The sequence below is a fragment of the Pseudomonas sp. Ost2 genome (assembly GCF_018326065.1).
Classification (GTDB): Bacteria; Pseudomonadota; Gammaproteobacteria; order Pseudomonadales; family Pseudomonadaceae; genus Aquipseudomonas; species Aquipseudomonas gingeri.
Genome location: NZ_AP021904.1, coordinates 4,315,590 through 4,776,962 on the forward strand (window position 1 = coordinate 4,315,590; position 461,373 = coordinate 4,776,962).

The following is a 461,373-nucleotide window of genomic DNA, read 5'->3' on the forward strand; positions in this document are numbered from 1 at the left end:
ATGGAACGGCAGCACGCCAGCCTGCTGGTGCGTGCGGCCATGCCGCGCGACATGAGCCTGGCGGGATGAGCAGGCTGTCTCAGTTCGGATCGAGCAGGCCGCCGCTCCAGTTGCGCGATACGCGGCTACCGGTGAACTTCGCCACGACCATGCCCTGGGACACCAGGCGATCGCGATAACGCGTCACCATTCGCCCGGCCTGCTCCGCGTACAGGATCACCTCCGACGACGGATCGCCCGGGCGCCCGAGGATCCGTGCAAAACGCTGGCCTTCCTCGACCCGGTCGCCCAGGTCCTTTTCAAAGATCAGCACACCGGGCTGGGGGGCCAGGATGGTTTCCATATGGCCCATCTCCATGGCCTCCACCGGCCAGTCGTCCGCCGCCGCTTCCCCACTGATCACCCCCTGGCCGCAGAGCCAGGCGTACAGGCCCTCGGCGTCCTGCTGGGCGAAGCGGTCACTGACATCGCCCTGCCCGCGCAGCTCCAGGGTCGCAGCCATGTGCCGCGCCGTGTCGCCATCACGCAGCCAGGGCGCAATGATGGTTTCCTCGAAGGAGCCATCGCCGCCCTCGTCCCAGATGATTGCCACATCCATCTTCATCGCGGCCGCCAGCGCCCGGCCACGGGGCCAGAAACTGCGGTGCACGTAGAGATAAGGCAGGGCTTCGTCATCGGTGTGCAGGTCGAGCATCACATCCGCCGGTGCCGCCAGTTGCACCAGTTGTTGCTGCCATTCCTGGACATTGGTCGAGGGCCGGGCCAGCGCCGCCGACTGATCGAACGAGCGGTTGAAGTTCTGCCCGGTGGCATCGTGGAAACGTCCGAGGATCCGCCCCTGGCGAAATTGCCCGATCCCCAGGGGATTGGCCTGGGGCACCACGGTCACGCTGCCCTTGAGCCGGCCCGCGGCCTCGGCGACGGCCAGCCGTTGCATCAACAGGTGCAGCACCAGCATCCCGGCGATTTCATCGGCATGGACCCCGGCCTGCAGGTGCACCTTCGGTCCGCTGCCATCGCCCTCGAAGCGCCAGGCCCCGACCCGCACCGCATCGCCATTGTTGTTGCATACACTGAACGAAATATCCCGTGCCATAGCCTTGCCCTCCCGTCGTGACCGTTAAAAATCATTGTTGCCAGCCATGGAAATTGAACGTACGTTCAACTAACATCCACCCACTTCATGTCGTGCTTGCGGGCCTCTTCGCGGACAAGCCCGCTCCCACACGGTCAGAGCCAGGCGCGGATCTTGTGTGCCCCCGTGGGAGCGGGCTTGCCCGCGACGGCGCCGGTGATACCGCCATGGCATTTCAGAGCACTCCAGACAAGGACTCCCGTGAGCACCGACACCCGCAAATTTCGCCGCGCCGAACCCGACGAGCGCCGTGACCTGCTGATCGCCGCCGCCCTGCGCTGCCTGGCCCGGGACGGCCATGCCGGCATTTCCGTGCGGCGCATCGCCACCGAGGCCGGAGTCTCCGTCGGCCTGCTCAACCACCACTTCGGCACCATCGATGCGCTGATCGCCGACACCTACCACAAGCTCGCCAGCGAACTGACCAGCACCCTGCTCGAAGAAGTCCGGCAGGCCGGCAGCGCCGCGGAAAAGCTCGATGCCTTCCTGGTCGGTTCCTTCTCGCCACGGATCATGGACCCGCAGTTGCTCGGGGTCTGGGTGGTCTTCTGGAGCCTGATCCGCCACTCTGGACACGTCAGCCAATCCCATGAAAAAAGCTATCGCGCCTACCTCGACCTGATCCGTCAGCTACTCGACGACCTGGCCGCCGCCGAGGGCTTCGCCATCCACGACAGTCGCCTGGCCGCCATCGGCCTATCGGCGATGCTCGACGGACTCTGGCTCGAGTGGTGCCTGAACCCCGAGACCTTCAGCCCCGCCAACGGCCTCCATATCTGTCGTTGCTGGATAAAGGGGTTGCGACACGGAGCATTCGGCACCGACGACGTCCTGTGACGGGTGACGGCCGAAGATCATCGCCAGGGTGCCGCTGACCGCGATCAGCCCGGCACCGATCATCAGCGACACATCCATCAGCGTGCCCCAGATCAGGTTCGACAGCAGGAACGCCCAGATCAGCCCGGTGTATTCGAACGGCGCCAGCAGGGTCGCCGTGGCGCGCTGGAAACTGGCGAACAGCAGGAACTGGCCGATCCCGCCCACCAGCCCGGCCGCGAGCATGCCCAGCCAGGCCGGAGTCGGCGCCGGGGTATGGGTCCAGGGCAGCGCCAGCGCCATGCAGAGGACAAACACCACGTTGGTGATCAGCATCTGCTCCAGCACCGAGGTCTGCTCGTCCACCTGGCGCAACTGGATGTAGGTAAAGGCCCAGCACAGGGCCGCCAGCAGGGTCAGCACAATCGGCCAGGGGTCGGCCATATGGCTGGGCCGACAGGCGATCACCACACCGACAAAACCGACGATCAGGGTGAACCACTGCCACCCGCTGGCATGCTCCTTGAGGATGACCGCCGCCAGCACCGTGACCATGATCGGCGCCGAGAAATACAGGGTGGTCATTTCCGCCAGGGTCAGGTCGCGGGCCGCCGTGTAGTACAGCAGCCAGGCGACGATCGACAGCAGGCCACGCACCACCAGCAGCCGCCGGCTCGGCGAACGCCAGGCCCGCCGGACCAGGCGCAGGCGGCCCACCAGCAGGCAGGCGAGCACCACCACGACACCCCGCCAGAACAGGATGGTGACCACCGAATAATCGGCCACCAGCCATTTGATCGCGGCGTCCTGCAGAGCCAGGAAGGCATAGCCCAGGGTGCACAGGCCAATCCCCTGCAACGACCGGTCAACCCGAGGCGCACTCATCTCACACCGACCTGCGCATCGGCGTTCCGCGCCGTTCGGCGAAGGCAAACAGTGCCTCGATCAGGAAAGTCAGGCAGATATAGACCCCGGCCACCAGCAGCAGCGGCTGGTACACCTGCAGGGTCTGGGCCCGCACCACGTTGGCCGCGCCCAGCAGGTCGATCACGGCAATGGTCGAGGCCAGCGCCGTGGACTTGAGCAGCATCACCGTCTCCCCGGCCAGGGTGGGCAAGAGCAGGCGCATGGCCCGTGGCAGGCGCACCCGCAACAGCGACTGGCGCGGGGTCATGCCGAAGGCCGAGGCCGCTTCCATCTCGCCCTTGGGCACTGCCAGCAGGCCACCGCGGATCACCTCGCCGACATAGGCGCCCACCGACAACACCAGGGCGAAGACGATGTACCAGTAGCCGTCACGCAGGTAGGGCCAGAGGAAACTGCCGCGAATCAACGGGAACTGGGCGAACAGGCTGCCCAGCCCGTAGTAGAAGATGTAGATCTGGATCAGCAGCGGCGTCCCGCGCAGCACGCTGGTGTAGAACAGGCTGGCCTTGGCGACCAGGCGGTTTTTCGACAACCTGGCCAGGGCCACCAGCACCGCCAGCCCGAACCCCAGCACGCTGGAGATCAGCAGGAGGCTGATGGTCGTTTGCAATCCGCGGCCCAACAACGCCGCGTATTCGAGTATCCACGCTGGAATCATTTCATTCACTCAGCCAAAGGCATCCAGCGACGGATGCGTCGCTCAAGCCGTCCCGACAGGTAGTTGGACACCAGCGTCACCGCGTAATACAGCGCGGCAGCCGTGAGGTAGAACAACAGGTAGTGGCGCGTCGAACCCGCGCCCTGCTTGGCGGTGTACAACAACTCGTTGGTCCCGACCACGCTGATCAGGGCACTGTCCTTGATCAGGTTGATCCACAGGTTGGCCATACCGGCCATGGCATAGGGCGCCATGATCGGCAGCGTGACCCGCCGGAACAGGCCGAAACCGCTCAGGCCGAATGCCCGTGCCGCCTCGATCTGGCCGTAGGGGATCGCCTGGATCGCCGCCCGGAAGATCTCCGAGGCATAGGCGCCCTGGACCAGCCCCAGCACCAGGATCGCCGCCAGCGGGCCGCTGACATTCACCGCCTCCTGGCCGAACTGCGCCATCAGCGAGTTGAGCAGCATGGAACCGACGTAGTACAGCAGGAGGATCAGCAACAACTCCGGAACCGCCCGGAACAACGTGGTGTAGCCGCGCATCAGCGCCGCGACCGGCTTGGGCGCGCCGAGCTTCAGGCACGCCACCACCAGCCCGATGAACAGCCCGACCACAAAGGCCCCGGCGGAAATCTGCAGGGTCATCCAGAGCCCTTTCAACAGCGCATTGCCCCATCCCTGTTCGCTGAAATTGATCAATTCGAACATTGCTGGCTCCCAGCTCCTACAGGTTGATCGTTCCCACGCTCAGCGTGGGCATGCAGCCGTGATGCTCTGCGCCACACAGCGGACGCGGAGCGTCCTGTGAGGCATTCCCACGCTGGAGCGTTGGAACGATCGGACGCTAGAACGCCGGTTTGATCGTTCCCACGCTCGGCGTGGGCATGCAGCCGTGATGCTCTGCGCCACACAGCGGACACGGAGCGTCCTGTGAGGCATTCCCACGCTGGAACGTGGGAACGATCGGACGCTAGAACGCCGGTTTCACACTGGTGCCGAAATAGCTCTGGGAGAGATCATCGTAGTCCTTGCTCGCCAGCAGGGTCTGGATCGCCTTGTCGAGGCGGGCCTTGAGCTCGGTGTCGTCCTTGCGCAGGCCGGCACCCACGCCCTTGCCGAAGATCGGGTCATAGGGCACCGCGCCGAGATAGGCCAGGTCCTTGGCATCCGGAGTCTTGACGAACGCGGTCATGGCCGTGCCGTCCGCCATCATCAGGTCGATGCGCCCGGCAATCAGGTCGGCGTTGGCCGAGTCCTGGGTGTCGTAGTACTTCACATCGGCGATCTTCTCGTAATAGGCCTTCAGGTAGCTGGCGCTTACGGTGGAGTTCTGCACGCCGATGATCTTGCCCTTGAGGTCATCCGGATATTTCTTCACCGTGGTGCCCTTGGGCCCGACAATGGCGATCACCGAATCGTAATAGGCCTTGCTGAAAGCGATCTGTTTCTCACGTTCCTCGGTCACCGACATGGAGGAGAAGATCACGTCGATCTTCTTCGCCAGCAGCGACGGGATGATTCCGTCCCAGGCCACCTCCTTGATCTCGCATTCGGCTTTCATTTCACTGCACAGCTTGTGGATCAGGTCGACCTCGAAACCCTTCCATTCACCATTGGCCTGCTTCTCGGTGTACGGCGGATAGGGTTCGGCCGCAACCGCGAAGCGGATGGGTGCGGCCTGTGCCGCGCCCATGCCGGCCAGCAGGACACAGACCACGCCCGTCAACCAGTTTGCCAAACGTCGATTTCCCATGATGTTGCCCCGTCTTTTTATGATGCGTTAGCGAGTCTGATGAGCGTTGACGAATTGTCGGCAACGTTCGCTGCGTGGGTGTACGAACACTTCATCCGGCGAACCGGTTTCCTCGATCAGCCCTTGATGCAGAAAGGCCACCTTGGAAGAGACATCGCGTGCGAAGGCCATCTCGTGGGTCACCAGGATCATGGTCCGGCCTTCTTCGGCGAGGGAGCGGATCACCCGCAGCACTTCCCCGACCAGTTCTGGGTCGAGTGCCGAGGTGGGTTCATCGAACAGCATGACCTTGGGCCGCATGGCCAGGGCCCGGGCAATGGCTACCCGTTGTTGCTGTCCCCCGGAGAGAAACGCCGGGTACTCGTTGCGCTTGGCCGCGAGGCCCACGCGTTCAAGCAGTGCTTCGGCCCGTTCGATGGCTTCGGCACGACTCTCGCGCAGGACCTGGGTCGGCGCTTCGATCAGGTTTTCCAGCACCGTGCGATGGGGCCAGAGGTTGAAGTTCTGGAACACCATGCCCAGGCTGGAACGGATCCGTACCAACTGCCTGGCATCGGCCACCAGCGGTGCGCCGGGGCGGTCGTAGTTCAGGTGAATGCTTTCGCCGTCCACCAGGATGCGGCCCTGGTCCGGCACTTCGAGCATGTTGATGCAGCGCAGCAAGGTGCTCTTGCCCGAACCGCTGGCGCCGATCAGCGAGATCACCTCGCCTTCGCGGGCGGTCAGCGACACGCCCTTGAGCACCTCGATATTGCCGAAGCGCTTGTGCAGGCGCTCGACCTCGATCATGGTCCGGGTAGCGGCAGGTTCGGCCGCGCCAGGGGTCGTCACACGGCTGATCAGCGGCCGTGGCGGCTCGCCGTTGAGGACCCCGACAAACCCGCGGATCCGCTGGCAGGCCTGCTCCAGGCGCTCCTCGCCAAGAGTGAAGGACAGTCGCACAAAACCTTGCGCCGGCTCGCCGAACGCCGCTGCATCGAGCACCGAGACGCCGGCCTCGCGGAACAGCCGCCAGGCGAACTCCAGGGAGGTAAGGCCAGTCTCGCGTACATCCACCAGCACGAACATGCCGGCGTCGGGCTTGAGCACCGCGATGCCCGGACAATCGGACAGGCCCTGCACCACCAGGTCGCGGCGCCGGCGATAGATCTCGCTCATGCCCCGGGTCACTTCGGCATGGGCCTGGACCGCCTTGAGCGCGGCCTCCATGACAAAGCCGGGCAAGCCATAGAGCATGCTCAGTACCAGGGTCTCGGCATGAGCCACCAGGGTTTCATTGGCCACGATCCAGCCAATGCGCCAACCGGTCATGGCGTGGGATTTCGACAGGCTGCCGATGGTCACGCAGCGCTCGGCCATGCCCGGCAACGCCGCCAGGCTGACATGCTCACGCTCGAACGCCAGGCTCTCATAGACCTCATCGACCACCACCCACAGATCGTGGGCAATCGCCAGGTCGGCGATGGCTTGCAGTTCTTCGCGACTGAGCACGACACCGGTGGGATTGTTCGGGTTGGAGAAGAAGATCGCCCGGGTGCGCGGGGTGATGGCCCTGGCCAGCAAGGCGGCATCGAGGCGGAATCCCGAGTCCGCCGCGCAGGGCACCCGTACCAGGGTCGCGCCGGAGGCCTTGAGGGTGGCCTCATAGGTCACGTACATCGGGTCCAGGGCAATCACTTCGTCACCGGCGTTGAGCAGGCACAGGGAAGTGATGAACAACGCGTTCTGCGCCCCGGCCACGGTGATGACATTCGCCGCCTGCAACTGACGGTCGAACAACGGGCTGTAGCGTGCGGCGATGGCTTCGCGCAAGGCCAGGCGCCCGGCGATCTCGGTGTAGTGGGTGTCGCCTTCGCGCAAAGCCTCGATGGCCGCTTCGGTAATGAAATCGGGGGTGGGGAAATCCGGGTCGCCGACGCTGAGGATGATCACATCCTCGCCGCGGCGCTGGGCTTCGAACGCCGCGTGATGAATGTCCCAGGCGGCCACACCGTCACCAGAGATCCGCTCAACAAAAGGTGAAAACCGCATGCCAGTGCCTCGTTCGAATTTGAAGAAACGCAAGCCCGCAACCAGCCGGGGGTGGTGGAGCCAACATAGACGAAGCTGAACACTCGTTCAATAGGAAAAATCCGTCAGCTTCGCGTTCAGCGCAAACAGGTCGTTTTCACGACAGTCGTGCCGGTTTTCAGCACTGGATCGCCTTGGTTTCGACGAACTCCGCCAGCCCTTCCTCGCCCCATTCACGGCCGTTGCCAGACTGCTTGTAGCCACCGAACGGCGCCCGGTAGTTGAAGGCCGCGCCGTTGACGAAGCACTGTCCGGCACGCAGTCCGCGCGCCAGTTCCAACGCCCGCGCCGGGGTGCCGGCCCAGACCGCACTGGACAGGCCGAAGGGCGACTCGTTGGCCAGGCGCAGGGCCTGTTCCTCGTCGTCGTAGGGCAACAGGCACAGCACCGGGCCGAAGATTTCTTCCTGGGCGATGCGCATGGCGTTGTCGACCTCGGCGAACAGCGTCGGCCGCACGTAGAAACCGCGTTCCAGTCCCTTCGGCACTTCGGCGCCGCCGCTCAACAAACGGGCACCCTCCTGCTGGCCGACGCGGATGTAGTCGAGCACGGTACGGCGCTGGGACGCCGAGCACATCGGGCCGAGAAAGCTCTGCGGGTCCAGCGGGTCGCCGACCTTGAGGCTTTCGCTCTCGGCCCGCGCCAGTCCCAGGGCCTCGGCGTAGCGACTGCGGGGAATCAGCATGCGGGTCAAGGCGGTACAGGTCTGCCCGGAGTTGATCATCACGTCCTGCACGCCATGGCGCACGGCGGCAGCGAGATCGGCATCGGCGGTGATCAGGAACGGTGACTTGCCACCCAGTTCCAGGCAAACCCGCTTGACCGTCGGCGCGGCGGCCATCGACACCCGCACGCCGGCGGCGGTAGAACCGGTGAACGACACCATGTCCACGTCCGGATGCCGGGCCAGGGCTTCGCCGACCTTGGCGCCGGGGCCGCTGACCAGGTTGAAGACGCCGGGCGGCAAGCCGATGGCGTCGATCATCTCGGCCAGCAGGAAGGCATGCAACGGGGTTTCCTGGCTGGGCTTGACCACCACCGTGCAACCCGCCGCCAGGGCCGGCGCGAGCTTGCCGATCAGTTGATGCAACGGGTAGTTCCACGGATTGATAAAGGCACAGACACCCACGGCCTCGCGGATCACCACGGAGTTGCCGACTTCGCGCTGCTCTTCCATCAACGTGGCGATTTGCGCATAGCTGAGCAGGCCCTCCAGCGGGCCGTCGACCTGGACCGCCTGGCACCACTGCACCGGCATGCCCAGCTCGGCAGTGATCAGCGCGGCCATTTCCCCGGCGCGGGCCTTGAGCTGCCTGCCGAGTGCCAGGATATAGCCGGCGCGAACGCTGGCCGGGGTACGCGACCAACTGGCAAAGGCCCGGCGCGCGGCGGTGACGGCACGCTCGACATCGCGCTCATCGCCCAGCGGGACCTGCCCGGTCACGGCTTCGGTGGCCGGGTTGATCACTTCGGCGGCGCCGCTGCCATGGGGCACGACCCAGTCGCCGTTGATATAAAGATGGGTGTAGGTATTCATTGTTATTGTTCTCCATCATCGGGATTCGCCGATCGTTCCCACGCCCTGCGTGGGCAGGCAACCCGTGACGCTCTGCCTCACAAGAGCGGACGCGGAGCGTCCAGCGAGGCATTCCCACGCGGAGCGTGGGAACGATCATCAAGGCATCAGCGGGCACAGGCATGCTTGAGTTCGATCAGGGTGACGCCGGCATGGGCGAAGCCCGTGCGCAGATCGCGCTCCAGTTCGTCCAGGCTCTGCGGCTCGCAGACACTGCAACCGAACGCCCGGGCCAGCAGGGCGAAATCCGGATTGCGCGGCAACACGCCCACCGGCTCGATATCCAGGCTGAGCATGTCGTCGCGGATCTGGCCGAGGGCATCGTTGTTCCACAGCACCACCACCAGCGGGCTGTCCAGTTCCTCAACGGCGGTGGCCAGTTCCTGCACCGTGTAGAGAAAACCGCCATCGCCCACCAGTACCAGGCCTGGCCGCCGGGGCGCGCCGAACTTGGCGCCGATCCCCGCCGGCAAGCCGTAGCCGAGGGTGCCGTAGCCGGTGGGATGCAGCCAGCTGCGCGGTGCCCGGCTGGCAAAGGCGTAGTTGCCGGTGTAGGCCAGCTGGGTCATGTCGCTGCTGATAAACGTGTTGGCCGGCATCGCCGCCGCGATGCGGTCGAGGATCTGCTGGTGGATCGCCTGCAACGCCCCATGGCCGGCGCGTACAGCCGTCCTCAGCTTCGCCACCGCCTGAACCGCTTCCCGGGCATCGCGAACCTGGGCCGGCAATTGCGTCAACAAGGCCGCCAGGGTCTGCCGGGCATCGCCGTGCAAGGCCACGGCACAGGGATAGAAGTCGTTGAACTTGCGTGAGTCGATATCGACCCGGATCACCTCGCCGGTCAGCGGCAGGCGTTCCCGCCAGTAATCGGTATCGGCCATTTCGGTGCCGACCGCGAAGACCACATCGGCCTGGGCGATCAATTCCCAGCCGGGCTCGACGCACAGGCTGGAACCGGCGTTCAACGGCGCGTCCGGGGCCAGCAGGCCTTTACCGGCGACGCTGGTGAACACGGGCGCGCCCAGGCGTTCGCTCAAGGCCTGCAACTCGTCTGCGGCGGCCAGCGCACCGCCGCCGGCAATGATCATCGGCCGCCGGGCCTGTTGCAGTCGCCGCGCGGCCTCTTCCAGGACCTCGCGCCCCGGCAGCCCGCGCCCCGGGCGACGTACCACTTCAGCGCTCCAGTCCCGGCTGACGGCACCGGCCAGCACATCCAGCGGCACCGAGATATGCACCGGCCGTGGCCGCTCGCTGTCGAACACGGCAAAGGCGCGGGCGACCAGTTCCGGCAGGTCGTCGGTGCTCAGGGCCACCGCGGAAAACGCGGTGATCGGCGCGGTGATCGCCCGCTGGTCCTGGGTCTCGTGCAGGCACCCCCAGCCCTTGCCGAGGCTGGCGGTGTGGTTGACACTGGAAATCACCAGCAGCGGAATCGAATCGGCGTAGGCCTGGCCGATGGCGGTGGCGGCGTTGGTCACGCCAGGGCCGGTGATGATGAAACAGACACCGGGCTTACCGCTGACCCGGGCATAACCGTCGGCCATGAAACCGGCACCCTGCTCGTGGCGGGTCAGCACATGGCGGATGCCGCTGCCGGGCAGGCCGCGATACAGCTCCAGGGTGTGCACGCCGGGAATACCGAACACCGTGTCGACACCGTAATGGGCCAGCAGGCGCACCAGGGCCTGGCCGCCGGTGAGCGTGGTGGAAGAAGCCTGCAGGGTCGATTGGGAACTCATGCTAGCCCTCGTCTTGTTGGGGTGGGGTGATGGGAGATCGCCGGCACTATTAAACACTCGTTCAATAGCGCGACACAATCCTCCCCGGACACCTCGACAAAACCCGACAAACCGATACAACCTGTTGTTTTTTATAACAATAACCCTGCCTCAGGTTTCTCTGTCCGCCGACCTGTTACATCTTTGAACATCCTCGCTCACAGCATTAACTACCGCCCCCGGTCTGCGGCTTGCGCGTTGAATGACGGTCCTCCCGCAACGACAAGGACCTTCAGCATGAGCCCCCCGATCACCTCGAGCGATTCGCCCGCGAGCGACGCCGCATCGGTGTCACTGGAACACGCCATCGCGCATTTTCTCGCCGACCTGCCCGCCGAGACCGCCCGCTGCATCCGCCTGGCCAGCGGTATCGACAGTCCCGCCCTGCGCGCCGCCTACAGCGAATCGCGCCAGGTGCCGGCGCTGCTGTTCGACACCCGCCAGCGCTTCGAGCTGGAACAGGAGATACAGGACTTCATCGACGCGCTGAGCCAGGACTCGCCCGCCATGTCTCGGCCGACAAGCCTGACCTGGCAGTTGCAACTGCTCGGACTGGAACTGCTCTGGCCGGCGACGAGCGTGCTGCAAGTGTACGACCCGCCCGCAGAGACGGCGGCGGCCGAATACGGCCCCGACCGTTCGCCCGACCTGCCGAGGATACGGGTCAGCCGGGCGCAAGTACTCGATGGCAACCTGTGGAGCCACGTCCTGCCACAACTGAGCACGGAACAGCGGGAGTCATTGCTGGGCGGGCAGTACACCACCCTCGACAGCCAGTTGTCGGTACTCAGGCGCCAGGCCGCCGCACAATTGTCCTCTCGCCGCGAGGCGCTGTTCGACAACCTCCACGCCTTCCGCCAGCAATCCCACGATCCGCTGGAAAACCTGCTGCGCGACCAGGTCCCCTGGCTGTCCCGGGCGGCAGCCCACGAACTGCTCGCCAACTCGAGCGGGCACGACCTTCATTCGCTGGCCTTGTCCGAGGGCGAACTGAGCGAGGACCAGGCACGGGATGCCCACTGGTATCTGCAGGAGGAACGTCTGAACCAGGCCTATGAAGGCTTGTTCCTGGAAAGCCGGCAACACAACGACGACACCCAGCGGCTGCTGCTGCACAGCCTCGCCACCTGGCCGGACTGGCCAGCGAGCGGCGTGCGCCTGGAACTGCGCGAGCAGGCGCCGGACGGCCCGTTGCTGGCCGGCATCGGCGAGCCACAGGCAGAACAGACCCACATCATCCTGCGCCGTGATGGCCGTTTCAGCCTGCATGCCGCCGAAGGCCCGGAGCAGGCAGCGCAGCCCGACCTGCCCGCGGTCCTGGCAACCCTGCCGGACACCCTGCGCCAGCCCCTCGGCCTGACCGACCGGCCAGCCATCCAGCGCCTGCTGCGCCAGCACCCTCCTCTTTCACGCGCCGATCTGCGCGCCTTGCTGGGACTTTCCCCCTTGGAACCCTTACACCGCCTTTCCGATGGCAACGACTACCAGCAGGACGCGCCCGGTGCCTTCGCCGGCCCCGACCTGCTCGCCCAGCGCCAGCGGGAAACCTTCGATGCCCTGGCCGCCACCAATGACCGCACCCTGATGCTGGCGCGCCAGCAACCCAATTTCCACTGGTTCGCCGGGCTGCTGCTGAGCCGGCAACTGGCACGTGATTTCCCCCAGGCCGCCTCGAAGGATCCCGATGCGATCTTCCTCAACACCTATGAGGAAAGCCTCTACTGGCCCCTGTCGGACAGCGGTGAGCGCGGCGAGCAAGTGCGCTATCGCGGTGTCAGACAGTCGCAGACGCTGACGCAAGTGTTTGTCGAGCATCTGGCTGGCAACCCGCAAACATTCGACCCGGCCACCAGCGGCCTCTACGCCAGTGCGACCGGCGTCTACGACGAACAGCAACTGGCCGGCCTGGACCTCGGGCGCCTGGGCAAAACCCTGGATGACGCGGGCCTGGGTTTCGACACGCGTTTCACCGAAGCCCTGGACAGTTTCTGGGCCAGCGTCGCGTCGCTGCTGCGGGAAAACCTGCGGACCCAGATGCGCCTGGAAGCGCAGTTGCGCGAACTGGACCAGAGCCTGGACAAAGGCCATCGCGAGGACCTGGAGCGGGTTCTGGAGCAGCCCACCCATGAGCAACGCCTGAAAAAATTCCCCGCGCAGGGACCGATCCACGTCTACCGCATCGCCCTGCGACCAGCCGACCTGATTCTGCAAGGCTGCCTGGTCATCACCCGCAGCCCCGTCGGGGACACCCACAAGCTGCCGGCGCTGTTCTATCAGATCGGCCGTGGCCTGGAGCCGTTCGCGTCGTTGCAGGCCCTGGAAAAGAACCTGGTCCGGCGCCTCGATGACAAGGTCGAACGCGAATCGCTGCTCGAACTGCTGCCGCAGCGACAGCGAACCTGGCGTCCGCCGAGCACTGCCGACGGCAGCGCGCCGTTCAGCTACCGGGCCGAACAGGGTGATCCCTTCCAGCTCCTGGTGGACGGATTGCTCGCCAGGCAGAAAGAGGATTTCAGCGACACCTGGCGCTTTGTCAGAGGCGCGCCGGGCCTGCACAACGATGTCGTCGAGTTCGCCCGGCAGCTGGACAGTGCCGTCAGCCTGGCCGGGCCACTGGATATCACCCCTGTCCTCAGGCGGCGTAATCGCGACCTGATGTTCAGCGACCTGCTGCAGCGGATCAACAGCATCAGCCAGGACGAACAGACCCGGCTCGCGACCTTGTGGCGCCCCACGCTGGAACCCAACCCGGTGCCCTCTTCGCTCAGCGATCTGCCGGCTCTGAAAGCCCATGCGGCGGGCCTGCTCAAGAGCCATCTGCAACAGCACTACCCGCAGATCCAGGCCGCCCCCGACGACATCGTGGTGCATGTCTCCCATACCACCCACCACCTGAGCCCGGCCTGGCAAAGCCAGCCACCGGTCACCCGGATGCACCCGCGCAGCCTGTCGCTGACGGCCCTGGCACTGGAGAACATCAAGGGCACGCGCCTGGGCGAAACGGTCAGTTTCAAGGCGATCCTCATCAACCCGAACGGCACCCCGTCGAGCCTGACGGACAGCCAGGTCCGGGCTATCGTCCGGGCCGTGGATGCCCCCGGCAGCTACAAGACGCTGCTCGAACAGAAACTGCTCGGCCGGGACCAGGCGTCGGTGCGCACCGCCTGGATCGAAGGGCAACGCGCGCGGATGAAACTGCAGGCCTATGTCGCACGCCTGAGCGGGGACTTTCTCGACGCCAGGGGCAGTGCCCTGGAACGTGGCTACCGGCGCATCGAACACCTGCTCAAGCATCCGTCGGCCCAGCGCCGCCCGCTGCTGGACGGCTACAAGGTCCAGGCCAACTACCTGATGCTCGGCGGCACGGACGGGGCTCGCAACGGCATGAGTATCGACGAGGTGCTGGTGATCAGCAGCGACGATCCCGCCGGTCGCCTGCTGTTCTACACACCGCAATCTCCCGACGGCAAGGCCTGGCGCGAGCTGGCAGGCCTGTCGGCGATCGAAGCGCTGCTCAAGCAGCCGGAGTGGAAACCCTATTGCATCGCACGGGCCGCCCGGAACGAACAGTGGGATCCGGCCCGGCTGTTCACGCGCCAGTTCCCGCTGGTCCGCTACTTCCCCATCGAAGGCGACCTGTTCAGCACGCTGTACGAAGCCAGGGCCCGGCACCTGATCAGCAGCGTCGAATACCTCGGGGCCAGCAACCAACGAGTGGACCATGAAACGCTCTGGTACTGGATCAACGTGAGCTGGCGCTTCACCATTGAGGTCATTCTCGGCGCCTCGCCCCTGCAGCTCAGCCTGTGGATCTATGCGCTGCGTGGCCTGTACGGCCTGGCCAACGTCACCCAGGCCCTGGCCGTGGGGCATCATCAGGAAGCAACGGATGCACTGATCCAGACGCTCCTTGATGCCGCGGCGCCCTTGCCGCTGCAAACGATCAAGCCCCTGTTGCTCAAGGCACGACCATGGCCCACGACGAAGGTTTCCCGCCTGGTCAAGACCCAGAGGGCGAGCCAGGACGGTTCCCGACAACTGCTGCTGAGTGCCGAGTCGTCACCGACGACATCGCTCAGGTCTGTAGCCGCGGACCTCAAGGACCATCAACTCACTACCGTGCCGGAACTGAATTACCATCGCGACGGATTGTTCGTCGACCGCACGGCACGCATGAACCAGTACGTGAACCTGGAGGGCACCTGGTACCGCACCGGCTCCCGGGGCGGCAAGCGTTACCTGCTCAAGGAGCACGTCTGGGCGGAGGATATCGAGCTCGAACGGGTGGGCCAGGGTTGGCAGCCACGGCCCAGGGGCCGTCTGGTGGGGGGCGCGCCCGAGCCGGTCGGCCCCGCACGCTATGAGATCCCAGCCACCCACCGAAGCCTGCTCGAAGCGATGATTCGCACGCCCACCAGAAGGCTTGATCGCGGTTGGTTCATTCCGAGTGCTTCCGCACTGGAGCGCGAGGCCGCCGTGCAAGTGCACGCCATCTCGCGGCGGTTGCTCGAAGACACCCAAGGTTTCTTCGCCGAAAGCCCGGCCCCCGTGGCCAGGACACTGGCGCCCGACCTGCTGGACGCAGGGCTGGCGAGCCAACTGATGGAACGTGGCTACCGGACCGGGAACGGTATCGTCCTCAGTGCGGCCTACCACGCAAAGGGCGGCCGCAAGTTCCTGATCGACAACATGCGCGCGTTCGCCACCGAACACCAGGTCAAGACCCTGTACATGGAAAACCTCCTGACGGACTTCGACCAGGTTCACCTCAACGACTTCCATCGTACCGGCGTCATGCCCCAACGCCTGAGGGACACACTGAGACAGCTGGATATCGATCAGCACATCGCCCCGGACGGCCCGCATGCATTGCATGAGGTGATTCAACTCGCACAAAGACATGGCATTCGCGTCCAGGCGCTCGACTGTGCCACGAGCTACCGCCAGGGCATACGCAACTACCACCCGGATCGGGCCAGGACCCTGAAATACCATGCCCGGGAAGTCATCCAGACGGACCAACTGCAACAGGGCCCGCATCGCTGGGTTGCCCTGACCCAGGATTCACATGCCAGCGCCGTGCGCGGCGACCCGGGCCTGGCCGACCTGTTGGGGGCCGTCAACCTGCGTGCCGTCGATGTCGGCGGACAGCCCTTGCCGCTGCGCGTCCTGCGTGATCCGGGAGAGTTCACTCAAGGCCAGTTCGCACGGGATATTCAGCTCGTGCGAGCCGACGCGAAGCTGGAAGTGAACGTGGCGCCCCAAGCGCTGCCGCAGGTCGCGAGACCTCACCGGGGGCTGCTGATGCAGGCAGGGGATTTCCTGCTCGAACAACGCGGCGATCAGTACATCATCGTCCACCAGTCGATCGACCCCGACCTGCTAGTCCCCCAGGAGCTGCCGGTGGTACGCAGCCAGTCTGTCGACCGTTCAGGGCGTCCCTACGAGACGTTTCATGTCGATGCCCCTCTTCTCAACATCCGTGGTATCAAATACAAAAGCATCGACGACCTGCTATGGGTGCTCAAGCAAGGCAACATGCGCCAAGTGGCCGAACTCAGCGATGTCACCTACCTGCGCCAACCCAGGCTCGACACCCATCCGCGACTCAGTCGCGCGGGCATGTTCATGGTCGAAACAGGCCCACAAGGGCCTGTGCTGATCAATCGTTCCAGGGATCGTTCCCTGGCAACGACGATCATCCGGACCGACAGGGCCACGGGCAAGTTCTATATCGTTCATCCGCGCTGGGGATTCAGCGAGGCGCGGCTGTTCGCCAGCATCGACGACCTGACCCAGACGCTGGTCAAGGAGGTGGGGTTGACGCGCGTGGTCGAATCCACTCGTCTCTGATGCACCGAGCCCTGGCTCAAGCCGCCCTTGAGGTCCGCGCGGTGAACAGATAGCCCGCGCCGTGGATGGTCATGATCAGTTCCGGCGCGGCCGGGTCGTCATGCAGCTTGCGCCGCAGGCGCCCGACCAGGACATCGATGGAGCGGTCACTGGGCAGCCATTCGCGGTTGCGCAACTGCTCCATCAACTGGTCGCGACTGAGGGTATGGCCCGTGTTGCGGATAAACACGTTGAGCAACTGGAACTCGCCGTGGCTGAGCAGGGTTTCGCTGCCGTCGCAGGCTTTCAGGCGTCGGCGGTCGGCGTCCAGGGTCCAGTCGGCGAAATGCTTGAGATGCCCGGCAGGCTGTGCGGGAGCCGAGAGGGTCGATTGCAGATGACACACCCGGCGCGTGAGGTTGCGAACGCGGGAAACCAGTTCGCGGGTGTTCAAGGGCTTGATCAGGTAATCGTCGGCGCCGCACTCCAGGCCGGCGAGCCGTTCGGCATCATCGTCGCGCTCGCCGACAAGGATGATGCCGACCTCCGAGCGCTCGCGCCACTGGCGCGTCAGATACAGGCTGTCCGCCCCCGGCAACTGGCCATCGAGCAGCACCAGGGCCACTGGAAAACGGCTCATGCAGGCCTCGGCCTGCTCGGCGCCGTCGACACAGTGGACTTCATACCCATCGTGGGTCAGGCACGCCTCCCACTGTTCACGGACCAGCCGATCATCCTCGACGATCAACACACGCGGCATCACCTTCATTACCTGGCTCCTGTTCGTGCCGCGAGCGGCCGATTCTTGGAATTATGCGAAGCGGTAGGAATTTTCGATGCACTGTAGCGCTTGCTGAACAGTTGATCAACAAGCCGCGATCAGCGCAGGAAACGCCGATAGCCGCCCATTTGCAGGCCATCGACCCAGGCCTCGCAGATCTGCACCCCCTCGGCCGGGGTGAACGTGGTCGGGTTGAGGCCGCATTCGAGCCACAGCCCGTCGAGCAGGGCACTCAGGCCGATGGCTGCCAGACCGCTGTCGAAACCGCTCCAGCCCTCCTCCTCCGCCAGCAGGGTCAGGGCATTGCCCATGATGGTGCGGTACTCGCCATAGGAGTGATCGTGGGCACGGTTGATCGCGTCGGCGGTTTTCACCGCGCCCCAGAAGGCCAGCCAGGCTTCCAGCAGCTCGGGATCGAGCATGCCTTCGGAAAACGACGCTTCGAAAAATGCCGACAGGTGCCGGCGGGCCCCACTGCCGGCGTTGGCCACTGACTGGCGCAGCAGGCTCATGACCTGTCCGGTGATATGCAGGTAGGCGTCGGCCACCAGCTCATCCTTGCCGGTGTAGTGGTGGCTGATCAGCCCCACCGACACCCCGGCCTCGGCGCAGATCTTGCGGATCGAGGTGCCGACAAAGCCGTACTTCTTCAGGCAGCGCAGGGTTGCCGCCACCAGGTTGGCCTTGCGCAACTCGGGGTCCATACGCAGAAAACGCGTTTCCTCGGCCATGGTGCTCCTGTCCTCTTCAACGTCGATGGCTGACTGTACAGCGTGCGGTCAGCGGATGGGATACAGCGCCTCGTCGAACTGTGCCAGGCGCGGGAAGACCAGGGGGCTGTCCTGGTCGAGGTTTTCCAGGCGCCGATGGTAACCGACGAGGAATTGTTCGCGGGCCTCGGCACTGATATAGGGCACGTGCCAGGCCACGTAGGGCGGCAGCACATCGAGCCCGACATAGGCCAGGGTGCCGCGCAGCAGCGGCCGCAGCATGTCTTCCAGGGGCCCGTGGATCGCGTCTTCGCCGAACATGTGCTCACGTCCGCCGAGGGTCACGGTGACCAGCGCCTGCTTGCCGGCCAGGCCGCCCTGGTCGTAGAAACGCTTGCCGCCGTAGCAGACCCCGGACACCAGCACGCGGTCGATCCAGCCCTTGAGGATCGCCGGCACCGAGAACCAGTAGATCGGGAAGTTGAGGATCAGCAGGTCGGCCCACAACAGCTTGCCCAGTTCCCCCTGGATGTCGGCGGCCAGGCTCCGGGTCTTGACCCCCAGGCGCTGTTCCAGGGCATAGACCAGGTAGTCGGGGTTGTCCCGGTCGGAGAAATCCTCGGCGCTGGCCACCGGGTTCCAGTGCATGGCGTAGAGGTCGGAAACCTGGACGTCATGGCCCTGGGCCTGCAGGGTCGTTACTGCCTGGTCGCGCAGGGCGGCGGTGAAGGATTGCGGTTCGGGGTGAGCGTGGACGATCAATACGTTCATGGGTATTCCTGACGGTCGAAAAAGAGTCACTTATCTTCAAAACACCACCACCTTGCAGGAACCGGCTTGCTGACGATGGCGGCCGATCAGCCGCTGCAAGTCTCACGGGCCCCATCGCCAGCAAGCCCGCTCCTACAAGGGTTGTGTTGCAAACGGAGCGGCGATGGAGGCCCTCTGCCGCAGGATGCGGTCCAGCCAATCCGGGTCCATTTCCGGCTCCGAGGAAAACAGCAGGCCGGTGTAGTCGCGATGTGGCGGCGTGAAAATCACGTCCCGGGCGCCGGCATCGACCACCTTCCCGCGCTGCATCACCACCACCTCATCGGCGATGGCCCGTACCGTCGCCACGTCGTGAGTGATGAACAGGTAGGACACGCCCAGTTGCCGCTGCACCCGGTCGAGCAATTTGAGAATGCCCTCGGCCACCAGTTGATCGAGGGCCGAAGTCACTTCGTCGCAGATGATCAACCGCGGCTCGGCGGCCAGGGCCCGGGCAATGCAGATGCGCTGCTTCTGCCCGCCGGACAGCTCCGACGGCAGGCGCTCCATGAACTTGCCCGGGTCCAGCTCGATCATTTCCAGCAACTCGGCGACCCGCTGACGCAGGGCCTTGCCCTTGAGACCGAGGTAGAACGCCAGCGGACGGCCGATGATGTCGACGATGCGCTGGCGCGGGTTGAGCGCCGTATCGGGAATCTGGTAGATCATCTGGATGCTGCGCAGTTGTGCCTTGCTGCGGCGCCGGTAGTCCGCCGGCAATACCTCGCCGTCGAACAGCACCTGCCCGCAGGTGGGTTGCAGCAAGCCGGTGATCAGTCGCGCGGTGGTGCTCTTGCCGCTGCCGGACTCGCCGATCACCGCCAGGGTCTGGCCCTTGTACAACTGCAGCGAGACATCGTGCAGCACCGGCTGGCTACTGTAGCTGGCACTGGCATTGCGCACTTCGAGCAAGGGTGCGCCCTGCCCCGGTCGGGCCTTGGCCTCGGTGCGGAAGCAGCGCACCGCCCACAGCGACTGGGTGTAGGCCTGCTCCGGGGCACTGAGCATCTGCCGCGTCGGTGCTTCTTCCACCCGTTTGCCATGGCGCAGCACCATGATCCGGTCGGCCATCTGCGACACCACCGCCAGGTCGTGGGTGATGTAGATCGCCGCCATGCCCAGGCGCTTGACCGCATCGCGGATCGCCGCCAGCACTTCGATCTGGGTGGTCACGTCCAGGGCCGTGGTCGGTTCGTCGAAGACGATCAGGTCCGGCCGGCAGGCCATGGCCATGGCGGTCATCGCCCGCTGCAACTGGCCACCGGAAACCTGGTGCGGATAACGCCGGCCGATGGTTTCCGGCTCGGGCAGGCGCAGCAGCCGATACAGCTCGATGGCCTGGGCCTCGGCCTCGGCGCGGCTCATGCCGGCATTGATCACCGCTGTTTCCACATGCTGGTCGATCAGCCGATGTGCCGGGTTGAACGAGGCCGCCGCGCTCTGCGCCACATAGGCGATACGCTGGCCGCGCAACTTGCGCAGGGTTTCGGCCGAACAATGGAGCAGGTCCTGGCCGTCGAACTCGATGCTGCCACCGGTGATCCGGCAGCCGTCGCGGGTATAGCCCATGGCGGCCAGGCCCAGGGTCGACTTGCCCGCGCCGGACTCACCGATCAGGCCCAGCACCTCGCCCCGCGCCAGGCTCAGGTCGATACCCTGCACCAGGCGGTGCCAGGCCTCGTCGTAGTAACCTTCGATCTGCAGGTTGCGGATCTGCAACAGCGGTCGCTTGGGTTCACTCATGTTCAGCACTCCTTGAGCCCGCTGGATCGGTAGAGCATCCAGTCGACGACAAAATTGACCCCTACCGTGAGCAAGGCCACGGCCAGCGCGGGCAACAGCGGCGTGAGGTCGCCGAAGGTGATCAGCACGGCGTTGTCACGCACCATGCTGCCCCAGTCGGCGGTCGGCGGCTGGATACCCAGGCCGAGGAACGACAGCGCACTGATGAACAGGAAGACAAAGCAGAAGCGCAGGCCGAATTCGGCAATCAGCGGCGCGGCGGCATTGGGCAGGATTTCCCGCCGTACCAGCCACCACCAGCCTTCGCCGCGCAACCGCGCAGCCTCGACAAAGTCCTGCACCACCACGTTCATCGCCACTGCCCGCGCCAGGCGAAACACCCGCGTCGAATCGAGCAAGGCGATCACCAGCACCAGCGACGTCGCCGTGGTGCCGACCACACTGAGGATCAGCAAGGCGAAGATCAGTTGCGGGATGGCCATCAGGATATCCACGCAGCGCGACAGGCCCATGTCGATCCAACCGCCCTTGAGCGCCGCGACCAGCCCGGCCAGGCCGCCCAGGAGGAACGCCAGCACGGTGGTGACAAACGCGATACCGACGGTATTGCGCGCGCCATACAGCAGGCGGCTGAGCATGTCCCGGCCGAGATTGTCGGTACCCAGTGGGAACTGCGCGCCCCAGGCCGCGAAGCCCTCGCCCACCACCTCGGTCTCGCCATGGGGCGCCAGGTGCGGGGCGAGCAACGCCACCAGGACATACAGGACAATCACGCAGAATCCGAATTTCGCACTCCAGGGCGCGCGAACCAGCTCTTTGAACACGGCTTTCATGGATTACCCCTTCGGATGCATCAGGCGTGGGTTGCTGGCGATGGACAGCACATCGGCCAGGGTATTGAGCACGATGTAGGTCGCGGCGAAGATCAGGCTACAGGCCTGCACCACCGGGATATCGCGCTTGGCCACCGAGTCCACCAGCAACTGCCCCAGGCCGGGATAGACAAACACCACTTCGACCACCACCACGCCCACCACCAGGTACGCCAGGTTCAGGGCGATCACGTTGACGATCGGCGCCAGAGCATTGGGCAAGGCATGGCGGAAGATGATCCGGCCCTGGCTGATGCCCTTGAGCCGGGCCATTTCGATATAGGGACTGGCCAGCAGGTTGATCAGCGCGGCGCGGGTCATGCGCATCATCTGCGCGACCACCACCAGGCTCAGGGTCACCACCGGCAGCACCGAGCGCTCCAGCAGCAGGCCGAAGGAGGCGTCCGGCGGCAGGCTCGACAGGCTCGGCAACCAGCCCAGCTTCACCGAGAACAACAGGATCAGCAGGTAGGCGACAAAGAACTCGGGGAACGACACGGCACTCAGGGCCACCGTATTGAGCAGCCGGTCGAACCAGGAGTTGCGATACAGCGCCGCGAGCATCCCCAGCAGCAAGGCCAGGGGCACCGAGAACAGCGCCGCCAGCCCGGCCAGGCAGAGGGTGTTGCCCAGGCGCGTGCCGACCAGTTCGGCGATGGGCCGCTGGTTGGCCAGCGATGCCCCCAGGTCGCCCTGGAGGATATGCCCGGCCCAGTGCAGGAAACGCCACAGCGGTGGCTGGTCAAGCCCCAGCTGGGTGCGAAAGGCCGCCAGGGTTTCCGGAGTCGCCGACTGCCCGAGCATGGCCTGGGCGATGTCTCCCGGCAGCAGACCCACCGCCAGGAAAATGATCACCGACACCGCGAACAGCGAGAACAGCCCCAGCGCCAGGCGCTGGGACAGCAGCTTGAGAATGCTCTTCATGCCCTGCTCTCCCCACTCAGGCCTGCCACCAGCGCTCGATCAGCCGCAGGCCATCGAGTTCGCCATAGGGCGCGGTCAGCTCGCCATGGGCCACGCGGTTGGAGCGCGCGGCCACGGAGCTGGCGAACAGCGGAATGATCGCGCCGCAATCGTCGCGACAGATCGCCTGCATCTCGTTGTACATCTCGCGCCGCAGGGGCTCGTTGAGTTCGCCGCGGGCCTGGTTGAGCAGTTCGTTGAAGCGCCCGTTGTCCCAGTGCGACTCGTTCCACGCCGCGCCCTTGGCATAACCGATGCTGAACATGCGGTCGGCGGTCAGGCTGCTGTACCAGAACGACGTGGTGAACGGCTGCTTGTTCCAGACATTGGAGAAGAAGCCGTCCGCCGGCTCGCGGACCACGTCGATATCGATGCCGGCCGCCCTCGCCTGCTCCTTGAACAGCACCGAGGCATCCACCGCGCCGGAATACGCCGCGTCGCTGGCCTGCAGGCGCACCTTGAGGGAGTCCAGGCCAGCCTTGCGCAGGTAGAACTTCGCCTGCTCGGGATCGTATTTGCGTTGCGCCAACTGGGTATTGAGGAAGCGGCTGCCGGGCTGGATCGGATGGTCGTTGCCCACCGCGCCGTAGCCCTTGAGCACCGAGGCCAGCAGCGCCTCGCGGTCGATGCCGTGCTTCATCGCCAGGCGGATATCGTTGTTCTTGAATGGGTCGCTGTCGCAGAGCATCGGGAAGGTGTATTGCTGGGCGCCCTTGGTTTCCTCGATGACCATGTTCGGATTGCGCTTGAGCAGGCCGACGGTCTTCAGGTCGACCTTGTTGATCACATCGACCTGGCCGGTGATCAGCGCATTGACCCGCGCGGCACCATCGGAAATGCCGATCAGTTCGGCGCTGTCGAAGTGCGCACGACCGGCCTTCCAGTAGTCGCGGTTGCGCTCCAGGGCCATGCGCACGCCCGGCTCGAAGGATTTGATCCGATAGCCGCTGGTGCCGACTCCCGCCCGCCAGTCGGCCAGGCCATCCTTGGCGGGCATGATCACCAGGTGATAGTCGGCGACCACATAGGGGAAATCGGCGTTGCCCGAACGCAGTTCGAAGGCGACGCTGTCGTTGCCGGCCGCCTTGACCGAAACCACTTCGCCGAGCACGGTCTTGGCCGCCGAGGTGGACTTCTCGCCCAGGTGGTGCTCGATGGAGGCCACCACGTCCTCCACGCCGAGGCTCTTGCCATTATGGAAGGTCACCCCGGAGCGCAGTTTGAAGGTCCAGATCCGCGCATCCGGCGAAGACTCCCAGCTCTGCGCCAGTTCGGGAATGGCCGAGCCGTCGACGGCGATTTCCACCAGGGTGTTGTAGACCGCGGAGAAGCCGACGAAGGTGAAGGTGTCGCTCCAGGAGCCCGGATCATAGGAGTCGGAAGTGCTGCCCCCGGCCAGCCCCAGGCGCAGGACACCACCCGCCCTGGGCGTGGCCTCGGCGGCCCAGGCGTTCAATGGAAAGCCCATGGACACCGCCGCCCCGGCCAGCCCGGCCATGGCGCCGAGCTTGAGGAAGTCGCGGCGTTCCAGCTGGAAGCCCTGGGAGAGTTGATGAATCTTGTTGTTATTATCGCTCATCGAGTTGCCCCTGTTACGTTGCGGGAAAAGGGTTCGTTTGCTGACGCGGTATTAGAGGATGGCTACGGTCCTTATGGGAGCTGGCTTGCTGGCGATGACGTCTGCCAGATCAGCGCAAGACTCACCGGCCTCATCGCTGGCAAGCCAGCTCCTACAGGGTTTGGCGTAACCTACAAAATCTGTGTTCGACGCCGTACTGCAGGAGCAGGGCTTGCCCACGAAGAGGCGCGCAAGATCGCCCAAAGTCTCAAGCCAGACGAATCAACGCATCCACCGCCACCGCTCCCTCGGCATTGACCAGCAGTGGGTTCACATCCAGCTCCAGCAACCGTTCGGCGTTCTCGCAGGCGTAATCCGCCACCGCGCGAATCGCCTTGACCAGGGCCGGCATATCCACCGCCGGCCCCCCGCGAAAACCGTTGAGCAACGGCGCGCAACGCAAGCCCAGCAACGCCTCGCGGATCGCCTGGTCAGTGGTCGGCAACAACAGGCTGCGACTGTCCTTGAGCAGTTCCACCAGAATGCCCCCGGCACCGATCACCAGCGCCAGGCCGAAACCGGTCTCGCGCTTGATGCCCACGATCAGTTCGGCCAGGGGTGGCGAGGCCATGCGTTCCAGCAGCACCTGATCGAAAACCAGCCCCGGTGCATGCCGGGCCAGGTTGCCGCGCAGGGTGTCGAGGGCGACCTGCAACGCCGCCTCGTCCTTCAGGTTGAGGGCGACGCCGCCGGCTTCGGTCTTGTGCGGCAGGTCGGCACTGACCACCTTGAGCACCAGCGGATAGCCCAGGCCGCGAGCCTCGACCAAGGCGTCCTGCGGGCGGCACAGGCGACCTTCGGGCAAGGGCAGACCGAACGGCCGCAAGGCCTGCTTGGACTGCCACTCATCCAGCAGCCGGCCTTCGCCGTCCTGTTCCTGCGGGCAGATCGGCGCCAGGGCCGACTCGCCACCGGCCAGCAGGGCATCGCGGCGGGCGCGGTAATGAGCGATCCGGCCCCAGGCCGCAAGGCCGTCCTCGACCCCTTGCAAGGCTGCCACACCGTGGGCATGCAGGCGTTCACGGGCCACTGCCGGCAGCAGTTCGGGAAACGCCGAGGCGACAAATCCGGTCTTGCCGTGCCGCGCGAGCAACTGGCAATACAGCTCCAGCAGCAGGTCGCACTCCTTGCGCTCACCGGTAAACTCCGCCGGATAGTCGAGCACCAGCAGCGCCGCATCGGCCGGCGTGCGCAAGGCGGTTTCGAGCATCTGTTCGAGGGCTTCGCGATTGCCCCAGATCGCCGTGGTGAAATCCAGCGGATTGACCAGGTTGGCGTAGCTGGGCAGTACCTGCGCCAGTTCGGCACGCTGGCCGTCGTCGAGCCTGGGCAGGCTCAGGCCATTGCGTTCGGCATAGTCGGCGATAAGGCCGGCGTCGCCCCCCGAACAGGCCAGCCCGGTCAGGCTCGGTCCCGCCGGCAGGTTGCCGCAGGCCGCCGCTTTCAGGGTTTCCATGAAACTCACCGGCCCACTGACACGAATCACCCCGAGGCGTTCGAACAGGCTGTCATACAGCGCATCGGAGCCGGCCAGGGAACTGGTGTGACTCAATGCCAGCTCGGCACCGATCTGCGATACGCCGGTTTTCAGGGCGATCACCGGAATACCTTTTTCCAGGGCCTTGTGGGCGGCGCGGGCAAATCCGGGGACATTCTTCAGGCCTTCCAGGTGCAGGCCGATGGCCGTGACCCGTGGCTCGTCGAGCAGCACGTCCATCAGTTCCGCGACACCCAGTTGGGCCTGATTGCCCACCGAGGCCATATAGGCCAGCGGCAGGGATCGGTCGCTCATGGACAGGTTGTAGGCGAAGTTGCCGCTCTGGGTCAGCACCGCCACGCCCTTCTCCACCGTCTTGCCGCCATGGGCCACCGGCCACAGGGCGACATTGTGCAGGTAGTCGAGCAGGCCGTAGCAGTTGGGGCCGAGCAGCGCCATCTCACCGGCCGCCTGCAGCAGTTGCGCCTGCAGGGCCTGGCCCTCGGCGCCGGTTTCGGCGAAACCGGAGGCATAGCAGATCGCCCCGCCGGTGCCCCTGGCCGCCAGTTCGGCGACGCAGGTCAGCGTCAGCTCGCGGTTGGTGGCGATGAACACCGCATCGGGTGCGCACGGCAGGTCCGCCACCGAAGCCACGCAGGGAATCCCGTCGAGGCTGGCATGTTGCGGGTTGACCAGCCACATCTGGCCCTGGAAGCCGCCGTCGGCGCAGCGCTTGAGCGCCCGCGCCATGCTGCGCCCGCCGACAAACGCCAGGTGACGCGGCGCAAGCAAGCGCTTGAGGTTGTCTCTGATCGACATAATCCGCACTCCTGGTCCGATCAGCGCAGCAGCGGCCGCAGCAGCTCGCGGGAAATGATATGGCGCTGGATTTCCGAAGTGCCTTCCCAGATCCGCTCGATCCGCGCATTGCGCCAGATCCGCTCCACCGGTCCTTCGTCCATCAGGCCCATGCCACCGAAAATCTGCACCGCTTCGTCGGCGGCGCGTCCCAGTACTTCGCTGGCAAACAGCTTGGCCATGCCGGCCTCGCCGTCGGTCATGGTGCCCTGGTCCATTTTCCAGGCGGTGTGCAGGGTCATCAGTTCGGCGGCGCGGATTTCCGTGGCCATGTCCGCCAGCTTGAAGGAGATGCCCTGGTAAGTACCGATGGGCTGGCCGAACTGCTTGCGGTCGGCGGCCCATTGCAGCGCCGCATCCAGTGCGCGCTGGGCCTGGCCGACACAGTTGGCGGCCACCATCACCCGCCCGGCGGTCAGCCAGGCATTGGCGACTTCCCAGCCCTTGCCGATTTCACCGAGCACCTTGGCCGCCGGGACCCGGCAATCGTCGAAGAAGATCTCACTGGTGTGATAACCCCGGTTGCTCACGCATTTCGGACCACGGCGGATGGTCATGCCGGGGGTGTCGCGATCCACCAGGAACGAGGTCACGGCATTGCGTTTGCGACCGTTGTGCTCGTAGGTATCGGTCACCGCGAAGACAATGGCGAAATCGGCATGGCCGGCATGGCTGATGAAGTGCTTGCTGCCGTTGATCACGAAGTCATCGCCATCGCGTACCGCGCGGGTCTTGATCGCATTGGCATCGGAACCGGCGCCGGGTTCGGTGAGGGCGAAACAATCGACCTTTTCACCGCGTACGCACGGCAGCAGGTAGTCCTCGATCTGCGCTCCGGTACAGGCCATCAGGATTTTCGACGGCCGTGCGACAAACACGTGCAGGGCCCAGGACACCTTGGACAGCTCGCGTTCGATCAAGGCCTGGGACAGGTAGTCCAGGCCGCCGCCGCCGACTTCTTCCGGCATGTTGAAGGCGTAGAAACCGGCGGCAATGGCCTTGGCGCGAATCTGCGCGGCCAGCTCCGGCGGCACCGAGTCAGCACGATCGACGGCCTCTTCGTGGGGCAGCAGCTCTTTCTCGACGAAGCTGCGCACCGCGTCCACCAGCATGTCCTGCTCTTGGGTCAGTTGGAAATTCATGGGGTACCTGCTGTTCGGTTACTGGCCGATAAAATGGGGGACGCGTTTTTCCACGGCGGCTTGCAGGGCTTCGACGCCATCGCGGCTGCGGCCGCAGAGCAGACCGGCGGCCTGTTCGGCCTGGAGCTGCTCGGCCAGGCTGCGTTGGGCGCCATCGCGGATCAGCACCTTGGTCTGGGCAAAGGCGAAGGTCGGGCCCGCGGCAAGGCGGCTGGCCAACTCGGTGGCGCTGGCGGCCAATTGCTCGTCGGCACAGACCTCGCTCACCAGGCCGGTGGCCAGGGCACGCTCGGCGCCCCATAGTTCATCGAGGAACAACAGGCGCTTGGCCTGTTCCGTACCGATCAGGCGCGGCAGGTGCCAGCTGGCACCGGCGTCCGGCGAATAGGCCATGCTGGTGTAGCCGGCCTTGAAGCGCGCCGATTGCGCGGCCAGGCGGAAATCGCAGCACAGCGTCAGGTCCATCCCGGCACCCACCGCCGTGCCGTTGATGGCGGCAATGGTCGGTTTGGCGAAGCCGTGCAGGCGATTCATCAGGACATGGGCGGTTTCGGTCCAGCCGTAGGTCTCGAGGATGCCGCGGCGTTCGGCATCGGCCCATTCGGCCAGATCCGCTCCCGCACAGAAGCTGCGACCGCTGCCGGTCAGCAGCAGCACCCGGACCGCCGGGTCGGCTTCGAAGCGATCCAGCAGGTCGATCAGTGCCTTGAGGGTGGGAATGTCCAGCGCGTTGCGTTGCTCGGGACGGTTGAGGGTAATCCGGGCAATGCCGGCCTCGACCGTGTCGAGCAGTGTCGGATGGGAGGTCATGCAGGGCCCTCGTCTTATTGTTTTTGAGCGTGAGGTGAAGCGCTGGGGTGATACTAAACAAGTGTTCAGTAAGACTGCAATCTCCCGGAAAAATCCACAGACGTGCGGATTAAGAGGGCAAGCTGTTGATTGGAAAAGAGATTTAAAAGATTGGAGGCTGCGCTGCGGGCAAGTTGTTACATCTTCGAACAACTCCCGGAGTCGCGCGGTGAAGCTGAGATCGCTATCGCCAGCCAGCCGGCCGGCTCCCACAGGGGCCGGGTTCGACGATACGCCTGCGGTGGAACCCTGATCCTTGTGGGAGCCGGCTTGCCGGCGATGGCGGCCGGGCCAACGCCAAAGGGATGCGGGATAATCAACGGAGCTGATATCAACTATGCCTGTGACGGCCTTACACCGCCGCCGGGCAATCTCTAGACTCGCCCACCTCACCTGTTCCAGAGCCTTGAAACCATGCCGACCCACTCCCACGCCGCGCCCGTGATGACCCGTGCCCTGGTGATGCTGTTCGCCTTCTGCTGCGGTGCCATCGTCGCCAACATCTACTACGCCCAGCCGATCATCGACCTGATCGCCCCGGACCTCGGCATCTCCGCCCACAGCGCCAGCCTGATCGTCTCCCTGACCCAGATCGGCTATGCCCTGGGCCTGTTTTTCCTGGTGCCCCTGGGTGACCTGCTGGAAAACCGCAAATTGATGCTCTGCACCGTGCTGGTCTCGGTGATCAGCCTGGTGGCGGCCGGACTGTCCCGACAGCCCGGCGTGTTCCTGGTGGTGTCGCTGCTGATCGGTTTCAGTTCGGTGTCGGTGCAGATCCTCGTGCCCCTGGCCGCGCACCTGGCGCCCGAGGAATCCCGCGGGCGGGTGGTCGGCGCAATCATGGGCGGCCTGTTGCTGGGTATCCTGCTGGCCCGACCGCTGTCCAGCGTGATCGCCGACCACTTCGGCTGGCGCACGGTGTTTATCGCCGCCGCCGTGCTCATGCTGCTCATCATGCTGGTGATCCTGGTCACCATGCCCAAGCGCCAGCCCAGCCACAGCGCGACCTACGGCCAGTTGCTGGCGTCGTTGGGGCACCTGTTCCGCCGGCAGCCGGTGCTGCGCCAGCGGGCGTTGTACCAGGGGCTGATGTTCGCCACGTTCAGCCTGTTCTGGACCGCCGTGCCGCTGGAGCTGTCGCGGGTCCATGGCCTGTCGCAATCGGAAATCGCACTGTTTGCCCTGGTGGGCGCGATGGGCGCGATCGCCGCACCGATCGCCGGACGCCTGGCGGATGCCGGACACACCCACCGGGCTTCCTGGCTGGCGATGCTGCTGGCGACCCTGAGCTTTGTTCCCGCGTTGATCCACCCGGCCTACAGCGTGATCGGCCTGGCGCTGACCGGCGTGCTGCTGGACTTCGCGGTGCAGATGAACATGGTGCTCGGCCAACGCTCCGTCTATGCCCTCGACGCCGCCAGTCGCGGTCGGCTCAACGCCCTGTACATGACCAGTATCTTTATCGGCGGCGCCATCGGTTCGGCCCTGGCCAGCACGCTGTACGAGCAAGGCGGCTGGCTGGCGATCATGGCGGTGGGCAGCGCCTTGCCGCTGCTGGCACTGTTGAGCTTCCTGATGGTTGCGCAACGACGCAAGCGGCAGCTGGCGGTGGCCTGAAGCATCCCTGGTGATCTCAAGGGCCCCTCCGTCGGAATGCCCCTCCCACACTGACCAGGATGAAGAGCCCCTTGGGGCTTGCATCGCTCTTGCGGCCGTCTTCGCGGGCAAGCCCGCTGCCACATTGTGGGAGCGGGCTTGCCCGCGAAGAGGCCACCACAGAACCCCATCCGCCTTGTATGATCTGCGCTTTGCCCACCACAAGGCGTGGATCATGACTGCAACGAAAGACCGGGTTCGCATCGTCGACAGCACCGTCCTCTCGGATGACTGGTACCTGCTGAAGAAAACCACCTTCGACTTCCTGCGCAGCGACGGCACCTGGCAGCGCCAGAGCCGCGAAACCTACGACCGCGGCAATGGCGCGACCATCCTGCTGTTCAACCGGGAAAAACAGACCGTGGTGCTGACCCGGCAATTCCGTTTCCCGGTATTCGTCAACGGCCACGACGGCATGCTGGTGGAAGCCGCCGCCGGCCTGCTGGAAAACGCCTCGCCCGAAGACCGCATCCGCGCCGAAGCCGAGGAGGAAACCGGCTACCGCGTGCAGAACGTGCAAAAGATCTTCGAAGCCTTCATGAGTCCCGGCTCGGTCACCGAGAAACTGCATTTCTTCCTCGGCGAATACGATGGCGACAGCAAGGTCGGCCACGGTGGCGGCCTGGAGGCCGAGGGCGAAGACCTGGAGGTCCTGGAGCTGTCCCTGGACGACGCGCTGCAGGCCGTCCGCGACGGCGAGATCGTCGACGCCAAGACCATCATGCTGTTGCAGTACGTGGCCTTGAACAAGACCCTCGAATCGCCACGCTGAACGCCACGCGCCGCAAGGACAACGCCCATGAGCAGGACCCGATACCCATGGCTCGGCATGCTGTGCGTGATGGCCGGCATGGGCCTGCGCGCCGTGCAGGCCGAACCGCTGCCGGTCGCGGCGGACGCCGGCATTCCGGCGTTTTACCTGTGGACCGACAAGCTGCCCGGCAAGCCCGGCCAGTTGCTGCGCACGGAGACACTGACGCCGCAACAGGGCCTGGCCGCAGCCGGCCAGAATATCCGTATCCTCTACACCTCGACCGACGGCGTCGGCAAGCCGCTGCCGAACGTTGTCTCCGGTGCGCTGTTCATCCCCAGGGGCACGCCGCCCAAGGGTGGCTGGCCACTGATGGCCTGGGCCCATGGCACCGTCGGCAGCGCTGACGTCTGCGCACCGTCGCTGACCCGGCGCAGCGAGCGCGACAGGCACTATCTCGATCACTGGCTGGCGCAGGGCTATGCGATCGTCGCCACCGACTACCAGGGCCTCGGAACTCCCGGCCCGCATCCCTACGGACTGACCCGCCCGCTGGCCTACAACACCCTCGACAGTATCCGCGCCGTGGCCCACGGCGACTTCCAACTGTCGACCCGGGTCGTCGTGTTCGGCCAGTCCCAGGGCGGTCGCGCGGCATTCGCCACGGCGGTCTACGCCAGTACCTATGCCCCGGACCTCGATATCGTCGGCGTCGTGGCAACCGGCACACCCTACGCCGCCGTGCACCAGCGTGCCGCCGACCGCGAGCGGAGCAACGCCCACGGCTCGGTGGTACCGACCTTCGCCTACAACCTGTTGCGACTCGACACGGCGAGATTGCTCGACCCGTCGTTTGTGCCGAGCGACTACCTGAGCGAACAGGCGATCCCGACCTACGAACTGAGCCAGCGCGGATGCCTGCACGAGATCGAGCAGCAAGTCATGGCGAACCAGCTCACCTTCGACAACAGCTTCAAGCGTTCGCCAAGGGCGGCTTTCGCGGCGGTGACCCGGGCAGCGGCCTATCCGACGCTGAAGTCGGACATCCCGGTCTTTATCGGCACCGGCGGCCAGGACCGCGATGTCTTCGTACCGGATCAGAAGGCGCTGGTCAGGGACGCCTGCGCCGCCGGTGACCGCATCGAATGGCACCTGTATCCGCAACTCGACCATTCGGCGACCGTCAACGGCTCGCTGCCCGACTCGACCCGGTTCGTGGCCAAAGCCTTTGCCGGCGAATGGATCGCCGGCAATTGCCCCTCCCCGGTATCGCGGCCTTGAACCGATCAGGCAACCGGTGAATACGGCAGGGCCCGCTTGTGCGCCGTGCGGGCGTAGGCCGCCTCGATGATCGCGCTGGCCTGCGCCGACACCGGTTGCCCCAGCAGGTAGGCGTCGATCTCGGCATAGGTACAGCCATAGGCGACTTCGTCCGGCTTGCCGGGCGCCAGTTCCTCCAGATCGGCGGTCGGTGCCTTGTACACCAGTTGCTCCGGTGCCCCCAGGGCCGAAGCCAGGCGCCGTACCTGGCCCTTGGTCAGGCCGGACAAGGGTGCCAGGTCGCAGGCACCGTCGCCGAACTTGGTGAAGAAGCCCATCAGAGCCTCGGCGGCGTGATCGGTGCCCACCACCAGCCCGTTGACGAAGTTGGCGAGCGCATACTGGGTCATCATCCGTGCCCTGGCCTTGACGTTGCCCTTGACGAAATCCACCTGCGCCGGCGTTGCTTGCAGGCCCTCGACGTCAAGGCTGCCCATCAGGCCTTCCACGCAGGCCGAGATATTCGCGGTACTGGTCTGGTCGGGGCGGATAAACGCCAGGGACGCCTGGGCATCGCCCTCATCCGCCTGGGTCCGGTACGGCAGGCGCATCGCGATAAAGCGCGCCTTTCCGCCCTCCTCGCGCAACTGCTCGACCGCCAGCTGGCACAGCCGCCCGGCCGTCAGCGAGTCGACGCCACCGCTGATCCCCAGCACCAGTGCCTGGCAACCGGACTGCTTCAACGTGGCCTTGATAAAATCGATACGACGGCTCAGTTCGACGGCTTCGTCGCCTGGCGCCAATTGCCGGTTCACCCCCAGCGCCATGGCAATACGATCCTGATTCGTGGTCCCCATCTCACACCTCCAGTTGCTGGTTGATTTCAGTCACGTTGAATACCTGCGCCGCGTAACGCAGGAACGACGGGTCTTCACAGACGTTCTTCACCGGGTCATCGGAAAACTTCACCACCGGTTCGCCGTGGACCCGCACCAGTTTCATCACGATGCTCAAGGGTTCGACCCCATCGACATCGCAGGCCAGGCTGGTGCCCATGCCGAAACCGAAGCGGGCCTTGCCGCGGATATGGCGCAGGATCGGCAGGCATTTCTCGAAGTTCAGGCCATCGGAAAACATCAGGTCCTTGGTCATCGGATCGATCCCCAACTGTGCATAACGCGCCAATACCTTGTCGGCCCAGACAATCGGATCGCCCGAGTCCTGGCGCAGGCCGTCATAGAGCTTGGCGAAATACAGGTCGAAATCCTTGAGGAAGAAATCGGTGCTGATGCAGTCGGTCAGGGCGATGCCGAGACGCCCGCGGTATTCGCGTACCCAGTTCTCCAGCGCCGCATTCTGGCTTTCCCGCAGGCGCCCCAGTTGCTGGTGCACCATCAGCCATTGGTGGGCCATGGTGCCGATCAGCGGAAGGTCGAATTCATAGGCCAGGTGCGCATTGCTGGTGCCGACGAACACACCGGGGAAATCGCGCCGCATGATATCCACCACCTCACGCTGGGCACGGAAGGACAGCCGGCGACGGGTCGAGAAGTCCGAGACCCGCAGGTCGGCCAGTTCCTCGCGGCTGAGGTTTTTCTCCAGCCACTCGAACTTCTGGTAGAGCTTGCGGCTGACATCTTCCAACGCCACGTCCGGGTATCTGTCGCGATTGCGCAATTCGCTGACCAGGGCCAGCACCGGCTGTTCGAACATGATGCAGTGCAACATCGGGCCACGGACACGGATGCTCAACTGGCCATCGACTTCACTGACGTGGATGTAGCGCAGGTTGAAGCGGAACAGGCCGAGGAACTGCTCGAAGTCTGCCGTCAGGTATTCGCGAAAGCGCCGGTTGAACAGGAAACGCAGCTCGCCTTCGCGCATCTGCAGGCCGGCGAGTTTCTCCAGTTCGTTGCGCAGTTCGGGAATCAGGTGGCCGAGTTTTTCCCGGGAGCGCACGATGAACTGATACTCCACCTCGACGTTGGGGTGCTGGTGCAGCACTCCCTGCATCATGGTGAAGGTGTAGTAGTCGGTGTCCAGCAGTCCCTGGATGATGCCGCCTTCGCGGTTGAATGCACTTTCCATGACTTACTCCTTGTGGCCGGCCGCATGGGCCAGTTGTTCGCGACTGTTGACGACCTCGATACGTGCCTGCTGCAGGTCGTGGACCGCCTGCTGTGCACCGTCGGCACTGAGGGCACGACAGGCCGGCAGGTAGACGATGACCTTGAACCCCGCCCCCGCTAGTTGCAGCGCCGTGGTCTTGACGCAGAAGTCCAGCGCCAGCCCGCCGACGATCACCTGGCGGACCTGCCGGGCATCGAGGTACTCGATCACCCCCGTGGACAGCTTGTGCTGCAGGTCATGAAAGCACGCGCCATAGGGGTGCAGCGCAGGCTCCACGCCCTTCCAGACGAAATAGTCGTAGTCCTGGGGCTCGGGCAGCTCATCGAGCAGCGTGAAGCCCGGGGTGCCGGGAACGCAGTGGCTGACCCAGGTCAGGTCGGCGTGCGCAAGGCCGGTGGGCTTGAGCATCTGTGCGTGGGAGTCGACCACCCAGGGCGCCTGGGGACTGTGGGCGTCCTTGCTGCCGACACGGACGTCGGCCAGCGAGGCCATGAAGTTCAGCTCCGCACCGATCAGGTGGCCGCCAACCACCGGCAGTTCATCCGGGCAGAGCGGCGTGAAGCCCTTCTGGGCATCGACATCGAAGGTGGCGGTCTTGATCACTTGAGCGTTCATGGTGGGTTCTCCCTTTGCGATGAAACAAAGGTACATGTCATGTACTTTCAAATCAAGCGACGTAGCGAAAATTCTTTTCGATCTCTACCAGTAAGCAATCAATTCGAAAGAACGCCCCTTGCAACACGAGTACATGACGAGTACTTTAAAAACAAAGGAGACCCATCATGTACGAACTCGCAATCTACGGCGGCGCCTTCAATCCTCCCCACGCCGGTCATGCCCAGGTGATGATCGAAGCATCCCGCCATGCCCGCTCGGTATGGGTGGTGCCCTCCTTCAGGCATCCCCACGGCAAGCGCATGGCCGACTACGAACGGCGCCTGGGCTGGCTGCGGGGGATCGTCGACCAGGTCCGTCCGCACTGCTCGTCGGCGATTTCGGTGTGCCGGATCGAGGAACAACTGGCTCGACACACCGAGGCGCCGATCTACAGCTACGAACTGCTCTGCGCCCTGGCGCAAATGACCGGGCTGCCGACGCACCGGATCGCCCTGGTGGTCGGCTACGACGTCGCCGCGCAACTGCCGGACTTCCATCTGGGCGCGCAATTGCTCGACCGTTTTTCGGTGCTCTGCGTGGAGGAACAGGCCGGAGTGCGCAGCACCTTGCTGCGTGAACGCCTGGCCCTGGGTGAAACAGTGCCCGCCCACTGGATGGCACCGGGGATGGATCCGGTAGACTACGGGCTCTATGCCGCACACAGGACTTGATATGCCGGACCGTACACCCAGCGCGCCGAAGAAAAGCGATTACCTGCACACCGTCGACCTGTGTGTGCTCTTCTACTGTCGCGATTCCCAGAGCCTGCAGATCCTCCTGCACAAACGCGAGGCCGAGCCCTTCCAGGGTCACTGGGCCCTGCCCGGCCTGGTGGTCAACGGCGCGGTGCCCGACCTGACCCTGGATGACGCGGTGGAACGCCTGCGGGCCAGCGACAAGGTCAACCTAACGCTGGCCTGGATCGAACAGGTCGGTACCGTCGGCGATGCCTTTCGCGATCCACGCTGCTGGTCATCCTCGACCTTCTACCTGGCCATCGTCGCGCAACCGCCGGGCCTCAACGAACATCAGGCCTGGTTCGCCCTCGACAGCGTCGCCAACGGCTCGGTGCGCCTGCCCTTCGATCACAATGCGCTGGTGGCGGCGACACAGGAACGACTGCTGTCCAAGTCGCTGTACAGCAGCCTGCCGCTGATGTTTCTCGGTCCCGAGTTCAGTGCCCCGGAGGCTACCGCGATCTTTTCCCGGGTGCTGGCGCGGCCGGTGCTCAAGACCAGTACCCGGCAACGCCTGCTGAAGATGAGCGAAGCCGGTCATCTGCGCGAAACCGGGCGCAAGAAGCAGGGAGACGGCGGCCGTCCGCAAGCCACCCTGGAAAACCTGAAACCCGACGCGCTCTATCTGTTCGACCGCTGTTTTCTGGAGTAACGCCCCGCATGAAGCCCGATACCGAATCCGAATGCCTGCTGCACACCCCTTACTTCGATGTGGTCAGGCAGCGTGGTTATTTCATCGTCAAGGAACCCCAGGCCGTCAACGGCGTGGTCGCGATACCCGTCCTGCCGGACGGACGCCTGATGCTGGCGGTCCTGCAACGCCGGGCCATCGGCGCGCAATCCATCGAGTTCCCCCGGGGTGCCATCGACCACGGCGAGACCGCCAGCGATGCCGCCGCCCGCGAGTTGCTGGAGGAGACCGGCTGGCCCGCACTGAAAGTCACGGACCTGGGCCTGCTGCACAGCAATACCTCGCTGATCGCCAGCGCGGTCGCCGTATGCCGGGTGGACATTGACGGCGAAGCCGTGGAAAGCACCGATGGCGAGGTCGACAAGGTGCTGTTCGCCACCCTGGCGGAACTCAAGGCGATGATCGCCGCCGGCCGGATCACCGATGGCCATACCCTGTCGGCGACCATGATGCTGATCGCCCACGGGGAGACTTCCCCCCTGTAGGCCCTCGCGCCCGGCCCATTCCCTTCCCGCCCGGCATGCCTGCCATGCCGGTGCCTCCATCATTGCCGTCGATGGTCACCATCGACCCAATGAAGTTCTCTTAAAAATCCAGCGGCGTAACCTTTGCTCCATACCCAACGCATAACACCCGGAGCACACCACCATGAAACGCCAACTCTTTCTCGGTCTCGCCTTCTCGGTACTGGCAGTCAACGCTTTCGCCGCGACTTCGGCTCAACCCCTGGCCGCCCACACTCAGCAGGCCGTCGCTGAAGGCGGTTCCGACCGTCTGCTCGAACGCCGCGTTGCCGAAGGCGGCTCCGACCGTCTGCTCGAACGCCGCGTTGCCGAAGGTGGTTCCGACCGTCTGCTCGAACGCCGTGTCGCCGAAGGTGGCTCCGATCGTCTGCTCGAACGCCGCGTTGCCGAAGGTGGTTCCGACCGTCTGCTCGAACGCCGTGTCGCTGAAGGTGGCTCCGACCGCCTGCTCGAACGCCGTGTCGCCGAAGGTGGCTCCGATCGCCTGCTCGAACGCCGTGTCGCCGAAGGCGGTTCCGATCGCCTGCTCGAACGCCGTGTCGCCGAAGGTGGTTCCGATCGCCTGCTGGAACGCCGCGTTGCCGAAGGCGGCTCCGATCGTCTGATCCAGAATCGTGCATGAGTTGCTTCGCTGCGGTACCCAGCCAAAAGCCCGGCCTTGTCAGCCGGGCTTTTTCTTTGGGCGAGATACTGAATTTTCAGCCTTGCGAAGCCCGCGCCATGCAGCGCTGGCGGCGCTCGTCGACGCGCCTGGCGAACCAGGCGGTGGTCAGGCTGCGGGTGATCTTCGGGCTTTCCAGGGTGATGCCCGGCAGGACCGCGCGCGGCAGTGGCTTGCCGGCATTTTTCTCCGCCAGGGCGAAGACCTTCGCATAGACCTCGGTGCCTTCGAACGCCAGGCTGTCGCCCTGCTCCAGCTGGCTGCGAATGCTCGGATTGCGCAGGCCCAACTGTTTGCCGAGCGAGCGTACCGCCAGCTCCGTGGCGCCGGGCAGTAGTGCGCCGTGGTTGATCAGGTCGCCGTCGAGCGCCAGCCTGATCCCCGAGGCACGACTGAGCGCACTCTGGAACGCGGCATTGCGGCTGGCATACCGGCCGGCATTGAAATCGGCGAAGCGGTAGATCGATTCGGGATAACTGACCGGGTAATCGAGCAGATGCACGATGCCGAAGTACATGCCACCGCGCCGACTGAACACTTCATGACGGATAGAACCTTCGACGGTATAGGGATAACCCCGTGCCTGCTTTTCGGCAAAGGCGATACTGACCTGCATGGGACCAGCCGTATGCACCGGATTGAAACCGCCGAACAAGGTCCGCCCCAGCGGCACCCGGCCGATAAAGTCATCGAAGATCAGGCTGAGGTCCTTTTCCGTACGGGCACTGTTCAACCGCTCGCTGTAGCTCTTGCCCGTGGACGAACTCAACTGCAAGGCGGCGCTCACCAGCAGGCCGGGCACATGGACCCTGGCCGCACGGCGGTCGATCTCCTGCCGGGCGATCCTGCCCATGCCCGGTACCGGCGGATCGACCTGGAAATTCGACTCCTGCTCGGTCACCGCCAGCACCGAACAGAGGTTCTCGGTGGTCGGCGCCAGGCCCCGGCTGGTGAAGGCGACCTGGATATCCGCGGCCCAGCCGGCACGGTCCGCGATCCTGGTCGGCAACAGTCGGAGGATATCCGCCCGCACTTGCGCCGGGCTGCTTGGCACGGGCTCCTGCGCAGACCGGGAACCACAACCGGCGAGCAACAGCAGGACGGCGATCAGGGAGAGTCGTATGATTGGCATGGGTTCCCGGGACGCTGGGTGACGGAAGGCACTCCTTGGTGAATGCCTGCGCGAGTAGCTGTCCACTATCGACCTGCGAAGTGGCCGGCTGTTCCACCGCAGCCCGGAACACCTTGCCTGACGCCACCAGGCCTGTCGATTGTTCGCCTGCCGTGAACACACAAACCGGGCAACGGCGATGCAACGTCGACGCGATTCAGATTCCGTCGCGGGCGATGTCCATCGCGAAGTAAGTCAGGATGATGTCTGCGCCCGCGCGCTTGATCGCTCCGAGGCTTTCGCGAACCACGCGATGTTCGTCGATGGCCCCGGCCAGGGCGCCGAACTTGATCATCGCGTACTCGCCACTGACCTGATACGCCGCCAGCGGCAGGCGCGAGGCTTCGCGGACATCGCGGATGATGTCGAGGTAGGCCCCGGCCGGCTTGACCATTAGCGCATCGGCACCTTCCTGTTCGTCCAGCAGTGACTCACGCACCGCTTCGCGACGGTTCATCGGGTTCATCTGGTAGGCCTTGCGATCGCCCTTGAGCGCTGTGCCGCCGGCTTCGCGAAACGGCCCGTAGAGCGCCGAGGCGAACTTGGTCGAGTACGCCATGATCGAGGTGTCGATAAAGCCGGCGGCATCCAGGGCGCTACGAATCGTCCGGACCTGGCCGTCCATGGCCGCGGACGGCGAGATGAAATCCGCCCCCGCCTGCGCCGCCACCACCGCCTGGCGCCCGAGGTTTTCCAGGGTCGCATCGTTGTCGACCGCATCGCCGTGCATCACGCCGCAATGGCCGTGTGAGGTGTACTCGCAGAAACAGGTATCGGACATCACCACCATTTCCGGAGCCGTGTCCTTGCAGATCCGCGCCATGCGCGCCACCAGGCCCTGCTCGTTCCAGGTATCGCTGCCGGTTGCGTCCAGATGATGGGACACGCCGAACGTCATCACCGACTTGATCCCGGCCCGGGCGTAGCGCTCGATCTCGCTCGCCAGCTTCTTCTCCGGAATGCGCATCACCCCGGGCATGCTGGTGATGGGCACGAAATCGTCGATGCCCTCCTCGACGAAAATCGGCAGGACCAGATCGTTGAGGCTGAACTCGGTTTCCTGGAACAGGCCGCGCAGGCTTTCGTTTCGGCGCAGTCGACGCAGACGCGTGGTCGGAAATAGCTGGGACATCGTGTTTCCTGAGGCAGACGGTTTCAGAAGCTGCCGAGCTTAGGGCAGTACCCCGCTGTTTTACATGGGCAGATCGAAAAATCTCTGTTGCGCAGGCTGTAACAGTGCGCTGACCAGTAAACACAAGGGCTATCCCCTCAAACCCGGTAAAACCAAGACCAGCCGGTCATATTTCGTCCATTTGGCCCTTTTCCAATGTTGTAGGAAATTGCCGATTCGCAATATGTAGTGCTTGAAAATATTCACTACAAAATGATTGACGCCCGCTTTGCACACTTGCATGATGGACCTGCCTCCCCGATCGGGAGCGCTGCAAAAGCTGTTGTTACAACAGGCTCGACAAGCCGTCGAGCTGTTCCGGATCTGTACTGCCCACAAGGCAGATTGATGAAGCTGACCTGTCGTGATCGCCTCAACGGGCGGGAAACACCGGCCTAACGTCCTCAAAATGCTTGTGGCTGACTTCGTTACTGTCGTCGGCGCCGTTCAAGGATTGCGCTGCTGTTTCTTCTCGTTGGAACGTTGCCGTTGAAACCCCGTGTAGCAGGGTTTCACCCGCGCTACACGATCACACCAGGGCTGGCGCCATGCTTCACGGACACCACTGTCCGCGCAGGGCACCGCAGCAATTCGCCGTCTTGGCAACGATGCACACGTAAACCAGACAGATTAACGAGTGGTCAAAGGGGCTTTAACATGAATCTGAACAATCAACCGACTATCGATGAACTGGCTCGACTGTTCGCATCGCGCAAGGACAGCCACGACGACCATATCCTCTGGATCAACCAGGCCGGGGATGTCCGGCTCGACGCCCGCTCGCCCTACATCGATGAGCGCGCCTTCAGCCAGGCCCGGCCCGAGCTGTTCGCCTGCCTCAGGATGTACCGTCGCGGCCAGGGCTACGTCGGCAAGAAAGCCGCAGCGGACAAGGACTTCATGGGCCGCGTCCTGCAAGCACTGAATGCCGAATGGGCTTCCCACCAGGCCCTGGCGAAGAGCGCCTGACAGCTCGCTGCCAGCGAGCAGCGCACTGGATGAATCACACAGGACCCGGCGATTGCCGGGTTCTGTGTTTCTGCCAGTCCGTCCCGATCCTCGACCGCGCACCACTGCCTTGGAAAATCCAGGAGCCTGCTGGATTTGTCCAAGTTCCGCCGCCCCTGCTCCTCCAGACTTGAGCCATGGCCAGCAAGCCTTCGCCAATGAAGACGGCCCGATTTCCACGAGGAGAAAGACCATGAGCGATTATGTATTCGCCCCCCACGCCATCCCATCCCTGGCCGTCGAAGGCGAGTCGGCACGTTTTCCGATCCGCCGGGTGTTCTGTGTCGGCCGCAACTACTCCGAACATACCCGGGAAATGGGCCATGATCCCGACCGCGAACCGCCGTTCTTTTTCATGAAGCCCGCCGATGCGGTGGTGCCTGCCACGGGCGTGATCACCTACCCGCCCCTGACCCGGGAACTGCACCACGAAATCGAACTGGTGGTGGCTATCGGCGAGGGCGGCACGGCGATCGACCCGGCCAACGCACTCGCCCATGTCTGGGGCTACGGCGTCGGCCTCGACCTGACCCGCCGGGACATCCAGACCGAGGCCAAGAAACTCGGCCGGCCCTGGGACTGGGGCAAGGGCTTCGACCGGTCGGCCCCCTGCACCGCCTTGCGCCGGGCCTCGACACTGGGCCATCCGGACAGCGGTGCCATCTGGCTGAAGGTCAATGATGTCGAGCGCCAGCGCGGCGACCTGGGGGACCAGATCTGGTCGGTCCGCGACGTGATCAGCCATGTGTCGCATTCGGTCGAGCTGCAGGCCGGCGACCTGATCTTCACCGGCACGCCGGCGGGCATCGGCGCACTGGTGGCGGGCGACCGGGTCAGCGCGGGGATCGAGGGTATCGCCAGCTTCGAGTTGACCATCGGCCAGCGCTGATCGGTGACCGGGATGTCGTCATTACCCTAGAATGGCGATATCCCGTTTCAGCCATCAAGGACCGTGTCGATGCCGAGCCCTTCCCGTGTGCGCACCTATGGCATGCAGCAACGCAGCGACCGCCCGGACTTCTATATCCGCGACAAGCAGGCCCGCCCGGCCATCGTCACCCCGCACCGGCATGACTACTTCCAGATCCAGATCAACCTTGGCGGCGATACCGTGCAGCACATCGGTGGTGCCATCCGGCCTTATCCGCACCAGGCGCTGGCTTTCATCCTGCCCCATCGCCTGCACCTGATCCCGCACCCGGAAGACGGCAACTTTGTCCTGATCAATTTTTCCCAGGCGTTTTTCCTGCCTCACCTGGACTGCGATCCGCTGGACCTGGAAGACCTTTCAATCCACGACCTGCCGGAGCTGTCGCCGTTCCAGCATCAGGAACACCTGGACTTCATCCTCGCCGATCATGACTTCGCCGAAGTCCTCGACCTGCTGGAAAAAATGCGCGAACTGGACAAGGGGCGCGACCTCGGCACCCGCCAGGCCCTCAAGGGCTGCCTGCTGCAATTGACCGGCAAGGTCTGCAGCCTGTACGCCGAGGAACTGCTCGCCCTGTCGGCGAACAAGGCCGCCCGACGCGGCCGGCGCGATGCCCTGGCGCGGGTCTCCCGCTATCTGCGCGAGCATATCGCCGACCCGGCGCTGAACCTCAAGGACACCGCCGAAGCAGCCTTTCTGTCACCCAACTACCTGACTCACCTGCTGCGCAAGGAAACCGGCAACACCTTTTCGGAACTGGTCCTGGAACGCCGCATGCACCTGGCACGCACCCACCTGCTCAACAGCGACCGACCGGTGAGCCAGATAGCCCAACTGTGTGGATTCGCCGACGAGGCTTACTTCTCACGCCGCTTCAAGGCCACCCAGGGCCTGCCGCCGGGTCAGTTCCGACGCCGCCGGCAAGAACCCTGAATCAGGCTCTACATTCAACCTGCACCACGCCATCCGCCGTCGTCGCGCAGGCAATCCTGAGAGGCATGAAGGCTTCGATCACGCGGATATTGCTGTGCAGATGCTCGGTCATACCCGGCGTGGTAAAACTCCCGCCGCCCGCCAATGCCATGGGCAACAGCAATTGATCGGCCAGGTGCTCGCCTACTGCGGCACCGCTGCTCAACCAGTGCCTGGTAGCGTTGGCCGCCACATCGGCGACGGCCTCGGCACGCAGGTTGACTTGTCCGAATGCGCTGAACACCTCGGTTACCTGCTCACAACGGTACTCCAGCAAAAGCACGTTGCCGGGACTTGCAGCCGAATCGACCCGCTCCGTAAGGCATGACTCGCGAGGAATATCCAGGCGCCGGCCAATCCTCGACAGTTCGCGCTCGGCGACCGATTCATCAATCCCCCCGATCAATACCCGAGCTTCGCTTCCAAGCACGGCGCCGCGCTCGTTCAGTTCCATCACCTGCAATATCGAGGGCTGGATAAAAGCTTCCAGCTCTCCGCCACCGGCCGGTACAAAACCATGACGCAGGAGCTGCAGCTCGACCTTCGCCCCCATTCGCCGCAATAGCGGCAACCAAGCACGCTCGAAAAACTCGAACGGCGGCGCCAACGGGTTATGGGTGCCGCCGCTGATCAGCACACGGCTCGGCTCCGGCGCCTGGAGCAACGCTGGCAACAGCGTCTGCAGTACCAGCGTGCAGCTCCCGGCGGTACCGATGGCGAAGCGGAAGTCGCCGCCACGAATCGGTCCTGGTTCGAAATACAGGTTTTGCGAACCGAGTTGCGCGCCTTCCATCTGCGCCCCGCAGACCTCGGCCGAGGCCAGCACCGCCGTCAGGTGCTGGCGCAGCAAGCCGGGCCGACTGCGCCGCCCGCGAATATTGGTGATCCGCAGCGCCCGCCCCGTCACCATCGACAGGCTGAGCCCACTGCGCAACACCTGGCCGCCGCCCATCGCGCCGTCCAGTTCGATCACTTCCCTTTCCATACCCTTCCTTCATGCATAAGTGTGGACCATCGCCCTCAGGTACTGGTCCAGACGTCTATCGTCTTCGCTCGTACGCGGCAATACCGGCACCGGACGTTCCAGTTGCGCCTCGATGAAGCCATGCAGCGCCGGGCGCCGCGGACCATAAGCCGCTTCATCAGCAATGCGCTTGAGCCGCAACAGGTCGTCGACCTCCGCCAGCAACAGGGGGTCGTCGACCGTCTGAAGCAGGGTTTCGAATGTCATCGGCGGCCGTCCCAGCCCCATGTCGATCCAGCGCACGGCCAGTAGCGGGCGCAGCACGTAGAAGTACTTCTTGAAACGCACCGTGTCGCCCTGCAGGTAGCCGCGAAAGTTCTTCCTGGCCATCGACAGGTAATGATTACGTGCCGCCGGAGGACTGTAGAACGCCTCTGCCAACTCCCGTAGCGAAGCGGTCGCGGATGCTTCGCAGCGGTACACCAGCGGCGAGTCGAGCCATTCGAGCAAGGTCGGGTTGGACTTGCGCAATAATCCGAGGGTCTTGCGCAGTTCCCATCCGCTGATATCCAGTTCGTCGTCCAGGGGGCGCTCGATCACATCCCGCGCGTCGCTGACCTGGACAAACCAGTCCGGCTTTTCCACATAGACAAAACGCACATCGTAATCGCTATTCGCCGACGCAAAGCCCCAGGCACGACTACCCGACTCACAGGCATACAGCACCTTCACATTGCGCTCGCGCTCTATCCGCGCGAGTTCTTCCAACACCCGGGCGCGCATGACGCTGTCCAGCGGGTGACGATCCGAGCATTCCATTTTCTTTCCTTTCAATCCGTGGCGCTGGCCACCAATGCACTCACTGTACGACGCTCAGGACTCCAGACGGTCAGGCACCAGATCCCCCACCATTCCAGACCCGCGTCAAAGTAGTCACTCCAGGGCACGCGGTCGGCAGGGCTGTCGACGCTTGCCTGTAGATCCGCAAGACAGCCATCGACCCAGTTCAACACCACGATATCGTCCTGTTCGCAGAATCCAAGCAGGTCCATCCACTCTTGAAAGAGTGCTTGAGCATGCTCCTCGCCGCCGGAAAATCTTGTGCCGTATGGAGGATCACAAAAGGCCTGGTACAGACCGCGCCCCTCCTCCTCCACGGGCCCTCCCCGCACCAGACTTCGTACCCATCGCTTCTCCAGTTGCACCGCCTTTGCTTGATCGAGATCCCAGGTCACGATCGGTATCGCACGATCCCTATGCTGCGGCTGCCGAATCAGTTGCTGATGCCACGCCATGGCCATCGTCATGATTTGCTCATGCAGCAACCTCAATGCGTGTCGATGCAACGATTCATCCGGTGACACTCCCGGCGCTACCTCCGACACCACAAACTCGAATACACAACCAGCCTCATTCATTCGCTCGCGCAACGCGGCACTTCTTTGCGGCTGCGCGACACTCAGCCCGAACGCATGCTCAGTCATCGTCCTACCCCTTTACACACACCACTTGCCGCAAGGTGTGCAGCACTTGCACCAGCTCGCGCTGGGCGTGCATGACTTGATCGATATCCTTGTAGGCCATCGGGATTTCGTCGATCACCGCGGCGTCCTTGCGGCACTCCACATGGGCTGTCGCGCGAATCTGGTCCTCGACGGTGAACAATTGCTTGGCCCTGGTACGGCTCATGGTCCGGCCAGCGCCATGGCTGCAGGAGCAGAACGACTCCTCGTTGCCCAATCCTCGGACGATGAAACTCTTGGCGCCCATGGAACCGGGAATGATCCCCAGTTCGCCCTTCTTCGCCGATACCGCGCCCTTGCGGGTCACCAGGACTTCCTCGCCGAAATGCCGTTCCTTCTGCACATAGTTGTGATGACAGTTCACCGCCTCCAGCGCCACGTCGAACGGCTTGCGGATCACCTGGCGTGTCGCTGCGATCACTGCCTGCATCATCACCGCACGGTTCTGGCGGGCAAAATCCTGGGCCCAGCCGACCGCCTGGACGTAATCGTCGAAGTGCTGGCTACCCTCTTCGAAGTACGCCAGATCCCGATCCGGCAGGTTGGCGATGTGCTCGCGCATATCGGCCCGGGCCAGCTCGATGAACAGGTTGCCGATGGCGTTGCCGACACCCCGCGAACCGCTGTGCAACATGAACCAGACGCGGTTTGCTTCATCCAGGCAAACCTCGATGAAGTGGTTGCCCGAACCCAGGGTCCCCAGGTGGTTGCGGTGGTTGGTCCTTTCCAGCTTCGGGTACTTGTCGGTGATCGCCTTGAATCGTGACTCCAGCGCCGACCACGCCAGATCGGCCGGAGTCGGGACATTGTCCCAGGCGCCTTTGTCCCGACCAGCGCGAGTACTGCTGCGGCCATGGGGCACTGCCCGTTCGATAGCGGTGCGCAGCCCCTGCAGGTTGTCAGGCAGGTCGCTGGCGGTCAGCGAGGTGCACGCGGCGATCATGCCGCAGCCGATATCCACGCCGACCGCCGCCGGGATGATGGCGCCCACCGTGGGAATCACGCTGCCAATGGTCGAGCCCTTGCCCAGGTGTACGTCCGGCATCACCGCCATGTGCTTGAAGATGAACGGCATCTTCGCCGTGTTCATCAGTTGCTCACGAGCCTCGGGCTCGACCGGCACGCCCTGGGTCCAGAGTTTGATCGGTTTGCCGTTGGCGACTTCGAGCAAGGTGTAGGTCTGGTCTTGCATATTCTTCATTTCCTGATGGCCGAGATCACGGCCCTGTCCTGATTGAGCGGCGACAAGTACCTGGCTGCTTGCGCCTTGCCGTCTTGCCCGCTGACAGGCTTATTGCAGGCAGGATGCCAATTTTCATCAATCTCAAAAAAACACTAATAACTAATTGTTTTATATATGTTTTTTTATTTTATACGCCTTTTAATGGCATCTTATCCGTGACGACAATGCTAATTTTTTCTATCATCAAATATCGTCTTTTATCCTTGAGTATAAGATGCCCAGCAAGTGCTGCGTCACCATCGGCTTTATCGGCTCCAACCTCGACCGGGTCGGCAAGGGCGCCAACCGCTGGAGCCACTGGCGGCCGAGCGTCGGCTTGTGTCAGCAGCCGGACTTGCTGGTGCACCGCCTGGAACTGATCCACGGTAGCGATGCCCGGGACGTGAGCCTGGCCGAACGGGTCAGCGCCGATATCCGCCAGGTATCACCAGAAACCGAAGTGCGCCTGCATCCCATGACGTTGCGCAACCCCTGGGATTTCGAGGAGGTGTACGCCGCGTTGCATGATTTCACCACCGGCTACCGCTTCGATACCGAGCATGAGGACTACCTCGTGCATATCACTACCGGCACCCATGTCGCGCAGATCTGCTGGTTCCTGCTCACCGAAGCCCGCTACCTGCCCGCGCGACTGGTTCAGACCGCCCCGGCACGGCGCCTGGACATCGAAGGGCAAGCCATCGGCACCCACACGCTGATCGACCTCGACCTGTCGCGCTATGATCGGATCGCCACGCGTTTCAGCCACAAGCGCCTCGAAGGCCTGGCTTTCCTCAAATCCGGGATCGCCACCCGCAACGCCGCCTTCAACCGCACCATCGAGCAAATCGAGCGGGTGGCCGTGCGCTCCCGCGCGCCAATGCTGCTGATCGGCCCAACCGGCGCCGGCAAGTCCTTTCTTGCCCGACGCATTTATGAGCTCAAGCGCAACCGACACCAGGTCCGAGGACGATTTGTCGAGGTCAACTGCGCCACCTTGCGCGGCGACGGCGCCATGTCGGCGCTGTTCGGCCATATCAAGGGCGCGTTCACCGGCGCACAGAACAGTCGTGAAGGCCTCTTGCGTGCAGCCGACGGCGGCCTGTTGTTTCTCGACGAAATCGGCGAACTGGGCCTGGACGAACAGGCGATGCTGCTCAAGGCCGTCGAGGAGAAACGCTTCTTTCCCCTCGGTTCCGACAAGGAAGTCGACAGCGACTTCCTGATCATTGCCGGCACCCACCGCGACCTGCGCAGCCGGGTTGCCGAGGGCCTGTTTCGCGAAGACCTGTACGCCCGCATCAACCTCTGGACCTTCGACCTGCCGGGCCTTGCCGAGCGGCGTGAAGACATCGAGCCGAACCTGGATTTCGAACTGGAACGCCACGCCCGGGAACAGGGTCATTTTGCCCGCTTCAACGTTGAAGCCCGACGTCGCTACCTGACATTCGCCTGCTCCGGCGAAGCCAGCTGGCTGGGCAACTTCCGCGAGCTGTCGGCCTCGATTACCCGGATGGCGACACTGGCCGACAGCGGTCGTATCGATGAAACCCAGGTCACGGAAGAAATCGAACGCCTGCGCCGCGCCTGGGGCCTGGCCGAACCCCAGGATGCCCTGGATCGCCTGCTCGGCGAGAGCGCCGGTGAAGTCGACCTGTTCGATCGCCTGCAGCTCAATGCCGTGATCGAGGTCTGCCGCCGCGCCAGCAGTCTGTCGAATGCCGGGCGCCAGCTGTTCAATGCCTCTCGCCAGGCCAAGGCCAATCCGAACGACGCCGACCGCCTGCGCAAATACCTGGCGCGATTCGGCCTGGACTGGAAGCAACTGAACAGCGCCGACTGAGTTTATTTCGGCCCACCTGTAACAAAACATGATCCCGCCCCTCCACAGGCAAAACCCCGTGCAATCACGGGGACCGGCGCTCGCGCGTCGGTTCAAAAAAGAGCCGGGTGAGGTGGCGAGTTGATCAATACACGATTTTCCTGCGTGGGTTGCGGCAAGTGCTGCAATGACCATTACGTTCCGTTGACCCTCGACGAATCCCGCCAGTGGGCAGCGGATGGCGGTACGGTGATCGTGCTGCTGGAGGCATTCCTGGAAAGCGGTCACGGCATTGCCGAGGAACAGTTCGAGCACGCCCACCGCCGTTCCGTGCTGGTTGCCAGCGGAACGACCCGGGCCTGGCTGGCAGTGACGTTCGCAGCGTACAACAACGGGCCGTGTCGCCACCTCGATGCCGACAATCGCTGCGGCATCTACGAACGACGGCCACTGGTCTGCCGCATCTATCCGGCGGAGATCAACCCGCATATCAGCTTGCGCACCGACCGCAAGGACTGCCCGCCCGAGTCCTGGGAACAGGGCCCGGAACTGATCGCCGGCGGAAAACCGGTGGACCGGGAACTGGCCAGACTGATCGAGCGTTCGCGCCAGGCCGATCGCGAGGATATCGTGGCGAAGGCGGCGATCTGTGTCCGCCTCGGCATCGCGACCACTGCCCTCAAGGGCAACGGCTTCGCCACCTATCTGCCCGATATGGGCGCTTTCCTGGAAGCCATCGAAGAGGTGGCAGCGCAGCGACCCGAGCGCCACGCACAACAGTCTTGGGCTTTTCAGCTGGCGGATGAAGACAGCACCCGGGCATTGCTCGCCCAAGGTGCCTCGATCACTTCATCGGGTGCAGGCCACTATCGTTTTATACCCTTGCAGCCTGTCGATTGAAGGGCTCGGCCCAGTATTGATCGGGTGAAAAGCGGCCTTCCCGGCCAAAACACCGGGCAATGACGTTTTTTCAGCGTCTACAGGCCGCTTTCTGCATCGTCCTCGCGGGATCCGTCTACGATTCTGTAAGAACGGTCGCGATGGACTGTGCCCGTGTCAAAAGAACCGCCTGAAAACCGCATGAGAGAGCCACCCATGAAAACTGTCGCAGAACTGTTGAAACAAAAGGAGAGCAAGCACCAGGAGGTCCACACGATCCGCCAGGATCACACGGTGTTCGAGGCCTTGATCAGGATGGCCGAGAAAAACGTCGGGGCCTTGCCGGTGGTCAACGAGAGCGGTGAGGTGGTGGGTATCGTCAGCGAGCGCGACTACGCGCGCAAGGTGATCCTGCACGGGCTCAGTTCGGTCGCCACCAAGGTCAGCCAGATCATGAATACGCCGGTCGTCACCGTGGACTCCCACCAGAATGTCGAGACCTGTATGGGGATCATGACCGACAGGCATCTGCGCCATCTGCCCGTGGTCGAGGGCGGCAAGCTGATCGGCTTGCTGTCCATCGGCGACCTGGTCAAGGAAGCCATTGCCGAACAGGCCGACCTGATTCGCCAGCTGGAGCAGTATATCCGCGGCGAATAGTCCCTCCGTGGCACCTCTCCCGCCCCAATCCCCTGCAAAAGTGTTTCCGGATAAGGCAAAACGTCCCGGAAACATTGGGGATTGGCGGACTTCCAAATTTTTCACAACGCTTTCACTTCGCTCCCACCTGCGCCTCCGTAAATTGCCATCGTCGTCACCAACATCCGCTGGAGTTGCATGACGGCGATTGTCACTTTCCGGGCGAGTCTGCACAGACGCCCTTTCTGAATGGCCAGATCAGTCAATGGGTGAATGTGTGGTTATCCCTGATGCTCTTCAACCGGTGTTGCCGCGCCCCCTCAAGCCCCGCTTCAAGTCCATGTTCCTGGCGGTCGGGGTAGCGGTCATGGCCTTGGTCATGACCGGCTTCGCCCTGTGGCCCAAATCGCCCCTGGACCTGGCGGTCAAAAATCATATGAACAGTGCCGGTGTCTACGCTCACTGGAAAGCCGGCGACGTGATCGTGCTGGTGCGCCATGCCGAGCGCTGCGATCGTTCGAGCAATCCGTGCCTGGGTCCCGAGGATGGCATCACTCGCTTGGGCAGCCACGCCGCGGCCGGTGTGGGCCAGGCCTTCCAGATCGTCGGCATGGGCAATACCGATGTGCTGAGCAGTCCGACCACCCGAACCGCCCAGACCGCACAGGCGATGTTCGGTAAAACCGCGATCACCGCCGACTGGCTGCTCAGCTGCGGTCCGGCCCTGGGCGAGGAGGCTCTGGCACACAAGGCGGCCCATCGCAACCTGGTGCTGGTGACCCATAGCGGCTGTATCGATGACCTGGAAAAAGAACTGGGTTACCGGCACGCGGTGAAAAGTGAATACACCAGTTCGGTCCTTGTTTCCGTAGGTGCCGACGGCCAGTTGAACATGCTTGGAATCATGAATGCCGAAGATTGGCAAACCGTTCTCGGCAAAAAAATATGAGTGGCATGTAATAAGCACTTTGCACTTTTAAACATCAGGACAATGGAAGATGTCGTTATTTGAATGCATTCTGCTTTGACAACTTTGTTCGAAGCGCCACTCACCGTCGGAACCTGATCCACCGTACTCGTCACGGCCGCCGCCTCCAGTCCTTCAAGGGACTTGAGCGCCGGCGGGCAGGCGTTCGTCGAGGCTCTGTCGGATTTGATCATTGAACCATTTGATTACCGGGCAACTTGATCGTTGAACATCAGGGCTCCCGAATTTCCATCTTTGGTTAAAACCCTTGTGGCGGTATATACCGCTAAGGTCGACTCATGAACACGCACTTCTTTCCTCTCTCTCCCGCCACACTCAAGCGCTGGTCGTTACCGGTATTGATCCTGGCTTTCGGCATGTTCTATCTACTGCCGATGATGTTTCACGGCCTGTGGATTCCCGACGAAACCCGCTATGCCCAGATCAGCCAGGAAATGCTCTTGAGCGGCAACTGGACCGCCCCGCACTTCATGGGTCTGCGCTACTTCGAAAAGCCCATCGCCGGCTACTGGATGATCGCCATCGGCCAGGCGATTTTCGGTGACAACCTGTTCGGGGTCCGCGTTGCCTCGGCGGTCAGTACCGGGCTGAGTGTGCTGCTGACGTACCTGATGGCCCGCCGCCTGTGGAATGACCCACGCAAGAGTTTCGCCTCGGCGTTGCTGTTCATGAGTTTCGGCCTGATCGCCGGACAGGCCGGTTATGCCAACCTCGATCCGCAGTTCACGCTGTGGTCGAACCTGAGCCTGGTTGCCTTCTGGTTTGCGTTCGACAGCCAGGAACGTCGCCATCGACTCTGGGCCTGGGCCGTACTGGGTCTGGCCTGTGGCATGGGTTTCCTGACCAAGGGCTTTCTCGCCCTGTTGCTACCGGTGCTGATCGCCCTGCCCTACATGATCTGGCAACGCCGCCTGGGCGAATTGCTGCGGTGCGGCCCGATTGCCGTGGTGGTGGCGGTTGTCGTCGCATTGCCCTGGGTGCTGGCCGTCAACGCGCAGGAGCCTGACTACTGGCACTTTTTCTTCTGGCACGAGCATATCCAGCGCTTCGCCGGGAACAACGCACAACACGCCCAGCCCTGGTGGTTCTACCTGCCGCTGCTGGTGGTGTCGTGCCTGCCGTGGTCAGTGATGCTGATCCCGACCTTCAAGCAGGCCTGGCAGGAAAAACGCCAGGCCGGCACCGGCTTCCTCTGGCTGGCATTCCTGCTGCCGCTGGCATTCTTCAGTCTCAGCAAGGGCAAGCTACCGACCTACATCATGCCGTGTCTGCTGCCACTGGCGCTGATGATGGGCAATGCCCTGATCGACCGCGTGGCCCGGGCCGAGGGCCGGGCGCTGCGTCTCAATGGCATGCTCAACCTGATCCTCGGGCTCGCGGCGCTGATCGGCCTGATCGTGCTGCAGGCGACCCGCTACCTCTACGAGAACAGCCACGCCGAGGTCTTCAACCTGTCGCTGGTGTTCATCATGCTGATGGCCTGGATTATCGCCAATGCCTTGCAGGCGCTGCGACCGCTCACGCTGTGGGCGATGCCGGCGCTGGGTGTCGCCCTGTTGGTGGCCCTGTTGCCGGCCGGCATGCCGGCGAGCGTGATCAACAACAAGATGCCCGACCAGTTCATTGCCGAACACATCGACGAACTGCGCCAGACCAACCGCCTGCTGAGCAACGAACTCGGCACCGCAGCCGCCCTCTCCTGGCGCCTGCAACGTCCCCAGGTGGACCTGTTCAATACCGCCGGCGAACTGAAATACGGCCTGGATTATCCAGACGCCGCAGGGCGCCTCGTTACCTTCGACAGCGTCGGCCAGTGGATGAGCGAGGCACGCAAGCAGGGCCCGGTCGGGGTGGTCATGCGGGTCCGCAGCGTTGTGGAAATGCAGGAGATCGCGCTGCTGCCCGTGGATGGCAAACGCTACAAGGACGGTGACCTCGAGATCATCATCTTCCCGCAGACCCGACCATGAGCCTCGGCTACTGGAAAACCGACAAAGGTGCGCTGGCACTGCTGTTGGTGGTCTCGGCCATGCTCCTGCTGCTGGGCCTCGGCTCGCGGGAGCTGTGGGGACCGGAAACCCGCTGGGCGAACATTGCCCTGCAGATGCTGCAGTCAGGCAACTATTTCGACCCCTATCTCAAGGGCCAGCCCTACTACGACAAGCCGCTGCCCTCCTACTGGCTGATCACCGCCAGTGCCGGCTTGACGGGTGGCCTGGGGCCCTGGTCGCTGCGCCTGTCTTCGGTGATTGCCGCGTGGCTGAGTGTCTGGCTGATCTACCTGATCGGCGAGCGCCTGTGGCGCAAGGGCACCGGACTGATCGCCGGCTGGATGCTCGCGACCACCTTCTATTTCGTGTTCTGGGCCCGCGTGGCGACTGCCGATATCCTCACGGTGTTCGGTGTGCTCGCCGCGGTCTGGTGGTACTGGCGCGGACCGGACGATACGCGGCTGGGCCGCTACACGGTGTTTTTCCTGATACTGGCCCTGACCTCGCTGCTCAAGGGGCTGATCGGCTTTGTCCTGCCCGGACTGGTGCTGTTACCGCACCTGCTCGTCGAGGGGCGCTGGAAACGCCATCTCAATCCACGGGTATTCGTCGCGCTGCTGGTGGCCGCCGGGGTCTATGCCGTGCCATTCGTGCTATCGCACTTCTACGGCTCGCCGACCTATGGCGAAAGCGGCCTGGCGCTGGTGTTCAAGGAGAACGTCGTACGCTTTTTCGACCCCTTCGATCATATGGAGCCGATCTACACCTACCTGATCTATCTGCCGGCCTACACCCTGCCCTGGGCGCCCTGCTGGATCCTCGGGTTATGGCTGGCGTTGCGCCAATGGAAGCAGATCGAACCCGAAACCCGCTGGCTGGTCTGGGGCCTGGGCCTGCTGTTTGTGTTCTTCACCGCCAGCGGCAGCCGGCGCAGCTACTACGTGCTGCCCCTGGTGCCGTTCGCCCAGTTGCTGGCGGCCTGGTGGGTAACCCGGCGCATGGCCGCAAAACGCGCCGCCGGCAAAGTCAGCGGGCCGGGCTGGGCCAAGGGGTTCGGAGTGACGGCGCTGCTTCTGCTGCTGGTCATCGGGATGATCTACCCCTGGGCCAATGGCGGTGGCGGCACGATACGGTTTGCCGAGGACGTACGGGCCAAGGCGAGCCAGAGAGCGCCTTGGGATGAATGGCAGGTGGTCATGATCGAGGTCGACAACAAGCTGCCGATGTACCTGGACAACCAGGGCGCCCCCTTCTACTACGTGCAGGAGACCCAGGACTATCCGCGTCACGGCGACACCGACGCCTTTATCGACTGGCTGGAAAAGACCAGCGGCCGCCCCTGGGACCCGGCACGCACACTGATCGTCGGCAGCTTCGGGAGCGGCGATACGGTGCCCTTGAGCGGCCTCGCGGTGGATCATGATGTCGTGCTCAGCCAGCCCACCAATGGCGCGCGACTTGCCCATCACCGCGAGGATGGCAGCGTGGCGTACATTCCGAAGATGCCCGGGCTTCAGCCCTGAACGAACGGTGGCGCGGGGCAGGCACGCATTGCACGTGCCGGCCCCGCCGCTCGCCTGGGCTCAATCAGTAACCCAGCGACAGCCCGGTGTTGCGACGCGGATCATTGGCCCCGTAGAAGCGGTTGTTGCCTACTGGCTTGCCGTCGAGGGAAGGCGCGCCAACCAGGATGGCCGCCAGGTGATTCAAGGGTTGCGGACCGGCAAACTTGTGCCCCCAACCTTCAAGAATCTTCTGCGTGTCCGGGCTCAGTGCGAAGGCCTCGATATTGGTTTCCTCCGGCAGCCACTGCTGGTGGAAACGCGGCGCATCCACCGCCTCCTGGATGTTCATCTTGTAGTCGATGACATTGAGGATGGTCAGCAAGGTCGCGGTGATGATGCGGCTGCCACCCGGCGTACCGACCACCATGACGGTCTTGCCGTCCTTGGTGACGATGGTCGGGCTCATCGACGACAGCGGCGTCTTGCCCGGGGCAATGGCGTTCGCCTCGCCCTGGACCAGGCCGTACATGTTCGGCACGCCGACCTTGGAGGTGAAGTCGTCCATCTCGTCATTGAGGATGACCCCGGTCTTGCTCGCCATGACACCCGCGCCGAACCAGTCGTTGAGGGTGTAGGTCACCGACACCGCGTTGCCCCATTTGTCGACGATCGAGTAATGGGTGGTGTTGTTGCCTTCATGGGGCGCCACGCCCGGATTGATCTCCTTGGAGATCCCGGCCTTCTGCGGATCGATGGCTGCCCGCAGCTTCTCGGCGTAGCCCTTGTCCAGCAGGTGGGCCACCGGGTTCTTGACGAAGTCGGGGTCGCCCAGGTAGCTGTTGCGATCGACATAGGCGTGACGCATGGCCTCGATCTGGTAGTGCAGGCCCTGGGCGGAGTGATAGCCCAGCTTGTCCATCGGATAGCCTTCGAGGATATTCATGATCTCGCAGATCACCACGCCGCCCGAGCTGGGTGGCGGCGCCGAGACAACATGGTAGCCACGGTAATCGCACTCGATGGGTGCCAGCTCGCGGGTCTTGTACTTGTCGAGGTCGGCCTGGGTGATGATGCCCTTGCCGGCCTGGCTCGAATCGACAATGGCCTTGGCGACCCAGCCCTTGTAGAAACCGTCGGTGCCCTTGGCGGAGATCTCCCGCAGGGTCCTGGCCAGGTCTTTCTGCACCAGCTTCTGGCCGACCTGCATCGGCTCGCCCTTGTTCAGGAAGATCGAGCCCGAATCGTGGATGTCCTTCTTGAACTCGGCGGTGGCCGTGTGCAACAGGTCGATATCGCCCTGCTCCAGGACAAAGCCCTGGTCGGCGAGCTTGATCGCCGGGGCGATGACTTCGGCACGTTTTTTCGTGCCGTATTTTTCCAGTGCCAGCTCCATGCCCGAGACGGTGCCCGGCACGCCGACGGCCAGATGCCCTTTTGAGCTCAGGTCGGGAATGACATTGCCGTCCTTGTCCAGGTACATGTTGGCCGTGGCGGCCAGGGGCGCTTTTTCCCGGAAATCGAGAAAGGTCTTGCGGCCGTCGGCCAGTTGCACGGTCATGAAACCGCCGCCACCGAGGTTGCCCGCCGCCGGGTAGACCACCGCCAGCGCATAGCCGACCGCAACGGCGGCATCGACCGCATTGCCACCGGACTTGAGGATATCGACACCGACATGAGTCGCCAGGTGCTGCGCCGTGACCACCATGCCGTTTTCCCCGGCGACCGGCGCCTGGGAAGCTGCGTGGACGGGAGAAACAGCCAGAATCAGCGCTGTCGCCAGGAGCGAGCGCGCAAGGGGTTCAAACTTCATAAGCCGACTCTCTTGTTTTTATTTGCTGGAAACGCAGACGCCTGTCTGCGCGGGCCTTTACAAGGTAGTCGCTACAGAACAATTCACCTAGTACCAATTCCTCGGTTTTTCGCCGTACCAGGCTGTCCGGCGCAGACATGCCGCGACACGAACCCCACGAATGCGTCCAGCTTGGGCACCGGTGTCCGCGAGCGCGGATAGACCATGTGCACAGGCTTGGGCGCCGGGATACAGGCATCCAGCAGGCGGACCAGGCGCCCCTCGGCAAGCGCTTCGGCCACCAGGAAATCCGGCTGCATCAGGATGCCGTTGCCGGCCAGCGCCGCCTGCAGCAACACCTGGCCGTCATTGCTCTTGAGCACGGCCTTTTCCGGCCACGGCACCTCTTCCGTGCCATCGGTCAATGGCCAGGCAAAACGGTTGTGCCAGGAGGTATGGGTGAGGATTCGATGGCGTGACAGATCGGCCGGTTCGAGCGGTGTGCCCTGTCGCGCCAGGTAGTCGGGCGATGCGCAGATCCGCATCTGGTAGGGGGCCAGGGCAACGGACATGAGGCTGACGTCCACCGACTCCGAAACCCGGAACGCCAGGTCGAAGGCTCGCTCCTGCAGGTCGATGATCTCATTGCCGAGGATCAGCTCGACCTGGATATCCTCGAAAGCCTTCATGAATTGCGCCACCAGCGGTGCCACCAGGGCCACTCCGAGCGTCATCGGCGCGGTGATCCGCAGCAGGCCGCCGGGCCGGTCGCCGGAAGACTCCAGACGGGCAAAGGCGGCATCGACCTGTTCGAGGGCCAGCCGCGCTTCCTCGTAGAACAGCCGGCCTTCGGCGGTCACCGTCTGGCGGCGGGTGGTGCGCTGGATCAGGCGGACCTTGAGGGCCTGCTCCAGATGCTGGATATGCCGGCCCACCATGACTGCCGACATCCCCAGCAGCGGCGCCGCATCGGCAAAGCTGCCCGCTTCGACCACAGCCACGAACACTTCCATTTGCCTGAGCTTGCTCATACTTCCCCCTCGGCCGGCCAGGACACGGTCGCCATCATGCATGGCGATGACCGCAAGTCAATCAACGGTTCGTCACCGAACGTTCAGATAATTACTAACCCAAGGTTAGCAATCAACAAACGCGTGATGCCTTTATCAAGGCCTGATGGAGCCCTACCCTGAACGGCAAATCCCCGAGAGCCCGACCATGACCCACGAGCTTGCCAACACCCTCGCCTCTTTTCCTCGTGCCCCTCTGCTGGACGGTCCGACCCCGATCCAGCGGGCCCATCGCCTTGAACAAGTCCTGGGGGCAGATGCCAGCGGCATCGGGCTGTATCTCAAGCGTGATGATTTCATGGCCCTCGGCGGTGGCGGCAACAAGCTGCGCAAACTCGAATTCCATTTCGGCGAGGCCCTGCGCCAGCAGATCGACACCGTGATCACCGTCGGCGGCCTGCAGTCCAATCATGCCCGGCTGACGGCCGCCGCCGCCGCCCGACTGGGACTCGCCTGCGAATTGGTGTTGACGCAATCGGCCGTAGTTTCCGGCATCGATTACGAACATAACGGTAATCGGCTGCTCGACGAGTTGTTCGGTGCCCGCTTGCACCTGTTACCCGCCGGCTCCGATTCACTGGCGGTTGCCAATGAGCGCGCCATGCAACTGCGCGAAGCCGGGCGCAAGGTCCTGGTGATCCCGATCGGCGGCTCCACGGCCCTGGGCAGCCTGGGCTATGCCCGTTGCGCCGAAGAAATCGTCCAGCAGGAAGCCGGGCTGGGGTTGCGCTTCCAGGAGGTGTTCGTGCCCAACGGCAGTGCCGGGACCCACGCCGGACTGGCGGCCGGCTTCGCAGCCATGGGCCGCGGCGCGGCCGTGGTGAAGTCCTGGTCGGTGCTCGCCGATGAGGCCGTGTCGATCGAACGCACCTGGCAACTGACCCGCGACACCCTGGACCTGCTGGGACATCAGTCGCCACTGGAACGGGCGTCGATACGGATCGATGGCAGCCAGCTGGGCAGTGCCTATGGCGCACCGACCGAGGCCATGCTGGAGGCCGTGCGCCTGCTGGCACGCAGCGAAGGGTTGCTGGTGGACCCGGTGTATTCCGGCAAGGCCCTGGCCGGCTTGCTCGCCGATCTGCGCGCAGGCCGCCACCAGCCGGGCGACAACCTGCTGTTCGTGATGACCGGCGGTTCGCCGGGCCTCTATGCCTATCGCCAGACATTCCAGCCGGCGTAGCACCGCGACGGGCCGGCGGAATCACTCCTGCCGCCCGGCGACCTCCAGTGCCAGCTCGGCAAAATTGCGTGCCGCCACGCTGGCCTGGGCCGGCAAGGCCACGCACACCGTACAGGGCGGCATATCGCGGATCACCGGAAACGACAGACCCGGACGCGAATAGAACCGCGCCGTGGACGCCGCCGTGATGCTGATCCCGCGCTCCGAAGCCACCGCCTGCAACTCGCTCTCGACCGTCGAGGCCTCGTGGATGACCGGGGCACTGCGACCCTGGCGATACTGGTCCGCCGTCCAGTAGCTGCGCCAGATATTGCTTCCCGGCGCCGCCACGATGGGGTCGTCGAGAATATCGAAGATGCTCACCGACGCCTCCGCGGCCAGGCGGTGGGTACTCGGCAGGCAGGCCACGCAATCCTCTTCCACCAGGGTGATCAACTCGACATCCGGCAACTCCAGGGGCGGTCGCAGGATCGACACATCCATGCCCTCGGCAATGCCGGCATGGGGCTCGGAGAAATCGAACTCCTTGACCAGCACCTTGACCTGGGGAAAGCGCCGGGCGAATGAGCTGAGAATACGCGGCATCAGGTCGACACCCGCACCGATCAGAAAACCGACCTTGAGCGAACCGCGCAGGCCCACGGCATGATCGCTGGCGGTCTGCGCCATCCGCGCCAGTTTCTCCAGGATCTCCAGCGCCTGCGGCAGCAGCGCTTCACCGGCTTCGGTCAGGGCCACCTTGCGGGTATTGCGCTCGAACAGCGGTACATCCAACTGCCCCTCGAACTGGCGGATGGTCTGCGACAGTGCCGGCTGGGACACATGCAGGCGCGCCGCCGCTTTCACGAAGCTCAGCTCTTCACCCACCATGGCAAACGCCCGCAACTGGCGGATATCGACCCCGTTGATCAGCATTTTTCCCCTCCCCCGACAACCCTCGGCAGCTCACCCGATCATGGCACGACTTATAAGCTGTGCCAATTAATCGGCCGCTAATCGGTCTTTCTAAAGCCCCGCCCCCCGGCGCTAGTATCGATCCAGCTCGATGCAGGCGAGCGTCCAGAACAAGACACTGCAAAACCACGAACACTGCCCCGAACAAAAGAGATAAGCAGATGAACGACGTGATCCAATCCCCGACAAACCTTGCCCCGACCGCCGTTGCCCATCCGGCCGACAAGATCAACCTGGTCAAGGCCCGTGGCTCGCTGGTCTGGGATGACCAGGGCAAGGAATACATCGACTGCACGGCCCAGGCCTGGTCCAACAACCTCGGCGCCAACGACCCGCGCGTGGTGGAGGCGGCGATTGCCCAACTGCGGGACATGACCCATATCCGGCCCAACTTCGGCTCGGCCGCCCATACCCGGCTGGTGTCCAAGCTGCGTGAGGTCTCCCCCGCCTCGCTGAACCAGATGGGCTTTGCCCTGCATGGCAGCCTGGCCGGCGAGATGGCGATGAAGCTGGCCTTCAAGAATCGTCCCGGAGCGCAGAACCTCATCGTCCTGCAGGACGGCTACCACGGCCGCTCCCTGGCGACCTTGGGCGCCAGTTGGCCGCACCCGAACAACCCGTTCCTGCCGATCCAGCCGCGCTTTACCCGCGTGCCGCATCCCAACCCCTACCGTACACGCCTGGGCATGGATCCGGAACTCGAGGCACAACTCTGTCTCGGCCTGCTGGAAGAGACTATTGTCAAAGGCGTCGACGGCGCCGTGGCCGCGGTGATGATGGAGCCGATCCAGGGCAACGGCGGGCATATCGAGTTTCCACGCTCCTACTACAAGGGCGTGCGCGAGCTCTGCGACCGCCTCGGCGTGCTGTTGATCTTCGACGAAGTGCAGACCGGATTCGGCCGCATGGGCACCATGTGGGCCGCGGACTACTACGATGTGGTGCCGGATATCATCGTCTTCGGCAAGGGCGTGGGCGGTGGTTTCCCCCTCGCCGGCATTCTTGCCGACGACCGCCTGCGCTGGTTCGACGAGGGTGAAGAGGCGCTGACGTTCGGCCACTTCCCGGTGTCGCTGGCGGCGGGTTACGCGGCGGTCGAGGCGATTGTCGCCGACGATCTGTGCGAGAAGGCCCGGCTGGCCGGGGAATATGTCACCGAGCGCCTGCTGGAGATGCAGACCCGCCACCCGCTGATCGGTGATGTACGCTGCCCGGGGCTGATGGCCTCGATCGAACTGGTCAAGGACCGGGCGACCAAGGAGCCGGCCTGCCGCGAGTCCCACGAGGTGTATCGCCTGGGTGTCGAGCGCGGCGTGCTGTTCGGCGAGAGCCGCTATGCCGGGCTGGGCAACCTGATCAAGGTCAAGCCGCCCCTGGATATCGAGCGTCCGTTGCTGGCCAGGGCCCTCGACGTACTGGATGAAGTGCTGGGTATCATCGAGGAACAACGGTCATGAGCACAGTCCTTGAAAGCAATCGCCCGCTGGCTGGCACCGAACCGCCTGCCAGCGGCATGACCCAGGACGACGCGGACCTCGCCAGCCTCGGCTACGAGCAGAAGATGCACCGCACCATGAGTGCCTTCACGTCTTTCGCCCTGGCCTTTTCGATGGTCTCGATCAACACCGGTGTGGTGACCTTGTTCGCCGATCCGTTCAACCGGGTCGGCGGTATCGGCATCCTCCTCTGGCTGCTGGTGATTCCACTGGTGTGCTGCATCGTCATGGTCTACTGCCACCTGGCCGGGCGCATTCCCCTGACCGGCTATGCCTACCAGTGGTCCAGCCGCCTGGCGGGCAATCACTTCGGCTGGTTTACCGGCTGGGTGGCCTTCATCTCCTTTGTCGCCGGGACCGCCGCGACGTCGGCCGCCATCGGCACGGTCTTCGCACCGGAGATCTGGGCCAACCCGACCCAGGGACAGATCCAGGGCCTGAGCATCGGCGCGACACTGGTGGTCGGGGTGCTGAATATCTGCGGCATCCGCCTGGCGACGCGGATCAATGACATCGGTGCGATCATCGAGATCATCGGCACCGTGCTGCTGGCAGCGGCCTTGTTCTTCGGAGTGTTTTTCTTCTTCGAGCACACCCAGGGCGTGGCGATCCTCACGTCGGCGGCACCGGTCAGCGGCGGTGAGATCAGCTTTACCACCCTGGCCCTGGCCACCCTGTTGCCAGTCTCGGTACTGCTCGGCTGGGAAGGCGCGGCGGACCTGTCCGAGGAAACCAGGGACCCGCGCCGGGCAGCGCCGAGGGCGATGATCCGCGCGGTGGTGGTATCGAGCGTGCTCGGTTTCGTGGTGTTCGCCCTGCTGAGCATCGCGATTCCCGGCTCGGTCGGCGACCTGCTCAAGCAGTCGGAAAATCCGGTGATCAATATCGTCCGCCTGCAACTGGGCAATGCCGCCGGCACGGTGATGATCGTGATCGCCTTTGCCTCGATCCTCGCCTGCCTGATCGCCAACATGGCGGTGGCGACACGCATGACCTTCGCCCTGTCGCGGGACAATATGCTGCCCGGCTCCAGGGTACTGGCACGGATCAACCCGCATTTCGGCACGCCGGTGGCGGCGATCATACTGATCACCGGCATCGCGGTACTGCTCAACCTGGCCAGCGGCGGGTTTGTCACGGCGATCTATTCGATGGTCGGGCTGACCTACTACTGCACCTACCTGCTGACCCTGATCGCCGCCTACCTGGCCTACAGGAACGGGCGCATGCCGGAAGCGCCCGAGGGCGTCTTCAGCCTGGGTCGCTGGTTGCTGCCGATGATCCTGCTGGGCGCGCTCTGGGCACTGGCGGTGATCCTCACCCTGAGCGTACCGGAAGAAAGCCATACCGGCGCACTGACCACCGGGATCACCCTGGGTGTCGGAGCCTTGTGGTGGGTGGTATCCCTGAGAAAGCGCCTCAATGAAGGAACCGCGGGACCGAGCACCAAGCGCTTGGGGTGATGCGAAGGCGATGAATGACAAGGCCCCGCGAGGGGCTTTGTCATTGCCGGGACGCGCCAACGGGCTGGTCGCATCGTCGGTATTTCCGTACCATTCCCTCCTTTTCGCCCTGCCCTCGCTTGCCCCCGCCGGCTCCCAATTCAGGTAAACCATGAAACCCGCCCGTCTACGCGCCGATGTCCTGGCCGGACTCACCACTTCCTTCGCCCTGGTGCCCGAGTGCATCGCCTTTGCCCTGGTCGCTCACCTCAACCCGCTGATGGGCCTGTACGGGGCCTTTATCATCTGTACCCTGACCGCGCTGTTCGGCGGACGCCCGGGGATGATCTCCGGAGCAGCCGGGTCCATGGCCGTGGTGATCGTCGCGCTGGTGGTGCAGCATGGCGTGCAGTACCTCTTGGCGACGGTGCTGCTGGGCGGATTGATCATGGTGGTATTCGGCCTGTTGCGCCTGGGCAAGCTGGTGCGCATGGTGCCGCATTCGGTGATGCTCGGCTTCGTCAACGGCCTGGCGATCATCATTGCCCTGGCCCAACTGGAACAGTTCAAGGTCGGCGATGGCTGGTTGCGCGGCGAGCCGCTGGCGCTGATGCTCGGGCTGGTGGCGCTGACCATGGCAATCGTCTACCTGCTGCCACGCCTGAGCCGCGCGGTGCCGCCGGCATTGGTGGCGATCCTCGGGGTCGGCCTGCTGGTCTACCTCTGTGGCCTGCCGACCCGTACCCTCGGAGACATGGCGCATATCGCCGGTGGCCTGCCCGCCCCTACGCTGCCGCAGATTCCGTGGAGCCTGGAAACCCTGCATATCGTCGCCCCCTATGCGCTGCTGATGGCGCTGGTGGGCCTGCTGGAAACCCTGCTGACCCTCAACCTCACCGACGAGATCACCGAGACCCGCAGCTACCCGGACCGCGAATGCGTGGCGCTGGGAGCCGCCAACATGGTTTCCGGCGTGTTCGGTGGCATGGGGGGCTGTGCCATGATCGGCCAGACCGTGATCAACCTCAGTTCCGGCGGCCGCGGTCGTTTGTCCGGCGTGGTGGCCGGGGTGATGATCCTGCTGTTCGTGCTGTTTCTTTCGCCGCTGATCGAGCGCATCCCGCTGGCCGCGCTGGTCGGGGTGATGTTCGTGGTATCCCAGCAGACCTTCGCCTGGGCTTCACTGCGGGTGCTGAACAGGGTGCCGCTGAACGATGTGCTGGTGATCATTGCCGTGACCGTGATCACCGTGTTTACCGACCTGGCGACGGCGGTGCTCTGCGGGATCCTCATTGCCGCGCTCAACTTCGCCTGGCAGCACGCCCGCGAATTGTATGCCGACACCCATGAAGAGGCCGACGGCAGCAAGCTGTATCGCCTGCACGGCACGCTGTTCTTTGCCTCGACGACGCCGTTCCAGAATCTGTTCGACCCCGCCAACGACCCGCAGAAAGTGGTGCTCGATTGCCGCCACCTGAGCTTCGTCGACTACTCGGCGATTGCCGCACTGAAGAGCCTGCGCGAACGTTATGCCAAGGCCGGCAAGCATCTGCGCGTCGAGCACCTGTCCGAACGCTGCAGGCAGTTGCTGAAACGGGCCGGAGTCCAGCATGGGTGAAACCCCGGATACCTTTATCCGCAGATAGCCATTTCGGTCAGATCGGGACGGCTGGCGCCGGCAAACAGGCCGCGGCCGATTGCCCGCGCGGTGTCCAGGTGCGCCTGCGGATCGTCGCTCTCCGAGTTGAGCAGCAACGAGGAAGTCACCACCGTCGCCCCGCAGTAATCGAAGATCCCGTGATCGATCTGGGTCTTCATGGCATGGGCATAACCATGGCGCTCGAAGGTCTGCGGGTCGGCCCCCCCGACCCCGACCAGATGCACCTGCAGGCGCCCTAGCTTCTTCACGAACGGTCCGTCCAGGCTGAAATCGAAAGCCCAGCCATTGGCGAACACCCGGTCGATCCAGCCCTTGAGCAACCCCGGCATCGACCACCAGTACACCGGGAATACCAGCACCAGGGCATCGGCGCGCTCAAGCCGTACGTGTTCGGCGGCCACATCGGCGGGGAATGCCGCGTGCTGGCGATGCACCGCCAGGTCCCCCGCGGTATACCTCGGGTCAAAACCCTCCGCCGCGAGATCGGCGATTTCAAACGAATGACCGGCATCTGCCGACGTCAGTCCTTCCCCCAGGCGTGCAGCCAGGCTGTGGCTCAGGGAATGCGGTTCAGGGTGGGCAACAACGATAAGGGCATGCATGGCGACACTCCGGCAGGTTGATTGCGGCTCAAAGGCGAACCTTGATATGCTCGACACAAGTTACTATTAGTAAGTTACTTTTGGTATATAAGCATGTCAAGCAGCAGGAAACCGCTTTCCGAATCCCAGCCCCGGCGACGCCTGACCCGGGAAGATCGCCACCGCCAGCTGCTCGATGTGGCCTGGCAAGTGGTACGCGAGGAAGGCACCGATGCCCTGACCCTGGGCCACCTCGCCGAGCGGGCCGGAGTCACCAAGCCGGTGGTCTACGATCACTTCACCACCCGTTCCGGTCTTCTGGGGGCGCTTTACCAGGACTATGACCTGCGCCAGACCGCCCTGATGGATGCTGCACTCCAGGCCGCCGAGCAGAGCCTGGCCGGATCTGCGCAGGTGATTGCCGGTGCCTATGTGCAATGCGTCTTGCAGCAGGGCCGGGAGATTCCCGGCGTGATCGCCGCCCTGGCCAGCTCGCCGGAACTGGAGCAGATCAAGCGGGACTATGAAGTGATTTTCCTGGAAAAGTGCCGGAGCGCCCTCGCCCCTTATAGCCGCACGGGCGAGATCGGCAGGGCCGGCCTGCGAGCGATGCTTGGTGCCGCGGAAGCCCTGTCCCACGCCGCCGCATTGGGTGAGATTTCCCCTGAACAGGCGCAGGACGAACTCTTTGAAACCATTGTCGCGATGGTCGAAAGAAGTTCCCGTCACTGAATACGCAGAACGCTTGCACATTTCATCGGGCGAGGCAGTGCCTGACTGCCCAGGCACCGTTTAGGCAATCAGGCCCGATATACGACACTACTGACGACACTCAGGATAATAACCGTCGAATATCGCGATCCGACTTACAACGTTCGAAACAACAGTCCTGCACAATCATTGATACAAAACACCCTACCCACCTGCCAGTTTCAGTCAGTAGCCACTGATGAAAAGCGTGATGAAACAAGGAATGTCAGGATGAAAGCCCTTCTATTGATAATCGCCGGCCTGCCCCTGGTCGCCTGTGGCAGCGATGCCACCCCCTCCGCCAAGACGGTACTCGATGCCCTGAAAGCCAACGGCGTCCCTTTCAACGCTGTGAGCTACCCCAAGCGCAAGCCCCTGAGCCTGTTGCCGAACACCTACAGGGAGCGGGTGGAAGTAGCCTTCCCGAGCATCGCCCCCAAGGGCGGGCAGTTCTTCGTCTGCGAAACCCGTGAGTACTGTGATTATTTGCAGGAGCACTTTCAAACCTTGAAGGCCTTGGCCGGGCCCCATGTCTATCGTTCGAAAAGCGGCCGGGTCCTGGCGCAGCTCTACAGCACACTGGAACAGCCGGTCGCCAATCAGATCCGCGCGGCCATCGAGGAACTGTAGACCGGCTCAGGTCGCCGGGCCGTCGAAGCGATCGCGCCAGACCAGCACCGGAATGACCCGAACATAGATCAGCTCGCCTACCAGTTCGACCAGCGTCTGGGTGATCACGGCGGCGGCGGCCAGGCCACGGATATCCTCGGGCAGTGCCAGGGCCAATGGCAACACCACCAGGGAGTTGCGCGTCGACGCACTGAAGGTGACAGCCCGCGCACTGCCTGCCGGCAACCTGCAGAGTCGCGAAGCCAGTGCGCCCATGACCGGCGCCAGCAGCATGAAGCCGATGTACACCGGGATTACCGGGGCAAGCCGGTCGATATCGCGCACCACCGCGGCAAACTGCGAACCGACCACGGCCATCAGAACGGCGGCCATGGCCGGCACCGGCAACCAGGCCCAGGCATCGCTCCAGGCATTGACGATCCGCGAACGCCGGGCCAGCGAGCAAGTTCCCACGGCCAGTAGCAATGGCGCGACGATCAGCACGAGAAAGGCTTCGACAAACGGCCCGATGGAGATCACCACCCCGGACTCGCTGCCCAGCATGAAAGCCAGGTACACCGGCAACAGGATCAACTGAAGCAACAACAGGACGGGGGTGGCGGCCAGGACTCTTCGCGAGTCGCCCTTGCCGATATGGGTGAACACCACCACGTAGTCGATACAGGGTGTCAGCAGCACCAGCAGCGCCCCCGCGAGAATCGCCGGATGCCCCGCCAGGCCTCGACTCAGGCCCCAGACCAGGAGAGGAATCAATACGAAGTTGGCGAGCAGCAAGGCCGTCATGAAGCGCTTGTCGCCCAGGCCACGACGCAGGTCAAGAAACGGGATCTGCAGGAACATCGCGTACATCAGCACCGCGATGGTCGGGGTCACCAGGGCATTCAACCCGAGGGCGACAAGGGGCGCCGTCAGCCCGAGGAACGCCGCGATCAACACCGCGACGAAATAGACCGGTATCTGGTTCTGCTCAAGTGTGTCGCGATTCAAGACGCGTCCCTCTGCTGCAAAAAAGCCGTCAGCCTATGCAACGGGGGGACGTTCGTCGAGCAGGAACTACTGAACCGCCACCCGGATGCCAAAGCCGATCAGGAACATTCCGGCCACTTTTTCCAGCACGGTGGTCAACCTGCGGCTCGCCCTTACCCGCTCGGCGAAGAAGTGCGTCAACAGCACCACGATCAGGCCATACAGGAAGGTCAGGGACGAGACGGTCACCGCCATGAAAGCAAAGGTCAGCATGCCCGGATGCTGGGTCGGATCGATGAATAGCGGGAAAAAGGCCATGTAAAAGAGGATCGCCTTGGGGTTGAACAAAGTGATCACCATGGTTTGGCGCAGATACTGGTGAGGCTTCATTTCAAAAGGCATCGCCCCGCCAGACCTGGCGAACAGCAACCGGCAGCCCAGGTAGAACAGGTACGCGCCCCCCATCCACTGCACGATATGAAACGCTGCCGGATAAGCCTTGAGCAAGGACGCCACGCCTGCCACCGCGAGCCACATCAGCACCTGGTCGCCGAGGATCACCCCAACTGTCGCCGCAAGGCCGGCACGCACGCCACCCTTGCCGGTCGAGGTGATCAGGGCGAAATTGCCCGGCCCCGGAATCAACAGCAGAATCACGAACGCGAGCACAAAGGCCCCGTAGTTACTGACACCCAACATCACCCGTACTCCTTATCCGTTGCCGCGAACACCCAGAATGCGCATACCCCGCTCAATAATCAACAACACTCGGGGACTGGCGTTTATTCCCGTCGCTCGGCCCACTGATTCCCCGGCACGTCCGTCGAGCGCGGAGCGATCATGTCGCCCAGCAACTCATCGCTCGCGTCGGCAAAACGCTCGATCAGGTAGTCCAGCAATACCCGTACGCGCGGCATCATGTAGCGGCTGCCGTGGAAGACCGCATGAACCCCCGCCTCATTGACACTCAAACCGGGCAGCACGACCTTCAGTCTGCCGGCGCGAATATCGGCGGCGACATCCCAGATGGTCTTGCGCGCAATCCCCCGCCCGGCCAACGCCCAGGTCCGGGCCTGGGCGCCATCATTGGTTTCCCAGGCCTGGTCCAGGGGCACGGTGTAGTTCCAGTGCTGCTCGTGGTCGAGAAAATGGAACACATTCAGCGGGCCCGCCGCGGTCACCAGCACGATGTATTGATGATCCGCCAGATCCGCCACCGTTCGCGGCTCGCCATGACGCTCCAGGTAGTCGGGTGAGGCACAGAGCACCCGCCAGTTGGGCGCCAGGCGTCGCGCGACCAGCGCACCGTCCCGGGGCAGTCCGAAGCGAATCGCGATATCGATGTCGTCCTGCAGCAGATCCGACACCGAGTCGGACAGGGTCAGTGAAATCTGCAGTTGCGGATGGAGATCGCAGAATGCATCAAGCCACTGGTTGATCAGGGTACGGCCCAGATCAGCCGGCACCGAAAGCCGTACTTTGCCTCGCACGCCACCGCGTACAGCCTGCAAGGCTTGCTCGCCCTCCTCGATGGCACGCAAGGCCACCTGGCAATGTTGCAGGTAGATCCGCCCCTCCTCGGTCAGTCGCAAGCGGCGGGTCGTACGATCGAAAAGCCGGGCCTGCAATGCCGCTTCCAGCTTGATCAGACGCGCACTGGCGGCGGCCGGCGACAGACCGGACAACCGTCCGCCTGCCGAGAGGCTGCCCTGGGCGGCGGCCTCGACGAACAATCGCATATCCCCAAGCCTGTCAGTCGCCATTTTCTATCCAGATTTGAAAGTCATTCAATTCATAAGCCAATTATCAAATCCAAGCTGATTCCGCAATCTTTCAGGCTTTAAACCCACCCTGGAAGGTCATGCGAACCATGAAAGAACAGACAGTCGCGACGCTCCCGTCGCCCAACCCACCTGACATCGCGAGCGGACTCCCGGTCATTCGCTTGCTGGCGCTGACACTGAGCAGCTTTATCGCCACCGCCAATGAAACCGTGCCCGCCGGACTGCTGCCGCAGATTGCCGACGGATTCCGGGTGTCCGAGGCGCTGGCCGGCCAGTGGGTGACGCTTTGTGCCCTCGGGTCGGGACTGGGGGCCATTCCCCTGACGTTTGCCACCCGCAATCATGGGCGCCGCTCGCTCCTGCTGCTGAGCATCGCCCTGTTCTTTATCTGCAACGCGCTGACCGCCCTGTCGAGCTCCTATGGGCTGATACTCCTGGCCCGTTTTATCGTTGGCCTGGCGACCGGGATGGCCTGGAGCCTGATGGCCGGCTGTGCCCGCAGGATGGTCGGGACCTCGTTGCAAGGTCGCGCCCTGGCCCTGGCCATGCTCGGTATTCCATTGGCCCTGTCCCTGGGTGTGCCCTTGAGTGCCTGGCTGACAAGGCTGGTTGAATGGCGTGTGATCTTCGGCCTGTTGTCGGCGATGAGCCTGCTGCTGATGATCTGGGTATGGCTGGGCGTCCCCGAAGCGCCCGCCGAACAGCAAGTGGCCCGTCCGTCGCTGCGCAAGGTGCTGAGCACACCGGGGGTGCGTCCCGTGTTGTGCGTGGTCTGGATGTGGATCATGGCGCACTACACGCTCTATACCTACATCGCCCCCTTCCTGGAAAGTGTCGACCCCGGTATCGCCCTCGAACAGGTGCTGCTGGTGTTCGGCCTGTCAGCCATGCTGGGCGTCTGGCTCGTCGGCCTGCTCGTCGATCGGTGGCTGCGCGTGCTGGTAGTGATCAGCCTGGGGACTTTTGCGCTGGTCGCCCTGGGCCTGGGCCTGCGGGGGACGTCGCAGGCGGTGCTGTATATCGGCGTCGCACTCTGGGGCCTGAGTTTCAGCGGCGCGCCGACATTGCTCCAGACCGCCCTGGCGGATGCCGCCGGCGATGGTGCCGAAGAAGCCCAGTCGATGCTCGTCACCGTGTTCAACCTGGCCTATGCGGGCAGCGGCATCGTCGGCGCCGTGGTCCTGGAAACCCTGGGCGCCACGGCCCTTCCCTGGACGCTGGTGGCCTGGCTGCTGGCGGGCCTGCTGATTGCCTGGCGGGCCAGGCGTCACGCCTTCCCCCCTGTCCGACGCACCGTTTGAACGAGGGCCATCCGCGCTCAGATCAGGCGCTCGATCCGCTTGTGTCGCCATACCAGGCGGTAGTAGGCGCTCTGCAGTACGAGCATGCCGATATAGGCCGCCGGGAATGCCATCCACACGCCTTCGAGGCCCAGGCGGGCATCGAGCAGGTAGGCCACCGGCAACTCGATCCCGACGATGCAGAAGATGATGATCAGCACCGGCACCATCACCGTGCCGCTGGCGCGCATGATGCCGCCGATCACGGCCTGGAAGCCGAACACCAGCAGGCTCCAGAGCATGATATGCAGCAGGTGCTCGGCAGTCGCCTGGGTGGCCGGGTCGGTGATGAACAGTCCCAGCAACCAGTGGGAAAGCCCGTAGCCGAGGACGATCAGGCCACCGGTCAGGCAGGTGTTGATCAGCAGGCCGGTGCGCAGGATCGGGCCGATCCGTTCCTGACGCCCCGCACCGATGGCCTGGGCCCCGAGAATCGAGGCGGTGATGGCGATCGACAGCGCCGGGAACTGCACGTAGTTGACGATCTGCGTGACCGCGCCATAGGCCGCCGTGGCCTGGGAACCGTGCTGGTTGACCAGGGACAGGATCACCAGTTCGGACAACGACAGCACGATCATCTGCAAGCCGGTCGGCAGGCCGATACGCAGGACCTTGCCGAGGATCGCCCGGTCCAGGCGCATTGCCGCCAGCAGGGCGCGGTCCGGCGCCATGACGCTGTTCTTGTGGCGCAGGCGCAGGGCCAGGAACAGCATGGCGCAGGCCGTCCCCGCCAGGCCGGCCAATGCCGCGCTCTGGATGCCCATCTGCGGCAGCCCGAGCCAGCCGCGAATCAAGGCCGGGGTCAGCAACAGGCCGACACCGGTGGACACCAGCAACGCCAGCAGCGGCGATACCGTGTCACTGATTCCACGCAGCAACTGCGTGAACAGCACGAAGAGCAGCAGCAGCGGCATGATCAGCATCATCACCTGCGCATAACGGACGGCATCGTCCAGCACGTCGGCGGGTGTGCCCAGCCCCTGCAAGGCAGGCCGGGCGAAGATGCTCCCGAGCACCGCCGCTACCAGCCCGATCAGCGCGCCGAGGGCCAGGGTCGTGCCGACCACGGCCTTGACGGCCTCCGGCTCGCGCGCCCCCCAGGCCTGCCCGATCAGCACCGAGGCGCCTGCCCCCAGGCCGATGATCAGGGCGATGAAAAAGAACACCACCGGGAACATGCCGGACACCGCCGCCAGGGCCTGGGTGCCGAGCATCTGCCCGATATAGATACTGTTGAGCGTGCCGGAGAACGATTGCAGGAAGTTGGACAGCACCATGGGTGCGAGAAAAACCAGGTAGACCTGCCAGAGGGGGCGTTGCGGGCGTGGCTGCATGAAAGACTCGAATCCCTGATGATGTGCATCGACGTAGGCGCCGACTCTACCTTAATAGAAGCCTTCGGGATGAGTTTGCGTCACATGTTCAGGGGCCGGATATCTCTCGGGATATCGGTTCCCTGGCGGTGATCGCCAGGGCCCCCTCGATCTGCCCCGATAGATAATAGACGCCCGCCATCACCCCCGTACCGGGGCTGTTCAGCGATTTGAGCCAGGCCTGGTCGAAGGCCGCTCCCAGGTTTTTGCGAATCTGCGCATCGGTATTGGGTCGATCGCTCTCGTGGCTCATCGCACGGATACCGGCCACGCCAACGGAAATCATCGCCCCGGCCACCCGCCCTACCGCCGCCGCGACGGCACCGGCCACGCCCCGACCGGCGAACTGGGCCTCAAGGTCTTCGCGGGTCTGCCTGGCCACCGCGGAGATGCCGACACCCGGCTCGTCCGACGGTGCTCCGGCGGCGGTGCGAACCCTATCGGCCAATGCCGCATAGGCCGGCAATGTATTCAGGGGTTGTGCCTGCAACAGGTGATAGAGGGAGGCATTGCGCGCCGGGGGCGGCCCCAGCGTGATGGCCGGAATGGCCTGGAGGTGACGGTCCAGTTGCTCCGACGGCACGCCATGACGTTGGGCAATGGCCCCGGCCTGACGCCCCATCAGTTCCACATAGAATTGCGTCGACTGCTCGAGGATCACCTCCGGATCGATCTCCACCGCGACCGGCGCCAGCACGCGCCGTTGATACTGATCCTGCAGGTAGACTGCCAGGCGCCTGGCCGACGGATCAGCTTCGCCGCGCTCGTTGAGCTTGTACCAGCCGACCTTGACCGACAGCCACTCCTGGGTCCAGTAGCTGTTGTACCAGGGCAGGAATTTTTCGTCGGTCTGCTGGTAGACCCGCGTTCGCCAATGGTCCATGGCGCCGCGCGCATACTCTTCGGCCTGACGGGTGGCCTCCTGCGAGGCGAGCACCAGATCGACGTCGACCTGCAGCCAGGTCTGCGGGCTGACATTGACGGCTACCGGATTCTCTCGGGCGCGCTCATGGCCGATGCATCCGGCCAGCACCGCGATCAAGGCGAAGATCCACCCACGCCGGCTCACGCTCGCCACTCCCTGAAACAGGCGCGGTCACAATCGGCCGCACGCCTTCGAATGCCTTGAGTATAGGTCGCGAACGCCTGGCACCCTAGCGCGTGGCGGTTTTCCTGACGGCTTCCAGCCATTGCGGATCCAGCCGGGGTTGCTCGGGGTCGAGCCCGAGCGTTTCCATGGCCGCCTTGTGCTGGTCGATCTCATGGACCATCTGGCTGAGGCTGCTGGAGTTGCCGTCCAGCTGATGCATCTGGGTCAGCCCCAGGTGATAGAAACGCAGCAGCTTCATCGCCACCGGATCATTGGTTTGCACCTGCACGGTCACCTGGTGCATGACGTTGGTGATCCGCATCAGGCTGCGCTTGAGCTGCCAGCCATAGACTGCCGCGGCCATCCACGGCTGCGACCAGAATACCTGGCGCATCAGCGCCGCCATCAGCAGGACCGCTGCGAACACGCCGCCGGCGTTGAAGCGGAAGTTGTCGCCACCGGGCGTGCCGAAGAGCATGACCGCCAGCCCGGACAGCAGCATCGCCAGCACGACGAAGAGCACCGCGATGATCAGGGTGCTACGACGGGTCTGCTGCCGATAGGTCTCGGGATTGAACGGCTCGATTTCAAACATGGGGAGGGAACGCCTGGAGTGAGGAAAGCCCGGCATTATCGGGCCTGATGAGCGACGCGGGGGCATCCGGGTCAATGAAAAGTGTTCCGCGAAACAAGGACCATGCCCGTTATCGTCCCGGGCCAGACGCTTCGCGCGCCTATTGGTCTCCTCGTTTACCCACGGATTGGCCGCTTACACGCCTCACTCTTGCCTGCATGATCTGCCACGGTGCAAACGCTGGTGCAGCAGCCCCAGCGTACCTCACGCACCACCCGACGTTCCACTCCTGCCATGCCCGCCCGGGACGTTTTCCCGTGGCTTCGTGCCCGGCCGGACCTTATTTGCCGATGGATGATCCAACCCATGCCCGACAATATTGCCTCAGAGACGCTCCACGCCCACCGGGACAGGCAAGACACCCGGACCAGACGACTGATCGTCTGGGCGCCGGCCCTGAGTGCCGCGCTCTATCCGTGGATACTCGACGCCTTTCATCGAACGGTATCGGCAGGCGGCGACAACCAGGCGCTGTCGGCCGGCGCAAGCCGTCTGGCTGCCCTCTGGCTACTCGTCGCTTTCCTGGTCCCCCTGGGCAACCTGCTGCTGGCCGGACAATCCCCGCATCCGGCACTCTCCTCGACGATTCAGCGCCGGGCCAGGCGATTTGCGATGCTGGCGATGGCGGCGCCGACGATCTATGTATTTTTCGGCGTGCTCACCTACATGGCAGGCAGCACGCTGCCGGATAAATGGCTCTGGACGCCGATCTGGCTATTGCTCGGGGCATGGCTGAACAATAGCCGGAATGCCGACGAACCAGTACGCGCACCCGCCAGCGCAAAGCTGCGTGTCGCCCATGGTATCGCCGGTTCTCTGGCGACCCTGTATGTACTGTTTCATCTGTTCAACCACCTCTTCGGACTGGTCAGCCCCGAGTCTCACGCGACGGTGATGGAGATCGGCCGCCACGTCTATCGGGCCCCCGTGATAGAACCGCTGCTGGTCCTGGTCATGCTCTTCCAGATCGGCAGCGGCCTGCACCTGGCATGGACCTGGAGCTACCAGGGCGTCGATCGCTATCGCATGTTCCAGGTGGCCTCGGGGTTGTTTCTGGCAGTGTTCATCCTCGGGCACATGAACTCGGTCTTCATTTTCGCCAGGACCTTTCTCGGCATCCCCACCGACTGGGCCTTCGCCACGGGCGCACCGACCGGACTGATTCACGACCCGTGGAATATCCGCCTGGTGCCCCACTATGCGCTGGGCGTGTTTTTTGTACTGACCCACCTGGCCAGCGGTCTGCGCGGGGTGATGCTGGCCCATGGTGCCAGGCCATCTTTCGCCAATCGCGCATGGTGGTGTGGTGCCGCAGTCAGCGCGTTGCTGGCCGCGGCGATTCTTTGCGGCATGTGCGGCGTTCGGCTGTTCGCCTGACGGCTACTCGTCGACCGGCACCTGCAGGCCGGCCTTGACGCTGCTCATGGAGACCAGCGTCTTGAAGCGCTTGACGTTGTTGTTCTCGAAGAACAGCCGCCGGGTAAGCTCGGTGTAGTGCTCCATGCTCCGCACCGCCAGGATCAGGACGAAATCCCACTCTCCGGCCGTGTAGTAGCACTGCTGGACCTGGGGACAGTCGGCAAAGCTGCGCTTCATTGCATCCAGCAGGTCCAGGCGCTCACTTTCCACCTCGACCTCGGCAATGATCGTCAACGGATAACCGAGCACGACGGGATCGACCACGGCGACGGTCTTGCGGATAGCACCGATCTGGCCCAGGCGCTTGAGCCGGCGATTGACGGCAGCGGGCGACAGGTTGACCCGCTCGCCCAACTCGCTCTGGGACAGCCCGGCATTTTCCTGGACCGCGGCGATCAATCGGCGGTCGAACTCGTCCAGGCTCAAGGAACACCTCGCAATAAAATTGATCAGACTTGCTCGATGATGCAAGAAAACATCAGCCATAGCCTGAATTTCAAGGAAAGAATCAACATCACGCGGGATATTATTTCATTCACCCCCAGAACCTCCAGACAAGAGAGTCGCCGATGACCGATCCCGTCCCCCACACCGCCCTGCACCTGAACAGCAACGAACTCCTGCGACAGATCCAGGTGCTTGGCGAGATCGGCCGCGACCATGAGGCAGGAGGACGTACACGCATCGCCTTCACCGACGCGGAAAAAGCCGGGCGCGATCAACTGGTCGAGTGGATGAACGAATTGGCACTCGAGATACGGATCGACCGCATCGGCAATATCTTCGGCACCTTGAACCCTCGGCATGGCACCGCGCTGGCGCCGCTGATGATCGGCTCCCATATCGACACCGTGACCAACGCCGGCGCGCTGGATGGCTGCTACGGCGTGCTCGCCGGCCTGGCGGTGGCCCGCGCCTTTCGCGAGGCTGACGAGCATCCCGCCCGCCCGTTGGTGATTGCCGCGTTCAGCAATGAAGAAGGCGTGCGCTACCAGCCGGACATGATGGGTTCGCTGGTGCACGCCGGTGGCCTGACGCTCGAGGTGGCACTGTCGACCCGGGGCACCGACGGCACGCGCCTCGGCGATGAGCTGGCGCGTATCGGCTATGCCGGCGAGTTGCAGCCGGGCAGCATCGTGCCCCATGAATACCTGGAGTTGCACATCGAACAGGGACCGATCCTGGAAGCGGAAAACACCCTGATCGGCGTGGTCGAGAACCTGCAGGGCATCTCCTGGCAGCGGGTCACGGTACAGGGCAACGCCAATCATGCCGGCACCACCCCGATCAACCTGCGCCATGATGCCGGCTGGGCCGCCAGCACCCTGGTCAGTCAATTGCGCGAGATCGCCCTGGCTTCGGCCGGCACCACCCTGGCGACTGTCGGCTGCATGCGTTTCGAACCGGATGTGATCAACGTGATCCCGCGCAAGGCGACATTCACCGTCGATCTGCGCGATCCGGACGAGGCCCGCCTGCAAGCGGCCGAACAACGCCTCAACGCGATCATCGGGCAAGTCGCCGAGCAGGAAGGCGTACATATCCAGTGCGAACAACTGGTGCGCTTCCAGCCGGTGGTCTTCGATACCGGACTGGCGGACGAAATCGAGGCCTCGGCCCGACGCCTGGGATTCTCGTCACGGCGCATGACTTCCGGGGCCGGACATGACGCCCAGATGATCGCCCGTATCGCCCCGGCGGCGATGATCTTCGTGCCAAGCCAAGGCGGCATCAGCCACAACCCACGGGAACACACCGACGACGGGCAACTGCTCAAGGGCGCCGAGGTGTTGCTCGACGTTGTGACCCGCCGCCTCGCCACTTGCCGCTGATCGCCCGCGAGTCCCACGCCCGCTTCCCGTCCCTTGGAGTATTCCATGCTGATCACCAATGAAAATGCCTGCCGCCAGGACTACCCCGATGAACTGAAGGCCATTCTCAACATTGAGCAAGCCAACCAGAGCCGTGCCTGGCTGGCCGGCTGGAACCGGCTGAACCCGGGCCCGACGCCGCTGTTCGAACTACCGGACCTGGCAGCCAGCCTGGGCATCGACCAACTGTGCGTGAAGGATGAATCGGCACGCTCCGAACTCGGCAGTTTCAAGGCCCTGGGTGCCCCGGTCGCCCTGCTGCACCTGTTGCTTCGGCAGTTTGCGCAACGGCACTTCGACGTGGCGCGCCTGCTCAACGGCGACTATCGCGACACACTGGCCGACTTCACGGTCATCAGCGCCACCGATGGCAATCACGGGCGTGCGCTGGCGGCGGCGGCGCAAAGCATCGGCTGCCGTTGCGTTATCGTCCTGCATGCGAATGTCAGCCACGAACGGGAAGCCGCCATCGCCGCCTATGGCGCGCGGATCGTACGCATCAGCGGCCACTATGACGCCTCCGTCGAAGAGGCTGCGCGGCTGGCAACCGCCAATGGCTGGTGGGTGGTTTCCGATACCTCCTATGAAGGGTACGAGGATATCCCCCGCGACGTGATGCAAGGCTACGGCACCATTGCCGCCGAAGTGCTCGAACAGCACCATGGACAACCCGCCTTTACTCATCTGCTGTTGCAAGGCGGCGTCGGCGGCCTGGCCGCCGGGATCGCCAGCTACTTCTGGGAACACCACGGGCAGGCCCGGCCACGGATGATCGTGGTAGAACCGCGGCAGGCCGACTGCCTCCTACAGAGTGCCATCAATGGTCGTGCCAGCCGGACCCAGGGCTCGGTGGACTCGGTAATGGCCGGACTGGCCTGTGGCGAAACCTCTCCCCTGGCGTGGAAATTCCTGCGTCCGGGCATCGATCACTTCCTGGCGATCGAAGACGATGAAGCGGTCGACGCAATGCGCCTCCTGGCCCGTGGCAGTCGACGCGACAGCCCGCTGATAGCGGGCGAGTCGGCGGTGGCCGGACTGGCCGGACTGATCCATCTGCTCAAATCCCCGGCACTCAAGGACGAGGTGGGTCTGGATAGGCACTCACGGGTCTTGCTGATCAGCACCGAGGGTGCCACTGCCCCCTCGGTCTACGAGGCGCTGGTGGGAGAAACCGCCCAGGCGGTGGCCCGGCGGCAACGGGACTGGGCGTCTCGCCAGGCTACATAAAACGATCAACTGCGCGCAAAAAGCTAAGGACTTACCTACAAAATCTGAAGAAAAGCCTGACTATCAGACCCTGCAAGTTTGAGTCGATTATTCCACCAGAATCGCTATCGTCTATTGCAGGAGCAACGATGAGACTATCCCTGAGCCTATACGATGCGCTGGTCGCCACCAACGCTCCGACCGACAAAGCCAAGGCTGTGGTAGATGCCTGGGAGGCCGATATGCAGGACTTTACGTCAAAGCCAGATCTGCTACAGACCGAAGAGCGCCTGCGGACGTCAATCAAGGAACAGGGTGATGAGTTGCGCGGTTCGATCAAAGAACTGGGTAACGAGCTACGCAGCTCGATCAAGGAGCAGAGTCATGAACTACGTAACCTGATCAGCGAGCAAGGTAATGAGTTACGCGCCTCGATCAAGGAGCAGAGCAACGAACTGCGCGGCCTGATCAGCGAGCAGGGCAATGAGTTACGCAACTCGATCAAGGAGCAGAGCAACGAACTACGCGGTCTGATCAGCGAGCAGGGCAATGAGTTACGCAGCTCGATCAAGGAACAGTGTAACGAGCTACGTGGCCTGATCAACGAGCAAGGCAATGAGTTACGCAACTCGATCAAGGAGCAGGGCAATGAGCTACGCAGCTCGATCAAGGAACAGTGTAACGAGCTGCGAACCCTGATGTTTGAACAGAATGCCGAGCTCCGTTCACAGATCAGGGAACAAGGCAGCGAGCTGCGCCTATCGATGCAGGAACAGGGAGCGGAGCTGCGATTGTCGATGTCGGGCATGCAGTCACAGATCAATGTAATGCGCTGGCAGATTGGCCTGGTCATCGTCTGCGTCGCCATTCCGCTGTTCAAGCTGGCGTTCGAGTTGCTGGCTCCCTGAACCAGCCTGACCCGACGTGTTGAATCATCATTTCGATTGATCATTCAAATCGCAAAACAGAATTTTTTATTTTCAACAGTCCCCTCCAGGATAGGCCACCTCCTATCCTGCCGGACGCTCACTTATGAATCTGAATTTGGCCATCGCTTGTGCAATCGTGGTGTCGTTTGCCATTGCCCTGATTCACTCCTGAATCCTGAAGTTGCTCGATGAGCCAACTGCGAAAGGCAGCCATTGCCGACGTTTCCGGACGTGACTGCAGCCTTGTCAGCCAGTAACTACCCGTCACGATGCCGATATCGAAGGGTTGGCGGATATCACCGGCGTCCAGTTGCCGGGAGAACATCATGCTCGGTGCCAGGGCCACTCCGGCGCCCTGGAGCGCCACCTCCATCATCGCCAGCGAAGAATCGAAGACGATGCTGTTGGTGACCAGGCTGTTACCCGGCAATCCGGCGGCCTGGAACCATTCCGGCCACTCGTCCGTACGGTAGGAACGCAGCAGCGTCTGTTTCAATACGTCCGCCGGGGTGTGGAGTTGCCGGGCAATTTCCGGAATACACAACACCGACAGTGGTGCCTCCAACAGACGCATGGCGTCGACCCCATGCCATGCCCCCGCGCCAAAACGAATGGCGAAGTCGAGCCCTTCGGCCGCCACGTCCACCCGGTTGTTGTTGGTCGACAGACGCAGGTCGATAAACGGATGGCGAGCCTGGAAATCCGCCAGGCGCGGCAACAGCCAGCCCACCGCAAAGGTCCCGACCGCCCCCACTGTCAGCACCTCGCGATAATGGCCTCCCTCGAACCGACCCAGGGCCTGCGCGATCCGATCGAAGGAGTCGCGCACCACCGGCAGCAGGCTTTCGCCCTCGGCGGTCAGCATCAGGCCACGGGGCAGGCGCTTGAACAACGTGACCTTCAACTGACTTTCCAGGCTCTTGACCTGATGACTGACCGCCGCCTGGGTCACGCACAGCTCGACAGCCGCCCGGGTAAAGCTCAGATGGCGTGCCGACGCTTCGAACGCACGCAGGGCATTCAACGGCAGGTGAGGTCGAACCACACTTGATCTCCTAATTTTCCTAATGGCTAATCCGAAAATTCGTCGTTTGCCGATGATAGGGTCATCGCATAGATTGAGCCTCGCATTGCACACCAGCCTCCTTGTCGCCTCGTGCTCGGCAGCCGCTGTCACCGCTCGATGCGGTGTTCGTCAATCCATCAGGCACTTGAGGGCGAAGACGGACCGCCCTTGAGCCTGCCCGGCAAAATGTAACAAAACAAGATGAAATTCATGGAAAGTAGCCAGATCATGCCAAAGAAAATTCCTTTCACAAGCACATTGCTCGCCACCCTCCTGGGTCTGCTCGGCTCCGGAAACTGTCTTGCCGCCGCTGCCACACCTGCCGAACTCAAGGCTGTCGTGGACGCAGCGGTTCGTCCCCTCATGCAGGAACAGGGCATTCCCGGCATGGCCGTGGCGGTACTCGTCAATGGCCAGGCACATTACTTTAACTACGGCGTGGCGTCGAAAGCCGGCAAGCAGGCCGTGACGGAAAACACCCTGTTCGAGATCGGTTCGGTCAGCAAGACCTTTACCGCCACCCTCGCCGGCTACGCCGTCGCCCAGGGCAAACTGTCGCTCTCGGAAAACGCCAGCCACTACCTGCCCGAGCTGCGAGGCAGTGCCTTCGACAAGATCAGCGTACTGCAACTGGGTACCTACACTCCCGGCGGCCTGCCGCTGCAATTTCCGGATGAGGCGGACAGCTCGGACAAGATGCTCGGCTACTTCCAGAACTGGAAACCGACTTACCCCGCCGGCGAGCAACGGCAGTATTCGAATCCGAGCCTCGGCCTGTTCGGCTACGTGGCAGCCAGAAGCCTGGGCCGGCCGTTTGATGATCTGATGGAAAAGACGCTGCTTCCCAAGCTGGGGCTCCAGGATAGCTACGTCAGGGTCCCCAAGGACCGGATGAACCGTTATGCCCAGGGTTACAAGAAAGACGACTCCCTTTCCAGGGTCGGCCCTGGTGCGATGGACTCCGAAGCCTATGGCATCAAGACCACATCCAGCGACCTGCTGCATTACGTCCAGGTGAACATGAAGCCGCAACAGCTGGAGGCGCCGTTGCAGCAGGCGATCGCCTTGACCCACACCGGCTACTACCAGTTCGGGAACACCACCCAGGGCCTGGGTTGGGAGCTCTACCCCTACCCGGTCAAGCTGGATACCCTGACCGAAGGCAACTCGAACACGATGCTTGACCCGCAGAAAACCAGCTGGTTCAAGACGCCAGAGGCACCACGCGCCGACAGGTGGGTGAACAAGACCGGCTCGACCAGTGGCTTCGGCGCCTATGTCGCCTATGTACCAGCCAAGGATATCGGCATCGTGATGCTGGCCAACAAGAACTACCCGAATCCGCTTCGGGTCAAGGCCGCCTATGAAGTGCTGAGTGCGCTGCAAAGCCGATGAGCAAAAGCCGGCCCGGTTAGCTATGATCGGAGTCCATGAACCCCATGCCTCCGATCCGCCAGCCCTGTCCACCCGGCGCCTGCATCTGCGAGCGGGAACGCTTGCTGGACACGCCCGGCACCGACCTGCGAATCCTGCGCCTGACCCGCCAGGAGGAGAAGGTGCTGCTCGACCGGCTCGAAGACCTCAAGAGCCTGGCGGACCTCGAACGCCTGCAACATCGAATGTACGAACAACTGGGGATTCGCGTGACCATCGCCCCGGGCCCCAACGAAGTACGGACCATGCGCGGTATCGGCATTCATATCGACGAACTGCCCGGCATGTGTCGCAAGACCCGCCAGTCGATCCCCGCGGCGATTCGCCGTGGCCTGGAAAAACATCCGGAAATAGCCTACGAACTGCTCAACGCCCATGACTTGCTGGGCGGTCTCTGATCCCCGCCTAGCGGATCAGTTGCCGACGCTTCAGGGTCTCGCTCGGCAACTCCTTGAACAGTGCCCGATAGCTGCTGGAAAACCGCCCCAGGTGCCAGAACGACCAATGCATCGCCACCTCGGCAACCGTGGTCTCCAGGTTGCGACTGCGCAGCAACTCATTGCGCGCGCTGTTCAGGCGGCGCAGGCGCAGCCAGTGGGTCGGGGTCATCCCGGTGAACGCCTTGAAGGCATGCTGCAACTGGCGCAATGAAACCCCGGCGACCTGGGAAAGCTCCAGCAGGTTGAGAGTCTCCTCGGGGGCATCGGCCGCCCATTCGCCGATACGCTTCATGATCCCCCGCTCCTCCGCCCGACGCTGCAGCGAGCCGTGATCCAGACGCACACAGGCGTTATCGAGGATATACAGGCAGTCCTCCAGCAGTTGCCCGGTCAGGACCTCCCGGCTCGGCGGATCGAAGGTCTGTGCCAGGCGCGTCAACGTCCCGCTCAGCCAACGACAGAACAACGCATTCTGCTGCGCGTTGAGCGGCGCCAGGAACAGGCCCTCCAGCCTCGCGACATCCAGGCCATGGCGCTGGACGAACTCCGGTCCGAACACTACCGCTATCTCCTGGTAGTTCTCCGGGGTGATCCAGATATTGCGGCTTTCGCCATTGAGCACATACAAGGCGTTGTCACTGCGATCGAAACAGAACGCCAGCGAGCCCGTCGGCGCGCTGAAATTCTGCTCGACGCGGGTGTTCATGCACTCCTCGTAGATTTCCACGCCGTGCAGGTCGAGATAGCGGATCTGCCCGGCGAAATGCCCGGGCGACATCTGCTGGTAATGCTGGACCCAACCCGGCGTCGCGCGGATCTGCTCGGCCACGTCGGCGGTATTGAACGCTTGGACCCGCAAGGGAATTGACTCTGTCATGGGCTGACCGTCGCGCACTTTTTTGGTGCGTCTTAGAGCTCAAAAAGTGGATAGATGGAACCACAAAGCTCGCCCAAGATAGTCGTCAATGCGCTGCAGGGGAAGCCTCCCGCCGTTTTCAGGCAAACCGGAGGCCAAACCTGGCGTTGATAAAACCAACGACGAGGTCCTTATGAATGCCCCTTTCGATCAGCTGTCTTCCTGGCTGAAAGAACACAAGATTACCGAAGTAGAGTGTGTGGTCAGCGACCTGACCGGTATCGCTCGCGGCAAGATAGCGCCCACCAACAAGTTCCTGCATGAACGAGGCATGCGCCTGCCGGAAAGTGTGCTGCTGCAAACGGTAACCGGGGACTTCGTCGATGACGATGTCTATTACGACCTGCTCGACCCCGCCGATATCGACATGATCTGCCGCCCCGACGCCTCGGCGATCTACGTGGTGCCATGGGCCATCGAGCCGACCGCCATCGTCATCCACGACACCTTTGACAAACAGGGCAACCCGGTCGAGCTGTCGCCGCGCAACGTCCTGAAGAAAGTCCTGCAGCTCTACACCGACAAGGGCTGGCAGCCCATCGTCGCCCCCGAGATGGAGTTCTACCTGACCCAGCGCTGCGAAGACCCGGACCTGCCGCTCAAGCCGCCACTGGGCCGTTCGGGTCGTGCCGAGAGCGGCCGACAGTCGTTCTCCATCGATGCCGCCAACGAATTCGATCCGCTGTTCGAAGACGTCTACGACTGGTGCGAACTGCAAGGCCTGGATCTCGACACGCTGATCCACGAAGATGGCCCGGCGCAGATGGAAATCAACTTCCGCCATGGCGACGCCCTCGACCTGGCCGACCAGATCACCGTATTCAAGCGCACCCTGCGTGAAGCGGCGCTCAAGCACAACGTCACCGCGACCTTCATGGCCAAGCCCATCGCCGACGAACCCGGCAGCGCCATGCACCTGCACCAGAGCGTGGTCGACATCGCCACCGGCAAGCCGATCTTCGTCAATGAAGACGGCTCCAAAAGCGAGTTGTTCCTGCACCACATCGGCGGCCTGCAGAAGTACATCCCCAAGGTCCTGCCGATGTTCGCGCCCAACGTCAACTCGTTCCGCCGCTTCCTGCCGGACACCTCGGCACCGGTCAACGTCGAATGGGGCGAGGAAAACCGCACCGTCGGCCTGCGCGTCCCCACTTCCAGTCCCGATGCCATGCGCGTGGAAAACCGCCTGCCGGGGGCCGACGCCAACCCGTACCTGGCCATCGCCGCCAGCCTGTTGTGCGGCTACCTGGGCATGATCGAAGGCATTGAGCCCAACGCGCCCGTGGAAGGCCGCGCCTATGAACGTCGCAACCTGCGCTTGCCGATCACCATCGAGGATGCCCTGGCACACATGGAGGATTGCCCGACCATCGACCGCTACCTGGGCACCCAGTTCGTGCGCGGCTACGTCGCGGTCAAGCGCGCCGAACACGAGAACTTCAAGCGCGTGATCAGCTCCTGGGAACGCGAGTTCCTGTTGCTGAGCGTCTGATCCCGAACCCTTTACCCACGTTAAAAACCACTCAACGAGGTGTCGATATGCGTCTATTGAAATCCGCGATTCCGGTCGCCCTGGCATTGCTGTTCAGTGCCACGGCCCACGCCGAACCGACCGTCAGTGTCTACAACTGGACCGACTACATCGGTGAAACCACCCTCGCCGACTTCCAGGCGAAGAGCGGAATCAAGGTGATCTACGACGTGTTCGACTCCAACGAAACCCTGGAAGGCAAGTTGCTGGCCGGACGCACCGGCTACGACGTGGTGGTGCCTTCCAACCACTTCCTCGCCCGCCAGGTAAAGGCCGGGGCCTTCCTCAAGCTCGACCGCTCGCAACTGCCGAACTGGAAGAACCTCGATCCGAAACTGCTCAAGCTGCTGGAGAAAAACGATCCGGGCAACGAGCACTCGGTGCCTTACCTGTGGGGCACCAATGGCATCGGCTACAACGTCGAGAAGGTCAAGCAGGTCCTGGGCATCGACCATATCGACTCCTGGGCGGTGCTGTTCGAGCCGGAGAACCTGAAGAAGCTGACCCAATGCGGCGTGTCGTTCATGGACTCGCCGGATGAAGTGTTCCCGGCAATCCTCAACTACATGGGCATGGACCCGCGCAGTTCCAATCCCGAGGACTACAAGAAAGCCGAGGCCAAGCTGCTGACCCTGCGTCCCTACATCACCTACTTCCATTCCTCCAAGTACATCTCGGACCTGGCCAACGGTGATATCTGCGTCGCCTTCGGTTACTCCGGCGACGTGTTCCAGGCCGCCAACCGGGCCAAGGAAGCGAAGAACGGCATCAATATCGCCTACTCGATTCCCAAGGAAGGCAGCAACCTGTGGTTCGACCTGCTGGCGATCCCGGCCGACGCCGCCAACGTGAAAGAAGCCCACGCCTTCATCAACTACCTGCTGGATCCGCAGGTGATCGCCAAGGTCAGCGCCACGGTCGGCTATGCCAACCCCAATCCGGCCGCCCAGCAATACATGGATGCCGACCTGGTGAACAATCCTGAGGTCTATCCACCGCAGGAGGTTCTCGACAAGCTGTACATCTCGACCACCCCGAAACCGGAAATCATGCGCCTGATGACCCGCTCCTGGAGCAAAGTGAAGACCAACAAATGATCCATGACAGCACGATGGAACATGCCCGTTCCTATTACGCTGCGTCCGCCCACTCGCTGCCGGATCGACCCCGGCTCGAGTCGCAGCTGACGGCCGACGTCTGCGTGATCGGAGGCGGCTTCACCGGTGTCAACACGGCGATCGAACTGGCCCAGCGCGGACTTTCGGTCATCCTGCTCGAAGGTCGGCGCATCGGCTGGGGCGCCAGCGGACGCAATGGCGGCCAGTTGATCCGTGGCATCGGTCATGATGTCAGCGGCTTCGCCAGGTACGTCGGCGAGGATGGCGTGCGTTACCTGGAACGTGCCGGCATCGAGTCGGTGGCGGTGGTCGGCGAGCGGATCAGCCAGCACGCCATCGACTGCGACCTGCGCTGGGGCTTCTGCGAACTGGCCAATACCCCGGCGCAGTTCGCAGCGTTCCGTGCCGAGCAGGAACACCTGGCGGAACTGGGCTACGGCCATGAGACGCGAATTGTCGAGCCACGGGACATGCGCCAGGTGGTGGCATCCAGCGCCTATGCCGGTGGTCTGATCGACATGGGCTCCGGCCACCTGCACCCGCTCAACCTGGTGCTCGGCGAAGCCCGGGTGGCGGAGTCGCTGGGGGTGCGGATCTTCGAGCAGAGTCCGGTACTCGAACTGGTTCACGGCGATACCGTGCAGGTCCGCTGCGCCGCCGGCTCGGTACGTGCCGGCAGCCTGGTGCTGGCCTGCAACGCGCATCTGGAAGACCTTGAGCCACGGCTGAACGGCAAGGTCCTGCCAGCCGGTAGCTACATCATCGCCACTGAACAGCTGACGCCGGCAATGGCCGCCGAACTGATCCCGCAGAACCTGGCGCTGTGCGACCAGAAGGTCGGCCTGGATTACTACCGCCTTTCCGCCGACCGTCGCCTGTTGTTCGGCGGCGCCTGCCACTACTCCGGACGGGACCCGGCGGATATCGGTGCCTATATGCGACCGAAGATGCTCAAGGTATTCCCGCAACTGGCCGATGTGCGTCTCGACTACCAATGGGGCGGCAAGATCGGCATCACCGCCAACCGCTTCCCCCAGGTCGGACGTTTGCAGCAGCACCCGAATGTGTTCTATGCCCAGGGGTATTCGGGTCACGGCGTCAACGTGACCCACTGGACCGCCCGCCTGCTGGCCGAAGCCATCCATGCCGGCCAGAGCCAGGGCATGGATATCTTCAGTGCAGTACCGCACATGACCTTCCCCGGCGGCAAGGCCCTGCGCTCGCCGCTGTTGGCGCTGGGAATGTTATGGCATCGATTGCGGGAGGTGGTGGGCTGAGGGTACACGCAGGCCGATCAGGAACAAACCTCGTTACTCCCTTCGAATAACGGGGCTTGCTCTTGATTAACCCTGAATAGAAAAGGTGGCTCAAATGAGTTTAAATTTATCCAGGGTGTCCCTCACTCGCTTCCTGAACTCACCTTCATCAGTCTCTGATTCATCGCGACCAGGCTCCGGCTGATAACAGTCGGCATGCATGAAGATGTCCGAGCAGCACTCCGAGAGTTCAGGATCATCCTTTTGCAGAAAACCGCTTTCGCCTTCGCTCTTCCAGGATTTCATATAAGACTTAGCAAACTGATCTGCCGGAACGCCACCAGAAACAAATGTCTTCGCAAGAATGACAAGTTCCATGCTCATCACAACACCTCTTTATCTATGTAGGCGTGGCAATCACCGAGTAATTCGAACGGTCGCCATAAATCCGATAAGGCAGATCCACCGTGCCTACAGATGCGGCGATCTCCGAAAGATTATCCGGAAAGTCCGGAATCAAATCCCTGAAAGGCATCGTGGTAGCTCGCCCATTTCGCGCCAACCTGACCGCTCACCTGCCAGCGCTATATGGCCTGTTTTTTTGCTCAAGCTCATATTCTGTATCAGTCGACACTGTTCTGAGACGCGAGTCATATTCATCGGCGACAGACTGAAAATCCGTTTCGCCGCCCATCAGGTCGGACAGGAGATTCGGTGTGGCCTCACGGATCCTGCCCGGACCTCCCTCCCCTCGTCGTGGCCCCTCCTGAAGCCCCCAGCCGTTGCCGTCTCCTGCGTAGCTTCCACCCACGCCAGTGCCGAAGGTCTGTGGCCTTCCCGCCACGATGTGCAAAGGTCTGATTTCAAACACCTGCCCTGGTACATATCTCTCGTCCGCCATCATCAAGTCTCCACCTACATGATTACCCCCATTCAGAACGTTCACTTTCGTATACTTCGAACGGAGCTGTTGTAAGCAATAAACCTGGCGTCGGAGAGGATTGACCCTTTATTACGTGGGACTGCGGCTACATATATATTTAACTGCATTGCGACAGGATCCTGTCGCAATGCAAGAGCAATACAAACCAGCGGGTCATTCAGAAGCCCGATAACCTGCGCTGATCTGCGGTTGAAATGCCCTCAGACGAGGACGCGCTTGAAAACCACGGTCATGAACTGCTGCAGGGCGAGCCCGTCCTTTTCCACCTTGGTGCGCAGGACCGCGCCCTGCCAGGCATTCAGGACGAACGACGCCAGCTCCGCGGCCGCCACATCGCGGCCGACCAGGCCCAGGTCCTGGGCCTCACGGATACAGATTTCCAGGGCGCGGGCCCAGCCGGCATATATCTCGGACAGGCGATCACGCACCAGCCGGCTCTGCTCGGAGAGTTCGGAAGAGAAGTTGCCGATCAGGCAACCGGAGAGGAACCTGTCATCGACCCGGGCGGCCGCCAGCGCCTCGAAATAATGCCGTAGGCGCACCAGCGGATCGCCCAGGGACTCGTCACTGAGGATCACTCTGTACCGGCCCTTCTGCCAGTAGCGCTCCAGCACTTCGACGGCAAACGCATCCTTGCTGTCGAAGTAGTTGTAGAAAGAGCCTTTCGGGACGCCCGCCAGGTCGGCGATCTCCTGGACTCCGGTGCCATTGAAGCCCTGGGTGGCGATGATGCTCAGCCCTGCTTCGATGAGCTTTTCCCGTACCTGTGATACTGCCATGTCCATTGCACCGTTCGTTGACACGAATGATTTGATCGGTTGGTTTACAGGCCAACCGATAAACCTCTGCCAACAGTTTACCGCAGCTTGCTTCTTCAGCAGCGGGTCGACTCCCCGGTACGGTCATGGATCACGAGATCAGCTCTGCCCTGGCCGCAATCACCATGATCTCCACCAGCACCTCGGGATGCGCCAGGTTGGCTTCGACCGTGGCCCGGGCCGGCGAGCCGCCTTGTGGCAGCCACGCATCCCACACCGCGTTCATCGCGGCGAAGTCGCGGTCGATATGCTTGAGCCAGATCTGTGCGCTGAGCAGGTGGGTCTTGTCGCTACCCGCCTCGGCCAGCAGCCCGTCGATCTTTGCCAGCACCTGGCGGGTCTGGGAGGTGATATCGCCTTGCAGGTCGCCGGGAACCTGGCCGGCCAGATAAAGCACGCCGCCATGGCTGACTACACCGGACATCCGCGCATTGCTCTGGAAACGTTGAATCGTCATCGGTCGTTCTCCTTGGATAAAATTCAGTGGGTCGTGTGTTCGACCAACCGTACCAGTCGCTGCGCACTGCCAAAGGCCAGGGTCATGCCCAGTGCGCCATGACCGGTATTGAGGTACAGGTTACTGCCTGCGGGGCATTCAAGCACAGGCCTGCCGGTGGGTGTTGCCGGCCGCCAGCCGGTCCAGGGCTGGCAGTCCCCGATGTCCCAGCCTCCACCGAACAGCGCCTCCGTCGAGGCCTGCAACTGCTCGATCCGCGCCGGCGGAATCGACGCATCCATTCCACACAACTCCACCATCCCCGCGACTCGCAGGCGATCGCCGATACGGGCGAACACGGTCTTGCGGCGCATATCGGTGATGCTCACCGTCGGTGCCCGGGTGTGTCCGGTAATCGGCAGGGTGATGCTGTAGCCCTTGAGCGGATACACTGGCAGGCGGCGGCCCAGTTGCGCCAGCAAGCCGGTGGTGTGGGCGCCTGCCGCCAGCACCACCGCCTCGCAGTGCAGCACTTCGGCTCCCTCGCGGACATGGCGCAGGTTCAACGCGGTGATAAGTTGGCCCTGGCGCCGGAAGCCCTCGACCTTGCGCCCGAACAACAACTGCACGCCCTCGTCGGCCATGATCCGGGCCATTTCGCGACACAGCTTGAGTCCGTCCACCGCGCACTCGCTGTCGGTATGGATCGCACCGTGGAACGCCGACCGATAGCCGGCCAGCGCCGGCTCTATCGCCACCGCCTCGCTGGCGCTGACTGTCTGCTGTCGCGATCCCAGGCCGGCCTGGAAGCGCAGTTGATGCTGCGCCTTGTCCAGGCTTTCGGCATCCGGGTACAACACCAGCTTGCCGGTTCGAGTGAAATCGCAATCCAGTTGTTGCTCCTGCATGAAGCCATCCAGGGCCTGGCGACTCTCGGTGGCCAACGCCAGCAGCTCCACGGTGGTCTGGCGGGAGACCGAGGTCCGGCAGGCGGCCAGGAACTCCATACACCAGCGCCATTGCTCCGGGCTCCATTGCGGGGTGAAGCGCAAGGGACCGCTGCGGTCGAGCAGCAACTTGGGGATACCGGGCAACAGCGACGGGTCGGCCAGCGGCTGCACATAGCTGTAGCTCAACTGTGCACCGTTACCGGCTACGGCGCCCATGCCGGGCCCGGATGCCTGGTCGACCACCGTGACCCGATGCCCGGCCTGGTGCAGGAACCAGGCACTGCTCAGGCCGACGATGCCCGCGCCTACCACGCAAATCTCCATTACACCGCCTCCTTGTCCAACGCCCAGCCGCTCGGATTGATCTGGTGCCAGTCTGTCCGCTGCTGATAGGCATGGCCGATGCGCAGGATCAGCGGCTCGGCGAACGCCCGGCCAACCACCTGCATCGACACCGGCATGCCCTGGTCGTCAAAACCCACCGGCAGCGCCACCGAACACAGGTTGAGCAGGTTGGCGAAACGTCCCAGCAGGGCCAGTGGCGTACCGTACTCATCAACCTGATCCAGCGGTACGCTGCCGACGGCATTGGTCGGGAACACACAGGCATCGACATTCAGCATCGCTTCCTGCATGGCCTTGCGCGCCGCACGACGCTGGTGGTGCAGCTCGATATAGGCCGCCGCGTCGATGGCCTTGCCGCTCAGCACGCGCCGTTGCACATGGGGATCGAAACGCAGGTCGGGCTGTTCGAACAGCGTGCCGAGGCTGGCATATCCTTCGGCGCTCATCAGTCCGCCGGCCACCCGCATGCACGACTCCAGCGAGCGTGGCAGTGGCTGCTCCACCAGGTGCATGCCCAGGGCGGCCAGTTGTTCCAGGCCATGATCGTAGGCCGCCAGGATATCCGGCGCAATGGCGGCACGTTCGGCCTGCGGCAAGACCCAGACCCGCAGGCCGGCCACCGACTGGTCGAGTCCCGCCGCGGCACTGAACACCGGCGCCCGGGCCGAGACCGGGTCCAGCGGGTCCGGGCCGAGCAAGGCGTCGAGCATCCACGCCGCGTCTTCGACGGTGTGGGTGAGCGGTCCCACCGAATCCAGCGACGGACACAGCTCGATCAACCCATGGCGACTGATCAGCCCGCGCGTGGTCTTCAAGCCCACCAGGCCGCACATGCCGGCGGGAATCCGTACCGAACCGCCGGTATCGGTCCCCAGGGCAGCGCTGGCCAGGCCGCTGGCTACCGCGACCGCCGAGCCGCTGCTGGAGCCGCCCGGAGCCCGATGGACCTGGCGGTCCCAGGGATTCCAGGGCGTGCCCATCACCGCATTGGTGCCCCAGCCGCCAAACGCGAACTCCACCGTATGAGTCTTGCCCAGGATGATCGCGCCGGCCCGTTCCAGGCGCTGCACGGCCGTTGCCGTGAGCGTGGAGATACACGGACGTCGCGCCAGCGAACCACCCGTGATGGCCTGTCCGGCGATTTCAAACAGATCCTTGATCGCCACCGGGATGCCGTGCAACGGTCCCAGATCAACGCCGGCGGCACGCTGGCGATCGGCGGCGATGGCCGCGCCCAGGGCACGCTGGCTGTAGGCCTCGACATAGGCATTGAGCTGGCCGTTGAAACGCTCGATACGCGCCAGTTGGGCGAGCACCAGCGCCTCGCTGGTCAGCCGGCCACCGCGCAGCGCCTGCTGCAACTGGCCGATACTGTGGAAAGTGCTGTGGTCCAGGGAATTCATGCAGTCAACCTCTCAGGCTTTTGCGGCCACGGGAAAAGCGCTTCTCAAGCACACGCGACAGCAGGGAAAGCGGGAACGCGATCACGAAATAGAACAGGCCGACCAACAGGAAAATATGCATCGGCAGGAAACTCTCCGAGGCAATCGCCCGGGCGGCCAGCATCAGTTCATCGGTGGCGATCAGGGCGCACAGCGAACTGTCCTTGAGGATCGACACATAGGCGTTGAGCAACGGTGGCAGCATCCCGCGAATCGCCTGGGGCAGGATCACCGCGGTAAAGGCCTGGAACGGTGTCAGGCCGACGGCTATCGCCGACTCGCGCTGTCCGCGGTGCAGGGCATCCAGGCCACCGCGCAGGATCTCGGCGACATAGGCGCTGCCCTGCAATCCCAGTCCGAGGACACCGGCGGCGAAACCGGACAGGGTCAGGCCCAGGCTCGGCAGGGAGAAATACAGCGCCAGCAGCAAGGCCAGCAGCGGCAGCGCACGCATGCCCTGGATGAAGTACGCCGCCGGGCGACGCAGCCAGGCAAACGGGCTGCGCAAGGCCCAGGTCAGCAAGCTGCCGAGCAGCGCCGCCAGGGCAAAGCCGGCCAGCGACAGTTTCGCCGTGACCACGCCCCCTTGCAGCAGGCGCGCCGTCCAGTCGCTCCAGTACTCGGGGTATTGCGCGAAGAAGGCGATCATCGTGCGCTCCCCCACTGCCGTTCAAGACGGATAAAGCCCAGGCCGATGGGCAGGATCATCGCCGCGTAGATACACATCACCGCGAAGTAGATCAGCGAGGTCTGGAAGGTCGATGTCACCAGGTTGCGCGCCAGGAACATGATCTCCGGCACGGCGATGGCCGAGGCGATGGACGTGTCCTTGATCAGTTGCGTGACATAGTTGGCGAACGCCGGCAACGAGCGGCGCAGCGACTGCGGCAAGAGAATGCTCGCCAGGATCTGCGCACGGGTCAGGCCGACCGCCAGGCCCGCCTCGTATTGCCCGACATGCAGCGACTGCAGGCCGGCGCGGAAGATGTCGCAGAGCACCGCGCTGCCCACCAGGCTCAGGCCGGCGATGGCCGCCAGCCAGGCGGGCAGATTGATCCCCAGGTACGACAGGCCGAAATAGATCAGGAACAGATGCGCGAGGGCCGGCACATTGCGCATCCACTCGATGTAGCAGGCGATCCCCGCCCGCACCAGGCGCGAACGGCTGAAGGTCAGCCATACCGCCAGCGCCAGGCCACCGATACTCGCCAGCACCAGGGTGCACAGGGCGATCTCCAGCGCCGCCAGCGCACCGCTCAGCAGCAGGGGCAATAACCCGAAAAAGGTCTGGAGGCTGCTCATTCAAGCGTTCTCCATGGCCATGCGCCCGAGGAAGCTGCGGGTGCGCTCGTGGCTGGGATGATCGATCACCTGGGCCGAAGGTCCCTGTTCGACGATGTGACCGCCGTCCATGAAGATCACCCGGTCGGCCACGTCGCGGGCAAAGCGGACTTCATGGGTCACCATGATCATGGTCCGCCCCTCCTCGGCCAGCTCGCGGATCACCGCCAGGACCTCGCCCACCAGCTCCGGGTCGAGGGCCGAGGTCGGCTCGTCGAACAGGATCACCTTGGGTTGCTGTGCCAGCGCCCGGGCAATCGCCACCCGTTGTTGCTGCCCGCCGGACAACTGCTCGGGATAGGCATCGGCCTTGTGCCTCAGATGGACCTTCTCCAGCATCGCCTCGGCCAGTTCATAGGCCTGCTTGCGCGGCATGCCGCGGGCCTTGATCGACCCCAGCGCGACATTGTCGCGTACGTTCAAGTGCGGCCACAGGTAGAACAGCTGGAAGACCATGGCGATCTCCAGGCGTTGCGGGGCCATTTCCCGATCGCTCAGCAAGCGCCGGCGCGAGCCGTCCGCGGCCTGCCCGATCAGCTCATCGCCAAGCCAGATCTCACCCTGGCTGGGTTTCTCCAGGTAATTGATACAGCGCAGGCAGGTCGATTTGCCGGAGCCGCTGGGGCCGATCAGCGACAGGGTTTCCCCGGCCTTGAGTTCCAGGCTGATGCCCTTGAGCACCGCCAGGTCGCCATAATGCTTGTACAGGTCACACACGCGCAGCAGCGCAGGTTCCATCAGGTCGGACATGTTGCTCACCCGCTTTTTTCTCGGTCTGGCGCAGGGTCGACAGGACGCCCCTGCGCACCACGCTTTGTTATTGGCAGCCAGGCAGTTTCCAGTCCGCCGGACGGTCGACGCTCAGGCGAAGGTCCTTGCCCTGGGGCATGAACCAGACATCCTGGGTCAGGCCATAGCGGGCGCCGATCTTGCGCATCTCGCAGGTTTTCCAGAGCGTCTGGATCTGTTCGTTGACCGCCGCCAGCAGCTGCGGATTGTCCTTGTTGAAACCGAACACCACCTGGCCCAGTCCGGTCAGCAGCGGGAAATCCGGATCGTTGTCGGTAAAGGCGTTGAAGTGCAGGTGCCATTGGGCATTGCGCGAAATGGCGTATTGCATGACCGGCGGATCACCGATCACCGCGTCGATACGCCCGGCCAGCAGGTCGCGCACGGCGGCGTCCGAGGTGTCGTAGAGCGTCACTTGCAGCCCGGGGATCCTGCGCATTTCAGGAATGAAGGAGAACCCGGTGATGGTCCCGACCTTCTTGCCCTGCAAGTCCTTGAGGGTCTTCCAGTCGGTCTTCCCGGTCTGGGTGATACCGTTCTTGAAATAGTGGATCGGATCGCTCAGGGCCATGATCTTCGAGCGCTGTTCGGTCCAGCCCATGGTCCCGGCCATCACGTCCACGCGGCGAGCCTGCACTGAAGCAATGGTCCCCGACCACTCCATCAGCGCCGGCTTGACCTTGAGCCCCAGTCTCTCAGAAATTTGTTGAAGGATTTCACCGTCATAGCCGACCATCTTGCTATCTTGATAACCGGTTCCCGGCATGTCGCCGCTGAACGCGATGGTCAGGCTGCCCGGCTCCACGGTATCCAGCGCGAGCACCGGGGCCGAAGCCAGCAGGGACAGCATCAATCCGGCGCAAAGGCCGGTAAAGCGTTGAATGCCAGACTTGTTCATCGTATGCACCTCGTTGGTTTTCTTATTGAACGACAGGACGTTGGGCAGGCCTCCATCCTAGGGCCGAGGGCGGTTCAACCAGTTGGATGCTTTGCACGAATGATTGAATATTTGCGACATCCAGATGAAACCGCGGACCAGGCTGACGAACAGAGCCTGGTGGCGCGACTCGACCAGCAATCGGCTCCCTCGTCGCACAAGCGTCGCGGGACCGCCGAACTGTCGGTGGGCATCGTGCTCTGGCCGCGTTTTCCGCTGCTGTCGTTGTCCGGGCTGACCGACGCGCTGCGTCATGCCGCCGACACCGGCGACCAGAGCCGACCGATCCGTTGCGAATGGAAGGTGCTGGGCACGCCGGGGCAGCGGGTCGTGTCCAGCGGCGGGCTGGACGTGCCCATCGACAGCGAAATGGGCGACCCGCAACGTTTCGACTACATCGTGGTCATCGGTGGCCTGCTGGACTCCCTGGCCGATGTGCCCAGGAGCTACCCGGCGTTCCTGCACCAGGCCGCGGCGGCGGGCGTGCCGCTGATCGGCCTGTGTACCGGCAGCTTCGTGCTGGCCCGCCACGGACTGATGGAAGGTCGCACCGCCTGCGTACATGCCTACCATGCCAATGACTGGAAGCGCCTGTTCCCGACGCTGCGGTTTATCACCCACAACGACTTCCTCATCGACAAGGACCGCATCACCTGTGCCGGCGGCGTCTCGGTGATCGAACTGGCGGTGCATCTGATCGGCATGCACTGCGGCCCGGACCGCGCCGGCAAGGTGGTGCACCAGATGACCGTGGCCAAGAGCGGCAGCGGCAGCTTCCTCGACCGGCGCAAGGCCCTCGGCTACGCCAGTTCATCCAACCGGCGTCTGCACGAAGCGGTGATGCTGATGGAAAAGCACATGGCCGAACCCCTGGAGATCGAGGCGATCGCCCACTGGGTCGGCACCAGCAAACGCCAGCTGGAAAGGTTGTTCATGGCCGAAACCGATACCAGCCCGGCGCAGTTCTACCGCCAGGTACGGCTACGCTATGGACGCTGGCTGCTGGTCAGTTCGGATCGCCAGATCGGCGAAATCGCCTTCGAATGCGGCTTCGCCGACGCACCGCATTTCATCCGGCATTTCCAGAGCCTGTTCGGCCTGTCGCCCGGCAAGTTGCGCAAGGAGCTGTTGAAACACGCCGGGGAATAAGCGTCGGCAAGGCGTATTCATTCAACACCTTTGCATGTTCAGGGTAATCTATTCGCTTTCAGGTTCAGGATGTCCGGGAGCCCTATGCTGCGTATCGGTTTTATCGTCTTTCCCGGTTTCGGCGTGATGAGCTTCTCCGCGCTCTCGGTGTTCGAAACGGCCAACAGCCTGCTCGGCAAGCCTCACTATGACGTACGCCTGCTATCGGAGGGCGGTGGTGCCGTGCGCAGCTCCGTGGGGATCGTGGTGCAGACCGAGCCTTTCACGGCTGACGAATACGATACGGTGATCATCGGCGGCGGCAACGAACGCCCCTTCACGTCCGCGCTGCTCGCCTACCTGCGCCAGGCGGCGCAAAGCTGCCGGCGCCTGGCGGCCACCTGTTCGGGAACCTTTTTTCTTGCCGAGGCCGGGTTGCTCGACGGCCGCCAGGCCACCACCCACTGGTTCTTCGCCCCGCAATTCCGCGCCCGTTACCCCAGGGTCAGGCTGGACGAAGAGCGCCTGTTCGTCGTCGACGGCTCATTGTGGACCTCGGCCGGGATGACCGCGGGTATCGACCAGGCACTGACCATGGTCGAGAAAGACCTCGGTGCCGACCTGGCGCGGGCCGTGTCGAAGACCTTTATCCTGCAAAGCCGCCGGGCCGGTGGTCAGCCACAGTCATCGGCGCTGCTGGAAGAACAACGTTCCGATCGCATCCAGGTTGCCCTGGCCTACGCGCAAAATCACCTGCACACCGAGTTGAGCCTGGAGCGGCTGGCCCAGGCCGCCCACCTGAGCAGCCGCCAGTTCAGCCGGGCCTTTCGCGAGCAGACCGGCACCTCCCCGGCCAAGGCCATCGAAAAACTGCGTATCGACGCGGCACTGGTGCTGATCCAGGAAGGCCGCCACCCGATAGAAGCCATCGCCCGCCAGACCGGATTTGGCGACAGCGAGCGAATGCGCCGCGCCTTTGTCCGTGCGTTCGGCGAACCGCCACGGGCCATGCGCCGCAATGCCCGCCAGGTGGACAAGCCCCGACAAGGCGAAACCATGGCCTGAAACGAGGGTTAAACGACACGTTTCACGGGCTTCGGGCGATTACGCTGAGTCACCCTACAAGCCATCGCAGAACGCCTGCCAGGAGACACCATGCAACTGCTTTCCATCACCCGTATCGCGACCTGCTCGTTATTGCTGGGTGCGCTGCTCACCCTTTCGAGCCACAGTGCCTTCGCCGCCTCGAACGAGGACGAAGTGCGCGGTTTCTTCACCGATTTCGTCAAGGCGCAGAACGCCCACGACCTCAAGCAGATCCGCGCGATGCTCTGGGATTCGCCACAGATGCTCTGGTATGCCCGGGGCGGTGCGAACTGGGGCCCGGACGCGGTGGTCGAGCGCCTGAAGGACTACTATCAGGGCGTCTGGCAACTGGACCCGGACATGAGCCGGTTGCGCATCACCCAGCTCAATGACAGCGTGGCGCAGATCCTCGTGCCCGTGACCTTCACCCGCAGCCATGCCGGGGAAGCACCGCAGAAAAACACCTTCCTGATCAGCCAGACCCTGCTGCGCGGCGCCGACGGCTGGCGGGTCGCGACGATCATGCCAGTGGCCGATACCAACTTCAAATAACCCCCGCCACGGACCTGACCGGCCGGAATGACCTCCGGCCCTGTCGAGATGGCTTGCGCTATGAATGAAAAGGCTTCTCATTTATATTTGCGCCTGCACTGCCTCGTTCCAGGTCCATCATGCCGTTCGACCCTGCCAAGCCATCCCTGCTCAGCACCCTGGTGCGTCACTACGACGAACTGGTCGATCACGTGCGCCGACGCTTTGGCGATCGCGGCTTTGCCCGCGAAGTGGTGCACGATGTCTGCGTGCAACTGCTGGAGAAACGCCAGTCGGAGGACGTGCGCACGCCCCTGGCGCTGCTGCGCAAGATCTCCCACGACCAGGCCATCGACCGCTACCGCAGCGAACGGCGGCGCCAGGCCTGGATCGTCGAGTTGCCCGAGCCGTTCGAGGCCGCCAGCGAGGCGCCGTCGCCACCTCGCCAGTATGAAGCCGAGCGCGAGCTGGAGTACCTGGCCCAGGCCATCGAGGCGTTGCCGCCGCGCTGCCGGATGGTCTTCGTGATGCACAAGATCCACCAGTTGCCGCAGGCGGAAGTCGCGACACGCCTGGGGATTTCCCTGAAAACCGTGGAAAAGCACTTGAAGCTCGGCCTGGCCGCCTGCCGCGCCAGGCTCGACCTGTCGGAACCTGTATCATGACCACCCTGCCCCCGCCGTCCCGCGAAGAAGAAGCCCTGGCGCGACATCGCGAAGAATTGCGCAAACGCTTTCCCCTGCCCGAGCCCAGGCCGCGCAAACCACGCAAGGCCGTGGTGGGCGCCCTGTTGGCGATGCTGCTGGCCGCCGGGCTGGGCTGGCTGGACCCGGCCTATCACCGCGAGTCCCATGCCAGCGCCGTCGGCGAGCGACGCGTACTGGCGCTAGCCGATGGCAGCCGCATGACCCTGGACAGCAACAGCCGGGTCACCGTCGAATGGCACCTGCGCTCGCGACGGGTGGAACTGCAGGCCGGCCAGGCGCTGTTCGATGTCTCGAAAACCGTTTTCAGGCCCTTCGAAGTGGAAGCGGGCACGACCCGGGTGCGGGTGCTGGGCACGCTGTTCAGTGTCGATCGCCTTGACCAGGGTGCGCGCGTGACCCTGGTACGCGGCAAGGTCGACGTCGATACCGCGGACGGTCGTCATGTGCAACTGGCCCCCGGTCAACAGGTCGAGACAGGTCCGGGGCGACACCTGCAACCGCTCGGCGTGGACGCCGAGGCGGCGATCGCCTGGAAGGACAACCGCCTGATCTTCGACCGCACGCCATTGGCCGACGCCCTGGCACGGATCCAGCGCTATCGCACGGCGCCGATTCGCCTCGACGATCCGAGCCTGGCCGGCCTGCCTATCACCGGGGTGTTCGACAGCAGCAAGGTCGAGGACCTGCTCGCCCTGCTGCCGGGCATCCTGCCCTTGAGTCTGCACAGCGAGAGCGACGGGACCTTGCACGTGCGCCGCAAGAGCGGAAAAAAATAATCGAGCCGGCAGGTAGGGTTTTTCCGGGCGAGAAACGGCAGGTAGTCAAAGCCCCCTGTTTTCCAAGGAACATCGCCCATGAAGCCACGCCTGCGCAGCGCTCGCCTGCCCCTGTCACTGTCCTTGCCCCTGCTGACCGGCAGCCTGCTGTTCGCCCTCTCGGCCCAGGCCGAGGACAAGGTCCTGCTCGACCTGCCGAGCTCGCGCCTGGACCAGGCGCTCAATGCCCTGGCACGCCAGTCGTCGGTGCAGATCCTGTTTGCCAGCGACATCGCACAGGAGCGGACCACACCCGCCCTCAAGGGCAGTTTCACCCCGCAGGAAGCGCTGGCGCGACTGCTCGACAACAGCGGCCTGCAAACCCGGGTCAAGGACGAGAGGACCTTCGTCATCGTCCCGGCCGCTGCTGCACCGGCCCCGGCGGCCAAACCGGCCGAGGTGTCCTATATCGCACCCATGGTGATCAAGGGTGACGTGCTGGGCAGCGCCAGCGATCCGCAGGTACTGACCTACGCCGGCAGCCGCACGGTGGTTGGCGCGGACAACCTGGACAAGGCCAGCGTGCGCGGGGTCGACGATGCCCTGCAACGGGTGCCCGGGGTCAAGATCTTCGACGAGACCGGCACCGGCGCCCTGCCGCAGATCGCCGTGCGCGGCCTGTACGAAAGCCGCAGCGGGAGGATCCAGGCGCTGTCCGACGGTATTCCGCTGGCCCTCGCGCCCTACGGGCAGACCGGCTTGTCGCTGTTCCCGGTGACCATGGCCACCGTCGATCGCATCGATATCGTGCGCGGTGGTGCCGCCGTGCAGTACGGGCCGAACAACGTCGGCGGAGTCATCAACTTCATCAGCAAGCCGATTCCCCGCGAATGGGAAAACACCCTGCAGGAGCGCACCACCTTCAACGCCGGCGGGCGCCAGTTGTGGGACACCTACTTCGGCACCGGCGGCTACCTGACCGACAACTTCGGCCTGCAACTGGACCTCAATACGATCTCGGGCGAAGCCGGACGGGAGCACTCGGACACCGATATCCAGAACTACCGCCTGCGCGGCCAGTGGAATATCGACGACGACCGCGAGCTGAGCTTCGGCGTGCAGCACTACGAGGCCGACATGGACCTGGCGGGCGCCCTGAGCGTCAAGGACTACCGCGACGACCCACGTCAGTCGACCCGGCCACTGGATCATTTCGACGGCAATACCGACCGGGTCTGGGGTACCTACACCCAGCGCCTGGGCGCCATCGGCCCGTTCGATTCGGTGGAGTTCAGCTGGACCAACTTCGCCCATGACAGCTATCGCAATTTTATCGTCGGCCTGCCCTTCACCCCGGACGGCACCGCCACCAGCCGCCAGGACGGCCCGCGGGATTTCAAGGTCTGGGGCAGCGAACCGCGCCTGAGCCTGAGCATCGACGGCGACAGCCTCAGCCAGACCTGGCTGGTGGGCGCCCGCTACGTCGCCGAGGACATCGACTACAAGGTCGATCGCCAGAGCGTGGCGACCGGCAAGACCACGCCGTTCCGCGACTGGCAGTTCAACGACGAGGCCAGGGCGTTCTACCTGAGCAACGCCATCGGCCTGTTCAACAATCGCCTGACCATCACCCCCGGCGTGCGTTATGAAAATGCGCAGATGGACTACAAGGACGGCATTACCGGCTTCCGGCACGACAACAAGTCGGAAGAATGGTTGCCCGGCCTGACGGTCGGCTACCAGGCCACGGACGACTGGTACGTGTATGCCAACGCGCAGAAATCCCTGCGCCCACCGCAGGTCACGCAAATCGTCAAGGAGGGTGATGTCGGCGCCGAACTGGCCTGGAACTACGAGACCGGCGTGCGCTACACCCCGTGGAAAGGCCTGCGTGTCGACCTCGGCGTGTACCGCATCGACTTCGACGACCAGATCGTCTACGACGCCACCACCGACCGCTTCGTCAACCTCGGCAGCACCCGTCATCAGGGCATCGAGAGCGAGATCTTCTGGACCCCGGGCGCCCTGCCCGACCTCGACCTGCACGCCAGCTACGCCTACCTCGACGCCAAGCAGCGCAATGGCAACTTCAAGGGCAATGAGGTGCCGTTCTCCTCGCGCAACCAGTTCAGCGTCGACGGGCGTTACCACTTCGCCGAACGCTGGACCTACAGCCTCGACGGCCTGTACGTCAGCAGCGCCTACACCGACGCCGCCAACTCCGGGGCCGAGGATGCCAGCGCCTCCGTGGGCCGGCTACCAGCCTACTGGGTCTGGAACACCGCCATCGAGCGCCAGTTCCCGCTGCAGGACAAGACCGTGCTGACGGCCTCGGCGGGCATCAGCAACCTGTTCAACCGCGAGTATTACTTCCGCGGGATCGACACCAGCCCGTGGGGTCGCCAGCCGGCACCGGAGCGCTCGCTGACCCTGGGGCTCAACTATCGATTCTGAAGCCTCGATTCTGAAGCAGCGCTTCTGAAACAACGCTTTGGCGACCTACAACCACCAGCGCAGCAGGAAAAAGAACGCCATGCTCAGCAACATGCTGAGCAGGGTGTTGCGGGTGTAGATCACCAGCCCGATGGCGACCAGGGAACTGATCAGGTACGGGTTGTCGAGGTGCAGGTTCAGTTGCCGGTCGGGCATGAACACAATCGGTCCGCAGATCGCCGTGAGCATGCCCGGCACGGCAAAGCCGAGAAACTGCCGGGCGTTGCTGCTCAGGCGCAACGGCAGGCGGGGTTCGAGAAACACGTAGCGGTTGAGGAACACCAGCAGCCCCATCCCGATGATTACCGCCCAGACCATCATTCGCGCCCCCGATACAGCTTGTTGCAGACAAATCCCGCCGCCATCCCCGCCAGTCCCGACAGCACCAGCGCCGAACCCCACTGCCAGTAACTGAACAGCACCGAGCAGAACAACGATACGGCCACGCAGACCACGGTCGGCACACTGCGCACCACCGGGGTGATCAGGGCGATAAAGGTCGCGGCAATCGAGAAGTCCAGCCCCAGGTGCTCAAGTCCGGGAATACTGCGGCCCAGTACGATCCCCGCCAGGGTGAACAGGTTCCAGGCGATATAGAACGTCAACCCCACCCCCAGCGCATACCAGCGGTCGAACTGTTGCTTGTCGTGCTGGCTGGTCAGGGCGAACAGTTCGTCGGTGAGCAGGAAGCCCAGGCCGACGCGCCAGCGACCGGGCAGCGGGGCAATCACCGAACGCATGCTCATGCCGTACAACAGGTGCTGCGAGGTCAGCAGCGCGGTGGTCAGCAGGATCGAGAAGATCCCCGCGCCGCCCTTGAGCATGCCGATGGCCACCAGTTGCGCGGCGCCGGCAAACACGATGCTCGACAGGCCCTGGCCTTGCAGGGGGGTCAGGTTGGCCTCGATGGCCATGGAGCCGGCCAGCAGCCCCCAGGGTGCCGTCGCCAGGGACAGCGGCATGATGGCCACGGCACCGCGCAGGAAGGCGGTGCGGGGCAGAAGGTGATCAGACATAGAACTCGCGCTTCAGGAAAAGACGCGTGACTTTGGCAGGGCGTCCGCGGCTTGTCTTGAACAATCTTGCAACTTGACCGACGCCCGCCCCCCCTTAACGAACTGGCGGCAAGCGGACCTTGCCGGCCCGGCACTGGCTCTTCACGCCCTTGCCACAGGACGCGTACCCCAGGTCCCGGCTCAGGCAGACCTTCACCTCGGACAGTTGCGGACCGCTGCAACTCACTGCCACGCCATCGCTCGGCATGCCCGGGTTGCTCTGCTGGAACAACACGGCGATTTCCTCGGCGGAATACTCCCGCACCGCCGTCGAGGGTTGCAACGCTTCGGGAATCCGTACCTTGCCCAACGCCCGGTCGGTGGTATCCAGATAGGCGGTGGCGCCCAGGCCGCTGCAGGTACCGTGCTTCTTCCACTCATGTTCCATCAGCCTGGCGGTCGGAAACAGCGTCAGGCCCTGCTGGCGCTGCTCGGCCGACAGCGGCGTCAATGGCGCGCAGGACTGCGGCCAACCACCCCGCGCGTACTGCGGCCAGAGGCCGTGAAGGACAAACCCATAGCCCTTGCCCGTGCATTGCTCGTTGCCGGTATGGGTCAGGCAGAACGTTGGCGACCAGGACAACGCCAGCAGGTAGTAATCGAACTCGCCGGCCTCGCCTCGCTGCTTGTCACGCCCCTGGCCCGCCTGCACCCCGCCCACTGACACCATGAAAAGCACCAGTACCCACGAAAACCACCTCATTCCCTTCTCCCGCGTCTTGTTGGATGCATAAATCAATATCCGTGGCGTCAAATAAATTATGAAGATTCGTTACAAAACAGTAACATTTGCTACACCTTTCACCTCCCTGACTTCTTATGATCGAGGGCTGTGTTTCCATCCATCCGGGCCCACCGACTCAGGTGCCATGCCGACCTCGTCGGTTGCGCACCATGATGCGGTTTTCTCGGGATTTCGCCGCACGTTGCCGGCTGAGTCCTGATATGTGGAATTCTGCTTCTGAAGGAGCAAGCGCGTCATGAGTACTCGATCCACCCGCAAGAAAATCGTCTCGGTCCTCTGGACACTGGGCGTGCTCTTGATCATCTATTGTTTCCCGAAAACCGTCTTCGGTTTCCTCGCCCTGGTCGTGGTCTGCGGTATATACGATTTCCTGCGCAATGGCATCTACACCGCCGAACTGGCCAGGAAATACTTTATCGGCAGCGGCCGCAACACCTGGGTGCTGGCACCGTTCAATACCCTGTTCGACCTGGTGAGCCGACGCAACCGCGGCGTCTATCGGATGCAGGACCTGCCCGAAGACTGCCAGCGCGACCTGCAGCAGGTCATCGACAAGGCCATGAGCCACAAGGACGAGATCATCGACTACCTCGACGGACGCATGGCGCAGAACAAGCGCGGCATGCTGTTCTTCCAATGGTACGGACGCAAGATCGACACCGAACTGGACATCCGGGAACTGCAACAGAAGTTCCCTTATGTGAAAACCGTTGGCGTCTCGGTGTTCAACGCCAACCAGTCGACTTCGTTCCACTTCGGTCCGCTGCGCATGATGTTCCGGGTGCTCTACAACATGGCACCGGCCCCGCACCATGACGGTGTGTACATCCAGTGCCGCAAGGAAAAACACTTCTGGCACGACGATCCGCTGTTCATCTTCGATGACACGCTGCTGCATGCCTCGTTCAACAAGAACGATACCAAGCGCTACTGCCTGTTCATCGATATCGTGCGCCCGTCACGCACGCCGTTCATCCTCAAGGGCGTGATCGCCGGTTTCGCCGGGGTGGTCTTTGCCCTGCGCCGGGTGTTCTACAAGAACTGGAAACTGATCCAGTAATACCTCCCACCTGTAACTGCCCTGGAATCGGACCCCGCGTTCAGCCAGGGCATCTCGCTCCATGAGCACTTGTCCAAAACCGACTACCTACCCATTCGGAGTATGTTCCCGGCTTCGCCCTGCCTGAATAGTGGACTCACCCGCTCTTCCCGAGCCGAATCCAGTCCGAAGGTGAGATGGCCATGCACAAGGCGTTGGTGGTAACCCTGAGTCTCCTGCTTGTCCCGGCTTTTTCCGCGTCGCACGCAGAAGAAGTGGATGCGTCGAAAACCCTGCGCCTCTACAACTGGGCCGACTACATCGGCGAAAACACCCTCGCCGACTTTGAGAAAGCCACCGGCATCAAGGTCATCTACGACACCTTCGACTCCTACGAAACCGTGCAGGCCAAGCTGCTCACCGGGCATTCCGGCTACGACCTGGTGACCCTCAACGCCTCGCTGGTGCCGCCACTGATCAAGGCCGGGGTATTCCAGCCCCTGGACAAGCAACAACTGCCCGACTGGAAAAACCTCGACCCGCAGACCTTGCAGCACCTGCAGGGCTATGACCCCGGCGTGGTCTACTCCGCGCCCTATACCTGGGGTAGCAACGGCGTGACCTACAACGTCGAGAAGATCCGCGAACGCATGCCGGACGCCCCCATCGGCTCCCTGGCCATGCTCTTCGACCCGAAGATCGTCTCACGCTTCGCCGATTGCGGCGTGACCCTGCTCGACGCACCGACCGAAGTCATTCCCCTGGCCCTCACCTACCTCGGCCGCGATCCCCGCAGCGCCCGGCCCGACGACCTCGAGGCGGCGCAAAAGCTGCTGATGACGATCCGCCCGTACCTGAAGAAATTCGACTCGGTGAACTACCTGAGCAGCCTGCCCAACGGCGACATCTGCATGGCCATGACCTGGTCCGGCGACGCCGCCACCGCCCAGGCCCGCGCCGAAGAGGCCGGGCTGAAAATCAAGCTGGCGTACTTCATTCCCAAGGAAGGCTCGCTGATCTGGTTCGACAATATGTACATCCCCAGCGATGCCAGCCATGTCGCCAATGCGCACAAGTTCCTCGAATACCTGCTGCAACCCCAGGTCATGGCGGACGTGACCAACTTCATCCACTACGCCAACAGCAACACCGCGTCGACTCCGCGGGTGAATGCCGATGTGCGCGCCAACCCGGCGATCTACCCGGATGACGCGACCCGCCAGCGCCTGTTTGCACAGAAGACCCAGGACGCCAAGGACATGCGGGCCATCACCCGCGTCTGGAACACGGTAAAGACCGGCCTGTAGGCCCGGTATGACTCAAAGATCCACACCTTCGAAAAAGGGCACGCCCATGGCTATTCCAACACAAGCATTTCTCGCCGGATTCGACCAGCAGAGCCTGGTCGAGGCGGACAAGGCGCACTACATGCACGGCTATCACATGTTCGACGAGCACCGTGAGCAAGGAGCCCTGAATATCGTCGCCGGTGACGGCGCCTACATCTACGACACCGAGGGCAATCGTTTTCTCGATGCCGTGGGCGGCATGTGGTGTACCAATATCGGCCTGGGCCGGGAGGAAATGGCCGAGGCGATTGCCGACCAGGTTCGCCAGCTGGCCTACTCCAATCCGTTCTGCGACATGTCCAACGCGGTAGCCATCCGGCTCTGCGAAAAGCTCGCCAGCCTGGCCCCCGGCGACCTCGACCACGTGTTCCTCACCACCGGCGGCTCCACCGCCGTGGACACCGCCTATCGCCTGGTGCAGTTCTACCAGAACAGCCGGGGCAAGCCGCAGAAGAAGCACATCATCGCCCGCTACAACGCCTACCACGGCTCCACCACCGTGGCCATGTCGATCGGCAACAAGGCCGCCGACCGGGTGCCCGAGTTCGACTACGCCCACGAACGCATCCACCATGTATCCAACCCCAATCCCTACCGCGCCCCCGATGGCATGGACGAAGAGCAGTTCCTCGAATTCCTCGTGGCGGAGTTCGAGGACAAGATTCTCAGTATCGGCGAAGACAAGGTCGCGGCGTTCTTTGCCGAACCGATCATGGGCTCCGGCGGTGTGATCATTCCGCCCAAGGGCTACCTGCGGCGCATGTGGGAAGTCTGCCAGCAGTACGACATCCTGTTTGTCGCCGACGAAGTGGTGACCTCCTTCGGCCGACTGGGCAAGTTCTTCTCCTCCTGGGACGTCTTCGGCGTGCAGCCGGACATCATCACCACCGCCAAGGGCCTGACTTCGGCGTACCTGCCACTGGGCGCCTGCATCTTCTCGGAGCGGATCTGGAACGTGATCGGCGAACCGGGCAAGGGCCGCTGCTTCACCCACGGGTTCACCTACAGCGGCCATCCGGTGTGCTGCACCGCCGCCCTGAAGAACATCGAAATCATCGAGCGGGAAAACCTGCTGCAGCATGTCGATGAGGTCGGTGACTACCTGGAGGAGCGCCTGGGCAGCCTGCGCGATCTGCCGCTGGTGGGGGACGTGCGCTGCATGAAGCTGATGGCCTGTGTCGAGTTCGTCGCCGACAAGCAGACGCGCGAGCTGTTTCCCGACAAGCTGAACATCGGCGAGAAGATCCACTTGCGGGCCCAGGCCAGGGGCCTGCTGGTACGGCCGATCATGCATCTGAACGTGATGTCGCCACCGCTGATCATCAGTCGGGCCCAGGTCGATGAAATCGTCGAGACCCTGCGCGAGTGCATCCTCGAAGTGGCCGACGAGTTGCAGAAAAGCGGTCAATACGGCGGACGATGAGTGTCCTGCCGGCGGCTTTGCGCCCGATGGGACGGGTGGTTAGACTGCGGGGCATGAGCCCCGTACCCGACGACACCGCCACCCGCCTGTCCTTCCAGGCCCTGCATCGCTGGCATGCCGGGCTGGCGGGGGCCTTTGCCCATCTCGACGAACCCGACGGCCTGCGCCACCTGGCCCTGGCCTTCGGCGAGCTGGTGCCGGTCGAGTCGGTGATGATCAGCCTCGAGCGCAAGGATCGACCGCCGCAGTTGCTGTACCTGCAAGGTATTCCGGAAGAGTTTCGCGATGCGATCATCGAGCGCTACTTCGCCGGCGGTTATCTGCTCGACCCGTTCTGCCTGGCGGTGGAGAACGGCCTGGCCGAAGGTTTTTATCCGCTGGAGGAAATCGCCCCGGACGACTTCTTCGACAGCGAGTACTACAAGACCTACTACCTCAAGCTCGGTTGCGCCGAAGACAGCTACTACATCGTCAACCTCGACGAGCACAGCAAGATCTCCGTCAGCCTGTTCCAGGGCCTGGGCGCCGCCAGCCTGAGCAGTTCACAGCTGGACCTGCTGCGGGCGGTCGAACCGATGGTGCGCACCCTGGTGAGCCAGTTCGCCGCCCGCGGGCTGCAACGCAATCCCCTGTTGTTCGACCAGCCGGCCGACGGGCAGGCACAGGACGCCGAGGTCAATCTGCGGATCCAGGCGGCCTTCAGCCGGTTCGGTTGCGGGGTACTGACGGAGCGCGAGCGCGAAGCCGCGCAGATGGTGCTGCGCGGCCATTCGGTGAAGTCCACGGCCAGGGAAATGAATATCTCCCCAGAAACCGTGCGCATGCACCGCAAGAACCTCTACCTGAAGCTGGGCATCAGTTCCCAGTCGGAACTGTTCGCGCAGTTCATCAACTGGTTACGCCAAGGCTGAGCGCTCACGATCCTGCAGGAGTTGACTTGCCAGCTCCCACAAGGACAACGACTCAGGCCGACAGCGAGTAAATCAACGCCGAAATCGCCACCAGGCCCACCAGGGTGACGAACACATTGGACATCTGCCCGGCGTACTGGCGCATGGCGGGTACGCGACGAATCGCATACATCGGCATGAGGAACAGCAGCGCCGCGATGATCGGCCCGCCGAGGGTTTCGATCATGCCGAGGATGCTCGGATTCAGGGTCGCCACCAACCAGCAGATCACCAGCATGAACGCCGCGGTCATGCGGTCCAGGGCCTTGGTCCCCGGCTTGCGGCCACTCTTCACCACCAGGCCCTTGAGACCTTCGCTGGCACCGATGTAATGCCCCAGGAACGACTTGGCGATCGCCACGAAGGCAATCAGCGGCGCGGCAAAGGCGATGGTCGGGTTGCTGAAGTGGTTGGCCAGGTACGACAGGATCGACAGGTTCTGTGCCTTGGCCTCGGCCAGTTGTGCCGGCGACAGGGTCAGCACGCAACTGAACACGAAGAACAGCACCATCACCACCATCAGGCCATGGGCCCGGGAGAGGATCTGGCCGCTACGAGCTTCGGCATGCACGCCATAACGACGCTTCTGGTCCACCGCGAAGGCGGAAATGATCGGCGAGTGGTTGAACGAGAACACCATCACCGGGATCGCCAGCCACAACGTGTGCAGCAGTGCCGAAGGCTGCGGCAGGCTGCCGGCCGTGGCGAGGATACCGCCGTTCCAGTGGGGGATCAGGAACACCGCGAGGAACAGCAAGGCAACGATGAACGGGTAGACCATCATGCTCATGGCCTTGACGATCACCTGCTCGCCGCACCGCACCACCGCCAGCAGGCCGAGGATCAGCACCAGGGACAGGATCGCCCTGGGCGGCGGCGTGATATGCAACTGATGTTCGAGGAAGCTGCCGACGGTGTTGGTCAGGGCCACGCTGTAGATCAGCAGGATCGGGAAGATCGCGAAGAAATACAGCAAGGTGATCAGCGCCCCGGCCTTGAGGCCGAAATGTTCTTCCACCACCTCGGTGATGTCCGCGCCGTCGCGCCCGGAGAGCACGAAGCGGGTCAGGCCGCGATGGGCGTAGAAAGTCATGGGGAACGCCAGCAGCGCCAGGATCAGCAGCGGCCAGAAGCCGCCCAGCCCCGCGTTGATCGGCAGGAACAGGGTCCCGGCACCGATCGCCGTGCCGAACAGGCCCAGCATCCAGGTGGTGTCGTGACGGCTCCAGCTGCTCAGTGCAGCGGGTGCCGATTCATAGCGTTCGTCGACGCTGTTGGCCTGGTCATTCATCCGGTCGAATCTCCGTTAGCCGGTCATTACCACGCGACCGGGGCGGAAAAAACGTGTCACTGGCAGCGCCCCGGCCATAAGAGGGGCGCGATTGTCCGGGATTAAGCTTAAGAAGCAAAGGGTTAGCTGAGCAACGGTCGACTGTGCCGGTGTTTCAGGGAACCTCTGTACGGTCACCTGGAGCCTGGTAGCCCTGGTGCAACAGTTCGACCAACTGTCGCAGAAAGTAGTGTTTTTCCAGAACTTCCCGGCGAAAACATACCCGATGATGACGCAAGGCCCAGGTCTCGCGCAGCTCGATGATCGCCAGGCGTCGATCATCGTCGGGAGCCAGGGTCGACAACGGCACGATGCTGATGCCGGCGCCTGACGCTACCAGTTGGGCGATCGAACGGAAACCCGAAACCTGTACGCAGACATCCAGCGAGCCGCCGGCCAGGGCAGCCTGGCTCATCAGGTAGGTATGCAGCGCGGCACCGCTTTGCAGGCTGATGAAGGGCCGGCCCAGGCATGCGGTAAAACGCACGGATGCCTCGCGGGCCAGAGCGCTGTCCGACGGTGCGATGATCACGAAGCGGTCTTCGCGGTACGGCACGAACTGCAGGTCCGGGTGATCGGAGTCCACCGCGATGATGCCGATATCCGCCCTGCCCGCCGCCACCGCCGCGACGATTTCCGAGCCCATGCGCTCCTCCAGGTTGATCCGCACCGCCGGGTAGGCAGCGAAGAACCGGGTCAGATCGTCGGGCAGGAAGGAACTGATGGCGTTGTTATTGGCAAAGAAGGTGATATGGCTGGTCAGGCCCTGCACATACGGCGTCAGGTCGGCGTGCATCTGTTCCAGTTGGGCCAGGCAGCGCCGGGTGTGTTCGAGCATCACCACGCCGGCCTGGGTCAGCTTCACACCCCGGGCCTGGCGCACCAGCAGCGCGGCGCCGATGGCGTCTTCCAGGCCCTTGAGGCGCAGGCTGACCGAAGACGGTGCCAGGTGACAGCGCGCCGCGCCGCGGGTCAGGTTGCCCTCCTCGGCTACCGCGAGGAACACCTTGAGGTCCACCAGATCGTAATGCATGAGGATCGAGCCACGTTGAAAGAGCCCGGTCATCACACCCTACCCGAGGTCACTTGGCAATGACCGGCGCCTTGTCCGCCATGGGCTCGGGCAGGCGATTGAGCACCCGGTGCATGCGCTCGCGATCCAGTTCCTTCTCCCAGGCCGACACCGCCACCGTCGCCACACCGTTGCCGATCACATTGGTCAGGGCCACCACTTCGCTGAGAAAGCGGTTGATGCCGAGGATCAACACCAGTCCGGATACCGGCACGGTGGGCATCACTGCCAGGGTCGCCGCCAGGGTGATAAAGGCAGCGCCGGTCACGCCGCTGGCGCCCTTGGACGTCACCATCGCCACCGCTAGCAAGATCAGTTGCTGGGCCCAGGTGATCTCGATATTCATCGCCTGGGCGATAAACAGCACACACATGGTCATGTAGATATTGGTGCCGTCGAGGTTGAAAGAGTAACCGGTGGGAATCACCAACCCGACCACCGAGCGCGAGCAACCGAGGCGTTCCAGCTTGGTCATCATCAGCGGCAGTACCGGTTCGCCGGAACTGGTGCCGAGGACGATCAGCAGTTCTTCCTTGATATAAGCCAGGAAGCGGAACAGGTTGAAGCCGACAAACCGAGCGATCGACCCCAGAACCACGATCACGAAAAACAGGGCCGTGATATAGAAGGTACCAATCAGCTTCAGCATCGGCAGCAACGAGCCGACGCCGTAGGTACCGATGGTGAAGGCGATGGCGCCAAAGGCACCGATGGGAGCCAGTCGGGTGATGATCCCGACAATCCCGAACAACACCTTGGACAGGTCGTCGATCAACTGGTTGACCGCCCTCGCCTTCTCCCCCAACCCTGCCAGCACGGCACCGAACAGCAGCGCCACCAGCAGGATCTGCAGGATCGCGCCCTGGGCGAAAGCCGATACCAGGGTGTCCGGGATGATGTTCATCAGAAAACCGCTGGTGCTCAGTTCGTGGGCCTTGTCCGCATAGGCGGCCACCGCGCTGGCATTGAGTCTGGCCGGATCGACGTTGAAACCGGCGCCGGGCGTCAGCCAGTGGGTCGCCACCAGGCCGATCACCAGGGCCAGGGTCGAAACCACCTCGAAGTAGAGCAAGGCCTTGCCGCCGACCCGACCGATCTTCTTCATGCTGTCCATGCCGGCGATACCGGTGACCACCGTACAGAAGATGATCGGCCCGATCACCATCTTGATCAGCTTGATGAAGGCATCGCCCAGCGGCTTCATGTCGGCGGCCAGGCCTGGCCAGTAGTGGCCGACGGCGATGCCCAGGAGCATCGCGGCGAGGACCTGGATGTACAGCACTTTGTAGAAGGGTCTTTTCATTATTGGTCTCCACAAAAGGTATCGGGCGATTTTCCCGCCCGAGAAAATCCGCAAGGCATCGCTCGCGTCAGAGGTGCCGGTGCAGCCACCGTGCCGCGGTCAGGACCCGCGCATCGCTGCCACGCGGGCCGATCACCGACAAGCCCAACGGAGCCCCGTCGAGGCTGATCCAGGGCAGGCTGACCTGTGGCAGGCCGGCCAGGCCGGCAAGGCTCAGCAACTGCTGGGAACGCAGGCGCTGTTGCTCCATGGCTTCGGTGCTGGCGTCCAGGCGCGGGGCAACTGCCGGCACCGTGGGCAACAGCAGGAAGCTCGACTCATTGACAAAAAGTCGTGCCAGTTGCTGCGCCGCAGCCTGGCGCACCTGCTGTTCGGCGGCGACCTGTTGTGCGGTGACCCGCGAACCGGCTAGAAAACGCTGGCGGACATCCTCCGCGAGCTGCTCAAGGTGGACGCTGACCCAGGCCCCGTGCTGCTGCCAGATCTCACCGCCCTGCAGGACCCGATGGGCCCTGGCGTAATCCGCCAGGGTCAGGCTGGCCGATGGCAGCAGCGTATGTTGCAGGGTGCTGCCAAGGCGTTCGACCAGGGCGCCGAACGCCACCTGCACCGCCTCGTCGCACACCGCCAGGGCATCCTCGCTCAGGAGGAACAGCGGGTTTTCTCGCGGGTGTTCATCCACGGCCTCGTTGGCCAGGACCGCGAACACCGCCGCCAGATGCTCCCCATTGGCGGCGAACCAGCCCACGGTGTCAAAGCTGTGGGCCAGGGCGAAACAACCGCGCGTGGCAATCCTTCCCTGGGTCGGGCGCATGCCCCAGACCCCGCAGTAGCTGGCCGGCAAACGGCAGGAACCACCGCAATCGGTGCCCAGTCCGATATCCGCAAGCCCTGCGGCCACCGCCACTGCCGAGCCGGACGACGAGCCTCCGGGAATCCGTGACGGGTCGGCCGGGTTGCACGGTGTGCCGTAGTGCAGGTTGATCCCCGCCAGGCTGAACGCCAGTTCGTCGGTGACCGTCTTGCCAGTCCATTCGGCCCCGGCTTCCAGCAGCAGGCGCACCGCCACGGCCGTCGTCGTGGCCGGGGCCTGCTGGGCCAGCCAGCGCGGGTTGCCGGCACCGGTGCGTTGTCCCTCGATATCGAAGACATCCTTGGCCGCCAGGCGCAGGCCTGACAAGGCGCCGGAATGACGGGCGACAAAAGGTGCCCGGGCAAAACCTTCGCGGACAAAGGCACCGTGCAGTCCCGGCTGCAACAGGGCGGCCGGAGCCCGGTGGTCATCGTGAGGGCGTTCGGCAGTCGGCCGGCGGTCGAGATATTGCATGATCGGTGTGTTCCTCCGGGCGTTCTTGTGACGCGAGTATCGAGGGGCCCGATCCGGGAAAACAGCGAGGGTTGGCAAAGCCAGCCTTTGTCGAAAACGAACGCTCAGAGCCGCGATCCGGGAACGGCCTTGGGTAAAAGCGCAGAAGAATCGGCAAATCGGCCTGATCTATTGATACACTGTAACAATTGATCCCAGCCTTCCTGTCAGTGCCTTCCCATGACCCCTGTGCAACGCCGTGCCTGTTTCACCGCCCTCTTCCTGCTGCTGGGTGGCTCCTCAGCCCTGGCTGACGACCTGATGATCACCTGGCCCGGCGACTGGGAAGTCCAGACCCTGCCGCCAGCGCAGAACGCCGCGGGCGAAGTCGTCAGCGGACTGCGCCAGCGCGCGGTGAAGAACGATCCCAATGGCGACCCGATGATGGTCATGGAGCTGACCCAGTCGGCGCTCAACCCCGGCCATGAGGTCAACCTCCCCGGCGTGTTGCTGGAGATGCGCAAGGCGGTGCAGAAGAATTTCGTCGAGCGCGGTTTCATGAGCGTGTGCAATCGCATTCACGACAGCACCCTGGGTGGCCTGGCGGCGGTGGAAACCACCTGTACCATCACCCAGAACGGTGGACATGTGATGACCCAGACCCTGGTGGCCGCGGCCCACGACGGCAAGGCCTATTCCCTGCTCTACGCCGGCTCGGCGGACGGCTACAAGACCGTGGAACCGGTGGTCAACGGTATCCGCGCCAGCCTGCACCTGCAACCCTGAGTCACCTCTTGTGGGAGCCGGGCTTGCCCGCGAACCGCCGAAGGCGGCCATCCGGACAAATCCTGCGGTGCTGGAAGAAGCGCTTTCGCGAGTTGGCTCGCTGCTACACAAGGGCCCCGGTCAACCCGCGAGGAATCCGCGGGCCATGCCGCTGGCGGCAATCACGATCAGCATGATCAACAGGGCTTCGATATGGCTGATGCGTGCGAACAAGCGGGCCCGGCCGATATCGATGGCCGTGCCCCTCTTCTGCGCGATCCGCCATTTGATCAGACTGATCATCGGCGCCAGTTCCAACAGCAGGACAATCACGAACAGCGTCAGCTTGAGATGGAACAGCGGCTGGTGCAGGTAGTAGTCGCTTCCCTTCTCGAAACCGCCGAACGCCCGCAGGCCACCGGTGACCAGCAGGATGCCGGCACTGATGCCCCAGAGATTGTCCCAGATGAACACCTGGCGCAGTTCCGCCGGGGTGCTGCCGGTGAGGCGGCGCAAGGCCCCGCCACGGCCGAACACCGCCGCCAGGGCGATACCGAAGGCCAGAAGGTGCAGCGCTGCCAGGGACCAGTGAGCAAACATCGGATCGTCTCCTTGAATGAGCAAGACAGTTGTAGCTCAAACCGCCGATCTTTGCGCAAGCTCCCGCCCGGATCAGGCCCTCAAGGCAGCAGGATCACCTTGTCGCCGCTGCCCTGGTTGACCTCGGCATAGCGCGCCGGGCCCTCGGCCAGCGGCGATTCCCGCAGGTCCGATGGCAGCTCCAGCAGGCCTTCGTCGAAGAACCGTCCGAATTGTTCGAGCATCCGCGCACAGGCCTCGGTGCCATAGAGCAAGGAGTTGATACCGACCACCGAACCGCCCTTGCGATACAGGGCCAGGGCCGGCAGTTGCACATGGCCGTCGACCGGCGCGGCGATGATCGCGATCCGCCCGAAAGGCGCCAGCGCGCCGACCGCCGCCGGCAGCCAGAAACCGGTGGTGTCGAAGATCACCTCGGCACCGCCGGGGAACACGCCGTTGACCGCCGCCGCCAAGGCTTCCGGCTGATCCAGTTGAATGGCTTCGAAGCCCTTGTCCTGCAGCGCCTTGACCTGCTCCGGACGCCGCACCGCGCCCAGCGCATGGGCACCACGGATCTTCGCCAGGGCCATCGCCGCGCTGCCGACCGCGCCATTGGCGCCGATCACCAGCAGGCGTGTACCGGCCTTCACCAGGCTGCGCTCCAGGGCATCCCAGGCGGTGGTGTACGGCACACCGAGACTGGCAGCCTGGACAAAACTCAAGTGGCTCGGCTTGAGTGCCACGCCCCTGGCCGGCAGGGTCAGGTACTGCGCATGGGAACCGTCGCCGGTAAAACCCAGCTCCTTGCCGGTGCCCCAGACTTCCTGGCCGAGCAGCGCCTGCGGGCCCTCGACCACCACGCCGGCGAAGTCACGTCCGGGCACCCGGGGCAAGGTGGTGTAGGCGAAGCGTCCCAGGACGTTTTTCACATCGCTGGGGTTCAGGCCGGCCGCCTTGATCTGCACCAGGACTTCTCCGGCAGCAGGCACGGGCATCGGCAGGTCGACCAGTTGCAGCGCCGAAAGGTCGCCGGTCTTCGAAAATTGCAGGGCTTTCATAAGGTACGCATCCAGACAGGGAACAAGGGATTCTTCAGGACAACCAGCCAGCCACCAGTTGCTTGCCGAGGGGCCAGGCCTTTTCGCCCAGTTGCATGCCCAGCAAACCGACCAGGGCCACGGCGGGTGGCGCCGGGGAACGGAAATCGAGCCCGCCGTAAAGCAGCCCGACAACAATGCCGATGGCGAGGGAAATCAGGTAGCTCATGACGAACTCCGCGCTCGATAAAGGAATGCCCGCAGTCTATGGCCGACAAACCACGGCTGCCGGTCAAGGGCTTCTGGATATCGGCCAAAATCGCGGCGGCCGCGTCAGCCCACCGGATAATGCGACGGGGCGATGCCGAGGGCGCGGCGGAACATGTCGCTGAAACTGCTGGGCGAGTAACCCAGCGAGCGGGCGATACGGCTGACCGGCGCGCCCTGGATCAACTCCGCCACCGCCGTCGCCAGTTGCACCTGGCGTCGCCACTCGGCAAAGCCCATGCCCAGCTCCGCCTGGAACAGGCGCGCCAGGGTGCGCACGCTGGCGCCGGCCTGTTCGGCATGCTGATCGAAGGAAATCGCCAGTGACGGCGCGCCCATCACCGCCTGGCAAAGACTCATCAGGCGCCGGTCGGTGTCGGAGGGCATGGGGATTTTCAGCAGGGAACGCCGTGCCCGCTTGAGCTCCAGCAACGCCAGGTTGACCAGCGCCTCATAGTATTCGCCCTGCGGGTCATCGGTCTGCTCCACCAGCCGGACGATCAGCTCGCGCAGCAAACCACCGACCTCGATCACCTGGACCGTGCTTTCCAGGGTTTCGGCCAGGGCCGGACGCAGGTAGATATTGCGCATCTGCAGATCCGACACCACCCGGATACCGTGGGCGACACCGGGCGGCAACCACACCGCCCGCTGCGGCGGGACCACCAGGGCTTCGTGGGGCGTCTCGACCCACATGACCCCGGACATCGCATACAGCAATTGCCCCCAGACATGTTCGTGGGGCTCGATGTACAAGCCCCGCGGGTAGGTCCGTGCCAGGGGCTGCACGGGCCGACCGGTGTCGGTGAGATCGGGCGGCGCGGCCAGGGCCATGATCAGCTGGCGACAGGCGTACGCATGGTGACGAACTCTTCGGCCGCCGTCGGATGGACGCCGATGGTTTCGTCGAAGTGCTGCTTGGTGGCGCCGGCCTTCAGTGCGATGGCCAGGCCCTGGATGATTTCACCGGCGTCGGGGCCGACCATATGGCAGCCCAGGACCTTGTCGGTGCGGGCATCCACCACCAGCTTCATCAGGGTGCGTTCCTGGTCTTCGGTCATGGTCAGCTTCATCGGCCGGAACCGGCTTTCGAAGATCTGCACCTCATGGCCCTGCTCCCGCGCCTGTTCCTCGCTCAGGCCGACCGTGCCGATATTCGGCTGGCTGAACACAGCGGTCGGAATCAGGTTGTAGTCGACCGGACGATACTGCTCGGGCTTGAACAGGCGCCGGGCCACCGCCATGCCTTCGGCAAGGGCCACCGGCGTCAGTTGCACGCGCCCGATCACATCGCCGAGGGCGAGGATCGACGGTTCGCTGGTCTGGTATAGCTCGTCGACCTGGATAAAGCCGTTCTTGTCCAGCTTCACCCCGGTGTTTTCCAGGCCCAGGTTGTCCAGCATCGGGCGTCGGCCGGTGGCGTAGAAAATGCAATCGGCTTCCAGCTCGCGGCCATCCTTGAGGGTGGCTTTCAGGCTGCCGTCGGCCAGCTTGTCGATACGCTCGATATCGGCATTGAACTGCAGGCCCAGGCCGCGCTTGCTGAGTTCTTCGGCCAGGTGCCTGCGCACCGCGCCATCGAAGCCGCGCAGGAACAGGTCGCCGCGATACAGCAGTTGGGTGTCGGCGCCGAGGCCATTGAAAATGCCGGCGAACTCGACGGCAATATAACCGCCGCCGACCACCAGGATGCGCTTGGGCAGTTCCTTGAGGAAAAACGCCTCATTGGAGCCGATGGCATGTTCATGCCCCGGAATCTCGGGGATCTGTGGCCAGCCGCCGGTGGCGATCAGGATATGCCTGGCGCTGTAGTGCTGGCCGTTGACCTCGACCTGGTGCGGGTCGACCAACTTGCCATGACCTTCCAGCAAGGTAACGCCGCTGTTGGCCAGCAGGTTGCGATAGATGCCGTTGAGGCGGTTGATTTCCTTGTCCTTGTTGGCAATCAGGGTCGCCCAGTCGAAGTTCGCCTCGCCCAGGGACCAGCCGAAGCCTTGCGCGTGTTCGAAGTCTTCGGCGAAGTGCGAACCGTACACCAGCAACTTCTTCGGCACGCAGCCGACGTTGACACAGGTCCCGCCCAGGTAGCGGCTTTCGACCACCGCCACCTTCGCCCCGAAACCGGCGGCAAACCGCGCCGCACGCACACCGCCGGAACCGGCGCCAATTACAAACAGATCAAAATCGTAGGCCATATCTATCTCCTCGGCAGGCACACAGCATAACCGCTGTAGCCCTTTGGGTCAGCGCTGGACACTACATAAGGGCGCCCAAATGAAAAAGCCACCCGGAGGTGGCTTTTCTTTACTACTGGAGAAGCAGCGCTGGCTTCCTGATCGTTCCGACGCTGGAGCGTGGGAGCGATCGAGAAACCGCCTGGCTTAGTAAGCCTTGCCGGTCTTGTAGAAGTGTTCGAAGCAGAAGTTGGTGGCCTCGATGTAGCCTTCAGCGCCACCGCAGTCGAAACGCTTGCCCTTGAACTTGTAGGCAATCACGCAACCGTCCTGGGCCTGTTTCATCAGGGCGTCGGTGATCTGGATCTCGCCGCCCTTGCCCGGCTCGGTCTGCTCGATCAGGGTGAAGATGTCCGGGGTCATGATGTAGCGACCGATGATCGCCAGGTTCGACGGTGCATCTTCCGGTTTTGGTTTCTCGACCATGTTGCGTACGCGGTACAGGTCGTCACCGATCAGGTCGCCGGCGATCACACCGTACTTGCTGGTTTCCTGCGGATCGACTTCCATGATCGCGACGATGGTGCAGCGGTACTGCTTGTACAGCTTGACCATCTGCTTGAGCACGCCGTCGCCTTCGAGGTTGACGCACAGGTCGTCCGCCAGGACCACGGCGAACGGCTCGTCGCCGATCAGCGGACGGCCGGTCAGGATCGCATGGCCCAGGCCCTTCATTTCGGTCTGGCGGGTGTAGGAGAACGAACACTCGTCCAACAGGCGGCGGATACCGACCAGGTATTTTTCCTTGTCGGTGCCCTTGATCTGGTTTTCCAACTCGTAGCTGATGTCGAAATGGTCTTCCAGCGCGCGCTTGCCGCGGCCGGTGACGATCGAGATCTCGTTCAAGCCAGCGTCCAGCGCTTCCTCGACGCCGTACTGGATCAGTGGCTTGTTCACCACCGGCAGCATTTCTTTAGGCATGGCTTTAGTCGCTGGCAGGAAGCGAGTACCGTAACCGGCTGCTGGGAACAAGCATTTCTTGATCATATAAGTCCTTAAAAAGGGCGGTGTGTACGAGTTTCGGCGCAGTCTAATCAGGCGGCGGTCACCTTACAATGCCCCGCTGATAGCATACTGACGCCAACATAGAGAAAAACTGGCGCTGATAGTTCCGCAAGACTTGCAAATAGTACGACGCCCGGTAACCGCGGCGACTGCGGAACACTTCCACGCACGCTCCAAGGCAGCAATTCTAGCTGCTGATGCCGGTTTGCGCCTTGATCTGCGCTATGATTCCGGCCTTCCATCACCCCCAGCGAGACAGATCGATGTCGGCAGCAAAAAACGTGAACGGTTACCTGATCAACCAGGCAAAGGACGGACAGTGGTGGGTCGCCGGCGTCGATGGCGAGAACATTGCAGGGCCGTTCCCGACCGAAGCACTGGCCATTGAAGTGGCCTCGGTTTTCCAGGACACACCTGCCCCCGCCACCAAGCGTCGTGGCAACTGAAGGCTGAACGACATGAAGCGACTTCTGACACTGATTGCGGTACTGGCCCTGGGCGGCTGCGCCACGGCATCCAAGACTTACCTGGACAACGGCCGGCAGGGCCTGGCGATCGACTGTTCGGGCGAGGCCATGTCCTGGGCCAAGTGCTACGAGAAGGCCGACGCCTCCTGTGCCGGGACCGGCTACACCATCGTCGGCACGGACGGCACGCCGCAGCCCGCCGAAAGCGACAAGACCCTGGGCGTGGATGTCGGCAATTTCAAGAGCCGCACCGTGGTGGTGGTCTGCAAGTGAAGCAGGCCGGCCGGGGTCCGGCTGGCGCCGGCCTCAGGGCTGACCGGAAATGCAGCGGGTCGCCGCATCGAGCACCGCGCTGGAGCGCAACGGGTTGTTCGACATGCTCTCGTAGAGCTTGATGCTGCTGCCGTTGGAGCGCTCCTCGATATCCAGCAGCGCCGCCGGCGAGGTCGACAGGCGATCGCGCACTACCATCTTGATCCCGTTCTTGTGCGGCGTCAGCAACGAGGGGCCCCGGCTCTTGATCAGGATCGTGTCCACGCACTGGGCATACTCATTGGGCTTCTTGCCCGAAATCACATTCAGCGTCGGTGGTGTCTGCTGGATGTCCTTTACACTCGCACAACCACTCAACGCCAAGACCGCGACCCAAACGCCCCACTTCATGAAAAAACCTCCGATAAAGACGCTCGGACAGCATCCGCGGGATTTTTCTCCCTGGGACGTGAATTAAAAGCACCTGAATTAAATCGATCATCTATGGCGACAAGGCCGTGTAATCCGTCAAACTTGTCAGTCTGCCCGGAGAACAACTCCATCGTAGCCGTTATCCCCGCTCTGCCACATGCTATCTTTTTGATTTTGTAGAAAAAGCCTTCTGGAGGCGCCCATGAAATTCATCCACCAGCGCGAGCACCTCAACGAAGACGACATCGTCGTGATCGACTGCTCCCAGACCTGCAACATCCGCCTGATGAACGACGCCAACTTCCGCAGCTTCAAGAATGGCGGTCGCCACACCTACCACGGCGGCGCCTTCGATACCTTCCCGGCCAAGATCACCGTACCGAGCACCGGTTTCTGGAACATCACCCTGGACACGGTCGTCACCAAGCGCGCCATCAGCGTCACCCGCAAGCCGAACCTGACGCATTCGATCCGCATTATCCGCCGCTCCAGCTCGAAATTGCGTTAATTCAGCGCACACGCCCACCTTCTCTCGTTACTGGAATGACCGTGACTACCAAATACGTCATCAAATACAAACTCGACGGTGAACGCCGTTTCGACTTCGCGCAACTGGAAAACGGCACCGAGGCCGAAGCCCGCGCCGCGTTGGAAGCCATTCATGGCAAAGTCGACGATAGCATCACCGATGTGAAAGTCAGCAAGGCCCTGTAAGCGCGCGACGGGTCTGACGAGACAGCCCATGAACCTCGATCTGTTTGCCGCCGACGATCTGCAGCAACCCGAGCGCAACGAGCGGATCGGCGAACAGTCGTGGGTGCTGCGCGGCTTCGCCCTGCCCTGGGTCGAGCGTCTGCTCCCGGCCCTGCAACAGGTGCTGCTTGAAGCGCCGTTCCGGCAGATGGTCACCCCCGGCGGTTTCACCATGTCCGCCAGCCTGAGCAGTTGCGGCACCTGGGGCTGGACCACCGACCGCAGCGGCTACCGCTACAGCGCCGTCGACCCGCAAACCGGCCGCCCCTGGCCGGCCATGCCGGACGTATTCCGCCAGCTGGCGGTCGACGCCGCGCAGAGGGCCGGCTTTGCCCACTTCATCCCCGATGCCTGCCTGATCAACCGCTATGTGCCGGGAGCGAAGATGTCCCTGCATCAGGACCGCAACGAACAGAACTTCAGCGCCCCGGTGGTTTCCATCTCGCTGGGTTTGCCGGCGATGTTCCTGTTCGGCGGCCACGAGCGCAGCGACAAGACCTTGCGCGTTCCGCTGTTCCACGGCGATGTGGTGGTCTGGGGCGGCGTCGACCGCCTGCGTTTTCACGGCGTGCTGCCGATCAAGGACGGCCGGCATCCGCAACTGGGTGCCGAGCGCATCAACTTCACATTGCGCATGGCCGGCTGAAAACTCGCCGAGCGGTGAGTCGACGAGACTGCTTACAACGCGGCATGATCATCGCGCAGAGCGTTTTCGTCGCCCCTAGCGGTTGACGTCGACGACCACCCGCCCCCTGACCTGCCCGGCGAGCAATCGTGGAGCCACTTCCAGCGCCTCGCCCAGGCTGATTTCCTGGCTGATCAGCGCCAACTGCTCGCGATCAAGGTCCCTCGCCAGGCGATCCCAGGCGACGATTCGCTGCGCCTTGGGCTGGGTCACGCTGTTGATCCCGGCCAACGTCACCCCACGCAGGATGAACGGTGCCACCGAGGCCGGGAAATCCATGCCCTGGGCCAGGCCGCAGGCAGCCACCGTGCCATTGGCCCGGGTAGCGGCGCAGACATTGGCCAGGGTGTGACTGCCCACGGAGTCGATGGCCGCGACCCAGCGCTCTTTCGCCAACGGCTTGCCCGGTTGCGACAGCGTCTCGCGGTCGATGATCTCGGCGGCGCCCAGCTGCTTCAGATAGGCGTGCTCGCTGGTGCGCCCGGTGGATGCCAGCACCCGATACCCCAGGCGCGCCAGCAAGGCCACGGCGAAACTGCCCACGCCACCGTTGGCCCCGGTCACCAGCACCTCGCCCTGGTCCGGCGTCAGGCCATTGCGCTCCAGCGCCAGGATGCTGAGCATCGCGGTAAAACCTGCCGTGCCGATGGCCATGGTTTGTGCCGCCGTGAACCCCTGGGGCAATGGAATCAGCCAGTCACCGTTGAGCCGGGCTTTCTGCGCCAGTCCACCCCAATGCCCCTCGCCGACACCCCAGCCATTGAGCAACACCGCGTCGCCGGCCTGATAATCGGCATGGCTGCTGTGCTCTACCGTGCCCACCAGGTCGATGCCCGGCACCATCGGGAAGCGCCGCACCACCGGGCTTGCGCCGGTGATCGCCAGGCCGTCCTTGAAGTTCAGGGTGCTGTAGGCAACCCGTATCGTCACATCGCCTTCCGGCAATTGTTCATCGCTGAGGGAGGCCAGGTTGGCCCGATAACCGTCTTCGTCCTTTTCGATCAAGATGCCACTGAACATGCTTGCCTCCAATTTAGACCGATCGTCTAGAAATAGCCGAAAAAAAGCCCCGGAAAATCAATGCGCCAGGCAGCGTGCAAAGCCCTGCATAAAGGTTTCCAAGGGTGCCTCGCTGCGCACCAGCCGGGCGCGCAATACCGCGCCCTCCCAACCGATCCAGAAAAAATTCGCCAGGGCCGCGCAGTCGGCGTCGCGGGCCAGTTCACCCGCGTCCTGCGCCGCCTGCAGGCAGTGCGACAGGCGCAGCTCCCAACTGCGCAGCACCGCGTCCAGTTGCTCGCGATAGCTGTCCGGCAGCAGCGTCACTTCCTGGCCCAGATTGCCCACCAGGCAACCGCGCCGAAACCCGTGCCGCGCCATGCCGGCCTTGGCTTCGTCGACAAAGCCGCGCAGGCGTTGCAAGGGTGGCAGTGACGTATCCAGCAGCCAGCGGTCGAGCTTGCGGGCAAAGTACTCGGCGTAGTTGGCGAGCACCGCCTGGCCGAACGCTTCCTTGCTGTCGAAGTAGTGGTAGAACGAGCCCTTGGGCACCCCTACCCGCTTGAGCACGACGTCGATACCGGTGGCCATGAAACCCTGTTCGGTGAGGATTTCGGTGCCGCAACGCACCAGCATCTCGCGGGTCTGCAATTGCTCCCGGGGGATTTTCGGCGGACGGCCAGGCTTGCGCGGTGCGGCAGTTATCGAGGTCATGGGCACAATATAGACCGATCGGCTATAAAATACATGCGACTAAAGGCGCAGGTCGGCTCACTCGACGATCCCGATATACACCGCAACGCTGTCCGGCCCGGTATAAACCTCGAAATCCGTAGCGAAGCGACGTTGTCCGGGATGCTGCTCGAAGTAGGACCAGATCCGCCCCCAGGTGTCGATGACCGTCTGCGGCATGGCGCCCCGGCCTTCGAAAACCAGATAGGGGCCGGCCTGCACCTCAAGGGTCGGATACCCCGGGGCCGGCGTCGTCACCGCGACCGCGGCGGTCACATCGAAATAGCCGCTGGCATCCGACTCGTAGCCGGAGTAGACGCCATACACCGGTGAATCCGGCTGGCGGTTGGCGATACGCTCGGCCAGTCCTTCGGCGAAGAAACCGCCCCACAACCCACCGATCCTTGCCGTCTCAGCGTACCGCTCGTCCTCGTTGCGGGTCCGGACCTGCGGGCCGGACACCTGGAAAGCAGCCACTTCCACGCGTTTCACATCCATCTGCATCATGCTCCTGGGCGGTTTTTTGAACGGCGATTTTTGAACGACGACAACTTTAGGCGGATTCTGTCGCGAGCGTCATCGCAAATCACTCTTTTTGCCTGCCCGGACAGATCATGACTGGCCTTGCGCGCATCATTCCTGATACAAACCAGCCCTGTTCTCGTCGTTATCCTTTTATCTGCCCCGGAGAAAAGCCGCCATGAGCACCTGGCCTGACACCCGCATTCTAGACCTGTTCGGCATCCAGCTACCGATCATCCAGGGGCCCCTGGCCGGAGCCACCACGGCCGCGATGATGCTGGGCGTGGCCAGGGCCGGCGGCCTTGCCTCGCTGCCTTGCGCGATGCTGACCCCGGAGCAGATCCGCCAGGAGGTGCAGGCCTTTCGCGCGGCGATCCAGGCCCCGTTGAACGTCAACTTCTTCTGCCACCAGCCACCTGCCGCCGACCCGGAGCGTGAGAAACGCTGGAAGGAACGCCTGGCGCCCTACTACCGCGAGCTGGGTGTCGACTTCAATGCACCGACACCGGTTTCCAGCCGCGCGCCCTTCGATGAAACCAGCTGCCAACTGGTGGAAGAGCTACGTCCGGAGATCGTCAGCTTCCACTTCGGCCTGCCGCCCGAGGCCCTGCTCGATCGGGTGAAAGCCACCGGGGCGACGATTATCGGTTGCGCCACCACCGTGGACGAGGCGCGCTGGCTGGAAGAACGCGGCTGCCACGCGATCATCGCCATGGGCAACGAAGCCGGCGGCCATCGCGGCATCTTCCTCAGCAACGACCTCAACACCCAGGTCGGCACCGTCGCCCTGGTGCCACAGATCGCCGATGCGGTGAAGGTGCCGGTGATTGCCGCCGGCGGTATCGGCGACGGCCGTGGCATCGCCGCGGCCTTCATGCTCGGAGCCTCGGCAGTGCAACTGGGCACGGCCTATCTGTTCACCCCCGAGGCCAAGGTCTCGGCCTCCCATCACCAGGCCCTGCGTACGGCGAAGGACAGCGAGACGGCCCTGACCAACCTGTTCACCGGCCGCCCGGCGCGCGGCATCATGAACCGGGTGATGCGCGACCTGGGACCGATCAGCGACATGGCCCCGGCGTTCCCCCTCGCCGGCGGCGCGCTGATGCCGCTGCGGGCCAAGGGCGAGGCGGACTTCAGCAACCTGTGGTCGGGCCAGGCCCTGCGCCTGGGCGTGGAGTTACCAGCGGAGGCATTGACCCGGCAGTTGGCGGAACAGGCCCAGGCGCTCTTGAAAGGGCGCTGATCGTCTCCCCCTGTAGAAGGCGATGGCGTTTCCAGACAACGGTTGTCGACTGGCCGGTCGCATCGCCAGCAAGCCGGCTCCAGCAATGGACCTGACGTTTTCAAGAAAGGGGGGACTCTCGCCAGCGCCATGAAATCGCTATATATTTGTTTATATAGCGATTCACCCCTCTCAGCGCCGCACACTTCCTATAACAAGCGGCGCCTGTGCCTGTCCCCAACGTTTGAACGGAGCCGCTTCATGATCACTCGTGCCTCACGTTTTGCCCCGACTTGCCTGGCCGCCCTGCTCGGCCTCTTCACCTTCGCCTCGGCCCAGGCCGCTGAAGTCCAGGTGGCCGTCGCCGCCAACTTCACCGCACCGATCCAGGCGATTGCCGCCGACTTCGAGAAAGACACCGGCCACAAGCTGGTCGCCGCCTACGGTGCCACCGGCCAGTTCTACACCCAGATCAAGAACGGCGCGCCGTTCGAAGTGTTCCTCGCCGCCGACGACACCACCCCGGCCAAGCTGGAAAAAGAAGGCGATATCGTTGCCGGCTCGCGCTTCACCTATGCCGTCGGCACCCTGGCGCTGTGGTCGGCCAAGGACGGCTACGTCGATGCCAAGGGCCAGGTGCTCAAGGACAACCAGTACCAGCACCTGTCCATCGCCGATCCGAAAGCCGCGCCCTACGGCCTGGCCGCCACCCAGGTCCTGGCCAGGCTGGGCCTGACCGACAAGGTCAAGGACAAACTGGTCACCGGCCAGAACATCACCCAGGCCTATCAGTTCATCTCCACCGGCAATGCCGAGCTGGGCTTTGTCGCACTGTCGCAGATCTACAAGGACGGCAAGGTCACCAGCGGTTCGGCATGGATCGTCCCGGCCGACATGCACGAAGCCATCAAGCAGGACGCGGTGATCCTGACCAAGGGCAAGGACAATGCCGCCGCCAAGGCGCTGGTCGACTACCTGAAAGGTCCGAAAGCCGCGGCCATCATCAAGTCCTACGGTTACCAGCTCTGACATGCCGCTGACGAGTGCCGACTTCGCCGCGATCTGGCTGACCCTGCAACTGGCCACCCTGACCACGGCGATCCTGCTGGTGATCGGCACGCCGATCGCGTTATGGCTGGCGCGCACCCGCTCCTGGCTGCGCGGGCCGATCGGCGCGGTAGTGGCCCTGCCGCTGGTGCTGCCACCGACGGTGATCGGTTTCTACCTGCTGCTGGCCTTCGGCCCCCACGGTTTTATCGGCCAGTTCACCCAGTCCATCGGGCTGGGTACCCTGACCTTCAGTTTCACCGGGCTGGTGATCGGCTCGGTGATCTACTCGATGCCCTTTGTGGTGCAACCGCTGCAAAACGCTTTCAGTGCCATCGGCACCCGCCCTCTGGAAGTGGCCGCAACCCTGCGCGCCAATCCCTGGGACACATTCTTCAGCGTGGTCCTGCCCCTGGCACGACCGGGCTTCATCACCGCCGCGATCCTCGGTTTCGCCCACACCGTCGGCGAGTTCGGCGTGGTCTTGATGATCGGCGGCAATATCCCGCACAAGACCCGCGTGGTCTCGGTGCAGATCTACGACCACGTCGAGGCCATGGAATACCTCCAGGCCCACTGGCTGGCCGGCGCCATGCTGGTGTTTTCCTTTATCGTGTTGCTGGCGCTGTATTCGAGCCGCAAGACCAAGATGGGCTGGAGCTGAGCCATGGCATCCTCGATCAAGGTCAACCTGCAACTGAACTACACGGGCTTCGCCCTGGACCTCGACCTGGACCTGCCCGGCCGCGGCGTGACCGCGCTGTACGGTCATTCCGGCTCGGGCAAGACCACCTGCCTGCGCTGCATCGCCGGCCTGGAAAAGGCCCTGCAGGCGTTTATCCAGGTCAACGGCGAAGTCTGGCAGGACAGCAGCCGGCAGCATTTCGTCCCGCCACACAAACGCGCCCTGGGCTACGTGTTCCAGGAAGCCAGCCTGTTCCCGCATCTCTCGGTGCTGGCGAACCTGGAGTTCGGCCTGCGGCGCATTCCCCGGGCCCAACGCCGGGTGGACATGGCCCATGCCAGCGAATTGCTGGGCATCACCCACCTGCTGGAGCGCCACCCGCAGCACCTGTCCGGCGGCGAACGCCAGCGTGTCGGCATCGCCCGGGCGCTACTCACCAGTCCGCAACTGCTGCTGATGGACGAACCCCTGGCGGCCCTCGACAGCAAGCGCAAGGGCGAGATCCTGCCGTACCTCGAACGCCTGCATGACGAACTGGATATCCCGGTGCTCTACGTCAGTCATTCCCAGGACGAAGTGGCGCGCCTGGCCGACCATATCGTCCTGCTCGGCGACGGCAAGGCCCTGGCCAGCGGCCCCATCGGCGAAACCCTCGCGCGGCTCGACCTGCCCCTGGCCCTCGGCGATGATGCCGGCGTGGTGATCGAAGGCCAGGTCAGTGCCTATGACATGCATTACCAACTGGTCACCCTGCAGTTGCCCGGCAGCCTGCTGACCATGCGGGTCGCCCATGCGCCCCTGGCCGTCGGCAAGCCTTTGCGTTTCAAGGTCCAGGCGCGGGATGTCAGCCTCAGCCGGCAGGCGGAAGAACACAGCAGTATCCTCAATCGACTGCCGGTGACGGTCACCGGCGAGACTCCCGCGGACAACAGTGCCCATGTGCTGGTCAGGCTGGAGGCTGGCGGAACCCCGCTGCTGGCACGGATCACCCGGTTTTCCCGGGACCAGTTGCAGCTGCAGGCCGGTCAGCAACTGTGGGCGCAGATCAAGGCTGTGGCGGTCCTGGCCTGAATTGAAGGCACCTCCGGGCCAGGCGGTGGTCAATCAGTCATAGCGGCCTGACTTCGCGCCAAGGACTCCCTGCCATGACTGATGTACCGACGCCTGTCGACCTGCCGCCCGACCTGCATTATGTCGACGACACCCTGCCGGGTATTCGCCGCAAACCCTGGCGGGGCCGGTTCGCCTACTTCGGCGCCGATGGCCAACGCATTCGCGACAGCCAGGAGATCAAGCGCCTCGATGCCCTGGCCGTGCCGCCGGCCTACACCGACGTGTGGATCTGCGCCGATCCGCGGGGCCATCTGCAAGCCACCGGCCGGGATGCCAGGGGTCGCAAGCAGTACCGCTATCACCCGCGCTGGCGGGAAATCCGCGACCAGGACAAATACGCGCGACTGCTGGCGTTCGGCAACGCCCTGCCCAAGTTGCGCCGGCAACTGCAAGCCTCCCTCGCGAGACCGGGATTCACCCGGGACAAGGTCATGGCCACGGTGATCGGCCTGCTCGACGCCACGCTGATCCGCATCGGCAATACCCGCTACGCCCGGGAGAACCGCTCCTACGGCCTGACCACCCTGCGCAGCCGGCACGTGGAAATCAACGGCAGCGCCATGGTCTTCCAGTTTCGCGGCAAGAGCGGCGTCGAGCACCAGGTGACACTCAAGGACCGGCGCCTGGCCAACGTACTCAAGCGCTGCCTGGAACTGCCCGGACAAAACCTGTTCCAGTACCTGGATGAACACGGCGAACGCCACACGGTCAGTTCATCGGACGTGAACGCCTACCTGCATGAACTGACCGGCGCCGAGTTCACTGCCAAGGACTTTCGCACCTGGGCCGGCAGCGCCCTGGCCCTGGCGGTCTTGCGCGAGTTGTGCTGGGAACCGGAAGCCGAGGCGAAAAAACAGATCGTCGAGATGGTGAAAAATGTCGCCAGGCAGTTGGGCAATACCCCCGCCGTCTGCCGCAAGTGCTATATCCATCCTGCCGTCCTTGAAGCGTTCGTCCTCGGCGACCTGGCGAAACTGCCCCGCCCCCGGGTGCGCAAGGACCTGAACCTGGAGGAAGCCGGCCTGGCGATGTTCCTGCAACGCCAGCCGTAGAACAGTGAAGAGCAGCCCACCACAACGACGGAAGACCCGATGACGGCCAAACCTGCTGCGACGCTTCTCGACACGATTGAAGGCCAGCGCCTGAGGGGCGAAAACGCCGCCGACTGGCGCGAATGGGGCCCCTACCTGAGTGAACGGCAGTGGGGCACGGTCCGCGAGGACTACAGCGCCGACGGCGACGCCTGGGCCTATTTCCCCCACGACCATGCCCGCAGTCGCGCCTATCGCTGGGGCGAGGATGGCCTCGCGGGATTCTCCGACAAATCCCAGCACTGGTGCCTCGGCCTGGCGCTCTGGAACGAACGCGACCCGATTCTCAAGGAGCGCCTGTTCGGCCTGAACAACGCCGAAGGCAACCACGGCGAAGACGTCAAGGAACTGTACTTCTACCTCGACGGCGTACCCAGCCATGCCTACATGCGCATGCTCTACAAATACCCGCAGGCGGCCTTTCCCTATGACGACCTGGTCAGGGAGAACGCCCGCCGGGGCCTCGACGATGCCGAATACGAGCTGCTCGATACCGGGGTCTTCGAGGACAACCGCTATTTCGATATCACGGTGGAGTACGCCAAGCACGGCACGAACGATATCGTCATGCGCGTCAGCGTGCAGAACCGCTTTCACCAGCCCGCGCGCCTGCGCGTGCTGCCGCAGCTGTGGGCGCGCAATGACTGGAGCTGGAGTCTCCATGCCCGACGGCCTAGCCTGACCCTGCTGGATGACCAGATCAGCGCCCAGCACGCCGGCTGCGATCCTATGCAGGCCAGTGCCTGGGGCGACGCGCCTTTCGAATGGCTGTTCTGCGAGAACGAGACCAACACCCGTCGCCTGAACGGCTCGCAGGCCGCCGGGCCCTTCAAGGATGGCATCAACGATCATGTGGTCAACGGTGCCCAAAGCATTCGCCGTGACAGCGGAACGCGGGTGGCGGCGCACTTCTCCCTAGAGCTGCAAGGGGGCGAAACCCGCACGGTCTACCTGCGCTTCGCTCCGCCCGCGGCGGAAAAAATCAATGTCCGCCGCCTGTTCGAGCAGCGCCGCGAGGAAACGGATGACTTCTATGCCGCCCTGCAGCACGGCCTGGCCGATGCCGATGCGCGCAATGTCCAGCGCCAGGCCCTGGCCGGCCTGCTGTGGTCCAAGCAACTGTATTACTTCGACGTCAACCAGTGGCTCGACGGCGACCCGGCCCAGCCGCGACCACCGGCCGGGCGCCCGCAGATTCGCAACAGCCATTGGCGGCACCTGTCGAACTTCGACATCGTGTCCATGCCGGACAAATGGGAATACCCCTGGTACGCCTCCTGGGACCTGGGCTTCCAGGCGGTGGCCTTCGCCCTGATCGATCCGGGCTTCGCCAAGCACCAGCTGCTGCTCCTGGTCAAGGATCGCTTCATGCACCCCAACGGCCAGCTGCCCGCCTACGAGTGGCGCTTCGACGACGCCAATCCGCCGGTGAATGCCTGGGCGTCATGGCGGGTCTACCAGCGGGAAAAGCAGCTGACCGGCAGCGGCGACATGGACTTCCTCGAACGGATCTTCCACAAGCTGCTGCTGAACTTCTCCTGGTGGGTCAACCGCAAGGACGCCGAGGGCCGCAACCTGTTCCAGGGCGGTTTCCTCGGGCTGGACAATATCGCCCTGTTCAACCGCTCCGACGATATCCCGCCGGGCTATACCCTCGACCAGGCCGACGGTACGGCCTGGGTCGCCGCCTATGCCCTGGACATGATGCGCATCGCCCTGGAACTGGCCAGGCGCAACCCGGTGTACGTGGATATCGGGGTGAAATTCTTCGAGCACTTTCTCTATATCGCCGGGGCGATCAACCGGGTCGACGACGGCGCCGAGGGACTGTGGGACAGCCAGGACGAATTCTTCTACGACGTGCTGCAACACCCCGACGGCCACAGCGAACCGGTGCGCCTGCGCTCCATCGTCGGGCTGATGCCCCTGTTCGCCGTGCTGGTGCTGGAGCAGCGTGAACATCAGGACCTGCCCGGCCTGCGCGAACGGCTGCTGGGTTTCATGCACCACCGGCCGGACCTGGCGGCGCTGGTCTCGCGCTGGAACGAACCCGGAGACGGCAATCGCCTGCTACTGGCCTTGCTGCGCGGCGAACGCACCAAGAACCTGCTCAAGCGCATGCTCGATGAGGCCGAGTTTCTCTCCGACTTCGGCATCCGCTCGCTGTCCCGGGCGTTTGCCGAACAACCACTGGCGATGCAACTCGACGGCAAGGCCCTCTGCGCCCGCTACCAGCCGGCGGAATCCGACTCGCGCCTGTACGGCGGCAACTCCAACTGGCGCGGGCCGTTGTGGATGCCGATCAACTACCTGCTGATCGAATCGCTGCGCGAGTTCCATCGCTACTACGACGATCATTTTTCAGTGGAATATCCCAGCGGTTCCGGCTATTTATCGTCGCTGGACGAAGTCGCCGACGGCCTCGGCCGACGCCTGACCTCGCTGTTCCTGCGCGGCGAAGACGGCCAGCGCCCGGCGATGGCGGCCTACCCGCAGTTGCAGGCCGATCCGGCTAGCCGCGATCTGCTGCTGTTCCATGAGTATTTCCATGGCGACACCGGGCGTGGCCTGGGCGCCTCCCATCAGACCGGCTGGAGCGCGCTGGTGGCCTTGCTGCTGCAACCGCGCGACTGAGCCTGTTCACCTGGAGTCTTGCCGAATGCTTTCACACGTTTACCTGGGCATTACCGATTTCGACCGGGCCTTCGGTTTCTATCAACCCTTGATGGAGACACTGGGCCTCAAGCTGCGCTTCAGCGATGCAGACAAGCCCTGGGCAGGCTGGGTCAGGCCAGACGCGCCACGCCCGTTGCTGATTATCGGCACGCCCTTCGATGGCAAAGCGGCCAGTCCCGGCAACGGCCAGATGCTTGGCCTGCTGGCGCCCAGTCGCGAAGCGGTGGACCGCTGCCATCAACTGGCCCTGGAACATGGCGGCAGTTGTGAAGGCGCGCCCGGCTTGCGCCCGCACTATCACGCCAACTACTACGGTGCCTACTTTCGCGACCCTGACGGCAACAAGCTGTGCGTCTGCTGCCACGATCCGCTGCCGGGCACCGCGGATTAACCTCGGGCTTGCCAGTCCCGCAGCCATTGCAGTCCGGCCGAGGTATTGCCACGCGGCCGGTACTCGCAGCCGATCCAGCCGCTGTAGCCCAGGCGGTCGAGCAATTCGAACAGCCACGGGTAGTTCACCTCGCCCTGGTCCGGCTCATGGCGATCCGGTACCCCGGCGATCTGGATATGGCCGATATGGGCCAGGTCGCGACGCAAGGTGGTCGCCAGGTCGCCTTCGACGATCTGGCAGTGGTAGCAATCGAACTGGACCTGCAGGTTGGCTGCACCGATGACCTCGCGGGCAGCATGGGCCTGGTCCTGGCGGTTGAGCAAAAAACCCGGCATATCGCGAGTGTTGATCGGCTCTAGCAGCACGGTGACGCCAACCTTGGCCGCCTCTGCCGCGGCATGGGCAAGATTCTCCAGATAGGTCGCGTGATGCCGCTCGCGGCTCGCTCCGGCAGGCAACAGGCCGGCCATTACATGCAGATGCCTGTTACCCAGAATGGCGGCGTATTCCAGGGCGCGGGAAAAACCTTCGCGGAATTCCTGTTCGCGCCCCGGCAAGGATGCGGTGCCGCGCTCGCCGGCCGCCCAATCGCCAGGTGGGGTATTGAAGAGGACCTGGACCAGGCCGTTGTCGTCGAGACGCTGCTTGAGCACCTGCGGGCTGTGGTCGTAGGGAAACAGATACTCCACCGCCTCGAAGCCATCAGCCGCGGCGGCGGAAAAGCGCTCGAGGAAATCGTGCTCCGGGTAGAGCATGCTCAGGTTGGCGGCGAAACGGGGCATGGGCAGGTCTCGATCTTGGCTGGGGAGGCGCCAGGAATACACAAAGCCGGCGGATCGGGCAACTGGTCGCGTTGGTACTGATGGATAGGTATCGAATAACCCCGGCATACTTTGCAAACAACCAACTCGAAGTTCAATATTCAACTCACTTCAGCGTTCATTCAGTTTAATACAACAAAACAGCACATTTGAGGTTGACTTAATCTACCTCGCTGAGTAAATTCCCCCTGCCTGCTGCTCAGGCCTTTTTTCAACTCATAAAAGAACCCAATGGACACAGTATCTAGACGCTGTCCGGTTACCGCGAACGCGGCTCACCGGGCGCTTAACCCAAAAAATGACGGGACTCGACGCACAGTCGGGTGAGCTGCGCCAGGGCCTAGTGCTCCCACGTAACTCGCCTCTGCCGGCGCCAGTCCGGTCGCGAGGTGTGTTATGACTTTCAAATCCTCTGTAATGCCAGGCGTTCGCGCCTTTGCCTCCAGCATGCGCGTCAAGCTGTCCCGCGAGCCCACCCGCGCGCCGCGGGCCAGCGCCCTGTTCGCCATCCCTTCCTCCAGTGCCCAGGCTGCGCCGCGCGCGGCCATCGGCTGGCGCATCTGCCCGGCCACCGGCCAGCTGCAACAGCGCTGGAGCTTCGACGACAGCCAGGACCCTCAGAGTATGGGGCTCGCGCAGCTGCTACAGCGCGCCGGCCAGACCCTGAACCTGTATGTCGAGGCCCGTGCCGCCTGATTGACCGGCACTGACATGGACAACTTCCGAACTTGCACTTCGAAACTTTGAAGTGCACGGAACTTCTATTGCCCGGCAATTAATACATATAGAGAAAGTTGTTATGGACGAAGCCAGTAGTCGGTTCGCTGCCTGTTGTTTTTCCGTGGGCGGGCAGCGAACGTTAAATATCCGGACAGAACTCAATTCGAATCGATCGCACCCTCGCGACTCGGCAGGTATTCGCTCGCCCATGATCCGGTGAGCCGTCCCCATGCCTGGTCGCGGACAAGTGACAGGGGCATAACCATGAACAGCGTAAAAACTCCACCACGGCGCGGCCAGAACAACAGCAGGGACGATGCCCGGCTGTCGATGCGCGCCGCCCGCGAATCCCAGCATGGCCTGGCCACCACCCTGAGCAACGTCAAGGCCACCCGCGACGGTCTCACCGAACTGGACGCCTCGGGCCGCCTGCAACGCGAAGGCTACAACGAGGTCGCCCACGACAAGCCGCCCCACGCGGTGGTGCAGTTCCTCCAGGCCCTGAACAATCCCTTTATCTACGTCCTGCTGATCCTCGCCGGGATCAGCTTCTTCACCGACTTCTGGCTGGCCGAACGCGCCGGCGAAGAAGGCGACCTGACCAAGGTCATCATCATCATGACCATGGTCACCCTCAGCAGCACCCTGCGCTTCTGGCAGGAACACCGGTCGGCCAAGTCCGCCGAAGCCCTCAAGGCCATGGTCCGCACCACCGCCAGCGTGCTGCGCCGTGACCAGATGGGCAGCAAGCCGGTATTGCGCGAAGTACCGATGCGCGAACTGGTGGCCGGCGATATCGTCCACCTGTCGGCCGGCGACATGATCCCGGCGGATATCCGCCTGATCGAATCCCGTGACCTGTTCATCAGCCAGGCGGTGCTCACCGGCGAAGCCTTGCCCGTGGAAAAGTACGACACCCTCGGCGATGTCGCCCAGAAGTCCGTCGGCGCCAATCCCACCGACCAGAGCAACCTGCTGGACCTGCAGAATATCTGCTTCATGGGCACCAACGTGGTCAGCGGCACAGCCAAGGCCGTGGTGGTCGCCACCGGTCCGCGCACCTACTTCGGTTCGCTGGCCAAGGCCATCGTCGGTTCGCGGGTGCAGACCGCCTTCGACCGCGGCGTGAACAGTGTCAGCTGGCTGCTGATCCGCTTCATGCTGGTGATGGTGCCGATCGTGTTCCTGCTCAACGGCTTTTCCAAGGGCGACTGGGGCGATGCTCTGCTCTTTGCTCTGGCTGTGGCTGTCGGCCTGACCCCGGAAATGCTGCCGATGATCGTCAGCGCCAACCTCGCCAAGGGCGCCATGGCCATGGCCCGGCGCAAGGTGGTGGTCAAGCGTCTGAACGCGATCCAGAACTTCGGCTCGATGGATGTGCTGTGCACCGACAAGACCGGCACCCTGACCCAGGACAAGATCATCCTCGAGCACCATGTCGGCACCGACGGGCAACGCAACGACGCGGTCCTCGGCCTGGCCTGGCTGAACAGCCATCACCAGAGCGGCATGAAGAACCTGATGGACCAGGCGGTGCTGCGCTTCTCCGAACAGGATCCGAAGTTCCAGGTGCCGTTCGCCTACAGCAAGGTCGATGAGCTGCCGTTCGACTTCGTCCGCCGGCGCCTGTCGATCATCGTCAAGGACAGCCGTGGCGATCACCTGCTGATCTGCAAGGGCGCGGTCGAGGAAATGCTCGCCATCTCCAGCCATATGATGGCAGGCGACGACGTGGTGCCCCTCGACGAGCAGCGCCGCAAGGAGCTGCTGGCGCTGGCCAACGACTACAACAAGGACGGTTTCCGCGTCCTGCTGGTCGCCACCCGCGATATCCTCAAGCCCCAGAGCAAGGACCAGTACAAGACTGCGGATGAACGCGAACTGGTGATCCGCGGCTTCCTGACCTTCCTCGATCCGCCGAAGGAAACCGCCGGCCCGGCGATTGCCGCCCTGCGCGAGATCGGTGTCACCGTCAAGGTCCTGACCGGCGACAACGCGGTCGTCACCTGCAAGATCTGCCGCGAGGTCGGACTGGAGCCGGGCCTGCCGCTGCTGGGCCAGGACATCGAGCACATGGACGACGAGATCCTGAAACTGCGGGTCGAGGAACGCACCGTGTTCGCCAAGCTGACTCCGTTGCAGAAGTCGCGGGTGCTCAAGGCCCTGCAATCCAACGGCCACACCGTCGGCTTCCTCGGCGACGGCATCAACGACGCCCCGGCCCTGCGCGATGCCGACGTCGGTATCTCGGTGGACAGCGGCACCGATATCGCCAAGGAATCGGCCGATATCATCCTCCTGGAAAAGAGCCTGATGGTGCTGGAAGAAGGCGTGCTCAAGGGCCGCGAAACCTTCGGCAATATCATGAAGTACCTGAACATGACCGCCAGCTCCAACTTCGGCAACGTGTTCTCGGTGCTGGTGGCCAGTGCCTTCATCCCGTTCCTGCCGATGCTGTCGATCCACCTGCTGCTGCAGAACCTGATCTACGACATCTCCCAACTGGCCCTGCCCTGGGACAAGATGGACAAGGAGTTCCTGCGCAAGCCGCGCAAGTGGGATGCGAAGAATATCGGCCGCTTCATGCTGTGGATCGGGCCGACCTCGTCGATCTTCGACATCACCACCTTTGCCCTGATGTGGTACGTGTTCGCCGCCAACAGCGTGGAAATGCAGGCACTGTTCCAGTCCGGCTGGTTTATCGAGGGTCTGCTCTCGCAGACGCTGGTGGTGCACATGCTGCGGACCCAGAAGATCCCGTTCTTCCAGAGCACCGCGGCACTGCCGATCATCGTCATGACCTGCCTGGCGGTGGCCATCGGTATCTACCTGCCGTTCTCGCAACTGGGCACGCTGGTCGGCCTGGTGCCGTTGCCGATGGCCTACTTCCCATGGCTGGTGGGCACCCTGCTGGCGTACTGCGTGGTGGCCCAGACCATGAAGACCTTCTACATCCGCCGCTTCAAGCAGTGGTTCTGATGGAGTCCTGAAAACCTGAGCGGTGCTTGTCCGCGAGGTCATCGATGACCTCGCGGGCCTCTTCGCGGGCAAGCCCGGCTCCCACCGTCGACGCCCATCCGGAGCCCATCATGGAAACCCTCAAACAGCTGTTCGCCCACTTCGACTACAGCTACCGGGCGCTGTCGGTGCTGTGCCTGACCAAGGCGGCCAAGGTCGTCAGGCGGATCACCGTAAAGCTCTACGTGCGCGGGACGCTGACCAGTATCGAGATGCGCTACCTGCTGGAGTTTTCCAGCGCCATCAGTCGCGCCTCGGTGAGGTTGTTGCGCCCACCCAGAAAGTAAAAAACCAGCACTGGGAGAATCCTCATGTCTGGAACCACTCTGTTGATCAATCTCGCCGGCGCCATCGCCTTGTTGCTGTGGGGCACCCACATGATCTCCACGGCCCTGCTGCGCGGCTTCGGCACCCAACTGCGCAATGGCCTGGGACGCAACCTGGACAAGCGCTGGAAAGCCCTGCTCTCGGGCATCGGCATCACCGCCATCCTGCAAAGCAGCACCGCTGTCAGCCTGATGGCCACCTCGTTTACCGCCGCCGGCACCCTGAGCCTGGCGCCGGCCCTGGCGGTCATGCTCGGCGCCAATATCGGCTCGACCCTGGTCGTGCAGTTGCTGAGCTTCAATACCTCGATGGCGATTCCCATCGTCCTGCTGGTCGGCTTCGTGGTATTCCGCCTGCGGGATGACTCGCGCTACGAAAGCATCGGCTGCGCGCTGATCGGCCTCGGCCTGATGCTGCTGGCCCTGAGCCTGCTGGCTGCGGTCCTCGGGCAGATGGAGAGCACCCCGGTGTTCCACGCGGTGATGCAGGGCCTGCAGGGCGATATCCTGATCGCCCTGCTGGTCGCCGCCCTGCTGACCTGGATCTGCCATTCCAGCGTCGCGGTGATCCTGTTGATCGCTTCGCTGGCCGGCACCGGCCTGATGTCGCCGGTGACCACCCTGGCCCTGGTGCTGGGCGTGAACATCGGCGGTGCGCTGCCGCCGGTGCTGAGCGCCAGCACCCAGATCGCCCGTCGCCTGCCCCTGGGCAACCTCGCCGTGCGGCTGTTCGGCGCGCTGCTGGTATTGCCGTTCGCCTCGTGGCTGGGCAGTGCCCTGGCCGCTTCAAGCGTTACGCCCGGCCATCAGGTGGTGTACCTGCACATCGCCTTCAACGGGTTGCTGGCGGTGGGTTTTATCGGCCTCGTGGAACGGATGGCCGCGGTCCTGACCCGACTGCTGCCCGCCCCCGAACAACCCGCCGATCCGGGCATGCCGCACTACCTCGATGAAGCCGGCCTGGAGGTTGCCAATATCGGCCTGTCGAACGCCGTACGCGAAGCCTTGCGCCTGGCCGACATGCTTTCGGTGATGCTCGAACGGGTGCTGAAACTGTTCGAGACGCCCATGGAGGTCACGGCCGAGCAGATTCGCCAACTGGACCAGTCGCTGGACCTGCTGAGCGCCGCCATCCGCGCCTACCTGGCGGATATCGGCCAGGACGGCCTGAGCGACGAAGACGCCGACCGCGCCCAGGAAATCCTCATGTTCGTGATCAACCTGGAGCACGCCGGCGACATTCTCTCCAGCAGCCTGGCGCAACTGGCGGCCCGGCGGCGGCGACGTGGCGAAGCCTTCTCGAAATTCGAGCTGGGGCATATCTATCCGCTGCACGACGAGTTGCTGGAAAGCCTGAACCTGGCCATTACCGTGTTCCTGCGCGAGGACACCACCACCGCTCACCAACTGGTGGCGCGCAAGGCTTCGATCCGCCGGCTGGAGGCCAATGCCAGCCGCGAACACTTTCGCAAACTGAGTGCCGACAAAAGCGCCTGGGCCGAATCCGGGGACATTTTCCAGCGGGTGCTGCGCGACTACCGCCGCGTCCATCATCACATCGCCGCACTGGCCTATCCGGTGCTGGAGCGCGCGGGAGAACACATTCCGGGCCTGAACGAGCCGGCGGAAAATCCCGCGCCGGCACTGCTGCGTCACGACGGGATCGGCAGCGACGAGGTGCACCACGACCTGCGCCGCCCGCGCGACAAGGATGACTACCCATGCGCGTCCTGATCTGCGCCGGGCGCTACTACATGAACGCCACCCGTTGCCGCAAGGTCCTGGAGGCCTACCAGCAGGTGCGCCGGATCGAGGTATTGATCCACGGCGGCAACCAGTACCTGGGCAGCACTATCGAGGACTGGGCCCGGGAAACCGGTACCCATCTCGTGCGCTACCCCTCCAACTGGCAGCTCTATGGCAAGCAGGCCGAGCGCCGCCGCAACCAGTTCATGCTGCTCGACAGCGAGCCGGACCTGGTGCTCGCCTTTCCCGGCGGCAACGACACCGAAGAGCTGGTGGCACAAGCCCGGGCCATCGGCATTGAAACCCTGCCCATCGACGATTGAAGGAGCCTCCCATGCAAAAGCACAATGCTCGCCGCGACACGCCGAGCGGGCGCCCGCCCCGCACCGGCCAATACACGTCCCTCTATCAGGCGCTGCCCCGCGCCCGGCAACGCACCCTGCGCCGCACCCTGCTGTTCGTCGGTGCGACCCTCGGCACCTTCGTGCTGCTGTCGATCTACTCCAAGGCCCAGGCCGCGGGTGGCTCCTATGTGGTCGACGATGGCGGCATCAACGCCCCTGGCGAATGCAATATCGACACCTGGTACAAGAGCGGCCGGCACCACGCATCGAGCGGGGAAACCGTGCTGTCCCAGGACTGCACGCCCAACAGCCTGCCCGGACTGCAACTGGGTGCCGATATCAATCGCAGTCGCGACGACGGCCAGCACCAGACACTGCTCAGCCCGCACCTCAAGACCGCCCTGCTCAGCCGGACCGACCTTGGCCTGGAAGCGGCGCTGTCGGCAGCGCTGCACTTCGCCACGGCCCGTCGACACGCTTTCGACGGCGTCGACCTGAACGTGCCGCTGACCTACCAGCCTATCGACCCGCTACGCCTGACCGTCAGCGGCGGCTGGACCCAGGCCTACGACGATGGCGAACAGAATCACGCCCTGACCTGGGGGACCGGCGTGGAATATGACGTAGCTCGTTCACTGACGCTGGTGGCCGAGCGTTTCGGGCAGCAGCATGGTGACCAGGGTTGGCAGGCCGGACCGCGCCTGCATCTCGGCGAGAAGCTCGATATCGACCTGGTGGTCGGGCGGCACCTGAACGGTGATCGCGACCAGTGGTTCACCACTGGCGCGACCTTGCGGTTCTGAGATCACAGGGAGGCAGGGAGGCCTCCCTGCATGCCGGCGTTACTGCCCTGGAACCTCGTCCATCAGCAGGACTTGCCGGCTCAGAACCAGGTCGGCCACTGCAGCACCCAGGGCCTTGTAGTGCTTGGTATCGCGGTGGTGTTCGATCGCGGCCATATTGGTCCAGCGCTCGACGAAAACGAAACGCTCGGCATTTTCCTGGTCGACATGCAGGACGTATTCACGGCAACCGGGTTCGGCGCGCGAGGGCACCACGACGGCCTTCAGCGCGGCTTCCAGTTCGCGGGCCTTGCCCGGTTTGGCTTGAAGAATGGCAACGACACGAATTTCATGATTCATCGGTTTTCTACCTGAAAGTGGCCTTGAACGGCGAAGGCTATCGGGACCGCGATCATGATCCCTCTGCCGTCGGTCAGCAAGGGAGAAAGGCTCTGGATCGCTACTGCGCACGGATCAGGTCTGGGCAGGCAGCCCCCCGGAACAGCGCTGCCCATCGCATGGACGGGCAGCGGCAGGCCCCGGCGAATTCAGGGTTTCAGCGGTGTTTCCCGGTCGCGCTCCGGCATCTCCTTGCCGTCGTCGGGGTGCTTCCAGGTTTGCGGCGGGGGTTCATCGGGGGTGTCGTCTTCGCCGAGTTCGTCCTCCTGCGGCACGGGCACCTCGCGCCAGGGCATGGCACTGAAGGGCCACCGCGCAAACGGCTCGACCAGGGAAGCAGGCTGGGTATCCATACGCACCTCGCATCAGGATGCCCGGACCGTCCGGGCGTTGAATCTCCAGTGTAGGCAAAACGCGAGCGACCTGCCGCCGGGGCGACATCCAGGTAAATGAATTGAACGATCTGCCGGGTGCGCACGTCCACCGTTTACAGGGGCCCGTGGCGGTCCCGAGGAGAATAACCATGATTACCCACTTCAAGACCGACGGGCATCTGGCCTGCGGTCGCCATGGCGACAATCTGTTGTCCAGCACCGAACTGGCCCGAGTGAAATGCCGCAGTTGCCGCAATACCGACGCCTTCAAGGCCACCCGCAAGGACCAGCGCAACGCCGCGCGCCGGGCGGCGCGCAAGGCCAAGACCCAGCACACCGCCAACGACTGGCGCGCGGCCTGGGTCCAGCGCCTGACCGCCCTGCCCGGTCGTCAGCGCCTGCCTCGCGGGTTTACCGGACAGGCTTTCGTCTAGCTCGCCCGGCAACCCCGACGACCTATTTGGCGTCCAGGGCGTGCTTGGCCGCCTGCTCGATCAGGGCGGCCACTTCCTTCGGATGCGACTCGTAGACCGCATGGCTGGCACCGGCGATTTCAATGGTGTGGCTGTTGGCGCGCTTGGCGTACATGCGCTCCAGGTCCGGGTTGATGATCCGGTCCGACTTGGCTACCGCGTACCAGCTCGGCTTGGTTTTCCAGGCAGCCGAGGTGGCGGCGGTGGTGAACACCGACGCTGAAGTCAGCGCCTGGGCATTGGCTTCGAACTCGGCCTGGGCCTTGGGCAGGTCAGCGGCGAAATCGGCCGGGTAGAACGCCGGATCGAGGTAGAGGAAACCATCCGCAGTCTTCTTCACCGCCTTGGTGGCGTTGGGATAGAGCTTGCCGTTGGCGGCCTCGGTCTCACCGATATCCAGGGCGTGGGCGGCGATATAGACCAGGCCCGCCACATGCTCATCGGTACCGGCATCGGAAATCACCGCACCGCCATAGCTGTGGCCGACCAGGATGGTCGGGCCGTCCTGCATCGCCAGAATGCGCTTGACCGCGGTCACGTCATCGCTGAAACCGGTCAGGGGATGCTGGGCGATCGATACGTGGTAACCGTCCTTGACCAGGATGTCGTATACCGGTTTCCAACCGGCGCCGGTAACGAAAGCCCCGTGCACCAGCACGATATTGTGGATCGGCGCGGCCGGGGCGGCGCTGGCAGTGCCGGCGGCCAGGAAAGCCAGGGATGCGGCGGCAAACAGGGAACGGGCTTTGGAAAGTTTCATCGGGCTCATCTCGCAAGGGGATCGGGTTTCAGGGCGCCTGAGCGACGTTCCTGCTGTGTCAGAGTGGTTTGCCCGAGTCCGACGAACGAGCGCCGGGTTTATTCCAGTGCCCCCTGAAAAATAACCCGGATTCAGCCTGCCGGGCGTGCATCGGTCCGCAGCAGAGCGCTGCAACCCTGGGTCTGTGTCCAGTCCACCGCTTTCAGATAATCGATCAGCGCCCGCAGCTTGCGGGTGCCCTGGCGGCGATCCGGATAGTACAGGGTGTAGCTGGGCAGCGTCGGGCTCCAGTCCGCCAGCAGCCGGACCAGGCGACCGTCGGCCAGGAACGGCTCGATATAGCCGTTGACCATGTAGGCGATGCCCTGGCCGTCCAGCGCCGACTGCACCAGCACGCCGGAATCATTGACGATCAGCCGGCCATTGACGGCGATCTGCAGGTTTTCGCCGTCCTTGCCGAAGGCCCAGCGCTCAACCACACCGCTGCCGGACGGGCGGAAACCGAAACATGGGTGCCCGACCAGCTCCCGCGGATGCAGGGGAATACCGTGCTGCTCCAGATAGGTCGGCGACGCCACCACATGCACCGCCAGCGGCGGACCGATCCTCACGGCCACCATGTCCTGCTCGACATGCCCGCCAAACCGGATACCGCAGTCATAACCCTGGCGCACGATATCCACCAGGGAGTTTTCCAGGCTGATCTCCAGGTCGATCTCCGGATAGGCATCGAGAAAGCCCTTGAGGATCGGCTGCAATACTGTCAGGTAGGCCGACCGTGGCACATTCAACCGCAACAGTCCCGAGGGCTGGCCGCTGCTGTCACCCAGTTCCTCGGCGGCCGCGCTGAGTTCCCTGACCGCCGGCATCACCCGCTCCAGGAAGCGCACGCCCGCCTCGCTCAGGGCCACGCTGCGGGTGGTGCGATTGAACAAGGCGATGCCCAGGCGCTGCTCCAGATTGCGAATGACCTGGCTGACCGCCGACGGACTGACTCCGAGGCGGGTCGCCGCCGCCGTGAAACTGGAAAGTTCGGCCACATGGACAAAGGTCACCAGCCCATCGAGTTGATCCTGACGCATGGCACCTTCCTCATTGAATAGTCGACATCGGCGCTTATTATGAACCCTGACTTAATAGCCCTGCCAGTATTGAGTGGATTGTCTGAAGAGTGTCGATGGGATGAACTGCAGGTCTGTTCCCTGGAGGATGCACCATGACTCAGTTCACGCAAAAAACCTGGTTTATCACGGGCGTCAGCTCGGGTTTCGGCAAGGCCCTGGCCGAAGCGTTGCTCGCCGCCGGCCATCGGGTGGTGGGCACCCTGCGCAACGAAGCGGCGCGCCTGGCCTTTGAAAACAGCCGTCCGGGCCTGTCGTTCGGGCAGTTGCTGGACGTCACCGACACGGCCGTCGTGCCGGCGGTGGTGGCGGATATCGAAGCGCGGATCGGCGCGATCGACGTACTGGTAAACAACGCCGGCTATGGCCATGAAGGGCCGGTCGAAGAGTCGCCGCTGGAAGACCTGCGCCAGCAATTCGAAGTCAATGTGTTCGGTGCGGTGGCGGTGACCAAGGCGGTGCTGCCGTTCATGCGCGAGCGCCGTCGCGGGCATATCCTCAACGTCACCTCCATGGGCGGCATCACCACCTTCCCCGGCCTGGGTTACTACCACGGCAGCAAATTCGCCCTGGAAGGTATCTCCGAAGCACTGGGCAAGGAAGTCAGGCCATTCGGCATCTTTGTCACCGCCATCGAGCCGGGAGCGTTCCGTACCGACTGGGCCGGCCGCTCGATGGTTCGCGCCGAACGCAGCATCGCCGACTACGACGCATCCTTCGATGCCCTGCGCGAAACCCGCCGGCAACGCAGCGGCAACCAGGTCGGCGATCCGGCCAAGGCGGCGCTGGCAATGATGGCCGTGGTCGAGTCCGCCGAGCCACCGGTACACCTGCTGCTCGGGCAGGATGCGGTGCAGTTCGTCAGGGCCAAGCTCGAAGCTCATCTGGCGGAAATCAAGCAGTGGGAAGCGCTCTCGCTGAGCACCCACTTCGACTGATATCCATCCGTGACCGTTTCCCCGCCCCGCGTGGGAATGCAGCCCGTGACGCTCCGCGTGACAACAGCGGACGCAGAGCGTCCGGAGAGACATTCCCACGGGGACCGTGGGAACGATCATCCATCTCCCGTGCTAGCATGGCCTCTTTACCCGAAGGGGGACACGGCATGTTTGAAGGTCAGCGCTTCGCGGCGTTTCTGTTCGATATGGACGGGACATTGCTCAACTCGATCGCCGCCGCCGAGCGCGTCTGGAGCAACTGGGCAAGGCGTCACGGCCTGGATGTCGAGGCGTTCCTGCCGACCATCCATGGCGTGCGCAGCATCGACACCGTGCGCCGCCAGAACCTGCCGGGAGTCGACGCCGAGCGCGAAGCCGCTGCCATCTCCCAGGCCGAGATCGACGACGTCGAAGGCGTGGTCGCCATCGACGGCGCGCTGGCTTTTCTCAAGGCCCTGCCGCCGCACCGCTGGGCCGTGGTGACCTCGGCTCCGCGCGCCCTGGCCGAGAGCCGCATGGCCGCCGCCGGCATCGCCCTGCCCGACCTGGTGATCAGCGCCGAAGACGTGAGCCGTGGTAAACCGGCACCGGACGGCTACCTGCTGGCCGCGCAACGCCTGGGCGTGGCCCCCGCGCAATGCCTGATTTTCGAAGATGCGCCGGCCGGCATCGGCGCCGCGGAAGCGGCCGGGATCCCGGTGGTGGTCATCAGTGCGACCCACGGTCACCCGTTGCAAACCCCGCACCCGACGCTTGAGGATTATCGCCGGGTGACGATCGACAGCAACGACCAGGGCCTGGCTCTGCTCCAGGCCTGATCAGCCGCCTGCCTCAGGAAGCGTATTGCACGCCCAGCGACGCCAGGGCCTTCCAGTAGTCCGGGTAGGTCTTGGCGACACAGTCCGGATCCTGGATACGAATACCGGCGACCTTCAGGCCCGCCAGGGCAAAGCACATGGCAATGCGGTGGTCGGAGTGGGTATCGATCAACGCGTTGCAGGTCGTGCCCGCCAGCGCCGGATCGGCAGCCACCAGCAAATCGTCGCCCTCCACCGCCGCCAGCCCGGAACGGATTTCGTTCAGGCCGTCGAACAACGCCTGGACCCGATCGCACTCCTTGACCCGCAGGTTCGCCAGCTCGACAAAACGTACCGGCGTGCGGTTGAACGCCGCCAGCACCGCCAGGGTCGGAATCGCATCCTGCATCTGCGAGCCGTTGATCACCGCCGGCATGTTCGGGAACTGCTGGATCACTTCCAGGGCCTTGGCATCCGGCTGGGTGAAGTCCTCGCCCGCCACGCCCAGGTCGATCCGTCCCGCGGTCAGCGCCTCGGCCGCCCACAGGTAGGTCGCCGCCGATGCGTCCGGCTCGACCTGATAATCACAGGCGGTGTAGCCGGTGGCCGAGACACGCCACAGGGTCTCGTCGAGGACTTCCACCTGGGCCCCGAAGGCCCGCATGCAGGCGATGGTCAGGTCGACATAACCGCGAGCGCCGATATCCTTGCCGGTCAGCGCGACTTCCACGGGCTCCTGGCCACAGGCCGCCAGCATCAGCAATGCCGACACGTACTGGCTCGACAGGCCACCGTCGATCTCGAACCGGCGCGCCTGGACCCGGCCGGTGCCACGGACGGTCACCGGTGGGCAACCGGTGGCACTCTCGACATCCAGGCCACCGCGACGCAGGGCGTCGAGCAGCGGGCCGATCGGGCGTTTCTGCATGTAGTGGTCGCCGTCCAGCACCACGGTGCCATTGACGGTACCCACCGCGGCGGTCAGGAAACGCACCGCGGTCCCGGCATTGCCGAGGAACAGGGGCTGCTCGGGGACCTGCAACTGGCCGCTGCCGGTGACCACGAACGTCGTGTCGTCCGGCTCGCTGATGGTTACGCCCATTTGCCGCAGGGCATTGGACATGTGTCGCGTGTCATCGCTTTTCAGCGCGCCGGACAGACGGCTGGTGCCCTTGGCCAGGGCCGCGAGCAGCAGAGCCCGGTTGGTGATCGACTTGGAGCCGGGCGGCGTCACCTTTCCGTTCAGGGACGCATTCGGCGGGATCACGGTGACGGTTTGCTGCACAGCCATTTTAATCAACTCTCCAGGCTCGAAAGATAAGCGCACAGGTTCGCGCGCCTCGACAGTCCGCCATGATGCCATTAATGCGCCCCGTGGATCATCCGTTTCCGTCATCTGGCGCGACCCCGTGCATGCGCGGCACGAGTGACGGCGGCCCTGGCAATGCGCTGGCTACAGGCCGATCCGTTCAAGCAGGCCTTGCGCTTCCCTGATAAGGGGAGACAATGGATGGGCCCCACTCCTCGATATCGAACCTGCCATGACCAACCACCTCCCGCGAAGCCTCCTGCCCTTGCTCCTGCTGACCGTCGTTGTTTCGATAATCGCCGGCTGCTCCGGCAAGCGCCCGCAAACCCCGGTCAACGGGGACCCATGCTACGCCAAGGCCGTGCCAACGGTCGGGGTCGGCGGACTCGCCTGGGGGGCGAGCATCGGCTCGGCCAGCGTAAAATCCCTGAGCAACTGCCGGCGCTACGCGGCGGAATCAGGCGGCACGCCAGCGACCTGCAAAGTGACAGTGGCCAGTTGCCGATAAACAAGCCGCAAGCGTTCTACAAGCATTGTCGCCGCCGGGCAATATTCAGGTCGCCCGGTTCGCCGCCTGGATAAAGTCGATAAAGGCCCGCAACTTGCCCGGCATCTGTGCCCGATTGGGGTAATACAGATGAAAGATCTCGCTGTCCGGCGAACAGCGCTCGAACAGCGGCACCAGTGCTCCAGCCGCTATCGGCCCGGCCGCCAGGGACGCGAAGACATAGGCCAGCCCATGGCCACGCAGTGCGGCGGACAACGCCGCCTGCATCTCATCGACGATCAGCCCGCCATTGACCTCGATCCGCGTGTGCCGGCCCTCGACGCTGAAATCCCAGTCCAGCAGGCGCGAGCTGCTCACCAGTCGCTGGCGGATACAACGGTGCTGCAACAGATCGACCAGCGCTGCCGGTGTACCGAAGCGTTGCAGGTACGCGGGTGCTCCCACGACGATCAGTTGCTGCGGGCCGCCCACCGGGACCGCGATCATGTCGTTGTGCAACGCATGGCCCAGGCGCAGCCCGACATCAAACCCCGCGCCGACGATATCGCTGAAACCGTTGTCGAGGGCGACATCGACGATGATCTGCGGGTACTGCTCGAGAAAGGCCGGCAAATAGGGCTCGATCACCCGCCCGTAACCGACATGGGAAGTGTTGATCCGCAACAGCCCGGAGGGTTTGCCGGTGGCCTCGGCAATGCTCAGCACCGCCCCGCGGATCTGCTCCAGCGCCGGCGCCAGGGATTGCAGCAACTGCTGGCCCGCCTCGGTCAACTGCACGCTGCGGGTGGTGCGGTTGAACAGGCGCATGGACAGGCGCCGTTCCAGTTGGTTGATCGTCTTGGACATCGCCGTGGGCGACACCTGCAACTCGGCGGCGGCCCTGGAAAAGCTCAGGTGCCGGGCAACGGCTTCAAAGGCGATCAGGCCCGGCAGGTGAACCCCGCTGGCGGGATGACTCGATGGATTCACGGCGCGGTATCTCCCCTGGATCAGGGATCCATTATGAACCTCTGGTTCATAGCCGAACAACAATTACCCCGATTATCGCCAGGGGCTCGAAGCCGTAGGCTTTCTCCACACCTTGTTTCCACTGTCGGAGAAAGCCATGAGCACTGCACACAACCCGCTTCAACTCGAAGGCAAAGTCGCCCTGATCACCGGTGCCAGTTCCGGCATCGGCCGGGCCGCCGCCATTGTCCTGGCACGACGGGGTGCCCGGGTCATCGCCGCGGCCCGCCGCCAGGGCGAGCTGGACGAAGTGGTGAAGATCATCCGCGCCCACGGCGGCATGGCCGAATCGATCATTGTCGACGTGACCCGGGAAGCAGATATCGAGGCGATGGTCCGCTTTGCCGTGGACACCTATGGCCGCCTGGATATCGCTTTCAACAATGCCGGCACCGAAGGTGTCTTCGCGCCCTTGCTAGAGCAGGATGGGGAACGCTTCGACCTGGTCTTCGAGCCCAATGTGCGGGGCGTCTTCAACTGCATGAAGTACGAAGCCCGGGTCATGCTTGAACAGGGCTTTGGCAGCATCATCAACAACGCCTCCATGGGCGGCGTGATCGGCTTTGAAAATGCTTCGCTGTACATCGCCACCAAGCACGCGGTGGTCGGCATGACCAGGACCGCGTCCATCGAATGGTTCAAGCATGGAGTACGAGTCAACGCCCTGTGTCCGGGGCTGATCGAGACGCCGCTCCATCATCGCGGGATCTGGCCGTCGGTGGAGGCCCAGCAGGCTTTCGCCGCCGCTACGCCAGCAGGTCGTTTCGGCACCGCCGAGGAAATGGCCACGGTGGTGGCATTCCTCGGCTCCGAGGACTCCACCTATATCTCCGGCCATGCGCTGCTGGCCGACGGAGGGTACTCGGTGGCCTGACCGACCTTGGCGTGCCAGCGAGATCTTCGGTGAACTCAAGGGCCCTTTCGCGGGCAAGCCCGCTCCCACGGTAATTGCGCAGGGCACAAAAACTGTGGGAGTGGGCTTAGGCAACGCGCGCGCCTACAGCAATTGCGCAGGACACAAAAACTGTGGGAGTGGGCTTGCCCACGAAGAGGCCGGCACAGGCAACGCGCAACTGTCCTCAGCGCGTGCCCGGCGCCATGAACTCGGGGCCTACCGGGTCCTTGATGGTGTTGAGCAGGATCTGGTCGATCTGCTTCAGGTCATCGGCCGACAGGCTCCAGCCGAATGCCTCTTCAAAGCCCTTCAGTTGCTCCGGCTTGCGGGCGCCCCACAGGGCGATGATCGGGCCCTGGTCGAGTACCCAGCGCAGGGCCAGGGCCAGCACCGATTTGTCGTACCGCTCGCGGGCGAACAGATCCAGCGCCGCCACGGCGGCCAGGTACTGTTCGAAGCGCGGAGCACGGAATTTCGGATCGGCGCCACGGATGTCGTCACTGCCGAATGCCGTCGACGGACTCATCGAGCCCGTCAACAGCCCCCGGCACAACGAACCGTAGGCCAGCACGACCATTTCATGCTGCCTGGCATACGGCAGGATATCGCTGTCGATCGCCCGCTCGAACAGGTTATAGGGCGGCTGCACGCTGGCCAGGGCGGTGTACTCGCGGAACTCATCCATCTGCGCCGGCGAATAGTTGCTGACGCCGACCGCAAGGATCTTGCCTTCCTGACGGAGCTTTTCCAGTTCTCCGGCGGTTTCCTCCTGAGCCACCAGCGGATCGGGCCAGTGGATCTGGTACAAGTCGATATAGTCGGTGTCCAGGCGACGCAGCGAGTCTTCGACCTCATGGCGAATCCGTCTGGCCGTGGCGTTGCGTCGCACCGATCCATCGTCCCACTGCAAGCCGGCCTTGGTGGCGATCACGGCCTGGTGCCGCACACCCGCCAACGCCTTGCCGATCAGAAGCTCGGAATGCCCCTTGCCATAGACCGGCGCGGTATCGATCAGGTTGATGCCGCTGTCGAGGGCGTGGCGAATGGTCTGGATGGACACGGTGTCGTCGGCGCCACCCCACATCCAGCCGCCCATGGACCAGGTGCCCAGGGCGATGCGCGAAACCAGCTTGTCGATACCGGCAATGCTGATGTGTTCGATGCTCATGAAAACCTCTGTCTGAGTCGAAGGGAAGAAAGGTCAGTTACTCTAGGTCATCCATGGTTGAATAGGGCTCAACACCCCGTTAACCCGACTTGCCCTGGAAAATCCTCGAGATGGCCGGATTCAACCGCTCCGAACTGGCGGACCTCAATGTCTTCATGGCGATCATCCGTCGCCGCAGCTTTCGCCAGGCAGCCCATGAACTGGGGGTCACCACCTCCGCGCTGAGCCACACCATGCGCAATCTGGAAACCCGTCTGGGAGTCAAGCTACTCAACCGCAACAGCCGCTCGGTGGAACCGACCGACGCCGGAGCCCTGCTGGCGCAGAAACTGGCGCAGGGTTTCGAGACCATCCAAGGTGCCCTCGACGAGCTGGACCTGTATCGCCACGCCCCGATCGGGCGCCTGCGCCTGAACGTCCCTCGCGACGCGGCCAAGCTGCTGATCAGCCCGGTGCTCGGCCCGTTCATGGAGGCCTATCCGCAGTTGCACCTGGACCTGATGGTCGAGGACCGCCTGGTGGATATCGTCGCCGAAGGCTATGACGCCGGTATCCGCTACGGCGCGACAGTGCCCCAGGACATGATCGCGGTGCCCCTGACCGGCGAACTGCGCTGGGTGATGGTCGCGTCCCCCGCCTACCTGGCCCGCCATCCGGCCCCCGAGACGCCGGACGAGCTGCTGCGGCATTCGTGCATCAAGATGCGCCTGGGCAACAACACCGCCTATAGATGGGAACTGGGCAACGGCGAGCGCCAGATCCGCATCGAGGTGCCCGGCATGCTTACCGCGTCCGACACCCAGGCCTCGATCGACGCCGCCCTCGCCGGCATCGGCATCGCCTACTGCCTGGAACGCCGGGTCAGTGCGGAACTGCACGACGGTCGCCTTTGCGAAGTGATGCCACACTGGTCTTGTACCGGCGCGCCGCTGTACATGTACTACTCCAGCCAGCGCCAGTCACAACCGGGGCTGCGCCAGTTGATGGACATGATTCGCCTGCAGAACCTGGGCTCGCAACTGATCGAGCCGACACTTTCGAGAGTCACCGAATAATCCCCGTGCTAGCGTGTTAGCTCTCGGTAGGCGCGGACATTCCACCGTGCGGTCCTGGAGACTCGAATGAAGAGCTTGTTAGCTGTGATCGCCCTGGCAGCGGCCTGCCTGAACACGGTAGCCGTGGCGGCGGCCGACGACTGGAAACTGGCCCACGAGGAAGACGGTATCCAGGTCTTCCTCAGCAAGGCACCCGGTTCGCATTACCAGAGCTTTCGTGGCGAGGTCGATATCAAGGCCGATGTCTCCACCCTCAGCGACCTGCAGGAAAACCTCCGGGTCGCCTGCAAGTGGCTGTATGCCTGCGCCGATATGCGCCTGCTGAAAAACGATGGCGACGACACGTGGGTCTACCTGACCACGGACCTGCCCTGGCCGGCCAGCCCGCGGGACATGGTGTTGCATGTGCACACCGAGCGCAACGACGACGGCAGCCTGATCCGCCACCTCGACGCGGCGCCCGACTACACCCCCGTGGTGCCGGGATTCATCCGTGTGCGCCAGCTGACAGGCACCTGGAAGATGCTGCCCAGGAGCGAAAATGAAACCCGCGTGACCTACCAGTTGCAGGCCGAGCCGGCGGGAGACATTCCTTCCTGGCTGGCCAACCGGTTTGTCGTCGATGCGCCAATGATCAGCCTCAAGACCCTGCGGGCGGTGGCGGAACGACAAGGGATCCGCCCGGCGGCGGCGGATGCCGGAACGACCGCACCCTGACCGCCGGTAAGCGAAGGGGTCAGTGGCCCAGGCGCTGCTTGAACCCTTCGATCCATGCCCGGACCATGGCCGAGTAAGGCGCTTCGGGCCGCGCCATGGCCTTCATCTCGCCGAGTATCTGGTCCTGCAGGAAACGCAGGCGCTTGGCGATACGCTCATCGCGATCCCGGCGGGCCTGGTCCTGCGGATCGATGATCGGTACATCCGGATCAGGGTCGAGCTCCTGGGCCATCAGGCCCATTTCCAGCGCCAGCATCTCCAGGAACTCCAGTTGCCGCAGCAAGCGCGTGCGCTCCTGCACCAGGCCGAGCCGATTCAAGCCGTAGACATGGATCGACACCGTGCCCTTGAGGCTCAGTCCCGTCTCCCGTGCTTCCCGGACCAGGCTATCGATGGCCGTGCCGGTGAGCGACGGCAGGTCGCTGCCCGGATGCGGCCTGGGCAAGACCAGGCCGATCAGGTTCTCGCGGTCGATATGAAACCTGAGGTGTTCGTCCGGGTTGTCCCGACAAGGGTCAAGCAACAGCGGGTACTCGGCGACCAGGTCGGAGCCTTCGGCCATCGCCCGCTGGCCGAGGATCGGAAAGCTGTCCTTCTTCCCCGTCAGTACCACACTCGCGTCACTGAAACCCTGGCGATGATCCAGCAGGGTCTGCAGCTTGGCCGACAGTTTGGGCGTGACCTGCTTGCGCTTGCGGTTGCAATCGATGCAACTGGGCAGCAGGTTGTCCCAGTCCATGGCCAGCCACCAGTAACCCGGATGACCGCTCTCCTCGGACACCGCGCCCTTGGGCCGGTAATGCTCGACATCCACCGGCGCCGTGGAGGCAAAGAAGCTTTCGCAGTAGGCGCACTTGCCATGGAACAGCTCATCGAGCTGCTTTTTCACACTGTCGGACTTGTAGACCGCAAATGCCGGCGGGCTGCCCGTTGGGGCGCGGAAGTAAGCTTGCAACTTGCCCAGTTCACGGGCGGCAGCCGAGTCGGTTCCGGACAGGGCATCGGGCAGCTTGGCGGTCTTGCGGATAACGGCACGCATGGTTCAGAGCGACTCCAGAATATCCAGGATACGTTGCCTGGAGGCGCTGCGCAGCTCACCCAGCCTGGCGCTCGACGCCTGCCGACGGTTCTTCAGGTACTCCACCACCGCCTCCTGCACCAGCCGTTGCACTTCGGTGGAACCCACCGGCAAGGCATCGCTGATATCCCGCTCGAAGCGCGCCCAGGCCTTGAGTTGCGCCTCGTTCAAGGGGTCATTCCGCTCGCGCGCGGCGAGGATATCGGCAAACCGCGCCAGTTCGCGTTCGGTGCCCGGCTGGTCGGTAGAGGTCAGGCTGAAAAAGTCCGAGGTCAGCAGTTGTTCGATGGTCAACTGGCTGACATCGGGCAATTCGACCAGTTGCTCGACCATGACCGGCAACTGGGTCTGGGGATCGCAATCACGGGCGACCCGGTGCATGACGATCACCTCATGGGCCTGCATGCCGCGCAGGCACAGCGGGTCGTGGGTGGTGGCGATAAAAGTGACCTTGGGCAACGCGCTGCGCAAGGCACGCATGATCTGGATCTTCCAGCGTGGATGCAGGTGCGCCTCGACCTCGTCGATCAGCACGATGGCCTGGGCCGTGGCCAAGGTGTCGAAGAACGGGTTGACCTGCCTGTTCATCAGGCCCTGCATGATGTCGCAGACCATCGCCAGGATCGACCGATAACCCGACGATGCCAGGCTCAGGGGCGTCTCATGGCGCGTCTGGCAGCCCGCGGTCGTGGTCACGATCAGGCAGCGCTGGCGCTCCTGGTCGCGCACCATCACGTCAAACTCGCCTTCGATCGACAGCACGTCCCGCAGGGCCCGTACCACCATCTTGAAATCCGGTTCCTTGAGGCTCAGCAACCACTTCTCGGGGTTGGACAGCAACACATCCGACTGGAACAGGTTGATGATCGACTTGGCCGCGCTGAAGCGCCGCACGCCCTTCTGGTACTGGCGAAAGGCACCGTAGGCGAAGACCGGCGGCAGTTGGCTCGGGCCTTCGACCGAGTAGACGCCGTCGGCAATGGTCAGCGTCCTGCGCACGCCCTGCTCGAAGGTGAGGGTCACACTGGCCGAGGCCGCCTGGGGCAACGACGCGGCGCCCATCAATTCCGGATTCAGCGGTAGCGCGCTGACATCCAGTTGCAACGCCGCCCTGGCCTTGTCCGTACACAGTGCCAGGGCGGTGGCCTCCAGCAGCGAACTTTTCCCGGCGGCGTTTTCGCCGAGAATCAGCAATGCCGGCTGCAAAGGTGGGGCTGTACCTGAAAAACCCTGTGAATGCCCGGGAACCGGCAGGTTCAGGCTGAGCTGTTCAATGCCCTTGAAATGATTGAGCTGGATCGAAAGCAACGAGGGGAAGCGCTCCGAGGCCCCCGTGAACGACTCGCTATCGGACCTGACGCTTTTGAGACTTGCATCGGTATACCAGGCCCGCAGCCGGGTGAGACGTTGACTGAAATGCTTGTCACGGGCCAGAACCATGAGGCTCTCGGCGATCTTGAGCCGCGACACCGGAAGAGGCTTTTCCCCCGAAAGCGTCAGGGCCGCGACGAGTCGGCGGCACAGCAGGTACCAGATACCGCCAAACTCCATTCCAGAAAAGTCGAAAATGGCCAGATAACCGGGATGTGCCAGCGAATCATCCTTCATGAGTTGCTCGAAGGTGCTGTCGATCAGCGTCCTCATGTAGCGATGAAGAGCCGTTCCTCTCTGCGCGCACAGCGCCGAGCGGTTGAGATTGAAATGCTGGGCGGTCAGTAGCCCTTCGGCACTGAGTCCGACCAGTTCCCCCGAGGAGAGGTCAATATCGAAATGCCTGGCGAAATCATGGTCAACGCAAGGGTCCAGCAGCAGGTTTTTCTCCTTGGGTGGATGATCACGCCACAGCCCGAGGTTTTCCTGCTCATAACGCAGCAGTTGCTGCTTGTCGGGCAAAGGCGCGCGCTTGCCCTTGACCGGGAAGAAACGCGGTTGGTCAGGCACGCAGGCTGCGCATATCGGATAGATATTCTCCCAAGCATGGCGCAGCCAGGCGTAATACAGGTGGGCGGAATCCTGGCCTTTGCTGGGTGCTGCGTTGGACGGTGGGCGAAATTGATACGGCTCGGTTTGCCCGGCACTCTCGCAGAAGGCGCATTTACCGTGAAACAGCCGCTGCAGGCCGAGCAGGATCGACGTTTCGTTGAAGTTGTCGAAGCTATCGGGCAGGCGGGTCTGCGCGCGCTTTTCAGGGCTGGCGAGAAAAAACTCCCTGAGCTGGTGCCGCGCCGGGGCAAAATCCGGGCCTTGAAAAACCTCCGGCACCGGCACAAAGCTGCGGTCAAATCGCTGCACGACTCATCTCCCTGACGATCCGGGAATACCCTGCGGCTTCCCTGAAAAAGCAGGGACTTTATAGGGCCTGCCGCAAAAAGTGGAGCCGTTTTTCGTCGCTGATTCCTTCGCTTGCCGTCAGGTACAAGCCCCCGGATGTGTTGCGCTATGTCACACTGGGCGCCGGAGCGCAGATGCTATATTCCCGCCCCTGCCCAGCGGCTTGAGCACGCCTTCAAGTCCCTGATCGATCTCCTGTTTATCCAGATGACGGTGACGTATTCAATGAGCAGTTCCCTTCCCCTCGCCCGCGATATCGACGGCAAGGCCATTGCCGCCCGGGTGCTCGAAGAAGTCCGGGCGGATGTCGCGGCCCTGGCGTTGCAGGCCGTTGTCCCGGCCCTGGCGGTGCTGCTGGTCGGCGAGGATCCGGCCAGTCATGTCTACGTGCGCAACAAGCTGCTGCGGGCCGAAGAGGCCGGTATCCGCTCGCTCGAATATCGCCTGCCGGCCACCACCACCCAGGCCGAAGTGCTGAAACTGATCGGCGAACTGAATATCGACCCCCTGGTGAACGGCATCCTGGTGCAACTGCCATTGCCGGCGCATATCGAGGAACAGGCGGTGATTCACGCCATCGACCCGATCAAGGACGTCGACGGTTTTCACCGGGAAAACGTCGGCGGGCTGGTCCAGGGCGCCGAAGTGCTGACACCCTGCACGCCCAGCGGCTGCATGCGCCTGTTGCAGGATACCTGCGGCGACCTGAGTGGCCTGCACGCGGTGGTCATCGGCCGGTCGAACATCGTCGGCAAGCCGATGGCGACCTTGTTGCTGCAGGCCCACTGCTCGGTCAGCGTAGTCCACTCGCGCAGCGTCGACGCCCCGGCACTGTGTCGCCTGGCCGATATCGTGGTCGCCGCCGTCGGCCGCCCGCACCTGATCGATGCCGGCTGGCTCAAGCCCGGCGCGGTGGTCATCGATGTCGGCATCAACCGTATCGAGACCGAGTCCGGGCCACGCCTGGTGGGCGATGTCGATTACGCCAGCGCCCGTACCGTGGCCAGTGCCATCACTCCGGTGCCCGGCGGTGTCGGGCCGATGACCATCGCCTATCTGCTGAAGAACACCGTGATTGCCACACACCTGCAACGTGGCCGGCAACTGCTCGGCGAGGCACCGGTTCAGCCATGAACTACACCTACCTGCTGATGCCCTCGCCTGTCGGTCAGTTGAAGCTGGTCGCCAGGGGCGAACGGCTCGCCGCGATCCTCTGGGAAGACGACAAGCCGAATCGCGTGCGCCTGGGCGACATGACCCTCGACCCGGAAAAGCCGGTGCTGATACGCACCGCCCGGCAACTGGCGGAGTACTTTGCCGGGACCCGCAACCACTTCGAGCTGGAGCTGGACTTCAGCGGCACCGAGTTCCAGAAAAAGGTCTGGCAGGCCCTGCTGACCATTCCCTTCGGTGAAACCCGGACCTACAGCGAAATCGCCCTGCAGATCGGCAGCACGCTCAAGGCGGTGCGGGCGGTCGGGGCGGCCAACGGCAAGAACCCGATCTCGATTGTCGCGCCCTGCCACCGGGTGATCGGCGCATCGGGCGAACTCACCGGCTTTGCCGGCGGGCTGGAGGCCAAGGCCTTGTTGCTGGAACTGGAAGGTTGTCAGTGGGCGAACGCCCGGAAAAACCGCTCGGCAACGACAAGGAAACCCCGTGCCAAGGCACAGAGTCCGAATCTGGAACTGCCGTTCTGAAGCGATCGATGCCGGGGGTGCCTAGATCACGCTACCGGCAAAGGCCCGGCGCCCGGCCTTCATCTCGGTGCGCAGCTCACCGATAAAGTTGGCCACCGAACGGACACTGGTGAAACTGCTGGTGGAGACACCATTGAGCTGCAGGTCCACGCGCCCGGAAACCGGATCGAAGATCTTGATCATCAGCGCGCCGCCGCCGTTGACCGTGCAGGTGCAGGACAGCGGCAGAAAACCGGATTCGATGGTCTGGCACAGCTTGTCTACTGGAAACATCACAGTCGTCCTTGAGGGAGGCTTCAGGCCGTTCTTGCCGATTCAGAGTAGACCAGCCGCGGCAACCTGCATGGCCCCTGACGACTTTGGGCCACGTCATGCCTGCGCCGGATTGAAAGAATGTGAACCCCGTCACAAGGTCCGAGCCGGTTCACTGTTTCGCCGGCAGCGCCACCGCGGCGAACGCCCTGCGCAGGCGCAGCATGTCATCGTCATTACCCACGGTAATACGCAGCCAGTTCGGCCAGTCATTCCAGATTCGTCCGACCCGCACGCCTCGTTGGGCCAGCCCCTGGGCAACGACATCGGCCGGACGACGCAGATTGACCATGAAGAAATTGCCCTGGGCCGCCGTGCAATCGAAGCCCCGCTCGCGGAACCACCCCACGCTTTCATCACGAATACGTGCGTTGGTGCGCTTGCGCTCGGCCAACAAGGAACGATCTTCCAGGCTGGCGATAGCCCCCATCAATGACGATGTAGCGGCCACATTCTGCTCGCCGAGCACATTCAGCGTTTCCAGCAGCGCCGGTTGCCCGACGGCAAACCCGAGACGTGCCCCCGCCATGCCGTAGATCTTGGAGAACGTGCGCAGTACCAGCAGGTCCGGGTGTTCCTTGACCAGCGCGACACAGCTGGGCGCATCGCAATAGTGAATGTACGCCTCGTCCACCACCACCAGGGCGCCGGCGGGCTTGTCCTTCAACAGGCGTTCGATCTGCGCCATGGGCGTGAGCGTCCCGGTCGGATTGTTCGGGTTGCAGATATAGATCGCCCCGGACTGCGGGTCCACCGAGAGCATCCGGTCAATATCGTGGGCATGTCCGGCATCGAGCGGCACCTCATGCACGGGCGCGCGATGGGCCTCGGCGGCCAGGCGTGGCGCCTCGTAGGACGGTGTCGCCATGACCAGGCTGCGCGGACCGGTAAACGCCAGCACCGCCTGCTGCAAGGCAACCTTGGAACCGGCATAGATACCGATGTTTTCCTCGGCGACGCCCAGTTGCCGGGCCAGCAGTGCCATCAACTGATATTGAAACGGGTAGGGATAACGCCCAGACAGGGCGATACCCTGCTCCATCGCCCGTCGTGCGGCGTCCGCGGGGCCCCAGGGACTTTCGTTGAAGTTGAGACAGACCTCACTGGAAGCCTTCGCTCCAGAGGGCCGCGCCTCTGAAAACGCCCGTCCGGCCCCACCCAGCAATGGCAATGCCGCCATCAACCCGACCATCGAACGACGCGTGATATCAACCATGAAAAAGCTCTCCCTTGATCAGTTGGACCCGATGGCGTTCAGGCCATTTGTGAAAAACTGTTACCAAGGGAGACGAAGCGAAAAAAGTACGATTTAGCAGCAATCGTGTACCAAAAAACCTACAGAAAGCGATCAACAAACGCGCTGGCGCCCAGGTCCTCGTCAGGACGCCGTACCGCGCCGATAAAACGCCAGTACCGCGCCCAGGGTCATCAGCAAGCCACCGGTCACCCGGTTGAACACCCGCAGGTGCCCGCCCTGCAAACGACTCAACAGCCGTGCACCGCAGAGTGCGTAGAACAGCATGATGCTGACATTGAGCAGGGTCAGCACCGCCGCCAGAGCCGCATATTGCGGCAGTTGCGGTTGGCTGCTGTCGATGAACTGCGGCAGGAACGCCGACATGAACAGCAGCGCCTTGGGGTTGGTCAGCGCCACCACGAAACAGCGCACGAACAGCGCGGAAGAACGCTTCGCCGTATCCACCGCCGGCAGCTCGTCGAGGGAACCGGTCGAGCGCAGCATTTTCCAGCCGAGCCAGACCAGATAAGCCGCACCCAGCCATTTCACCGCCTGGAACAGCGTCTCGCTGGCCTGCAGCAGGATCCCCAGGCCACAGGCCACGGCCGTCACCAGCAGCGCATCGGCGAGCACCGCCCCACCCATGCCCCAGGCCGCGGCCCGCACGCCGTGGTTGGAACCGTTGTGCAAGGCCAGCAACACCGTCGGGCCAGGCATGGCGATGATCGCCGCCGAACTGATCAGGAACAGCAGCAGGGTTGTCAGCGTCATGAAGGTCGCCTTGAAAGTGAAAAACAGCCGCCATTCTGCGGCCTGCACCGATGCCCATCAACCGCGGGTACGGCATCCTGTCGTTTGCACTGGACGGGGCTAAGCTGTTTCGTGATAAAACAAGGATCAGCACTGAAGCGTTTCAGCGTGTTTCCCACCAGACAGGGTGATAGCCTCATGACCGACCAGAAGCTGCTCGATTCACTGTTTCCCGCCGCCGCGGATATTCCGGAAAAATACCGCTTCGAAGGCCAGCTGGAGCAACGCGAATACCTAGTCAACGGTACCTTGCGCAGCTGGGACGGCCCGCTGGCGCAGGTCCGCAGCCCGGTGTACCTGAGCACCGCCAACGGCGATGAACAAGTGATCCTCGGCAGCACGCCGCTGCTCGATGCCGACACCGCCCTCACCGCCCTCGACGCCGCGGTCCGCGCCTATGACCGCGGCCAGGGCGAATGGCCGACGATGCGCGTGGCCGAACGCATCCAGCATGTCGAAGCCTTCCTGCGACGCATGCGCGAACAGCGCGAGGCGGTGGTCAAGCTGCTGATGTGGGAGATCGGCAAGAACCTCAAGGATTCCGAAAAGGAATTCGACCGCACCTGCGACTACATCGTCGACACCATCAATGCCCTCAAGGAACTCGACCGACGCTCCAGCCGCTTCGAGCTGGAGCAGGACACCCTCGGCCAGATCCGCCGCGTACCCATGGGCGTGGCGCTGTGCATGGGTCCCTACAACTATCCCCTGAACGAAACCTTCACCACCCTGATCCCGGCGCTGATCATGGGCAACACCGTGGTGTTCAAGCCGGCCAAGCTCGGCGTGCTGTTGATCCGTCCGCTGCTGGAAGCCTTCCGCGACAGCTTCCCGGCCGGGGTGATCAACGTGATCTATGGCAGCGGCCGGGAAACCGTCAGTGCCCTGATGGCCAGCGGCAAGATCGATATCTTCGCCTTTATCGGCACCAACAAGGCCGCCAGCGACCTGAAGAAACTGCATCCCAAGCCCCACCGCCTGCGCGCGGCCCTCGGCCTCGACGCGAAGAATCCGGGGATCGTGCTGCCGGAAGTGGACCTGGACAACGCGGTCAACGAATGTGTGACCGGTTCGCTGTCGTTCAACGGCCAGCGCTGCACCGCGCTGAAGATCCTCTTCGTGCACGAGGCGGTGGTCGACCGTTTTATCGAGAAGTTCAACCGCAAGGTGCAGAGCCTGCTTCCCGGCATGCCGTGGGAAAACGGCGTGTCGCTGACGCCGTTGCCGGAAGCGAGCAAGGTCGACTACCTCAACGGCCTGGTGGCCGATGCCCTGGGTAAGGGCGCAACGGTGGTCAACCCCGGTGGAGGCCAGACCCGCGCCTCGTTTTTCTACCCAGCGGTGCTGTACCCGGTGAATGCGCAGATGCGCGTGTACCAGGAGGAACAGTTCGGACCGGTGGTACCGATCGTGCCCTACCGCGACCTGGAAACCGTCATCGACTACGTGCTGGAGTCGGATTTCGGCCAGCAGTTGAGCCTCTTCGGCACCGATTCGACCCAGGTCGGGCGCCTGGTGGACACTTTCGCCAACCAGGTCGGCCGGATCAATATCAATGCCCAGTGCCAGCGTGGCCCGGACACCTACCCGTTCAACGGACGCAAGAACTCCGCCGAAGGCACTCTCTCGGTCCATGACGCCTTGCGGGTGTTCTCGATCCGCACGCTGGTGGCGACCAAGTTCCAGGAGAACAACAAGGCACTGATCAGCGACATCATCCGCAATCGCGAGTCGAGCTTCCTGACCACCGATTACATTTTCTAACCTATGTAAACTTTTGAAACATATTTATTGAAACTCGGCGAGCCGGCAGGCCAGGGATGGACTACCGCCTGACGCCGAGTGCGTCATCCTGGGCGTTGTACTCAAGGGACACGTGTGGCATATGGCATCTGGCCATGCATCGCGACGATGCCATGTCCATGATTTTAATACTAACCACACTGCCCTATCATCAAATGGACTTTGAACAGCAATGACACTCCCTGTCGACTTTTCTCCTGAGAAATATCTTGAGCTGCATGATGATGTAAGGGTTTCCGGAATGGATCCGGTGCAACACTTTCTACACTATGGAAAAAAAGAAGGCCGTGCGTATAAGGGATCAAGGGCCTTATATGCCAAGGCCAATGGAAACTATAGTTATGATGGCCTGCTTTCGATTCACAATCATGACTTCATGGTCGATGACAGGTTCATGGCTGCCTATGGCCGGGGCGTTGCTGCCGCTGGCACCGATTACAAATGGTACTGGAGGGTCTACATGGGACTCTGGGCCGCACGGTCGGCTGCAAAGTATGTCGGTGACTTTGTCGAGTGCGGCGTCAATTATGGTTTCCTTAGTTCAGCCATCATGTATGACCTGGACTGGAACAACACGGACAGGATGTTTTATCTCCTGGACACATTCTCCGGAATCGATGAGCGCTTTTTATCGGAGGAAGAAAGAACGGGGGGAGTCGCCAAAAAGAGTGCGGAGCTCGTCGAGTCGGGGGTGTATACATCAAACCTGGACGCGGTGAAGAAGAACTTCTCTGAATGGCACAATACGAAAATCATCCCTGGCAGCATTCCTGAAACCCTGTCGGCAATCGACTCGACCAAGATTGCTTTCCTGCATATCGACCTGAACAGCACCATCCCCGAAGTGGCAGCGATCGAGTTCCTGTGGGATCGCCTGGTCTCGGGTGCATTCATTCTGCTGGATGACTATGCCTACTATGGTTATCAACCGCAGAAGGAAGGCATGGACAAGTGGGCAGCCAAAATGGATCTGTCCATCGCCAGCCTGCCTACGGGCCAGGGCCTGCTGATCAAGCCCTAGAAACCTCGCGCCAACGCGGACCTCGCCCGCGTCAGATGCACAGGTACACAGCCAGCAACATCAGCGACAGCACCAGGATGGCTTCCCCGAACAGTTCGAGGGAGCCTTCCCTCTCCGGCCCGTAGCTCCAGCTGACGCTCGCCTGGCGCGTTGCCCAGCGCCTGCCCGGCTGGCGGTCGAAATGTCCCAGTGCCCAGATGGCGATCCCTATGGCACCGAACTCCAGGGCGATGATCAGGAAAAGTGTCATACCGCTGTCCTTTTTAGGCCAGTAATCAGGACATTAGGGGGCGATTCGGGAAAAACGTTCGTCATGAATAAAGTTTTTTTGCCGATGAAGACAATACCCACTCATTTTCTGTGCCTGCCCTGATCTATCATTGCACCCAGGGTCATTCGGCCACCGCTCCCGCCTATCTTCATAAGAACCCTATGCCACGTATCGACCTCCGCCGATTGATCCTGTTGCTGTCGCTTTCCGTCGTCACCCTGACCGCCGGCAACCTGTTCTTCGCCAGCTACCAGACCCAGCGCAACTTCCTGATGGCGCAGACCCTGGAAGCCAACCGGATCTACGCCCTGAAACTGGCCAGTTCCACGGAAAACTTTCTCAAGTCGACCCAGCAGCAACTGGCCTTCAGCGCGGGCCTGATCACCGATCTCTGGAACCAGCCGGAACAGCTGTGGCAGGAAGTTCACCGGCTGCGTCGCCAGACCGGCAGTTTCAACTCGGTGATCGTGATCCGTGCCGATGGCAAGATCATCGCCTCCTCGCCGCTGTCGATGAACCTGACCGGGGCCTTCTCCACCAGCGAAGGCTTCCGCCAGGCCAGCGCCTTGCGCCAGCCCTATATTTCCAGGCCCTATATCGGCGCCAACAACCATCTGATGATCCAGATCTCCCATCCGATCTTCGATGGCGATGGCAATTACCTGGGCTACCTGGGCGCCGGGATCTACCTCAACGAACCGAATATCCTGCACTCGCTGCTGGGCGAGCATTATTACCGTGACGGTTCCTACCTCTACGTGGTCGACACCCAGGGCCGGCTGATCTATCACCAGGACCCCGCACGGGTCGGCGACGTGATCAAGGGCAATCCGGCGATCGACGCGGTGATCGCCGGCGAGACCGGCAGCCTGCGCCTGACCAACTCCCAGGGCATCGACATGCTCACCGGTTACGCCCCTGTGCCGCGGATCGGTTGGGGGGTGATCAGCCAACGACCCACCGATATCACCCTGGAGGGCCTGAAACGGCTGATGCTGGAGGTCGCCGGCTACGCCGTGCCGTTGCTGCTGCTGTCGCTGCTGGGGATCTGGTGGGTTTCGACGCTGATCACCCGGCCGCTCTGGCAACTGGCCAACTCCACCCAGTACTGGGGTTCCTCGACGGCCGCGCAATCGGTGAGCAAGGTGAAGGCCTGGTACTACGAGGCGGCCCAGTTGAAAAACGCCATGCAGAAGGCCCTGCTGTCGCTGCACCAGCAACTCGGCCGGCTGAACCAGGAAAACGTCACCGACCCGCTGACCGGCCTGACCAACCGGCGCGGCCTGCAATTGATCCTCGAGGATTGGGAAAGCCGCCGCCAGCCGTTCGCGGTGCTGGCCCTGGATATCGACCACTTCAAGCAGGTCAACGACAGCTACGGGCACAGTGCCGGCGACCTGGTGCTGCAACACCTGGCCCAGCAGATGCGCCGCCATTCCCGGGAAAGCGACGTGCTCTGCCGCCAGGGCGGTGAAGAGTTCATGATGCTGCTGCCCGGCACGCCCCTGGCCCAGGCCGTCCAGGTGGCCGAGCGGTTGCGCGCGGCCATGGCCTACACCGAAAGCCCGAACGGCATCCCGGTCACCGTGTCCCTCGGCGTCACCGACTGGCCCCGGGACCGCCAGAGCATCGCCCTGGCCCTCAAGGAAGCGGACCGGGCCCTGTACCGGGCCAAGGGCAACGGCCGCAACCGGGTGGAATCGGTCGCTCCGGGAATGCCGCCGAACGACGCGAACGGATAGACTGGACACCCCGGACGACGCACCACGGGCCCACCGGCCTTTACCCGCCTTTCCAGACCCTGAACCCCCGACGACTTCGGGGATTTCTTTCGAGATGTGCAACCAGCATGACCTTCAATTTCGACACGCTACTCGACCGCCGCAACACCGGCAGCACCAAGTGGAGCCGTTACCCGGCCGATGTCCTGCCCATGTGGGTGGCAGACATGGACCTGCCGGTCGCGAACGCGATCACCCAGGCCTTGCACCAGCGTCTTGAACACCCGCAACTGGGTTACAGCGTGGCCCAGGATGCCCTGCGCCAGGCCATCGTCGCCGACCTCTGGGCCAAGTACGCCTGGCGCGTGCAGCCCCAGGAGCTGATTTTCCTGCCCGGTGTCGAACCGGGTTTCAACATGGCCCTGCGCGCCTTTGTGCAACCGGGCCAGAATGTCGTGGTGCAGACCCCCAACTACCGCCCGCTGCGCCTGGCCCCGGGCCACTGGAACCTGCCGAAAATCGAGCTGGCGTTCGATCGCGATGCCCATGGCGACTACATCACCCCGTTCGCCGCCCTGCACAGCGCCTTGCAGGGCGGCGGCGCGCTGCTGCTGAGCAACCCGCACAACCCGCTGGGCAAGGTCTTTCCCCGGGAAGAACTGCAACAGATCGCCGATATCTGCCTGGAACAGGGCGCGCTGATCGTCTCCGACGAAATCCACGGCGACCTCTGTTTCGACGGCCGCCGGCATGTACCGATCGCCTCGCTGAGCCCGCAGATCGCCCGGAACACCATCACCCTGATGTCGGCGAGCAAGGCCTACAACATCGCCGGGTTGAAAACCGCCTACGCGATCATTCAGGACGCCACGGTCCGCGAGCGCTTCAACGCCGCCCGCGGAGGCATGGTCGACAGTGTCAACACCCTCGGCCTGGAAGCCACGCTGACCGCCTACACCGAATGCGGACCGTGGCTCGAGGAACTGGTCAAATACCTGCAGGCCAACCGCGACTACCTGCAACACGCCGTGCAGACCCGCTTGCCGGGGGTGGTCATGCAGCCGGCCCAGGGCACCTACCTGGCGTGGCTGGATTGCACGGCATTGGGCCTGGAGGATCCGTACACCTTCTTCCTGGAGCAGGCCAAGGTCGGCTTGAGCGCGGGCATCGAGTTCGCCGACGATGCCCGGCAGTTCGTCCGCCTGAACTTCGGTTGCCCCAGAGCGCTGCTGGAAGAAGGCATCCGGCGCATGGAAGACAGCCTGCGCCAGCGCTGAGCCGTTCGTTCCCACGCTCCGCGTCACAGGAGCGGACGCAGAGCGTCCGTTGAGGCATTCCCACGCGGAGCGTGGGAACGATCTACGATGGCGTGGCAACGATCATCAGGCTAGTAGCGGAACTGCCCCCCATGAATCGCCTGCAACACCTCGTCGGTGACCGGCACATAGGTTTCCGAACCCGGTAACCAGGCGTAGACCGGATCTTCCCCGACCTGGCCCGGGTCGAACGCTTCGTTCTTCAACCGGGTCTTCTGGTACTTGAAGGTACCCGTGGTTTCCATGCAGGACTTGACCCGCAGAAACAGCGGCACCGCATAGAACGGCATCTGGCTGCGGGCGAACTGCAGCAGGTCGTCCAGATCCAGCTGCTCCTGGGGCACCGCCGGGGTGATCGCGACCATGCCGGCACGGCCGTTGGTGTTCCTGATCTCCACGCCGTAGGCCACGGCCTCGCTGATATGCGGGTGCAACACCAGGATGTTCTCGACCTCGGTGGTAGAAACGTTTTCACCTTTCCAGCGATAGGTATCCCCCAGGCGATCGACAAACTGGGCATGGCCGAAACCGATATCGCGGATCAGGTCGCCGGTATTGAAATAGCGATCGCCCACCTCGAACACATCATGCAAGACCACCTTCTTGTTCTTTTCCGGGTCGGTATAGCCGTCGAACGGTGCCTTGTCGTCGATCTTGGCCAACAGCAGGCCCTGCCCGCCCTTGCCGACCTTCAGCATGAAACCGTCCGGGCCACGACGCGGCTCGCCGGTATCGTGGTCGTACTCCACCAGCGACCATTCGTTGAGGGCAAAACCGATGGTGTTGTCGAAGTTGAGGATGTTGGAAAAGCCGATATTGCCGTCACTCGCGGCATACAGCTCGCAGACCCGGTCGATGGCGAAACGCGCCTTGAACTCGGTCCAGACGCCAGGACGCAGGCCATTGCCGATCATCTTCACCACCGGGTTGTCGGCATCGTCAGCGGCCGCCGGCCGGTCGACCAGGTAGCGGCACAGTTCGCCGACGTAACAGAGCGTGGTGGCCTTGAACCGCCGTGCATCTTCCCAGAAATGACTGGCGCTGAACTTGCGGCGGATGGCGAAGCCCGATGCGCCGGCCAGGGCTGAGCCCCAGCTCACGCACAGGCCGGTGGCGTGGTAGAGCGGCAAGGTGCAGTAGATGATGTCGTCGGGCTGCATATCCAGGGCGATCAGGCCGAAGCTGCCGTAGACCCGCATCCAGCGCCCGTGCTTGAACACCCCGGCCTTGGGCAGTCCGGTGGTGCCCGAGGTATAGATGTAGAAGCAGGCATCGTCGGCGTAGATCTGCTGGCTGGTGATCGGATTGATGACCGGATGCTCTTCGCTGACCCGCGCCAGGTTGACATAACCCGCGGGCGCCTGGCCCGGGTCGCGGGTGGTATCGGCGTCGGCGAGGAAGTAACAGCTCGACGCGTCGATGGCGACCTGGTCGCGTACGCCATCGTAGGCCGCGACCAGCTCCTCACCGACGATGATCGCGGTCGGCTTGACCAGGTTCAGGCTATGGATCAGCACGTTGTTGGTTTGCGACGTATTGAGCATGGCGCAGATCCCGCCGGCCTTGCTCACCGCCAGTACGCTCACCAGCAGCTCGGGGCGGTTCTCGATGAAAATGCCGACCACGTCGCCCTTTTTCAGGCCACGTGCCAGCAGGTAGTGGGTAATGCGATTGGCCCACTGGTTGACCTGCCGGTAGCTGAACCGGCTGTCCTTGTAGAGCAAGGCCACGCCATCGGGGTTGCGCTGCACCGCCTGCTCGAACGACCAGGCCAGGCCGCAGGGTTGATCGGCCTTGGGCTTGGACACCTTGACGCCCTTCACCAGCCGGGGAATCGCCCGGGTAATGGTGGGAATCTTGCGCATCATCATGCCCCAGGTAATCATATCGCTGTTGCTGCTCATGGCACCTCCTAATGGGTTGGCCCACTGGATACCGGGCCAACCGGTCCTTTCCTTTGCCTACCCGCCATGGACAACGCCTTCGCGCATGCGGATACGGGAAGGCGCTGCATCGCGCGGTCAGAACTCGTCGGCGACCGACTCGAGAATCTTGCCCATCAGGTACACGGTGGTCCGTGCCACCTGCTTCACCGACTCCTTCTCTTCATCGGTGACCACCCAACGGTCGATGGCCGCGTTGACCTCCTCGGAGTGCTTGGCATCGATGATCGCGTGGGCGACAAAGAAGGTCATTTGCTTGTCGGTGAGCTTGAGGCTGTTCTTGCAGATATCCATCATCGGCTCGAGGTGCTCGTAGGAGTCCTCCGCCCAGAAGCTGTAGCCCAGGCGTGGAATGATCCCGCGGCAGACGGAGACATAATCCAGGTAGCCGTAGAAGGCCTCGGTGGCCGGCAGCATCGGTTTTTCGAATTCGGCCGGGTCCACGCCGATGGCGATCAGGTCGTTGTAGGCCATGTTTTCATGGCCAAGCTCTTCCAGCGCGTGCTTCATGGCGAAACGCAGCAGGCCGACCTTCTTGTGGTCCTGGTTCCAGCAGGCCACGGCCTGGTTGATCGCGTTGTTCTTGGTGTAGTGATACACCTGGACAATCGACTTGATATACAACTCGCGTTGCAACTCGGGGCGCTTCATCATCTGAAAGAAGCGGCCAGCCTTGATCTTGGCCCATTCGGCATCACAGACAGCCTTCAACTCATCTCTGAACTCAGTCATTTCACTCTTTCCCTGGTGGTGTTATAGATCGTTTATGACATTTCTTATGTACCGGCGCGAACGCGGGTTTACAGGCGCAACACGGATTTGATGATGTACATGAACTTGGAGAAGAAGCCGACGCCCTCGATAGTGTCCCAGTGTTCCATCAGCACACCGTTTTCCACACGATAGATATCGATCACCTTGTACTTCACGGTAAAGAATCTATGTTTGGCCCAATGGGTCGCATAGAGGAAGACATAATCGCCTTCGGCACACACTTGCTTGATACTGGTCCCGGACTCCGGAAAGGTCTTGAAGAACTGCGCAAAGTAGCTCTTGAATCCTTCACGGCGCGGCGGAATGAACACGTTGTTGTGTTGCACATAGTCTTCGGCAATCAGCGTATCGGCGACCGCGAGTTCACGCTGGCCGAACATGCGCTCGTAAAATTCGATGACCACGGCCTTGTTCTGGGCTTCCATCTGACATCAACCTCGTTATTGTCGATTTATTATGTTTTTCAGACCGCCAGGGCCTGGCGTCCCGCGCGGGCAGCGAGGGTATGGCGGATCAGCCCGTCGATGTCCTTGAGGTCCGCCGGGCATTGCTCCAGGCCGAAGAAGGGCGTCACCGACGGCAGCAGATCGCCCTTGTACAAGGCGTAGTAGTGATCGCCACGGGCCTTGATCTGGAACAGGATGCCGTCCTGGTCAAACACCGAGCTGTCGAACTTCGGCGCCAGCCGGGGTTTCACGTAAGTGATGAAAGTCTTGTAGCCGCCCAGCAGGGCCACCAGCGACGCACCGGTCATCGCCAGGGCGCTGACCACGTTCCTGACCGGGGCATGTTTATCGACAATCAACCGCGACAGCTCCACGCATTCGTTCTCGTAACCGGGCCCGGAGAACGCCAGCAAACGCTGGTGATCGATAAACTCCCCGGACTCATGGGGAAACGGCGTAATACGCTGGGTGCCGATAATCTCGCCATCGTAATAACAGGCAAATACATAAGAGCGGGCATCGTACTCATCGAGGCAGACGGTTTCATCGACCGAATCGCCGAACAGCGTCCGATAATAAACCTTGCGCTGCCCGTACAATCGATAACGCGCCCGTGACAACTCGGAAAACTGTTGAGGCGTTACAATCTGGCGAATACTGACTTTGTCGGACTGACAGTGTTCGTGCAGGACCGAATCATAGAAACTGTAGATAGCTGCACCGGCGGTATCATCTTTCACCAGCTGCATACTTGCCAATGGCAACTCGGTCTTGTTACTCCCGTATGACGACATAAGACGCTCCTTGTTATTATGATCTGTATTATTTGGCTCGACCAGGCACACGACATAACACCCATGACTCAATTCATGAGTTCACCTCCTTGAACGTGCAAAGTTGATCACTGATCGTTTCCATGCTCTGCGTGGGAATGCCTCACCGGACGCTCCGCGTCCGTGCTGGCTGTGACGCGGAGCGTCACGGGCTGCGTTCCCACGCAGAGCATGGGAACGATCATCAAGCGAAGCCGGCTGTCGTCAGAGTTGTTCCAGGGCCGAACGGATCTTGCCGGCGCGCTCGACCAGCAACTGCGGGCTGGCCAGTGGAATATCGGCGTGGGCGAGGTTGAAGCCATCGCCGACAAAGCGCGCGAGGACATGCAAATGGGCGTGACCGACGGTCTGACCGGCAACGGCCCCGTCGCACAACAGCAGATTGATGCCTTCGCAGGAGCGCTCGTTCAGCAGTATCCCGCTGTTGCGCAACGCGCTAGCCATACGCTGCCCGACCACCATCATGTGGCCTGCGGTTTGCGGGGGGATATCGGCCAGGCCGGTGGCGTGGGCCTTGGGAATGACCAGCACATGACCGGGAGTGATCGGCTGGATGGAAAGCAGCGCCAGGCACTGTTCGTCTTCATAGACGATGCTGGCAGGTGCTTCTTGTCTGGCGATTGCACAGAAAATGCAGTTCACGGGTTAGCTCCCTCTATTGTTATATGCGCAAGACCGGCTTGGTATCCGGGCTTGCGACAGGCTGAATTCCCTTACAGACCTATCATCGCTGACCGCACAATGTGAGGCGAAAATACGTCCGACCCGGAATGCCTGTACACGGGAGTTTTGAAATTTTTTGTATCCGCAACGCCTCCATTAAACACAGCCCATTGATTTTATTGGGTTTTATTCATGGAAATTTCTTACATAAAAAATCGCAAATCACTGACACGCAACGTCCTACCCGGCTTATCCGAACCCCGTACGGCAGGCATAAAAAATCCGGCGTGCCGAATGGACGCCGGATGCTGAGGTAGCCCGAAGGTGAGCCCACCCTGCCCCGGGCAGGATGGCTCGTCGCCTACGCCTGTTTCTTCAGGCGCGGCCTGGCCTTGGGAAAATAGGGGGACTTCACCAAGCCCGTCGGCACCGGTGTCCGGACCCGGCTCGAAGGCTCTTCGGCCGGTGCCGCGCCACCAAACTCGGCCACGTACGGGGTCTGCCCGCAGCGCACCAGATTGTTGATCGGGAATTCATCGCCATTATCTTCCATGTATGCCTTTTTCATTCGAACACTCCTTGCAAAGATTCATCACCACCAGCCCATGGCTGACGCCTGAAAAACCTTGAGCGTAGCCGACTGACAGCGATTCGCAGGCTCTGGCACAAGGATCCGACGAATGACCACTCGGTCACGGACTTCCGAAGTCGTCACACGCCCTTCACACCCTTTTCACCTCCATACCCCTAGATTCGACTCACTCCTTTTGAATCCCATTCAGCCCGCCCACACTGCGGGCTTTTTTTTGCACGTCACGCCCCCAGGCGCTGGCTCAACGCCCGGAATGCCGCCAGCACCTCTTCCGGTTTCTCCAGCATCAGCTGATGCCCACAGGCGTGCAGCACCTGGAAGCGTGCGTCCGGCAGCTGTTCGGCCAGCGCCTCGCCACCGCTGGCCGGGGTCAGGCCGTCGCTGTCACCGGCCACCACCTCGACCGGCAACCTGAGGTTCGCCAGGTGCCCGGCATCCGGCCATTGCACGCCCTCCAGCAGTCCCTTGAATACATACAGGCGGTTGCGCTCGGTGAGCTTTTCCTCATAGGCCACCAGCCCCGCATCGGCGGACCCGTGCCAGGCGCGCTGGCGAAAGCCCCTGGCCAACACTGGCCGGATCAGTTCCAGCACCCAGGCCGGCAACGCCATCAACCCACCGCGACTCAACGGCCGATGCAACTGTGTGCCGAGCAACAAGGCGCCGCTGACCGACTGCACCTGCAACAGGGTGCTCAGGGACAGCCCGGTGCCGAACGAGTGGGCCACGATCAGGTTGCGCCGGCCGCCGAAGCGACGCAGCAGTTCCAGGTAATCGGCGACCAGTTCGGCCCAGGCGTACGCCGCGGGCCGCCGTGGCTTGTCGCTCTCGCCATGGCCGAGCAGGTCCCACGCCACCAGGCTGTAGCCCTCCTCGCCCAGCGCCTGCCACTGGTGACGCCACTGGTCCTTGTTGCCCCCGCGCCATGGCAGAAGAACACCACGCTATCGGCCCGTTCCCGGCCGGGCTGGTGGGCCACGCTCAGGCGCCGCCCCGGACGGATCTCCAGCAGTTCGCCTCGCACCCGCGGTAAATCAACAGAGGAATAGGGTTCAGCCATGCCAAGAGTGTCCTGTCAGAAAAATAGAGAATAGATCGCCGCTCACCAGGCACCCTCGCGGCTCGGTTCGGCATTCGCCGCCGGCGCCACAACCGGCGAGGCGCCCAGCAGGGTCCGGGTATAGGGGTGTTGCGGCTCGGCGAACAGCCGGGCGGTCTCGCCCTGTTCGACGATCCGCCCGCCCTGCATCACCGCGATGCGATCGCACAGACGCGCCGCCACCCGCAGGTCATGGGTGATAAACACCATGCTCAGGCGCAGGCGCCGTTGCAGGTCCTCCAGCAGTTCGAGGATCTGCACCTGGATCAGCGCATCCAGTGCCGAGACGCATTCATCGGCGATGAGGATCTTCGGGCGCACCGCCAGCGCCCGGGCGATGCCGATCCGCTGTCGTTGCCCGCCGGAAAACTCATGGGGATACCGTTCGAAGGCCGTCGCCGGCAGCCCTGCCAGTTCCAGCATTTCACGGGCCCGCCGGGCCGACTCGGCCACCGAGACGCCTTGCGCCAGCGGCCCGGTCATGATGATCCGGCCGATGGTCTGGCGCGGATTGAGCGAGGCGAACGGGTCCTGGAAGATCATCTGGATATCCCCGCGCAACGGGCGCAGGTGCCGCTGGGACAGATCGGCCACGTCCTTTCCCTGCCATTGCAGGTGCCCGCCATCGGGCTGCAGCAGGCGCACCAGGCAGCGTCCAAGGGTCGACTTGCCGGAACCGGACTCGCCGACAATCCCCAGGGTCTCGCCTTCGCGCAGATGCAGATCGAGCCCGGCCAGTGCCTGTTGGGTGCGACGGCGCCACCAGCCATGGCGACCGCTGAAGGACTTCTCCAGTTGTCGCGCCGCCAGCACCAGCGGCGCATCGACGATGGCCGGGCGCGGTGCCAGCGGACTGGCCGATGCCGCTGCCAGCAGGCGCCGGGTATAGTCCTGGCGCGGCGCCTGCAGGACCTGCCGGGCGGTGCCCTGCTCCACCAGATGACCTTTTTCCAGCACCAGCACCCGGTCGGCGATGGCCTGTACCACGGCAAAGTCGTGGGTGATAAACAGTACCGCCATGCCCTTGTCGCGCTGGATCCTGCGCAGCAATTCAAGGATCTGCGCTTGCGTGGTGACATCCAGAGCCGAGGTCGGTTCGTCGGCGATCAACAAGGCCGGATCAAAGGCCAGTGCCATGGCGATCACCACCCGCTGGCGCTGACCGCCGGACAGTTCGAAGGGATAGGCGTGGCGCAGGCGTTCCGGGTCCGGCAGGCCGACATAACCCAGCAACTCGATCACCCGCTGACGGCGTGTCGCGGCCGCGGCAACGCCATGGGCCTGCAGGGTTTCGTCGATCTGCCGGCCCACGCTCAGCAACGGGTTCAGGGCACTCATGGGTTCCTGGAAGACCATGCTGATCTCCCGGCCACGCAACTCGCGCATGGCCTCTTCGCCACGCCCGGCAAGGTCCTCGCCGCGCCAGCGGATATGCCCCGCTTCAATCGGCAGGGACGCCGGCAGCAGGCGCAGCAACGCCTTGGCCAGCATCGACTTGCCGGACCCCGACTCGCCCACCACACAGAGCAGTTCGCCGCGTTCGAGTTGCAACGACAGGTCATACAGCGCATGACTGCGATCCGCGCCGCGAGGCAGTGCAATGCGCAGGTGCTCGACGCTCAGCAAGGGATGGATGTCTTGGCTCATGCCGCCGCTCCCTGTTGCCGGTCCGGCTCGAACGCCACCCGCAGGCCTTCGCCGACACGGTTGACCGCGAGCACGCAGAACAGGATCGCCAGGCCGGGCCACAGGCTCATCCACCAGGCATCGCGCAACAGGCCGCGGGAGGCATTGATCATGTAGCCCCAGCTCATGGCCTCGGGGTCGCCGAGACCGAGAAAAGCCAGGGCCGCTTCGGTAAGGATCGCGCTGGCCATGACAAAGGTCAGGGTCACCAGCAACGGCGCCAGGGCATTGGGCAGGATCTGCCGGAAGATGATCGCCGACGACGACTGCCCGAGCACCCGCGCCGCCTGCACGAACTCGCGCTGGCGCAGGCTGAGGAATTCGCTGCGCACCAGCCGCGCCACCGCCGGCCAGGCCACCAGGGCAATGGCCAGGACGATCGAGCCCAGGGACGGTTCGAGAATCGCCACGAGGATCACCGCCAGCACCAGTTGCGGGATGATCTGAAAAAACTCGGCGACACGCATCAACACACCGTCGAGCCAGCCGCCGAAGTAACCGGCCACGGCCCCGACCAGGGCGCCGACCAGCAATGTCGCCAGGCTCGCCAGCGCGGCCACCGCCAGGGACACCCGTGCCCCGTACAGCAGGCCGCTGCCCAGGTCGCGCCCGAGCATGTCGCTGCCCAGCCAGTGCGCGCGGTCCTGGAACGGTGCCAGCATCGGCGCACTGTTCATGTCCCAGGGCGAACTGTCGGTCAGCCACGGCGCGGCCGCAGCCAGCGCAGCGAGGACCAGCAGGAACAGGACGCCGGCCACCGCCGAAGGCTGTGCCAGGAAACGGCGCAGGAAAGGATATCGGCTCATCAGTGCCGCCCTCCGGCGCCGATACGTGGATCGAGCCAGCGGCACGCCAGATCGGTCAGCAGGTTGAAACTCACCACCATGATCGAAATCACCAGGAAACCACCCATCAATACCCCGTAGTCCCGTTGCGCCAGCGCCTCGTACATCAGGCGGCCGATACCCGGCCAGGAATAGACCACTTCCACCAGCAGGATCCCGCTGGCCAGTTGGCCCAGTTGCAGGCCGGCAAAGGTCACCACCGGCAGCAGTGCATTGCGCAGCACATGCGCCCAGAGAATCCGTCGCGGTCGCAAGCCTTTCGCCCGGGCGGTGCGCACGTATTCCTGGCCCAGCGCCTCCAGCGTCGCGGCGCGGGTCAGGTGGATATACAGCGCCAGGAACAGAAAGCTCAGGGACAGGCACGGCAACACCAGGTGCCGCGCGCGGTCGGCCCACCAGGCACCGCCGTGGAAATCCGCGGCGACGGTTTCCATGCCGAAGGCCGGCAGCCAGTCGAGGCTGACCGAAAACAGCAGGATCAACAGCATCGCCAGCCAGAACGACGGGATCGCAAACAGCAACAGCGCACCCTGGGAGATCAGTTGGTCGAGCCAGCGCCGCTGCTCGCGGCTACGGGCGGCCAGTACGCCGAGGGCGATTCCCAGCAGCGACGACAGCAGGAACGCCGAGCCCATCAGCGCCAGCGTCGCCGGCAGGCGCTCGGCGATCAGCGACCAGACCGAGGTCTGGTTGCGGTAGGAGTAGCCCAGGTCCAGCCGCGCCACCTGCCCGAGATAGATCAGCAGTTGCTGGACCACGGGCTTATCCAGGCCCATCTGCTGGCGCAACTGCTCGATGTAGTGCCCGTCATCGACCCCCGCCTCGCCGGCCATCAGCAACGCCGGGTCACCGGGAGCCAGGCGCACCAGCAGGAAACTCAGGACCAGCACCCCGAGCACCATCGACAGTGCCCGCAGCACCCGGCCGCCGAGGAAGATCAGCCCGCTCATGGTGCCGGGGCGTCGAGGTAGACGCCTTCATCGTCTTCGTTGAGGCTGGTGGCCGTCTGCAGCAGATTCTTCACCTGGCTGTGGTAGAGCGTCGGATAGCGCATCTCGAAGATCGGCGCGATGGGCAGGTCGCTGTTCAGGCGGTTTTCCAGCTGGCTGTAGACCTGGCGACGCTGCTCGCCTTCCGGGGTGTCGGCCACCTTGTTCCACAGGGCGTCCGCCTCCGGGCTGCTGTAGCCGCTGACATTGGCGAACGGCGAAGTCTTGAGGATGTAGTCCGAGCGATAGAGATAGGCGGTGGTCAGGTAGGGATCGCCGATCTGGAAGATGAAGTTGTAGGTCAGGTCGAAATCCCAGTCGCTGACCCGCTGGAACCAGGTCGCGGCATCCGAGGTCACCACCTGCACCTTGAAGCCCAGGGGTTGCAGGGACTGCTTGGTGTATTCGGCCAGGCGCTCCCAGGCACCGCCTTTCTCGCCGTTGAGCAGGCGGATACGCACCGCGCCGACATCGACGCCGGACTCGGCGATCAGCGCCTTGGCCTTCTTCACGTCATAGCCGTACTGCGGCAGTTGCGGGTCGTGATACGGCGAACTGGAGACGAACGGCCCCTGGGCGACCTTGCCCGAACCGAAGAAAATGTTGTCGACGACAAACTGCCGGTTCAGCGCATAGAGGATCGCCTGGCGGACCTTGGGATTGTTCAGCGGTGGCTTGCGGGTGTTGATCTGCAGGAAGGCCAGGCCCGAGTACAGCTCCCAGCCCTGCTCCGAGGACTGCACGCCGGGCAGGCCGCCCAGGCGCTTCAGATCGGAGTAATCGGCGTCGCCGCTGCGCAGGACCTGGACGTCGCCACGCTCGAAGGCCGCGGCCCGCGAGGAAGCATCGGGAATCACGTGAAAGACAATGCCGTCGAGGTGCGGCAGGCCTTTTTTCCAGTAGTCGGGGTTCTTGCCCAGCTTGATATAGGCGCCGCGCTTCCACTCCTGAAAGACAAAGGGACCGGTGCCGACAGGCTTGAGGTTATAGGGATTGTTACGAAAGTCGGTGCCCTCGTACAGGTGTTTCGGCACCACCGGGCGCAGGCCGCTGCCCAGGGAGGACAGCAACGGCGCGAAAGGTTTCTTCAGGTGGAAGGTCACCTGCAACGGACCGCTGGCGTCGATGGACGCCACATACTCGGTGAAGACGCCGCCGAGGCGCTTGTCCACCTCCGGGTAGAAGGTCTGGAAGCTGAACACCACGTCGGCCGCGGTGAAGGGCTGGCCGTCGTGCCAGCGCACACCCTCCTGCAGGTCGAAGGTGTAGGTCAGGCCATCGGGAGTAATCGTCCAGCTCTTGGCCAGTACCGGCTTGGGCTGGAGCTGGGTGTCGTAGGTCAGCAGGCCCTGGAGGATCTTGCCACTGACGTACTGGGTCGAGACATGGGAGACCACGCCGTGCATCAGCGATGGCGGTTCCGGCTGGGCCACCAGATTCAGTACCCCGCCATCCCGTGGTTGTGCCTGTACGCTACCGGCCAGGATCAGCGCGCTGGCGGCGAGGCCGAGCAACACCCGGCGCAGGGGCCGGGCGTGGGACGAAGGGGTCGGGGTGAGATCAGGCATGGCGCGCTCCGCAAAAAGGTTCGGCAGGTGCAGGCCCGCCAACCGCGAGACCTGCCCTTTGAAGCGGTTTAGCAAGGCCTGTGCCAGTGCTTTCGCGGCCCTGTCCGGCGGCGCTGGCGGGACATTGCGCGGCAGGCGGCCTGATGAAAAAACCACAACCCGCGTTTGCCGGTGTGGAAAAAGCAGCAGCCTGCAACCGCGATTGATCGTTGCCACGTGCAGCAAACGCCTGCTGCGCGTCATCAGGGCGGACGCAGAGCGTCCAGAGAGGCGTTTCCACGCAGAGCGTGGGAACGATCACGGGAGCCTGCGTGCCCTGGCACAACCCTTGCGATACCCGCTGTCTTCGAACTACCGAGCCTCACCCTATGTCACTGGATTACCTGGGCAACCCCATCGACAGCAGTCTCCCCTCGACCCGACGCGGCATCGACGCGTTCATCTCCGGCTTTCTCGCCTATCACCCCCGCGCCGAGGGCATTCTCGCAGCGGCCGATGCCGATCCGGACTCGCGGCTGGCGAATGCCCTCGCGGGCATCCTGCTGATGTTCAGCGAATCCCCCGAAGGCCCCGTCCTCGCCGAGCGCTATCGCCAGCGGGCCGACGCCGTGGGCTCGAACCACCTGCGGGCAAACCTGTACCTGGCGATCCTCAATGCCTGGATCGGCGATGACCTGGGCCGCGTACTGGGCCTCAGCGAACAGTTGCTCGACCGTTTCCCCCGGGACCTGTTCGCCGCCAAGCTCAACCAATACGTGGAGTTCAATCGCGGCAACTGGCCGGCGTTACTGCGCATCGCCCTCAAGGCCCGTGACGCCGCGCCGGAGATCGCCCACAGCCACGGCCTGCTGGCCTTCGCCTATGAACAATGCCACTTGCTGGACCAGGCCGAAGCCGCCGCGCGCCAGGCGCTGCACCTGCAAGCCGACGAGCCCTGGGCCCAGCACGCCCTGGCCCACGTCCTGCTGACCCACGGCCGGATCGAGGAAGGCATCGATTTCCTGGAAAGCGTGAAAGACCACTGGGAAGGCCTCAACTCCTTCATGTACACCCATAACTGGTGGCACCTGGCGCTGTTCTACCTGGCACGCGGACAGGAGCAGCGGGTGCTGGAGATCTATGACCGCCACGTCTGGGGCATCCTGCCGGAGTACTCCCAGGACCAGGTCGGCGCGGTATCGCTGCTGGCCCGCCTGGAGCTGGCCGGGGTCGACGTCGGGCAACGCTGGCAGGCACTGGTGCCCTACCTGCAAGCGCGAACAGGCGATACGGTGCAACCGTTCCTCAGCGTCCAGTATCTGTACGGCCTGGCACGGGCCGGACAGCAGCAGGCGGAGCAGTTGCTGGAGGCCTTGCGCGAGCGCGGCCTGACCGCACCGGCCTTCAGCCGGACCACCTGGGCCCAGGTCACCCTGCCCCTGGCCGAAGGCCTGCTGGCCCATGCCCGTGGCGACTGGGAAACGGCGGTACAGCGCCTGAGCGGGGTGTTGCCACGGCTCAACGATATCGGCGGCAGCCATGCCCAGCGCGACCTGTTCGCCCAGATCGAGCTCGATGCGCGGCTGCGCTCGAAGGATTGGCTGGTGGCACAGCAGACCCTGGAGCTGCGCCGTGGCCATGATGCGCTGGATGTGCCGCTCAACCGACATCTGGAGCGGGTGTACCGCGCGCTCGGCCTGCCTTCGGAAGCCGAGCGGGCCAGGGCGCGGATCAACCAGGTCGTGCCGGGCTGACGCGGGTGCCGATCGTCCCACCACGCGGGAACGATCGAACTACTCGCCGGTACCGGCAAACCCCGCGACGATTTCATCGATCACCACCCGTACCCTAGCGGTGTGGCGCAGATCGGCGTGGGTCACCAGCCACACGTCGTAGGGCAAGGGTCGCGTGCGCTGCGGCCAGAGGTGCACCAGGCCATGTTTTTCGCCGATGTACACCGGGACTTCGCCGATGCCGATACCGGCGGCGATGGAGCGGCGCACCAGCAGGCTGGAACTCAGGGTCGTCGCTATGCGCCCGCGCCCCAGGGGTTCGGATGCCAGGGTCATGTCCTTCTGGTTTTGCAGGTAGGGCTGATACAGCACCAGGTCATGTCCTTCGAACAGGCCGCCGGGTTCCGGGATGCCGTGACGGTCTATATAGGCCTGGGAGGCGAACAGCCCCACCGGCCAGCGGGCAATGCGTCGGGCGATCAGGTCGGGACTGTCCGGGCGGGCATTGCGCACGGCGATATCGGTTTCGCGCCTGGCCAGGCTGAGGAACTGGGTGGAAGCGTCCAGTTGCACGCGTACATCCGGGTGTTTTTCGTGCAGGCCGGCGATGGCCGGGATCAGGAAGTCGATGGCCAGCGAGTCGGTGGTGCTGACCCGCACGATGCCGGACAGGCGATCATCCTGCCCCTGGATCTGGCGTTGCAGGTCCTGGGCCGAGCGTTCCATTTTTTCCACCGAATGCAGGGCCGCCTCGCCGAGAGCGGTCAAGGCATAGCCATCGGAGGTGCGCAGGAACAAAGTCGCATCCAGGGCCTTTTCCAGGGCGTTGATCCGCCGCCCCACGGTAGCCTGGTCGACCCCCAGCACACGAGCCGCGCCACGCAGCGTCGACTCGCGGCACACCGCCAGAAACATTCGCGCATCATCCCAGTTCATCACCCCCCCGTGATGCATATATGCATCTGAGTGCCGTGTAATCGCTGCATTATTGCATCACTAATCCTCGATATGCTGGACGCCAGTAGAAAACACCCGGGATTGCCGGCGGCGCGATCATCGTGCCACCAGCGCCGACACCTTTGTTGAACCGCCGTCCCGCTTCAGTTGCCCAACATTGCTGCCCCACTGCATAAGGTACCGATCATGACCCTGCCCCAGGAAATGACCCTGATTGAAATCACCACCCCCGGTGGCCCTGAAGTCCTGCAACCGCGCCGGGCCGACGTGCCGGTGGCGGGCCCCGGCGAGATCCTGATTCGCGTGCATGCCGCCGGGGTCAATCGCCCGGACGCCCTGCAGCGCGCCGGCAAGTATCCGATGAAACCCGGCATGAGCCCGATTCCGGGGCTGGAAGTGGCCGGCGAAGTGGCTGCGCTGGGCGATGGCGTCAGCGAGTACGCCATCGGCGATAGAGTCTGTGCCCTGACCAATGGCGGCGGTTACGCGCAGTTCTGCACGGTGCCCGCCAGCCAGGCATTGCCGATTCCCGAAGGCATGGACTGGATTCAGGCCGCCGCCATCCCGGAAACCTTCTTCACCGTCTGGGCCAACCTGTTCGGCCTGGGCGGCGTGCATAAAGGCCAGCGCGCGCTGATTCACGGCGGCACCAGCGGTATCGGGACCACCGCACTGATGCTGTGCCGCGAATTCGGCATCGAGGCCTTCGCCACCGCCGGCAGCCCCGACAAATGCGCCGCCATCGCCAGCCTGGGTGCCGAGCCGATCAATTACCGCGAGCAGGATTTTGCCCGGGTAATAGCCGAAAAGACCGGCGACAAAGGCGTCAACGTAGTCCTCGATATCATGGGCGGCTCGTACCTGGGCGACAATCTCAAGGCCCTGGCCATGGAAGGTCGCCTGGTGATGCTGGGTTTCCTCGGCGGGGCCAAGGGCAATGACGTCGACCTGCTGACCATCATGGCCAAGCGCGCGATTATCACCGGCTCCTTGTTGCGCTCACGCACCCGGGAGGAAAAAGCCGAGATCGCTGCCCAATTGCGCGAGCATGTGTGGCCGGTACTGAACGCCGGGCGTTGCCTGCCGATGATCGACAAGGTCTACGCCTACACCGACGCCGCCCAGGCCCATGCACGGATGGAAGGTGGCGATCATATCGGGAAGATTGTGTTGCGGGTGGCATAGACATCCCCCGTCTCTGTCCCACCAGACGCCCCGGCGGCCATCGACGAGCTCGGCGCACCCGCGTCAACGCCGGGCTTCGAACACCCCCCGCGCAATCGCCCGCGCCACGCAGTCGGCCGCCGCCGCGCCGATGCAGCCGATCTGCACCTGGCGCCGCGGCCCTTCCACCAACGGCAAGGCGCCGGAAGCCAGGGCGAACACCGTGTCGCCATCGAACGGCAGGTGCGCCGGACGCACCGCCCGGGCAATGCCATCCTGGGCCATGATCGCCACCCGCTTGCACTCGGCCGTGGTCAGCCGGGCATTGCAGGCCACCGCTACCAGCGTGGTATTGGCCCCGGCCTGCAGCCGTCCCATGCTGTCCAGGCGCGACAGTTCGGGCATCGGGTCACTGGTGTCCATCACGGTCGTCGGGCGTACGCCACCGAATTCGCCGGCGATTTCCCAGGGCCAGGACCAGAAGGTCCGACCGTCCGGCATGTACACCGAACCGATGGGATTGGCCACCACCAGCGCCGCCACCACCAGGCCGTCGTCGAGTGCCAGCGAGGCCGAGCCCAAGCCGCCCTTGAGCACCCCGGCCATGGCGCCGCGACCGGCCCCCACCGAGCCCAGGGCAAAGTCTTCGGCGGCATTTTCCAACGCCTCGAAGCCCAGCCGGCGATAAGGCGGTTCAAGCCCCCAGTGCTTGTCACCGCCATTGGCCAGGTCATGCAGGACGGCAGCGGGAACAATCGGAATCGCCGGCGCGCCGGCTTTCAGGTGCAGGCCCACTTCCTCCAGCGACAGGGCCGCCGCTACCGCATCCGCCGCCCCCAGGCCGAACACCGAGCCCCCGGCGAACACCAGCGCATGCACCTGCCCGACCATGTTCTCCGGTTCCAGTGCCGCCGACTCCCGACCGCCCGGACCGCCACCGCGGATATCGATGCTGGCGGTCCAGGCACCGTCGGTACGGATCACCGTCACGCCCGTATCGACACGCCGGTCGGTAGCGTGCCCGACGAGGACGCCAGGTACATCGGTCAACAAATTGCGGGACCCCGGTAACGGCATAAGAACATCCTGGAAAAAGAGAGTGGCAAACCCTTCAGCAAGTGATGTGCCAGCCCGTCCTCCCCCGGTTTGTTCGGTGTCACCCGGCATCGGCTGCTGCTTAATCAACACTCGCCCTCCGACTGCTGACAAACCAACACCCGCCCCTGTCACGTCTCCCGCCCCGAAGCGACTGTAGAAAAACCAACAGCCTGGAATGGCGCTGTTAGAAAAACACCAGATTTTGCTCAGACACACAACCAAGTCATTGTTTATAAAAGATTTTTATAAATGGCACAGGCCTTGCTCTACCGCCTGCAGCAGAGCTTGAGACCGCGGCCACCGTGCCGGTCCGGCAACAAGCCGTCACTGACCACGCTTGCGACGACCCGCCACGACACCGTCGCCTTACCCGACAAGGTTGACCCCGACCGGGGACATACCGGGGATCCCATTGGAGCGATTCACATCATGAGTTCGACACGCGCCGCCGGCCGCCAGGCCCGCACCACCTTCACCCACAGCCTGCTGTTCCTCGCGGTTTGCGAGGCCCTGAGCTACAGCAGCCTGGCCCTCGCCGCCGACACCGCCGGCAGCGACAACCCACTGGACACCGTGGTGGTCATCGGCAACCGCGGCCAGGCCCGGACCCTGGCCGAAAGCACCGCCCCGGTGGATGTGATTTCTTCCAAGCAGTTGCTCGCCACCGGCCAGGGCGACCTGACCCGCGCCCTGAGCAAGGTACTGCCGTCACTCAACCTGCCGGCGTCCTCCGGCTACGGCTCGACCTCGGTGGTGCGCCCCATCAGCCTGCGCGGCCTCAACGGCGACCAGGTGCTGGTGCTGGTCAACGGCAAGCGCCGGCATAACAGCGCCCTGCTGAACAACGGCACCTTCCTCAACTCCGGCTCGCAGCCGGTGGACCTGGACATGATCCCGACCGCCCTGGTCGACCATGTCGAAGTACTGCGCGACGGGGCCTCGGCCCAGTACGGTTCCGACGCCATCGGCGGCGTGGTGAACATCGTGCTCAAGCAGACCGACCACGGCGGCAGCCTGTCCACCACCTACGGCCAGAACTTCGAGAACGGCGACGGCGAGACCGCCCGGCAGACCGGCAACCTCGGCCTGTCGCTGCCCAACGACGGCTTTATCAACCTGGCTCTGGACGTGAAGAAACAGAACGTCTCCGACCGCTCCGACGACGCGCCCTATACCGACAGCGCCGGCAACACCAGCCAACGCCACACCTACTACGGCACCGGCCTGCCGGAGTCGCGCAACTTCAGTTTCGGCTACAACGCCGAACTGCCGGTGGATGACGCCCTGACCCTGTACTCGTTCTCCACCTACACCCGACGCAACTCGGAAAAACCCCTGGCGTTCCACCAGCCGGCCAGTTTCGACGGCATCGCCACGCCATTCCCGGAAGGTATCGAGGACTCCCTGCGCTTTATCGAAAACGACTTTCAGGTGGCGTTCGGCGGCAAGGGCAAGGTCGCCGGCTGGGACTACGACCTGTCCAGCACCTACGGCCAGGACCACGCTCAGGCGACCCTGCGTGACACCTATAACCTGAGCTACGGGGCGAACTCGCCGACGTCGGTCGACACCGGGGTCAAGACCTTCAGCCAGTGGACCAACAACCTCGACCTGACCCGCGCCTTCGACTTCGGCCTGGCCAAGCCGACGCAGATTTCCTGGGGCCTGGAACAACGCTACGAGAACTACAAGATCGGCAAGGGTGACTACGAGTCCTATGCCCTCGGCAACTTCGCCACCGGGGCCAGCGGCAACCCGATCGCCCCGGGGACCATCTCCGGCGCCGGCACCACCCCGGCCGACGCCGCCGAGAAAGGCCGGACCAGCGTCGCCACCTACGCCGAGATCGGCCAGGACCTCACCGACAAATGGCATGTCGACCTCGCCGGGCGCTACGAGCACTACAACGACGGCTCCGGCACCACCACCAACGGCAAGTTCGCCACCCGCTACCAGTTGACGCCGATCCTCGCCGTGCGCGGCAGCTTCAGCACCGGCTTCCGCGCGCCGTCGCTGGCCCAGCAGATCTACAGCTCGACCTCACAGAGCAGCGTCAACGGCAACCTGATCGACTACCGCAACGTCGCCGTCGACTCGGATGTCGCCAAGGCCCTCGGCGCCTCCACCCTCAAGCCGGAGAAATCGACCAACTTCGGCCTGGGCCTGACCCTGCAGCCGATCGACAACGCCAGCATCACTCTCGATGCCTACCAGATCAAGATCAAGGATCGCATCGCCCAGACCGGCTACCTCGGCGGCACCCCGCAGATCAACGCGATCCTCGCCGCGGCCGGCCTCAACACCAACCAGGCGGTGACCTACTTCACCAACGCCCTGGACACCACCACCCGCGGCCTCGACCTGGTCGGCGACTACCGCCAGGACCTCGGCGCCTACGGCAGCCTGCGCTACAGCCTGGGCTTCAACTGGAACACCACCGAGATCGACTCGATCCACGCCTCGGACGTCGCCCAGCAGGCCCTCGGCCCGGACGGCGGCTACGACCGCCAGCGCCAGGGCAACCTGAAGTACGGCACGCCTGAGTCCAAACTGCTGCTGGGCGGCACCTGGAGCATCGACAAGTTCGACGTCGGCCTGAACCTGACCCGCTACGGCGAGTACACCCAGTACGGCACCGCCGCGATCTACGACCGCACCTTCTCGCCGACCTGGATCACCGACCTCAATATCGACTACCACCTGAACAAGGCCATCACCCTCACCGCCGGGGCCAACAACCTGTTCAACATCTACCCGGAACGCACCAAGCTGCCGAGCAGTTCGGGGGCCTTCCCCTACGGCAACTTCTCGCCCTACGGCACCACCGGCGGCTACTGGTACACCGGCGTGACCTACAACTTCTGACCCTCCTGGCGGCGCCCTCGACCCAGCCGGTCGCCGGCGCCGCCCCGCTCACCGGGAGCCTGCCCATGACCCGCCGTACCGATCAACTCAAGCTGGGGGCCTTCCTCGCCAACAGCGGTCATCATGTCGCCGCCTGGCGTCATCCCCTGGCCCAGGCCGATGCCAGCCTGGACTTCGACCACTTCAAGGCGATTGCCCAAACCGCCGAACGCGGCAGGTTCGACGCCCTGTTCGTCGCCGACGTGGTCGCGCTATGGGGTCATCATCACGATGCCCTGAGCCGCACCGCCCGCGCCGAACACTTCGAGCCGCTGACCCTGATGTCCGCCCTCGCGGCGGTCACCACCCATATCGGCCTGATCGCCACGGCCACCACCAGCTACAACGAGCCGTACCATATCGCGCGCAAGTTCGCTTCCCTCGATCACCTGTCCGGTGGCCGCGCGGCGTGGAACCTGGTGACCTCGGTGGTCTCCGACGAGGCCTGGAACTTCGGCCGGGAAAACCATATCGACCACGGCGACCGCTACCAGCGCGCCGAGGAATTCCACGACGTGGTCAAGGGCCTGTGGGACAGCTGGGACGACGATGCCTTTGTCCGCGACAAGCGCAGCGGCCAGTACTTCGACCCGGACAAGCTGCACACGCTCAACCATCGGGGCGAACACTTCCGCGTACGCGGCCCGTTGAACGTCGCCCGACCGCCCCAGGGCCATCCGGTGCTGGTCCAGGCCGGCGCCTCGGAAGCCGGCAAGACCCTGGCCGCGCGCGTTGCCGAACTGATCTTCGCGTCCCATCACGACCTGGCCGCCGCCCAGGCGTTCTACCAGGACATCAAGGCCCGGGCCGCCGATTTCGGCCGCGATCCGGACCATATCAAGATCCTCCCCGGCGTCACGCCCTTTATCGGCGAGACCCGCGAACAGGCCCAGGCGCTGTTCGAAGAGTTCCAGGCGCTGATCGACCCGGTACTCGGCCTGCGCCTGCTGGCCGACACCCTCGGCGACGATATCGACCTGAGCGGCCATGATCTCGACGGCCCGCTGCCGGATACCCCGGTGGGCCAGCGCGGCAGTCGCCGGGACAAGGTGCTGGAACTGGCCCGCAGGGAAAACCTCAGCATCCGCCAACTGTACCTGCACCTGGCCGGCGGCAATCCGGTGATCGGCACGCCCGCCGATATCGCCGACAGCTTCGAGGCCTGGTTCCAGGCCCGGGCCTGCGACGGTTTCAACGTGTTCTTTCCGTACTACCCGGGCGCCATCGAGGTGTTTGTCGACCAGGTGATTCCACTCTTGCAGGAACGCGGGCTGTTCCGTCGCGAGTACGCCGGCCGTACCCTGCGGGAAAACCTCGGGCTGCCTCGCCCGGCCAACCGGTTCAGCCGATCATGAGCGGCGGTTTCTCACTGGGCTTTCTCAGCCGGGTCTATCGCCCGACCTTCGACCCGCAGGTCTACCGCGACACCCTGGAGTTGTTCCGGGTCGCCGAGGAACTGGGTTTCGACAGTGGCTGGGTGGCCCAGCATCATTTCGCCAGTGAACAGGGGCGCCTGCCCTCGCCCCTGGTCCTGCTGGCCGCCATCGCCCAGCGAACCCGACGCATTGCCCTGGGCACCGGAATTATCGTCCTGCCGCAGGAAGAACCGCTGCGCCTGGCCGAGGACGCCGCGGTACTCGACCTGCTGAGCAACGGGCGCCTGGAACTGGGCCTTGGCGCCGGCTTCGACCCGCAGACCTACGACGCCTTCGGCCTCGCCCACGCTGAACGGCACCGCGACTATGAAACACGCCTGCAGCGCCTGCGCTCGGCCCTCGGCAACACCCCATTGAACGACGACGGCCTGCGCCTGCTGCCCCGCGCCGAAGGACTCGGACGGCGACTGTGGGAAGCGACTTCGCGGGTCGAACTGGTCGCTGCCCGCGGCAACGGGCTGATCATGGCGCCCAATCCGCACCTGCCGGCCGAGGCCGGCGTGGAACTGGTCGAACGTTACCGAAACGCCTGGACCGGCGACAACGGCACCCCGGCCAGGGTCGCCCGGGTGCAGGCGGTATTCCCCGGTGCGGACGCCTCGGCCGAGGGCTCGGCGCTGCACAGCGATATCCTCGGCTATGTCCGGCGCCAGCAGAGCATCGGCGTCTACCGGGCCGGGCTCGATGACGACTTCAACAGCGTGCTCGGGCGCCTCGGCGTGCTCCATGGCTCGCCGCAGCAAATTATCGAAGGCCTCGCCCAGGGGCCGCGACTGAGCGCCAACGACCAGTTGATCGTCCAGGTCCAAACCGCCAATACCCCGTTGCGCGAGGCCATCCGCTCGCTGGAAATCATCCGCGAACAGATCGCCCCCGCCCTGGGTTGGCGCCCCCACAGCGAGCGCCCAGCGCCTCTGGAGAACCACCGCCCATGAGCAGTGCCAAACCCTTCAAGCTGGGTTTTCTCAGCCACGCCTTCGGCGACGATCCACGGCAGGTCTACCGCGACCTGATCGAGCAGTTCGAGGTCGCCGAAGCCCTCGGCTTCGACGGTGGCTGGATTGCCCAGCACCACCTGAGCAACGGTTTCGGACGCCTGCCTTCGCCGCTGGTGCTGCTGGCGGCGGTGGCCGAGCGTACCCGGCGGATCGAGCTGGGCACCGGGGTCATCGTCCTGCCCTTCGAAGACCCGGTACGCCTGGCCGAGGATGCCAGCGTACTCGACAGCCTCAGCGGCGCACGCCTGCAACTGGGCCTGGGCAGCGGCGGCGCCAACCTCGACAACTTCGCCGCCTTCCGCCGCGAAGCCGGACAGCGGCAACAGGACTTCGCCCACCATCAGCAACGGTTGCAGCAACTGCTCGAAGGCGGCCCGGTGGATGCCAGCAGCGACCTGACCCTGCAGCCGCCGGCCGCTGCCCTGGCAGGCCGCCTCTGGCATTCCCATGGCAGCCTCGAAGGCGCGGCCTACACCGCGCGCCAGGGCAACGGCCTGCTGCTGGGCACGGCGACCCATGATCCGCTGACCGTGCAGAAGCCCCTGGCCGACGCCTATCTGCAAGCCTGGACGCATGAAGACAAGCCATCGCGCATCGGCGTGGTGCGGGCGATCTTCCCCGCCGCCGACCGCGCCAGTGCCCGGGCCGAACTGGCGGTCGATATCGAGCGGCATATCCCGCGGCTCAAGCGTGAAGGGCTGATCGACGAAGCCGTCGACCTGGAAGAACACCTGCGGTTGATGAACGTGCACCACGGCCATCCGGACGAAGTGATCGCCAGCCTGCGCCAGGACCCGTCGCTGCTGCCCTATGCCGACTACGTGATCGCCGTGGTCCAGGCGGAAAGCTCGACCCAGGCGCAGATTCTCCGCCGCCTGGAGATCCTAGCCCGCGAGATCGCCCCGGCACTCGGCTGGCAACCCACATGAACGCCACGCCCCCTGTAGGAGCCGGCTTGCCGGCGATCGGCAACAACGCGCAGTATCTGACGCACCACCGCCACCCACCCCGAACCTCTCCGGAGGCCCCCCATGGCACTTGAATTCAGCTGGCAGTTGCCGCTTTGCGGTCCCGGCCAGACCCCGGGGTGGGCCCAGCGCCCCGGCGAATGGATGCAACTGGCCCAGGCCGCGGAATACGCCGGGCTCGACGGCCTGTGGATTCCCGGCGGCGCCCATTGCGCCGACAGCCTGGGCGTGGCGGCGGCGCTCTGCGCCCATACCCGGCGGGTGCAACTGACGGTCAGCGTGCCACCGGAAGTCATGCTTCCGGCCGCCCTCGCCGCCACCTTGCAGAGCCTGCAATCGATCAGCGCCCACCGCGTGCGCCTGCACCTGCCCGACAGCGAGCAAGGCAGCCTGCGCAGCGCCTTCGGCGAGTGGCTCAACCGCGACCAGCGCAACGAGCGGATCGGCGAATACCTGGATATCCTCGGCCCGCTGCTGCATCCCGACAGCGCCGAGTTCAACTATGACGGACGCTACTTCCAGCTGGAAAACGCCGGGGTCGCCCGCCGCCCGCTACCGGCCCCGCCGATTGTCCTGGATGACTCCCAGGACGCCGCACTGATCGCTCGCCATGCCAGCTTCTGCCTGCTGCGCTCCGGGTCGCCGGACTGGCTGCAACAGGCCATCGAGCGGCTGCGCGGCAACGCCGGCCGACCCGGTTTTGCCAGCAGCTTCGGGCTGATCGTGCGCGACACCGAGGACGAGGCCTGGGACGCCGCCGAGGCCTCCCTGGAACAGGTGCCGCTCCAGGCCCATGAAACCTCCGCCCGGGTCCTGCCGCTCAAGCGTCATCGACATCCGGCCCGGCGCTTTGAAATCCACCCCAACCTGTGGCAGCCCCATAGCGATCAACCGCTGTTTATCGTCGGCACCCCGCACCAGGTCGCCACCCGCCTGCAACAGTTGCATGGCCTGGGCCTGGAACAGGTGATCGTCCACGGCCAGCCGGCGGTCCGCGAGGTGCTGCGTTTCGGTGAACAGATCCTGCCGTTGCTGACGGCCCAAGGCTTGCGCAAGGAGCGCACCGTGCATGACCAATGACCCTCGTACCCCGCTCGAAATCGACTGGTTCCTGCCGACCAATGGCGACGGCCGCCACCTGACCAGCAGTGGCCTGCCCAAGAGCGGGTTGCTGCAGGCCGGCGAACGGGCCCCGACCCTGGATTATCTGCGCCAGATCGTCCGCGCCGCCGAACTGGCCGGCTTCGATTCGATCATGGTGCCCACCGCCAGCGGTTTCGAAGACCCCTGGCTGATCACCGCGGTGCTGGCCCAGGAGGTGCGTCGGCTGAAGTTCCTGCTGACCTTGCGCCCCGGCCTCGAACTGCCCGCCTATACCGCGCACCGTGCCGCGACCCTGCAACTGCTCAGCGAAAATCGCCTGGCCTTGCATGTGGTCAGCGGTTCCAGTCGTTTCGAACAGCGCTCGCTGGGGGACTTTCTCGAGCATGACGAACGCTACGCCCGCACCGCCGAATTCCTCCAGGTGTTCCAGGCGGTCTGGGCCGGCAAGGGCCTGCCGTTCCACGGTCGTTACTACCGTAGCAGCAGCGCGACGCCGATCACCCCCCATGCCTCGGCGCCGGCGATCTATTTCGGCGGGGCCTCGACCGCGGCCGAACAGGTCGGTGCGGCCCATGCGCAGACCTACCTGATGTGGTGCGAACCGCCGGCGATGATCGCCGAGCGCATCCAGCGCATGCGCGAGCTGGCGGCGTTGCAGGGCCGCAGCCTGCGCTTCGGCCTGCGCCTGCACATCTTTGCCGCGGCTACTGACGATGCGGCCTGGGCCCATGTCGAAAAGCTGCTGGAGGAGATCCCCAAGGAAGCCATCGAGCGCGCCCAGGTACAGATGGCGGCCTATGAGTCGGTCGGCCAGACCCGCCAGACGCAACTGGTCCAGGGACGCGGACGGCGGGCCCGGGAACTGGAAGTCTCGGCCAATCTCTGGGCCGGTGTCGGTCTGGTCAGGGGCGGTGCGGGAACCGCCCTGGTAGGCAGCTACGAACAGGTGGCCGAGCGGATCGAGGAATATCACCAACTGGGGGTCGACAGTTTTATCCTGTCGGGCTTTCCACACCTGGAGGAAGCGATTCACCTGGGCAGCGAACTGCTGCCGCAACTGCGGCGGATCAGCGCGGCGCAGCCCAAAACCCAACACCGCCCCCGGTAGGAGCCGGGTTGCCGGCGATCCGCCAAAGGCGGCCATCCCCCCTATCCCCCAACCAAACAACCTCAGGACTTAACCCGCCCCTTGAGCATTCCATGGTTGACCAGCAAGGTGCGCATGGCATTGCGGGTGATCCCCAGCAACTCGGCCGTGCGCAACTGGTTGAAGCCGCAGAAGGCAAAGGCCTCGCGCACGATCAGGTCCTCGATATCGTGCAGCAGGGTTTCCCCCGGCACCTCGAACAGACGCAGCAACTGCTCGCGCATCACGTCCTGGGGAACCCGCGCCACGCTGCTACTGGAGCTTGCCCGCGAAGCGCTGAGCCCGGCGGAGAACTTCAGGTGCTCCGGGCGGATCGGCTTGTCGCCCGCCACCAGCAGGGCCAGGTGCACGACGTTTTCCAGCTCGCGGATATTGCCCGGCCAGGGGTAGTCGAGCAGCGCCTGGGTGGCCGCTTCGGAAAGCATCGGTTCGCTGATTTTCAGGCGCAGGCTGTAGAGTTTGCGAAAGTGTTCCACCAGCGGCAGGATGTCCAGCGGACGCTCGCGCAACGGCAGCACCTGGACCTGGGCGACATTGATCCGGTAGAACAGGTCCAGGCGGAAATTCCCCGCCTCCACCGCCTGCTCCAGGTCGATGTTGGTCGCCGTCACCAGGCGGATATTGATCTTGATCGGCTTGCGCGAACCGACCCGGACGATTTCCTGCTCCTGCAGGGCCCGCAGCAGCTTGACCTGCAACGGTAGCGGCAGGTCGCCGATCTCATCGAGAAACAGCGTGCCGCCGTCGGCTTCCTCGAACCAGCCGGCACGCCGCCCGACCGCCCCGGAAAAGGCCCCGGCCTCATGCCCGAAGAACTCGCTCTCGGCGAGGGTTTCGCTGATCGCCCCGCAGTTCACCGGCACGAAGGCGCCGCTGCGACCGCTGGAGGAATGGATATAACGCGCCACCAGCTCCTTGCCGGTACCGGTCTCGCCATTGATCAGCACCGGCGCTTCGCTGGGACCGACCCGCTGCAGGTAATCGAGCAATTGCCGGGAGCGCGGGTCGGCAAACACCAGGGCCTTGGCGCGAATCGACAGCGGATCTTTTTCGCCCTGCGGCAGGGTCAGGATCGGACTGGGATGTCCGGGGCTCGTACTCATAGTTTGGCGATGGAGACTTCTGTGGATTTGACGAAGGCGATCACCTCGCTGCCGACCGCCAGTTCGAGGTCGCGGACCGAGCGCGTGGTGATGACGGAAGTGACGATACCCGAAGCGGTTTGCACATCGATCTCGGAGACCACGTCACCGATGAGGATTTCCTTGATGACGCCACGGAACTGGTTACGGACGTTGATCGCTTTGATGGTCATGGGGCAGCTTCCTGTCTGGTAAAGGGGCACGTACATCGTGCAGTGCTGGAGCTAAAGTGCACCTTTATCGGATTTTTCAAAAGGAATTAATAATCATCATTTTATTCCTTAAATGAATAAGCAATCCGATCCTCCTCACCCTGCTGCCGACATGGCTAGAATCAGATTCCAGAGAACTGCGCGACGGAACCCCGGGGGCCCGCCGCTGCCACATGGATAACTCCAAGGAGGCTTCAATGCGAACGCTCGATCTGGCCGGCGTGGCCGTTCCCGTCATTGGCCAGGGCACCTGGCGCATGGGCGAGGACCGGCAACAGCGCGCCCATGAAGTGCGTGCCCTGCAAACCGGGATCGAACTGGGCATGAGCCTGATCGATACCGCCGAAATGTATGCCGAGGGTGGCGCCGAGGAAGTCGTCGGCCAGGCCATTGCCGGGCAACGCGACAAGGTGTTCCTGGTCAGCAAGGTCTATCCGCACAACGCCAGCCGCAAGGGCATTCCCCTGGCCTGCGAACGCAGCCTGCGACGCCTGGGCACTGACCATATCGACCTGTACCTGCTGCACTGGCGCGGCCAGTACCCGCTGGAAGAAACCGTCGAGGCCTTCGAGCAACTGCGCGAACAGGGCAAGATCGGCCGCTGGGGCGTATCCAACTTCGACGTCGAGGACCTGCAGGAACTGGCCTCGCCGTTCTGCGCCACCAACCAGGTGCTGTACAACCTGGAAGAGCGCGGCATCGAGTTCGACCTGCTGCCGTGGTGGCAGCAACACAACCTGCCGCTGATGGCCTACTGCCCGGTCGGCCAGGGCGGTGCCCTGCTCGACAGTTCGACCCTCCAGCATATCGCCGAACGGCACAACGCCACGCCGGCGCAAGTAGCCCTGGCCTGGGTGCTGCGCCAGGACGGCGTGCTGGCGATCCCCAAGGCGGTCAACCTAGAGCATGTGCGGCTCAACGCGGCGGCGGCCGAACTCAAGCTGGACGAGCACGACCTGGACGCCATCGACCGGGTGTTCGTCCCGCCCAAGCGCAAGCATCGGTTGGCGATGGTGTGAGGATTGGGCGTGCGGACAGGCTGGGCGTGGACTGCTTTCAGGTTATGGAGGGAGGTTTTCGCCAGCCAGCCGGCGCCCACGGAGCCTCTGCCAAACATCCCTGGGCCGACACCGACCTTGTGGGAGCGGGCTTGCCCGCGAAGAGGCCTTTGAGTCTTGCGCTAGCCGGACGGCGGCTATCGGCCGATTCTGTTGAAAAAGTCGGATTTTCAAACGGCCTGAACTCAGGCACGACCACCACTGGAGAACCTACTCACCACATTGAGTGGTTTTTCGGTCCTTCGATGACCTTTGCCGCTCTGTTATTGGGTTAATTTGAGGTTTTTTGCTTGGTGCAGGCGCACCTATCCCGTGACTGGTGGCCCTTGAGATGAAAATTTGGCAAGCCGTCGCAGGTTCTGCACCGCAGCGGCCAGCGTGAATTCATCCGTCGCGCCACTCATGCCACGTAGCCGCAGCCGATCCAATTTCAGGATGCGCTTGAGGTGGGCAAACAACATTTCGACCTTTTTACGTTTGTGGCGAGACCGCTGATATGCCGGCGTTGCTGCAATGCGCCGAGCCACATCGCGAGCGGCTTCATGGACGCTGCGAGCGATCTTGCGGAACGCTGTGTTTGGGCAGCACTTGGCTTTCATCGGACACGTAGCGCAGTCGGTCTGCCGGGATCGGAAGATGATGGTGTTGGCTTTGGTGACATGTGAACGCTCATTCTTGAAGGCTCGCCATTCGCTGCGCAATGGGTTTCCGGCCGGGCAGCGGTATTCCTCAGCCTCTTCATTCCAGTGGAAATCGTTGCTCGAAAAACTGTCGTTCTTGCGCTCGGTTTTGTCCCACACCGGCACATGCGGTTCGATGTCTTTTTCCTCCACCATCCAGGCCAGCATCGGCGCGGTACCGTAAGCGGTGTCGCCAATGAGACGCTCCGGCTTGATGTCGAATTGCGCTTCGACCCGATCGATCATGGTCTTGGTGCTCTCGACTTCTGCGGTTCGATGAGCGGGTGTGGGTTCCACATCCATGATCACGCCGTGGTCGGTATCGATCAGATAATTCGTGGAGTAAGCGTAGAAAGCTGGGCCGCCTGGCGCAGCGGTCCAGCGGGCTTGAGGATCCGTCAGCGACAGGCGCTTCGGTAGCGTTTCGGCCAAAGCCTCTTCATCGAGGCCTTCAAGGTACTCACGCACGGCGCGGGTGCTCAGGGCCGGATCGCTCCAGTTGACCGGTTCATCACCCGGTACGCCGCGCTGCCGACTCGCATCCGCTTTGATGATGCTGGCGTCCACGGCAAAGCCTTCGCCCTTGACCAGGCCGGCGTCCATGCAGCGACGCAGCACTTCATTGAACAACCAGCGAAACAGATCACTCTCTCGAAAACGGCCGTGTCGATTTTTCGAAAAGGTTGAGTGGTTGGGGACTTCATCTTCAAGGCTCAACCGGCAGAACCAGCGATATGCCAAGTTCAAATGGGCCTCTTCGCACAACCGCCGTTCGGAGCGGATGCCGTAGCAGTAGCCGACGATCAGCATGCGGATCATCAGTTCAGGATCAATCGACGGACGTCCAATTGGGCTATAGAAATCGGAGAGGTAGTGGCGCAGGTCGCTCAGATCGAGACACCGATCAATGCTGCGCAGAAGATGATTTTTTGGGATGTGGTCTTCAAGGTTGAACGAGTAAAACAGTCGCTCCTGCCCACTCGATAACTGTCCCATCATGCTGTGTGATCCCCTCCGGCCAATGCTGAGATTTTGCCGGAGGCCAGCCAGGGGAGCTACTTTTTCAACAGAATCGGTCGATAGCAGCCTGTTCCCCCCTTCCCGCCCCTAAACACCCTGCCGAATCGTCGGTCCGGGAGCGCCCTCGGGTACTTGTCCAGTTGTTTTTCCTTGAGAATGGGTGCTTTCATTTATCATGATTAACTCTCCTTGTTCTTAATCTTGCGCATGTACAATGCTCATGATTTACATGCTATTTCGAAGTGGTATCGCCTAGATTCAGGCGGCGGGTAAACTTCACAGCCCATGCGCCGTTACTGAATAGGTTGCCCCTCCCCCGGGCGACTCTCGCCAAATCCACCCGGCACGGTCTTTACCCTCCCACCACCGGCAAACAGAAACAGGCAAAGCCCAAATAAGCCCGCGACTCGACCATCCGGTTGATGGCCGAGATCATCTGCGCACTGGAGAAATGTGCGTTCATTTGCGCCTCACTGGCCCAATAACCCGCCAGAATCCAGGTGCGCTGATCGTGCGGGCAAGGCGTCAGCCCATAGCCCAGGCAGCCCTCCGACTCACCCAGCCTCGAGGCCAGGGCCTGTAGAATATCCGGGGCACAGCCCTCCCCGGCGTTCAGGCGAATATGCACGGTATTGACGGCAACGATCGGCATGACCCCTCCTCACTTCGCGTTCCCGGCCAGCAGCCTCAACGCCACGCAGAATGACAAGGCCGCCGCCACGGCACCGGCCAGGTAGACCGACGCCATGCCGCCCATGGCCGCCAACGCGCCCGCCAATGGGCTGGTGATGGCCAGGGAAATATCCAGAAATGCCACATAGGCGCCCATGGCCAGGCTGCGGGCTTGAGGCGGCGCACGGCGCACGGCCTCGACGCCAAAGCCTGGAAAGGCCAGCGAGTAGCCAAAGCCGGTCAAGGCCACGCCCAGGTAGGCAACCAGCGCCGTATCGGCCGTCCAGATCAGCCCTTGGCCCAACGCCTCGATTGCCACGCAAACCAGGGCCACCCTCGCGCCTCCCAGTTTGTCCGGCAGGTGGCCGAAGGGAATACGCGCGCCGATAAAGGCCACACCGAACACCGTGAAGGCCAGCGAGGCATTGCCCCAGTGGCGGGAAGCGAACAACAGGGCGATAAAGGCGGTGATCAGGCCAAATCCCACGCTCGAGAACGCCAGGCCCAGGCCCGGTTTCCACACGGCCGCCAGCACGGTGTAAAACGGTGTGCGTCGGGCCGCGCCAGGGGCAACGGCCTGCACACCACCGACCACGGCGACCGCCAGCAACGGAATCAGCATCGTCGCCACGGCAATACCGGCAAAACCCCACTGGACATTGACCGTTACGCCGAGCGGTGCGCCCAGCCCATAGGCACTGAACATGGCAATGCCGACCCAGGACATTACCTTGCCCGCGTTCTGCGGCCCGACCAGCCCGATGCCCCAGCCCAGCACACCGGTGACCACCAGGCTCTCGCCCAGCGCCAGCAGCATGCGCCCCGCCAGCAGTATCCAGACCGAAGCCGCGGGCATGTCGACAAACGCCAGCGATGCCAGGTAGACCAACCCCGAACTGGCGGCCACCAGAAAGCCGCTGATCACCGCACGCTTGGCGCCGCGCACATCAGCAAAATTGCCGGCCCAGGCCCGTGACAACAGCGCCGCCGCGAACTGCGAGCCCACCACCAATCCCACCACCAGCGTGCCCATGCCGAGGGTGTCATGCAGGTGCAGTGGCAGCACGGGCAGTTGCATGCCGATCACAAGAAAGCCAATGAAAATGGCGAGGGTGATCGGCAGTAGCTTCAGGAAAACACCGGGATTGGCCGTGGCAGATGCCGACGGTTGGGCAGATGCGGCAGAAACGGATGAAAGCAACGGCGTGCCGTCGAAGTCAGGTTTGACAGATTGATTCATGGTTTTTTCCAGGCAACTCTTCAGTGGCAGCGACACGTGGCTGGCCCTGCTGAAGGAGGTCTTTAAGCGCGTTGGTTGACGTGAACGCTTACGGCCGGAATACGGCGGATGTTGCTCGCAAATGATTGAAATGCGACGAATCATTCACATTTCCAGAATACGATGGATGCGTCGTTGCCACTATTCGCATTTGTTACGCCGGGCCCACCCCCGCCGTAAAGGCAGGCAGAGCCACGGCCTGCTTGGCAAAGAGGCCTTGGGCGCGCCTCTTCGGCTGGACTCATGAGGGTAATCCGGAGGGACTGCACTCAGGTTTTAGCGGCGGCGGGCACTAAGCCAATAGCTGCCCTCCCAGTTTTTCCAGACAACTGCAACATCCGGCAAAGACTCGAAATGGCTTTCCAGAAATACGCCGTTTTCCTACGCGCTATCGGCATGGGACAATATTGTGTGCGTCTGCGGTGGTGGCTAGAGTCCTGAGGTCGCTGCAAATTCAGCGATACGGGTTTCGCAGCCCGGTTGTGAGCTGGCGCACAGCGCCGCGAAAGCGGCTTTTTTATGTCCGCGTTATGGCGGACTGTGCGCAGGAGGCTTAGGCCTGCCGGTTACCTAGCTCACCGGTCTGCGAACCTGCGTACAGTTCGCCACCCTTGTCTCGCAGCGAGTGTGGATGAACCTCACTGAACTGAGCTAGGAGATCCGCCATGGTCAAGAAAATCACCCCAGACCCACCACCTTGCAGCACTTCCAATGTTGCGGAAAAAGCGACCTGTCCGAGCCGGGTAACGCGCGATTCGCGGGGACAGATCCCATCAAAGCCGCCGCACGATCAAACGCCGATACTTCTCGAAACGCTGCCCGCCACGGCATTCAAAGCCGTCGAATCCAACACCTCGTCCGCTCCCTCGCTGTTCTCTGTCCAACCCGGCATCACTGCCAGGGTCGCGCTGACCCAGGTATCGCAATTGCTCAAATCCGCCGAACTGAACGCCGATGAAATCTGCCCGCGCCTGAGTGGTTTCGAGCGCGATCTGCTGATGGGGCTGATCCATTGCGTGACCTTGTCACGAACCGTGGTGGATGCGCTGCTGGATGGGGCATCTGCACAGACTCACACCTGACGCTTGTGATTGGCACGCCGTGATGTTTGCGGCGACCGATGACTGATGCCACCCCATGGTCCGAACGGCGTGTCCCACTCTCAGGTAACGAAGTGAATTACTCCCACCTTCGCCGTGAACGAGCGTTTCAGCGATCATTTGCCCAGAAACGAAAAAAGCCCATCTTTCGATGAGCTTTTTCGTGTTTCTCCAGGGGGAGGTAATCACCAACAAATCCCGGAGCAAGTGGAACAATGTTATTGCCCAAGCCAGACCAAGTCAAGGAGTTGCCCAGTGCCCGTCTGCGCCGCCGATGCTCAAGCTGTCGAATCAGCGCTCTCCAAAGAACGGTTGAGCACCTATGTTCGTACGCTGAAGACGTCCAACACCCGGCATGCGTTGTCGTTGTACGCATGGAACGCGAAGATTTCCGGTGCGTTCATGCTCCCTCAACAAATATGCGAAGTGGCGGTCCGCAACGCGGCATCCGAAGTCCTGGGTCAGGTTTATGGGCCCCAGTGGCCCTGGTCGATCAGTTTTGAGCGGAGCCTGCCAGATCCCCATTCTGGATTCAGTATGCGCAAGGAAATGGAGTCAGCACGGAGCAAGGCGCGTTCGCGCAACGCAGGTGCAGTCATCCCGGAATTGAAATTCGCATTCTGGGGCAAGCTTTTCACGCACAGGTTTGATGATCGCTTGTGGTTGCCTCACCTACTGACGTCATTCCCTGGCCTGCCTGCCGGCAGGAGCCCCGCACACTGCCGACAAATGATTTTTGACGCATTGGAAGGCGTTAGAAAAATCCGAAATCGGATTGCCCACCACGAGCCCATTTTTGCCAGGAGCCTGGTTGCCGACCTGGAGCGGATGATGAATCTCGTTTCGTGGAGATGCCCCAGAACCGCTGCATGGCTGAGCAAAATCGAAGGCGTCAGTGCCTTGCTCAGCCAGCGTCCTTAACGAGTGTCCTATGACGCACAGTTGGCCGTCACCGCCTTGATGTTCTTTTCCAGATTTTTCAGGCTGTACTCTTCAAGCTGAAAATTGAACCCGTTCTTGTTGTTCAGGCGCTCCGGACGCAGCATCGCGGGGTTGCCGTCAATATCGAACAGCTTGGCGAGATGCTGCACATCCACTTTTCGCTCGGTCATGTTATCGAAATGGCGGACAACTTCGCCCAGCGGTATGGGCCGTTCGGCCTGACGGCTCATCCAGTCCTCAAGACGCAGGGGACGGGTGGCCCCATCGCCCAGATCGGATTGATAGAGAAAGGCATCGCGCTGGGGTTTGTTGCTCGCCGGCAGATCGATGACATAGGCGTGCCCCATGGCCTCGTCGTTGACCCGGAGAATGAAGTTCCTGTCTGCTGGCAATGACGCCAGTTGCTGCTTCAACTGCGACAAGGACAGGGGTTGGCCGTGTTCGAAGCTGTAGCTGCGCTGGCTGCTGTCCAGAAACAGCTTCATCACGTTATTCGCGGTCACTCCGCAAACAGGCGCATTGAAGCGCTTGCTGCTGCCCAACATGGCTTCCACGTCCTGCTTCGAGCAGCCCCAATCCTTCGCCGTCTGCTCGATATTACGGTCGATCGCCGCGAGAATTTCCCCAGGATTCTTGTAATGAATCGGCACCTCGTTGTTATCGCTGTTGAGCAAGGCGTTGGCCTTGATATTTTGCGCGGTCATCTTGGCGAAATGCTGCAGGTGCCTTGTCGACGGGTTGTTGACCGGCTGGGCCGCGGTCGAGGTTGATGCCCTGGCAACCGCGTTGCTGTTGTTCGTCCGTGATTGCAGGCGTGGATCTGGCTGACTCGGGCGCAATGAGTTGAGGTAATTTCTCATGGTGGGTGTCCTGGCTGATAGTCCGGACACAGTGAGTGAACGGACAGGCCATTCCGGTTCCACGGGAAAAGTGTCCGGTCAGCGCGTCAATCCCAACCGCTCATGCCACTCGGCGATGGATTCCTCGGGATAACCCTCGAACTGCTGGTCGCCTGCTCGCACGTCGACCTCGACCCAGGGTGCCTTCGAATCCAGCAGCAGGTGCGTGTGCTCGGGCGGCACCGGCAGCGGTGTGTCGATGGCCGAGGCAAAGGGGTGGATCAGTTCCGGCCATTCGGGGCTGAACAACCACAGCGCGCTGCCGCACTCCTTGCAGAAATGCCGCTCGGCGCTGCTGCGATGACTGCGGGACTCGCCCTCGCCTTTCATCTTCGCGTGGTAGATGGCGATGTGCGGGCGCCCCCTGACTTTCAGCGTCGTCGCGTCGCCACCGAGGTTGATCGCATGACCGCCACCGCCTTGGGTCTTGCGACAGATCGAGCAATAGCAGCGCTGGTAGGGATAAGGGTGCGCGCTGGTAAGACTGAACGTTACCGCACCGCAATGGCAGGATCCTTCGAGCAGCATGGTCTTCCCTCCTGTATTGGCCTGATGATTCGAGCCCGGCCACGCCGGAAAGTGCAATGATTTTGCAGCTCATCGCGCCAGCCCGCGCCCCACGGCAGCTTTCCTATACTCAATCTTCAAGGGTTCGCCTCAAAGAGAGATGATATGAAGCATGCTGAAGTTCTGATCGTGGGCGCCGGTCCCACCGGTCTGGTCCTGGCGCTCTGGCTGAGCAGACAGGGAATTGCCGTGCGGATCATCGACAGGACCGCCGAACCGGGCACCACCTCCCGTGCCCTGGCCGTGCAGGCGCGCACCCTGGAACTGTATCGGCAACTGGACCTCAGCGATGCCGTGATCGAGCATGGCCACAAGGTGCCGGCCGTCAATTTCTGGGTCAAGGGCGAACAGGCCGCCCGTCTGTCGCTGGCCGACATCGGCCAGGGCCTGACGCCCTACTCGTTCATGGAGATCTTTCCCCAGGACCAGCACGAGCGGCTGTTGGTCGAGCGGCTCGCGGCCCTTGGCGTGACGGTCGAACGCAGCACCGAACTGCTGGGGTTCGCCGATATCGGCAATGGCGTCAGCGCCCAGTTGCGCGGCGCCGATGGCACCGAGGAAAGCCTGCAGGTCGCTTACCTGGCCGGCTGCGACGGTGCCCGCTCGACCGTGCGCAAGGCCCTGGATATCGGCTATCCCGGCGGCACCTACCAGCAGATTTTCTATGTCGCCGATGTCCAGGCCTCGGGCCCGGCGATCAATGGCGAACTGCATGTGGACCTCGACGACGCGGACTTCCTCGCGGTCTTCCCCCTGGCTGGCGAGGGGCGTGCCCGGCTGATCGGCACGGTGCGCGACGAACGGGCCGAAGCATCCCATACCCTGCGCTTCGAGGACGTCAGCTCGCGGGCCATCGAACATATGGGGCTTGAGGTCGATCAGGTGAACTGGTTTTCCAGCTATCGGGTGCATCACCGGGTGGCCGACAGCTTCCGTTCCGGGCGGGTGTTCCTTCTGGGCGACGCCGCCCACGTGCACAGCCCGGCCGGCGGCCAGGGCATGAATACCGGAATCGGCGACGCGATCAACCTGGCCTGGAAGCTCGCGGCGGTCCTGCGCAACAAGGCCGAGGCGCGCTTGCTCGGCACCTACGAGACCGAGCGCATCGGCTTTGCCCGGCGCCTGGTCGCCACCACCGACCGGGCCTTCAGCTTTGCCACGGCCGATGGCTGGATCGCCAATCTGGTGCGCACACGCCTCGCGCCCCTGGTCGTGTCCCGGGTGGCGTCGCTGGAGGCGGCCCGCGAATTCCTGTTTCGCACGGTGTCGCAGATCACCCTGAACTACCGGGGCATGCCCTTGAGCATGGGCATCGCCGGCGAGATCCAGGGCGGCGACCGCCTGCCCTGGGCAGCGGATGCCGAGGATGACAACTTTGATTCCCTGACGTACATCGGCTGGCAGGTGCACGTGTACGGCAGCGCCAGCAGCGTGCTGAGCCAGTGGTGCGGCGAACGGCTGATGCCCCTGCACGTCTTCGAGTGGCGGGCCGTCCATGAAAGCGCCGGACTGGTGCGTAACGCCATCTACCTGTTGCGACCGGACAGCTATATTGCCCTCGCCGAGCCGCTGGGCAGCCCGGGCGGGATCGAGCGTTACTTCGAGGAGCGCGGGATCCGCTACCCCTGATCAGCCGCCCTTGGCCACCAGCCTGGCGAGCAGCTCGGCGCGACGTAGCCTCCAGGTTGACGAAAGACTACCGGAAAACTTCGCTGGGGATCGACAACTCAGGTGGTGCCTGGCGCACAGCAGGCAATCTGATGGCCCCCAGACTGTCTTGAAACAGCCAGAATCACTTTATTTTCAGACAGTTAGGTTGGGTTTAAATGCGCACTGTATGGGCTACGTTGATCTCGTTTTCCCTGGCGGGTGTCGCTCTTTGCGCCGATGGCAAGGAGCTGAAGTCCAATGACCGGTTCATGTGCAGCTGGGGCGCCGGCACGGCGGCCAGGGCCCAGGAGCTGAAGTTGTCGGGGGTTTCGCTGTATGCCGCGCGGCAGAAAATCCAGTCCTACAAGTTCAGCAAGAACTGGATGCGCATGATGGCCATGGGTATCACCGAACAGACCTACGACAGCAAGTCGCGGCTGAAACCCGAGGCCATCCGGCACAGCTTTTACGAGGATTGCGTCAAGTACAAGCTGGCGCGCCGCTAGAAGCTGTTCAGTTGGTCGCGACCTGGTCGGCATTACCCGAGGTCACCAGCGCCTTCAGCGAGGCATCGAACTGCTTCAGGGCATCGACCTGCAGTTCACGCTGCTGGTCGATCTGCGCGGCGATCTCCGGCGCGGCCTTGCCACGCACCCAGACCGAGGGCAGTTCCTTGCCGGTGGCGCCTTCGGCCTTGCCGATGTACTGCAGGTTCGAGTCATAGAACTTGGCGACAAAGCGGGCTTCGAACTGGTTGTTGCGCTTGGTCACCAGGCGGCTGTAGGTATCGAGCATCACCACCACGTCGGGCCGGGCCTGGACCACCGCGTCGAGGTTGTCGTAGACGGTCACCGAAGTGAAGTGTTTCTGCAACGAAGCCGTGAGCCAGTCGATCGCCAGTTTCGGATCGGAACTGTTGATGAACGCCGTGCTGATGCGCGAATCGAGGGCATCGTTCTTCGCCCCGTTCAACGCCACGCTGTGGTAGCGCTCAAGGTACTGGAGGGTGTTGACGGTGTTTTCGCTGTAGAGCACACCCACGGAGCGGGCCTGTTTCAGGCTGGCGCTGCTGTCGGCCACGGGCAGGAAATGGCAGGCCTGGTCATCGGCCGCGCCGCTGGCGGCATAGGCGGGAACAGTCGCGGTCATACCGGTGCCGAGGATGGCGACAAAAGCCAGCAGGGTCGAAATTCTCATCGCTCGGGTTCCTTCAGAAGCAGGTTCGGTATGACGCTATCTTCCTCTTTCGCCCGAAAAACAGAACTTGCGTTTCTCGATGGTCACTATCAACCGAACGAATGGTGGAAGGCAGCGAGCTGCAATGTCGACGTCACTCAGGCTGATGTCCTGAAACGTCCCTCCCTGGCGCTGAGCGGCGGCTTTACTCACGCAATGACTCCAGGAAGAGCCTAGCAGAGACAAGACGCGACACGGGCATTTTCTGACCTTTCGGACAGGCTGCATTCAACCTTCGAAGGCAGCGCAACCCTGGCTATAACCCGGCGGACTATTCAGCCTGGAACAAATAACTTAGGCGTCTGAACACGGGCAAAAGTCACCTCGGCCGACAGATAATGTTCAATCGCCGAAAAGCCCCTCGGACAGCCCTTCGGCACAAACCCGCGCCCGGGCCACCAGCGCCTCGATCCAGGGCACCTCCGCCGGATTGACCACGGCATAGCGGTCCGGCGCAAAGAACGTCCAGTGATGGGCCGCCGCGGTCAGCCGCGCCAGCTCGTCGGGGTTCAGCCAATACTCGGTGCGGGTGACCAGCAGCGGCGCCGCGGAAAACCGCATTCCCAGGGACAGGTTGGTGCGCGGCGCAAAGACAATCGCCAGCTCATGACTCAACTGCCAGTGCCGGTCCGCCGTGGGGCGTACCTGCGTGCCGTAACCACGGAAAGTCCCGGCGATGCGCTGGCGCAGTACCAGCCAGCGCCCTTCGACCGTCCGCGCCAGCACCCACTCCGAGATTCCGCTGTCGGGCATTTCTCTGATCTGGCCATCGATCCACTGGGGAATCTGGTGCCGGTCGGGATCGAAGTCGTTCGACCACAGGCTGATCGCGGATACCAGGCGGTGCTGCTCCAGTTCGACTTCGCCGGTCTCGGGCATGGCCTGCCAATAACGCAGCCGCGGATCCTGCGCGGCACAACGTCGATTCCAGGCCACCCAACCGCCGACCAGCAGCAGCGTGCTGGTCACCAGCCCCGCGACGATCACCGGCCAATGCCGGGCAGGATCGAAATCAGGCGCCAGCAGCCATTGATAGAGCGACAGGACAATCCACAGGAGCAGCGCCGGCATCCAGGTCCCGATCACCAGCGGCAGGATCAGCCACTCCAGCCAGCCGCTGGTGTGAACGCGCGCCTGATAACGCGCCCAGGCCTGCTCCTGCGGCAGCATCGGCGACGGATCGCGGGCGATGATCCGGGCGTCAGGCGTGTGGAAGCGCAGGTAAAGCTCATGTTCGTTGGCGGGCATAGCGAATGGCGGTCCTTGCCCGGGCTCGCATCACGCAAGCCGTCACGGGGTGGGCGGCAACGGTAGCACAGGCGCCCGGCCGGTTTTCTTGCACAGCCTAGGAACAGGCCTCGACCACCCACCTCACCTTTTCCAGCGCACCGCGCAACGCACCCAGTTGCACCGACCCCAGGGCCAGACGCAGGGCATGGGGCACATGGGCGGAAATGGCAAAGGGCTCGGCGGTCGAGACCGAAACGTTCCGGTCCAGCAACTCGCGGGTGATATGGTCCGCCCGCGCCTCCTCGGACAACGGCAGCCAGAGGAAATAGGACGAGGGATGAGTGATACAGGGCAGCCCCGCCAGTACCTGTGCCGCCAGAGCCTGTCGGGCCCGGGCGTCCTCGCGCTTTTCGGCCTCCAGGCGCATGACCGTGCCATCGTCGAGCCAGGCACAGGCCAGGGCCGTCATCACGCCCGGGGTATTCCAGGTGGTTGCCCGGATCGTTCGCTGCAAGGTCGCCACCCTGTCCGGTGGCGCCACGACAAAACCCACCCGCAAGCCGGTGGCGATATTCTTCGAAAAACCGGAGACATAGACCGTCCGTTCGGGGGCCAACTCGATCAACGGCGCCGGAGGATCCTCGGCCAGGAAGGCATAGGCGGCATCCTCGATCACCAGCAGGTCGTGCCGGCGGGCAATCGCCACCAAGTGCTCGCGCTGCCCCATGTCCAGCACCCAGCCCAGCGGATTGTGCAACGTCGGCATGGTGTACAGCGCCCGCACGCGTCGCCCCTGGCAGAGGCGATCCAGGGCCTCCAGGTCGGGGCCATGATCGAGCACCGGAATCGGCAGGATCTCCAGGTGCAGGGCCTCGGCCAGCACCTTGAAGCCGGAATAGGTCAGCGCATCGGCGGCAATCACATCGCCGGGCTGCAGCAGCGCCATCATCGTCACCGCCAGGCCATGCTGGGCACCGCTGACCAGCAGCACCTGCTCGGCCGTCACCGCCAGCCCGCGCACCTGCAGGTGGCGGGCCACCGAGGCACGTTCATGCTGGCGCCCGGCATGGGGCTGATAGCGCAACAGGGACTCCAGGTCGCCCGACAGCGCGAGTTGCCGCAACGCATTGCGCAGCAGTTCCGACTGGCCCGGCAGCGCCGGGTAGTTGAAGTTGAGGTCCGCCACGCCCACGGCGATTTCCGGCTGGTCGATGCCCTGCCCCGGTGGCAGCGACGTTTCCCTGACAAAGGTGCCGCGCCCCGTCTCGCCACTGACCAGACCCATGGCTTCCAGCTCGCCATAGACCCGGCTGGCCGTCACCAGCGCCAGCCCGTGGCTCGCGGCCAGCTGGCGATGAGGCGGCAGGCGCGTACCCGGTGACAGGCGCCCGGAGCGGATATCCGCCGCCAGGCTGTCCACCAGCGATTTGTAGCGTGAGCGTGGCATAGCGAATGTATCCATGACAATTTTTTGATTGTCATGATATTCAACCCTAGGATGCCTTTTGTGCAACCCCTGATGCGGTGGCGCAATCCCTCCCAGGCCAACCGTACGGAGCAAGCCCTGAATGGAACAGACATCGAACCTGCAAAACCCGCCGACCAGCAAACCCGCCAGCGGGTGGCTCAACGGCTTTATTGGCGTGCTGATCTTCAGTGGCTCGCTGCCCACCACACGACTGGCGGTGCTGGAGTTCAGTCCGGTATTCCTCACGGTGGCCCGGGCCAGCATCGCCGGGCTGGTGGCCCTGGGCATGCTGTGGCTGTTCCGGGAGCGGCGCCCTGCCCGCGGTCAATGGCTATCGCTGGGGATCGTCGCCCTGGGGGTGGTCCTCGGATTCCCGCTGTTGACCGCCCTGGCCTTGCAGTATGTGACCTCGGCCCACTCCATTGTCTTCGTCGGCCTGCTGCCCCTGGCTACCGCCGCCTTTGGCGTGTTGCGCGGAGGCGAGCGGCCACGCCCGGTATTCTGGTTGTTCTCGGTCCTGGGCAGCCTGCTGGTGGTGGGTTATGCCCTGTCCCAGGGGCTCAGCGCGGCGCCGGCCGGTGATCTGCTGATGTTGCTGGCGATTCTGGTCTGCGGCCTGGGTTATGCCGAAGGTGCCAAGCTCTCGCGGACCCTCGGCGGCTGGCAGGTGATCTGCTGGGCGCTGGTGCTGTCACTGCCGGTGATGCTGCCACTGACATGGCTGATCACCCCGCCGTCGTTCTCGGGCATCACCCCGGCGGCGTGGGCCAGCCTGGCCTACGTCTCGCTGTTCAGCATGCTGATCGGCTTCGTGTTCTGGTACCGCGGCCTGGCCCAGGGCGGCATTGCCGCGGTCGGCCAGTTGCAACTGCTGCAACCCTTCTTCGGCCTGGCACTGGCCGCCACCCTGCTGCATGAGCAGGTCAGCCTGGGCATGCTGGCAGTGACCGTGGCGGTGATCCTGTGCGTGGCAGGGGCGAAGAAGTTTTCCAGGTAGGGAATCAGGGTCCGGCGCCAGTCGCCGGATCTCGCTGTCGGTACAATGGAACATCCCGTCTCGTCCAGCTCACCTATCCATGTAGGCCGATAACTACAGAGATATCCCACACTTATTCAAGCAGCAAGCCAGGATGATTTTCATTATTTCCAAATAACAAAAAACCTATCCGTTCGGCCAGTTATTAGCCTCTGCAAAATCATATTAAATATCTACTTACAAAAGTAGCGACCCAGCTTATCCATATAAACATCGCTTCTTTTGTACCCCCACACAGATGAACTCACTCGGCGTGCCCCGCACCGCCGCACTGTCAGGAGTAGATATGAACATCATCAATACCAATGGCGCCTTGCCTTTATCCGGGTACAACCCTTATACCCATACAGCAAAAACCTCCCGGTCGGCCCAGCAGGATACGTTTTCAATCGGCGAACTCACGGATACGCAAAACAAGACGGACAAGGTCAGTCTCAGCACTGCCGGTATCCAGGCATCAGATGATGCCGTGGATCCGCCGATTCCCGAGGGCGGAATGCCGAACTGGCTGGGTGAGTTTTACTACGACCTTACAAGCATATCCTGGATTGGATGCCCGGCCACTTATGTACCCCCTGAAAACCAGAAGTTTTCAAACCTATCATCTGGTGAAACAATTGAGTTCTTCTCTTTGCTGGACACAAAAATTCGTAACACCTACGAAAAGCATGGCCTTATGGACGAGAAAAGCATAAACAAGGCAATCAATTCAAAAATTGAAAACGAGAAGCTGCATCAGACATTCCTGGAAGAACTGAAATCCGATCCTCAGATGTTCGCGCTTGTGAACAAGCTCGGAATTTCTCTTTCCTGAAAATACAGCCTATGCCTTCAGAAGCCACAGGTAGCCAACATCCCCTTGGCATTCCCGCCAGACACTACCTTTCACCGGAAACCGATACCGTCAGGGTCCTGCAAGGGCTATCCCGACCCTGACCGGGACAGCGCTCGATCATGCCAGCGCCGGGCGATCCAGATTCACCCACTCCTGCACCGCAGGCCGCTGCCATTGGCGTTGCGCATAGGCCGCCAGGGCCGGCGGCAGCGGATCGCCATTGAGCAACAGGCGGTTGAGCATCAGCGCCAGATCGACGTCGACAATCGACCATTGACCGAACAGATACTCACGACCATCGCTCAGCAGGGCCTGTGCGGCGTCGATCAGCTTGTCCGCGGCGCCCTCGCCGGCGGCCGACAACGGGCCATAACCCTGGCCGTAGAACACCACCAGGGTCGAGCGCTCCTGACGCAGCGCCAGCAGGTCGCTGCGCAACCAGGCCTGGATCTGCCGGGCCCGCGCGCGTTGCCGGGGCTCCCGTGGATAAAGCGGGGCCTGGGGAAAACGTCCTCCAGGTACTCGGTGATCGCCGAAGACTCGGACAGGGCAAAGTCGTCCAGCACCAGAGTCGGCACGCGCCGGGTCAGGGACAGCCGGGCATAACCCGCGGCCTGCTGCTCCGAGGAATCCAGGTCCAGCGGATGCAGATCGAAGTCGATAGCCTTTTCGCGCAGGGCCACAAATACCGAGAGGGCATAGGGACTGGTGAATTGAGTATCAACGTAAAGGCACGCACGGGCATCGTTCATGGCAAACTCTCCTCTGGATGTGGGTATCACGCTACGAGATCCGCCCAGATAAGGAAAATCATGGATTTTCATGGGTGTATTCCCGAGCGGAATACCTGCAGGTCGGCTAAGGTTAAAAGCCGCTGCTCCAGGCTCGTTCTCCTGAAGAGCGAATGTTCCAGAATCTGAAACTCATGGATGAAATGATGAACGCACAACTGCTGTTCCCCCATATTGGCAAGGTCATTGCCAGCACAGGCAGTCGCAGTTTCCCACGGATGTTGCACGACCTGATCCTCACCCAGTTGTCCGTGGATGCCACGCATATCCGCAAGGTGCAGGCGGACTCGGAGTTCCCCGCCTCGTCGAGAAACGCCGATAACGAGGTGATAGGGCGTACCGACCTGCTCACCGCCGCCTCCAGTGGCAAGGAGTCAGCCTTGCACCTGACCCGGCGCAAGGACGACTACAGCTACATGATTTCCGTGTATCGCTCGAACCAGTCACAGCGCTTTTCCGCCCGGGAACGCAGCATCCTGCAGGACTTCTCTCCCGTACTGCTGCCCATGGTGGAAAAGCACATCAGCGCCCTGCAACCCCTGGTCGCCGCGCCGGACGAGCAACCCGGGCCGCAGGAGAACCTGGAAAGCCAGGGGTTACAGACCTTGCGCCTGCGTTTCGCCGATCGCCTGTCACAATCGGGGCTGACCCTGTCGAATCGCGAAATGGAAGTCTGTGTCGGCCTGCTCGCCGGGCGCACTGCCCCCGAGCTGGCCGAACGGTTCCAGTTGAAGGTCAATACCGTCGAGAGCTACCTCAAGCGCGCGGCGATCAAGATGGGCATCAGCGGGCGGCATTCACTGATGCGCTGGATGTATGCCTCGGAAGAAATGTCCGCCACGGCGGGACCGTTCAACGTCGTCTAGCACCACCGCCCTTGTAGGAGCCGGCAAGCCGGCTCCTACAACAGGCCTTGGGGCCGTCCACAGATCGATCGAGACGGATTCGCTCAGTCCCGCGCCAACGCTTCGATCGGGTCCAGCCGGGAAGCGTTGCGCGCCGGGACAAAGCCGAAGACGATACCGATCAGGGTCGAACAGATAAACGCGGTAATGATCGCGCCTATCGAGAACACCATCTGCCACTCCTTGATAAACAGCGAAAACAGGTAACCGATACCGAACGACAGGGAAATGCCGATCGCCCCGCCAAGCAGGCAGACCATCACCGCTTCCACCAGGAACTGCTGGCGGATATCCGACTGACGCGCCCCCACCGCCATGCGAATACCGATCTCGCGGGTCCGTTCGGTCACCGAAACCAACATGATATTCATCACGCCGATGCCACCGACCACCAGCGAGATCACCGCGATCAACGACAGCAGCAACGCCAGCGAACGGCTGGTCTTCTGCACCGTCTGCATGATGCTGTCGAGGTTGTTGGTGAAAAAGTCCTTGGTGCCGTGACGCTGCAACATCAGCTTGACCACATTGTCTTCCACCACCTTGCTCGGCTGCCCGTCCTTGATCCGCACCGTGATGCTGTCCAGGTGACGTTGCCCGAGCAGGCGTCCCGCCGCCGTTTCATAAGGCACCCAGACATTCAGCAGCTTGCTGGCGGCAAAGAGGTTCTTGCTGTCGGCCGTCACGCCAATCACCGTGCACGGCAGGTTGCCCACCAGGATCACCTGGCCCAGGGGGTCGACCGTGGGCCCGAACAGGCGTAGCCGGGTGTTGTGGTCGATCACCACCACCTGGGCCTGGCGCCGGGCATCGTGCTCGCTGAAGGGTATGCCCGCCTCCATCCTGATGCCGCGTACCTGGAAATAACGGTCGCTGACACCATTGACCTGCGCGTTGACGTCGACATTGCCATGGCGCAGCAACAGATTGCGCCCGACCACCGGGGTCGCGCTGTCGACGTAGTACAGCTGGCTCAGGGCCTGGACATCGGCTGGCACCAGGGTCTCGATGCTGTTGGCCCGGCTGTCGCCGAAACTGCTGCCCGGATAGATATCGATGGTGTTGCTGCCGATGGCCTGGATGTCCTTGAGCACATAGCGCTTGGCGCCCTCGCCGATGGCCGAGATCGACACCACCGAGGTGATGCCGATGACGATGCCGAGCATGGTCAACAGGGTGCGCATGCGGTGGGAGATCAGCGCCACCCAGGCCATGTTGAAGGCCTCCTTGAACAAGCCCAGGCTGGCCACCAGCCGGCGTGCGCCACGGGACGCCAGGCTGGCCGGCTCGACCTGCGGCGGCGCGCTCACCGCCCGTTCGTTGGCGCGATCACTGACGATCTCGCCATCGCGAACTTCGATGATCCGCTCGGCATTGGCGGCCACCTTGGCATCGTGGGTGACGATGATCACCGTATGACCGGCGGCATGCAATTCCAGCAGGATCTGCATCACCTCCTTGCCACTGTGGGTGTCGAGGGCCCCGGTGGGTTCGTCGGCGAGGATCACCTCGCCGCCGTTCATCAGCGCCCGGGCAATGCTCACCCGCTGCTGCTGGCCGCCGGAAAGTTGGTTCGGCCGATGGCTCAGGTGCCCGGCCAGGCCGAGGCGATCGAGCAGCTCGCGGGCCCGCTCATGGCGCTTGGATTCGCCGGTGCCGGCATAGATCGCCGGCATCTCGACGTTGTGCAGCGCGCTCAGGTGCGGCAGCAGGTGGTAGCGCTGGAAGATGAAGCCGAAGTAGTCGCGCCGCAGTTCGGCCAACTCTTCGTTGCCCAGGTCGCGGGTTTCGCGGCCATTGATCCGATAGCTGCCGGCAGTGGCGTAGTCGAGGCAACCGAGGATATTCATCAGCGTCGATTTGCCCGAGCCCGAGGCGCCGGTGATCGCCACCATTTCCCCGGCCTCGATACTCAGGTCGATGTTCCCGAGCGCAGTGAATTCGCGCTCCCCGGCCGTGAAGCGACGGGTGATGCCCTTGAGTTCCAGCAGTGGCTGCGTCATCGTCAGACCCCCGCCACGGCAGGCGTCGCTTCGCCGATCACCACCCGATCACCCTCCTGCAGGCCATCCTTGATCTGTACCTTGACGTTGTTGTTGATTCCCGTGTGCACGTTGCGCACCAGAGCCATGCCCCTGGCGTCGAGCACCCGCACCGGGAAACTGCCGTCGGGGTTACGTGCCCCGAGGGCGGCCACCGGTACGCTCAGGGCGTCCCTGGCGGTATCGAGGACGATGCGCACCTGGGCGGTCATGGCGATGCGCAGGCGATGGTCGGGGTTGGGCACATCGAACAGCGCGTTGTAGAACACCGCCGTGTTCTGTTTCGGGGCGCCGGCGGTCTGGGTTTCCAGGAAGTTCTGCGGCGCCGGCTCAGTGCCGCGCAGCTTGGCGTAATAGCGCTTGTCCGCTTCGCCGAGAATGGTGAAATATACCTCCTGGCCGGGGCTGATATGAATCACGTCGGCCTCCGAGACCTGGGCCTTGACGGTCATGGTGTCCAGGTCCGCCAGCTTGAGCAGGATCGGCGCCAGCTGGTTGGCGATCACGGTCTGGCCCTCCTGGGTGACGACGCCCACCACGTCGCCGTCGATCGGCGCGACGATGCGGGTATAGGCCAGGTTGACCTTGGCCGTGTCGATCTGGATATGCGCGCTCTTGATCTGCGCATCGAGGGACAACAGATTGGCGCGCTGCACCTCATAGTTGGACTCGGCGGTCTCGAAATCCTGCTGGGAGATCGCCGCATCCGTCTGCAGGCCCAGGTAACGCTCGTAGACCGCCTTGGTCTGCTTGAGCTGGGCCTGGGTCGAACGGCGTTGCGCCTGCAGGTTTTCCTCGTCGACCTGGGCCTTGCGCAGGGTGTTCTGCAGCACCAGCGGATCGATTTCCGCCAGCCACTGGCCTTTCCTGACCTTGTCGCCGACCTTGACCTTGAGCGACTTCAACTGCCCGGAGACCTGGGCGCCGACATCCACCTGCCTGATGCCCTCCAGCAGGCCGGTGGCCAGGACGGCGTTCTCGATATCACCGCGCTCGACCGTGGCGGTCAGGTACTGCGGCGGTTCGGCGGGCGCCTTTACCGCGTAGACAATCAAGCCGGCGACCGCCACCAGCAACACACCCAGACCCATCTTGCGAAACTTCGACTTTTCCATAAGTAACCATCAATGCGTTGAGGGTGAGCCCGGCCGCTGGCCGGGCCCCACTGTAAAAAGAGCCCTTGAAAACACCCGGAACCCGCAGGACCCCGGCCAGTCCCTCATGAAACCCCTTCCCCCAGCGCCACCCCCTCCAGCCACCAGGCCGCCAGGTGGGAGACATCCGGCGCCTTGAGCAGGCTGAAATGGTTGCCCGGCCCATACCAGGTCCGTAGCTCACCGACATGCTGGCTCCAGCCGCGGATCATCGCCTCCTGCTCACGCTGGTTGCCGACGCTATCGAGGGTCGGGTCCTGCGCCAGCACCAGGCGGGCCACTCCCCGGTAGCGCTGCTGCGGTCGATAGAGGGTGCGCAAGGCGGTGGAGAAGGTGCGGGCCGGGCCGTGCATCGCCTCCTTCGCCGAGCGTGCCGACAGCAGGCCGACCCGCACCATGCCCGCCTGCAACTGCTCGAGCTGCACCGTATCGTCCAGCGCGGCAAAGGCCACGGGGTCGATGCCCAGCGACTTGCCCGAGGCAAGTTGCATGGCCTCGATCAGCCGTTGCAGGGCTGCGGTGGTGGTGTAGGGTCGGCCGACCACGCCGGTACCGCCAGGCGGCTCGCTGTCGATCAGCGTCAGTGACGCCACCTCGCGCCCGGCGGCCTGCAGGCAGACCGCCATTTCAAAGGCGACCCAGCCTCCAAAGGAGTGGCCAATCAGGTGCAACGGCCCGTGCGGATGGCTCTGCTCGATGGCCTGCAGGTAATGCCGCGCCGCGCTTTCGACCCGGCTGTGAGGTGCCCCGGCACCGTCCAGTCCCCGAGGCTGCAGGCCGATCAGCGGCCAGTCCGCGCCCAGCGCGTCGGTCAGGCCGATAAACCCGGTGACACTGTCCCCGGCCCCCGGCACGCAGAAGATCGGCGTCCGTCCCGCCCGCCCGGTCTGGATCGTCAACAACGGCTGGTGTGGCGCCGCGCGGGTCGCGGTGCCGGCAGCCATGGCCATGGCCGCAGCAATGGTGCGGCCCAGCTCACGGACATGCGGCGCCTGCATCATGCTCATATGGTCCCCCGACACCTCGATGCGCCGCAGGCGTTCGGCGGGCAGCACCTCGGCCCAGCCATGGGATTCGCTGCGCCGGGACAGTTCGGTCGGACGCTCGCGGGCGCTGAACAAGTGCACCGGCAGGTCGATCGGATGCAAGCGGTAATGGGCCAGAGCGTGACCGTGGGCCACTTCCCGATCCAGCACCGGCCACAGCTCCGCCACGCTGGCATCGGCCAGCGCCTGCGGCAGCAACTGCTGCTGCCGGCAATGTTCGAGCAGGTCGTCGAAGTCGATTGCCTCGCAGCCCTGCTCCAGTACCGCCAGTTGTTCCAGTACCTGCCGGTTGCCCCCGACCGTCGCCAGGGCCGTGCATTGCAGCAGCAGATGGCGTTTATGGGCATGCTCATCGGACCAGCGCGCCTTGCCCTGGTCGGTCAGGCGCGGCACATAGGTATCGATCAGGCCGAGGAACGCCACGACCTGGTCCTGCCCCAGCAACTGCTGGGCGATCTCGTAGGCCAGCACCCCACCGAACGACCAGCCGGCCAGGCGATACGGGCCCTCGGGCTGCACCGTCCGGATCACCTCCAGCAGGCGCGACGCCAGGCACTCCAGGGTGTCCAGGCGCGGTTGCCCCGGTGCCACGCCGGGCAGGCCGTAGATCGGGAAATCACCCTCCAGGTGCTGGCCCAGCGCCGGGAAGTACAAATCAGCGCCGCTGAATTCATGCACCAGGAACAAGGGTGGCTGGCTCCCCGTGCTGCGCACCACGACCCACGGTTCCACGCGCTCGGGCAGTGGCGAGCGCTGCTCGAGCAAGGTGGCCAGCGATTCGACACTGGCATGCTGGAACAGCTCGGCCAGGGTCACCGGCAGGCCGGCCTGCTCCAGCAGGTTGACCAGCCGTACGGCCAGCAGCGAGTGCCCGCCCAGCTCGAAGAAGCTGTCGTGACGGCCCACCCGTTCCAGCTTCAGCACCTCGGCCCACAACCCGGCCAGGGTGCTTTCCAGGGCATTGGCGGGGGCCTCGTAGACCCGACCGATCCAGGCCTGCGGCGTCGGCACCGGCAAGGCCTTGCGGTCCCGCTTGCCGTTGGCGGTCAGCGGCAGCGCGGCCAGTTGCACATAGGCCGAGGGCACCATGTACTCCGGCAGATGGCCCTGCAGATGGGCGCGCAGCTCGCCGATCGTCGGCGCCGGCGAAGGCTCCTGCGCGGTGTAGTAGGCCACCAGGCACTTGTCGCCCGGCGCGTCCTCGCGCAGCAGCACCCAGGTGTCCCGGACCCCGGGACACGTCGCCAGGCAGGTCTCGATTTCGCCCAGTTCGATACGGAAGCCGCGCAGTTTCACCTGGTCGTCGTTGCGACCGATACACTCCAGTTGCCCTTGTGCCGACCACCGCCCGAGGTCGCCGGTGCGGTACATCAGGCGGTCCGGTTGTGGGTTGAACGGGTCGGCGAGGAACTTCTCGGCCGTCAGTCCCGGACGGTTCAGATACCCCTTGGCCACCCCCTCGCCACCGATATAGATCTCCCCCGTCACGCCCACCGGCACCGGTTGCTGGCGGGCATCAAGCACATAGACGCGGGTGTTGGAGATCGGCCCGCCGATGGACACGCTCTGGGCATCCGCAGCCAGCGCCTTGACCTCCAGCGTGGTGGCGTAGGTGGTGGTTTCGGTCGGTCCGTAGCAATGCACCAGGCGCAACGCCGGGGCCTGGGCCAGCAGGCGACGGAAGACCGCCGGATCGGCCCGCTCGCCACCACAGAGGAGAATCCGCAGCCCGGCCAGGGCCTCGGGAATCATCTGCACATACTGGTTGAACAGCGCCGTGGTGACGAACAGGATGCTCGCCCCACCGGCACTCAGGGCCTGGCCGAAAGCGCTCGGATCGAGCAGGGTCTGGTGATCGATCACCAGCACCTCCCCGCCATTGAGCCATGCGCCCCAGACATCCATGGTGCTGGCATCGAACGCCGGGTTCGAGGCGAAGACCACGCGGTCGTGCTCGTTGAAGTCGGCATAACCGTTGTTGATCACCAGCCGGCTGATCGCCCGATGGGGCACCCGCACGCCCTTGGGGGTGCCGGTGGAACCGGAGGTGTACATGATATAGGCCACCGCCTCGGACGATTGCGCGATGTCCGGGTTGTCCTCGGACATGCCTTCCAGCACCAGGGTATCGAGCTCGATCCGCGCCGACGGATGCGCCAGCGTACACCCGCCATGGGTCAGCAGCGCCACCGCACGGCTGTCCTCGAGCATGAACAGCTGGCGCTCGGCCGGCGCCTGGATATCCAGCGGCACATAGGTCGCCGCGCACTTGCTGATGGCCAGCTGGCTGACCAGCAGGTCCAGCGAACGCGCCAGCAGGATCGCCACCGTGTCACCCGGTTGCACACCCTGGGCGATCAGATAATGCGCCAGGCGGTTGGCCCGGGCATTCAGTTCGCCATAGGCGACGACCTGTGCCCCGTGCACCGCTGCCACCGCGTCGGGACGGGCAGCCGCCCGGGCTTCGAACAACGCATGCACGGTGCGCTCGCGGGGGTACTCGCGTTCAGTGGCATTGAACGTCTCCAGCAACTGCCGTCGCTCGCTGTCCGCCAGCACCGCCAGGCTGCCGATGGCCAGTTCGGGCGGCTGTTCCAGGGCGACCAGCAACTGCTCCAGCAGCACATGCATGGCCTCGCACACGCGATGCGCGCCGATACCCGGTGGCGCCATGGCCGACAGCAGGAAGTCCTCGCCCAGGTCATCGACACTCAGGCTCAACCGGTAGTTGCTGCGCTCACGGGCCTTGAGCAGGCGGATGCCCTGCCAGGCCGTGGCTTTCTGCGCGGATGACGGGGTGGCTGCGGCACCGTGGCGATAGTTGAACAAGGCACTGAACAGCGGCGTATTCGGCGCTACGCCGCTGCAGCGCTGGACCAGGGCCAGCGGCGCGTGCTCATGGGCGAGCAACTGGGCCAGGCGCGCATGGGTGGCGAGCAACGCATCGCGCACGCTCTCATCGCCCAGGTCGACCCGCAGCGGCAGGGTATTGATAAACACCCCCAGGGCCCGCTCGGCGCCCTCACCACCTTGCAAGCGACCGAGCAGCACTGTGCCGAAGACCACCTGGTCGCGGCCGGAAAAGGCCCCGAGCACACGGGCAAACGCCAGGTGCATGAGGCTCGCCGCGCTGACACCCAACTGCCGCGCCTGAACCCGCAGGCGTCGACTCAGGTCACGCTCGACCGGACGCTGGCCTTCGTCGACCTCGCTGGCGTCCTCCTGCGTTTCACGCAGATCGAACGGCAAAGTCGGCTCGTCGATATCGCCCAGCATTTCGCGAAAGAATGCCTCGTGTTCCTGCTCATCGCTGCCCAGGCTCGCCTGGGCCACATAGTTGCGATAGGGCACTGCCGGCCCCAGCTGGTCGCCCCGACCCAGCAGGCAGGCCTGCAACTCGTGCTGCAGCACATCCAGGGCCACGTGGTCCATGACCAGGTGATGGAACAGCAACAGGGCGATGATCTCGCCACGGGCCGGGTCCCAGCAGTGCACCAGGCGCATCAGTGGCGCCCGGGTGATATCCAGGCGGTAGTGACGCGGGTCGAAACGCTCCTGCAGGTAGTCCAGGACATCGCCGCACGCGGCATCGGGCAGCAGCGCCTCGATGTCCAGCGGCGCTTCGCGCAACACCACCTGCACCGGCACTTCGAGACCGTCCCAGAGCATCGCGCTGCGCAGGATATCGTTGCGTTGGATCACACGTTGCAGGGCCTCGGCGAACGCTCGCAGGCGAGCCTCGTCGGCAAAGGCAAACTGCGCCTGCAGCACGTACGGATCGCCCTGGGTGGCCGCCAGGTGATGGTAGAGAATACCGGCCTGCAACGGCGCCAGCCCGTAGATATCCTGCACATTGGCGACACCACCGGGAATGCGGGCGACGATGCAATCGATGGCATCCTGGTCCAGATCCACCAGCGGCAGGTCCTGCGGGGTGATCCGCAGGCTAGACGAGGCGATGCGGTTGGCCGGCACCTCAATCTCGCGACCGCCGCCAACAGCCGCCGCGAAGGTCGCCAGCGTCGGTTGCCCGAACAGTACCCGGACATCGGCCGACAAGCCCAGCCGGCGCATGCGCCCGACCAGGTTGACCGCCAGCAGCGAGTGCCCACCCAGTTCGAAGAAGTTGTCATGGCGCCCTACCCGCTCGACCTTGAGCAGTTCGCTCCACAGCCCGGCCATCAGGATTTCGGTGTCGCCCAGCGGCGCCTCGTATTCGCGGCTGGACAACGCCGACGAGTCCGGGGCCGGCAGCGCCTTGCGATCAATCTTGCCGTTGGGGCTCAACGGCAAGGCATCGAGGTGCACGAACAGCGCCGGGACCATATAGTCCGGCAGGTTTTCCAGCAGGTGAACGCGCAGGACCTCGACAGCCAGCGCTTCGCCGGTGTAGTACGCCACCAGGCGCTTGTCCCCTGGCACATCCTCGCGGGCCACGATCACGGCTTCGTCGATGGCTGGATGGCGGACCAGGCGTGCCTGGATTTCGCCCAGCTCGATACGCAGGCCGCGAATCTTCACCTGATCGTCATTGCGCCCCAGGTACTCGATGGCGCCATCCGGCAGGTAGCGCCCAACGTCACCGGTGCGGTACATCCGTGCGTTGTCGAACGGGCTGAACGGATCTTCCAGGAAACGCTCGGCGGTCAGCTCGGGACGATTCAGGTAACCCCGCGCCACCTGCACCCCACCGATATACAGCTCGCCCACCACGCCCATGGGCACCGGTTGCCCTTGCCCATCGAGCAGGTACATCCGCGTATTGGCAATCGGCTTGCCAATCGGTGTGTTGTCCGGGGTCTGGGCCACGGAGCCCGAGCAATCCCAGGCGGTGACATCCACGGCCGCTTCGGTCGGACCGTAGAGGTTATGCAGTCCGGCCTTGGGCAACTGCGTCTTGAAGCGACGTACCACGCTGCCCGGCAAGGCCTCGCCGCTGCAGATCACCCGCTTCACTCCGGCGCACCGGCCCGTGTCGCCATGGGCCAGGAAGACATCGAGCATCGACGGCACGAAGTGCAAGGTGGTGATGTTCTGTGCCTCGATCACCTCACCCAGGTAGAGCGGGTCCTTGTGCCCCTCGGGACGGGCCATCACCAGGCGTGCGCCAGTGAACAGCGGCCAGAAGAACTCCCAGACCGACACGTCGAAGCTGAACGGGGTTTTCTGCAGCACCGCATCCTGCGCCGTCAGGCCATATTCGTCCTGCATCCACAGCAGGCGGTTGACCACCGCGCCATGCTCGTTCATCACGCCCTTGGGTTGCCCCGTGGAGCCCGAGGTGTAGATCACATAGGCGAGGTGTCGCGCGTTCAGCTCCGATTGGTCGGGACGGGTGACGGACAGGTCTTGCCAGGCATTGAGGCCCAGATCGACCACCGGCACGGCCACATCACCCAGCAACTCGCGGGTAGCGCCCTGTACCAGCACCGCCACCGGCGCGCTGTCCTGCAGCATGTAGGTGATCCGCTCCGATGGGTAGGCAGGATCGAGCGGTACATAGGCGCCGCCCGCCTTGAGAATCGCCAACAGGCCGATGACCATCTCCAGGCCGCGCTCGACACAGATTGCCACTCGCGCATCCGGGACGACGCCCTGCCTGCGCAGATGGTGGGCCAGCTGGTTGGCACGCCGGTCCAGTTCGCGATAGGTCAACTGATACTCGCCAGCGATCACCGCCACCGCATCCGGTGTGCGCTCGACCTGCGCTTCGAACATCCCGTGCAAGGTCTGCTCGAGGTGGTAGTCCACCTGCGTGGCATTAAGATCGAACAGCAGATGCTCGCGCTCCGCGTCATCGATCAGGCGTACCTGCTCCAACTGCGCCTGGTCATCGGCGACCATGGCCTGCAGGACACGAATGAAGTACCCGGCATAACGCTGAATCGTCGCCTCGTCGAACAATGCCGTGGCGTACTCCAGGGTGCCGCTGATGCCGTCACGCACTTCGCCGAGGCTCAACGACAGGTCGAACTTGGCGAAGTGGCTGGGCTCATTGAGCCCTTCGAGTTTCAGGTTGCCCAGCACCCCTTCGGCCCGTTCGCTGTTCTGCCAGGTCAGCAGGGTCTGGAACAGCGGACTGTGGGCGAGGCTGCGCAACGGCCGGGTGATTTCCACCACCTGTTCGAACGGCAGATCCTGGTGTGCCTGAGCCGCCAGCGTACGTTCGCGTACCTGGGCCAGCAACGCCTCGATATCCGGCGCGGCGGCCACCTCGATGCGCACCGCCAGGGTGTTGACGAACAGCCCGATCAGCGTCTCGACCTCGGCGCTCATGCGGTTGGCCACCGGCGAGCCGATGACCACCTCGTCCTGCCCGGACAGACGGCTCAACAACAGCGCCCAGCCGCTCATCATGGTCATGTACAGCGTGGTGCCATGGCGCTGGCTCAACGCCCGCAGTCCTGCGGTCAGGGCTTCGTCCAGCCAGACTTCGACACTGCTGCCGGAGAAGTCCTGCTGCGCCGGGCGTGCACGATCGGTAGGCAGCATGAGCAAGGCCGGCGCCCCGGCCAGGGCCTGCTGCCAATAGGCGCTCTGGCGCGCCAGCACTTCCCCCTCCAGCCATTGCCGCTGCCAGACGGCAAAGTCGCCGTACTGCACCGCCAGCGGCGGCAGCGGATCGCTTTCGCCACAGCTGAAAGCCGCATAGAGCGCCGCCAGTTCGCGCGTCAGCACGCCCATCGACCAACCGTCGGAGACGATGTGGTGCAGGGTCAGCAGCAGCACATGGTGATCGTCGCCGAGAATCACCAGGCGCCCACGAATCAGCGCTCCGCGCGCCAGGTCGAACGGTCCCGAGGCTTCGCCCTGGATCAACGCCTCGAGGGCCTGCCGGGCCTGGGGATGGCGGCGCAGATCCTCGATATGCAGCTCCAGCCCGGACCCGACCGGTTCGATCAGCACCTGGGGCACTTCATCATGCTCGACAAAACGGCTGCGCAGGGTTTCGTGACGCGCGACGATCCGCGCCAGCGCCCGTTGCAACGCCACTCCGTCAAGCTGGCCACGCAGGCGCAGGGCGACGGGAATGTTGTAGGCGGTATTGGCGCCCTCGATCTGTGCCAGGAACCACAGGCGCTGCTGGGCGAACGACAGTGGCAGCGGCTGGTCGCGGGGCACCGGCAACAGGGCCGGCAAGGCGCTGTGCCCGGCGGTTTCCAGAACCCGCGCCACGGCCGCCAGCTCGGGATTGGCGAACAGTTCGCCCAGCGACAACTCCCGCTGCAGGTGCAGACGCACCTGCGAGACCATGCGCATGGCCAGCAGCGAGTGGCCGCCCAGTTCGAAGAAATGATCGTGGCGACCGACCCGCTCGACCTGCAGCAACTCGGCCCAGATCCGCGCCAGGGCGGTTTCCAGTTGCCCTTGCGGCGCCAGGTACTCACGGCTGAACAGCGCCTCCCGGTCCGGGCGCGGCAAGGCCTTGCGATCGAGCTTGCCATTGGCCGTCAGCGGCAGTGCCTCCAGCCGCACGAAGGCCGCCGGCACCATGTACTCCGGCAACTGCGCGAGCAGGCGCGCACGCCAGTCGCCCATCGCCAGGGGCTCGGCCCATTCGCGGGCGGTGAAATAGGCGACCAGGCGCACCTGCCCCGGCTCGTCCTCGCGGGCCAGCAGCACCGCTTCCTTGACCCCCGGCAACTGATTCAGGCGGCTCTCGATCTCGCCCGGCTCGATACGCACGCCGCGCACCTTGACCTGGTCGTCATTGCGCCCCAGGTAGTCGAGCGTGCCGTCGGCCAGCCAGCGTGCCAGGTCACCGGTGCGGTACATCCGCGCCTGCGCCGTGTCGCTGAACGGATCGTCGAGGAAACGTTCGGCGCTCAGTTCAGGGCGGTTCAGATAACCGCGGGCCACCCCGGCGCCACCGACATACACTTCCCCGGCCACGCCCACCGGCACTGGCCGCTGTTGTTCGTCGAGCAGGTAGACCCGGGCATTGGCGATGGGCTTGCCGATATGCAGGACCTGCCCGGCTTCCAGGCGCCCGGAGGTGGCGACCACCGTGGTCTCGGTCGGCCCGTAGTTGTTGACCAGTGCGAAACGCGGGGGCTGGGCCAACTGCCGCAGGCGGTCGCCACCGATCAGCAGGGTGCGCAGGGTCGGGTGTTCGAGGCCCTGGCCGAAGGCGTATTCGGCGATCGGCGTTGGCAGGAAACTGACGTCCAGGGGCTGGGCGTGCCACCAGTCCAGCAGCGCATCAAGGTTGCCATGGCCGAGGCTGGCCGGTGGCAGATGCAGGGTCGCACCGGCACACAAGGCCGGCCAGACCTCCCAGGCCATGGCATCGAAGCCGAAGCCGGCGACACTGGACGTGTGGCTGCCCTGGTGCAGGTCAAAGGCAGCACAGTGCCAATGAACCAGGTTTTCCAGGGTGTGGTGCTCGACCATCACCCCCTTGGGCAGGCCGGTGGAGCCGGAGGTGTAGATCACATAGGCCAGGTGTTGTGCCGTCAGTTCCTGTACCTGGGGATTGGTTTGGGGCTGGTCCTGCCAGATCGGCCGGTCCAGGTCGATCAGGGGCATGCTGGTGTCGCCAAGCAACGTGCGGGTCGCGCCCTGGGCCAGCACTGCCACCGGGGCGCTGTCCTGCAACAGATAGGCCATCCGCTCCGGTGGATGAGTCGGGTCCAGCGGCACATAGGCGCCGCCTGCCTTGAGGATCGCCAGCAGCCCCAGCATCGTGTCCAGGCGGTTTTCCAGGCAGATCGCCACCCGCGAATCCGGGCGCACGCCCTGCGCCCGCAGGTAATGGGCCAGTTGGTTGGCCTGCCGGTTGAGCTCGCCATAGTCCAGGCGCCGTTCACCCATCTGCAGCGCCACGGCACCCGGCGCAAGTTCGGCCTGCCGCTCGAACAGCCGGTGCACGGTCTGGCCGACCGGGTAATCGGCCCGGTGGGCATTGAAATCGCGCAGCAGGTGCTCGCGTTCGGCGTCGTCGAGCAGGTTGACCTGGCCCAGCGTCGCCTGGTCATTGGCGACCAGTTGCTGCAACACCGAGATGAAGTAGCCGACATAACGCTCGACCGTCGCCGGGTCGAACAGCGCCGTGGCATAGGTCAGGTTGCCGGCCAGGCAGTCCCCGACCTCGCCGAGATTGAGCGCCAGGTCGAACTTGGCGAAGTGCTCGCTCTCGCCCAGGCTTTCCAGTTGCAGGTCGCCCAGGGCGAGCTGCTGCGGCGGCGCGCTCTGCCACGACAGCATGGTCTGGAACAGCGGGCTGTGGGACAGGCTGCGGGCCGGCCGGGCGATTTCCACCACCTGCTCGAACGGCAGGTCCTGGTGCGCCTGGGCCGCCAGTGTCTGCGCCCGGACCTGCGCCAGCAGCGCCTCGACGCTCTGCTCCAGCGCGGTATCGATACGCACCGCCAGGGTATTGACGAACAGCCCCACCAGCCCCTCGATTTCCGCCCGCCCGCGATTGGCCACCGGCGAGCCGATGACGACGTCGGTCTGCCCGCTCAGGCGTCCGAGCAGCAAGGCCCACGCCGCCATCAGGGTCATGTAGGCGGTGGTGCCATGGCGTTGCCCCAGGGCCTTGAGCCCGGCACTCAGGCGCTCGTCGAGCTGGAAGCCGACGCTGCTGCCGGTGAAATCCTGGCGCGGCGGTCGTGGTCGGTCGGTGGGCAGCGGCAATAACGTCGGCGCACCGGCCAGCGCCTGTTGCCAGTAGGCGCCCTGTTGCTGCAACAACTCGCCGCCCAGCCAGCGGCGTTGCCACACGGCATAGTCGCCGTACTGCAACGCCAACGGCGGCAAGGGGTCATCCTGGCCACGGCGGAAGGCGTCGTACAGCGCCATGGCCTCGCGAGTCAACACGCCCATCGACCAGCCATCGGAGACGATGTGGTGCAGGGTCAGCAGCAGCACATGGTGTTCATCGGCCAGGCGCAGCAAACTGGCGCGAATCAGGGGCCCGCGCTGCAGGTCGAAGGGCGCGACCCGCTCGTGACGGATCCGCGCCCGCAGGACCTTTTGTGCTGCAGCGTCCCCACGCAGGTCCTCGACCACCAGGTCGAAGGCCTCGCCGGCCGGTGCGATGTGTACCCGTGGCTCGTCGTCGTGCAGGACAAAATGGCTGCGCAGGACTTCGTGACGCACGACGATACGTGCCAGGGCACGTTGCAACGCCTCGCTGTCCAGGGACCCGCGCAAGCCCAGGCCGATGGGAATATTGTAGGCACCGCCCGCCGTACCCAACTGCGCCAGGAACCACAGGCGCTGCTGGGCGAAGGACAACGCCAGGCCCTCCTCGCGCGGCACCGCGAGAATCGGCGGCAAATGGCTGCGCCCGGCCCGGGCCACGGCGGCGGCCACCGCCAGCAACTCGCCATTGGCGAACAGTTCGCCCAGTGCCAGTTCCACGCCCAGGCGCTGGCGCACCTGCGACACCATGCGCATGGCCAGCAACGAGTGGCCGCCCAGTTCGAAGAAGTGATCGTGGCGCCCCACCCGCTCGACGTGCAGCACCTCGCTCCAGATCTGCGCCAGGGTCGTTTCGATCGCGCCCTGCGGCGCCTGGTATTCACGGGTGAACAGCGCCTCCAGTTCGGGCCTTGGCAGTGCCTTGCGGTCCAGCTTGCCGTTGGCGGTCAGCGGCAGCGCCGCCAGCTTCACATAGGCCGCAGGCACCATGTAGTCGGGCAAGTGGGCTTGCAGCCAGGCACGCAACTGCGCCATTTCCAGCGGCGCGACCTGCTCCTGCTCGATAAAATAGGCCACCAGCCGTGGCTGCCCCGGCTGGTCCTCGCGGGCCAGGACCACGGTTTCCTTGATGCCCGGCAACTGGTTGAGACGGCTCTCGATCTCGCCCAGCTCGATGCGCACGCCACGAATCTTCACCTGGTCGTCGTTGCGCCCCAGGTATTCGACAGTGCCGTCCGGCAACCAGCGCGCCAGGTCGCCGGTGCGGTACATGCGCGCCTGCGGCGCACGGCTGAACGGGTCGTCGAGGAAGCGTTCGGCGGTCAGCTCGGGACGGTTCAGGTAACCCCGCGCGACGCCGGCACCGCCCACATACAGTTCCCCCGCCACGCCCAGCGGCACCGGGCGCTGCTGTTCGTCCAGCAGGTAGATCCGTGCATTGGCCATCGGCTTGCCGATATGCAGCAGCTGCCCGGCCTCGACCCGGCCCGAGGTGGCGACCACCGTGGCTTCGGTCGGGCCGTAGTTGTTGATCACCTCGAACGACGGGTTCCTGGCGAAATGGCGCAGGCGGTCGCCGCCGATCAGCAGCGTGCGCAGGGTCGGGTGGTCGAGGTGCTGGCTGAACGCATGCTCGGCCACCGGGGTCGGCAGGAAACTCACGTCCAGCGGCTGGGCGCGCCACCAGTCCAGCAGTGCGTCGATATCCTCGCTGCCCTCGACGGGTGCCGGCAGGTGCAGCGTCGCTCCGGCGCACAGGGCCGGCCAGACTTCCCAGGCCATCGCATCGAAGCCGAAGCCGGCGACGCTGGAGGTGTGCCGGCCCTGGCGCAGGTCGAAGGCCGTGCAATGCCAGTCCACCAGGTTGCACAGGGTCTGGTGCTCGACCATCACCCCCTTGGGCAACCCAGTGGAGCCCGAGGTGTAGATCACGTAGGCCAGGTGTCGCGGCGTCACCTCGGGGCGCTGCCCGTGGGCAACGGCGTGCTCCTGCCAGAACGGCTTGTCGAGGTTGATCACCGGCACCGAAAGGCTCGGCAGGCGCGCCAGCAGGTTGTCCTGGGTCAGCACCGCCACCGGCGCGCAGTCGTCGAGCAGGTAACGCAGGCGCTCGGCCGGATGGGCCGGGTCGATGGGCACGTAACCAGCGCCGGACTTGAGGATCGCCAGCAGGCCGACCAGGGTATCGAGGCCACGCCGGGCAACGATGGCCACGCGATCGTCGGGTTGCACGCCCGACTCGCACAGATGATGGGCCAGGGTATCGGCCCGGCGATTGAGCTCATCGTAAGTCAGTTGCTGGCCCTGGCACACCGCCGCCAGCGCCTGGGGCTGGGCCAGCGCCTGGGCCTCGACGCGCTGGTGCACCGTGAGGTCCTGAGGGGCATCGGTGGCACTGGCATTGAAGTCCTCCAGCAGCAGCGTCCGTTCGGCCAGGGGCAGGATAGACAACTGCTCCAGGGCCTTTTGGGGCGCCTGTTCCAGGGCCTGCACCAGGTTTTCCAGGGCGGTCCGCAGGTAGGCACAAATACGCCGAGGATCGACCTGGGTACTGGCCAGCAGGGTCAGGCGGAAATCTTCGCCCAGGTCGTCGATGCTCATGGTCAGCGGGTAATTGGTGCGTTCCTCGGAACTGAGCGTGCTGATGCCCTGCCAGGCCGACGGGGCGGCGCCCGCGCCAGGTGCCGCCGAATGCCGGTAGTTGAGCAGCGAACTGAACAGTGGCGTCGGTATCGCCACGCCGCTGCAACGCTGGGCCAGGGCCAGTGGCGCATGTTCGTGGCGCAGCAGGGTGGTCAGCCGCGCATGGGTCGCCCTGACCCGGGCTTCGCTCCCCTGCCCATCGATATCCACGCGAAACGGCAAGGTATTGATAAAGATCCCCAGCGCCCGGTCGCCCTCGCCACCGCCCTGCATCCGCCCCATCAGCACGGTGCCGAACACCACGTGGCGCTTGCCCGAGACCTGCCCGAGCACCAGCCCCCAGGCCAGGTGGAACAGGCTGGCGGCGCTCACCCCGAGTTGCTTCGCGCGGCTGCGCAGGTTACGGCTCAGGTGTGGGTCCAGGTCCAGGCTGAACTCCTCGATGGCGGTGCCATCGCCCTGCACATCCTGCAGGCCGAAGGGCAGCGTCGGTTCCTCGATATCGCCGAGCATGTCGCGGAAGAAACGTTCGTGTTCCTCCTCGCGGGTGCCGAGCCGGGCCTGGGCCACGTAGTTGCGAAACGGCACTGCCGGACCCAACTGGCCGCCGAGCCCCATGAGGAAGGCCCGCATTTCATGACGCACCACCTCCAGGGCACTGTGGTCCAGGGCCATATGGTGGAACAGCAGCATGGCCACCCACCGCCCATGGACCTCGTCCCGGGCATGGACAATGCGGATCAGCGGCGCCAGGCCGACATCCAACCGGTAGTGACGACCGTCGAAACGCTCGTGCAACTGCGCGAGCACGTCCCCGTCCGCCGGGTCGAGCGCCACCTCCTGCACCACCAGCGTGGCCTGGCGCCAGACCACCTGCACCGGGCTCTCCAGACCTTCCCAGTGCACGGCGGTACGCAGGATGTCGTGACGATCGATCACCGCCTGCAAGGCCTGGGCAAACGCCTCGAGACGCTGGCGATCCTCGAAGGCGAACTGCGACTGCATCACATAGGGATCGCCCTGCCCCGCGCTGACATGGTGGTAGAGGATGCCCTCCTGCAAGGGCGCCAGCGGGTAGATGTCCTGCACATTGGCCACGCCCCCGGGAACGCTGGCAACGATGCGGTCGATCTGCTCCTGGGTCAGGGTCGCCAGCGGCAGCATGGCCGGGGTGATCCGCGCGACCTGCGCGGTAATGACATTGACCGGCACCGCGACCTGGCCCGACGCCGTGGCCGAATACTCGCCGCTGCGGACCATCTCGATCAGCAGCACCTTGTGCTCGCGCAGGCGGGCAATCACCTCAGGTTCGGTCAGGGCCTGCTTGTTGCCCTGCACGACCAGTTGATCACCGCGAACGGCCAGTTGGATGTCTTTTGCCTTCAATGTCGCCAGCAGTTCAGTCACGCTCACAGGACGATCTCCATTCTTTCGGTCATTGCGGCGTATCCGGCCAGCGTCGGCTGTTCGAACAACGCCCTCACATCGGCTTCCATGCCTTCCTGGTGCAACCGGCCTATCAGGCTGACGGCGAGCAGCGAGTGCCCACCCAGTTCGAAGAAATTGTCATGCCGCCCAACCCGCTCGACATTGAGCAATTCGCGCCACAACCGCGCCATCAGGATTTCGGTCTCGCCCAGCGGCGCCTCGTATTCGCGGCTGGACAACGCCGACGAGTCCGGGGCTGGCAGGGCCTTGCGATCGAGCTTGCCGTTGGGGCTCAACGGCAAGGCATCGAGGTGCACGAACACCGCCGGGACCATATAGTCCGGCAGGTTTTCCAGCAGATGGCCGCGCAGGCTGTCGATCTCCTGGCGCTCGGCGGCGGTGTAATACGCCACCAGGCGCTTGTCCCCTGGCACATCTTCGCGGGCCACGATCACGACTTCGTCGATGGCTGGATGGCGGACCAGGCGTGCCTGGATTTCACCCAGTTCGATACGCAGGCCACGAATCTTCACCTGATCGTCATTGCGGCCCAGGTACTCGATGGTGCCGTCCGCCAGGTAGCGCCCGACATCGCCGGTGCGGTACATCCGCGCGTTATCGAGCGGGCTGAACGGATCCTTGAGGAAACGCTCGGCGGTCAGCTCGGGACGATTCAGGTAACCCCGCGCCACCTGCACCCCACCGATATACAGCTCACCCACCACGCCCATGGGCACCGGCTGCCCCTGTCCATCGAGCAGGTACATCCGTGTATTGGCAATCGGCTTGCCGATCGGTGTGTTGTCCGGGGTCAGCTCGAGCGGGCCGGCGCAGTTCCACGCCGTCACGTCCACCGCCGCTTCGGTCGGACCGTAGAGGTTATGCAGTTCGGTCTTGGGCAACTGCGTCTTGAAGCGCCGTACCACGCTGCCCGGCAACGCCTCGCCGCTGCACATTACCCGCTTCACTCCGGCGCAACGCCCCGTGTCGCCATGAGCGAGGAAGACATCGAGCATCGACGGCACGAAGTGCAAGGTGGTGATGTTCTGTGCCTCGATCACCTCGCCCAGGTAGAGCGGGTCCTTGTGCCCCTCGGGACGGGCCATCACCAGGCGTGCACCAGTAAACAGCGGCCAGAAGAACTCCCACACCGACACGTCGAAGCTGAACGGGGTTTTCTGCAACACCGCATCCTGCGCCGTCAGGCCATATTCGTCCTGCATCCACAGCAGGCGGTTGACCACCGCGCCGTGTTCGTTCATCACGCCCTTGGGTTGTCCCGTGGAGCCCGAGGTGTAGATCACATAGGCCAGGTGTCGCGCCGTCAGTCCTGGCACCTGCGGACCTACGCTCGGCTGTTCCTGCCAAGTGGATGGGTCGAGGTCGATCACCGGCACGGCCACATCGCCCAGGAGCCCACGGGTAGCGCCCTGCACCAACAACGCTGCCGGCGCACTATCCTGCAACATGTAGGCGATCCGCTCCGCCGGGTAGGCAGGATCGAGCGGCACATAAGCGCCGCCTGCCTTGAGGATGCCCAGCAGACCGATGACCATGTCCAGGCCACGCTCGACACAGATCGCCACCCGCGCATCCGGTTCCACACCCTGCTCGCGCAGATGGTGGGCCAGCTGGTTGGCACGCCGGTCCAGTTCACGATAGGTCAGCTGATGTTGGTCTGCGACCACCGCCACGGCATCCGGGGTGCGCTCAACCTGCGCCTCGAACATCCCGTGCAGGGTCTGCTCGAGGTTGTAGTCCACCTGCGTGGCATTGAGATCGAACAGCAGGTGCTCACGCTCCTGCGGCGTCAGCACCGGCAGGCAGTTCAACGCCCGCTCGGGCGCCTGCTCCAGGGCCGCGGCCAAGGATTGCAGGGCATGCTGCATCAGCTCGCAGATACGTTGCGCACCGATCTGCGCCGCTGTCATGGCGGTCAGGCGGAAACCTTCGCCCAGGTCGTCGACGTTCAAGGCCAGCGGATAATTGGTACGCTCCTCGCTGGCCAGGGTCTCGATCCCTTGCAGCTGTTCGCGCACCTGCGTCTCCACCGGAGCGCTGGCGCTGTGGCGATAATTGAGCATCGCGCTGAACAGCGGCACGGGCGCCGCCACCCCGCTGCAGCGCTGGGCCAAGGCCAGCGAGGCATGCTCGTGACCCAGCAACGCCGTCAGCCGTGCGTGGATCGCCTTGACCCCGACGCGCACGCCGGTCTCGTCGATATCGACCCGCAGCGGCAAGGTGTTGATAAACATCCCCAATGCCCGGTCCGCCCCTGCGCCACCCTGCATGCGGCCCAGCAGCACCGTGCCGAACACCACCGCCTGCTTGCCGCTGGTGGCAGCCAGGACCTGCGCCCAGGCCAGGTGGAACAGGCTCGCGGCGCTGACCCCAAGCGTGCGGGCGCGGGCCCGCAACTCGCGACTCAAGGCCGCCGGCAGCAAGTGCCGGACTTCCTCGATGGCGCTGCCATCGCCCTGCACATCCTGCAGGCCGAACGGCAGGGTCGGCTCGTCGATCGCCCCCAGCATCTCGCGGAAGAACGCCTCGTGCTCCTGCTCGCTGATGCCCAGGCGCGCCTGGGCCACGTAGTTGCGGTACGGCACCGGGACGCCCAGGGTATCGGCACGGTCCAGCAGGAAGGTGCACAGCTCCTGGTTGACCACGTCCATCGCCGTGTGGTCCAGCGCCAGGTGATGGAACAGCACCAGCACCACCACTCGCCCACGGTCGGGATCGGTAGCGTAGAACAACTGGATCAACGGCGCCTGGCCGATGTCCAGGCGGTGATGGCGGGCATCGAAACGCGCCTGCAACTGCTCGAGGATGTCACCCTCGGCCGGGTCCAGCAGCACCTCGCGCACCAGCAGCGATGCCTGGCGCATGACCACTTGCAGCGGCCTGGCCAGGCCTTCCCAGAACACCGCCGTGCGCAGGATATCGTGGCGGTCGACCACCTGTTGCAAGGCCCCGGCGAAGCGTTGAAAACGCTCCAGGCTGTCGAAGGCCATCTGCGATTGCAGCAGGTACGGGTCGCCCTGCCCGGCACTGATGTGGTGATAGAGAATACCCTCCTGCAACGGCGCCAGCGGGTAGATATCCTGGACATTGGCCGCGCCGCCCGGTACGCGGGCGATCACCCGGTCGAGGCTGGCCTGGTCCAGTTCGATCAATGGCAGCAGCTCGGGTGTGAGGTGCGTAGAACCGACGGGGATCAGGTTTTCCGGCACCACGATCTCGCGGCCGCTGCCAATCGCCGCTGCCAGGGCGGCCAGGGTCGGCTGGTTGAACAGCACCCGCACATCGGCGCTCAGGCCGACCTGGCGCATGCGCTCGATCAGGCCCACCGCCAGCAGCGAATGGCCACCCAGTTCGAAGAAGTTGTCGTGACGCCCCACCTGCTCTACCTTGAGCACCTCGGCCCAGATCCGCGCGAGGGTAACTTCGACCGCGCCTTGCGGCGCCTCGAACTCGCGGCTGAGCAAGGCGTCCTGGTCCGGTGCCGGCAGGGCCTTGCGGTCCAGCTTGCCGTTGGCGGTCAGCGGCAGCGCCTCCAGGCAGACATAGGCCGAAGGCACCATATGGTCCGGCAGGCGTGCTTGCAGCCAGGCACGCAGGTCCTCGATATCCAGCGCCCCCTGAGCGGTGAAATAGGCCACCAGGCGCCCGTCGCGCATCAGCACCACGGCCTCGCGCAAGCTTTCATGGCGGGTCAGGGTCGTCTCGATCTCGCCCGGTTCGATACGCATGCCACGGACCTTGAGCTGGTCGTCGTTACGCCCCAGGTAGTCGATATTGCCATCGGGCAACCAGCGCGCCAGGTCACCGGTGCGGTACATCCGCGCGCCCGGCAGGTCGCTGAACGGATCGTCGAGGAAACGCTCGGCGGTCAGGTCCGCACGGTTCAGGTAACCGCGGGCCACGCCGGCACCGCCGACATACAGCTCACCCGCGACACCGACCGGCACCGGACGCTGCTGCGCGTCCAGCAGGTAGACCCTGGCGTTGGCCATCGGCTTGCCGATATGCAACGGCCCGTCGACCGCCATGGGCCCGGAGGTCGCCACCACCGTGGCCTCGGTCGGACCGTAGTTGTTGATCACCGCGAAGCGCTGCGCCCGGTTGAACTGGCGCAGGCGATCACCGCCGATCAGTAGTGTGCGCAGGGTTGGATGCTGCAGGTCCTGGCTGAAGGCGTATTCGGCCACCGGTGTCGGCAGAAAGCCCACCTCCAGCGGTTGCGCCTGCCACCAGTCGAGCAGGCCGGCGATGTCGCCATGGCCGAGATCGGTTGGCGGCAGGTGCAGGGTCGCGCCGCCACACAGCGCCGGCCAGACCTCCCAGGCCATGGCATCGAAACCGAAGCCGGCGACGCTGGCGGTGTGTCCGCCAGGGCGCAGGTCGAAGGCCGCGCAGTGCCAGTGCACCAGGTTTTCCAGGGTCCGGTGCTCGACCATCACGCCCTTGGGCAAACCGGTGGAGCCGGAGGTGTAGATCACATAGGCCAGGTGCGCCGGGAGCAACCCGTCGATCCGGGGACTGGTCACGACTTCGTCATCCCACTGCGGCCGGTCCAGGTCGAGCAGCGGCACTGCCAGCTCGCCAAGCAGGTCGCGGGTGCTTGCATCCAGCAGCACCGCCAACGGTGCGCTGTCATCGAGCAGGTAGCGCAGGCGTTCGACCGGCAGCGCCGGATCGATCGGCACATAGGCGGCGCCGGCCTTGAGAATCGCCAGCAGCCCCACCAGCATGTCCGGCCCGCGCCGGACGCAAATCGCCACGCGAGTGTCCGGCTGCACGCCCAGCTTGAGCAGATGACGGGCCAACCGGTTGGCGCGTCGATCCAGCTCGCTATAGGTCAGTCGCGCCGTGCCCTGGACCACCGCCAGCGCCTCGGGCATGGCCTGCGCACGGGCCTCGAACAGGCCATGCACGGTGTGGCCGCGAGGACAGTCCACGGCACTGGCATTGAAGTCGACCAGCACCTGGCGCCGTTCCGCAGCGGGCAGGATCGACAATTGATCCAGGCTGCGCTCCGGCGCCTGTTCCAGGGCCTGCACCAGTTGTTCCAAAGCTCGCTGCATATAGCCACAGACCCGCTGCGCACCGATCGGCGACAGGGCCAGCACGCTGAGGCCGAAGCCCTCGCCCAGGTCGTCGACACTCAGGGTCAGCGGATAGTTGCTGCGCTCTTCCCCGCCCAGCACCTCGATGCCCTCCCAGACCGCCTTGCCGGGCGAGGTGTCCTCGACCGGCGCACTGTGGCGATAGTTGAGCAAGGCACTGAACAACGGCGACGACTGGCCGACCGCGCTGCAGCGTTGGGCCAGGGCCAGCGAGGCATGCTCGTGACCCAGCAGCGCCGTCAGTTGCGCGTGGGTGGCACGCACACCGGCGCGCACGCCCGTCGCGCCCAGGTCGACCCGCAGCGGCAAGGTATTGATAAACATCCCCAATGCCCGGTCGGCCCCTTCGCCGCCTTGCAGGCGCCCCATCAGCACGGTGCCGAAGACCACTTGATCACGCCCCGACACCTGGCCCAGCACCTGGGCCCAGGCCAGGTGCATCAGGCTGGCGGCGCTCACCCCGAGGGTGCGCACCTGCTTACGCAAACGCCGGCTCAAGGCCTGGTCCAGTGGCTGGCGTGCCTCCTCGATATCCCGTCCGTCGCCCTGCACATCCTGCAGGCCGAAGGGCAGGGTCGGCTCATCGATGTCGCCCAGCCTTTCGCGGAAAAACGCCTCGTGCTGGCGTTCGTCCAGGCCGAGGCGGGCCTGAGCCACGTAGTTGCGATAAGGCATCGCCTCAGCCAGGGCGTGCGCCGGGTCCAGCAGCAAGGCGCGCATCTCCCGTACCACCACTTCCATGGCGGTATGGTCGAGGGCCAGGTGATGGAACTGCAGGATCGCCACCACGCGCTGGTGCAGCGGATCATGGGCATAGACCAGTTGCATCAGCGGCGCCCGGGTAATGTCCAGGCGGTAGTGGCGGGCATTGAAGCGCGCCTGCAACTGCTCCAGCACGTCGCCGTCCGCCGGATCGATGGCCACTTCCAGCACCGGCAGTTCGGCGCTGCGCCGCACCACCTGCACCGGACGCTCCAGGCCCTCCCACAGCACCGCCGTGCGCAGGATATCGTGACGCTCGACAATCTTCTGCAACGCAGCGGCACAGGCCTTCAGGCGCTCCAGGCCGGTGAAGGCCAGGCGCGATTGCAGCAGGTAGGGGTCGCCCTGTTCGGCGCTGAGGTGGTGATAGAGAATCCCCTCCTGCAACGGCGCCAGCGGGTAGATATCCTGCACCTCGTCCGTCCCGCCGGGGATGCGCGAGACGATCAGGTCGATGGCGCGTTGGTCCAGCTCCACCAGGGGCAGCAGCTCGGGGGTGATGCGCTGGCAACCGGGCATAATACGGTTGGCCGGCACCTCGATCTCCCGACCGCTGCCGACGGCGGCGGCCAGGGCCATCAGTGTCGGCTGGCTGAACAGCACGCGCACATCGGCATTCAGGCCGGCCTGGCGCATGCGCTCGATCAGCTTGACCGCCAGCAGCGAATGACCGCCCAGCTCGAAGAAGTGATCGTGACGACCGACCTGCGCGACCTGCAGCACTTCGGCCCAGATCCCTGCCAGGGTGTTTTCCACCGCGCCCTGCGGGGCCTCGAAACCACGGCTGAGCAGCGCGTCCCGGTCCGGCTCCGGCAAAGCCTTGCGGTCCAGCTTGCCGTTGGCGGTCAGCGGCAGCGCCTCCAGGCGGACATAGGCCGAAGGCACCATGTAGTCCGGCAACCGCGCCTGCAGATACTCGCGCAGCGCCTGGATATCCACGGCCTCAGCGGCGCAGTAGTAGGCCACCAGGCGCTTGTCGCCCGGCGCCACTTCACGCACCAGGACCGCCGCATCCCGCACCTGCGGGTGCTGGCCGAGGCGGGTCTCGATCTCGCCCGGCTCGATACGGAAACCGCGGATCTTCACTTGGTGGTCGTTGCGGCCCAGGTACTGCAGGGTGCCGTCGCTATTCCAGCAGGCCCGATCACCGCTGCGATACATCAGGCTGCGCGGCTGCGGATTGAACGGGTCGGCGATAAACGCCGCGGCCGTCAGTTGCGGCCGGTTCAGGTACCCCTTGGCCACACCAGCCCCACCAATGTACAGCTCGCCCGCCACGCCCACCGGCACCGGCTGCTGCCGGGCATCGAGCACGTAGGCACGGGCGTTGCCGATCGGACGCCCGATCGGAATGCTGCCCGCGCCGGCCTCACGGATCTCGAAGGTGGTCGAGAAGGTGGTGGCTTCGGTTGGCCCGTAGCCATTGAGCAGGTGCTGCGGAGCCCCCTCCCGCAGCACCCGTTGGATCACTGCCGGGTCCAGCACATCGCCGCCGACGATCAGGTAGCGCAGTTTGCCGAACGCTTCCAGCAGGCCCTCGGCGTATTGATGGAACAGTCCCGCCGTCATCCACAGGACGCTGACCGCCTGCTCGTGCAGCAGCGCGGCGAATGCCTCGCGGGACAACAGCACATCCTGGTCGACCACCACCACCGCCCCGCCGTTGAGCAGTGGGGCCCAGACTTCCAGGGTGCTGGCGTCGAACGCCGGGTTCGAGGCGAAGGCCACGCGGTCGTGCGCGTTGAAGTCGGCATAACCATTGTTGATCACCAACCGGGTGATCGCCCGGTGCGGCACCAGCACGCCCTTCGGTGTACCGGTGGAGCCGGAGGTGTACATGATGTACGCCACCGTCTCCGACAGCTGCGCCAGGGCCGGGTTGTGTTCCGGCTGGCCCTCGAGCGCCAGGTTATCCAGGTCGATACGGCGGGCTGTACAGGCCAGGGTTTCATCGCGATGAGTCAGGAGCGCCACGGCCTGGCTGTCACGCAGCATGAAATCCTGGCGCTCGGCCGGGGCATTGATATCCAGCGGCACGTAGACCGCCGCGCACTTGCTGATCGCCAGTTGGCTGACCAGCAGGTCCAACGAGCGCGGCAGCAGAGTCGCTACCGGGTCACCCGGCCGCACGCCCAACCCCGCCAGATGATGCGCCAGGCGGTTGGCCCGGCGATTGAGCTGGCCGTAGCTGAGGGACTGGCGGCCATGCACGGCCGCCAACGCCTCGGGATGCGCCTGTACCCACTCCTCGAACCGCTCATGCAGGGTCTGCTCGGCAGGATAGTCGCGCCAGGTGGCATTGAAACCCTGCAACAGCTGGTCGCGCTCTTCCTGTGCCAGCACCGACAGTTCATGCAGCGCCGTGGTAGGCGCCTGTTCCAGGGCACCCACCAGGTTCTGCAAGGCACGCTGCATGTAATCGCCGATACGCTGCGGATCGGCTTGCGCCACCGCCTGGATATTCAGCGCGAAGCCTTCGCCCAGGTCGTCGACATTGAGCACCAGCGGGTAGTTGCTGCGCTCGCGGGACTTGAGCAGGTGAATGCCCTCCCACACCGCCAGATTGTCGGTCGTGCCTTGTCCCGCTGCGCTGTGGCGATAATTGAGCAAGCTGCTGAACAGCGGCAGCACCGCCGGTACGCCACTGCAACGTTGCGCAAGCGCCAGTGAGGCATGCTCATGGCCCAGCAGTTGCGAGAGCCGCCCGTGGGTGGCCCGCACCGCCGCCTGTACGCCGATAGCGCCGAGGTCGACCCGCAGTGGCAGGGTATTGATGAACATGCCCAGTGCGCGGTCGGCGCCCTCGCCACCCTGCATCCGGCCCATCAGCACGGTGCCGAACACCACCTCCTCGCGACCCGAGACCTGGCCCAGCACCTGGGCCCAGGCCAGGTGCATCAGGCTGGCGCTGCTGACCCCGAGGCGGCGGGACTGCTCGCGCAGGCGCCGGCACAGCGCCGCGTCCAGGTCCTGGCGCAACTCGATGACATGGCTGCCATCGCCGCCGACTTCCTGCAGGCCAAAGGCCAGGGTCGGTTCCTCGATATCGCCGAGCATGTCACGGAAAAACGCTTCGTGTTCCTCGTGACCAGCCCCCAGGCGTACCTGGGCGACATAGTTGCGATACTGCACGGCGGCCGGCAGTTGCCCGCTGTCACCGGCCAGGCTGATGCCCATTTCATGCACCAACACCTCGAGGGCGGTATGGTCCAGCAGGATATGGTGAAACAGCAGGATACCCAGCCAGCGCTCGTTGACCTCGTCGCGGATATAGGCCAGGCGCATCAGTGGCGCCTGCTTGAGGTCCAGGCGATATTGGTGCGGGTCGAAGCGTTCCTGCAGGTATTGCAGGGCCTGGGCATCGTCGGGTGCCGTGTCGATCCGCTCCAGCATCAGCGGTGCCTGGCGCCAGACCACTTGCACCGGTTCATCGAAGCCTTCCCAGAGCACGGCGGTGCGCAGGATGTCATTACGTTCGATCACTGCATCGAGCGCGCGAGCAAAGGCCTCGACCTGCGTCAGGCCGGCAAACGCGAACTGCGCCTGCAGGACATAGGGGTCGCCCTCCCGGGTGGCCAGGTGGTGATAGAGGATGCCGGCCTGCAACGGCGCAAGCCCGTAGATATCCTGCACATTGGCGACACCACCGGGAACGCTGGCGACGATACGGTCGATGGCGGCCTGGTCAAGGTCCACCAGCGGCAGCAGGTCCGGGGTGATGCGCTTGCAGTCGGGCGTGATGCGGTTGGCCGGGACCACCACCTCGCGCTGCCCACCGACAGTAGCCGCCAGGGACGCCAGGGTCGGCTGGCCGAACAGCACGCGCACATCGGCGCCGAGGCCGGCCTTGCGCATACGCTCGATCAGCTTGACTGCCAGCAGCGAGTGCCCGCCCAGTTCAAAGAAGTTGTCGTGGCGCCCTACCCGTTCGACCTTGAGCAGATTACTCCACAGCCCGGCCATCAGAATTTCGGTCTCGCCCAGCGGCGCCTCGTATTCGCGGCTGGACAAGGCCGACGAGTCCGGGGCTGGCAGGGCCTTGCGATCGAGCTTGCCGTTGGGGCTCAGCGGCAAGGCATCGAGATGCACGAACACCGCCGGAACCATATAGTCCGGCAGGTTTTCCAGCAGATGGCCGCGCAGGCTGTCGATCTCCTGGCGCTCGGCGGCGGTGTAGTACGCCACCAGGCGCTTGTCCCCTGGCACATCTTCGCGGGCCACGATCACGACTTCGTCGATGGCCGGGTGCCCGACCAGGCGTGCCTGGATTTCACCCAGTTCGATACGCAGGCCGCGAACCTTCACCTGATCGTCGTTGCGGCCCAGGTACTCGATGGTGCCGTCCGGCAGGTAGCGCCCGACATCGCCGGTGCGGTACATCCGCGCGTTGTCGAACGGGCTGAACGGGTCCTTGAGGAAACGCTCGGCGGTCAGCTCGGGACGATGCAGGTAACCCCGCGCCACCTGCACCCCACCGATATACAGCTCGCCTACCACGCCCATGGGCACCGGTTGCCCTTGCCCATCGAGCAGGTACATCCGCGTATTGGCAATCGGCTTGCCAATCGGCGTGTTATCCGGGGTTTGTTCGAGCGGACCGGCGCAATTCCACGCCGTGACATCCACCGCCGCCTCGGTCGGGCCGTAGAGGTTATGCAGTTCGGCTTCGGGCAACTGCGTCTTGAAGCGGCGCACCACGCTGCCCGGCAACGCCTCGCCGCTGCACATTACCCGCTTCACTCCGGCGCAACGCCCCGTGTCGCCATGAGCGAGGAAGACATCGAGCATCGACGGCACAAAGTGCAAGGTGGTGATGTTCTGTGCCTCGATCACCTCACCCAGGTAGAGCGGGTCCTTGTGCCCCTCGGGACGAGCCATCACCAGGCGTGCGCCAGTGAACAGCGGCCAGAAGAACTCCCACACCGACACGTCGAAGCTGAACGGGGTTTTCTGCAGCACCGCATCCTGCGCCGTCAGGCCATATTCGTCCTGCATCCACAGCAGGCGGTTGACCACCGCGCCGTGTTCGTTCATCACGCCCTTGGGTTGGCCGGTGGAGCCCGAGGTGTAGATCACATAGGCCAGGTGTCGCGCGCTCAGTTCCGACTGGTCGGGATTGGTCACGGACAGGTCTTGCCAGGTATTGACGTCCAGGTCGATCACCGGCACGGCCACATCACCCAGCAACTCGCGGGTAGCGCCCTGTACCAGCACCGCCACCGGCGCGCTGTCCTGCAGCATGTAGGCGATCCGCTCCGATGGGTAGGCAGGATCGAGCGGCACATAGGCGCCGCCCGCCTTGAGAATCGCCAACAGGCCGATGACCATCTCCAGGCCGCGCTCGACGCAGATCGCCACCCGCGCATCCGGGCCAACGCCCAGCCCGCGCAGGTGGTGCGCCAGCTGGTTGGCCTGCCGGTTCAGCTCGCGACAGCTCAGCCGATGTTCGCCTGCGACCACCGCCACGGCGTCCGGGGTACGCTCGACCCGGGCCTCGAACATGCCGTGCAGGGTCTGGTCGAGGCTGTAGTTCACCTGCGTCGCGTTGAGATCGAAGAGCACGTGTTCGCGCTCCTGCGCCGTCAACACCGGCAGGCGGTTCAACGCCCGCTCGGGCGCCTGCTCCAGGGCCTCGACCAGCGACGCCAGCGCGGTGCGCAGGTAATCGCAGATCCGTTGCGCACCAATCCGGGCAACGGTCATGGCGGTAAGGATAAAACCATCGCCCAGGTCGTCGATATTCAAGGCCAGCGGATAGTTGGTGCGCTCCTCGCTGGCCAGGGTGTCGATGCCTTGCCAGGCTTGCACGGCCTCGGGCTGGCGTTGCAGCACGCTGCTGTGGCGGTAGTTGAGCATCGCACTGAACAACGGCAGCGGCGCCGCCACCCCGCTGCAGCGCTGGGCCAGGGCCAGCGAGGCATGCTCATGGCCCAGCAGCGTGGTCAGGCGCCCGTGGATCGCCCTGACGCCGGCGGCCACCGACGTTCCATCGATATCGACCCGCAACGGCAGGGTATTGATAAACATGCCCAGCGCGCGGTCGAGGCCCTCGCTGCCCTGCATGCGGCCCAGCAGGACCGTGCCGAACACCACCGCCTGCTTGCCGCTGGTGGCGGCCAGGACCTGCGCCCAGGCCAGGTGGAACAGGCTCGCGGCACTGACCCCAAGCACCCGCGCCTGGGCCCGCAGGCGCTCGCTCAGGGTGGCCGGCAGGGTCTGCACGACTTCCTCGATCGCATTGCCATCGCCGCGCACGTCTTGCAGGCCGAAGGGCAGCGTCGGTTCGTCGATATCACCGAGCATGTCGCGGAAGAACGCTTCGTGCTCCTGCTCGCTGACGCCCAGGCGGGCCTGGGCCACGTAGTTGCGGTACGGAATCACCGCGCCCGCGGGTTCGGCCTGGCCCAGCAGGCCGGCCTGCATTTCATGGCGCACCACCTCGAGGGCGGCATGGTCCAGGGCCAGGTGATGGAACAACAGGATCGCCACCGTCCGTTGTTGCGCGGCATCGAAGGCATGCACCAGGCGGATCAGCGGGGCCTGGGTCAGGTCCATGCGCCAGTGCCGCGCATCGAAGCGGGCATGCAGTTGTTCGAGCACATCGCCGGCTGCCGGATCGCAGACGACCTGTTCCATTTGCAGTTCGGCCTGGCGCAGCACCACCTGTACCGGGCTGTCCAGGCCCTGCCAGTGCACGGCGGTGCGCAGGATATCGTGGCGTTCGATGACCTTCTGCAAGGCCTCGACAAACGCGCTCAGGCGCTCGGGGCTGGCAAAGGCCATCCGCGATTGCAGCAGGTACGGGTCGCCCTGCTCCGCGCTGAGATGGTGGTAGAGAATCCCCTCCTGCAACGGCGCCAGCGGGTAGACATCCTGGACGTTGGCAGCGCCGCCCGGAATGCGCGCGACGATCTGGTCGAGCGTCGCCTGGTCCAGTTCGATCAGCGACAGCAACTCGGGGGTCAGGCGCTGGCAATCGCCTGGAATCAGGTTGGCCGGAATCCTCACCGTGCGCCCACGCCCCAGGACCTGGGCCAATGCCGCCAGGGTCGGCTGGCTGAACAGCGCGCGCACGTCGGCGCTCAGGCCGGCCTGGCGCATGCGCTCGATCAGCTTGACCGCCAGCAGCGAGTGGCCACCCAGCTCGAAGAAATTATCGTGCCGCCCTACCCGCTCAACCTTGAGCACTTCGGCCCAGATTCGCGCCAGGGCCAGCTCCACCTCACCTTGCGGCGCGACGAACGCGCGGCTGGACAACGCCGCCTGGTCCGGCGCCGGCAAGGCCTTGCGATCCAGCTTGCCGTTGGTGGTCAGCGGGAAACGCTCGAGCAGCACGAACGCACTCGGCACCATGTAGTCCGCCAGGGTCAGCAAGAGTTGGCCGCGCAGGTCCGCCGCCAAGGGTTCGCGGCCGTCATGGGCGATGATATAGGCCACCAGGCGCTGGTCGCCCGGCTCGTCCTCGCGGGCAATGACCACGGCTTCGCGAACGCCGTCACAGGCCGCCAGGCGGGCTTCGATCTCGCCCAGTTCGATACGGAAACCGCGAATCTTCACCTGGTCGTCGTTGCGCCCCAGGTACTCCAGGCTGCCATCGGCCAACCAGCGTCCGAGGTCGCCGGTCTTGTACAAGCGGGCCTCGGCGCGGCCACTGAATGGATCGGCGATAAAACGCTCGGCCGTCAGTTCGGGGCGATTGAGATAACCACGGGCCACCCCCGCGCCGCCGACATAGAGTTCACCGACGACATTGACCGGCACCGGCTCACGGCGCTCGTCGAGCAGGTACAGTTGCAGGTCCGGGATGCGCCGGCCGATCGGGCTCACGCCGGACAGTTGTGCATCCGCTGCCATCAGCGCGTGGTAGGTCACATGCACCGTGGTTTCGGTAATGCCGTACATATTGACCAGTTGCGTGCCGGCATTCGCCACGCGCGCGTACCAGGGCTTGAGGATAGTGGGGTCCAGCGCCTCGCCGCCGAAGATCACCTGGCGCAGCGAATGCTTGAGCGGGCTCTGGCCCTGGGCAACGATCAATTGGCGGAACGCGCTGGGCGTCTGGTTGAGGATGGTCACGCCCGCCGTGCACAGCAGCGCGTGGAAGTCGTCCGGGGAGCGGCTGACCTCTTGCGGCACGATCAGCAGGTGGGCGCCATGGACCAGCGCGCCCCAGATTTCCCAGACCGAGAAGTCGAAGGCAAACGAGTGGAACAGCGCCCACACGTCCTGCTCGTTGAAATCGAACCAGTGTCGGGTCGCCGCGAACAATCGCACCACCTGGCGGTGTTCGATCATCACGCCCTTGGGCAAGCCCGTGGAGCCGGAGGTGTAGATCACGTACGCCAGGTGGCGGGGGGTCAGCTCCGGCAGCACCAGATCCTCGTCGGACTCGTCCTGCCAGCTCTCGCGGTCCAGGTCCAGTACCGGCACCGCCAGGGCGCCCAGCAACTCGCGGGTAGCCCCCTGGACCAGCACCACCACTGGCTGGCTGTCCTGCACCTGGTAGGCGAGACGTTCCACCGGCGACGTCGGGTCCAGCGGCACATAGGCGCCGCCGGCCTTGAGAATCGCCAGCAGGCCGACGATCATCGACAGCCCGCGCTCGACACAGATCGCCACGCGCGCATCGGCCCGTACGCCCTGCTTGCGCAGGTGGCGGGCCAGGCGATTGGCACGGCGGTTCAGTTCGCCGTAGGTCAGTTGCCTTTCGCCATCGATCACCGCCACCGCCTGCGGCGTGCGCTGGGCCCGACCTTCGAACAGCTGGTGCAGGGTGTGCGCCTGCTCGTGGTTGACCTCAGGGCTGTTGCAGCCCACCAGCAGTTGCTCACGCTGCGCCGCCGTCAACACCGGCAAGCGGTTCAGGGCACATTCCGGCGCCTGCTCCAGGGCGTCGACGAGGGACTCGAGCACCGTCTGCATCGAGTCGCAGAGGCGCTGCGCGCCCACCTGCGCCAGCGTCAGGGCGGTCAGGTTGAAACCTTCGCCCAGGTCATTGACGCTCAAGGTCAGTGGATAGTTGGTGCGGCCTTCGTGGGCCAGGGTCTCGATACCCTGCCAGGCCTGCGCCATGTCCTGCCGGCTGCTGGCGCCGTCGCCATGCCGGTAGTTGAGCATGGCGCTGAACAGCGGTAGCGGCGCCGCCACCCCGCTGCAGCGTTGGGCCAGGGCCAGCGAGGCATGCTCGTGGCCCAGCAGCGCCGTCAGCCGGGCGTGGGTCGCCATGACTCCGGCGCGCACGTCCGAGTCATCGACATCGACCCGCAGCGGCAGGGTATTGATAAAGACCCCCAGCGCCCGGTCGGCGCCCTCGCCGCCCTGCAGACGGCCCAGCAGGACCGTGCCGAACACCACGCTGTCCTTGCCCGAAGCCACGGCCAGCAGCCGCGCCCAGGCCAGATGGAACAGGCTCGCGGCACTGACCCCGAGGGCTCGCGCCTGATGACGCAGGCGCCCGCTCAGGGCCAGCGGCAGGCGGTGCCGGACTTCCTCCATGGCCTGGCCGTCGCCCTGCACATCCTGCAGGCCGAACGGCAGGGTCGGCTCGACGATATCACCGAGCATCTCGCCAAAGAACGCCTCATGCTCCTGCTCGCTGACGCCCAGGCAGGCCTGGGCCACGTAGTTGCGATAAGGCACCGGAGTCGTCAGCGGCGCGTCGAGGCCCAGCAGGCTCGCCTGCATCTCCTCACGCACGGCCTGCAGGGCCGTATGGTCGAGCACGATATGGTGGAATAGCAGGAGCGCGACGATACGGGGATGTTGCGTATCCGTGGCATGCACTAGCCTTACCAGCGGCGCCTGGCCGATGTCCATGCGGTGGTGGCGGGCGTCGAAACGCGCCTGCAACTGCGCGAGGATATCGCCCTCGGCGGGGTCCAGCGCCACCTCCTGCACCACCAGCGCGGCCTGGCGCAGGACCACCTGCACCGACCGGTCCAGGCCTTCCCAGGCCAGTCCGGTGCGCAGGATATCGTGGCGGTCGATCACCCGTTGCAGGGCACCGGCAAAGGCCTGCAAGCGCTCGACACTGGCAAAGATCATCTGCGACTGCAGCAGGTACGGATCGCCCTGCTGCGCGCTGAGGTGGTGATAGAGCATCCCCTCCTGCAACGGCGCCAGCGGGTAGATCTCCTGGATGTTGGCGGCACCGCCCGGAACACGGGCGACGATACGGTCGATGCTCGCCTGGTCCAGGTCGATCAGCGACAGCATTTCGGGGGTAATGCGCTGGCAGCCGGGCGCAACCCGGTTGTCCGGCACCTCGACTTCCCGACCGCTGCCGATGGCCGCCGCCAGGGCCGCCAGGGTCGGCTGGTTGAACAGCACGCGCACATCGGCACTCAGGCCCGCCTGGCGCATGCGCTCGATCAGCCTGACCGCCAGCAGCGAGTGGCCGCCCAGTTCGAAGAAGTGGTCATGGCGCCCCACCTGTTCGACATTGAGCAACTCGGCCCAGATCCGCGCCAGGGTGGTTTCCACCTCACCCTGGGGCGCCTGGTATTCACGGCTGAACAGCGCGCCCTGGTCCGGCGCGGGCAAGGCCTTGCGGTCCAGCTTGCCGTTGGCGGTCAGCGGCAGCGCCTCCAGCCGGACATAGGCCGAAGGCACCATGTAGTCCGGCAGGCGGCCTTGCAGGTCATCGCGCAGCGCCTGGATATCGGCGCTTTCATGCTCGGTGAAATAGGCCACCAGGCGCCCGTCGCGGACCAGTACCACGACGTCCTTGAGGCATTCGTGGGCGGCCAGCGCGCTTTCGATCTCGCCCGGCTCGATCCGCAGGCCACGGATCTTCACCTGGTCGTCGTTGCGTCCCAGGTAATCGACCGTGCCATCGGCCAGCCAGCGCGCCAGGTCGCCGGTACGGTACATGCGTGCCCCCGTCTCGGGGCTGAACGGATCGTCGAGGAAACGCTCGGCGGTCAGGTCCGCGCGGTTCAGGTAACCGCGCGCTACGCCGGCCCCGCCGACATACAGCTCGCCCTCGACCCCGACCGGCACCGGCCGCTGGTGGCGGTCCAGCAGATAGACCCTGGCATTGCCCATCGGCGTGCCGATATGCAAGGGCGCACCGACCTCCATCCGCCCGGAGGTGGCGACCACCGTGGCCTCGGTCGGGCCGTAGTTGTTGATCACCACAAAACCCGGGGCCTTGCCGAACTGGCGCAGGCGGTCGCCGCCGATCAGCAGCGTCCGCAAGGTGGGGTGGCCGAGACCCTGGCTGAAGGCATGTTCGGCCACGGGCGTGGGCAGGAACCCGACATCCAGCGGCTGCGCGCGCCACCAGTCGAGCAGCGCGTCGATCTGTTCATTGTGGAGATCACCCGGCGGCAGGTGCAGGGTCGCGCCGCCGCATAGCGCCGGCCAGACCTCCCAGGCCATGGCGTCGAAACCGAAACCGGCGACGCTGGCGGTGTGCTTGCCAGGCTGCAGGTCGAAGGCCGTGCAGTGCCAGTGCACCAGGTTTTCCACGCTGCGGTGCTCGACCATCACGCCCTTGGGCAGGCCGGTGGAACCGGAGGTATAGATCACATAGGCCAGGTGCGCCGGGGACAACGCCGGGACCTGGGGATTGGCCGGCGAGGCGGCTTGCCAGGTCGGTCGATCCAGCAGGATAAGCGGCGCGTCGAGCGCCGGCAGCCGGGCCTGGAGGTTCTCCTGGGTCAACAGCGCCCGCGGTGCGCTGTCGTCGAGCAGGTAGGCCAGGCGCTCTGTCGGCAGGCTCGGGTCCAGCGGCACATAGGCGGCGCCGGACTTGAGAATGGCCAGCAGGCCCACCAGCATGTCCGGGCCGCGCAGCACGCTGAGCGCCACCCGGTCGTCCGGCTGCACGCCCAGGGTGAGCAGGTGATGGGCCAAGCGGTTGGCGCGCCGGTTGAGTTCGCCATAGCTCAGGGGCTGCCCGGCCTGGACCACCGCCAAGGCCTCGGGCTGCGCCTGCGCGCGGGCTTCGAACAGCTCGTGCAGGGTGTGCCCGCGCGGATAGTCCGCAGCGCTGGCATTGAAGCCGGCCAGCAGTTGCTGGCGCTCCGCCGCAGGCAGGATCGACAGGCCGTCGAGGGCGACCTCGGGTGTCTGCTCCAGGGCCTGCACCAACTGCTCCAGCGCCGTCTCCATGTAGCGGCACATGCGTTGTGCACCGATGGCGTGCAGCGCCAGCACGGTCAGGCGGAAGTCGTCGCCCAGGTCGTCGACGCTCAGGGTCAGCGGGTAGTTGCTGCGCTCGCCACCGCCCAGTTGCTCGATGCCGGGCCACAGTGGCGAACCCTGCTGCGCCCCTGCTGCCGGGCTGCTGTGACGATAATTGAGCAAGGCGCTGAACAGCGGCGTCGCCGGCTCGACCGCACTGCAACGTTGGGCCAGGGCCAGCGAGGCATGCTCATGGCCGAGCAAGGCACTCAGGCGCGCGTGGATCGCCTTGACCCCGGCCCGCGCCGATAGCTGGCCGACTTCGACCCGCAGCGGCAGGGTATTGATAAAGACCCCCAGAGCCCGGTCCGCGCCCTCTCCCCCTTGCAGGCGCCCCATCAGCACCGTACCGAATACCACGTCGTCGCGCTGGGAAACCTGCCCCAGTACCTGGGCCCAGGCCAGGTGCATCAGGCTGGCGGCACTCACCCCCAAATGACGCGCCTGCACGCGCACGCGCCGGCTCAACTCACCCGCCAGGGGCAGGCGTGCCTCCTCGATGCCGCGACCGTCGCCGCGTACATCCTGCAGGCCGAACGGCAGCGTCGGCTCGCTGATATCACCGAGCATGGCGCGGAAGAACGCCTCATGCTCCTCCTCCCCCAGCCCCAGCCGCGCCTGCGCGACATAATTGCGATAAGGCACCGAGGCCGGCTGCGGTTGCGACGGATCGAGCACCCAGGCACGCATTTCCCGCACCACGACGTCGATGGCCGTATGGTCCAGCGCCAGGTGATGGAACAGCAGGATGGCCACCACCCGTTGCCGCGTCGCGTCCCAGGCATGGACCAGGTGGATCAGCGGCGCGCGGGTGATATCCAGGCGATACTGACGGGTATCGAAACGCCCGCACAGTTGTTCGAGCACATCACCGTTCGCCGTATCCAGCACAACCTCCTGCACCGGCAGTTCGGCGACACGCCGGACCACTTGCAGCGGTGCCTCCAGGCCTTCCCAGAGCACGCCGGTACGCAGGATATCGTGACGGTCGATCACCTGCTGTAGCGCCGCGACAAAGCCTTGCAGGCGCTCGTGGCCATCGAATACCAGGCGGGTCTGCAGCAGGTAGGGATCGCCCTGCCCGGCACTCAGGTGATGGTAGAGAATGCCTTCCTGCAGGGGCGCCAGCGGGTAGATGTCCTGGACATTGGCCGCACCACCGGGAACGCTGGCGACGATACGGTCGATGGCGGCCTGGTCCAGCGCCACCAGCGGCAGCATCGACGGGGTGATCCGCTGGCAATCGGCCGGGATGCCATTGGGCGGAACCTCGACCTCGCGGCCCGAGCCCACCGAAGCGGCCAGCGCCGCCAGGGTCGGCTGGCTGAACAGGGTGCGCACATCGCTGCTCAGGCCTGCCTGGCGCATGCGCTCGACCAGGCTCACCGCCAGCAGCGAGTGCCCGCCCAGCTCGAAGAAATGATCATGGCGCCCCACCTGTCCTAACTTGAGCAGCTCGGCCCAGATCCGCGCCAGGGTGATCTCGATCTCGCCCTGTGGTGCCTCAAACTCGCGGCTGAGCAGTGCGTCCGGCTCCGGTGCGGGCAAGGTCCGGCGGTCCAGCTTACCGTTGGCGGTCAGCGGCAGCGCCTCCAGGCGCACATAGGCGGCCGGCACCATGTACTCCGGCAGGCGCTCCTGCAGGTAGCGACGCAGGGCCTGGATATCGACCGGCTTATGCTCGAAATGGTGCTCCGTGAACCAGGCCACCAGGCGCCCGTCGCGCACCAGCACCACGGCGTCCTTGACCCGGTCATGACTCATCAGTGCGGTTTCGATCTCACCCGGCTCGATGCGCATGCCCCGGATCTTCACCTGGTCGTCATTGCGCCCCAGGTAGTCGAGCGTGCCGTCGGCCAGCCAGCGCGCCAGGTCGCCGGTGCGGTACATCCGTGCTCCCGCTTCGCGGCTGAACGGATCGTCGAGGAAGCGCTCGGCCGTCAGTTCGGGGCGATTGAGGTAGCCGCGCGCCACACCGGCACCGCCCACATACAACTCGCCCGCGACGCCGACCGGCACCGGGCGCTGTTGTTCATCCAGCAGGTAGACCCGGCCATTGGCCAGCGGCTTGCCGATGTGCAGGGCCTGCCCGGCCTCCACGGCCCCGGAGGTTGCGACCACCGTCGCTTCGGTCGGCCCGTAGTTGTTGACCACCGCAAACCCCGGGGCCTTGCCGAACTGGCGCAGGCGGTCGCCGCCGATCAGCAGCGTGCGCAGGGTCGGGTGTTGCCTCTGCCGGCTGAAGGCATATTCCGCCACCGGCGTCGGCAGGAAGCTGACCGCCAGCGGCTGGGCGCACCACCAGTCGAGCAGCGCATCGATGTCCTGGTTGCCGACCAGGGCCGGCGGCAGGTGCAGGGTCGCGCCCACGCACAACGCCGGCCAGACCTCCCAGGCCATGGCATCGAAACCCACGCCGGCGACGCTGGAGGTGTGGCGGCCCTGCTCCAGTTCAAAGGCATCGCAATGCCAGTGCACCAGGTTTTCCAGGGCCCGGTGTTCGACCATCACGCCCTTGGGCAAGCCAGTGGAACCCGAGGTGTAGATCACGTAGGCCAGGTTCGCCGGGCCGAGCGCGGACACATGCGGGTTGGCCGAGGATTCGTCCTGCCAGGTGCAGCGGTCCAGGTCGACCACGGGCACCTTGACCCTCGGCAGTTGCGCCAGTAACTCGCCTTGCGTCAACAGCGCCACCGGGGCACTGTCGTCAATCAGGTAACCCAGGCGCTCGGCAGGCAGCGCCGGGTCGAGCGGCACATAACCGGCGCCGGCCTTAAGGATCGCCAGCAGACCGACCAGCATCTGCGGACTGCGGCGCATGCAGATCGCGACCCGGTCGTCCGGTTGCACCCCCAGCTTGCGCAGGTGGTGGGCCAGGCGGTTGGCCCGCAGGTTGAGCAAACGGTAGTTCAGTTGTTCACCGCCCTGGACCACCGCGACCGCCTCGGGATTGCGGGCCACCTGGGCCTCGAACAGGCCCTGCACGGTCTGCCCGCGCGGGTAGTCGACCCGGTTGGCGTTGAAGCCCTCCAGCAGTTGCCGGCGCTCGCCATCCGGCAGGATCGACAGCTGTTCCAGGGCGCTACCCGGGGCCTGCTCCAGGGCTTGCACCAGCTGTTCCAGCAGGGTGTTCATGTAGCCGCAGATGCGTTGCGCGCCGATGGACTCGACGGCCAGCACCTTGAGGCTGAAGTCACGGCCGCGATCGTCGACACTGAGCACCAGCGGGTAGTTGCTGCGCTCTTCGCTGCGCAATACCTGGATGCCCGGACTGATTTGCAGTTGCCCGGCGACCGCTTCCTCCGGTGCACTGTGTCGGTAGTTGAGCAAGGCGCTGAACAGCGGCGAAGCGGCGTCGACGCCACTGCAGCGCTGTGCCAGGGCCAGCGAGGCATGCTCGTGGCTCAGCAGTTGGCTCAAGCGGGCATGGGTGGCCTTGAGCCCGTCACGCACCCCGACCTGACCGGCGTCGACCCGCAGCGGCAGGGTGTTGATGAACATCCCCAGCGCCCGGTCGGCGCCCTCCCCGCCCCGCAGGCGGCCCAGCAGCACGGTGCCAAAGACCACGTCGCGACGCCGGGCAAGCTGGCCCAGTACCTGGGCCCAGCCGAGGTGCATCAGGCTGGCGGCGCTGACCCCCTGCTGGCGCGCCTGCTCGCGCAGACGCCGGCTCAAGGCCGGGTCCAGCGCCAGCGACGCCTCGCCGATGCCACGCCCATCACCCTGGACGTCCTGCAGGCCGAATGGCAAGGTCGGCTCATCGATATCCGCCAGCATCTCGCGGAAAAAGGCTTCGTGTGCCTGCTCGTCCAAACCCAGACGGGCCTGCGCCACATAGTTGCGGTAAGGCACCGCCTCGGTTTGCGGGGCGGTTTCGCCCGCCAGGCTGGCGCGCATTTCTTCCAGCAGCACGTCCAGCGAGGTGTGGTCCAGCACCAGGTGATGACGCAGCAGCACCCCGACCCAACGGTCATGGGCCGGGTCCTGGGCATACACCAGGCGCATCAGCGGTGCCTGGCCCAAGTCCAGCCGGTAGTGACGCGGGTCGAAGCGCCGATGCAGTTGCTCGAGGATATCGCCGTCCCGAGGATCGACCTCGACCTGCTGGACACCCAGCGAAGCCTGGCGCCAGACCACCTGGACCGGCTCGTCGAGGTGCTCCCAGTGCACGCTGGTACGCAGCACGTCGTGCCGGTCGATCACCCCCTGCAAGGCGCTGGCAAAGGCCTGCACCTGTGCCTCGCCGGCAAAGCCGAGCTGCGCCTGCAGCACGTAGGGATCGCCCTCGGTCGTCAGGTGGTGGTAGAGAATGCCGCCCTGCAACGGCGCCAGCGGGTAGATATCCTGCACATTGGCCACGCCGCCGGGAACACTGGCGACGATACGGTCGATGGCCGCCTGGTCCAGGTTGACGAGCGGCAACAGGTCCGGGGTAATGCGCCGGCAATGCGCGCCAATCCGATTGGCCGGGACCGCCACCTCACGCTGTCCGCCAACCCCGGCGGCCAGCGCCGCCAGGGTCGGTTGACCGAACAGCACGCGCACATCGGCACTCAGCTCGACCTGGCGCATGCGTTCGATCAGCTTGACCGCCAGCAGCGAATGACCGCCCAGTTCGAAGAAGTTGTCGTGGCGACCGACCTGCTCGACCTTGAGCACCTCGGCCCAGATTCGCGCCAGGGTGATTTCCACCTCGCCGCGCGGCGCCTCGTAGACGCGCTGTACCCACGCGCTCGGGTCCGGGGCCGGCAGGGCCTTGCGGTCCGGCTTGCCGTTGGGGGTCAGCGGCAGGGCCTGGAGATGGACAAAGGCGGTGGGCAGCATATAGCCCGGCAGGTGTTCCAGCAGATGGGCGCGCAAGGACTCGATGGCCTGGCGCTCCTCGGCGGCGTAGTAGGCCACCAGGCGCGGATCGCCCGGCTCGTCCTCGCGGACCATGACCACGGCATCCTTGAGTGCGGGATGTGCGCTTAAACGCGACTGCACCTCGCCCAACTCGATACGCAGGCCGCGGATCTTCACCTGGTCGTCGTTGCGCCCGAGGAATTCGAGGTTGCCATCGGCGCGATAACGCACCAGGTCACCGGTGCGATAGAGGCGGTCGCCGGCCACGAACGGACTGTCGATAAAACGCTCGGCCACCAACTGCGGCAACCCCAGGTAGCCACGGGCAACGCCGACCCCGCCGATATGCAATTGCCCACTGACGCCCTGGGGCACCGGCAGGTCCTGGTCATCGAGCACGTACAGGCGCGTGTTGCTGATCGGCCGGCCAATCGGCAGTTGCGGCTCCGGCACCGGCGCACCGGGCTCCAGGGTCCAGGCGGTGCTGTCGACCGTCGCCTCCGTCGGTCCGTAGACGTTGTGCAGGCGCACCCGTGGCAGGCGTTTCTGCACCGACCGGGCCAGGGCCGCAGTCAGTTCGCCACCGCCACAGAACACGTCCGTCAGGCTGGTGCATTGGCTCACTTCCTCCAGTTCGAGGAACTGTTGCAGCATCGCCGGCACGAACTTGATCACGCTGATCTGTTGCTCACGCACCAGTTGCGCCAGGTAGGCCGGGTCGCGGTGCCCTTCGGGGCGGGCCAGGACCAGGCGCATGCCCACGGTCAGCGGCCAGAAGAACTCCCAGACCGAACCGTCGAAGCTGAACGGCGCCTTTTGCAGCAACGCGCCGTGGCGATCACCGGTAAACAGTGTCGAACTCCAGTGCACCAGGTTGCACAGACCACGGTGTTCGAGGGTCACGCCCTTGGGCGTGCCGGTGGAGCCCGAGGTGTAGATCACATAGGCCAGGTTCGACGCGCCCAGCCCCGGTACCGGTGTATCGGCGAGCGGGCGGTCGTGCCAATCGGCACGATCGAAGTCGAGCAGCGGGACCGCCACCGGGCCCAGCAGGTCACGGGTGGCGCCATGCACCAGCACCAGCACCGACGCGCTGTCCTGCAGCATGTAGCCCAGGCGCTCCAGCGGATAACCGGGGTCCAGCGGCACATAGGCGCCCCCGGCCTTGACGATGGCCCACAGGCCGATGACCAGCTCAAGCCCGCGCTCGACGCAGATCGCCACCCGCGAATCGGGCTGTACGCCCTGCTCGCGCAGGTAGTGCGCCAACTGGTTGGCCTGCTCGTTGAGCTGGCGATAGGTCAGGCTCCGTTCACCCGCCACCACTGCCACGGCCTCCGGCGTGCGTCGGACCTGGGCCTCGAAGAGTGCCTGGATGGGTTGTTCCAGATCGTAAGCGTCCTCGGTGGCATTGAGCTCCACCAGCAGGTGCTGGCGTTCCTCGACGGGCAGGATCGACAGGCCCTGGAGCGCCTGCACAGGATCGTGCTCCAGCGCATCGACCAGCGCCTCGAGCGCCGTCTGCAGATAACCGCCGACCCGCTGCGCACCGATCGCCGGCAAGGTCTTGACCGCCAGCGTGAAGTCCTCGCCCAGGTCATCGACACTGACCGTCAGCGGATAGTTGGTGCGGTCCTCGCCCCCCAGGATGCGGATACCCGGGGCCAGCTCGCTGACCTCGACCCGCTCGGCGGCGTCGCTGTGGCGATAGTTGAGCATCGCGCTGAACAGCGGCGTCGGCGCGCTCACGCCACTGCAACGCTGGGCCAGGGCCAGCGAGGCCTGTTCGTGCCCCAGCAGCGCGGTCAGGCGCTCATGGGTCTTGAGCAGGCCGGCCAGCACGCTTTCGCTACCGACATCGACCCGCAGCGGCAAGGTATTGATAAACATGCCCAGCGCCTGCTCGGCGCCGACACCGGCGTCCATGCGTCCCAGCAGCACCGTGCCGAAGACCACCGCCGAGCGCCCGCAGACCTTGCCCAGCACCTGGGCCATCGCCAGGTGCAGCACGCTGGCCACGCTGACCCCCGCCTGCCGCGCCTGCTGGCGCAGGCGTCGGCTCAGGTCAGGGGGCAAGCCGATACGGCTCTCTTCGATGCCACGACCGTCGCCTTGCACATCCTGCAGACCGAACGGCAAGGTCGGCTCGTCGATATCACCGAGCATCTCGCGAAAGAAGGCCTCGTGGGCGGACTCGTCCAGGCGCAGGCGCGCCCGCGCCAGGTAATCACGAAACGGCACTGCGGCCCCGACCTCGGTGGCCTGCCCGAGCAGGTGCGCGCGGATCTCCCGACGTACCACCTCCAGGCCGGTGTAATCGAGGGCCATGTGATGGAACAACAGCACCGCGACCACCTGCTGTCGGGCCTCGTCATGGGCAAATACCAGGCGCAGCAAGGGCGCCTGACGCAGATCCAGTCGGTAGTCACCGGCATCAAGGTGGGCGCGCAGCTGCTCCAGGGCTTCACCGCCGACGGCGTCCACGGCGACTTCCTCGCACACCAGCGGGGCCTGGCGCCAGACCACTTGCAGCGGTTCGTCGAGGCGTTCCCAGACGATGGAGGTGCGCAGGATATCGTGGCGCTCGATCACCCATTGCAGGGCCTGGACAAACGCCCCAAGGCGCTCGCGATCGTCGAAGACGAACGACTTGTGCAGCAGGTACGGATCGCCCTGCCCGGCCGCCAGGTGGTGGTAGAGCATGCCGGCCTGCAACGGTGCCAGGGGGTAGATGTCCTGGACATTGGCCGCGCCACCGGGGATCCCGGCGACGATACGATCGATGGCTTCCTGCTCCAGCGTCACCAGCGGCAGCATGTCCGGGGTAATGCGCAGGGCCGGGCTCAGCCAGTCGCCGCCATGGCGCGCCACCAGGTCGAGCAACTGCGCCTTGTGCGCACTCAGCTGTTGCCACAGCGTATCGTCCAGCGCGTCATCGTTGCCAAGGACAACCAGGTCGTCCTCCTCGCGTTGAAGACGGATCGCATGGGTGGAAATAACTGCCATCAATTCGCTGAACTGCATGAGAGACCTGCTTTTAAATTCGGAAACGGTTGACGAGAAAGTCCATTTTCAAAGGCAACGCTGTGCCCGTGCTTCGCGCCCTTGCGCCGACCAGGCGGCGCTGCGTGTCATCAGGACGCATGAGGCGTCCTGCTCAAAAAAAGGAAATAAAGGCACTAAGCCATCAGTGTTTTTTCACTGGTTTGAAAACTAAAGCATCCATTCGGATGTGTCTGACATGGGAAGCGGGGACATGGCCAACGCCGCCGTTTTCAGGGGGTGCGAGGCTGCCCCGACAGTCAGAGCCGCCGCCGGCGATTGAGCGTCGGAATGGTGGTGGCCGGGATCTCGAGCGCTTGCACGCGCCCGACGGTGCGGGTAGCCAGGGCAGCAAGGCGGGGTTCGCTGAAGATGGCCGAGGCGTCGGCCTCCAGGCCCGCCTCACGCATGCGCGCCACAAGCTTCATGGCCAGCAGCGAATGCCCGCCCAACTCGAAGAAATGGTCGTTGCGGCCCACCCGCTCGATCTTCAGCACCTCGGCCCAGATCTGCGCCAGGGCGATTTCCACGGCGCCCTGCGGGGCCTCGTAACGCCGGCTGATCACCGCCTCGATGCCGGGGGCCGGAAGTGCCTGGCGGTCCAGCTTGCCGTTGGGAGTCAGTGGCCATGCGTCGAGGCGCACATAGGCCGATGGCACCATGTAGTCCGGGAGCAGTGTCGACAGATGGTTGCGCAGCGCCTCGATGGCCGGCACCTGTGCAGGGTCTCGCGGCGTGAAATAGGCCACCAGCCGCTCGTCGCGCATCAGCACCACCGCCTCCCTGACCCTGTCATGGGCCGAAAGGCGCGCCTCGATCTCGCCAAGCTCCAGGCGAAAGCCGCGCAGCTTGACCTGGAAGTCGTCGCGCCCGAGGAATTCGAGGTTGCCATCGGCGCGATAACGCACCAGGTCACCGGTGCGATAGAGGCGGTCGCCGGCCACGAACGGACTGTCGATAAAACGCTCGGCCACCAACTGCGGCAACCCCAGGTAGCCACGGGCAACGCCGACCCCGCCAATGTGCAATTGCCCGCTGAAACCGATCGGGACCGGCCGGTCCTGGGCATCGAGCACATACAGGCGCGTGTTGCAGATCGGCCGGCCGATGGGCAACTGGATATCCGGTATCGCAGCACCCGGCTCCAGGGTCCAGACCGTGCTGTCGACCGTCGCCTCCGTCGGCCCGTAGACGTTGTGCAGGCGCACCCCTGGCAGGCGCTCCCGGACCCTGTGGGCCAGGGCCGCCGTCAGTTCGCCGCCGCCACAGAACACGTCCGTCAGGCTGGTGCATTGGCTGACTTCCTCCAGTTCGAGGAACTGCTGCAGCATCGCCGGCACGAACTTGATCACGGTGACCTGCTGCTCACGCACCGTTTGCGCCAGGTAGGCCGATTCCCATTGCCCGTCGGGACGGGCCAGCACCAGGCGCATGCCCACGGTCAGCGGCCAGAAGAACTCCCAGACCGAGCCGTCGAAACTGAACGGGGACTTCTGCAACAACGCCCCGCTGCGATCGCCGGTAAACAGTTTCGAACTCCAGTGCACCAGGTTGCACAGGCCGCGATGCTCGAGCGCCACGCCCTTGGGTGTGCCGGTGGAGCCCGAGGTATAGATCACATAGGCCAGGTTCGACGCGGTCAGTCCCGGCACCTGCACCTCGCTCACCGGTTGGTCATGCCAGGTGTCATGGTCGAAGTCGAGCACAGGTATGGTCACCGCGCCCGGCAGGTGACGCGTAGCGGCATGCACCAGCAGCAGTACCGACGAACTGTCGCGCAGCATGTGCTCCAGGCGCTCCGGCGGATAACCCGGATCCAGCGGCACATAGGCGCCCCCGGCCTTGACGATGGCCCACAGGCCGATCACCAGTTCCAGGCCGCGCTCGACGCAGATCGCCACCCGCGCATCGGGTTGCACGCCCTGCTCGCGCAGGCAGTGCGCCAACTGGTTGGCCCGCTCGTTGAGCTGGCGATAGGTCAGGCTTCGCTCGCCCGCCACCACAGCCACGGCCTCCGGTGTGCGTCGGACCTGGGCCTCGAACACCTGCTGGATGGTCTGTTCGAGATCATGGGCCGCCTCAGTGGCATTCCACGCTGCCAACCGCTCGGTTTCGGCCGGCGTGACCAGCACAAACTCGCGCAGCGCCAGGACGGTGTTTTCCAGTCCCTGCTCGAGCACGAAAGTCAGCCGCTCGGCCAGTGCCTGGACCTCGGCGGGCTCGAAGTAGGCCTCGTTGTAGACGAGGTGGATCCAGGCCTTGTCGTTATAACGGTTGCTGCGCAGATGAAGGGTCAACGGTGTCGACTCGTGACGATTGGACACCTTCACGGTGTGTGCCTGCGCCTCGCCGTACCGGTAATCATGGTCATCCTGCTCATAGGACACCGATATTTCGAACAGTTGGCTGCGATCCTCGCGCAGCAGGCCCAGCGCACGGTTCATCTCGCTCAGGGGGTAGCGCTGGTGCCGCAGGTCCTGCCTGAGGACATCACGTACACCGCATACCAGTTCGCCGAACGACAGCCCATCGGCAAAATCGAAACGCAGCGCGCTGACCTGGGTAAACAGTCCCAGGGTCGACTTGAAGCGGGCATTGCCACGGTTAAGGATCGGTACGCCGAGCACCCAGTCATTGCGCTGCGAAGTACCGGCGAAGCAGAGATGCACCGCCGCCAGCAACACATGGAAGGCCGAGGCCTGGCAGGTACTCGCCAGGGCCTTCATCCGCTCGTGCAGTGATGTGGGAAAGGCCTGGACCACGCTGTCGCTGGCCCACCGACCGCGATAACGCGGCAGCAGCATCGGGTCCGGTAGCGTCCGGTACTTGGCCAGCCAGTAGTCACGGTCGCGGGTGTAGCGCGACGAATCGCGGTATTGCTGGTCATCGGCGATAAAGTCGATATAGGACGGTGCCACCAGGTCCGGCTCCTCGCCGCGCGCCAGCGCGCTGTAGATGCCTCCCAGCGAGGCCAGCATCTGCCCGAAGCCCCAGCCGTCGAGGATCAGGTGGTGGGCCTGGGTGCCCAGCAAATTGTGGGTATCGTCCAGCCGAACCAGGAAGAAGCGGAACAACGGCCCGCCCTCCAGTTCGTAAGGCTGCTGTATCTGCTGCTGCATCAGCCGCCGGGCGGCCGCCAGCGGATCGGCCTGGGTGGCAACGCTGTACAACGGCACCGACACGGCCAGCGTCGGCGCGAAGCTCTGTACGGGCAGGCCATCGGCACCGGCCCGCAGCACGGTGCGCAGGGCATCGTGTTTGGCCACCAGGCACTCGACCGCACGCTGGACAAGTTGCGGGACAATGGTCCCATTAAGTTCTACATATCCTCCGATATTGTACAACGGAGAATCACCCCGACTCATCTGGTCAAGCCAGATGTCCCGCTGGCTGGCCGTCAGGGGAAAGCCCTCTCGAGTCACAGCCGTATCTTCCATGTCGGTAGCGCGGGAAAGTTCCATAAGGTCCGTCTCAAACAATTATCCGCGAATTTAAACATCCGGCTTGCGGGGCTGTATGGCACCAAAACCCCGGACAAAAAAAAACTCCTGTATGGAGGGGCTTGTCCCAGGGGATATTCATGCAAGCGACTCCCTCATCAGGACCCGCGATATTGAGCACTCCCCCGGAATCTTTGTAGCCACCGTCAAAACGCCACTTAAGCAAAGTCTTAAAAATATGTAGGAAATACGCTAAAAACCACCTTTGCCACCGACTGAATCATCCGTCATACAACCCATAAAATTTATTAATATCATGCATTTGTAGCTATATCATTAAGACAATCCAACACAGAACAAGCGTTTGATATAGTCAGAAAATCCCCATACCCCCTACACCCTTCATAGATTTTTATGTCCCCTTTTTCCACTACAGACGTAGGATAAATGCATAGGCTTAAATCCCCGGAGAAATCCTGTTCAAGGAGAACTGGTTGCTTCCGATTTCATGCCGCAAATCGTTTGACGACAGGTCTATATCAAGGAAGACAAGGAAATGAATCTGACCAGCAGTATTCGAGACGTAGAAAGCCCCGGCTTCTATTTCGAATTGGGCGAACTGATTTCAAGCACGGGCAATGAACACTTTGCCAGCAACATGCTCAACCTGATCGATAAGCTGGTACCGGTCGAGCGGATCGACCTCAGCGAATGGACACTCGACGAGCGCCAGGCCAGCGTGGTCGATATCGAGCCACTGGGCTGCGCCGGCCTGAAAGACGACTCTGCGCCGCCCGAACTCCCGCAGCACCCGGATACACATCCACTGCTCAGCCAGATGATCGAGATGGATGACTCACTCCTGATCCAGATGAACGCGCAGGTCAACCGCCGTGATAACCGGGACGCCGCCCACCAGTGCAACCTGGTGTCGCGCAAATCCAATCGTCGCTGTGTCATTTCGCTTTACCGTTCGCACACGCAAAAAGGCTTTGCCCTCAGCGAGCTGTCATTTCTCAAGAACCTCTCCGACACCCTGCTGCCGCTGATCGAACGCCATGCGCAGATCAGCCGCCAGGCAGTCCTGAAGAACGTCACCAGCCCTGTGCCGGGGCCTCAGGCGGAACAGGAGCCCGTCTCGTTGCAGCAAGCCTTCAGCAAGCGCCTGGCTCTGGGCGACATCATTCTGTCGAGCCGGGAACGGGAAGTCTGCCTGGGGCTGCTGGTGGGTGGCACGGTGCCACAGATGGCCGAGAAACTCAGCGTGAAGAACAGTTCCGTCGAAACCTATCTCAAGCGCGCGGCCGCCAAACTCGGGGTCAGCGGACGCCATGGGCTGGCCCGCTGGATGGCCGGCGCCTAGACCTTCCTTTCTTGCTGACAAGCGGGTGCCGGTTACACGGCCACCCGCCCTTCCCTTCCATGAGGCTGGTCGATGAGCAAATCCCCTCTTTCCCTGGTCGCCGCGGCACTGCTGCTCGGCGGTTGTTCGCTGATGCCGGATTACCAGCAACCGGCTTCGCCCAGTGCGCCGCAGTATCCCCAGGGCCCGGCCTATGCGACGACCGCCCAAGACAGCGTTGCGCCAGGCGCGGACTGGCGCAGCCTGTTTCGTGACCCGACGCTGCGGCAATTGATCGGAAACGCCCTGATGAACAACCGCGATCTGCGGGTGGCCGCCCTGAATGTCGACGCCTTCCAGGCCCAGTACCGGATCCAACGCGCCGACCTGCTGCCGGCGGTTTCGGCCAATGGCAGCAGCTCACGCCAGCGGGTGCCGGGCAGTCTGGCCGGCGGCAAGCCGGTCATCACCTCGAGCAGCTCGGTGAACCTGGGCGTCAGCGCCTATGAGCTGGATTTGTTCGGCCGCGTGCGCAGCCTGACCGAGCAGGCCATGGCCACCTACCTCTCCTCGGAACAGGCACGACGCAGCACCCAGTTGAGCCTGGTGGCCAATGTCGCCAATGCCTACCTGACCTGGCTGGCTGACCGTGAATTGCTGGCATTGACCCGCAAGACCCTCGACGCCTATGAACAGAGCCTGCACCTGACCACCCGCAGCCGCGATGCCGGCAAGCTCTCGGCGCTGGATGTCAGCCAGGCCCGGACCAGCGTCGAAAGTGCCCGCGCCAACCTGTCGCGCTACGAGCGCCAGGTCGCCCAGGACCTGAACAACCTGACACTGCTGGTCGGCGCACCACTGCCCGACTCGCTGCCCGAACGACCGCTGGCCGATAGCCTGGTGGCGCAAGTGCCGGCGGGCCTGCCTTCGGATCTACTGCAACGGCGCCCGGACATCCTCCAGGCCGAATACCAGCTCAAGGCCGCCAACGCCAATATCGGCGCGGCGCGGGCGGCGTTCTTTCCGAGCGTGAGCCTGACCGCGAATGCCGGCACCACCAGCAAGGAACTGTCGGGACTGTTCAAGGCCGGCTCGGGATCCTGGACCTTCCAGCCGCAGGTCAACCTGCCGATTTTCAACACCGGCAGCCTGCGGGCGAGCCTGGACTACTCGAAGCTGCAGAAGGATATCCGTATCGCGCAATACGAAAAATCGATCCAGACTGCCTTCCAGGAAGTTGCTGACGGCCTGGCGGCACGCCAGACCTACGACGAGCAACTCCAGGCGCAACGTGACCTGGTGAAGGCCACACAGGACTATTACGATATGGCCGAGCATCGCTATCGGACCGGGGTCGACAGCAGCCTGGTGTTCCTCGATGCGCAACGCTCGCTGTTCAGTTCACAGCAAGGCCTGATCAACGATCAGCTGGCGCAACTGGTGGCGGAGGTGAACCTGTACACGGCGCTGGGTGGCGGATGGAGCGAGTGGTCGAGGCTGACGCTGTCGAGTCGACAGCCTTGAGATGACACAGAGGCTGTCACGCAATCATTGCGACTCTGTCACCACATCGTCATACCCGTTAATCAGAATGATGTCAGCCAAAGGGATTTGGCCCATCTGTCGAGAGCCCGCCATTGAGCGGGCTTTTCGTTTGTCGCGCTTGAATGAAAGAACGCGAAGATCAGGCCTACCTGCTCAGCAGCTCAAAACTCGTCTTCAGCAGCGGTACGGCGACGCAGATGAAGATCAGGCCAAACTGCCACCGCAGGATCTTGTTCTGCGACTCCAATGCCGAAATGGACGAACGCAGATCGGCCCCCTGCTCCTTGATCAAGGCGCGCAGTTCGACACCTTGTGCCCGCATTTCGCTGCCCAGTTCCCTGACAACTGATCCCTGCTCCGAGAAGCGTGCATCCAGCCGTGCTTCCAGGCGTGCTTCGGTTTGCAGCAAATCCGACTTTGTCGCGAGATTTTTCATATCGGCCTCCCAGGCATCTACAACCGCCTTGGCCTTGTTCGCCGGAATACTGGCAGTCGTCAGTGCGTCATATAAGGTTAGCGACATTTCCATGATAGCTACTGCAATTGACAAGCGACCTGGAGACATCGGCTCGAAGGAGTGTGGTCATCGTCAAGCCGGCCTTCCCGGCCAGGTGCTGCGCACGACAGCAATACCATTCGGATACTCGGCCAAAACCTGTTGGAAGAGATAGGCAGACGCTTCCCAGGATCTTGTAGGCCAAAGCGCCGTGTAGATGCGCATTCAGGAACATGTCAGGAGCGATGTTGTACCGTGCACCGAGCATGCGGCGCTAAGCCAGGCGTCTGCACTCTGCCCGCTCGAGAGATCGACACGAGATGCCCAAGGCCGCCCTCCTCAGTCTGTACATCCTCCTCTTTGCCTTTGAGCAGGCAGCTCATGCCGAGGAGCGTTTTTACGCCAACCCCGGCTCAACCGCCGCGCAATGGCTCAAGGCGAACCCTGGTGCGCCACTGGCGGCGAGGATCCGTACGGCCATTGCCAACATCCCCAGCGCCCTGTGGTTGACCGGCACCAGCCAGGCCACGCAGAAGCTGAGCGACACCGTCAGCCGTTATGTGACGGCTGCGGACAAGGTGCATGAGACACCGATCCTAGTGGCCTACAACCTGCCCGACCGTGACTGCAGCGGCGGCGCATCGGCGGGTGGTGCGGTGGATGCCCCGGCTTATCGGGACTGGATCGACCGCTTTATCGATGGCATCGGCGACAAGCCGGCCATCGTCATCCTGGAACCCGATGCCCTGGCGGACAGCCAATGCCTGCCCCGGCAAAAACGCGATGAACGTCTGGCACTGCTCAACCATGCGATCTCCAGATTCCAGCAGCATGCACCTTCGGCCAGAGTCTACCTGGACGCCGGCAACCCGGGCTGGAAGCCTGCCGCCACCCTGGCTCGTGACCTGGATGCGGCCGGGGTGAAAATGGCGCACGGGTTTGCGCTGAACGTCTCGAATTTTTATACCCTTACCCAGTCGCGTCAGTACGCCGACGCGATCAATGCCAGGCTGTCCGCCGATCACGGCTACACAAAATCGGTGCTGGTCGATACCAGCCGCAATGGTAACGGCGCCATTCCCGGCGACTGGTGCAACCCGCCCGGACGCACGTTAGGCCTTCCACCCCAGGCCATCACCGAAACGCTGCTAGCCGTTTGGGTAAAGCTGCCCGGCAACTCGGATGGCAGCTCTTCACCCGGCCGCGACTGCCATGGAGGCCCACCGGCCGGGACCTTCAGTCCCGAGCTTGCCGCCCGGCTGATCGATGCTAATTGAGAGTACCTCCTCCCTGAAAGCAAGCGTAGCTTTGCACACCCCAAAATAAACCAAGTGATTTACTTGACACAAAAATAATACAAGTGAATCATTCGCTCAACGTCTCACCCCCAAATCTCTGTACCCACCGGGTCTCCGAGGAAAATAACAATGAGCGATTTCAAGCTGACCTACTCCACGATGTTCAACCCGCCCGCTGAGTTGCACGAACAGTTCGAACGAGCAATGGCCACGCTCAAGCATGACCTGGGTCGTGACTATGGTTTGTTTATCGATGGCAGGAATGTCGTCAGCCCGCACAAGATCGAGAAGCGCAGCCCGATCGACCAATACTGGTTGCTGGGACGTTTCCACATGGCCCGCGAAGAGGACGTCGAAGCCGCCATGCAGGCGGCGCACGAGGCCTTCCCGGCCTGGCGCTCCATGCCCTGGCAAGGGCGCATCGAACTGCTGCGCAAGGTCGCGCGCCTGATCGAAGAGCGGGTCTACCGGATCGCTGCGGCCGTCAGCCTGGAAACCGGCAAGAACCGCATGGAAGCCCTGGGTGAAGTCCAGGAAACCGCCGTGTTCTTCGATCATTACTGCGACCTGATGGAGCAGCACCAGGGCTTCGACCAGACGCTACCCAACGATCCGCTGGAAGACTTCATCAGCACCAATCGCAGCGTGCTCAAACCCTACGGTGCCTGGGTGGTGATCGCCCCCTACAACTTCCCCTTCGCTCTCGCCGGCGGCCCGACCGCCGCAGCGCTGGTAACGGGCAACACCGTAGTACTCAAGGGGGCCAGTGAAACCCCGTGGTCCGGTCGCTTGCTGGCCGAATGCGTCCGCGATGCGGGTATTCCCGACGGTGTTTTCAACTACCTCAATGGCAGCGGCAGCGTGATCGGACAAGCCCTTGTCGACCACCCGCAAGCCGCCGGCATCACCTTCACCGGCTCTTATGAGGTGGGTATGCGGATTGCCCGCGCGCAACTCGACAAGGCCTATCCTCGCCCCTGTATCGCCGAGATGGGTGGCAAGAATGCGGTTATTGTCAGTCGCCATGCCGACCTTGAGCGCGCCGCCCTGGGAATTATCCGTTCGGCCTTCGGCATGCAGGGACAAAAGTGTTCGGCGCTGTCACGCCTCTATGTCGAGGAACCGGTTGCAGAGTCGCTGATCGCCCTGCTCACACAGAAGATCCAGGCAATCAGCATCGGTGATCCGGCCGTGGCCGGCAACTGGATGGGACCGGTGGCAACTCGAAAGGCCTACGACGACTTCGCCGCCTACAGCGAACAGTTGCAGCAACATGGTGCCCGTCTGATCAGCGGAGGCGAGCAACTGAGAAGCGAGTCCTATGTCGCGGGTTTCTATTGCACGCCGACCCTGGTCGAAGCACCGCTTGAGCATCCGCTGTGGACGGTCGAGATGTTCCTGCCGATCGTCATGCTCGCCCGGGTGAAAAACCTCGACCAGGCCATGCAATTGACCAACGCCAGCCAGTACGGGTTGACCGCCGGTTTCTATGGCAACGACCAGGAAACCAACTGGTTCTTCGAGCACGTCGACGCTGGCGTCACCTATGCCAACCGCCCCCAGGGCGCTACGACCGGGGCCTGGCCAGGTTATCAGCCGTTTGGTGGCTGGAAGGGCTCGGGCAATACCGGCAAGGCCATCGCCTCCTTCTACTACTTGCCCCAATACCTGCGCGAACAGTCGCAGACCCGCGTCGAGTAATCCACTGCCACCTTTTTACAAAGGAAAACGTCCGTGCAAAACACCTCCGACAAGCATTTGCTCACCGCCCTGCCCGGCCCGAAATCCCTCGCCATGATCGAGCGCGACCAAGCCGTGGTCTCGCCTTCCTATCCACGGGACTACCCGTTTGTGATGAGTCACGGCCGTGGCGCCGAAGTCTGGGACGTGGACGGCAATCGCTTTATCGATTTCGCCAGCGGCATCGCGGTCTGCTCGACCGGTCACAGTCACCCCAAGGTGGTGGAAGCTGTGAAGAACGCCGCCGACAGGTTCCTGCACATCTCATCCGACTACTGGCATGAAGAGCAAGTGCGCCTGGCGGAAACTCTCAATCGCCTGTCGCCATTCGGCGAGCCAGCCATGACGTTTTTCTGCAACTCCGGCACCGAAGCCGTCGAAGGTGCGATCAAGCTGGCCCGCTACGTGACCGGGCGCTCGCGCTTTATCGGTTTCCTCGGTGGATTCCACGGCCGGACCATGGGCTCGCTGGCCTTCACCGCCAGCAAATACACGCAACAGGCCGGTTTCTTTCCCAGCATGCCCGGAGTGACCCATATCCCCTATCCGAACAACTACCGGCCGTTGCTAGCCGGCGAAGACCAGGGCAAGGCCGTGCTCGACTACCTGGAAAACGTGTTGTTCCAGAACAATGTCCCGGCCCATGAAGTCGCGGCGATCCTGCTCGAACCGATCCAGGGTGAAGGTGGCTACCTGGTACCGCCGGACGGTTTCCTCGAGGGCCTGCGCGCGCTCTGCGATCGTCACGGCATCCTGCTGATCGCCGATGAGGTGCAGTCCGGCGTCGGACGCACTGGCAAGATGTTCGCCTGCCAACACTGGGGCCTGCAGCCGGACATCATCACCCTGGCCAAGGGCCTGGGTTCCGGCCTTCCGATCGGTCTGGTCACGGCCAGGAAAACCCTCATGCAGCAATGGAAACGCGGTGCCCACGGCAACACCTACGGCGGCAACCCACTGTGCTGCGCCGCCGCGTCCGCAACCCTGGATCTGGTCGAAAACGGCTTCATGGAAAACGCCGCACAAATGGGCGAATACCTGATGGACCGTCTCGGCCAATTGCAGGCGCGTTATCCGGACGTGATCGGCCAGTTGCGTGGCAAGGGCCTGATGATCGGCGTCGAGCTGATCACCAACCGCGCCACCCGCACGCCGGCCAAGGCATTCGCCGATCGCCTGCTGCACAACGCCTACCGCAAGGGCCTGCTGTTGCTGACCTGTGGCGTCAGCACCGTACGCCTGATGCCACCGCTGATGATCGACCAGCACCTGTGCGACGAGGCCATCGAGTTGCTCGATGCCGCACTGGCCGAAACCCTGAACGACTGAATATTGGTCACCCCCGAGGAAAGCAGACATGAAGAAGTTGCACGGTGTACTGGCGGTTGTACTGGGCCTGGCGGCACTGACCGCCCAGGCCAGGGACTGGAAGGATATTCGCCTGGCGACCGAAGGCGCCTACAGCCCCTTCAACGAGATCGGCCCGGACGGCAAGCCAAGGGGCTTTGACGTCGACATCGGCAACGCCATCTGTGCGCAGATGAAGGCCCGTTGTACCTGGATCGTGCAGGACTGGGACGGCATGATCCCAGCCTTGCTGGCCAACAAGTTCGATGCGATTGCCGCCTCCATGACCATCACCCCGGAACGCCAGCAGAAGATCGCGTTCACCGAGAAGTACTACAGCTCCTGGGTGCAACTGATCGCCAGGACCGGCGCGCCCTACGACGCCGCCCACCCGGCGACACTCAAGGGAGTGCGCATCGGCGTGCAACGGGAAACCACCCATGAAAAATTTGCCAGGGAAGTCCTCGCGGCCAGTGGCGCCGAGATCGTCAGCTATCCCTCCCTGGAAGAGGCCTACATGGACCTGAAGAACAGTCGCCTGGACGCCACCCTGCAGGACACCATCCCGGGGCTCGAAGGTTTTATCCGGAAACCGGACGGCAAGGGCTTCACGCTGGTGGGCGAGCAACTCAACGATCCACGCTATTTCGGCGCGGGCCAGGGCATCGGCCTGCGCAAGGAAGACGATGACCTGCGCCAGGCGATGAACCGGGCACTCAAGGAAATCATCGACAACGGTCAGTACGAAACCCTGCGCAAGAAGTACTTCGACGTCCCCATCCTCTGACCTGCCCGGCGCTGCCGATCTGGCAGCGCCTTTCAGGTGCCTGTCCGAACCACCATGACAACGCGGCTGCTCGAACAGCCGGAGGGTTTTGCCGTGCCTCGCGATCCACGATTCGACATTCTTTTCGAGCCCTTGCAGATCGGCCCGGTAACGGCCAGGAACCGTTTTTTCCAGGTGCCCCACTGCAACGGCATGGGCTGGACGCAACCGCGCGGTCTCGCCGAGTTGCGCCGGGTCAAGGCCGAAGGCGGTTGGGGGGTGATCTGCACCGAAGAGGTGGAAATCCACCCCAGCAGCGACTGCTCCCCCTTTCACGAAGGCCGCCTGTGGAGCGACCTGGATATTGCGGCGCTGGCGCTGATGACCGAGGCGGTGCATGCCCATGGTGCGCTGGCGGGCATCGAAATCATGCACCACGGTCCGTCCTGTGCCAACCATGACAGCCGGGAAATCCCGCTCGGGCCATCCCACCGGCCGATCACCCATAACGCACCGGTACAGGCACGGGCCATGAGCAGGCAGGATATCCGCGAACTGCGCCACTGGCACCGACAGGCAGCCTTGCGTGCCCGGCGCGCGGACTTCGACATCGTCTATGTCTATGCCTCCCACGACCTGGGATTGCCGATGCACTTTCTGCAGCGGCGCAAGAATGATCGCACCGACGAATACGGCGGCAGCCTGGAGAATCGGGTACGCCTGCTACGCGAGCTGATCGAGGACACCCGCGATGCGGTGGGTGATCGCTGTGCGGTGGCGGTGCGCCTCGGCGTCGAGGAACTGCTGGGACCGGACGGCATTGTCAGCGCCGAAGAAGGCCGCGACATCATTGCCATGCTCGCCGAGCTACCGGACCTGTGGGACGTCAATGTCAGCAGTTGGGGCAACGACAGCGTAACTTCGCGCTTCGGCAAGGAAGGCTATCAGGAACAATACACGGCTTTCGTCAAATCCCTGACCAGCAAGCCGGTGGTCGGCGTGGGGCGCTTCACTTCGCCCGACACCATGGTCAGCCAGATCCGCCGTGGCGTGATGGACTTCATCGGCGCGGCGCGGCCGTCCATTGCCGATCCGTTCCTGCCGAACAAGATCGCTGAAGGACGCATCGACGATATCCGCGAGTGCATCGGCTGCAATATCTGCGTGTCCAGCGATTATTCGAGCTCCAACCTGCGCTGTACGCAGAACCCGACCATGGGTGAGGAATGGCGGCGTGGTTGGCACCCGGAGAAGATCGCGCCCCGTGGCTCGGACAACACCCTGCTGGTGGTCGGTGCCGGCCCCGCCGGGCTGGAAGCCGCCCTCGCCGCCGCTCGGCGTGGCTATGAAGTGCACCTGGCCGAGGCCGGCAGCGAATTGGGCGGACGGGTGTTACGCGAAGCCAGCCTGCCGGGGTTGCGTGAATGGTCCCGGGTGCGCGATTGGCGGGTCGGCCAATTGTTGCCCATGAGCAATGTCAGCATCTACCGCCAGAGCCCGCTCAGCGCTGGCGACATCCTCGAATTCGGTGCAGGCCATGTGGCGATCGCCACCGGCTCGCACTGGCGTCGCGACGGCGTCGGCCGCGCCAACGGCTGGGCGATCCCGGGCTTTGACTCCCCCCAGGTGCTCACCCCCGATGACCTGATGGGCGGGCGACTGCCTACCGGGCCGGTGGTGATTTTCGATGACGATCACTACTACATGGGCAATGTCCTGGCCGAACGCTGCGTCGAGCTCGGCCTGAAGGTAACGCTGGTGACACCGGCGCTACAGATCGCCGGCTGGACCGACAACACCCTCGAGGCCAGCCGCATTCTCAAGCGCCTGATGACATTGGAGGTCGAACTGGTACGCCATCACAATATCAGCCGCTTCGAGCCCGGCAGCCTGCACCTGCGCTGTGAAATCAGCGGACGCCCGCGGGTGCTGGAATGCCAGTCGCTGGTCAGTGTCACCGCGCGCCTGCCCGACGATGCCCTGCACGAGGCGTTGCTCGACCAGGGCGTGGCACTGGCACAGGCCGGTATCGGTTCGGTCAGCCTGGTCGGCGACAGCCAGGCGCCCGGCACCATCGCCGCAGCGGTGTACCAGGGCCACAAGTTTGCACGTTACCTGGACAGTGGGCTGGCGCCCCACGACTACGCCCGCGAGTTGCCGCTGATCACACCGGGCCCTGTGCCCACGCCTCTCTTTGCACAGTGAGAATACTTCCATGCTTTATGGATACGCGGACAGCATCCTGCTCGGTGCGCTGGTCACCCTCAAGGTCGGTGTGTGCTCGTTTGCCGTGGCCCTGGCCTTCGGCCTGCTGGTTGCCAACGGCAAACTCTCCAGCCAGCGCTGGCTGGCCTGGCCGGCGACCGCCTTCACCTCGGTCATGCGCAGCGCGCCGGACTTTGTCTGGCTGCTGTTTCTCTACTACGGCGGGCAAACGGCGCTGAACCTGCTGGGGCAGCGAATGGGTTTCCAGGCCATCGACATCGATGCCTTCGCCGCCAGCGTGATCATCCTGGGGGTAATCTATTCGGCCTACCTCGCCGAAACCTTTCGTGGCGCGTTCCTGGCGGTCGACAAGGGCCAGGCAGAGTCGGCGCAAGCCTTCGGTTTCAACCGCCTGCAAGTGCAGTGGCATATCGTCGTCCCGCAGATGATGCGCTTCGCCCTGCCGGGCATCAGCAACAACTGGCTGGTGATGCTCAAGGCCACCGCCATCACCTCGATGGTCAGCCTCAACGAGCTGATCTTTCTCTCGCGCTCGGCCGGCAAGGCCACCGGTCATGGCCTGGAACTGCTGAGCGTGGCCGCCCTCATTTATTTGCTGCTGAGCACAATCTCGGTAGTTGGCCTGAGGTTGCTCGCCGCGCACTATGCCGCCGGCAGCAAGGAGATCACCCTATGAACTGGTCTGTCGTCTTCGATAACCTGGCCTTGTTCCTGTGGGGCGATGGCATCCGCACCACGGGCCTGCTGCTGACCGTCGAACTGTTCATCACCTCACTCGGCCTCGGCCTGGCGATGGCGATCCCCTTGTCGCTGCTGCGGGTATCGAACAATCCCCTGCTGCGCACGCCCGTTTGGTTGTTTACCTATGTGTTTCGCGGCACGCCGCTGCTGGTGCAGATCTATATCATCTACTTCGGCCTCGCCGAAATCGGCTGGATCCGTTCCAGCTGGGCCTGGCATTTCCTGCGCGAAGCCTATATCTGCGCCTGGCTGGCGATCAGCCTGAATACCGCGGCGTACACCATCGAGATCCTCGCCGGCTGCATCCGCAAGACCTTCCACGGCGAAATCGAAGCGGCCCGCGCCATGGGCATGGGACGCTGGACACAGATGCGCCACATCATCCTGCCGGGAGCAATGCGCCGGGCCATTCCGGCCTACAGCAATGAGGTGATCCTGACCCTGCACGCCACCGCCCTGGCCTCCAGCATCACCCTGCTCGACCTGGCCGGTGTCGGTCGTTCGATCAGCATGCGCTATGCCTCGCCCTATGAAGCCTATATCGCCGCCCTGGTGCTGTATGCCGTGTTCACCACGCTGGTGTTCCTGCTGTTTCGCCTGGCCGAGGGCAAATGGCTGGCGTACCTGCGCCCTCGTTCGACTCATCCCTGACAAGACGGCCACGAATGGCTGCCAAGGTTAACGATATGTGCAAACTCCAGGTCAACGATCTCCACAAGAGCTACGGCCAGCACCAGGTCCTCAAAGGCGTTTCCCTCAGGGCCGATGCCGGTGACGTGATCACCCTGATCGGCTCCAGCGGTTCGGGCAAAAGCACGTTCCTGCGTTGCCTGAATCTGCTGGAAAATCCCCAGGCCGGTGAAATCATCTGGGACGGTACGCCTATCGCCCTCAAACGCGCCCGCGACGGCAGCTTGCACGCCAGAGACACGCAGCAGCTACAACATCTGCGCACCCAGCTGTCGATGGTGTTTCAAAGCTTCAACCTGTGGGCCCACCTCAGCGTGCTGGAAAACGTGATCGCGGCCCCCATGCGCGTCCAGAAACTCAGTCGCGCCGAGGCGACGCAAAAGGCCTTGCACTACCTGAACAAGGTCCAGATGGACCCCGCCCGGTTCGCCAATAGCTATCCGTCGCAGTTATCCGGCGGCCAGCAACAGCGGGTGGCCATTGCCAGGGCGCTGGCGGTGGAGCCGCAAATGCTCCTGCTCGACGAGCCCACCTCGGCACTGGACCCGGAACTGGTCGGCGAAGTGCTGGCGGTGATCCAGGGCCTGGCTCGTGAGGGACGCTCGATGATCATGGTCACCCATGAAATGAGTTTTGCCCGCGACGTCTCCAGCCAGGTGATTTTTCTCCATCAGGGTCGGATCGAAGAACAGGGGACGCCCGCAAAAGTGTTCCGCTCTCCAAGCAGCGAACGGCTCAAGGCATTTCTGGGCAGTTCCCAGCGCAGCCAGGAAGCCTTTGTCGAGCCCGCAGATAAACCATTTGTTTCATCGACCTAAAAATTCAAACAACTGAGACTGCTCGCGTTTCACCTGCGTGACAGGTGGCGCCAAGGAAGTGTCCGCATGACGCATATTTTTCACCGCAACCCTGCCCTGCCCCTGCCCGTCGCCGTGCGTGGCGAGGGCTGTTACCTGATAGACACTGCCGGACGTCGGTATTTCGACGGCTCCGGTGGCGCCGCCGTCTCCTGCCTGGGTCATGCCCATCCCCGGGTAATCGCCGCCATGCAGCAGCAGATGGCGACGCTGGAATACGCCCATACCAGTTTTTTCAGCAGCGAACCGGCCGAGCAGCTCGCCAACCTGCTGGCCGACAACAGCCCGTCGACGCTGGGCAATGTGTATTTCCTCTCCGGTGGCTCGGAAGCCATGGAAACCGCGTTGAAAATGGCCCGTCAATACCATGTCGAAAACGGCCAGGCGCAACGTCAGCACTTTGTGTCACGTCGTCAGAGTTATCACGGTAATACCCTCGGCGCGCTGTCCATCGGCGGCAACCTGCCACGGCGCAAGCTCTATGAACCCTTGCTGATGAAGAGTACCCAGGTTTCACCCTGCTTCGCCTTTCGCTATCAGCGCAATGATGAAAGCGACGCCGATTATGTCGACCGACTGGGCTTGGAGCTGGAGCAGACATTCCTCGTCCTCGGACCGCAAAGCGTGGCGGCGTTCGTCGCCGAGACAGTCGTCGGCGCGACCTCTGGGGCCGTCGCCCCGGTGCCGGGCTACCTGGAACGCATGCGACAAATCTGTGATCGCCATGGCGTGCTGCTGATTCTCGATGAGGTGATGTGCGGCATCGGCCGTACCGGCACCTATCACGCCTTCGAACAGGAAAACGTAGTGCCCGATCTGCTGGTCCTGGCCAAGGGCCTGGGCGGAGGTTTTCAACCGATTGGCGCGGTCATGGCCAGCGACCGGGTGGTGCACGCCATCAGCAGCGGCAGCGGCAGCTTCCAACACGGCCACACCTACATCGGCCACCCCATCGCCTGTGCCGCGGCGTTGGCGGTGCAGCAGGAGATCATCGGCCAGAACCTCTGCGCCCAGGTGCGCAGCAGCGGCGAGCTGCTCGCACGCCTGCTCGACGAGCGCTTCGCCAACCACCCCCATGTGGCCGATATTCGCGGGCGCGGGCTGTTCTGGGCGATCGAGCTGGTGCAGGACCGCGACGGCAACCGACCCTTTGCCGCAAACCTGCGCGTGCATAGCCGGATCAAGACGGCGGCCCAGGCTCGCGGCCTGCTCTGTTACCCCGGAGGCGGCACCGTCGATGGCCTCAACGGCGATCACGTGCTGCTCGCGCCCCCCTACATCAGCACTCCCGAACAGCTGGCTTTCGCGGTGGACACCCTGGCGGTGGCCCTGGATGAAAGCCTCGCCACCTGCCCATCCACACGACACAAAGAGGCGTAAACCATGAAACCACGTTATCTGCAGGCCGCGCTGCTGGCATTCGCTGCCTTGCTGAGCAGCCAGGCCACACTTGCCGCCGACCCCCAGCGCGCACGCGACCTGGGCATTCCCTTCGAAGGCACACCGGGCAAGCTCAACGCGATTACCGATGTGGCCGGCGTGGAAGTTGGCCAGATCACCCTCAACAGTGGCGAGGGCAAGCTGGTCCAGGGCAAGGGCCCGGTGCGCACCGGCGTCACCATGGTCCTGCCCCGGGGCAAGGCCACGGTGAAAGCGGTGAACGGCGGTTTCTTCAATCTCAATGGCAACGGGGAAATGACCGGCCAGTCCTACCTGCAGGACTTCGGCCTGGTGTACGGTCCCATCGGCATCTCCAACACCAATGCCATCGGCCCGGTGTATGCCGCGATCACTGAGTGGTCGGCCACCACTTTCGGTAATGCCATCTGGCCAGTCGTGGCGGAAACCTGGGACGGACGCCTCAATGATATCGAAGGCCTGCACGTGAAACCGGAACATGCACTTGGTGCCATCAAGGCCGCCAAGGGCGGTCCGGTACGCGAGGGCAATGTCGGCGGCGGCAACGGCATGGTCTGTTTCGGCTTCAAGGGCGGCATCGGCACCTCGTCGCGTGTGGTCGAGGTCGAAGGCAAGCCCTATACCGTCGGCGTGCTGGTGCAGTGCAACACCGGCCAACGTGACACCTTGCGCATCGCCGGTACTCCGGTTGGCCAGGAGCTGGCGCAAAAATGGCTGGGCTGCTTCCAGCCGGGGGTTGCCGCGACGGACAAGACGCCCCATTGCCAGAAAAGCGGCGATGGCGGGGCCGCGAGCAAGGACCTGGGCTCGATCATTATCGTGGTCGCCACCGACGCACCGCTGCTGGCCACCCAGTTGAACCGGATCGCCAAGCGGGCCTCGATGGGTCTGGCCCGCATGGGCTCGTTCGCCGGTAATGGCTCGGGCGACCTCATCGTGTCGTTCTCGACGGGAGAGGCGATCAACGATGTCGAGCAAGAGCAGCCCGTCACGGTCACCCAGTTCCCCAACGACAAGATCGATCCACTGTTCAATGCCACCGTGCAGGCCACGGAAGAAGCCATTACCAATGCACTGGTCGCAGCCCGGGACATGATCGGCGTCAATGGCTACACCGCCTACGCCCTGCCCCACGACGAACTGACCGCCATCCTGAAAAAATACAATCGGCTGCAACCGTAGGCCGCAGGCAAGGCACCTTGCGCCGCAGGTGCCTTGTCGGGCTTACTCGACGTAGACGTTAAAACGCTTGAGTTGCGCCTCGCTGTTGGCGATCTGCTGAAGGCTGTCTTCGTTGCCGTTGGCCACCAGCAGCGCTGCCAGCGTCTGGGACACGGCCAGCGCCGGTACCACCGAGGGAAACAGCGAAGGCGTGGCATTGCGCACCACGATCAGGACGTCGGACGGACCGGCCACCGGCGAGACCGGACTGTCGGTGATCGCCACGATCCTGGCCCCGTGCTCACCGCAGAACTGCACCGCACGCAAGGTATCCTGCGCGTACGGGTGGTAGCTGAACACCACCAGCGCATCATCCGGACCAATACGCCGCAACTCGTCGGCAAAGGCTCCGCCAACCCCGCTGAGCAAGGTGGTGTTGTTCAGGAACATGCCGCAGACATAGCTGAAATAGTAGGCGGCGGGAAAAAGGCTGCGCAGGCCGACCACGTAGATGTGCCTGGCCTTGACCAATAGACTGTGGGCGGCGAGGATCTGCTCGTAACGCTCAGGGCTGAACGTATCTTCCAGGTTACTCTGTTCGGCACTCAGCATCTCGCTGATCAAGCCGGTGTTCTGGTCACCTTTCGAACGTTTGCGCAGCGCATCGGCGCGCTGGGTGAACATCGAGTCGCGCTCGGTCAGCCAGACGCGAAAACAGTCCCGCAACTGCTCATAACCATCAAATCCCAACTGGCGGGCCAGGCGTAGCATCGAGGCCGGCTGCAGCTTGGCCATGCCGGCGACGGTACGCATCGACTGCAAGGCCACGTCGTTGGGATGATCGAGAACAAAGCGCGCGGCGCGCTGGAGGGTTGGCGTAAGCGACTGAAAGGTTGCTTCAATAAGCTTGTCTAGTTGATGCTTGTCCATAGAATCCTGCGCTCCGGTGTCCGCTGAATTCTAACAGCAAGGCAGGTTGAACGGCGCAACGATCTGCACGTGCGGCGGAGCAGTCGACCGTCCATGGCCGACCAGGACTTTCAGCGGCCGGACCTGCGCGGCGAAGGCGCAGGTGAACAGCCGTGCAGTCACCTGCACAAGCCCATCTCACCCACTGCTTCGCCACGGGACCGCTCGCTACCGCTGCGCCCCCTTACGTCCGGGGGGCGCGATGGTCTGGCGCAATGGCGTTTTCGATGGCGCGGGCCAGGCGACCATCGTCAATCATGTCGCGAATGGCCCGCAGTTCCGGGTACATGTCCCGGTCCGCGTCACGCGCCGGGACCTGGGTACGGATCAGATCGTAGGCCGCCCCCGTCCCTCGCCCCGGCCGCAAAGGACGCTGGAACTCCAGGGCCTGGGCGGCGCAGATGAACTCGACGCTGAGAATATCCACCGTGTTGTTCGCCGCAGTACGCGCCTTGCACGCGGCAGTGACGCCCATCGACACATGGTCTTCCTGGCCCGCGCAGGTCGAAACACTATGCACGCTGGCCGGCGCCGCGAGGCTGCGGTTATCGGCGGCCAGCGCTGCGGCCACATAGGGCGGAATCATGAACCCGGAGTTCGACCCACGGCCATCGGCCAGAAACGCCGGCAGCCCGCTGAGGTAGCTGTTGGTCAGGCGGTCCGAACGGGCCTGGGACATGCTGCCCAGTTGGGAGATGGCCACGGCCAGGCAATCGAGCGCCAAGGCAGTCGGTGCGCCGTGGCCATTGCCGCCGGGCAAGGCGACCAGCGTATCGTTCTCGACGACAAACACCGGGTTGTCCGTCACCGAGTTGATCTCGACCTCGAGCACGCCACGGCAGTAGGCAATGGCGTCGCGCACGGCACCGTGCACCTGCGGAATACAGCGCAGGCTGAGGGCATCCTGCAAGCGGTGATCGGCATTCGCCGCGATGATCTGGCTGGCGTCCAGCACGCTCAGCAGGCGGGCGGCCGTCGCCACCTGCCCGGCATGGGGACGCATGCGCTGCAGCCTCGGGTCATAACCCTTGGTGTTGCCCTTGAGGGCCTCGAGGCTCATCGCCCCCGCCACATCGGCCAGCTCGACCAGTCGCTCCACCTGATCGAGGGCCAGGGCACCGATACCGGTAATTTCGTAGGTGCCGCTGAGCAGCGCATGCCCCTCGCGCGGCCCCGGCTCGCGTACGGCGATGCCGGCCTGCGCAAGCGCTTCGCCACCGGGCAGCAATTGGCCCCGGTACCACGCCTGGCCCTGGCCAAAAACCGCCAGGCCGATGTGCGCCGTGGCGATAAGATAGCCAACCGAGCCGCCGCTCGGTGACCAGGGCGTGACACCCCGGTTGAGCATCTCGGTCATGGTCAGCACGAGGTCGGGGCTGACCCCGCTGCAACCTTGCAGCAGCGCCCGGATCATCGTGGCCATGATGGCCCGGATCGCCAGGTGGTCGTGTGGCGCCCCGACTCCACTAGCATGGCTGCGCAGCATGTTGAGCTGCGAGCGTGAGATCTCGTCCGGGCGCAACTTCACCGAATACAGATCGCCGACGCCGGTGGTCAGGCCATAGATCGCCTGGCCGCTGTCCAGTTCCTGCTGGATCAGGTCGCGGATGCGTGTCATCGCCGCCAGCATGTCGGAGTCCAGGACAACCTGGCTACCGGCGGCGATCGCGGCGATGTCCTCGATGGAAGTGGGTTGCGCACCCAGGGTGACGGGGGTCATGTGACGGATCAAGAGTGTGTCCTCATGGAAAGATCGTTCAGGGTGCAACGCCACGCGTTGCACCCGCCTCACCTCAGTTGAGCTTGTGCGCGGCCAGCCAGCGAGCGGCAATCACATCGATGCTCTCGTGTTCGTTGAGGTTGCCGTTCATGACAATCAGGTCCTCGGTCGTCAACGCGGCGGACACTGCGTTCAACAGGCTCTCGATCTGCGGTGTCATCTTTTTCGCGGCGAAAATCGGCACGATATTCTGCGCGGGAAAGAGGTTCAGGGGGTCCGCCAGGGGCACCAGGTTGTTGCTCTTGATCGCAGGATCGGTGGAGGTCAGGTCGGCGGCATCGATCTGGCCGTTGAGCAAGGCCGAGAGCGTCAGCGGCCCGGCGACGTCCAGGGTCTTGAACGACTTGAAGGTCAGCCCGTACACCTGCTTGAGGCCGAGCACGCCTTCCTTGCGCGACTTCCACTCCGGCGGCCCGCCCAATACCAGTTGATGGGCAACAGGCTTGAGGTCGGCAATGCTCGCCAGTGTGTACTTGTCGGCGGTCGCCTTCGTCACGACCACCACGTCGGAGTCCTGGGCGCCAGACGGTGGCAACATCGAGATGCCCGCCGGCAGGGCCTTGCGTAGCGCCTCGGCGACGTCCTGGGGCGAATGGGCGGTGGCGTTTTTATCCAGGTAGCTGAGCGTCGCGCCCGAGTACTCCGGGATCATGTCGATCGAGCCATCGAGCAGTGCCGGCAGGTAAACCTCCCGGCTACCGATATTGAGCTTGGTATTGACCGCAATGCCCTTTGCACCCAGGGCCTTTGCATAGATTGTGGCGAGCAGCTGGCTTTCGGGAAAGTCGGCCGAACCGATGGTCATCGTGCCCGCCGTGTCGGCCGCCATCGCCGAGACGCTAAGAAGACTGGAAACAGCGAACACACCCAGGGCAAACATTGCTTTCATCATGGTCTGAACTCTCTCAAGGATCCGAGGGGAAGGTAGGTGGGTTGATCCGTCACCCGGTGGAGCTGCGTCGAGCGCTTTTCGGCATCCTGCGGGTCAGCCCGGGAGACACCAGAACAGAGGACAGCAGGCCGATCAACAGGTCGACGGCCAGCGCCAGGACGGCGACCAGCAAGGCCCCCGCCGCCATCTGCGCGTAGTCGTTCTGGGCCCGCCCGTCGATGATGAACCGGCCTATGCCGCCGAGTGAGACATACGAGGCGATGGTCGCCGTGGAAATCACCTGTAGCGTGGCGCCCCGCAGCCCGGAGAGCATCAGCGGCAGAGCGCACGGCAACTCGACCCGCCAGAGCAGGCTCAGCGGCGGATAACCCATGCCCCGTGCCGCATCGACGACAGCGGCGTCGACCGCGACCATGCCGGCGTAGGTCCCGGTCATGATCGGCGGCACCGCCAGCAGGATCAGCACGATGAGGCTCGGCACCAGGAAAGCCAGGTCCGACGCGAAAACCGGGCCGAACAGAATCACCAGCAACACGATCAGACCGATGCTCGGCAAGGCCCGCAGTATGTTGGCGAACCCCGCGACCCAGACCACGCCCTTTCGGGTGTGCCCGACATACAGGCCGATCGGCACCGCAATGACCGCCGCGATCAACAACGCAACGGCGCTGTAGAACAGATGCTCGGCAACACGCACCAGGATCCCTTCGGAATCCGTCCAGTGCGAAGGATCAAGGAACCAGTCGATCATGATTGCACCTTGCGCGGTTGCCAGGAGGTCAGGCGGGCTGCCAGCAGGATAACCAGCCCGTCAAGCAGGACGGCCAGCAGCAAACAGAGAACGATGCCGACGATGATCGGCGTCAGGAACCGCTGTTGCATGCCCTGTGAAAACAGCAGGCCCAGTTGCGGCGTGCCGATCAGCGCCGCGACCGAGACCACGCTGACATTGGACACCACCGCGACGCGCAGGTTGGCGGCGATCACCGGGATGGCGATGGGCAGTTCCACCGCCACCAGCCGGTGCAAGGCGCGATAGCCCATGGCATCGGCGGCCTGCTGGGTTTCTTCGGGGACCGAATCGAGGCCGTCGCTGACGGTGCGCACCAGCAATGCCAGTGAATAGAGCGTCAGGGCAATGACCACGTTCAGCGGGTCGAGGATCCGCGTGCCGATGATCCCCGGCAGCAGGACGAACAGCGCCAGCGCCGGGATGGTGTAGAGCAGCCCGGCGGCCCCGAGCAGGGCCGACTTGAATATCCCGCTGCGTTGGGCCGCCCAGCCCAATGGCAGCGCCAGGGCAAGACCGATCAGCACCGGCACCACCGACAGGACCAGGTGCGACCAGAACAGGCCCGCGATCGTGCCGGACTCCTGAAGTATCCAGTCGAACTTCATGACAGGCTCCTGTCCCGGGCGCCCTGGGGAGCTCCCAGCGCGGCCGCGACATCGCTCAGGCTGACGGTCCCCAGGAGCAGGCCGTCGAGCCCGACGACCACACCACGTCGCCCCGGCGCGCTCAAGGTCGCGTCGAACAGCTGGCGCAGCGTGCCATCGACCGGTGCCAGCGTGCCGCTGAGGTTCAAGTCGCTCGCCTGCACCGGGCCTCGCAGGTTCGCTGTATCGACCCAGCCCAGGGGTTTGCCGACGGCATCCACCACCAGGACCCAGCGCTCATCGGCAAGAGGTCCCCCGGCCTGGACAGACTCCCCGAGCCGCAAGGTCGGTTCGGGACGCAGCGGCAGGTTGTGGCCCATGGGCGTGAAGCCAAGGGAGCGGTAGCCACGGTCGCGGCCGACGAAATCGGCGACAAACGCATTGGCCGGCCGGGTCAGCAGTTCCTGCGGCGCTGCCACCTGGACCAGCTCGCCGCCGGTACGGAAAACGGCCACCTGGTCACCGAGCTTGAGCGCTTCGTCTATATCGTGGGTGACCATGATGATGGTCTTGCCGATCTCGCGCTGCAAACGCAGGAACTCATCCTGCAGTTGCAGGCGCACGACCGGATCGACAGCGCTGAAGGGCTCGTCCATCAGCATGAACTGCGGGTCCGAGGCCAGCGCCCGGGCCACCCCGACGCGTTGTTGCTGCCCGCCGGAGAGTTGCCAGGGATAACGGTCGGCGAAATCCAGGGTGAGCCCGACGCGCTCGATCAGTTCCAGGGCAATGGTCCGGGCCTTGGCCGGCTTGATGCCATTGAGCAGCGCCGTGGTGGCGATGTTCTGCACGATGGTGCGGTGGGGAAACAGCCCGGCGTGCTGGATGACATAACCGATCCTGCGTCGCAGCAACGCCACATCCATCCTTGCAGTGGGTTCCCCGTCCAGGCTGATGGTGCCCGAACTTGGCGTGATCAGCCGATTGACCATACGCAGCGACGTTGTCTTGCCGCACCCGGAGGGGCCGACCAGCACCGTCAACTTCCCGGTCGGTGCGACCAGCGACAGCCGGTCCACCGCCACGGCACCGCCTATGTACTGCTTCGTGACATTCTCAAACGTAATCACAGGTTTTCCCTCATTCAGGAGCAGAACCACACCATCCCATTGCCAAGGGTAGTCAACTCACCGATGGTGCTCAGGCACACTCATTGCGTTTCTCGGTGATCAGCACCACCGAGGCGATGTCATCGTCGCCATGCCCTTCCTGCGCCAACCGGGCGAAATAACTGCGCGCAAGATCGGCTACGGGCAGTACCAGACCGTTGGCCGACATGATCGCCGCCGCGTTGTTGAGGTCCTTGAGAAAGGTGCGTACATGGCCGCCCGGGACAAAGTTGCGTTCTTCCATGCGCCGCCCATGAATCTGCAGCATCTTGCTGTCGGCAAACCCGCCGGTCAGCGCCGCGCGAACACGGGCCGGCTCGAGGCCCAGGCGGGTCGCCAGGACCATCACCTCGGAGACTGCGGTGATGGCGGTCGAGGCGATCGTCTGGCTGAGCAGCTTGACCGTCTGCCCCGCGCCAGAGGGACCGACATGGGTGACCCGGCCCATGCACTCCAGCACCGGCCGGGCGTATTCGATGGCCTCGGCGCTGCCGCCCGCCATGATGGCCAGCGTGCCCAGTTCCGCGCCGTCAGGTCCACCGGAAATCGGTGCGTCCACATAGGCAATGCCCAATGCCTGGAAGCGCTGGCTGATGTCCACGGATTCATGGGGCGCGATCGAACTCATGTCGACGATCACCAGGCCCGCGTTCAACCGCTCGAGCAGCGACGGGGCAAACAGCACCTCACGCACTGCGGCGCCGTTCTCGATCACCGAAATCAGCAACTCGACATCGATCGCCACGTCCCCAAGACTCTCCACCACCTGCGCGCCATGGGCCGCCAGCGGTTCGGCCTTTGCCAGCGTGCGGTTCCAGACCCGTACCTGGTGGCCAGCATCAAGCAGGCGCCGCACCATGGGAGCGCCCATCACACCTGCGCCGATAAATCCGATCCTCATTTGGTGCACCTCTCAACGAATTTAAATGTCATTACATGTCATGAAGTTATATCTGCAAACAGTGCGCCAACCCGGTCGAATCAAAATCCGCTCGACTCACTTCGTTTGCGTCATCAAGTTGTCATGACGTGTATAAACTAACTCGCACGTCGAACGCTGTCGACCCCCTTGCGAGAGGATTTTTTCCGAGCCGATCGGACGCCAGGAAGCACCCCGGGGAAAAGACTCGCAAGAGCTTGAAGGACGGCAGGACATGCCAAGGGCACAGGTACGCACAGCAGACAACAAAAACCCGGCGCCAAGGCCGGGTTTCGGTGGTTATCTGCAAAGGAGGGGAGCGCAGGGCCGGCATGACACCGGCCGCCCCGCTCCGTCAGGTCTGGGCACCATTGAGCAGGGCCGTGCCGACGAAGCGCTGGCGTGATCCGGGATGGACAAAACGGGTGAACGAGGTCATGACCTCGTTCACCCAGGTCTTGCGCGTCAGCACCAGAAACGCCTCGGGGACGGTCAATTCCAGCAGCGCCGACTCAGGCCCGCTCGGCAAGGTCGCCTGGATCTCATGCTCCGACTTGGTCGGCATGGCAATGGACTGCAGGTAGTCGGTCGTCGATTGCCGGGTGAAATCCTGCTCCAGGTAAAGCGGGGCAAAGCGCGCCGAAACAAAGCGGTCCTCCATCTGGATGGGGACACCGTCGGCGCAATAGACCAGCAGACTGTGGAAGAACACGTCCTTGGCGCCGGCCCCCTGGCCCAGGGGGATCTCGGCCATGATCCTGGCCTTGGCCTTGACCTGTTCGAGCTTGTGCACCCGGATGGTCAGGATCTGCCCCCGATTGCGGATATCGTCGGCAATGTTGTGCAGCTTGATGAAGGTCGAAGCCACCTTGGGTGGCGCGACAAAGGTGCCCACGCCCTGGATCCGGTCGAGCACTCCCGACTCCGACAGCTCCCGCAGCGCGCGATTGACGGTCAGGCGCGACGCCCCCATCTCGGCCACAAGCTCACTCTCGCTGGGAATCTTCTCCCCCGAGCGGAAATGGCCGCTCGCAATACCATCCAGTACGTAGGCCTTAACTTGCTGATAGAGAGGAAGAGGCAATGGAACACCCGTCGGTTATAGAGAGCCTTCAATCCTAACACGAATGAATTTGCCCACAGGCGCATCCTGCGTTCGACCTTCGCGTCACCGGGAGCCGACGTTCGGAGGGAATTGATGATTGCCCAGGTTGTCATGACGTGTGTATATTAATTAACGCTCAGGCAAAACCCATCGCTTCGAGTCAATGACGTTCATCACCGCCCAGACACTGATCGAGGTTCCTATGTCGTCCATCGCTGCACCTTCCGGCCACACCCAGGATTCGACCTCTGCAGGTCCCCTTGCCGGGCTCAGAGTCGTCGACTTCACCCGCGTATTATCCGGTCCCTTTTCGACGGCGCTGCTGGCCGACCTGGGTGCCGAAGTGATCAAGATCGAGTCGCCGGGCGGTGATGACTACCGGCATGTCGGGCCATTCGTCGAGGGCTCCAGCGCCCTGTTCGCCTTTGCCAACCGGGGCAAGAAGAGCGTGGTCCTCGACCTGAAAAAAGCCGAGGACCTGGCTGCCGCGCGCCAACTGGCCAGCACCGCGGACATCGTCGTGGAGAACTTTCGCCCAGGCGTGGCCCAGCGCCTGGGGATTGGTTATGAGGCCTTGCGCCCGTTGAACGAAAAACTGATCTTCGCCAGCATTTCCGGCTTTGGCCAGGACAGCCCGTTCCAGGGCAAACCGGCGTACGACCTGGTCGTCCAGGCATTGACCGGGCTGATGTCGATCAACGGCGATCCGGAGGGCCCGCCGATGATTGTCGGCGAGGCATTCGGCGACCTCACCGCCGGACTGTTCGCGTCCTGGGCCATCCTGGCCGCCGTGGTTCAGCGCAACGGCACCGGCAAGGGCTGCCAGATCGACGTATCCATGTTCGACTCGCTGCTCACGCTGATGCCCACCGCTGCCGCCAGCTACCTGGTTTCCGGCAAGGCACCGACCCGGGCAGGCAATCGCCATCCCTTCTCCGCGCCATTTGGTGCCTATGCGGCGCAGGATGGCAACGTGGTCATCGCCATCCTCAACAACAACCTGTTCGAACAATTCACCCAGCTCATCGGCCGTCCGGACGTGTCGCAGGACCCGCGCTTTGCCAGCGATGAACGACGCGGCCAGCATGAAGCGCAACTGCGTGACGCCATCGAAGGCTGGAGCCGCTCGCTGCCCGTCGCCCGGATCGTCGAGGTGCTCGAGCAAGCCGGTATCCCCTGCGCGGCCATCGATGATGTCGCCAGTGCCGTCGACGGCCCCCAAGCCGTCGCCCGCGCCCTCTTCCGCCAGGGGATGATAGGCGGGCAGGCCATGCGCCTGCCGGAACAGCCCGTACACTTTTCAACCCTGGTCCGAGGCCGGCCAGCCATTGTCCCGGAACTGGGCCAGCACACCGATGCGTTCGTCGTACGGCACGCCGCAGCAAGCCAGGCCCCGGCCTCTCCCGCGTCAACAGCGGTGGCGACAGAAAAGGCCGACGTGGTACTCGTGGACATCGACGGGCCGGTCGCAACCCTCACGATCAACAGGCCCGACGCCGCCAATGCCCTCGGTACCGACGTCAGGGAGCAACTGCTGGCGGCCGTCACCGCGCTGGAGTCGAACCGCTCCGTGCGGGTGGTGATCCTCACAGGCGCCGGCACCCGGACGTTTGCCGCCGGCTCCGACATCCGCGACATGGCGCCCATGACCGCCGCGCAGTCGATGGCGCTGTCGGAAAGCATCCTGCACCTCAACAATCGTCTCGCGGCGCTGGCGCAACCGGTGATTTGCGCGGTCAACGGCTGGTGCCTGGGTGGCGGGCTGGAACTGGCGCTGGCGTGCGACCTGCGCATCGCCTCGGAAACGGCCCGGTTCGGCTTTCCGGAAGCGAAGCTGGGTATCATGACCGGCGGTGGTGGCCTGCCACGCCTGGTTCGCGTGGTCGGCAGCGGCGTAGCCCGGCACATGGTGTTGACCGGCCAGTTCCTCAACGCCCAGCGGGCCTTCGAAATCGGCCTGGTCACCCAACTGTGTGCGCCTGACGAATTGATGCACGATGCAAAAACCCTGGCCACGCAGATCGCCGCCCTGGCGCCGATCGCCCTGGCGCAGATCAAGCGAACCCTGGCGACCGTGGAAAACACCGACATGAGCTCCGGCATGCAGGCCGAAGCCCAGGCCTGCGCCGTGTGTTTTTCCACCCAAGACAAGCAGGAGGGCATGCAAGCCTTCCTCGCCAAACGCCCCGCTGCCTTCGAGTGGCGCTGACGATCAGGGCGGCGGCGCACCGGCCGCCGCCCTGAAACGGCCAGGCTGCGTGACGATGATGAAAATCCGCCTGCCTTGGTCCTGTTCAGCTCGGAAATGTGCGAGGCGGCTGGCCAGTACCTGCAAGGTGTATCGAGCAGCCTCGTGATTATTGCTTGCGCGGAATAAAACCTGGCACGCCGGTTTCCACCACCGAGTTGAAGCGTATGCGGGTGGTGATCTCTTCCTGGATTTCCCGCATGGCCCGGTGGGGCAAGGTCGCGATATCGAAATTCTCCTGGATATGTCCCGGTGTCGCCGAGGTGGTCAGGAACGCCACGCCACGCTGCACCGACCAGGCCAGGGCCACTTGTGCCGGGGTTTTGCGCACGCGCCGGGCGATCCCGGTAATCACCGGTTCCTCCAGCACATTGGGCTCCATGCCGTGGCCGAGGGGGGCGAACGCCAGCACGATGATGCCGTGTTCACGGCAGAATTCGAGCAGTTCCCATTCCGGCAGGTACGGGTGGGACTCGACCTGGACCACCGTGGGTTTTATCCGGGCCGCCGCAACCACTTCCTTCAGGGCTTCCAGGGTGATGTCCGAAAGGCCGATGGAGCGGCACAGCCCTTCGTCCATCAGGTTCTCGAGAGCCCGCCAGGTCTCGATCAGCGTCACGCCCTGGTCGTAGATGACCTGGCCCAGTGCATCCCGCGGGTCCTGGTCGTCACCGGCCTGAAAGGCAAACGGCGTATGGATCAGGTAGCAGTCGATATAGTCGACGCCCAGTCGCCGGCAACTGGCCTCGAACGCCGGCTTGACGCGCTCGGGCCGGTGATTGGTATTCCACAGCTTGGTGGTGATGAACAGCTCTTCCCGCCCGACCAGGCCGCTCTCCAGCGCTTCCTGTAGCGCCACGCCGACCTGCTCTTCATTGCGATAGCGCTCGGCACAATCGAAATGCCGGAAGCCGGTTTGCAGCGCGGTCCTGATCGCCTCGGTGGTCACCGAAAGATCGCGGAACAGCGTACCGAAGCCCACCGCCGGCATCGAACCGCTGCCGTAGATAAGTGGAAACCGGGTATCGCGAAGGGTGTCTTGATAAGTCATGTCGTTACTCCATGGTCTGTCTGTTGATTTCGCCGGAGGCAACCTGCCGTGCCGCCACGCCGACGGCGTTGCCGCCAAGCGCCACGAACAGCCGTACCGTGTCGAGATACTGCGCGGTCTGCACCCTGATCAGCCCCAGCGACGCCTGCTCATAAGCGCGCTCGGCCTCCAGCACCTGGAGAATGCTGTTTTCGCCCTGGGCATAGGCTTGCTGGTTCAGGTGCAGGCTGGTTTCGGCGGCGCGCAAGGCCTGTGTCTGCGCCAGGTTGGCTTCGGCGTTGTGGTTGATCGCCTGCAGCGTGTCCGCCACCTGGCCGAAGGAACTGATGACCGTCTGCCGGTAGCCCGCCAACGCCGCCTGGTAGCCGTCGATAGAAGCCTGGCGTTCGGCCTCGCGGGTGCCGCCGTCGAAGATCGGTCCCGCCAGCCCTGCTGCAAAACCCCAGAGCGCGGCGCCGCCATTGCCGGAAGCGGCCTGTGCCAGCGAGGCCGACAGCTCCACGTGGGGATAGAGATTGGCCGTCGCAATACCCACCGCGGCGCTGGCCATATGCAGGTCGGCCTCGGCCTGCAGGATATCGGGCCGGGTGCGGGCCATTTCCGAAGGCAGGCTGACCGGCAGATTGGCCGGCAAGGTAAATTCGTCCAGTTCGAAATCCGCGGCGATCCAGTCGGCAGGCCCCTTGCCCGCCAGGATCGACAACGCATGCCGCGCCGCATCGCGTTGCTGGGCCAGGGGTGGCAACAGCGTACGATCCTGCGCCAGCCGGGTTTCGGCCAGCGACACGTCGATCCGCGTGGTGGCGCCATTGAGCTGGGCCGTACGCACCAGTTCGAGATTCCTCGCGTCATTGGCCAGCAGCTTCTCCACCGCCGCCATCTGCGCGTTGGCGCTAGCCACCAGCAGCGCCTGGCTGGCGACATCGCCCGTCAGCGTCAGGTAGGCCGCTTCGTAGCGGTGCTGCTGCAGCTCGGTGAACGCCTGCTGCTGCTCGATCCGCCGCCGGTTGCCACCGAAGGCATCGAGGTCGAAGCCGACCCGCGGCCCGACCGAATAGAAGTTGGCGACCGCAGGTTCGGCTGCCGTGTGTACCCGCTGGCGACCGGCCTGGGCGCCGAAATCGACCTGCGGGTACAGCGCGCCCTCCGCTGCGGCCACGGAGGACGCCGCTTGCCGCAGTGTCGCGTCAGCCGCCACCAGCTCAAGATTGCCGGCAACGGCGCGCCGCACCAGCCGGTCGAGCTTCGCTGATTGAAAAGCCGACCACCAGTCACCCTTGAGCGGCCTGCCCAGGTCGATATGCTGGTCAGCCTTGCCGCCCAGACGCTGCTCGGCCTGTTGGTCATAATGCTGCGACGGACTTTGCGCTGGCGCGGCGTAGTCCGGGCCGACGGTACAGGCGGACAGCACGGCAAGCGCCGAGACCGTCCAGACCATCGCTGGAAACCGCGGCCTGTTGATGACGAACGCACTGGATTTCATTTTCCGGACTCCACGGGGACTAGTTGGTCGGAACGGGTTTGCGAAGAAAGAACACCAGCGGACTCACCACCAGCATCACCACCAGCAAAATCTTGAACTGGCCGATCACGGCGATGAACGCCGCCTGGCCGGTGATCATTTCGTTGAGCCCGGCCAGGGCCGGCAGCGACATCGGCGCGGCAAGCCGATACGCCGTCAGATGGCTGGCCAGCGCCAGGTGCATCGCCTGGGTGTTGTTGAAGAAGTACAACTGCACCACCGCCACCCCGAGGGTGCTGCCATAGACCCGGACCAGATTGAAAATCCCCGCGGCTTCCGGACGCAGCTTCGGGTCGAGCGTGCTGAACGCCATCTTGCTCAGCGCCGGCATCAACACCCCGAGACCGATACCCTGCAATGCACCGGCAATCGCCACCGGCCAGCTGTCCATCAGCGGCGAATAGCCGAGCATCAGCCAGTTGGCATACACCACCAGGGCGATACCCGCCGCCACCCACACCCGCGGGTCGACGTGCGCGGGAACCCGGCTCATCAGCAGGAAGGCTCCCACCAGGCCGATACCTCGCGGCAGGGTCAGGCTACCGGTCGTGTCGGGCGGATAACCGAGCAGTTCATCGAGCATCGGCGAGGTCAGGGCCATGGTCGACAACAGGACAAAACCCAGGGCGAAAAACATCACCGTCGACAACACGAAGTTGCGATCCCGAAACAGCCCCTTGCTGACAAAGTGCACCTTCGCGGTCAGCACATGGACCACGAACAGGTAAAGCCCAAGTCCGGCGGCCAGCGCTTCCAGCCAGATTTCCGGCGAGGCGAACCACTCCAGGCGCTCGCCCCGGTCGAGCAGCATCTGCAACCCGATCATGCCCAGGGTGAAGGTGGCGAAGCCGAAGAAGTCAAAGGACGGGCGTGTCCCGGCCTTTTTCTCCGGCAGCCACAGCGCCACCACCAGGAAGATGAACGCCGACAGCGGCAGGCTGATATGGAAGATCGCGCGCCAGCCGTAATGCTCACCGAGCCAGCCGCCGATACCCGGACCGGTGGCGATGCCCAGCAGCACGATGGCGGTCCAGGTCGCACCGAAGGTCGCGCGCCGTGCCGGCGCCAGGGTCTCCAGGGCGATCGCCATCGACAGCGGCGCCAGTACGCCACTGGCCAGCCCCTGGACAACCCGCGCCCCGACGAACTGCAGCGGCGTCGTTGCCAGGGTGGCGAGCAGCAGGCCCAGGGCGAAGATCGCCAGCGCGCCTTGGTACATCAGCTTCAGGCCGTAACGGCCACCCAGCCACTGGGCGATCGGTAAGGTAATGGCGCTCGCCGCCAGGTAGGAGGTGAAGACCCAGCCGGCCTGGTCGTCGGTCATCGACAAGCTGCCCTGGAGCAACCGCAGCACCGCGTTCGGCAGCGGCAGGTTGGCAGACTGCATATAGGTCGCCAGCAGCGCGGCAAACCTCAGCGCACGCGCGCCCTCGGCCCCGTTCATTGCCCGCGGCTCGCGGTCAACAGCCCCTTGAGCGGCTGCCACCAGGGCGCCCGATAACCGGTATCGACCGTGACCGTGGCGCTGGTGCCGGAGAACAACGGCAGGCGCAGATCGACTTCATCGAGTTCGAGCCGGACCGGCACCCGCTGGATCACCTTGACCCAGTTGCCGGTGGCGTTTTCCGGCGGCAGCAGGGCGAAGTCCGCGCCGGCGCCGGGACTCATGCTGATGACACGGGCCTTGAACGGATGATCCGGGTAGGTATCGATACTGATGGTCGCGGTCTGCCCCGGACGCATATGGGCCAGCTGGGTCTCGCGGAAGTTGGCCTCGACCCACACCTGGCGGGCCGAGAGCAAGGCAAAGGCCGGCGCGCCGCTGTTGAGATAGTTGCCGACCTGCAGGTCGTCGACCTTGGCGACGATGCCATCGTCCGGCGCATAGACCGTCGCATACGAGAGGTAGAGCCGTGCCTCGTCGAGCTGGGCTCTGGCCTCGCGAATCGCCGGGTGGCTGTCGATATCGATATCCGGATTGCCGTTCAGCGCCACCACCGTATTGGCGATCTGCTGTTCAACGGACGCTATGCGTTGTCGCGCGACCTTGAGATCGGTGTCCGCACGCTCGTAGAGCGAGCGCGAGACGAACTCGCTGGCCATCAGCGCCTTCTTCCTGGCGAACTCCTTTTCGTCGAAGCTCGCCGACTCCCGGGCCGATTGCAGCTCGGCCTGCTGCTGCCGATAGCTGGCCTTGAGCCCGGCGATGCGCAGCCGCGCCACGCTCAGTTGGGCATCTGCCCGGTTGACGGCGATCTGCAAAGGCTCCGGATTAATCCGGAACAGTACCTGGCCCTTGTGCACCTGCTGGTTGTCCTCGACCGCGATTTCAACCACCTGTCCGGAAATCCGCGCATTGATGGAAGCCTTGGCTACCCGGGCATAGGCGTTGTCGGTCGAGACGAAGGGCTCCGCCGCCAGGTAACGGGCAATGACAACCGCCGCGAACAGCACCGGCAGCCCCACCATCAGCAGGGGTCGCACTCTTTCCTTCAGAGGCTTGCGAATGAACGCGTCCGCCTGGACTGGCCCCGGATGCTCGAAGTTGTGTGTCGCCGTACTGTCGAATTGCTTGGTCATGATCGAATTTACCTGTGGCCGGGGAGCACGCCTGGAACCGGGAATTTCTGAATTCCGATTTTTGTGCGACAATGCAAGAATATAGCCATCCCGGCCCTCACTCAAGGATTTTTGTACAACATGGCACAAAAAAAGACCATCGAGGGAAAAGGCCGCGGCCGCCCTCGCGCCTACGACCCCCAGACAGCCTTGCAACAGGCGCTCGGGGTGTTCTGGAATACCGGCTATGCCGGGGCCTCCCTGGACAGCATCGCCACGGCGGCGGGCATGAACCGCCCCAGCCTGTATGCCGCCTTCGGGGACAAGCACGCGCTCTATATCAAGGCGCTCGAACAGTACTGGGAGATGGCCGCGGCGGCCGTCGACGAGGCGCTGAAAGACCGCTCCCTGACCCTCGGCGAGGCATTGCTGCGTTTCTACGAGGGGCAGTTGTCGATTTACTTTTCCGGTGACGGCCAGCCACGGGGTTGCTTCATGATCGGCACGGCAACCACCGAGGCGGTCGAGGATCCGGCCATCCGCGAGATTCTTTCCAACCGCCTCGGCCGCCTCGATGCCGAGCTGGAAACCCGCCTGCGGGCGGCAATCGAGGCCGGCGAACTGCACGCCGATGCCGACCCGGCGGCCCTGGCGGCGCTCGCCTCGGGCCTGATGCACAGCATTTCGATACGGGCCCGGGCGGGTAAATCCCGGGCCGAACTGTCCGAGCTGGCGCGCAACGCGGTCAGGGTCATCTGCGGATGAGTCCGCGCTTGTGAGGTGTGTGGTGGCTGAAGGACTCGAAGATATTCTGGCCGGGCAACTGGCGGTGGTTTTCTGTGGCATCAACCCGGGGTTGATGGCGGCAGCCCAGGGACATCACTTCGCCGGGCGCAACAATCGGTTCTGGCGCACGCTGCATCTGGCCGGTTTCACCCCCGAGGAACTGCGTCCGGAAAACGACCGCACGCTCTTGCAGTACGGATGTGGGTTGACCACCGTGGTCGAGCGACCGACAGCGCGGGCGGACCAGTTGTCCCGCGATGAATTCAGCGCGGCGGCGGCCGGTTTCGAACACAAGATCGCCCGCTACGCCCCCGGCTGCGTGGCCTTTCTCGGCAAGGCCGGGTACTGCGGATTATCCGGCCAGCGGGACGTCGCCTGGGGGCTGCAACCACGGCGCCTGGCAGACGCCTCGGTGTGGGTCCTGCCCAATCCCAGCGGGCGCAATCTCGCCTTTTCCCTCGAGCAACTGGTGAGCGCCTATCGGCAGCTTCGTCTGACCCTGGGCGCCGGCCGGTAGGAAATACGCCCGTCAACCTTTCGATATGAGCCAACTAAAGGCACAATGCGCGTCCTTTTTTGGCTAGCCCCGCCGGAGGCCTCGAAATGATCAAGACGCCGTACTACCTCATCGACAAGCAGAAGCTGCTGGTCAACCTGCAGAAGATCGCCTACGTGCGCGAGCACTCCGGAGCCAAGGCGCTGCTGGCGCTCAAGTGCTTCGCCACCTGGTCGGTGTTCGACCTGATGCAGCAATACATGGACGGCACGACGTCGTCGTCGCTCTACGAGCTCAAGCTCGGTCGCCAGAAATTCGTCGGCGAGACCCACGCCTACAGCGTGGCCTGGGCCGACGACGAGATCGGCGAGATGCTCGAGAACTGCGACAAGATCATCTTCAACTCCATCGGCCAGTTGCAGCGCTTTGCCGAAGCCTCCAAGGGCAAGGTCCGCGGCCTGCGGGTCAACCCCCAGGTGAGCAGTTCCGACTACCTGCTGGCCGACCCGGCACGGCCGTTCAGCCGCCTGGGCGAGTGGGATCCGGCGAAGATCGAACAGGTCATCGGGCAGATCTCCGGCTTCATGTTCCACAACAACTGCGAGAACGGCGACTTCGGCCTGTTCGACCAGATGCTGGGGACCATCGAGGAACGCTTCGGCCACCTGCTGCACAAGGTCGAGTGGGTCAGCCTTGGCGGCGGCATCCATTTCACCGGTGAAGGCTATGCCCTGGATGAGTTCTGCGCGCGCCTCAAGGCGTTCTCGCAGAAGTACGGCGTACAGGTCTACCTGGAGCCGGGCGAAGCGGCGATCACCCAGAGCGCCTCTCTGGAAGTCACCGTGCTCGACACCCTCTACAACGGCAAGAACCTGGCGGTGGTGGACAGTTCCATCGAAGCCCACATGCTCGACCTGCTGATCTATCGCCTGGACGCCAAGATGGCGCCGAGCGACGGCGAACACACCTACATGGTGTGCGGCAAGTCCTGTCTGGCCGGAGACATCTTCGGCGAGTACCCCTTCGATCGTCCGCTGTCCATCGGCGATCGGCTGTCGTTCGTTGACGCGGCAGGCTACACCATGGTCAAGAAGAACTGGTTCAACGGCTTGAAGATGCCATCCATCGTAGTGAAACAACTCGACGGTACTGTCGAGGTCGTTCGTGAGTTCGGTTACGAAGACTACCTGTCCAGCCTTTCGTAAGCTGGCGGATTGAGGAGAAATGAAAAAATTGAAGAAGAACGTACTTATCATTGGTGCAGGAGGTGTCGCCAAGGTGGTGGCCCACAAGTGCGCGCAGCACAACGACGAACTCGGTCGTATTGCTATCGCGTCGCGCAACATCTCCAAATGCCAGGCCATCATCGACAGCGTCAAGGCCAAGGGCAGCCTCAAACAGCCCGCCGATATCCAGGCCTTCACGCTGAACGCCCTGGATGTCGAAGCGACCAAGGCGCTGATCCGCGAAACCGGATCGCAGATCGTCATCAACGTCGGCTCCGCGTTCCTCAACATGTCGGTGCTGCGTGCCTGCATCGATACCGGCGTGGCGTACCTCGACACCGCCATCCACGAAGAGCCGGGCAAGGTCTGTGAAACACCGCCCTGGTACGGCAACTACGAGTGGAAACACCTCGAGGAATGCCAGCAGAAGAACATCACCGCCATCCTTGGCGTGGGCTTCGACCCGGGTGTGGTCAATGCCTATGCGGCACTGGCGCAGCAACAGTATTTCGACCGCATTGACTCGATCGATATCCTCGACGTCAACGCCGGTTCCCACGGCAAGTATTTCGCCACCAACTTCGATCCCGAGATCAATTTCCGCGAATTCACCGGACAGGTGTGGAGCTGGCAGGACAGCCAGTGGACCAGCAACACCATGTTCGAAGTCAAGCGTACCGACGACCTGCCGGTGGTGGGTGCGCAGAACCTGTACCTGACCGGCCACGATGAAGTGCACTCGCTGTCGAAGAACCTCGACGTGCCCAACGTGCGCTTCTGGATGAGCTTCGGCGAGCACTACATCAACGTCTTCACCGTGCTGAAGAACCTCGGCCTGCTTTCCGAGAAACCGGTCCGCACCGCCGAAGGCCTGGAAGTCGTGCCGCTGAAAGTGGTCAAGGCCGTACTGCCGGACCCCGCCTCGCTGGCACCGGGTTATGTCGGCAAGACCTGCATCGGCGACCTGGTCAAGGGCAGCAAGGATGGCCAGCCACGCGAGCTGTTCATCTACAACGTGGCCGACCACGAGGACGCCTACGCCGAGACCGACAGCCAGGGCATCTCCTACACCGCCGGCGTACCGCCAGTGGCCGCGGCCCTGCTGGTCGCCCGTGGCGAGTGGGACGTGCAGCGCATGGCCAACGTCGAGGAACTGCCGGCCGAGCCGTTCCTCAAGGCGCTGGATGCCATGGGGCTGCCAACCCGTATCAAGGACGAGCACGGCGACCGCGCGTGGGATGCTATCGCCTGATAGCCCCGCCCATGCCCGGCTGAACAGAAACGCCCCGACCTGCCAGGTTCGGGGCGTTTTTTATTGCCGGTCGGCAGCGAGATTCAATCGCCCGCGCAGACGCCGCCGGGGCGACCCGCACCCTGGAAATCGGCAATCTGCCGCCACATCGCCGGTGGATTGGAATACATCGGGAAATGCCCGCACTGCGCGATGGGCGCCAGCCGCACGCCTTCGGCCTGGATATGCCCGAGATAGGACAGCGAGGCGTTCTGCTCGCCGTACATGAACATCCGCGGGCATTCCAGCCCGAGGAACTTGCCCATCAGGTCGGCGTGATCGGAAAGGTCGACCATCGATTCGAAGATGCCACGCACCGCCCCTGCCCGTACCTTGTGGCGCAGGCTCGCCGAATACAACGCACTGGCATAAGCCGGCGCCTGCCGGGCGCGTTCGATGAACGCGGTGAAAAACACCTCGGGATCCTCCGCCGGGTAATCCACGATCTGCCGGCTGAGAAAGCAGTCCTCCGGGGCGATATTGCCCTCGATATCGACAAAGCTGAGAACCCGCCCGGGGAACTGATGGGCCAGCATCAGCGCGGTCAGCCCGCCCATGGAGTGGCCGACCAGATGGAACCGCTCGATGCCGAAATGCTCCAGTACCTGCAACGCCGTCTGCCGCAGGAAGGGAATGGAAATCCGCGACAGGTCGCTGCACTGGCTCTCACCGCAGCCCGGCGCGTCATAGGCGACAAAGGGGTGACCGGCAAACGCGGGTTGCAGCACGATGTCGGCGTAGTCCTCCTTGGTCGAGCCAAATCCATGCAGGAAGACGATCGGCGCCAGGCTGCCCTCGCGATGAATGGCGGCGATGTTCAGCTGGACACCCTCGACCGTCAGGGGCAGTCGTGCGTGAGTGAAGGTTTCGGGTGAAGACACGGGAACAGCTCCTTGAACAAAAGCCCAGGCGGCAATTTCCGGGAGATCGCGGCAGGTGTAAATGACGGTTTGGCGAAGACGTCCATACGCCAAACCTATCAGTGTCGGAACAGCGCCCCGCTCAGCCCCCGGCCCGGTAGTGCGCGACCACTTCTTCCACCAGCGGATTGGGCCGCTGCGTATTCCAGGCCAGTGCCGTGGTGACCACCTGCAGCTTCTGGCTCAAGGGGCGAAACACCACATTATCCGGTGCGAGCTTCTTCAGCGCGGCCGGCACCAACGCGATGCCCTGGCCGTAACTGACAAAGGCGATCTGCGAGGCGACCGAACGCACTTCATGCAGCACCCGCGGGGAAAAGCCGCTGGCCCGGCAAGTGGCGATCAGGTTGTCGAAATACACCGGGCTGACCTTGCGCGAAAACATCACCAGCGGCTCGTTGGCCAGGCTCGACAGGCTGATGCGCGAGCGCGCGGCCAGCGGATGATCGCCAGGCAGCGCCACCACCAGACGATCCTCGGTCAACGGCAACGACTGGATCGACGCTCCGAGATCACCGTCCAGGCGGGCAAAGGCCAGGTCGATATCCCCGGACTCCAGCGCGGGCAGCGCTTCAACGCTGTCGATTTCCCGCACGGACACGGTCAGGTGCGGATAGCGGCTCTTCAGTTGTTCGATCAGGCCGGGCAGCACATCGAACATCGCCGTCGAGATCGCACCGATAGTCAGCATGCCCGACTGCCCCGCCACCGCTTCCTCGACGGCCAGTTCCAGGCGCTCCAGTTGCTCGGCGAACTTGCGCACCGCCGGCAGGATCGCGGCGCCGACCGGGGTCAGTTTCGCGCCACGCCGCGAGCGCTCGAAGAGCGTGACCTTGAGGGCCTGCTCCAGCACCTGGATCTGCTCGCTCAGCGGCGGCTGGGACATCCCCAGGCGCTTGGCGGCACGGCCGAAGTTCTGTTCCTCGGCAACCGCCAGGAACAACCAGAGATGACGAATCAGGCGGAAATTGATCATGACTTATCCATAGGTTCAGCGTATCCAACGCTTCTGTGATTAGTAATATACCTATGGAATGAGGTCGCCGACACTGGCCATCTCCGTCACCCCAGGGGCTCTCCGATGTCCAACAAAAACCTGACCGACCCACACTTGCTCGAGCGCCTCGCGGCGCTGGACACCAATACCGTGTCCGATGCACTCGACTTCCTCGGCCTGCCCGGCGCCACGGTGGGGCTGCGGCCCCTGTGGAACTGTCCGAAGATCGTCGGTCGCGCCAGCACCGTGCTGCTGGCGCCCAAGACCGACAGCAACCCGACCGTGCACCTGATCACGCCCGTGGTCGAGCAGATCCACAGCAACGATCGCGTACTGGTGATCGCCGGTGGCATCGAAGGCATTTCCTGCTGGGGCGACATCCTCGCCAATGCCGCGTCCGCCAGGCAGGTGCGCGGCACGGTGATCGACGGTTGCAGTCGCGATATCGACGGCAGCGAAGCCATCGGCTACCCGGTCTACGGTCGTGGCGTGACCATGATCAGTGCCCGTAACCGTGTGGTGCAGATCGATGCCGGGGTGACCATCGAAGTCGCCGGCGTCGCCGTCAGCGAAGACGACTATGTCATTGCCGACCGTTGCGGCACGGTGTTCGTACCCGCCCCGCGTATCGAGGCGGTGCTCGACCTGGGCGAACGCATTGCCCGTCGCCAGGACGGCATGGTCGAGGCCGTTCGCAGTGGTCGCTCGGTAGCCGAGGTGATGCATGACAGCCAGTTCGAAGCCATCAATGTGGAGCAAACCCGATGAACCGTGAAGACCAGGCCCTCGTGGCCCTGTTCGAAGGCCTGGACACCCCGGGCGTATCCGATGCCATGGACAAGCTCGGCCTGCCCGGCCAATGCCTGGGCATCGCGCCCCTGGACAACTACGCCAAGGTCATCGTCGGCCCGGCGTTCACCGTGCAGTACGTCTCGGCGAGCGTGCCGCCGGGCACCGTGGGCGACTTTATCGAGGACGTGGCGGCAGGTGACATCGTCGTCATCGACAACGACGGACGCACCGACTGCACCGTCTGGGGCGACATCATGACCCAGTACGCCGGCACCCGCGGGATCGCCGGCACCGTTATCGACGGCGTCTGCCGCGACGTCAACAAGGCCCTGGGGGACGGCTACCCGATCTTCAGCCAGGGCCGCTTCATGCGCACCGGCAAGGACCGGGTGCAGGTGCAGTCGGTCAACCAGCCGGTGTCCATCGGCAGCGCCCGGGTCTGTGACCGCGACATCGTCGTCGCCGATGCCAATGGCGTGGTGGTCGTGCCGCGGGATCGCGCCGCCGAAGTGGCCGCCTGCGCACGCCGGATCGAAACGATCGAAGCCGAGATCCGCGCCCTGATCGCCCAGGGCAAGACCCTCAAGGAAGCCCGCGCGGCGCTGGGTTACCACAGTCTGCAGAGGAAAGCATGAGCAGCGATAGCCAACGCCTGAACACACGCCTGGCCAGCGCGCAGCCCTCGGCCACCTACCGGATCATCGACCGGGTCGCGGAACGCCGGGCACAAGGTGCGACGATCATTTCCCTGTGCGCGGGCGAACCCGACTTCGACACCCCGGCCCATGTCCGTGCAGCGGCCATCGACGCCATCGAGCACGGCCACACCCGCTACACCCAGGTCGCCGGGGTGCGGGCGCTGCGCGAAGCAGTGGCCGCCAAGTTCCGCCGCGAGAACGGCCTGGATGTCGGCTGGCAGGACACCCTGGTGTGCAACGGCGGCAAGCAGGTGATCTACAACGCCCTGGCCGCGACCCTCAACGAGGGCGACCAGGTCATCGTGCCGGCGCCGTACTGGGTCAGCTACCCGGAGATGGTGCAACTGTGCGGCGGCGAGAACCGGATCGTCACCTGCACGGCCGACAGCGGCTTCAAGCTGACCGCGGCCGCCCTGGCGGCGGCGATCACCCCACGGACCCGCTGGCTGATCCTCAACTCGCCGTCCAACCCGACGGGGGCGGTGTACAGCCGCGATGAACTGCGCGCCCTGGCCGATGTGTTGCTGGATCATCCGCAGGTGCTGGTCCTGGCCGACGATATCTATGAACACCTGATCTTCGACGACCAGCCCTTCCATACCCTGGCCCAGGTGGAACCACGCCTGCAGGCGCGCACCCTGACCATGAACGGTGTATCCAAGGCCTATGCCATGACCGGCTGGCGCATCGGCTTTGCCACGGGGCCGCGCTGGTTGCTGGAGGCCATGGAGAAGCTGCAGGGGCAACAGACCTCGGGCGCCAGCTCGATCTCGCAGCAGGCGGCAATCGCCGCCCTGCAAGGTCCCAAGGACTTCATCCAGGACAGCCGGGCGGTTTTCCAGCGTCGTCGGGACCTGATGGTGGCGCTGCTCAACGACATACCGGGACTGCACTGCGTGAGTCCGGCGGGCGCGTTCTATGCCTTCGCCTGTTGCGCCGGCCTGATCGGCCGCACCTCCGCCGGTGGACGACTGCTGAGCAGCGACGAGGACGTCGCCCACGCCCTGCTGGACGAGGCGGATGTGGCCGTCGTGCACGGCAGCGCGTTCGGCCTGGGTCCCTATATCCGCATCGCCTACGCGCTGGATGACACCTCCTTGCGCCAGGCCTGCGAAGCCATCCAGCGGTTCTGTCACGCGTTGCGCTGAGCGCGTTTTTGCAACGGAGCCCGGCCAGCGCCGGGCTTCGGCACTTTCCTCGCACAACTCATTACACCACATCACTAATGATGTTCTCGAATCCGTATTTATCCGCAACCGACAACCTAATAGATTGACTCCACTGCCTGCCCATCATGCCGATGGCCAGCCCACTGGAGAGTTGTCATGCCTTTCGTCAGCGTACGCATCACCCGCGACGGCGTTACCTCAGAGCAGAAAGCCCAGGTCATTGCCGAAATCACCGAAACCCTGGAACGGGTCCTCCACAAACGCCCGGACCTGACCCATATCGTGATCGAGGAAGTCGATACCGATAACTGGGGCTACGCCGGGATCACCACCACCGAGTACCGCAAGCAACTGGCGCAGAACCCGTCATGAGCGCGCCCGTCAGAATCGACTTCATCTCCGACGTGGTCTGCCCCTGGTGCGCCCTGGGCGTAACGGCCCTGGAACAGGCAATCGCCAACCTGGCCGGTGAAGTGGCGGTGGAATTGACGTTCAAACCCTTCGAACTGAACCCCGACATGCCGGCCGAGGGCGAGAACGCGGTCCGTCACATGATGCGCAAATACGGTCGCAGCGCCGAGGAAGTCGCCGCCGGCAAGCAGATGTTGATGACACGCGGCGAGGCCATCGGCTTTCAGTTCGACCTGGAAAAACGCAGTCACTTCTACAACACCTTCGATGCCCACCGCCTGCTGCTCTGGGCCTTGCGGCAAGGACGGCAGATCGAACTGAAGCGAGCGCTGCTGCGCGCCTACTTCAGCGACGGCCAGAACCCGAGCGACCGCGAGACCCTGGTGCGCCTGGCGAGCGAAGCGGGACTGGAGGCAACGGCTGCCCGCGAAGTGCTGGATTCGGCTGCTTTCGCCGACGAGGTCCGTGAACTGCAAGCGTTCTATCGCGGACGCGGCATCAACTCGGTGCCGGCCATGATCCTCAACGAACGCCACCTGGTCTCCGGTTCGCAAACGGTCGCTTACTACGAACAGATGCTGCGGGAAATCTCATCCGCCGCAGCCTGATTGATCACGCTCTACCCCACTTACTGTCCCCAGAGGTTTTTATCATGAGCAATGCAAAGAAAGTCGTAGTGATTACCGGCGCCTCCCAAGGTATCGGCGCCGCCGTGGTCAAGGCCTTCCGTGACCTGGACTACCGGGTGGTCGCCACCTCCCGTTCGATCCAGCCGTCCACCGACCCGGACATCCTCGCCATCGCCGGCGACATCGCCGACCCGGCCACCGCCCAGCGAGTGATCCGTGAAGGCGTGGCGCGTTTCGGTCGCATCGACAGCCTGATCAACAACGCCGGGATCTTTATCGCCAAGCCGTTCACCGGTTACACCCACGAAGACTACGTCAACGTGCTGGCGGTCAACCTCAATGGCTTCTTCTACATCACCCAGTTGGCGATCAACGAGATGGAGAAGCAAGGCGGCGGCCATATCGTCAACATCACCACCAGCCTGGTGGACCATGCCATCGACGGCGTGCCTTCGGTGCTGGCTTCGCTGACCAAGGGCGGCCTCAACTCGGCGACCAAATCCCTGGCGATCGAATACGCCAAGCGCGGGATCCGGGTCAACGCGGTCAGCCCCGGCATCATCAAGACGCCGATGCACGGCGAGGAAACCCACGCCGCGCTGGGGCAGTTGCACCCGATGGGACACATGGGCGAAGTCAGGGACATTGCCCAGGCGATCGTCTACCTGGAATCGGCCGGTTTTGTCACCGGCGAGATTCTCCACGTCGATGGCGGCCAGAGCGCAGGGCACTGAGTCCTTCGCCTGCATGAAAAACGCCCCGGCCCCTGAGGTTCGGGGCGTTTTTCATTGGCCGCGAGCCTGCGCACGACGGTCGCCGCGGAGACAGTGTGTCGCCCAAAGGGCACCAATCGACCCGATAGTCCTGTCTATACTGTCGCCCCCCCGTGCAACCTCAGGTATTCCTGCAATAATCCAGTTCAAGATGCCCGGGCGCCCTACGAGAGACAGTGAATGGAACGCATCGATGCTTCATTTCCGGATATTGCCGCCTTTGTCGGCGTGGCCCAGACCGGCAGTTTTACCCGCGCGGCGGAAAATCTTTCGACCAGCAAATCCAATGTCGGCAAGGCCGTCCAGCGCCTGGAGGCCAGGCTCGGGACCAAGTTGTTCCAGCGCACCACCCGCGCCGTACGCCTGACCGAGGACGGTGAAACCTACCTGAGCGCCGCCACCGCGGCCCTCGATGGCCTGCGCGATGCCGCCCAGGCGCTGGCGGCCCGCAAGGAAGAACCCATCGGCCGGGTGCGGCTGGATATCCCATCGGGTTTTCGCCAGTTGTTCCTGCCGACCCTCTCCGAGCTGCGCCAGCGCTATCCGCAGGTGACGCTGGAGCTGTCCATGACCGATCGCATGTCCGATGCCGTCGGCGAAGGCTGGGACATCGTCGTCAGGGCCGGCGAGTTGCCCCAGGACAGCGAAATGACCGTGCGCAAGCTGTGCAACATCACCCTCAGCCTGTATGCCTCCCCCGACTACCTCGCCCGCCACCCGCCGATAGAGACCACCGCGGACCTGGCCAATCATGAGGCGGTGATCTTTCGTGGTTTCACCGGGCGGTTGCGGCCCTGGACGATCACGGACAATGGTCATGTCCGGGAGTTTTCGCCGACACCGGTGCTGGTGGTCTCGGATGGCCAGGCACTGATCGATGCAACCGTTGTCGGACTCGGTATCGCGCAAATCTTCGACAAGGTCGCGCAACTCTACGTGGACTGCGGCAAGCTCGTGCGGGTCCTGCCTGCCGCCGATACCCCCGGCCCGCCCGTGCATGCCCTGATTCCCCTGGGCCACCGGATGCCGGCGAAGAACCGCGCGGTGCTGAACTACCTGGCCGACCGCCTGCGCTAGTCCCTCCCCCGCGTGACAGAAAACCGCCCAATGAAAAAGGCCGCGCAAGCGGCCTTTCCAGACAACGTCCGTCACCTCAGGCCGATTTGCGCTCCTCATGCAGCGCCACGATATCGGCCTCGTCCCGCAGGGCCTTCTGTACCGAGGCACGAGCATCGATACGGGCCTTGTACGCCATCAGGTTTTTCAGATGGGTGATCGGCGCGCCGGAACGCTCATGCCACCAGGTACCGAACACATAGGCATCGGCCACGGTGAACGTGTCGCCGGTCAGGTAGGCACGGCCATCGGCCAGGCGGGTATCGAGTACCGCGTAGGCGCTGACCAGCTTGTCCCGGGTCCATTGGCTGCCGGCTTCGGTCAGCAGCTTGCGCATCAGGGGGATATGCTTCTGGGCGATCTCGGTCGCCAGGAAGTTCAGCAACTGATCGAACTTGGCGCGCTCCAGCGTGCCGCTCGCCGGTGCCAGTTGCGACTCGGGAAACTGGTCGGCCAGGTAGGAAGAGATGATCACCGTCTCGGACAGTTGATCGTTCTGGCCGTTGTCGAGAACCAGCACCGGTACATAACCCAGTGGATTGACCTGATTGAAGTCATCACCGTTGGAGGTGCTCTTGCCGAACACATCGTAGTGGATCAGCTCGGGGGTCAGGCCCAGTTCGTTGGCAACGATCTGGACAGTCTGGGAGCAGGTCTGATTGGCGATGTAGAGTTTGTGCATGATGGCTTTACCTGAAGTGGGTTGGCGGTGTCGGGCCCTGATCGGGCCCGATGGATAAAGTGTGTGCTTGCAGACTTCGTGGATAAACAATCGAAAAAGAGATGCTCTGTAGTTCCGTGGGCGACAATCAGGCCGCGTCACCGACGCCCGCATCGGCCACCGAACGGTCCTTGCTCAACAGGCCCAGCACGACGGCGGCGCAGGCCAGGGTGATCAGGGTCAGGATGTGCAGCAGGTACTGGAACGCCGTCGCGTACCCGGCGACCAGGCGCTCGTTGGCCAGCCCCGGCACCGTATTGATCGCATGGGCCATGTCGCCCGTGGTCACCCGGTGCGCGGTTTCGGCGATCAGCGCCGCCTCGGCACTGCCGGCCACCACCTGAACGGCGTCGGACAGGTTGCTGTGCAACAGCGACGCCAGCATCGCCGCCACGCTGGCCAGGGCAATGCCCTCGCCCGCCACCCGCACGGTGTTGAAGATCCCGGCGGCCATGCCGGCGCGCTCTTTCGGCACGACGCTGACCGACAGGCCATCCATCAGGCCCCAGGGCAGGCCGGCACCGATGCCGATCAACAGCATCGGGGCAACCAGGCCGAATTTCGGCTCGCCGACGTTGTACAGGCTCAGCCAATGCAGGCCCACGGCCGCCATCAGGAAGCCCACGCCCGAGAGGATGCCCGCCGAGACAAAGCGGGTCAGCGAGGCGGCCAGCATCGGCACCACCAGCATCGGTGCGGACAGCGCCAGCAACAGCAGGCCGGCATCGATTTCACTCAGGCCTTCGACGCCGATAAAGCGCAACGGCAGCATGACCACCAGCACGATGTAGCAGTAGCAGGTGCCGATCGGCAGCATCTGCACACCGACGAAACGCGGGAAGCGGAACAGTGTCAGGTCCAGCATCGGTCGCTTGACGTGCATCTCGATCAGCACGAAGGCCACCAGCAGCACCGCCGACGCGACCAGCAGGCCGACCACCAACGGGCTGCCCCAGCCGCTGTCGGGGGCCTGGATCACGCCAAAGGTGAACAGGGCCAGCACCGCGCTGAACGTCAGGGTGCCAGGCCAATCCAGGCCCACGGCGTCGGGATCGCGGGTTTCGCGCATGCGTGGCAGGCCGAAGACCATGGCGATCACCCCGATCAGCGCGGTGAAGACAAAGATCGCCCGCCAACTGAAGGCTTCGATCAGCACGCCGGCCACCAGGGGGCCAAACGCCAGGCCGATACCGAAGGTGGTGCCAAGCATACTGAACGCACGAGTACGCGCATGCCCCTCGAACTCCTGCGCCAGAGCGGCCGAACCGCTGGCCAGCGCCGCGGCGCCGGCAACGCCCTGGATGGCGCGCAGGACATCCAGCCAGAACACCGAGGGTGCCAGGCTCTGTGCCACCGAAGCGGCGGTGAACAGCAGCATGCCGAAGGTGAACAGGCGCTTGCGCCCGTAGACATCGGCCAGCGCCCCGGCCGCCATCAGCAAGCTGCCGAAGGACAGCATGAAGGCGTTGGTGATCCAGGTCAGGGCCACCGGACTGCCGCCCAGGTCGCGGCCGATGGCAGGCGTGGCGACGGCCCCGCCGGTAAAACTCAGGGGCAGCACCAGGGCGGAAAGACAGATGGCTGCAAGAATGAGTAACTTGTCCCGCGACTGAGTCGCGTGATCGATGGAGGTCATGATTTCACCGTCAGTGGGATGGAAAATGGCGCGGCAGCCGTGGAAGATCCGGCTGCCGACTGCCAATCAAGGTTGCGAAAGCGCCGTGTCGAACGGGATCGGCGCGGCATCGCCCCATCCGCCGCCCAGGGCGCGGATCAGATTGACCGTGGCGGCCGCCTGCACACCGTCCAGTTGCACCGCCGCGCGGCGTGACTGCAAGGCCACCCGCTCGGCATCGATGACCGCCAGATAGCTGGCATCGCCTTCGCTGTACCGGGCCCGGGCCAATGCCGCCGCGCGCCGGGAGGCCTCCACCGCCTGCGACTGGGTGCGGGTCTGGTCTTCCAGCACCCTCAGGTCGGAGAGGTTGTCTTCCACTTCGCGGAACGCCACCAGCACCTGTTGGCGGTAGTTGGCCACGTCTTCCTCGTAGACCGCCCGGGCATTGGCCAGATTGCCCTTGCGCAGGCCGCCATCGAAGATCGGCAGGTTGAGCGCGGTCCCGGCCAGGGGCCCGAGGAGGAAGGTGCGGCTGCTCCATTTGAAGAGATTGCCCAGCGAGCCCGATTCGAAACCCGCCATGCCGGTCAGGGTCAACGACGGAAAGAACGCCGCCTTCGCCACGCCGATCCGGGCATTGGCCGCGGCCATGGAGCGCTCGGCCGCGGCGATGTCCGGCCGCCGTTCCAGCAGTGACGACGGCAAGCCGGCGGGAATCCGCAGGTTCACCGGCTGGAGGGGCCTGGCGGCCAGGGTGAACTCTGCCGGTGCCTTGCCCAGCAGTACCGCGAGGCTGTGCTCCGACGTCGCGCGAAGGCGCTGCACGGTCATCCCCTCGGAACGCGCCGTCGCCAGCTCGGATTCGGCCCGGGCGACATCCAGATCGGCGATGTCGCCGGTCGAGTAACGCTGCTGAACCAGTTTCAAGGCCTGCTCACGCAACTCGATGGCCCGGTCGTAGACCTCGACTTGCGCGTCCAGCTCGCGCAACGCGAAATAGTTCTGCGCGACATCCGCCTGCAAGGCCAGCAGCACCGAGTGGAACAAGGCTTCGCTGCGCTGGGTTTGCGCGTCGGCGGCATCCACCGTCGCCGCGACACGGCCGAACATGTCGACTTCGTAAGACACCCCGGCCTGGGCGCGCCACATCGTCTGGCTGGCCCCCTGGCCGCTGTCCGACTGGAACTGCGAGGCCGGCGAGACCTTCTCCCGGGTCGGGCCGAAACCCGCGTCCAGGGTCGGGAACAGCGCGGAACGGGCGGACTGGTTGAGCGCCCTTGCCTCTTTCAGCCGGGCTGCCGCCGCAACCAGGTTCTGGTTGGCGTCGCGGGCCTGGCTTTCCAGCTGATCGAGGGTGCTGTCGTTGAACACCCGCCACCACTCGCCCCTTGGAATGGCTTCCGACGGCTCGGCGGTTTTCCAGCTGCCGACCTCAGCCGGCTTTAAAAGCGGCTGGGTCTTTTCCTCCTTGTACGCCGGCGGCATCGACACCTGCGGCTTGAGGTAGGTCGGCGCCAGCGAGCAACCCGCCGTCGCCAGCAGGGTCGCCAACCAGACGGTGCCGAACAACAGGCGATTCAAGGCAACTGCTTTCATGTCGTTCTCCTTACTTCTCGTACGCGATTTCAGGCACGCGAACCGAAGGTCGGGTGGAAGGGATGGCTTGCGCCGAGGGTTCATGGCCGTCAAGCCCGAAGCCCGGGTGCGGGTGCTTGCCGTGCTTGTCCACCAGGTGCTCCACACCCGACAGCTTGCGCAGCAAGACGTAGAACACCGGCGTCAGCATCAGGCCGAACAAGGTCACCCCGAGCATGCCGAAGAACACCGCGACCCCCATGGCCTGGCGCATCTCGGCACCGGCGCCGGAGGAAAACACCAGAGGCACCACGCCCATGATGAAAGCGATGGAGGTCATCAGGATCGGACGCAGCCGCAGCCGGCTGGCTTCCACCGCCGCCTGGACGATGGTCCGTCCCTGCATCTCCAGTTCCCGGGCGAACTCGACGATCAGGATCGCGTTCTTCGCCGACAACCCCACCAGCACCATCAGGCCGATCTGGGTGAAGATGTTGTTGTCGCCGTTGGTCAGCCATACACCGAGCAAGGCGGAGAGAATGCTCATCGGTACGATCAGGATGATCGCCAGTGGCAAGGTCAGGCTTTCATACAGCGCCGCCAGTACCAGGAACACCAGCAACACACTGATCGGGAATACCCACAGCGCCGCGTTGCCCGCCAGTTCCTGCTGATAGGTCAGGTCGGTCCACTCGTACTTGATGCCGCGTGGAAACACTTCCCTGGCAATGCGATCGACCGCCGCCTGGGCCTGGCCGGACGAATAGCCCGGTGCCGGACCGCCGTTGATGTCCGCCGCGGTGTAGCCGTTGTAGCGCACGACCATTTCCGGGCCGTAGGTGGTGGTGACTTTGATCAGCGAAGACAGCGGCACCATCTCGCCCTTGTCATTGCGAGTCTTCAGCAAGCCGATGTTTTGCGCGGTGGCACGGAACGGCGCATCGGCCTGGGCGCGCACCTGGTACACACGACCGAAGGCGTTGAAGTCATTGACGTACATCGAGCCCAGGTAGATCTGCAGGGTGTCGAACACATCCGTCACCGAAACGCCCAACTGCTTGGCCTTGACCCGATCCAGGTCGACGTTGAGCTGCGGCATGTTGATCTGGAAGGTGGAGAACGCCGGGCCCAGCTCGGGGGCCTTGGCCGCGGCCGCGAGGAAGTCCTGGGTGGCCTTGTTCAACGCCTCATAGCCCAGGGCACCGCGGTCCTCGATCTGCAGCTTGAAGCCGCCGACGGTGCCCAGGCCGGCCACCGGCGGTGGTGGGAATACCGCGATGGCGGCGCCCTTGATCCCGGCATATCTGGCATTCAACTGCGCCACGATGGCCGATGCGGATTGCTCCCTGGAGCGGTATTTCGACGGTTCAAGCACCGGGAACACCAGCGCGCTGCTGGGCGAGTTGGCCAGGCTGACCGACAGGCCCGGGAACTGCGGCAGGTTCTTGACCCCGGGAATGGCCAGGGCGATATCGCCCATTTCCCGCACGACCTGCTCGGTGCGATCCAGGGTGGCACCGCTGGGCAGTTGCGCAATGGCGACCACATAGTCCTTGTCCTGCGCCGGCACGAAACCGCCGGGGACAATCTTGCCCATCCACACCGCGCCAGCGAGCAGGATGGCGTAGATCGCCAGCATCGCCAGCTTGCGGTTGACCACGCGGCGCACGCCATTGCCGTAGCTGTCCGAACCTCGGTTGAACACACGGTTGAACAGTTTGAAGAAGCGTCCGAACAGCGCATCCATGATCCGCGTCAGGCGATCCTTCGGTGCGTCGTGCCCCTTGAGCAGGATGGCCGAGAGAGCGGGCGACAGGGTCAGCGAGTTGAACGCCGAGATCACCGTCGAGATGGCGATGGTCATCGCGAACTGCTGGTAGAACTGTCCGGTCAGGCCGGACATGAACGCCAGCGGCACGAACACCGCCACCAGGGTCAGGGCGATGGCGATGATCGGCCCGCTGACCTCCTGCATGGCTTTATAGGTCGCATCCCGCGGCGACAGGCCGTCGGCAATGTTGCGCTCGACGTTCTCCACCACGACGATGGCATCGTCCACCACGATACCGATGGCCAGGACCATGCCGAACAGCGACAAGGCGTTGATGGTGTAGCCAAAGCCCAGCAGCAAGGCAAAGGTGCCGATGATCGACACCGGCACCGCCAGCAACGGGATCAGCGAGGCGCGCCAGGTCTGCAGGAACACGATCACCACCAGCACCACCAGGGCGATGGCTTCGAGCAGGGTCTGGATCACCGCGTGAATACTGTCGCGCACGAACTGCGTCGGGTCGTACTTGATGCCGTAGTCGACACCCTCGGGCATGTCCTGCCTGATCTCCTCCATGACCTTGCGCACGTCATCGGAGATCTGCAGCGAATTGGCATTGGGCTGCTGAAAGATGATCATCTGCACGGCCGGCTTGTTGTCCAGCATCGCCCGCAGGGTGTACTCGGACGCCGCCATCTCGACCCGCGCCACGTCGGACAGGTGAGTCACCGCCCCGCCGCCGGCCTTGAGAATGATGTCGCGGAATTCCTGCTCGGTCTTCAAGCGGCCCTGGGCATTGACGCTCAGTTGCATCGGCACGTTGGTCAGCATCGGCGCACCGCCGACGATGCCGGCCGCCACCTGCACGTTCTGCTCGCGGATGGCGTTGACCACATCGGTGGCGGTCAGGTTCAGGCGCGCCACTTTCTGCGGATCGAGCCAGATGCGCATCGAGTAGTCGCCGGCGCCCCACATCACCACTTCACCCACGCCGGGGATCCGCGCCAGGCGATCCTTGACGTTGATCAGGGCGTAGTTGCGCAGGTAGGTCAGGTCGTAGCGCTGGTTGGGCGAGGTGATGCTCACGCCCATGGTCAGGGTCGGCGACGACTTGACCGTGGTCACGCCCAGGCGCTGCACATCCGGCGGCAAGCGCGGCAAGGCCTGGGCCACGCGGTTCTGCACGAACTGCTGGGCCTTGTCGGGGTCGGTGCCGAGCTTGAAGGTCACGGTGGTGGTCAACTTGCCGTCGCTGTTGGCCAGCGACTGCATGTAGAGCATGTCCTCGACGCCATTGATCTGTTCTTCAATCGGCGAGGCCACGGTTTCGGCGATGACTTTCGGGTTGGCGCCCGGGTACTCGGCGCGAACCACCACCGAAGGCGGCACCACTTCCGGGTATTCGGCGGTGGGCAGTCTGGTCAGGGCAATCAGCCCCGCCAGCACGATCACCACCGACAGCACGCCGGCGAAGATCGGCCGGTCGATAAAGAACTTGGAGATATTCATGATGAGGTTCTCGCGTTAAGCCGCAGGCTTCGCAGCACGGCTGATGTTCGCCATGTCGACGCTGTTGGCGTGGACGCTGTCGTTCGGACGCACCCGCTGCACACCGCTGACGATCACCCGATCACCGGCTTTGAGGCCGGAGGTGATGATGCGCAAGCCTTCATGCAGGTTGCCCAGGGTGACTTCGCGGTACTCGACCTTGTCGCCTTCGCCCACCAGCAGGACGAATTTCTTCGCCTGGTCGGTGCCGATCGCCGAATCGTCCACCAGCACGACATCCGCGGGCTTGCCGCCACCGACCTGGAGACGTGCGTACAAACCCGGCAGCAGCGCACCGTTGGCATTGTCGAAACGGGCGCGCACACGGATGGTTCCGGACTGGGTGTCCAACTGGTTGTCGATGGAGTCGACGACCCCCGTGCGGGAAAAGCCGTCTTCGTTGGCCAGGCCGAGGGACACCGGAGCGGGCTGGGCCGAGGACTGGTTCAGATAGCGCAGGTAGGTCTGCTCATCGACGTCGAACGAGGCATAGATGGGCGACACCGATACCAGGCGCGTCAGCACGGGCGCCGCGGCACCGGCCGACACCACGTTGCCGACGGTCAGCTCGGCGCGCGAGACGCGGCCGGTGATGGGCGCGGTGATTTCGGTGTAGGACAGATTGACCCTGGCCGCATCCAGGGCGGCCCTGGCCACCTTGACGTTGGCGCTGGCTTCCCGAGCGGCATTCTGCTTCTCATCGAAATCACGCTTGGAAATCGCGTTCTGATCGACCAGGCGTGCCGCGCGGCCGGCATCCGTGGCCGTGTAGAGCGCGCGGGATTCGGCAGCCGCCAGTTGTCCCGCGGCGCGGTCCACTTCGGCCAGGTAAGTGCGCGGGTCGATGCTGAACAAGGGTTCCCCTTTCCTGACCAAGGCGCCATCCTTGAAATGCACGGCAACCAGGGTGCCGGGAACCAGCGGGCGGATCTCCACCTTGCCGACGGCTTCGAGACGACCGGAGTACGGCTGCCACTCGCTGACGGACTTGAAGACCACGGTGGCGACGTCCACTTCGGTCCTGGGGGCCTGGGCGACCTCCGCCGCATGAGCCGTGCCGACGGGGGAAAAATGACCGCCATACTTCACGGCGATCCCGGCAGTGCCGGCCACTAAGAGCGCACTCAACACGACGGAAAGTCGTTGGGGATGGGCGATCATTTATTTATCTCCTACTCGTTGAATAACAGTGCACGCAGTTATCGAAAAACAACTTCTTCGGTTTTCTGCAGTTCTTTAAAACTTGAAAACAGGTTTTCCGGGCGCAAGGAGGCTCTCGCCCGGAACTTCGGCCGGGCGGATAACAGGTTGATAAAGGCGCGGATTACTTCACGACACTATTTACGTCACGGCACTATTCAATCAGTGAACCAATTACTTACTGAAACATTTACTCACTGAGCCATGCCTGCCAATAACGCACGGATGTCTGCATCACTCGACAAGGGAGCCCCGCGCCATGAGCCCGGTCAGCGGAGGTGATCCGCTCTTTCGTCGATATCGTCACTGCCGCCGGGTTTTCGTTGTCCATGGCTGAATGATGACGCAGCGGATCACCTGGATAAATAACGAGAAGTGATACTGTTAGTCGCCGCAGGGGCGACAATTCAGGGACTCTGCGTCGCAGGCTGGATCATGCGTATGATCGCGACAGGCATGAATAACGCGCCCTGCGCCCGGGCGTCGCCATTGAAGCGACAATGAATGTGCCCGCGTACGTATGGGCCGAGCCGGCGGGCACCTCGACGACAGCCAGAAAAAAGCCACTCGATCGAGTGGCTTCAGGGGTCAATGGCGGGATGCTTATTGCGCGATGTATTTGTCGCTGACATAGGGCGAGTAGTCAGGAAGAACGCTCTCGATCTTGCCCTGCTCCTTCAGGAACTCGGCGGTTTGCGCAACCGCCTTGACCGTGCCGCCGCCCAGCAGCTGCGCGGACGTCTGCTCGGCGGCGCCGGGGAAATGCGAGCCTTCCAGCAGTTCCGGAATATCCACCGGATTGGCGCCGGTAAAACGTGCGATGGTCTTGACCTGCTCGGAGTCGGCGGTCCACTCGGCCTTGTGCGCGTTGTAGTCGGCAATCGCCGCCAGGCTGACCTGGGTGAACTTCTTCAGTACTTCCGGGTGTTTTTCGGCGAAGTCCTTGCGCGCCACCCAGACCTCGAAGGTCGGCGAGCCCCACTGCGAGACTTCACCGGCATCGGTGAGAATCTTCCCGGTCTTGCGGATTTCGCCCAGTGCCGGCGACCAGGTAAAGGCGCCGTCGATATCACCGCGTTTCCAGGCCGCGGTGATTTCCGCCGGAGACAGATTGACCACTTTCACCTTGCCGGGGTCCAGGTTCCAGTGCTTGAGCGCCCCCAGCAGGCTGTAGTGGGAAGTCGAAACGAAGGGGGTGGCGATGGTCTTGCCGATCAGATCCTGGGGACTCTTGATCCCGCTGCCGTCGCGCACCACCAGGGCCTCGGAGCCCTTGATCTGCGAGGTGACGATAAACGCCACCAGCGGGAACTTGCGCGAGGCGGCCGCGGCCAACGGGCTCGAGCCCAGGTTGCCGATCTGCAGGTCGCCGGAGGCCATGGCCGCAATCACCGCCGGCCCGGCATCGAACCGACGCCAGTTGATCTTCTCGCCAATGACCTTGTCGAAGGTGCCATCGGCGATGGGCAGCTTGGTGGGGTCGATGCCGGTGATATAGCCGATGGTCAGATCGGCCGCATGGGCCCCCAGGGAAATACCGACAACCCCCAGCAGGGCAATCAATTTACGGCTCAGCGATAGGACATTCATGGCGTGGTGGACCTGCGAACTGAAGGGTGGTGTTCCACTCTTCGGGCGTGGGCGCGCGGAGGAACGCAGGGACTGAACGTCCGACCAGGACCGCCGAGTGGCGTAGTCGGACTAGATTAAACGTTCTAAAAGATATCTTTTAAATACCGTTTTGGACTTAGCTTAGAGAAGGCGCAACGGGGCCGGACCTGCCTGATTGGCGCTGAAGCAGCCCGATCACCGGGAAAACCTGCTGCGATAATCCCGGGGGGAAACCGCGAGATTGCGTTGAAAAGTCATGCGCATGCGCTCTTCGTCGCCGAAACCGCAGGCAGAGGCAATCTGGTCGATGTTGCGATCGGAGTCCTCGAGCAACCGTCGCGCCGCTTCCAGGCGAAAAATCTCCACGGCCTTCGCCGGACTGCGCCCGGTCTTCTGCTTGTAGACCCGGCTGAAGTTGCGGGCACTCATGCCCGCCTGGCCGGCCAGCACTTCGACGCTCAAGTCATCGCGCCCGAGGTTCCGGCCCAGCCATTCATGAAAGCCGGCAAAGGCGCCCCCGTCCTGCATCTGGGCCTGCAACATTTCGCTGAACTGTGACTGCCCGCCGGAACGCTTCATGAACACCACCAGTTCACGCGCCACCTGCATCGCCACGTCGCGCCCGCAATCGGCCTCGACCAGGGCCAACGCCAGGTCGATCCCCGCGGTCACCCCGGCCGAGGTCCACACCCCGCCCTGCTGTATGAAAATCGCATCCTGGTCGACTTCGATCGTCGAGAAGCGTGACTTGAGCATGTCGCACATCGCCCAGTGGGTCACCGCGCGCTTGGTCTCGAGCAGGCCCGCCTGGGCCAGGAGAAACGCACCGCTGCAGACCGACGCCGTCCGGCGCACGGTGGGCGCCGCCGCCGCAATCCACTCGATCAGCTCGCCCGAGTTTTCCAGGGCCCGCAGGATTTCCGGAGCCCCCGGCACGATAACCGTATCCACGGCCTGGCCGGCAAACCCGGACAAGGCCTGGGTCTCGACGACCAGGCCCTCCGCGGTGCGTATCGGCCCACCGGTCATACTCGCCGTCGGCCGTTCATAACCGGGCAGCCCCCGCTCCGCCATGGCCTTGGTTGCGGCCCAGAACACGGTTTGTGCACCCGTCAGGTCGAGCAGCCCCATTTCCGGATAGGCCAGGAACAGGATGGTACGAGGGCGATTGGACACCTCGGCGGCGGCATGAGCGGTCATTCGTTAAAACTCTTCGACGGATGAAATACGTTGCCCATCGGCAGCGCTTGCCTGGAGGGGTATACATTCTTGCCGTCGGCGCCCGCAAGCCCCCACCGGTCACGACCCGCCCGGCGTTGGCGCAATATCAGGGTTTTATGTCATTTACCCATGGACACTTGCGCCTCTAGTATCAATAACAACCTGAGCTACCCACTTAATCAAAAACTCTTTATCAGACTTGCATAACGCGCAACGCGACAAGTTCAAAACACTGTCGTGCCTTATATAAAAGTCCCCTGTCATTCAAACCAGGAACAAAAAAGATGAAACAACATATCTTGATCGTCGGTGCGGGATTTGCCGGTGTCTGGAGCGCATTGAGCGCTGCGCGCCAACTGGATCTGAATGGCCGTAGCGATGATGTGCGCATCAGCGTCCTCGCCCCGCAACCCGAACTGCGTATCCGCCCGCGTTTTTATGAGCCCGATGTACACGAGATGAAAGCTTCGCTGGTGGCGTTGTTCGACGCGACCGGCATCCACTTTGTCGAAGGCCAGGCGGACCGGATCGACACCGCCACCCGGCGTGTCGAATACCTTGGCCCCGACGGCGCCCGGGCCGGGCTGAACTACGATCGCCTGGTGCTGGCCACGGGCAGCCAGGTGGTGCGGCCGAAGCTCGAGGGCGTGGAACATGCCTTCGACGTCGACTCCATCGAAGCCGCCTGCACCCTGGAGAAGCACCTCAAGGCCCTCGGCAATCAACCCGAGTCGCCGGCGCGCAACACCGTCATCGTCTGTGGCGGTGGCTTCACCGGGATCGAGACGGCCACCGAAATGCCGGCCCGCCTGCGTGCGGTGTTGGGCGAACACGCCAAGGTCCAGGTCATCGTTGTCGATCGCGGCAATGCCATCGGTGCGGCATTCGGCCAAGGCATCAGCCCGTCGATTGCCCAGGCATCTGCCGACCTGGGTATCGAGTGGTGCCTGGATGCCTCGGTGGCGTCGGTGGACTCGAACGGGGTCACCCTGGCGGATGGTCGCCGCATCGAAGCGAAGACCGTGATCTGGACCGTGGGGTTCCGGGCCAACCCGTTGACCGCGCAGATTCCCGGCGAACGCGACCCGTTGGGTCGCCTGTACGTCGACCCGCACCTCAAGGTGCTCGGCCAGGACGCCGTATATGCGGCCGGTGATGTCGCTTATGCGGCGACCGACGAACTGGGCAACGTGGCCGCGATGTCCTGCCAGCATGCGATTTCGCTGGGACGGCATGCGGGCAACAACGTCGCCGCCGAGCTGATCGGCGTACCGGCCAAGCCGTACAGCCAGCCCAAGTATGTGACCTGCCTGGACCTGGGCACCTGGGGCGCGGTGTACACCGAGGGTTGGGACCGTCAGTTGAAACTGGTCAAGGATGAAGCCAAGCAGCTCAAGACCAGTATCAACACGGTATGGATCTATCCACCAGCCGCCGAGCGTGCGACGGCGCTGGCATCGGCCGATCCACTGATTCCGGTGGCCTGAATATCGGCGGGCCGAGCCTCTGAAGCGCGGGACTCTGCGTCTCGCGCCTCGACTGTCAGGCCCCGCCGTTCCCAGCGTGCGATCACCAGGGGAGCCAGGGCATTGCCGAGCACGTTCAGGGTCGTGGTGCCCATGTCCATGACCCTGTAGACCCCGGCAATGAAGGCAATGCCTTCCAGCGGCAGCCCGGCGCTGGCCAGGGTCGCCGAGAGGATCACGAACATGAAGCCGGGCACGCCTGCCGCGCCCTTGGAGGTGAGGACCATGGTGATGACCAGGACCGCCTGCTGGGAAAGGCTCAGTTCTATCCCGTAGAGCTGGGCGACGAACAGGGTGCCGATGCCGAGGAACAGCGAGGCCCCATCCAGGTTGAACGAGTAGCCGACCGGCACCACAAAGGACACCACTTCCCGGGGTACGCCGAACTTCTCCAGCTTGACCATCAGCTGTGGCATCACCGCCGCCGAGCTGGCACTGGAAAACGCCAGGACCAGTTCATCCTTGATATGCCGGATCAGGCCGAAAATCGAGACACCGGCCATCCGCGCGATACTGCCCAGCACCAGCACGGCGAACAGGACCAGCGCCACGTAGGTGACCAGGATCAGCTTCGCCAACGGCAGGAGGGAGGAGAAGCCGAAGCTGGCGACGGTCACGGCGATCATGCCGAATACACCGATGGGCGAGTAGGCCATGACCATCGAGGTGATCCGGAACATCGCATCGCTCAGCCCCCTGAATACCGCCAGCACCGGCTCTCTACGCTCATCGGGCAAGCCGGACAGCGCCAGTCCGAACATCACCGCGAAGAACAGCACCGGCAGCAGGTTGCCCTTGGCCATGGCGTCGACAATGTTGTCCGGCACGATGCCCAACAGCAGGCCCATGACCCCCTGGTGTCCGGTGCCGGCCGGCAGGCTGACGCTGGCGGCCTTGAGGCTGTGCAGATCGGTGCCAGCACCCGGTTGCAGGAGATTGCCGATCACCAGGCCGACAATGATCGCGGTGGTGGTCACGGCGAAGAAATACAGCAGGGTTTTCACGCCCATGCGACCGAGCGCCTTGCGGTCGCTGTGGCCGGCGACGCCAACCACCATGCAGCAGAACACGATGGGAATGACGATCATCTTCATCAGCTTGATGAACAGGTCGCCGGCCGGCTGCAGCAGGTTTTCGGTAAGCCAGGGGCGTGCGTCGGGGGCATGATTGAGCAACGCGCCGACAGCAATGCCGAGGATCAGGCCGATCAGGATCTGAACGACCAGGGGAATACGAGGTTTATGCATGTCCGTCTCACAGGTAATGTCAGTGGCAGGATCTTGTTTTCAAAGGGGAGGCAGAGCCCTCCCCTGATGACTGTCGGCTCTGGGTGGCCGATCAGCGTAACGCCTGGCAGGCGTTGAGAAGGCGCGCGCAACCTTCCCGGATCAAGCTATCGCCGCTTGCGAAAGAGAGACGCACGTAGGGGCTGAGGCCATAGGCATCGCCGACCACCGTTGCCACGCCGGCCTCTTCCAGCCAGTAGCGAACCACGTCGGCATCGGTACGCAGTGTCCATCCTTGCGGGACCTGGCGACCGAGTAGCCCTGCCACGTTGGCAAACACGTAGAACGCGCCATCCGGGATGACACAGCTGAGGCCGGGGATGGCGGACAGCAGATCCAGCATGAGATTGCGACGAGCCTTGTAGAGGCTTGCCATGGCGCGGACCGGTGCCTGATCGCCGGCAAATGCCGCCACGGCAGCCGCCTGGCTGATAGAGCTGGGACAGGTGGTGCTTTGCGAAAGCAGCTTGCCGATGGCTGCGATCAGCCAGGTCGGGCCGGCGCCGAAGCCCAGGCGCCAACCGGTCATGGCATAACCTTTCGAAGCGCCGTTGACGATCAGCGTGCGCTCTTTCAGGTCGGGCGCCGCGTTGCCGAAAGAGACATGCCCACCCTCGGTGTAGACGAAGTGTTCGTAGATCTCATCGGCCATGACCAGTACGTGGGGGTGCTTGCGCAACACCTGGGCCAGCGCCTGCAACTCTTGCAGGGAATACACCGCGCCACTGGGGTTGTTCGGGGAGTTGAGGATCAGCCACTTCGTCCGCGCGGTGATGGCGGTTTCCAGCTCCTCCGGCGTCAGCTTGAAGCCGTTGCCTTCATGCCCGACGACGACAACCGGGGTTCCCCCGTTGAGCTTGGTGATATCCGGGTACGACACCCAATAGGGCGTATGAACAATGACTTCGTCTTCGGGATTGAGCGTCGCCGCCAGCGCTTCGAAAATGATCTGCTTGCCACCGGCGGCCGCGACGACCTGATCGACCGTGTATTCGAGGCCGTTGTCACGCTGCAGCTTGGTCACGATGGCTTTGCGCAGCGCGGGCGTGCCGAGGGTATTGGTGTAGTGGGTCTCCCCCGCCAGCATCGCCGCCCGGGCCGCCTCGACGATGTGCGCCGAGGTGGCGAGGTCAGGCTCGCCCACGGTGAAATTGACGATGTCCCGGCCTTGCGCCCGCAATGTCGCCACCAGGGCGTTGGCCGCGATACTGGGCGAAGGCGCGATGCTCAGGACCCGCCGGGAAAGCAGTGCTGTGCTCATGGTTGTTCTCACATCAGGCCGGCTTTGACAAGGGCGTTGGTGATCCACGATTGCTCGACCGCGTGGGTGGCGATCTCGGCCTTCACCCGCTCTTCGTGGGCTTCGTGTTCGCGGGCCTTGGCCAGGACTTCCTCGGCCGCGTCCCGGGAAAAGGCAACCAGTCCATCCTCGTCGCCGACCACGATATCCCCCGGGTTGATCACCATCCCGCCGATGGACACCGGCACGTTGATCTCGCCCGGCCCGGTCTTGTACGGCCCGCAGTGCACCACGGCCCTGGCATAGCAGGGGGTGTTCTCGAAGCTCGCCACGTCACGGATGGCACCGTCGACGACAAAGCCGACACAACCGCGTTGCAGGGCATACAACTTGATCAGCTCGCCGATGACCGCATTGTTGGTATCGCCCTGGCCATCAATCACCAGGACATGGCCCGGCTTCAACATCATCAGGGCCTTGTAGATATACAGGTTGTCGCCCGGACGGGTCTTGACCGTCAGCGCCGTACCCACCAACTTGCCCGTGCGGTTATAACGCGTCAGGCCGCGGGCACCGATATGCCGGCCCAGGTTATCGCTGATATGAGGTGTCACCACGGATGCAAAGGCTTCGATCAGGGAATTGGAAGCGGTCGCAACCGAGGGGTTGATACGAGTGCCTGGAAGTAACATAAGATGCCCTACTTATTGGGTTTGTTATCACGACAAACCGATAGTAGTGAGTCTCAAATCATACTTTTAGCGATATTTATATATGATTTATCATCTCTTTTAGTAATCACAAGGTTATGTCGATGGTCACGTTCAAGCAGCTGGAAGCCCTCTATTGGATATCCCAGCTCGGCAGTTTCGAAGCTGCCGCAGACAAACTGCACATGTCCCAGTCGGCGATTTCCAAGCGTATCGCCGAGCTGGAAGAAACCTTCAATGTCGCCATGTTCGACCGCACGCGGCGTACTTCGCGCCTGACCCCAAAGGGCGCTCTTTTACTGGCCCACGCCAGCGACCTGCTGATGCGGCGCGACCAGATGCTCGGCGAGGTCAGCGACAAATCGGCGCTGGTGGGCCGCTTTCGCCTGGGAGTCACCGAACTGACGGCAATGACCTGGCTGCCCGCGCTGGTGGAACGCGTCAATGCCGTCTACCCGAGGTTGCAGCTGGAGCCCTCGGTGGATGTCGGCTCGGGTTTGTTTCGCCAGCTCGAACAGGACCAGCTGGATCTGATCGTCGCACCGGCGGTCTACGCCGACCCGCGCTTTGTCAGTCTCGAATTGCAGAGCGTCAGGAATGTGTGGATGTGCTCGCCGCGACTGCTCGATAGCAACCGCGTCTGGTCCCTGGCGGAACTGGCGGACCAGAAGCTGCTGACCCAGGGCACGTCTTCCGGGGCGGGCCTGCACTACCAGCGATGGTTTGCCACGCAGGGCGTGGATTTCGCGCGCACCATCAACGTCAACAACCTGCTCGCCCAGGTCGGCCTGACGACCTCCGGTCTTGGTATCGCCTATCTGCCCAGGGATTGCCTGGCCCACCTGCTCGACCGTGGCGACCTGTGCGAGCTGCAGTGCGAGCCCGCTCTCCCGGACGCCCCCTACATCACCTTGCACCGGGCGGATCGCTGGGTGGGGGTGAGTGCCGAGATCGCCGAGATGGCGCAGCAACTGTGTGATTTTTCCAAACTGCTGATTGCCCGCTGATCACACCGCGGATGAAACTTTCCATGCCGTTATCGGAAAAAAAGTGATGGTATTCGAGTCCTAAATATCGCTAAAGATATTCCCCGGCTGACCCTAGTATTTATTTTCCAAATAAGAAAAATACCGGGTCATTCGATGAATTCGCCAGCATCTCGTATTACTCCTCCCAAGAGAGGCGGCTTCCGCTGGATAGTCGCCATATTGTTTTTCCTCGCCTATATGATCGCCGGTGCGGACCGGGCCAATATCGGGGTCGTGGTGCCCTTCATCAAGCAGGAATATAGTCTCAGCAATACCGATATCGGTGCGCTGGCCAGCCTGTTCTATCTCACTTATGCCGTGGTGCAGATTCCCGCCGGTTACTTGTTCAGTCGCTTCGGAATTCGCAATCTCCTGACCGCCTCCCTGGTCCTCACTTCGTTATCGACGTTATTGATCGGCATGACCAGCAGCGTGCTGCAGTTGAAGTTCGCCCGGGCCTTGCTGGGCGCGGCCGAGGGCCCGATCAATATCGGCATCGTCTCGATCATCAATCGCTGGTTCCCGTCACGGGAAAAAGGGTTGGCGACCGGCATCTTCATGTCGTCGATCAAGTTTGCCCCCGCCTTTGTCCCGCCGCTGTGCGCGTTGATCGTCAGCCTGTATGGCTGGCGGGAAGTGTTCTACCTCTTTGCCTTCCCGGGCCTGCTGATCGCGGCGCTCTGGTGGTTCTATGTCAAGGATGATCCGTCCCAGAGCAAACACTGCTCGGAAGCCGAAAAGCGCTACATCCAGGAAACCGATACGCCTCAAGCCAGGCCCGCGACCACCCTGGCGCCCCGCCACAGCTGGCTGGACCGTTTTATCCGCAGCCGTGAAATGGACCTGCTGCCGGACAACGCCAGTATCCTCAGGTCATGGAACGTCTGGGCCTGCGCGCTGGGTTACTTCCTCATGGTGGGCATCACCTACACCATCATGACCTGGGTGCCGACGTACCTGGTCTCGGTCAAGCATTACTCCGTCCTGAAGATGGGGGCCGTGGCGGCCTTCCCCTGGGTCGGTGCGATCATCGGCAATCTGCTGGGCGGCTGGCTTTCGGACAAGGTCTTCGACCGCCGTCGCAAGCCGGCCATGCTGATCACCGCCCTGGCGACCCTCGTGATGATGGTCGTGCTGCTGAACTCGCCGGACGATCCGGCGCTGCTGGCCGGCATCTTCCTGCTGACCGGCATTCTGCTCAACATCGGCTATTCGACATTCCTGGTCTACCCCATGGGCCTGGCGGTCAAGGACAAGGTCCCGTTCGCCGCGTCCATCGTCAATACCGGCGGTTCGCTGGGCGGTGCCTTCGCCCCGTTTGTCGTCGGCGTGCTGCTCGATGCCTACAGCTGGAACCTGGTCTTCGCCTTCCTCGGTGCCTGTTCCCTGCTGACCTTCATCATCCTGCTGACCATGGTCGAGCCGCGGCCGAAAAGCGCGATCGCCGCGACGGCGGACCAGGTGATAACGGACCGTCAACCGGCCCTGTCACGCCCTTGAGCAAGCCCTGTGCATCAGAGCTTTGCATCAGGTCTTTTGAATCATGGCCCTCCCCGATAAAGGACCGAGTATGTCCAGCTCACCGAGCAAAATTGTCAGCCGCCTGGACCTGTGGATCAATCCGATCTTCGACGAACTGATCCGGGCAACCCCGGCATTGCGCCTGCAATGCCTGGCGCGCGCGGACGAAGATGGCGTCTGGGCAGGCCTGGCCCGCTCGGCGGCCTACCACGTCAGCGCGGCCAAGGATGAACTGCCGCGCCAGTGGTTCGCCGACGCCGCCCTGATAGAGCGCTGCCCGGACCTGCTCTGCGTCTCCAGCGGCGGCGCGGGCTACGACACCGTCGATGTCGGCGCCTGCACCCGCGCCGGCATCGCCGTGGTCAACCAGGCCGGGGCCAACGCGAACTCGGTGGCCGAACATACCTTCGGCCTGATCCTGGCCCTGGCCAAGCGGATCATCCCCGCCAACCGACGACTGCGGACAGACAGTGGCTTCGCCCGCGAAGAACTGATGGGCGAGGAAATCCATGGGGCGACCCTGGGCATCATCGGCCTTGGCGTGATTGGCGAGCGCACCGCCAGGGTGGCCCGAGGCTTCGGCATGCAGGTGCTGGCCTATGATCCGCACCTGGACGAGGGCACTCTTCGCCAACGCGGGGCGCAACCGGCGACGCTCGAGCAACTGCTGGCCGCGTCGGATTACGTCTCGCTGCACTGCCCGCTCAACGCATCAACCCGTCATCTCATGGGCGAAAGACAGTTCGCCGCGATGAAGCCGGGAGCGGTGTTCATCAGCACCGCCCGCGGCGGAATCCACGATGAGGTGGCACTGTATGAAGCGCTGAAAGACGGTCATCTGTCCGGTGCCGGACTGGATGTCTGGGCCGTGGAACCGCCACCCCACGGCGCGCCATTGCTGGCGCTGGAAAACGTGATCGCCACCTACCACACCGCCGGCGTCAGCGTGGGTGGCCGGCGCAACGTCGCCCGTTCGTCCGCCCAACAGATCCAGGCCCTGCTCCGTGGCGAGCGCCCGCCTCACCTGCTCAACCCCCAGGTCTGGGAACACTTCCTGGAACGGCTGCGGAAAACGGCATGAAGGTGCGCCGCAACCACGCCCGAAAAACGCACGTGGTTGTCGGCGCTTGCGTCAATGCCATTGCGCGAGGAGGCGCAGGTGCTGCTCCTGCGCAACCTCCTGGACCACCGGCGACAGACGCAGGTTGTCACCCGGCAGGCACTGCGCCAGGCGGGCCAGCGAGCGCGGAGTCAGGGCCCCCAGGCGCGGGTAGCCGCCGATGGTCTGGCGATCGTTGAGCAGGATGATCGGCTGGCCATCTGGCGGCACCTGGATAGCCCCCAGCGGAATGCCCTCGGAGATCAGCGCCTTGCCCTGGTAATGCAAGCTCGGACCGAGCAGGCGCACGCCCATGCGGTCAGCCCTCGAATCGACCTGCCAGACGCTGTTGAAGGCATCGAACAGACTCTGCCCGGCGAAGTCGGCGATCTGCGCGCCCAGCACGGTTTCCAGCGGCCTGGACGAGCCCAGGTCGGGGATTCGATGCGCCTCCAGTTGCCGAGGCTGCGGCGAAGTGCCGGACCAGGCCAGCCGATCCCCCGCCGCCAGCGCCAACCCCGAGCCGTCGAGACCACCCAGGCCTTCCCGGCAGACGGTGGCCTTGCTGCCCATGACAGGCGCTGCATCGAAACCACCCGGTGCCGCCAGGTAGGCGCGTGCACCCCGGATCGGCTGGCTGAAGATCAACCGCTGGCCACGGCGCACGAGGAAACTTCGCCAGGGTTGCAACGGCTGGCCGTCGAGACTGGCATCGAGGTCGGCCCCCGCCAGGGCCAGGCATACATCCTCCCCGGCGATCAGTTCCAGGCCGCCGAGGGTGATCTCGATCACCGCCGCCTCCAGCGGATTGCCCAGCAGCCAGTTGGCCCAGGACATCGATATCCAATCGGTGGCGCCGCCCTGGGTCACGCCAAGCTGGCGAATGCCGAAGCGGCCAGCGTCCTGCAACAGCACCAGGGGGGTACTGCGTTCTACCCGCAAGCCACTCATGGCAATGCCTCCAGCGGTGTGTCGTCGCCACCCAGGCGGATGAACTCGTCATGGCAGACAGCTTCGAAGCGTACCCGGTCGCCGGGTTGCAGCAGGCTGTAGCCCTCCAGCGAGTGGTCGAACAGTTTTACCGGTGTACGTCCGATCAGGTTCCAGCCACCAGGAGAGGCCTGCGGGTAGGCCGCGGTCTGGCGCTCGGCGATACCGACGCTGCCGGCCGCCACGCGCTTGCGCGGTGTGTTCAGTCGCGGGCTGGCGAGGCTTTCCTCGACCAGGCCCATAAAGGCAAAACCAGGGACAAAACCCAAGGCAAACACCTGGTACTCATGGCGGCTGTGACGCTCGATCACCTCGGCGACGGACAATCCGCTGCGCTGCGCCAACCGCTTGAGCTCAGGCCCCACCCTGGGGTCGTACCAGGTCGGCAGGCGGTGGCTGCGACCACTGCCGCCGGTATCCGGTTGCAAACCGTCGAGCGCTTCGGCGATCAACTGCCGGGCCTGCGCCGCCAGCAGCCGGCGCAGGTCGTAGTGCACCAGCAGCGTGGTGTAGGACGGTACCAGGTCAATCAGACCGAGGCCGAAGCGCTCGCGCAGACGCCGCGAGGCCGCCAGCATCCACGGCATGTTCGCCTCGTCGATGGCGTCGAACAGGCGGACCATCAGGCAGTCGATGGCAACGATTTCGATGCGAATCCTCATACCGGCCGCAACTCCCCGAGAGCCACGCGAATACGCTGCACGGCGGCGATCGAACTGTCGTTGTCGCCATGCACGCAGATCGTATCGACCCGCAGGCTCAGGGCACTGCCGTCGCTGGCGATCAGGTCTTCGCCACGGGCCAGGGTCACGGCCTGGTTGATCACCGTGTCGGGGTCATGATGAACCGCACCGCGCACGCTCCGGGAAACCAGGTGCCCGCTCGGATCGTAGGCGCGATCGGCAAAGGCCTCGAACCACAGCGGGACACCGTATTCCGCGCTCAGGGCCAGGGCGGTGCCGTTGTCACGCTGGGCCATCAGCATCAACCGCAATTCGCCCTCATAGGCGGCCACGGCCTTGAACACCGCACGCAGTTGCCGGGCATCGCGCATCATGTCGTTGTACAGCGCGCCGTGCGGCTTGACGTACTGCACCCGGCCCCCCTGGGCGCGACAAATGCCGTCCAGTGCGCCGATCTGGTAGAGCATCAGGTCTTCGACTTCCTGCGGCGAGCAGTTCATGGAGCGGCGGCCGAAACCCACCAGGTCCGGGTAGGCCGGATGGGCACCGATACGCACTTCGTGGGCCAGCGCCAAGGTCACGGTCTTGCGCATGGTGCTGGGGTCGGAGGCGTGGAAACCACAGGCAATGTTGGCGCAATCGATAAAGGGCATGATGTCGGCGTCGCAGCCCGTGGTCCAGGCACCGAAGCTTTCACCGATATCGCAATTCAGTAAGGGTATCGTCATTGTTATGGATTCCTGGCTGTACAGCCAAACTGCAAAACCCCCGGGGCCGGTGAGCCCCGGGTGGAGACAGGCCCCGCCGTTACTTTTCCCAATCGGCCTTGGGGATCAGCAGGCCGTGGTTGCCGTTGTAGCTGGCGCGCTCGGGTTGTTTCCAACCCTCCAGCAACGATTCGTCGAGACGATAGATTTCCACGCCCAGCGGACGGCAGACCTTCAACGGATCCTCGGCGTCGGGGCCCCACATCGGCAACGACAGGTCGCCCCCGGGGCAGGTGGACAGCGCGCACAGCAGATCGATTTCGGCGAAGAATTCCAGGTAGTCGCCCTGCTTGGCCGGGCAGGCTTTCATGAAGTACATGTCATCGTGATTGAGGCCGGTGCACTGGAAGATGTTCAGCACGTCATGCACGTCGAACTCGGTCAGGCCATGGGGCAACACGGCGCGGGTCAGGTTGGAATGGCAATGGTGATGGAAGTCCTCGCCGGTGAGCATCTTGTTCACGTAGGGATCGCAGCGGGTGCCCAGCAGGTCGTGCAGGCGACCGCCATGCTCGTCGATGCCGTAGCCGGCCAGGCTGTCATCGGTGATGGTGACCATCGGCCGCAGGAACGGCAGGTTCGACCACAAGCGGTCGTAGGTGGTGACGTGGGCGCCCTGCAACTGGCGGGTACGGGCGGCCCACATGCGCTCGCGGGGGTCGTTGGCGCTCCATACGTTGAAGTCGCCGACCTGCGGGCCGACCGGGGTCGTCACGCGAAACACATCACCGGCCTTGACCTTCCAGGCACGACCGGTGCGGATCGGCACTTCGAACTGCTCGATCAGCGTGCGCCCTTCCCGGTTGTCACGAACGCGGTCGTAGAACGCCTTGTCGACCTGCAGGGCGGCGCCTTTGCTGACCTGGTAGGCCGCTGGATAATCCTTGTACATGGTGGTTCCTCTCTTCAGTGTTTGGGGATGCTGCTGAGGATGTCCAGCAGCACCAGTTCGGAATCGTTGAGGTAGCTGCTCATGGCTTCTTCGGCCTCCTTCTTGCGACCGTCGCCCAGCAGGTCGTGAATATGCCGGTCGCGTTCCAGCCAGGGTTTCTGGAAGGTTTCCTCGCTGGGCGCGTTGGAAAACACCAGGCGCATCTGGGCCGCCACATGGGTGAAGAATTCATCGAACAACGGGCTGCGCATCAGCCCGACGATATGCTGGTGGAAGCGCAGGCTGTGGGTACCGAAGGCCTGCCAGTTCTCGCGGTCCTGGGCCAGTTGGGCGGCCTCGATGGCCTCGAGCATCAGGTCGGACTGGTACTCGCGCAGCGGCTTGCTCATGGCGATGGCCTGCAGTTCGAGGGTGCGGCGAACCTTGAAGATATCGCGCACTTCGTCGACACCCAGCCGGCGCACCATCACGCCCTTGTTGCGCACATAGCTGGTCAGGCCTTCGCGGCCCAGCTGGTGCAGGGCCTCGCGTACCGTGTTGCGCGAAGCGTTGTAGGCATTGACCAGCTCGCTTTCCACCAGCGGCATGCCCGGCAACAGGCGCCCGCCGATGATGTCCTCGCGCAGCTCGATGGCGACCTGGTCCGGCAGCGACAGGCTTTTTTCCTTGGATTGACTCACGGTTGCACTCCCTCGGCTCACGCCAGTTGTACGTCTTTGAGGAACCTGGTCATGCGCTCGCTGCGCTGTTCCAGCATTTCCCGCGGCGGGGCGTTCTGGATGATCTCCCCCGCCTCCATGAACACCACCCGGTCCGACAGCTTGAAGGCGAAGTTCATTTCATGGGTCACGATCACCATCGTCATGCCTTCGCGGGCCAGGTCCTCGATCACCGCCAGGACATCGCCGACCAGCTCGGGATCCAGGGCCGACGTCGGCTCGTCGAAGAGCATGACCGAAGGTCGCATGGCCAATGCCCGGGCAATCGCCACGCGCTGCTGCTGGCCACCGGAAAGCTGGTGCGGGTACTTGCCGGCATGCTCGAGCATGCCCACCTTGCGCAACAGCGCCAGGCTCAACAGGCGCAGCTCATCGCCGCCGCCATGGGCGTGATAGACCGGCGCGAGCATGACGTTCTCCAGCGCGGTCTTGTGCGGGAACAGGTTGAAGCCCTGGAAGACCATGCCGACATGGACGATGCCGCGCATATGCACCTTGTCACCCAGGGCGCCCTGCGCCTCCTTGGTACCCCGCAGAAAGGGCTGGCCCTGCAGGATGATCTCGCCACGGTCCAGGCTTTCCAGGCCGTTCATGGTCCGGATCAGCGTAGTCTTGCCCGAGCCCGACGGCCCGATGATCGACACCACCTCGCCCCAGCGCACATTCAGCTCGACCCCCTTGAGCACTTCCAGTTCGCCATAGGACTTGCGTACGCCCCGCGCCTGCAGGGCAAACTCACCCCGCCCGGCCTGGTCGCTGGCACGTCCTGTCGCCACCTGCCCGAGTTCGGCCGGCGCGAGGCCCTTCGGTTTGCGCCGGGTCACGTCCAGATGGTTCTCCAGCACCCGCAGCAGGCGACTGAACACCGTGACGATCAGCACGTAGTAGAAGGCCACGGCGAACATGGTCTCCATGACCAGGAAGTTCTGGGTATAGAGCTGTTGTCCCACCAGGAGGATTTCCGACAGGGAAATCACCGAGACCAACGACGTCAGCTTGACGATGGTGATGTACTCGTTCGCCAGTGTCGGCAAAGCGACTCGCAGCGCCTGGGGCACCACGATCAGCCGCTGTACACCACGATAGCCGACGCCCAGGGCCTTGCCCGCTTCCAGTTGCCCCTTGGCCACGGCCAGCAGGCCGCCGCGATGGATCTCGGCGATATACGCCGCCTCGCTGAGGACCAGGGCGATCAGGCCCGCCGAATACGGGTTGGACAGCAGCACGCTGGTGGACGGGAACACCTGGGGCAGGTTGTAGACGAAGATCAGCAGGACCAGCAGCGGCAGGCTGCGGAAAAACCAGATGTACAGCCCGGCCGCATCCCGCAGCAAACGTCGTTGCGACTGTCGGGCCAGGGCCAGGAAAAAGCCGAGGACGATACCCAGCAACCAGGTTTCCAGGCTCAGCTCGACCACGGTCGCCACCGCGCGCCAGAAGTCGCCGCTCCACAACAGACCCAAGGTGTAGTGCCAATCGAATTGCATGTACTTACTCCGCGTTACCGTGAGCTTTCCACAAGCGGGAAAGCATCGATGAATCCGCTACCGTTTGCTCTCGGCGCCCTGTCTCAAGGCGCCGGGGTGCCCAGCGCCGCGCTGATTTCCCCGGCAGTCGGTTCGTCCAGGTTGTAGCGGGCCAGCAACTGGCCGTAGCTGCCGTTCTGCCGGATCTGCGCGAGGGCCGTGGTCAGTTCCTGCAGCAGCGCCGGATTGTCCTTGCGCACGGCCAGGCCGATGACCACCGGATAGATCAGTTCGCTGGAACTGATCACCGTCTTGCCCTGCAGCTTCTGCACGGTGATCTTGGCGACCGCGGGGTCTTCCATCTGCACGTCGACCGCCTTGGCCAGCAGGGCCTGGGCCACTTCCGGCGAGGTCGGGAATTCACGCGAGTCGATGGCCGGCTTGCCCGCGGGCAGGCAGTACTCGGCGGAAACCTTGGCGAGCTTGGGCACCCAGGACGCGCCCTTGATCGAACCCACGCGCTTGCCGCAGAGATCTTCCGGACGTTGCGGGCGGAAGTCGCTGGCGGTGAGCACCATCAATGAAGAGCCGGTCTTCAGGTAACTGAGAAAATCCACCTGCCTGGCGCGCTCCGGGGTGACGTACAGCGCCGAGGCGACCACGTCGAAACGCTGGGCATTGACGCCGAGGATCAGGTTGGCGAAACGGGTATCGAGAAAACGCGGCGTCACCCCCAGTTGCTTGCCCATCAACTGCATGAACTCGGGGTCGAAACCGGCGGGCTGCTTTTGCTCGAGGTAGGTATAGGGCGGATAGGTCAGGTCGGAACCGACCGACAGCTCGCCCTGCTTGAGCGTGCCCTTGATTTCCGCCGCGGACAGCAGCGGGGCCACGCAAGCCAGGGCCAGCGCCCCCACCAGGTGGCGCGTGGTTTTCTTGCCGGTCAGTGCTTTTTGCATGTTCGTATCCTCGGTGGGTACAGCCAGATGGAATTCACGATTGTTCAACAATCATGATTTAACCAATAAGCTAATATCGTGCCACTACACGATCTATCGTCCTCGTTTGAATTTTATTGTCTGGAAAATGCCGATTTTCGGACCAACAATCGCACCCGGACGGTGCGAGTCGTTACCGGATGCCACATTATGGGAAGTGGTTTTGGCGGGGACGGCTGGAGGGTGGGCGTTATCGGGGGGATGCTACGAATGGAAACGGCCTGCCACCGGAAATGGCGGCAGCAGCCGTGATGACCTGGTGCCCGGCCTACGGTCCTAAAGCCACCCTCGGTAGCGATTCACGATCTTTTCGCTTCACACCTGCGACTCGATAAATTCGAGCATCATCTCGTTGCCGTCGAGAATATCCGTGCAAATGGCCTGTCTGGCGGCAGCGCCATTGCGCACCTTGAGCGCCGCCAGCACCTCCCAGTGGTGTTCGATCGCGACCCGCTCCGAAAAGTGATCGTAGGCCAGGGCCAGCAGCGGGCCCGTGCGCATCCACAGGCTGTCGAGAAAGCCGCGCAGCAGCGGCATCTGGGCGATGTCGGCAAAGAAGAAGTGAAACGCCTGGTTGAGCTTCAGCGCCTCGGCCATGTCCTCGCGCTGGATGGCGTCGACATTTGCCCGGATGTTGTCTTCGATCCGCTGCAGGTCTTCATCGGTGACCATCGCGGCAGCCGCTTCCGCGGCCAGCCCTTCCAGGGCCAGGCGCACCGAGCGGATTTCCAGGTATTGCTGGCGCGTCAGGGAAGGCACGCGGATGTCTTTCGGGGTCCGCATGACCAGCGCCTGTTCCTTGGCGAGTTGCAGGATGGCGTCGCGCACTGGCGTAACGCTGGTACCCAACTGGGTGGCCAGGTCTCGAATCCGCAGTTTGTCGTCTGGCTTGAGCCTACCGGTGACCAATGCTTCTCGCAGCGAGGAATAAACGCTGGTGCCTAGATACGCGTGTTTAATTTCGCCGATTGGGTAGCTCATATCAGATCCGAGTGAAGGAAGGCTCTATCTGGCAGGTTGGGGACAACCTGACCGCAGCAAGCCACATCATCGCGGTTTCAGGGAGAAAAAACCAGCTACACAACATGATGCATCATGCATTATGATTCATGTGTCGTTCCCCCAACCAGCGAGAAGACCATGAACAAGACACGCTCCACCCTGGCCCAGAAAGATATGCTCCACCACCTGCACCCCTACACCAATGCCCGCGCCCACCAGGAAGTCGGCCCGCTGATCATTGAGAGAGGTGAAGGGGTTTTCGTCTTTGACGAGGACGGCAAGCCGTACATCGAGGCCATGGCGGGGCTTTGGAGCGCGGCGCTGGGCTTCAGCAACAAGCGCCTGGTCGCCGCTGCCGAAAAGCAGATGTCGACGCTGCCGTTCTATCACCTGTTCGGCCACAAGTCGCACTCGCCGAGCATCCAGCTGGCCGAAAAACTGATCGACATGGCACCGGTGCCGATGAGCAAGGTGTTCTTCACCAACTCCGGCTCGGAAGCCAACGACACCGTGATCAAGCTGGTCTGGTACCTCAACAACGCCCAGGGCAAGCCGGCGCGCAAGAAATTCATCAGCCGCATCGGCGGCTATCACGGCATTACCCTGGCCAGCGCCAGCCTGACCGGCCTGCCGGCCAACCAGCGCGGCTTCGATGTGCCGCTCCCGGGTTTCCTGCATGTGGGCAATCCACACCATTACCGCAACGCCCTGCCGGGTGAAACCGAAGAGCAGTTTGCCGATCGCCTGGCGGCCGAACTCGATGCCTTGATCGTCCACGAAGGCCCGGAAACCATTGCTGCTTTCGTCGGCGAGCCATTGATGGGCGCGGGCGGCGTGATCGTGCCGCCGCGTACCTACTGGGAGAAAATCCAGAAGGTGTGCCGCAAGCACGACATCCTGGTCGTCGCGGACGAGGTGATTTGCGGGTTTGGGCGTACCGGGAACATGTTCGGCAGCCAGACCTACGACATCAAGCCGGACATCATGATTCTGTCCAAGCAGCTCTCTTCGTCCTACCAGCCGATCTCGGCCATCCTGATCAACGATCGGGTCTACCAGGGCATCGCCGACCAGACCAAGGCCTTCGGCGCCCTGGGACATGGCTTTACCGGCGGCGGCCATCCGGTCGCGGCCGCCGTCGCGCTGGAAAACCTGAAGATCATCGATGAGGAAGACCTCGTTGCCCGGGCCGCGCACATGGGCGAAATCCTGCGTCGCGGCCTGCAGGATTTCAGCGATCACCCACTGGTGGGTGAAGTGCGTGGTGCCGGCCTGATTGCCGCTGTCGAGCTGGTCGCCGATCGCGCCACCAAGGCCCCCTTGGAAACGCCAGGGACGCTCGGGCGCTTCCTCGCGGGACGTGCCCAGGAGCACGGCATGATCACCCGCAACATGGGCGATGCCATCGCCTTCTGCCCTCCCCTGATCATCTCGGAAAGCGAAGTCCGGTCGCTGCTCGATCGATTCGGCATGGCCCTGGACGACACCAGCAAGTGGGTCAACGGCTGACAGAACGCGGCAAGCAAAAAGGCCTGGTGTGAACCAGGCCTTTTTTTATTGCAGCAATCCAGCGCTGGCAAACACTCAGATGACACGGGTCCCACGCAGCCTTTCATTGCGCCGACGCAACCACTCCATCAGCAGTAGCAGGATCGCGGAAGCCACCACCATCAAGGTCGCTGCCGCCGCAATCGTCGGATTGAGGTTCTCGCGAATGCCGCCGAACATCTGCATCGGCAGGGTGCGCTGCGCGGGGCTCGCCAGGAACAGCGTAACCACCACCTCATCGAAGGAAGTGGCGAACGCGAACAAGGCGCCACTGATCACCCCGGGTGCGATCAGCGGCAGCATCACCTTGCGAAACGCCATGAAGGGAGTCGCCCCCAGGCTGGCGGCGGCACGGGAAAAGTTGCGGTCGTAACCCTGCAACGTCGCGGCGACCGTTATCACCACGAATGGCACACCGAGCGCAGCATGGGCCAGCACCAGTCCCAGGTAGCTGTTGAGAAGATTCAGCTGGGCAAAAAAGAAATACAGCGCGACAGCGATGATCACCACGGGCGCGATCATCGGCGAAATCAGAATCGCCATGATCAGGCCCTTGCCGCGGAACTCCCCCCGCGCCAGCCCGACCGCCGCCAGGGTTCCCAGCGCGGTCGCCAGCAAGGTCGCGGCCGGCGCGATCACCAGGCTGTTGCGCAGTGCCCGCATCCACTCCTGGGAACCGAGGAACTCCTGGTACCAGCGCAGGGAAAACCCGCTCAACGGGTAACTGAGGAACGAGCCCTCGTTGAAGGACAGCGGCACGATCACCAGGATCGGTACTACCAGGAAGATCAGCAAGCTGAAACTGAACAGGCTGAAGACCGGCGCCCAGAGGCGCTCGATCAATGTGGAATGATGGTTCATCAAACACCTCATGCACGCTGGGCGGGGTTGGCTGGACGAGTGATGCGCGAATACACCCAATAGAGCAGCAGGACGATGATCAGCAACTGGCTCCCCAGTGCCGCCGCCATGCCCCAGTTGATCGTCGTATTGGTGTAGAACGCGACGAAATAGCTGAGCATCTGATCGCCTGGACCACCCAGCAACGCCGGCGTGATGTAGTAACCGATCGCCATGATGAACACCAGCAGCGCCCCCGCGGTGACCCCGGCAAACGTCTGCGGCACGTACACCGACCAGAACGCCCGGAAGGGATGGGCGCCCAGGGAAACGGCCGCGCGCACATAGTTGGGCGAGATGCCCTTCATCACCGCGTACAACGGCAGGATCACGAACGGCAGGAGAATGTGGGTCATCGAGATGTACACGCCGACCCGGTTGAACACCAGTTGCAGTGGCTGCTCGATCAACCCGAGGCCGATCAGCGAGCTATTGATCAACCCGCCGTTCTGCAACAGGACGATCCAGCCCGCCGTGCGCACAAGCAACGAGGTCCAGAACGGCAGCAACACCATGATCAGCAGCAGGTTGGCGCGACTGCTCGGCTGCCTGGCCAGCCAGTACGCCACCGGATAGCCCAGCAAGACACAGAACAGCGTGACGATGCTGGCCATCCACAATGTGCGCAAGAGCACCGACAGGTACAGCGCCTGCCCTTTCGGCAACTCGACAATATTGCCGGTCTGGACATCCACCTGGCGGTCGAATGCCGCCAACAGGTAGTAAGCGGTCAGCGGCCGCCCCGCACGCTGGATACTGCGCCAGGTGCCGGGCTCTGCCCACATCGTCGATTGCGCGATCAAGGCCCGGCTGATGGACTCGGCACCGGGATCGGGCAACTTGCGCAACGTCAACGAGAGCAGGGTCCGATAGCGGCCGTCCTCATACCCGAGCCGCTTGATCAGGCCGGGGATCTGCCCCTGGGCCCTGGCTTCGGCCAGATCCCCGAGCAAGGCGGCGAAGACCTTCTCTTCCGGCAGTCCCTTGCCATCCCAGTGTTGCAATGCCTGAAGCGTATTCGGCAGGGCCTTGCCGACCTCAGGATTATCCAGGCTCTTCCAAAGGATGTTGCCAATGGGAAAAACAAAGCTGATCAGTAGAAAAAGCAGCAGGGGGGCGATCAACAGGATCGAGCGTTTGCGATAAGCACTTTCGGCATGCAGCAAGCGCTGCTTGAGCGAGGAGGACGTTTCAGTGGGGTGATCGATAGCCGTCAGGCTGACTTCTGACATGCTGGTCTCCAGATGTGAGGCTGAACCGGCTTCAGGCAAACCGAAGCCGGTAGATACTGATTAGTTCGCCGCCCAGGCGTTGAAGCGTTGCTCCAACTCTTCACCGTGCTCGATCCAGAACTCGGTATCCACACCGCGCGCACCCTTGAGGTTTTCCGGGGCGGTTGGCAGATCGGGGCGGACCTTGGCGTCAATCTGCGCGATAGCCAAGGTGTTCGTCGGGCCGTAGGGGATGGTCTCGGCGAATACCTTCTGGTTCTCGGGACGGCCGGCAAAGGCAATGAATTGCTCGGCCAGGGCCTTGTTCTTCGAGCCCTTGACGATCGCCCAGCTGTCGAGATCGTAAAGACTGCCATTCCAGACGATCGAGAACGGGTGGCCTTCCTTCTGCGCCGCCGTCACTCGCCCGTTGTAGGCCGAGGTCATGACCACATCGCCGGAAACCAGCCATTGCATGGGTTGCGCGCCGGCTTCCCACCACTGGATATTCGGCTTGATCTGATCGAGCTTCTTGAATGCCCGGTCGACACCTTCCGGAGTCGCCAGCACGTTGTACAGCTGCCCCGGCGACACCCCGTCGGCGAGCAAGGCAATTTCCAGGGTGAACTTCGCGGATTTACGCAGGGCGCGCTTGCCCGGCCAGGTTTTCACGTCCCAGAAATCCGCCCAGCCCGTGGGGGCCCTGGCCAGTTTTTTCGCATCGTAGGCCAGTACCGTGGACCAGATGAAAATCCCCGCTCCGCACTCGTTCACCGCCGAATCGACAAACTGTTTCTTATCGCCTAGCCTGGACCAGTCCAGCGGTTCGAAAAGGCCTTCGCTACAGCCGCGCACCAACTCGGGACTTTCGACTTCGACGACATCCCAGCCCACCTGTCCGGTTTCCACCATGGCCTTGATCTTGGCCATTTCACCGTTGAACTCACCGGCCTCGATATCGACTTTGTTCGCTTTGGAGAAGGGTTGGTAGAACGCCTTCTCCTGGGCCTGCTTGTTGAGTCCGCCGAAGGACACCACCGTCAGTTGCTGGGCCTGTACCTGGCTCGCCACGCCAGCCATCAGCACCAATACCGCTATTTTCTTGAACATGGAAACGCTCCTCTGCAGTGTTTTGGGGCAATGCTTTTCAATGAAGGGCCGACGTTAATGAACGACCAGGGGATCCAGCGCGCTGGCGTCGTGGCTGAACCAACTGACAGGGAGCGAAATGCCGGTGGACCAGCCGTCCTGCATTTCGGCGATGGGGATTTTCGCGGTGAACTCTTTCTGGCCGGCGACGTTGAGCCTGACCCGCACGTGATCGCCCAGGTAGATCAGTTCCTCGATGCGACCGGGAAGACTGTTCGCAGACGGCTTGTCGAGCCCGACACGTTCCGGTCGAATCGACAACGAGGTCGATGCCCCCACCGGCAAGGCCGTCGTGGCGCGGGCGCCGACCTCGGAACCATCGGCCAGGCGCACCCGGCACTCCGGCCCTGACACGGAAATGACCGTGCCGGGCAGTGCGTTGTTTTCACCGATGAAATGGGCGACGAAAGAATTGCCGGGGTGCTCGTACAGCGCTTTCGGAGTATCGATCTGCTGGATCACGCCATCGTTGAATACCGCGACGCGATCGGACAAGGTCAACGCCTCGGCCTGGTCATGGGTGACGAATACCACGGTCAGACCCAACTGGCGGTGCAAGCGACGGATCTCGAGCTGCATCTGTTCACGCAGCTGTTTGTCCAGGGCCCCCAGGGGTTCGTCCATCAGCACCAGGCTCGGCTCGAAGACCAGCGCGCGAGCCAGCGCGATGCGTTGCTGCTGCCCACCGGAAAGCTGGGCCGGATAACGATCGGCCAGATGTCCGAGCTGGACCATGTCCAGGGCCCGCCTGACTTTCAGCTCGATATCGGCGCGGCCCAGGCGCCTGACCTTCAACGGGAACGCCAGGTTGCGGGCAACGGTCATGTGCGGGAACAGTGCGTAATTCTGAAAGACCATCCCGATCCCGCGCTTGTGCGGCGCCACCGTATGCAACGGCTGGCCGTCGAGCAGAATCTCGCCCTCGGTGGGCGTTTCAAAACCCGCCAGCATCATCAGGCTGGTGGTTTTCCCCGACCCCGAAGGCCCCAGCAATGTGAGGAACTCGCCGCGCTGGATGTCCAGATCGAGTTTCTTGACCACCAACTGTTCGCCGTCATAGCTCTTCTGCACGCCTCGGAAGCGGACATAAGGAGAGGCTGTATTCATGGCTTCACCTGTTTTTTGTTGTTCTGGAATTGGAGCTCGGTTTTGCGCGTTTTCATTTTAACCACACCTCGAAGCATGATGCATCATGTTTTATATTTCACGAACGCAGCATAATGCATGCCAATTTCCCAACCGGCGGCCCACAGGAGAGTTGGCGTAAAAGCGAGCAAAATGAGTGCACCAGAAAGGCGCGGCACAGGAGTGGGAGGCGGGAAGAATCGGTTGACAGCGATCATCGTTAGAAACATGATGCATCAAGCATCAAAACAACGATGTTTCGAGGATCCGATCCATGAGCGAGAAAAAAACGTTGCTGCTGACAGGTGCCAGTCGAGGCATCGGGCACGCCACCGTCAAACACTTCAACGCGGCAGGCTGGCGTGTATTCACCGCCTCTCGCCAAAGCTGGGGAGCCGAATGCCCTTGGGCGGACGGCCAGGAAAACCACATCCACCTGGACCTGGAAGATATTGGCAGCATCGAAGCCAGTATCGGCCTGATCAAGGAAAAGCTGGGCGACGGCAAACTGCATGCGTTTGTCGATAACGCCGGGATCAGCCCCAAAGGACCCGAGGGCGGTCGACTGGGTGTCCTGGAAACCGACTATGCGACCTGGATGCGGGTCTTCAACGTCAATCTGTTTTCCACCGCCCTGCTCGCCCGCGGCCTGTTCGAAGAGCTGAAGGCGGCGCGAGGCACCATCATCAATGTCACCTCCATTGCCGGCTCCAGGGTTCATCCCTTTGCCGGGGTTGCCTACGCCACCTCAAAGGCGGCCCTGTCCGCGCTGACCCGGGAAATGGCCTATGACTACGGTCGGCACGGCATCCGGGTGAACGCCATCGCCCCGGGTGAAATCGATACGTCGATCCTTTCCCCGGGTACCCAGGACATCGTCGAACGCAACATTCCGATGCACCGGCTCGGCAAGCCCGAAGAGGTGGCGTCGCTCATTCATTTCCTTTGCACCAGCGGCGCTTCCTACATCAATGGCGCCGAAATCGAAGTCAACGGCGGCCAGCACGTCTGAGTCGTCCTTCGTCCCTTACATGCTACCCACTGGAGTCCTGTATGAATTTGCGAGATAGCAGTCTGTTCCGCCAACAAGCCTATATCGCCGGTGTCTGGAGCGATGCGGACAACGGCCAACAGATCAAGGTGAACAACCCGGCGACGGGCGAGATCCTGGGCAGCGTGCCGAAAATGGGCGCCGCGGAAACCCGCCGCGCCATTGAAGCCGCCGAGAAAGCCCTGCCCGACTGGCGCGCCCGGACGGCCAAGGACCGTGCGACGGTATTGCGTCGCTGGTTCGAGTTGATCATGGCGAACCAGGACGACCTCGCCCGCCTGATGACCCTTGAACAGGGCAAGCCGCTGGCCGAGGCAAAGGGCGAAATCGCCTACGCCGCCTCGTTCATCGAATGGTTCGCCGAAGAAGGCAAGCGCGTCTACGGCGATATCATTCCAGGCCATCAGCCGGACAAGCGGCTACTGGTGATCAAGCAACCCATCGGGGTGACGGCGGCCATTACGCCCTGGAACTTCCCTTGCGCGATGATTACCCGCAAGGTCGGCCCGGCCCTGGCTGCCGGTTGCACCATGGTGATCAAGCCTGCCAGCCAGACCCCGTTCTCGGCCCTGGCACTGGCGGAGCTGGCTACCCGGGCGGGCATTCCCGAAGGCGTCCTCAGCGTCGTCACCGGATCCGCGGTACAGATCGGTGCGGAACTGACCGGCAACCCGATCGTGCGCAAACTGTCGTTCACAGGCTCGACCGAAATCGGCCGCCAGTTGATGGCCGAATGCGCCAGGGACATCAAGAAAGTCTCCCTCGAACTCGGCGGCAACTCGCCGTTTATCGTGTTCGCCGACGCCGACCTCGATGCCGCTGTCGAAGGCGCCCTGATGTCCAAATACCGCAATGCGGGCCAGACCTGCGTCTGCGCCAACCGCCTGTATATCCACGACAGCGTCTACGACGAGTTCGCCGACAAGCTGAAGGCCGCCGTCGCCAGGCTACGCCTGGGCAATGGCCTGGATGAAGGCACGACCACCGGCCCGCTGATTGATGAAAACGCGGTCCTGAAAGTCCAGGAACATATCGCTGACGCCGTCGGCAAAGGCGCCCGGGTAGTTGCCGGCGGCCAACCCCACGCGCTCGGTGGCACCTACTTCGAACCGACCATTCTGGTGGACGTCCCCAGGGACGCCCTGGTTGCCCGGGAAGAAACCTTTGGCCCACTGGCCCCGTTGTTCCGCTTCAGCGACGAAGCGGACGTGGTGGCCCAGGCCAACGACACCGAGTTCGGCCTGGCGGCCTATTTCTTCGCCCGCGACCTGTCCCGGGTATTCCGTGTGGCCGAAGCCCTGGAGTACGGAATCATCGGGATCAACACCGGCATCATTTCCACCGAAACAGCACCTTTCGGCGGCATGAAATCTTCCGGGCTGGGTCGTGAAGGCTCCAGGTACGGGATCGAAGACTATCTGGAAATCAAATACATGTGCCTGGGCGGCATCTGAGGATCGAGCCGGGGTTTTCCAGGCGGGTATCCGCTGCCCGCCTGGAAGCCTCGAAGCCTCGAAGCCCGATGGTGATCATCGGCGAAGCCCTCCCCTGACATTCCCGGTGCTATCCCCGCACCGATGCAAAAGCCGCAAGAACAGACACCCTTGGCACCGTGCTGATCAGTGTGGTCGTGGGCAACCCATGCACTCGCAATTTTATGAGAACAAATCCAATATTGAATTATTATTCAATATTGAATATTGTCCCATGAAATTGACGAGCCCATCGTGGCAACTCGCACAACGACGCTGAAATCACACGGTCTCCCATGGAAAACAACAATAAAAATACCCCGCTGCCAATCTCGACTGACGTACTGATTGTCGGCTTCGGTCCGGTGGGTGCTGCGCTGGCGGCCCTGCTCGGGCGTTATCAGGTCAATGCCCTGGTGATCGACAGGCAGCACGAGATACTGCGTATGCCACGGGCTATTGCCCTGGATAACGAAGCCTTGCGCATGCTGCAGTTGATCGGCCTGCCTGAAGACGCCTTCGATAAACAGGTTATTCCCGAAGTCAAAATGCACTGTCCACTGGTGGGCCAGTTCAGCCGCGCCAATACCAGCGGCTGCATCGACGGCCATCCCAAACTGGTGACCTTTTACCAACCCGACCTGGAAAACGCGTTGCGCAGCCGGTTGCTGCAATACCCCGGCATCACCACGTGCACGGGTTACGAGTTGCTCGATGTCCAGCAGCATGGCGAGCACGTGGAAGCCTTTGTGCTGGATCAGGATGGCCAGACATTTACCGTCAACGCCAGATACCTGATCGGCGCAGACGGTGCGGGGTCACGGGTACGCAACCTGATTGGCCAGGATTTCAGCGGGCAGACCTATGCCGAAGACTGGTTGATCGTGGATGCCAATGGCCGCGAAGAGCAGGCGATCGACCATGTCGAGTTTCTTTGTGATCATCGTCGCCCTACCCCTCACATGCCCGCGCCCGGCGGCCGGGAACGCTGGGAGTTCATGCTGCAGCCCGGGGAAACGCGAGAGGAAATGGAGCAGCCGCATCGCATCGCGCAGCTGTTGGCCCCCTGGGTAAAGGCTGCCGACTTGAGTATCGAACGCACGGCGGTGTACCGCTTCCACGCGCGATGCTGTGAAAGTTTTCAAAAGGATCGGGTATTTCTGATTGGCGACGCGGCGCACATTACGCCACCCTTTGTCGGCCAAGGATTGGTGGCCGGGCTGAGGGACGCGTGCAACCTGGCCTGGAAACTGGCCTGGGTTCTCGACAACCGCGCAGCCCCCGGCATACTCGACAGCTATGATCAGGAACGCCGTCCCCATGCCAAGGAGATGATCGATCTGGCGAAACTGATGGGGCGTGCGGTGATGCCGCGCAATGCCCTGGTCGCCTTGTTGATCCATGGGGTGATGAAATCACTGACGCTGTTCCCGCCCACACGCCGGCTGTTCGAAGAGCTGGACATCAAACCGAAGAACCGTTTCAGGAAGGGACTGTTCAGCCAACAGTGCAGGACGAAGTCCCTTCCTGTCGGCGGCCTGTTGAGCCAATGCCTGGTACGCGATCCGCGCCACGGAATCGTCTTGAGTGACGATGTACTGGGCGATCAAATGACCCTGATCGGTTTCGGCACCGACCCGCGCCAACAACTTGAACCCGCCACCCATGAACAATGGCAGGCTCATGGTGGCGGGTATCTGCAGATCGTCCAGCGTGGCCAACGGGGTCATTCAGACACTCATTGGGTCGAGGACTTGAGCGGCGAGCTGCTGAAATGCCTGCCGGCTCATTCGCTGCTGATCGTTCGCCCCGACCGGATCGTGATGCATAGCGGCGCAGCGGGCCAGGCAAATGACCTGGCAAAAGCCTGCATGGCCCTGCTGGGTAATTGAAAAGATCAGCAATATTGACGGTAATCTGATTACTATCACTGATCTTTCATCCAGCCGCGCAATAAATCTCCAGGCATTCCAATGAGCAAAAAAGCCGACGCCGAACAGTCCACCGATACCCTGGTCCCCCTGACGCGAGGCCACAAGAAAAAGGAGCGCACGCGCCAGGGCCTGCTGGATGCGGCGCTGCGGGTATTCTCCCGCAAGGACGTGCTTGAAACGGGCCTGCTGGAACTGGCTGAAGAAGCGCAGGTATCCACCGGCACCATCTATAACTACTTCCGTACCCGCGAAGAGGTCGCGGAGGCCGTGGGGATCGCCATGGCCAGCGAGTTCTCCGAAGACATTTCCCGCTTGAGCGCGGGTATTGATAACGGCGCTCAGCGCGTTGCGATCGGTGTGCGCATGTTTATCCTGCGTGCGATTGCCGACCCGGACTGGGCCAGTGCGCTGGTGCGGATCGTGCACTTTGATAAAGGTCTGCGCTCAAAGCTCGCGATGCACGTCCAGGCGGATCTTCGCAGTGGCGCAGAACAGGGGCACCTGTCATTTGCCGACGAAAGCGTGGCCCTGGACCTGGTCATTGCCTGTGCCACAGGAGGCATGCGCAGTGCGATCGAGGGCCGTGCAGTCGAGCAACATGATGAGAAAGTCGCCGAGATGGTGCTTAAAGCCCTGGGCGCCGCCCCGGCCAAGGCCAGAAAACTCGCCACCCATCCTTTGCCGCGAGCCGGCGAGTAAGCGCGCCGACCTCGGCACTCGGCTGGTTATCAGGATGGTTGACTGACCCCAAGCGCCGCCGTCAACGATTACGCATGCGCTCGGCCAACGCGCCAACCGGCCTGGTCAGGCTGCGTTTGAGCCGGCTGGAAAAAGATTCACCAGCATAGATGGGCGCTGCCTGCACGACTTCCCCCGGCTGCCGGTATTGGGGAAACAGACGCAGCGCATGCCCACGATTGATTCCGTAATGCTCGTCGGCGGACCACAGGGTGTTTGCTTCCAGGGTCTGGCATTGCAGGCTGGTGGCGGGAGCCGGGGCAAACGGAAAATCGCTGCCAAAGAGAATGTGATCGGGCTCGACCAGCTCCTTGAGCGCGGCCATCGAGTAACGCGACGGCGACAGCGCTGTATCGAAGTAGAAACGGCGGATGTAGGTGAGAATGCCCTGGGGAGCCAGCTGCTGAAATTGCGGCATGGCGTTGGCCAGGGAAACACGCCAGGCGACATAGGGAAGGAAGCCACCACCGTGGGCAAGGATCCAGCGAATACGAGGGTATTTCTCCATTGTCCCGGTCAGGATCAGATTGACCGCCCCGCGAGTGGTATCGCAGAGAAACTCGATCAGGAAACCGGGGGTCTTGAAACCCAGTTGCTCGCTGCTCCTGTGCAGGTTGGGGTGAACGAACACTACCGTGCCGCGACGATCCAGCTCACTCATCAGCTCGTCAAGACGCGGGTCGCCCAGAAACACCCCGTCGGTGCTGCCGAATAGCACGATGCCCTCGGCCTTGAGCACGTCCAGCGCATAGATCGCTTCGCTACAAGCGGCTTCGGTGAACGGCATGGGCAGTACCGCAAAGTTGCCGAAGCGCTCCGGGAAATCATCGCGCATCTTCGCCGCGTATTCGTTGCAGTCCCGCGCCAGCTGCCGCGCCTGCTCCACCCCGTCGCCCAGATGCACACCGGGTGTGGAGATGGAGGTAATGGCACGCTGGATACCATTCATGTCCATGACATCGATCGACTGTTCGGGCGTCCATCCGGGCAGGAGCGCACCGGCGTGGCGCTCCATGCCCCGCTCGTGGATGGCATCGCGGAACGCGGGGGGAATGATGTGATGGTGTACGTCGATAAGGCCTTGCTTGAGGGGCATTGTTGTTATTCCTGGCGAGAACAGTCGCAACCTGGCCGTGGTAGCCCACGATAAAACACTCACGCAACATAATGAACACCAGTGTTCATATTCGTCAATCGAACCTGTCACTTAAACACCCAGGTTAAAATCAGGATAAAAAGCCATAACCGCTCTAAATCAAGGATTACGTGAGAAATCTCGTTAAAAACAGGATTCCACCTCGAAATACACGATTGACTCAAACTGAACAGTGACGTTCAATAGCTTCAGATTCGAATGGTGGAGAGAGCTTGTGGAGTCATTGAACCCGGTGCAGCGACGCATCCATCAGGCGGCCTTGCGCCTGTTTGCCGAGAAAGGCATCAGTCAGGTCAACATCAGCGACCTTGCCCAGGAAGCGGGCGTGGCGCGCGGCACCATCTACAACAACGTCGAGACGATGGACAAACTGTTCGAGCAGGTCGCCAGCCAGCTCAGCGCAGACATGCACCAGCGCGTCAAAAAGAGCATCGATAGCCTTGAAGACCCCGCGCAGCGCCTGGCCAACGGCATCCGCCTGTTTATCCGTCGCACCCATGAAGAGCCACACTGGGGCGCCTTCATGAGTCGCTTCGCGCTGAGCAACCTGGCTCTGCGGGAAATGTTCTCCAGCCAGGCCGTCCCGGACCTGATCCACGGTTTGGGCATCGGCCGCTACCACTTTCGCCAGGAACAGATGGTCACGATCATTTCGTTTATTGCCAGCAGCGTCCTCGGTTCGATGTTCCTGGTGCTGGAAGGCCTGAAGACCTGGCGGGATGCCGGCACCGATACGGCCGAACTGATATTGCGGGCGTTGGGCGTGAGCATTGAAGACGCCCGTGTGCTGGCCACCGTGGAGTTGCCGCCGCTGCCGCCTTCCGGCTGATTCACGATTGAGTCCCGATGGGCCCGCCCCCTGTGCTTTCAGGGGCGACGGGCAGCTTTTGCCTGAAAAAAGCTTTGGAGAACAAGAATGAGCAATCGCCAGACCCTGACCCTTGCCACCCCGCAGCCGGCGCGCCACCCGCACCCGACGGTAAAGGCCCAGCGGCTTGCCTACCTGATTTTCCAACGCCCGGATCTGGTCAAGGCGGAACGGTTCCTGCGCGATTTCGGCCTCACCGTCAGCCATCGGGCAACCGATACGCTGTATCTGCGCGGCACCGACAGTGCCGCTTATTGCTACCGCATCGAGAAGGCTGACGAAGCGCGCTTTGTCGGCTTCGCACTGGCCGTGGCGACACGGGAAGACCTGCTCAGGCTGGCGCGCCTGCCCGGTGCTTCAGGGGTTGAGGAGCAACCACAACCGGGCGGCGGCGAGCGGGTGCGCCTGCGTGATCCGTCGGGGTTCGTGGTGGAGGCCATCCACGGGCAAGTGCCGGTCAAGCCCTTGCAGCACCGGGCTCCCCTGCCCTTCAACGTGGCCGAACAACTCCCGCGCATCAACGCCACCCAACGCCCCCCGGCCAGCGCTCCGGAGATTCTCAAGCTGGGGCATGTGGTACTGGAAGTGGCCGACTACCAGGCGACGTGCGCCTGGTACACGGAACATTTCGGATTGATTCCCAGCGATGTGCAGGTGCTGCCTGACGGCTCACCGGCGGTGACCTTCATGCGCCTGGACCTCGGCGATACCCCGGCGGACCATCACACCCTGGCCCTGGCGCAAGGCTTCATGCCCGCCTACAGCCACAGTGCCTATGAAGTGGTCGACGCGGACGCGGTCGGCATGGGCCAACGCATCCTGCGCGAGCGGGGCTGGGTGCACGCCTGGGGTATCGGCCGGCACATTCTCGGCAGCCAGATTTTCGACTACTGGCAAGATCCCTGGGGCGACAAACATGAGCACTACTGCGATGGCGATCTGTTCACCCAGGAGCAGCCAACCGAGTTGCACCGCATCAGTGCCCAGGCCATGGCGCAGTGGGGCGAGCGCATGCCCCGCAGCTTCACCAAGCCGAAGATGACCCTGCGCGCCATCCGCGCATTGATTCACAACCTCAGGCACAGCCCGGACCTGACCTTTCGCAAGCTGGTCACCCTGGCGCGCCTGTTCGGCTGAGGCCGTTGGCAACCATTTCAAACGCAGCACAACAACAATCTGATGCCATGCAGCATCAGCCGATCGACGCCTCGGGAGCCCCTGTCATGGCAGTGCATGTAATCCGCTTCGAATACCAGAATCGCGTGCAATGGGGCGTGATTCACGCCGCCAGGATCACCGTGATCGCCGGTGACTACGCCAGTACCGGCGAATTCATCAACAACACCAACGTCACCGAACTGGCCCGGATGAACCAGGGCGATCTGCCCCTGACCGCCGTCAAGCTGCTTTCGCCAGTCACCCGCGACCAACAGTTTGTCTGCCAGGGCGCCAACTACCGTCAGCACATGATCGAATCAGGCATGGACCCCGACGCCAAGCACTTCAACATGATCTTCACCAAAGCTACCAGTTGCATCGTTGCCGCCGACAGTGAACTGATCAAACCCCGCAACGTGCGCTTTCTCGATTATGAAATCGAGTTGGGCCTGGTGCTCAAACGCGCCATCACGGGCAAGGTCACCGTCACTGACCAGAACCTGCACGAATTCGTCGCCGGCGTGGTGGTGGTCAATGACTATTCGGCCCGCGATATCCAGATTCCGCAAATGCAGTTCTACAAGGGCAAAAGCTTCCGCACCTTCGGCCCGGTCGGGCCTTACCTGTGCCTGCTGGAAGCGCACGACATGCATCACCTGAAAAACCTGCAACTGCGCCTCACGGTCAATGGACAGGTTCGACAAAACGACAGCACTGCCAACCTGGTGTACGGACCGGCGGAAACCCTCAGCGAGCTGTCCGGTCTCCAGGACTTCAACGCCGGCGACCTGATTGCCACCGGCACCCCCGCCGGTTGCGCGCTCACCGTGCCTTCGCCCGCGAAACAGCGAATCGGCGCCCTGCTCCCGGAGGCCGTGAAGTGGAAACTGTTTCTGAAAGCCCAGGAAGGCCGCACGCAGTACCTCAAGGCCGGCGATGTCGTCGAGGCCAGCATTCGCAGCAGCGATGGCCAGATCGACCTGGGCACCCAGCGTAATCTCGTGGTGGAGCAAGCCTGATGGCGATGACCAACCTGGCCGATATACAGGCGCTGGAACGCACCCCACTCAATCGTCAGGGACTGGCAGCGAGTACCTATGAGGCCTTGGCGAGGTGTGCCAGGGATCGTCCCGATGCGCCCGCCTTGCGCTTCTTTCTCGATGCACGGCATTTCCAGCAGACCCACGACTGGAGCTACGCCGAGCTGTTCAACGACATTACCCGTGCCGCCAATGCGTTTCACGGGCTCGGACTGGGCCCCGATGACGTCATCGCCTTCATTCTGCCCAACTTGCCGGAAACCCATTTCATCATCTGGGGCGGCGAGGCGACAGGCATCGTCATGGCGGTCAATCCACTGCTGGAAGCCTCGCAGATGGGCGACCTGCTGCGCGCCGCCAAGGCCAGGGTCGTGGTCACCCTGGCACCGACGCCCGGCAGCGATCTGTGGCCCAGGCTCGCGGCGCAACTGGAGCAGCTACCCAGCGTCAGGCAAGTGATCTGGGTCAGCATGGCGCCCTATGTGGGCACGTTGAAGGGCCTGGCGTTGCGCTGGATGGCCCGCCGGGAAAAGGCCCGCTACCGCCATCTGGCGATCGCCGACCTGCGCGGCCTGATGAAGAAACAGCCACATCGGAGCTTGAACAGCGGCAGACAGATTCGCGCCGAAGATCCGTCTTCCTACTTCTGCACGGGTGGGACCACGGGTCTGCCGAAAATTGCCGTGCGCAGCCACGGCTCCGAAGTCTTCAATGCATGGGCCATGGCTCGCAATATGGAACCCCGGGAACCCGGCCTGGTGATTTTATGCGGTTTGCCCCTGTTCCATGTCAACGGCCAACTGGTCACCGGCCTGATGCCTTGGACCCAAGGCGATCAAGTGGTTATCGGCACACCTCAAGGGTACCGCGGCGCCGGGGTTATCCCGGGCTTCTGGGCGATGGTCGAGCACTTCAGGATCAACTTTTTCTCCGGTGTTCCCACCGTGTATTCCGCGCTGTTGCAACAACCGGTGAAAGGACACGATCTCGGCAGCCTGCAAAGCGCCTTGTGTGGTGCGGCACCGATGCCGGTAGAGCTGTTCAAGGATTTCGAAACACAAATCGGCGTACCGATCCTCGAAGGCTATGGCCTTACCGAGGGCGCCTGCGTGTCGTCGTGCAACCCCGCGGGCGGCGAACGGAAAATCGGCTCCATCGGCCTACGCCTGCCCTATCAGGACATGCGCGCGGTGATACTGGATGAACACGGTGGCTACCTGCGCGATGCGATGAGCGACGAAGTCGGGGTGATCGCCATTCATGGTCCCAACGTGTTTATCGGCTATCTGCAGGCCGAGCACAACCAGGGTTTGTGGATCGAGATTGACGGTCAGCGCTGGCTGAACACCGGCGACCTGGGACGCCAGGATGCCGATGGCTATTTCTGGCTGACCGGACGCAAGAAGGAACTGATCATCCGCGGCGGCCACAACATCGACCCGAAACAGATTGAAGAAGCATTGCAGGCACATCCGGCCGTCGCCCTGGTTGCAGCCGTCGGTTGCCCCGATGCCTATTCCGGCGAAGTCCCTGTCGCCTACGTCCAGCTCAAGCCTGGCCAGCGCTGCACGGCCGCGACCTTGCTGGCGTTTGCCGGACAGGCCATTTGCGAACGCTCGGCCGTGCCCAAGCGCATCGAGATCCTCGAGGCACTGCCGGTCACCCCGGTCGGCAAGATCTTCAAACCGGCCTTGCAGCAACTGGAGATCGCCAGGGTCGTACGCCAGGAGGCGAGCAACGCCGGAGTGCAGGACGTCAGCGTGAACGTGCTGCAAGACCCGCGTCGCGGGCTGGTGGCGCACATTGCCGCCGGCGCCCATCGCGAACGGCTGATGCCCCTGCTGGGACGCTACAGCTTTCAGATCGAATGGCTCGGCTAAGCCGGGCCCACCGCTGCCCGCCGACTCGAAGAGGCGATTACTGCCACCCGCAACCTGACCTTTGAGCACCACCCACTGAGCACCGAGAACCGGCCATGTCCCTGCCATGGCCTGCGAGACCTGCTGCGCCTTGAAAACCGTACAGGGACGCGTAACGCACCACAAAAACAACAAGAGGTAGTGAACGCAATGACTCGTAAACAACCCCCATGGCAACAGGCTCGCCTTCCCCTCGCGCTGGGTCTGGCAGCGTTGGCCAGCACACCGGCCTTGGCGATCGATTTCGACATCGGCGAGTTTCACGGACAATTCGACTCCAGCCTCTCGGTGGGCTCCAGCTGGTCCTTGAACAACCCGGAAAAGGAACTGCTCAGCAGCCACAGCGCCGACGACGGCCGGCTCAACTTCAAGAAGGGTGACGCCTTCAGCCGGGTGTTCAAGGGTGTGCACGACCTTGAACTCAAATACGGCGACAGCGGCGTGTTCGTGCGCGGCAAGTACTGGTATGACTTCGCCCTCAAGGACGAGCACCAGCGGTTCAAGGACATCGACGACCACGGTCGCGAGGAAGGTGCGAAGGCCTCCGGCGCCGAGTTTCTCGATGCCTTCATCTACCACAACTACCTGATCGGCGACCTGCCCGGCACCGTCCGCCTGGGCAAGCAAGTGGTGAGCTGGGGCGAAAGCACCTTTATCCAGGGCGGCATCAACAGCATCAACCCGGTAGACGTGACGGCCTTTCGCCGTCCCGGTTCGGAGATCAAGGAAGGCCTGATTCCGGTCAACATGTTCTACCTGTCGCAGAACCTCACCGACAACCTCTCGGCGGAAGGTTTCTACCAACTGCAATGGCAGAAAACCGCGATCGACAACTGCGGCACTTTCTTCTCCCAGACGGACGTGATCGCAGACGGCTGCAACGGCCTGCCGGTGGGACCGATACTCGACCAGAATGCGGCCGCGCGGGCGGGGCTTTCGCCCTTTGGCGTGCAACTGTCCAACGAAGGCGTCGTGATTCCCCGTGCCCGCGACCGCGATGCCCGTGACGGCGGTCAGTGGGGCGCGGCGTTGCGCTGGTTCGCGCCAGAGCTGAACAGCGAGTTTGCCGGCTACTTCATCAACTACCACAGCCGCCAACCCTACGTCAGCGCCATCAGCAGCGCCCATGCCGCCGACCTGGGGTTTGCCCCGCAACTGTGTGGCAACCTTGGCGTGCCGGCCGGCGCCTGCGGCGGCTTTCTCGCCAGTCCCACCGGCCAGAGCCTGGCGCAGGCCTACCGACTCGGCACCTCGCAGTACTACATCGACTACCCGGAAGACATCCGCCTCTACGGCCTGAGTTTCAGTACCAGCCTGCCCAGCGGCACGACCCTGGCCGGCGAGATCAGCTACCGGCCCAACATGCCGCTGCAGATCAGCCCGGTGGACCTGATCAGCGCCGGCATCGGTGTGCCAGCGCTGACGCCGGTACTGTCGTCCGGTGCGGCTTCATTGGGCAATGGCCAGGATGTCTCCGGCTATCGACGCAAGGAAGTCACCCAGGCCCAGATCACCGCCACGCATTTCTTCGACCAGGTCATGAATGCCGAGCGCCTGACCCTGATCGGTGAAGTGGGGCTCACCCATATCGGCGGCCTGGAAGGCAAAGGCGGATTGCGCTATGGCCGCAGCACCGCCTACGGACAAGGCCAGCTGTACCCGGACAACAGCCTCTGTACCCACACCACCAACGTGCAGACGCCCTCCAACTGCAACAACGACGGCTTCGCCACCAGCACTTCCTGGGGCTACCGCGTGCGCGCCATCTGGGACTACAACGGGGTGATTCCCGGCGTGGAACTGCACCCCAACGTTGCCTGGTCTCACGACGTCAAGGGCTACGGCCCCGAGCCCGGCTTCAATGAAGGCTCCAAGTCCCTGAGCCTGGGGCTCGACGCCAACTACCTCAATACCTACACCGCCAGCCTCTCCTACACCGACTTTTTCGGCGGCGCCTACAACGTGAATATTGACCGTGACTTCGTTGCCCTGAGCTTCGGCATGTCCTTCTAAGTGGAAGCAAAAACCATGAAAAACCTGATCCTGTTTGCCACCACCTGCACCCTGCTGGCAGCCACTACCCTGACCCAGGCGGCAGTGCCGGCGAGTGAGGCGGCGAAGCTGGGCAACAGCCTGACACCGGTCGGCGCGGAAAAAGCCGGCAACGCCGATGGCAGCATTCCGCCCTGGACCGGCGGCCTGCCCGAGAATGCCGGCAGTGCGAGCCCCACAGGCAACCTCAGCGACCCATTCGCTGGCGAGAAACCGCTGTTCACCATCACCCCGCAGAATGTCGCCCAGTACCAGGACAAGCTGACGCCGGGCCAACAGGCCTTGTTCAAGCGCTACCCGGACAGCTTCCATATGCGGGTTTTCCCCAGCCATCGCAGCGCCGCCCTGCCCGATAGCGTGAACCAGGCCATCGCCAGGAACGCACTGAAATCGATGCTGGTCTCCGGTGGCAACGGCCTGTCGGACTTTGAAATCGCCACGCCCTTTCCCATTCCCCAGAACGGGCTCGAGGTGATCTGGAACCACATCACCCGCTACCGCGGCGGCAGTGTCCGGCGTACCCACGTCCAGGCAACGCCGCTGGCCGACGGCACCTTCAACCCGGTGTATTTCAAGCAGCAATTCACCTATCGCGACCAGTTGAAAGACTTCGATCCGCAGAATCCGGGCAATGTGCTGTTCTACTACAAGCAATTGGTGACGGCCCCCGCCCGCCTGGCCGGAGACGTGGTGCTGGTCCACGAAACCCTCGACCAGGTCAAGGAACCCCGCATGGCCTGGATCTACAGTGCAGGTCAGCGCCGCGTGCGCCGGGCACCACAGATTGCCTACGATGGTCCGTACCCTGCTTCGGACGGACAACGGGTGGCAGACAACCTGGACATGTTCAACGGCGCGCCGGATCGCTATGACTGGAAGCTGCTCGGCAAAAAGGAAATCTACATCCCCTACAACAGCTTCCAGCTGGAATCACCCGCACTGAAATACACCGACGTGATCAAGCCGGGCCACATCAACTCCGATATTACCCGCTATGAACTGCACCGGGTGTGGGTGGTGGAAGCCAGCCTCAAGCCTGACCAGCGGCATATCTACGCCAAGCGCGTGCTGTACGTCGACGAGGACACCTGGCAGATCGCCCTGGCCGACCACTACGATGCCCGCAACACCTTGTGGCGCACGGCGGAAGGCTTCATGACCCCGCTGTACGACAAGAAGATTCCGTGGATGGGCGTCGAGGCCTTGTATGACCTGATCAACGGCCGCTACCTAGTCTCCGGGATGCGTAACGAAGAGAAGGACGGCATGGAAATCGGCTTCAAGAGCGTAGCGGCCGAATACACGCCGATAGCGTTGCGCAACGACGGTATTCGCTGAGGCGGCGTCGCTGCATTCGAGATTGAATCCGAGCGTCGGCCGCCAGCACGACTGGCGGCCTTTTCAATCAGGACAGAGCCCCGGCTGATCGAACAGCTTCTGTTCTGGCCACTGCCCTTCGGGCTTTCTGGTATCCCGGATCTTTCAATCCGGCACCAGCAAGGACTTGTTGAGCTCACCGATCTTTTCCAGCCGGGCACGCACGATATTACGGCTGATATTGAGCAGACGCCCGGTCTGTAGCTGGTTGCCGTGGCAGTAGCGATAGGCCGCCCGGAAGATGGTTTCTTCGATGTGCTCATACAAGTCGGGAATGTTCTGTTCGAACAATGCATTCAGCGCGCTTTCCAGGTCCACCGGGCCGCTGAGGGCGGGTGGCGCCTGATGGGCTTCATCCTGGCGAATACCCGAGGAGCGCATGTCCACCAGGTGCAGGTCCGCCGGTTGCACCAGCTGATTGCGGCATACCAGCAAGGCGTGGTGAATGGCGTTTTCCAGCTCGCGGATATTCCCCGGCCAGCTGTGCTCGAGCATTTTGCGCTCGGCTTCGATACTCAGGCTGGCGCGGTTGTAGCCCAGGCGCTGGCAGTGTTCTTCCAGGAAGAATTCGGCCAGCGGCAGGATATCGCCCGGACGTTCGCGCAGTGGCGGCAGGCGGATGGTCGCGACGTGCAGGCGGTAGAACAGATCCTCCCGGAAATGCCCGGCCACCACCGCGTCGGCCAGGTTGACGTTGGTGGCCGCCACCAGCCGTACGTTGATCGGAATCGGCGTGCGCGACCCCAGGCGCACCACTTCACGCTCCTGCAGCACCCGCAGCAACTTCACCTGCATGTTCAGCGGCAGATCGCCGATTTCGTCCAGGAACAGCGTGCCGCCGTTAGCCGCCTCGAACCACCCGGCCTTGTGCGTGGTGGCGCCGGTGAACGCACCTTTTTCATGGCCGAACAATTCGCTTTCCACCAGGGTTTCGGCAAACGCACCGCAGTTCACCGCCACGAAAGGCTCGCGACCGCGACGGCTCAGATGGTGGATGTGCCGCGCCACCAGTTCCTTGCCCGTGCCCGTCTCGCCAATGATCAAGGTGTTGGCTTCACTGGGGGCCAGACGCTCGATACGCGCGAGCAATTCCTGGGAGCGCGGGTCCTTGAAGACCAGCACGGTGGCACGCACCGACTTGGTCAATTCACGGGCGTTGGGATGGGTGATCAGCGACATGATGCATTCCTGGCAGTAAAAGCGCGTGCTCAATAGTGCATGAAGTTTTCTAGACCATTTAATTATTAATTAATATTTATATATTCCACTAAAGAATATACCAACACCCTCCGTGCTCGCTGCTGCTGGAGCAGCAATCGGCCAGCACTCGCGTGTCTGCACATCAGCAGCAGGCCTTGCGAGACAGCCCCGGCCGATCTGCTACAGCCCAGGAAATACAAAGGCCAGAGCGGTTTTCTCGGCTACTGGCATGCAATCTGCTCTCTGCCTTCCCATACCTCACCACAGGCAGGGAACCTCCCATGAAAAACTTCTGGCGCAACAGCATTGCCGCCCTGTTCGGCGTCCTGGCCAGCACCGCCGCACTCGCCGAACCGGCCGCCCCGGCCTCGGTGAAGATCGCCATCGTCGCCTACACCCAGGGCGGCAAACCGGTGTTCGGTGGCATTGCCGGACGGGTGATCGAAGACGGTTGGCTGGAAGCGCAACTGCGTGAGCGCGGAGTCAAACTGGAATGGATCGCCCTGCCCCACGCTGGCGCCGGCCCGCAGATCAACGAAGGGTTCAGCAACAACAGCCTGGACTTTGCCGTACGGGGCGACCTGCCTTCGGTGATCGCCGGGGCCGGCGGCGTACCGGGCAAGCTGATCGTGCCCGGCGGCAGCGGCAACAACATCTACCTGGTGGTGCCCGAAGGCTCCGGTGCCACGCGCATCGAAGACCTCAAGGGCAAGCGCCTGGCCCTGCATCGGGGCCGTCCATGGGAGTTCGCGTTCAGCAATTTCCTCGCGAGCAAGGGCCTGAAACTCGACGACTTCAAGATCGCCAACCTCAACCCGCAGGTCGGCGCGGCAGCCGTGTCGGCCGGCAAGGTCGATGCGGCCGTGCTGCTCAGCGAAGCCTATGCCCTGGAAGACAAGGGCGTGGGCAAGATCATCTGGTCCACCAAGCAAGGCAGCAACGACTGGCGCCTGGTGTCCGACCTGTGGGGCACCGAAGCCTTTGTGCGGCAACACCCGGACATCACCCAGTTGCTCGCCACCGCCTGGGTCAAGGCCGCGTGGTGGATTTCGCAACCGCAGAACCAGGACGCCTACTACCAGCTCTCCTCCCGCGCCGGCACTGCCGAAAGCGTGCTGCGCCGCGATGACCAGAACGACCCGGTGGCCTGGAAAGACCGCTGGGCCCCCAAAAGCGATGCGCAACTCAAGGCCCACTACCAGGCCCTCACCGCCTACGCCCTGGCCAACCATCTGATTCGCGACACCTATGACATCGGCCCCTCGCTGGCCACCGGCTTTACCAACCAGGCCCTGATCGACCTGAAACTCACCGACTACTGGCCGGCCCTGCGCGGCCAGGTCAGCACCAATCCTTGATAGGGAAATTGCCAATGAAACTGCCGCACTCCTTCGTCTTCGGCCTCAGTGTCCTGGCCCTGTCCATGAGCGCCTTCGCCGCCGACGCCTACGCGCCCAAGCCCGATCCGCTGCAAGGCGACGGCCGCGTCTCGGCGTTCTACACCTGGGAAAAGGCGATTCCGGCCGCCCCCGGCAAACTGCTGCGCAGCGAGCCGCTGGACAAGACCCTGAGCCTGGCGAACGCCGCCAGCGCCCAACGGATTCTCTACACCTCCACCGATGGTATCGATGACAAGACGCCGATTGCGGTGTCCGGTGCGCTGTTCCTGCCCAGGGGCACGCCACCTGCCGGCGGCTGGCCCGTAGTGAGCTGGGGCCACGGCACCGTCGGCGTGGCGGACGTGTGCGCGCCGTCCTGGCAAGGTCGCTCGTACCGCGACGTGGCCTACCTCAATCGTTGGCTGGCGGAAGGTTTTGCCGTGGTCGCCACCGACTATCAAGGGTTGGGCGTGCCCGGCGGCCACCCTTTGCTCAACAGCCGCATGGCAGCCTACGGCATTCTCGACGCCGCCAGGGCGGTGGTCGCCGGGGTACCCGGACTGGCCGACAAGGTCTTGATCGTCGGCCAGTCCCAGGGGGGAGCCGGCGCCTTTGCCGCCGCGGCCTATGCCGCGACCTACGCCCCCGACCTGGGCGTCAGGGGCAGTATCGGTACCGGGGTGATCTACACCCTCGACTACGCGAAGAACCCCAGCGAGGAGGTGCGCAACAAAGTCGACCCGACCCTGGCCTACGGTTTCTACACCCTGCTCGCCGCCCAGCAATATGATCCGAGCATCAACCCCGCCGACTTCTACACCGACAAGGCCCTGCCGATATTCGAGCAGGCCCGTACCAGTTGCCTGTTCGCCCTGGAAGGCGACGTGGAAGGCCTCGGCCTGAGCATCGCCAACACCAAGAAAGACTACAAGGGCAAGCAACTGGCGCCGTGGCTCGCGCAAGTGTCATACCCGACCTTGAAAACCTCCAGGCCGATCTTCATCGGCACCGGCGCCGAAGACACCACCCCCGCCGCCGCGACCCAGGTCAAGCTGATGCAGGACGCCTGCAACGCCGGTTCCATCGTCGAAGGCCACCTGTACAAGGGCCTTGGCCACAGCGCCACGGTCAACGCTTCGCTCAAGGACTCGATCCCGTTTGCCCACAAAGTCATCAACGACCAACCGATCACCCCGATCTGCGCCCCGACCGCGCAATAAGCAGGAGGCTTGCATGAGCATCGAATTCTTCACCCGTCTGCCATTGCATGGCGAAACCCAGTTCCTGCCGGGCGATCCCCGCAATCGTGGCGACTGGCATCGCGGCGGCGCCAACAGCACCGGCGCGGTTTCCGGGTTCAGCGTGGGCGACCACTTCACCTACATCGACTACCTGGGCCAGATCGCCAAGGCGGCCGAGATCAACCACTTCGGCGGCGCGCTGATGGTCAACGCGCCCACCGGCGAAGAGCCCTGGACCGTCTGCTCGCTGCTGGCCCGCGAGACCCGCACCCTGCAGTTCGTCACGGCGTTCCAGCCCTACCACTACACCCCCTGGGTGGCGGTGCAGCAGGCGGCCACCTACCAGCGCGCCACCGGCAACCGCCTGGTGTGGAACATCATCAACGGCGGCTCGGATGCGATTCAACGCCAGGTCGGCGACTACAGCGACCACGATGAACGCTACGAGCGCGCCACCGAGTTCATGGACGTGGTCAAGGGCTATTGGTACAACGAGACCTTCCATTACGCAGGCAAATTCTACCAGGCCGACGGTGGTGGCCTGCGCGGGCCATTGAAAAAGGCCCGGTTGCCGTTGATCTGCACCGCGGGTTCGTCGATTGCCGCGCGGGAGTTTGCCGCCAAGCACGCCGACTTCTACCTGATGCGTGCCGAACACCCCGACGAGATCGCCGCGCTGATCGCCGACCTGCGCCAACGCGCGCTGAAATGGGGGCGTACCGATATTCGCTTCGGCCTGTCGATTGACGTGATCACCCGCGAGACCGAAGAGCTGGCGCGCACCGAAGCCAAGCGTTTCTTCGATGAAGGCATCGCCCGTGGCGCGGTCAAGGCCGTGGCGGCCCACGCCGGGCTGCGCACCGCGCGCAAGCTGAGCTACGAGCATGGGTTTGCGCAGAAGAGCGAAGACCAGGGCTTCGACGACTTCTTTATCCACCCGAATGTATGGACCGGTTTCGGCTATATCGGCATCCCGCCGGGCTGCGCGCTGGTGGGCAGCTACGAAAACGTGGTGGCGCGGATTCGCGAGTACAACAGCATCGGCATCGACCTGTTTTTCCTCGCCGGCTACCCGCACCTGGAAGAAGCCTATCGCCTGGGCGAGCACATCCTGCCGCACTTTCGCAGCGAACGGGCCGACCTGAGCCGCCCCCACGAGCCCGTGCGGGAGCTGCACTCGGCCAACGGCGGAGCCTGATGCCATGACTATACTGCTGAGCCGCCGGGACTTTCTCGGCTACAGCGTGACCGTCGGTGGCGGCCTGTTGCTAGCCGGTTGCGGCCCGAACGATACCCCGGCGGGAACTGCCACCAGCGACCAACCGCGTTATGGCGGCCGCCTGCGCCTGGGCATCCTCGATGGCAACCAGAGCGGCAACCTGGATGCGCATAAACCGGTGGGCAGCGGCATCGTTCGCGGCTTTGCGTTGTACAGCAAGTTGTGGGAATGGGACGAGCAGATGCAGCCGCGCCTGGCCCTGGCCGAGCTGGCCGAGCCGAATGCCGACGCGAGTGCCTGGACCCTGCGCCTGCGCCCGGGCCTGGAGTTCCACAACGGCAAGACCATCGACGCCGATGACCTGATCTTCTCGATCCGCCGCCTCACCGATCCGCAACTGGCCTCGCCCTACGCGGCCCTGTTGCACTGGGTGGATCGCGACAACCTGGTCAAGCTCGACAACCGTACCGTGCGCCTGAGCTTCCGCGACGGCCGCAGCTATATGCCGCTGGCGGAAACCTGGGTCAATTTCGGCGGCATCGTACCGGTGGACTACCATCCGGTCAGCAACCCGGTGGGTGCCGGTCCCTACAAGTTGAAGAGTTTCACCCCGGGCCAGCGCTCGCTGTTCACCCGCTTCGAGAACTACTACAAGGAGGGCAAGCCCTACGCCGATGAGCTGGAAATCATCGACTTCAAAGACCAGGTCTCGCGCCTCGCCGCATTGCGCTCCGGACAGATCGACATGGCCAATGTGCTGCCCACCGAGCAGTTGCCGATCCTGCAGAAGGACCCACGGCTCCAGGTGATCACATCGGTCACCGGTAACTGGCTGTCGTTCGACATGAACCTGGACAAGCCACCGTTCAATGACCCACGGGTGCGCGAGGCGTTCCGCCTGATGGCCGACCGCGACGAGCTGGTGCGCCGCGCCCTCAACGGCCAGGGCCGCGTGGCCAATGACTTGTATGCCCCCGGCGACCCGACCTTCAACCACGATCTCGGCCCGCGTCCCCATGACCCGGCGCGTGCCGCGCAACTGCTCAAGGACGCCGGCCAGGAGAATCTCGAGGTGGAGCTGATCACCACCCCGGGCCCGGGCTTGAGTTCAGCGCTGGTGTTGGCGGAACAGGCCAGGCGCATTGGCGTGACCCTCAAGGTCAGGCAGGTGGACCTGGCCACGTTCCAGGGCCCGCTGAAAAACGACTGGCCCCTGAGCACCGGCGGCAGCATTGGCGCACCGTTCCTGGCCAGCGCCATTCACACCGACGCACCGTTCGCGGTCTCGAACAAGACCCATTTCAACGACCCGCAATTCAGCGAACTGTTTCTCGCCGCCATGGCCCAGCCCGACCTGGAAAAACGCAAGGCCCTGGTGCACCAGGTCCAGCAGATCCAGTACGAACGCGGCGGCATGCTGATCTGGGGCTACGCCAACCTGCTCGACGGCGTTTCCACCCGCGTGGGTGGAGCCCAGGCCGAAGAATCGCTGTTCAGCACCTGGCGCTTCGAGAAGCTCTGGCTCAAAGACCCGGCCTGATTCCACCGTTTTATCCTCACTTTCCTGACAGGAGTCGCTTCTGCCATGCGCGCTATCGCCTTGCGTTTACCCCTGCTGCTGGTCACCAGCCTGCCGTTGCAGGCCTTTGCCGCCGATACCCAACTGCAAACCGTGACGGTGCAGGCAAGCAGCGGCGAGTCGGATGACGACGCCCTGCCCACGCGCCCGCCGACTTCGGTGTACGGCGGTACCGAGGTCAAGGTGCTCGACACTCCGCGGTCGGTGGTGCAGGTCAACGCCGAACAACTGGCCAACGGTTCGATCCACAGCGCCGACGATCTGGTCAAGTACGCCCCGGGCATCACCCGCGGTGGCGGCCAGAACGCCGGCATCGCGCCACAGTTTCGCGCCCAGGGCTCCGAGATATTCCAGGATGGCCAACGCGCCTATGGCGTGCGCCACCCGGCGAACTTCAACGCCTACGAGGGTGCCGATATCGTTGCCGGCCCGTCCTCGGTGACCTACGGCTCAGTGTCCGGCAGCGGCGGCTACGTCAACTACCTGAGCAAAAAGCCCAATTTCAACGAGTTCAAGACCAGGCTCAGTGGCGAACTGGGCTCGTGGGTCCCGGACGGCACCTCGCGCAGTTCCAACAAGTTCAGCATCGACAACACGGGCCCGCTGAGTGACAACCTGGCCTACCGGCTGAGCATCACCAAGCAGCGCCAGCAGGACTTCTACGACAACGTCGACAACAATTTCGACGCGTTCTACGGCGCCCTGGCCTGGCGCAACGACAATGTGCGGGTCGACTGGAACGCCAGCTACGACGACTACTACGACTACAACATCACCCACGGCTGGAACCGCGCCACCCAGGACCTGGTGGACCACGGCAAGTACTACGCCGGACGGGCCACGCCGATCATCCAGAACGGCAATACCCTGTGGTCGCCAGTGCTGGCCTCGGGCGCCGCCGATGCGCCGACCCTCGGCTGGGTGCAACGCCAGCGCAATGCCCAGGGCCAGTACGCGGTGGTCGACGGCAGCTTCCAGACCGCCTCGCCCAACACCCAGGCCAGCCCCGGCAGCCTGCGCGGCTGGGTGTATGACCCGACGCTGGCGGGCAACGGCGAACAGTCGCTGTCGTCGCAGACCGGACAGCGCAAGGAAGATGAAAGCAGTTCGCGGCGCTTTACCACGCAATTGCACGTCGAAGTCGACCTGTCGCCGACCATCACCCTGGCCAACAGCACGTTCTACCAGCGCTCCAGGGACATCACCGATGCCGTGGGCGCGTTCCAGGTGCAATCGAAAGACAACATCTTCGACAACCGTTTCGAGTTCCACTCACGCAACCAGGCCCAACTGGGAGGCTGGACCCTGCGGGACGACAGCAACACCGGCCTGATCTACCGCCGCGAGTTCAATCAGTCGATTGCCGCCAACAACAGTTTCGGCTCGACCATCAATGCCTATGACCTGACCCAGAATCCCTCGGGCAAGAACCCCGGCGACCTGCTGGGCCTGGACGGGTCCAACCCCGCCGGCGGCAATGGGGCGTGGATCGGCCAACCGGGCGTGCCGCAATACTCCAATTACTACGGCTGGCTCAACCTGCCGCCGATGTATGCCGCCGGGCATGGCCTGTATGCCGAGTCGGTGGCGCCCTACACCGCTGAAAGCACCTGGACCACCAAGACCCTGTTCAGCCAGCACAACCTCAAGTACGGCGACTATTTCGGCCTGAACATCGGCGCCAGCCGCAGCTGGATCGAGGCCGAGATCGACAATCCGTTCGTGCTCGCCGGCGGCAATCGGCGCAAGGACAGTGACAACTACCGGCTGTTCGCCTTCCAGGTCAGCCCCTATGTGAAACCCAGCGAAAACACCACCCTGTATTACACCTTCGACCGCTCGCTGGCGGTCAATACCGGGTTCTTTTCCAACGGCCTGGGCTGGGGCAGCGGCAGTGGCGCCAACCAGCTCAACCCGCTGGCATTCCAGAGCCTCAGCGTGCTGCATGAAGTGGGGGTCAAGGTCGAGGCCGTGCCCAACCAGCTGTTCATGACCCTGGCGGCATTCAAGCAGGCCCGCGACCAGGCACCCGACAGCAATAACAACATTGCGCGCCTGCTGATCAAGGGCGTGGAAGCCACCGTGCGTTATCAACCCGATGACCACCTGCGCAGCGGCCTCAACCTGTCCAAGCTCAGTGCCTACAACGAATTCACTTCCCAGGCCGGGTTTGCCTCGGCGGGATTCATCCCCGACAACGGCACGGTATTTGGCGATAACAACAGCCTCAACCAGCGCCCGTCCGGGCGCTACGACGCGGTGCAGATTCCCGAGTACACCGCCAGCGGCTATGTCGACTACCGCTTCGATTCCGGCTTTGGCGCCGAGCTTTCAGGCTGGTGGACCAGCAACTGGTACCTGAACCTGAGCAAGACGGTAAAGATCCCCAATGAATACAACCTCGACCTCGCCCTGTACTACCGCCAGCCGCAGTGGAGCACCACGCTGCGGGTCCTGAACCTGACCAACGAGCTGAACTTCGTCAGCGGCCTGGCCGGCTCCACCAACACCTTTTTGCAACCCATGCCTGGCCGCACCTTGCTGGCCCAGGTCGATTATCAATTCTGATCCGCAGCAGGAGCGCTCCATGTCCATTGAATTTGTCGGCATGATTTTCCCTCGCCAGTGGTCGGAAACCCGTGGCGTTCGCAGCCCGGATTTCGACCTCGACTTTATCCGCCACCACGCCCGCGCCCACGAGCACGCCGGCTTCGACCGCGTGCTGATCGCCAGTGGCCCCGGCAGCGCCGACAGCCTGCAGATCGCCGCCTATGCGGCAGCCCACACCGAGCGGTTGGGCTTCATGATCGCCCATCGCCCGGGCCTTACTCCACCGACGGTGGCTGCGCGCTCTTTCGCCACGCTGGATCACACTACCGGTGGCGGACGCATCCGCCTGCACGCGATTACCGGCATCACCGCCGAGCCCCAGGAAGGCGACTTCCTGCTGGACAAGACCGAGCGCTACCGGCGCACCGATGAATACCTGGAAATCGTGCGACGCACCTGGACGGCCGAAGAACCGTTCGATTTCGAGGGCAAGTACTTCCACATCAAGGGCGCGTTTTCGCCGGTCAAGCCGTTGCAGCAGCCGCATATCCCGATCTCGTTTGGCGGTTCCTCGGATATCGCCTATCAGATCGCGGTCAGGCATGCGGATCTGTATGCATTGTGGGGCGAGCCGTTGAGTGGCGTGGCCGAGCAGATTGCCAAGCTCAAGGCGGCTGCCGCCGCGGCGGGTGTGCAAGCGCCACGGGTGAGCCTGTCGGTGCGCTTGATTCTCGGAGCCACCGAGGAGCTGGCCTGGCAGCGCGCCGAGCAGATCCTGCAACAGATCAAGGCCAACCCGCAGTTTGCGGCGGGCAGTCCGTGGCAGAAGCGGATCAAGGGCACCGGTTCGGAACGCCTGCTGGCTGCCGCGGCCCTGGGCGATCGCCATGACCGTGCGCTGTGGATGCCCACCGCCACCGCCGTGGGCGCTTACGGCGACACCACGGCCCTGGTCGGCACCCCGGAAACCGTGGCCCAGGCGCTGCTGGATTATGTGGACCTGGGCGTCACGACGTTCTTGAACCGGGGGTATGACCCACTGTATGACACCGTGGATTACGGACGCTGGATCATTCCGGCGGTGCGGGAGGAGGCGCGGCGGCGCCAGGCGCGAGTTGCCTAGCATCATCTGACGCCATCGCCGGCAAGCCGACTCCTACAGTGGCATGCGTGAACCGCAACTCATTTGCATGATGCTACCTCTGCAGGAGCCGGCTTGCCGGCGCTCACCGCACAACGCTGCGACTCACGCCAACGATGGCGAATGCTCCAACAGCGTGCGCGTGTACGCGGCCTGAGGCTGATCGAGCACCCTGTCCACCGCCCCCTGCTCCACCACCCTGCCCGCCTTCAGCACCAGCACGCGGTCGGCAATTGCCCGGACCACGCCCAGGTCGTGGGTGACGAACAGCAACGTCAACCCTTCGCGTTGCAACTGGCGCAACAGATCCAGGATCGATGCCTGCACCGAGACATCCAGGGCCGAGGTGATTTCATCGCAGATCAACAAGCCCGGCTCGCACAACAGCGCACGGGCGATGGCCACGCGCTGGCGTTCGCCACCCGACAGGCTGTGGGGATACAGATCGGCCAGCGACGCCGGCAGCGCCACACGCTCGAGCACGGCCTCGACCCGCTCCCGCGCTGCCGCGCCTTTCACCGCGAAGAAGTGCTCCAGCGGTGCACTCAGCGTCTGGTACACCGTTTGCCGTGGGTTCAACGCACGATACGGGTTCTGGAAGATGTACTGGATCTGGTGGCGCGCACTCGCATCACGCTGGCGGGCCCGCAGCGGCAAAGGGCGTCCGGCGTAGCTCAACTCGCCTTCGGCATTTTCCCCAAGACCGGCGACGGCGCGTGCCAGGCTGGTCTTGCCCGACCCGGACTCGCCCACCAGCGCCAGGCACTCGCCCGGGCGTACCTGCAACGCGATGTCGAACAACACCTGTCGGTCGTAGGCGACGTTCAAGCCATCGATGGACAGCAGGGGTGGCTCGGTCTGCGTGACCAGGGGCGCAATCGGCGTCAGGGCAATGGCCTGTAGTGGCTGGTCGTGGGGCGCGAAACACGCCACTTCATGGCCTGTGGCGATTGCATGCAATGGCGGTTCGACAGCTGAGCAACCCGAGGCGAACCGCTCACAACGCGGCCCGAAACCACACCCCCGCGGTCGCTGCCCCGGCGCTGGCGCATGCCCGGCAATCGCCTTCAGTTCCCGTCGCCCCGCGACGTCCGGAATCGCCGCCAGCAGCCCGCGGGTATAGGGATGGGAGGGTCGGTTGAACAGGACATCCCGTGTCGCGGTTTCAACGATACGCCCGGCATACATCACCATCACCCGGTCCACCAGGTCCTTGATCACCGCCAGGTCATGGGACACGTACACCGCCGCCACCCCCTGGCTTTTGCACAGGCGACGCAGGGTGGCGAGGATATGCGCCTGGGTGCTCACGTCGAGGGCGGTGGTCGGCTCGTCCAGCACGATCAGGCGCGGACGCAGCACAAAAGCCAGCGCCAGCATCACCCGCTGCTGCTGCCCGCCGGACAGCTGATGGGGAAAGCGTCGCAGGAACTCGCGGTCATGGGGCAAACCGACATCGCGCAAGGTTTCATCGATTCGCTGCCGTTGCGCCGCATACCCGCCTCGCAACGAGTGCACCGCCAGGGTCTCACGCAACAGGCTGCCGATGCGCAGCGCAGGGTTCAACGCCGTGGCCGGATCCTGGGCGACATAGCCGATCAGGCTGCCACGGGCGCGGCGCAAGGCTTCACCTTCGAGGCTCAACAGCGCCTCGCCCCCCACCCGCACCTGACCGCCGACAATCCGTGCACCGCGCCGGGCGTGGGCCAGCAGCGCCGTCGCGAGGGTGGTCTTGCCCGAGCCCGACTCTCCGACCAGGCCAAGGATCTCCCCGGCCCGCAGGTTGAACGAGATACCGGATAGCACGTCCACCTGCCCCGCCAACTCCACACGCAGGTCACGGACCTCCAGCACTCCGGTATCGATTTCAGTGATGGCGTTCATGGCTGCTTTTCTCCCATCCGTGCGCTGCTGCGGCCGATGCCTTCGGCGAGGATATTGGTGCCGTAGGCAAATACGCCGATCAGTACCGCCGGCGCCAATACGGCCCACGGCTGCACCAGCAGGCCGGCCTGGTTTTCATTGATCATCAGGCCCCAGTCCGCCGTGGGCGGCGCCACGCCGTAGCCGAGAAAACTCAGGCCGGAGAGCATTCCGACACCCCAGGTCAGCATGTTGCCGAAGTGCACCAGCAGCGGCGTGAGGATGTTCGGCAGGATCTCCTTGAACAGAATGCGTCGCCGCGAATACCCCATCATCTGCGCCGCCTCGACGAACTCCTGCCCCGCCACCGCTACCGCACTGGCCCGCGCCAGACGGATCACGCCGGGGATGAACGCGATGGAGACGGTCAACACGATCAGCCACGGCGCGCGCCCCAGCATGGAGACGATCAGCAGCACCAGGATCAGGTCGGGAAACGCCAGCGACACATCCGCCGACCAGGTGATCAACTGGTCCAGCCGGCGCCGCGACAACCCCGCCAGCAAGCCCAGCGTGCTGCCCACGGCCAGGGCGATGCTGGCCGCCGCCACCGACATCCACAGCACCGACAAGCCGCCGCTGAGCAGCCGTGACAGCACGTCATGCCCCAGGAAATCATGACCCAGCCATGCGCCGTTCGCGGGTGCGCCATAGACCGGGCCGACCATGTCCGTCGAGCCATGGGGCGCCAGCCACGGCCCCAACAGGGCAAAGGCAATCACCAGTACGGTAATCCAGCCGCCCTTGCGGGTTTGCGGTTCAGCCAACCATCGACGAGCACTCATGCATCACCTCGGGAGCGGCGCCACCACGGGGTGATACCCCGCCGGTTGCGTTGAATCATCGTGACCCGGCGCGCGGTACGCAATTTGGGTGTGAGCAGCACGGTGAGCAGGTCGGCCAGCAGGTTGATCAGCACCACCGCCAGGGTAGTCACCAGCACGATCGCCTGGATCATCGGCAGGTCGCGCATCTGGATCGCCGCGTGAAGGGCCGTGCCGATACCGGGGTAGCCGAAGATCACTTCGGCCAGTACCGCGCCGCCGATCAGCGTGCGCAAGGTCAGCGCCACGCCCTGGATTGCCGGCACCAACGCGTTGGGCAAGGTGTGGCCCCACACGATGCGTCGATGGGGAATGCCGCGCAGCCGCGCGGCAATCACATAATCGGACTCCAGAGCCTCGATCATCGCCGCGCGCACCATGCGCGTGAGGTAAGGCAATGCGCCGAGGCTCAGGGCCGATACCGGCAGTATCAGAAACTTGAGCTGACGCAGCAGCGCCTGGTCGGGATCGAGGATCGACACCGCGGGCAAGAAATCCATGTGCGGCATGGAAAACAGCAACACCAGGCCAATCGCCAGCAGGAATCCCGGGGTGGCCTTGAGAAAGATCAGCAACGACAGGCTCCAGCGATCCAGCCGACTGTCCCGGCGTAGCGCCAGCGCCACACCGAGTGCCAGCGCCGCCGGCACCACTACGGCGATCACCCCGGCCAACAGAGCCAGGGTATAGCCAAAACGCCCCCACAGGATGTGGCCGACCGGTGCGCCGGAATCCAGCGACACGCCAAGGTCGCCGCTCAACGCGGCGCCGAGCCAGCGCAGGTATTGCCACAGGATCGGCTGGTCCAGCCCCAGTTGGCGTTGCAGGGTCAGGATGCTTGCCAACGGCGCATCCGGGCCGAGGATCACCCGCGCCGGGTCCGAGGGCAGCGCCTGGGTGGCGATAAACACCACCAGGCTGATGACCCAGGCCGTGAGCAGGCCATAGCCCAGGCGCCCGATAAACCACGCCAGCCATGCCGGGGTGCGTGGGGAGTTGCACGAGGGCTCAGACATGGTTCAACCACAACTCGTCAAAACGCCAGGACGCGAAAGTGGTCTGCTCGGGCCCGAGGCCCCCCACCTTCACCGAGGCCGCGTCGAGCACATCGTTGAATCCCCAGATCAGCAGACCACCGCGCTCGTGCTGGATCTGCTGGGCCTCATGCACCAGGCCTTTGCGCAGTTCCAGGTCGGGTTGGGCCAGCGCCTGGCGGTACAAGCTGGCAAAGCGCGGATCATGGAAATTGCTGCGGTTGTAGATCGCCAGCGGCGCGTCGTTGTGCAGCGCCGAAGCGAGAAAGCCCCGTGCCGGTGTCGAGCCTGGCGAAACTTGCCATTGCTCGCGTTGCGGACCATTGAATACGGCGCCATCGACCTGGCGGACACGCACCTCGACCCCGGCCTTTTTCGCCTGCTGGGCAAACACCAGCGCGGCGTTGACCCCGGGCCCGGGCGTGGTGGTCAGTTCCACCCGCAAATCCGTCTGCCCGGCCTGGCGCAGCAGCGAGCGCGCCTGCTCCAGGTCATGGGGACGTTGCGCAATCGCGTGGTTGTAGGTCGGATCGTGGGGCGAATACAGGTCGTTGGCGATGCGCCCGAAGCCGTTGAGGCCACGGTCCACCAGTTCCTGTCGATCCGCCAGCAGGCGAAACGCCTGGCGCACCCGCACGTCGTCGAACGGCGGCTTGGCCAGGTTCAGGTTGAAACCGGTAAACGAGGTGCTCGGCGACACACACAGCGACAGGCGCGAATCGGCCTTGAGCAAGGCGCTGTGCTCGGCCTGCACGCCGCTGGCAACGTCGATCTGCCCGGCGCGCAACGCGGCCACGCGGGACACCTGGTCCTTGAACTCGATGATTTCCAGTTCATCGGCATAGGGTTGGCCGGGCTTGTAGTAATTCTCAAAACGCGTGTACAGCGAGCGCTGGCCGGGTACGAAGCGCTTGAGCCTGTAGGGGCCGGCGCCCACCGGATTGCTGACCGGATCGTAGTCGGTGGGGACGATGCCACCAAAGCTGATCAGGGTTTCATCCAGCGGAAAAAAGCTCTGGCCCTGCTGGAAACGGATTTCGATGGTGCGCTCGTCCAGCTTGCGCAAGGCATTGCGGTCGATGGCGCCGACCAGGCCGGCAAAGGGTGAGGCCAGCTTGGGATCGGTCAGGCGCAACAACGAAAACAGCATGTCATCGGCGCCGATGCTCTTGCCATGATGGAATTCCAGGCCCGGCTTGAGGCGAATGGTCCAGGCGCTGGCGTCGGCATTCGGCTCGGCGAATTCGGCCAGGGCCAGGCGCGTGCTGACGTCGGTGTTCCATTCCCAGAACTTGCTGTACAGGGCCCAGCCACGAATGATCCCGCCGCCTACCGGTTTATGGGCATCGAGGTTGCCGGATTGGTCGCCATCGATAATGCCGACGCGCAGGCGCCCGCCACTGACGGGCTTGCCGGCCAGCACCGAAGCGCCCCGGGTGGCCGCGCCGCTATCGCAGCCACCGAGCAGCAGACCGCCGCCGATGGCCAGGCCGTGGCCGAGAAATGCCCGGCGGGAAAATCCGTCACTCATCATTCATGCCTCTTCGCGCTGCGTGGTCTTCTGCGTCACGCCCAGGCGCGGCACATCGAAGCCATGGTCCAGCTCCAGCAACGGGAACAACAGATCGGCCACGCGGTGGGCTTCATCGATCAGCGGGAAACCGGACAGGATAAAGGCCGAGGTACCCTGGGCCTCGTACTCGCGAATGCGTTCGGCGACCTGTTCGGCGCTGCCCACCAGGTAGGTGCCGGCGGCGGGGCCGAGGATGTTGAAACCGAACAGGCTGGGGCCGAGCCAGACGTTGGGGTAGATCTCCAGCTCACGCGCGGTCGGCAGGCGCCCGGCGCGGATGGTCTCGACGTTGCGCTGGGTCTGCGGGTCGTCGCTGTGGAAGTCGTCGAAGCTCACGCCGGGTGGCAACTGGCGCTCGATGGCATTGCGCGCGGTTTGCAGCGAAGTGCGTTGCAGCAGTTTTTCGGCGTGGGCCCAGGCCTCTTCCTCGGTCTCGCGCACGATGATTTGCAGGCGGGTGCCGAAGGTCAGTTCACGACCGATCTTCGCCGCTTCGGCGGCGACCTTGCGGAACTTGTCCCCCAGCTTCGGTGGCGTATTGGCGAAACTCAGGTACACGTCGAGCAATTGCACCGAATGCTCCACGCCCGGCCCCGACGTACCGGCGCCCCACAGTGGGATGCCGGGTTTCTGGCAAGGCGGATGCCACCCTCCCAGGGGATGGCCGGCCGCGCCCGGCGCACGTGGCGCGAGCTTGACGTACTGGCCGTCATAACCGCGGGTGTCGCCGGCATAGAACCCCTGGAACGCCCGCCAGTATTCCAGGCTGAACGCATAACGCTCGTCATGGGGATAGTGCACGCCCAGCGTCGCCAGGCCGGCATCGTTGCCGTTGACCACATTGAACAGCAGGCGACCGTTGGAGAACTGATCAAAGGTCAGTGCCCATTTGGCCAGGACCGCCGGCGACAGCTCGCCCGGGTGCTGGGCCACGAGAAAGCGCAGGCGCTGGGTCGCGTCGATCAGCGAAGCCGCCACCGCCAGGCTTTCATTGGGGCTGGAGCCGAGCAGCGAACCGTAGTAACCCAGGCGATCGCTGGCGACGGCAAGCTGCTTGAGATGCTGGAAATCGGTTTTCCAGCGTCCTTCCGGTTCCCATGGATAGGGGCCGTCGGGCGTAGTGAGGTACCAGAGAATTTTCACAGCCATGAGAAACGTCCTTGAAGTAAGGCGATACCCCCGTGGGAGCCGGTTGACCGGCCCCCGCAGGCGGAATTAGTTGCGGCGGTCGATAGCCGGCACCAGGCCCAACTCCGTGGCTTGCTCGAACAGGCCGCTCATTTTCCACTGCTGGGTCAACACGCCCGGACCATAAGGGCGGGAACCACCGAGGGCATCCGCGAGCAATTGCAGCTGTGCGCCCTCCTCCAGCAACAGGATGAATTCCGCGGTGGCCCGCAGCCCTTGCTTGCCCCACACGGTGGAGCCGCCGTTGGCTTCGAGGATCGCCAGGTTGAAGGGGTTTTCGGCGATCTTGTCGAGGATGAAATCCACCTCCTGCTGGCGGCGGTCGATGTACACCGGCAGTTCCCGGGCCAGCTGGTAGCGTTGCACCGGTACGTAGTGGAACGGCAAGGTGCGGTGGGTCTGGGCCCAGGCGCCAAGGTATGGCGAATGCACGTGGGACACGGTGGTCACATCCGCGTGCTGCTGGAACAGCTTGGTGTAGCGTCCCAGGCCGCCCTTGCCCTTGCCGAGAATGACATTGCCGGCAAAGTCGGTGACGGTGGCTTGCAGCGGCTTGCGGTAATTCCACGGGCCGCCGTAGTTGACCGATACCAGTAGTTCCTGACCCGGCACCCGCTCGATAAAGCCGACGGTGCCATTGGCGGTGATGGTGTTGGTTTCGCGGAATACGGTGAAGGCCTCTTCAGCTTCCAGCAGCACCTTGTCGACAAAGGCCTGCAGTTCTTGGCTGATCGGTTGGGCGTGGACAATGGCAGTCATGGGGGTTCTCCAGGTTCAGGCGCGGCGCTTGGCCAGCAGTTCATGGGCAGCTTGCAGGGGACGCGGGTCGACCCAGTCGGCGATGGTAAAATCACGTTCCAGGAAGCCGTGCAGGTAGAGGAAATCCTTCTGCACACCGAGAAAGTCCAGGCGCTGGGCCGACAGGTCCGGCGCCAGGGTGGTGTGGAAATCGCCGCGATAGGCCTCGGCCACGCCGGCACTGCCGGCACGGGTTTCTTCTTCGAGAATCGCGTTCAGGCCGTCGCGATTGTTCGCCGCCCAGTCGGCGGCGTTGAGGGTCTGCGCGAGAAAGCGCACCACCAGGTCGAAGTGGTTATCCAGCAGGCTCTGGTGGACGGTGATCGGCCGCGGCGTGCCGTTGTTGATGCGGTAGCGCGGCTCGGCGATCAGGTCCAGGTCAATGCCCACCACCAGCCCCAGGCGCCGTGCCGCGTCGGCCGCCGAGGCGCCCTTGACGTACACCGCGTCGACCTCGCCACGCACCAGGTAATCCAGGCCGGACCACAGGCGCTGCAAGCCCTGGCGCGGATCGGCCGCCAGCTCCTGGTCCTGCAACGCCACTTCCACCAGTTCCACATCATCAAAGCCCAGGCCGGCCAGGCTCAGCGCGCCCTTGTAGCCGTGCAGGCTCATGGCCCGAGCGATGCTGCCGGGACGGTTGTCGCCCCAGGCCGGCAAGGCCAGGCGCTTGCCTCGCAAGTCTTCGGGGCGGGTGATGCCGGAGTCCGGCCGGACCAGGATGGTCTGCCATTCCTCGATCCAGGTCAGGCCGATCAGGCGGCTCGGCGCACCGGCGGCGCGGGCGGCCAGGGCCGGCACATTACCGCCCTCGCGAAACAGCCCCGGCAGGTCGTGATCGTAATGATGACGACCCAGCTGGCGGGCCTCCTGCAGGGTGGACACCGGCAGGCCATCGGGGGCGAACTCCTCGGTCAACCACCCCAGTTTGTAGGCGATGCCGGAGGCGGTCGGCACCGGGCACCGGGTAAACCAGATCTGCTCAAGCTCAGGCGTGGGCAGGACAGCGGAAAGGGTCATGGTCAGCTCCATTGAATTGGGCAAGGCAGTCCATGGGGGTATTGCAGAGGCCGTGCCAATCGCCAGAAGCCCCGGTTTACAAGGGTTCCGAGCCAACACCTGGAAGACGGCTGCTGGCCTGCCAGCAGCACTGCTGCTCCTTCAGCAGTCCCCGGCAAGCACTGCTTCCCCAGCAGCACCCCGCTCACCGAGAGCCCTGTGCAGTGGGGGTTCTGGCGTTGGCGCAGAACTTGCTCAAGGCCCTTTTCACTGCCCTACGCAAACCAAGGACTGAACCATGACTACATTCGAACAGGCGCCCGTACGCCATCTGCCGAGCGAGACCGAGGCCATCGCGGCCGCCAGGGAAATCGCCGTGGAGATCGCCAGCATCGCCGCCGACAGCCAGCAGAACGGCCAGTTGCCCTGGCGCCAGGCTCAGCTGTTATCGGAAAGCGGCCTGACCGCCATCGGTGTGCCCAAGGCCTTCGGCGGGCTCGGCGCGTCGGTGCAGACCATCGTCGAAACCGTACGCCTGATCTCGGAGGCCGATGGCGGCGTCGGACAGTTGCTGCAGATCCATAACGTGATGCTGCGGGGGATTTTCAACGGTTATCCGGACGCGGTGCGTGATCGACTGGTCAGCGACGTACTGGCCGGCAAGCGTTTCGGCAACGCCCTGGCCGAGGTCGGGGGCAAGAACAAGTTCGCGCTGAAGACCCGCGTCGAACGTCGTGAAGACGGCGCCCTGGTACTCAATGGCAGCAAGTTCTACTCCACCGGTTCCTACCTCGCCGAATGGATCTCGCTCACGGCCGCCTCGGACGACGGCGGCGCGGGCGTGCTGCTCAATCGCAATACACCGGGCCTGACGCTGGTGGATGACTGGGAAGCCTTCGGCCAGAAAAACTCGGTCAGCGGCACAGTGATTTTCGACAATGTCGTCCTGGATGAAGACTTCGTTTCATGGCGCAAAGGCCCGATGAAACGCACCGGACTGACCTTCCCGCAGATTCTTCATGCGGCCATCGATACCGGTATCGCCGCCGGCGCGTTGTCGGCCGCGGTGGATTACCTCAAGCACAACGCGCGGCCATGGGTGGAAAGCGGGGTCGACCACGCCAATGAAGAGCCGCACATCATCAAGCAGATCGGCGAATACGCCGTGAGCCTGCGCGCTGCCGAATCGCTGTTGCGCGACGCGGCGCGGGTGTTCGATGCCCATGAGCAAGACCCCGACAACAAGGAACTGCAGGACGAGTTGATCCTCTCGGTGGCGACCGCCCGTGCGCATTCCGACAGCGCCTCGCTGAAGATCTCCAGCGATATTTTCTCGCTGCTGGGGGCCAGTTCATCGTTGAGCAAGTGGAACCTGGATCGCTTCTGGCGCAATGCCCGGGTGCATACCACCCACGATCCGATCCGCTGGCGCCTGCACCACGTGGGCAACTACTACCTCAACGGCGTGGACCCGGGCGAGTACACCGCGATTCTCAACGCCCGGGAAACCCAGGGTGCCACCCGCAAATAAGCAATACGGGCCGTGCGCGGCCCATTCCCCGTGTATGGCTGACGAGCTTTTCATGATCGAACAACACCCCCTTCTACGCAGCCTGGCGATCTACAGGGAAATGCCCTGGCGATTCACCCTGGTGGCGGCGCTGTACGTGGCCATCAACCTGGGGCTGGTCTGGCAACAATGGCTGATCGGCCATGCGGTGAACGACGTCAGCGCCGGACGCGCCGTCGTCCACCATCCTGACGGCAGCCTGGACGCCAGCCTCGGTTGGTACTGGCTCGGGCTGATGCTCGCCGTGGCGTTCGGCCGCGGCCTGCTGCAATACGTCGCCAGCGTGTTGTCGCTGGTGATCAGCCAGGAACTGCTGACGCGCCTGCGCGAACGCATCCTGTCCCAGGTGCAGAGCCTGCACCTGGGTTATCACTGGCAACACGGCATGGGCGAGATGATCACTCGCACCACCCGCGATGCCGACAAGGTGCGCGATGCGCTGATCACCTTCTGGCGTCAGCTGGTGGAAACGCCGCTGGTGCTGCTGGCCACCGTCGGCCTGCTGGGCTGGTACGACCCGCTGCTGGGCCTGGTGCCGCTGCTGCTCACGGTCACCGGACTGTGGATCTTCGTGCGCCAGACCGGGCGCTTGGTGAGCCTGGACCGGGCGGTCGGCAGCGCCTATGACCGGGTCAACCAGGACCTGAGCGAAGGGATTGGCGGCGTGCGGGTGATCAAGTCGTTCGGCCTGGAGCAACGGCGTATCCAGGGCTTCGCCGATCAGGTCGCGGTGTTCGCCGCATTGGCACGCCAGGCTCTGGCCTATTCCAGCTCGCGCATTCCACTGCCCCAGGCGGTGGTGGCGCTGGGGCATGTGTGGATTCTGGTGTACGGCGCCCACCTGGTGGCGGCCGGTCAACTCGGGATCGGCGAACTGGTGACCTCGCTGCTGATCGCCACCACCCTGGTATTCCGTATCGAAGGTATCGGCCGGGTGATGCAGACCTTCGCCGATGCCCGCGCCAGCGCCGAGCGTATCTGGCAATTGCTGGATGCACCGGTGGCGATCCGCGGCGGTGCCGCCAGCCTGCCCGCCAGCCCGTTGGGGCTCAAGCTGGAACAGGTCAGCGTCACCGCCCCCGGTGGGGGCCGCGACATCCTGCATGACTGTTCGCTGACCTTGCAGCCTGGAGAGATCGTCGCGCTGGTCGGCGCCACCGGCACCGGCAAGAGCTTGCTGGCCAGCCTGTTGCCACGCCTGAGCGATGTAACGGCCGGGCGCCTGTTGCTCGGCTCGGACAGCAGCGGCTGGCAGGACATCCGTGACCTGCAACTCGGCCCGCTGCGCCAGCGCGTGCATGTCGCGCCGCAGGAAAGTTTCCTGTTCGCCGGTAGCCTGGCGGCCAACCTGCGCCTTGCCGCCCCGGAGGCCAGCGACGAACAACTGCGCGAGGCCCTGCACCTCGCCGCCGCCGAAGACGTCCTGCAGCGCCTGCCCCAAGGCCTGGAAACGCCCCTTGGCGATCGCGGCGTGACCTTGTCCGGAGGCCAGCGCCAACGCCTGTGCCTGGCCCGCGCGTTGCTGGGCAAGCCGGACATCCTGTGCCTGGACGACGCCACCAGCGCCCTCGACGCCATCAGCGAACGCCAGGTACTGCACAACCTGCGGCAACTGCGCGGCACCACGGTGCTGGTGATCTCCAGCAAGCTCTCGACCATTCTGCTGGCCGACCGCGTGCTGATGCTGGCCGACGGCAGGATCATCGCGCAGGGCCGTCACGCCGACCTGCAATCAACCCATGCGCAATACCGCGACCTGCTGGGGATCGATCATGGCTAACCCGCTGCCAGGCAAAGCCTTGAGCGATATCGAAATCGAAGAAATGCTGGCGAAGAAGGCGTTGGATCGCAGCATGTTCAAGCGCTTGCTGCCACTGCTCAGGCCGATCCGTCGGCAGATTGGCGCGGTGATCGGCATCGAGATACTGCTGGTGATCAGCGTCTTTCTGCGGCCGTGGTTTGTGCGTGAACTGCTCGACCGTGGATTGATCCAACAGGCCGATCACTGGCTGCTGGACGAGCGCCTGGTGCTGTGGCTGGGCCTCGGCCTGGCGGCCAGCTGGCTGGTGCGTTTCCTGCTGGCCGGGGTCTCGCAATTTGTCGCCGGCGGCGCGGCGATCCGTGTGCTGAACGCGTTGCGGGTGCAGGTATTCGCCCATGTCCAGGGCCTGAGCGTCAGTTACTTCGACCAGACCCGCGCCGGGCGCATCATTTCCCGGGTCGACCGCGATGTCGACGCCCTCGAGCCGCTGGTGATCCAGGGCCCGCCAGAACTGCTGGGCGCCCTGCTGCGCTGTGGCCTGGCCTCGGTGATGCTGTGGCGCATCGACCCGCGGTTCTTCCTCAGCCTGGCGGCCACGGTGCCTTTACTGGTGCTCGCCACCTGGAGTTTCAAGCGCATCTCCCAGCGCAACTGGGCCAGGGTCGCGGAAAACCGCAGCCGCTTTACCGCGCACCTGGTGGAAAGCGTCAGTGGTGCGCGCCTGCTGCAACAGTGTGCCCACGAGGCACCGAACCTGCGGCGCTATCGCCAGTTGCTGGAGGATTTCAACCAGGCGCTGATTCGCGGCAGCTTGCGCTCATCGTGGTTCGCACCGTTTACCGCGCTGCTCAGTTCGGCGGGAATCGCGCTGTTGCTGCTGGTGGGCGCGTATGGCCTGGCGGCGGGCGAGGTCAGTGTCGGCCAGGTCGCGGAAAGCCTGTTCTATGTGTTTTTGTTCCTGGGACCGTTGCAGGAGCTGTCGGACCTGTTTGAGCGCTACGCCACGGGCTCGGCGTCGGCACAGCGGATTTTCCTGCTGCTCGATACCTCGCCGCAGATCGTCGACAGCAGCGGCCCCCGGCCCCTGGAACGGGCGCGTGGCGAAGTGCATTTTGACCAGGTGCTGTTCAGCTACGGGCAAGCCCCGGTCATCAACGGCCTGAACCTGCATATCCCGGCGGGTGAAGTGCTGGCGATCGTGGGCCCGTCCGGCCATGGCAAGAGCACCCTGGTGCAATTGCTAACGCGCTTCTACGAAGTGCAGACCGGTGCAGTCCGTCTCGACGGCATCGACGTACGCGAGCTGACGCAACATACCCTGCGTCGCCATGTCGGCGTGGTGTTGCAGGACAACGTGCTGTTCAGCGGCAGCATTCTCGACAACCTGCGCCTCGCCGCCCCCGAAGCCGACGATGCCACCCTGATCGCCGCCGCCCGCGAACTGGGCGCCGATGAAGTGCTGGAGCGCCTGCCTCACCAGTACCACACGGAGGTTGGCCCGCTGGGCGCGCATCTGAGCCACGGCCAGCGGCAGTTGGTATGCCTGGTGCGCGCGTACCTGGCGGACCCGGCGGTGCTGGTGCTGGACGAGGCGACTTCGGCGGTGGACATTCATACCGAACGACGCATCCAGCGGGCGTTGCGCCGGCTGTGCGAGGGACGTACGGCGATCATCATCGCGCATCGGCTGGCGACGATCCGCGATGCCGACCGGATCGCGGTGGTACGCCATGGGCAGGTGGTGGAACTGGGCGCGCATCAGCAGTTGATGGACAAGGACGGACCGTATGCCGCGCTGTACCAGACCTACCTGCGCAGCGCGCGCAGCCACGAGCCGAGCGCCCTATCCCCGTAGGAGCCGGCTTGCCGGCGCCTGCAAGGGCCTGCTGCACGCTCAGCATCGACTGCTGGGCGGGTGCTGCTACAGCAGCACCCGTCTCCTTCCCGCATGCGCAAGCCCCCGTAGCCATTGGGCCCCGCCCCATGGCATGGGCGTTGCAACCACCCCTGCCATCAGGTCCACGCACCTTGCACGACTGAATCAGGAGCATCCATGAGCACTGAATTTTTCTGGCGCCTGCCGCTGGGCACCGACGGCCCGCAGCTGACCACCGACAAACACAACCGTGGCAACCCCGACTACCGCCCCGGTCATATCGCTCCGGGACGCTTGCCCAACGGCGAACCCGACGACTTCACCTACATCGACTACATCGCCCAGGTGGCCAAGGCCGCCGAGCTCGCCGGTTTTGAAGGCGCCCTGCTGCCCACCGGCCCCGAGCCATGGATTGCCGCCGCCGCGCTGGCCCGGGAAACCCGGCGCATCAAGTTCCTGATCGCCTTCCAGGCCACCTGGACCCTGCCCGCCTACGCCGCGCAGCAGGCGGCGATCCTGCAGAATCTCAGCCGTGGCCGCCTGGAGTGGAACATCATCACCGGCGGCAACCCCGCCAGCCAGCGCGCCAACGGCGACTTCCTCGAACATGACCTGCGCTACAAGCGCACCGGCGAGTTCCTCGACATCATCCAGGGCCTGTGGGAGAACGAAAAATTCTCCTACGCCGGCGATATCTACCAGCTGGAAAACGGCAGCCTGCCCGCCGGCCTGCAGCACGAGCGCAAGCCGGGGGTGTATTTCTCCGGGTTCTCCGATGCCGCGCTGGGCGTCGCCGCCAGGCACGCCGATGTCTACCTGAACTGGGCCGAGCCCATCGACAAGCTCAAGCCGCATATCGATCGCGTGCGCGAGCTTGCCGACAAACAGGGACGCAGCGTGCGGTTCGGCCTGCGGGTCGACCTGTTCGCCCGCGAGACCGAGGAGCTGGCCTGGAAAGACCTGCGCCGCCAGTTCGACAAGCTTGAAGGCCGGACCAGCGTCGTCGCCAAGGGTTTCACCAGCGGCTCCGATTCGGTGGGCGCCGCGCGGCAAACCGCCTACCACCAGAACGTCGACCGCTTCGACGACCTGATCATCGGCCCCAATCTCTGGGCCGGCTTTGCCAAGGCCAAGCCGGGCCCGACCGTCGGCCTGGTGGGCAGCCACGAAAACATCGCCGAGCGCCTGGTGGAATACCGCGACGCCGGTTTCTCGACCTTCATCCTCGCCGGCAACCCGCACCTCGAAGAAGCCCTGCGCATCGGCCAGGAAGTCCTGCCGCTGGTGCACCGACGCCCGGCCATCCAACCGTTGAAAGCCAGCGCCTGAACGCTGGGGAGAATCCTCGATGACACAACCTCTCGACACCCTCTGGTACACCCGCTGTCCCGTGCCCACCGGCCTGGGTATCGCCGTGCAGAAAGGCTGGCTGCAGGACACCGTCGGCGCCCTGGGCACCGAAGTGCAGTCGCTGCGCGAATCGAATGACAAGGCGGTGCGCGAGTCGCACTTCGATCATACCCTGCAGAATTCGGTCCGCCATGGCGGCAATATCCCGGCGATCTGGGCCCGCGCCCAGGGTCGCGAAACCCGGGTGATCGGCCTGTCCTGGGCGGACGAAGTGCAACTGATCCTGACCCGCCAGGACAGCGGCATCAAGACCGTCAAGGACCTCAAGGGCCGCACCTTCGGCCTGCCGGACTGGGCCGGTGCGCAGATCGATTTCACCCGCGCCCAGGCATTGCGCGGGCTGGAAAACGCGCTGTCGCTGGAAGGCCTGAAGGTCGGCGATGTGAAGCTCGGGAACTTCCGGTATGGCGGCACCTTCAGCGACAACGCCGTGCGCAACGTGGCCGGCACGCCGGTCAATGCACGCACGAGTGAACGCAACCTGGAACTGATCGGCCTGTTGCGCGGCGAGGTCGATGCGATCTTCCTCAAGGGCGCCAGCGCGGCGCAGCACGCCCATGATTTCGGCTTGCACACGGTGATCGACACCGGCTCCCATCCCGACCCGCTGATCCGCAGCAACAACGGCACTCCGCGCACCCTCGCGGTGGACCTGAACCTGCTGGAAAACCATTTCGACGTGGCCACCGGCATCCTCGACTCGGTACTGCGTGCCGAGCAGTGGGCCCACACCCACCCGGAAGACACCCGGCGCTACCTGGCCCGGGAAACCAACAGCAGCGAGTATTGGGTAACCGCGGCCTATGGCGACGATGCACACCTGCGCCTGCGTACCGAACTGGATGAACAGGCGATTGCCGCCCTGCAGGATTTCACCCATTTCCTGCACCGCTGGCGCTTTATCCCGCAAAGCTTCGATGTGCGTGAATGGATTGATGCACGACCGTTGAACGCGCTGCTCAACGGCAAAACCGCGCTGGCAGGCTGACCCGCCAGGCTTCATGGATCCGAACGAAGACCCTTATGAGCAAACCACTCGATACTCTCTGGTACACCCACAGCCCGGTCCCCACCGGGCTCGGCATTGCGGTGCAGTCCGGGCGACTCGCCGAAGCCTTCCTGCCCTATGGCACCAATATCCAATCGTTGCGCGAATCCACGGAGCGGGAAGTTCGCGAAGCCCACTATGATCATCACCTGCAGAACTCGGTGCGCCACGGCGGCAATATCCCGGCGATCTGGGCCTATTCCAGCGGCGTCGAAACCCGCGTGCTGGGGCTGTCGTGGAGCGATGAAGTGCAACTGATCCTGACCACCGCCGAAAGCGGTGTGAAGAGCGTGCGCGACCTGAAGAACCGGCGCTTCGGCCTGCCGAAATGGGCCAACGTGCAGATCGACTTCACCCGCGCCCAGGCCCTGCGCGGCCTGGAAAACGCGCTCAGGCTGGAAGGCTTGAACGTGGCCGATGTGGAACTGGTGGACTACCCCTACGGTGGCACCTACAGCGACAACCAGACCTCCTATGTCTACGGCCCCGAAGTCAGCCTGGGGGTCAGCCGTTTCAGCCGGCGCAACAACGAACTGATCGGCCTGCTGCGTGGCGATATCGACGCGATCTTTCTCAAGGGCGCGCACGCTGTCCACCTGGCCAACGAGTTCGGCCTGCATGTGGTGGTGGACACCGGCTCGCACCCGGACCCGCTGATCCGTTCCAACAACGGCACGCCGCGTACCCTCACCGTGGATATCAACCTGCTGCGGGAACATTTCGACGCCAGCGTGAAGATCGTCGATACCGTGCTGCGCACCGAGCAATGGGCCTGGGCCAACCCGGACGAGACCCGGCGCTTTCTCGCCAAGGAACTCAATACCAGCGAGTACTGGGTGACGGCGGCCTACGGCGAAGATGCGCACCGCCGCCTGCGCACCACCCTCGATTCGCGTTCGATTGAAGCCCTGCAGGATTTCACCGACTTCCTGCATCGCTGGGACTTCATTCCCCGGCGCTTTGACGTGCGCGACTGGATCGATTTCAGTGTGCTGGAAAAAGTCATCGGTTCCACTTCCCGCGTCGCCGTTTAACCCTGCCCACGACCTGCAGGAGCCCGACTTGCCGGCGATAGCGTCTTCAAGAACGCCATCACCGACAAGCCGGGCTCCTGCAAGGGCCGGGTATATCAGCCCCTGAAGTGTTGCCAGGTCAACACTCCCCTTGCTGCTCCAGCAGCACCCTCCAAGCAACTTCTGCTGAATCTTCGACAGGTGATTTTCACAGCCTGCGGGCGCCGTGGATTTCTCGGTGAGACGCGCCCAAAATAAATAATTTATCTGTTTACTTTCATACACTTACATCACTGTATCAGTCTTGAAATTCTCTTGGCACGATCTCTGCTCTACCCCCTTCAAGGACACTTTTCCGGGGGAGACTGCAATGCATAAAATCAATCCGATCACCAGCGGCCTGTGGCTCGCTTTACTGCTCGCCGGGGGGGCCGCCAGCGAGCAGTTGCTGGCCGCCGACGCCGCTGAAAACGACACCAGCAAAACCGAGCCATCGCTCAAGACCGTGACCGTCACCGCACAGCACCGCGAGCAAACCCTTCAAGAGGTTCCGGTGGCGGTATCGGCGGTCCAGGGCACCCATATCGTGGAGGACGGCGTGCGCTCGATGGGCGATATCACGACCTTCATTCCCAACGCATCGGCCAAGAACCCCGACGGCGACGGCCGGCCGCGCTGGTATATCCGCGGACTGGGGACCGGCGACACCGGCGCGGCTACGGTGTACCCGGTGGGTATCTACGCCGATGACGTGTACCTGAATGCACCGATTGCCGGTGGCGGGCCGCTGTGGGACCTGGAGCGCATAGAAATCCTGCGCGGGCCGCAGGGCACGCTGTACGGCAAGAACACCACGGCAGGCGCGGTGAATATCATCTCGAAGAAACCGACCTTCGACACCGACGGTTTCGGCACCATCGGCTTTGGCAGCAAGAACGAACGCATACTCAGCGGTGCCCTCGGCGGCACCCTGGTGGATGAAAAACTCGCGGCACGGATCTCGCTGTATTCCGAAGAACGCGATGGCTTCCAGAAAAACCTGGTGGACGATCACACCTACGGCGACGTCAACAAAAAGGCCGTGCGCCTGCAATTCTTCGCCCAGCTCAACGATGACCTGGATGCGCTGTGGAAGATCCACAGCCGCGAGTTCAAGGGCGACGGCGCCAACGGCGCGTTGACCCTGGGCCGCTATTACAACGTGGGTTACCAGCGGCCGGCCGGACGCAATATCGCCCTGAACGTCGATGACGATTCCAAACTCAACCACGACGGCACCTCACTGACCCTCAACTGGCACCTGGGCGACTACACCCTGACGTCCATCAGCGCCTATGACTACATTCGCGGCCAGTCCAGCAGCGACGCCGACTACACGCCATACGAGGTCAACGGCACCGCCACCGCCGACAACAAATACACCCAGTACTCCCAGGAAATCCGCCTGGCCTCGCCCCAGCAGGAAACCCTGCGCTGGCTGGCCGGTGCGCACTATTTCCACGAGGATCTGGACAGCAGCGCCGGACGGTTCATCGCCCCCGGGCCGACACCCAACGGCACCGGCTCCAACCAGGTCAACGGCGCCACCGATTTTCGTGACCTGAGCTACGACCACAAGACCGACAGCTATGCGCTGTTCGGCAACCTGACCTACGACTTCACCGACAATTTCAGCGTCACCGGCGGCCTGCGCTGGACCCAGGAAAAGAAAGATATCGACCTCAGCCTTACCCAGCTGACCCGTGCCACCGCCAACGGCCCGCTGATTCCCCTGGCCGGCGTCGGCACCAACGGCAATCGCCAGGAAGACAAGACCTGGGAAGCCTGGACCTACGACCTGACCCCGGAATACCGCATCAACGACAATGTGCGAGTGTTCTTGCGCTACGCCCATGGCTTCCGTTCCGGCGGCTTCAACACCGGGCTGTCGACCAGCCTGTCGCAGTTGACCACGGTGGACCCGGAACAACTCGACGCCTACGAGTTCGGCGTGAAGTCCGAGTGGTTCAACCGTCGCCTCACGGCCAACGCGAACATCTTCTACTACGACTATTCGGATATTCAGGTGAACCTGCTCACGGTCAACAACGGCGTGCTGACCACCGCGCTGACCAACGGCGCCAAGGGCAAGGTCAAGGGCGCCGAACTGGAGCTGGAAGGCCAGCCCACCGACTACCTGCACCTGCGCGCGGCGGTTTCCTTCCTCGATACCGAATACACCGATTTCAAGAACACCAACCCCAACACCGGTGCGGTCACCGGTGACTACAGCGGCAACAGCTTCGTGCGTTCGCCGCGCAACGTGGTGTCCCTCGGCGGCGACTACACCATCCCGCTGGAAATCGGCGGCAAGCTGGTGGCCGGGGCCGACGTGAGCTTTCGCGACAAGGAGTACTTCCTCGCCGACCGCCAGAGCAGTGCCGACAAGGACCTGAGTCAGCCTCATTACACCTTGGCCAACAGCCGCCTGACCTGGTACAGCGCCGACGAAAAACTCAGCGTCACCGGCTTCGTCAACAACCTCACCGACCGCCGCTACCAGGTCCATGGCCGGCCGAACGGTGGCCTGGGCCAATACGTGATCACCTATGGCGACCCGCGCACCGTGGGCCTGAGCGTGACCAGCCGCTTCTGACCCCACCACAAACAACGCCACCTCACCTTGCAGGAGCCCGGCTTGCCGGCGACAGGGCCCTTGAGGCCGCTAAAAGCTTCGTGGGCAAGCCCGCTCCCACACAAGCCGGGCTCCTACAAGGTGGGTAATTTCCTGAAAGGACCTCTTTTATGTTCCGACGTACTCCGTTGGCCGGCGCCATCGCGCTGGTCATGGGCAGCCTTGCCGTGCCTGTATTTGCCGCGGATGACAACCAGCCCACCGCGAAAAACGATCACCTGGATACCGTGGTGGTGCTCGGCACACGGCGCAGCGACCTGACCGCCCTGCAAAGCGCGGCACCGGTGGATGTACTGTCCGGCGAGCAGTTGCAGCAGACCGGTGCCACCGACCTGTCCGGCGCCCTGACCGCCTTGTCGCCATCGTTCAACTTCCCGCAGTCGCCCCAAGGTGCGTTTGCCGGCTCCATCGCCCAGGGGGCATCGCTGCGCGGCCTGGCCTCGGACCAGGTGCTGGTGCTGGTCAACGGCAAGCGCCGCCACAGCAGCGCCAACATCACCCGCCAGAGCCTGGTCAATGGTCGTGGCGCGGCAGCGGTGGACTTGAGCCTGATCCCGCTGAGCGCGATCCAGCGCGTGGAGATCCTGCGCGATGGTGCCGCCGCCCAATACGGCTCCGATGCGATTGCCGGGGTGATCAACATCGTGCTCAAGGAAAACGATGACGGCGGCAACCTGGGTTATCGTTACGGCGGCTACGACAAGGGCGACGGCATCCAGCGCAAGCTCAGCGGCTGGAAAGGTTTCACGCTGCCCAACGACGGTTTCCTCACCTTGAGTTTCGACGCCGGCAGCCAGGACCCCGCCAGTGACACCAACCCCGACAACCGGATCTTTTACCCCGGCGATACCAGCGTCAGCACGCCTCGCGAGCAGAACAACCGCTACCGCACCTGGCGTTGGGGTTCGGGCAATATCTCGGACCAGTACAATTTCGTGGCCAACAGCGAGATCGGGGTCGGCGAAGGCCTGACCGCCTACGGGTTCGCCACCTACTCCCACAAGAACACCGACGCCGAGGGCTTCTTCGATCCGCCCACGGCCTTGCGCAACAACTACGGCAGTACCGCGTTGCAACGCTATCCGGACGGCCGCCTGCCGATCACCCGCTACGGCCTGGAAGACTATGCCGTCACCGGCGGCCTGCGCTTCGAGAACGAACGACTGGGCAAGTTCGACCTGGCGCTGAACCACGGCGACAACACGCTCAAATCCACCGACCGCAATGCGATCAACCCCAGCTACGGCGTCGATAGCCCGTCGAAGATCTATACCGGCGAACGCGAAAACGACCAGACCAACCTGACCCTGGACTGGGTACGCGACTTCCCCACCGACCTGCTGTTCAAGCCGCTGACCCTGTCGGCGGGCCTGGCCTGGCGCAAGGAGAACTACCAACTGAGCGCGGGCGAAGCCGCCGGCTGGCAGAACGGGCCGCTGTTCAATACCGTCGACCCGATTACCGGGCGGCGGATTCCCGGGTACTACTCAGGTATCACCCAGGTCGATGCGGCGTCGCTGGACCGCAAGGTGCTCGGCGCCTACATCGACGTCGAAGGCCAGATCACCGAGAAATTCCAGGCCGGCGTCGCGGTGCGTACCGAACACTATTCGGACTTTGGCGACACCACCAACGGCAAGCTGTCGCTGCGCTATGACTTCACCCCGCAGATCGCCGCGCGCGCCACGGCCAGCACCGGTTATCGCGCGCCATCGCTGGTACAGAGCGGCATGTCGTCGTTCAGTGTGCAGGTAGTGGAGCAACCGCCAGGCAGCGGCAACTACGTCGAGGTGCAGCAGCGTACGTTGCGCGCCAACAGCCCGGAAGCCCAGGCACTCGGCGGCAAGGCGCTCAAGCCCGAAGAGTCGACCAACTACTCCCTGGGCCTGGTGTGGCGCCCGGTGGACAATGCCTCGGTGACGGTGGACGCCTACCGCATCAACATCGACAACCGCATCACCCTCTCCGACCAGTTGCCCGCCAGCGTGGTCACGCCGATCTTCGCCGGCACGCCCTACGCCAACATCCAGAGCGCGGCGTTCTACACCAACGTCGCCGACACCCGCACCGACGGCATCGAGCTGACCGGCAATTACCAGTGGGACTTGCAGCAATGGGGTCGCCTGAACCTGAGCAGCGGCTTTGCCAAGACCAACACCACTATCACCGGCTTGCGCGATGTCGGAAGTATCAAGGGTTCGCAGATTGTCGGGCGCAACACCCAGGGGCTGATCGAAGACGGCACCCCGGACACCAAGCTGACCCTGAGCGCCAACTGGCTGTATGAAAACTGGGGCGTCAATATCGCCCAGCGCCGCTACGGCGAATGGAAAAGCCTCAACGCCACCAACCCCAACCTGGACCAGACCTTCAGCCCGCAATGGGTAACCGACGTGGATCTGTCCTACACCTTTCACAAGGGCGTGAAGGTCTCGGTGGGCGCAATCAATCTGTTCGACACCCATCCGGACAAGGCCGATGGCGCGCAGCTGTATGGCGTACCGAAGTACTCGATCACCAGCCCGGAAGGTGCCCAGGGCGCGTTCTACTACACCAGCATCAGCTACGACTTCTGAAGCGACTTCTGAAGCGACTGCTGAATGGGTGCTGCTCCAGCAGCACCTGACCACCAATTCCCCCGTGGGACCCCGGATTGCCGGTGATAGCGGCCGCTGCTTTATCGCCGGCAAGCCGGGCGCCGGCAAGGGTTGGCGTGGTCCCGGGGTCATGTGGCACATGTCTTGCGATAGCCCCGGGGTACTTCGCTGAATAAGACCTGCCATGCGCGCCCATCGATCGTTGACCGCCCTATCCTGGCTTATCTCGCCCCTGGCCCTGCTGGCTGCCTGGGCCCTGGTCGCCCACCTGGGGATCTTCCCCCGCAACCTGCTGGTACCGCCCGCCCAGGTGCTGCAGACCTTCGGGGAACTGCTCGTCAGCGGCGAACTGCCAGAGCACCTGGGCAACAGCCTGTCGCGCCTCGGCCTGGGTTTTGGCATCGGTTCGCTATGCGGCCTGGCCTTCGGAGTGCTGATGGCCTTGTCGAAGAATGTCGAGGTGTATTGCGGGCCGCTGTTTCACACGTTGCGCCAGATCCCCAGCATCGCCCTGATCCCGATGTTTGTACTGCTGTTCGGTATCGATGAAACCTTCAAGATCATCATCGTCGCCAAGACCGCGTTTTTCCCGGTGGCCCTGGCGGCCGGCGAGGGGGTGCGCGGCATCCCGCGCAGTTATTTCGAAGTGGCCGACGTCTACCGCCTGCGCTGGCCGACCTTTGTGCGCCTGGTGGCCCTGCCCGCCGCCGCACCGCCGATCATCACCGGCTTTCGCATCAGCCTGACCCGTGCCTGGGTGGTGCTGGTGGCCACGGAGCTGCTGGCGGCCGACAGCGGCCTGGGCCAGATGATTGAAATGGCCCGGCAGATGCTGCGCATCGATGTCGTGATGGTGGGCGTAGTGGTCACCGGGGTGATTGGTTTTGCCCTCGACCATGCCTTTCGCCGCCTTGAACAGCACCTCTTCCGCTGGCAGACCCGCTAGGAGCCCTCATGTTGCCTCTACTGAAAAAAGCCCGTGGAGGGTTGCTGCCCCTGCTGCTGATCCTGGCGTGGGAATACGCCTCGCGCCAGGACGCCGCCGGCGCCTATGCGTTTGTGCCGCTCTCGGCGATCGCTTCGGCGCTGCTCGAGATGCTGGGTAACGGCGAACTGCTGGTCAACCTCCTGGCGAGCCTGGCACGCACCAGCAGCGGCCTGCTACTGGGCATTCTGCTCGGTGTGACGCTGGGGGTGGCGATGGCGCTTTCCGCCGTCGCCAACCGCCTGATCGGGCCACTGTTCCACTCGATTCGCCAGGTACCGATGCTCGGCTGGATTCCCCTGATTGCCATGTGGTTCGGCAATGGCGAGTTTTCCAAAGTGCTGATCGTCACCCTCGCGGCGTTTTATCCGATGGTGCTCAACACCTACCAGGGCTTCAGTCATGTCGAGCGGCGCTACCGCGAAGTCGGCCAGGTGCTGGTGTTGACCCCGCTGCAGCAGTTCACCCGGGTGCTGTTGCCCGCGGCATTGCCGAGCATCGCCACCGGGGTGTTGCAGGCCCTGGCCTTTGCCTGGGTGACCGCCATCGGCAGTGAACTGTTCCTGTCCTCAGGGGCGGGCCTGGGCAACCTGATGATGAACGCCGAGGCCGGCTCGCGCATGGAAGTGATCGTGCTCAGCGTGCTGTGCATCGGCTTGCTCGGCTACCTGATGACCCTGTTGTTTACCCTTCTGAGTCGCCACCTGCTGCGCTGGCGCAACCTCCGTTGAAAGGCCCCGACATGAATGCAATCGCCCACCATGCCCTCCATCACCACCTGCAAACAGGCGCCCTGCAGATCCGCGGCCTGAACAAGGCCTATCGGATCGAAGGCCGCTCGCTGCCGGTATTGCAGGACATCCACCTCGACGTGCGCCCTGGCGAGTTCGTCAGCATCGTCGGCGCCAGCGGCTGCGGTAAATCCACCCTGTTGCGGCTGATTGTCGGGCTGGAAGCCGAGTACGAGGGCGATATCCTGCTGGACGGCAAACGCATCGCCGCCACCAGCCTGGAGCGCGGCATCGTGTTTCAGGACCATCGACTGTTTCCGTGGATGACCGTCAGCCAGAACATCGCCCTGGCCCTGAAGAACCACCCGCTGCCCCAGGCCGAGAAGGATCGCCAGGTGGCCGAGCATATCGCCCTGGTCAACCTCTCGGGCTTTGAAAACGCCTACCCGCACCAGCTTTCCGGTGGCATGGCGCAACGTGCGGCCATTGCCCGGGCGCTGATCAACAAACCCAAGGTGTTGTTGCTCGACGAGCCGCTGGGCGCCCTCGATGCGCTGACCCGCGTGCACCTGCAACGTGAGTTGCAGCGCATCTGGGCACAGCAGCGCTGCACGGTGATCATGGTGACCCACGACATCGAGGAAGCGCTGTACCTGGGCGAGCGCGTGATCGTCATGGACGCGCATCCCGGGCGGATCAAGCACCAGATCGAAGTGGACCTGCCGCATCCTCGGGATCGCACATCAGCGGTGCTGCAAGGGTACAAGGAGCAATTGCTGGAAGAGTTGGTGGGGCATTGATCAACCGCCAGGTCCTCTGGGGTTATCCGGGCTGGCTGAGGCGCCTCCTTCTATCCCGACGCCAGATACCGAAACCCCACACCGGTCGCTCCCGGCCCGGCCATAAAAACTGGTAGAGCGATCTGCCAGTGGGATAACATTTGGCCATGAGCACTTCAAAGACCCGTGAATCCTCCAGCGTTCGCCAGGAAATCCTTGATGTCGGCCAGCGCATCATGGCCGCCAAAGGTTATTCTGCCGTGGGCCTGAACGAGATTCTGGCTACCGCCGGAGTCCCGAAAGGATCCTTCTATCATTACTTCAGCTCCAAGGACGCTTTTGGCGAGGCGATCCTGGAGAGCTATTTCCACGACTACCTGGCCGATCTCGACCAGACACTCAGCCAACCCGGCCTGACGATGGCACAGCGGTTGGTGAACTATTGGCGTGCATGGCAGGACACCCAGTCCTTCCTGGATTGCCAGGGCAAGTGCCTGGCGGTGAAGCTGGGTGTCGAAGTCGCCGATCTTTCGGAGCCCATGCGTGCCGTGCTCAAGCGCGGCACGTCGGGTATCACCAGTCGACTCGGAAAAGCCATCGAGGCCGGCGTCGCGGAAGGGTCGCTACGGATCAACGCCGAGCCGGATATCGTTGCACAAAGCCTCTATCAGCTATGGCTCGGCGCCAGTGTCATGGTGAAGATTGCCAGAACCACCCAGCCCTTCGACATGGCCATGACCACCACCCGCCAGATACTCAATCTGCGCTGACTGGCGAAGGCAACGCCGATCGCGTTGCCTCTTGGCCTTGGCGACTCCGGATACAGACGCCGGCGCCGTCGCTCAGTTTCCCCCCGTCTCAGCTCTCATATTGCTCCCATGCGCCCCCTGCCCATGGCAAAAAACCATGGGGGAAAAATTTCGCAAAGAACTAGACGACTGGTCTATTAGCGATTAACGTAGCCACACATTCACCGCAAAGGAATCATCAAGATGAAAGTTCTCATGGTCCTGACCTCGCACGACACCCTCGGCAATACCGGCCGTAAAACCGGTTTCTGGCTCGAGGAACTGGCGGCGCCCTACTACACCTTTCTCGCGGCCAACGCCGAAATCGTCCTGGCCTCGCCAAAAGGCGGCCAGCCACCACTGGATCCGAAGAGCAACGAGCCGTCCTTCCAGACCGACCTGACCCGCCGTTTCGAAGCCGACGCCCGGGCGACAGCCTTGCTCGCCAACACCGTACGCCTGGACAGCGTCTCGCCAGCGGATTTCGACGCGGTCTTCTATCCGGGCGGCCACGGCCCGCTCTGGGATCTGGCCGAAGATCCGATCTCGATCCGATTGATCGAGTCGTTCCTTGCCGCTGACAAGCCAGCAGCCCTCGTCTGCCACGCTCCCGGCGTCCTGCGCCACGTGAAGAAGCCTGACGGCACACCGCTGGTCGCGGGCAAGAATGTCACCGGATTCACCAATACCGAGGAAGAAGCCGTAGGCCTCACCCACGTAGTGCCCTTCCTGGTCGAGGACGTACTGAAGGCCAACGGCGGCCTGTACTCCAAAGGCGACGACTGGGCGTCCTACGTGGTCAGCGACGGCCTGCTGATCACCGGCCAGAACCCGGCGTCGTCCAGTGAGGCCGCGAAGGTCCTGGTGGACAAACTGAACCGGAACAACGCCTGAGCCGGTCCTTGGCGGGAGACAGCCAACCTCTCCCGCCGTTGTTGATCCCCTTGCCATCCTCAGTCACCACGCCATGGGCGTGGGGCTTGGGTGCATGCCGTTCGGTGCCGTGGAAAGAAATGAAGGAATTGCACCCCGCCGCCCTTTATGGCGGCGATGCCGGGCTTCCAGCCGGCATCCGGAGGGCAAGGCCTTCGAACACTCGGTGGAGGGTTTTATCACCGGCCAGGTGTTGTTCGTGGATGCCTGACGGCACCCTTGACGGGTTTTCAGCGTAGACCGGCAGTACCACGGCAATACCCCGCTCTACTGCCACGACCGACTGGCTGCTGCCGTGCGAGAAACCCGTCGCGTCAACGCCAGATATAAAAAATGCACAAACAAAAACGCCACTCGATTGAGTGGCGTTTTTGTGTATTTGGAGCGGGAAACGAGACTCGAACTCGCGACCCCGACCTTGGCAAGGTCGTGCTCTACCAACTGAGCTATTCCCGCGTCTTGGTGGTGCGCATTCTATAGAATCCACGCACCACGTCAACCCCTTGATTCAAAATAGTTTTATTTCTTTTCAGGATTTTCCGCATTGATCTTCAGATGCGGCCAGGCGGCCCGCAGGTACTGCACCATCGACCACAGGGTCAGGCCAGCGGCGATCATCAACAGGCTATAGCCCACCAGGACCCAGAAGCTGAAGTCCGACGGGTTGGCCAGCAGGATCACCAGCGCCAGCATCTGCGCCGCGGTTTTCCATTTGCCCATGTTCGACACGGCGACCTGCGCCCGCTCGCCCAGCTCGGCCATCCACTCGCGCAGGGCCGAAACCACGATCTCCCGCCCGATGATCACCGCCGCCGGCAGGGTCAGCCAGAGGTTGCCGTGCTCCTGCACCAGCAGCACCAGCGCCACCGCGACCATCAGCTTGTCCGCCACCGGATCGAGGAACGCTCCGAATGGCGTGCTCTGCTCCAGGCGTCGGGCCAGGTAACCGTCCAGCCAATCGGTCGCCGCGGCAAAGGCGAACACCGAACTGGCCGCCATGTAGCTCCACTGGTACGGCAGGTAGAACAGCAAAATGAAGATCGGAATAAGTAAAACGCGTAGAACGGTGATCAGATTAGGGATATTCATCGGCACAACTGGCTACGAGGTGAAGGAACATTCTACTCGCTGTGCAGACTTGCATAAATCAACTCCGCGAGCTTTTTACTGATCCCCGGTGCTTTGGCGATCTCGTCGATGCTTGCACGGGACAGCTCCTGCAATCCACCAAAATGTTTCAACAGTTCGCGGCGGCGCTTCGGCCCGACACCCGCCACCCCTTCCAGGGTCGAGGTACGGCGGGTCTTGCCCCGTCGCGCGCGGTGCCCGGTAATGGCGAAACGGTGGGCCTCGTCGCGAATCTGCTGGATCAGGTGCAGTGCCGGCGAGTCGCCCTTGAGGGTGAACTCGTGGGCGGCATCGTTGAGGTACAGGGTCTCGAAACCGGCCTTGCGCGTGGCGCCCTTGGCCACGCCCAGCAGGATCAGGTCCGGCACGGCCAGCTCGTTGAGCACATCGCGGGCCATCGACAATTGCCCCTTGCCACCGTCCACCAGCAGGATATCCGGCAACTTGCCCTCGCCGTCCTTCAGCTTGCTGAAGCGCCGGGTCAGCGCCTGGTGCATCGCCGCATAGTCGTCGCCGGCGGTCACGCCCTCGATATTGTAGCGTCGGTAGTCGGACTTGATCGGCCCTTCCGGACCGAACACCACGCAGGACGCCACGGTCGCCTCGCCGCTGGAGTGGCTGATGTCGTAACACTCCAGGCGCTGCGGCGGCTCGTCCAGGTTCAGCACCTCGGCCAGTGCCTCGAAACGCGCGGCGACGTGCTGACGATTGGCCAGGCGCGCCCCCAGGGCCTGCTCGGCATTGGTCACCGCCAGTTGCTGCCAGCGCGCACGGGTGCCGCGCACCCGGTGACTGATGCTCAGCTCACGGCCGCGCAGTTCCTCGATGGCGGCGATCAGGGTCGGGAAATCCTCATGGACCACGTTGACGATCAGTTCGCTGGGCAGGTCGCGCTCGGGACTGCTGACGAAGTACTGCCCGAGAAATGCCGCCATGACCTCGGACACGTCTTCGTCGATCCCGACCTGCGGGAAGAAGTTCTTGCTGCCCAGGACCCGCCCGCCGCGCACGCTGATCAGGTGCACGCAGGCGCCGCCCGGGTTGACGAACGCGGCGATGACATCGACATCGCCGGTACCGCCTTCCATGCTCTGCTGGTCCTGTACCCGCCGCAGCAGCGAGATCTGGTCGCGCAACTCGGCCGCCCGCTCGAAATCCAGGGTACTGGCCGCCTGCTCCATGCCGGCATTGAGTTCGTCGGTCAGGGCGTTGCTGCGCCCCTCCAGGAACATCACCGAATGGCGCACGTCCTCGGCGTATTCCTGCGGCTCCACCAGCCCGACGCAAGGCGCCTTGCAGCGCTTGATCTGGTACTGCAGGCACGGGCGCGTGCGGTTCTTGTAGTAGCTGTCCTCGCACTGGCGCACGTGAAAGGTCTTTTGCAGCAGCGCCAGGCTTTCGCGAATCGCCCCGGCACTCGGATAGGGTCCGAAGTACTTGCCCTTGAGCTTCTTCGCCCCACGGTGAATGCTCAGGCGCGGGTAATCGCCGTCCGAGAGAAACACGTAGGGATAGGATTTGTCGTCGCGCAGCAGGATGTTGTACGGCGGCCGCCATTCCTTGATCAGCGTCTGCTCGAGCAGCAACGCCTCGGTTTCGTTGGCGGTGATGGTGGTTTCCACCTGGGCGATACGCCCCACCAGGGCCGCGGTCTTCGCCGTGAGACCGGCCTTGCGGAAATAGCTGGCGAGGCGATTCTTCAGGTTCTTGGCCTTGCCCACGTAAAGCAGGCGCGCATCGCTGTCGAACATGCGATACACACCGGGACGGCCGCTGCAGGTGGAAAGAAAAGCGCTTGAATCGAACAGGTCAGTCATTGTCAGCCGGCATCGACCATGCCGTGGCGAACCGCCAGGAGCGTCAACTCGACATCACTGCTGACCGACAGCTTCTCGAAAATCCGATAACGGTAGGTGTTCACGGTTTTCGGCGACAGGCACAACTTGTCCGAGATGATCTGCACTTTCTGGCAACCGACGATCATCAGGGCAATCTGGATTTCCCGCTCGGACAGGGCATCGAACGGCGAATCGCTGGCCGGCTGGAAGGACTTGAGCGCCAACTGCTGGGCAATTTGCGGGCTGATGTAGCGTTGCCCGGCAAACACCAGGCGAATCGCCTGGACCATTTCCGCCAATCCTGCCCCTTTGGTCAGGTAACCGGCGGCACCGGCTTGCAGCAGGCGTGTCGGAAATGGGTCTTCCTCGCACACGGTGACCGCCACGACCTTGATGTCAGGGTGGCTGCGCAGCAATTTACGTGTGGCTTCAAGACCGCCGATGCCCGGCATCTTGACGTCCATCAACACTACATCTGGCTTGAGTTCCCGCGTTTTCAGCAGGGCTTCCTCGCCCGACTCCGCCTGGCCTACGACCTGCAGGCCATCGATGTCGGCGAGCATCCGAGTAATGCCTGTACGCACAAGATCATGGTCATCGACAACTAGCACCCTAATCAAGCAGACACCTCGCGAATATGGTCTTATCAGGTTATTGACCACCTTAGCAAAAAACCGGCGGCCTGACCTAGCTGCAAGCGTCACATAAGAGTGTCAATGCGCTATAAGCCTCTGCGGGGGTCGCAAACGCTTGCGATCAATAGAGGAATGACTCAGGAGCCGCCCGGTCCCTTGTGGCCCCTGGTGCCATAGGGGGCAATGGCTTCGGCCAGGGTCGTGGTCAACTGGCTGATCGCTTCCTGGTCTGCCTTGCGCAGCGTGCGGTAGCTGCCCAGGACTTTTTCTTCGTTGGAATTGAGGTTGTCCACCAGCGTGGGAGTCCGGTTGCCGGTGAGAACATACAGCACATCGACGCCTCGCTCGGCCACGCGCGACAAATAGTCCGCCTTCGGCGCGCGATCACCGCTTTCATATTTACCCTGGGCGTTGGCCTCAACGCCTCCGATTTCACCAAAAGCCTTCTGCGACAATCCAAGTCGCTCCCTCTCTTGCCGCAATCGCGAACCAATTCCATTCATTTGGATGTAAGATCCCACTCTAAGCACCCCTAAGGGTGGTACACTCAACAAGATTTAAACAAAATTGAACGGTTTTGAACTATGCCCGGTATTCGCACCGCCGCACAAGCCAAGGCTTGGCTGGAACATCAAGGGAAATCGGTTCAGGAGTTTGCGCGCGAGCATGGCGTCGACCCGGCAACCACCTATCAAGTGCTCGCTGGGCGAAAAAAGGGACGGCGTGGGGAAGCCCATAAGGTCGCGGTCCTGCTGGGCATGAAAGACGGCATCATCCTGGAAGCCGGCAGCCAGGCCAGCGAGTAAACCGGCCTGCTCGAGCCAGTATGCGCCTCAAAACATCGAGGGGTAGGTTTAATCCGAAAACACTGTCAGCCGAATCAAGACCGCGCTTTCAAGGCTGTCGCGCTCATGCGAAAAAAGCATTCATCTTCCCCCACGATCTCCAGCCCCATACGCTGATAGAGCTGCCTTGCGGGATTGCTCTTGAAGACGGTCAGCCGCATCTCCGGACGCCCCTCCCTGAAGGCGATATCACGGGCCTGGGCAATCAACCAGCTACCCAAACCCTGCCCCCGCCCCGCCTCGACCAGTTGCAGCTCCCGTATATAGAGGGCTCTCGGGTCCCGACTGAAACTGACGAACCCCAGGACGTCCTCCCCTTCGCACAACAAGGCGTTCTGTCGCCCCGCCCATGCCACGTCAAAGGCCTCTTCCTGCCAGAGCAAATCGTACTCGCAGTAATACGTCATCATGTTGCGGCGGGTCAGCGACCGGGCAAACTCCAGGTCGACATCGGTCGCCGGTCGAAAACGCCAGTCCCGTTTCACCATCCCGAAACCTCCACCACCTCGCCACGCCAGTGACCGGCAACACGTCGCCCGATCACCAGCGCATCCCCCGTCCCGGCCGCGGCAACCACCTGTTGCCCGTCTTCCGCCCAGATCGCACTGCGCCCGGCCGACTCCCAGCCGCCAGTGACCCCGCCATGGTTGGCCATCAACACCGCCATGGCATGTTCACGGGCATACCCTTCCAGCAACGCGGTATCCGGTGCATAGCCATTGCCGGTGATCAAGACACCGGCTGCATACAGGTTAGCGCCAGATTGCGCGGCATGGCGGGCATGGCTGGCGTGGGAAAAGTCGGCACAGACTGACAGAGCGACGGTGTCGTCGCCGATGGACAGGGTGGCGCCACCCGTTCCTGGGGCAAAGGCCTGCTCTTCGCCATCATGCAGGTGCTGCTTGCTGTAGACCTGCTGGGAGCCATCGGCCTTGAAGGTCAGCGCGCCGATCAGCACCGGCCCGCCGGCGGACAGGCGAATCGGCATGCCGACCACGGTCACCAGGCGCAGCTCGCGCGCCAGGTCCCGCAAGGGTTGCAGGACAGCCGCGTCCGGCGCGATCGCCAGGGCACCGGCCAGGCTGCGCTCATAACCGGTGAGGGACAGTTCGGGAAAGACCAGCAACTCCACGCCCTGCTCCGCCGCCTGCTGCATGAAGCGCAGGTGCCGGCGGATATTGCCCGGCAGGTCGCCGGCGAGGGAAAAGGACTGGGCGGCGGCAACGGTCAGGGTGGTCATGGTCGGGCCTGATAATCGGATCAGAAAAGTCCGACAAGTGTGTCATAAAGGTTTACGGCATTTAACCCATAGCGACTGCACGACCCGGTCCATAGAAATTTCTGATTGAACAGGTTCCCACCCGTCGAGTAAGCTCGGTCACATTCCATCGGAGACACACCATGCATCCTGTTCATTCCACGCCTTGCCAGACTGTCAGCGCCCCGCGCTTGCCAGCGGCTGCGCGGATGAATGGCACCCGTGCATCCGCAGGTTTTTATTTTGGGTATTGGTTTAGCCACTGGCGCGCCTGATACCCAACCGGCGCCCACTACTCAAGGGGTCGCCTACCAGAGAATTCTCAACCCCCGGTCGGCCTCCCGACCGGGGGTTTTGTTTTTTCAGCGCACTGCTTTTTTCAACAGACTGCTCAACCAGACATTTTGAATCGAGGAATACCGACATGAACTACGCCACCTGCTACCGCTACGAACTCACCACCGCCTGGCGATTTAGCAACCTCCGCTCGGGACAGCTCGCCGCCTCCGAACGGTCACGCACAGGTGGCAAGCACACACTCGTAGCCAATCCGGCCGCTGATTGTCGAACACCCCAGTAGGGCCGCGCGCGGGAAGACCCGCCGCCTGCCCAGGAAGCCCGAACATGAATTCGTCACTCTCTGCACTGCCACTGTCCACCCTGTCGTCCGCCAACGAGCCGCTGACCCAGCGCTTGCCCAGCGCCCTGCAGCTCAAGCAACACCTGCCGCTCAATACAACGCTGGGCGACCAGGTCGCCAGCCACCGCCAGGCGGTGCGCGCCATCCTCGACGGTGAAGACCCGCGCCTGCTGGTGATCGTCGGTCCCTGTTCGATCCACGACCCGCAATCGGCCCTCGAATACGCCGGACACCTGGCCAACCTGGCGAACGACGTCAGCGACCAGATGCTCCTGGTGATGCGCGCCTACATCGAAAAACCGCGCACCACCGTCGGCTGGAAAGGCCTGGCCTACGACCCGCACCTGGATGGCAGCGACGATATGGCCGGCGGCCTGGCGCTGTCCCGCGAGCTGATGCGTGAAATGCTGCGCATGGGCCTGCCGATTGCCACCGAACTGCTGCAGCCCATGGCCGCCAGCTACTTCGACGACCTGCTGAGCTGGGTCGCGATCGGCGCCCGCACCACCGAATCGCAGATCCACCGGGAAATGGCCAGCGGCTTGCCGATGCCCGTGGGCTTCAAGAACGGCACCGATGGCGGTGTCGGCATCGCCGGTGATGCCATGCGCTCGGCTGCGCATCCGCACCGGCACTTCGGCGTCGACGGCCAGGGCCACCCGGCGATCATCCAGACCGCCGGCAACCGCGACACCCACCTGGTGCTGCGCGGCGGCCATCGCGGCCCGAACTACGACGCCCACAGCGTCGCCCAGATCAGGGCAGGCCTGGAAAAGCAGGCCATTCCCGTGCGGATGATGGTCGACTGCAGCCACGCCAACAGCGGCAAGGACCCGCTGCGCCAGCCGGCGGTGTTCGCCGATGTGCTGGAACAGCGCCTGCAGGGCGATCGCTCGCTGATCGGGATGATGCTGGAGAGTCACCTGTTCGAAGGCTGCCAGCCGTTGAGCTGCACCTTGAAATACGGCGTGTCGATCACCGACGGCTGCCTGGGCTGGGAGGCCACGGAGCAACTGCTGCGCGGCGCCGCCGAGCGCTTGCGCCAGCCGCATGCGGCCACGGCGGTGGTGGCCTGACCTGTGGGAGCGGGCTTGCCGGAACGCCGGCCTCCCGCGAACAAAGGCACACCTGCTGACCTGTGGGAGCGGACTTGCCCGCGAAGAAGGCTATACCTGTTGACCTGACACGCCGCGCCCAAGGAACTTTTGCCGGGAAAAAGCGGCCTGAATCCGGTAGGCTCAGCACTTTATTGAAAGGAGTATCTCCCCATGGCCAAAGCCACTGCCCGTCACATCCTGGTTGCCACTGAAGCCAAGTGCAATGAACTCAAGGCCCAGATCGAAGGCGGCGCCGATTTCGCAGAGGTCGCCAAGGCGAACTCGACCTGCCCTTCCAGCCGTCAAGGCGGTGACCTGGGCTCCTTCGGTCCTGGCCAGATGGTCAAGGAATTCGACACCGTGGTCTTCAGCGCCCCGGTCAACACCGTGCAAGGCCCGGTCAAGACCCAGTTCGGCTACCACCTGCTGGAAGTCACCAGCCGCCAGGACTGATCCGCCTGCGCGTTGCTGACACGAAACGGCCCACTTCTGCGTGGGCCGTTTCGTATCCGCCGCACAGACTTGGCTGGCCTGAAAGGCCCGTGTAGCGTACAACCCTGATACTTCGAACCGTCTTCAAGGCTGATGATGCGACTGGCTCTATCCCTGACATTTACCGCCCTGGCCCTGTTTACGGGGACGCAGGCCTACGCCGCCCCCGCGCAACACGCACTGACGGTCTACGGCGAACCGGCCAAGTACCCGGCCGGCTTCAGCCACTTCGACTACGCCAATCCCAATGCCCCCAAGGGCGGCAGCCTGAAGCGCTCGGCCATCGAGATCGGCCAGTTCGACCATGTGCTGCCGTATATCGACAAAGGCATCGGCGTCTCCCAGGTCGACGGCTGGATCTACTCGCCGCTGGCGGTGCGTTCCCTCGACGAGCCCTATACCGTCTACGGCCTGGTCGCGGAAAAGATGCAGCGCTCCGATGACGGCCTGTCCCTGCGCTTCTTCCTCAATCCCAAGGCGCGCTTCGCCGATAACACACCGATCACCGCCGAAGACGTGCGCTATACCTTCAATCTGCTGATGAGCGAAGGCAGCCTGAGCTATCGCCTGCAGTTCGAAGGAATCAAGGACGTCGAGGTCGAATCGCCGACCCAGGTCCGCTTCGATTTCAAGAACACCGAGAACCGTTCCCTGCCCCTGGATATCGCGACCCTGCCGGTGCTCCCGGAGCACTGGTGGAAGACCCGCGACTTCGCCGATGGCGGCGGCTACGAAGCACCGCTGGGCAGTGGCCCGTACCGGGTCGGCAAGGTCGACTCCGGCCGCAGCATCACCTTTATCCGCAACGCCGACTGGTGGGGCAAGGACCTGCCGGTCAATCGCGGCCTGTACAACTTCGACCGCTTCAGCATCGAATACTTCGGCGACACCGATGTGGCCCGCCAGGTGCTGCGCGGCGGCGCCTACGACTACAACCGCGAATTCTCCGCCACCGCCTACTCCATCGGCTACGACAGCCCGGCCCTGAGCGACGGGCGCCTGCAAAAGGCCCACCTGGCCCAGGAATCGCCGCAACCGGCCCAGGGCTACGTGTTCAACCTGCAGAAGCCGCTGTTCCAGGATCGCCGCGTGCGCCAGGCCCTGGCCATGCTCTGGGACTTCGAGTGGAGCAACCGGCAGATGATGCGCAACATGTACCTGCGCCAGCAGAGCTTCTTCTCCAATACCCCGCTGGCGGCCCGTGAACTGCCCGACCAGGCCGAACTGGCGATCCTCGAACCGCTGCGCGGACAGATCCCCGACGAAGTCTTCACCCAGGTCTTCGAGGCACCGAAGACCGATGCCAGCGGCAACCTGCGGGACAAACAGTTGCAGGCCCTGGCGCTGCTGGAACAGGCCGGCTGGAAACCCGATGGCGATCAGTTGGTCAATGCCCAGGGCGAACCGCTGAGCTTCACCTTCCTCAATGCCCAGAACGGCATGGAACGCCTGCTCCTGCCCTACAAGCGCAACCTGGCACAAATCGGCATCCGCATGGATATCCGCCGCATCGATGCCTCGCAGTACGTCAACCGCCTCAAGGCCCGCGACTACGACATGATCGTCAGCGGCTATCCGGTCAGCACCTCGCCCGGTATCGAGCTGTACAACTTCTTCGGCTCCTCGGCGGCCAACGATCCCGGCTCGAACAACTTCATGGCCCTGCAGAACCCCGCCGTGGACAGCCTGATCACCGGCCTGATCAAGTCCGACACGCAAAAGCAGATGCTCAGCTACGCCCATGCCCTGGACCGGGTGCTGCAATGGAACTACTACTGGATTCCCAACTATTACCCCCGGGCATCTCGACGGTCTGGTGGAACCGCTTCGGCATTCCAGCGGTGCAGGCCAGCAATGACGCCGCCGTCGAAACCTGGTGGGAAGTCAGCCCGACACCGCTGACCAACGAGCAGATGACCGCCGAGCTGATCAAGCGCGGCCAGAGCGGAGGACGCCACTGATGCCGGCCTATATCCTGCGACGCCTGCTGCTGATCATTCCGACGCTGCTGATGATCCTGCTGGTCAATTTCGTGATCGTCCAGGCCGCGCCCGGCGGCCCGGTGGAACAGGCCATCGCCCGCCTGCAGGGGCTGGGCGGCGGTGCTGGCGGCGCCATCGGTGGCGGCGGTGACGCCCCGCACGGTTCGTCCAGGGCCAGTCGCGGCCTCGATCCGAAACTGATCGCCGATATCGAACGCCAGTACGGCTTCGACAAGCCGGCGCCGCAGCGTTTCTGGCTGATGCTCAAGAGCTACGCCAGCCTGGATTTCGGCAAGAGCTTCTTCCGCGGCGCCCAGGTCACCGACCTGATCCTGGAAAAGATGCCGGTGACCATCTCCCTCGGCCTCTGGGCGACGCTGATCACCTACCTGGTGTCGATCCCCCTGGGCATCCGCAAGGCCATCAGCCACGGCAGCCGCTTCGATATCTGGAGCAGCACGGCGATTGTCCTCGGCTACGCCATGCCGGCCTTCCTGTTCGCCATGCTGCTGATCGTGACCTTTGCCGGCGGCACTTCGCTGAACTGGTTTCCGGTGCGTGGCCTGGTCTCGGACAACTTCGACCAGCTGTCGACCCTGGGCAAGATCGCCGACTACTTCTGGCACCTGGTACTGCCGGTCAGCTCGCTGGTGATCGGCGGTTTCGCCACCCTGACCATCCTGACCAAGAACTCCTTCCTCAACGAGATCACCCGCCAGTACGTGGTCACCGCCCGGGCCAAGGGCCTGAGCGAACGGCGCGTGCTCTACGGCCACGTGTTCCGCAACGCCATGCTGCTGGTGGTTTCGGGGATTCCCCAGGCCTTTATCAGCGTGTTCTTCGCCGGTTCCCTGCTGATCGAGGTGATCTTCTCCCTCGACGGCCTCGGCCGCATGAGCTACGAAGCGGCGGTGTCACGGGACTACCCAGTGGTGTTCGGTTCGTTGTTCATCTTCACCCTGTTCGGCCTGCTGATAAAACTGGTCGGTGACCTCTGCTACACCCTGGTCGACCCGCGTATCGACTTCGCCGCGAGGAACGCCTGATGCTCAGACTTTCTCCCGTGAGCCGGCGTCGCTTCGACCGCTTCAAGGCCAATCGCCGTGGCTGGTGGTCGCTGTGGCTGTTCGCCGCACTGTTCGTCCTGAGCCTGGGCGGCGAACTGATCGCCAACGACAAGCCCCTGGTACTCAACTACCAGGGCTCGCTGTACTTCCCGGTGTTCAAGCGCTACACCGAACAGGAGTTCGGCGGTCAGTTGCCGTTCCAGGCCGACTACCGCAGCGACTACGTGCGCCAACTGATCACCAGGGACGGCGGCTGGATGCTGTTCCCGCCGATTCCGTTCAGTGCCGACACCCCCAACTACGACCTCAACAAGCCGGCCCCCAGCCCACCGACCGCGGTGAACTGGCTGGGCACCGACGACCAGGCCCGCGACGTGCTGGCGCGGGTGATCTTCGGTGCGCGGGTGTCGATCCTGTTCGCCCTGGCCCTGACCGCCATCAGCGCCCTGATCGGTATCGCCGCCGGCGCGCTGCAGGGCTACTACGGCGGCTGGGTCGACCTGCTCGGCCAGCGCGTACTGGAAGTCTGGTCCGGGTTGCCGGTGCTCTACCTGCTGATCATCCTGTCGGGATTTGTCGAGCCGAATTTCTGGTGGCTGCTGGGGATCATGGCGCTGTTCTCCTGGCTGGCCCTGGTCGACGTGGTGCGCGCCGAGTTCCTCCGTGGCCGCAACCTGGAGTACGTCAAGGCTGCCCGCGCCCTGGGCCTGAGCGACCGCAAGATCATCCTGCGGCATATCCTGCCCAACGCCATGAACGCGACCCTGAGCTACCTGCCGTTCATTCTCACCGGCGCCATCTCGACCCTCACGGCCCTGGACTTCCTCGGTTTCGGCATGCCCGCCGGCAGTGCTTCGCTGGGCGAACTGATCGGCCAGGGCAAACAGAACCTGCAAGCCCCGTGGCTGGGATTCACCGCCTTTTTCACCCTGGCGCTGATCCTTTCGCTGCTGGTCTTTATCGGCGAGGCGTTGCGCGATGCCTTCGACCCCCGTTCATGAACCAGGCCCCCACGATGACCGAGAACCTGATTGAAATCCGCCAACTGACCGTTGCCTTCGGCGACCAGGTCGTGGTGCGCGACCTGTGCCTGGATATCCGCGCCGGCGAATGCCTGGCGCTGGTCGGCGAGTCCGGTTCGGGCAAATCGGTGACGGCCCATTCGATCCTGCAACTGCTGCCGCAAACCGGCTGCCGTTCCAGCGGCAGCGTGTCTTACCGTGGCCAGCAACTGCTCGGCGCCGACACCGCGACCCTGCGCAAGATCCGCGGCGACCGCATCGCCATGATCTTCCAGGAGCCGATGACGTCCCTCAATCCGCTGCACAGCATCGAAAAGCAGATCGGCGAAACCCTGCTGCTGCACAAGGGGCTCGGCGGCAAGGCGGCCCAGGCACGAATCCTCGAACTGCTGGAACTGGTGGGTATCCAGAAGCCCCGCGAGCGGCTCAAGGCCTACCCCCACCAGTTGTCCGGCGGCCAGCGCCAGCGGGTGATGATCGCCATGGCCCTGGCTTGCGAACCGGAACTGCTGATCGCCGACGAACCGACCACCGCCCTCGACGTGACCGTGCAGCGCAAGATCCTGCTGCTGCTCAAGTCCCTGCAACAGCGCCTGGGCATGTCCCTGCTGCTGATCAGCCACGACCTCAACCTGGTGCGCAGCATTGCCCAGCGGGTCTGCGTGATGAAGGCCGGGGAAATCGTCGAACAGGCCGACTGCGAAACCCTGTTCAACCAGCCACAACACCCCTACAGCCGCCTGCTGCTGGATGCCGAGCCGGCCGGCGAGGCGCTGCCGCTGGACGATCACGAAAGCGTGCTGGAGGTCGACGACCTGCGGGTGCGCTTCCAGATCGGCGGCGGGCTGTTTCGCCGCAAGGAATACCTGCAGGCCGTCGACGGCATCAGCCTCGACGTGCAACGCGGCAAGACCCTGGGCATCGTCGGCGAATCCGGCTCGGGCAAGTCCACCCTTGGCCAGGCGATCCTGCGCCTGCTCGACTCCCAGGGCAGCATCCGCTTCCAGGGCCAGGCCCTCGACGGCCTGAACCAGAAGCAACTGCGGCCCTGGCGCAAGCAGATGCAGGTGGTCTTCCAGGATCCGTTCGGCAGCCTCAGCCCGCGCATGTCGGTGGCACAGATCATCAGCGAAGGCATCGAGGTGCACTGCGCCAGTACCGCCGCCGAGTGCGATGCCCAGGTGATCCGGGCCTTGCAGGAAGTCGGCCTCGACCCGCAAAGCCGCCACCGCTACCCCCATGAGTTCTCCGGCGGCCAGCGCCAGCGCATCGCCATTGCCCGGGCCCTGGTGCTGAAACCGGCGCTTATCCTGCTCGACGAACCGACGTCGGCCCTCGACCGCACGGTGCAGAAACAGGTGGTCGCCCTGCTCCGCGATCTCCAGGAAAAACATGGCCTGACCTACCTGTTCATCAGCCATGACCTGTCGGTGGTGCGCGCCCTGGCCCACGACCTGATCGTGATCAAGGACGGCCAGGTGGTCGAGCGCGGCAGTACCTGCAAAGTCTTCGACGACCCGCAGCATCCGTACACCCGCGAACTGCTGGCGGCGACCCTGCCGGTCGGCGCCCCTGCGTGCAACCCCTGAGCGAAACGCCCATGAACGACCGCGAAAGCCTCAAGGACTACCAACGGGTCCGCCTGCTGGCGATTCGCTCGCTGTTCGAGATCATCGAACAGTCCAGCGAAGGCACCGTGATCGTCGACCGCGATGCGCGGATCGTCTGGATGAACGAGCGTTACGCCCGGCGTTTCGGCCTCGCCAGCGCCGAACAGGCCATCGGCCAGCCCTGCGAAAGCGTGATCCCCGGCAGCCTGTTGCGCGAAGTGGTGCGGACCGGGCGACCGATCCTGCTGGACCTGCAGGACATGCCCAAGGAACCGCTGGTAGTGATGCGCCTGCCGATCCATGACGACGCCGGCACGGTGATCGGCGCCATCGGCTTCGCCCTGTTCGGCGAGCTGCACAGCCTGTCGCCGCTGCTCAAGCGCTACCAGAGCATGCAGGCCGAACTGGCCTCGACCCGCTCGCTGCTGCGGGCGCGGCAGACCAAATACAACTTCGCTCATTTTATCGGCACCAGCGCCGCGAGCCTGGAGGTCAAGCGCCGCGCCCGACGCAGCGCCAGCACCGAATCGCCGATCCTGCTGCTGGGGGAAACCGGCACCGGCAAGGAACTGCTGGCCCATGCCATTCACAGCGCCTCGCCACGGGCGCACAAGGCCTTTGTCAGCATCAACAGCGCGGCGATTCCGGAAACCCTGCTCGAAGCGGAGTTCTTCGGCACCGCGCCCGGCGCCTTTACCGGCGCGGATCGCAAGGGCCGTCCCGGCAAGTTGCAGATCGCCCAGGGCGGCACCCTGTTCCTCGACGAGATCGGCGATATGCCCTTGCCGCTGCAAAGCAAGCTGCTGCGGGTGTTGCAGGAGAAAGAGTTCGAGCCGGTGGGCTCCAACGAAGTCCTGCGCAGCGACGTGCGGGTGATCGCCGCGACCTCCACCGACCTGGAAGCGGCGATCCGGCGCGGCGAGTTCCGTGCCGACCTGTATTACCGCCTGAATGTCCTGCCGATCCAGGTGCCGCCGCTGCGCGAGCGCCTGGACGACCTGCCGGCGCTGAGCGAAGCGATCCTCGAGGAACTGCGCAGCCACCACGAACTGGCCGCCGAAGCCCTCGACCTGCTCGGGCAGCATGCCTGGCCGGGCAATATCCGTGAACTGCGCAATGTGCTGGAACGCGCGGCATTGCTCAGCGATACACAGGTCCTCGACGCTGCCGACATTCGGGGCGCCATCGGCACCTTCAGCCCGCTGCAACGCCCGCACGTCCAGGTCACGGCCCCCGTGGGCAATGAAACCTTCAGCGCCGCCCGGGAGCGTTTCGACCGGCAACTGATTGAAACCACCCTGGCGCAATGTGCCGGAAAGGTCGGCGACGCGGCACGCCGGCTGGGCCTGGGCCGATCGACCCTGTACAAGAAAATGCTGGCCCTGGGCATCTCCGAGTCTCAATAAAGAGACACCCATCCCTAAAACGAGACACCCCTCCCCTGTGGGAGCGGGCTTGCCCGCGAAAGCGCCCCCAAGCCCGCTAAAAGCTTCGTGGGCAAGCCCACTCCTACACAGGCCCGCTTCCTGATCGGGCACTTTCAGGATAGATTTCCGAGAAGAAAAGTCTCCATTCAGAGACAATCGCAAGAAAGTCTTCTATAAAAAACAAAAATAGCCTTTTATTTCAACACGTTAGCCTTATGGCACGAAACTCGCTAATCCCACTGGAGATTCAGACCTAACCTACAAAAATAACAATTGGAGACACACCATGAGTGTGATCATCGCCCTCGCGGCCCTGGCGCTGCTGATGCTGGCCGCCTACCGTGGCTACAGCGTCATCCTGTTCGCTCCCATCGCCGCCCTCGGCGCCGTCCTGCTGACCGATCCTTCCGCCGTCGCCCCTGCCTTCACCGGGGTGTTCATGGAAAAAATGGTCGGCTTCATCAAGCTGTACTTCCCGGTCTTCCTGCTTGGCGCGGTGTTCGGCAAGCTGATCGAACTGTCCGGGTTCTCCCGTTCCATCGTCGCCGCCGCCATCCGCCTGCTCGGCACCCGCCAGGCGATGCTGGTGATCGTGCTGGTCTGCGCCCTGCTGACCTATGGCGGCGTCTCGCTGTTCGTGGTGGTGTTCGCGGTCTATCCGTTCGCAGCCGAGATGTTCCGCCAGAGCAATATCCCCAAGCGCCTGATCCCGGCGACCATCGCCCTCGGGGCGTTCTCCTTCACCATGGACGCCCTGCCCGGCACGCCGCAGATCCAGAACATCATCCCCAGTACCTTCTTCAACACCACCGCGTGGGCGGCGCCCTGGCTGGGAGTGATCGGTACGGTGTTCGTGTTCTGCGCCGGCATGCTGTTCCTGCAACGCCAGCGCAACAAGGCCCAGCGCGCCGGTGAAGGCTACGGCACCGAGCTGCGCAACGAACCGGAAACGGCCGAGGATATCCGCCTGCCCAATCCCTGGATCGCCCTCTCGCCACTGCTGCTGGTGGGCATCATGAACCTGCTGTTCACCCACTGGATTCCCCTCTGGTACGGCAAGACCCACAGCCTCAGCCTGCCGGGCATGGCCGCGCCGGTGCAGACCGAGATCGCCAAGCTCACCGCCATCTGGGCCGTCCAGGCGGCACTGCTGGTGGGCATCATCATGGTCCTGGCGTTCGGTTTCCGGGCGATTCGCGGCAAGCTGGCCGAAGGCAGCAAGAGCGCGGTCGGCGGCGCCCTGCTGGCGGCGATGAACACCGCCTCGGAATACGGCTTCGGTGCGGTCATCGCCTCGCTGCCGGGCTTCCTGGTGCTGGCCGACTGGCTCAAGAGCATCCCCAATCCGCTGGTCAACGAAGCCATTACCGTGACCCTGCTGGCGGGGATCACCGGCTCGGCCTCCGGCGGCATGAGCATCGCCCTGGCGGCCATGGCCGACAGCTTCATCAGCGCCGCCCACGCCGCCAACATTCCCCTCGAAGTGCTGCACCGGGTCGCGGCCATGGCCAGCGGCGGCATGGACACCCTGCCCCACAACGGCGCGGTGATCACCCTGCTGGCGGTGACCGGGCTGACCCACCGCGAAGCCTACAAGGATATTTTCTGCATTACGCTGATCAAGACCCTGGCGGTCTTCGTGGTGATCGCCACGTTCTACGCCACCGGCATTGTCTGAGGAAACGACTATGAGTCTCAAAGGAAAAACCGCACTGGTCACCGGCTCCACCAGCGGCATCGGCCTGGGCATTGCCCTGAGCCTGGCCAAGGCCGGCGCCGACCTGGTCCTCAACGGCTTTGGCGATGCCAGCGCGGTGATTGCCGAGGTGCGACAGTTCGGTGGCCGGGTCGGCCACCACCCGGCGGATGTCAGCGACCCGGCGCAGATCGCCGATATGCTCGCCTATGCCGAACGGGAGTTCGGCGGCGTCGACATCCTGGTCAACAACGCCGGTATCCAGCATGTGGCGGCGGTGGAGGATTTCCCGGTGGAGCGCTGGGATTCGATCATCGCCATCAACCTGTCCTCGGTGTTCCACAGCACCCGCCTGGCCCTGCCGGGCATGCGCGCCCGCGGCTGGGGGCGGATCGTCAATATCGCCTCGGTGCATGGCCAGGTCGGCTCCGTGGGCAAGGCCGCCTATGTCGCGGCCAAGCACGGGGTGATCGGCCTGACCAAGGTGGTCGGCCTGGAAACCGCCACCAGCAACGTCACCTGCAACGCCATCTGCCCGGGCTGGGTGCTGACGCCGCTGGTGCAGAAGCAGATCGACGACCGCGCCGCCAGCGGCATCGATCCACAACAGGCGCAACATGACCTGCTGGCCGAGAAACAACCGTCGCTGGAGTTCGTCACGCCCCCGCAACTGGGCGAACTGGTACTGTTCCTCTGCAGCGAGGCCGGCAGCCAGGTGCGCGGCGCGGCGTGGAATATCGATGGCGGCTGGTTGGCGCAATAGTTGAATGCCTGGTATCTCGAAAACACCACCCTACCCGTGGGAGCCGGCTTGCCGGCAATGAGGCCAGTGAATCCGGCGTTGCATTCAAGGATGCTATCGCTGGCAAGCCAGCTCCCACGGTGAGGGTGTACAACGCAAAGATCGGTGAGAAAAACAACAAAGGAAAAACCATGGCCGAAGTCCTCTGGCGCCCAAGTGCAGAGCGCATCAGCAAGACCCGGATCGAAGCCTTCCGGCGCTTCGTCAATCACCGTCACGATCTGCAGATCGCCGACTACCCGGCCCTGCACCGTTTCAGCATCGAGCGCCGGCCAGCCTTCTGGCAGGCCATCGTCGACTTCTTCGATGTCGAGTTCCAGGCGCCGGCCGAGGCGGTCCTGATCGAAGGCGGGCAGATGCCCAGCGCCCAGTGGTTCCCGGGCGCGACCCTGAACTTCGCCGAACACCTGTTGCGTCGCCGCGACAACCATCTCGCCGTGGTCGCGGTCAGCGAAGACGGTCGCCGGGAAACCCTCAGCCATGCCGAACTGGCCGCCCATGTCGCCGGTCTGCAACAGCGCCTGCGGGCCGCCGGCGTCGGTGTCGGCGACCGGGTCGCGGCCTGCATGCCGAATACCTGGCAAACCCTGGTGGCCATGCTCGCCACCACCAGCCTCGGGGCGATCTGGTCCTGCTCCTCGCCGGACTTCGGCACCCAGGGCGTGATCGACCGCTTCGGCCAGATCGAACCCAAGGTCCTGATCGCCTGCGCCGGCTACCGCTATGCCGGCAAGGAACTTGACCAGAGCGCCAAGCTCAATGAAATCCTCGCACGCCTGCCATCGTTGCAGCAGTTGCTGATCGTGCCCTATGCCCGTGCGCAGACACGCGCCGAAGAATTCACCACCGGCGCCAGGGTGAGCCTGTGGAACGACTTCTACCGGCCCGGCGGCGAACCGTATTTCGTCCCGGTGCCCTTTGCCCACCCGCTGTACATTCTCTACTCCAGCGGCACCACCGGGGTGCCGAAATGCATCATCCACAGTACCGGCGGCGTGCTGCTGCAACACCTCAAGGAACATGGCCTGCACGTCGACCTGGGCCGCGACGACTGCCTGTTCTACTACACCACCTGCGGCTGGATGATGTGGAACTGGCTGGTCTCGGGGCTGGCGGTCGGCGCCACGCTGGTGCTGTATGACGGCTCGCCGTTCCACCCGGGCCCGCAACGCCTGCTCGACCTGATCGACAGTGAAGGCATCAGCGTCTTCGGCACCAGTCCCAAGTACCTGGCCGCCCTGGAGGAAGCGGGACTCAGCCCGCGACACAGCCATCAGCTGACCCGCCTGAAAACCCTGCTCTCAACCGGCTCGCCGTTGTCACCCCACAGCTACGACTACGTCTACCGCGAAATCAAGAGCGAGCTGTGCCTGTCGTCGATGTCCGGCGGCACCGATATCGTCTCGTGTTTTGTCAGCGGCAACCCGGTGCTGCCGGTCACCCGTGGCGAAATGCAGTGCAAGAGCCTGGGCATGGCCGTCGAGGTCTGGGACGACAACGGCCGGCCATTGCGCGGTGAAAAAGGCGAACTGGTCTGCACCCGGCACTTCCCGGCGATGCCGGTCGGCCTGTGGAACGACCCACAGCAGGAAAAACTCAAGGCCTCCTACTTCAGCCAGTTTCCCGGGGTCTGGGCCCAGGGAGACTACGCCGAGGAACTCGACAGCGGCAGCCTGATGATCCACGGGCGCTCCGATGCGGTGCTCAATCCCGGCGGCGTGCGCATCGGCACGGCGGAAATCTACCGGCAGGTGGAAAAGGTCGAATCGGTGCTGGAAAGCCTCGCCATCGGCCAGCAATGGCAGAGTGATGTGCGAGTGGTGCTGTTCGTGCGCCTGCACGAGGGCGTGCAACTGGACGAGGCGCTGGAACAGCAGATCCGCCAGGTGATCCGCGCCAACACCACACCGCGTCATGTGCCGGCGAAGATCCTCGCGGTGACGGATATTCCCAGGACCCTCAGCGGCAAGATCGTCGAACTGGCGGTGCGCAACGTGGTGCACGGACTGCCGGTGAAAAATACCGACGCCCTGGCCAATCCCGAAGCGCTGGAACAGTTCCGCGATCGCCCGGAATTGCGCGGTTGACGCAAAGGGATCAGCCCAGGTAACGCATTACCACCGCCTGGAAACTGCCGAACAGGGAATGGCCGGCCACCAGGATCCGTCGGTCACCCTGCAGGGCAATTGCCGTGACCGTGTCCAGGCTCTTGCCCAGGCGGGTACGCACCCAGCCCTTGCCGGCGGCGAAGTCGCGGTCGAGTTGCCCGTCCGGCAGGTAGCGCGCCAGCACCAGGTCCGAGCCGAATCCCGCCACCGTCGAACCGGCGGCGAGCAGGGTGCCGTCGGACTGCACCGCGAGCGCTGCCCATTGGCTGGCGGGGGCATCGATGTCCAGCAGCACCGCCTCGCCGCCGTTGAAACGCCGATCGAGGCCGCCATTGGCGGTAAAGCCCTGCAATGCGCAGCTCAGCGGATCGAAACGATTGCCCACGCACACCAGTTGCCCCTGGGTGCCACGGGCCAGTTGCGTGACCATCGAACTGGCGCCGGCAAAGCGCACGGACAAGTAACCCTCGTCACCAAAGGCCGGGTCCAGACGGCCGTCCGGGAGATAACGGGCAATCAGCCCGCTGGGCGGAAAATCGATCGAGCCGCCCACCAGGATCTTGCCGTCCGGCTGGACCTGCACACAGCTGAGCCAGGTGTTCACCAGCAGACGCCGTACCACCACGAAACCATGGCCGTTGAAGCCGGGGTCGAGGGCCCCGTCCGGTTCCAGCCGTACCAGCAGGCCGACATGATCGGCGCAGGCATAGCTGTGATTGAGGGTCAGCAGGATCTTGCCGTCCGGCTGGACACTGCCGGAACAACTCTCCACCCCCGGCAGGCCCGGTGGCAACCAGCCGTCGCGGGGCCCTTCGGAGAGATTGCCGGACAGACGCAAGACCTGGATGCCCTGGTCGCCGAACTGCGGATCGAGGCGTCCGTCGGCGAGAAACCGGGCCACGGCCGGCAAGGTCCGGTGGGCATCCAGATAGTGCAGGCCAAAGACCAGAATTCGCCCGTCATGCAACCGGCGCAGGCTGATACCGGCCGACTCGCCCACGGCTTCGAAACGGCCGACCAGACTGCCGTCCTCGCCGAACGCGCCGTCCATCGAGCCGTCGCTGTTGAGACGCGCCAGGCCAAAGAACGCGCCTTCGGCGAAGTCCACCTTGGCCACCACGAGGATCTTGCCATCGGGACAGAACACCACGTCATTGGCCTGGCTCGACAGGCTGCCGGGAAACCGCACCAATGCCTTGCCCGAGCAACCGAATCCCGGATCGAGCTCACCCGCCGGGCTGACCCGATAACCTCGTAACGCTTGCAGCAGCATCGGCGAATTCCTCCATGAAAGGGGCGTCGCCTGCGACCGTAGTGCCCGCGCGACCTGCCCGCTATTCAATCCATCGAGGTTGCATCGAACAACTGTCAGAAATAACAGGTTTTGCGTTTTACCGTGCCATTTCACTGACTTTACAGACCTTCTTCATCCCGCCAGGCGATTCCCGTCATTTGCAGGGCGTCCTCGCCGTCAAGCGGCGGCCCGTTGTGCCCGGCGTGGCGACAAGGCCACCGCACGCACCGAGGCCCCGGCCTCCAGCCCGAGCGCCCGCGCCGCCGCAGCGTCGACGATCAGCGTGCCGGCGGCGACCCTTGCCGGCGCCGTACCGATCCGGCAATCGCTGAACCGGCGGTTGTGGATCAGCCAGGGCTCGGCCTGCTCCCCTGGTGTGCCGATACTCAGCACCAGGACCTGGCTGTCGCGGACCGCACGGATCTCATCGGTGGCACACTCGATCAGCGGCCCGCCGTCGAAGATGTCGATATAGTCCTTGAAGCCGAAACCCTCGGCCTTGAGCATGCCCAGTGCCGGTTCGGTATTGGGGTGCACCCGGCCGATCACCGCCCGCGCGGCTTCCGGCAGCAGGCAGGTGGGCAGCGGGAACTTGGGCATCAGCTCGGCGATAAAGGTCTTGTTGCCCTGGCCAGTCAGGTAGTCGGCGTCGGCGAAATCCATCTTGAAGAAATGCCGTCCCAGGCCTTCCCAGAACGGCGAGACGCCCTGCTCGTCCGAATAACCGCGCATCTCGGCGATCACCTTGTCGCCGAAGTGCCCACGGAACTCGGCCAGGAACAGGAAGCGTGCCTTGGACAGCAGACGCCCGTTCAAGCCGTTGCGATGCCCGGCACCGAGAAACAACGAGCAGAGCTCGGAGTGACCGGTCATGTCGTTGCCCAGGAACAGCGTCGGCAGGTGCCGGTTGATCGACAGGCTTTTCGAGGCCGCGACAAACAATCCGAGCCGATAGTTGTACCAGGGTTCGCGCAACCCCACCGCACCGGCCACGGCACAGATCCCGACCACCTCGCCCTGGGCGGTTTCGAGCACGAACAGGTAATCGGCATCGGCGCGCTGGGCCTCGCCGGCGAAGGTTTTTTCCGCCCACTCCAGGCGATGTCGCAGGCGTACCGGATCGGCGGGCAACGTGGTCAGGCCGGCACCGGCACTCCTGGCCAGGGACAACAGGGCCGGCAGGTCGGACAGGCGGGCGGGACGAACGATCATCGGGCACACTCCACGGCGAATTGACGCTTGGGCAGGAACACCTCGGCCAGCATGCAACGGGCACTGCCGCCGCCGATGCGCTCGATGGTGTCGATATTCACGGGCAAGGGCGTGGCATGGCGTTCGATCTGCCGGCGCTGGCCGGCATCCAGCGAACCCCAGGCCGTGCGCGACATCACCAGCAGCGGCTCGCCCCGGCGGTTGTGCACTTCGAGCATATTGCCGGCGAAGGACTCCAACTGTTGCCAGTCCAGCACCAGGAGTTCCTTGCCACTGGTTTCCAGGCACTGGCGCAGGCCTTCACGTTCGGCCTGGTCATCGAGTGCCCGCAGGCAGACCACCGCCAGGCGCCGGCCGACGCTCATCATCACGTTGGTGTGGTAGATCGGCACGCCGCCACGATCCACCGCGTGAAAACCGCAGAGCTGGTAGCCGAGGTGGTCGACCACCTGCCGCAAGGCCCGGGCATGGGTCCGGGTCGAGTAGCCGGCGTAACAGATCCGCTGCTCGCGATCGAAGACCATGCTGCCGGTGCCTTCGAGGTACAGGCCCTGGCGCTCCAGATCGGAAAAGTCCACGAGACGCTCGACCTGGCGATGCTCGCGCAGCCAGTCGAGCACGCCCTTGTGGCGCTCCAACCGGCGATTCTCACCCTGCATCGGATAGACCACCAGGGTGCCGTCGGGATGACTGCTCCAGCAGTTGTTGGGGAAGATCGAATCCGGGGTATGGGGCAACGCCCGGTCGTTGTGTACCAGCACCTCGACATCCTGTGCCCGCAGCGCCGCGACATAAGCGTCGAACTCCTCGAGTGCCAGGCGCTGGACGTTTTCATCGGCCCGCGCCTGATGCTGGAAACGGTTGTTGGCGGCGGTGTCGGGATTGAAGGCAAAGCTCGCCGGGCGAATCATCAAAACAGTGTGGGTGGTTTGCATGGGCGCGGGATCAATGAGGGATCGAGGTGCCCATTGTCTGTCCGGTCGAGGGGAAAACCCGGCTGAGTAAGCCAGTGGCGGGTGCTGGAAATGGCTGAAAGGTTTGCCGCGACCAGCAGAATCGGCGAGTTCGACAATAGCCTGTGGTCCAGGGCAGCAGCGCGGGCGGTGGCGAGCGGGCAGGCCCGCTCCCACCCTCGCCTGGCGCAGCGGTTATTCCATGGACGCCTTGACCGTCGCCAGCTCGGGATGGCTGACCAGCTTGTCGATATGCAGTTCCGGATCCTCGAGCCAGGTCTCGGTCAGTACCCGGTAGTGCTCCATGTCCCGGCAGCGCATGCGCAGGCTGTAGTCGAACGCTCCACTGAGCAGGCGGCACTCGAGCACGTGCGGGCAGGCCCGGGTCTTGGCTTCGAAGGCCTTCTGCGCCGCTCGCCCGCTCTGGTTCGACAGCGCCACGAGGACCAGCAGCGACAGCCCTGGGGAGAGCTTACTTTCGTCGAGAATCACCCCGTAGCCACGAATCACCCCCAACTGCTCCAGCTTGCGCACCCGCTCCAGGCAAGGCCTGGGGGTCAGGTGCACGCGCTCGGAGAGTTTCTGATAGGTAATGCGCCCGTCGTGGCGCAGCACCTCGATAATTGCCTGGTCGATGCGATCCAGCACGATCGACAGGTCACGAATATCCGCCATGAATGGCTTGCCTCACTTCAAACGACCAGAAAGAAACGGTTGCGCAGGCTCGGGGATCTCGGCGACCCAGATCCATCTCATGCGCCACCCCTGGCATTGTACGGCGTTCCTCGGGCAGTGCCTAAATCACTTTCAGCCGCTGGCCTACCGGCACGGGGGAACGCCAGCATGCCGATTCACGGGCTGTGATGGTTGTCGTTGCGGGGCGCGAGGGGCTGGGCAGCAGATTCTGTGGTTTGAGGATTGGGGTCGGGGGCGTCGGTAGATGGGCGTGGCCGATGGCCTCTTCGCCGGCAAGCCCGCTCCCACAGGGGGGACGTCGCTCACAACATGAGTGAGCGACACAGATTTTGTGGGAGCGGGCTTGCCCGCGAAGGGGCCGGCACTGACGCCCTCGACTCAGGCGTCTTCGAGGATCAGGTCGGCCCCCTTTTCCGCCACCATCAGCACCGCCGCATGGGTATTGCCCGAGGTCACGTTCGGAAAGATCGACGCGTCGACGATGCGCAATGCCTTCATTCCGTGCACCTTCAGGCGCTTGTCGACCACCGAGACCCGCGGGTCCGAGCCCATCGCGCAGGAACCGCACAGGTGATAGATCGAACCGCTGTTCTCGCGGAAATACTCGAGCATGCCCGCGTCGTCATTGACCGCCTTGCCGGGCAACACTTCCTCCACGGTAATCGCCCGGATCGCCGGGGCCTGCATGATCTTGCGGATCAGCCGGCTGCCCTGCAGCACTTCGTCGATATCCTTCTCGGTGCTCAGGTAGTTCGGATCGATCAGCGCCGCGTCCGCCGGGTTCTTCGAAGCGATGCGGATGCTGCCGCGGCTGGTCGGCCGGCACGGGTTGAAGCACAGCAGGAAGCCCGAATAGGGTTCCGGCTTGAGGCTGGCCTTGTTGTTCTTCGGAATCTGGTACGACAAGGGGTTGAAGTACATCTGCAGGTTGGGATGCGCCTGCTCTTCATTGCCGCGGAAAAAGCCGCCGGCCTGGTTGACGCTCATCGACAGCGCGCCCTTGCGGGTCAGCAGGTATTGCAGGCCCAGCTTCAACTGCCCGAACAGCGAGCTCAGTTCGTCGTTGAGGGTCGGGATATTGGCCTTGTAGTAGTAGCTGACGCACAGGTGATCCTGCAGGTTCTGCCCCACCGCCGGCAGGTGCTTGACCACCGGTATCTGGTGGCTGCTGAGCAACTTCTGTTCGCCCACTCCGGACAGTTGCAGGATCTTCGGCGTGTCCACCGCACCCGCGCAGAGGATCACTTCCTTGCTGGCCTTGAAGGTCCGCGCCACACCGTGCTGGGTGATGGCGATGCCGGTGGCCCGCAGGTCATCGTCGAACAGCACCCGCTCCACCAGGGCATGGTGCTCGATGCTCAGGTTCGCTCGCCCCAGAGCCGGATGCAGGTGCTCGAAACTGCTGGAGCTGCGCTGGCCGTTGCGGGTGTTGACGTCATACACGCCGGCCCCTTCGAACTTCGGCCCGTTGAAATCGTCGCTGCGCTGATAGCCCAGCTCGTCGCAGCCCTTGAGGAACACATCGCAGATCGGGTGCGTGTGCCCCTGCATCGGCGTGATGCTGATCGGGCCGCTGCCACCGTGGTACTCGGTATCGCCCAGCGGGTGGTTCTCCAGCTTGCGGAAATACGGCAGCACGTCCTTGAACGACCAGCCGTCATTGCCGTTGGCCGCCCAGTCGTCGAAGTCATGGGCCTGGCCACGGACATAGACCATGGCGTTGATCGAACCCGAACCGCCCTGCACCTTGCCCCGTGGCGCGTAGATGCGGCGATCGCCCAACTGCTTCTGTGGCTGGCTGTAGTACATCCAGTTGAAGGTCGGGTTGTAATACATTTTGGCGAAGCCCACCGGGATCTTGAACCACAGTGAACTGTCCTTGCCGCCGGCTTCCAGCAGCAGCACCGAGAACTTCCCGGAGGCCGAGAGCCGGTTGGCGAGAATGCAGCCGGCGGCGCCGGCGCCAGCGATGATGTAGTCGTATGTCATGCACGGTTACCGCGTCAGTCGTTGAAGGCACTCTTGGGGTGCCATGCCCCGCCCTCGCCGAGGGCGGGAAAGTGGTTCAGCCCCTGGCGGGCGAGGTGTCTTTCACGTCCGCTGGCGTGGGCGCCATTTGCAGGTGCAGGCGCTCGCCGGTGTAGGGCGTGTGCTTGCGGACCACGTCCATGTTCAGTTCGACGCCCAACCCCGGCTCGGTGGACGGAATGATGTAGCCGTCCTCCCATTGCAGCGGCCTGGTCAGCACTTCGGCATGGAAACCGCCCCAGGTCATGATGCTTTCCTGGATCAGGAAGTTCGGTGTGCAGGTCGCCAGCTGGAAGCTCGCTGCCGCGCCGATCGGGCCGTTGTAGAGGTGCGGGGCGATCTGCGCGTAGTAGGCCTCGGCCATGCTGGCGATCTTCTTGGCTTCCAGCAGCCCGCCGCAGCGGGCCACGTTCATCTGCAGGATCGACGCCCCGCCGGCCTGCAACAGCTTGAAGAACTCGTACTTGGTGGTCAGCCGCTCGCCGGTGGCGATCGGGATGCTGGTCTTGGCCGCCACTTGCGCCATGGCCTCCTCCTGGCCAGGTGGCACCGGTTCCTCGAACCACAGCGGGTCGTACTTCTCCAGGCGTTTGGCCAGGCGGATCGCCGAAGACGGCACCATCTGCCCGTGGGTGCCGAACAGCAGGTCGCACTTGTTGCCCACCGCTTCGCGGATCTTGCGGCAGAAGGTTTCGCAACGCTCCAGCACTTCCAGGGAAACCTGGTGGCCGGAATAGGCGGTATAGGGACCGGCCGGGTCGAACTTCACTGCGGTGAAACCCTTGTTCATGTTCTCGATGGCGCACTCGGCCGCCAGGTCCGGGTCGTCGTAGTCGTACTCGCCCTTGCTGTTGACCGGATAGAGGTAGGTGTAGGAACGCAGGCGTTCGTGGACCTTGCCGCCCAGCAGTTCATAGACCGGCTTGTTCGCCGCCTTGCCGATGATGTCCCAGCAGGCCATCTCCAGGCCGCTGACCACGCCCATCATGGTCAGGTCCGGACGCTGGGTGAAACCGCTGGAATAGGCCTGGCGGAAGAAGCGTTCGATATGGTGCGGGTCCTGGTCGAGCAGGTAGCGCTCGAACACGTCCTCGATGATCGGCAGCATGGCCTTGGGGCCGAAGGTCGCGGCGTAGATCTCGCCCACGCCTTCGATGCCGCAGTCGGTCCTGAGTTTGACGAACAGCCAGTACATGCCGCCGATATGCGGTGGCGGTACGGCGACGATATGGGTTTCAAGGGCGACGATTTTCATCTCAGGCACCTGTCTGGTTATGAGTTTTGCGATTGATGCGGGCGCGCAGGGTCAGGGCCGCGAGCGTGCCGAGCAGGCCGATAAAGGCGATGTAGCCGAAATAGAGGTTGTAACCGACCGCACCCGGATAGGTTTCGGTGAGGTAGCCGTTGATCAGCGGGATAAAGGTGTCGGGCAGGTAACCCACCACCGAGACGATACCGATGGCCAGGCCGGTGATGCGCAGCGGGATGTTGCAACTGTCGAGGATCGCCCAGTACAGGCCGCGAATGGCGTAGGTCATCAGGCCGATGAAGATCACCGTGCCGATCAGCAGGCCCAGGCTGCCCAGGGCCGGGAAGACGATCAGGCCGACCATCGCCAGGGTGACCAGCGCCAGCGCGACGATCAGCACCGAGATATTGGAGAATTTGTCCCCCAGCCAGCCGCCGCCGATACCGCCGATGGGGCGCATCCACAGCTTGATGGTGGTGATGGTGCCGGCCATGACCGCGGTCATGCCGCCGCCCTGCAGATAGTCGGAGAAGCTGTAGGTGGCCCAGAACATGTGATAGCCGCAGAACACGATGGCGGTCACCAGCCACAGCTCGGGGATCTTCACCAGGGTCAGCAGGTCGCCGAGCAGGTGGTGGGGCTGGCTGTCCGTTTCGGCGGTTTTCGCTTCGAGGGACTTGGGGTCCTTGAGCAGCACCAGCACACAACCGATGGCGATGCAGGTGAAGGAATACAGGTACACCACATGCTTGAAGCCTTCGCCCGTCGACTCGCCGCGCGTCTCGGTGGCGTAGGCGAACAGCCCCAGGGCGACGGTCGCCAGCAAGGCTTCCACCAATCCGCGTCCGCCGTCGAGGATACCGAAGAAACGGCCCTGCTCGGTGTGATGGGCGATCATCTTCACCCGCTTGAGCACCGAGGCCCAGAACGTCAGGCCGGTGGTCAGGCCCCAGCAACCGAAAATGATCATCAGGCCGGTCAGCGACGGCACGCTGGAATACCACAGGCCCAGGGCACCGGTGGCGACCAGGGAGAAGAAGATCAGGAAGCGCGGTGGCAGGCGATCCGCCAGCCAGCCGCTGGGCAGGTAGCTGAGCAGGAAAATCGTGCCGAGCATCGAGTACAGATAGCCCAGTTCGCTGTGATTGATATGGAACACTTCGAGCATGGTGGTCTGGTAGACCTGGCGCAGGTAGAGGATCGGATAGATCGCTCCGGCGGCCAGCACCAGCAACATCAATTGGAAATAACGGCTGCCCTTGTCGCTTTTCGCGGACACGGCGCCAGCCTGAACAGCTGCGGGCTTGGACATGAAGAAGACCTCGGGCCACCCGGCATGCTCCGGGCGCCCCTCTCTATCGATTGTTGTTATTGGAATAGCGTGTCGCGGTGTCGCCGATCAGTACTTCATGACCACCAGGCGGGTCTGGGTGAATTCGAGCATGCCGTGCTTGCCGTCATCGCCGCCCAGGCCCGAGCGTTTCCAGCCGGCGTGGAACCCCTGGTAGGGATCGGCCGGGGTCCGGTTGACATACAGCTCGCCGGATTCGATGGCGTTCGCCACTTTCATCGCCGTGCGATAGTTCTCGGTATAGAGCACTGACGACAGGCCGAACTGGTGATCGTTGGCCATGGCCAGCGCTTCGTCGATATCGCGGTACTTGAGCACCGGCAGGACCGGGCCGAAGATTTCCTCCTGGACGATCTCCATGTCCTGGCGGCAGCCGCTGAGCAGGGTCGGCGGATAGAAATGCCCCGCGCCCGGAGGAATCACCCCGCCGGTTTCCAGCACCGCGCCATCGGCCACGGCCCGTTCGACCATGGCGTGGATGGTGTTCCGCGAGGCGGCATTGACCAGCGGCCCCATCAGGCTGGCATCCGTGGCCCGGTCGCCGAACTTCACCGCGCTGATCTTCTCTTTCAGCAGCGCCAGGAAACGGTCATGCACGCTCTCCTGAACATAGACCCGTTCCACCGCCGTGCACAGTTGCCCGCAGTGAGTGGTCTTGGACGCGACGATGGCGCTGGCGGCCTGCTCCAGGTCGGCATCGGCCTCGATGATCGCCGGAGTCTTGCCGCCCAGTTCCAGGGACGGCTTGGCGATATTGGCCTTGCAGTAGTCGAGCACGATGCGCCCGGCGTTGACGCTGCCGGTCAGGGTGATCAGGCCCACGGCCTTGTGGGTGCAGACGCTGGCGGCGGTGCCGTGGTCCATGGTGAGGATATTCACCACGCCGGCCGGCATTCCCGACTGCTCGACGGCACGGGCGATTTCGAACGCGGAGATCGGCGTATTGTTGCTCGGCCGTACCACCACGGTGTTGCCGGCGATCAGCGCCGGGGCGATCTTGCGCAGCAGGGTATAGACCGGGTAGTTGAACGGAATCAGTGCCGCGACAACGCCAATCGGCTCACGTTGCAGGAACAGGTTTTCGTCCGGGGTATCGCTGGGAATGATCTCACCTTCGATACGGCGGGCCCATTCGGCGTGGTAGCGGGTGATCTGCGCCGCGTAGCGGGCTTCATTGCTGGCATCGGCCAGGCTTTTCCCGGACTCGGCCGCCAGGGCCTGGCCGATGAGCCCGGCACGGGCTTCCAGGGCATCGGCCAGAGCCCGCAGGTGCTCGGCACGCTGGATACTGGTGAGCTTGCCCCAGGTCTTCTGGGCGATGGCGGCGGCGTCGACGGCCTGGATCGCTTGCGCGGGGGTGGCGGCAGGCACGTGACCGACCAGGGTTTCGGTCGCCGGGTTGTACACCGCGATCGAGGCGGTGCCGGCGGAATCGACAAACTGGCCGTTAACAAAATTGCGCTGGGTGGGCATGTACTGGTTCTCGTACTTTTCTTATCGGAGATGCCAGCAGTCTTGTCATCCGGCGCGGGATGAACAAACGATTAATTCAGGTGCAGAACATTCGAAAAATGCAGGTTACCGCCAGACGTGTAGGCGCTGGCTTGCCGGCGATGAACGATCACGCGGTGCAGCGGATGCAGCGCGGCGCCTGCATCGCCGGCAAGCCGGCTCCCACAAGGGTCGTGTCACGCCCTCAGATAGCGGGCATCTGCGCCGCCGTCGACGGTTCCAGCTGTCGCCGCGCCAGTTCCAGCTCTTCCTGCAGCCACTGGTTGAACAGCTGTACCTGGGGGATCTGCGTCTGTTCCGGACGCGTCACCAGCCAGTAGGACTGGTGCCCGTCGACATGCACGTTGAGCACCTGGGTCAACTGCCCGCAGGCCAGTTCGCCGGTGACCATGTGCCAGTCGGCGATGGTGATGCCCAGGCCGTCGATCGCCGCATGGATCGCCAGGTCCAGCAGGTCGAACTCGTAGCCGCTGAGGGTATCGACGCCGCTGATCCGCGCCGCGTCCAGCCAGTGTTTCCAGGTCAGGTAGCGCTGGTCCTCCTTGGCCAGCACATGCAGCAGGGTCAGGCGATTGAGATCGATCTCCTGCCCGCCCATTTCCCGCGCATACAGGCTCGGCGAGCACACCGCGATATGCCGCTCGTGCATCAGCAGCGAGCTGTCCAGGCCATCCCATTCGCCGTCGCCGAAACGAATCGCGCAATCGAGGGTGCTGGTCTCGGCCAGGCTGTCCTGCAGGCGGGTGGTGATGCTCAGTTCCAGCCCCGGATGCTGCTGACGCAGCCGCCCCAGGCGCGGCAGCAACCAGCGACTGGTGAAGGTCGGCGGCGCATTGATGCGCAGGCGGTTGGCGTGGTTCTTCTCCTGGATGCCGCGCACGGTCATCTCGATCTTGTCGAAGGACTGGTGCAAGGCGCGCAGCAGCACCCGACCGGCACTGGTCAGTTCCAGGTGGTGATGGCGCCGCTCCAGCAGGCTCTCGCCCAGTTGTTCCTCGAGCTGGCGGACCTGGCGGCTGACGGCACTCTGGGTAACGTTCAGCAGTTCGGCGGCACGGGTGAAACTGCCGGTGCTACCGGCCACCTCGAAGGCTTTGAGCGCATTGAGCGCGGGCATTTTGCGTTTCAAGAAAAGACACTCACGATGGGCCGGACTGCCATAAGCATGGCACGGGGCCAGGACGAGTAACATTCCTTTTTCGTCGATCGTCCTACAAAAATACCGAGTTTCCTGTGCACAAGACTCCAGCCCGCTCGCCACAAGGCCACCTCCGGCCGCGGATCATCCGCGTGTCGGTTTCGACTGCAATCACGTCGTCCCGGGATAAATAGCAGGAGTATTTCGCACAGCGCCCATGAGTATTCAGCACTGGCTGTTTTCAACTTGTAAAAGGTACGCTGACCGGTAACTCGATACATAACAAGCGCATGCACTTGCACAGGGCGACACTCGAACTTTCGCCCCATCCTGTTGCAATAACCCGACAATCAAACTCTTCTCGGATGCCATGATGACAACCCATAAAAACACTCCGACAAGATCCCTCGCCCTGCTCGCCTTTATATTTACCGCCTGTAATGCCACCACCCATGGTTTCAGTATCTTTCTCTATTCGGCGTTATTACCGGAAATTCGCCAGCACTTCGCCCTGAACTACAGCCAGGCCGCGGCCATCGCCGCCCTGCTGCAACTTTTCTATATGGGCGCCTCGATTGCCAGCGGCCTGGCAGCCGCCTGGATCAGCCCGCGCAACATGGTGCGCCTGACCATGCTGCTCAGCCCCCTGCTGCTGGCACTGGCCGTGGCGACGCCGCGGGTGCTGCCCTTCGCCCTGTGCCTGGCACTGGTGTCGGCCTGCGCGGTGTCCAACTGGAATGCCATTGCCGCCCTGGCCGGCGAGCTGATCTCCGCCAGCCACCGCAGTCGGATCCTGGGCCTGGCCTCCTCCGGCGCGGCCTTTGCGATCTGCCTCAACGGGCTGCTGATTGCCCTGCTCCAGGGGATTTCCCTGCAACATTTCTGGCTGATCTGCGCCGGCCTGACGCTGTCGGTCACGGCCCTCACCTGCTGGGCCCTGGCTTCCACGCCCCCACCCGCGACGTCTCGGGCCATTGCCACGCCGTCGTTCAGGCAGGTATTGCGACAGTGGCTGCGGCTGTGCCTGGAACAACCGGTCGCGGTGCATATCCTGCTGCTCAGCACCTTTATCGGCAGCACCAGCGGGCCGTTCCTGAACTTTCTCTCGGCCTTTGTCAGCGAACGCCTGGGCGCCGGCCCACAGACCACCGGTTCGCTCTGGACCCTGATCGGCGCTTGCGGGGCGCTGGGCGGGCTGCTGCTGGGCGCCCTCGCCGACCGCTGGGGAGTCTTGCGGGTCATGGCCTTCAGCATCGGCGCCTTCGGCCTGGCCATGCTCGCGCTGCTGCTGTACCCGATGCTGGCCCTGGCCTGGCTGGCCGCCGGCCTGTTCGCGCTGTTCTACTTCCCGGTCTGGGGCCTGATGGCCGCCTACCTCAGCGCCCGCCTGACACCGGTGCAAAGCCTGCAGGTGGTCAGCCTGAGCATGGTCGGTTATGGCCTGGGCAGCGCCAGCGCCAATGCCATCAACGGCCTGCTGTTGCAGGCCAGCGGCTCGTTCGCCGCGATCCATGCCTGGATCGCCGCCTGGACGCTTGCCAGCCTGCTGTTGCTATACGCCATGGCTCGCCATCAGCGACGCGGCGCGCCCCTCGCCGAAGCGCTCTGAACGTCCCAACTGGCGACAGAGAATCGCCACCAGGGCGTCCAGTTCCGGGTCCTGGCGATCCGCCGACCGCCAGAGCATCAAGCGCGCCGGTTCGATGGGCGGAAAACCATCCCGCTCATCCAGCACCCGCCAACCTGGCGGAACCAGCCGCCGCGCCGTCACCCCGACCATCCCGCCACCGTCGATGGCAACGCCGATGCCCCGCGGACTCTGGCTGGTGTAGACCACATGCCAGGGCCGCCCGGCTTCGGCCAGCGCATCGATGGCATTGGCCCGAAAGGCACACCCCTCGGCATAGACCGCCAGCGGCACCGACTCGTCGCGACCCGGCACCCAGCCCTCGCGGGTCACCCATGCCAGCGGCTCGTCACAGAGGAACTCCCCCGGTTGCAGATGCGCATGCTGCACACCCAGCACCAGGTCCAGCTCGCCACGTTGCAGACGGGCAACCAGGGCCACGGACATTTCGCAGCAGATATCCGGGCGGATCTTCGGGAAGTGCTCGCGAAAATCCCGCAACACCCCGGCCAGGCAGTACTGCGCATAGTCCTCCGGCAGGCCGACATGAATGCAGCCGCCCTCGCCCGGCAGATGCGCGGCATTGATCGCCTCGTTGTGCAGTTTGAGGATGCGCCGCGCATAAATCAGGAAGGTCTCGCCGCTGGGGGTCAGGCTGACGCTGCGACTGGTGCGATAGACCAGCGGCGTGCCCACCACTTCCTCCAGGCGCTGCAGGCTCTGGCTGACCGTCGACTGGGTCTTGTGCAGGCGTTCGGCCGCCGCGGAAAAGCCCTTGCACTCGATAATCGCGACAAAGACCTTGAGCAGGGTTCCGTCCAGATGACCTGACATAACTATCGCGCCTGCCGATGGATTCGATCGGAACTGATCATTTCTATTACTCCCGTATTTAAGCAACTATCAATTCAACGCCGGAACAACCTGGAACTTGCGATGGCGAGCGATTCTTTACTTGATCAGTTTTCACTTAATAAACGGAGCGCGACATGAGCCTTCAACTTGCCGATGCCGAAGTCGGTGATATCAGCGATATCGTCAACACCGAACTGTATCCCATACATGATTCGGGCCATGTTCAATTACAGGCCCTGATCGAACATGCCCGGGCCGAACTGGCCATCGACGGTTGCTGCCTGCTGAAGAACTTCCTGCGTCCCGAAGTGCTGGAACAGGCCCGCAGCGAGGGCCAGGCGCTGTCGGACAAGACTTTTTATTCAGTGCGCAAGGTCAATGCCTACTTCACCGAGGACGACCCATCGCTGCCTGAAGATGATCCGCGCCGCACCTTCATGGAGCGCACCAGTGGTTTCGTGACCCGCGACATGATCGCCCCGGACGCGATCATCCACCGGCTCTACGTATCGCCGATGATGAAACGGTTCATCGGTGCCTGTCTCGACGAACCGGAGATTTTCGAATACGCCGACCCGTTCGCCGGCCTGGTGATCAACGTCATGCCGAACGGCACCGAACAGCCCTGGCACTTCGACACCAACGAATTCATCGTCAGCATGATGACCCAGAAACCCGAGGCCGGCGGCCTGTTCGAGTACGCGCCGATGATCCGCTCGCGTTCGGCGGAAAACCTCGGGGCCGTGGGCAAGGTGGTACGTGGCGAGGACCGCAGCCGGGTGCAGGAACTCGAACTCAATCCCGGCGACCTGCAGATCTTCAAGGGACGCTTTTCGGTCCACCGCGTGACCCGCGTCGAAGGCGCCATCGAGCGCAACACGGCGATTTTCGCCTACTCGGAAAAGCCCGGGATCATCGGCCGCGCCCAGCGCACCAAGCAACTCTATGGACGCCTGTCCGAAGCCCACCTGCAAGCCGAACGCAACCTGGTGCGCAGCGACCAGTTGCTCGACTGAATACACGCAACCCTTGCAGGCGCTGGCTTGCCAGCGATGAGGCCAGTGAGTCTTGCATCGCCTGATCGGACGCCATCGCCAGCAAGCCGGCTCCTACAGATCCTGCGCGCCCAACCCATACGACCGCCCATAAGAACGTCACCCATCACCGACCGGTATCAGCGAGGAACACCCCATGAGTCTTTCCGGCCCCAACCGCAACCCCGCCGACTGCGAACCCACCGCGGCGGAGATCCAGCAGATCCAGCTGGACCGCCTGCAGCGAGTGCGCAACGAACTGAAGAAACGCGACTACGCCGCCTGCGTGCTGTTCGACCCGACCCACATGCGCTACGCCACCGGCTCGCGCAACATGCAGGTGTACTCGGCGCGCAACCCGGCGCGCTATGCCTTCATCCCGGCGGAAGGTCCGGTGGTGGTGTTCGAGTTCGGCGGCTGCCTGCACCTGGCGCAGCAACTCAATACCGTCGACGAAGTACGCCCGGCCAAGGCCATCTCCTATTACTTCTGCGACAGCTTCCTGGGCAATGTCACCGCGGACTGGGCCGCTGAAATCGACGACCTGGTGAAAAAATGCGGCGGCGGCAAGCGCATCGCCATCGAAAGTGCCACCTCCGCGGCGGCCTTCGAGCTGCAACGCCTCGGCTACCAGGTGTTCGATGCCCAGGAGCCGCTGGAACGAGCCCGCTGCATCAAGGTGCCGAACGAGCTGAAGATGATCCGTGCCAGCCTGCGGGCGACCGAGGCCGGGGTGCGGTTGATGGAAAGCAAGCTGCGTCCCGGCATCAGCGAGAATGAACTCTGGTCGCACCTGCACCAGCATGTGATCGCCACCGACGGCGACTATGTGGAAACCCGCCTGCTGTCCTCCGGCCCGCGCACCAATCCCTGGTTCCAGGAGTGCAGTACCCGGCCCATCGAAGCCGGTGACCTGGTGGCCCTGGACACCGATGTGGTAGGCCGCTTCGGCTACTACGCCGACTTCTCGCGAACCTTTCTCTGCGGCGACCAGGCGGCGACACCCAGGCAACGGGAACTGTACAAGCTGGCCTACGAACAGGTGCAGACCAATATGGAAATGCTCAAGGCCGGACGCAGTTTCAAGGAGTACGCCGAACGGGCCTGGAAGATCCCCGAAAACTACAAGGCCAACCGTTATTTCGCCCTGGTGCACGGGGTTGGCATGACCGGTGAATACCCTTACGTGGTGCATCGCGAGGACATCGATTCGCTGGGCTACGACGGCGTGTTCGAGGCCGGCATGACCATCTGCGTGGAAAGCTACATCGGTCACGATGCCGGTGGCGAAGGGGTCAAGCTCGAGGAGCAGATCTACATCCACGAGAACGGTATCGAGCTGCTCTCGGACTATCCGTTCGATCCGCGCCTGATGTCGGCTTGAACCCTTGGTGATACCGCCATACCCCTGTAGGAGCCGGCTTGCCGGCGATGCGGACACCGCGGAGTATCAATTGCACCGCGTTATCGTTCATCGCCAGCAAGCCGGCTCCTACAGAGTGACCGGGTTGGCCCTGGGCCCACCTGGATAATCGATCGGGAGCGTGTCTGGACCGGGGAGCAATCAGTAATATGCGTTTTAGGAATCATCCTGCGCTGAATTTATCGTTTGTTCATCCCGGGCCAGATGACAAAACTGCGGGCATCTCAAATAAAAACAACATGAGAGCCGCGCCATGTCCTACCTCACGTCCTGCCTCCTGATTCCTTTGCGCTTTGTTCTGCTGCCGTCGTTTTGTCTGTCCGGTCACGGATCCGATCCTGACCGCCAGCGCTGACCGCCCCGCCATTCCCGCAGTCAGCCCTACACGCACCAACGCCCAAGTATTCGGAGAGGCTCATGAAAGATTTGCAGACCCTGGACGGCTCCGCGCCGCATCCAGCCGTGGAAGACCTGTGCACCCAAGCCAAGGGCGGCCAGATCAGCCGCCGGCAATTTCTCCACACCGCGACCCTGCTGGGTATCACCGCCGCCAGCGCCGGCAGTTTCCTCGGCCCGGTACTCTTCGGCGAGTCGGCCCAGGCCGCCGAAACCCCGGCACCACGCCAGGGTGGCAGCCTGCGCTTCGCCTGTGCCATCCAGGAAATCCAGGACCCGATGCTGATCACCTGGATCGAAGCCTCGAACCTGATGCGCAACAGCCTGGAATACCTGACCTGGGTCGATGCCGAAAACATCACCCATCCGTACCTGGCCGAAAGCTGGAAACCTTCGGACGATCTCAGGGAATGGACCTTCAACCTGCGCCAGGACGTGAAGTGGAGCAACGGCGACGACTTCAACAGCGACGACGTCGAGCACAACTTCAAGCGCTGGACCGCCGCCGACTCCAAGTCGGTCAACCGCACCGCCTTCCAGGACATCAGTGCCTTCGAAAAACTCGGTCCCCACCAGTTCAAGCTGGTGCTCAAGCGGCCGATCCTGGCGATCCCGGAAATGCTCAACGCCTTCACCTGTTCCATCGTCCACCGCAGCTTCAAGGCGGGTGACGACTGGTCGAAGAACCCGCTGGGCACCGGTCCGTTCAAGCTCGCCTCGTTCGCCGTGAACAAGCAGGCGACCTTTGCCAGGCGCACCGACTACTGGGGCAAGCCGGCCTACCTCGACGAGCTGCGCTATGTCGACATGGGCACCGATGTCTCGACCCAGCTCGCCGCCCTCCAGGCCGGCCAGGTCGACGTCCTGTACCGCGTCACCGTCGCCGAGCTGGACCTGGCCAAGCGCCTGCCGAATGCCCGGCTGCTGACCTGCAAGTCGGCGCAGACCGTGGTGATGCGCATGGCCGTGGACCAGAAGCCGTTCGACGACCTGCGCATCCGCAAGGCCGTGGCCCTCTGCGCCGACAACGCGCAGATGCTCAAGATCGCTTATCGCGGCATGGGCACCCTGGGCGAGGACCATCACGTCGCCCCGTCCCACCCGGAATACTTCCCGCTGCCCAAGCGCGCCCGTGACGTGGCCAAGGCCAAGGCGTTGCTGGCCGAGGCCGGGCACCCCAACGGCATCGACATCGACCTGATCGTCGGCAACACCCAGGGCCGCTACGAGCAGGACACCGCGCAGATCCTCCAGCAGAACTGCCTGGAAGCCGGCATCCGCATCAACCTCAAGGTGATTCCCGCCACCCAGTACTGGCCGATCTGGGACAAGGCCGCCTTCAGCCTCACCTACTGGGCGCACCGCCCACTGGGCGTGATGTCCCTCGAACTGGCCTACCGCAGCGGCGCGGCGTGGAACGAAAGCCATTACGCCGACCCGGCCTTCGACGCGGCGCTGGACCAGGCCATGGGCATCGTCGATCCGAAACAGCGGGCGGTGGCGATGCAGAGCGTGGAGCAGATCCTCCAGGACGCCTGCGTCATCGTCCAGCCGTTCTGGGCCGACAAGTTCACCGCGACCTCGCAGAAGGTCCAGGGCTTCCTGGTGCATCCGTCGGACTTCTATCCGATGAACGAGACCTGGCTCAGCGCCTGATCCGACCTTTGAACAATGAGCTCGCCCACCGCGGTGCGGCGAGCCGCTCACTTCATTAGCCGGAGCATGCAAACATGGCTGATTTCCTGTGGCGCAAGCTACTGGCCCTGGCAGCAACCCTGCTGTCGGTGTCACTGATTGTCTTTTTCGCGCTGGAGCTGAATATCGAGGACGTCGCCATCAACGTCCTCGGCCCCTACTCCGCCGCCGACCAACGAGCCGCCTGGCTCACCGAACATGGTTATGACCAGCCGTTCCTGTGGCGCTACCTGGTCTGGCTGAAGGACTTCGTCACCGGTCACTGGGGCACCTCGGTGCACTTTCGCGCGCCCGTGGTCGACCTGTTGCTGCCCAACCTCGGCCAGACCCTGATGCTTGCCGGACTGGCGCTGCTGATCATGGTCCCGGTGGCGTTGACGCTCGGCGTGCTGGCGGGGATTCGCCAGGGTTCGGCGATGGACCGGCTGGTGTCGTTCCTGTCGATCGTCACCACCTCGATCCCGGACTTCGCCAGCGCGGTGTTCGTCTCGGCGATCTTTGTGTTCTGGCTCAACTGGCTGCCGGGCGTGAGCAGCATGGAAGATGGCTTCAGCGCCCTGCAACTGGCGATGCCGCTGATGGTGCTGTGCCTGTTCGGGGTCGGCTACCTGGCGCGGATCACCCGCGCCTCGATGGTCGAGGTAATGCAGGCGCCATATATCCGCACCGCCCGGCTCAAGGGCGCGTCGACCCGGCGCATCGTCCTGCGCCATGCCCTGCGCAATGTGCTGATCGCGCCCATCACGGTGATCATGCTGTACATCCCGTGGCTGCTGTCGAACGTCATCGTGGTCGAGGTGTTCTTCGCCTACAAGGGCTTCGGCTCGCTGCTCTACACCGCGTCGCTGAACCACGACGTCTACCTGATCGAAGCCTGCGCGATGATCAGCGCGCTGGTGGTCGGCGCGACCAAGATCTTCTCGGACCTGGCCTACACCTGGCTCAACCCGCGCATCACCTTGCGCAGCCTTGGCGGGAGTGCCCAATGAACCTGTTGAATGCTTTCAAGAGCCCGCTCGCGGCCCTCGGCCTGTTCCTGGTCGGCGGCTGGGTGCTGCTGGCGATCTTCGCGCCCTGGCTGGCGCCCCATGATCCGCTGGAGAGCTTTACCCCGCTGCTGACGCCGTTCAGCGACGACACCGGCGGCCAGACCTTCCTGCTCGGCACCGATGTGCTGGGCCGGGATATCCTCTCGCGGCTGATCTGGGGCACCCGCACGGTGCTGCTGTGGTCGACCCTGGCGACGCTCACCGCGTTCGCCGTCGGGATCGCCATGGGCCTGTGCGCCGGCTACTTCAACGGCTGGGTCGACGCGGTGCTGTCCTATGTCGCCGACACCGTGCTGTCGTTCCCGGTGCTGGTGCTGTACATCGTGATCATCATCGCCCTCGGCGCCTCGGCGCTGAACATCCTCATCGCGGTGACCTTCACCAGCGCCCCGGCGATCTTCCGGATCATGCGCGCCCTGACCATCGACCTGCGCTCGCGGGACTACGTGCTCAGCGCCATCACCCAGGGCGAAGGCGCGCTGCGGATCATGACCGTGGAGATCCTGCCCAACTGCGGCGGCCCGCTGATCGTCGATTTCTGCCTGCGCATCGGCTACACCGCGATCATGATCGGCGCCCTCGGTTTCCTCGGCCTCGGCCTGCCGCCGCCGACCCCGGATTGGGGCGGCATGATCAACGAAGGCCGCAGCATGGCCATCGCATTCCCCCACCTGGTGATCTTCCCGTGCATTGCCATCTCCACCCTGATGCTGGGCCTGAGCCTGCTGGCGGACGGCCTGGACGAACACGCCCAGAAAGGCACAAGGAGTTGAGCATGAGCAATCCCCCCGTACTGCGTATCGAAGGCCTGTCCATCGAGTTGCCCCCCGGCGCCGACCGCAGCCATGCGGTGCAGCAGATCGACCTGGAAGTGCGCAAGGGTGAAATCCTCTGCGTGATCGGCGAGTCCGGCTCGGGCAAGTCGGTGCTCTCCGGTGCGATCATGGGCGACTACGCCAAGGGTCTGCGCCACAGCGAGGGCCGTATCGATTTCCTCGGCGACGATATCTGCCGCATGGACGAAGCACGCCTGCGCACCCTGCGCGGCAACCGTATCGCGATGATTTTCCAGGAGCCCATGGCGGCGCTCAATCCGGCAATCCGCATCGGCGACCAGGTGCAGGAGATCTTCGAGATCCATGCCCCGCACATGCCGTTGCCAGAACGCCGCGAGCGCATGCTCGCGCTGCTCGAATCGACCCACCTGCCGGAACCGCCGCGCATCGCCGACAGCTATCCCCATCAGCTCTCCGGCGGCCAGTGCCAGCGGGTGGTGATCGCCATGGCGCTGGCGATGAACCCCGACCTGCTGATCGCCGACGAGCCGACCACGGCCCTCGACGTGACCACCCAGGCTCAGGTGCTGAAGCTGATCCGCGAGCTGCGCGGACGTGGCCAGCACGGCATCCTGTTCATCACCCACGACTTCGGCGTGGTGGCGGAAATCGCCGACCGCATCGCCGTGATGGAAGGTGGCCGGCTGGTGGAGATCGGTGAGCGCGAGCAGGTTCTGCAGGCGCCCCGTCACCCTTACACACGCAAGCTGATCGCCGCGGTCCCGGCGCTCGATCCGGAATTGCACGTGCCCTGCGCCGACGGTGAAATGGCCCTGCGCATCGAACACCTGAACAAGACCTACAACGTCGACGGACGTCGCGTCCAGGCCCTCAAGGATGTCTCGCTGCAACTGCCCCGGGGCAAGACCCTGGCCATCGTCGGCGAGTCCGGCTCGGGCAAGAGCACCCTGGTCAAGGCCGCCATCCGCCTGGTGGACAGCGACAGCGGGCATGTCTGGCTCGGTGACAGCGACTTCCTCGCACTCAAGGGCGCGGCGCTGACCCGGGGCCGGCGACAGATCCAGATGATTTTCCAGGATCCCTACGGCTCGCTCAACCCGCGCCACCGGGTCGGCGACATCATTGCCCGCGCGGCCCAGTTGCGCGGCCTCTCGGCCAGGGATGCCTGGACCGAGGCCGGCGACCTGCTGGAGCAGGTCGGGCTCAAGCGCGATGCCCTCAAACGCAAGCCCCGGCAGTTCTCCGGCGGCCAGCGCCAGCGCATCGGCATTGCCCGTGCCCTGGCCATGCGCCCGCAGGTGCTGATCGCCGATGAAAGCGTCTCGGCCCTCGACGTCTCGGTGCAGAAACAGGTGCTGGAGTTACTCGCCGAACTGCAGCAGCGACTGAACCTGAGCATCCTGTTCATCACCCATGACCTGCGCGTGGCGGCGCAGATCAGCGACCACATCGCGGTGATGCGCCAGGGCGAGGTCGTCGAGTACGGCACTGCCGAGCAAGTGTTGTTGCAGCCTCGGCATGCCTACACCCAGACCCTGCTCGCGGCCGCCCCCGGAGCGTCGGTGCGACCGCCGCCGCTGGCCGGACCGGCGCCCGGGCTGAGCGTCGTCAACCACTAGGAAAAAGGCTTTCCACCCCTTTCATCCAGACCGCGGTCCTCGCCGCGGCCGGGATGGCTGTTGCCAACGATAAACCAAAAAACCTAGATCCACGGAGCAAACATGCACATCACTTCGAAACGGGCCTTGCGCTCGCTCACCCTGATACCGCTGTTGGGCACCCTCGCCGCACCGGCGTTCGCGGTGCAGGTCACCGACAACCTGGACCTCGGCGGCGCGATCCGCGCCCGCTGGGACTACGACCCGGATCGCGATATCCAGACCTTCAACTTCGACACGGCGTTCCTCACCGCCAAGTACAACTCCGATACCTGGATCGCCGCGGCGAAGTACCGTTTCTACGGCAAGTACTATCCCTACAAATACACCGATCGGATCGGTGCGGTGCAGTTCGCCGAAACGGCCTGGGTCGGCTACAAGTTCAACCCGGACCAGCAGGTCCAGGTCGGCCTGAACCAGGTGCCGTTCGGCCTGCAACCCTACTTCGGCAGCACCTTCTACGAGACCCTGGGCAACGTGGTCGGCCTGGAAGACGTCGAACAGGTGGGCGCCAAGTACATCCAGCAATATGGTGACTGGAACATCCAGGCCGGCTATTACCTGCGCCCGGCGCTGCAGGGGCGCGGTACCAGCAACGGCGAAACCTACTCCACCGTGGTCTCCAAGGCCGACGGCTATGTGGCCGATGGCAGCGACAACCAGGAGCACAATACCGTCGTGCTGCGGGTGGCCAAGTCACTGCAACTGGGTGACTGGAAATCCGAAGTGGGCCTCTCCGGCCTGACCTCGACCCTGGAAAACCGCGACACCAACGAAGATGGCCGGCGCAATGCCGTGGCCGTGCACTACATCGGCAAGAACGGGCCGTGGGGCGTGCAACTGCAGGCCGCCCGCCAGCAGATGTCGCCACGCAATCCCGGCACCAACGAGGTGGTGACCTTCGGCGGCTACGACGGCACCTTCAACGTCGCCAGTCGCGGCAACCTCTACGTCGCCGACCTGAGCTACGACGTCGATGGCAAGTACCTGTTCGACCAGATCAGCGGCATCAAGCTGTACGCCAACTACAGCGCCTTCGACAAATCCAACGAGGACTTCAAGACGTCACAGCGGCTGATCCTCGGTACTTCGTTCTCGGTGAGCAAACTGTGGATCGCCACCGAATGGCTGATCGGCAAGAACGACCCGTACATCGGCGGCAGCAGCTACACCCAGAGCCTGGGTGCCGGCGGCAGCAACCAGCTGGAAAACCAGCTGTACATGAACATCGGCTACTACTTCTGACGCCGTCACCTGTGGGAGGGGGCTTGCCCCCGAAGCTTCTCGCGGCTTCCAGGGCCTCATGGCGGGCAAGCCTGCCTACAGGGGATGGCTACTGAGCTGCACGTGTTCCCGTTCGTTGCGCGTCTTTGCGTGGGTTCGGCCTGGTCCGCCGGCCCACGTTTTTTTCTCCCTCCCCCGGCGATTATTTCGCCCGCGCGCTCATGCGGCGCTTGCATCGGCTCGCCGCTGATAGTCAGATATCCCCTACAGAAAAACCGCTTCACGAAAACAACAATAAGCCGACTCCAGACCTGTTCCAGACAGGCGCACGAGGGTCGGTCCGGAGTATGACTTTCATGCGTCAACTGCCCTCGCTGAACATGCTGCGCGTGTTCGAGGAAGTCGCCCGTCATCGCAGCTTCAGCCAGGCCGCCGCTTCGCTGAACGTGACCCAGGGCGCCGTCAGCCGCCAGATCAAGCAACTGGAGGATTACCTCGGCGTGGCGCTGTTCGTGCGCGGGCCCCGGGGCCTGTCGCTGACCGAAGCGGGCAGCGCCCTGTCGCCACACCTGGGGGATGCCTTCGACCATATCGAACGTGCGTTGGAAGCAGTGCGGGTGCCGAACCTGCGCCAGCGCCTGCGCATCCTCGCTCCGCCGACCTGGGCCACGCGCTGGCTCTCCGCGCATTTGCGGGCGTTCTGCCAGCGCTATCCGGATATCAGCCTGAGCGTGACCAACCAGGCTGACCGCGACAGCCAGGCCGAGGTCGACTGCCATATCCGTTTCGGCCTGGAGGCCGCGCCCCATTGCAGCAGTCAGTTGCTGGTGATGGAACGGCACATCGCGGTGGCCAGCCCGGAGCTGTTCGAGGACGGCCAGGCGCCGGACCTGCGACGCTTGGCGTTGCTGCATATCCTGCACGACGGCAAGCGGCTCAAGGTCTGGGAGAACTGGCTGGCGGCCATGGGCCGTGACGATGTCGATGCGCGGCAGGGGCTGGAATTCAGCACCCTGGACCAGGTGATCAATACCGCGCTGGCCGGCGGCGGGCTGGCGGTGATCGACCGGCAGATGATCGAGAAGGAACTGGCCAATGGCAGCCTGCTGCCGATCACCCCCGTGGAGGTGATCGGACCTTATGGCTACTGGCTGGATGTGGCGAATGACAAGCAGGGCTTATCCAAGGTGCGGCTGTTCACCGAATGGCTGAGCCTGGTGAGCAATCCCTGACTCAAGGCTATGTCCCGGTGGAATGCAAAACGGTAGGAGCCGGCTTGCTGGCGATGAGGCCCGTGAGCCTTGCGTCAACTTATCGACCGCCATCGCCAGCAAGCCGGCTCCCACAAGTGATGCTGCCTGCCCTGAAGGTCAGAGACCGCCCATCAGCAGGTATTTGATCTCCAGGTAGTCGTCCAGGCCGTAGCGCGAGCCTTCACGTCCCAGGCCCGATTCCTTGATGCCGCCAAACGGCGCGACTTCGGTGGAGATGATCCCTTCGTTGATCCCCACCATCCCGGCTTCCAGTCCTTCGGACATGCGCCAGACCCGGCCGATATCGCGGCTGTAGAAATAGGCCGAGAGTCCGAACGGCGTGTCGTTGGCGCGGCGCAGCACTTCATCCTCGTCCTTGAAGCGGAAGCACGCGGCCACCGGGCCGAAGGTTTCTTCCCGGGCGATCAGCATGCCGTCGCTGGCCTCGGTGAGGATGGTCGGCTCGAAGAAGGTTCCGCCCAGGGCGTGGCGACGACCGCCGCACAACAGCCTGGCGCCCTTCTCCAGCGCATCGCCGACATGCTGCTCGACCTTGTCCAGCGCAGCGTTGTTGATCAGCGGGCCCTGCTCGGTCTCGCCGTCCAGGGCACTGCCGACGCGCATGGCCTTGACCGCTTCGGCCAGCTTGACGGTGAAGGCGTCATACACGCCGTCCTGGATAAAGAAGCGGTTGACGCAGACACAGGTCTGCCCGGTGTTGCGGAATTTCGAGGCCATCGCGCCCTTTACCGCGGCGTCCAGATCGGCGTCGTCGAAGACGATGAAGGGGGCGTTGCCGCCCAGCTCCAGCGAAACCTTTTTCAAGGTGTCGGCGGCCTGGCGCATCAGCAGCTTGCCGGTGCGGGTCGAACCGGTGAACGACAGCTTGCGCACCACCGATGACGCCTGCAGCGCACCGCCGATGGCGACCGCATCGCCGGAAACGATGTTGAACACGCCCGCCGGAATCCCCGCCTGCTCGGCCAGTACCGCCAGGGCGAAGGCCGACAGCGGCGTCTCTTCCGAAGGCTTGAGGATCATCGTGCAACCGGCGGCCAGGGCCGGGCCGACCTTGCGGGTGACCATCGCCAGGGGGAAGTTCCACGGCGTGATGGCCGCCACCACGCCAATGGCTTCCTTGGTGACGATGATCCGCGCGTCGGCCTTGTGGCTGGGAATCACATCGCCGTAGGCGCGTTTGGCTTCCTCGCCGAACCACTCGAGGAAACTCGCGGCATAGACCACTTCGCCCATGGCTTCGGCCAGCGGCTTGCCCTGTTCGCGGCTGAGCAGAGTGGCGAGCTCGCGCTGGTTGCCCAGCATCAACTCGCTCCAGCGCTTGAGGCGCACGCTGCGCTCCTTGGCGGTCAGCTTGCGCCAGGCCGGCAAGGCGCGCTCGGCGGCGGCGATGGCGAGGTCGGTTTCCTCGGCCCCGGCACGCTGCACCTGGGCGATCAGTTCGCCATTGGCCGGGTTGAGCACCGGGTAGCCCGGGCCGCCGCTGGACCATTGGCCATCGATGTAGTTGCCGGTACGGATCAGCTCGCTCATGCCACGGCCTCGGTCAGGGTGAAGGCTTCCTGGGCCGGACGGGCCGAGCGCAGGATACGTTTGCCGGCGGTGTAGTCGTTGATCACATCGCACGGGGTGTAGTTGCGTTCCAGCTCATACAGCTCGTCGGCATCCAGCCGGGTGTCCAGGGCCGCCAGGGCACTGTCGAACTGTTCGGTGGTGTCGGCGCCCACCAGCATGCAATCCACGCCGGGGTGACTGGCGACCCAGGCCTGGGCGATCTGCGCGTTGGAAACCCCGCGACGGCGGGCCACGCGCTGCACCGAATGAGCGATCTCGAACGAGGCTTCGTCGCTGTACATCTGCTGGGTGAAGAAGTCGGTCTGGTTGCGGGTCGACTGTGCATCACCGGTCAGCAGGCCGCGGGCCAGCGGGCTGAACACCGACACGCCGAGGCCCTGGTCGCGGCAGAACGGAATCATCTCGCGCTCTTCTTCACGGTAGGCGCAGTTCAGTTGCAGTTGCATGTTGATCGGCTTGACCCAGCCATTGCGTTCGCAGGCCATGAGGATCTTCGCCAGTTGCCCGGTGAGCATGGTCGAGACGCCGATATAGCGCGCCTTGCCGGAACGCACGATATCGTTCATGGCGCTCATGGTTTCCTCGACCGGGGTGTTGACGTCGAAGTAATGCAGCATGAAGACGTCGACATAGTCCATGTCCAGGCGCTTGAGCGAGGCGTCGATGCTGTCCATGATGTGCTTGCGCGAATGGCCGCTGGCGTTGATGCCACTGCGGGTACCGTAGCCGACCTTGGTGGTCACCACGATGTCTTCACGACGGGTCAGGCGCTTGAGGATGCGCCCGACCACTTCCTCGCCGACACCGGCCGAATAGAAGTCGGCCAGGTCGATGAAGTTCACCCCGTTGTCCAGCGCATGCTTGACGATCGGCTCGCTTTTCTTCTCGTCGAAGATCCACGGTTTCCAGTCCGGCGTCCCCATGTTCATGGTGCCGAGGCAGAGCTTGGAGACTTGCAGGCCGGAGTTGCCCAGACGAATGTATTGCATGGCGCGGACCTCAGGCTTTCGGGGTGTAGAAAGGGTTGGCGACGTGGTTGACCACATCGGCGAGCTGGGCACGTACCGGCAGGCCGTTCAGGGCGGCGCGGATCGCGGTGCGGCAGGCGTTGTAGTTGTTCAGGTAGACCGCGTCGAGGTCATCGCAGGACGGGTTGACCCAGTTGGCGGTGACGATCGCCCATTCGTCCTCGGCTTCGGCCGGCAGGGTGCCGTCGAGCAGCGCCTCGAGCACGGCCTTGGCGATCCCGGCCTGGGATGCGCCCCAGGTGGCGTTGCCGTGGAAGTCGCTGCCGATGGCGGCCTTGTTGACATAGAGGGTCATCGGCTTGACCGGGATATTCGGCTGGGCGATCACCATGAACGGGCAGTGGCCCTGGCTCGGCGATGCCAGGCTGTTGGCGAACGCCTGGCCGGCCGGACCGTTGCGCGGGCCGATCAGGATATTGATATGGGCGGCGTTCACGCCGGGGCCTTCGAAACCCTCACCGATGTACAGGTCTTGTTCTTTGATGGTCATGTGCAAACGCTCTTTGTTGTTTTGAGTGAGCTGGTGTTTGCGCTTTTTTATCACCGGGATTCGAGGGGGCTGTAACCATTAAAAGTCATGGAGGCATGAGGTTTTGTCATGGCCCTGGCCTTCATCTGGCTGATCGCCATGTTCAGCAGCAGCTTCCTCGCCGGCCTGGGCGGGCTGATCGGCGGCACGCTGGTGTGGTGCATCATTTCCGGCTTCTGGTTCGTCCAGTCGGCGACCTATGAAGAGCTGCGCAAGCTGAACGCGAAAAGCAACTGACACCCAGTCAGGCGTAGTACCCGCGGCCTCTTCGGAGGCCGCGTTCGTTTCACTGTCGTGATCACACAAACTCAGGTGTTCTGCTCATCAATCCACTTGGTGACCTTGGGCGGCTGGTAGGCATGGATCGCCGCCAGCAGTGCCGGCACATCCGGGGCGGTGATCAGCATGTCGCGGTGCACCGGCTTGACGAACTGCTCCTCGACGATGTGATCGAGAAAGCCCGCCAGCCCGCTGTAGAAACCTTCGATATCCAGCAGAGCACAAGGCTTGTCGTGATACCCCAGCTGTGCCCAGGTCCAGACTTCGAACAGTTCTTCCAGGGTGCCGAGGCCGCCCGGCAACGCGATGAAGCCGTCGGACAGCTCGGCCATCAGTGCCTTGCGCTCGTGCATCGAACCGACGATATGTAGCTGGCTCAAGCCTTCGTGGGCGATTTCCTTGTCGGCCAGGGCATGGGGAATCACGCCGATGACCTCGCCGCCCCGGGCCAGCGCCGCATCCGCCGCCGCCCCCATCAGGCCGACCGCGGCGCCACCGTAGACCAGGCCGATGCCGGCAGCCGCCAGCGCGTCGCCCAACTGTCGCGCGGCCTCGATATAGCCGGGCCGACGCCCCGCGCTGGAACCGGAAAAGATGCACAACCGCATGCTCGTTACCTCTGGAAAACTGAAACCGTGAAAGGAATACCCGCGCCCGCGCCACATACGCTACGATGCGTAGCGAATCCTAGCACTCTCCCGGGAAGCTTTGAAGATGAAATCCGGATTGACTGACACCCCCCTAGCCAGTGAACCCGCCCCACCCGTCGCCGGCCGTCCGCGCAGCAGCGACGCCACCGAAGCCGTGCGCAAGGCGGCGTTGGCGCTGGCCCACGAGGGCGGTATCGCCCAGGCCACCATCGAGCGGATCGCGCAGCGCAGCGGCGTGGCCAAGACCACCATCTATCGACGCTGGCCGAGCGCCGGCGCGGTTCTGATGGACGCCTTCCTGGCGGAGATCTCGCCCTTTATCGCCTATGTCGAGGAGCCGACGATCAGCGCCACTTTTCGCCGTGCCGTGGTGGAACTGATCCAGGCACTTGAAGGTTCGCGCGGTCGACTGCTGCGCCACCTCCTGGCGGCCGCGCAACTGGATGAGCAGTTGCGGCGGGCGTTCTGGGAAAACTGGATCGAGCCCCGCCGCGTCCAGGGCCAGGCCCTGTTGATCCGTGCCCGGGAACGCGGCGAGCTGGAGCCGGGGATCAACCTGGAGGTGCTGATGGATATGCTGTTCGGCGCGGTGTACTACCGTCTGATGATTCCGTACGCAGCCCTGGACGCCGCGTTTGCCGACCAACTGATCGAACAGATCTTTGCCAATACCGCCCGTCGTTGTTCACCGACAAGCGTCGAAATCGACCTACCCTGAACACCTGGTCCACCCAAACGGTCATACTCCTCGGCAAGCTGTGTCCTGATACCATCCGCTCAGCTATTTCCTGCATGGGGTCATTATGGAAGTTTCCGGAAGCCGGACGTTCGAGGAACTGGTCGAACGAGAAGCGCATTATCGAACCATGTTCGAAGCTGTCGACACGGGCTTCTGCACCATCGAAATGAAATTCGACGCCGCCGGCAAGGCGGTGGACTACCGCTTTATCGACATGAATCCGGCGTTCGAGCGCGAGACCGGGCTGATCGGCGTCCAGGGCCGCTGGATTCGAGACCTGGTCCCCGGCCATGAACAGCACTGGTTCGATATCTACGGCGAGGTCGCCCTGACCGGTGTGCCGCAGCGCTTCGAGAACCAGGCCCAGGGGCTGGGACGCTGGTACGCCGTGCACGCGGTCCGCGTCGGTAACCTTGGCGAACACAAGGTCGCGGTGTTCTTCAACGACATTACCGAACGACGCCAGGCGGAAATCGCGCTCAAGCAATTGAACACCTCGCTGGAACAGGAGGTCGCCTCGCGTACCGATGATCGCAACCAGCTCTGGACCCTGTCCTCCGACATCATGCTGCGCTGCAGCTTCGAGGGCCGGATCATCGCCATCAACCCCGCCTGGACCGACACCCTGGGCTGGATCGAAACCGAGCTGCTCGGCAGCTCGCTGTACGACCTGATCCATCCGGATGACCTGGAGCGCACCCTCGAAGGTGTCCGCCAGTCCGCCTCGGGGCACAACCTGCTGCGTTTCGAAAACCGCTTCCGCTGCAAGGACGGCGGATATCGCTGGATCAACTGGTCCTCCAGCCCGTCCGACCAGATCATCAATGCCGTGGGCCGCGACTGCACCCTCGACAAGGAACAGGCCCTCGCCCTGGCCAAGGCAGAGGCGCAACTGCGCCAGAGCCAGAAGATGGAGGCCGTGGGGCAACTGACCGGCGGCCTGGCCCATGACTTCAACAACCTGCTGACCGGTATCAGCGGCAGCCTGGAAATGCTCCAGACCCGGATCGACCAGGGCCGGGTGAACAACCTCGAACGCTACATCAATGCCGCGCTGATCGCCGCGCGCCGGGCCACGGCCCTGACCCATCGGCTGCTGGCCTTTTCCCGGCGGCAGACCCTCGACTCCCGGGCCACCAACATCAACCATCTGGTGAATGAGATGGAGGATCTGGTACGACGCACCGTCGGTCCGTCGATACAGCTGGAAACGACGTTGTCCGATCGCCTGTGGACCACCCTGGTGGACCAGAACCAGCTGGAAAACTCCCTGCTCAACCTGTGCATCAACGCCCGCGACGCCATGCCCGACGGCGGCCGTCTGGTGATCGAAACTGCGAACATCACACTCACGTCGGCATCGGCCCTGGCCCTGGAACTGCCACCCGGCGGCTACGTCTACCTGAGTGTCGCGGACAGCGGCAGCGGAATGTCGGCGGATGTCCTGGGCAAAGCCTTCGACCCGTTCTTCACCACCAAGCCCCTGGGTTCCGGAACCGGCCTGGGACTGTCGATGGTCTACGGTTTTGCCCTGCAGTCCGGCGGCCAGGTACGGATCAACTCGCAACCCGGCAGCGGGACCCAGGTACGCCTCTACCTGCCGCGTCACTTTGCCGAGGCCGATGCGTCCCAGGCGCCCGATTCACCGCCACCGGCCTTGCAGGCCATCGCGGGTGAAACGGTGCTGGTGGTTGACGATGAACCGCAGGTACGCATGCTCGAAGTCGAATTGCTGGAGGAGCGAGGCTACAAGGTGCTGGAAGCCAGTGACGGGGTGGAGGGATTGAAGATCCTCCAGTCGCCGATCCGCATCGACCTGCTGGTCAGCGATGTCGGCCTGCCGGGCGGCATGAATGGCCGCCAGCTGGCGGAACTGGCCCGGCGCACGCGTCCTGGGCTCAAGGTGCTGTTCGTCACCGGCTATGCCGAAAGCACGGTGATCGGCGACGGTGACCTGGCACCCGGCATGCAGGTGATGGCCAAGCCGTTTGCTCTCGACGACCTGGCCGGGCGTGTACGGCAACTGATCAGCAACCCCTGATCGGTTGCCACGCCTCACCACACCGCGATATGCGAGTCCGCCCGGGGCTCGGTGCCGCCACACAGCACACCGCTGAGCGGATCGCGCAGGATGATCTGGCCACGACCGTAGTCGGTCAGGTCGCAGGCGATTTCCACCTGATGCCCGCGCCGCGCCAGGCTCCTGGCGAGGTCCTGGGAAGCGCCCTGCTCGATCCCCACCTTCATGTCCCCCAACCATTGCCAGCGCGGTGCATCGAGGGCGGACTGCGGATTGAGGCCGAAATCCACCAGGTTCATCACCATCTGCACATGCCCCTGGGGCTGCATATAGCCACCCATCACGCCAAACGGTCCCAGCGGTTCGCGACCCTGGCTGAGAAAGCCCGGGATGATGGTGTGGAAGGTTTTCTTGCCCGGTGCCAGGCAATTCGCATGCGTGGGGTCGAGGCTGAATTCCTGCCCGCGATTCTGCAAGGCGATGCCGCTGTCGGGCAGGACCACGCCGGAACCGAAGCCGTGGTAGTTGCTCTGGATAAACGACACCATGTTGCCTTCGGCGTCGGCGGTCGCCAGGTATACCGTGCCGCTGGCATGGGGGTCGCCCGGCCTGGGCGGCTGCGCCTGTTCACCGATCTGCCCGCGACGTCGGCGACTGTAGTCGTCGCTGAGCAGGTCGGCCACGGCCACCCGCATATGCAGGGGGTCGGTGATGTAGTGCAGGCCGTCGCTGTAGGCCAGCTTCATCGCCTCCAGCTGGCGATGCCAGGTCTGCTGGCTGTCGCGATGGTCGAAGTCGAAACCTTCGAGGATCTTCAACGCCATCAGGGCGACCAGGCCCTGTCCGCTCGGCGGGATTTCCCAGACGTCGTAACCGCGGTAGTTGATATGGATCGGCTCGACCCACTGGGCACGATAGCTCTCCAGGTCAGTGCCCCGCAGATAGCCGCCGGTGGCACGGGAGTGGGCATCCAGCCGTTGTGCCAGTGCCCCGCGATAAAGGCTTTCGCAGGCCGTGGCGGCCAGTTCTTCGAGCGTCGCGGCCTGGGCCGGGTTGCGGAAGATTTCTCCGGCGCGGGGCACCCGCCCGTCGATCAGGAAGGTCTCGAACCAGGGCTCCAGGACGGCGTCCCGATGCGGGGCGAACTCATCCAGCGCGATCTGCCACTGATGGGCAACCACCGGTGACAGCGGGAAGCCCTCCCGTGCCAGATCGATCGCCGGTTGCAGCAGTTCGGCGAACGGCAGCTTGCCGAAGCGCCGCGACAGTTCGGCCCAGGCCGAAGGACAACCCGGCACGGTCACCGGAGTCCAGCCATACAGCGGCATCTGCCCATGACCGGCGGCCCGCACCGCCTCGATGCTCAGGGCTGCCGGAGCCTGGCCGTTGCCGTTCAGGCCATGCAACCGGCCCTGGCTCCAGACCAGCGCAAAGGCATCGCCACCGAGGCCGCAACCGGTCGGCTCGACCACCGTCAACGCCGCCGCCGTGGCGATGGCGGCATCGATGGCGTTGCCGCCCCGCTGCATGATCGCAATGCCGGCCTGGGCGGCCAGCGGTTGCGAGGCGGCGACCATGCCGCGACGGGCGAACACGCTCTGGCGGCGGGAGGGATAAGGGTACTCGTGGGCAGAAAACTTCAGCATGTCAAACGCTCTCGGAACGGGCCTTCACAGGTTTATTGACCGGACTTGATGCGACTCCATTCACGGGTGATCACCCGCTGGATCTTCTCCGGCAGATCGGCCGATACAAAGGCATGGTTGATGACGTCATCGCCAGGATAAATACCCGGGTCACCGCTGACCTTCGGATCCATCAGCGCCGTGGCGTCCTTGTTCGGGTTGGCATAACCGACATAGTTGCTGACCGGGGCGATCACTTCCGGACGCAGCAGGTAGTCAATCAACTGGTTGGCCCCGACCGCGTTGCCGGCGTCCTTGGGAATGGCGAGCATGTCGAACCACAGGTTCACGCCCTCTTTCGGAATCAGGTAGCGGATATCGACGTTCTTCCCGGCTTCATGGGCCCGACTGCGCGCCTGCGCCACATCCCCCGAGTAACCGATGGCCACGCAGATATCGCCGTTGGCCAGGTCGGCGGTGTATTTCGACGAATTGAAATAGGTGACCGACGGCCGCAGGCTCATCAGCAGGGCCGAGGCTTTCTTGTAGTCCTCGGGTTTCAGGCTGTTGGGATCCAGCCCGAGGTAGAGCAAGGCCTGCGGAATGATCTTCACCGGCGCATCGAGGAAGGCCACGCCACAGCTTTTCAGCTTCTCCAGGTTCTTCGGATCGAAGACCATCGACCAGGAATCCAGCACCACGTCCTTGCCCAGCACCGCGCGCACTTTTTCCTCGTTGTAGCCGATGCCGACCGTGCCCCACATGTACGGCACCGCATAGCGATTGCCCGGATCGGCGGCCTCCAGGCGCTTCATCAGTCGTGGGTCGAGATGGTTCCAGTTACCGAGCAGGGAACGCTGCAACGGCTGATAGGCGCCAGCACGGATCTGCTTGGAGAGGAACTGGCTGGACGGCACCACCAGGTCATAGCCCGAATGCCCGGACAGCAGCTTGGCCTCGAGCATTTCGTTGGTGTCGAAGATGTCGTACTGGACCTTGATACCGCTGTCCTGCTCGAAATTCTTCAGGGTGTCCGGGCCGATATAGTCGGACCAGTTGTACATCTTCACCACCTTGTCGGCGGCCTGGGCCAGCGGCAGGACAGCAACGGCACACAGCGCCGCGAGCAGTTTCACAGAGCGCATGACGAGGCTCCTGCAACACGGAAGGAAAGGCAGACGCGGACAACGGGCTGATTCATGACGAGACTCCGGTTCGGTTAAGTAACTGGGCAGTGCTGAACGTCACAACAACGGCAAGGCGGGCTGGCTGCCCGCTTCTATTTCCCCGACGCCAGGAACTGGGTCAGTTCGGGAATGGTTCCTTCGATATGCTCGCGCAGGACCCGCTCGGCATGATCGGCATCCCGCGAGCGGATGGCGTCGAGGATCTGCGCATGGTCTTCGCGGGCGCTCAGCGGCTGGTCGAGTTGCTGCAGCCACAGGCGCATGTGCGGCTCGATCACCGAATAGAGCGCCGATATCTGGCGCATCAACCGCGGGCGCTCACTGAGGCTGCACAGGTATTCATGGAAAGCCCGGTGGCGACCGACCCAGACGGCGCTGTCCTCGCGGTCGGCGTCCATGTCGTCGAGCAGGCGTTCGAGGTGCGTCAGGTGTCGCTCGGTGATCTTCGGCACCGCGACACGGATCGCCAGCCCTTCGAGGACGCTGCGCATTTCGAAGACTTCGTGCATTTCCTCGATATTCAGGCCGCTGACCACCGCCCCGCGATTGGGCCGCAGATTCACCAGGCCCTCGGCCGCCAGGCGGCGAAAGGCTTCGCGCACCGGCATGCGGCTCATGCCGATTTCACCGGCGATGTCATCGGCGATCAGCCGGTCGCCCATGCGGTAGCGCCCGCTGCAGATGGCACCGAGAAGAAAGTTGTAGGCCTCCTCCTCCGCGGTCATCGGTTGACGCTCGCTGTAAGCCGGTATGAATCCCATGGAAAGCACCTTCTGAATTTTTGTATCCAATTATCCATGGATACTAAAAAGCATTTTTGATGCCTGCTATCGGCAAAAGGGGCGAGAGGGTGGAGCCAGAGCGGTTTTCACTGGAAACACAGGCGGCTGGCACCGGCAGGACGCCAGGCGCCAGCGAGTCATCGGGAAACACCGCGGGGCAAAAATGCCCACACCGCGCACGCCTTCGACCACCTGCGCAAAGAGCGGCGTCCGGGATTGATAACGTCGGTGTTTTCAGGGAAGGGTTTTATTCGACATCGATAGGCGGCACCGGCCCCGGCAGAGTCCGCAAGAGACTGTTCGACAACTCGGTGAACAAATTCCGGGCAAAAAAAAGCCCAAGCGGCTGATGGACGCTTGGGGCTTAAAAATGCATAAACCGTGGTAGGTGAACGCGATGCCATATTAACTGATCGGCGAAACTTGTAACAAGATATTTGACGAATGAATTCACATTAAATTCATCCTAACCCCTTCAATAACCACAGGTTTTTTCTGGATATCCGGCAACTCAAATACAATATAGGCACTGTTTTGGTTCATTCAACCGCCTCGACACTTCAATTGCACCAAAGCAGTTCACCCCTGATGAGGGGAATAAATAAAAAAGGCCGTGGGAAACGGCCAAGGAGCATTCAGAGATAAAGCCACACAATAATTCTGGAAATAGAGCATCCGATGAGCGGCCTATGTACAGATAACAACCCGGCCATGGGGTTTATTCGGTGACGTTGCCGCTTTTCCGAAACAGGAAAGTTCCATGGGCGAGAAAAAATATAAACCGGCGCAGCCCCTCGACAGCGTTTGCGTCGCCGCCCGCGCCCGGCGACAATTGGCGCTCCATTTATTTCGAGGTTCGCAACATGCGTAAAGCACTTACCGTCCTGGCGCTCAGCGCCCTGTTTGCCCAAGGCGCAATGGCTGCCGGCGGTACCCAGGCGGCGGTCGGCGGTGGTTTGGGTGGCGTCCTGGGCAACGTGGTCGGTCAGCAGATGGGCGGTAGCACCGGCGCGGCCATTGGTGCAGGCCTGGGCGGCGCGGCCGGCGGTGCCGTGGCGGCCAAGAAAGGCAAGAAGACCAAGGCGGCCCTCGGTGGCGGCCTGGGCGCGGCAGGCGGTTCGCTGCTGGGCAACAAGCTCGGCGGCAGCACCGGCGCGGCGATTGGCGCGGGCCTGGGTGGCGCGGCCGGCGGCGCACTGGGTGGCCGCAAGTAACACTCCGTTTCCCCATGAAAAACCCGACACAGGCTGTCGGGTTTTTTTATGCGTTTTCTACCGCCCGGCCCTTGGATCAGCTCACTTGCCGCGGTTGCAGCCAACGGCTGAACAGACGCGTCACCCGCGGCATGAAGACATAGACCACCAGCAGGACGATGCTCAGGGTGATCAGCACATTGGCCTGCACGTACCCGCCCAGCCAGGGCAACAGCCCGAACACCGGCTTCCATACCTGTGGCACCAGGAACGTCAGCGGCAGGATCACCAGGAAGGTCACGCAGGCCTGCTTCCAGCGCGGTGGCGGCGCCGGCATGTCCGCTTGCGCCGGCGTGAACCAGAACTCACGGTCTTCGTTGATTTCCGTCTGGTCGCCGTCGGCCAGCAGCGAGCGGGCCTGGTCGACCAGTTCGCGACGGTCATCGGAATCCAGCCAGACCTGCAACTGCTCGGTGCTGGCAAACCGCAGCACACTGGTGAACTGCGCCAGTCCGCCGCTGTGCCCGCGCATCACGTCGATGCCCAGGTGCCCGGGATAGCTGCGCGCCTTGGCGATGATCTGGCGTAGCCAGGCTTCGTACGCCTGGTCCCCGCCCTGCCTGATGCGGTGCCGCACCAGTAACGTGACCACGCCGTCGGACAATTCGATATTCATGAGTGATTCCACCTGCCTGTACAAAGCCCGAGAGGCGGATGTGCCCGGCACACCCGCCCCGCTCCCTTACTTGACCTGACGCTGCGGGGCCTTGTGCACCATGGTGTAGGCGTAATCCACGCCCATACCATAGGCGCCGCTGTGTTCGCGCACCAGGTCCATGACCGCGTCGTAGGTTTCCTTGTGCGCCCAATCGCGCTGGAACTCGAGCAATACCTGCTGCCAGGTCACCGGCACCGCGCCGGCCTGGATCATCCGTTGCACGGACATGTCGTGGGCTTCCTTGGTGGTGCCGCCCGAGGCGTCGGTGACGATATACACCTCGTAGCCTTCGGCCAGAGCCTCGAGGGCCGGGAAGTTCAGGCAGACCTCGGTCCACAGCGCGGCCATGATCAGCTTCTTGCGCCCCGTAGCCTTGACCGCCTCGACGAATTTCCTGTCTTCCCAGGAGTTCATCGAAGTGCGTTCGATGGGCTGCTGGTCGGGGAACAGCGACAGCAGTTCAGGCCAGATGTAGCCGCTGAAACTTTCGGTTTCGACCGAAGTCAGGAGCGTCGGCACGTTGAAGATCTTCGCCGACTTGGCCAGGCCCACGGTGTTGTTCTTCAGGGTCTGGCGGTCTATCGACTGCACACCGAAGGACATCTGCGGCTGGTGGTCGATGAGGATCAGGGCGGAGTTGGTCGGGTTGAGCAGTTCACGAATGGACATGACGAGTTCCTTTTGGCTGAGAGGGTCCGGGTAATCTGTCAGCTCGGCGCGTGCTCCGCTTGGAGGTATGTGCTGCCGGCTTGGAACGAACTTTAGGGCCTGGATAAAATCGGGACAATTCCCTAAAATCGAGAGTCATTGATTCTATTAAAGGGACAATCATGGATCGCATCGAATGCATGCGGGCGTTTGTCGCCACGGTCGGGGCAAACGGCTTCGCGGCGGCGGCACGGGCAATGGACGTGCCACGCTCGAAAGTCAGCAAGCAGATCCAGGCCCTGGAAGAAGCCATTGGCGTGCAACTGCTGCTGCGCACCACCCGCAGCCTGCACCTGACCGAAGCCGGTGCCGAGTACTTCGAAGCGGCCCGCGAACTGCTGGCCTCGCTGGATGAGGCCGAGCAGCGTGCCCGTGACGGCATCGGCGAGTTGCGCGGGGTGTTGCGGGTCAACGCGCCGATGTCCTTCGGGCTGCGCCGGCTGGGGCCCCTGATTCCGGTGTTTCACCAGCAGCATCCGAACGTGGAACTGCAACTGGTGCTCAGCGACCAGCAGGTGGACCCGGTCAAGGGTGGCTTCGACGTGACCATCCGCATCGCCAGCCTGCCGGACTCGTCCATGGTCGCCAAACTGCTGGCCCCGGCCCCGCGCATCATGGTCGCCTCCCCCGGCTACCTGGAACGGGCCGGCACTCCCGCCACGCCCCGTGAGCTGAGTGCTCACCAGTGCCTGAACTATGGCTACCTGCAAAGTGGCGTCAGCCTGCAACTGAGCAATGGCAAGGACACCCAGCGGGTCACGGTCACCGGCCCGCTGCACGCGAACAACGGCGACCTGCTGGCCCAGGCCGCCGAAGCCGGCATGGGCATCGCCCTGTTGCCTGACTTCATCGTCGAAGACGCCCTGGCCGCTGGGCGCCTGGTACCGGTGCTGTGCGAGTGGCAGGCACCGCCGATCAGCATCAATGCCGTATACGCCTCGGCGCGCCGGGTGCCGCAGAAGACCCGGGCGTTCATCGATTTCCTGGTACAGGCGCTGGCAGTGAAAGAACGCGCTGCCGGATCCGTCGCCTGAAAACGCGACGGGAAGGGTCCAACCGGCTCACGCCTGCAACAGCAGGTGGCCGAAATCACAGCACTGGTGCGCCAGGCGTGCCACTTCGACGCTCAGGCCCTGCAGGCGGTCCGCCCGATGCACGGCGGCATAGCGGATCTGTGGTAACTCCGGATAAGTCTCGATCACCCGCAGGCGCCCTCGGGCGATCATCGGCGCGAGACACTGTCGGGGCAGGTAGCTGATGCCCACGCCGGAGATGGTCAGGCCGATCTGGGCCACCAGGTAGTTGCTGATCAGCGTGCGATTGAGGCGCACATCGTGCTGGGCCAGCCAGCGCTCGTAGACCAGGCCGGTCCCCGAACTGCCGCCCTGGGTCAGCACGGTGTACCCGGACAACGCCTGGAGGTCCATCGGCGCGGATTCGCGATACAGGTCCGGCGCGCACATCCAGGCGTTTTCCACGCTCTTGAGCGGCGTGGCGATGAAACGTGCGTCGTCGAAGACATCGGGCACGATGATCAGGTCGAGCTGGTCGTTCTCCAGTTTCTTGAACAACTCCGAACTCAGCTCGACCGAAGGCTCCAGCAGGACCTTGGGGTAGGCTTCGCGAATCTGCTCCACCAGGGCCGGCAACCAGGTCAGGGCCGTCAGTTCGGTCACGCCGAGGCGAAAACGCCGGACCAGCACCTCCCGCGAGCTGATGCGCTCCAGCAGGTAATCGCGCTGGCGGAGCATTTCGGCCGCGTGTTCGAAGAGTTCGGTGCCCTTCTCCGTCAAGCGCGCGCTGCGCCTGGAGCGGTCGAAAATCGGCACGTCAAAGGCGTCCTCCAGTTCCTGGACGCGCTTGGAAATCGCCGACTGGGACATGTTCAGCTTCAGCGAGGCCGATTCGAAACTGCCCAGTTCGACGATCCAGTAGATGGCTTCCAGTTGCTTGAAGGTAATCATGGCGGGGCCTCGGGTGAAAAAAGGTGTTCCATTGCTTGCCTGGCCCATCGATTCAGGTGGCGTGGGACTAATCTAGAGGGCAAACAACCTGAATATTAGCGATTTATTTTCCATCTCACTGATCACTCTTATCGATGATTAGCGCCGCCCGCGCCAGGCAGGCCGCCACCGCCCTGGCCAGGCGGTAATCTTCAGCTGTATATTCATACAGATAAAGATTGCCCGATGCGTCAACTCTGCGCATTCTGTAGCCCTTGCCAGGCCCTGAATGAAACAAGGTGGTTATGCGGTTGTTCCTCTGCGAGAAGCCCTCCCAGGCCAAAGACATTGCCGCCGTGCTCGGTGCCACGCGCCGTGGCGACGGCTGCTGGGTGGGCCCGAATGCCACCGTCACCTGGTGCATCGGCCACCTGCTGGAAACCGCCCCGCCGGATGCCTACGATGCCCGCTACAAACGCTGGGTGCTGGCCGACCTGCCCATCGTTCCGGAAAAATGGAAGATGCAGGTCAAGCCCAAGACCGCCAGCCAGTACAAGGCGGTCAAGCGCCTGCTGGGCGAGGCCCGGGAACTGGTGATCGCCACCGACGCCGACCGCGAAGGCGAAATGATCGCCAGGGAGCTGGTGGAGCATTGCCGCTATCGCGGGCCGATCCAGCGCCTGTGGTTGTCGGCGCTGGACGATGCCTCGATCCGCAAGGCGCTGGCGGCCCTCAAGCCGGGTGGCGAAACCTTCACGCTCTATCACTCGGCCCTGGGCCGCTCGCGGGCCGACTGGCTGATCGGGATGAACATGAGCCGTCTGTTCACCCTGCTCGGGCGCCAGTCCGGCTATCAGGGCGTGCTGCCGGTGGGCCGGGTGCAGACGCCGACCTTGCGCCTGGTGGTGGACCGTGACCGCAGCATCGCCGACTTCGTACCGGTGCCCTACTGGGCCATCGATGTGCACCTGCTGCATGACGGCCAGCCCTTTGTCGCCCAGTGGCGTGCGCCCCAGGATGCCTGCGACGACCAGGACCGCTGCCTCAACCAGGTCGTGGCGCAACAGGCGGCAAGCGCCATGGGCGCAGCCTCCAGCGCCACGGTGGTCAAGCTCAGGACCGAACGGATTCGCGAGCCGGCCCCCCTGCCCTTCGATCTCGGCACCCTGCAGGAAGTGTGTTCGAAAAGGCTCGGGCTGGGCGCCCAGGAAACCCTGGATATCGCGCAGGCGCTGTACGAAACCCACAAGGTCATTACCTACCCGCGCAGCGATTGCGGTTTTCTACCATTGAGCCAGCACGCTGATGCCGGACGGGTCCTGGCGGCACTCGAACGGGCCGATCCGAGCCTGGAAAAACTGGCGCCGTATCTCGATCCGACACGACGCTCACGGGCCTGGAGCGATGCCAAGGTCACCGCCCACCACGGCATTATCCCGACAGGCAGCGGGGCCGGCCTCGACCGGTTGCAAGGCAAGCCACGGGCGGTCTATAGCCTGATTCGTGCCCGTTACCTGGCGCAGTTCCTGCCCAACCACGAATACGACCGGACCCAGGCCGATTTCGATTGCGCGGCACAGGCGTTGCGAGCGGTGGGCAAACGGATCGTCGAACCCGGCTGGAAACGGGCGCTGCCCGAGGCCCTGGCGCCGGCCAAGGGACGCGAGGCCCCGGAGCCACAGGCCCTGCCGGCATTACGTGAAGGCAGCGAATGCGTGGTCAACCGGGTCGAACTCAAGGACCTGTGGACCCAGCCACCGAAACCCTTTACCGAAGGCGACCTGATCAAGGCAATGAAAAACGTCGCCCGGTATGTGGAAGACCCGCGCCTCAAGCAGAAGCTCAAGGACACCACCGGCATCGGCACCGAAGCCACCCGCGCCGGCATCATCCAGGGCTTGCTGGATCGACAGTACCTGGTCAAGCACGGCAAAAGCCTGTCAGCGACCCCGGCGGCCTTCAGCCTGATCGACGCGGTGCCCCGGGCGATTGCCGACCCGGGCACCACGGCAATCTGGGAACAGGCGCTGGACATGGTGCAGAGCGGCGAGATGAGCCTGGAAGAATTTGTCGCCAAGCAGGCGGCATGGATGAGCAAGCAGGTGGGGCGCTGCGTCGAGCTGAAACTGCAGATCACCATGCCCGCCGGGATGGCCGGAAAAGGGGCAGCGCCCTGGAAGAAGAAACGCAAGGCGACGACAGCCAGGCCAGCCCGGAGCCGACGCCCGAAAAAACCGGCAACGGCTTCCTGACTGATCCCTCCCGACCGGCGTCCGGCCATCTTGCAAGACGGCGTGGAAACGCAAGGCCTCCGTCACCGTCCCCGTGTCCCCATGGAAGTCAGCGCCGGGCCTGGCTGCCGTACACCGCGAAGGAGAATGCCAGGTACGCCGCCAAGGTCGACGTCATGTCGCCCACGTCGGTGGTCGGATTGACCTCAGTAATGGCCATCGCCGCACAGTGCGGGGCGAGCAGTTCGACCATCTCCAGCGCTTCGGCCGAACTGATGCCGCCCGGTTCGTGGGCTCCGGCGCCCGGCGCAAAGGCCGGGTCGATGGCATCGATATCGAACGACAGGAACAGGTGGTCGGCGCCCTTGACCCGCTCGAGAATACGCTCGACCGTGGCTTGCGGGCCGAGCCGCAGCACCTCGCGCGCGCTGAGATGGATCAGGTCGTTGTCATGCTTGAAGCGGCCCGAGGCCGGGAAGTTGAAGTGCCGTTCGCAGACCTGGATACAGTCCGCCGCGTGGATCTGCTCCAGTTCCAGCGCCCGTCGCATACCACTCGACTGGCTGAAGCGCCCCTGCTTGACGCTGTCGTCCATCAGGTCCAGGTGGGCATCGAAATGAATCACGCCGATGCGCCCCTCCAGGGCCTGGCAGACCCCCTGGGCCACGGGAAACAGCAGGCTGTCGTCACCGCCGATGACCACCGGCACCCGGCCGGCCTGGATCGATTGGCGGACCGCCTCGCTGGTAGCCAGAAAGGTTTTCTGGGTGTCATGGGGCACTACCGCGACGTCGCCGCGATCCACCAGCAGGTGTTCGCCGACCTCCATGAAACTGTCGGTCTCCAGGCAGTAGACCTTACCGTCCTGGATGCGCATGTTGATCCACTTGGCGCTTTCCCGCACCCGTGCCGGGGCGAAGCGCGAGCCCGGCCAGCCGAGTGTGGACTCGCCGTCGAAGGGAACGCCCAGAAGATCGAATTGACGCTTGTCGCGGGTAGTCATGGTAGATGCCTCCTGATGATTTGGACAAAAATGCGGGGATCGACGGCTCAGCCCCGACGTGGCTGCAGATAGCTCGCCCAGCGCTGTTGCGCGAAACGGAAAGCCAGCACCAGCACCATCGTCAGGACCAGGTACAGCCCTCCCGCGGTGACATAGGGTTCGAACTGGATGTAGTGATTGAGGGTGATGTTGCGTGCCACGCCGGTGATTTCCATCAGGGTCACCGTGCTGGCCAGGGAGGTCGCATGCAGCATCATGATGGTCTCGTTGCCGTACAGCGACAGGGTCCGGGTCAGCATCGCCGGCAACATGATTCGCCGCAGCAGGGTCCAGGGCGTCATGCCGTAGGCCCGCGCCGCCTCGACCTCGCCGGACGGCAGATGACGCAGCCCGCCAGCGAAGATTTCCGTGGTGTAGGCCGTGGTGTTGAGGATAAAGGCCAGCAACACGCAGAACAGCGGGTTGGACAGCCAGGTCCACAGCACACTGCCACGCAGCAGGTCGAACTGGGCCAGGCCGTAGTAGATCAGGAACAACTGGATCAGCAGCGGCGTACCGCGAAACACCAGGGTGTAGGCCGCCACGCCGTGGCGCAGCAGCGGGTTGGCCGCATTGCGGGCCACCGCCAGTCCCAGGGCGAGGAAGAAGCTGACTCCCAGCGCGACCACGGTCAGCAGCAAGGTCAGTTGCAGGCCCTGGGCGTAGAGGTCCAGGTTGTCGTAGATCACATCCCAATTCATCGCGCCAACTCCCGAACGCCCTGCGAGTAACGTTTGCCCAGCCAGCCGACGAGGATCAGCGACAGCACCGCGATCAACAGGTAGAAGCCCCCCGCCAGCAGATAGAAAGTGAAGGGTTTGCCGGTGGCCTCGGCGGCTCCCTTGGCCCGGAACATGATGTCCTGCAGGCCGATCAGCGACACCAGCGCCGTGGCCTTGACCAGCACCAGCCAGTTATTGGTGAAACCGGGCAAGGCCAGACGCACCATCTGCGGCAGGATGATGCTGCGCAGGGTCTTCACCCGCCCCAGGCCATAGGCCTGGGCGGCCTCCAACTGCCCGTGGGGAATCCCTTCCAGCGCCCCACGAAAGGTCTCGGTCATGTAGGCGCCGAAAATCACCCCCAGGGTCAGCGAACCGGACAGGAACGGGCTCGGATCCACGGAGTACCTGCCGCCCGCCGCACCGATCCATTGGTTGAGCAGGGCCGGCAGGCTGTAGAACATCAACAGCATGAGCACCAGGTCGGGAATCCCCCGCACCAGGGTGGTGTAGATCTCCGCCAGCACCCGCAGCAGGCGGTGCTCCGAACGCTTGCACAGCGCCCCGGCCAGGCCCAGCACCACCGCCAGGGCCAGCGACACCAGGGCCAGCTGGAAGGTGATCCAGCCGGCGCTCAGGACACTGCCGATGTAGTCGGTCAACATGGGCGTTACTGCGCGTCGAAGTATTTGCGGTTGAGGGCGTCGAGCTTGCCGCTGTCACGCACTTCGCCAAGACCTTCGTTGATCTGCTTGAGCAAGGCCTCGTTGTTCTTGTTGATGGCAATCGCCACGCCTTCGCCGAACTCGGGGGCGTCCTTGCCGGTGAACAGCGGGCCGACCAGTTCGAAGTCCTTGCCGTTGTCGCCCTTGAGGAAGCTGTGGGTGATCTGGGCCTGGTAGCTCATGTGCACATCGGCGCGCCCGCTGCTCAGTTCGAGATAAGGCGCACTGCCGCTGTCGTAGCGCTTGATGGTGCTCTGGGTGTAGTTCTTGGTGACATAGGCGTCCATCGGCGTGCCGGTCTGGACCGCGATCACCTTGCCCTTGAGACCTTCGGGCGAGATGGTCAGGTTGGCCCCCTTGTGCGCGACGAAACGGAACACCGGATGATCGTAGATATCGCTGAAGGCAAGGATCTTGCGCCGGGCCTGGGTAACGGTGAGTTGCGAGATCAGCGCGTCGTACTTGTTACTGATCAGGCCGGGAATCATGCCGTCCCAGGCCGCGTTGATGATCTTGCAATCGAGCTTGGCCGCATCGCAGACAGCCTGGGCCAGCTCGACATCGTAGCCGACCAGTTTGCCGGAGCCGTCCACCGATTCGAAAGGCGGGAACGTCGCGTCGGTGGCAATAGTGATCGGCTCCGCCAGGGCGCCACCGGCGACTACCATCGAGAGGGAAGCGAACAACAGCGTGGATAAACGGTTCATGAGTGCGTCCTATGGGTGGGTCGTAGGTTCGGCAGTGTTGAACAGCGGCATTTCAGCGCTGTTGAAACAGCGTCTTTTCAGGGTTAAAGGCTAACGCCGGGGCCTCGGATCTATCCGTCGTAAACGTCGGCAGTCGCACGGGATACGGCTGTTTTCCCGAGCGGACCGCAGCGGCTTCGGCTGGGTATTCATAGCCTGCGGATCAGGGCAGAAAAGCACTGGCGGGGATGACGGACTGCTTCACGCTGGCCAGGGTCGGATGACTGACCAGACGGTCTATATGCAGCTCGACATCGTTGAACCATTGCTCCGTCAGCACCCGGTAATGCTCCAGGTCGCGACAATGCATGCGCAGGCAGTAGTCGAAGGCCCCACTGACCAGCTGGCACTCGATCACCTCGCGGCTTTCCCGCATCTTCGCCTCGAAAGCGCGCTGCGCGGTCCGGCCGTTCTGGTTGGAGAGCGCCACCATGACCAGCAGCGAAACACCGGGCGACAGCCGCGGCAGGTCGATCATCGCGCCGTAGCCGCGGATCACCCCGAGCTTCTCCAGCTTGCGCACCCGTTCGAGGCACGGCCGCGGCGTCAGGTGCACCCGTTCGGAGAGTTCCTGATAGGTGATCCGGCCTTCGTCGCGCAGGATGTCGAGAATCGCGGCGTCGATACGATCCAGGACCGGGGGGCTTCGTTCATCACTCGGGACATGGCAGCCTCCTACTTCAGGCGACCGGAAAGAAATTGCTGCAGGCGTTCGCTGCGAGGCTGCTCGAACAACTGCGCCGGCGTACCCTGCTCTTCGATCCGCCCCTGGTGCAGGAACAACGCCTGGGTCGACAGGTGACGGGCAAACCCCATCTCGTGGGTCACCACCACCATGGTCCGGCCCTCCTCGGCCAGGGTCTGCATGACCTTGAGCACTTCACCGACCCGCTCGGGATCGAGGGCCGAAGTCGGCTCGTCGAACAGCATCACTTCAGGCTCCATGCACAGGGCCCGGGCAATCGCCACCCGCTGCTGCTGGCCGCCGGAAAGGTGTGCGGGGTACTGGCCATGACAAGCGGGCGCCAGGCCGACCTTGTGCAGATAGGCTTCACCGCGTTCGCGGGCCTCGGCCTTGCTCAGTCCGTGCACGTACATCGGTGCCTCCATGACGTTTTCCAGCACGGTCATGTGCGACCACAGGCAGAAATTCTGGAACACCATCGCCAGGCGTCCGCGCATGCGCTGCAACTGCACCGGGTCCCGGGCCCGCAAGGCGCCACTGCGCCGATCGCGACGGGTATCGAGCAGCTCGCCGTTGACCTGGATGGTCCCGGCACTGGGCTGCTCCAGCAGATTGATGCAACGCAGGAAGGTGCTCTTGCCCGAACCGCTGGAGCCGATGATGCTCACTACGTCGCCGGAACGGGCGGAAAGGCTGACGCCCTTGATCACCTGGTGGTCGCCGTAGCTTTTATGCAGGTCGGTCACTGCCAGCTTGTACATCGATTCGCTCCTCATGCCTGTGGGAAAGAAAGATCAGCGGGGTCAGGCCGGCGGCGGCACGATGACCCACAACGCCGTGCACACTTCATCCTTCGACGGGTTGACCCAGGTGTGCGGATCGCTGGGGGCGAAGGTCAGGGTGTCGCCGGCTCGCAGCAGGTAGGTTTCCTCTGCGACACGCATCTCCAGGCAGCCGCTCTGGACATGCACCAGGTCGGCGGCAGCCTTGATCGAATAGGGTTCGGTACCGGAACCGCCGCCCGGCTCGATCACCGAATAAAGCGCCATCATGTGTTCGTTGCCGGCTCCACAGATCAGGTACTCGCGCATGCCCTCGCCACCCAGGCTGATCGGCGCGCCCTGCCCGGCCGCGACAAAGCGGGTGGACGGCGGCTCGAACAGTTCGCCCGGCTTGATGCCGATGGCTTCGCAGATACGCAACAAGGTCGCCACCGAAGCCTGCACCGTGTCGCGCTCGAAACGACTGATAAAGGATTTGCTGACACCGACCTTTTGCGCCACCTCATCGATCAGCATGCCCTTGGCCTGGCGCAGTGCCCGCAGGCGACTGCCGACGTTGAACGGGTCGGTGCTGCCCGACGAGCCGCTGACGGTTTCGTCCTCCGGCATTTCGATTTTCTTGCTAGGCATTGGACGGTCCTTGAGTTTCCAATTAGACAACTTGAATTGAACATAGCAAGCATCGAGCCAACCTATTAAAAACCCAATAAAACCTGGAAAAAATGAAGACACCCATCCTTCAAGCTCGCCATTTCAAGGTATCCAGATGCAAATGGAACAACCTATCCCAACAATTAGTTTCCTATTTGGAAACCTCGACATAGACATATCGAGCCTCATGACAGGGAGAAAAAAGCAGGCAGACCGGGCACTTTTGGGGCACCGCGAACTGTCGTGGTGCGCACCTGCCCTCAAGACAGAAAACAGGCAAAGACAGGAAACGGGCGATGCCCATCACTGTTACAGGCAGTGACCCTTGCCCTCAGGAAAAGCAGGAAGACGTTTCGATTAGACTCAGGGATGGGAGTCGCTTCTCAGAACGGAACAGGCGGCGCAGCTATCATGTCGAGCCGCCGATCCGGGCACCTCGATGGGCACCCGGAACCGTTGCAGTCGGCAAGGCGACCTCCAGAACTCTTGGCCATGCTGGCGGGACGCGCCCTGAGCATTCAGGCAGCGTATCCAGGGATGTGTTTTCCCGCCGCTCAAAGGAACGAACTATGACCCGTAATATGATCGGCAGCGTGATTGGCGGTGCAGCGGCACTGGGCCTTATCGTGGTGTTTTTCGGCAGCTGGTACACCGTGGATGAAACAGAGCGTGGCGTACTGCTGAGAAATGGTGCGCTGGTCGGCGTAGTGGACCCCGGCCTGTCGTTCAAGACGCCCTTTATCGAGACGGTCAAACTGATCAGCACCCAGAGCCAGGTATCGGCCTACGAGAACCTCCAGGCCTACAGCAAGGACCAGCAATCGGCCCAGCTCAAGGTTTCAGTTTCCTGGCACGTTGCTCCTTCCGATGTCGCCAAGGTATACACCCAGTTCAAGGACATCGACGGCGTGCGCGACCGACTGATCAGCCGCCAGGTGCCCACCCAGGTCGAGAACGTCTTCGGTCAGTTCAACGCGGTTGCCGCGGTGCAGAACCGCGTCCAGCTGGTCAACGACATTTCCGCCGCCATCAAGAAAGCCGTGGCGGGTCCCGTAATGATCGACAGCGTGCAAGTCGAGAACATCGACTTCAGCGACGCCTATGAAAAAGCCATCGAAGCGCGCATGGCCGCCGAAGTCCAGGTCAAGACCCGCGAACAGCAACTGGCGACCGAACAGGTCCAGGCGCAGATCCGCGTGACCCAGGCCCAGGCCGAAGCCGACGCGCAACTGGCCCAGGCCAAGGCCGATGCCCAGGCCACAGAACTGCGCGGCCGCGCCGAAGCCGAAGCGATCAAGGCCCGCGCCCAGGCCCTGGCGAGCAACCAGAACCTGGTGGAATTGACCAAGGCCGAGCGCTGGAACGGCGTGTTGCCGACGACGGTACTGCCAGACGGCGCGGTGCCGTTTATCGATGCCCGACAGAATCGTCAGGCTGAGTAACGGAGTCAGTGCGGGGCGCCGGATATTCGGGAGAATCCTGGCACCCTCAAGCTCATTGCGAGCAGCAGACCCCCCTCCCCAGTCAACCTCCGGACTTTTCCTCGATTTGCCTGCCGAGATGACGGACCTCCGCCCGGAGGGCCTGGAGTTCGGTTGTCGCCTGATTGAGTAACTCGCGATCCGATAACCGGGAGCGAACATCGGAAGCTGCTTTCTTGCGTCCCCGGTAGATGGCGAAAGCTATCAATAAAACCATACAGGCCAACCAGGACAGAACGATTATGGCCTTCACTAGCCCACCTCCTGAATTGCGCACACGCAAGAGAAGACAAAACAAACAACACTGGCGACAAACAGCGTGACACTCAACAACACCATCTTGGGTGTGGCGTCGCCCGCCAAGAGGTACAAAGTCGAAAAACCGGTAATAGCAGCACCTGCCCCCAGACCCGCCATCGCGTCAGCCAACCAGCGAATCGTTTTACTTTCCATGCTGCATCCCTGCGCAAAACCCGGCCAAGCATTTCCATACGACGACCTGGCAATGGCAAAGAATGCTGAGGAATACGAGAAGAGTGGTCAACCAATCGAATGTTTGTCGGTATTTCAGGAGCGCCGCAGCGTCGATGCAGGAGGGAGAAAACCTCAAAATCAAGACACAAAAAAAGGGCCAACCTTTCGGTTGACCCCTCTAGACCGCCCAGCAGAGCGGATTTTATCTGGTAGGCGCGATTGGACTCGAACCAACGACCCCCACCATGTCAAGGTGGTGCTCTAACCAACTGAGCTACGTGCCTGCTGTGGGCTGCATTCTACGGATTTTCCGCAGGCTGGCAACCTGTTTTTTCTTCTAAGCCTATGAATAGGCTTGAAAATTTCTACCGAAAGCACCTTTCGCAAATGAAATCAGGCCAGCACTCCTGCCGCGGGCCCGGAAAAGCCCGCAGGCAGCAAAGGCTGTCCGCCCTCCTACATCGCCGAATTCAAGACGAAAAAAAGGCCAACCTTTCGGTTGGCCTTTCTACACCGCCCAGCAGAGCGGATTTTGTTTGGTAGGCGCGATTGGACTCGAACCAACGACCCCCACCATGTCAAGGTGGTGCTCTAACCAACTGAGCTACGTGCCTGCTGTGAGGCGGCATTCTACGGATTTGGCGAAGTGTGTCAATACCTTTTTTGCCGCTAAGTCTATGAATAGGCAAATTTTTTATTTGGCCCCCGGCAACGCCGATGTTTCGGGTGGCTGGCGGGGGTATTTCATCTGAGGTAGGATCAGGCCACTCGTAAAAAATATAAAACAGAGGTTCCAGGATGGCGAACACCCCCTACCCCCAGTCCTATTACGCCGCATCGGCCAATCCGGTTCCCGAGCGCCCGCTGTTGCAGGATGACGTCGAAACCGATGTATGCGTGATCGGTGCCGGCTACACCGGCCTCTCCAGCGCACTGTTCCTGCTGGAGAACGGTTTCCGGGTCACGGTGCTGGAAGCCGCCAGGGTCGGCTTCGGCGCCTCGGGCCGCAACGGCGGCCAGATCGTCAACAGCTACAGCCGCGACATCGATGTGATCGAGCGCAGCGTCGGCGCCAGACAGGCACAACTGCTCGGACAGATGGCCTTTGAAGGCGGCCGGATCATTCGGGAACGGGTAGCCAGGTACAACATCCAGTGCGACCTCAAGGACGGCGGTGTCTTTGCCGCCATTACCAAAAAGCAGATGGGCCACCTCGAATCCCAGAAGAAGCTCTGGGAACGTTATGGTCATACCCAGCTGGAGTTGATGGACCAGCGCCGTATCCGCGAAGTGGTCGACTGCGATCAGTATGTCGGCGGCATGCTCGACATGAGCGGCGGCCATATCCATCCGCTCAACCTGGCGCTCGGCGAAGCCGCGGCGGTCGAGTCACTCGGCGGCACGATCTACGAGCAATCGCCCGCAGTACGTATCGAACGCGGCGCCAACCCAGTGGTGCACACGCCACAGGGCAAGGTCAGGGCCAGGTTCATCATCGTCGCGGGCAATGCCTATCTGGGCAACCTGGTGCCGGAACTGGCCGCCAAGTCGATGCCCTGCGGCACCCAGGTGATCACCACCGAGCCGTTGAGCGATGCTCTGGCGAAATCGTTGCTGCCGCAGGATTACTGCGTGGAAGACTGCAACTACCTGCTGGACTACTACCGTCTTTCCGGCGACAAGCGCCTGATCTTCGGCGGTGGCGTGGTCTATGGCGCACGGGACCCGGCGAATATCGAGGCGATCATCCGGCCGAAGATGCTCAAGGCCTTCCCGCAACTCAAGGACGTGAAGATCGACTACGCCTGGACCGGCAACTTCCTGCTGACCCTGTCGCGCCTGCCCCAGGTCGGTCGCCTGGGCGACAACATCTATTATTCCCAGGGCTGCAGCGGCCACGGCGTGACCTACACGCACCTGGCGGGCAAAGTGCTGGCCGAAGCCTTGCGCGGACAGGCCGAACGCTTCGATGCCTTTGCCGACCTGCCACACTATCCGTTCCCCGGCGGGCAACTGCTGCGCACGCCATTTACCGCGCTGGGGGCGTGGTACTACACGATGCGCGACAAGCTCGGGGTTTAGTCCTTGCGGGAGCTTGCCGGCGAAGAGCTCCTCGAGAAGGCTGCAAACCTCAAGGCTCTCTTCCCGGCGCTGCGGCGTCCCGACAAGCCCGCTCCCACAAGGTTTTCCTGTGTCATGCGGGCTGCGAGCGATCAGTGTCCGGCAATGGCCCTGGTCGCCTTCGCCGCCGCCTGCTCCTGCCCTGCCCGGGACAGGTCATCGGCGGCCTTCAACCAGCACTGTCGGTCGACCTGGGCCGGCAGTTGCGTCGGCGCCTGGATCAGTACCGCCCAGCCACCGGCACTCTTCCAGGCCGAAGTGAACTTGTCGAAATCCATCAGCAGCCGACGGTTCATCCCCGCCCGCAACAACACCGTCTGCTTGGTCCGGTTGTAGCCGGCCACCACGGCATAACGCGGTTCGGAAAACACCCGCCCTTCATTGAACCGCACCATCACCGGATATCCGGCCGCGACCTGAGTCAGCACCGCCGGCAATTCGGCATCCAGCGGGTACACCACCATGCCGTACTCGCGCGCCAGCACCTGCATATTGCGTTGCAGATCCGCCTCGGCGCCCGGCAGCTTCAGGGGCTTGTCCAACAGCCCAGGGGTCACCGTCACGCCCTGCTGCGACAGCATGCTGGCCAGGGCTCCCGGACCGCTCTGATAAACCTCGCCGCGGAAAAACGGCACACCATTGAGTTCCACACGCTCCGGCAAACGCTGGATTTCCGGCTGGACGCTGCCGGCACAGCCGCCCAGGGCCAGCAACAGGGCGCCCACCATCAACAACCGGCGGGATGACAGGCAGCGCAAATGGGTTGATCCCTCGAACATCTTCACTCTCTTGATCAGGTGCCAGGCAAGGTCAGCCCCGGCTCGGGCCTTGATCATAGGTCGCAGTCACGCGGTGGTATAGCCTTTCATCACAGTTTGTCCGACGCCATAGAGCGAAATGACTGACCGAACACGACCATTGGTCAATAGCCTGAAACATCCCAGCGACTAGACTGATCCTCAAGCAAGACGAAGTGAGCGAGCCCCTTCGGGGCGAAGGAGGCACTGATGAGCCTTATCGTGACAGTTGCATTGTTGATCCTGGGTTGGCTGGCGGTCGCGGCGGCCATGTTGTGGGGAATCCTGCGGATCTCCCGTCGCCATCACCCGCACGCCCTACCCTCGCAACCGCAGGAAGCCGACAAGCCACAGGGACGCACCGTCAGCGCCCATTAAGAGATTTCCCACAAAAAAGGCCGCCTGGAACCAGGCGGCCTTTCTCGTTACACGACGCGGATCAGGCTTGCACCGCCTCGCGTTTCTGCCGGGCACGACGGGCCAGCATGTTCAGCCCCTCGATCACCGCCGAGAAGGTCATGGCGGCGTACACATAGCCCTTGGGCACATGGGCACCGAAGCCTTCGGCGATCAGCGTCATGCCGATCATGATCAGGAAGCCCAGGGCCAGCATCACCACCGTCGGGTTGTCGTTGATGAACTTCGCCAACGGCTCGGAAGCCAGCAACATCACGGCTACCGCCACGACTACCGCGATCACCATGATCGGCAGGTGTTCGGTCATCCCCACCGCGGTGATGATGCTGTCGATGGAAAAGACCAGGTCGAGCATCAGGATCTGGCCGATGGCGGCGGCGAACCCCAGCGACACCCGCGAAGGCCTGTCGTCGTGCTCCTTGGTTTCCGGGTCCATGCTGTGATGGATTTCAGTGGTTGCCTTCCAGACCAGGAACAGGCCACCGGCGATCAGGATCATGTCCTTCCAGGAAAACGCCTGGCCGAACACCTCGAGCACTGGCGCCGTGAGCTTGACGATGTAGGCGATGGTGCCGAGCAGGGCCAGGCGCAGGATCAGCGCCATGCCGATACCGATCCGCCGCGCCTTGGTGCGAAACTGCGCAGGCAGCTTGTTGGTCAGGATCGAAATGAAGATCAGGTTATCGATGCCGAGCACGATTTCCATGACGATCAACGTCGCCAGGGCAATCCAGGCAGTGGGGCTGACAGCGAGTTCCAACAGGTATTCCATGGTTCAGTCCTGATTCCGGTAAAGCGGGTTAGATTTCCCGGGACGACTTTTCAGTCTCGTCCGCAGGTTTCGATTTGTTGAGCGGCAACCCACTGGTCGCGTCACTGAGGGCCTGTTCGGCCGCCTTGTGCGTATCGTCGATGGCTTGCTTGGCCGTTTCGGCCGCCGTGCCCATCAACTGCCGGGCGCTTTTTTCTGCCTGGTCGCAACCGCCGAGCACCAGCAAGGAGGCGATCAGCAGCGAGGTGGTCATGATCGAATGGCGTTTCATCCAGGGTTCCTTCTGTTCCCGGGCGAACCGCTCAGTTGGCTCGCCGATAGCGCTGCATTCTAGGGAGCGCGATACTTCAGGAAAATTCGTATTTTTAAGCGCTATACTTCGCTTTTTACGAAGTGATGGCCGCCATGCTCAATTACCGGCAATTGCACTATTTCTGGGTCGTGGCCAAGACCGGCAGCATCGTGCGCGCCTGTGAACAGCTGAACCTGACCCCGCAAACCATCAGCGGCCAGATCAGCCTGCTGGAACAGACCTTTGGCGTTGAGCTGTTCCGCAAGGCCGGACGCCAGCTCGAACTGACCGAAGCCGGGCGCCAGACCCTGCCCTACGCCGAGCAGATGTTCCAGTTGGGCAATGAGTTGGAGGCGATGCTGCGGGCACAGCCGAAAGAGCAGCAGGTGCTGTTTCGGGTCGGAGTGGCGGATGTGGTGCCCAAGTCCATCGTCTACCGGCTGATCGCCCCGACCATGGAGCTGGACGAACCGATCCGCATTACCTGCCGCGAAGACAAGCTCGAACGCCTGCTGGCGGACCTGGCGATCCAGCGCCTGGATCTGGTGATTTCCGACAGCCCGATGCCGAGCCACCTGGATATCAAGGGCTACAGCCAGAAGCTGGGGGAATGCGGGGTCAGTTTTTTCGCCACCGAGGCGTTGGCGCAACGCTACGGCGACACCTTCCCCAGCTGCCTGCAGGGCGCGCCGCTACTGATTCCCGGCCAGGAAACCGTGGTGCGCAGCCGCTTGTTGCGCTGGTTCGCCGAACAGAAGATCCAGCCGAAGATTGTCGGTGAGTTCGACGACAGCGCCTTGATGCAGGCCTTCGGGCAATCCGGCAGCGGCTTCTTCATCGCCCCGAGCGTGATCGCCGATGAGGTGTGCAAGCAGTACGGCGTCAGGCTGATGGGCCAGACCGATGCCGTGAGCGAATCTTTCTATGCGATCTCGGTGGAGCGCAAGGTCAAGCATCCCGGCATCCTGGCAATTACCGAAGGCGCCCGGCGCGAGCTGTTCATGGGGCGGAAGGTTAAGCGCCGGCCGTGCGCAGTCACGAGGCAGTCCTTGTGAAAGCAGACCTGTGGGAGCGGGCTCCCACAGGCAGTGCGTCAGGTTTGACGAATCAGAACGCGCCCATGTAGTCGCGCTTGCCGATTTCCACGCCGTTGTGACGCAGGATCGCGTAGGCAGTGGTCACATGGAAGAAGAACTGTGGCAGGCCATAGCTCAGCAGGTACGACTGGCCGCTGAAGCGCTTCTCTTTCGGCGTACCCGGACGGGTCACGATCTCGATGCCTTCCTTGCCGTCGACCTGTGCGGCGGTGATGCTGTCCAGGTGCGCCAGGGTCTTGCTCAGCAGTGCCTGCAGATCGGCGAAGGTGGTTTCGGTATCCGGGTAGGACGGTACTTCGATCTCTGCCAGACGCGACGACACGCCCTTGGCGAAATCGACCGCGATCTGCACCTGGCGCACCAGGGGGAACATGTCCGGAGCCAGGCGGGCTTGTACGAATACGCTCGGATCGATGTTCTTCGCCGTCGCGTGGGCTTCGGCCTTGTTCAGAACGTCGCTCAGGGCGTTGAGCATTTGCTTGAAAACCGGAATGGAAGCTGCGTACAGGGAAATGGTCATGGGGATCTCGCAATGAAGATGGCAGGAATGAAGCCGGGCGATTATAGCCAGGGTTCCCGTCGTTGCGGCTTGTCTTTTTACGTCGGGAAGTCCTACGCTAGTGCCCTTCCAACGCATAGGGAACAGCACAATGAGCACCGAGCAAGAGACTTCCGGCGACCAGCCACGGTTGAACAGCACGGAAATCCGCATCCTGGGCTCCCTGATCGAAAAGCAGGCCACCAACCCGGAAACCTACCCGCTGACCCTCAATGCCCTGGTCCTCGCCTGCAACCAGAAAACCAGTCGCGAACCGGTGACGAACCTCAGCCAGGGCCAGGTCGGGCAAAGCCTGCGCGCCCTCGAAGGCCAGGGCTTCACCCGCCTGGTGATGGGCAGCCGGGCCGATCGCTGGGAGCATCGGGTCGACAAGGCGCTGGAACTGGTGCCGGCGCAAGTGGTGCTGATCGGCCTGCTGTTCCTGCGCGGGCCACAGACGGTCAATGAGCTGCTGACCCGCAGTGGCCGGATGCATGATTTCGAGGACACCGAACAGGTGGTGCACCAGCTGGAGCGCCTGATCGCCCGGGGCCTGGCGCTGTTGATTCCACGCCAGGCCGGACAGCGCGAAGACCGCTACACCCATGCCCTGGGCGATCCGGCGGATATCGAAGCGATCATCGCGGCGCGTCAGCAAGGACCGGAGCGCGGCACTGCGGGCGCGGTGTCAGTGGAACGGATCGAAGAGCTGGAGGCACGGATTGCGGCGCTGGAAGAGCGCCTTGCCCGGTTGGAGTGAGCTCCCTCTGCAGGAATCGCGTGGTGTCTCTAGGTCCGGGCAAACGCCACGGCCTTCTGGAACTGCTCCGCTGTCGGTCGCACTCCGGTGTACAGCACAAACTGCTCCAGGGCCTGGATGGCAATCACTTCCAGGCCGGTGATCACCCGCTTGCCTTGCTCGCGCCCGCGCACGATCAGTGGCGTTTCCGAAGGAATCGCCACCACATCGAACAGCGTCTCGGCCGCGTCCACCGCGCTGGCCTCGAAAGCCAGCTGACCGGCCTCCGGCCCACCGTCCATGCCCACCGGCGTCACATTGACCAGCATCTGCGGGCGCAACTCGCCCAGTTGCGCCTGCCACTCGTAACCGCAGATCGCCGCCAGCGCCTTGCCGGCCGACTCATTGCGCGCCACGATCACGCCATTGCGGTAACCGCCATCACGCAGGGCCGACGCCACGGCCTTGGCCATGCCGCCGCTGCCACGCAGGGCAAAGCTGGTGTCGCGGGGCACGGCATGGGTCTCCAGCAACTGGGCAATCGCGATGTAGTCGGTGTTGTAGGCCTTGAGGTGGCCGGCGGTGTTGACGATGGTGTTGATCGACTGGATCGCCGCGGCCGAGGCGTCCAGCTCGTCCACCAGGGCGATGCAGGCTTCCTTGAACGGCATCGACACACCGCAGCCACGGATCCCCAGGGCTCGGATCCCGCCGACCGCGCCGGGCAGGTCCTGGCTGCTGAAGGCCTTGTAGTAGAAGTTCAGGCCCAGCTGTTCATACAGATGATTGTGGAAACGCAGGCCGAAATTTCCGGGGCGCCCAGACAATGACATGCACAGCTGGGTGTCTTTGTTGGGGTTCATCTGCATGTTTCATCTCCTGGAGGGTACTTTCGGATAGACGGGATTAGCCATCGACCCCGGTTTTCGTTGATCATAGCCCGCAGGTGCAAGGCTCTGGCGCGGGTATCGCAGGACTGTAAGGAAGCATCGCCAGGAACCTTACACAAAATTTACTCAGCGGCTGTGAAGATTTTCAGGAAGTCGCTGTCATAGAAGTATCCCCGCGACAGTCCTTGAGTCTATTGCAGACAACAAGCGCTGGGGTTGGAACCCGAGGAATAATCATGATTCGTACAATTCCCAAGATAGCTTTGCTCGTTGGTGCACTCGCTGTCGCAGGTCAGGCCTCCGCCCACGGTGGCGGCTGGGTTGGTCCTGCCTTGTTGGGTGGCGTGATCGGTGGGGCGATTGTCGGCTCGGTGGTATCGAACAGCCGCCCGGTCTACGTCCAGCAGCCTGTCTATGCACAGCCCGCACCGGTCTATGTCCAGCAACCGGCTCCGGTCTACTACCAGCCGGCCCCGGTCTACGTCCAGGCACCGCCTCCGGTGGTGGTCTACGGCGGTGGCGGCTACTACCGTCCGGCGTACTACGGTCACCCGCACTACGGCTACGGCCCACGCTGGTAATCGTCAAGGCAAGAACCCCAGGCCCCGCTCGCAAGACGGGGCCTGACTCGTTCTGGGCTTGCTGAAAAGTACGAACGCGTCACAGGACGGGTCTGAATTTCGGTGGTAAAGGTCGCAAGCGAGACAGCAACGCAGGGCCAATGGCGCATGATATGCATAAGCCGTCACCCGGAGCAGGTATTCACACGGCTGTCATATGGGTGCCATTAGCGATCGGCAAGATCGCCCATACGCCCTGAAAACTTCTACCTATAAAAACAAGGACGAGCCATGCCTACGCAAAACCCGCATCGCACCGCCGGCCTCTGCACTTCCAGCAAGGTCTACAGCGCCCTCACCGAACTCAAGCAGCTGGAGGGCCATCGCACGGCCAAGTTTCTCTCGCTGCTGGCCGAGAACCTGGTTCGCAAGGGATTGTTGAGCGAACAGGAAGTGGTGAACATGCTGGATCAGGTCGTCGACTGATCCGGCATGTTCAAGCGCTTGCGGTCGATGCCCCGTTATGGCGCAAGGCTTGATTTCGTCGATGTCCACTATCGAGCGCGGTGATTTTCCCCCGAACCGCCATCCCCGTAAGGTAGCTCCATAGATTGATGGAGGTACTTATGCCCAAGGTTCAGATCATGTCCGTTATCGGCAGCGCCGTTCCCGCCTCGCTCAGGGAACTGGGACTGCTCGCCTGCTGGTACCTGGTCCGCGACGGCGTCCCCATCAGCGGTCCCTTCACGTCCCTGCCGGCGGCCAAGGCCTTGTCCGAGCGCATGGACCTGCACAGCTTCGGTGCCTGACCGCCTACCTGTTCCCGAATCGTGCGTTGCTCCGCACAACCCCTTGCCCGCACTGGTTGCGGGCTTTTTTATGGGCGCCGATCAGCCGCGCTCGGCCTGTGCGCTATTGACCTGGGTGCGATGCACCAGCTTCTGCAGGCGCTTCTCCAGTTCGATCATCACCACGCGGTCCGAACGCCCGCTTTCCAGTTCGTCACTGAGGGCGTAGGCGACCTTGCGCAACTCGTGAATGATGACAATCCGGTCATCGTTGAGGTCATGCTTGTGGGACTCGAACAACCGCTGCAGGAAGTCCTCGAGGATACGTTGGTAGCGATGCCGGTCGGTCGCGCGCAAGTGCGCCAGGCTGGCGGTGATCCGCGCCAATAGCTCGAGGATCTCCAGCCCGAAGTAATGCAGGCGCCGCGCATAACCGACTTCACGCTCGCGCAGTTGCCGGCGTTCGGCCTGGAATGCCTGCTTGCGCTGGATCGCCGGCACGGCAATCGCCACCATCAGCCCGACGATCAATCCCACGGCCTGGATCCAGCCATACCAGTCGACCGACTTCGGAAAGAAGGCAAACCCCACCACCACCACGGCCACTACCCCCGCCCCGACCACCATGGGCAGGTAATCCCGGCTGATAAAACCCTTTGGCATTGCCCGATTCCTCACGTCTTGAAAAGCGCCGTTCGCGATCAAGTGGCGATGCTAATCGCTGTGCGTGACCGACACCATCACATGTCAGGGCCGATACACAAAAATCGATGTTCAGTCCTCAATGGGACGAGACATAAATGGAACTGCTGGTGGGAGCAGGCAAGGCATAGGTCCGTTTCATCCACTGAATCTCCTCCTGCGAGGTACGACCAAAAAAGCGCTTGAACTCACGACTGAACTGCGACGCGCTTTCGTAGCCCACCATCGCGCACGCCGTCGCCGCAGTAATGTCGTTTCTCAACATCAGCAGGCGCGCCTGGTGCAGGCGGGTGGACTTCAGGTATTGCATCGGCGAGGTGTCGGTGACCGTGCGAAAGTGCGAATGAAAACTGGGCACGCTCATCATCGCTTCCCTGGCCAGCTGTTCGACATCCAGGTGCTGGCTGTAGCACGAATGAATCTTGCGTATGGCCCTGGCGACCTTGCCGAACTGGCCTTGTCGATTGAGCGCGGCCCGCATCGAACCGCCCTGCTCGCCGGTGATGATGCGGTAGTAGATTTCCCGCATCAGCGTC

377 protein-coding genes, 3 tRNA genes and 4 pseudogenes (2 of these 384 running past the window's edge) are annotated in these 461,373 nt (G+C 63.7%); 185 read left to right on the forward strand and 199 right to left on the reverse strand.

The features are described from left to right. Nucleotides 1–69, forward strand: partial view of an HEXXH motif-containing putative peptide modification protein gene (locus KI243_RS18945; RefSeq protein WP_212809719.1) — the 3' portion only. It extends 1,068 nt beyond the left edge of the window; only the last 69 of its 1,137 coding nucleotides appear in the window; its start codon lies off the left edge, out of view; it ends in the stop codon at nucleotides 67–69. A 10-nt stretch (nucleotides 70–79) separates the two neighbouring features. On the opposite strand, the gene KI243_RS18950 is transcribed toward KI243_RS18945, so the two are convergent. Continuing rightward, nucleotides 80–1,096 (reverse strand): succinylglutamate desuccinylase/aspartoacylase family protein, encoded by a 1,017-nt coding sequence (locus KI243_RS18950; RefSeq protein ID WP_212809722.1) that lies wholly within the window; start codon nucleotides 1,094–1,096, stop codon nucleotides 80–82. Between the two features lie 87 nt (nucleotides 1,097–1,183). Between KI243_RS18950 and KI243_RS18955 the strand changes: the two are divergent. Further along, nucleotides 1,184–1,876, forward strand: a pseudogene (locus KI243_RS18955) (TetR family transcriptional regulator C-terminal domain-containing protein); the annotation flags it as partial. On the opposite strand, the gene KI243_RS32910 reads toward KI243_RS18955, so the two are convergent. The 7 genes from KI243_RS32910 to KI243_RS18985 form a co-directional block, all read right to left on the reverse strand. After that, entirely contained in the window at nucleotides 1,832–2,836 is a 1,005-nt protein-coding gene (locus tag KI243_RS32910) for a DMT family transporter (RefSeq protein WP_244861742.1), read from the reverse strand. The pseudogene KI243_RS18955 and the gene KI243_RS32910 overlap by 45 nt on opposite strands. Before the next feature lies 1 nt (nucleotide 2,837). Continuing rightward, nucleotides 2,838–3,536, reverse strand: coding sequence for an ABC transporter permease subunit (locus tag KI243_RS18960; protein WP_017125293.1), 699 nt, complete (start codon nucleotides 3,534–3,536; stop codon nucleotides 2,838–2,840). 5 nt (nucleotides 3,537–3,541) lie between these two features. After that, nucleotides 3,542–4,246 carry an ABC transporter permease subunit gene (locus tag KI243_RS18965; RefSeq protein WP_017125292.1) on the reverse strand — a complete coding sequence of 235 codons (705 nt, stop codon included), beginning with the start codon at nucleotides 4,244–4,246 and terminating at the stop codon, nucleotides 3,542–3,544. A gap of 262 nt (nucleotides 4,247–4,508) precedes the next feature. Beyond that, nucleotides 4,509–5,291, reverse strand: a complete 783-nt coding sequence (locus KI243_RS18970; RefSeq protein WP_212809725.1) for a transporter substrate-binding domain-containing protein — start codon at nucleotides 5,289–5,291, stop codon at nucleotides 4,509–4,511. A 27-nt stretch (nucleotides 5,292–5,318) separates the two neighbouring features. Further along, complete coding sequence (locus tag KI243_RS33090) at nucleotides 5,319–7,322, reverse strand: aminotransferase class I/II-fold pyridoxal phosphate-dependent enzyme (RefSeq protein WP_212809728.1); 2,004 nt, start codon at nucleotides 7,320–7,322, stop codon at nucleotides 5,319–5,321. A 157-nt stretch (nucleotides 7,323–7,479) separates the two neighbouring features. Beyond that, complete coding sequence (locus KI243_RS18980; RefSeq protein WP_212809730.1) at nucleotides 7,480–8,898, reverse strand: aldehyde dehydrogenase family protein; 1,419 nt, start codon at nucleotides 8,896–8,898, stop codon at nucleotides 7,480–7,482. A gap of 146 nt (nucleotides 8,899–9,044) precedes the next feature. Continuing rightward, nucleotides 9,045–10,676 carry a 5-guanidino-2-oxopentanoate decarboxylase gene (locus KI243_RS18985; RefSeq protein ID WP_212809733.1) on the reverse strand — a complete coding sequence of 544 codons (1,632 nt, stop codon included), beginning with the start codon at nucleotides 10,674–10,676 and terminating at the stop codon, nucleotides 9,045–9,047. A gap of 276 nt (nucleotides 10,677–10,952) precedes the next feature. Here KI243_RS18985 and KI243_RS18990 point away from each other — a divergent pair, with 276 nt between their 5' ends. Next, complete coding sequence (locus tag KI243_RS18990; RefSeq protein ID WP_212809736.1) at nucleotides 10,953–16,568, forward strand: DUF6543 domain-containing protein; 5,616 nt, start codon at nucleotides 10,953–10,955, stop codon at nucleotides 16,566–16,568. Between the two features lie 16 nt (nucleotides 16,569–16,584). Here the strand turns inward: KI243_RS18990 and KI243_RS18995 are convergent, their stop codons facing one another. The 10 genes from KI243_RS18995 to KI243_RS19040 all read right to left on the reverse strand — a co-directional run bounded on the left by KI243_RS18995 (nucleotide 16,585) and on the right by KI243_RS19040 (nucleotide 28,331). Beyond that, nucleotides 16,585–17,310, reverse strand: a complete 726-nt coding sequence (locus KI243_RS18995; RefSeq protein WP_212811228.1) for a response regulator transcription factor — start codon at nucleotides 17,308–17,310, stop codon at nucleotides 16,585–16,587. Between the two features lie 116 nt (nucleotides 17,311–17,426). Further along, nucleotides 17,427–18,059, reverse strand: coding sequence for a TetR family transcriptional regulator C-terminal domain-containing protein (locus tag KI243_RS19000; RefSeq protein ID WP_177087951.1), 633 nt, complete (start codon nucleotides 18,057–18,059; stop codon nucleotides 17,427–17,429). 48 nt (nucleotides 18,060–18,107) lie between these two features. Continuing rightward, nucleotides 18,108–18,809: an NAD(P)H-dependent oxidoreductase gene (locus KI243_RS19005; protein ID WP_212809739.1), complete on the reverse strand. Its 702-nt coding sequence runs from the start codon at nucleotides 18,807–18,809 to the stop codon at nucleotides 18,108–18,110. A 132-nt stretch (nucleotides 18,810–18,941) separates the two neighbouring features. Next, nucleotides 18,942–20,591 carry an ABC transporter ATP-binding protein gene (locus KI243_RS19010; RefSeq protein ID WP_212809741.1) on the reverse strand — a complete coding sequence of 550 codons (1,650 nt, stop codon included), beginning with the start codon at nucleotides 20,589–20,591 and terminating at the stop codon, nucleotides 18,942–18,944. A 2-nt stretch (nucleotides 20,592–20,593) separates the two neighbouring features. Continuing rightward, nucleotides 20,594–21,424 (reverse strand): ABC transporter permease, encoded by an 831-nt coding sequence (locus KI243_RS19015; RefSeq protein WP_212809743.1) that lies wholly within the window; start codon nucleotides 21,422–21,424, stop codon nucleotides 20,594–20,596. Nucleotides 21,425–21,427: 3 nt separating this feature from the next. Further along, nucleotides 21,428–22,387, reverse strand: coding sequence for an ABC transporter permease (locus KI243_RS19020; protein WP_017125282.1), 960 nt, complete (start codon nucleotides 22,385–22,387; stop codon nucleotides 21,428–21,430). A gap of 16 nt (nucleotides 22,388–22,403) precedes the next feature. After that, on the reverse strand, nucleotides 22,404–24,005 hold the full coding sequence (locus tag KI243_RS19025; RefSeq protein ID WP_212809746.1) for an ABC transporter substrate-binding protein: 1,602 nt from the start codon (nucleotides 24,003–24,005) through the stop codon (nucleotides 22,404–22,406). A 247-nt stretch (nucleotides 24,006–24,252) separates the two neighbouring features. Continuing rightward, nucleotides 24,253–26,340: an acetate--CoA ligase family protein gene (locus KI243_RS19030; RefSeq protein ID WP_212809747.1), complete on the reverse strand. Its 2,088-nt coding sequence runs from the start codon at nucleotides 26,338–26,340 to the stop codon at nucleotides 24,253–24,255. A 20-nt stretch (nucleotides 26,341–26,360) separates the two neighbouring features. Beyond that, entirely contained in the window at nucleotides 26,361–27,521 is a 1,161-nt protein-coding gene (locus KI243_RS19035) for an acyl-CoA dehydrogenase family protein (RefSeq protein ID WP_017125280.1), read from the reverse strand. An 18-nt stretch (nucleotides 27,522–27,539) separates the two neighbouring features. Further along, a complete protein-coding gene (locus tag KI243_RS19040) occupies nucleotides 27,540–28,331 on the reverse strand; it encodes an enoyl-CoA hydratase-related protein (RefSeq protein WP_017125279.1) in 792 nt (263 codons plus the stop codon). Nucleotides 28,332–28,784: 453 nt separating this feature from the next. Between KI243_RS19040 and KI243_RS19045 the strand changes: the two genes are divergently transcribed. The 3 genes from KI243_RS19045 (at nucleotide 28,785) to KI243_RS19055 (ending at nucleotide 32,058) form a co-directional block, all read left to right on the forward strand. Next, entirely contained in the window at nucleotides 28,785–29,987 is a 1,203-nt protein-coding gene (locus tag KI243_RS19045) for an MFS transporter (RefSeq protein WP_177087941.1), read from the forward strand. 214 nt (nucleotides 29,988–30,201) lie between these two features. Next, entirely contained in the window at nucleotides 30,202–30,798 is a 597-nt protein-coding gene (locus tag KI243_RS19050) for an NUDIX domain-containing protein (protein ID WP_177087939.1), read from the forward strand. 69 nt (nucleotides 30,799–30,867) lie between these two features. Then, nucleotides 30,868–32,058, forward strand: a complete 1,191-nt coding sequence (locus KI243_RS19055) for an alpha/beta fold hydrolase (RefSeq protein WP_244861907.1) — start codon at nucleotides 30,868–30,870, stop codon at nucleotides 32,056–32,058. A gap of 5 nt (nucleotides 32,059–32,063) precedes the next feature. On the opposite strand, the gene nadE is transcribed toward KI243_RS19055, so the two are convergent. The 3 genes from nadE to KI243_RS19070 are packed head-to-tail and all read right to left on the reverse strand — an operon-like array spanning nucleotide 32,064 to nucleotide 34,782. Next, entirely contained in the window at nucleotides 32,064–32,894 is an 831-nt protein-coding gene (gene nadE / locus KI243_RS19060) for an ammonia-dependent NAD(+) synthetase (RefSeq protein ID WP_212809748.1), read from the reverse strand. A gap of 1 nt (nucleotide 32,895) precedes the next feature. Next, the gene (pncB, locus tag KI243_RS19065; protein ID WP_103032503.1) at nucleotides 32,896–34,125 is read right to left on the reverse strand and encodes a nicotinate phosphoribosyltransferase; all 1,230 of its coding nucleotides are present in this window, start codon (nucleotides 34,123–34,125) and stop codon (nucleotides 32,896–32,898) included. A gap of 3 nt (nucleotides 34,126–34,128) precedes the next feature. Next, the gene (locus tag KI243_RS19070) at nucleotides 34,129–34,782 is read right to left on the reverse strand and encodes an isochorismatase family protein (protein WP_177087934.1); all 654 of its coding nucleotides are present in this window, start codon (nucleotides 34,780–34,782) and stop codon (nucleotides 34,129–34,131) included. Nucleotides 34,783–34,949: 167 nt separating this feature from the next. Between KI243_RS19070 and KI243_RS19075 the strand changes: the two genes are divergently transcribed. The 4 genes from KI243_RS19075 (at nucleotide 34,950) to KI243_RS19090 (ending at nucleotide 37,398) form a co-directional block, all read left to right on the forward strand. Then, entirely contained in the window at nucleotides 34,950–35,495 is a 546-nt protein-coding gene (locus KI243_RS19075; protein WP_177087932.1) for an adenylyltransferase/cytidyltransferase family protein, read from the forward strand. A 1-nt stretch (nucleotide 35,496) separates the two neighbouring features. Then, nucleotides 35,497–36,213 carry an NUDIX hydrolase gene (locus tag KI243_RS19080; protein ID WP_177087930.1) on the forward strand — a complete coding sequence of 239 codons (717 nt, stop codon included), beginning with the start codon at nucleotides 35,497–35,499 and terminating at the stop codon, nucleotides 36,211–36,213. 8 nt (nucleotides 36,214–36,221) lie between these two features. Continuing rightward, nucleotides 36,222–36,737: an NUDIX hydrolase gene (locus KI243_RS19085; RefSeq protein ID WP_177087928.1), complete on the forward strand. Its 516-nt coding sequence runs from the start codon at nucleotides 36,222–36,224 to the stop codon at nucleotides 36,735–36,737. A gap of 163 nt (nucleotides 36,738–36,900) precedes the next feature. Then, complete coding sequence (locus KI243_RS19090) at nucleotides 36,901–37,398, forward strand: phage infection protein (RefSeq protein ID WP_212809749.1); 498 nt, start codon at nucleotides 36,901–36,903, stop codon at nucleotides 37,396–37,398. 76 nt (nucleotides 37,399–37,474) lie between these two features. Here KI243_RS19090 and KI243_RS19095 read toward each other — a convergent pair whose 3' ends face one another. Both KI243_RS19095 and hemB read right to left on the reverse strand, forming a co-directional pair. Then, on the reverse strand, nucleotides 37,475–38,569 hold the full coding sequence (locus KI243_RS19095) for a DUF1615 domain-containing protein (protein ID WP_212809750.1): 1,095 nt from the start codon (nucleotides 38,567–38,569) through the stop codon (nucleotides 37,475–37,477). A 196-nt stretch (nucleotides 38,570–38,765) separates the two neighbouring features. Beyond that, nucleotides 38,766–39,740, reverse strand: coding sequence for a porphobilinogen synthase (gene hemB, locus KI243_RS19100; protein WP_212809751.1), 975 nt, complete (start codon nucleotides 39,738–39,740; stop codon nucleotides 38,766–38,768). 696 nt (nucleotides 39,741–40,436) lie between these two features. On the opposite strand from hemB, the gene KI243_RS19105 reads away from it, so the two are divergent. From KI243_RS19105 to KI243_RS19115, 3 genes are all read left to right on the forward strand, one after another. Beyond that, nucleotides 40,437–40,748 (forward strand): hypothetical protein, encoded by a 312-nt coding sequence (locus tag KI243_RS19105; RefSeq protein WP_212809752.1) that lies wholly within the window; start codon nucleotides 40,437–40,439, stop codon nucleotides 40,746–40,748. Nucleotides 40,749–40,980: 232 nt separating this feature from the next. Beyond that, nucleotides 40,981–41,676: a fumarylacetoacetate hydrolase family protein gene (locus tag KI243_RS19110; protein WP_017125262.1), complete on the forward strand. Its 696-nt coding sequence runs from the start codon at nucleotides 40,981–40,983 to the stop codon at nucleotides 41,674–41,676. A gap of 69 nt (nucleotides 41,677–41,745) precedes the next feature. Continuing rightward, the gene (locus KI243_RS19115; protein WP_017125261.1) at nucleotides 41,746–42,651 is read left to right on the forward strand and encodes an AraC family transcriptional regulator; all 906 of its coding nucleotides are present in this window, start codon (nucleotides 41,746–41,748) and stop codon (nucleotides 42,649–42,651) included. Nucleotide 42,652: 1 nt separating this feature from the next. Here KI243_RS19115 and rtcA read toward each other — a convergent pair whose 3' ends face one another. The 4 genes from rtcA to KI243_RS19135 are packed head-to-tail and all read right to left on the reverse strand — an operon-like array spanning nucleotide 42,653 to nucleotide 46,378. After that, nucleotides 42,653–43,675: an RNA 3'-terminal phosphate cyclase gene (gene rtcA, locus KI243_RS19120; RefSeq protein ID WP_017125260.1), complete on the reverse strand. Its 1,023-nt coding sequence runs from the start codon at nucleotides 43,673–43,675 to the stop codon at nucleotides 42,653–42,655. Between the two features lie 9 nt (nucleotides 43,676–43,684). Further along, on the reverse strand, nucleotides 43,685–44,473 hold the full coding sequence (locus KI243_RS19125; RefSeq protein WP_017125259.1) for a nucleotidyltransferase domain-containing protein: 789 nt from the start codon (nucleotides 44,471–44,473) through the stop codon (nucleotides 43,685–43,687). Nucleotides 44,474–44,484: 11 nt separating this feature from the next. After that, entirely contained in the window at nucleotides 44,485–45,138 is a 654-nt protein-coding gene (locus tag KI243_RS19130) for a hypothetical protein (RefSeq protein WP_017125258.1), read from the reverse strand. 4 nt (nucleotides 45,139–45,142) lie between these two features. Continuing rightward, on the reverse strand, nucleotides 45,143–46,378 hold the full coding sequence (locus tag KI243_RS19135) for an RtcB family protein (protein ID WP_017125257.1): 1,236 nt from the start codon (nucleotides 46,376–46,378) through the stop codon (nucleotides 45,143–45,145). 256 nt (nucleotides 46,379–46,634) lie between these two features. Here KI243_RS19135 and rtcR point away from each other — a divergent pair, with 256 nt between their 5' ends. From rtcR to KI243_RS19165, 6 genes are all read left to right on the forward strand, one after another. Continuing rightward, complete coding sequence (gene rtcR, locus KI243_RS19140) at nucleotides 46,635–48,242, forward strand: RNA repair transcriptional activator RtcR (RefSeq protein ID WP_017125256.1); 1,608 nt, start codon at nucleotides 46,635–46,637, stop codon at nucleotides 48,240–48,242. Nucleotides 48,243–48,365: 123 nt separating this feature from the next. After that, nucleotides 48,366–49,121, forward strand: coding sequence for a YkgJ family cysteine cluster protein (locus KI243_RS19145; RefSeq protein WP_042935035.1), 756 nt, complete (start codon nucleotides 48,366–48,368; stop codon nucleotides 49,119–49,121). 195 nt (nucleotides 49,122–49,316) lie between these two features. Next, nucleotides 49,317–49,760 carry a CBS domain-containing protein gene (locus tag KI243_RS19150; protein WP_017125254.1) on the forward strand — a complete coding sequence of 148 codons (444 nt, stop codon included), beginning with the start codon at nucleotides 49,317–49,319 and terminating at the stop codon, nucleotides 49,758–49,760. A 256-nt stretch (nucleotides 49,761–50,016) separates the two neighbouring features. Further along, on the forward strand, nucleotides 50,017–50,688 hold the full coding sequence (locus KI243_RS19155) for a histidine phosphatase family protein (protein WP_244861744.1): 672 nt from the start codon (nucleotides 50,017–50,019) through the stop codon (nucleotides 50,686–50,688). Between the two features lie 317 nt (nucleotides 50,689–51,005). After that, on the forward strand, nucleotides 51,006–52,697 hold the full coding sequence (gene arnT, locus KI243_RS19160; protein WP_212809753.1) for a lipid IV(A) 4-amino-4-deoxy-L-arabinosyltransferase: 1,692 nt from the start codon (nucleotides 51,006–51,008) through the stop codon (nucleotides 52,695–52,697). Then, nucleotides 52,694–54,241 carry a glycosyltransferase family 39 protein gene (locus tag KI243_RS19165; RefSeq protein WP_212809754.1) on the forward strand — a complete coding sequence of 516 codons (1,548 nt, stop codon included), beginning with the start codon at nucleotides 52,694–52,696 and terminating at the stop codon, nucleotides 54,239–54,241. The genes arnT and KI243_RS19165 overlap by 4 nt, the downstream gene beginning before the upstream one ends. Nucleotides 54,242–54,305: 64 nt before the next feature. Here KI243_RS19165 and ggt read toward each other — a convergent pair whose 3' ends face one another. After that, nucleotides 54,306–56,033, reverse strand: coding sequence for a gamma-glutamyltransferase (gene ggt, locus KI243_RS19170; protein ID WP_017125250.1), 1,728 nt, complete (start codon nucleotides 56,031–56,033; stop codon nucleotides 54,306–54,308). An 83-nt stretch (nucleotides 56,034–56,116) separates the two neighbouring features. Beyond that, the gene (locus tag KI243_RS19175; RefSeq protein WP_212809755.1) at nucleotides 56,117–57,043 is read right to left on the reverse strand and encodes a LysR family transcriptional regulator; all 927 of its coding nucleotides are present in this window, start codon (nucleotides 57,041–57,043) and stop codon (nucleotides 56,117–56,119) included. Nucleotides 57,044–57,230: 187 nt separating this feature from the next. Here KI243_RS19175 and KI243_RS19180 point away from each other — a divergent pair, with 187 nt between their 5' ends. After that, a complete protein-coding gene (locus KI243_RS19180; protein WP_212809756.1) occupies nucleotides 57,231–58,265 on the forward strand; it encodes a D-cysteine desulfhydrase family protein in 1,035 nt (344 codons plus the stop codon). A 21-nt stretch (nucleotides 58,266–58,286) separates the two neighbouring features. Here the strand turns inward: KI243_RS19180 and KI243_RS19185 are convergent, their stop codons facing one another. Beyond that, nucleotides 58,287–59,180: a LysR family transcriptional regulator gene (locus tag KI243_RS19185; RefSeq protein ID WP_177118717.1), complete on the reverse strand. Its 894-nt coding sequence runs from the start codon at nucleotides 59,178–59,180 to the stop codon at nucleotides 58,287–58,289. Nucleotides 59,181–59,380: 200 nt separating this feature from the next. On the opposite strand from KI243_RS19185, the gene KI243_RS19190 reads away from it, so the two are divergent. From KI243_RS19190 to KI243_RS19200, 3 genes are all read left to right on the forward strand, one after another. After that, nucleotides 59,381–60,676, forward strand: coding sequence for an aspartate aminotransferase family protein (locus KI243_RS19190; RefSeq protein WP_244861745.1), 1,296 nt, complete (start codon nucleotides 59,381–59,383; stop codon nucleotides 60,674–60,676). Next, nucleotides 60,673–62,178: an amino acid permease gene (locus KI243_RS19195; protein ID WP_017125246.1), complete on the forward strand. Its 1,506-nt coding sequence runs from the start codon at nucleotides 60,673–60,675 to the stop codon at nucleotides 62,176–62,178. The genes KI243_RS19190 and KI243_RS19195 overlap by 4 nt, the downstream gene beginning before the upstream one ends. Nucleotides 62,179–62,329: 151 nt before the next feature. Continuing rightward, the gene (locus KI243_RS19200; RefSeq protein WP_017125245.1) at nucleotides 62,330–63,775 is read left to right on the forward strand and encodes a SulP family inorganic anion transporter; all 1,446 of its coding nucleotides are present in this window, start codon (nucleotides 62,330–62,332) and stop codon (nucleotides 63,773–63,775) included. A gap of 14 nt (nucleotides 63,776–63,789) precedes the next feature. On the opposite strand, the gene KI243_RS19205 is transcribed toward KI243_RS19200, so the two are convergent. Beyond that, on the reverse strand, nucleotides 63,790–64,419 hold the full coding sequence (locus tag KI243_RS19205) for an NAD(P)H-dependent oxidoreductase (protein WP_212809757.1): 630 nt from the start codon (nucleotides 64,417–64,419) through the stop codon (nucleotides 63,790–63,792). Between the two features lie 93 nt (nucleotides 64,420–64,512). Between KI243_RS19205 and KI243_RS19210 the strand changes: the two genes are divergently transcribed. Then, nucleotides 64,513–65,130, forward strand: a complete 618-nt coding sequence (locus KI243_RS19210; protein WP_212809758.1) for a TetR/AcrR family transcriptional regulator — start codon at nucleotides 64,513–64,515, stop codon at nucleotides 65,128–65,130. A 249-nt stretch (nucleotides 65,131–65,379) separates the two neighbouring features. Then, nucleotides 65,380–65,778: a hypothetical protein gene (locus tag KI243_RS19215; RefSeq protein WP_017125242.1), complete on the forward strand. Its 399-nt coding sequence runs from the start codon at nucleotides 65,380–65,382 to the stop codon at nucleotides 65,776–65,778. A 6-nt stretch (nucleotides 65,779–65,784) separates the two neighbouring features. Here KI243_RS19215 and KI243_RS19220 read toward each other — a convergent pair whose 3' ends face one another. The 3 genes from KI243_RS19220 to KI243_RS19230 form a co-directional block, all read right to left on the reverse strand. Then, the gene (locus KI243_RS19220; RefSeq protein WP_212809759.1) at nucleotides 65,785–66,765 is read right to left on the reverse strand and encodes an arsenic resistance protein; all 981 of its coding nucleotides are present in this window, start codon (nucleotides 66,763–66,765) and stop codon (nucleotides 65,785–65,787) included. A 66-nt stretch (nucleotides 66,766–66,831) separates the two neighbouring features. After that, a complete protein-coding gene (locus tag KI243_RS19225) occupies nucleotides 66,832–67,443 on the reverse strand; it encodes a LysE family transporter (protein WP_103032539.1) in 612 nt (203 codons plus the stop codon). Between the two features lie 83 nt (nucleotides 67,444–67,526). Beyond that, on the reverse strand, nucleotides 67,527–68,483 hold the full coding sequence (locus tag KI243_RS19230) for a LysR family transcriptional regulator (RefSeq protein ID WP_244861746.1): 957 nt from the start codon (nucleotides 68,481–68,483) through the stop codon (nucleotides 67,527–67,529). Nucleotides 68,484–68,614: 131 nt separating this feature from the next. Between KI243_RS19230 and KI243_RS19235 the strand changes: the two genes are divergently transcribed. Further along, entirely contained in the window at nucleotides 68,615–69,829 is a 1,215-nt protein-coding gene (locus KI243_RS19235; RefSeq protein WP_212809761.1) for an MFS transporter, read from the forward strand. A 17-nt stretch (nucleotides 69,830–69,846) separates the two neighbouring features. Here the strand turns inward: KI243_RS19235 and KI243_RS19240 are convergent, their stop codons facing one another. From KI243_RS19240 to KI243_RS19250, 3 genes are all read right to left on the reverse strand, one after another. Then, on the reverse strand, nucleotides 69,847–71,202 hold the full coding sequence (locus tag KI243_RS19240; RefSeq protein ID WP_177087886.1) for an MATE family efflux transporter: 1,356 nt from the start codon (nucleotides 71,200–71,202) through the stop codon (nucleotides 69,847–69,849). Between the two features lie 88 nt (nucleotides 71,203–71,290). After that, nucleotides 71,291–72,310 carry a hypothetical protein gene (locus KI243_RS19245; RefSeq protein WP_212809762.1) on the reverse strand — a complete coding sequence of 340 codons (1,020 nt, stop codon included), beginning with the start codon at nucleotides 72,308–72,310 and terminating at the stop codon, nucleotides 71,291–71,293. An 85-nt stretch (nucleotides 72,311–72,395) separates the two neighbouring features. Then, nucleotides 72,396–72,926, reverse strand: coding sequence for a DUF3087 domain-containing protein (locus KI243_RS19250; protein ID WP_177118711.1), 531 nt, complete (start codon nucleotides 72,924–72,926; stop codon nucleotides 72,396–72,398). 345 nt (nucleotides 72,927–73,271) lie between these two features. Here KI243_RS19250 and KI243_RS19255 point away from each other — a divergent pair, with 345 nt between their 5' ends. Next, a complete protein-coding gene (locus KI243_RS19255; protein WP_212809763.1) occupies nucleotides 73,272–74,342 on the forward strand; it encodes a hypothetical protein in 1,071 nt (356 codons plus the stop codon). A 3-nt stretch (nucleotides 74,343–74,345) separates the two neighbouring features. On the opposite strand, the gene KI243_RS19260 is transcribed toward KI243_RS19255, so the two are convergent. Continuing rightward, a complete protein-coding gene (locus tag KI243_RS19260; protein WP_177087882.1) occupies nucleotides 74,346–74,810 on the reverse strand; it encodes an Lrp/AsnC family transcriptional regulator in 465 nt (154 codons plus the stop codon). 143 nt (nucleotides 74,811–74,953) lie between these two features. On the opposite strand from KI243_RS19260, the gene KI243_RS19265 reads away from it, so the two are divergent. From KI243_RS19265 to KI243_RS19275, 3 genes are all read left to right on the forward strand, one after another. Beyond that, entirely contained in the window at nucleotides 74,954–76,216 is a 1,263-nt protein-coding gene (locus tag KI243_RS19265; protein ID WP_212809764.1) for a Zn-dependent hydrolase, read from the forward strand. A 45-nt stretch (nucleotides 76,217–76,261) separates the two neighbouring features. Further along, nucleotides 76,262–77,482 carry a diaminopropionate ammonia-lyase gene (locus tag KI243_RS19270; protein ID WP_212809765.1) on the forward strand — a complete coding sequence of 407 codons (1,221 nt, stop codon included), beginning with the start codon at nucleotides 76,262–76,264 and terminating at the stop codon, nucleotides 77,480–77,482. A 128-nt stretch (nucleotides 77,483–77,610) separates the two neighbouring features. Then, on the forward strand, nucleotides 77,611–78,369 hold the full coding sequence (locus KI243_RS19275) for an apolipoprotein A1/A4/E family protein (protein ID WP_212809766.1): 759 nt from the start codon (nucleotides 77,611–77,613) through the stop codon (nucleotides 78,367–78,369). A 205-nt stretch (nucleotides 78,370–78,574) separates the two neighbouring features. Here KI243_RS19275 and KI243_RS19280 read toward each other — a convergent pair. Next, a pseudogene (locus KI243_RS19280) lies at nucleotides 78,575–79,435 on the reverse strand (LysR family transcriptional regulator); the annotation flags it as partial. A 249-nt stretch (nucleotides 79,436–79,684) separates the two neighbouring features. Between KI243_RS19280 and ampC the strand changes: the two are divergent. Continuing rightward, nucleotides 79,685–80,851: a class C beta-lactamase gene (gene ampC, locus KI243_RS19285; RefSeq protein WP_063824051.1), complete on the forward strand. Its 1,167-nt coding sequence runs from the start codon at nucleotides 79,685–79,687 to the stop codon at nucleotides 80,849–80,851. A gap of 35 nt (nucleotides 80,852–80,886) precedes the next feature. After that, nucleotides 80,887–81,288: a hypothetical protein gene (locus tag KI243_RS19290; protein ID WP_042934985.1), complete on the forward strand. Its 402-nt coding sequence runs from the start codon at nucleotides 80,887–80,889 to the stop codon at nucleotides 81,286–81,288. Nucleotides 81,289–81,295: 7 nt separating this feature from the next. On the opposite strand, the gene KI243_RS19295 is transcribed toward KI243_RS19290, so the two are convergent. Next, a complete protein-coding gene (locus KI243_RS19295) occupies nucleotides 81,296–82,207 on the reverse strand; it encodes a helix-turn-helix domain-containing protein (protein WP_177087872.1) in 912 nt (303 codons plus the stop codon). A gap of 172 nt (nucleotides 82,208–82,379) precedes the next feature. Between KI243_RS19295 and KI243_RS19300 the strand changes: the two genes are divergently transcribed. Genes KI243_RS19300 through KI243_RS19310 form a run of 3 tightly spaced genes read left to right on the forward strand, consistent with a single transcriptional unit; the run spans nucleotide 82,380 to nucleotide 86,172 of the window. Next, nucleotides 82,380–83,738, forward strand: coding sequence for a glutamine synthetase family protein (locus KI243_RS19300; protein ID WP_017125226.1), 1,359 nt, complete (start codon nucleotides 82,380–82,382; stop codon nucleotides 83,736–83,738). Between the two features lie 47 nt (nucleotides 83,739–83,785). Continuing rightward, complete coding sequence (locus KI243_RS19305; protein ID WP_103032540.1) at nucleotides 83,786–84,874, forward strand: polyamine ABC transporter substrate-binding protein; 1,089 nt, start codon at nucleotides 83,786–83,788, stop codon at nucleotides 84,872–84,874. Beyond that, on the forward strand, nucleotides 84,871–86,172 hold the full coding sequence (locus KI243_RS19310) for an FAD-binding oxidoreductase (protein ID WP_177087870.1): 1,302 nt from the start codon (nucleotides 84,871–84,873) through the stop codon (nucleotides 86,170–86,172). The genes KI243_RS19305 and KI243_RS19310 overlap by 4 nt, the downstream gene beginning before the upstream one ends. Before the next feature lie 90 nt (nucleotides 86,173–86,262). Here KI243_RS19310 and KI243_RS19315 read toward each other — a convergent pair whose 3' ends face one another. From KI243_RS19315 to KI243_RS19355, 9 genes are all read right to left on the reverse strand, one after another. Then, nucleotides 86,263–86,535 (reverse strand): colicin immunity domain-containing protein, encoded by a 273-nt coding sequence (locus KI243_RS19315; protein ID WP_212809767.1) that lies wholly within the window; start codon nucleotides 86,533–86,535, stop codon nucleotides 86,263–86,265. 759 nt (nucleotides 86,536–87,294) lie between these two features. Further along, nucleotides 87,295–87,873, reverse strand: coding sequence for a TetR/AcrR family transcriptional regulator (locus tag KI243_RS19320; protein WP_212809768.1), 579 nt, complete (start codon nucleotides 87,871–87,873; stop codon nucleotides 87,295–87,297). Between the two features lie 130 nt (nucleotides 87,874–88,003). After that, a complete protein-coding gene (locus tag KI243_RS19325) occupies nucleotides 88,004–88,369 on the reverse strand; it encodes a RidA family protein (protein WP_017125222.1) in 366 nt (121 codons plus the stop codon). 23 nt (nucleotides 88,370–88,392) lie between these two features. Next, nucleotides 88,393–89,622, reverse strand: a complete 1,230-nt coding sequence (locus KI243_RS19330) for a D-amino acid dehydrogenase (protein ID WP_103032542.1) — start codon at nucleotides 89,620–89,622, stop codon at nucleotides 88,393–88,395. Next, nucleotides 89,622–91,046 (reverse strand): amidase, encoded by a 1,425-nt coding sequence (locus tag KI243_RS19335; protein WP_212809769.1) that lies wholly within the window; start codon nucleotides 91,044–91,046, stop codon nucleotides 89,622–89,624. Before KI243_RS19335 ends, KI243_RS19330 begins: the two co-directional genes overlap by 1 nt. Nucleotides 91,047–91,050: 4 nt before the next feature. Next, the gene (locus tag KI243_RS19340; RefSeq protein ID WP_017125218.1) at nucleotides 91,051–91,734 is read right to left on the reverse strand and encodes an amino acid ABC transporter permease; all 684 of its coding nucleotides are present in this window, start codon (nucleotides 91,732–91,734) and stop codon (nucleotides 91,051–91,053) included. Beyond that, nucleotides 91,731–92,387 (reverse strand): amino acid ABC transporter permease, encoded by a 657-nt coding sequence (locus KI243_RS19345; protein ID WP_017125217.1) that lies wholly within the window; start codon nucleotides 92,385–92,387, stop codon nucleotides 91,731–91,733. The genes KI243_RS19340 and KI243_RS19345 overlap by 4 nt, the downstream gene beginning before the upstream one ends. Then, on the reverse strand, nucleotides 92,388–93,176 hold the full coding sequence (locus KI243_RS19350) for an amino acid ABC transporter ATP-binding protein (protein WP_244861748.1): 789 nt from the start codon (nucleotides 93,174–93,176) through the stop codon (nucleotides 92,388–92,390). Between the two features lie 67 nt (nucleotides 93,177–93,243). Further along, nucleotides 93,244–94,113, reverse strand: coding sequence for an ABC transporter substrate-binding protein (locus KI243_RS19355; protein WP_178991900.1), 870 nt, complete (start codon nucleotides 94,111–94,113; stop codon nucleotides 93,244–93,246). Nucleotides 94,114–94,224: 111 nt separating this feature from the next. Between KI243_RS19355 and KI243_RS19360 the strand changes: the two genes are divergently transcribed. The 6 genes from KI243_RS19360 to KI243_RS19385 all read left to right on the forward strand — a co-directional run bounded on the left by KI243_RS19360 (nucleotide 94,225) and on the right by KI243_RS19385 (nucleotide 100,813). Continuing rightward, on the forward strand, nucleotides 94,225–95,301 hold the full coding sequence (locus KI243_RS19360) for a GlxA family transcriptional regulator (protein WP_244861749.1): 1,077 nt from the start codon (nucleotides 94,225–94,227) through the stop codon (nucleotides 95,299–95,301). An 84-nt stretch (nucleotides 95,302–95,385) separates the two neighbouring features. After that, complete coding sequence (locus KI243_RS19365) at nucleotides 95,386–96,345, forward strand: GlxA family transcriptional regulator (RefSeq protein ID WP_017125213.1); 960 nt, start codon at nucleotides 95,386–95,388, stop codon at nucleotides 96,343–96,345. A 90-nt stretch (nucleotides 96,346–96,435) separates the two neighbouring features. Next, nucleotides 96,436–96,918, forward strand: coding sequence for a nuclear transport factor 2 family protein (locus KI243_RS19370; protein ID WP_017125212.1), 483 nt, complete (start codon nucleotides 96,436–96,438; stop codon nucleotides 96,916–96,918). A gap of 119 nt (nucleotides 96,919–97,037) precedes the next feature. Then, complete coding sequence (locus tag KI243_RS19375; protein WP_017125211.1) at nucleotides 97,038–97,562, forward strand: RNA polymerase sigma factor; 525 nt, start codon at nucleotides 97,038–97,040, stop codon at nucleotides 97,560–97,562. Next, nucleotides 97,559–98,380 carry a FecR domain-containing protein gene (locus tag KI243_RS19380; RefSeq protein ID WP_178991901.1) on the forward strand — a complete coding sequence of 274 codons (822 nt, stop codon included), beginning with the start codon at nucleotides 97,559–97,561 and terminating at the stop codon, nucleotides 98,378–98,380. Before KI243_RS19375 ends, KI243_RS19380 begins: the two co-directional genes overlap by 4 nt. A gap of 78 nt (nucleotides 98,381–98,458) precedes the next feature. Then, nucleotides 98,459–100,813, forward strand: coding sequence for a TonB-dependent receptor (locus KI243_RS19385; protein WP_017125209.1), 2,355 nt, complete (start codon nucleotides 98,459–98,461; stop codon nucleotides 100,811–100,813). Between the two features lie 45 nt (nucleotides 100,814–100,858). Here the strand turns inward: KI243_RS19385 and KI243_RS19390 are convergent, their stop codons facing one another. The 3 genes from KI243_RS19390 to KI243_RS19400 form a co-directional block, all read right to left on the reverse strand. Further along, nucleotides 100,859–101,170, reverse strand: a complete 312-nt coding sequence (locus KI243_RS19390; RefSeq protein WP_167331626.1) for an AzlD domain-containing protein — start codon at nucleotides 101,168–101,170, stop codon at nucleotides 100,859–100,861. Continuing rightward, entirely contained in the window at nucleotides 101,170–101,868 is a 699-nt protein-coding gene (locus KI243_RS19395; RefSeq protein ID WP_017125207.1) for an AzlC family ABC transporter permease, read from the reverse strand. Before KI243_RS19395 ends, KI243_RS19390 begins: the two co-directional genes overlap by 1 nt. A 94-nt stretch (nucleotides 101,869–101,962) precedes the next feature. Next, nucleotides 101,963–102,610: a ribonuclease T2 gene (locus KI243_RS19400; protein WP_017125206.1), complete on the reverse strand. Its 648-nt coding sequence runs from the start codon at nucleotides 102,608–102,610 to the stop codon at nucleotides 101,963–101,965. Nucleotides 102,611–102,887: 277 nt separating this feature from the next. Between KI243_RS19400 and KI243_RS19405 the strand changes: the two genes are divergently transcribed. The 4 genes from KI243_RS19405 (at nucleotide 102,888) to KI243_RS19420 (ending at nucleotide 107,374) form a co-directional block, all read left to right on the forward strand. After that, nucleotides 102,888–103,712, forward strand: coding sequence for an aspartyl/asparaginyl beta-hydroxylase domain-containing protein (locus KI243_RS19405; protein ID WP_017125205.1), 825 nt, complete (start codon nucleotides 102,888–102,890; stop codon nucleotides 103,710–103,712). Nucleotides 103,713–103,894: 182 nt separating this feature from the next. Continuing rightward, nucleotides 103,895–104,998, forward strand: coding sequence for a polyamine ABC transporter substrate-binding protein (locus tag KI243_RS19410; RefSeq protein ID WP_017125204.1), 1,104 nt, complete (start codon nucleotides 103,895–103,897; stop codon nucleotides 104,996–104,998). A gap of 46 nt (nucleotides 104,999–105,044) precedes the next feature. Next, nucleotides 105,045–106,463 (forward strand): aminotransferase, encoded by a 1,419-nt coding sequence (locus KI243_RS19415; RefSeq protein WP_103032801.1) that lies wholly within the window; start codon nucleotides 105,045–105,047, stop codon nucleotides 106,461–106,463. A 53-nt stretch (nucleotides 106,464–106,516) separates the two neighbouring features. Continuing rightward, complete coding sequence (locus KI243_RS19420; RefSeq protein ID WP_017125203.1) at nucleotides 106,517–107,374, forward strand: LuxR family transcriptional regulator; 858 nt, start codon at nucleotides 106,517–106,519, stop codon at nucleotides 107,372–107,374. 52 nt (nucleotides 107,375–107,426) lie between these two features. Here the strand turns inward: KI243_RS19420 and KI243_RS19425 are convergent, their stop codons facing one another. The 4 genes from KI243_RS19425 to KI243_RS19440 all read right to left on the reverse strand — a co-directional run bounded on the left by KI243_RS19425 (nucleotide 107,427) and on the right by KI243_RS19440 (nucleotide 112,445). Further along, a complete protein-coding gene (locus KI243_RS19425) occupies nucleotides 107,427–108,704 on the reverse strand; it encodes a serine/threonine transporter (protein ID WP_017125202.1) in 1,278 nt (425 codons plus the stop codon). 154 nt (nucleotides 108,705–108,858) lie between these two features. Further along, nucleotides 108,859–109,809 carry a LysR family transcriptional regulator gene (locus KI243_RS19430; RefSeq protein ID WP_017125201.1) on the reverse strand — a complete coding sequence of 317 codons (951 nt, stop codon included), beginning with the start codon at nucleotides 109,807–109,809 and terminating at the stop codon, nucleotides 108,859–108,861. Nucleotides 109,810–109,825: 16 nt separating this feature from the next. Continuing rightward, nucleotides 109,826–111,118, reverse strand: a complete 1,293-nt coding sequence (locus tag KI243_RS19435; protein WP_212809770.1) for a dicarboxylate/amino acid:cation symporter — start codon at nucleotides 111,116–111,118, stop codon at nucleotides 109,826–109,828. 67 nt (nucleotides 111,119–111,185) lie between these two features. Further along, on the reverse strand, nucleotides 111,186–112,445 hold the full coding sequence (locus KI243_RS19440; RefSeq protein WP_212809771.1) for an amidase: 1,260 nt from the start codon (nucleotides 112,443–112,445) through the stop codon (nucleotides 111,186–111,188). A gap of 219 nt (nucleotides 112,446–112,664) precedes the next feature. Between KI243_RS19440 and KI243_RS19445 the strand changes: the two genes are divergently transcribed. Further along, nucleotides 112,665–113,210 carry a DUF4946 domain-containing protein gene (locus tag KI243_RS19445; RefSeq protein WP_177087838.1) on the forward strand — a complete coding sequence of 182 codons (546 nt, stop codon included), beginning with the start codon at nucleotides 112,665–112,667 and terminating at the stop codon, nucleotides 113,208–113,210. Nucleotides 113,211–113,330: 120 nt separating this feature from the next. Here the strand turns inward: KI243_RS19445 and KI243_RS19450 are convergent, their stop codons facing one another. The 6 genes from KI243_RS19450 to galU all read right to left on the reverse strand — a co-directional run bounded on the left by KI243_RS19450 (nucleotide 113,331) and on the right by galU (nucleotide 118,296). Further along, nucleotides 113,331–113,789, reverse strand: a complete 459-nt coding sequence (locus tag KI243_RS19450) for a DUF2214 family protein (RefSeq protein ID WP_017125197.1) — start codon at nucleotides 113,787–113,789, stop codon at nucleotides 113,331–113,333. Between the two features lie 80 nt (nucleotides 113,790–113,869). Further along, on the reverse strand, nucleotides 113,870–114,829 hold the full coding sequence (locus KI243_RS19455; RefSeq protein WP_103032636.1) for a zinc-binding alcohol dehydrogenase family protein: 960 nt from the start codon (nucleotides 114,827–114,829) through the stop codon (nucleotides 113,870–113,872). A gap of 34 nt (nucleotides 114,830–114,863) precedes the next feature. Then, nucleotides 114,864–115,037, reverse strand: a complete 174-nt coding sequence (locus KI243_RS19460; RefSeq protein ID WP_017125196.1) for a DUF1427 family protein — start codon at nucleotides 115,035–115,037, stop codon at nucleotides 114,864–114,866. A 104-nt stretch (nucleotides 115,038–115,141) separates the two neighbouring features. Continuing rightward, entirely contained in the window at nucleotides 115,142–115,909 is a 768-nt protein-coding gene (locus KI243_RS19465; RefSeq protein WP_017125195.1) for a helix-turn-helix transcriptional regulator, read from the reverse strand. 2 nt (nucleotides 115,910–115,911) lie between these two features. Beyond that, nucleotides 115,912–117,270, reverse strand: coding sequence for a glutathione-disulfide reductase (gorA, locus tag KI243_RS19470; protein ID WP_017125194.1), 1,359 nt, complete (start codon nucleotides 117,268–117,270; stop codon nucleotides 115,912–115,914). Nucleotides 117,271–117,456: 186 nt separating this feature from the next. Beyond that, nucleotides 117,457–118,296, reverse strand: coding sequence for a UTP--glucose-1-phosphate uridylyltransferase GalU (gene galU, locus KI243_RS19475; RefSeq protein ID WP_042934967.1), 840 nt, complete (start codon nucleotides 118,294–118,296; stop codon nucleotides 117,457–117,459). 281 nt (nucleotides 118,297–118,577) lie between these two features. Between galU and KI243_RS19480 the strand changes: the two genes are divergently transcribed. Beyond that, entirely contained in the window at nucleotides 118,578–118,760 is a 183-nt protein-coding gene (locus tag KI243_RS19480; RefSeq protein WP_017125192.1) for a hypothetical protein, read from the forward strand. Between the two features lie 12 nt (nucleotides 118,761–118,772). Next, nucleotides 118,773–119,054, forward strand: a complete 282-nt coding sequence (locus KI243_RS19485; RefSeq protein WP_017125191.1) for a hypothetical protein — start codon at nucleotides 118,773–118,775, stop codon at nucleotides 119,052–119,054. Nucleotides 119,055–119,087: 33 nt separating this feature from the next. Here the strand turns inward: KI243_RS19485 and KI243_RS19490 are convergent, their stop codons facing one another. Further along, nucleotides 119,088–119,444: a hypothetical protein gene (locus KI243_RS19490; protein WP_017125190.1), complete on the reverse strand. Its 357-nt coding sequence runs from the start codon at nucleotides 119,442–119,444 to the stop codon at nucleotides 119,088–119,090. Nucleotides 119,445–119,667: 223 nt separating this feature from the next. On the opposite strand from KI243_RS19490, the gene KI243_RS19495 reads away from it, so the two are divergent. Genes KI243_RS19495 through alkB form a run of 3 tightly spaced genes read left to right on the forward strand, consistent with a single transcriptional unit; the run spans nucleotide 119,668 to nucleotide 120,864 of the window. After that, on the forward strand, nucleotides 119,668–119,973 hold the full coding sequence (locus tag KI243_RS19495) for a DUF1883 domain-containing protein (RefSeq protein WP_017125189.1): 306 nt from the start codon (nucleotides 119,668–119,670) through the stop codon (nucleotides 119,971–119,973). 41 nt (nucleotides 119,974–120,014) lie between these two features. Next, complete coding sequence (locus KI243_RS19500) at nucleotides 120,015–120,179, forward strand: hypothetical protein (RefSeq protein WP_017125188.1); 165 nt, start codon at nucleotides 120,015–120,017, stop codon at nucleotides 120,177–120,179. A gap of 28 nt (nucleotides 120,180–120,207) precedes the next feature. Further along, on the forward strand, nucleotides 120,208–120,864 hold the full coding sequence (alkB, locus tag KI243_RS19505; protein WP_212809772.1) for a DNA oxidative demethylase AlkB: 657 nt from the start codon (nucleotides 120,208–120,210) through the stop codon (nucleotides 120,862–120,864). A 75-nt stretch (nucleotides 120,865–120,939) separates the two neighbouring features. Here the strand turns inward: alkB and KI243_RS19510 are convergent, their stop codons facing one another. Genes KI243_RS19510 through KI243_RS19520 form a run of 3 tightly spaced genes read right to left on the reverse strand, consistent with a single transcriptional unit; the run spans nucleotide 120,940 to nucleotide 123,132 of the window. Continuing rightward, nucleotides 120,940–121,923, reverse strand: coding sequence for an MDR family oxidoreductase (locus KI243_RS19510; RefSeq protein ID WP_177087828.1), 984 nt, complete (start codon nucleotides 121,921–121,923; stop codon nucleotides 120,940–120,942). 57 nt (nucleotides 121,924–121,980) lie between these two features. Then, complete coding sequence (locus KI243_RS19515) at nucleotides 121,981–122,616, reverse strand: TetR/AcrR family transcriptional regulator (protein WP_042934964.1); 636 nt, start codon at nucleotides 122,614–122,616, stop codon at nucleotides 121,981–121,983. 57 nt (nucleotides 122,617–122,673) lie between these two features. After that, on the reverse strand, nucleotides 122,674–123,132 hold the full coding sequence (locus KI243_RS19520; protein ID WP_177087826.1) for a GyrI-like domain-containing protein: 459 nt from the start codon (nucleotides 123,130–123,132) through the stop codon (nucleotides 122,674–122,676). Between the two features lie 202 nt (nucleotides 123,133–123,334). Between KI243_RS19520 and KI243_RS19525 the strand changes: the two genes are divergently transcribed. The 7 genes from KI243_RS19525 to KI243_RS19555 all read left to right on the forward strand — a co-directional run bounded on the left by KI243_RS19525 (nucleotide 123,335) and on the right by KI243_RS19555 (nucleotide 131,381). Then, nucleotides 123,335–124,399, forward strand: coding sequence for a nitronate monooxygenase family protein (locus KI243_RS19525; protein WP_177087824.1), 1,065 nt, complete (start codon nucleotides 123,335–123,337; stop codon nucleotides 124,397–124,399). Nucleotides 124,400–124,639: 240 nt separating this feature from the next. After that, the gene (gene modA, locus KI243_RS19530) at nucleotides 124,640–125,407 is read left to right on the forward strand and encodes a molybdate ABC transporter substrate-binding protein (RefSeq protein ID WP_244861750.1); all 768 of its coding nucleotides are present in this window, start codon (nucleotides 124,640–124,642) and stop codon (nucleotides 125,405–125,407) included. A gap of 1 nt (nucleotide 125,408) precedes the next feature. Further along, on the forward strand, nucleotides 125,409–126,089 hold the full coding sequence (gene modB / locus KI243_RS19535; protein WP_017125182.1) for a molybdate ABC transporter permease subunit: 681 nt from the start codon (nucleotides 125,409–125,411) through the stop codon (nucleotides 126,087–126,089). 3 nt (nucleotides 126,090–126,092) lie between these two features. Next, nucleotides 126,093–127,181 carry a molybdenum ABC transporter ATP-binding protein gene (gene modC, locus KI243_RS19540; protein ID WP_212809773.1) on the forward strand — a complete coding sequence of 363 codons (1,089 nt, stop codon included), beginning with the start codon at nucleotides 126,093–126,095 and terminating at the stop codon, nucleotides 127,179–127,181. Between the two features lie 74 nt (nucleotides 127,182–127,255). Then, nucleotides 127,256–128,275 carry a DNA topoisomerase IB gene (locus KI243_RS19545; RefSeq protein WP_212809774.1) on the forward strand — a complete coding sequence of 340 codons (1,020 nt, stop codon included), beginning with the start codon at nucleotides 127,256–127,258 and terminating at the stop codon, nucleotides 128,273–128,275. Between the two features lie 39 nt (nucleotides 128,276–128,314). Then, nucleotides 128,315–130,948: a glucosidase gene (locus KI243_RS19550; protein WP_212809775.1), complete on the forward strand. Its 2,634-nt coding sequence runs from the start codon at nucleotides 128,315–128,317 to the stop codon at nucleotides 130,946–130,948. 25 nt (nucleotides 130,949–130,973) lie between these two features. Further along, nucleotides 130,974–131,381, forward strand: a complete 408-nt coding sequence (locus KI243_RS19555; RefSeq protein ID WP_178991911.1) for a VOC family protein — start codon at nucleotides 130,974–130,976, stop codon at nucleotides 131,379–131,381. Here KI243_RS19555 and otnI read toward each other — a convergent pair. Next, a complete protein-coding gene (gene otnI, locus KI243_RS19560; RefSeq protein WP_178991913.1) occupies nucleotides 131,378–132,163 on the reverse strand; it encodes a 2-oxo-tetronate isomerase in 786 nt (261 codons plus the stop codon). The genes KI243_RS19555 and otnI overlap by 4 nt on opposite strands. A 435-nt stretch (nucleotides 132,164–132,598) precedes the next feature. Between otnI and KI243_RS19565 the strand changes: the two genes are divergently transcribed. The 6 genes from KI243_RS19565 (at nucleotide 132,599) to KI243_RS19590 (ending at nucleotide 139,159) form a co-directional block, all read left to right on the forward strand. Beyond that, nucleotides 132,599–132,898 carry a hypothetical protein gene (locus KI243_RS19565; protein WP_042934961.1) on the forward strand — a complete coding sequence of 100 codons (300 nt, stop codon included), beginning with the start codon at nucleotides 132,599–132,601 and terminating at the stop codon, nucleotides 132,896–132,898. A 288-nt stretch (nucleotides 132,899–133,186) separates the two neighbouring features. Then, a complete protein-coding gene (gene mgtA / locus KI243_RS19570; RefSeq protein WP_103032912.1) occupies nucleotides 133,187–135,901 on the forward strand; it encodes a magnesium-translocating P-type ATPase in 2,715 nt (904 codons plus the stop codon). A 110-nt stretch (nucleotides 135,902–136,011) separates the two neighbouring features. Further along, nucleotides 136,012–136,227 (forward strand): hypothetical protein, encoded by a 216-nt coding sequence (locus tag KI243_RS19575; protein ID WP_017125175.1) that lies wholly within the window; start codon nucleotides 136,012–136,014, stop codon nucleotides 136,225–136,227. 24 nt (nucleotides 136,228–136,251) lie between these two features. Beyond that, on the forward strand, nucleotides 136,252–138,000 hold the full coding sequence (locus KI243_RS19580) for a Na/Pi cotransporter family protein (protein WP_212809776.1): 1,749 nt from the start codon (nucleotides 136,252–136,254) through the stop codon (nucleotides 137,998–138,000). Further along, entirely contained in the window at nucleotides 137,988–138,335 is a 348-nt protein-coding gene (locus KI243_RS19585) for a DUF2493 domain-containing protein (RefSeq protein WP_017125173.1), read from the forward strand. Before KI243_RS19580 ends, KI243_RS19585 begins: the two co-directional genes overlap by 13 nt. Before the next feature lie 11 nt (nucleotides 138,336–138,346). Then, nucleotides 138,347–139,159 (forward strand): hypothetical protein, encoded by an 813-nt coding sequence (locus KI243_RS19590; protein WP_212809777.1) that lies wholly within the window; start codon nucleotides 138,347–138,349, stop codon nucleotides 139,157–139,159. 39 nt (nucleotides 139,160–139,198) lie between these two features. Here the strand turns inward: KI243_RS19590 and KI243_RS19595 are convergent, their stop codons facing one another. Both KI243_RS19595 and KI243_RS19600 read right to left on the reverse strand, forming a co-directional pair. Next, on the reverse strand, nucleotides 139,199–139,498 hold the full coding sequence (locus KI243_RS19595) for a putative quinol monooxygenase (RefSeq protein ID WP_017125171.1): 300 nt from the start codon (nucleotides 139,496–139,498) through the stop codon (nucleotides 139,199–139,201). Between the two features lie 188 nt (nucleotides 139,499–139,686). Continuing rightward, entirely contained in the window at nucleotides 139,687–139,890 is a 204-nt protein-coding gene (locus KI243_RS19600) for a hypothetical protein (protein ID WP_017125170.1), read from the reverse strand. A 170-nt stretch (nucleotides 139,891–140,060) separates the two neighbouring features. Here KI243_RS19600 and KI243_RS19605 point away from each other — a divergent pair, with 170 nt between their 5' ends. Then, complete coding sequence (locus tag KI243_RS19605) at nucleotides 140,061–140,345, forward strand: hypothetical protein (protein ID WP_017125169.1); 285 nt, start codon at nucleotides 140,061–140,063, stop codon at nucleotides 140,343–140,345. A 22-nt stretch (nucleotides 140,346–140,367) separates the two neighbouring features. Here the strand turns inward: KI243_RS19605 and KI243_RS19610 are convergent, their stop codons facing one another. Both KI243_RS19610 and KI243_RS19615 read right to left on the reverse strand, forming a co-directional pair. Then, entirely contained in the window at nucleotides 140,368–141,144 is a 777-nt protein-coding gene (locus KI243_RS19610) for an alpha/beta hydrolase (RefSeq protein WP_017125168.1), read from the reverse strand. A 131-nt stretch (nucleotides 141,145–141,275) separates the two neighbouring features. Continuing rightward, nucleotides 141,276–142,226 carry a LysR family transcriptional regulator gene (locus KI243_RS19615; RefSeq protein ID WP_017125167.1) on the reverse strand — a complete coding sequence of 317 codons (951 nt, stop codon included), beginning with the start codon at nucleotides 142,224–142,226 and terminating at the stop codon, nucleotides 141,276–141,278. Nucleotides 142,227–142,360: 134 nt separating this feature from the next. On the opposite strand from KI243_RS19615, the gene KI243_RS19620 reads away from it, so the two are divergent. Together KI243_RS19620 and KI243_RS19625 are read left to right on the forward strand one after the other, a co-directional pair. Beyond that, nucleotides 142,361–143,203, forward strand: coding sequence for an oxidoreductase (locus KI243_RS19620; protein WP_017125166.1), 843 nt, complete (start codon nucleotides 142,361–142,363; stop codon nucleotides 143,201–143,203). 167 nt (nucleotides 143,204–143,370) lie between these two features. Further along, a complete protein-coding gene (locus KI243_RS19625; RefSeq protein WP_017125165.1) occupies nucleotides 143,371–144,021 on the forward strand; it encodes an HAD-IA family hydrolase in 651 nt (216 codons plus the stop codon). A 13-nt stretch (nucleotides 144,022–144,034) separates the two neighbouring features. Here KI243_RS19625 and KI243_RS19630 read toward each other — a convergent pair whose 3' ends face one another. Beyond that, entirely contained in the window at nucleotides 144,035–145,291 is a 1,257-nt protein-coding gene (locus KI243_RS19630; RefSeq protein WP_017125164.1) for a 3-phosphoshikimate 1-carboxyvinyltransferase, read from the reverse strand. A 250-nt stretch (nucleotides 145,292–145,541) separates the two neighbouring features. Between KI243_RS19630 and KI243_RS19635 the strand changes: the two genes are divergently transcribed. Then, nucleotides 145,542–145,817, forward strand: coding sequence for a hypothetical protein (locus KI243_RS19635; protein WP_083875303.1), 276 nt, complete (start codon nucleotides 145,542–145,544; stop codon nucleotides 145,815–145,817). Nucleotides 145,818–145,862: 45 nt separating this feature from the next. Here the strand turns inward: KI243_RS19635 and KI243_RS19640 are convergent, their stop codons facing one another. Beyond that, nucleotides 145,863–146,786 (reverse strand): LysR family transcriptional regulator, encoded by a 924-nt coding sequence (locus tag KI243_RS19640; protein WP_177087800.1) that lies wholly within the window; start codon nucleotides 146,784–146,786, stop codon nucleotides 145,863–145,865. 136 nt (nucleotides 146,787–146,922) lie between these two features. Here KI243_RS19640 and KI243_RS19645 point away from each other — a divergent pair, with 136 nt between their 5' ends. Then, a complete protein-coding gene (locus tag KI243_RS19645; RefSeq protein WP_017125162.1) occupies nucleotides 146,923–147,699 on the forward strand; it encodes a glucose 1-dehydrogenase in 777 nt (258 codons plus the stop codon). 205 nt (nucleotides 147,700–147,904) lie between these two features. Here the strand turns inward: KI243_RS19645 and KI243_RS19650 are convergent, their stop codons facing one another. Further along, nucleotides 147,905–148,888 (reverse strand): aldo/keto reductase, encoded by a 984-nt coding sequence (locus KI243_RS19650; protein WP_212809778.1) that lies wholly within the window; start codon nucleotides 148,886–148,888, stop codon nucleotides 147,905–147,907. Nucleotides 148,889–148,998: 110 nt separating this feature from the next. Between KI243_RS19650 and KI243_RS19655 the strand changes: the two genes are divergently transcribed. Then, the gene (locus KI243_RS19655; protein WP_017124368.1) at nucleotides 148,999–149,943 is read left to right on the forward strand and encodes a LysR family transcriptional regulator; all 945 of its coding nucleotides are present in this window, start codon (nucleotides 148,999–149,001) and stop codon (nucleotides 149,941–149,943) included. A gap of 66 nt (nucleotides 149,944–150,009) precedes the next feature. Further along, nucleotides 150,010–150,660, forward strand: coding sequence for an START domain-containing protein (locus KI243_RS19660; RefSeq protein ID WP_017124367.1), 651 nt, complete (start codon nucleotides 150,010–150,012; stop codon nucleotides 150,658–150,660). A gap of 19 nt (nucleotides 150,661–150,679) precedes the next feature. Here KI243_RS19660 and KI243_RS19665 read toward each other — a convergent pair whose 3' ends face one another. Both KI243_RS19665 and KI243_RS32925 read right to left on the reverse strand, forming a co-directional pair. Beyond that, nucleotides 150,680–151,699: an HNH endonuclease gene (locus tag KI243_RS19665; RefSeq protein ID WP_017124366.1), complete on the reverse strand. Its 1,020-nt coding sequence runs from the start codon at nucleotides 151,697–151,699 to the stop codon at nucleotides 150,680–150,682. Between the two features lie 3 nt (nucleotides 151,700–151,702). Beyond that, nucleotides 151,703–154,030, reverse strand: a complete 2,328-nt coding sequence (locus tag KI243_RS32925) for an AAA family ATPase (RefSeq protein ID WP_244861751.1) — start codon at nucleotides 154,028–154,030, stop codon at nucleotides 151,703–151,705. Between the two features lie 264 nt (nucleotides 154,031–154,294). On the opposite strand from KI243_RS32925, the gene folD reads away from it, so the two are divergent. Together folD and KI243_RS19680 are read left to right on the forward strand one after the other, a co-directional pair. Beyond that, nucleotides 154,295–155,203 carry a bifunctional methylenetetrahydrofolate dehydrogenase/methenyltetrahydrofolate cyclohydrolase FolD gene (folD, locus tag KI243_RS19675; RefSeq protein WP_212809779.1) on the forward strand — a complete coding sequence of 303 codons (909 nt, stop codon included), beginning with the start codon at nucleotides 154,295–154,297 and terminating at the stop codon, nucleotides 155,201–155,203. Then, on the forward strand, nucleotides 155,200–155,769 hold the full coding sequence (locus KI243_RS19680) for a methylated-DNA--[protein]-cysteine S-methyltransferase (RefSeq protein WP_212809780.1): 570 nt from the start codon (nucleotides 155,200–155,202) through the stop codon (nucleotides 155,767–155,769). Before folD ends, KI243_RS19680 begins: the two co-directional genes overlap by 4 nt. Nucleotides 155,770–155,790: 21 nt before the next feature. On the opposite strand, the gene KI243_RS19685 is transcribed toward KI243_RS19680, so the two are convergent. The 3 genes from KI243_RS19685 to KI243_RS19695 form a co-directional block, all read right to left on the reverse strand. Further along, complete coding sequence (locus KI243_RS19685) at nucleotides 155,791–156,042, reverse strand: DUF1652 domain-containing protein (protein WP_017124362.1); 252 nt, start codon at nucleotides 156,040–156,042, stop codon at nucleotides 155,791–155,793. Between the two features lie 151 nt (nucleotides 156,043–156,193). After that, complete coding sequence (locus KI243_RS19690) at nucleotides 156,194–157,297, reverse strand: aminotransferase class I/II-fold pyridoxal phosphate-dependent enzyme (RefSeq protein WP_212809781.1); 1,104 nt, start codon at nucleotides 157,295–157,297, stop codon at nucleotides 156,194–156,196. Between the two features lie 162 nt (nucleotides 157,298–157,459). After that, nucleotides 157,460–158,089, reverse strand: a complete 630-nt coding sequence (locus KI243_RS19695) for a LysE family translocator (protein ID WP_042934610.1) — start codon at nucleotides 158,087–158,089, stop codon at nucleotides 157,460–157,462. Between the two features lie 177 nt (nucleotides 158,090–158,266). Here KI243_RS19695 and KI243_RS19700 point away from each other — a divergent pair, with 177 nt between their 5' ends. Both KI243_RS19700 and KI243_RS19705 read left to right on the forward strand, forming a co-directional pair. After that, the gene (locus tag KI243_RS19700; RefSeq protein WP_178990032.1) at nucleotides 158,267–159,892 is read left to right on the forward strand and encodes an NADP-dependent glyceraldehyde-3-phosphate dehydrogenase; all 1,626 of its coding nucleotides are present in this window, start codon (nucleotides 158,267–158,269) and stop codon (nucleotides 159,890–159,892) included. Nucleotides 159,893–160,103: 211 nt separating this feature from the next. Beyond that, a complete protein-coding gene (locus KI243_RS19705) occupies nucleotides 160,104–160,952 on the forward strand; it encodes a TylF/MycF/NovP-related O-methyltransferase (protein ID WP_212809782.1) in 849 nt (282 codons plus the stop codon). Between the two features lie 31 nt (nucleotides 160,953–160,983). Here KI243_RS19705 and KI243_RS19710 read toward each other — a convergent pair whose 3' ends face one another. Beyond that, complete coding sequence (locus tag KI243_RS19710) at nucleotides 160,984–161,202, reverse strand: hypothetical protein (RefSeq protein ID WP_017124358.1); 219 nt, start codon at nucleotides 161,200–161,202, stop codon at nucleotides 160,984–160,986. Between the two features lie 182 nt (nucleotides 161,203–161,384). On the opposite strand from KI243_RS19710, the gene KI243_RS19715 reads away from it, so the two are divergent. Together KI243_RS19715 and KI243_RS19720 are read left to right on the forward strand one after the other, a co-directional pair. Beyond that, complete coding sequence (locus tag KI243_RS19715) at nucleotides 161,385–162,965, forward strand: sensor domain-containing diguanylate cyclase (protein ID WP_177087784.1); 1,581 nt, start codon at nucleotides 161,385–161,387, stop codon at nucleotides 162,963–162,965. 107 nt (nucleotides 162,966–163,072) lie between these two features. After that, nucleotides 163,073–164,221 (forward strand): PatB family C-S lyase, encoded by a 1,149-nt coding sequence (locus KI243_RS19720; RefSeq protein WP_177128961.1) that lies wholly within the window; start codon nucleotides 163,073–163,075, stop codon nucleotides 164,219–164,221. A 110-nt stretch (nucleotides 164,222–164,331) separates the two neighbouring features. Here the strand turns inward: KI243_RS19720 and KI243_RS19725 are convergent, their stop codons facing one another. From KI243_RS19725 to KI243_RS19775, 11 genes are all read right to left on the reverse strand, one after another. Beyond that, the gene (locus KI243_RS19725; protein ID WP_212809783.1) at nucleotides 164,332–166,164 is read right to left on the reverse strand and encodes a long-chain-acyl-CoA synthetase; all 1,833 of its coding nucleotides are present in this window, start codon (nucleotides 166,162–166,164) and stop codon (nucleotides 164,332–164,334) included. A gap of 117 nt (nucleotides 166,165–166,281) precedes the next feature. After that, on the reverse strand, nucleotides 166,282–166,935 hold the full coding sequence (locus KI243_RS19730; RefSeq protein WP_017124354.1) for an iron-containing redox enzyme family protein: 654 nt from the start codon (nucleotides 166,933–166,935) through the stop codon (nucleotides 166,282–166,284). Nucleotides 166,936–167,003: 68 nt separating this feature from the next. Next, nucleotides 167,004–167,402, reverse strand: coding sequence for an ester cyclase (locus KI243_RS19735; RefSeq protein ID WP_017124353.1), 399 nt, complete (start codon nucleotides 167,400–167,402; stop codon nucleotides 167,004–167,006). Between the two features lie 38 nt (nucleotides 167,403–167,440). Beyond that, nucleotides 167,441–168,217 (reverse strand): hypothetical protein, encoded by a 777-nt coding sequence (locus KI243_RS19740; RefSeq protein WP_017124352.1) that lies wholly within the window; start codon nucleotides 168,215–168,217, stop codon nucleotides 167,441–167,443. A 243-nt stretch (nucleotides 168,218–168,460) separates the two neighbouring features. Further along, complete coding sequence (locus tag KI243_RS19745; protein WP_017124351.1) at nucleotides 168,461–168,898, reverse strand: HIT family protein; 438 nt, start codon at nucleotides 168,896–168,898, stop codon at nucleotides 168,461–168,463. A 382-nt stretch (nucleotides 168,899–169,280) separates the two neighbouring features. Continuing rightward, nucleotides 169,281–169,487, reverse strand: coding sequence for a hypothetical protein (locus KI243_RS19750; protein ID WP_017124350.1), 207 nt, complete (start codon nucleotides 169,485–169,487; stop codon nucleotides 169,281–169,283). Nucleotides 169,488–169,732: 245 nt separating this feature from the next. Then, complete coding sequence (locus tag KI243_RS19755; RefSeq protein ID WP_348529744.1) at nucleotides 169,733–170,443, reverse strand: alpha/beta fold hydrolase; 711 nt, start codon at nucleotides 170,441–170,443, stop codon at nucleotides 169,733–169,735. Between the two features lie 170 nt (nucleotides 170,444–170,613). Beyond that, nucleotides 170,614–172,257 (reverse strand): ABC transporter ATP-binding protein, encoded by a 1,644-nt coding sequence (locus KI243_RS19760; RefSeq protein WP_177128965.1) that lies wholly within the window; start codon nucleotides 172,255–172,257, stop codon nucleotides 170,614–170,616. After that, complete coding sequence (locus KI243_RS19765) at nucleotides 172,254–173,102, reverse strand: ABC transporter permease (protein ID WP_212809784.1); 849 nt, start codon at nucleotides 173,100–173,102, stop codon at nucleotides 172,254–172,256. The genes KI243_RS19760 and KI243_RS19765 overlap by 4 nt, the downstream gene beginning before the upstream one ends. Beyond that, nucleotides 173,102–174,091 carry an ABC transporter permease gene (locus KI243_RS19770; protein WP_212809785.1) on the reverse strand — a complete coding sequence of 330 codons (990 nt, stop codon included), beginning with the start codon at nucleotides 174,089–174,091 and terminating at the stop codon, nucleotides 173,102–173,104. Before KI243_RS19770 ends, KI243_RS19765 begins: the two co-directional genes overlap by 1 nt. Then, entirely contained in the window at nucleotides 174,088–175,698 is a 1,611-nt protein-coding gene (locus KI243_RS19775) for an ABC transporter substrate-binding protein (protein ID WP_177087770.1), read from the reverse strand. The genes KI243_RS19770 and KI243_RS19775 overlap by 4 nt, the downstream gene beginning before the upstream one ends. Nucleotides 175,699–176,066: 368 nt before the next feature. Between KI243_RS19775 and KI243_RS19780 the strand changes: the two genes are divergently transcribed. Then, on the forward strand, nucleotides 176,067–177,431 hold the full coding sequence (locus tag KI243_RS19780; RefSeq protein WP_212809786.1) for a tetratricopeptide repeat protein: 1,365 nt from the start codon (nucleotides 176,067–176,069) through the stop codon (nucleotides 177,429–177,431). Nucleotides 177,432–177,470: 39 nt separating this feature from the next. Here the strand turns inward: KI243_RS19780 and KI243_RS19785 are convergent, their stop codons facing one another. Next, nucleotides 177,471–178,346 (reverse strand): LysR family transcriptional regulator, encoded by an 876-nt coding sequence (locus KI243_RS19785; protein WP_212809787.1) that lies wholly within the window; start codon nucleotides 178,344–178,346, stop codon nucleotides 177,471–177,473. Nucleotides 178,347–178,553: 207 nt separating this feature from the next. Here KI243_RS19785 and KI243_RS19790 point away from each other — a divergent pair, with 207 nt between their 5' ends. Next, entirely contained in the window at nucleotides 178,554–179,552 is a 999-nt protein-coding gene (locus tag KI243_RS19790; protein ID WP_177087765.1) for an NAD(P)H-quinone oxidoreductase, read from the forward strand. Nucleotides 179,553–179,615: 63 nt separating this feature from the next. Here KI243_RS19790 and KI243_RS19795 read toward each other — a convergent pair whose 3' ends face one another. Next, the gene (locus KI243_RS19795) at nucleotides 179,616–180,608 is read right to left on the reverse strand and encodes a P1 family peptidase (RefSeq protein WP_177087763.1); all 993 of its coding nucleotides are present in this window, start codon (nucleotides 180,606–180,608) and stop codon (nucleotides 179,616–179,618) included. Between the two features lie 450 nt (nucleotides 180,609–181,058). Between KI243_RS19795 and KI243_RS19800 the strand changes: the two genes are divergently transcribed. The 6 genes from KI243_RS19800 to KI243_RS19825 all read left to right on the forward strand — a co-directional run bounded on the left by KI243_RS19800 (nucleotide 181,059) and on the right by KI243_RS19825 (nucleotide 189,147). Continuing rightward, nucleotides 181,059–183,494 (forward strand): TonB-dependent receptor, encoded by a 2,436-nt coding sequence (locus KI243_RS19800; protein WP_177087760.1) that lies wholly within the window; start codon nucleotides 181,059–181,061, stop codon nucleotides 183,492–183,494. A 65-nt stretch (nucleotides 183,495–183,559) separates the two neighbouring features. Continuing rightward, nucleotides 183,560–184,888 carry an LLM class flavin-dependent oxidoreductase gene (locus tag KI243_RS19805; protein ID WP_177128975.1) on the forward strand — a complete coding sequence of 443 codons (1,329 nt, stop codon included), beginning with the start codon at nucleotides 183,560–183,562 and terminating at the stop codon, nucleotides 184,886–184,888. Beyond that, nucleotides 184,885–185,904 carry an LLM class flavin-dependent oxidoreductase gene (locus KI243_RS19810; protein WP_212809788.1) on the forward strand — a complete coding sequence of 340 codons (1,020 nt, stop codon included), beginning with the start codon at nucleotides 184,885–184,887 and terminating at the stop codon, nucleotides 185,902–185,904. Before KI243_RS19805 ends, KI243_RS19810 begins: the two co-directional genes overlap by 4 nt. Continuing rightward, a complete protein-coding gene (locus KI243_RS19815) occupies nucleotides 185,901–186,896 on the forward strand; it encodes an LLM class flavin-dependent oxidoreductase (RefSeq protein WP_212809789.1) in 996 nt (331 codons plus the stop codon). Before KI243_RS19810 ends, KI243_RS19815 begins: the two co-directional genes overlap by 4 nt. A gap of 102 nt (nucleotides 186,897–186,998) precedes the next feature. Next, entirely contained in the window at nucleotides 186,999–188,015 is a 1,017-nt protein-coding gene (locus tag KI243_RS19820) for an LLM class flavin-dependent oxidoreductase (protein WP_017124337.1), read from the forward strand. Next, on the forward strand, nucleotides 188,005–189,147 hold the full coding sequence (locus KI243_RS19825) for an LLM class flavin-dependent oxidoreductase (protein WP_212809790.1): 1,143 nt from the start codon (nucleotides 188,005–188,007) through the stop codon (nucleotides 189,145–189,147). Before KI243_RS19820 ends, KI243_RS19825 begins: the two co-directional genes overlap by 11 nt. A 62-nt stretch (nucleotides 189,148–189,209) precedes the next feature. On the opposite strand, the gene KI243_RS19830 is transcribed toward KI243_RS19825, so the two are convergent. Beyond that, nucleotides 189,210–190,289: a sigma-54 dependent transcriptional regulator gene (locus KI243_RS19830; RefSeq protein ID WP_177055790.1), complete on the reverse strand. Its 1,080-nt coding sequence runs from the start codon at nucleotides 190,287–190,289 to the stop codon at nucleotides 189,210–189,212. Further along, entirely contained in the window at nucleotides 190,286–190,501 is a 216-nt protein-coding gene (locus KI243_RS19835) for a TOBE domain-containing protein (protein WP_017124334.1), read from the reverse strand. The genes KI243_RS19830 and KI243_RS19835 overlap by 4 nt, the downstream gene beginning before the upstream one ends. A 236-nt stretch (nucleotides 190,502–190,737) precedes the next feature. Here KI243_RS19835 and KI243_RS19840 point away from each other — a divergent pair, with 236 nt between their 5' ends. After that, on the forward strand, nucleotides 190,738–191,559 hold the full coding sequence (locus tag KI243_RS19840; protein ID WP_177108052.1) for an aldo/keto reductase: 822 nt from the start codon (nucleotides 190,738–190,740) through the stop codon (nucleotides 191,557–191,559). A gap of 344 nt (nucleotides 191,560–191,903) precedes the next feature. On the opposite strand, the gene KI243_RS19845 is transcribed toward KI243_RS19840, so the two are convergent. The 3 genes from KI243_RS19845 to KI243_RS19855 form a co-directional block, all read right to left on the reverse strand. Continuing rightward, the gene (locus KI243_RS19845; RefSeq protein ID WP_212809462.1) at nucleotides 191,904–193,277 is read right to left on the reverse strand and encodes an IS1182 family transposase; all 1,374 of its coding nucleotides are present in this window, start codon (nucleotides 193,275–193,277) and stop codon (nucleotides 191,904–191,906) included. 373 nt (nucleotides 193,278–193,650) lie between these two features. Then, complete coding sequence (locus KI243_RS19850) at nucleotides 193,651–193,950, reverse strand: antibiotic biosynthesis monooxygenase family protein (protein ID WP_212809791.1); 300 nt, start codon at nucleotides 193,948–193,950, stop codon at nucleotides 193,651–193,653. 9 nt (nucleotides 193,951–193,959) lie between these two features. Next, the gene (locus KI243_RS19855; protein WP_212809792.1) at nucleotides 193,960–195,210 is read right to left on the reverse strand and encodes an arabinose transporter; all 1,251 of its coding nucleotides are present in this window, start codon (nucleotides 195,208–195,210) and stop codon (nucleotides 193,960–193,962) included. Between the two features lie 704 nt (nucleotides 195,211–195,914). Between KI243_RS19855 and KI243_RS19860 the strand changes: the two genes are divergently transcribed. Together KI243_RS19860 and KI243_RS19865 are read left to right on the forward strand one after the other, a co-directional pair. Then, a complete protein-coding gene (locus KI243_RS19860; protein ID WP_212809793.1) occupies nucleotides 195,915–196,331 on the forward strand; it encodes a hypothetical protein in 417 nt (138 codons plus the stop codon). A 273-nt stretch (nucleotides 196,332–196,604) separates the two neighbouring features. Continuing rightward, on the forward strand, nucleotides 196,605–197,270 hold the full coding sequence (locus tag KI243_RS19865) for a hypothetical protein (protein WP_177128990.1): 666 nt from the start codon (nucleotides 196,605–196,607) through the stop codon (nucleotides 197,268–197,270). Nucleotides 197,271–197,278: 8 nt separating this feature from the next. On the opposite strand, the gene KI243_RS19870 is transcribed toward KI243_RS19865, so the two are convergent. Both KI243_RS19870 and KI243_RS19875 read right to left on the reverse strand, forming a co-directional pair. After that, complete coding sequence (locus tag KI243_RS19870) at nucleotides 197,279–198,214, reverse strand: cycle-inhibiting factor (protein ID WP_212809794.1); 936 nt, start codon at nucleotides 198,212–198,214, stop codon at nucleotides 197,279–197,281. Between the two features lie 15 nt (nucleotides 198,215–198,229). Continuing rightward, nucleotides 198,230–198,718 (reverse strand): GFA family protein, encoded by a 489-nt coding sequence (locus KI243_RS19875; protein WP_212809795.1) that lies wholly within the window; start codon nucleotides 198,716–198,718, stop codon nucleotides 198,230–198,232. A 144-nt stretch (nucleotides 198,719–198,862) separates the two neighbouring features. Here KI243_RS19875 and KI243_RS19880 point away from each other — a divergent pair, with 144 nt between their 5' ends. Together KI243_RS19880 and KI243_RS19885 are read left to right on the forward strand one after the other, a co-directional pair. Continuing rightward, nucleotides 198,863–200,386, forward strand: coding sequence for an FAD-dependent monooxygenase (locus tag KI243_RS19880; RefSeq protein WP_212809796.1), 1,524 nt, complete (start codon nucleotides 198,863–198,865; stop codon nucleotides 200,384–200,386). Nucleotides 200,387–200,583: 197 nt separating this feature from the next. Beyond that, a complete protein-coding gene (locus tag KI243_RS19885; RefSeq protein WP_177087695.1) occupies nucleotides 200,584–200,913 on the forward strand; it encodes a hypothetical protein in 330 nt (109 codons plus the stop codon). Between the two features lie 7 nt (nucleotides 200,914–200,920). Here KI243_RS19885 and KI243_RS19890 read toward each other — a convergent pair whose 3' ends face one another. From KI243_RS19890 to KI243_RS19900, 3 genes are all read right to left on the reverse strand, one after another. After that, entirely contained in the window at nucleotides 200,921–201,604 is a 684-nt protein-coding gene (locus KI243_RS19890) for an ATPase (protein WP_177108043.1), read from the reverse strand. A gap of 381 nt (nucleotides 201,605–201,985) precedes the next feature. Continuing rightward, nucleotides 201,986–202,891, reverse strand: coding sequence for a hypothetical protein (locus tag KI243_RS19895; protein WP_212809797.1), 906 nt, complete (start codon nucleotides 202,889–202,891; stop codon nucleotides 201,986–201,988). Nucleotides 202,892–202,988: 97 nt separating this feature from the next. Next, a complete protein-coding gene (locus KI243_RS19900) occupies nucleotides 202,989–204,320 on the reverse strand; it encodes a PLP-dependent aminotransferase family protein (protein ID WP_212809798.1) in 1,332 nt (443 codons plus the stop codon). Nucleotides 204,321–204,441: 121 nt separating this feature from the next. On the opposite strand from KI243_RS19900, the gene KI243_RS19905 reads away from it, so the two are divergent. Then, nucleotides 204,442–205,338 (forward strand): DMT family transporter, encoded by an 897-nt coding sequence (locus tag KI243_RS19905; RefSeq protein ID WP_212809799.1) that lies wholly within the window; start codon nucleotides 204,442–204,444, stop codon nucleotides 205,336–205,338. A 325-nt stretch (nucleotides 205,339–205,663) separates the two neighbouring features. Then, entirely contained in the window at nucleotides 205,664–206,191 is a 528-nt protein-coding gene (locus tag KI243_RS19910) for a hypothetical protein (protein WP_177118750.1), read from the forward strand. 138 nt (nucleotides 206,192–206,329) lie between these two features. Here KI243_RS19910 and yfcF read toward each other — a convergent pair. Further along, a pseudogene (gene yfcF / locus KI243_RS19915) lies at nucleotides 206,330–206,964 on the reverse strand (glutathione transferase). Between the two features lie 185 nt (nucleotides 206,965–207,149). On the opposite strand from yfcF, the gene KI243_RS19920 reads away from it, so the two are divergent. Continuing rightward, nucleotides 207,150–207,869, forward strand: coding sequence for a helix-turn-helix transcriptional regulator (locus KI243_RS19920; protein WP_042935743.1), 720 nt, complete (start codon nucleotides 207,150–207,152; stop codon nucleotides 207,867–207,869). A gap of 83 nt (nucleotides 207,870–207,952) precedes the next feature. On the opposite strand, the gene KI243_RS19925 is transcribed toward KI243_RS19920, so the two are convergent. The 5 genes from KI243_RS19925 to KI243_RS19945 all read right to left on the reverse strand — a co-directional run bounded on the left by KI243_RS19925 (nucleotide 207,953) and on the right by KI243_RS19945 (nucleotide 255,294). Then, complete coding sequence (locus KI243_RS19925; protein ID WP_212809800.1) at nucleotides 207,953–209,911, reverse strand: MacB family efflux pump subunit; 1,959 nt, start codon at nucleotides 209,909–209,911, stop codon at nucleotides 207,953–207,955. A gap of 2 nt (nucleotides 209,912–209,913) precedes the next feature. Beyond that, complete coding sequence (macA, locus tag KI243_RS19930; RefSeq protein ID WP_212809801.1) at nucleotides 209,914–211,065, reverse strand: macrolide transporter subunit MacA; 1,152 nt, start codon at nucleotides 211,063–211,065, stop codon at nucleotides 209,914–209,916. A gap of 104 nt (nucleotides 211,066–211,169) precedes the next feature. Beyond that, nucleotides 211,170–225,854, reverse strand: coding sequence for a non-ribosomal peptide synthetase (locus tag KI243_RS19935; RefSeq protein WP_212809802.1), 14,685 nt, complete (start codon nucleotides 225,852–225,854; stop codon nucleotides 211,170–211,172). Beyond that, a complete protein-coding gene (locus KI243_RS19940; protein ID WP_212809803.1) occupies nucleotides 225,851–251,815 on the reverse strand; it encodes a non-ribosomal peptide synthase/polyketide synthase in 25,965 nt (8,654 codons plus the stop codon). The genes KI243_RS19935 and KI243_RS19940 overlap by 4 nt, the downstream gene beginning before the upstream one ends. A gap of 278 nt (nucleotides 251,816–252,093) precedes the next feature. Then, the gene (locus KI243_RS19945) at nucleotides 252,094–255,294 is read right to left on the reverse strand and encodes a non-ribosomal peptide synthetase (protein ID WP_212809804.1); all 3,201 of its coding nucleotides are present in this window, start codon (nucleotides 255,292–255,294) and stop codon (nucleotides 252,094–252,096) included. A gap of 535 nt (nucleotides 255,295–255,829) precedes the next feature. Between KI243_RS19945 and KI243_RS19950 the strand changes: the two genes are divergently transcribed. Together KI243_RS19950 and adeC are read left to right on the forward strand one after the other, a co-directional pair. Next, nucleotides 255,830–256,636 (forward strand): helix-turn-helix transcriptional regulator, encoded by an 807-nt coding sequence (locus KI243_RS19950; RefSeq protein WP_017128199.1) that lies wholly within the window; start codon nucleotides 255,830–255,832, stop codon nucleotides 256,634–256,636. Between the two features lie 72 nt (nucleotides 256,637–256,708). After that, complete coding sequence (gene adeC / locus KI243_RS19955; protein WP_212809805.1) at nucleotides 256,709–258,139, forward strand: AdeC/AdeK/OprM family multidrug efflux complex outer membrane factor; 1,431 nt, start codon at nucleotides 256,709–256,711, stop codon at nucleotides 258,137–258,139. Nucleotides 258,140–258,305: 166 nt separating this feature from the next. On the opposite strand, the gene KI243_RS19960 is transcribed toward adeC, so the two are convergent. Continuing rightward, nucleotides 258,306–258,689, reverse strand: a complete 384-nt coding sequence (locus KI243_RS19960; protein WP_177129070.1) for a DUF1640 domain-containing protein — start codon at nucleotides 258,687–258,689, stop codon at nucleotides 258,306–258,308. A gap of 287 nt (nucleotides 258,690–258,976) precedes the next feature. Here KI243_RS19960 and KI243_RS19965 point away from each other — a divergent pair, with 287 nt between their 5' ends. From KI243_RS19965 to KI243_RS20010, 10 genes are all read left to right on the forward strand, one after another. Further along, entirely contained in the window at nucleotides 258,977–259,933 is a 957-nt protein-coding gene (locus KI243_RS19965; protein WP_177108893.1) for a glycoside hydrolase family 6 protein, read from the forward strand. Nucleotides 259,934–260,083: 150 nt separating this feature from the next. Continuing rightward, a complete protein-coding gene (locus tag KI243_RS19970) occupies nucleotides 260,084–261,655 on the forward strand; it encodes an aldehyde dehydrogenase family protein (protein WP_212809806.1) in 1,572 nt (523 codons plus the stop codon). A gap of 33 nt (nucleotides 261,656–261,688) precedes the next feature. Continuing rightward, nucleotides 261,689–263,023, forward strand: a complete 1,335-nt coding sequence (locus tag KI243_RS19975) for an acetyl ornithine aminotransferase family protein (protein ID WP_212809807.1) — start codon at nucleotides 261,689–261,691, stop codon at nucleotides 263,021–263,023. A gap of 28 nt (nucleotides 263,024–263,051) precedes the next feature. Next, on the forward strand, nucleotides 263,052–263,828 hold the full coding sequence (locus KI243_RS19980; RefSeq protein WP_212809808.1) for an ABC transporter substrate-binding protein: 777 nt from the start codon (nucleotides 263,052–263,054) through the stop codon (nucleotides 263,826–263,828). 54 nt (nucleotides 263,829–263,882) lie between these two features. Further along, a complete protein-coding gene (locus KI243_RS19985; RefSeq protein WP_212809809.1) occupies nucleotides 263,883–266,012 on the forward strand; it encodes an NAD(P)-binding protein in 2,130 nt (709 codons plus the stop codon). A gap of 10 nt (nucleotides 266,013–266,022) precedes the next feature. Continuing rightward, on the forward strand, nucleotides 266,023–266,709 hold the full coding sequence (locus tag KI243_RS19990) for an ABC transporter permease subunit (protein ID WP_017128192.1): 687 nt from the start codon (nucleotides 266,023–266,025) through the stop codon (nucleotides 266,707–266,709). Further along, on the forward strand, nucleotides 266,706–267,425 hold the full coding sequence (locus KI243_RS19995; RefSeq protein WP_177108887.1) for an ABC transporter permease subunit: 720 nt from the start codon (nucleotides 266,706–266,708) through the stop codon (nucleotides 267,423–267,425). The genes KI243_RS19990 and KI243_RS19995 overlap by 4 nt, the downstream gene beginning before the upstream one ends. 35 nt (nucleotides 267,426–267,460) lie before the next feature. Continuing rightward, the gene (locus tag KI243_RS20000; protein WP_042936216.1) at nucleotides 267,461–268,282 is read left to right on the forward strand and encodes an ATP-binding cassette domain-containing protein; all 822 of its coding nucleotides are present in this window, start codon (nucleotides 267,461–267,463) and stop codon (nucleotides 268,280–268,282) included. Nucleotides 268,283–268,348: 66 nt separating this feature from the next. Then, nucleotides 268,349–269,701, forward strand: coding sequence for an aspartate aminotransferase family protein (locus KI243_RS20005; RefSeq protein WP_177108886.1), 1,353 nt, complete (start codon nucleotides 268,349–268,351; stop codon nucleotides 269,699–269,701). Nucleotides 269,702–269,704: 3 nt separating this feature from the next. Further along, nucleotides 269,705–270,922 (forward strand): P1 family peptidase, encoded by a 1,218-nt coding sequence (locus tag KI243_RS20010; protein WP_177108885.1) that lies wholly within the window; start codon nucleotides 269,705–269,707, stop codon nucleotides 270,920–270,922. Between the two features lie 42 nt (nucleotides 270,923–270,964). On the opposite strand, the gene KI243_RS20015 is transcribed toward KI243_RS20010, so the two are convergent. The 8 genes from KI243_RS20015 to KI243_RS20050 all read right to left on the reverse strand — a co-directional run bounded on the left by KI243_RS20015 (nucleotide 270,965) and on the right by KI243_RS20050 (nucleotide 279,091). Next, nucleotides 270,965–271,831, reverse strand: coding sequence for a MurR/RpiR family transcriptional regulator (locus KI243_RS20015; protein ID WP_212809810.1), 867 nt, complete (start codon nucleotides 271,829–271,831; stop codon nucleotides 270,965–270,967). A gap of 223 nt (nucleotides 271,832–272,054) precedes the next feature. Further along, entirely contained in the window at nucleotides 272,055–273,590 is a 1,536-nt protein-coding gene (locus KI243_RS20020; protein ID WP_212809811.1) for an aromatic amino acid lyase, read from the reverse strand. Nucleotides 273,591–273,663: 73 nt separating this feature from the next. Continuing rightward, nucleotides 273,664–274,542 carry an ABC transporter substrate-binding protein gene (locus tag KI243_RS20025; RefSeq protein ID WP_177108882.1) on the reverse strand — a complete coding sequence of 293 codons (879 nt, stop codon included), beginning with the start codon at nucleotides 274,540–274,542 and terminating at the stop codon, nucleotides 273,664–273,666. Nucleotides 274,543–274,591: 49 nt separating this feature from the next. Next, nucleotides 274,592–275,293 carry an ABC transporter permease subunit gene (locus KI243_RS20030; RefSeq protein ID WP_017128183.1) on the reverse strand — a complete coding sequence of 234 codons (702 nt, stop codon included), beginning with the start codon at nucleotides 275,291–275,293 and terminating at the stop codon, nucleotides 274,592–274,594. Further along, entirely contained in the window at nucleotides 275,290–275,940 is a 651-nt protein-coding gene (locus tag KI243_RS20035) for an ABC transporter permease subunit (protein WP_017128182.1), read from the reverse strand. Before KI243_RS20035 ends, KI243_RS20030 begins: the two co-directional genes overlap by 4 nt. Beyond that, on the reverse strand, nucleotides 275,937–277,049 hold the full coding sequence (locus tag KI243_RS20040) for an ATP-binding cassette domain-containing protein (protein WP_017128181.1): 1,113 nt from the start codon (nucleotides 277,047–277,049) through the stop codon (nucleotides 275,937–275,939). Before KI243_RS20040 ends, KI243_RS20035 begins: the two co-directional genes overlap by 4 nt. Nucleotides 277,050–277,119: 70 nt before the next feature. Beyond that, nucleotides 277,120–277,989, reverse strand: coding sequence for an NAD(P)-dependent oxidoreductase (locus KI243_RS20045; protein WP_177108658.1), 870 nt, complete (start codon nucleotides 277,987–277,989; stop codon nucleotides 277,120–277,122). 373 nt (nucleotides 277,990–278,362) lie between these two features. Then, nucleotides 278,363–279,091, reverse strand: coding sequence for a UTRA domain-containing protein (locus KI243_RS20050; RefSeq protein WP_177108657.1), 729 nt, complete (start codon nucleotides 279,089–279,091; stop codon nucleotides 278,363–278,365). A gap of 223 nt (nucleotides 279,092–279,314) precedes the next feature. On the opposite strand from KI243_RS20050, the gene KI243_RS20055 reads away from it, so the two are divergent. After that, entirely contained in the window at nucleotides 279,315–281,321 is a 2,007-nt protein-coding gene (locus KI243_RS20055; RefSeq protein WP_212809812.1) for a CoA transferase, read from the forward strand. 148 nt (nucleotides 281,322–281,469) lie between these two features. Here KI243_RS20055 and KI243_RS20060 read toward each other — a convergent pair whose 3' ends face one another. Genes KI243_RS20060 through KI243_RS20075 form a run of 4 tightly spaced genes read right to left on the reverse strand, consistent with a single transcriptional unit; the run spans nucleotide 281,470 to nucleotide 286,513 of the window. Continuing rightward, on the reverse strand, nucleotides 281,470–282,411 hold the full coding sequence (locus KI243_RS20060) for an aldo/keto reductase (protein ID WP_212809813.1): 942 nt from the start codon (nucleotides 282,409–282,411) through the stop codon (nucleotides 281,470–281,472). Between the two features lie 4 nt (nucleotides 282,412–282,415). Next, nucleotides 282,416–283,894 (reverse strand): efflux transporter outer membrane subunit, encoded by a 1,479-nt coding sequence (locus KI243_RS20065; protein WP_212809814.1) that lies wholly within the window; start codon nucleotides 283,892–283,894, stop codon nucleotides 282,416–282,418. Between the two features lie 19 nt (nucleotides 283,895–283,913). Beyond that, complete coding sequence (locus KI243_RS20070) at nucleotides 283,914–285,377, reverse strand: MFS transporter (protein ID WP_177119400.1); 1,464 nt, start codon at nucleotides 285,375–285,377, stop codon at nucleotides 283,914–283,916. Continuing rightward, on the reverse strand, nucleotides 285,374–286,513 hold the full coding sequence (locus KI243_RS20075) for an HlyD family secretion protein (protein WP_212809815.1): 1,140 nt from the start codon (nucleotides 286,511–286,513) through the stop codon (nucleotides 285,374–285,376). The genes KI243_RS20070 and KI243_RS20075 overlap by 4 nt, the downstream gene beginning before the upstream one ends. A 120-nt stretch (nucleotides 286,514–286,633) precedes the next feature. On the opposite strand from KI243_RS20075, the gene KI243_RS20080 reads away from it, so the two are divergent. From KI243_RS20080 to KI243_RS20095, 4 genes are all read left to right on the forward strand, one after another. Then, complete coding sequence (locus KI243_RS20080) at nucleotides 286,634–287,257, forward strand: TetR/AcrR family transcriptional regulator (RefSeq protein ID WP_017128172.1); 624 nt, start codon at nucleotides 286,634–286,636, stop codon at nucleotides 287,255–287,257. Between the two features lie 22 nt (nucleotides 287,258–287,279). After that, a complete protein-coding gene (mug, locus tag KI243_RS20085; protein ID WP_042936299.1) occupies nucleotides 287,280–287,795 on the forward strand; it encodes a G/U mismatch-specific DNA glycosylase in 516 nt (171 codons plus the stop codon). Between the two features lie 86 nt (nucleotides 287,796–287,881). After that, nucleotides 287,882–288,979 carry a carboxynorspermidine decarboxylase gene (locus KI243_RS20090; RefSeq protein WP_017128170.1) on the forward strand — a complete coding sequence of 366 codons (1,098 nt, stop codon included), beginning with the start codon at nucleotides 287,882–287,884 and terminating at the stop codon, nucleotides 288,977–288,979. A gap of 28 nt (nucleotides 288,980–289,007) precedes the next feature. Further along, entirely contained in the window at nucleotides 289,008–290,252 is a 1,245-nt protein-coding gene (locus KI243_RS20095; protein ID WP_103032660.1) for a saccharopine dehydrogenase family protein, read from the forward strand. 83 nt (nucleotides 290,253–290,335) lie between these two features. Here the strand turns inward: KI243_RS20095 and KI243_RS20100 are convergent, their stop codons facing one another. Both KI243_RS20100 and KI243_RS20105 read right to left on the reverse strand, forming a co-directional pair. Then, the gene (locus KI243_RS20100) at nucleotides 290,336–291,172 is read right to left on the reverse strand and encodes an alpha/beta hydrolase (RefSeq protein WP_212809816.1); all 837 of its coding nucleotides are present in this window, start codon (nucleotides 291,170–291,172) and stop codon (nucleotides 290,336–290,338) included. Nucleotides 291,173–291,293: 121 nt separating this feature from the next. After that, on the reverse strand, nucleotides 291,294–292,187 hold the full coding sequence (locus KI243_RS20105) for a LysR family transcriptional regulator (protein ID WP_017128169.1): 894 nt from the start codon (nucleotides 292,185–292,187) through the stop codon (nucleotides 291,294–291,296). A 120-nt stretch (nucleotides 292,188–292,307) separates the two neighbouring features. Between KI243_RS20105 and KI243_RS20110 the strand changes: the two genes are divergently transcribed. The 7 genes from KI243_RS20110 to KI243_RS20140 all read left to right on the forward strand — a co-directional run bounded on the left by KI243_RS20110 (nucleotide 292,308) and on the right by KI243_RS20140 (nucleotide 297,757). After that, the gene (locus KI243_RS20110; RefSeq protein ID WP_042936298.1) at nucleotides 292,308–292,976 is read left to right on the forward strand and encodes an RraA family protein; all 669 of its coding nucleotides are present in this window, start codon (nucleotides 292,308–292,310) and stop codon (nucleotides 292,974–292,976) included. Then, a complete protein-coding gene (locus KI243_RS20115; RefSeq protein WP_212809817.1) occupies nucleotides 292,973–293,635 on the forward strand; it encodes an RraA family protein in 663 nt (220 codons plus the stop codon). Before KI243_RS20110 ends, KI243_RS20115 begins: the two co-directional genes overlap by 4 nt. Beyond that, nucleotides 293,632–294,846 carry a pyridoxal phosphate-dependent aminotransferase gene (locus tag KI243_RS20120; RefSeq protein WP_017128166.1) on the forward strand — a complete coding sequence of 405 codons (1,215 nt, stop codon included), beginning with the start codon at nucleotides 293,632–293,634 and terminating at the stop codon, nucleotides 294,844–294,846. Before KI243_RS20115 ends, KI243_RS20120 begins: the two co-directional genes overlap by 4 nt. Nucleotides 294,847–295,023: 177 nt before the next feature. After that, nucleotides 295,024–295,239, forward strand: a complete 216-nt coding sequence (locus KI243_RS20125; protein ID WP_017128165.1) for a 4-oxalocrotonate tautomerase family protein — start codon at nucleotides 295,024–295,026, stop codon at nucleotides 295,237–295,239. Then, a complete protein-coding gene (locus tag KI243_RS20130) occupies nucleotides 295,236–295,886 on the forward strand; it encodes a DsbA family oxidoreductase (RefSeq protein ID WP_017128164.1) in 651 nt (216 codons plus the stop codon). Before KI243_RS20125 ends, KI243_RS20130 begins: the two co-directional genes overlap by 4 nt. Before the next feature lie 44 nt (nucleotides 295,887–295,930). Next, nucleotides 295,931–296,641, forward strand: a complete 711-nt coding sequence (locus KI243_RS20135) for an SDR family oxidoreductase (RefSeq protein ID WP_042936201.1) — start codon at nucleotides 295,931–295,933, stop codon at nucleotides 296,639–296,641. Between the two features lie 219 nt (nucleotides 296,642–296,860). Continuing rightward, nucleotides 296,861–297,757, forward strand: coding sequence for a LysR family transcriptional regulator (locus tag KI243_RS20140; protein WP_103032654.1), 897 nt, complete (start codon nucleotides 296,861–296,863; stop codon nucleotides 297,755–297,757). A gap of 76 nt (nucleotides 297,758–297,833) precedes the next feature. On the opposite strand, the gene KI243_RS20145 is transcribed toward KI243_RS20140, so the two are convergent. The 7 genes from KI243_RS20145 to KI243_RS20175 form a co-directional block, all read right to left on the reverse strand. Next, nucleotides 297,834–298,478, reverse strand: a complete 645-nt coding sequence (locus KI243_RS20145; RefSeq protein WP_017128161.1) for a glutathione S-transferase C-terminal domain-containing protein — start codon at nucleotides 298,476–298,478, stop codon at nucleotides 297,834–297,836. A 127-nt stretch (nucleotides 298,479–298,605) separates the two neighbouring features. After that, entirely contained in the window at nucleotides 298,606–300,153 is a 1,548-nt protein-coding gene (locus KI243_RS20150; RefSeq protein WP_042936296.1) for an MFS transporter, read from the reverse strand. A 66-nt stretch (nucleotides 300,154–300,219) separates the two neighbouring features. After that, complete coding sequence (locus tag KI243_RS20155; RefSeq protein WP_017128159.1) at nucleotides 300,220–301,731, reverse strand: efflux transporter outer membrane subunit; 1,512 nt, start codon at nucleotides 301,729–301,731, stop codon at nucleotides 300,220–300,222. Nucleotides 301,732–301,741: 10 nt separating this feature from the next. Next, nucleotides 301,742–304,990 carry a multidrug efflux RND transporter permease subunit gene (locus tag KI243_RS20160; RefSeq protein ID WP_177087651.1) on the reverse strand — a complete coding sequence of 1,083 codons (3,249 nt, stop codon included), beginning with the start codon at nucleotides 304,988–304,990 and terminating at the stop codon, nucleotides 301,742–301,744. Nucleotides 304,991–305,005: 15 nt separating this feature from the next. Continuing rightward, a complete protein-coding gene (locus tag KI243_RS20165; protein WP_017128157.1) occupies nucleotides 305,006–306,190 on the reverse strand; it encodes an efflux RND transporter periplasmic adaptor subunit in 1,185 nt (394 codons plus the stop codon). A 642-nt stretch (nucleotides 306,191–306,832) separates the two neighbouring features. Then, a complete protein-coding gene (tauA, locus tag KI243_RS20170) occupies nucleotides 306,833–307,819 on the reverse strand; it encodes a taurine ABC transporter substrate-binding protein (RefSeq protein WP_017128155.1) in 987 nt (328 codons plus the stop codon). 216 nt (nucleotides 307,820–308,035) lie between these two features. Further along, nucleotides 308,036–309,040, reverse strand: a complete 1,005-nt coding sequence (locus KI243_RS20175) for a helix-turn-helix domain-containing protein (protein WP_212809818.1) — start codon at nucleotides 309,038–309,040, stop codon at nucleotides 308,036–308,038. Nucleotides 309,041–309,345: 305 nt separating this feature from the next. On the opposite strand from KI243_RS20175, the gene KI243_RS20180 reads away from it, so the two are divergent. Beyond that, on the forward strand, nucleotides 309,346–310,548 hold the full coding sequence (locus KI243_RS20180; protein WP_212809819.1) for an NAD(P)/FAD-dependent oxidoreductase: 1,203 nt from the start codon (nucleotides 309,346–309,348) through the stop codon (nucleotides 310,546–310,548). Here the strand turns inward: KI243_RS20180 and KI243_RS20185 are convergent. The 3 genes from KI243_RS20185 to KI243_RS20195 form a co-directional block, all read right to left on the reverse strand. After that, nucleotides 310,482–311,834, reverse strand: a complete 1,353-nt coding sequence (locus KI243_RS20185; RefSeq protein WP_177129101.1) for a cation:dicarboxylase symporter family transporter — start codon at nucleotides 311,832–311,834, stop codon at nucleotides 310,482–310,484. The two genes, KI243_RS20180 and KI243_RS20185, sit on opposite strands and share 67 nt — an antisense overlap. 91 nt (nucleotides 311,835–311,925) lie before the next feature. Then, complete coding sequence (locus KI243_RS20190; protein ID WP_177106266.1) at nucleotides 311,926–313,134, reverse strand: pyridoxal phosphate-dependent aminotransferase; 1,209 nt, start codon at nucleotides 313,132–313,134, stop codon at nucleotides 311,926–311,928. 8 nt (nucleotides 313,135–313,142) lie between these two features. Then, nucleotides 313,143–313,805, reverse strand: a complete 663-nt coding sequence (locus KI243_RS20195) for an RraA family protein (protein ID WP_177087642.1) — start codon at nucleotides 313,803–313,805, stop codon at nucleotides 313,143–313,145. A 122-nt stretch (nucleotides 313,806–313,927) separates the two neighbouring features. Between KI243_RS20195 and KI243_RS20200 the strand changes: the two genes are divergently transcribed. From KI243_RS20200 to KI243_RS20210, 3 genes are all read left to right on the forward strand, one after another. Beyond that, nucleotides 313,928–314,830, forward strand: a complete 903-nt coding sequence (locus KI243_RS20200; protein ID WP_017128149.1) for a LysR family transcriptional regulator — start codon at nucleotides 313,928–313,930, stop codon at nucleotides 314,828–314,830. Nucleotides 314,831–314,965: 135 nt separating this feature from the next. Then, the gene (locus tag KI243_RS20205; protein WP_212809820.1) at nucleotides 314,966–316,351 is read left to right on the forward strand and encodes an MFS transporter; all 1,386 of its coding nucleotides are present in this window, start codon (nucleotides 314,966–314,968) and stop codon (nucleotides 316,349–316,351) included. 70 nt (nucleotides 316,352–316,421) lie between these two features. Then, nucleotides 316,422–317,453, forward strand: coding sequence for a hydroxyacid dehydrogenase (locus KI243_RS20210; RefSeq protein ID WP_212809821.1), 1,032 nt, complete (start codon nucleotides 316,422–316,424; stop codon nucleotides 317,451–317,453). Between the two features lie 51 nt (nucleotides 317,454–317,504). On the opposite strand, the gene KI243_RS20215 is transcribed toward KI243_RS20210, so the two are convergent. The 8 genes from KI243_RS20215 to KI243_RS20250 all read right to left on the reverse strand — a co-directional run bounded on the left by KI243_RS20215 (nucleotide 317,505) and on the right by KI243_RS20250 (nucleotide 324,967). Next, nucleotides 317,505–318,422: a biotin-dependent carboxyltransferase family protein gene (locus KI243_RS20215; RefSeq protein ID WP_177106268.1), complete on the reverse strand. Its 918-nt coding sequence runs from the start codon at nucleotides 318,420–318,422 to the stop codon at nucleotides 317,505–317,507. Further along, nucleotides 318,419–319,123 (reverse strand): allophanate hydrolase subunit 1, encoded by a 705-nt coding sequence (locus tag KI243_RS20220; RefSeq protein ID WP_103033016.1) that lies wholly within the window; start codon nucleotides 319,121–319,123, stop codon nucleotides 318,419–318,421. Before KI243_RS20220 ends, KI243_RS20215 begins: the two co-directional genes overlap by 4 nt. Then, nucleotides 319,120–319,872, reverse strand: coding sequence for a 5-oxoprolinase subunit PxpA (locus KI243_RS20225; protein ID WP_017128144.1), 753 nt, complete (start codon nucleotides 319,870–319,872; stop codon nucleotides 319,120–319,122). The genes KI243_RS20220 and KI243_RS20225 overlap by 4 nt, the downstream gene beginning before the upstream one ends. Before the next feature lie 79 nt (nucleotides 319,873–319,951). Beyond that, nucleotides 319,952–320,803: a DUF1989 domain-containing protein gene (locus tag KI243_RS20230; RefSeq protein ID WP_017128143.1), complete on the reverse strand. Its 852-nt coding sequence runs from the start codon at nucleotides 320,801–320,803 to the stop codon at nucleotides 319,952–319,954. A gap of 14 nt (nucleotides 320,804–320,817) precedes the next feature. Beyond that, complete coding sequence (locus KI243_RS20235; protein ID WP_017128142.1) at nucleotides 320,818–321,483, reverse strand: GntR family transcriptional regulator; 666 nt, start codon at nucleotides 321,481–321,483, stop codon at nucleotides 320,818–320,820. Between the two features lie 17 nt (nucleotides 321,484–321,500). Further along, a complete protein-coding gene (locus KI243_RS33095; protein WP_017128141.1) occupies nucleotides 321,501–323,009 on the reverse strand; it encodes an amino acid ABC transporter permease/ATP-binding protein in 1,509 nt (502 codons plus the stop codon). A gap of 83 nt (nucleotides 323,010–323,092) precedes the next feature. After that, on the reverse strand, nucleotides 323,093–323,947 hold the full coding sequence (locus KI243_RS20245; RefSeq protein ID WP_017128140.1) for an ABC transporter substrate-binding protein: 855 nt from the start codon (nucleotides 323,945–323,947) through the stop codon (nucleotides 323,093–323,095). A 354-nt stretch (nucleotides 323,948–324,301) separates the two neighbouring features. Beyond that, a complete protein-coding gene (locus KI243_RS20250; protein WP_212809822.1) occupies nucleotides 324,302–324,967 on the reverse strand; it encodes a GntR family transcriptional regulator in 666 nt (221 codons plus the stop codon). A 159-nt stretch (nucleotides 324,968–325,126) separates the two neighbouring features. Between KI243_RS20250 and KI243_RS20255 the strand changes: the two genes are divergently transcribed. Next, nucleotides 325,127–326,497 (forward strand): aspartate aminotransferase family protein, encoded by a 1,371-nt coding sequence (locus KI243_RS20255; RefSeq protein WP_177106270.1) that lies wholly within the window; start codon nucleotides 325,127–325,129, stop codon nucleotides 326,495–326,497. 75 nt (nucleotides 326,498–326,572) lie between these two features. On the opposite strand, the gene KI243_RS20260 is transcribed toward KI243_RS20255, so the two are convergent. From KI243_RS20260 to KI243_RS20275, 4 genes are read right to left on the reverse strand one after another with little or no spacing between them, the layout of a single operon-like run. Beyond that, nucleotides 326,573–327,400: an ABC transporter permease gene (locus KI243_RS20260; RefSeq protein WP_244861753.1), complete on the reverse strand. Its 828-nt coding sequence runs from the start codon at nucleotides 327,398–327,400 to the stop codon at nucleotides 326,573–326,575. Nucleotides 327,401–327,405: 5 nt separating this feature from the next. Beyond that, complete coding sequence (locus KI243_RS20265) at nucleotides 327,406–328,668, reverse strand: ABC transporter permease (protein ID WP_212809823.1); 1,263 nt, start codon at nucleotides 328,666–328,668, stop codon at nucleotides 327,406–327,408. Between the two features lie 60 nt (nucleotides 328,669–328,728). Next, nucleotides 328,729–329,757, reverse strand: coding sequence for an ABC transporter substrate-binding protein (locus tag KI243_RS20270; protein WP_017128135.1), 1,029 nt, complete (start codon nucleotides 329,755–329,757; stop codon nucleotides 328,729–328,731). Between the two features lie 54 nt (nucleotides 329,758–329,811). Then, nucleotides 329,812–330,903: an ABC transporter ATP-binding protein gene (locus KI243_RS20275; RefSeq protein ID WP_042936194.1), complete on the reverse strand. Its 1,092-nt coding sequence runs from the start codon at nucleotides 330,901–330,903 to the stop codon at nucleotides 329,812–329,814. A gap of 292 nt (nucleotides 330,904–331,195) precedes the next feature. Here KI243_RS20275 and KI243_RS20280 point away from each other — a divergent pair, with 292 nt between their 5' ends. The 4 genes from KI243_RS20280 to KI243_RS20295 all read left to right on the forward strand — a co-directional run bounded on the left by KI243_RS20280 (nucleotide 331,196) and on the right by KI243_RS20295 (nucleotide 336,077). Beyond that, nucleotides 331,196–331,933 carry an SDR family oxidoreductase gene (locus tag KI243_RS20280; RefSeq protein ID WP_017128133.1) on the forward strand — a complete coding sequence of 246 codons (738 nt, stop codon included), beginning with the start codon at nucleotides 331,196–331,198 and terminating at the stop codon, nucleotides 331,931–331,933. 41 nt (nucleotides 331,934–331,974) lie between these two features. Further along, nucleotides 331,975–333,426 (forward strand): NADP-dependent succinate-semialdehyde dehydrogenase, encoded by a 1,452-nt coding sequence (gabD, locus tag KI243_RS20285; protein WP_212809824.1) that lies wholly within the window; start codon nucleotides 331,975–331,977, stop codon nucleotides 333,424–333,426. 314 nt (nucleotides 333,427–333,740) lie between these two features. Continuing rightward, entirely contained in the window at nucleotides 333,741–335,336 is a 1,596-nt protein-coding gene (locus KI243_RS20290; RefSeq protein WP_212809825.1) for a bifunctional 3-(3-hydroxy-phenyl)propionate/3-hydroxycinnamic acid hydroxylase, read from the forward strand. Between the two features lie 81 nt (nucleotides 335,337–335,417). Further along, on the forward strand, nucleotides 335,418–336,077 hold the full coding sequence (locus KI243_RS20295) for a TetR/AcrR family transcriptional regulator (RefSeq protein ID WP_212809826.1): 660 nt from the start codon (nucleotides 335,418–335,420) through the stop codon (nucleotides 336,075–336,077). A 61-nt stretch (nucleotides 336,078–336,138) separates the two neighbouring features. Here KI243_RS20295 and KI243_RS20300 read toward each other — a convergent pair whose 3' ends face one another. Then, nucleotides 336,139–337,212 (reverse strand): amidohydrolase family protein, encoded by a 1,074-nt coding sequence (locus KI243_RS20300; protein WP_177106273.1) that lies wholly within the window; start codon nucleotides 337,210–337,212, stop codon nucleotides 336,139–336,141. A gap of 274 nt (nucleotides 337,213–337,486) precedes the next feature. Between KI243_RS20300 and KI243_RS20305 the strand changes: the two genes are divergently transcribed. From KI243_RS20305 to KI243_RS20330, 6 genes are all read left to right on the forward strand, one after another. Beyond that, entirely contained in the window at nucleotides 337,487–338,101 is a 615-nt protein-coding gene (locus KI243_RS20305; protein WP_017128128.1) for a TetR/AcrR family transcriptional regulator, read from the forward strand. An 87-nt stretch (nucleotides 338,102–338,188) separates the two neighbouring features. Further along, nucleotides 338,189–339,277: a VOC family protein gene (locus KI243_RS20310; RefSeq protein ID WP_177106274.1), complete on the forward strand. Its 1,089-nt coding sequence runs from the start codon at nucleotides 338,189–338,191 to the stop codon at nucleotides 339,275–339,277. 86 nt (nucleotides 339,278–339,363) lie between these two features. After that, the gene (locus tag KI243_RS20315; RefSeq protein ID WP_177065685.1) at nucleotides 339,364–340,317 is read left to right on the forward strand and encodes a fumarylacetoacetate hydrolase family protein; all 954 of its coding nucleotides are present in this window, start codon (nucleotides 339,364–339,366) and stop codon (nucleotides 340,315–340,317) included. Beyond that, complete coding sequence (locus tag KI243_RS20320; protein WP_212809827.1) at nucleotides 340,317–342,218, forward strand: acyl-CoA synthetase; 1,902 nt, start codon at nucleotides 340,317–340,319, stop codon at nucleotides 342,216–342,218. The genes KI243_RS20315 and KI243_RS20320 overlap by 1 nt, the downstream gene beginning before the upstream one ends. A 189-nt stretch (nucleotides 342,219–342,407) precedes the next feature. Then, nucleotides 342,408–344,270: a DUF1302 domain-containing protein gene (locus tag KI243_RS20325; RefSeq protein WP_042936193.1), complete on the forward strand. Its 1,863-nt coding sequence runs from the start codon at nucleotides 342,408–342,410 to the stop codon at nucleotides 344,268–344,270. A gap of 15 nt (nucleotides 344,271–344,285) precedes the next feature. Beyond that, nucleotides 344,286–345,647 (forward strand): DUF1329 domain-containing protein, encoded by a 1,362-nt coding sequence (locus KI243_RS20330; RefSeq protein ID WP_017128123.1) that lies wholly within the window; start codon nucleotides 344,286–344,288, stop codon nucleotides 345,645–345,647. Between the two features lie 144 nt (nucleotides 345,648–345,791). On the opposite strand, the gene KI243_RS20335 is transcribed toward KI243_RS20330, so the two are convergent. Next, nucleotides 345,792–346,865 (reverse strand): sigma-54 dependent transcriptional regulator, encoded by a 1,074-nt coding sequence (locus KI243_RS20335; protein ID WP_017128122.1) that lies wholly within the window; start codon nucleotides 346,863–346,865, stop codon nucleotides 345,792–345,794. Nucleotides 346,866–347,167: 302 nt separating this feature from the next. On the opposite strand from KI243_RS20335, the gene KI243_RS20340 reads away from it, so the two are divergent. Genes KI243_RS20340 through KI243_RS20365 form a run of 6 tightly spaced genes read left to right on the forward strand, consistent with a single transcriptional unit; the run spans nucleotide 347,168 to nucleotide 355,977 of the window. Then, entirely contained in the window at nucleotides 347,168–348,244 is a 1,077-nt protein-coding gene (locus KI243_RS20340) for an ABC transporter substrate-binding protein (protein ID WP_017128121.1), read from the forward strand. A gap of 14 nt (nucleotides 348,245–348,258) precedes the next feature. After that, nucleotides 348,259–349,485, forward strand: a complete 1,227-nt coding sequence (locus tag KI243_RS20345) for a lipase family protein (protein ID WP_017128120.1) — start codon at nucleotides 348,259–348,261, stop codon at nucleotides 349,483–349,485. A gap of 13 nt (nucleotides 349,486–349,498) precedes the next feature. After that, entirely contained in the window at nucleotides 349,499–350,704 is a 1,206-nt protein-coding gene (locus KI243_RS20350; protein WP_212809828.1) for an LLM class flavin-dependent oxidoreductase, read from the forward strand. A 4-nt stretch (nucleotides 350,705–350,708) separates the two neighbouring features. Next, the gene (locus tag KI243_RS20355) at nucleotides 350,709–352,265 is read left to right on the forward strand and encodes an ABC transporter substrate-binding protein (protein ID WP_103033015.1); all 1,557 of its coding nucleotides are present in this window, start codon (nucleotides 350,709–350,711) and stop codon (nucleotides 352,263–352,265) included. 45 nt (nucleotides 352,266–352,310) lie between these two features. After that, entirely contained in the window at nucleotides 352,311–354,872 is a 2,562-nt protein-coding gene (locus tag KI243_RS20360; RefSeq protein ID WP_017128117.1) for a TonB-dependent receptor, read from the forward strand. 19 nt (nucleotides 354,873–354,891) lie between these two features. Further along, entirely contained in the window at nucleotides 354,892–355,977 is a 1,086-nt protein-coding gene (locus tag KI243_RS20365; protein ID WP_177106279.1) for an LLM class flavin-dependent oxidoreductase, read from the forward strand. A 123-nt stretch (nucleotides 355,978–356,100) separates the two neighbouring features. Here KI243_RS20365 and KI243_RS20370 read toward each other — a convergent pair whose 3' ends face one another. The 7 genes from KI243_RS20370 to KI243_RS20400 form a co-directional block, all read right to left on the reverse strand. Beyond that, nucleotides 356,101–357,879 carry an ABC transporter ATP-binding protein gene (locus tag KI243_RS20370; RefSeq protein WP_212809829.1) on the reverse strand — a complete coding sequence of 593 codons (1,779 nt, stop codon included), beginning with the start codon at nucleotides 357,877–357,879 and terminating at the stop codon, nucleotides 356,101–356,103. Beyond that, nucleotides 357,876–358,703, reverse strand: a complete 828-nt coding sequence (locus tag KI243_RS20375; protein ID WP_042936191.1) for an ABC transporter permease — start codon at nucleotides 358,701–358,703, stop codon at nucleotides 357,876–357,878. Before KI243_RS20375 ends, KI243_RS20370 begins: the two co-directional genes overlap by 4 nt. After that, nucleotides 358,700–359,758 (reverse strand): ABC transporter permease, encoded by a 1,059-nt coding sequence (locus KI243_RS20380; protein WP_017128113.1) that lies wholly within the window; start codon nucleotides 359,756–359,758, stop codon nucleotides 358,700–358,702. Before KI243_RS20380 ends, KI243_RS20375 begins: the two co-directional genes overlap by 4 nt. Further along, nucleotides 359,751–361,307 carry an ABC transporter substrate-binding protein gene (locus KI243_RS20385; RefSeq protein ID WP_177088092.1) on the reverse strand — a complete coding sequence of 519 codons (1,557 nt, stop codon included), beginning with the start codon at nucleotides 361,305–361,307 and terminating at the stop codon, nucleotides 359,751–359,753. The genes KI243_RS20380 and KI243_RS20385 overlap by 8 nt, the downstream gene beginning before the upstream one ends. A 3-nt stretch (nucleotides 361,308–361,310) precedes the next feature. Next, nucleotides 361,311–362,498 (reverse strand): LLM class flavin-dependent oxidoreductase, encoded by a 1,188-nt coding sequence (locus KI243_RS20390; protein ID WP_177059952.1) that lies wholly within the window; start codon nucleotides 362,496–362,498, stop codon nucleotides 361,311–361,313. A 66-nt stretch (nucleotides 362,499–362,564) separates the two neighbouring features. Then, the gene (locus KI243_RS20395) at nucleotides 362,565–363,296 is read right to left on the reverse strand and encodes a class II aldolase/adducin family protein (RefSeq protein ID WP_017128111.1); all 732 of its coding nucleotides are present in this window, start codon (nucleotides 363,294–363,296) and stop codon (nucleotides 362,565–362,567) included. A gap of 15 nt (nucleotides 363,297–363,311) precedes the next feature. Then, nucleotides 363,312–364,355 (reverse strand): ABC transporter substrate-binding protein, encoded by a 1,044-nt coding sequence (locus KI243_RS20400; RefSeq protein ID WP_212809830.1) that lies wholly within the window; start codon nucleotides 364,353–364,355, stop codon nucleotides 363,312–363,314. 277 nt (nucleotides 364,356–364,632) lie between these two features. Between KI243_RS20400 and KI243_RS20405 the strand changes: the two genes are divergently transcribed. The 13 genes from KI243_RS20405 to KI243_RS20465 all read left to right on the forward strand — a co-directional run bounded on the left by KI243_RS20405 (nucleotide 364,633) and on the right by KI243_RS20465 (nucleotide 382,461). Then, a complete protein-coding gene (locus KI243_RS20405) occupies nucleotides 364,633–365,865 on the forward strand; it encodes an acyl-CoA dehydrogenase family protein (protein WP_177106282.1) in 1,233 nt (410 codons plus the stop codon). 52 nt (nucleotides 365,866–365,917) lie between these two features. After that, nucleotides 365,918–367,684, forward strand: coding sequence for an ABC transporter ATP-binding protein (locus tag KI243_RS20410; RefSeq protein WP_212809831.1), 1,767 nt, complete (start codon nucleotides 365,918–365,920; stop codon nucleotides 367,682–367,684). Next, nucleotides 367,677–369,521: an ABC transporter ATP-binding protein gene (locus KI243_RS20415; protein WP_042936185.1), complete on the forward strand. Its 1,845-nt coding sequence runs from the start codon at nucleotides 367,677–367,679 to the stop codon at nucleotides 369,519–369,521. The genes KI243_RS20410 and KI243_RS20415 overlap by 8 nt, the downstream gene beginning before the upstream one ends. A 198-nt stretch (nucleotides 369,522–369,719) precedes the next feature. Then, nucleotides 369,720–370,871 carry an LLM class flavin-dependent oxidoreductase gene (locus tag KI243_RS20420; RefSeq protein WP_017128106.1) on the forward strand — a complete coding sequence of 384 codons (1,152 nt, stop codon included), beginning with the start codon at nucleotides 369,720–369,722 and terminating at the stop codon, nucleotides 370,869–370,871. Nucleotides 370,872–370,890: 19 nt separating this feature from the next. Next, nucleotides 370,891–371,940: an ABC transporter substrate-binding protein gene (locus KI243_RS20425; protein ID WP_017128105.1), complete on the forward strand. Its 1,050-nt coding sequence runs from the start codon at nucleotides 370,891–370,893 to the stop codon at nucleotides 371,938–371,940. Nucleotides 371,941–371,975: 35 nt separating this feature from the next. Next, nucleotides 371,976–373,034, forward strand: a complete 1,059-nt coding sequence (locus KI243_RS20430) for an ABC transporter substrate-binding protein (protein WP_017128104.1) — start codon at nucleotides 371,976–371,978, stop codon at nucleotides 373,032–373,034. 349 nt (nucleotides 373,035–373,383) lie between these two features. Next, nucleotides 373,384–375,648, forward strand: a complete 2,265-nt coding sequence (locus KI243_RS20435; protein WP_017128103.1) for a TonB-dependent receptor — start codon at nucleotides 373,384–373,386, stop codon at nucleotides 375,646–375,648. A 149-nt stretch (nucleotides 375,649–375,797) separates the two neighbouring features. Beyond that, a complete protein-coding gene (locus KI243_RS20440; protein WP_177106285.1) occupies nucleotides 375,798–378,263 on the forward strand; it encodes a TonB-dependent receptor in 2,466 nt (821 codons plus the stop codon). Between the two features lie 205 nt (nucleotides 378,264–378,468). Further along, the gene (locus KI243_RS20445; protein WP_177087594.1) at nucleotides 378,469–379,230 is read left to right on the forward strand and encodes an ABC transporter permease; all 762 of its coding nucleotides are present in this window, start codon (nucleotides 378,469–378,471) and stop codon (nucleotides 379,228–379,230) included. Between the two features lie 8 nt (nucleotides 379,231–379,238). Then, nucleotides 379,239–380,000, forward strand: coding sequence for an ABC transporter permease (locus KI243_RS20450; RefSeq protein ID WP_042936182.1), 762 nt, complete (start codon nucleotides 379,239–379,241; stop codon nucleotides 379,998–380,000). An 11-nt stretch (nucleotides 380,001–380,011) separates the two neighbouring features. Next, nucleotides 380,012–380,800, forward strand: coding sequence for an ABC transporter ATP-binding protein (locus tag KI243_RS20455; protein WP_017128099.1), 789 nt, complete (start codon nucleotides 380,012–380,014; stop codon nucleotides 380,798–380,800). 146 nt (nucleotides 380,801–380,946) lie between these two features. Next, nucleotides 380,947–381,549, forward strand: a complete 603-nt coding sequence (locus KI243_RS20460) for a TetR/AcrR family transcriptional regulator (RefSeq protein ID WP_017128098.1) — start codon at nucleotides 380,947–380,949, stop codon at nucleotides 381,547–381,549. Nucleotides 381,550–381,771: 222 nt separating this feature from the next. Next, nucleotides 381,772–382,461, forward strand: a complete 690-nt coding sequence (locus tag KI243_RS20465; RefSeq protein WP_017128097.1) for a type 1 glutamine amidotransferase domain-containing protein — start codon at nucleotides 381,772–381,774, stop codon at nucleotides 382,459–382,461. Between the two features lie 419 nt (nucleotides 382,462–382,880). Here KI243_RS20465 and KI243_RS20470 read toward each other — a convergent pair. The 5 genes from KI243_RS20470 to KI243_RS20490 all read right to left on the reverse strand — a co-directional run bounded on the left by KI243_RS20470 (nucleotide 382,881) and on the right by KI243_RS20490 (nucleotide 386,604). Next, nucleotides 382,881–382,956, reverse strand: a tRNA-Gly gene (locus KI243_RS20470). Between the two features lie 63 nt (nucleotides 382,957–383,019). After that, nucleotides 383,020–383,589: a CDP-diacylglycerol--glycerol-3-phosphate 3-phosphatidyltransferase gene (gene pgsA, locus KI243_RS20475; protein ID WP_026013470.1), complete on the reverse strand. Its 570-nt coding sequence runs from the start codon at nucleotides 383,587–383,589 to the stop codon at nucleotides 383,020–383,022. A gap of 32 nt (nucleotides 383,590–383,621) precedes the next feature. Then, nucleotides 383,622–385,445 carry an excinuclease ABC subunit UvrC gene (gene uvrC / locus KI243_RS20480; RefSeq protein ID WP_017124603.1) on the reverse strand — a complete coding sequence of 608 codons (1,824 nt, stop codon included), beginning with the start codon at nucleotides 385,443–385,445 and terminating at the stop codon, nucleotides 383,622–383,624. Between the two features lie 2 nt (nucleotides 385,446–385,447). After that, the gene (gene uvrY, locus KI243_RS20485) at nucleotides 385,448–386,086 is read right to left on the reverse strand and encodes a UvrY/SirA/GacA family response regulator transcription factor (protein ID WP_083875282.1); all 639 of its coding nucleotides are present in this window, start codon (nucleotides 386,084–386,086) and stop codon (nucleotides 385,448–385,450) included. Between the two features lie 152 nt (nucleotides 386,087–386,238). Then, on the reverse strand, nucleotides 386,239–386,604 hold the full coding sequence (locus tag KI243_RS20490; RefSeq protein ID WP_042934676.1) for a helix-turn-helix domain-containing protein: 366 nt from the start codon (nucleotides 386,602–386,604) through the stop codon (nucleotides 386,239–386,241). Nucleotides 386,605–386,685: 81 nt separating this feature from the next. Between KI243_RS20490 and KI243_RS20495 the strand changes: the two genes are divergently transcribed. Further along, nucleotides 386,686–386,907, forward strand: a complete 222-nt coding sequence (locus tag KI243_RS20495) for a DNA-binding protein (protein ID WP_017124606.1) — start codon at nucleotides 386,686–386,688, stop codon at nucleotides 386,905–386,907. Between the two features lie 74 nt (nucleotides 386,908–386,981). Here the strand turns inward: KI243_RS20495 and KI243_RS20500 are convergent, their stop codons facing one another. Continuing rightward, complete coding sequence (locus tag KI243_RS20500; protein ID WP_083875286.1) at nucleotides 386,982–387,431, reverse strand: GNAT family N-acetyltransferase; 450 nt, start codon at nucleotides 387,429–387,431, stop codon at nucleotides 386,982–386,984. Further along, entirely contained in the window at nucleotides 387,428–388,186 is a 759-nt protein-coding gene (locus tag KI243_RS20505) for a carbon-nitrogen hydrolase family protein (protein ID WP_177119209.1), read from the reverse strand. Before KI243_RS20505 ends, KI243_RS20500 begins: the two co-directional genes overlap by 4 nt. Before the next feature lie 642 nt (nucleotides 388,187–388,828). Here KI243_RS20505 and KI243_RS20510 point away from each other — a divergent pair. From KI243_RS20510 to KI243_RS20555, 10 genes and pseudogenes are all read left to right on the forward strand, one after another. Next, nucleotides 388,829–389,920 carry a 3-deoxy-7-phosphoheptulonate synthase gene (locus tag KI243_RS20510; protein ID WP_017124609.1) on the forward strand — a complete coding sequence of 364 codons (1,092 nt, stop codon included), beginning with the start codon at nucleotides 388,829–388,831 and terminating at the stop codon, nucleotides 389,918–389,920. A 192-nt stretch (nucleotides 389,921–390,112) separates the two neighbouring features. Further along, the gene (locus KI243_RS20515; RefSeq protein ID WP_017124610.1) at nucleotides 390,113–390,394 is read left to right on the forward strand and encodes a peptidylprolyl isomerase; all 282 of its coding nucleotides are present in this window, start codon (nucleotides 390,113–390,115) and stop codon (nucleotides 390,392–390,394) included. Between the two features lie 135 nt (nucleotides 390,395–390,529). After that, nucleotides 390,530–392,394 (forward strand): annotated as a pseudogene (locus KI243_RS20520) (extracellular solute-binding protein). Beyond that, nucleotides 392,394–393,461: a microcin C ABC transporter permease YejB gene (locus KI243_RS20525; protein ID WP_017124612.1), complete on the forward strand. Its 1,068-nt coding sequence runs from the start codon at nucleotides 392,394–392,396 to the stop codon at nucleotides 393,459–393,461. The pseudogene KI243_RS20520 and the gene KI243_RS20525 overlap by 1 nt, the downstream one beginning before the upstream one ends. After that, nucleotides 393,461–394,483 (forward strand): ABC transporter permease, encoded by a 1,023-nt coding sequence (locus tag KI243_RS20530; protein WP_042934677.1) that lies wholly within the window; start codon nucleotides 393,461–393,463, stop codon nucleotides 394,481–394,483. Before KI243_RS20525 ends, KI243_RS20530 begins: the two co-directional genes overlap by 1 nt. A 14-nt stretch (nucleotides 394,484–394,497) precedes the next feature. Continuing rightward, nucleotides 394,498–396,093 (forward strand): ABC transporter ATP-binding protein, encoded by a 1,596-nt coding sequence (locus KI243_RS20535; RefSeq protein ID WP_177088088.1) that lies wholly within the window; start codon nucleotides 394,498–394,500, stop codon nucleotides 396,091–396,093. 11 nt (nucleotides 396,094–396,104) lie between these two features. Beyond that, the gene (locus tag KI243_RS20540) at nucleotides 396,105–397,520 is read left to right on the forward strand and encodes a sigma 54-interacting transcriptional regulator (protein WP_103032732.1); all 1,416 of its coding nucleotides are present in this window, start codon (nucleotides 396,105–396,107) and stop codon (nucleotides 397,518–397,520) included. Nucleotides 397,521–397,827: 307 nt separating this feature from the next. Further along, nucleotides 397,828–399,219, forward strand: a complete 1,392-nt coding sequence (locus KI243_RS20545; protein ID WP_017124615.1) for a GntP family permease — start codon at nucleotides 397,828–397,830, stop codon at nucleotides 399,217–399,219. A gap of 10 nt (nucleotides 399,220–399,229) precedes the next feature. Continuing rightward, on the forward strand, nucleotides 399,230–400,000 hold the full coding sequence (gene hbdH / locus KI243_RS20550; protein ID WP_017124616.1) for a 3-hydroxybutyrate dehydrogenase: 771 nt from the start codon (nucleotides 399,230–399,232) through the stop codon (nucleotides 399,998–400,000). Nucleotides 400,001–400,170: 170 nt separating this feature from the next. Beyond that, a complete protein-coding gene (locus KI243_RS20555; RefSeq protein ID WP_017124617.1) occupies nucleotides 400,171–402,126 on the forward strand; it encodes an acetoacetate--CoA ligase in 1,956 nt (651 codons plus the stop codon). 10 nt (nucleotides 402,127–402,136) lie between these two features. On the opposite strand, the gene KI243_RS20560 is transcribed toward KI243_RS20555, so the two are convergent. From KI243_RS20560 to KI243_RS20600, 9 genes are all read right to left on the reverse strand, one after another. Then, nucleotides 402,137–403,420 (reverse strand): hypothetical protein, encoded by a 1,284-nt coding sequence (locus tag KI243_RS20560; RefSeq protein WP_017124618.1) that lies wholly within the window; start codon nucleotides 403,418–403,420, stop codon nucleotides 402,137–402,139. 198 nt (nucleotides 403,421–403,618) lie between these two features. Next, nucleotides 403,619–404,653 (reverse strand): arginine N-succinyltransferase, encoded by a 1,035-nt coding sequence (gene astA, locus KI243_RS20565; protein ID WP_017124619.1) that lies wholly within the window; start codon nucleotides 404,651–404,653, stop codon nucleotides 403,619–403,621. Beyond that, entirely contained in the window at nucleotides 404,650–405,588 is a 939-nt protein-coding gene (locus tag KI243_RS20570; RefSeq protein ID WP_212809832.1) for an arginine deiminase-related protein, read from the reverse strand. The genes astA and KI243_RS20570 overlap by 4 nt, the downstream gene beginning before the upstream one ends. A gap of 213 nt (nucleotides 405,589–405,801) precedes the next feature. Next, entirely contained in the window at nucleotides 405,802–406,281 is a 480-nt protein-coding gene (locus KI243_RS20575; protein ID WP_212809833.1) for an Lrp/AsnC family transcriptional regulator, read from the reverse strand. Between the two features lie 399 nt (nucleotides 406,282–406,680). Beyond that, complete coding sequence (locus tag KI243_RS20580) at nucleotides 406,681–408,291, reverse strand: GMC family oxidoreductase N-terminal domain-containing protein (protein ID WP_212809834.1); 1,611 nt, start codon at nucleotides 408,289–408,291, stop codon at nucleotides 406,681–406,683. A gap of 76 nt (nucleotides 408,292–408,367) precedes the next feature. Further along, nucleotides 408,368–409,585, reverse strand: coding sequence for a mandelate racemase/muconate lactonizing enzyme family protein (locus KI243_RS20585; RefSeq protein WP_017124623.1), 1,218 nt, complete (start codon nucleotides 409,583–409,585; stop codon nucleotides 408,368–408,370). A gap of 1 nt (nucleotide 409,586) precedes the next feature. Then, nucleotides 409,587–410,891: an MFS transporter gene (locus KI243_RS20590; RefSeq protein WP_177129174.1), complete on the reverse strand. Its 1,305-nt coding sequence runs from the start codon at nucleotides 410,889–410,891 to the stop codon at nucleotides 409,587–409,589. Nucleotides 410,892–410,978: 87 nt separating this feature from the next. Further along, on the reverse strand, nucleotides 410,979–412,403 hold the full coding sequence (aldA, locus tag KI243_RS20595) for an aldehyde dehydrogenase (RefSeq protein WP_212809835.1): 1,425 nt from the start codon (nucleotides 412,401–412,403) through the stop codon (nucleotides 410,979–410,981). A 223-nt stretch (nucleotides 412,404–412,626) separates the two neighbouring features. After that, on the reverse strand, nucleotides 412,627–413,571 hold the full coding sequence (locus tag KI243_RS20600; RefSeq protein ID WP_212809836.1) for a LysR substrate-binding domain-containing protein: 945 nt from the start codon (nucleotides 413,569–413,571) through the stop codon (nucleotides 412,627–412,629). 382 nt (nucleotides 413,572–413,953) lie between these two features. Between KI243_RS20600 and KI243_RS20605 the strand changes: the two genes are divergently transcribed. Beyond that, nucleotides 413,954–415,189: an MFS transporter gene (locus KI243_RS20605; RefSeq protein ID WP_212809837.1), complete on the forward strand. Its 1,236-nt coding sequence runs from the start codon at nucleotides 413,954–413,956 to the stop codon at nucleotides 415,187–415,189. On the opposite strand, the gene KI243_RS20610 is transcribed toward KI243_RS20605, so the two are convergent. Further along, nucleotides 415,133–416,041 (reverse strand): LysR family transcriptional regulator, encoded by a 909-nt coding sequence (locus KI243_RS20610; RefSeq protein WP_212809838.1) that lies wholly within the window; start codon nucleotides 416,039–416,041, stop codon nucleotides 415,133–415,135. The two genes, KI243_RS20605 and KI243_RS20610, sit on opposite strands and share 57 nt — an antisense overlap. Nucleotides 416,042–416,196: 155 nt before the next feature. On the opposite strand from KI243_RS20610, the gene KI243_RS20615 reads away from it, so the two are divergent. The 8 genes from KI243_RS20615 to KI243_RS20650 all read left to right on the forward strand — a co-directional run bounded on the left by KI243_RS20615 (nucleotide 416,197) and on the right by KI243_RS20650 (nucleotide 426,570). Beyond that, nucleotides 416,197–417,078, forward strand: a complete 882-nt coding sequence (locus KI243_RS20615; RefSeq protein ID WP_017124629.1) for a hypothetical protein — start codon at nucleotides 416,197–416,199, stop codon at nucleotides 417,076–417,078. 175 nt (nucleotides 417,079–417,253) lie between these two features. Then, nucleotides 417,254–418,480 (forward strand): Xaa-Pro peptidase family protein, encoded by a 1,227-nt coding sequence (locus KI243_RS20620; protein ID WP_017124630.1) that lies wholly within the window; start codon nucleotides 417,254–417,256, stop codon nucleotides 418,478–418,480. A gap of 456 nt (nucleotides 418,481–418,936) precedes the next feature. Next, nucleotides 418,937–420,571, forward strand: a complete 1,635-nt coding sequence (locus tag KI243_RS20625; protein WP_177129180.1) for an ABC transporter substrate-binding protein — start codon at nucleotides 418,937–418,939, stop codon at nucleotides 420,569–420,571. A 74-nt stretch (nucleotides 420,572–420,645) separates the two neighbouring features. After that, nucleotides 420,646–421,599: an ABC transporter permease gene (locus KI243_RS20630; protein WP_017124632.1), complete on the forward strand. Its 954-nt coding sequence runs from the start codon at nucleotides 420,646–420,648 to the stop codon at nucleotides 421,597–421,599. Continuing rightward, complete coding sequence (locus KI243_RS20635) at nucleotides 421,596–422,432, forward strand: ABC transporter permease (protein WP_017124633.1); 837 nt, start codon at nucleotides 421,596–421,598, stop codon at nucleotides 422,430–422,432. Before KI243_RS20630 ends, KI243_RS20635 begins: the two co-directional genes overlap by 4 nt. Nucleotides 422,433–422,434: 2 nt before the next feature. Further along, the gene (locus KI243_RS20640) at nucleotides 422,435–424,075 is read left to right on the forward strand and encodes an ABC transporter ATP-binding protein (protein ID WP_017124634.1); all 1,641 of its coding nucleotides are present in this window, start codon (nucleotides 422,435–422,437) and stop codon (nucleotides 424,073–424,075) included. 102 nt (nucleotides 424,076–424,177) lie between these two features. Beyond that, nucleotides 424,178–425,359, forward strand: a complete 1,182-nt coding sequence (locus KI243_RS20645) for a hypothetical protein (protein WP_017124635.1) — start codon at nucleotides 424,178–424,180, stop codon at nucleotides 425,357–425,359. Nucleotides 425,360–425,694: 335 nt separating this feature from the next. Further along, nucleotides 425,695–426,570, forward strand: coding sequence for a LysR substrate-binding domain-containing protein (locus KI243_RS20650; protein ID WP_177108185.1), 876 nt, complete (start codon nucleotides 425,695–425,697; stop codon nucleotides 426,568–426,570). A gap of 138 nt (nucleotides 426,571–426,708) precedes the next feature. Here the strand turns inward: KI243_RS20650 and KI243_RS20655 are convergent, their stop codons facing one another. The 3 genes from KI243_RS20655 to fae are packed head-to-tail and all read right to left on the reverse strand — an operon-like array spanning nucleotide 426,709 to nucleotide 429,696. Continuing rightward, nucleotides 426,709–428,142: an NAD-dependent succinate-semialdehyde dehydrogenase gene (locus tag KI243_RS20655; protein ID WP_212809839.1), complete on the reverse strand. Its 1,434-nt coding sequence runs from the start codon at nucleotides 428,140–428,142 to the stop codon at nucleotides 426,709–426,711. Beyond that, on the reverse strand, nucleotides 428,139–429,173 hold the full coding sequence (locus tag KI243_RS20660; RefSeq protein ID WP_177087541.1) for an aldo/keto reductase: 1,035 nt from the start codon (nucleotides 429,171–429,173) through the stop codon (nucleotides 428,139–428,141). The genes KI243_RS20655 and KI243_RS20660 overlap by 4 nt, the downstream gene beginning before the upstream one ends. Nucleotides 429,174–429,183: 10 nt before the next feature. After that, nucleotides 429,184–429,696: a formaldehyde-activating enzyme gene (gene fae, locus KI243_RS20665; RefSeq protein WP_177088086.1), complete on the reverse strand. Its 513-nt coding sequence runs from the start codon at nucleotides 429,694–429,696 to the stop codon at nucleotides 429,184–429,186. 114 nt (nucleotides 429,697–429,810) lie between these two features. Between fae and KI243_RS20670 the strand changes: the two genes are divergently transcribed. After that, the gene (locus KI243_RS20670) at nucleotides 429,811–429,978 is read left to right on the forward strand and encodes a hypothetical protein (protein WP_177087539.1); all 168 of its coding nucleotides are present in this window, start codon (nucleotides 429,811–429,813) and stop codon (nucleotides 429,976–429,978) included. 71 nt (nucleotides 429,979–430,049) lie between these two features. On the opposite strand, the gene KI243_RS20675 is transcribed toward KI243_RS20670, so the two are convergent. After that, entirely contained in the window at nucleotides 430,050–430,628 is a 579-nt protein-coding gene (locus KI243_RS20675; RefSeq protein ID WP_177087537.1) for a TIGR00730 family Rossman fold protein, read from the reverse strand. A 118-nt stretch (nucleotides 430,629–430,746) separates the two neighbouring features. Between KI243_RS20675 and KI243_RS20680 the strand changes: the two genes are divergently transcribed. Then, nucleotides 430,747–431,388 carry a TetR/AcrR family transcriptional regulator gene (locus tag KI243_RS20680; RefSeq protein WP_212809840.1) on the forward strand — a complete coding sequence of 214 codons (642 nt, stop codon included), beginning with the start codon at nucleotides 430,747–430,749 and terminating at the stop codon, nucleotides 431,386–431,388. Between the two features lie 85 nt (nucleotides 431,389–431,473). Further along, nucleotides 431,474–433,450 carry a PAS domain-containing sensor histidine kinase gene (locus KI243_RS20685; protein ID WP_212809841.1) on the forward strand — a complete coding sequence of 659 codons (1,977 nt, stop codon included), beginning with the start codon at nucleotides 431,474–431,476 and terminating at the stop codon, nucleotides 433,448–433,450. A 14-nt stretch (nucleotides 433,451–433,464) separates the two neighbouring features. On the opposite strand, the gene KI243_RS20690 is transcribed toward KI243_RS20685, so the two are convergent. The 3 genes from KI243_RS20690 to KI243_RS20700 form a co-directional block, all read right to left on the reverse strand. Then, nucleotides 433,465–435,075 (reverse strand): gamma-glutamyltransferase family protein, encoded by a 1,611-nt coding sequence (locus tag KI243_RS20690; protein WP_212809842.1) that lies wholly within the window; start codon nucleotides 435,073–435,075, stop codon nucleotides 433,465–433,467. A 32-nt stretch (nucleotides 435,076–435,107) separates the two neighbouring features. Next, entirely contained in the window at nucleotides 435,108–436,199 is a 1,092-nt protein-coding gene (locus KI243_RS20695) for a polyamine ABC transporter substrate-binding protein (protein WP_177129189.1), read from the reverse strand. 134 nt (nucleotides 436,200–436,333) lie between these two features. Beyond that, complete coding sequence (locus KI243_RS20700) at nucleotides 436,334–437,002, reverse strand: GntR family transcriptional regulator (protein WP_177087527.1); 669 nt, start codon at nucleotides 437,000–437,002, stop codon at nucleotides 436,334–436,336. 884 nt (nucleotides 437,003–437,886) lie between these two features. On the opposite strand from KI243_RS20700, the gene KI243_RS20705 reads away from it, so the two are divergent. Continuing rightward, entirely contained in the window at nucleotides 437,887–438,237 is a 351-nt protein-coding gene (locus tag KI243_RS20705; protein WP_017124644.1) for a hypothetical protein, read from the forward strand. Between the two features lie 76 nt (nucleotides 438,238–438,313). On the opposite strand, the gene KI243_RS20710 is transcribed toward KI243_RS20705, so the two are convergent. Together KI243_RS20710 and KI243_RS20715 are read right to left on the reverse strand one after the other, a co-directional pair. Beyond that, nucleotides 438,314–438,892: an antibiotic biosynthesis monooxygenase gene (locus KI243_RS20710; RefSeq protein ID WP_177087525.1), complete on the reverse strand. Its 579-nt coding sequence runs from the start codon at nucleotides 438,890–438,892 to the stop codon at nucleotides 438,314–438,316. Nucleotides 438,893–438,958: 66 nt separating this feature from the next. After that, nucleotides 438,959–439,603 (reverse strand): hydrolase, encoded by a 645-nt coding sequence (locus KI243_RS20715; RefSeq protein ID WP_177087523.1) that lies wholly within the window; start codon nucleotides 439,601–439,603, stop codon nucleotides 438,959–438,961. Nucleotides 439,604–439,764: 161 nt separating this feature from the next. On the opposite strand from KI243_RS20715, the gene KI243_RS20720 reads away from it, so the two are divergent. Next, nucleotides 439,765–440,676, forward strand: a complete 912-nt coding sequence (locus tag KI243_RS20720) for a LysR family transcriptional regulator (protein ID WP_212809843.1) — start codon at nucleotides 439,765–439,767, stop codon at nucleotides 440,674–440,676. A gap of 27 nt (nucleotides 440,677–440,703) precedes the next feature. Here the strand turns inward: KI243_RS20720 and KI243_RS20725 are convergent, their stop codons facing one another. After that, entirely contained in the window at nucleotides 440,704–441,606 is a 903-nt protein-coding gene (locus tag KI243_RS20725; RefSeq protein ID WP_177087519.1) for a LysR family transcriptional regulator, read from the reverse strand. A 284-nt stretch (nucleotides 441,607–441,890) separates the two neighbouring features. On the opposite strand from KI243_RS20725, the gene KI243_RS20730 reads away from it, so the two are divergent. Beyond that, nucleotides 441,891–443,837 carry a DNA topoisomerase III gene (locus KI243_RS20730; protein ID WP_212809844.1) on the forward strand — a complete coding sequence of 649 codons (1,947 nt, stop codon included), beginning with the start codon at nucleotides 441,891–441,893 and terminating at the stop codon, nucleotides 443,835–443,837. Between the two features lie 88 nt (nucleotides 443,838–443,925). Here the strand turns inward: KI243_RS20730 and KI243_RS20735 are convergent, their stop codons facing one another. The 7 genes from KI243_RS20735 to KI243_RS20765 form a co-directional block, all read right to left on the reverse strand. Beyond that, nucleotides 443,926–444,819 carry an agmatinase family protein gene (locus KI243_RS20735; RefSeq protein ID WP_212809845.1) on the reverse strand — a complete coding sequence of 298 codons (894 nt, stop codon included), beginning with the start codon at nucleotides 444,817–444,819 and terminating at the stop codon, nucleotides 443,926–443,928. A gap of 47 nt (nucleotides 444,820–444,866) precedes the next feature. Further along, nucleotides 444,867–445,559: an ABC transporter permease subunit gene (locus tag KI243_RS20740; protein WP_177129197.1), complete on the reverse strand. Its 693-nt coding sequence runs from the start codon at nucleotides 445,557–445,559 to the stop codon at nucleotides 444,867–444,869. After that, on the reverse strand, nucleotides 445,556–446,245 hold the full coding sequence (locus KI243_RS20745; RefSeq protein ID WP_017124652.1) for an ABC transporter permease subunit: 690 nt from the start codon (nucleotides 446,243–446,245) through the stop codon (nucleotides 445,556–445,558). Before KI243_RS20745 ends, KI243_RS20740 begins: the two co-directional genes overlap by 4 nt. 5 nt (nucleotides 446,246–446,250) lie before the next feature. After that, the gene (locus KI243_RS20750; protein ID WP_212809846.1) at nucleotides 446,251–447,012 is read right to left on the reverse strand and encodes a transporter substrate-binding domain-containing protein; all 762 of its coding nucleotides are present in this window, start codon (nucleotides 447,010–447,012) and stop codon (nucleotides 446,251–446,253) included. 202 nt (nucleotides 447,013–447,214) lie between these two features. Then, the gene (locus KI243_RS20755; protein ID WP_244861910.1) at nucleotides 447,215–447,685 is read right to left on the reverse strand and encodes an Lrp/AsnC family transcriptional regulator; all 471 of its coding nucleotides are present in this window, start codon (nucleotides 447,683–447,685) and stop codon (nucleotides 447,215–447,217) included. A 41-nt stretch (nucleotides 447,686–447,726) separates the two neighbouring features. Further along, the gene (locus tag KI243_RS20760; protein WP_212809847.1) at nucleotides 447,727–448,497 is read right to left on the reverse strand and encodes an ATP-binding cassette domain-containing protein; all 771 of its coding nucleotides are present in this window, start codon (nucleotides 448,495–448,497) and stop codon (nucleotides 447,727–447,729) included. Nucleotides 448,498–448,539: 42 nt separating this feature from the next. Then, nucleotides 448,540–449,148, reverse strand: coding sequence for an XRE family transcriptional regulator (locus KI243_RS20765; RefSeq protein WP_212809848.1), 609 nt, complete (start codon nucleotides 449,146–449,148; stop codon nucleotides 448,540–448,542). Nucleotides 449,149–449,738: 590 nt separating this feature from the next. Here KI243_RS20765 and KI243_RS20770 point away from each other — a divergent pair. Then, nucleotides 449,739–450,611 (forward strand): SPFH domain-containing protein, encoded by an 873-nt coding sequence (locus tag KI243_RS20770; protein ID WP_017124657.1) that lies wholly within the window; start codon nucleotides 449,739–449,741, stop codon nucleotides 450,609–450,611. A 291-nt stretch (nucleotides 450,612–450,902) separates the two neighbouring features. Here KI243_RS20770 and KI243_RS20775 read toward each other — a convergent pair whose 3' ends face one another. From KI243_RS20775 to KI243_RS20785, 3 genes are all read right to left on the reverse strand, one after another. Continuing rightward, nucleotides 450,903–451,103, reverse strand: coding sequence for a hypothetical protein (locus tag KI243_RS20775; RefSeq protein ID WP_212809849.1), 201 nt, complete (start codon nucleotides 451,101–451,103; stop codon nucleotides 450,903–450,905). A 228-nt stretch (nucleotides 451,104–451,331) separates the two neighbouring features. Then, nucleotides 451,332–451,408 (reverse strand) — tRNA-Val (locus KI243_RS20780). A 253-nt stretch (nucleotides 451,409–451,661) separates the two neighbouring features. Then, nucleotides 451,662–451,738 (reverse strand) — tRNA-Val (locus KI243_RS20785). A 184-nt stretch (nucleotides 451,739–451,922) separates the two neighbouring features. Here KI243_RS20785 and KI243_RS20790 point away from each other — a divergent pair. Then, nucleotides 451,923–453,206, forward strand: a complete 1,284-nt coding sequence (locus tag KI243_RS20790) for an FAD-binding oxidoreductase (protein WP_212809850.1) — start codon at nucleotides 451,923–451,925, stop codon at nucleotides 453,204–453,206. A gap of 131 nt (nucleotides 453,207–453,337) precedes the next feature. On the opposite strand, the gene KI243_RS20795 is transcribed toward KI243_RS20790, so the two are convergent. Further along, nucleotides 453,338–454,081 carry a peptidase C39 family protein gene (locus tag KI243_RS20795; protein WP_212809851.1) on the reverse strand — a complete coding sequence of 248 codons (744 nt, stop codon included), beginning with the start codon at nucleotides 454,079–454,081 and terminating at the stop codon, nucleotides 453,338–453,340. A gap of 171 nt (nucleotides 454,082–454,252) precedes the next feature. On the opposite strand from KI243_RS20795, the gene KI243_RS20800 reads away from it, so the two are divergent. Beyond that, nucleotides 454,253–454,420 carry a hypothetical protein gene (locus KI243_RS20800; RefSeq protein ID WP_017124662.1) on the forward strand — a complete coding sequence of 56 codons (168 nt, stop codon included), beginning with the start codon at nucleotides 454,253–454,255 and terminating at the stop codon, nucleotides 454,418–454,420. Between the two features lie 61 nt (nucleotides 454,421–454,481). On the opposite strand, the gene KI243_RS20805 is transcribed toward KI243_RS20800, so the two are convergent. Together KI243_RS20805 and KI243_RS20810 are read right to left on the reverse strand one after the other, a co-directional pair. Further along, entirely contained in the window at nucleotides 454,482–455,231 is a 750-nt protein-coding gene (locus tag KI243_RS20805; protein WP_017124663.1) for a TerC family protein, read from the reverse strand. A 28-nt stretch (nucleotides 455,232–455,259) separates the two neighbouring features. Further along, entirely contained in the window at nucleotides 455,260–455,502 is a 243-nt protein-coding gene (locus tag KI243_RS20810; RefSeq protein WP_177129203.1) for a hypothetical protein, read from the reverse strand. A 134-nt stretch (nucleotides 455,503–455,636) separates the two neighbouring features. Here KI243_RS20810 and nhaR point away from each other — a divergent pair, with 134 nt between their 5' ends. After that, nucleotides 455,637–456,578, forward strand: coding sequence for a transcriptional activator NhaR (nhaR, locus tag KI243_RS20815; RefSeq protein WP_212809852.1), 942 nt, complete (start codon nucleotides 455,637–455,639; stop codon nucleotides 456,576–456,578). A gap of 52 nt (nucleotides 456,579–456,630) precedes the next feature. Here nhaR and KI243_RS20820 read toward each other — a convergent pair whose 3' ends face one another. Beyond that, nucleotides 456,631–457,140, reverse strand: coding sequence for a DUF1993 domain-containing protein (locus KI243_RS20820; protein WP_017124666.1), 510 nt, complete (start codon nucleotides 457,138–457,140; stop codon nucleotides 456,631–456,633). Nucleotides 457,141–457,270: 130 nt separating this feature from the next. Here KI243_RS20820 and KI243_RS20825 point away from each other — a divergent pair, with 130 nt between their 5' ends. Next, nucleotides 457,271–457,918, forward strand: a complete 648-nt coding sequence (locus KI243_RS20825; protein WP_017124667.1) for a DUF480 domain-containing protein — start codon at nucleotides 457,271–457,273, stop codon at nucleotides 457,916–457,918. A gap of 29 nt (nucleotides 457,919–457,947) precedes the next feature. Here KI243_RS20825 and KI243_RS20830 read toward each other — a convergent pair whose 3' ends face one another. Then, nucleotides 457,948–458,766, reverse strand: coding sequence for a shikimate 5-dehydrogenase (locus KI243_RS20830; RefSeq protein WP_177108145.1), 819 nt, complete (start codon nucleotides 458,764–458,766; stop codon nucleotides 457,948–457,950). Between the two features lie 257 nt (nucleotides 458,767–459,023). Between KI243_RS20830 and KI243_RS20835 the strand changes: the two genes are divergently transcribed. The 3 genes from KI243_RS20835 (at nucleotide 459,024) to KI243_RS20845 (ending at nucleotide 460,156) form a co-directional block, all read left to right on the forward strand. Further along, nucleotides 459,024–459,368: a hypothetical protein gene (locus KI243_RS20835; protein ID WP_042934687.1), complete on the forward strand. Its 345-nt coding sequence runs from the start codon at nucleotides 459,024–459,026 to the stop codon at nucleotides 459,366–459,368. A 270-nt stretch (nucleotides 459,369–459,638) separates the two neighbouring features. Continuing rightward, the gene (locus KI243_RS20840) at nucleotides 459,639–459,833 is read left to right on the forward strand and encodes a hypothetical protein (protein WP_017124670.1); all 195 of its coding nucleotides are present in this window, start codon (nucleotides 459,639–459,641) and stop codon (nucleotides 459,831–459,833) included. Nucleotides 459,834–459,973: 140 nt separating this feature from the next. Then, nucleotides 459,974–460,156, forward strand: coding sequence for a hypothetical protein (locus tag KI243_RS20845; RefSeq protein WP_017124671.1), 183 nt, complete (start codon nucleotides 459,974–459,976; stop codon nucleotides 460,154–460,156). Nucleotides 460,157–460,237: 81 nt separating this feature from the next. On the opposite strand, the gene KI243_RS20850 is transcribed toward KI243_RS20845, so the two are convergent. Continuing rightward, complete coding sequence (locus tag KI243_RS20850) at nucleotides 460,238–460,798, reverse strand: hypothetical protein (RefSeq protein ID WP_212809853.1); 561 nt, start codon at nucleotides 460,796–460,798, stop codon at nucleotides 460,238–460,240. Nucleotides 460,799–460,916: 118 nt separating this feature from the next. Next, nucleotides 460,917–461,373: the final stretch of an AraC family transcriptional regulator gene (locus KI243_RS20855; RefSeq protein WP_212809854.1), read on the reverse strand. Its footprint extends 482 nt past the window's final position; only the last 457 of its 939 coding nucleotides appear in the window; the start codon falls outside the window, past its right edge; its stop codon occupies nucleotides 460,917–460,919.

Excerpts from the sequence above, each read along its gene's own strand:
- KI243_RS19510 (WP_177087828.1), bottom strand. The coding sequence starts at position 121,923 with ATGTTCAGTGGCATCTTGATCGAAAAGGACGAAGACGGTTATCGGGCC.
- KI243_RS20290 (WP_212809825.1), top strand. The coding sequence starts at position 333,741 with ATGGAAAACAACAATAAAAATACCCCGCTGCCAATCTCGACTGACGTA.
- KI243_RS20570 (WP_212809832.1), bottom strand. The coding sequence starts at position 405,588 with ATGCAAACCACCCACACTGTTTTGATGATTCGCCCGGCGAGCTTTGCC.
- uvrC (WP_017124603.1), bottom strand. The coding sequence starts at position 385,445 with ATGACTGACCTGTTCGATTCAAGCGCTTTTCTTTCCACCTGCAGCGGC.
- rtcA (WP_017125260.1), bottom strand. The coding sequence starts at position 43,675 with ATGGAAAGGGAAGTGATCGAACTGGACGGCGCGATGGGCGGCGGCCAG.
- KI243_RS20295 (WP_212809826.1), top strand. The coding sequence starts at position 335,418 with ATGAGCAAAAAAGCCGACGCCGAACAGTCCACCGATACCCTGGTCCCC.
- KI243_RS20245 (WP_017128140.1), bottom strand. The coding sequence starts at position 323,947 with ATGCAAAAAGCACTGACCGGCAAGAAAACCACGCGCCACCTGGTGGGG.
- KI243_RS19695 (WP_042934610.1), bottom strand. The coding sequence starts at position 158,089 with ATGACGCTGACAACCCTGCTGCTGTTCCTGATCAGTTCGGCGGCGATC.
- modC (WP_212809773.1), top strand. The coding sequence starts at position 126,093 with ATGGCATCCTCGATCAAGGTCAACCTGCAACTGAACTACACGGGCTTC.
- KI243_RS20490 (WP_042934676.1), bottom strand. The coding sequence starts at position 386,604 with ATGAATGGAATTGGTTCGCGATTGCGGCAAGAGAGGGAGCGACTTGGA.
- KI243_RS20160 (WP_177087651.1), bottom strand. The coding sequence starts at position 304,990 with ATGAATATCTCCAAGTTCTTTATCGACCGGCCGATCTTCGCCGGCGTG.
- KI243_RS19215 (WP_017125242.1), top strand. The coding sequence starts at position 65,380 with ATGAAAGCCCTTCTATTGATAATCGCCGGCCTGCCCCTGGTCGCCTGT.
- KI243_RS20340 (WP_017128121.1), top strand. The coding sequence starts at position 347,168 with ATGAAAAACTTCTGGCGCAACAGCATTGCCGCCCTGTTCGGCGTCCTG.
- KI243_RS19185 (WP_177118717.1), bottom strand. The coding sequence starts at position 59,180 with ATGCTGATCAACGGGGTCGATATCCGCCAGTTGCGGGCGTTTGCCATG.
- KI243_RS20695 (WP_177129189.1), bottom strand. The coding sequence starts at position 436,199 with ATGCGCTCTGTGAAACTGCTCGCGGCGCTGTGTGCCGTTGCTGTCCTG.
- KI243_RS19840 (WP_177108052.1), top strand. The coding sequence starts at position 190,738 with ATGCGAACGCTCGATCTGGCCGGCGTGGCCGTTCCCGTCATTGGCCAG.
- KI243_RS19190 (WP_244861745.1), top strand. The coding sequence starts at position 59,381 with ATGAACGACGTGATCCAATCCCCGACAAACCTTGCCCCGACCGCCGTT.
- KI243_RS19300 (WP_017125226.1), top strand. The coding sequence starts at position 82,380 with ATGAATGCCCCTTTCGATCAGCTGTCTTCCTGGCTGAAAGAACACAAG.
- KI243_RS19900 (WP_212809798.1), bottom strand. The coding sequence starts at position 204,320 with ATGCCACGCTCACGCTACAAATCGCTGGTGGACAGCCTGGCGGCGGAT.
- arnT (WP_212809753.1), top strand. The coding sequence starts at position 51,006 with ATGAACACGCACTTCTTTCCTCTCTCTCCCGCCACACTCAAGCGCTGG.
- KI243_RS20445 (WP_177087594.1), top strand. The coding sequence starts at position 378,469 with ATGCGCGCCCATCGATCGTTGACCGCCCTATCCTGGCTTATCTCGCCC.
- KI243_RS19495 (WP_017125189.1), top strand. The coding sequence starts at position 119,668 with ATGAAATTCATCCACCAGCGCGAGCACCTCAACGAAGACGACATCGTC.
- KI243_RS19085 (WP_177087928.1), top strand. The coding sequence starts at position 36,222 with ATGAAGCCCGATACCGAATCCGAATGCCTGCTGCACACCCCTTACTTC.
- folD (WP_212809779.1), top strand. The coding sequence starts at position 154,295 with ATGAGCAGTTCCCTTCCCCTCGCCCGCGATATCGACGGCAAGGCCATT.
- KI243_RS19525 (WP_177087824.1), top strand. The coding sequence starts at position 123,335 with ATGAGCACCTGGCCTGACACCCGCATTCTAGACCTGTTCGGCATCCAG.
- KI243_RS19965 (WP_177108893.1), top strand. The coding sequence starts at position 258,977 with ATGCCCAAGGCCGCCCTCCTCAGTCTGTACATCCTCCTCTTTGCCTTT.
- KI243_RS20065 (WP_212809814.1), bottom strand. The coding sequence starts at position 283,894 with ATGAAATCCAGTGCGTTCGTCATCAACAGGCCGCGGTTTCCAGCGATG.
- KI243_RS19850 (WP_212809791.1), bottom strand. The coding sequence starts at position 193,950 with ATGCCGATCGTTGCCGTCAATACCGTGCATATTCGCCTGAACGCCGGG.
- hemB (WP_212809751.1), bottom strand. The coding sequence starts at position 39,740 with ATGTCCCAGCTATTTCCGACCACGCGTCTGCGTCGACTGCGCCGAAAC.
- KI243_RS20205 (WP_212809820.1), top strand. The coding sequence starts at position 314,966 with ATGAATTCGCCAGCATCTCGTATTACTCCTCCCAAGAGAGGCGGCTTC.
- KI243_RS19095 (WP_212809750.1), bottom strand. The coding sequence starts at position 38,569 with ATGCCAATCATACGACTCTCCCTGATCGCCGTCCTGCTGTTGCTCGCC.
- KI243_RS20425 (WP_017128105.1), top strand. The coding sequence starts at position 370,891 with ATGACACAACCTCTCGACACCCTCTGGTACACCCGCTGTCCCGTGCCC.
- KI243_RS19115 (WP_017125261.1), top strand. The coding sequence starts at position 41,746 with ATGCCGAGCCCTTCCCGTGTGCGCACCTATGGCATGCAGCAACGCAGC.
- KI243_RS19490 (WP_017125190.1), bottom strand. The coding sequence starts at position 119,444 with ATGAAGTGGGGCGTTTGGGTCGCGGTCTTGGCGTTGAGTGGTTGTGCG.
- KI243_RS20220 (WP_103033016.1), bottom strand. The coding sequence starts at position 319,123 with ATGAGGATTCGCATCGAAATCGTTGCCATCGACTGCCTGATGGTCCGC.
- KI243_RS19665 (WP_017124366.1), bottom strand. The coding sequence starts at position 151,699 with ATGCGTGCCGTTATCCGCAAGACCGCCAAGCTGCCCGATGCCCTGTCC.
- KI243_RS20230 (WP_017128143.1), bottom strand. The coding sequence starts at position 320,803 with ATGTACAAGGATTATCCAGCGGCCTACCAGGTCAGCAAAGGCGCCGCC.
- rtcR (WP_017125256.1), top strand. The coding sequence starts at position 46,635 with ATGCCCAGCAAGTGCTGCGTCACCATCGGCTTTATCGGCTCCAACCTC.
- KI243_RS19785 (WP_212809787.1), bottom strand. The coding sequence starts at position 178,346 with ATGAACTGGGATGATGCGCGAATGTTTCTGGCGGTGTGCCGCGAGTCG.
- KI243_RS19405 (WP_017125205.1), top strand. The coding sequence starts at position 102,888 with ATGAGTACTCGATCCACCCGCAAGAAAATCGTCTCGGTCCTCTGGACA.
- KI243_RS20030 (WP_017128183.1), bottom strand. The coding sequence starts at position 275,293 with ATGATCGACTGGTTCCTTGATCCTTCGCACTGGACGGATTCCGAAGGG.
- KI243_RS19905 (WP_212809799.1), top strand. The coding sequence starts at position 204,442 with ATGGAACAGACATCGAACCTGCAAAACCCGCCGACCAGCAAACCCGCC.
- otnI (WP_178991913.1), bottom strand. The coding sequence starts at position 132,163 with ATGCCCCGTTTCGCCGCCAACCTGAGCATGCTCTACCCGGAGCACGAT.
- KI243_RS19890 (WP_177108043.1), bottom strand. The coding sequence starts at position 201,604 with ATGAGAATTTCGACCCTGCTGGCTTTTGTCGCCATCCTCGGCACCGGT.
- KI243_RS18965 (WP_017125292.1), bottom strand. The coding sequence starts at position 4,246 with ATGTTCGAATTGATCAATTTCAGCGAACAGGGATGGGGCAATGCGCTG.
- KI243_RS19020 (WP_017125282.1), bottom strand. The coding sequence starts at position 22,387 with ATGAAGAGCATTCTCAAGCTGCTGTCCCAGCGCCTGGCGCTGGGGCTG.
- KI243_RS19600 (WP_017125170.1), bottom strand. The coding sequence starts at position 139,890 with ATGGATACCCAGCCTGCTTCCCTGGTCGAGCCGTTTGCGCGGTGGCCC.
- KI243_RS20835 (WP_042934687.1), top strand. The coding sequence starts at position 459,024 with ATGATTCGTACAATTCCCAAGATAGCTTTGCTCGTTGGTGCACTCGCT.
- KI243_RS19425 (WP_017125202.1), bottom strand. The coding sequence starts at position 108,704 with ATGAATGACCAGGCCAACAGCGTCGACGAACGCTATGAATCGGCACCC.
- KI243_RS19790 (WP_177087765.1), top strand. The coding sequence starts at position 178,554 with ATGACCCTGCCCCAGGAAATGACCCTGATTGAAATCACCACCCCCGGT.
- KI243_RS19805 (WP_177128975.1), top strand. The coding sequence starts at position 183,560 with ATGACCCGCCGTACCGATCAACTCAAGCTGGGGGCCTTCCTCGCCAAC.
- KI243_RS20195 (WP_177087642.1), bottom strand. The coding sequence starts at position 313,805 with ATGTTACTTCCAGGCACTCGTATCAACCCCTCGGTTGCGACCGCTTCC.
- KI243_RS19310 (WP_177087870.1), top strand. The coding sequence starts at position 84,871 with ATGATCCATGACAGCACGATGGAACATGCCCGTTCCTATTACGCTGCG.
- KI243_RS19295 (WP_177087872.1), bottom strand. The coding sequence starts at position 82,207 with ATGACAGAGTCAATTCCCTTGCGGGTCCAAGCGTTCAATACCGCCGAC.
- KI243_RS19700 (WP_178990032.1), top strand. The coding sequence starts at position 158,267 with ATGACCGACCAGAAGCTGCTCGATTCACTGTTTCCCGCCGCCGCGGAT.
- KI243_RS20610 (WP_212809838.1), bottom strand. The coding sequence starts at position 416,041 with ATGTCAGGTCATCTGGACGGAACCCTGCTCAAGGTCTTTGTCGCGATT.
- KI243_RS20135 (WP_042936201.1), top strand. The coding sequence starts at position 295,931 with ATGAGCAATGCAAAGAAAGTCGTAGTGATTACCGGCGCCTCCCAAGGT.
- KI243_RS20180 (WP_212809819.1), top strand. The coding sequence starts at position 309,346 with ATGAAACAACATATCTTGATCGTCGGTGCGGGATTTGCCGGTGTCTGG.
- KI243_RS19030 (WP_212809747.1), bottom strand. The coding sequence starts at position 26,340 with ATGTCGATCAGAGACAACCTCAAGCGCTTGCTTGCGCCGCGTCACCTG.
- KI243_RS19780 (WP_212809786.1), top strand. The coding sequence starts at position 176,067 with ATGTCACTGGATTACCTGGGCAACCCCATCGACAGCAGTCTCCCCTCG.
- KI243_RS19395 (WP_017125207.1), bottom strand. The coding sequence starts at position 101,868 with ATGTCTGATCACCTTCTGCCCCGCACCGCCTTCCTGCGCGGTGCCGTG.
- KI243_RS19350 (WP_244861748.1), bottom strand. The coding sequence starts at position 93,176 with ATGTCCGACCTGATGGAACCTGCGCTGCTGCGCGTGTGTGACCTGTAC.
- KI243_RS19550 (WP_212809775.1), top strand. The coding sequence starts at position 128,315 with ATGACGGCCAAACCTGCTGCGACGCTTCTCGACACGATTGAAGGCCAG.
- KI243_RS20810 (WP_177129203.1), bottom strand. The coding sequence starts at position 455,502 with ATGAAACGCCATTCGATCATGACCACCTCGCTGCTGATCGCCTCCTTG.
- KI243_RS19775 (WP_177087770.1), bottom strand. The coding sequence starts at position 175,698 with ATGCCTGATCTCACCCCGACCCCTTCGTCCCACGCCCGGCCCCTGCGC.
- KI243_RS19125 (WP_017125259.1), bottom strand. The coding sequence starts at position 44,473 with ATGGAATGCTCGGATCGTCACCCGCTGGACAGCGTCATGCGCGCCCGG.
- KI243_RS20590 (WP_177129174.1), bottom strand. The coding sequence starts at position 410,891 with ATGTCCAAGCCCGCAGCTGTTCAGGCTGGCGCCGTGTCCGCGAAAAGC.
- modB (WP_017125182.1), top strand. The coding sequence starts at position 125,409 with ATGCCGCTGACGAGTGCCGACTTCGCCGCGATCTGGCTGACCCTGCAA.
- KI243_RS19290 (WP_042934985.1), top strand. The coding sequence starts at position 80,887 with ATGAACCCCATGCCTCCGATCCGCCAGCCCTGTCCACCCGGCGCCTGC.
- KI243_RS19225 (WP_103032539.1), bottom strand. The coding sequence starts at position 67,443 with ATGTTGGGTGTCAGTAACTACGGGGCCTTTGTGCTCGCGTTCGTGATT.
- KI243_RS19355 (WP_178991900.1), bottom strand. The coding sequence starts at position 94,113 with ATGAACAAGTCTGGCATTCAACGCTTTACCGGCCTTTGCGCCGGATTG.
- KI243_RS20690 (WP_212809842.1), bottom strand. The coding sequence starts at position 435,075 with ATGCTGAAGTTTTCTGCCCACGAGTACCCTTATCCCTCCCGCCGCCAG.
- KI243_RS20375 (WP_042936191.1), bottom strand. The coding sequence starts at position 358,703 with ATGAGTGCTCGTCGATGGTTGGCTGAACCGCAAACCCGCAAGGGCGGC.
- KI243_RS20115 (WP_212809817.1), top strand. The coding sequence starts at position 292,973 with ATGAACCGTGAAGACCAGGCCCTCGTGGCCCTGTTCGAAGGCCTGGAC.
- KI243_RS19765 (WP_212809784.1), bottom strand. The coding sequence starts at position 173,102 with ATGAGCCGATATCCTTTCCTGCGCCGTTTCCTGGCACAGCCTTCGGCG.
- KI243_RS20720 (WP_212809843.1), top strand. The coding sequence starts at position 439,765 with ATGGATCGCATCGAATGCATGCGGGCGTTTGTCGCCACGGTCGGGGCA.
- KI243_RS20800 (WP_017124662.1), top strand. The coding sequence starts at position 454,253 with ATGAGCCTTATCGTGACAGTTGCATTGTTGATCCTGGGTTGGCTGGCG.
- KI243_RS19515 (WP_042934964.1), bottom strand. The coding sequence starts at position 122,616 with ATGACCTCGATAACTGCCGCACCGCGCAAGCCTGGCCGTCCGCCGAAA.
- KI243_RS19050 (WP_177087939.1), top strand. The coding sequence starts at position 30,202 with ATGACTGCAACGAAAGACCGGGTTCGCATCGTCGACAGCACCGTCCTC.
- gabD (WP_212809824.1), top strand. The coding sequence starts at position 331,975 with ATGAATTTGCGAGATAGCAGTCTGTTCCGCCAACAAGCCTATATCGCC.
- KI243_RS20560 (WP_017124618.1), bottom strand. The coding sequence starts at position 403,420 with ATGCTGCTGCAAGCGTTACGAGGTTATCGGGTCAGCCCGGCGGGTGAG.
- KI243_RS19005 (WP_212809739.1), bottom strand. The coding sequence starts at position 18,809 with ATGAACGTATTGATCGTCCACGCTCACCCCGAACCGCAATCCTTCACC.
- KI243_RS20330 (WP_017128123.1), top strand. The coding sequence starts at position 344,286 with ATGAAAAACCTGATCCTGTTTGCCACCACCTGCACCCTGCTGGCAGCC.
- KI243_RS20300 (WP_177106273.1), bottom strand. The coding sequence starts at position 337,212 with ATGCCCCTCAAGCAAGGCCTTATCGACGTACACCATCACATCATTCCC.
- KI243_RS20185 (WP_177129101.1), bottom strand. The coding sequence starts at position 311,834 with ATGCATAAACCTCGTATTCCCCTGGTCGTTCAGATCCTGATCGGCCTG.
- KI243_RS20650 (WP_177108185.1), top strand. The coding sequence starts at position 425,695 with ATGCGTCAACTGCCCTCGCTGAACATGCTGCGCGTGTTCGAGGAAGTC.
- KI243_RS20310 (WP_177106274.1), top strand. The coding sequence starts at position 338,189 with ATGAGCAATCGCCAGACCCTGACCCTTGCCACCCCGCAGCCGGCGCGC.
- KI243_RS20015 (WP_212809810.1), bottom strand. The coding sequence starts at position 271,831 with ATGGACAAGCATCAACTAGACAAGCTTATTGAAGCAACCTTTCAGTCG.
- KI243_RS20345 (WP_017128120.1), top strand. The coding sequence starts at position 348,259 with ATGAAACTGCCGCACTCCTTCGTCTTCGGCCTCAGTGTCCTGGCCCTG.
- KI243_RS19460 (WP_017125196.1), bottom strand. The coding sequence starts at position 115,037 with ATGAGCTACCTGATTTCCCTCGCCATCGGCATTGTTGTCGGGCTGCTT.
- KI243_RS20760 (WP_212809847.1), bottom strand. The coding sequence starts at position 448,497 with ATGTACAAGCTGGCAGTGACCGACCTGCATAAAAGCTACGGCGACCAC.
- KI243_RS19420 (WP_017125203.1), top strand. The coding sequence starts at position 106,517 with ATGAGCCCCGTACCCGACGACACCGCCACCCGCCTGTCCTTCCAGGCC.
- KI243_RS19735 (WP_017124353.1), bottom strand. The coding sequence starts at position 167,402 with ATGGAAGCCCAGAACAAGGCCGTGGTCATCGAATTTTACGAGCGCATG.
- KI243_RS20770 (WP_017124657.1), top strand. The coding sequence starts at position 449,739 with ATGACCCGTAATATGATCGGCAGCGTGATTGGCGGTGCAGCGGCACTG.
- KI243_RS20530 (WP_042934677.1), top strand. The coding sequence starts at position 393,461 with ATGCTCAGACTTTCTCCCGTGAGCCGGCGTCGCTTCGACCGCTTCAAG.
- KI243_RS19705 (WP_212809782.1), top strand. The coding sequence starts at position 160,104 with ATGACACTCCCTGTCGACTTTTCTCCTGAGAAATATCTTGAGCTGCAT.
- pgsA (WP_026013470.1), bottom strand. The coding sequence starts at position 383,589 with ATGAATATCCCTAATCTGATCACCGTTCTACGCGTTTTACTTATTCCG.
- KI243_RS20455 (WP_017128099.1), top strand. The coding sequence starts at position 380,012 with ATGAATGCAATCGCCCACCATGCCCTCCATCACCACCTGCAAACAGGC.
- KI243_RS19325 (WP_017125222.1), bottom strand. The coding sequence starts at position 88,369 with ATGACGATTCAACGTTTCCAGAGCAATGCGCGGATGTCCGGTGTAGTC.
- KI243_RS19435 (WP_212809770.1), bottom strand. The coding sequence starts at position 111,118 with ATGAAAAGACCCTTCTACAAAGTGCTGTACATCCAGGTCCTCGCCGCG.
- KI243_RS19235 (WP_212809761.1), top strand. The coding sequence starts at position 68,615 with ATGAAAGAACAGACAGTCGCGACGCTCCCGTCGCCCAACCCACCTGAC.
- KI243_RS19375 (WP_017125211.1), top strand. The coding sequence starts at position 97,038 with ATGCCGTTCGACCCTGCCAAGCCATCCCTGCTCAGCACCCTGGTGCGT.
- KI243_RS20355 (WP_103033015.1), top strand. The coding sequence starts at position 350,709 with ATGACTATACTGCTGAGCCGCCGGGACTTTCTCGGCTACAGCGTGACC.
- KI243_RS20315 (WP_177065685.1), top strand. The coding sequence starts at position 339,364 with ATGGCAGTGCATGTAATCCGCTTCGAATACCAGAATCGCGTGCAATGG.
- KI243_RS20725 (WP_177087519.1), bottom strand. The coding sequence starts at position 441,606 with ATGATTACCTTCAAGCAACTGGAAGCCATCTACTGGATCGTCGAACTG.
- KI243_RS19690 (WP_212809781.1), bottom strand. The coding sequence starts at position 157,297 with ATGGTTGATATCACGCGTCGTTCGATGGTCGGGTTGATGGCGGCATTG.
- KI243_RS19845 (WP_212809462.1), bottom strand. The coding sequence starts at position 193,277 with ATGATGGGACAGTTATCGAGTGGGCAGGAGCGACTGTTTTACTCGTTC.
- KI243_RS20620 (WP_017124630.1), top strand. The coding sequence starts at position 417,254 with ATGAGTCTTTCCGGCCCCAACCGCAACCCCGCCGACTGCGAACCCACC.
- KI243_RS20255 (WP_177106270.1), top strand. The coding sequence starts at position 325,127 with ATGAACAAGACACGCTCCACCCTGGCCCAGAAAGATATGCTCCACCAC.
- KI243_RS19270 (WP_212809765.1), top strand. The coding sequence starts at position 76,262 with ATGCTGATCACCAATGAAAATGCCTGCCGCCAGGACTACCCCGATGAA.
- KI243_RS18950 (WP_212809722.1), bottom strand. The coding sequence starts at position 1,096 with ATGGCACGGGATATTTCGTTCAGTGTATGCAACAACAATGGCGATGCG.
- KI243_RS19565 (WP_042934961.1), top strand. The coding sequence starts at position 132,599 with ATGACTTTCAAATCCTCTGTAATGCCAGGCGTTCGCGCCTTTGCCTCC.
- KI243_RS20660 (WP_177087541.1), bottom strand. The coding sequence starts at position 429,173 with ATGCAATACATTCGTCTGGGCAACTCCGGCCTGCAAGTCTCCAAGCTC.
- KI243_RS19035 (WP_017125280.1), bottom strand. The coding sequence starts at position 27,521 with ATGAATTTCCAACTGACCCAAGAGCAGGACATGCTGGTGGACGCGGTG.
- KI243_RS19715 (WP_177087784.1), top strand. The coding sequence starts at position 161,385 with ATGCCACGTATCGACCTCCGCCGATTGATCCTGTTGCTGTCGCTTTCC.
- KI243_RS19980 (WP_212809808.1), top strand. The coding sequence starts at position 263,052 with ATGAAGAAGTTGCACGGTGTACTGGCGGTTGTACTGGGCCTGGCGGCA.
- nadE (WP_212809748.1), bottom strand. The coding sequence starts at position 32,894 with ATGGGGACCACGAATCAGGATCGTATTGCCATGGCGCTGGGGGTGAAC.
- KI243_RS19345 (WP_017125217.1), bottom strand. The coding sequence starts at position 92,387 with ATGAGCAGCCTCCAGACCTTTTTCGGGTTATTGCCCCTGCTGCTGAGC.
- KI243_RS19210 (WP_212809758.1), top strand. The coding sequence starts at position 64,513 with ATGTCAAGCAGCAGGAAACCGCTTTCCGAATCCCAGCCCCGGCGACGC.
- KI243_RS18960 (WP_017125293.1), bottom strand. The coding sequence starts at position 3,536 with ATGATTCCAGCGTGGATACTCGAATACGCGGCGTTGTTGGGCCGCGGA.
- KI243_RS19485 (WP_017125191.1), top strand. The coding sequence starts at position 118,773 with ATGAAGCGACTTCTGACACTGATTGCGGTACTGGCCCTGGGCGGCTGC.
- KI243_RS19385 (WP_017125209.1), top strand. The coding sequence starts at position 98,459 with ATGAAGCCACGCCTGCGCAGCGCTCGCCTGCCCCTGTCACTGTCCTTG.
- KI243_RS19055 (WP_244861907.1), top strand. The coding sequence starts at position 30,868 with ATGGCCGGCATGGGCCTGCGCGCCGTGCAGGCCGAACCGCTGCCGGTC.
- KI243_RS19725 (WP_212809783.1), bottom strand. The coding sequence starts at position 166,164 with ATGAGCAGCAACAGCGATATGATTACCTGGGGCATGATGATGCGCAAG.
- KI243_RS19250 (WP_177118711.1), bottom strand. The coding sequence starts at position 72,926 with ATGTTTGAAATCGAGCCGTTCAATCCCGAGACCTATCGGCAGCAGACC.
- KI243_RS20325 (WP_042936193.1), top strand. The coding sequence starts at position 342,408 with ATGACTCGTAAACAACCCCCATGGCAACAGGCTCGCCTTCCCCTCGCG.
- KI243_RS20045 (WP_177108658.1), bottom strand. The coding sequence starts at position 277,989 with ATGAGGATCGGATTTATCGGCGCAGGTGTGATGGGCGCTCCCATGGTG.
- KI243_RS20525 (WP_017124612.1), top strand. The coding sequence starts at position 392,394 with ATGCCGGCCTATATCCTGCGACGCCTGCTGCTGATCATTCCGACGCTG.
- KI243_RS33090 (WP_212809728.1), bottom strand. The coding sequence starts at position 7,322 with ATGCGGTTTTCACCTTTTGTTGAGCGGATCTCTGGTGACGGTGTGGCC.
- KI243_RS20535 (WP_177088088.1), top strand. The coding sequence starts at position 394,498 with ATGACCGAGAACCTGATTGAAATCCGCCAACTGACCGTTGCCTTCGGC.
- KI243_RS19830 (WP_177055790.1), bottom strand. The coding sequence starts at position 190,289 with ATGAGTACGAGCCCCGGACATCCCAGTCCGATCCTGACCCTGCCGCAG.
- KI243_RS20700 (WP_177087527.1), bottom strand. The coding sequence starts at position 437,002 with ATGGGATTCATACCGGCTTACAGCGAGCGTCAACCGATGACCGCGGAG.
- KI243_RS19330 (WP_103032542.1), bottom strand. The coding sequence starts at position 89,622 with ATGGAGATTTGCGTGGTAGGCGCGGGCATCGTCGGCCTGAGCAGTGCC.
- KI243_RS18990 (WP_212809736.1), top strand. The coding sequence starts at position 10,953 with ATGAGCCCCCCGATCACCTCGAGCGATTCGCCCGCGAGCGACGCCGCA.
- KI243_RS20545 (WP_017124615.1), top strand. The coding sequence starts at position 397,828 with ATGAGTGTGATCATCGCCCTCGCGGCCCTGGCGCTGCTGATGCTGGCC.
- KI243_RS20365 (WP_177106279.1), top strand. The coding sequence starts at position 354,892 with ATGTCCATTGAATTTGTCGGCATGATTTTCCCTCGCCAGTGGTCGGAA.
- KI243_RS20035 (WP_017128182.1), bottom strand. The coding sequence starts at position 275,940 with ATGAAGTTCGACTGGATACTTCAGGAGTCCGGCACGATCGCGGGCCTG.
- KI243_RS20850 (WP_212809853.1), bottom strand. The coding sequence starts at position 460,798 with ATGCCAAAGGGTTTTATCAGCCGGGATTACCTGCCCATGGTGGTCGGG.
- KI243_RS19720 (WP_177128961.1), top strand. The coding sequence starts at position 163,073 with ATGACCTTCAATTTCGACACGCTACTCGACCGCCGCAACACCGGCAGC.
- KI243_RS20540 (WP_103032732.1), top strand. The coding sequence starts at position 396,105 with ATGAACGACCGCGAAAGCCTCAAGGACTACCAACGGGTCCGCCTGCTG.
- KI243_RS20150 (WP_042936296.1), bottom strand. The coding sequence starts at position 300,153 with ATGACCTCCATCGATCACGCGACTCAGTCGCGGGACAAGTTACTCATT.
- KI243_RS20645 (WP_017124635.1), top strand. The coding sequence starts at position 424,178 with ATGCACATCACTTCGAAACGGGCCTTGCGCTCGCTCACCCTGATACCG.
- KI243_RS20775 (WP_212809849.1), bottom strand. The coding sequence starts at position 451,103 with ATGGAAAGTAAAACGATTCGCTGGTTGGCTGACGCGATGGCGGGTCTG.
- KI243_RS20675 (WP_177087537.1), bottom strand. The coding sequence starts at position 430,628 with ATGCGGTTGTGCATCTTTTCCGGTTCCAGCGCGGGGCGTCGGCCCGGC.
- pncB (WP_103032503.1), bottom strand. The coding sequence starts at position 34,125 with ATGGAAAGTGCATTCAACCGCGAAGGCGGCATCATCCAGGGACTGCTG.
- KI243_RS19390 (WP_167331626.1), bottom strand. The coding sequence starts at position 101,170 with ATGGTCTGGGCGGTAATCATCGGGATGGGGCTGCTGGTGTTCCTCAAC.
- KI243_RS19415 (WP_103032801.1), top strand. The coding sequence starts at position 105,045 with ATGGCTATTCCAACACAAGCATTTCTCGCCGGATTCGACCAGCAGAGC.
- KI243_RS19265 (WP_212809764.1), top strand. The coding sequence starts at position 74,954 with ATGACCGATCCCGTCCCCCACACCGCCCTGCACCTGAACAGCAACGAA.
- KI243_RS20495 (WP_017124606.1), top strand. The coding sequence starts at position 386,686 with ATGCCCGGTATTCGCACCGCCGCACAAGCCAAGGCTTGGCTGGAACAT.
- KI243_RS20390 (WP_177059952.1), bottom strand. The coding sequence starts at position 362,498 with ATGGCTGTGAAAATTCTCTGGTACCTCACTACGCCCGACGGCCCCTAT.
- KI243_RS20555 (WP_017124617.1), top strand. The coding sequence starts at position 400,171 with ATGGCCGAAGTCCTCTGGCGCCCAAGTGCAGAGCGCATCAGCAAGACC.
- KI243_RS19960 (WP_177129070.1), bottom strand. The coding sequence starts at position 258,689 with ATGGAAATGTCGCTAACCTTATATGACGCACTGACGACTGCCAGTATT.
- KI243_RS20005 (WP_177108886.1), top strand. The coding sequence starts at position 268,349 with ATGACGCATATTTTTCACCGCAACCCTGCCCTGCCCCTGCCCGTCGCC.
- KI243_RS20395 (WP_017128111.1), bottom strand. The coding sequence starts at position 363,296 with ATGACTGCCATTGTCCACGCCCAACCGATCAGCCAAGAACTGCAGGCC.
- KI243_RS19655 (WP_017124368.1), top strand. The coding sequence starts at position 148,999 with ATGGCCGGATTCAACCGCTCCGAACTGGCGGACCTCAATGTCTTCATG.
- KI243_RS19340 (WP_017125218.1), bottom strand. The coding sequence starts at position 91,734 with ATGATCGCCTTCTTCGCGCAATACCCCGAGTACTGGAGCGACTGGACG.
- mgtA (WP_103032912.1), top strand. The coding sequence starts at position 133,187 with ATGAACAGCGTAAAAACTCCACCACGGCGCGGCCAGAACAACAGCAGG.
- KI243_RS20400 (WP_212809830.1), bottom strand. The coding sequence starts at position 364,355 with ATGACCCTTTCCGCTGTCCTGCCCACGCCTGAGCTTGAGCAGATCTGG.
- KI243_RS19590 (WP_212809777.1), top strand. The coding sequence starts at position 138,347 with ATGCAAAAGCACAATGCTCGCCGCGACACGCCGAGCGGGCGCCCGCCC.
- KI243_RS20575 (WP_212809833.1), bottom strand. The coding sequence starts at position 406,281 with ATGGCGGATATTCGTGACCTGTCGATCGTGCTGGATCGCATCGACCAG.
- KI243_RS19750 (WP_017124350.1), bottom strand. The coding sequence starts at position 169,487 with ATGAAAAAGGCATACATGGAAGATAATGGCGATGAATTCCCGATCAAC.
- KI243_RS20440 (WP_177106285.1), top strand. The coding sequence starts at position 375,798 with ATGTTCCGACGTACTCCGTTGGCCGGCGCCATCGCGCTGGTCATGGGC.
- KI243_RS20125 (WP_017128165.1), top strand. The coding sequence starts at position 295,024 with ATGCCTTTCGTCAGCGTACGCATCACCCGCGACGGCGTTACCTCAGAG.
- KI243_RS20450 (WP_042936182.1), top strand. The coding sequence starts at position 379,239 with ATGTTGCCTCTACTGAAAAAAGCCCGTGGAGGGTTGCTGCCCCTGCTG.
- KI243_RS19580 (WP_212809776.1), top strand. The coding sequence starts at position 136,252 with ATGTCTGGAACCACTCTGTTGATCAATCTCGCCGGCGCCATCGCCTTG.
- KI243_RS19555 (WP_178991911.1), top strand. The coding sequence starts at position 130,974 with ATGCTTTCACACGTTTACCTGGGCATTACCGATTTCGACCGGGCCTTC.
- KI243_RS19860 (WP_212809793.1), top strand. The coding sequence starts at position 195,915 with ATGGTCAAGAAAATCACCCCAGACCCACCACCTTGCAGCACTTCCAAT.
- alkB (WP_212809772.1), top strand. The coding sequence starts at position 120,208 with ATGAACCTCGATCTGTTTGCCGCCGACGATCTGCAGCAACCCGAGCGC.
- KI243_RS19815 (WP_212809789.1), top strand. The coding sequence starts at position 185,901 with ATGAGCAGTGCCAAACCCTTCAAGCTGGGTTTTCTCAGCCACGCCTTC.
- KI243_RS20250 (WP_212809822.1), bottom strand. The coding sequence starts at position 324,967 with ATGAGCTACCCAATCGGCGAAATTAAACACGCGTATCTAGGCACCAGC.
- KI243_RS20705 (WP_017124644.1), top strand. The coding sequence starts at position 437,887 with ATGCGTAAAGCACTTACCGTCCTGGCGCTCAGCGCCCTGTTTGCCCAA.
- KI243_RS20465 (WP_017128097.1), top strand. The coding sequence starts at position 381,772 with ATGAAAGTTCTCATGGTCCTGACCTCGCACGACACCCTCGGCAATACC.
- KI243_RS19660 (WP_017124367.1), top strand. The coding sequence starts at position 150,010 with ATGAAGAGCTTGTTAGCTGTGATCGCCCTGGCAGCGGCCTGCCTGAAC.
- KI243_RS19110 (WP_017125262.1), top strand. The coding sequence starts at position 40,981 with ATGAGCGATTATGTATTCGCCCCCCACGCCATCCCATCCCTGGCCGTC.
- KI243_RS20000 (WP_042936216.1), top strand. The coding sequence starts at position 267,461 with ATGTGCAAACTCCAGGTCAACGATCTCCACAAGAGCTACGGCCAGCAC.
- KI243_RS18980 (WP_212809730.1), bottom strand. The coding sequence starts at position 8,898 with ATGAATACCTACACCCATCTTTATATCAACGGCGACTGGGTCGTGCCC.
- KI243_RS19205 (WP_212809757.1), bottom strand. The coding sequence starts at position 64,419 with ATGCATGCCCTTATCGTTGTTGCCCACCCTGAACCGCATTCCCTGAGC.
- KI243_RS20280 (WP_017128133.1), top strand. The coding sequence starts at position 331,196 with ATGAGCGAGAAAAAAACGTTGCTGCTGACAGGTGCCAGTCGAGGCATC.
- KI243_RS20655 (WP_212809839.1), bottom strand. The coding sequence starts at position 428,142 with ATGAGCGAGCTGATCCGTACCGGCAACTACATCGATGGCCAATGGTCC.
- KI243_RS20270 (WP_017128135.1), bottom strand. The coding sequence starts at position 329,757 with ATGTTCAAGAAAATAGCGGTATTGGTGCTGATGGCTGGCGTGGCGAGC.
- KI243_RS19090 (WP_212809749.1), top strand. The coding sequence starts at position 36,901 with ATGAAACGCCAACTCTTTCTCGGTCTCGCCTTCTCGGTACTGGCAGTC.
- ggt (WP_017125250.1), bottom strand. The coding sequence starts at position 56,033 with ATGAAGTTTGAACCCCTTGCGCGCTCGCTCCTGGCGACAGCGCTGATT.
- KI243_RS20385 (WP_177088092.1), bottom strand. The coding sequence starts at position 361,307 with ATGAGTGACGGATTTTCCCGCCGGGCATTTCTCGGCCACGGCCTGGCC.
- KI243_RS18985 (WP_212809733.1), bottom strand. The coding sequence starts at position 10,676 with ATGAGTTCCCAATCGACCCTGCAGGCTTCTTCCACCACGCTCACCGGC.
- KI243_RS20830 (WP_177108145.1), bottom strand. The coding sequence starts at position 458,766 with ATGCAGATGAACCCCAACAAAGACACCCAGCTGTGCATGTCATTGTCT.
- KI243_RS19825 (WP_212809790.1), top strand. The coding sequence starts at position 188,005 with ATGACCAATGACCCTCGTACCCCGCTCGAAATCGACTGGTTCCTGCCG.
- adeC (WP_212809805.1), top strand. The coding sequence starts at position 256,709 with ATGAGCAAATCCCCTCTTTCCCTGGTCGCCGCGGCACTGCTGCTCGGC.
- KI243_RS19010 (WP_212809741.1), bottom strand. The coding sequence starts at position 20,591 with ATGAGTGAACCCAAGCGACCGCTGTTGCAGATCCGCAACCTGCAGATC.
- KI243_RS20710 (WP_177087525.1), bottom strand. The coding sequence starts at position 438,892 with ATGAATATCGAATTGTCCGACGGCGTGGTCACGTTACTGGTGCGGCAC.
- KI243_RS19820 (WP_017124337.1), top strand. The coding sequence starts at position 186,999 with ATGGCACTTGAATTCAGCTGGCAGTTGCCGCTTTGCGGTCCCGGCCAG.
- KI243_RS20200 (WP_017128149.1), top strand. The coding sequence starts at position 313,928 with ATGGTCACGTTCAAGCAGCTGGAAGCCCTCTATTGGATATCCCAGCTC.
- ampC (WP_063824051.1), top strand. The coding sequence starts at position 79,685 with ATGCCAAAGAAAATTCCTTTCACAAGCACATTGCTCGCCACCCTCCTG.
- gorA (WP_017125194.1), bottom strand. The coding sequence starts at position 117,270 with ATGGCCTACGATTTTGATCTGTTTGTAATTGGCGCCGGTTCCGGCGGT.
- KI243_RS20740 (WP_177129197.1), bottom strand. The coding sequence starts at position 445,559 with ATGAATTGGGATGTGATCTACGACAACCTGGACCTCTACGCCCAGGGC.
- KI243_RS20735 (WP_212809845.1), bottom strand. The coding sequence starts at position 444,819 with ATGACTACCCGCGACAAGCGTCAATTCGATCTTCTGGGCGTTCCCTTC.
- aldA (WP_212809835.1), bottom strand. The coding sequence starts at position 412,403 with ATGCCCACCCAGCGCAATTTTGTTAACGGCCAGTTTGTCGATTCCGCC.
- KI243_RS19985 (WP_212809809.1), top strand. The coding sequence starts at position 263,883 with ATGACAACGCGGCTGCTCGAACAGCCGGAGGGTTTTGCCGTGCCTCGC.
- KI243_RS20805 (WP_017124663.1), bottom strand. The coding sequence starts at position 455,231 with ATGGAATACCTGTTGGAACTCGCTGTCAGCCCCACTGCCTGGATTGCC.
- KI243_RS20140 (WP_103032654.1), top strand. The coding sequence starts at position 296,861 with ATGGAACGCATCGATGCTTCATTTCCGGATATTGCCGCCTTTGTCGGC.
- KI243_RS19620 (WP_017125166.1), top strand. The coding sequence starts at position 142,361 with ATGACTCAGTTCACGCAAAAAACCTGGTTTATCACGGGCGTCAGCTCG.
- KI243_RS19080 (WP_177087930.1), top strand. The coding sequence starts at position 35,497 with ATGCCGGACCGTACACCCAGCGCGCCGAAGAAAAGCGATTACCTGCAC.
- KI243_RS19400 (WP_017125206.1), bottom strand. The coding sequence starts at position 102,610 with ATGAGGTGGTTTTCGTGGGTACTGGTGCTTTTCATGGTGTCAGTGGGC.
- KI243_RS19015 (WP_212809743.1), bottom strand. The coding sequence starts at position 21,424 with ATGAAAGCCGTGTTCAAAGAGCTGGTTCGCGCGCCCTGGAGTGCGAAA.
- KI243_RS19025 (WP_212809746.1), bottom strand. The coding sequence starts at position 24,005 with ATGAGCGATAATAACAACAAGATTCATCAACTCTCCCAGGGCTTCCAG.
- KI243_RS19925 (WP_212809800.1), bottom strand. The coding sequence starts at position 209,911 with ATGACGCAGCCACTGCTGGAACTCAAGGGCATCACCCGTCGCTTCACG.
- nhaR (WP_212809852.1), top strand. The coding sequence starts at position 455,637 with ATGCTCAATTACCGGCAATTGCACTATTTCTGGGTCGTGGCCAAGACC.
- KI243_RS20055 (WP_212809812.1), top strand. The coding sequence starts at position 279,315 with ATGTCGTCCATCGCTGCACCTTCCGGCCACACCCAGGATTCGACCTCT.
- KI243_RS20515 (WP_017124610.1), top strand. The coding sequence starts at position 390,113 with ATGGCCAAAGCCACTGCCCGTCACATCCTGGTTGCCACTGAAGCCAAG.
- KI243_RS19770 (WP_212809785.1), bottom strand. The coding sequence starts at position 174,091 with ATGAGCGGGCTGATCTTCCTCGGCGGCCGGGTGCTGCGGGCACTGTCG.
- KI243_RS20210 (WP_212809821.1), top strand. The coding sequence starts at position 316,422 with ATGTCCAGCTCACCGAGCAAAATTGTCAGCCGCCTGGACCTGTGGATC.
- KI243_RS20605 (WP_212809837.1), top strand. The coding sequence starts at position 413,954 with ATGACAACCCATAAAAACACTCCGACAAGATCCCTCGCCCTGCTCGCC.
- KI243_RS19990 (WP_017128192.1), top strand. The coding sequence starts at position 266,023 with ATGCTTTATGGATACGCGGACAGCATCCTGCTCGGTGCGCTGGTCACC.
- KI243_RS19740 (WP_017124352.1), bottom strand. The coding sequence starts at position 168,217 with ATGTCGTCATACGGGAGTAACAAGACCGAGTTGCCATTGGCAAGTATG.
- KI243_RS20415 (WP_042936185.1), top strand. The coding sequence starts at position 367,677 with ATGGCTAACCCGCTGCCAGGCAAAGCCTTGAGCGATATCGAAATCGAA.
- KI243_RS20585 (WP_017124623.1), bottom strand. The coding sequence starts at position 409,585 with ATGAAAATCGTCGCCCTTGAAACCCATATCGTCGCCGTACCGCCACCG.
- KI243_RS19000 (WP_177087951.1), bottom strand. The coding sequence starts at position 18,059 with ATGGCCGAGGAAACGCGTTTTCTGCGTATGGACCCCGAGTTGCGCAAG.
- KI243_RS20265 (WP_212809823.1), bottom strand. The coding sequence starts at position 328,668 with ATGTCAGAAGTCAGCCTGACGGCTATCGATCACCCCACTGAAACGTCC.
- astA (WP_017124619.1), bottom strand. The coding sequence starts at position 404,653 with ATGATCGTTCGTCCCGCCCGCCTGTCCGACCTGCCGGCCCTGTTGTCC.
- KI243_RS20320 (WP_212809827.1), top strand. The coding sequence starts at position 340,317 with ATGGCGATGACCAACCTGGCCGATATACAGGCGCTGGAACGCACCCCA.
- KI243_RS20165 (WP_017128157.1), bottom strand. The coding sequence starts at position 306,190 with ATGATCGCCCATCCCCAACGACTTTCCGTCGTGTTGAGTGCGCTCTTA.
- KI243_RS20420 (WP_017128106.1), top strand. The coding sequence starts at position 369,720 with ATGAGCACTGAATTTTTCTGGCGCCTGCCGCTGGGCACCGACGGCCCG.
- KI243_RS20790 (WP_212809850.1), top strand. The coding sequence starts at position 451,923 with ATGGCGAACACCCCCTACCCCCAGTCCTATTACGCCGCATCGGCCAAT.
- KI243_RS19685 (WP_017124362.1), bottom strand. The coding sequence starts at position 156,042 with ATGTTTCCAGTAGACAAGCTGTGCCAGACCATCGAATCCGGTTTTCTG.
- KI243_RS20370 (WP_212809829.1), bottom strand. The coding sequence starts at position 357,879 with ATGAACGCCATCACTGAAATCGATACCGGAGTGCTGGAGGTCCGTGAC.
- KI243_RS20350 (WP_212809828.1), top strand. The coding sequence starts at position 349,499 with ATGAGCATCGAATTCTTCACCCGTCTGCCATTGCATGGCGAAACCCAG.
- KI243_RS20505 (WP_177119209.1), bottom strand. The coding sequence starts at position 388,186 with ATGACCACCCTGACCGTTGCCGCCGCCCAGTCCTTTTCCCTCGCCGGC.
- KI243_RS19105 (WP_212809752.1), top strand. The coding sequence starts at position 40,437 with ATGAATCTGAACAATCAACCGACTATCGATGAACTGGCTCGACTGTTC.
- KI243_RS19380 (WP_178991901.1), top strand. The coding sequence starts at position 97,559 with ATGACCACCCTGCCCCCGCCGTCCCGCGAAGAAGAAGCCCTGGCGCGA.
- KI243_RS20615 (WP_017124629.1), top strand. The coding sequence starts at position 416,197 with ATGAGCCTTCAACTTGCCGATGCCGAAGTCGGTGATATCAGCGATATC.
- KI243_RS19970 (WP_212809806.1), top strand. The coding sequence starts at position 260,084 with ATGAGCGATTTCAAGCTGACCTACTCCACGATGTTCAACCCGCCCGCT.
- hbdH (WP_017124616.1), top strand. The coding sequence starts at position 399,230 with ATGAGTCTCAAAGGAAAAACCGCACTGGTCACCGGCTCCACCAGCGGC.
- KI243_RS19455 (WP_103032636.1), bottom strand. The coding sequence starts at position 114,829 with ATGAAAGCCCTGCAATTTTCGAAGACCGGCGACCTTTCGGCGCTGCAA.
- KI243_RS19335 (WP_212809769.1), bottom strand. The coding sequence starts at position 91,046 with ATGAATTCCCTGGACCACAGCACTTTCCACAGTATCGGCCAGTTGCAG.
- KI243_RS20215 (WP_177106268.1), bottom strand. The coding sequence starts at position 318,422 with ATGAGTGGCTTGCGGGTAGAACGCAGTACCCCCCTGGTGCTGTTGCAG.
- KI243_RS19520 (WP_177087826.1), bottom strand. The coding sequence starts at position 123,132 with ATGGATGTGAAACGCGTGGAAGTGGCTGCTTTCCAGGTGTCCGGCCCG.
- KI243_RS19315 (WP_212809767.1), bottom strand. The coding sequence starts at position 86,535 with ATGAGCATGGAACTTGTCATTCTTGCGAAGACATTTGTTTCTGGTGGC.
- KI243_RS19730 (WP_017124354.1), bottom strand. The coding sequence starts at position 166,935 with ATGACTGAGTTCAGAGATGAGTTGAAGGCTGTCTGTGATGCCGAATGG.
- KI243_RS20275 (WP_042936194.1), bottom strand. The coding sequence starts at position 330,903 with ATGAATACAGCCTCTCCTTATGTCCGCTTCCGAGGCGTGCAGAAGAGC.
- KI243_RS19135 (WP_017125257.1), bottom strand. The coding sequence starts at position 46,378 with ATGAAGAATATGCAAGACCAGACCTACACCTTGCTCGAAGTCGCCAAC.
- macA (WP_212809801.1), bottom strand. The coding sequence starts at position 211,065 with ATGGAAAAGTCGAAGTTTCGCAAGATGGGTCTGGGTGTGTTGCTGGTG.
- KI243_RS19835 (WP_017124334.1), bottom strand. The coding sequence starts at position 190,501 with ATGACCATCAAAGCGATCAACGTCCGTAACCAGTTCCGTGGCGTCATC.
- KI243_RS19240 (WP_177087886.1), bottom strand. The coding sequence starts at position 71,202 with ATGCAGCCACGCCCGCAACGCCCCCTCTGGCAGGTCTACCTGGTTTTT.
- KI243_RS19230 (WP_244861746.1), bottom strand. The coding sequence starts at position 68,483 with ATGCGATTGTTCGTCGAGGCCGCCGCCCAGGGCAGCCTCTCGGCAGGC.
- KI243_RS19575 (WP_017125175.1), top strand. The coding sequence starts at position 136,012 with ATGGAAACCCTCAAACAGCTGTTCGCCCACTTCGACTACAGCTACCGG.
- KI243_RS20750 (WP_212809846.1), bottom strand. The coding sequence starts at position 447,012 with ATGAACCGTTTATCCACGCTGTTGTTCGCTTCCCTCTCGATGGTAGTC.
- KI243_RS19175 (WP_212809755.1), bottom strand. The coding sequence starts at position 57,043 with ATGAGCAAGCTCAGGCAAATGGAAGTGTTCGTGGCTGTGGTCGAAGCG.
- KI243_RS20130 (WP_017128164.1), top strand. The coding sequence starts at position 295,236 with ATGAGCGCGCCCGTCAGAATCGACTTCATCTCCGACGTGGTCTGCCCC.
- KI243_RS20765 (WP_212809848.1), bottom strand. The coding sequence starts at position 449,148 with ATGCCTAGCAAGAAAATCGAAATGCCGGAGGACGAAACCGTCAGCGGC.
- KI243_RS20685 (WP_212809841.1), top strand. The coding sequence starts at position 431,474 with ATGGAAGTTTCCGGAAGCCGGACGTTCGAGGAACTGGTCGAACGAGAA.
- KI243_RS20175 (WP_212809818.1), bottom strand. The coding sequence starts at position 309,040 with ATGACCGCTCATGCCGCCGCCGAGGTGTCCAATCGCCCTCGTACCATC.
- KI243_RS20635 (WP_017124633.1), top strand. The coding sequence starts at position 421,596 with ATGAACCTGTTGAATGCTTTCAAGAGCCCGCTCGCGGCCCTCGGCCTG.
- KI243_RS19645 (WP_017125162.1), top strand. The coding sequence starts at position 146,923 with ATGAGCACTGCACACAACCCGCTTCAACTCGAAGGCAAAGTCGCCCTG.
- KI243_RS19275 (WP_212809766.1), top strand. The coding sequence starts at position 77,611 with ATGAGACTATCCCTGAGCCTATACGATGCGCTGGTCGCCACCAACGCT.
- KI243_RS20105 (WP_017128169.1), bottom strand. The coding sequence starts at position 292,187 with ATGATCAATTTCCGCCTGATTCGTCATCTCTGGTTGTTCCTGGCGGTT.
- KI243_RS20410 (WP_212809831.1), top strand. The coding sequence starts at position 365,918 with ATGATCGAACAACACCCCCTTCTACGCAGCCTGGCGATCTACAGGGAA.
- KI243_RS19940 (WP_212809803.1), bottom strand. The coding sequence starts at position 251,815 with ATGCAGTTCAGCGAATTGATGGCAGTTATTTCCACCCATGCGATCCGT.
- KI243_RS20435 (WP_017128103.1), top strand. The coding sequence starts at position 373,384 with ATGCATAAAATCAATCCGATCACCAGCGGCCTGTGGCTCGCTTTACTG.
- KI243_RS19180 (WP_212809756.1), top strand. The coding sequence starts at position 57,231 with ATGACCCACGAGCTTGCCAACACCCTCGCCTCTTTTCCTCGTGCCCCT.
- KI243_RS20145 (WP_017128161.1), bottom strand. The coding sequence starts at position 298,478 with ATGCACAAACTCTACATCGCCAATCAGACCTGCTCCCAGACTGTCCAG.
- KI243_RS19070 (WP_177087934.1), bottom strand. The coding sequence starts at position 34,782 with ATGAACGCTCAAGTGATCAAGACCGCCACCTTCGATGTCGATGCCCAG.
- KI243_RS20670 (WP_177087539.1), top strand. The coding sequence starts at position 429,811 with ATGGCCCTGGCCTTCATCTGGCTGATCGCCATGTTCAGCAGCAGCTTC.
- KI243_RS20460 (WP_017128098.1), top strand. The coding sequence starts at position 380,947 with ATGAGCACTTCAAAGACCCGTGAATCCTCCAGCGTTCGCCAGGAAATC.
- KI243_RS20640 (WP_017124634.1), top strand. The coding sequence starts at position 422,435 with ATGAGCAATCCCCCCGTACTGCGTATCGAAGGCCTGTCCATCGAGTTG.
- KI243_RS19130 (WP_017125258.1), bottom strand. The coding sequence starts at position 45,138 with ATGACTGAGCATGCGTTCGGGCTGAGTGTCGCGCAGCCGCAAAGAAGT.
- KI243_RS19200 (WP_017125245.1), top strand. The coding sequence starts at position 62,330 with ATGAAACCCGCCCGTCTACGCGCCGATGTCCTGGCCGGACTCACCACT.
- KI243_RS32910 (WP_244861742.1), bottom strand. The coding sequence starts at position 2,836 with ATGAGTGCGCCTCGGGTTGACCGGTCGTTGCAGGGGATTGGCCTGTGC.
- KI243_RS19920 (WP_042935743.1), top strand. The coding sequence starts at position 207,150 with ATGAACGCACAACTGCTGTTCCCCCATATTGGCAAGGTCATTGCCAGC.
- KI243_RS20010 (WP_177108885.1), top strand. The coding sequence starts at position 269,705 with ATGAAACCACGTTATCTGCAGGCCGCGCTGCTGGCATTCGCTGCCTTG.
- KI243_RS19885 (WP_177087695.1), top strand. The coding sequence starts at position 200,584 with ATGCGCACTGTATGGGCTACGTTGATCTCGTTTTCCCTGGCGGGTGTC.
- KI243_RS20405 (WP_177106282.1), top strand. The coding sequence starts at position 364,633 with ATGACTACATTCGAACAGGCGCCCGTACGCCATCTGCCGAGCGAGACC.
- KI243_RS20510 (WP_017124609.1), top strand. The coding sequence starts at position 388,829 with ATGAATTCGTCACTCTCTGCACTGCCACTGTCCACCCTGTCGTCCGCC.
- KI243_RS20020 (WP_212809811.1), bottom strand. The coding sequence starts at position 273,590 with ATGACCCCCGTCACCCTGGGTGCGCAACCCACTTCCATCGAGGACATC.
- KI243_RS19855 (WP_212809792.1), bottom strand. The coding sequence starts at position 195,210 with ATGAATCAATCTGTCAAACCTGACTTCGACGGCACGCCGTTGCTTTCA.
- KI243_RS19610 (WP_017125168.1), bottom strand. The coding sequence starts at position 141,144 with ATGAAACTTTCCAAAGCCCGTTCCCTGTTTGCCGCCGCATCCCTGGCT.
- KI243_RS19910 (WP_177118750.1), top strand. The coding sequence starts at position 205,664 with ATGAACATCATCAATACCAATGGCGCCTTGCCTTTATCCGGGTACAAC.
- KI243_RS19800 (WP_177087760.1), top strand. The coding sequence starts at position 181,059 with ATGAGTTCGACACGCGCCGCCGGCCGCCAGGCCCGCACCACCTTCACC.
- KI243_RS20840 (WP_017124670.1), top strand. The coding sequence starts at position 459,639 with ATGCCTACGCAAAACCCGCATCGCACCGCCGGCCTCTGCACTTCCAGC.
- KI243_RS20155 (WP_017128159.1), bottom strand. The coding sequence starts at position 301,731 with ATGAAAGCAGTTGCCTTGAATCGCCTGTTGTTCGGCACCGTCTGGTTG.
- KI243_RS20820 (WP_017124666.1), bottom strand. The coding sequence starts at position 457,140 with ATGACCATTTCCCTGTACGCAGCTTCCATTCCGGTTTTCAAGCAAATG.
- KI243_RS19045 (WP_177087941.1), top strand. The coding sequence starts at position 28,785 with ATGCCGACCCACTCCCACGCCGCGCCCGTGATGACCCGTGCCCTGGTG.
- KI243_RS20360 (WP_017128117.1), top strand. The coding sequence starts at position 352,311 with ATGCGCGCTATCGCCTTGCGTTTACCCCTGCTGCTGGTCACCAGCCTG.
- KI243_RS20070 (WP_177119400.1), bottom strand. The coding sequence starts at position 285,377 with ATGAACGGGGCCGAGGGCGCGCGTGCGCTGAGGTTTGCCGCGCTGCTG.
- KI243_RS19630 (WP_017125164.1), bottom strand. The coding sequence starts at position 145,291 with ATGGCTGTGCAGCAAACCGTCACCGTGATCCCGCCGAATGCGTCCCTG.
- KI243_RS19365 (WP_017125213.1), top strand. The coding sequence starts at position 95,386 with ATGCTGCGTATCGGTTTTATCGTCTTTCCCGGTTTCGGCGTGATGAGC.
- KI243_RS19760 (WP_177128965.1), bottom strand. The coding sequence starts at position 172,257 with ATGAGCCAAGACATCCATCCCTTGCTGAGCGTCGAGCACCTGCGCATT.
- KI243_RS20120 (WP_017128166.1), top strand. The coding sequence starts at position 293,632 with ATGAGCAGCGATAGCCAACGCCTGAACACACGCCTGGCCAGCGCGCAG.
- KI243_RS19595 (WP_017125171.1), bottom strand. The coding sequence starts at position 139,498 with ATGAATCATGAAATTCGTGTCGTTGCCATTCTTCAAGCCAAACCGGGC.
- KI243_RS20225 (WP_017128144.1), bottom strand. The coding sequence starts at position 319,872 with ATGACGATACCCTTACTGAATTGCGATATCGGTGAAAGCTTCGGTGCC.
- KI243_RS20845 (WP_017124671.1), top strand. The coding sequence starts at position 459,974 with ATGCCCAAGGTTCAGATCATGTCCGTTATCGGCAGCGCCGTTCCCGCC.
- KI243_RS19710 (WP_017124358.1), bottom strand. The coding sequence starts at position 161,202 with ATGACACTTTTCCTGATCATCGCCCTGGAGTTCGGTGCCATAGGGATC.
- KI243_RS19650 (WP_212809778.1), bottom strand. The coding sequence starts at position 148,888 with ATGAGCATCGAACACATCAGCATTGCCGGTATCGACAAGCTGGTTTCG.
- KI243_RS19305 (WP_103032540.1), top strand. The coding sequence starts at position 83,786 with ATGCGTCTATTGAAATCCGCGATTCCGGTCGCCCTGGCATTGCTGTTC.
- KI243_RS19320 (WP_212809768.1), bottom strand. The coding sequence starts at position 87,873 with ATGGCAGTATCACAGGTACGGGAAAAGCTCATCGAAGCAGGGCTGAGC.
- KI243_RS20060 (WP_212809813.1), bottom strand. The coding sequence starts at position 282,411 with ATGACTTATCAAGACACCCTTCGCGATACCCGGTTTCCACTTATCTAC.
- KI243_RS19370 (WP_017125212.1), top strand. The coding sequence starts at position 96,436 with ATGCAACTGCTTTCCATCACCCGTATCGCGACCTGCTCGTTATTGCTG.
- KI243_RS20190 (WP_177106266.1), bottom strand. The coding sequence starts at position 313,134 with ATGAGCACAGCACTGCTTTCCCGGCGGGTCCTGAGCATCGCGCCTTCG.
- KI243_RS19615 (WP_017125167.1), bottom strand. The coding sequence starts at position 142,226 with ATGCGTCAGGATCAACTCGATGGGCTGGTGACCTTTGTCCATGTGGCC.
- galU (WP_042934967.1), bottom strand. The coding sequence starts at position 118,296 with ATGATCAAGAAATGCTTGTTCCCAGCAGCCGGTTACGGTACTCGCTTC.
- KI243_RS20335 (WP_017128122.1), bottom strand. The coding sequence starts at position 346,865 with ATGTCGCTGATCACCCATCCCAACGCCCGTGAATTGACCAAGTCGGTG.
- KI243_RS19625 (WP_017125165.1), top strand. The coding sequence starts at position 143,371 with ATGTTTGAAGGTCAGCGCTTCGCGGCGTTTCTGTTCGATATGGACGGG.
- KI243_RS20730 (WP_212809844.1), top strand. The coding sequence starts at position 441,891 with ATGCGGTTGTTCCTCTGCGAGAAGCCCTCCCAGGCCAAAGACATTGCC.
- KI243_RS19480 (WP_017125192.1), top strand. The coding sequence starts at position 118,578 with ATGTCGGCAGCAAAAAACGTGAACGGTTACCTGATCAACCAGGCAAAG.
- KI243_RS20795 (WP_212809851.1), bottom strand. The coding sequence starts at position 454,081 with ATGATCAAGGCCCGAGCCGGGGCTGACCTTGCCTGGCACCTGATCAAG.
- KI243_RS20745 (WP_017124652.1), bottom strand. The coding sequence starts at position 446,245 with ATGTTGACCGACTACATCGGCAGTGTCCTGAGCGCCGGCTGGATCACC.
- KI243_RS33095 (WP_017128141.1), bottom strand. The coding sequence starts at position 323,009 with ATGCAATTCGATTGGCACTACACCTTGGGTCTGTTGTGGAGCGGCGAC.
- KI243_RS19545 (WP_212809774.1), top strand. The coding sequence starts at position 127,256 with ATGACTGATGTACCGACGCCTGTCGACCTGCCGCCCGACCTGCATTAT.
- KI243_RS19150 (WP_017125254.1), top strand. The coding sequence starts at position 49,317 with ATGAAAACTGTCGCAGAACTGTTGAAACAAAAGGAGAGCAAGCACCAG.
- KI243_RS20025 (WP_177108882.1), bottom strand. The coding sequence starts at position 274,542 with ATGATGAAAGCAATGTTTGCCCTGGGTGTGTTCGCTGTTTCCAGTCTT.
- KI243_RS19895 (WP_212809797.1), bottom strand. The coding sequence starts at position 202,891 with ATGCCCGCCAACGAACATGAGCTTTACCTGCGCTTCCACACGCCTGAC.
- KI243_RS19450 (WP_017125197.1), bottom strand. The coding sequence starts at position 113,789 with ATGTTTGCTCACTGGTCCCTGGCAGCGCTGCACCTTCTGGCCTTCGGT.
- KI243_RS19945 (WP_212809804.1), bottom strand. The coding sequence starts at position 255,294 with ATGGAACTTTCCCGCGCTACCGACATGGAAGATACGGCTGTGACTCGA.
- KI243_RS20625 (WP_177129180.1), top strand. The coding sequence starts at position 418,937 with ATGAAAGATTTGCAGACCCTGGACGGCTCCGCGCCGCATCCAGCCGTG.
- KI243_RS19680 (WP_212809780.1), top strand. The coding sequence starts at position 155,200 with ATGAACTACACCTACCTGCTGATGCCCTCGCCTGTCGGTCAGTTGAAG.
- KI243_RS19995 (WP_177108887.1), top strand. The coding sequence starts at position 266,706 with ATGAACTGGTCTGTCGTCTTCGATAACCTGGCCTTGTTCCTGTGGGGC.
- KI243_RS19950 (WP_017128199.1), top strand. The coding sequence starts at position 255,830 with ATGAATCTGACCAGCAGTATTCGAGACGTAGAAAGCCCCGGCTTCTAT.
- KI243_RS19445 (WP_177087838.1), top strand. The coding sequence starts at position 112,665 with ATGACCCCTGTGCAACGCCGTGCCTGTTTCACCGCCCTCTTCCTGCTG.
- KI243_RS20430 (WP_017128104.1), top strand. The coding sequence starts at position 371,976 with ATGAGCAAACCACTCGATACTCTCTGGTACACCCACAGCCCGGTCCCC.
- KI243_RS19040 (WP_017125279.1), bottom strand. The coding sequence starts at position 28,331 with ATGACCTCCCATCCGACACTGCTCGACACGGTCGAGGCCGGCATTGCC.
- modA (WP_244861750.1), top strand. The coding sequence starts at position 124,640 with ATGATCACTCGTGCCTCACGTTTTGCCCCGACTTGCCTGGCCGCCCTG.
- KI243_RS20075 (WP_212809815.1), bottom strand. The coding sequence starts at position 286,513 with ATGACCAAGCAATTCGACAGTACGGCGACACACAACTTCGAGCATCCG.
- tauA (WP_017128155.1), bottom strand. The coding sequence starts at position 307,819 with ATGAATGTCCTATCGCTGAGCCGTAAATTGATTGCCCTGCTGGGGGTT.
- KI243_RS19410 (WP_017125204.1), top strand. The coding sequence starts at position 103,895 with ATGCACAAGGCGTTGGTGGTAACCCTGAGTCTCCTGCTTGTCCCGGCT.
- KI243_RS19875 (WP_212809795.1), bottom strand. The coding sequence starts at position 198,718 with ATGCTGCTCGAAGGATCCTGCCATTGCGGTGCGGTAACGTTCAGTCTT.
- KI243_RS19810 (WP_212809788.1), top strand. The coding sequence starts at position 184,885 with ATGAGCGGCGGTTTCTCACTGGGCTTTCTCAGCCGGGTCTATCGCCCG.
- KI243_RS19075 (WP_177087932.1), top strand. The coding sequence starts at position 34,950 with ATGTACGAACTCGCAATCTACGGCGGCGCCTTCAATCCTCCCCACGCC.
- KI243_RS19440 (WP_212809771.1), bottom strand. The coding sequence starts at position 112,445 with ATGCAATATCTCGACCGCCGGCCGACTGCCGAACGCCCTCACGATGAC.
- KI243_RS20090 (WP_017128170.1), top strand. The coding sequence starts at position 287,882 with ATGATCAAGACGCCGTACTACCTCATCGACAAGCAGAAGCTGCTGGTC.
- KI243_RS20380 (WP_017128113.1), bottom strand. The coding sequence starts at position 359,758 with ATGTCTGAGCCCTCGTGCAACTCCCCACGCACCCCGGCATGGCTGGCG.
- KI243_RS20630 (WP_017124632.1), top strand. The coding sequence starts at position 420,646 with ATGGCTGATTTCCTGTGGCGCAAGCTACTGGCCCTGGCAGCAACCCTG.
- KI243_RS19430 (WP_017125201.1), bottom strand. The coding sequence starts at position 109,809 with ATGACCGGGCTCTTTCAACGTGGCTCGATCCTCATGCATTACGATCTG.
- KI243_RS19585 (WP_017125173.1), top strand. The coding sequence starts at position 137,988 with ATGCGCGTCCTGATCTGCGCCGGGCGCTACTACATGAACGCCACCCGT.
- KI243_RS18970 (WP_212809725.1), bottom strand. The coding sequence starts at position 5,291 with ATGGGAAATCGACGTTTGGCAAACTGGTTGACGGGCGTGGTCTGTGTC.
- KI243_RS19255 (WP_212809763.1), top strand. The coding sequence starts at position 73,272 with ATGCCCGACAATATTGCCTCAGAGACGCTCCACGCCCACCGGGACAGG.
- KI243_RS20715 (WP_177087523.1), bottom strand. The coding sequence starts at position 439,603 with ATGTCCATTCGTGAACTGCTCAACCCGACCAACTCCGCCCTGATCCTC.
- KI243_RS19605 (WP_017125169.1), top strand. The coding sequence starts at position 140,061 with ATGATTACCCACTTCAAGACCGACGGGCATCTGGCCTGCGGTCGCCAT.
- KI243_RS20580 (WP_212809834.1), bottom strand. The coding sequence starts at position 408,291 with ATGACATACGACTACATCATCGCTGGCGCCGGCGCCGCCGGCTGCATT.
- KI243_RS20080 (WP_017128172.1), top strand. The coding sequence starts at position 286,634 with ATGGCACAAAAAAAGACCATCGAGGGAAAAGGCCGCGGCCGCCCTCGC.
- KI243_RS19635 (WP_083875303.1), top strand. The coding sequence starts at position 145,542 with ATGACCAACCACCTCCCGCGAAGCCTCCTGCCCTTGCTCCTGCTGACC.
- KI243_RS19195 (WP_017125246.1), top strand. The coding sequence starts at position 60,673 with ATGAGCACAGTCCTTGAAAGCAATCGCCCGCTGGCTGGCACCGAACCG.
- KI243_RS19880 (WP_212809796.1), top strand. The coding sequence starts at position 198,863 with ATGAAGCATGCTGAAGTTCTGATCGTGGGCGCCGGTCCCACCGGTCTG.
- KI243_RS19795 (WP_177087763.1), bottom strand. The coding sequence starts at position 180,608 with ATGCCGTTACCGGGGTCCCGCAATTTGTTGACCGATGTACCTGGCGTC.
- KI243_RS19165 (WP_212809754.1), top strand. The coding sequence starts at position 52,694 with ATGAGCCTCGGCTACTGGAAAACCGACAAAGGTGCGCTGGCACTGCTG.
- KI243_RS20825 (WP_017124667.1), top strand. The coding sequence starts at position 457,271 with ATGAGCACCGAGCAAGAGACTTCCGGCGACCAGCCACGGTTGAACAGC.
- KI243_RS19465 (WP_017125195.1), bottom strand. The coding sequence starts at position 115,909 with ATGGCCCTGGCCGCGCCGCCCGATCTCACCGACACCGGTCGGCCCGTG.